General features: G+C 65.3%; 423 protein-coding genes, 11 tRNA genes, 1 other RNA gene and 1 pseudogene (2 of these 436 cut by a window edge). 299 read left to right on the forward strand and 137 right to left on the reverse strand.

The annotated features are described in order from the left end of the window. On the reverse strand, positions 1 to 426 hold the start of the coding sequence (locus tag ACX3O0_RS02775; RefSeq protein ID WP_459090789.1) for an acyl-CoA thioesterase. The gene continues 447 nt to the left of window position 1, outside the view; 426 of the gene's 873 nt are visible here — the first part of the coding sequence; the start codon lies at positions 424 to 426; the stop codon falls past the left edge of the window. Positions 427 to 504: 78 nt separating this feature from the next. Here ACX3O0_RS02775 and ACX3O0_RS02780 point away from each other — a divergent pair, with 78 nt between their 5' ends. Continuing rightward, positions 505 to 1182, forward strand: a complete 678-nt coding sequence (locus ACX3O0_RS02780) for a hypothetical protein (RefSeq protein WP_459106719.1) — start codon at positions 505 to 507, stop codon at positions 1180 to 1182. Positions 1183 to 1237: 55 nt separating this feature from the next. On the opposite strand, the gene ACX3O0_RS02785 is transcribed toward ACX3O0_RS02780, so the two are convergent. Both ACX3O0_RS02785 and ACX3O0_RS02790 read right to left on the reverse strand, forming a co-directional pair. Further along, positions 1238 to 2908, reverse strand: coding sequence for an FAD-binding dehydrogenase (locus ACX3O0_RS02785; protein WP_459106720.1), 1671 nt, complete (start codon positions 2906 to 2908; stop codon positions 1238 to 1240). 62 nt (positions 2909 to 2970) lie between these two features. Next, positions 2971 to 3447: an Lrp/AsnC family transcriptional regulator gene (locus ACX3O0_RS02790; RefSeq protein ID WP_459090795.1), complete on the reverse strand. Its 477-nt coding sequence runs from the start codon at positions 3445 to 3447 to the stop codon at positions 2971 to 2973. 161 nt (positions 3448 to 3608) lie between these two features. Between ACX3O0_RS02790 and pdhA the strand changes: the two genes are divergently transcribed. The 4 genes from pdhA to ACX3O0_RS02810 are packed head-to-tail and all read left to right on the forward strand — an operon-like array spanning position 3609 to position 7850. Further along, on the forward strand, positions 3609 to 4742 hold the full coding sequence (pdhA, locus tag ACX3O0_RS02795; protein ID WP_459106721.1) for a pyruvate dehydrogenase (acetyl-transferring) E1 component subunit alpha: 1134 nt from the start codon (positions 3609 to 3611) through the stop codon (positions 4740 to 4742). Next, a complete protein-coding gene (locus ACX3O0_RS02800; RefSeq protein ID WP_459106722.1) occupies positions 4739 to 5743 on the forward strand; it encodes an alpha-ketoacid dehydrogenase subunit beta in 1005 nt (334 codons plus the stop codon). Before pdhA ends, ACX3O0_RS02800 begins: the two co-directional genes overlap by 4 nt. A 2-nt stretch (positions 5744 to 5745) precedes the next feature. Next, positions 5746 to 7134, forward strand: coding sequence for a dihydrolipoamide acetyltransferase family protein (locus ACX3O0_RS02805; RefSeq protein WP_459106723.1), 1389 nt, complete (start codon positions 5746 to 5748; stop codon positions 7132 to 7134). Positions 7135 to 7181: 47 nt separating this feature from the next. After that, positions 7182 to 7850 carry a VOC family protein gene (locus tag ACX3O0_RS02810; RefSeq protein ID WP_459106724.1) on the forward strand — a complete coding sequence of 223 codons (669 nt, stop codon included), beginning with the start codon at positions 7182 to 7184 and terminating at the stop codon, positions 7848 to 7850. Positions 7851 to 7890: 40 nt separating this feature from the next. On the opposite strand, the gene ACX3O0_RS02815 is transcribed toward ACX3O0_RS02810, so the two are convergent. Beyond that, positions 7891 to 8262, reverse strand: a complete 372-nt coding sequence (locus ACX3O0_RS02815; protein WP_459090805.1) for a hypothetical protein — start codon at positions 8260 to 8262, stop codon at positions 7891 to 7893. A 104-nt stretch (positions 8263 to 8366) separates the two neighbouring features. Here ACX3O0_RS02815 and ACX3O0_RS02820 point away from each other — a divergent pair, with 104 nt between their 5' ends. Next, the gene (locus ACX3O0_RS02820; RefSeq protein WP_459090807.1) at positions 8367 to 8699 is read left to right on the forward strand and encodes a DUF7882 family protein; all 333 of its coding nucleotides are present in this window, start codon (positions 8367 to 8369) and stop codon (positions 8697 to 8699) included. After that, a complete protein-coding gene (locus ACX3O0_RS02825; protein WP_459106725.1) occupies positions 8696 to 8953 on the forward strand; it encodes a hypothetical protein in 258 nt (85 codons plus the stop codon). Before ACX3O0_RS02820 ends, ACX3O0_RS02825 begins: the two co-directional genes overlap by 4 nt. Positions 8954 to 9011: 58 nt before the next feature. On the opposite strand, the gene ACX3O0_RS02830 is transcribed toward ACX3O0_RS02825, so the two are convergent. Together ACX3O0_RS02830 and ACX3O0_RS02835 are read right to left on the reverse strand one after the other, a co-directional pair. Beyond that, positions 9012 to 9695: a hypothetical protein gene (locus ACX3O0_RS02830; RefSeq protein ID WP_459090811.1), complete on the reverse strand. Its 684-nt coding sequence runs from the start codon at positions 9693 to 9695 to the stop codon at positions 9012 to 9014. Between the two features lie 174 nt (positions 9696 to 9869). Further along, positions 9870 to 10460, reverse strand: coding sequence for an SACE_7040 family transcriptional regulator (locus tag ACX3O0_RS02835; protein ID WP_459090813.1), 591 nt, complete (start codon positions 10458 to 10460; stop codon positions 9870 to 9872). Positions 10461 to 10571: 111 nt separating this feature from the next. Between ACX3O0_RS02835 and ACX3O0_RS02840 the strand changes: the two genes are divergently transcribed. The 5 genes from ACX3O0_RS02840 to ACX3O0_RS02860 are packed head-to-tail and all read left to right on the forward strand — an operon-like array spanning position 10572 to position 16699. Next, positions 10572 to 12179 (forward strand): carboxyl transferase domain-containing protein, encoded by a 1608-nt coding sequence (locus ACX3O0_RS02840; protein ID WP_459106726.1) that lies wholly within the window; start codon positions 10572 to 10574, stop codon positions 12177 to 12179. Next, on the forward strand, positions 12179 to 14224 hold the full coding sequence (locus ACX3O0_RS02845) for an acetyl/propionyl/methylcrotonyl-CoA carboxylase subunit alpha (RefSeq protein ID WP_459108440.1): 2046 nt from the start codon (positions 12179 to 12181) through the stop codon (positions 14222 to 14224). Before ACX3O0_RS02840 ends, ACX3O0_RS02845 begins: the two co-directional genes overlap by 1 nt. Then, a complete protein-coding gene (locus ACX3O0_RS02850; protein ID WP_459106727.1) occupies positions 14221 to 15381 on the forward strand; it encodes an acyl-CoA dehydrogenase family protein in 1161 nt (386 codons plus the stop codon). The genes ACX3O0_RS02845 and ACX3O0_RS02850 overlap by 4 nt, the downstream gene beginning before the upstream one ends. Positions 15382 to 15390: 9 nt before the next feature. Further along, entirely contained in the window at positions 15391 to 15897 is a 507-nt protein-coding gene (locus tag ACX3O0_RS02855; RefSeq protein WP_459106728.1) for a MaoC family dehydratase, read from the forward strand. Further along, the gene (locus ACX3O0_RS02860) at positions 15890 to 16699 is read left to right on the forward strand and encodes an HpcH/HpaI aldolase/citrate lyase family protein (RefSeq protein ID WP_459106729.1); all 810 of its coding nucleotides are present in this window, start codon (positions 15890 to 15892) and stop codon (positions 16697 to 16699) included. Before ACX3O0_RS02855 ends, ACX3O0_RS02860 begins: the two co-directional genes overlap by 8 nt. Positions 16700 to 16793: 94 nt before the next feature. Here the strand turns inward: ACX3O0_RS02860 and ACX3O0_RS02865 are convergent, their stop codons facing one another. Continuing rightward, entirely contained in the window at positions 16794 to 17249 is a 456-nt protein-coding gene (locus ACX3O0_RS02865; RefSeq protein ID WP_459106730.1) for an Lrp/AsnC family transcriptional regulator, read from the reverse strand. A 104-nt stretch (positions 17250 to 17353) separates the two neighbouring features. Here ACX3O0_RS02865 and ACX3O0_RS02870 point away from each other — a divergent pair, with 104 nt between their 5' ends. Beyond that, complete coding sequence (locus tag ACX3O0_RS02870) at positions 17354 to 18238, forward strand: EamA family transporter (protein WP_459106731.1); 885 nt, start codon at positions 17354 to 17356, stop codon at positions 18236 to 18238. Between the two features lie 17 nt (positions 18239 to 18255). On the opposite strand, the gene ACX3O0_RS02875 is transcribed toward ACX3O0_RS02870, so the two are convergent. Then, a complete protein-coding gene (locus ACX3O0_RS02875) occupies positions 18256 to 19023 on the reverse strand; it encodes an IclR family transcriptional regulator (RefSeq protein ID WP_459090829.1) in 768 nt (255 codons plus the stop codon). A gap of 91 nt (positions 19024 to 19114) precedes the next feature. Here ACX3O0_RS02875 and hutH point away from each other — a divergent pair, with 91 nt between their 5' ends. The 4 genes from hutH to ACX3O0_RS02895 all read left to right on the forward strand — a co-directional run bounded on the left by hutH (position 19115) and on the right by ACX3O0_RS02895 (position 24606). Then, entirely contained in the window at positions 19115 to 20713 is a 1599-nt protein-coding gene (hutH, locus tag ACX3O0_RS02880; RefSeq protein ID WP_459106732.1) for a histidine ammonia-lyase, read from the forward strand. Then, positions 20710 to 22377 (forward strand): urocanate hydratase, encoded by a 1668-nt coding sequence (gene hutU, locus ACX3O0_RS02885; protein ID WP_459106733.1) that lies wholly within the window; start codon positions 20710 to 20712, stop codon positions 22375 to 22377. The genes hutH and hutU overlap by 4 nt, the downstream gene beginning before the upstream one ends. A gap of 31 nt (positions 22378 to 22408) precedes the next feature. Then, positions 22409 to 23554: an imidazolonepropionase gene (gene hutI, locus ACX3O0_RS02890; protein WP_459106734.1), complete on the forward strand. Its 1146-nt coding sequence runs from the start codon at positions 22409 to 22411 to the stop codon at positions 23552 to 23554. Positions 23555 to 23739: 185 nt separating this feature from the next. Beyond that, entirely contained in the window at positions 23740 to 24606 is an 867-nt protein-coding gene (locus ACX3O0_RS02895; protein ID WP_459106735.1) for an SDR family oxidoreductase, read from the forward strand. A 74-nt stretch (positions 24607 to 24680) separates the two neighbouring features. Here the strand turns inward: ACX3O0_RS02895 and ACX3O0_RS02900 are convergent, their stop codons facing one another. Both ACX3O0_RS02900 and ACX3O0_RS02905 read right to left on the reverse strand, forming a co-directional pair. Beyond that, positions 24681 to 25049, reverse strand: coding sequence for a globin (locus ACX3O0_RS02900; RefSeq protein WP_459091456.1), 369 nt, complete (start codon positions 25047 to 25049; stop codon positions 24681 to 24683). 71 nt (positions 25050 to 25120) lie between these two features. Beyond that, positions 25121 to 26146 (reverse strand): mechanosensitive ion channel family protein, encoded by a 1026-nt coding sequence (locus ACX3O0_RS02905; RefSeq protein ID WP_459106736.1) that lies wholly within the window; start codon positions 26144 to 26146, stop codon positions 25121 to 25123. A 198-nt stretch (positions 26147 to 26344) separates the two neighbouring features. Here ACX3O0_RS02905 and ACX3O0_RS02910 point away from each other — a divergent pair, with 198 nt between their 5' ends. Continuing rightward, entirely contained in the window at positions 26345 to 27130 is a 786-nt protein-coding gene (locus tag ACX3O0_RS02910) for an acetoin reductase (RefSeq protein ID WP_459106737.1), read from the forward strand. Positions 27131 to 27191: 61 nt separating this feature from the next. On the opposite strand, the gene pepN is transcribed toward ACX3O0_RS02910, so the two are convergent. Continuing rightward, positions 27192 to 29732 carry an aminopeptidase N gene (gene pepN, locus ACX3O0_RS02915; RefSeq protein ID WP_459106738.1) on the reverse strand — a complete coding sequence of 847 codons (2541 nt, stop codon included), beginning with the start codon at positions 29730 to 29732 and terminating at the stop codon, positions 27192 to 27194. 100 nt (positions 29733 to 29832) lie between these two features. Between pepN and ACX3O0_RS02920 the strand changes: the two genes are divergently transcribed. After that, positions 29833 to 30834, forward strand: a complete 1002-nt coding sequence (locus tag ACX3O0_RS02920) for a DUF2332 domain-containing protein (RefSeq protein WP_459106739.1) — start codon at positions 29833 to 29835, stop codon at positions 30832 to 30834. 37 nt (positions 30835 to 30871) lie between these two features. Here ACX3O0_RS02920 and ACX3O0_RS02925 read toward each other — a convergent pair whose 3' ends face one another. Continuing rightward, positions 30872 to 31597, reverse strand: coding sequence for a hypothetical protein (locus ACX3O0_RS02925; RefSeq protein ID WP_459106740.1), 726 nt, complete (start codon positions 31595 to 31597; stop codon positions 30872 to 30874). A 109-nt stretch (positions 31598 to 31706) separates the two neighbouring features. Between ACX3O0_RS02925 and ACX3O0_RS02930 the strand changes: the two genes are divergently transcribed. From ACX3O0_RS02930 to ACX3O0_RS02960, 7 genes are all read left to right on the forward strand, one after another. Beyond that, positions 31707 to 32330 (forward strand): mycothiol-dependent nitroreductase Rv2466c family protein, encoded by a 624-nt coding sequence (locus tag ACX3O0_RS02930; protein WP_459106741.1) that lies wholly within the window; start codon positions 31707 to 31709, stop codon positions 32328 to 32330. A 42-nt stretch (positions 32331 to 32372) separates the two neighbouring features. Continuing rightward, the gene (locus ACX3O0_RS02935; RefSeq protein ID WP_459106742.1) at positions 32373 to 33806 is read left to right on the forward strand and encodes an NAD(P)/FAD-dependent oxidoreductase; all 1434 of its coding nucleotides are present in this window, start codon (positions 32373 to 32375) and stop codon (positions 33804 to 33806) included. Positions 33807 to 33945: 139 nt separating this feature from the next. Beyond that, complete coding sequence (locus ACX3O0_RS02940; RefSeq protein ID WP_459106743.1) at positions 33946 to 35151, forward strand: cysteine desulfurase-like protein; 1206 nt, start codon at positions 33946 to 33948, stop codon at positions 35149 to 35151. Between the two features lie 36 nt (positions 35152 to 35187). Further along, positions 35188 to 35673: a ribose-5-phosphate isomerase gene (locus ACX3O0_RS02945; RefSeq protein ID WP_459106744.1), complete on the forward strand. Its 486-nt coding sequence runs from the start codon at positions 35188 to 35190 to the stop codon at positions 35671 to 35673. A 3-nt stretch (positions 35674 to 35676) separates the two neighbouring features. After that, positions 35677 to 36648 carry an Fpg/Nei family DNA glycosylase gene (locus ACX3O0_RS02950; protein WP_459106745.1) on the forward strand — a complete coding sequence of 324 codons (972 nt, stop codon included), beginning with the start codon at positions 35677 to 35679 and terminating at the stop codon, positions 36646 to 36648. Positions 36649 to 36696: 48 nt separating this feature from the next. Next, on the forward strand, positions 36697 to 37311 hold the full coding sequence (locus tag ACX3O0_RS02955; protein ID WP_459090859.1) for an FMN-binding negative transcriptional regulator: 615 nt from the start codon (positions 36697 to 36699) through the stop codon (positions 37309 to 37311). Further along, positions 37308 to 38756: an amidohydrolase gene (locus tag ACX3O0_RS02960; protein WP_459106746.1), complete on the forward strand. Its 1449-nt coding sequence runs from the start codon at positions 37308 to 37310 to the stop codon at positions 38754 to 38756. Before ACX3O0_RS02955 ends, ACX3O0_RS02960 begins: the two co-directional genes overlap by 4 nt. Here the strand turns inward: ACX3O0_RS02960 and ACX3O0_RS02965 are convergent. After that, positions 38749 to 42600, reverse strand: coding sequence for an SCO7613 C-terminal domain-containing membrane protein (locus ACX3O0_RS02965; protein ID WP_459106747.1), 3852 nt, complete (start codon positions 42598 to 42600; stop codon positions 38749 to 38751). The two genes, ACX3O0_RS02960 and ACX3O0_RS02965, sit on opposite strands and share 8 nt — an antisense overlap. Positions 42601 to 42795: 195 nt before the next feature. After that, positions 42796 to 42966, reverse strand: a complete 171-nt coding sequence (locus ACX3O0_RS02970; RefSeq protein ID WP_459090865.1) for a DUF2510 domain-containing protein — start codon at positions 42964 to 42966, stop codon at positions 42796 to 42798. Between the two features lie 312 nt (positions 42967 to 43278). On the opposite strand from ACX3O0_RS02970, the gene ACX3O0_RS02975 reads away from it, so the two are divergent. Beyond that, complete coding sequence (locus tag ACX3O0_RS02975) at positions 43279 to 44208, forward strand: NAD-dependent epimerase/dehydratase family protein (protein WP_459106748.1); 930 nt, start codon at positions 43279 to 43281, stop codon at positions 44206 to 44208. On the opposite strand, the gene ACX3O0_RS02980 is transcribed toward ACX3O0_RS02975, so the two are convergent. Continuing rightward, positions 44177 to 44250, reverse strand: a tRNA-Gly gene (locus ACX3O0_RS02980). The two genes, ACX3O0_RS02975 and ACX3O0_RS02980, sit on opposite strands and share 32 nt — an antisense overlap. Before the next feature lie 170 nt (positions 44251 to 44420). Between ACX3O0_RS02980 and ACX3O0_RS02985 the strand changes: the two genes are divergently transcribed. From ACX3O0_RS02985 to ACX3O0_RS03005, 5 genes are all read left to right on the forward strand, one after another. After that, a tRNA-Pro gene (locus ACX3O0_RS02985) sits at positions 44421 to 44494 on the forward strand. Positions 44495 to 44569: 75 nt separating this feature from the next. Further along, positions 44570 to 45958, forward strand: a complete 1389-nt coding sequence (gene tig, locus ACX3O0_RS02990; protein ID WP_459106749.1) for a trigger factor — start codon at positions 44570 to 44572, stop codon at positions 45956 to 45958. 58 nt (positions 45959 to 46016) lie between these two features. After that, entirely contained in the window at positions 46017 to 46679 is a 663-nt protein-coding gene (locus ACX3O0_RS02995; protein WP_459106750.1) for a GntR family transcriptional regulator, read from the forward strand. A gap of 98 nt (positions 46680 to 46777) precedes the next feature. Beyond that, the gene (locus tag ACX3O0_RS03000; RefSeq protein WP_459090873.1) at positions 46778 to 47422 is read left to right on the forward strand and encodes an ATP-dependent Clp protease proteolytic subunit; all 645 of its coding nucleotides are present in this window, start codon (positions 46778 to 46780) and stop codon (positions 47420 to 47422) included. A 19-nt stretch (positions 47423 to 47441) separates the two neighbouring features. After that, positions 47442 to 48134, forward strand: coding sequence for an ATP-dependent Clp protease proteolytic subunit (locus ACX3O0_RS03005; RefSeq protein WP_459090875.1), 693 nt, complete (start codon positions 47442 to 47444; stop codon positions 48132 to 48134). 105 nt (positions 48135 to 48239) lie between these two features. On the opposite strand, the gene ACX3O0_RS03010 is transcribed toward ACX3O0_RS03005, so the two are convergent. From ACX3O0_RS03010 to ACX3O0_RS03020, 3 genes are all read right to left on the reverse strand, one after another. Beyond that, positions 48240 to 48863, reverse strand: a complete 624-nt coding sequence (locus ACX3O0_RS03010) for a copper resistance CopC family protein (RefSeq protein WP_459106751.1) — start codon at positions 48861 to 48863, stop codon at positions 48240 to 48242. Further along, positions 48860 to 49537, reverse strand: a complete 678-nt coding sequence (locus ACX3O0_RS03015) for a YcnI family copper-binding membrane protein (RefSeq protein ID WP_459106752.1) — start codon at positions 49535 to 49537, stop codon at positions 48860 to 48862. The genes ACX3O0_RS03010 and ACX3O0_RS03015 overlap by 4 nt, the downstream gene beginning before the upstream one ends. A 64-nt stretch (positions 49538 to 49601) precedes the next feature. Beyond that, positions 49602 to 50240 carry a hypothetical protein gene (locus ACX3O0_RS03020; protein WP_459106753.1) on the reverse strand — a complete coding sequence of 213 codons (639 nt, stop codon included), beginning with the start codon at positions 50238 to 50240 and terminating at the stop codon, positions 49602 to 49604. Positions 50241 to 50438: 198 nt separating this feature from the next. Here ACX3O0_RS03020 and clpX point away from each other — a divergent pair, with 198 nt between their 5' ends. The 3 genes from clpX (at position 50439) to ACX3O0_RS03035 (ending at position 54006) form a co-directional block, all read left to right on the forward strand. After that, on the forward strand, positions 50439 to 51716 hold the full coding sequence (clpX, locus tag ACX3O0_RS03025) for an ATP-dependent Clp protease ATP-binding subunit ClpX (RefSeq protein WP_459090883.1): 1278 nt from the start codon (positions 50439 to 50441) through the stop codon (positions 51714 to 51716). A 56-nt stretch (positions 51717 to 51772) separates the two neighbouring features. Then, positions 51773 to 52756, forward strand: a complete 984-nt coding sequence (locus tag ACX3O0_RS03030) for a S66 family peptidase (RefSeq protein ID WP_459106754.1) — start codon at positions 51773 to 51775, stop codon at positions 52754 to 52756. 98 nt (positions 52757 to 52854) lie between these two features. Beyond that, positions 52855 to 54006 carry a benzoate/H(+) symporter BenE family transporter gene (locus tag ACX3O0_RS03035; protein ID WP_459108441.1) on the forward strand — a complete coding sequence of 384 codons (1152 nt, stop codon included), beginning with the start codon at positions 52855 to 52857 and terminating at the stop codon, positions 54004 to 54006. Between the two features lie 26 nt (positions 54007 to 54032). On the opposite strand, the gene ACX3O0_RS03040 is transcribed toward ACX3O0_RS03035, so the two are convergent. Beyond that, positions 54033 to 56054, reverse strand: a complete 2022-nt coding sequence (locus ACX3O0_RS03040) for a M3 family metallopeptidase (RefSeq protein ID WP_459106755.1) — start codon at positions 56052 to 56054, stop codon at positions 54033 to 54035. A 145-nt stretch (positions 56055 to 56199) separates the two neighbouring features. Here ACX3O0_RS03040 and ACX3O0_RS03045 point away from each other — a divergent pair, with 145 nt between their 5' ends. Both ACX3O0_RS03045 and ACX3O0_RS03050 read left to right on the forward strand, forming a co-directional pair. Beyond that, positions 56200 to 56817 (forward strand): ArsR/SmtB family transcription factor, encoded by a 618-nt coding sequence (locus ACX3O0_RS03045; protein ID WP_459090892.1) that lies wholly within the window; start codon positions 56200 to 56202, stop codon positions 56815 to 56817. Between the two features lie 85 nt (positions 56818 to 56902). Next, positions 56903 to 57181: a hypothetical protein gene (locus ACX3O0_RS03050; protein ID WP_459106756.1), complete on the forward strand. Its 279-nt coding sequence runs from the start codon at positions 56903 to 56905 to the stop codon at positions 57179 to 57181. A gap of 16 nt (positions 57182 to 57197) precedes the next feature. Here ACX3O0_RS03050 and ACX3O0_RS03055 read toward each other — a convergent pair whose 3' ends face one another. Genes ACX3O0_RS03055 through valS form a run of 3 tightly spaced genes read right to left on the reverse strand, consistent with a single transcriptional unit; the run spans position 57198 to position 60537 of the window. Then, positions 57198 to 57425: a hypothetical protein gene (locus ACX3O0_RS03055; protein ID WP_459106757.1), complete on the reverse strand. Its 228-nt coding sequence runs from the start codon at positions 57423 to 57425 to the stop codon at positions 57198 to 57200. After that, on the reverse strand, positions 57425 to 57868 hold the full coding sequence (locus ACX3O0_RS03060; RefSeq protein ID WP_459106758.1) for a GNAT family N-acetyltransferase: 444 nt from the start codon (positions 57866 to 57868) through the stop codon (positions 57425 to 57427). Before ACX3O0_RS03060 ends, ACX3O0_RS03055 begins: the two co-directional genes overlap by 1 nt. Continuing rightward, positions 57868 to 60537 carry a valine--tRNA ligase gene (valS, locus tag ACX3O0_RS03065; protein ID WP_459106759.1) on the reverse strand — a complete coding sequence of 890 codons (2670 nt, stop codon included), beginning with the start codon at positions 60535 to 60537 and terminating at the stop codon, positions 57868 to 57870. Before valS ends, ACX3O0_RS03060 begins: the two co-directional genes overlap by 1 nt. 208 nt (positions 60538 to 60745) lie before the next feature. On the opposite strand from valS, the gene ACX3O0_RS03070 reads away from it, so the two are divergent. Further along, the gene (locus ACX3O0_RS03070) at positions 60746 to 62221 is read left to right on the forward strand and encodes an HNH endonuclease signature motif containing protein (protein ID WP_459106760.1); all 1476 of its coding nucleotides are present in this window, start codon (positions 60746 to 60748) and stop codon (positions 62219 to 62221) included. A 242-nt stretch (positions 62222 to 62463) separates the two neighbouring features. Here ACX3O0_RS03070 and ACX3O0_RS03075 read toward each other — a convergent pair whose 3' ends face one another. The 7 genes from ACX3O0_RS03075 to ACX3O0_RS03105 all read right to left on the reverse strand — a co-directional run bounded on the left by ACX3O0_RS03075 (position 62464) and on the right by ACX3O0_RS03105 (position 69551). After that, positions 62464 to 63123 carry a pyridoxine/pyridoxamine 5'-phosphate oxidase gene (locus tag ACX3O0_RS03075; protein WP_459106761.1) on the reverse strand — a complete coding sequence of 220 codons (660 nt, stop codon included), beginning with the start codon at positions 63121 to 63123 and terminating at the stop codon, positions 62464 to 62466. Continuing rightward, entirely contained in the window at positions 63123 to 63719 is a 597-nt protein-coding gene (locus ACX3O0_RS03080; protein ID WP_459090906.1) for a TetR/AcrR family transcriptional regulator, read from the reverse strand. Before ACX3O0_RS03080 ends, ACX3O0_RS03075 begins: the two co-directional genes overlap by 1 nt. After that, positions 63719 to 65362 carry a dipeptide ABC transporter ATP-binding protein gene (locus ACX3O0_RS03085; protein WP_459106762.1) on the reverse strand — a complete coding sequence of 548 codons (1644 nt, stop codon included), beginning with the start codon at positions 65360 to 65362 and terminating at the stop codon, positions 63719 to 63721. The genes ACX3O0_RS03080 and ACX3O0_RS03085 overlap by 1 nt, the downstream gene beginning before the upstream one ends. Then, a complete protein-coding gene (locus ACX3O0_RS03090) occupies positions 65359 to 66237 on the reverse strand; it encodes an ABC transporter permease (RefSeq protein WP_459106763.1) in 879 nt (292 codons plus the stop codon). The genes ACX3O0_RS03085 and ACX3O0_RS03090 overlap by 4 nt, the downstream gene beginning before the upstream one ends. After that, positions 66234 to 67157, reverse strand: a complete 924-nt coding sequence (locus ACX3O0_RS03095) for an ABC transporter permease (RefSeq protein WP_459090912.1) — start codon at positions 67155 to 67157, stop codon at positions 66234 to 66236. The genes ACX3O0_RS03090 and ACX3O0_RS03095 overlap by 4 nt, the downstream gene beginning before the upstream one ends. Before the next feature lies 1 nt (position 67158). Beyond that, positions 67159 to 68814, reverse strand: a complete 1656-nt coding sequence (locus tag ACX3O0_RS03100; protein ID WP_459106764.1) for an ABC transporter substrate-binding protein — start codon at positions 68812 to 68814, stop codon at positions 67159 to 67161. A gap of 137 nt (positions 68815 to 68951) precedes the next feature. Beyond that, positions 68952 to 69551 carry a biotin transporter BioY gene (locus ACX3O0_RS03105; RefSeq protein WP_459090916.1) on the reverse strand — a complete coding sequence of 200 codons (600 nt, stop codon included), beginning with the start codon at positions 69549 to 69551 and terminating at the stop codon, positions 68952 to 68954. Between the two features lie 176 nt (positions 69552 to 69727). Between ACX3O0_RS03105 and ACX3O0_RS03110 the strand changes: the two genes are divergently transcribed. From ACX3O0_RS03110 to ACX3O0_RS03150, 9 genes are all read left to right on the forward strand, one after another. After that, on the forward strand, positions 69728 to 70078 hold the full coding sequence (locus ACX3O0_RS03110; RefSeq protein ID WP_459090918.1) for a GntR family transcriptional regulator: 351 nt from the start codon (positions 69728 to 69730) through the stop codon (positions 70076 to 70078). After that, on the forward strand, positions 70075 to 71088 hold the full coding sequence (locus ACX3O0_RS03115) for a hypothetical protein (RefSeq protein WP_459106765.1): 1014 nt from the start codon (positions 70075 to 70077) through the stop codon (positions 71086 to 71088). Before ACX3O0_RS03110 ends, ACX3O0_RS03115 begins: the two co-directional genes overlap by 4 nt. 213 nt (positions 71089 to 71301) lie before the next feature. Continuing rightward, positions 71302 to 74634, forward strand: coding sequence for an isoleucine--tRNA ligase (gene ileS / locus ACX3O0_RS03120; RefSeq protein ID WP_459106766.1), 3333 nt, complete (start codon positions 71302 to 71304; stop codon positions 74632 to 74634). A 10-nt stretch (positions 74635 to 74644) separates the two neighbouring features. Continuing rightward, the gene (locus ACX3O0_RS03125) at positions 74645 to 76036 is read left to right on the forward strand and encodes a bifunctional folylpolyglutamate synthase/dihydrofolate synthase (protein WP_459106767.1); all 1392 of its coding nucleotides are present in this window, start codon (positions 74645 to 74647) and stop codon (positions 76034 to 76036) included. Continuing rightward, entirely contained in the window at positions 76033 to 76479 is a 447-nt protein-coding gene (locus tag ACX3O0_RS03130) for a DUF4233 domain-containing protein (protein ID WP_459106768.1), read from the forward strand. The genes ACX3O0_RS03125 and ACX3O0_RS03130 overlap by 4 nt, the downstream gene beginning before the upstream one ends. Then, on the forward strand, positions 76476 to 76898 hold the full coding sequence (gene ndk / locus ACX3O0_RS03135; RefSeq protein WP_459090928.1) for a nucleoside-diphosphate kinase: 423 nt from the start codon (positions 76476 to 76478) through the stop codon (positions 76896 to 76898). The genes ACX3O0_RS03130 and ndk overlap by 4 nt, the downstream gene beginning before the upstream one ends. Positions 76899 to 76978: 80 nt before the next feature. Continuing rightward, positions 76979 to 78139: an ArgE/DapE family deacylase gene (locus ACX3O0_RS03140; RefSeq protein WP_459106769.1), complete on the forward strand. Its 1161-nt coding sequence runs from the start codon at positions 76979 to 76981 to the stop codon at positions 78137 to 78139. Then, positions 78136 to 79254: a pyridoxal-phosphate dependent enzyme gene (locus tag ACX3O0_RS03145; RefSeq protein ID WP_459106770.1), complete on the forward strand. Its 1119-nt coding sequence runs from the start codon at positions 78136 to 78138 to the stop codon at positions 79252 to 79254. Before ACX3O0_RS03140 ends, ACX3O0_RS03145 begins: the two co-directional genes overlap by 4 nt. A 19-nt stretch (positions 79255 to 79273) precedes the next feature. Beyond that, positions 79274 to 79867, forward strand: a complete 594-nt coding sequence (locus tag ACX3O0_RS03150; RefSeq protein ID WP_459090934.1) for a DUF2231 domain-containing protein — start codon at positions 79274 to 79276, stop codon at positions 79865 to 79867. Positions 79868 to 79885: 18 nt separating this feature from the next. Here ACX3O0_RS03150 and ACX3O0_RS03155 read toward each other — a convergent pair whose 3' ends face one another. Beyond that, complete coding sequence (locus ACX3O0_RS03155) at positions 79886 to 80719, reverse strand: vitamin K epoxide reductase family protein (RefSeq protein ID WP_459106771.1); 834 nt, start codon at positions 80717 to 80719, stop codon at positions 79886 to 79888. Between the two features lie 366 nt (positions 80720 to 81085). On the opposite strand from ACX3O0_RS03155, the gene ACX3O0_RS03160 reads away from it, so the two are divergent. Continuing rightward, the gene (locus tag ACX3O0_RS03160; protein WP_459106772.1) at positions 81086 to 83626 is read left to right on the forward strand and encodes an Rne/Rng family ribonuclease; all 2541 of its coding nucleotides are present in this window, start codon (positions 81086 to 81088) and stop codon (positions 83624 to 83626) included. A 45-nt stretch (positions 83627 to 83671) separates the two neighbouring features. On the opposite strand, the gene ACX3O0_RS03165 is transcribed toward ACX3O0_RS03160, so the two are convergent. Next, positions 83672 to 83956, reverse strand: a complete 285-nt coding sequence (locus ACX3O0_RS03165; RefSeq protein ID WP_459106773.1) for a DUF4031 domain-containing protein — start codon at positions 83954 to 83956, stop codon at positions 83672 to 83674. Positions 83957 to 83974: 18 nt separating this feature from the next. Here ACX3O0_RS03165 and ACX3O0_RS03170 point away from each other — a divergent pair, with 18 nt between their 5' ends. From ACX3O0_RS03170 to ACX3O0_RS03275, 22 genes are all read left to right on the forward strand, one after another. Continuing rightward, positions 83975 to 84553: a hypothetical protein gene (locus ACX3O0_RS03170; protein ID WP_459106774.1), complete on the forward strand. Its 579-nt coding sequence runs from the start codon at positions 83975 to 83977 to the stop codon at positions 84551 to 84553. A gap of 110 nt (positions 84554 to 84663) precedes the next feature. After that, positions 84664 to 84972, forward strand: coding sequence for a 50S ribosomal protein L21 (gene rplU, locus ACX3O0_RS03175; RefSeq protein ID WP_459090944.1), 309 nt, complete (start codon positions 84664 to 84666; stop codon positions 84970 to 84972). 35 nt (positions 84973 to 85007) lie between these two features. Then, a complete protein-coding gene (gene rpmA / locus ACX3O0_RS03180; RefSeq protein ID WP_459090946.1) occupies positions 85008 to 85265 on the forward strand; it encodes a 50S ribosomal protein L27 in 258 nt (85 codons plus the stop codon). 105 nt (positions 85266 to 85370) lie between these two features. Beyond that, positions 85371 to 86936, forward strand: a complete 1566-nt coding sequence (obgE, locus tag ACX3O0_RS03185; protein WP_459106775.1) for a GTPase ObgE — start codon at positions 85371 to 85373, stop codon at positions 86934 to 86936. 45 nt (positions 86937 to 86981) lie between these two features. Continuing rightward, positions 86982 to 87179, forward strand: a complete 198-nt coding sequence (locus ACX3O0_RS03190; RefSeq protein ID WP_459106776.1) for a hypothetical protein — start codon at positions 86982 to 86984, stop codon at positions 87177 to 87179. A gap of 6 nt (positions 87180 to 87185) precedes the next feature. Next, the gene (gene nadD, locus ACX3O0_RS03195; protein WP_459090952.1) at positions 87186 to 87794 is read left to right on the forward strand and encodes a nicotinate-nucleotide adenylyltransferase; all 609 of its coding nucleotides are present in this window, start codon (positions 87186 to 87188) and stop codon (positions 87792 to 87794) included. Beyond that, positions 87791 to 89386 (forward strand): hypothetical protein, encoded by a 1596-nt coding sequence (locus tag ACX3O0_RS03200; RefSeq protein WP_459106777.1) that lies wholly within the window; start codon positions 87791 to 87793, stop codon positions 89384 to 89386. Before nadD ends, ACX3O0_RS03200 begins: the two co-directional genes overlap by 4 nt. A gap of 47 nt (positions 89387 to 89433) precedes the next feature. Continuing rightward, positions 89434 to 89811, forward strand: a complete 378-nt coding sequence (gene rsfS / locus ACX3O0_RS03205) for a ribosome silencing factor (RefSeq protein ID WP_459090956.1) — start codon at positions 89434 to 89436, stop codon at positions 89809 to 89811. An 8-nt stretch (positions 89812 to 89819) separates the two neighbouring features. Then, the gene (locus tag ACX3O0_RS03210) at positions 89820 to 90797 is read left to right on the forward strand and encodes a hypothetical protein (protein WP_459106778.1); all 978 of its coding nucleotides are present in this window, start codon (positions 89820 to 89822) and stop codon (positions 90795 to 90797) included. A 112-nt stretch (positions 90798 to 90909) separates the two neighbouring features. Then, complete coding sequence (locus ACX3O0_RS03215; RefSeq protein WP_459106779.1) at positions 90910 to 91905, forward strand: methionine ABC transporter ATP-binding protein; 996 nt, start codon at positions 90910 to 90912, stop codon at positions 91903 to 91905. Next, positions 91902 to 92627 carry a methionine ABC transporter permease gene (locus ACX3O0_RS03220; protein WP_459106780.1) on the forward strand — a complete coding sequence of 242 codons (726 nt, stop codon included), beginning with the start codon at positions 91902 to 91904 and terminating at the stop codon, positions 92625 to 92627. Before ACX3O0_RS03215 ends, ACX3O0_RS03220 begins: the two co-directional genes overlap by 4 nt. After that, positions 92627 to 93448, forward strand: coding sequence for a MetQ/NlpA family ABC transporter substrate-binding protein (locus ACX3O0_RS03225; protein WP_459106781.1), 822 nt, complete (start codon positions 92627 to 92629; stop codon positions 93446 to 93448). The genes ACX3O0_RS03220 and ACX3O0_RS03225 overlap by 1 nt, the downstream gene beginning before the upstream one ends. A gap of 135 nt (positions 93449 to 93583) precedes the next feature. Next, positions 93584 to 93660: transfer RNA gene (locus tag ACX3O0_RS03230), tRNA-Ala, on the forward strand. 365 nt (positions 93661 to 94025) lie between these two features. Then, positions 94026 to 94925 carry a transporter substrate-binding domain-containing protein gene (locus tag ACX3O0_RS03235; protein ID WP_459106782.1) on the forward strand — a complete coding sequence of 300 codons (900 nt, stop codon included), beginning with the start codon at positions 94026 to 94028 and terminating at the stop codon, positions 94923 to 94925. A gap of 109 nt (positions 94926 to 95034) precedes the next feature. Beyond that, entirely contained in the window at positions 95035 to 95967 is a 933-nt protein-coding gene (locus tag ACX3O0_RS03240) for an amino acid ABC transporter permease (RefSeq protein WP_459106783.1), read from the forward strand. Further along, positions 95964 to 96803 carry an amino acid ABC transporter ATP-binding protein gene (locus tag ACX3O0_RS03245; RefSeq protein ID WP_459106784.1) on the forward strand — a complete coding sequence of 280 codons (840 nt, stop codon included), beginning with the start codon at positions 95964 to 95966 and terminating at the stop codon, positions 96801 to 96803. The genes ACX3O0_RS03240 and ACX3O0_RS03245 overlap by 4 nt, the downstream gene beginning before the upstream one ends. Next, the gene (locus ACX3O0_RS03250; RefSeq protein WP_459106785.1) at positions 96800 to 97957 is read left to right on the forward strand and encodes a CapA family protein; all 1158 of its coding nucleotides are present in this window, start codon (positions 96800 to 96802) and stop codon (positions 97955 to 97957) included. The genes ACX3O0_RS03245 and ACX3O0_RS03250 overlap by 4 nt, the downstream gene beginning before the upstream one ends. Continuing rightward, positions 97954 to 99195 carry a CaiB/BaiF CoA transferase family protein gene (locus tag ACX3O0_RS03255; RefSeq protein ID WP_459106786.1) on the forward strand — a complete coding sequence of 414 codons (1242 nt, stop codon included), beginning with the start codon at positions 97954 to 97956 and terminating at the stop codon, positions 99193 to 99195. Before ACX3O0_RS03250 ends, ACX3O0_RS03255 begins: the two co-directional genes overlap by 4 nt. 27 nt (positions 99196 to 99222) lie before the next feature. Continuing rightward, a complete protein-coding gene (locus ACX3O0_RS03260; RefSeq protein ID WP_459106787.1) occupies positions 99223 to 100455 on the forward strand; it encodes an MFS transporter in 1233 nt (410 codons plus the stop codon). Between the two features lie 35 nt (positions 100456 to 100490). Beyond that, a complete protein-coding gene (locus ACX3O0_RS03265) occupies positions 100491 to 101618 on the forward strand; it encodes a 2-hydroxyacyl-CoA dehydratase subunit D (RefSeq protein ID WP_459106788.1) in 1128 nt (375 codons plus the stop codon). Then, positions 101615 to 102868, forward strand: coding sequence for a 2-hydroxyacyl-CoA dehydratase (locus ACX3O0_RS03270; RefSeq protein WP_459106789.1), 1254 nt, complete (start codon positions 101615 to 101617; stop codon positions 102866 to 102868). Before ACX3O0_RS03265 ends, ACX3O0_RS03270 begins: the two co-directional genes overlap by 4 nt. A gap of 43 nt (positions 102869 to 102911) precedes the next feature. Continuing rightward, complete coding sequence (locus ACX3O0_RS03275) at positions 102912 to 103838, forward strand: PaaX family transcriptional regulator (RefSeq protein ID WP_459106790.1); 927 nt, start codon at positions 102912 to 102914, stop codon at positions 103836 to 103838. A 111-nt stretch (positions 103839 to 103949) separates the two neighbouring features. Here the strand turns inward: ACX3O0_RS03275 and ACX3O0_RS03280 are convergent, their stop codons facing one another. The 6 genes from ACX3O0_RS03280 to ACX3O0_RS03305 form a co-directional block, all read right to left on the reverse strand. Beyond that, the gene (locus ACX3O0_RS03280) at positions 103950 to 105152 is read right to left on the reverse strand and encodes a cytochrome P450 (RefSeq protein ID WP_459106791.1); all 1203 of its coding nucleotides are present in this window, start codon (positions 105150 to 105152) and stop codon (positions 103950 to 103952) included. A 73-nt stretch (positions 105153 to 105225) separates the two neighbouring features. Beyond that, positions 105226 to 106461 carry a cytochrome P450 gene (locus ACX3O0_RS03285; protein ID WP_459106792.1) on the reverse strand — a complete coding sequence of 412 codons (1236 nt, stop codon included), beginning with the start codon at positions 106459 to 106461 and terminating at the stop codon, positions 105226 to 105228. A gap of 110 nt (positions 106462 to 106571) precedes the next feature. Beyond that, positions 106572 to 107609 (reverse strand): ABC transporter substrate-binding protein, encoded by a 1038-nt coding sequence (locus ACX3O0_RS03290; RefSeq protein ID WP_459106793.1) that lies wholly within the window; start codon positions 107607 to 107609, stop codon positions 106572 to 106574. Between the two features lie 30 nt (positions 107610 to 107639). Then, on the reverse strand, positions 107640 to 108509 hold the full coding sequence (locus ACX3O0_RS03295) for an MBL fold metallo-hydrolase (RefSeq protein WP_459106794.1): 870 nt from the start codon (positions 108507 to 108509) through the stop codon (positions 107640 to 107642). Between the two features lies 1 nt (position 108510). Next, positions 108511 to 110301 carry an ABC transporter permease gene (locus ACX3O0_RS03300; RefSeq protein ID WP_459106795.1) on the reverse strand — a complete coding sequence of 597 codons (1791 nt, stop codon included), beginning with the start codon at positions 110299 to 110301 and terminating at the stop codon, positions 108511 to 108513. After that, entirely contained in the window at positions 110298 to 111503 is a 1206-nt protein-coding gene (locus ACX3O0_RS03305; RefSeq protein ID WP_459106796.1) for an ABC transporter ATP-binding protein, read from the reverse strand. Before ACX3O0_RS03305 ends, ACX3O0_RS03300 begins: the two co-directional genes overlap by 4 nt. A gap of 328 nt (positions 111504 to 111831) precedes the next feature. On the opposite strand from ACX3O0_RS03305, the gene ACX3O0_RS03310 reads away from it, so the two are divergent. After that, positions 111832 to 112770 (forward strand): PaaX family transcriptional regulator, encoded by a 939-nt coding sequence (locus ACX3O0_RS03310; RefSeq protein ID WP_459106797.1) that lies wholly within the window; start codon positions 111832 to 111834, stop codon positions 112768 to 112770. 424 nt (positions 112771 to 113194) lie between these two features. On the opposite strand, the gene ACX3O0_RS03315 is transcribed toward ACX3O0_RS03310, so the two are convergent. Then, entirely contained in the window at positions 113195 to 113536 is a 342-nt protein-coding gene (locus tag ACX3O0_RS03315) for a hypothetical protein (protein WP_459106798.1), read from the reverse strand. A 17-nt stretch (positions 113537 to 113553) separates the two neighbouring features. Between ACX3O0_RS03315 and ACX3O0_RS03320 the strand changes: the two genes are divergently transcribed. Both ACX3O0_RS03320 and ACX3O0_RS03325 read left to right on the forward strand, forming a co-directional pair. After that, entirely contained in the window at positions 113554 to 114246 is a 693-nt protein-coding gene (locus ACX3O0_RS03320) for an ATP-binding cassette domain-containing protein (protein WP_459106799.1), read from the forward strand. Positions 114247 to 114379: 133 nt separating this feature from the next. Then, positions 114380 to 114697, forward strand: a complete 318-nt coding sequence (locus ACX3O0_RS03325; RefSeq protein ID WP_459106800.1) for a hypothetical protein — start codon at positions 114380 to 114382, stop codon at positions 114695 to 114697. A gap of 426 nt (positions 114698 to 115123) precedes the next feature. On the opposite strand, the gene ACX3O0_RS03330 is transcribed toward ACX3O0_RS03325, so the two are convergent. Together ACX3O0_RS03330 and ACX3O0_RS03335 are read right to left on the reverse strand one after the other, a co-directional pair. Further along, positions 115124 to 116341 (reverse strand): FAD-dependent oxidoreductase, encoded by a 1218-nt coding sequence (locus tag ACX3O0_RS03330; RefSeq protein WP_459106801.1) that lies wholly within the window; start codon positions 116339 to 116341, stop codon positions 115124 to 115126. Further along, the gene (locus ACX3O0_RS03335) at positions 116338 to 116961 is read right to left on the reverse strand and encodes a PadR family transcriptional regulator (protein WP_459106802.1); all 624 of its coding nucleotides are present in this window, start codon (positions 116959 to 116961) and stop codon (positions 116338 to 116340) included. The genes ACX3O0_RS03330 and ACX3O0_RS03335 overlap by 4 nt, the downstream gene beginning before the upstream one ends. A gap of 101 nt (positions 116962 to 117062) precedes the next feature. Here ACX3O0_RS03335 and ACX3O0_RS03340 point away from each other — a divergent pair, with 101 nt between their 5' ends. From ACX3O0_RS03340 to ACX3O0_RS03365, 6 genes are all read left to right on the forward strand, one after another. Beyond that, positions 117063 to 117812, forward strand: a complete 750-nt coding sequence (locus ACX3O0_RS03340; RefSeq protein WP_459106803.1) for a DUF1353 domain-containing protein — start codon at positions 117063 to 117065, stop codon at positions 117810 to 117812. Between the two features lie 235 nt (positions 117813 to 118047). Further along, positions 118048 to 118389, forward strand: a complete 342-nt coding sequence (locus ACX3O0_RS03345; protein ID WP_459090965.1) for a hypothetical protein — start codon at positions 118048 to 118050, stop codon at positions 118387 to 118389. Positions 118390 to 118516: 127 nt separating this feature from the next. Further along, the gene (locus ACX3O0_RS03350) at positions 118517 to 119164 is read left to right on the forward strand and encodes a protein-L-isoaspartate(D-aspartate) O-methyltransferase (RefSeq protein ID WP_459090967.1); all 648 of its coding nucleotides are present in this window, start codon (positions 118517 to 118519) and stop codon (positions 119162 to 119164) included. Between the two features lie 15 nt (positions 119165 to 119179). Next, positions 119180 to 119656, forward strand: a complete 477-nt coding sequence (locus tag ACX3O0_RS03355; RefSeq protein WP_459090969.1) for a VOC family protein — start codon at positions 119180 to 119182, stop codon at positions 119654 to 119656. Positions 119657 to 119762: 106 nt separating this feature from the next. Then, the gene (locus tag ACX3O0_RS03360) at positions 119763 to 121910 is read left to right on the forward strand and encodes an amylo-alpha-1,6-glucosidase (RefSeq protein WP_459106804.1); all 2148 of its coding nucleotides are present in this window, start codon (positions 119763 to 119765) and stop codon (positions 121908 to 121910) included. A 1-nt stretch (position 121911) separates the two neighbouring features. Continuing rightward, positions 121912 to 122973 carry a glycosyltransferase gene (locus ACX3O0_RS03365; protein WP_459090973.1) on the forward strand — a complete coding sequence of 354 codons (1062 nt, stop codon included), beginning with the start codon at positions 121912 to 121914 and terminating at the stop codon, positions 122971 to 122973. A 1-nt stretch (position 122974) separates the two neighbouring features. Here the strand turns inward: ACX3O0_RS03365 and ACX3O0_RS03370 are convergent, their stop codons facing one another. Further along, complete coding sequence (locus tag ACX3O0_RS03370; RefSeq protein WP_459090976.1) at positions 122975 to 124453, reverse strand: SDR family NAD(P)-dependent oxidoreductase; 1479 nt, start codon at positions 124451 to 124453, stop codon at positions 122975 to 122977. Between the two features lie 43 nt (positions 124454 to 124496). Between ACX3O0_RS03370 and ACX3O0_RS03375 the strand changes: the two genes are divergently transcribed. Continuing rightward, complete coding sequence (locus tag ACX3O0_RS03375; RefSeq protein WP_459090978.1) at positions 124497 to 125432, forward strand: nucleoside hydrolase; 936 nt, start codon at positions 124497 to 124499, stop codon at positions 125430 to 125432. 13 nt (positions 125433 to 125445) lie between these two features. Here ACX3O0_RS03375 and ACX3O0_RS03380 read toward each other — a convergent pair whose 3' ends face one another. Then, the gene (locus tag ACX3O0_RS03380; RefSeq protein WP_459106805.1) at positions 125446 to 126972 is read right to left on the reverse strand and encodes a molybdopterin-dependent oxidoreductase; all 1527 of its coding nucleotides are present in this window, start codon (positions 126970 to 126972) and stop codon (positions 125446 to 125448) included. Between the two features lie 85 nt (positions 126973 to 127057). Between ACX3O0_RS03380 and ACX3O0_RS03385 the strand changes: the two genes are divergently transcribed. Beyond that, complete coding sequence (locus ACX3O0_RS03385) at positions 127058 to 129568, forward strand: DEAD/DEAH box helicase (RefSeq protein WP_459090982.1); 2511 nt, start codon at positions 127058 to 127060, stop codon at positions 129566 to 129568. Between the two features lie 24 nt (positions 129569 to 129592). Continuing rightward, positions 129593 to 130972 (forward strand): DHA2 family efflux MFS transporter permease subunit, encoded by a 1380-nt coding sequence (locus ACX3O0_RS03390; RefSeq protein ID WP_459090984.1) that lies wholly within the window; start codon positions 129593 to 129595, stop codon positions 130970 to 130972. Here ACX3O0_RS03390 and ACX3O0_RS03395 read toward each other — a convergent pair. Beyond that, positions 130949 to 131779 carry a UbiA family prenyltransferase gene (locus ACX3O0_RS03395; RefSeq protein WP_459106806.1) on the reverse strand — a complete coding sequence of 277 codons (831 nt, stop codon included), beginning with the start codon at positions 131777 to 131779 and terminating at the stop codon, positions 130949 to 130951. The two genes, ACX3O0_RS03390 and ACX3O0_RS03395, sit on opposite strands and share 24 nt — an antisense overlap. 98 nt (positions 131780 to 131877) lie before the next feature. Here ACX3O0_RS03395 and ACX3O0_RS03400 point away from each other — a divergent pair, with 98 nt between their 5' ends. Continuing rightward, on the forward strand, positions 131878 to 132369 hold the full coding sequence (locus ACX3O0_RS03400; protein ID WP_459090988.1) for a hypothetical protein: 492 nt from the start codon (positions 131878 to 131880) through the stop codon (positions 132367 to 132369). Here the strand turns inward: ACX3O0_RS03400 and ACX3O0_RS03405 are convergent. The 4 genes from ACX3O0_RS03405 to ACX3O0_RS03420 all read right to left on the reverse strand — a co-directional run bounded on the left by ACX3O0_RS03405 (position 132366) and on the right by ACX3O0_RS03420 (position 137013). Continuing rightward, complete coding sequence (locus ACX3O0_RS03405; protein ID WP_459090990.1) at positions 132366 to 133412, reverse strand: FUSC family protein; 1047 nt, start codon at positions 133410 to 133412, stop codon at positions 132366 to 132368. The genes ACX3O0_RS03400 and ACX3O0_RS03405 overlap by 4 nt on opposite strands. A gap of 56 nt (positions 133413 to 133468) precedes the next feature. Then, entirely contained in the window at positions 133469 to 133840 is a 372-nt protein-coding gene (locus ACX3O0_RS03410; RefSeq protein ID WP_459090992.1) for a hypothetical protein, read from the reverse strand. 123 nt (positions 133841 to 133963) lie between these two features. Continuing rightward, positions 133964 to 135055 carry a winged helix DNA-binding domain-containing protein gene (locus ACX3O0_RS03415; protein WP_459090994.1) on the reverse strand — a complete coding sequence of 364 codons (1092 nt, stop codon included), beginning with the start codon at positions 135053 to 135055 and terminating at the stop codon, positions 133964 to 133966. Next, a complete protein-coding gene (locus tag ACX3O0_RS03420) occupies positions 135052 to 137013 on the reverse strand; it encodes a glycoside hydrolase family 15 protein (RefSeq protein ID WP_459106807.1) in 1962 nt (653 codons plus the stop codon). The genes ACX3O0_RS03415 and ACX3O0_RS03420 overlap by 4 nt, the downstream gene beginning before the upstream one ends. Between ACX3O0_RS03420 and ACX3O0_RS03425 the strand changes: the two genes are divergently transcribed. Next, entirely contained in the window at positions 136906 to 138270 is a 1365-nt protein-coding gene (locus ACX3O0_RS03425; RefSeq protein WP_459090998.1) for a glucose-6-phosphate dehydrogenase, read from the forward strand. The two genes, ACX3O0_RS03420 and ACX3O0_RS03425, sit on opposite strands and share 108 nt — an antisense overlap. A 21-nt stretch (positions 138271 to 138291) precedes the next feature. Here the strand turns inward: ACX3O0_RS03425 and ACX3O0_RS03430 are convergent, their stop codons facing one another. Then, on the reverse strand, positions 138292 to 139107 hold the full coding sequence (locus tag ACX3O0_RS03430; protein ID WP_459091000.1) for a siderophore-interacting protein: 816 nt from the start codon (positions 139105 to 139107) through the stop codon (positions 138292 to 138294). 121 nt (positions 139108 to 139228) lie between these two features. Beyond that, positions 139229 to 140302 (reverse strand): App1 family protein, encoded by a 1074-nt coding sequence (locus ACX3O0_RS03435; protein WP_459091002.1) that lies wholly within the window; start codon positions 140300 to 140302, stop codon positions 139229 to 139231. A 137-nt stretch (positions 140303 to 140439) separates the two neighbouring features. Between ACX3O0_RS03435 and ACX3O0_RS03440 the strand changes: the two genes are divergently transcribed. From ACX3O0_RS03440 to ACX3O0_RS03460, 5 genes are all read left to right on the forward strand, one after another. Beyond that, on the forward strand, positions 140440 to 141111 hold the full coding sequence (locus ACX3O0_RS03440; RefSeq protein WP_459091004.1) for a TetR/AcrR family transcriptional regulator: 672 nt from the start codon (positions 140440 to 140442) through the stop codon (positions 141109 to 141111). 186 nt (positions 141112 to 141297) lie between these two features. Next, positions 141298 to 142122 (forward strand): ABC transporter ATP-binding protein, encoded by an 825-nt coding sequence (locus tag ACX3O0_RS03445; protein ID WP_459091006.1) that lies wholly within the window; start codon positions 141298 to 141300, stop codon positions 142120 to 142122. Further along, positions 142119 to 142814 (forward strand): ABC transporter permease, encoded by a 696-nt coding sequence (locus ACX3O0_RS03450; protein ID WP_459091008.1) that lies wholly within the window; start codon positions 142119 to 142121, stop codon positions 142812 to 142814. Before ACX3O0_RS03445 ends, ACX3O0_RS03450 begins: the two co-directional genes overlap by 4 nt. 2 nt (positions 142815 to 142816) lie before the next feature. After that, a complete protein-coding gene (locus ACX3O0_RS03455; RefSeq protein WP_459106808.1) occupies positions 142817 to 143563 on the forward strand; it encodes an ABC transporter permease in 747 nt (248 codons plus the stop codon). Positions 143564 to 143565: 2 nt separating this feature from the next. Continuing rightward, positions 143566 to 144480: an ABC transporter substrate-binding protein gene (locus ACX3O0_RS03460; protein ID WP_459106809.1), complete on the forward strand. Its 915-nt coding sequence runs from the start codon at positions 143566 to 143568 to the stop codon at positions 144478 to 144480. A gap of 40 nt (positions 144481 to 144520) precedes the next feature. On the opposite strand, the gene ACX3O0_RS03465 is transcribed toward ACX3O0_RS03460, so the two are convergent. Both ACX3O0_RS03465 and ACX3O0_RS03470 read right to left on the reverse strand, forming a co-directional pair. Further along, a complete protein-coding gene (locus ACX3O0_RS03465; protein ID WP_459106810.1) occupies positions 144521 to 145222 on the reverse strand; it encodes a DedA family protein in 702 nt (233 codons plus the stop codon). A gap of 10 nt (positions 145223 to 145232) precedes the next feature. Continuing rightward, positions 145233 to 146048 carry an aminotransferase class IV gene (locus ACX3O0_RS03470; RefSeq protein WP_459106811.1) on the reverse strand — a complete coding sequence of 272 codons (816 nt, stop codon included), beginning with the start codon at positions 146046 to 146048 and terminating at the stop codon, positions 145233 to 145235. Positions 146049 to 146059: 11 nt separating this feature from the next. On the opposite strand from ACX3O0_RS03470, the gene pabB reads away from it, so the two are divergent. The 6 genes from pabB to ACX3O0_RS03500 all read left to right on the forward strand — a co-directional run bounded on the left by pabB (position 146060) and on the right by ACX3O0_RS03500 (position 155076). After that, positions 146060 to 147451, forward strand: a complete 1392-nt coding sequence (gene pabB / locus ACX3O0_RS03475) for an aminodeoxychorismate synthase component I (RefSeq protein ID WP_459106812.1) — start codon at positions 146060 to 146062, stop codon at positions 147449 to 147451. Positions 147452 to 147526: 75 nt separating this feature from the next. After that, positions 147527 to 150118: a leucine--tRNA ligase gene (gene leuS, locus ACX3O0_RS03480; RefSeq protein WP_459106813.1), complete on the forward strand. Its 2592-nt coding sequence runs from the start codon at positions 147527 to 147529 to the stop codon at positions 150116 to 150118. 115 nt (positions 150119 to 150233) lie between these two features. After that, entirely contained in the window at positions 150234 to 150845 is a 612-nt protein-coding gene (locus tag ACX3O0_RS03485) for a helix-hairpin-helix domain-containing protein (RefSeq protein ID WP_459106814.1), read from the forward strand. A gap of 2 nt (positions 150846 to 150847) precedes the next feature. Next, complete coding sequence (locus tag ACX3O0_RS03490; RefSeq protein ID WP_459106815.1) at positions 150848 to 153211, forward strand: ComEC/Rec2 family competence protein; 2364 nt, start codon at positions 150848 to 150850, stop codon at positions 153209 to 153211. 35 nt (positions 153212 to 153246) lie between these two features. Beyond that, on the forward strand, positions 153247 to 154302 hold the full coding sequence (gene holA / locus ACX3O0_RS03495; protein ID WP_459106816.1) for a DNA polymerase III subunit delta: 1056 nt from the start codon (positions 153247 to 153249) through the stop codon (positions 154300 to 154302). Positions 154303 to 154608: 306 nt separating this feature from the next. After that, on the forward strand, positions 154609 to 155076 hold the full coding sequence (locus ACX3O0_RS03500; RefSeq protein ID WP_459106817.1) for an HNH endonuclease signature motif containing protein: 468 nt from the start codon (positions 154609 to 154611) through the stop codon (positions 155074 to 155076). Positions 155077 to 155280: 204 nt separating this feature from the next. Here the strand turns inward: ACX3O0_RS03500 and rpsT are convergent, their stop codons facing one another. Together rpsT and ACX3O0_RS03510 are read right to left on the reverse strand one after the other, a co-directional pair. After that, positions 155281 to 155541 (reverse strand): 30S ribosomal protein S20, encoded by a 261-nt coding sequence (gene rpsT / locus ACX3O0_RS03505; protein WP_459106818.1) that lies wholly within the window; start codon positions 155539 to 155541, stop codon positions 155281 to 155283. Between the two features lie 235 nt (positions 155542 to 155776). Next, a complete protein-coding gene (locus tag ACX3O0_RS03510) occupies positions 155777 to 156775 on the reverse strand; it encodes an LPXTG cell wall anchor domain-containing protein (protein ID WP_459106819.1) in 999 nt (332 codons plus the stop codon). A gap of 189 nt (positions 156776 to 156964) precedes the next feature. On the opposite strand from ACX3O0_RS03510, the gene lepA reads away from it, so the two are divergent. The 3 genes from lepA to hemW are packed head-to-tail and all read left to right on the forward strand — an operon-like array spanning position 156965 to position 160714. Continuing rightward, entirely contained in the window at positions 156965 to 158830 is a 1866-nt protein-coding gene (gene lepA / locus ACX3O0_RS03515; protein WP_459091034.1) for a translation elongation factor 4, read from the forward strand. Then, entirely contained in the window at positions 158831 to 159487 is a 657-nt protein-coding gene (locus ACX3O0_RS03520) for a DUF1990 family protein (protein ID WP_459106820.1), read from the forward strand. Positions 159488 to 159493: 6 nt separating this feature from the next. Next, complete coding sequence (gene hemW / locus ACX3O0_RS03525; RefSeq protein ID WP_459106821.1) at positions 159494 to 160714, forward strand: radical SAM family heme chaperone HemW; 1221 nt, start codon at positions 159494 to 159496, stop codon at positions 160712 to 160714. 9 nt (positions 160715 to 160723) lie between these two features. Here hemW and ACX3O0_RS03530 read toward each other — a convergent pair whose 3' ends face one another. Then, entirely contained in the window at positions 160724 to 161098 is a 375-nt protein-coding gene (locus tag ACX3O0_RS03530) for a DUF4870 domain-containing protein (protein WP_459106822.1), read from the reverse strand. A 70-nt stretch (positions 161099 to 161168) separates the two neighbouring features. Next, entirely contained in the window at positions 161169 to 161558 is a 390-nt protein-coding gene (locus tag ACX3O0_RS03535) for a DUF4870 domain-containing protein (protein WP_459106823.1), read from the reverse strand. Positions 161559 to 161769: 211 nt separating this feature from the next. On the opposite strand from ACX3O0_RS03535, the gene hrcA reads away from it, so the two are divergent. From hrcA to ACX3O0_RS03600, 13 genes are all read left to right on the forward strand, one after another. Then, positions 161770 to 162792, forward strand: coding sequence for a heat-inducible transcriptional repressor HrcA (hrcA, locus tag ACX3O0_RS03540; protein WP_459091044.1), 1023 nt, complete (start codon positions 161770 to 161772; stop codon positions 162790 to 162792). A gap of 49 nt (positions 162793 to 162841) precedes the next feature. Then, positions 162842 to 163942, forward strand: coding sequence for a molecular chaperone DnaJ (dnaJ, locus tag ACX3O0_RS03545; protein ID WP_459106824.1), 1101 nt, complete (start codon positions 162842 to 162844; stop codon positions 163940 to 163942). A gap of 10 nt (positions 163943 to 163952) precedes the next feature. Further along, positions 163953 to 164681, forward strand: coding sequence for a 16S rRNA (uracil(1498)-N(3))-methyltransferase (locus ACX3O0_RS03550; RefSeq protein WP_459091048.1), 729 nt, complete (start codon positions 163953 to 163955; stop codon positions 164679 to 164681). Positions 164682 to 164721: 40 nt separating this feature from the next. Then, positions 164722 to 165075 (forward strand): histidine triad nucleotide-binding protein, encoded by a 354-nt coding sequence (locus tag ACX3O0_RS03555; protein WP_459091050.1) that lies wholly within the window; start codon positions 164722 to 164724, stop codon positions 165073 to 165075. Positions 165076 to 165106: 31 nt separating this feature from the next. Further along, positions 165107 to 166048, forward strand: coding sequence for a PhoH family protein (locus tag ACX3O0_RS03560; protein ID WP_459091458.1), 942 nt, complete (start codon positions 165107 to 165109; stop codon positions 166046 to 166048). Beyond that, complete coding sequence (gene ybeY / locus ACX3O0_RS03565) at positions 166045 to 166509, forward strand: rRNA maturation RNase YbeY (RefSeq protein ID WP_459091053.1); 465 nt, start codon at positions 166045 to 166047, stop codon at positions 166507 to 166509. Before ACX3O0_RS03560 ends, ybeY begins: the two co-directional genes overlap by 4 nt. Positions 166510 to 166537: 28 nt before the next feature. Further along, the gene (locus tag ACX3O0_RS03570) at positions 166538 to 167866 is read left to right on the forward strand and encodes a hemolysin family protein (protein WP_459108442.1); all 1329 of its coding nucleotides are present in this window, start codon (positions 166538 to 166540) and stop codon (positions 167864 to 167866) included. After that, positions 167863 to 168765: a GTPase Era gene (era, locus tag ACX3O0_RS03575; RefSeq protein WP_459106825.1), complete on the forward strand. Its 903-nt coding sequence runs from the start codon at positions 167863 to 167865 to the stop codon at positions 168763 to 168765. Before ACX3O0_RS03570 ends, era begins: the two co-directional genes overlap by 4 nt. 478 nt (positions 168766 to 169243) lie before the next feature. Next, a complete protein-coding gene (locus ACX3O0_RS03580) occupies positions 169244 to 169870 on the forward strand; it encodes a DUF559 domain-containing protein (RefSeq protein WP_459106826.1) in 627 nt (208 codons plus the stop codon). A 114-nt stretch (positions 169871 to 169984) separates the two neighbouring features. Beyond that, complete coding sequence (locus tag ACX3O0_RS03585) at positions 169985 to 171184, forward strand: sensor histidine kinase (RefSeq protein ID WP_459106827.1); 1200 nt, start codon at positions 169985 to 169987, stop codon at positions 171182 to 171184. After that, positions 171181 to 171849: a response regulator gene (locus ACX3O0_RS03590; protein ID WP_459106828.1), complete on the forward strand. Its 669-nt coding sequence runs from the start codon at positions 171181 to 171183 to the stop codon at positions 171847 to 171849. The genes ACX3O0_RS03585 and ACX3O0_RS03590 overlap by 4 nt, the downstream gene beginning before the upstream one ends. Positions 171850 to 172002: 153 nt before the next feature. After that, positions 172003 to 172764 carry an ABC transporter ATP-binding protein gene (locus ACX3O0_RS03595; protein ID WP_459091063.1) on the forward strand — a complete coding sequence of 254 codons (762 nt, stop codon included), beginning with the start codon at positions 172003 to 172005 and terminating at the stop codon, positions 172762 to 172764. Then, positions 172761 to 174173, forward strand: a complete 1413-nt coding sequence (locus ACX3O0_RS03600) for an ABC transporter permease (protein WP_459106829.1) — start codon at positions 172761 to 172763, stop codon at positions 174171 to 174173. The genes ACX3O0_RS03595 and ACX3O0_RS03600 overlap by 4 nt, the downstream gene beginning before the upstream one ends. 34 nt (positions 174174 to 174207) lie before the next feature. Here the strand turns inward: ACX3O0_RS03600 and ACX3O0_RS03605 are convergent, their stop codons facing one another. Continuing rightward, entirely contained in the window at positions 174208 to 174843 is a 636-nt protein-coding gene (locus tag ACX3O0_RS03605) for a hypothetical protein (RefSeq protein WP_459106830.1), read from the reverse strand. A 181-nt stretch (positions 174844 to 175024) separates the two neighbouring features. Between ACX3O0_RS03605 and ACX3O0_RS03610 the strand changes: the two genes are divergently transcribed. Together ACX3O0_RS03610 and leuA are read left to right on the forward strand one after the other, a co-directional pair. Further along, positions 175025 to 176368 carry an MFS transporter gene (locus ACX3O0_RS03610; RefSeq protein ID WP_459091069.1) on the forward strand — a complete coding sequence of 448 codons (1344 nt, stop codon included), beginning with the start codon at positions 175025 to 175027 and terminating at the stop codon, positions 176366 to 176368. Positions 176369 to 176586: 218 nt separating this feature from the next. Further along, positions 176587 to 178356: a 2-isopropylmalate synthase gene (leuA, locus tag ACX3O0_RS03615; protein ID WP_459106831.1), complete on the forward strand. Its 1770-nt coding sequence runs from the start codon at positions 176587 to 176589 to the stop codon at positions 178354 to 178356. Here the strand turns inward: leuA and ACX3O0_RS03620 are convergent. Next, positions 178353 to 179081 (reverse strand): SDR family oxidoreductase, encoded by a 729-nt coding sequence (locus ACX3O0_RS03620; protein WP_459106832.1) that lies wholly within the window; start codon positions 179079 to 179081, stop codon positions 178353 to 178355. The genes leuA and ACX3O0_RS03620 overlap by 4 nt on opposite strands. An 85-nt stretch (positions 179082 to 179166) precedes the next feature. Here ACX3O0_RS03620 and recO point away from each other — a divergent pair, with 85 nt between their 5' ends. From recO to ACX3O0_RS03640, 4 genes are all read left to right on the forward strand, one after another. Continuing rightward, positions 179167 to 179913 carry a DNA repair protein RecO gene (gene recO / locus ACX3O0_RS03625; protein ID WP_459091075.1) on the forward strand — a complete coding sequence of 249 codons (747 nt, stop codon included), beginning with the start codon at positions 179167 to 179169 and terminating at the stop codon, positions 179911 to 179913. Further along, a complete protein-coding gene (locus ACX3O0_RS03630) occupies positions 179910 to 180716 on the forward strand; it encodes an isoprenyl transferase (protein WP_459091077.1) in 807 nt (268 codons plus the stop codon). The genes recO and ACX3O0_RS03630 overlap by 4 nt, the downstream gene beginning before the upstream one ends. A gap of 9 nt (positions 180717 to 180725) precedes the next feature. Then, positions 180726 to 181805 (forward strand): aminotransferase class V-fold PLP-dependent enzyme, encoded by a 1080-nt coding sequence (locus ACX3O0_RS03635; RefSeq protein WP_459106833.1) that lies wholly within the window; start codon positions 180726 to 180728, stop codon positions 181803 to 181805. Positions 181806 to 181874: 69 nt separating this feature from the next. After that, positions 181875 to 183260 (forward strand): glycine--tRNA ligase, encoded by a 1386-nt coding sequence (locus ACX3O0_RS03640; RefSeq protein WP_459106834.1) that lies wholly within the window; start codon positions 181875 to 181877, stop codon positions 183258 to 183260. Between the two features lie 101 nt (positions 183261 to 183361). On the opposite strand, the gene ACX3O0_RS03645 is transcribed toward ACX3O0_RS03640, so the two are convergent. Continuing rightward, entirely contained in the window at positions 183362 to 184099 is a 738-nt protein-coding gene (locus ACX3O0_RS03645; RefSeq protein WP_459106835.1) for an SDR family NAD(P)-dependent oxidoreductase, read from the reverse strand. 129 nt (positions 184100 to 184228) lie between these two features. Between ACX3O0_RS03645 and ACX3O0_RS03650 the strand changes: the two genes are divergently transcribed. Beyond that, positions 184229 to 184882 carry a DsbA family oxidoreductase gene (locus tag ACX3O0_RS03650; protein ID WP_459106836.1) on the forward strand — a complete coding sequence of 218 codons (654 nt, stop codon included), beginning with the start codon at positions 184229 to 184231 and terminating at the stop codon, positions 184880 to 184882. Between the two features lie 72 nt (positions 184883 to 184954). Here ACX3O0_RS03650 and ACX3O0_RS03655 read toward each other — a convergent pair whose 3' ends face one another. Beyond that, on the reverse strand, positions 184955 to 185443 hold the full coding sequence (locus ACX3O0_RS03655; protein WP_459106837.1) for an aminoacyl-tRNA deacylase: 489 nt from the start codon (positions 185441 to 185443) through the stop codon (positions 184955 to 184957). A 112-nt stretch (positions 185444 to 185555) separates the two neighbouring features. Here ACX3O0_RS03655 and ACX3O0_RS03660 point away from each other — a divergent pair, with 112 nt between their 5' ends. From ACX3O0_RS03660 to ACX3O0_RS03675, 4 genes are all read left to right on the forward strand, one after another. Further along, entirely contained in the window at positions 185556 to 186788 is a 1233-nt protein-coding gene (locus ACX3O0_RS03660) for an amidohydrolase (protein ID WP_459106838.1), read from the forward strand. Positions 186789 to 186791: 3 nt separating this feature from the next. Beyond that, positions 186792 to 188306, forward strand: coding sequence for an MFS transporter (locus tag ACX3O0_RS03665; protein ID WP_459091092.1), 1515 nt, complete (start codon positions 186792 to 186794; stop codon positions 188304 to 188306). A gap of 86 nt (positions 188307 to 188392) precedes the next feature. Then, positions 188393 to 189553: a tRNA dihydrouridine synthase DusB gene (dusB, locus tag ACX3O0_RS03670; RefSeq protein ID WP_459108443.1), complete on the forward strand. Its 1161-nt coding sequence runs from the start codon at positions 188393 to 188395 to the stop codon at positions 189551 to 189553. Then, positions 189546 to 190793, forward strand: a complete 1248-nt coding sequence (locus ACX3O0_RS03675; RefSeq protein ID WP_459106839.1) for a deoxyguanosinetriphosphate triphosphohydrolase — start codon at positions 189546 to 189548, stop codon at positions 190791 to 190793. The genes dusB and ACX3O0_RS03675 overlap by 8 nt, the downstream gene beginning before the upstream one ends. Here the strand turns inward: ACX3O0_RS03675 and ACX3O0_RS03680 are convergent, their stop codons facing one another. After that, entirely contained in the window at positions 190794 to 191600 is an 807-nt protein-coding gene (locus ACX3O0_RS03680) for an SDR family oxidoreductase (RefSeq protein ID WP_459091096.1), read from the reverse strand. It abuts the gene before it with no gap. A gap of 75 nt (positions 191601 to 191675) precedes the next feature. Between ACX3O0_RS03680 and dnaG the strand changes: the two genes are divergently transcribed. The 11 genes from dnaG to ACX3O0_RS03735 all read left to right on the forward strand — a co-directional run bounded on the left by dnaG (position 191676) and on the right by ACX3O0_RS03735 (position 203431). Next, positions 191676 to 193580, forward strand: a complete 1905-nt coding sequence (gene dnaG, locus ACX3O0_RS03685) for a DNA primase (protein ID WP_459091098.1) — start codon at positions 191676 to 191678, stop codon at positions 193578 to 193580. Positions 193581 to 193770: 190 nt separating this feature from the next. Beyond that, positions 193771 to 195402, forward strand: coding sequence for an ABC transporter substrate-binding protein (locus tag ACX3O0_RS03690; protein ID WP_459106840.1), 1632 nt, complete (start codon positions 193771 to 193773; stop codon positions 195400 to 195402). Positions 195403 to 195517: 115 nt separating this feature from the next. Next, complete coding sequence (locus tag ACX3O0_RS03695; protein WP_459091102.1) at positions 195518 to 196615, forward strand: ABC transporter permease; 1098 nt, start codon at positions 195518 to 195520, stop codon at positions 196613 to 196615. A 1-nt stretch (position 196616) separates the two neighbouring features. Then, entirely contained in the window at positions 196617 to 197678 is a 1062-nt protein-coding gene (locus ACX3O0_RS03700; protein ID WP_459091104.1) for an ABC transporter permease, read from the forward strand. Continuing rightward, positions 197675 to 199360, forward strand: coding sequence for an ABC transporter ATP-binding protein (locus tag ACX3O0_RS03705; protein ID WP_459106841.1), 1686 nt, complete (start codon positions 197675 to 197677; stop codon positions 199358 to 199360). Before ACX3O0_RS03700 ends, ACX3O0_RS03705 begins: the two co-directional genes overlap by 4 nt. Positions 199361 to 199365: 5 nt before the next feature. Next, positions 199366 to 200223: an ATP-binding cassette domain-containing protein gene (locus ACX3O0_RS03710; protein ID WP_459091108.1), complete on the forward strand. Its 858-nt coding sequence runs from the start codon at positions 199366 to 199368 to the stop codon at positions 200221 to 200223. Next, complete coding sequence (locus ACX3O0_RS03715; RefSeq protein ID WP_459106842.1) at positions 200216 to 201238, forward strand: D-isomer specific 2-hydroxyacid dehydrogenase family protein; 1023 nt, start codon at positions 200216 to 200218, stop codon at positions 201236 to 201238. Before ACX3O0_RS03710 ends, ACX3O0_RS03715 begins: the two co-directional genes overlap by 8 nt. Positions 201239 to 201306: 68 nt before the next feature. Continuing rightward, positions 201307 to 201379: transfer RNA gene (locus ACX3O0_RS03720), tRNA-Asn, on the forward strand. Positions 201380 to 201448: 69 nt separating this feature from the next. After that, complete coding sequence (locus tag ACX3O0_RS03725) at positions 201449 to 202357, forward strand: sensor histidine kinase (protein WP_459106843.1); 909 nt, start codon at positions 201449 to 201451, stop codon at positions 202355 to 202357. A 25-nt stretch (positions 202358 to 202382) separates the two neighbouring features. Then, on the forward strand, positions 202383 to 203129 hold the full coding sequence (locus ACX3O0_RS03730; RefSeq protein WP_459106844.1) for an AzlC family ABC transporter permease: 747 nt from the start codon (positions 202383 to 202385) through the stop codon (positions 203127 to 203129). Continuing rightward, positions 203126 to 203431 carry an AzlD domain-containing protein gene (locus ACX3O0_RS03735; RefSeq protein ID WP_459106845.1) on the forward strand — a complete coding sequence of 102 codons (306 nt, stop codon included), beginning with the start codon at positions 203126 to 203128 and terminating at the stop codon, positions 203429 to 203431. Before ACX3O0_RS03730 ends, ACX3O0_RS03735 begins: the two co-directional genes overlap by 4 nt. Positions 203432 to 203437: 6 nt before the next feature. On the opposite strand, the gene def is transcribed toward ACX3O0_RS03735, so the two are convergent. Beyond that, positions 203438 to 204004, reverse strand: coding sequence for a peptide deformylase (def, locus tag ACX3O0_RS03740; protein ID WP_459106846.1), 567 nt, complete (start codon positions 204002 to 204004; stop codon positions 203438 to 203440). 39 nt (positions 204005 to 204043) lie between these two features. Between def and ACX3O0_RS03745 the strand changes: the two genes are divergently transcribed. The 3 genes from ACX3O0_RS03745 (at position 204044) to ACX3O0_RS03755 (ending at position 206414) form a co-directional block, all read left to right on the forward strand. Continuing rightward, entirely contained in the window at positions 204044 to 204991 is a 948-nt protein-coding gene (locus ACX3O0_RS03745) for a DMT family transporter (RefSeq protein WP_459091120.1), read from the forward strand. A gap of 77 nt (positions 204992 to 205068) precedes the next feature. Next, positions 205069 to 206322, forward strand: a complete 1254-nt coding sequence (locus ACX3O0_RS03750; protein WP_459106847.1) for a glycosyltransferase — start codon at positions 205069 to 205071, stop codon at positions 206320 to 206322. Between the two features lie 18 nt (positions 206323 to 206340). Then, positions 206341 to 206414 (forward strand) — tRNA-Ile (locus ACX3O0_RS03755). A gap of 109 nt (positions 206415 to 206523) precedes the next feature. Here the strand turns inward: ACX3O0_RS03755 and ACX3O0_RS03760 are convergent. After that, positions 206524 to 208197, reverse strand: coding sequence for a hypothetical protein (locus ACX3O0_RS03760; RefSeq protein ID WP_459106848.1), 1674 nt, complete (start codon positions 208195 to 208197; stop codon positions 206524 to 206526). 449 nt (positions 208198 to 208646) lie between these two features. Here ACX3O0_RS03760 and ACX3O0_RS03765 point away from each other — a divergent pair, with 449 nt between their 5' ends. Together ACX3O0_RS03765 and ACX3O0_RS03770 are read left to right on the forward strand one after the other, a co-directional pair. Further along, complete coding sequence (locus ACX3O0_RS03765; protein ID WP_459091126.1) at positions 208647 to 209027, forward strand: hypothetical protein; 381 nt, start codon at positions 208647 to 208649, stop codon at positions 209025 to 209027. Positions 209028 to 209071: 44 nt separating this feature from the next. Then, complete coding sequence (locus ACX3O0_RS03770) at positions 209072 to 210301, forward strand: MFS transporter (protein WP_459091128.1); 1230 nt, start codon at positions 209072 to 209074, stop codon at positions 210299 to 210301. Here the strand turns inward: ACX3O0_RS03770 and ACX3O0_RS03775 are convergent. Continuing rightward, a complete protein-coding gene (locus ACX3O0_RS03775) occupies positions 210249 to 211049 on the reverse strand; it encodes a VOC family protein (RefSeq protein WP_459091130.1) in 801 nt (266 codons plus the stop codon). The two genes, ACX3O0_RS03770 and ACX3O0_RS03775, sit on opposite strands and share 53 nt — an antisense overlap. 284 nt (positions 211050 to 211333) lie before the next feature. Between ACX3O0_RS03775 and ACX3O0_RS03780 the strand changes: the two genes are divergently transcribed. The 3 genes from ACX3O0_RS03780 to ACX3O0_RS03790 all read left to right on the forward strand — a co-directional run bounded on the left by ACX3O0_RS03780 (position 211334) and on the right by ACX3O0_RS03790 (position 214304). Further along, complete coding sequence (locus ACX3O0_RS03780; protein ID WP_459091132.1) at positions 211334 to 211537, forward strand: cold-shock protein; 204 nt, start codon at positions 211334 to 211336, stop codon at positions 211535 to 211537. Positions 211538 to 211737: 200 nt separating this feature from the next. Further along, the gene (locus tag ACX3O0_RS03785; protein WP_459106849.1) at positions 211738 to 212571 is read left to right on the forward strand and encodes a DUF1684 domain-containing protein; all 834 of its coding nucleotides are present in this window, start codon (positions 211738 to 211740) and stop codon (positions 212569 to 212571) included. Between the two features lie 98 nt (positions 212572 to 212669). Continuing rightward, entirely contained in the window at positions 212670 to 214304 is a 1635-nt protein-coding gene (locus ACX3O0_RS03790; protein WP_459106850.1) for a bifunctional 3'-5' exonuclease/DNA polymerase, read from the forward strand. Positions 214305 to 214371: 67 nt separating this feature from the next. On the opposite strand, the gene ACX3O0_RS03795 is transcribed toward ACX3O0_RS03790, so the two are convergent. Beyond that, a complete protein-coding gene (locus tag ACX3O0_RS03795) occupies positions 214372 to 214932 on the reverse strand; it encodes a PadR family transcriptional regulator (RefSeq protein ID WP_459106851.1) in 561 nt (186 codons plus the stop codon). Positions 214933 to 215135: 203 nt separating this feature from the next. On the opposite strand from ACX3O0_RS03795, the gene ACX3O0_RS03800 reads away from it, so the two are divergent. Next, positions 215136 to 215639 carry a DUF3145 domain-containing protein gene (locus ACX3O0_RS03800; protein ID WP_459091140.1) on the forward strand — a complete coding sequence of 168 codons (504 nt, stop codon included), beginning with the start codon at positions 215136 to 215138 and terminating at the stop codon, positions 215637 to 215639. An 87-nt stretch (positions 215640 to 215726) separates the two neighbouring features. Here the strand turns inward: ACX3O0_RS03800 and ACX3O0_RS03805 are convergent, their stop codons facing one another. The 7 genes from ACX3O0_RS03805 to aceE form a co-directional block, all read right to left on the reverse strand. Next, positions 215727 to 216911 (reverse strand): glycosyltransferase family 4 protein, encoded by a 1185-nt coding sequence (locus tag ACX3O0_RS03805; RefSeq protein WP_459106852.1) that lies wholly within the window; start codon positions 216909 to 216911, stop codon positions 215727 to 215729. 17 nt (positions 216912 to 216928) lie between these two features. Then, the gene (locus ACX3O0_RS03810; protein WP_459091144.1) at positions 216929 to 218164 is read right to left on the reverse strand and encodes a beta-ketoacyl-[acyl-carrier-protein] synthase family protein; all 1236 of its coding nucleotides are present in this window, start codon (positions 218162 to 218164) and stop codon (positions 216929 to 216931) included. 101 nt (positions 218165 to 218265) lie between these two features. Then, the gene (locus tag ACX3O0_RS03815; RefSeq protein WP_459091146.1) at positions 218266 to 218514 is read right to left on the reverse strand and encodes an acyl carrier protein; all 249 of its coding nucleotides are present in this window, start codon (positions 218512 to 218514) and stop codon (positions 218266 to 218268) included. A gap of 43 nt (positions 218515 to 218557) precedes the next feature. Beyond that, positions 218558 to 219562 (reverse strand): beta-ketoacyl-ACP synthase III, encoded by a 1005-nt coding sequence (locus ACX3O0_RS03820; RefSeq protein ID WP_459091148.1) that lies wholly within the window; start codon positions 219560 to 219562, stop codon positions 218558 to 218560. Then, positions 219559 to 220476 (reverse strand): ACP S-malonyltransferase, encoded by a 918-nt coding sequence (locus tag ACX3O0_RS03825; protein WP_459106853.1) that lies wholly within the window; start codon positions 220474 to 220476, stop codon positions 219559 to 219561. Before ACX3O0_RS03825 ends, ACX3O0_RS03820 begins: the two co-directional genes overlap by 4 nt. Positions 220477 to 220577: 101 nt before the next feature. After that, entirely contained in the window at positions 220578 to 221783 is a 1206-nt protein-coding gene (locus ACX3O0_RS03830; protein WP_459091152.1) for a PucR family transcriptional regulator, read from the reverse strand. Between the two features lie 17 nt (positions 221784 to 221800). Next, a complete protein-coding gene (gene aceE, locus ACX3O0_RS03835; protein WP_459106854.1) occupies positions 221801 to 224527 on the reverse strand; it encodes a pyruvate dehydrogenase (acetyl-transferring), homodimeric type in 2727 nt (908 codons plus the stop codon). A 157-nt stretch (positions 224528 to 224684) separates the two neighbouring features. On the opposite strand from aceE, the gene ACX3O0_RS03840 reads away from it, so the two are divergent. Next, positions 224685 to 225149 carry a peroxiredoxin gene (locus tag ACX3O0_RS03840; protein ID WP_459106855.1) on the forward strand — a complete coding sequence of 155 codons (465 nt, stop codon included), beginning with the start codon at positions 224685 to 224687 and terminating at the stop codon, positions 225147 to 225149. Positions 225150 to 225151: 2 nt separating this feature from the next. On the opposite strand, the gene ACX3O0_RS03845 is transcribed toward ACX3O0_RS03840, so the two are convergent. Beyond that, positions 225152 to 225892: a hypothetical protein gene (locus ACX3O0_RS03845; RefSeq protein WP_459106856.1), complete on the reverse strand. Its 741-nt coding sequence runs from the start codon at positions 225890 to 225892 to the stop codon at positions 225152 to 225154. A 70-nt stretch (positions 225893 to 225962) separates the two neighbouring features. Here ACX3O0_RS03845 and ACX3O0_RS03850 point away from each other — a divergent pair. After that, positions 225963 to 226038: transfer RNA gene (locus ACX3O0_RS03850), tRNA-Val, on the forward strand. A 439-nt stretch (positions 226039 to 226477) separates the two neighbouring features. Here the strand turns inward: ACX3O0_RS03850 and ACX3O0_RS03855 are convergent. Then, positions 226478 to 226957 (reverse strand): hypothetical protein, encoded by a 480-nt coding sequence (locus ACX3O0_RS03855; protein ID WP_459106857.1) that lies wholly within the window; start codon positions 226955 to 226957, stop codon positions 226478 to 226480. A gap of 355 nt (positions 226958 to 227312) precedes the next feature. On the opposite strand from ACX3O0_RS03855, the gene ACX3O0_RS03860 reads away from it, so the two are divergent. The 4 genes from ACX3O0_RS03860 (at position 227313) to rnpB (ending at position 231575) form a co-directional block, all read left to right on the forward strand. After that, on the forward strand, positions 227313 to 229532 hold the full coding sequence (locus tag ACX3O0_RS03860) for a cytosine permease (protein ID WP_459106858.1): 2220 nt from the start codon (positions 227313 to 227315) through the stop codon (positions 229530 to 229532). Positions 229533 to 229548: 16 nt separating this feature from the next. Next, positions 229549 to 230367 carry a Nif3-like dinuclear metal center hexameric protein gene (locus ACX3O0_RS03865; RefSeq protein WP_459091162.1) on the forward strand — a complete coding sequence of 273 codons (819 nt, stop codon included), beginning with the start codon at positions 229549 to 229551 and terminating at the stop codon, positions 230365 to 230367. A 43-nt stretch (positions 230368 to 230410) separates the two neighbouring features. Then, positions 230411 to 231151, forward strand: coding sequence for a zinc ribbon domain-containing protein (locus ACX3O0_RS03870; protein WP_459106859.1), 741 nt, complete (start codon positions 230411 to 230413; stop codon positions 231149 to 231151). 41 nt (positions 231152 to 231192) lie between these two features. Continuing rightward, positions 231193 to 231575, forward strand: an RNA gene (gene rnpB, locus ACX3O0_RS03875) — RNase P RNA component class A. Between the two features lie 6 nt (positions 231576 to 231581). Here rnpB and ppgK read toward each other — a convergent pair. Both ppgK and map read right to left on the reverse strand, forming a co-directional pair. After that, entirely contained in the window at positions 231582 to 232334 is a 753-nt protein-coding gene (ppgK, locus tag ACX3O0_RS03880) for a polyphosphate--glucose phosphotransferase (RefSeq protein ID WP_459106860.1), read from the reverse strand. Positions 232335 to 232373: 39 nt separating this feature from the next. Next, complete coding sequence (gene map, locus ACX3O0_RS03885) at positions 232374 to 233240, reverse strand: type I methionyl aminopeptidase (protein WP_459091168.1); 867 nt, start codon at positions 233238 to 233240, stop codon at positions 232374 to 232376. A gap of 33 nt (positions 233241 to 233273) precedes the next feature. Here map and ACX3O0_RS03890 point away from each other — a divergent pair, with 33 nt between their 5' ends. Further along, positions 233274 to 233447: a methionine aminopeptidase gene (locus tag ACX3O0_RS03890; protein ID WP_459091170.1), complete on the forward strand. Its 174-nt coding sequence runs from the start codon at positions 233274 to 233276 to the stop codon at positions 233445 to 233447. 10 nt (positions 233448 to 233457) lie between these two features. Here ACX3O0_RS03890 and gdhA read toward each other — a convergent pair whose 3' ends face one another. The 3 genes from gdhA to ACX3O0_RS03905 are packed head-to-tail and all read right to left on the reverse strand — an operon-like array spanning position 233458 to position 237511. Continuing rightward, positions 233458 to 234840 carry an NADP-specific glutamate dehydrogenase gene (gdhA, locus tag ACX3O0_RS03895; RefSeq protein WP_459106861.1) on the reverse strand — a complete coding sequence of 461 codons (1383 nt, stop codon included), beginning with the start codon at positions 234838 to 234840 and terminating at the stop codon, positions 233458 to 233460. A 49-nt stretch (positions 234841 to 234889) separates the two neighbouring features. Next, positions 234890 to 235723: a 3-methyl-2-oxobutanoate hydroxymethyltransferase gene (gene panB, locus ACX3O0_RS03900; RefSeq protein ID WP_459091174.1), complete on the reverse strand. Its 834-nt coding sequence runs from the start codon at positions 235721 to 235723 to the stop codon at positions 234890 to 234892. Positions 235724 to 235774: 51 nt separating this feature from the next. After that, positions 235775 to 237511, reverse strand: a complete 1737-nt coding sequence (locus ACX3O0_RS03905) for an NAD+ synthase (RefSeq protein ID WP_459106862.1) — start codon at positions 237509 to 237511, stop codon at positions 235775 to 235777. A gap of 79 nt (positions 237512 to 237590) precedes the next feature. Between ACX3O0_RS03905 and ACX3O0_RS03910 the strand changes: the two genes are divergently transcribed. Next, positions 237591 to 238928: a glutamine synthetase family protein gene (locus ACX3O0_RS03910; protein ID WP_459091178.1), complete on the forward strand. Its 1338-nt coding sequence runs from the start codon at positions 237591 to 237593 to the stop codon at positions 238926 to 238928. Between the two features lie 19 nt (positions 238929 to 238947). Continuing rightward, positions 238948 to 241902 carry a bifunctional [glutamine synthetase] adenylyltransferase/[glutamine synthetase]-adenylyl-L-tyrosine phosphorylase gene (locus ACX3O0_RS03915; protein WP_459106863.1) on the forward strand — a complete coding sequence of 985 codons (2955 nt, stop codon included), beginning with the start codon at positions 238948 to 238950 and terminating at the stop codon, positions 241900 to 241902. A gap of 20 nt (positions 241903 to 241922) precedes the next feature. Here the strand turns inward: ACX3O0_RS03915 and glnA are convergent, their stop codons facing one another. Beyond that, positions 241923 to 243347, reverse strand: coding sequence for a type I glutamate--ammonia ligase (gene glnA / locus ACX3O0_RS03920; RefSeq protein WP_459106864.1), 1425 nt, complete (start codon positions 243345 to 243347; stop codon positions 241923 to 241925). Between the two features lie 140 nt (positions 243348 to 243487). Here glnA and ACX3O0_RS03925 point away from each other — a divergent pair, with 140 nt between their 5' ends. Continuing rightward, entirely contained in the window at positions 243488 to 243904 is a 417-nt protein-coding gene (locus ACX3O0_RS03925) for an RDD family protein (RefSeq protein ID WP_459106865.1), read from the forward strand. A gap of 4 nt (positions 243905 to 243908) precedes the next feature. Here ACX3O0_RS03925 and ACX3O0_RS03930 read toward each other — a convergent pair whose 3' ends face one another. Continuing rightward, positions 243909 to 244622 (reverse strand): DUF4191 domain-containing protein, encoded by a 714-nt coding sequence (locus ACX3O0_RS03930; protein WP_459091186.1) that lies wholly within the window; start codon positions 244620 to 244622, stop codon positions 243909 to 243911. Positions 244623 to 244740: 118 nt separating this feature from the next. On the opposite strand from ACX3O0_RS03930, the gene ACX3O0_RS03935 reads away from it, so the two are divergent. Next, positions 244741 to 246135 (forward strand): protein kinase domain-containing protein, encoded by a 1395-nt coding sequence (locus tag ACX3O0_RS03935; protein ID WP_459106866.1) that lies wholly within the window; start codon positions 244741 to 244743, stop codon positions 246133 to 246135. 11 nt (positions 246136 to 246146) lie between these two features. Here ACX3O0_RS03935 and ACX3O0_RS03940 read toward each other — a convergent pair whose 3' ends face one another. From ACX3O0_RS03940 to ACX3O0_RS03950, 3 genes are all read right to left on the reverse strand, one after another. Beyond that, on the reverse strand, positions 246147 to 247724 hold the full coding sequence (locus tag ACX3O0_RS03940) for a 2-oxo acid dehydrogenase subunit E2 (protein WP_459106867.1): 1578 nt from the start codon (positions 247722 to 247724) through the stop codon (positions 246147 to 246149). Positions 247725 to 247840: 116 nt separating this feature from the next. Further along, entirely contained in the window at positions 247841 to 249214 is a 1374-nt protein-coding gene (gene lpdA / locus ACX3O0_RS03945) for a dihydrolipoyl dehydrogenase (protein WP_459106868.1), read from the reverse strand. A 92-nt stretch (positions 249215 to 249306) separates the two neighbouring features. Beyond that, positions 249307 to 250797 (reverse strand): leucyl aminopeptidase, encoded by a 1491-nt coding sequence (locus ACX3O0_RS03950; protein WP_459091193.1) that lies wholly within the window; start codon positions 250795 to 250797, stop codon positions 249307 to 249309. 89 nt (positions 250798 to 250886) lie between these two features. On the opposite strand from ACX3O0_RS03950, the gene ACX3O0_RS03955 reads away from it, so the two are divergent. The 4 genes from ACX3O0_RS03955 (at position 250887) to ACX3O0_RS03970 (ending at position 255663) form a co-directional block, all read left to right on the forward strand. Beyond that, positions 250887 to 251822, forward strand: a complete 936-nt coding sequence (locus ACX3O0_RS03955) for a proteasome assembly chaperone family protein (RefSeq protein ID WP_459091195.1) — start codon at positions 250887 to 250889, stop codon at positions 251820 to 251822. A gap of 51 nt (positions 251823 to 251873) precedes the next feature. After that, entirely contained in the window at positions 251874 to 253229 is a 1356-nt protein-coding gene (locus ACX3O0_RS03960) for an MFS transporter (RefSeq protein WP_459091197.1), read from the forward strand. A 208-nt stretch (positions 253230 to 253437) separates the two neighbouring features. Further along, the gene (locus ACX3O0_RS03965; protein WP_459106869.1) at positions 253438 to 254919 is read left to right on the forward strand and encodes an RNA polymerase sigma factor; all 1482 of its coding nucleotides are present in this window, start codon (positions 253438 to 253440) and stop codon (positions 254917 to 254919) included. 42 nt (positions 254920 to 254961) lie between these two features. Further along, entirely contained in the window at positions 254962 to 255663 is a 702-nt protein-coding gene (locus tag ACX3O0_RS03970; RefSeq protein ID WP_459106870.1) for a coenzyme F420-0:L-glutamate ligase, read from the forward strand. A 7-nt stretch (positions 255664 to 255670) separates the two neighbouring features. Here ACX3O0_RS03970 and ACX3O0_RS03975 read toward each other — a convergent pair whose 3' ends face one another. Beyond that, complete coding sequence (locus ACX3O0_RS03975) at positions 255671 to 256672, reverse strand: sugar-transfer associated ATP-grasp domain-containing protein (protein WP_459106871.1); 1002 nt, start codon at positions 256670 to 256672, stop codon at positions 255671 to 255673. Between the two features lie 119 nt (positions 256673 to 256791). Here ACX3O0_RS03975 and ACX3O0_RS03980 point away from each other — a divergent pair, with 119 nt between their 5' ends. Continuing rightward, entirely contained in the window at positions 256792 to 257310 is a 519-nt protein-coding gene (locus tag ACX3O0_RS03980) for an alanine racemase C-terminal domain-containing protein (RefSeq protein WP_459091205.1), read from the forward strand. After that, complete coding sequence (locus tag ACX3O0_RS03985; RefSeq protein WP_459106872.1) at positions 257307 to 258377, forward strand: alanine racemase; 1071 nt, start codon at positions 257307 to 257309, stop codon at positions 258375 to 258377. Before ACX3O0_RS03980 ends, ACX3O0_RS03985 begins: the two co-directional genes overlap by 4 nt. 24 nt (positions 258378 to 258401) lie before the next feature. On the opposite strand, the gene ACX3O0_RS03990 is transcribed toward ACX3O0_RS03985, so the two are convergent. Next, positions 258402 to 258629, reverse strand: a complete 228-nt coding sequence (locus tag ACX3O0_RS03990) for a DUF7455 domain-containing protein (RefSeq protein ID WP_459091464.1) — start codon at positions 258627 to 258629, stop codon at positions 258402 to 258404. A 242-nt stretch (positions 258630 to 258871) separates the two neighbouring features. Between ACX3O0_RS03990 and ACX3O0_RS03995 the strand changes: the two genes are divergently transcribed. Then, positions 258872 to 260953 carry a DNA gyrase/topoisomerase IV subunit B gene (locus tag ACX3O0_RS03995; RefSeq protein WP_459106873.1) on the forward strand — a complete coding sequence of 694 codons (2082 nt, stop codon included), beginning with the start codon at positions 258872 to 258874 and terminating at the stop codon, positions 260951 to 260953. A gap of 323 nt (positions 260954 to 261276) precedes the next feature. On the opposite strand, the gene ACX3O0_RS04000 is transcribed toward ACX3O0_RS03995, so the two are convergent. After that, positions 261277 to 261786, reverse strand: a complete 510-nt coding sequence (locus tag ACX3O0_RS04000) for a uridine kinase family protein (protein WP_459106874.1) — start codon at positions 261784 to 261786, stop codon at positions 261277 to 261279. Positions 261787 to 261880: 94 nt separating this feature from the next. Beyond that, entirely contained in the window at positions 261881 to 264349 is a 2469-nt protein-coding gene (locus ACX3O0_RS04005) for a DNA gyrase/topoisomerase IV subunit A (protein WP_459106875.1), read from the reverse strand. A 33-nt stretch (positions 264350 to 264382) separates the two neighbouring features. Here ACX3O0_RS04005 and ACX3O0_RS04010 point away from each other — a divergent pair, with 33 nt between their 5' ends. After that, the gene (locus ACX3O0_RS04010) at positions 264383 to 265498 is read left to right on the forward strand and encodes an alkaline phosphatase family protein (RefSeq protein ID WP_459106876.1); all 1116 of its coding nucleotides are present in this window, start codon (positions 264383 to 264385) and stop codon (positions 265496 to 265498) included. Positions 265499 to 265523: 25 nt separating this feature from the next. Here the strand turns inward: ACX3O0_RS04010 and sepH are convergent, their stop codons facing one another. Continuing rightward, the gene (sepH, locus tag ACX3O0_RS04015) at positions 265524 to 266648 is read right to left on the reverse strand and encodes a septation protein SepH (RefSeq protein WP_459106877.1); all 1125 of its coding nucleotides are present in this window, start codon (positions 266646 to 266648) and stop codon (positions 265524 to 265526) included. Positions 266649 to 266851: 203 nt separating this feature from the next. Here sepH and ACX3O0_RS04020 point away from each other — a divergent pair, with 203 nt between their 5' ends. Beyond that, positions 266852 to 267145, forward strand: a complete 294-nt coding sequence (locus tag ACX3O0_RS04020) for a DUF4193 domain-containing protein (RefSeq protein WP_459091466.1) — start codon at positions 266852 to 266854, stop codon at positions 267143 to 267145. A 29-nt stretch (positions 267146 to 267174) separates the two neighbouring features. On the opposite strand, the gene ACX3O0_RS04025 is transcribed toward ACX3O0_RS04020, so the two are convergent. Continuing rightward, positions 267175 to 267627, reverse strand: a complete 453-nt coding sequence (locus ACX3O0_RS04025) for a DUF3093 domain-containing protein (RefSeq protein WP_459091220.1) — start codon at positions 267625 to 267627, stop codon at positions 267175 to 267177. 73 nt (positions 267628 to 267700) lie between these two features. Between ACX3O0_RS04025 and dut the strand changes: the two genes are divergently transcribed. The 5 genes from dut to dxs all read left to right on the forward strand — a co-directional run bounded on the left by dut (position 267701) and on the right by dxs (position 274468). Then, a complete protein-coding gene (dut, locus tag ACX3O0_RS04030) occupies positions 267701 to 268159 on the forward strand; it encodes a dUTP diphosphatase (RefSeq protein WP_459091468.1) in 459 nt (152 codons plus the stop codon). Then, entirely contained in the window at positions 268156 to 268803 is a 648-nt protein-coding gene (locus ACX3O0_RS04035; RefSeq protein ID WP_459091222.1) for a DUF3710 domain-containing protein, read from the forward strand. Before dut ends, ACX3O0_RS04035 begins: the two co-directional genes overlap by 4 nt. A 5-nt stretch (positions 268804 to 268808) precedes the next feature. Continuing rightward, on the forward strand, positions 268809 to 269558 hold the full coding sequence (locus ACX3O0_RS04040) for a DUF3159 domain-containing protein (RefSeq protein ID WP_459091224.1): 750 nt from the start codon (positions 268809 to 268811) through the stop codon (positions 269556 to 269558). A 125-nt stretch (positions 269559 to 269683) separates the two neighbouring features. Further along, entirely contained in the window at positions 269684 to 272515 is a 2832-nt protein-coding gene (acnA, locus tag ACX3O0_RS04045) for an aconitate hydratase AcnA (protein ID WP_459106878.1), read from the forward strand. Between the two features lie 9 nt (positions 272516 to 272524). After that, a complete protein-coding gene (gene dxs, locus ACX3O0_RS04050; protein WP_459106879.1) occupies positions 272525 to 274468 on the forward strand; it encodes a 1-deoxy-D-xylulose-5-phosphate synthase in 1944 nt (647 codons plus the stop codon). A 36-nt stretch (positions 274469 to 274504) separates the two neighbouring features. On the opposite strand, the gene ACX3O0_RS04055 is transcribed toward dxs, so the two are convergent. The 4 genes from ACX3O0_RS04055 to ACX3O0_RS04070 all read right to left on the reverse strand — a co-directional run bounded on the left by ACX3O0_RS04055 (position 274505) and on the right by ACX3O0_RS04070 (position 279741). After that, entirely contained in the window at positions 274505 to 276643 is a 2139-nt protein-coding gene (locus tag ACX3O0_RS04055) for a 3-hydroxyacyl-CoA dehydrogenase NAD-binding domain-containing protein (RefSeq protein WP_459106880.1), read from the reverse strand. Further along, the gene (locus ACX3O0_RS04060) at positions 276640 to 277842 is read right to left on the reverse strand and encodes a thiolase family protein (RefSeq protein WP_459106881.1); all 1203 of its coding nucleotides are present in this window, start codon (positions 277840 to 277842) and stop codon (positions 276640 to 276642) included. The genes ACX3O0_RS04055 and ACX3O0_RS04060 overlap by 4 nt, the downstream gene beginning before the upstream one ends. Positions 277843 to 277916: 74 nt before the next feature. Then, a complete protein-coding gene (locus ACX3O0_RS04065; RefSeq protein ID WP_459106882.1) occupies positions 277917 to 279155 on the reverse strand; it encodes an HRDC domain-containing protein in 1239 nt (412 codons plus the stop codon). Next, a complete protein-coding gene (locus ACX3O0_RS04070) occupies positions 279148 to 279741 on the reverse strand; it encodes a DUF3000 domain-containing protein (protein ID WP_459091236.1) in 594 nt (197 codons plus the stop codon). The genes ACX3O0_RS04065 and ACX3O0_RS04070 overlap by 8 nt, the downstream gene beginning before the upstream one ends. A gap of 22 nt (positions 279742 to 279763) precedes the next feature. Between ACX3O0_RS04070 and ACX3O0_RS04075 the strand changes: the two genes are divergently transcribed. Beyond that, the gene (locus tag ACX3O0_RS04075) at positions 279764 to 280969 is read left to right on the forward strand and encodes an alpha/beta hydrolase family protein (protein WP_459106883.1); all 1206 of its coding nucleotides are present in this window, start codon (positions 279764 to 279766) and stop codon (positions 280967 to 280969) included. Here ACX3O0_RS04075 and ACX3O0_RS04080 read toward each other — a convergent pair. Both ACX3O0_RS04080 and ACX3O0_RS04085 read right to left on the reverse strand, forming a co-directional pair. Beyond that, positions 280947 to 281402: a SufE family protein gene (locus tag ACX3O0_RS04080; protein WP_459106884.1), complete on the reverse strand. Its 456-nt coding sequence runs from the start codon at positions 281400 to 281402 to the stop codon at positions 280947 to 280949. The genes ACX3O0_RS04075 and ACX3O0_RS04080 overlap by 23 nt on opposite strands. 30 nt (positions 281403 to 281432) lie before the next feature. Next, positions 281433 to 282332: a sulfurtransferase gene (locus ACX3O0_RS04085; RefSeq protein ID WP_459091242.1), complete on the reverse strand. Its 900-nt coding sequence runs from the start codon at positions 282330 to 282332 to the stop codon at positions 281433 to 281435. A 206-nt stretch (positions 282333 to 282538) separates the two neighbouring features. Here ACX3O0_RS04085 and zapE point away from each other — a divergent pair, with 206 nt between their 5' ends. The 3 genes from zapE (at position 282539) to ACX3O0_RS04100 (ending at position 285905) form a co-directional block, all read left to right on the forward strand. Continuing rightward, positions 282539 to 283564, forward strand: a complete 1026-nt coding sequence (gene zapE / locus ACX3O0_RS04090; protein ID WP_459091244.1) for a cell division protein ZapE — start codon at positions 282539 to 282541, stop codon at positions 283562 to 283564. A 146-nt stretch (positions 283565 to 283710) separates the two neighbouring features. Further along, positions 283711 to 284916, forward strand: coding sequence for an ammonium transporter (locus ACX3O0_RS04095; RefSeq protein WP_459106885.1), 1206 nt, complete (start codon positions 283711 to 283713; stop codon positions 284914 to 284916). Between the two features lie 89 nt (positions 284917 to 285005). Beyond that, complete coding sequence (locus tag ACX3O0_RS04100; RefSeq protein ID WP_459106886.1) at positions 285006 to 285905, forward strand: hypothetical protein; 900 nt, start codon at positions 285006 to 285008, stop codon at positions 285903 to 285905. On the opposite strand, the gene ACX3O0_RS04105 is transcribed toward ACX3O0_RS04100, so the two are convergent. Beyond that, positions 285879 to 285951: transfer RNA gene (locus ACX3O0_RS04105), tRNA-Val, on the reverse strand. The genes ACX3O0_RS04100 and ACX3O0_RS04105 overlap by 27 nt on opposite strands. A 102-nt stretch (positions 285952 to 286053) precedes the next feature. On the opposite strand from ACX3O0_RS04105, the gene ACX3O0_RS04110 reads away from it, so the two are divergent. The 16 genes from ACX3O0_RS04110 (at position 286054) to ACX3O0_RS04185 (ending at position 299592) form a co-directional block, all read left to right on the forward strand. Then, a tRNA-Gly gene (locus ACX3O0_RS04110) sits at positions 286054 to 286125 on the forward strand. A gap of 66 nt (positions 286126 to 286191) precedes the next feature. Then, a tRNA-Cys gene (locus ACX3O0_RS04115) sits at positions 286192 to 286265 on the forward strand. A gap of 26 nt (positions 286266 to 286291) precedes the next feature. Continuing rightward, positions 286292 to 286363 (forward strand) — tRNA-Val (locus ACX3O0_RS04120). A 75-nt stretch (positions 286364 to 286438) separates the two neighbouring features. After that, a complete protein-coding gene (locus tag ACX3O0_RS04125) occupies positions 286439 to 286702 on the forward strand; it encodes a hypothetical protein (RefSeq protein WP_459091373.1) in 264 nt (87 codons plus the stop codon). Positions 286703 to 286742: 40 nt separating this feature from the next. Further along, complete coding sequence (thrS, locus tag ACX3O0_RS04130) at positions 286743 to 288731, forward strand: threonine--tRNA ligase (protein ID WP_459106887.1); 1989 nt, start codon at positions 286743 to 286745, stop codon at positions 288729 to 288731. A 1-nt stretch (position 288732) separates the two neighbouring features. Continuing rightward, on the forward strand, positions 288733 to 289284 hold the full coding sequence (locus ACX3O0_RS04135) for an HIT family protein (RefSeq protein ID WP_459091377.1): 552 nt from the start codon (positions 288733 to 288735) through the stop codon (positions 289282 to 289284). A gap of 60 nt (positions 289285 to 289344) precedes the next feature. Next, complete coding sequence (gene pdxS / locus ACX3O0_RS04140) at positions 289345 to 290274, forward strand: pyridoxal 5'-phosphate synthase lyase subunit PdxS (protein ID WP_459091378.1); 930 nt, start codon at positions 289345 to 289347, stop codon at positions 290272 to 290274. Further along, positions 290264 to 290890, forward strand: coding sequence for a pyridoxal 5'-phosphate synthase glutaminase subunit PdxT (pdxT, locus tag ACX3O0_RS04145; protein WP_459106888.1), 627 nt, complete (start codon positions 290264 to 290266; stop codon positions 290888 to 290890). The genes pdxS and pdxT overlap by 11 nt, the downstream gene beginning before the upstream one ends. 51 nt (positions 290891 to 290941) lie before the next feature. Further along, the gene (locus ACX3O0_RS04150; protein WP_459091381.1) at positions 290942 to 291700 is read left to right on the forward strand and encodes a YebC/PmpR family DNA-binding transcriptional regulator; all 759 of its coding nucleotides are present in this window, start codon (positions 290942 to 290944) and stop codon (positions 291698 to 291700) included. 12 nt (positions 291701 to 291712) lie between these two features. Beyond that, positions 291713 to 292303, forward strand: a complete 591-nt coding sequence (gene ruvC / locus ACX3O0_RS04155; protein ID WP_459091382.1) for a crossover junction endodeoxyribonuclease RuvC — start codon at positions 291713 to 291715, stop codon at positions 292301 to 292303. Beyond that, positions 292300 to 292923, forward strand: coding sequence for a Holliday junction branch migration protein RuvA (gene ruvA, locus ACX3O0_RS04160; protein ID WP_459091384.1), 624 nt, complete (start codon positions 292300 to 292302; stop codon positions 292921 to 292923). The genes ruvC and ruvA overlap by 4 nt, the downstream gene beginning before the upstream one ends. After that, a complete protein-coding gene (ruvB, locus tag ACX3O0_RS04165) occupies positions 292920 to 293966 on the forward strand; it encodes a Holliday junction branch migration DNA helicase RuvB (RefSeq protein WP_459091387.1) in 1047 nt (348 codons plus the stop codon). The genes ruvA and ruvB overlap by 4 nt, the downstream gene beginning before the upstream one ends. Positions 293967 to 294036: 70 nt before the next feature. Beyond that, on the forward strand, positions 294037 to 294447 hold the full coding sequence (gene yajC / locus ACX3O0_RS04170) for a preprotein translocase subunit YajC (RefSeq protein WP_459091389.1): 411 nt from the start codon (positions 294037 to 294039) through the stop codon (positions 294445 to 294447). Positions 294448 to 294560: 113 nt separating this feature from the next. Next, positions 294561 to 296300: a protein translocase subunit SecD gene (secD, locus tag ACX3O0_RS04175; protein WP_459091391.1), complete on the forward strand. Its 1740-nt coding sequence runs from the start codon at positions 294561 to 294563 to the stop codon at positions 296298 to 296300. A 5-nt stretch (positions 296301 to 296305) separates the two neighbouring features. Beyond that, a complete protein-coding gene (gene secF, locus ACX3O0_RS04180) occupies positions 296306 to 297289 on the forward strand; it encodes a protein translocase subunit SecF (RefSeq protein WP_459106889.1) in 984 nt (327 codons plus the stop codon). Between the two features lie 56 nt (positions 297290 to 297345). After that, entirely contained in the window at positions 297346 to 299592 is a 2247-nt protein-coding gene (locus tag ACX3O0_RS04185) for a RelA/SpoT family protein (protein ID WP_459091395.1), read from the forward strand. Positions 299593 to 299754: 162 nt separating this feature from the next. Here the strand turns inward: ACX3O0_RS04185 and ACX3O0_RS04190 are convergent. From ACX3O0_RS04190 to ACX3O0_RS04200, 3 genes and pseudogenes are all read right to left on the reverse strand, one after another. Next, positions 299755 to 300147, reverse strand: a pseudogene (locus ACX3O0_RS04190) (type IV toxin-antitoxin system AbiEi family antitoxin); the annotation flags it as partial. Between the two features lie 94 nt (positions 300148 to 300241). Beyond that, the gene (locus ACX3O0_RS04195; protein WP_459106890.1) at positions 300242 to 301474 is read right to left on the reverse strand and encodes a DUF349 domain-containing protein; all 1233 of its coding nucleotides are present in this window, start codon (positions 301472 to 301474) and stop codon (positions 300242 to 300244) included. A 79-nt stretch (positions 301475 to 301553) separates the two neighbouring features. Continuing rightward, positions 301554 to 302348: a peptidylprolyl isomerase gene (locus tag ACX3O0_RS04200; protein ID WP_459091399.1), complete on the reverse strand. Its 795-nt coding sequence runs from the start codon at positions 302346 to 302348 to the stop codon at positions 301554 to 301556. A gap of 138 nt (positions 302349 to 302486) precedes the next feature. On the opposite strand from ACX3O0_RS04200, the gene ACX3O0_RS04205 reads away from it, so the two are divergent. The 47 genes from ACX3O0_RS04205 to pyk all read left to right on the forward strand — a co-directional run bounded on the left by ACX3O0_RS04205 (position 302487) and on the right by pyk (position 353977). Further along, positions 302487 to 303818, forward strand: a complete 1332-nt coding sequence (locus ACX3O0_RS04205; protein WP_459091400.1) for a replication-associated recombination protein A — start codon at positions 302487 to 302489, stop codon at positions 303816 to 303818. A 211-nt stretch (positions 303819 to 304029) separates the two neighbouring features. Further along, the gene (gene rpsD / locus ACX3O0_RS04210; protein ID WP_459091402.1) at positions 304030 to 304659 is read left to right on the forward strand and encodes a 30S ribosomal protein S4; all 630 of its coding nucleotides are present in this window, start codon (positions 304030 to 304032) and stop codon (positions 304657 to 304659) included. A gap of 146 nt (positions 304660 to 304805) precedes the next feature. After that, complete coding sequence (locus ACX3O0_RS04215; protein ID WP_459091404.1) at positions 304806 to 305036, forward strand: hypothetical protein; 231 nt, start codon at positions 304806 to 304808, stop codon at positions 305034 to 305036. 66 nt (positions 305037 to 305102) lie between these two features. After that, positions 305103 to 307757, forward strand: a complete 2655-nt coding sequence (gene alaS, locus ACX3O0_RS04220; protein WP_459106891.1) for an alanine--tRNA ligase — start codon at positions 305103 to 305105, stop codon at positions 307755 to 307757. Position 307758: 1 nt separating this feature from the next. Next, the gene (gene ruvX, locus ACX3O0_RS04225; RefSeq protein ID WP_459091408.1) at positions 307759 to 308223 is read left to right on the forward strand and encodes a Holliday junction resolvase RuvX; all 465 of its coding nucleotides are present in this window, start codon (positions 307759 to 307761) and stop codon (positions 308221 to 308223) included. A 2-nt stretch (positions 308224 to 308225) separates the two neighbouring features. Further along, positions 308226 to 309605, forward strand: coding sequence for an endolytic transglycosylase MltG (mltG, locus tag ACX3O0_RS04230; protein WP_459106892.1), 1380 nt, complete (start codon positions 308226 to 308228; stop codon positions 309603 to 309605). A 4-nt stretch (positions 309606 to 309609) separates the two neighbouring features. After that, positions 309610 to 310479: a shikimate dehydrogenase family protein gene (locus ACX3O0_RS04235; protein ID WP_459106893.1), complete on the forward strand. Its 870-nt coding sequence runs from the start codon at positions 309610 to 309612 to the stop codon at positions 310477 to 310479. Between the two features lie 30 nt (positions 310480 to 310509). Further along, entirely contained in the window at positions 310510 to 311718 is a 1209-nt protein-coding gene (aroC, locus tag ACX3O0_RS04240) for a chorismate synthase (RefSeq protein WP_459091414.1), read from the forward strand. A gap of 7 nt (positions 311719 to 311725) precedes the next feature. Beyond that, positions 311726 to 312259, forward strand: a complete 534-nt coding sequence (locus tag ACX3O0_RS04245) for a shikimate kinase (protein WP_459106894.1) — start codon at positions 311726 to 311728, stop codon at positions 312257 to 312259. Between the two features lie 46 nt (positions 312260 to 312305). After that, a complete protein-coding gene (gene aroB / locus ACX3O0_RS04250; protein WP_459106895.1) occupies positions 312306 to 313391 on the forward strand; it encodes a 3-dehydroquinate synthase in 1086 nt (361 codons plus the stop codon). Positions 313392 to 313518: 127 nt separating this feature from the next. Next, positions 313519 to 315033, forward strand: coding sequence for an HNH endonuclease signature motif containing protein (locus ACX3O0_RS04255; RefSeq protein ID WP_459106896.1), 1515 nt, complete (start codon positions 313519 to 313521; stop codon positions 315031 to 315033). A gap of 181 nt (positions 315034 to 315214) precedes the next feature. Beyond that, positions 315215 to 315649 (forward strand): type II 3-dehydroquinate dehydratase, encoded by a 435-nt coding sequence (locus ACX3O0_RS04260; RefSeq protein WP_459106897.1) that lies wholly within the window; start codon positions 315215 to 315217, stop codon positions 315647 to 315649. A 65-nt stretch (positions 315650 to 315714) separates the two neighbouring features. Next, positions 315715 to 316278 carry an elongation factor P gene (efp, locus tag ACX3O0_RS04265; protein WP_459093342.1) on the forward strand — a complete coding sequence of 188 codons (564 nt, stop codon included), beginning with the start codon at positions 315715 to 315717 and terminating at the stop codon, positions 316276 to 316278. Next, positions 316278 to 316691, forward strand: coding sequence for a transcription antitermination factor NusB (nusB, locus tag ACX3O0_RS04270; RefSeq protein ID WP_459093343.1), 414 nt, complete (start codon positions 316278 to 316280; stop codon positions 316689 to 316691). Before efp ends, nusB begins: the two co-directional genes overlap by 1 nt. An 88-nt stretch (positions 316692 to 316779) precedes the next feature. After that, on the forward strand, positions 316780 to 317598 hold the full coding sequence (locus tag ACX3O0_RS04275) for an ABC transporter ATP-binding protein (protein WP_459106898.1): 819 nt from the start codon (positions 316780 to 316782) through the stop codon (positions 317596 to 317598). 11 nt (positions 317599 to 317609) lie between these two features. Continuing rightward, on the forward strand, positions 317610 to 318635 hold the full coding sequence (locus ACX3O0_RS04280; RefSeq protein WP_459093345.1) for an aliphatic sulfonate ABC transporter substrate-binding protein: 1026 nt from the start codon (positions 317610 to 317612) through the stop codon (positions 318633 to 318635). Between the two features lie 3 nt (positions 318636 to 318638). Further along, positions 318639 to 319526, forward strand: coding sequence for an ABC transporter permease (locus ACX3O0_RS04285; protein WP_459106899.1), 888 nt, complete (start codon positions 318639 to 318641; stop codon positions 319524 to 319526). Positions 319527 to 319600: 74 nt separating this feature from the next. After that, positions 319601 to 320146 carry a bifunctional pyr operon transcriptional regulator/uracil phosphoribosyltransferase PyrR gene (gene pyrR, locus ACX3O0_RS04290; protein WP_459106900.1) on the forward strand — a complete coding sequence of 182 codons (546 nt, stop codon included), beginning with the start codon at positions 319601 to 319603 and terminating at the stop codon, positions 320144 to 320146. After that, entirely contained in the window at positions 320143 to 321090 is a 948-nt protein-coding gene (locus ACX3O0_RS04295) for an aspartate carbamoyltransferase catalytic subunit (RefSeq protein WP_459093348.1), read from the forward strand. Before pyrR ends, ACX3O0_RS04295 begins: the two co-directional genes overlap by 4 nt. 1 nt (position 321091) lies before the next feature. Next, positions 321092 to 322426 (forward strand): dihydroorotase, encoded by a 1335-nt coding sequence (locus ACX3O0_RS04300; RefSeq protein ID WP_459093349.1) that lies wholly within the window; start codon positions 321092 to 321094, stop codon positions 322424 to 322426. Then, positions 322419 to 322967, forward strand: a complete 549-nt coding sequence (locus tag ACX3O0_RS04305; protein ID WP_459106901.1) for a PH-like domain-containing protein — start codon at positions 322419 to 322421, stop codon at positions 322965 to 322967. The genes ACX3O0_RS04300 and ACX3O0_RS04305 overlap by 8 nt, the downstream gene beginning before the upstream one ends. Further along, on the forward strand, positions 322964 to 324115 hold the full coding sequence (gene carA, locus ACX3O0_RS04310; protein ID WP_459093351.1) for a glutamine-hydrolyzing carbamoyl-phosphate synthase small subunit: 1152 nt from the start codon (positions 322964 to 322966) through the stop codon (positions 324113 to 324115). The genes ACX3O0_RS04305 and carA overlap by 4 nt, the downstream gene beginning before the upstream one ends. After that, entirely contained in the window at positions 324115 to 327420 is a 3306-nt protein-coding gene (gene carB, locus ACX3O0_RS04315) for a carbamoyl-phosphate synthase large subunit (protein WP_459106902.1), read from the forward strand. Before carA ends, carB begins: the two co-directional genes overlap by 1 nt. Next, the gene (gene pyrF / locus ACX3O0_RS04320) at positions 327413 to 328252 is read left to right on the forward strand and encodes an orotidine-5'-phosphate decarboxylase (protein WP_459106903.1); all 840 of its coding nucleotides are present in this window, start codon (positions 327413 to 327415) and stop codon (positions 328250 to 328252) included. Before carB ends, pyrF begins: the two co-directional genes overlap by 8 nt. Next, entirely contained in the window at positions 328240 to 329190 is a 951-nt protein-coding gene (gmk, locus tag ACX3O0_RS04325; protein ID WP_459106904.1) for a guanylate kinase, read from the forward strand. The genes pyrF and gmk overlap by 13 nt, the downstream gene beginning before the upstream one ends. Positions 329191 to 329209: 19 nt before the next feature. Next, positions 329210 to 329467, forward strand: a complete 258-nt coding sequence (gene rpoZ / locus ACX3O0_RS04330; protein WP_459093355.1) for a DNA-directed RNA polymerase subunit omega — start codon at positions 329210 to 329212, stop codon at positions 329465 to 329467. Between the two features lie 63 nt (positions 329468 to 329530). Further along, positions 329531 to 330709, forward strand: a complete 1179-nt coding sequence (gene coaBC / locus ACX3O0_RS04335) for a bifunctional phosphopantothenoylcysteine decarboxylase/phosphopantothenate--cysteine ligase CoaBC (protein WP_459108444.1) — start codon at positions 329531 to 329533, stop codon at positions 330707 to 330709. Between the two features lie 55 nt (positions 330710 to 330764). Next, the gene (gene metK / locus ACX3O0_RS04340; RefSeq protein WP_459093356.1) at positions 330765 to 331961 is read left to right on the forward strand and encodes a methionine adenosyltransferase; all 1197 of its coding nucleotides are present in this window, start codon (positions 330765 to 330767) and stop codon (positions 331959 to 331961) included. An 82-nt stretch (positions 331962 to 332043) separates the two neighbouring features. Beyond that, the gene (locus ACX3O0_RS04345) at positions 332044 to 334014 is read left to right on the forward strand and encodes a primosomal protein N' family DNA-binding protein (protein WP_459106905.1); all 1971 of its coding nucleotides are present in this window, start codon (positions 332044 to 332046) and stop codon (positions 334012 to 334014) included. 19 nt (positions 334015 to 334033) lie between these two features. Further along, positions 334034 to 334969 carry a methionyl-tRNA formyltransferase gene (locus tag ACX3O0_RS04350; RefSeq protein ID WP_459108445.1) on the forward strand — a complete coding sequence of 312 codons (936 nt, stop codon included), beginning with the start codon at positions 334034 to 334036 and terminating at the stop codon, positions 334967 to 334969. Beyond that, entirely contained in the window at positions 334966 to 336381 is a 1416-nt protein-coding gene (locus tag ACX3O0_RS04355; protein WP_459106906.1) for an RsmB/NOP family class I SAM-dependent RNA methyltransferase, read from the forward strand. The genes ACX3O0_RS04350 and ACX3O0_RS04355 overlap by 4 nt, the downstream gene beginning before the upstream one ends. Before the next feature lie 32 nt (positions 336382 to 336413). Next, entirely contained in the window at positions 336414 to 337079 is a 666-nt protein-coding gene (rpe, locus tag ACX3O0_RS04360) for a ribulose-phosphate 3-epimerase (protein ID WP_459106907.1), read from the forward strand. Between the two features lie 88 nt (positions 337080 to 337167). Continuing rightward, positions 337168 to 337542, forward strand: a complete 375-nt coding sequence (locus tag ACX3O0_RS04365; protein ID WP_459093360.1) for an FKBP-type peptidyl-prolyl cis-trans isomerase — start codon at positions 337168 to 337170, stop codon at positions 337540 to 337542. Positions 337543 to 337579: 37 nt separating this feature from the next. Further along, positions 337580 to 337843: a phosphoribosyl-ATP diphosphatase gene (locus ACX3O0_RS04370; protein WP_459106908.1), complete on the forward strand. Its 264-nt coding sequence runs from the start codon at positions 337580 to 337582 to the stop codon at positions 337841 to 337843. Between the two features lie 72 nt (positions 337844 to 337915). After that, the gene (gene hisG / locus ACX3O0_RS04375) at positions 337916 to 338755 is read left to right on the forward strand and encodes an ATP phosphoribosyltransferase (RefSeq protein ID WP_459106909.1); all 840 of its coding nucleotides are present in this window, start codon (positions 337916 to 337918) and stop codon (positions 338753 to 338755) included. Beyond that, positions 338755 to 339528 carry an imidazole glycerol phosphate synthase subunit HisF gene (hisF, locus tag ACX3O0_RS04380; RefSeq protein WP_459093363.1) on the forward strand — a complete coding sequence of 258 codons (774 nt, stop codon included), beginning with the start codon at positions 338755 to 338757 and terminating at the stop codon, positions 339526 to 339528. The genes hisG and hisF overlap by 1 nt, the downstream gene beginning before the upstream one ends. Next, complete coding sequence (gene hisI / locus ACX3O0_RS04385; protein WP_459093364.1) at positions 339525 to 339905, forward strand: phosphoribosyl-AMP cyclohydrolase; 381 nt, start codon at positions 339525 to 339527, stop codon at positions 339903 to 339905. Before hisF ends, hisI begins: the two co-directional genes overlap by 4 nt. Further along, a complete protein-coding gene (locus tag ACX3O0_RS04390; RefSeq protein WP_459106910.1) occupies positions 339902 to 341419 on the forward strand; it encodes an anthranilate synthase component I in 1518 nt (505 codons plus the stop codon). The genes hisI and ACX3O0_RS04390 overlap by 4 nt, the downstream gene beginning before the upstream one ends. A gap of 1 nt (position 341420) precedes the next feature. Continuing rightward, positions 341421 to 342005, forward strand: coding sequence for a Trp biosynthesis-associated membrane protein (locus tag ACX3O0_RS04395; protein ID WP_459093366.1), 585 nt, complete (start codon positions 341421 to 341423; stop codon positions 342003 to 342005). A 34-nt stretch (positions 342006 to 342039) separates the two neighbouring features. Beyond that, positions 342040 to 342270: a DUF6704 family protein gene (locus tag ACX3O0_RS04400; protein WP_459093367.1), complete on the forward strand. Its 231-nt coding sequence runs from the start codon at positions 342040 to 342042 to the stop codon at positions 342268 to 342270. A 54-nt stretch (positions 342271 to 342324) separates the two neighbouring features. Further along, a complete protein-coding gene (gene trpC, locus ACX3O0_RS04405; protein ID WP_459093485.1) occupies positions 342325 to 343098 on the forward strand; it encodes an indole-3-glycerol phosphate synthase TrpC in 774 nt (257 codons plus the stop codon). Next, entirely contained in the window at positions 343098 to 344309 is a 1212-nt protein-coding gene (trpB, locus tag ACX3O0_RS04410) for a tryptophan synthase subunit beta (protein WP_459093368.1), read from the forward strand. Before trpC ends, trpB begins: the two co-directional genes overlap by 1 nt. Further along, positions 344306 to 345097: a tryptophan synthase subunit alpha gene (gene trpA / locus ACX3O0_RS04415; protein ID WP_459093369.1), complete on the forward strand. Its 792-nt coding sequence runs from the start codon at positions 344306 to 344308 to the stop codon at positions 345095 to 345097. Before trpB ends, trpA begins: the two co-directional genes overlap by 4 nt. 121 nt (positions 345098 to 345218) lie before the next feature. After that, entirely contained in the window at positions 345219 to 346301 is a 1083-nt protein-coding gene (gene lgt, locus ACX3O0_RS04420; RefSeq protein ID WP_459093486.1) for a prolipoprotein diacylglyceryl transferase, read from the forward strand. 123 nt (positions 346302 to 346424) lie between these two features. Beyond that, entirely contained in the window at positions 346425 to 351050 is a 4626-nt protein-coding gene (gltB, locus tag ACX3O0_RS04425; protein ID WP_459106911.1) for a glutamate synthase large subunit, read from the forward strand. Further along, positions 351043 to 352497, forward strand: coding sequence for a glutamate synthase subunit beta (locus ACX3O0_RS04430; protein WP_459093371.1), 1455 nt, complete (start codon positions 351043 to 351045; stop codon positions 352495 to 352497). Before gltB ends, ACX3O0_RS04430 begins: the two co-directional genes overlap by 8 nt. A gap of 34 nt (positions 352498 to 352531) precedes the next feature. Next, complete coding sequence (pyk, locus tag ACX3O0_RS04435; protein WP_459093372.1) at positions 352532 to 353977, forward strand: pyruvate kinase; 1446 nt, start codon at positions 352532 to 352534, stop codon at positions 353975 to 353977. Here the strand turns inward: pyk and ACX3O0_RS04440 are convergent. Continuing rightward, entirely contained in the window at positions 353974 to 354630 is a 657-nt protein-coding gene (locus tag ACX3O0_RS04440) for a phosphatase PAP2 family protein (protein ID WP_459106912.1), read from the reverse strand. The two genes, pyk and ACX3O0_RS04440, sit on opposite strands and share 4 nt — an antisense overlap. 71 nt (positions 354631 to 354701) lie before the next feature. Between ACX3O0_RS04440 and ACX3O0_RS04445 the strand changes: the two genes are divergently transcribed. Genes ACX3O0_RS04445 through ACX3O0_RS04455 form a run of 3 tightly spaced genes read left to right on the forward strand, consistent with a single transcriptional unit; the run spans position 354702 to position 356456 of the window. Then, positions 354702 to 355307: a DinB family protein gene (locus ACX3O0_RS04445; RefSeq protein WP_459093374.1), complete on the forward strand. Its 606-nt coding sequence runs from the start codon at positions 354702 to 354704 to the stop codon at positions 355305 to 355307. Positions 355308 to 355324: 17 nt separating this feature from the next. After that, complete coding sequence (locus tag ACX3O0_RS04450; protein WP_459093375.1) at positions 355325 to 355597, forward strand: DUF2277 domain-containing protein; 273 nt, start codon at positions 355325 to 355327, stop codon at positions 355595 to 355597. A gap of 40 nt (positions 355598 to 355637) precedes the next feature. Continuing rightward, positions 355638 to 356456, forward strand: a complete 819-nt coding sequence (locus tag ACX3O0_RS04455) for an SMI1/KNR4 family protein (RefSeq protein WP_459106913.1) — start codon at positions 355638 to 355640, stop codon at positions 356454 to 356456. 154 nt (positions 356457 to 356610) lie between these two features. On the opposite strand, the gene ACX3O0_RS04460 is transcribed toward ACX3O0_RS04455, so the two are convergent. After that, complete coding sequence (locus ACX3O0_RS04460) at positions 356611 to 357546, reverse strand: DMT family transporter (RefSeq protein ID WP_459106914.1); 936 nt, start codon at positions 357544 to 357546, stop codon at positions 356611 to 356613. On the opposite strand from ACX3O0_RS04460, the gene ACX3O0_RS04465 reads away from it, so the two are divergent. Together ACX3O0_RS04465 and ACX3O0_RS04470 are read left to right on the forward strand one after the other, a co-directional pair. Then, entirely contained in the window at positions 357545 to 358960 is a 1416-nt protein-coding gene (locus ACX3O0_RS04465; RefSeq protein ID WP_459093378.1) for an aminotransferase-like domain-containing protein, read from the forward strand. The two genes, ACX3O0_RS04460 and ACX3O0_RS04465, sit on opposite strands and share 2 nt — an antisense overlap. Beyond that, the gene (locus ACX3O0_RS04470; RefSeq protein ID WP_459093379.1) at positions 358957 to 359628 is read left to right on the forward strand and encodes a DUF4190 domain-containing protein; all 672 of its coding nucleotides are present in this window, start codon (positions 358957 to 358959) and stop codon (positions 359626 to 359628) included. Before ACX3O0_RS04465 ends, ACX3O0_RS04470 begins: the two co-directional genes overlap by 4 nt. Here ACX3O0_RS04470 and ACX3O0_RS04475 read toward each other — a convergent pair. The 3 genes from ACX3O0_RS04475 to ACX3O0_RS04485 form a co-directional block, all read right to left on the reverse strand. Next, positions 359576 to 359881, reverse strand: coding sequence for a hypothetical protein (locus ACX3O0_RS04475; protein WP_459093380.1), 306 nt, complete (start codon positions 359879 to 359881; stop codon positions 359576 to 359578). The two genes, ACX3O0_RS04470 and ACX3O0_RS04475, sit on opposite strands and share 53 nt — an antisense overlap. An 87-nt stretch (positions 359882 to 359968) precedes the next feature. Further along, positions 359969 to 360730: an SDR family NAD(P)-dependent oxidoreductase gene (locus ACX3O0_RS04480; protein WP_459106915.1), complete on the reverse strand. Its 762-nt coding sequence runs from the start codon at positions 360728 to 360730 to the stop codon at positions 359969 to 359971. Between the two features lie 171 nt (positions 360731 to 360901). Beyond that, the gene (locus ACX3O0_RS04485) at positions 360902 to 361588 is read right to left on the reverse strand and encodes an NADPH-dependent F420 reductase (RefSeq protein ID WP_459106916.1); all 687 of its coding nucleotides are present in this window, start codon (positions 361586 to 361588) and stop codon (positions 360902 to 360904) included. Positions 361589 to 361796: 208 nt separating this feature from the next. Between ACX3O0_RS04485 and ACX3O0_RS04490 the strand changes: the two genes are divergently transcribed. The 4 genes from ACX3O0_RS04490 to ACX3O0_RS04505 all read left to right on the forward strand — a co-directional run bounded on the left by ACX3O0_RS04490 (position 361797) and on the right by ACX3O0_RS04505 (position 364531). Continuing rightward, positions 361797 to 362138, forward strand: a complete 342-nt coding sequence (locus ACX3O0_RS04490) for an ArsR/SmtB family transcription factor (protein ID WP_459093383.1) — start codon at positions 361797 to 361799, stop codon at positions 362136 to 362138. Positions 362139 to 362514: 376 nt separating this feature from the next. Next, positions 362515 to 363030 carry a winged helix-turn-helix transcriptional regulator gene (locus tag ACX3O0_RS04495; protein ID WP_459106917.1) on the forward strand — a complete coding sequence of 172 codons (516 nt, stop codon included), beginning with the start codon at positions 362515 to 362517 and terminating at the stop codon, positions 363028 to 363030. Continuing rightward, positions 363027 to 364019, forward strand: coding sequence for an NADP-dependent oxidoreductase (locus tag ACX3O0_RS04500; protein ID WP_459106918.1), 993 nt, complete (start codon positions 363027 to 363029; stop codon positions 364017 to 364019). The genes ACX3O0_RS04495 and ACX3O0_RS04500 overlap by 4 nt, the downstream gene beginning before the upstream one ends. Next, positions 364016 to 364531, forward strand: a complete 516-nt coding sequence (locus tag ACX3O0_RS04505) for a PaaI family thioesterase (RefSeq protein ID WP_459093386.1) — start codon at positions 364016 to 364018, stop codon at positions 364529 to 364531. Before ACX3O0_RS04500 ends, ACX3O0_RS04505 begins: the two co-directional genes overlap by 4 nt. A 371-nt stretch (positions 364532 to 364902) precedes the next feature. On the opposite strand, the gene ACX3O0_RS04510 is transcribed toward ACX3O0_RS04505, so the two are convergent. Then, entirely contained in the window at positions 364903 to 365916 is a 1014-nt protein-coding gene (locus ACX3O0_RS04510; protein WP_459106919.1) for a DNA methyltransferase, read from the reverse strand. Positions 365917 to 365978: 62 nt separating this feature from the next. Further along, a complete protein-coding gene (locus ACX3O0_RS04515; protein ID WP_459106920.1) occupies positions 365979 to 366866 on the reverse strand; it encodes a hypothetical protein in 888 nt (295 codons plus the stop codon). Between the two features lie 369 nt (positions 366867 to 367235). On the opposite strand from ACX3O0_RS04515, the gene ACX3O0_RS04520 reads away from it, so the two are divergent. The 4 genes from ACX3O0_RS04520 (at position 367236) to ACX3O0_RS04535 (ending at position 372459) form a co-directional block, all read left to right on the forward strand. After that, positions 367236 to 368345 (forward strand): DUF4238 domain-containing protein, encoded by a 1110-nt coding sequence (locus tag ACX3O0_RS04520; protein WP_459106921.1) that lies wholly within the window; start codon positions 367236 to 367238, stop codon positions 368343 to 368345. Positions 368346 to 368874: 529 nt separating this feature from the next. Continuing rightward, positions 368875 to 371166, forward strand: a complete 2292-nt coding sequence (locus ACX3O0_RS04525) for a hypothetical protein (protein WP_459106922.1) — start codon at positions 368875 to 368877, stop codon at positions 371164 to 371166. A 286-nt stretch (positions 371167 to 371452) separates the two neighbouring features. Then, entirely contained in the window at positions 371453 to 371923 is a 471-nt protein-coding gene (locus tag ACX3O0_RS04530; protein ID WP_459106923.1) for a hypothetical protein, read from the forward strand. A gap of 125 nt (positions 371924 to 372048) precedes the next feature. Continuing rightward, complete coding sequence (locus ACX3O0_RS04535) at positions 372049 to 372459, forward strand: hypothetical protein (protein WP_459106924.1); 411 nt, start codon at positions 372049 to 372051, stop codon at positions 372457 to 372459. 590 nt (positions 372460 to 373049) lie between these two features. Here ACX3O0_RS04535 and ACX3O0_RS04540 read toward each other — a convergent pair. Then, positions 373050 to 373132, reverse strand: a tRNA-Leu gene (locus ACX3O0_RS04540). Between the two features lie 39 nt (positions 373133 to 373171). Here ACX3O0_RS04540 and ACX3O0_RS04545 point away from each other — a divergent pair. Continuing rightward, positions 373172 to 373771 (forward strand): ANTAR domain-containing response regulator, encoded by a 600-nt coding sequence (locus ACX3O0_RS04545; protein ID WP_459093387.1) that lies wholly within the window; start codon positions 373172 to 373174, stop codon positions 373769 to 373771. A gap of 100 nt (positions 373772 to 373871) precedes the next feature. Here ACX3O0_RS04545 and ACX3O0_RS04550 read toward each other — a convergent pair whose 3' ends face one another. Then, a complete protein-coding gene (locus ACX3O0_RS04550) occupies positions 373872 to 374309 on the reverse strand; it encodes a PaaI family thioesterase (protein ID WP_459106925.1) in 438 nt (145 codons plus the stop codon). A gap of 58 nt (positions 374310 to 374367) precedes the next feature. On the opposite strand from ACX3O0_RS04550, the gene polA reads away from it, so the two are divergent. The 5 genes from polA to rpsA all read left to right on the forward strand — a co-directional run bounded on the left by polA (position 374368) and on the right by rpsA (position 381985). Beyond that, the gene (gene polA / locus ACX3O0_RS04555; protein ID WP_459106926.1) at positions 374368 to 377046 is read left to right on the forward strand and encodes a DNA polymerase I; all 2679 of its coding nucleotides are present in this window, start codon (positions 374368 to 374370) and stop codon (positions 377044 to 377046) included. Positions 377047 to 377079: 33 nt separating this feature from the next. Further along, positions 377080 to 378741 (forward strand): DUF885 domain-containing protein, encoded by a 1662-nt coding sequence (locus ACX3O0_RS04560; RefSeq protein WP_459106927.1) that lies wholly within the window; start codon positions 377080 to 377082, stop codon positions 378739 to 378741. Further along, positions 378741 to 379397, forward strand: a complete 657-nt coding sequence (locus ACX3O0_RS04565) for a DUF4166 domain-containing protein (protein WP_459106928.1) — start codon at positions 378741 to 378743, stop codon at positions 379395 to 379397. Before ACX3O0_RS04560 ends, ACX3O0_RS04565 begins: the two co-directional genes overlap by 1 nt. Beyond that, the gene (locus ACX3O0_RS04570; protein ID WP_459106929.1) at positions 379394 to 380350 is read left to right on the forward strand and encodes an epimerase; all 957 of its coding nucleotides are present in this window, start codon (positions 379394 to 379396) and stop codon (positions 380348 to 380350) included. The genes ACX3O0_RS04565 and ACX3O0_RS04570 overlap by 4 nt, the downstream gene beginning before the upstream one ends. A gap of 183 nt (positions 380351 to 380533) precedes the next feature. Beyond that, positions 380534 to 381985, forward strand: a complete 1452-nt coding sequence (gene rpsA / locus ACX3O0_RS04575; protein WP_459093393.1) for a 30S ribosomal protein S1 — start codon at positions 380534 to 380536, stop codon at positions 381983 to 381985. A 57-nt stretch (positions 381986 to 382042) separates the two neighbouring features. On the opposite strand, the gene ACX3O0_RS04580 is transcribed toward rpsA, so the two are convergent. After that, on the reverse strand, positions 382043 to 382630 hold the full coding sequence (locus ACX3O0_RS04580) for a DUF4126 domain-containing protein (protein WP_459106930.1): 588 nt from the start codon (positions 382628 to 382630) through the stop codon (positions 382043 to 382045). Positions 382631 to 382672: 42 nt separating this feature from the next. On the opposite strand from ACX3O0_RS04580, the gene coaE reads away from it, so the two are divergent. The 12 genes from coaE (at position 382673) to ACX3O0_RS04640 (ending at position 396810) form a co-directional block, all read left to right on the forward strand. Next, positions 382673 to 383290 carry a dephospho-CoA kinase gene (gene coaE / locus ACX3O0_RS04585; protein ID WP_459106931.1) on the forward strand — a complete coding sequence of 206 codons (618 nt, stop codon included), beginning with the start codon at positions 382673 to 382675 and terminating at the stop codon, positions 383288 to 383290. A 55-nt stretch (positions 383291 to 383345) separates the two neighbouring features. Further along, complete coding sequence (gene uvrB / locus ACX3O0_RS04590) at positions 383346 to 385409, forward strand: excinuclease ABC subunit UvrB (protein WP_459093396.1); 2064 nt, start codon at positions 383346 to 383348, stop codon at positions 385407 to 385409. A 105-nt stretch (positions 385410 to 385514) separates the two neighbouring features. After that, the gene (uvrA, locus tag ACX3O0_RS04595; RefSeq protein WP_459106932.1) at positions 385515 to 388382 is read left to right on the forward strand and encodes an excinuclease ABC subunit UvrA; all 2868 of its coding nucleotides are present in this window, start codon (positions 385515 to 385517) and stop codon (positions 388380 to 388382) included. Positions 388383 to 388388: 6 nt separating this feature from the next. Further along, the gene (gene uvrC / locus ACX3O0_RS04600; protein ID WP_459106933.1) at positions 388389 to 390296 is read left to right on the forward strand and encodes an excinuclease ABC subunit UvrC; all 1908 of its coding nucleotides are present in this window, start codon (positions 388389 to 388391) and stop codon (positions 390294 to 390296) included. Positions 390297 to 390385: 89 nt separating this feature from the next. After that, positions 390386 to 391261 (forward strand): RNase adapter RapZ, encoded by an 876-nt coding sequence (rapZ, locus tag ACX3O0_RS04605; RefSeq protein ID WP_459106934.1) that lies wholly within the window; start codon positions 390386 to 390388, stop codon positions 391259 to 391261. Between the two features lie 70 nt (positions 391262 to 391331). Then, entirely contained in the window at positions 391332 to 392312 is a 981-nt protein-coding gene (gene whiA / locus ACX3O0_RS04610) for a DNA-binding protein WhiA (RefSeq protein ID WP_459093400.1), read from the forward strand. A gap of 65 nt (positions 392313 to 392377) precedes the next feature. Then, entirely contained in the window at positions 392378 to 393004 is a 627-nt protein-coding gene (locus ACX3O0_RS04615; protein WP_459093401.1) for a superoxide dismutase, read from the forward strand. 63 nt (positions 393005 to 393067) lie between these two features. Beyond that, complete coding sequence (gap, locus tag ACX3O0_RS04620; protein WP_459093402.1) at positions 393068 to 394072, forward strand: type I glyceraldehyde-3-phosphate dehydrogenase; 1005 nt, start codon at positions 393068 to 393070, stop codon at positions 394070 to 394072. Between the two features lie 19 nt (positions 394073 to 394091). Further along, positions 394092 to 395309, forward strand: coding sequence for a phosphoglycerate kinase (locus tag ACX3O0_RS04625; protein WP_459106935.1), 1218 nt, complete (start codon positions 394092 to 394094; stop codon positions 395307 to 395309). After that, on the forward strand, positions 395306 to 396103 hold the full coding sequence (tpiA, locus tag ACX3O0_RS04630; RefSeq protein WP_459093404.1) for a triose-phosphate isomerase: 798 nt from the start codon (positions 395306 to 395308) through the stop codon (positions 396101 to 396103). Before ACX3O0_RS04625 ends, tpiA begins: the two co-directional genes overlap by 4 nt. An 81-nt stretch (positions 396104 to 396184) precedes the next feature. Beyond that, on the forward strand, positions 396185 to 396436 hold the full coding sequence (secG, locus tag ACX3O0_RS04635) for a preprotein translocase subunit SecG (RefSeq protein ID WP_459093405.1): 252 nt from the start codon (positions 396185 to 396187) through the stop codon (positions 396434 to 396436). Positions 396437 to 396444: 8 nt separating this feature from the next. Continuing rightward, positions 396445 to 396810: an RNA polymerase-binding protein RbpA gene (locus tag ACX3O0_RS04640; protein WP_459093406.1), complete on the forward strand. Its 366-nt coding sequence runs from the start codon at positions 396445 to 396447 to the stop codon at positions 396808 to 396810. A 29-nt stretch (positions 396811 to 396839) separates the two neighbouring features. Here the strand turns inward: ACX3O0_RS04640 and pgl are convergent, their stop codons facing one another. The 6 genes from pgl to tkt form a co-directional block, all read right to left on the reverse strand. Further along, positions 396840 to 397601: a 6-phosphogluconolactonase gene (pgl, locus tag ACX3O0_RS04645; protein ID WP_459093407.1), complete on the reverse strand. Its 762-nt coding sequence runs from the start codon at positions 397599 to 397601 to the stop codon at positions 396840 to 396842. Beyond that, the gene (locus tag ACX3O0_RS04650) at positions 397598 to 398602 is read right to left on the reverse strand and encodes a glucose-6-phosphate dehydrogenase assembly protein OpcA (RefSeq protein WP_459106936.1); all 1005 of its coding nucleotides are present in this window, start codon (positions 398600 to 398602) and stop codon (positions 397598 to 397600) included. Before ACX3O0_RS04650 ends, pgl begins: the two co-directional genes overlap by 4 nt. After that, entirely contained in the window at positions 398599 to 400140 is a 1542-nt protein-coding gene (zwf, locus tag ACX3O0_RS04655) for a glucose-6-phosphate dehydrogenase (RefSeq protein WP_459093487.1), read from the reverse strand. Before zwf ends, ACX3O0_RS04650 begins: the two co-directional genes overlap by 4 nt. A 74-nt stretch (positions 400141 to 400214) precedes the next feature. Beyond that, a complete protein-coding gene (locus ACX3O0_RS04660) occupies positions 400215 to 401831 on the reverse strand; it encodes a glucose-6-phosphate isomerase (protein WP_459106937.1) in 1617 nt (538 codons plus the stop codon). Beyond that, positions 401828 to 402955 (reverse strand): transaldolase, encoded by a 1128-nt coding sequence (tal, locus tag ACX3O0_RS04665; protein ID WP_459093410.1) that lies wholly within the window; start codon positions 402953 to 402955, stop codon positions 401828 to 401830. Before tal ends, ACX3O0_RS04660 begins: the two co-directional genes overlap by 4 nt. Before the next feature lie 55 nt (positions 402956 to 403010). Further along, positions 403011 to 405104, reverse strand: coding sequence for a transketolase (gene tkt, locus ACX3O0_RS04670; RefSeq protein ID WP_459106938.1), 2094 nt, complete (start codon positions 405102 to 405104; stop codon positions 403011 to 403013). Positions 405105 to 405418: 314 nt separating this feature from the next. On the opposite strand from tkt, the gene ACX3O0_RS04675 reads away from it, so the two are divergent. Beyond that, positions 405419 to 406339 carry a heme o synthase gene (locus ACX3O0_RS04675; RefSeq protein WP_459093412.1) on the forward strand — a complete coding sequence of 307 codons (921 nt, stop codon included), beginning with the start codon at positions 405419 to 405421 and terminating at the stop codon, positions 406337 to 406339. 36 nt (positions 406340 to 406375) lie between these two features. Here ACX3O0_RS04675 and ACX3O0_RS04680 read toward each other — a convergent pair whose 3' ends face one another. Further along, positions 406376 to 407317, reverse strand: coding sequence for a COX15/CtaA family protein (locus ACX3O0_RS04680; protein WP_459106939.1), 942 nt, complete (start codon positions 407315 to 407317; stop codon positions 406376 to 406378). Positions 407318 to 407581: 264 nt separating this feature from the next. On the opposite strand from ACX3O0_RS04680, the gene sufB reads away from it, so the two are divergent. From sufB to ACX3O0_RS04705, 5 genes are read left to right on the forward strand one after another with little or no spacing between them, the layout of a single operon-like run. After that, a complete protein-coding gene (gene sufB / locus ACX3O0_RS04685; protein WP_459093414.1) occupies positions 407582 to 409000 on the forward strand; it encodes a Fe-S cluster assembly protein SufB in 1419 nt (472 codons plus the stop codon). Then, the gene (sufD, locus tag ACX3O0_RS04690; RefSeq protein WP_459106940.1) at positions 409001 to 410218 is read left to right on the forward strand and encodes a Fe-S cluster assembly protein SufD; all 1218 of its coding nucleotides are present in this window, start codon (positions 409001 to 409003) and stop codon (positions 410216 to 410218) included. Beyond that, positions 410218 to 410544: a non-heme iron oxygenase ferredoxin subunit gene (locus ACX3O0_RS04695; protein ID WP_459093416.1), complete on the forward strand. Its 327-nt coding sequence runs from the start codon at positions 410218 to 410220 to the stop codon at positions 410542 to 410544. Before sufD ends, ACX3O0_RS04695 begins: the two co-directional genes overlap by 1 nt. A 14-nt stretch (positions 410545 to 410558) precedes the next feature. Continuing rightward, complete coding sequence (sufC, locus tag ACX3O0_RS04700) at positions 410559 to 411323, forward strand: Fe-S cluster assembly ATPase SufC (protein ID WP_459093417.1); 765 nt, start codon at positions 410559 to 410561, stop codon at positions 411321 to 411323. Between the two features lie 4 nt (positions 411324 to 411327). Continuing rightward, on the forward strand, positions 411328 to 411657 hold the full coding sequence (locus tag ACX3O0_RS04705) for a metal-sulfur cluster assembly factor (protein WP_459093418.1): 330 nt from the start codon (positions 411328 to 411330) through the stop codon (positions 411655 to 411657). A gap of 27 nt (positions 411658 to 411684) precedes the next feature. On the opposite strand, the gene ACX3O0_RS04710 is transcribed toward ACX3O0_RS04705, so the two are convergent. Beyond that, a complete protein-coding gene (locus tag ACX3O0_RS04710; RefSeq protein WP_459093419.1) occupies positions 411685 to 412311 on the reverse strand; it encodes a biotin transporter BioY in 627 nt (208 codons plus the stop codon). A gap of 101 nt (positions 412312 to 412412) precedes the next feature. Between ACX3O0_RS04710 and ACX3O0_RS04715 the strand changes: the two genes are divergently transcribed. After that, complete coding sequence (locus tag ACX3O0_RS04715; protein WP_459093420.1) at positions 412413 to 414011, forward strand: ABC-F family ATP-binding cassette domain-containing protein; 1599 nt, start codon at positions 412413 to 412415, stop codon at positions 414009 to 414011. 33 nt (positions 414012 to 414044) lie between these two features. Here the strand turns inward: ACX3O0_RS04715 and ACX3O0_RS04720 are convergent, their stop codons facing one another. Genes ACX3O0_RS04720 through ACX3O0_RS04730 form a run of 3 tightly spaced genes read right to left on the reverse strand, consistent with a single transcriptional unit; the run spans position 414045 to position 415482 of the window. Further along, on the reverse strand, positions 414045 to 414908 hold the full coding sequence (locus ACX3O0_RS04720) for an SURF1 family cytochrome oxidase biogenesis protein (RefSeq protein ID WP_459093421.1): 864 nt from the start codon (positions 414906 to 414908) through the stop codon (positions 414045 to 414047). Next, on the reverse strand, positions 414905 to 415204 hold the full coding sequence (locus ACX3O0_RS04725) for a hypothetical protein (RefSeq protein WP_459093422.1): 300 nt from the start codon (positions 415202 to 415204) through the stop codon (positions 414905 to 414907). The genes ACX3O0_RS04720 and ACX3O0_RS04725 overlap by 4 nt, the downstream gene beginning before the upstream one ends. Further along, positions 415201 to 415482 (reverse strand): DUF3099 domain-containing protein, encoded by a 282-nt coding sequence (locus tag ACX3O0_RS04730; protein ID WP_459093423.1) that lies wholly within the window; start codon positions 415480 to 415482, stop codon positions 415201 to 415203. Before ACX3O0_RS04730 ends, ACX3O0_RS04725 begins: the two co-directional genes overlap by 4 nt. A gap of 74 nt (positions 415483 to 415556) precedes the next feature. Between ACX3O0_RS04730 and fabG the strand changes: the two genes are divergently transcribed. After that, complete coding sequence (gene fabG / locus ACX3O0_RS04735; RefSeq protein WP_459106941.1) at positions 415557 to 416267, forward strand: 3-oxoacyl-ACP reductase FabG; 711 nt, start codon at positions 415557 to 415559, stop codon at positions 416265 to 416267. Positions 416268 to 416293: 26 nt separating this feature from the next. Here the strand turns inward: fabG and serB are convergent, their stop codons facing one another. Both serB and glgC read right to left on the reverse strand, forming a co-directional pair. After that, on the reverse strand, positions 416294 to 416932 hold the full coding sequence (gene serB / locus ACX3O0_RS04740; protein WP_459093425.1) for a phosphoserine phosphatase SerB: 639 nt from the start codon (positions 416930 to 416932) through the stop codon (positions 416294 to 416296). Positions 416933 to 416979: 47 nt separating this feature from the next. After that, complete coding sequence (glgC, locus tag ACX3O0_RS04745) at positions 416980 to 418218, reverse strand: glucose-1-phosphate adenylyltransferase (RefSeq protein ID WP_459106942.1); 1239 nt, start codon at positions 418216 to 418218, stop codon at positions 416980 to 416982. Positions 418219 to 418264: 46 nt separating this feature from the next. On the opposite strand from glgC, the gene glgA reads away from it, so the two are divergent. From glgA to ACX3O0_RS04760, 3 genes are all read left to right on the forward strand, one after another. Further along, complete coding sequence (gene glgA / locus ACX3O0_RS04750) at positions 418265 to 419446, forward strand: glycogen synthase (protein ID WP_459106943.1); 1182 nt, start codon at positions 418265 to 418267, stop codon at positions 419444 to 419446. A 42-nt stretch (positions 419447 to 419488) separates the two neighbouring features. Next, a complete protein-coding gene (locus ACX3O0_RS04755; RefSeq protein ID WP_459093428.1) occupies positions 419489 to 420271 on the forward strand; it encodes an ABC transporter ATP-binding protein in 783 nt (260 codons plus the stop codon). Positions 420272 to 420383: 112 nt separating this feature from the next. Next, a complete protein-coding gene (locus ACX3O0_RS04760) occupies positions 420384 to 420638 on the forward strand; it encodes a type B 50S ribosomal protein L31 (RefSeq protein WP_459093429.1) in 255 nt (84 codons plus the stop codon). A gap of 61 nt (positions 420639 to 420699) precedes the next feature. On the opposite strand, the gene ACX3O0_RS04765 is transcribed toward ACX3O0_RS04760, so the two are convergent. Both ACX3O0_RS04765 and treS read right to left on the reverse strand, forming a co-directional pair. Then, positions 420700 to 421389 (reverse strand): exonuclease domain-containing protein, encoded by a 690-nt coding sequence (locus ACX3O0_RS04765; RefSeq protein ID WP_459093430.1) that lies wholly within the window; start codon positions 421387 to 421389, stop codon positions 420700 to 420702. A gap of 9 nt (positions 421390 to 421398) precedes the next feature. Next, positions 421399 to 423123, reverse strand: a complete 1725-nt coding sequence (gene treS, locus ACX3O0_RS04770) for a maltose alpha-D-glucosyltransferase (protein WP_459093431.1) — start codon at positions 423121 to 423123, stop codon at positions 421399 to 421401. A gap of 106 nt (positions 423124 to 423229) precedes the next feature. On the opposite strand from treS, the gene ACX3O0_RS04775 reads away from it, so the two are divergent. Beyond that, positions 423230 to 424129 (forward strand): alpha/beta fold hydrolase, encoded by a 900-nt coding sequence (locus ACX3O0_RS04775; protein WP_459093432.1) that lies wholly within the window; start codon positions 423230 to 423232, stop codon positions 424127 to 424129. Positions 424130 to 424141: 12 nt separating this feature from the next. Further along, positions 424142 to 425251 (forward strand): glycosyltransferase family 4 protein, encoded by a 1110-nt coding sequence (locus ACX3O0_RS04780; RefSeq protein ID WP_459106944.1) that lies wholly within the window; start codon positions 424142 to 424144, stop codon positions 425249 to 425251. On the opposite strand, the gene ACX3O0_RS04785 is transcribed toward ACX3O0_RS04780, so the two are convergent. Together ACX3O0_RS04785 and ACX3O0_RS04790 are read right to left on the reverse strand one after the other, a co-directional pair. Further along, positions 425193 to 425828, reverse strand: a complete 636-nt coding sequence (locus ACX3O0_RS04785) for a histidine phosphatase family protein (RefSeq protein WP_459093434.1) — start codon at positions 425826 to 425828, stop codon at positions 425193 to 425195. The genes ACX3O0_RS04780 and ACX3O0_RS04785 overlap by 59 nt on opposite strands. After that, positions 425825 to 426673: a Sir2 family NAD-dependent protein deacetylase gene (locus ACX3O0_RS04790; RefSeq protein WP_459106945.1), complete on the reverse strand. Its 849-nt coding sequence runs from the start codon at positions 426671 to 426673 to the stop codon at positions 425825 to 425827. The genes ACX3O0_RS04785 and ACX3O0_RS04790 overlap by 4 nt, the downstream gene beginning before the upstream one ends. Before the next feature lie 75 nt (positions 426674 to 426748). Between ACX3O0_RS04790 and ACX3O0_RS04795 the strand changes: the two genes are divergently transcribed. The 3 genes from ACX3O0_RS04795 (at position 426749) to ACX3O0_RS04805 (ending at position 430067) form a co-directional block, all read left to right on the forward strand. Further along, the gene (locus tag ACX3O0_RS04795) at positions 426749 to 427546 is read left to right on the forward strand and encodes a TrmH family RNA methyltransferase (RefSeq protein ID WP_459106946.1); all 798 of its coding nucleotides are present in this window, start codon (positions 426749 to 426751) and stop codon (positions 427544 to 427546) included. 16 nt (positions 427547 to 427562) lie between these two features. After that, the gene (locus ACX3O0_RS04800; protein WP_459106947.1) at positions 427563 to 428792 is read left to right on the forward strand and encodes a D-alanyl-D-alanine carboxypeptidase family protein; all 1230 of its coding nucleotides are present in this window, start codon (positions 427563 to 427565) and stop codon (positions 428790 to 428792) included. 162 nt (positions 428793 to 428954) lie between these two features. Continuing rightward, positions 428955 to 430067, forward strand: a complete 1113-nt coding sequence (locus ACX3O0_RS04805; RefSeq protein WP_459093438.1) for a fatty acid desaturase family protein — start codon at positions 428955 to 428957, stop codon at positions 430065 to 430067. 28 nt (positions 430068 to 430095) lie between these two features. On the opposite strand, the gene ACX3O0_RS04810 is transcribed toward ACX3O0_RS04805, so the two are convergent. Next, entirely contained in the window at positions 430096 to 430857 is a 762-nt protein-coding gene (locus tag ACX3O0_RS04810) for an SGNH/GDSL hydrolase family protein (RefSeq protein WP_459106948.1), read from the reverse strand. Positions 430858 to 431010: 153 nt separating this feature from the next. Here ACX3O0_RS04810 and ACX3O0_RS04815 point away from each other — a divergent pair, with 153 nt between their 5' ends. Together ACX3O0_RS04815 and ACX3O0_RS04820 are read left to right on the forward strand one after the other, a co-directional pair. Beyond that, entirely contained in the window at positions 431011 to 431280 is a 270-nt protein-coding gene (locus ACX3O0_RS04815; protein ID WP_459093440.1) for a GlsB/YeaQ/YmgE family stress response membrane protein, read from the forward strand. Between the two features lie 120 nt (positions 431281 to 431400). After that, positions 431401 to 433194, forward strand: coding sequence for a DEAD/DEAH box helicase (locus tag ACX3O0_RS04820; protein WP_459106949.1), 1794 nt, complete (start codon positions 431401 to 431403; stop codon positions 433192 to 433194). A 27-nt stretch (positions 433195 to 433221) separates the two neighbouring features. Here ACX3O0_RS04820 and ACX3O0_RS04825 read toward each other — a convergent pair whose 3' ends face one another. Next, positions 433222 to 434493, reverse strand: coding sequence for a glutamyl-tRNA reductase (locus ACX3O0_RS04825; protein ID WP_459106950.1), 1272 nt, complete (start codon positions 434491 to 434493; stop codon positions 433222 to 433224). 39 nt (positions 434494 to 434532) lie between these two features. On the opposite strand from ACX3O0_RS04825, the gene hemE reads away from it, so the two are divergent. Genes hemE through ACX3O0_RS04865 form a run of 8 tightly spaced genes read left to right on the forward strand, consistent with a single transcriptional unit; the run spans position 434533 to position 443011 of the window. Continuing rightward, entirely contained in the window at positions 434533 to 435603 is a 1071-nt protein-coding gene (gene hemE, locus ACX3O0_RS04830; protein WP_459106951.1) for a uroporphyrinogen decarboxylase, read from the forward strand. Beyond that, a complete protein-coding gene (locus ACX3O0_RS04835) occupies positions 435596 to 436951 on the forward strand; it encodes a protoporphyrinogen/coproporphyrinogen oxidase (protein WP_459106952.1) in 1356 nt (451 codons plus the stop codon). Before hemE ends, ACX3O0_RS04835 begins: the two co-directional genes overlap by 8 nt. A 4-nt stretch (positions 436952 to 436955) precedes the next feature. Next, positions 436956 to 437738, forward strand: coding sequence for a hydrogen peroxide-dependent heme synthase (gene hemQ, locus ACX3O0_RS04840; protein WP_459106953.1), 783 nt, complete (start codon positions 436956 to 436958; stop codon positions 437736 to 437738). Beyond that, positions 437735 to 438880 carry a ferrochelatase gene (locus ACX3O0_RS04845; RefSeq protein ID WP_459093446.1) on the forward strand — a complete coding sequence of 382 codons (1146 nt, stop codon included), beginning with the start codon at positions 437735 to 437737 and terminating at the stop codon, positions 438878 to 438880. The genes hemQ and ACX3O0_RS04845 overlap by 4 nt, the downstream gene beginning before the upstream one ends. Beyond that, positions 438877 to 439827 carry a hydroxymethylbilane synthase gene (hemC, locus tag ACX3O0_RS04850; protein ID WP_459106954.1) on the forward strand — a complete coding sequence of 317 codons (951 nt, stop codon included), beginning with the start codon at positions 438877 to 438879 and terminating at the stop codon, positions 439825 to 439827. Before ACX3O0_RS04845 ends, hemC begins: the two co-directional genes overlap by 4 nt. Then, positions 439827 to 440639 (forward strand): uroporphyrinogen-III synthase, encoded by an 813-nt coding sequence (locus tag ACX3O0_RS04855; protein ID WP_459106955.1) that lies wholly within the window; start codon positions 439827 to 439829, stop codon positions 440637 to 440639. Before hemC ends, ACX3O0_RS04855 begins: the two co-directional genes overlap by 1 nt. Positions 440640 to 440648: 9 nt before the next feature. Further along, a complete protein-coding gene (gene hemB, locus ACX3O0_RS04860; protein WP_459106956.1) occupies positions 440649 to 441644 on the forward strand; it encodes a porphobilinogen synthase in 996 nt (331 codons plus the stop codon). Beyond that, positions 441644 to 443011, forward strand: coding sequence for a glutamate-1-semialdehyde 2,1-aminomutase (locus ACX3O0_RS04865; protein WP_459106957.1), 1368 nt, complete (start codon positions 441644 to 441646; stop codon positions 443009 to 443011). The genes hemB and ACX3O0_RS04865 overlap by 1 nt, the downstream gene beginning before the upstream one ends. 15 nt (positions 443012 to 443026) lie before the next feature. On the opposite strand, the gene ACX3O0_RS04870 is transcribed toward ACX3O0_RS04865, so the two are convergent. Next, positions 443027 to 443698, reverse strand: coding sequence for a LysR substrate-binding domain-containing protein (locus tag ACX3O0_RS04870; RefSeq protein ID WP_459093451.1), 672 nt, complete (start codon positions 443696 to 443698; stop codon positions 443027 to 443029). Between the two features lie 302 nt (positions 443699 to 444000). Between ACX3O0_RS04870 and ACX3O0_RS04875 the strand changes: the two genes are divergently transcribed. Then, positions 444001 to 444738, forward strand: a complete 738-nt coding sequence (locus ACX3O0_RS04875; protein ID WP_459106958.1) for an SGNH/GDSL hydrolase family protein — start codon at positions 444001 to 444003, stop codon at positions 444736 to 444738. A 19-nt stretch (positions 444739 to 444757) separates the two neighbouring features. Here ACX3O0_RS04875 and ACX3O0_RS04880 read toward each other — a convergent pair whose 3' ends face one another. Further along, the gene (locus ACX3O0_RS04880; RefSeq protein ID WP_459106959.1) at positions 444758 to 445627 is read right to left on the reverse strand and encodes an HAD family hydrolase; all 870 of its coding nucleotides are present in this window, start codon (positions 445625 to 445627) and stop codon (positions 444758 to 444760) included. A 101-nt stretch (positions 445628 to 445728) separates the two neighbouring features. Between ACX3O0_RS04880 and ACX3O0_RS04885 the strand changes: the two genes are divergently transcribed. Continuing rightward, the gene (locus ACX3O0_RS04885; protein WP_459108446.1) at positions 445729 to 446121 is read left to right on the forward strand and encodes a hypothetical protein; all 393 of its coding nucleotides are present in this window, start codon (positions 445729 to 445731) and stop codon (positions 446119 to 446121) included. Here ACX3O0_RS04885 and ACX3O0_RS04890 read toward each other — a convergent pair. From ACX3O0_RS04890 to ACX3O0_RS04910, 5 genes are all read right to left on the reverse strand, one after another. Next, positions 446118 to 447272, reverse strand: a complete 1155-nt coding sequence (locus tag ACX3O0_RS04890; protein WP_459108447.1) for a fatty acid desaturase family protein — start codon at positions 447270 to 447272, stop codon at positions 446118 to 446120. The two genes, ACX3O0_RS04885 and ACX3O0_RS04890, sit on opposite strands and share 4 nt — an antisense overlap. A 124-nt stretch (positions 447273 to 447396) precedes the next feature. Further along, complete coding sequence (locus ACX3O0_RS04895) at positions 447397 to 448110, reverse strand: GAF and ANTAR domain-containing protein (protein ID WP_459106960.1); 714 nt, start codon at positions 448108 to 448110, stop codon at positions 447397 to 447399. 44 nt (positions 448111 to 448154) lie between these two features. Beyond that, positions 448155 to 449591, reverse strand: a complete 1437-nt coding sequence (locus ACX3O0_RS04900) for a dihydrolipoyl dehydrogenase family protein (RefSeq protein WP_459106961.1) — start codon at positions 449589 to 449591, stop codon at positions 448155 to 448157. 111 nt (positions 449592 to 449702) lie between these two features. Continuing rightward, positions 449703 to 451232 carry a M28 family peptidase gene (locus tag ACX3O0_RS04905; RefSeq protein WP_459106962.1) on the reverse strand — a complete coding sequence of 510 codons (1530 nt, stop codon included), beginning with the start codon at positions 451230 to 451232 and terminating at the stop codon, positions 449703 to 449705. A gap of 130 nt (positions 451233 to 451362) precedes the next feature. After that, positions 451363 to 451911 (reverse strand): GNAT family N-acetyltransferase, encoded by a 549-nt coding sequence (locus ACX3O0_RS04910; protein WP_459106963.1) that lies wholly within the window; start codon positions 451909 to 451911, stop codon positions 451363 to 451365. 36 nt (positions 451912 to 451947) lie between these two features. Here ACX3O0_RS04910 and ACX3O0_RS04915 point away from each other — a divergent pair, with 36 nt between their 5' ends. From ACX3O0_RS04915 to ACX3O0_RS04925, 3 genes are all read left to right on the forward strand, one after another. Further along, positions 451948 to 452154, forward strand: coding sequence for a DUF1653 domain-containing protein (locus ACX3O0_RS04915; protein ID WP_459093459.1), 207 nt, complete (start codon positions 451948 to 451950; stop codon positions 452152 to 452154). 68 nt (positions 452155 to 452222) lie between these two features. Beyond that, positions 452223 to 452882 (forward strand): alpha/beta fold hydrolase, encoded by a 660-nt coding sequence (locus ACX3O0_RS04920; RefSeq protein ID WP_459106964.1) that lies wholly within the window; start codon positions 452223 to 452225, stop codon positions 452880 to 452882. Positions 452883 to 452985: 103 nt separating this feature from the next. Then, complete coding sequence (locus tag ACX3O0_RS04925; RefSeq protein ID WP_459106965.1) at positions 452986 to 453576, forward strand: hypothetical protein; 591 nt, start codon at positions 452986 to 452988, stop codon at positions 453574 to 453576. Between the two features lie 7 nt (positions 453577 to 453583). Here ACX3O0_RS04925 and cobB read toward each other — a convergent pair whose 3' ends face one another. Beyond that, the gene (gene cobB, locus ACX3O0_RS04930; protein WP_459106966.1) at positions 453584 to 454321 is read right to left on the reverse strand and encodes a Sir2 family NAD+-dependent deacetylase; all 738 of its coding nucleotides are present in this window, start codon (positions 454319 to 454321) and stop codon (positions 453584 to 453586) included. Positions 454322 to 454410: 89 nt separating this feature from the next. Between cobB and ACX3O0_RS04935 the strand changes: the two genes are divergently transcribed. Both ACX3O0_RS04935 and ACX3O0_RS04940 read left to right on the forward strand, forming a co-directional pair. Next, a complete protein-coding gene (locus ACX3O0_RS04935; RefSeq protein ID WP_459106967.1) occupies positions 454411 to 455208 on the forward strand; it encodes an arsenate reductase/protein-tyrosine-phosphatase family protein in 798 nt (265 codons plus the stop codon). 2 nt (positions 455209 to 455210) lie between these two features. Next, complete coding sequence (locus tag ACX3O0_RS04940) at positions 455211 to 455606, forward strand: VOC family protein (RefSeq protein WP_459106968.1); 396 nt, start codon at positions 455211 to 455213, stop codon at positions 455604 to 455606. Between the two features lie 94 nt (positions 455607 to 455700). On the opposite strand, the gene ACX3O0_RS04945 is transcribed toward ACX3O0_RS04940, so the two are convergent. Then, the gene (locus ACX3O0_RS04945; RefSeq protein WP_459106969.1) at positions 455701 to 456168 is read right to left on the reverse strand and encodes a carboxymuconolactone decarboxylase family protein; all 468 of its coding nucleotides are present in this window, start codon (positions 456166 to 456168) and stop codon (positions 455701 to 455703) included. On the opposite strand from ACX3O0_RS04945, the gene ACX3O0_RS04950 reads away from it, so the two are divergent. After that, positions 456117 to 456504 carry the 5' portion of a CGNR zinc finger domain-containing protein gene (locus ACX3O0_RS04950; protein WP_459106970.1) on the forward strand. It continues 311 nt past the right edge of the window, so only the first 388 of its 699 coding nucleotides appear in the window; its start codon is at positions 456117 to 456119; its stop codon lies off the right edge, out of view. The genes ACX3O0_RS04945 and ACX3O0_RS04950 overlap by 52 nt on opposite strands.

Here is a 456504-nt window from a genome sequence, read left to right on the forward strand (position 1 = left end):
CAGCACCTCGGTGACCGAGGGCAGAGATTCCGGGTCCGGGAAGCCTTCCGGCATCGGCGTCTGGTGGTCAAGGCCCTCATCCTCATCCTGGAACGATGCGATGAGCGACAGGATCGGCAACGCCGATTGGTACGCCTGCACCCGGCGGGTGGAGAAGGATCGTCCATCGTGGATGCGGTCGACCGAGAAGGTGATCGGCTCATCGACGGCTCCGGGGCGCAGGAAGTAGCCGTGCATGGAATGGATCGGGCGGTCTTCGGCGACGGTGCGCATCGACGCCACCAGCGACTGGGCGAGAACCTGCCCGCCGAAAACCCGTCCGAGCGGTGTCCACTGGCTGTGACCGGTGTAGATGTCTTCGCTGGTCCTCGCTCCGGTGTCGGTCAGGTCGAGTGCCGTGAGCAGCTTGTCCAGCGGTCGAGTCATGCCATCTCCTGCGATTCTGGGGGGTTCACACGGCCGGGATACCCGACTACCGCCGTTGATAGGTAGTTTAGGTTGCAGATGAGCAACACATTCTCCCTCGTGGATTCCCTCGCACTCGACGATCTGCACACCTTCCTCAGCCGCGCCGGTCGCGTTGAGGAGGGCTCCGTGCGCCTGATCGCAGGTTCCGGCGTGCTCGCGGCATACGTCGCGGTGCTCTATCCGGTCGGCCTGCGCGACGAGAGCCCGACGGTGCTGGGCCTCCGCACCTTCGCCCTCACCGATCAGTCGACATTCGATGCCGTCGTTCCGCTGAGGAGCCTCATCGAGAGGCTGGTGCGCCTTCAGAACGCTGAGCGCGACCGCTCCGAGACGGTGACGGTCGGGCTTCCGATCGAGGTGAACACGGCGACCTGGGCGGCGATCTCGCCTCCGCGAGGTGGCTGGCTGCAATTGGAGCCGACGGAGCCGCGGATGCTCGAAGAGGTGGCCAAGTCGGGAATCGACGAGATCAAGGAGGCTGTTCCGGATGAGATCGGCGAGCAGATCCTTCGCCGGGTGCGCTCCGAGGTGTGGAGTCGGCCGATCCCGACCCTCGAACACGTCCCAGCCGGTGCTGCTTTCGCGGCGATGACCCTTGGTTTCCTGGCGACGGATGCCCCGGTCAGCATCTACGAGACCGGCCCCTGGACGCGGCTCACCTCACTCGGCGGCCACACCCTGGTGCGTCGGAAGTCGTGGACCCTGCTGCACTAGCTCCGGATGCTGGGGATGGTGGAACTGGTTTCTCCTCAGGTTTGCCACCTGAACCCTACAGTCTCGCGACGGCGCGGCCGGCTGTGCGACCGGTGAACAGGCATCCGCCCAGGAAGGTGCCTTCCAGTGACCGGTAGCCGTGCATGCCGCCGCCCCCGAAACCGGCGACCTCGCCTACCGCGTACAGCCCCGGCACCGGCTTGCCGGCAGAATTCAGCGCCTGCGCATTCAGGTCGGTCTGGATGCCGCCAAGGCTCTTGCGGGTCAGGATGTGCAGCTTGACCGCGATCAGCGGGCCGGCTTTCGGGTCGAGCACCTTGTGCGGCTTCGCCACCCGGATCAGCTTGTCGCCGCGATACTTGCGGGCCTGGCGCAGGGCATTCACCTGCGCGTCCTTCGAGAAGGCATTGTCGATCTCGCGATCCCGGTACTCGACCTCGAGGCGCACCTGCTCGGCGTCGATGGTCACCTCGGGGGAGAGGCGCTGCATTCCTGCGAGCAGTTCGTCGAGCGTGTCGGCGACCACGAAGTCCGCGCCCTTCTCCTTGAACGCCTCCACCGGGCCCGGAGCGCCCTTCTTCACGCGTTGCAACAGCAGCTTCAGGTCCTTACCGGTCAAATCGGGGTTCTGCTCGCTGCCGCTGAGGGCGAACTCCTTCTCGATGATCTTCTGGGTGAGCACGAACCAGCTGTGTTCGTGGCCGGCCTGGAGAATGTGCTCGAGTGTGCCGAGCGTGTCGAACCCGGGAAACAGGGGAACCGGGAGGCGCTTGCCGGTTGCGTCCAGCCAGATGCTGGACGGGCCGGGCAGGATGCGGATGCCGTGCCTGGCCCACACAGGCGCATAGTTCTCGATGCCCTCGACGTAGTGCCACATGCGGTCGCCATTGACCAGGCGAGCGCCCGCCTTCTCACTGATGGCCAGCATCCGCCCGTCCACGTGCGCCGGAACGCCGGAGAGCATGGACTTCGGGGGAGTGCCCATGCGCTTCGGCCACTGCTCACGAACCAGGTCGTGGTTGCCGCCGATGCCGCCACTGGCGACGATGACAGCGCCGGCGCGGTACTCGAAATCGGTCACGAACTCGCGGTTGCTCGCCTCGCCGCGCTCGGCGTCATCCGGCGCCAGCACCGAACCGCGCACGCCCACCACGGCGCCGTTCTCGACCATCAGCTCGTCGACCCGGTGACGGAAGGCGAGTGAGACCAGCCCGGCACCCACCCCGGCACGCACTCGGGCGATGAAGGGCTCCAGGATGCCAGGGCCCGTGCCCCACACGATATGGAACCGTGGGACGGAGTTGCCGTGCCCATTCGCGGTGTATCCGCCGCGCTCCGCCCAGCCGACCACGGGGAAGAACTTGACCCCCAAGCCGGCTAGCCACTCGCGCTTTTCGGCGCCGGCAAACTCGAGGTAGGCCTCAGCCCACTTCTTCGCCCAATCGTCTTCGTCGCGGTCGAAGCCCGCCGTGCCGAACCAGTCCTGGTGGGCCAGCGCGCGGCTGTCCTTCACGCCCATCCTGCGCTGTTCCGGGCTGTCGACCAGGAACAGGCCGCCGAACGACCACCACGCCTGCCCGCCGAAGCTGGCTTCCGGTTCCTGCTCGACGATGATGACCCGCTTGCGGGCGTCCACCAGCTCTGCGGCGGCGACCAGCCCGGCCAAGCCTGCTCCGACGACGATCGCGTGCGGTTGGTCCTGGGTTTTCAGGGACTGGTCCGGCATCCGTCGCTCCTTCGCACGTCGTCATCGTCGATCGCTGACGTTGTTCGATGCTATCGCCGAGTTCAGTCGGTGAGGCGCGGCCCGACCTCGAGCAGAGGGTCCATGCGGAAGGGGATCAGCTCGCCCATCGCGAGCGAGGTTTCGGTGCGTTCGACACCGGGAACGGCGAGCACCTTGCCGTTGACCCGGAACAGGTCCTCGGCGTCGGCGGCCACCACGCGCACCAGCAGGTCGGCAGGTCCACTGAGGCCGAAACCCTCGATGACCTCCGGAATTTGAGCAATCTGCTCAACGATCTCCGGCAGGCTGGGCTGGTGCAGGTGCACCGTGATGAAGGCGGTCAGCCGATAGCCGAGTGCTTCCGGGTTGATGCGGCGATCGAAAGGGAAGAGGGCGCCCCGCGACTCGAGGCCGGACATCCGCGCCTGCACTGTGTTCCTGGACAGTCCGAGTCTTTGGGCGAGCGCCACGACGGTGCCTCGAGGGTCGGTGATCATGGCCCGAAGGAGCCGGATGTCGGTGGTGTCCACTCGTCGCATAACGTGACGTTAGCACTGTCGAAAGCCTTGCGATAGAGCATTATGCTCAGTCAAATTGCGGATGCTTGAACCTCCTGCCATATCGACGTACTCTGGAGCAACATCTGGCAACGGTGCCCGAGCTCCACAAGAGCGGGAACCGCCGACAACGGAGCAAACAAATGTTGCGTGCAACCAACGTGCCTGAGGCCACAACCGACCTCAACCTTCTCGGCCACCCGGAAGACCTCATCCAGCTGCTCACCCCGACGGGTGAGCGGGTGACGGACCCGAGCTACGACAGCTGGGTTTCCGACGTCACCGACGAGCAACTGGTCTCCCTCTACGAAGACATGGTGGTCGTTCGTCGTATCGACACGGAGGCGACAGCCCTCCAGCGCCAGGGCCAGCTGGGACTGTGGCCGCCGCTGCTCGGGCAGGAAGCTGCCCAGATCGGCTCCGCCCGCACCCTCCGCTCCGACGACTTCGTCTTCTCCAGCTACCGCGAAAACGGGGTTGCCTACTGCCGGGGCGCCGACCTCACCGACATGATTCGACTCTGGCGCGGAGTGGGCCATCACGGCTGGAACCCCTTCGACATCAACATGGCCACGCCAGCGGTCATCATCGGCGCCCAGACACTGCACGCCACCGGCTATGCCATCGGCTGCAAGAAGGATGGGGTCGACTCGGTCGCCATCTCCTACTTCGGCGACGGGGCGACCAGCCAGGGCGATGTGAACGAGGCCATGGTCTTCGCCGCCAGCTTCAAGGCCCCGGTGATCTTCTTCTGCCAGAACAACCAGTGGGCGATTTCTGAACCGGTCGGCCTGCAGGCAACCCGCCCGATCGCCGACCGTGCCCCAGGCTTCGGCATCCCCAGCATGCGAGTCGACGGCAACGACGTTCTCGCGGTCATGGCGGCCACCCGGGTGGCACTCGATCGCGCCCGCCGCGGCGACGGCCCGACCTTCATCGAAGCGGTCACCTACCGGATGGGCCCGCACACCACCTCCGACGACCCGAGCCGGTACGTCGACCCCGAGGTGCAGGAGGAGTGGGCGGCCAAAGACCCGATCATCCGCCTGGAACGCCTCTTACAGGCCAAGGGCCTGCTCACCGACGAGGTGTCCGCAGCGGTCAAGGCCAAGGCAGACGCGGTCGCGGGGGAGATGCGCGACGGATGCTACGGGCTCGAGGCCCCGGAAGCACTCACCGTCTTCGACAATGTGTACGCGACGCCGCACTCCTTGCTGGAGCGGCAGAAGAGCCAGTACGCCGCCTATCTCGCGTCGTACGAAGGGGGCGCGAAATGAGCCTGTTGTCACTTTCCGCCGCCATCAACTCCGGACTTCGGAGTGCGCTTGCCGACGACCCCAAGGTGGTGCTCCTCGGTGAGGACATCGGCACGCTCGGGGGCGTATTCCGCGTCACCGATGGCCTGCAGAAGGAGTTCGGCGCCGACCGCGTCATGGACACCCCGCTCGCCGAAGCCGGAATCATGGGAACGGCCGTCGGTCTCGCCTTCCGCGGGTACCGCCCGGTGGTCGAGATCCAGTTCGACGGCTTCATCTACCCGGCGTTCGACCAGATCGTCGCCCAGGTGGCCAAGCTGCACTACCGCACGGGCGGCAAGGTGAAGATGCCCATCACCATCCGGGTTCCGTACGGCGGTGGCATCGGCGCGGTCGAGCACCACTCCGAATCGCCTGAGGCGTACTTCGCCCACACTGCCGGACTGCGGGTGGTCACCTGCTCGAACCCGCAGGATGCGCACACCATGATCCGCCAGGCGATCGCCTGCGACGACCCGGTGCTGTTCTTCGAGCCGAAGCGCCGCTACTGGGTCAAGGGCGACGTCGATGAAGACATCAGCAACGCACTCTCCATGGAGCGCGCACACGTGGTGCAGGAGGGGACGGATGTCACGCTCGTCGCCTACGGACCCCTGGTGATCACCGCTCGGGATGCTGCGCTCGCCGCAGCCGATGAGGGAATCTCGGTTGAGGTCATCGACCTGCGGTCGCTTGCGCCCATCGACTTCGCCGCCGTGGAGGCATCCGTTCGCAAGACCGGCCGCCTGGTGATCACGCACGAAGCCTCGCAATACGGCGGAATCGGGGCCGAGGTGGCTGCCAGCATCACCGAACGCTGCTTCTTCCACCTGGAGGCTGCACCGGCCAGGGTCACCGGTTTCGACGTTCCATACCCGGCGGCGAAGCTCGAAGAGCACTACCTTCCCGACCTCGATCGCATCCTCGACGCGGTTGACCGCGTCATGGGCCGCGAGAACTCCCTCACCGGCTGGAGCGCCTGACCATGGCAGTCAAAGAATTCGCAATGCCGGACCTCGGTGAAGGTCTCACCGAGTCGGAACTGGTTTCATGGAACGTCGCCGTCGGAGACACCGTCGAGCTCAACCAGGTGATCGCCGAGGTTGAGACCGCGAAGGCGCTCGTGCAGCTGCCGTCGCCGTTCGCCGGAACGGTGTCGCAGCTCTTCGTCGAGCCGGGCACCACAGTGCTGGTCGGGTCGCCGATCGTGGCTATCGAGGTTGAAGGCGGAGAGGGAACGGATGCCTCGGGCAAGCCGGTCGCCGAAGCCTCGCCGTCAGGCGAGCGCAACTCGGTGCTCGTCGGCTACGGGCCGCCCGTTGAGGGCACCGGACGGCCGACGCGCCGTGCTCGGAGCGGTGGGGCCGCGCCGGCCGCGCCGGCCCAGCCTGAAAAGCTTGGGCCCACGCCGCCGGTTCCGAACGGTGCGCCAGCATCGGTCGGCCGTGCGGTGGGGAGCGAGCCCGTCGAGACCCCGGTCGCAACGGCAAGTTCCCCAGCACCGGTGAAGGAACGCCCGCGCTCCACCCCACCGGTCCGCAAACTCGCAGCAGATCTGGGCATCGACCTCGCCACAGTCACCGGCAGCGGCCCGGACGGCCTGATCACCCGCGACGACGTCAAGGCGCATTCGGAGGCTCCGACGGCATCCGCTGCACCTGCATCGTCTCGCGAGCGGGAGACGCGCACTCCGATCAAGGGGGTGCGCAAGCACACCGCCGCTGCCATGGTGTCGAGCGCGTTCACCGCGCCGCACGTCAGCGAGTTCCTCACCGTCGATGTGACACCCACGATGGAGCTGCTCGAGTCGATCAAGGCGAACCGTGCGTTCGCCGGACACCGCATCAACATCCTCACGGTCGTCGCGAAGGCGATTCTCATCGCGATCTCCCGCAACCCGTCGGTGAATTCCCGGTGGGACGAGGCGGCGGGCGAGATCGTGCAGTTCGGCTACGTCAACCTCGGCATCGCGGCGGCGACGCAGCGCGGCCTGATCGTGCCGAACATCAAGGACGCCGACCAGCTCGACCTGGTCGGGCTGGCGGATGCCATCGGCACCCTCACCGAGACCGCACGCGCCGGAAGCACCAGCCCGGCCGATCTCGGTGGTGGAACGATCTCCATCACCAACATCGGTGTCTTCGGCATCGACGCCGGCACGCCCATCCTGAACCCGGGGGAGGCCGCCATCCTGGCGATGGGAGCCATCCGCCGCCAGCCGTGGGAGTACCAGGGTGCGGTCGCGCTGCGCAGCGTCATGACGCTCAGCCTGTCGTTCGACCACCGGTTGGTCGACGGTGAGCAGGGGTCGCGCTTCCTGGCGGATGTCGGCACCATCGTCTCGAACCCGGGCATGATCCTGACGATGGTCTAGGAGTTCACGCCCTTGACCGCATCCGACCGGGTGCTCAGACTGGGGACATGAGCGACGCGAAGGCAACACTGGGTCCGCAGAACAGCGCGAGCGAGCTCGAGGGCACCGCATTCGTGCACCTCGACGGCGTGCTGTACGGCAAGTACAAGACCGACGACTTCGAGGGCGCGGCGGCCCTGGTGGCGCAGGTCGCGCAACTGGCGGATGCGCAGAATCACCACCCGGACATCCGCCTCGGCTACGGGTCGGCCGAGTTTGAACTCAGCTCACACGATGCCGGCGGTGTCACCGAGCGCGACATCAAGCTGGCTCGCGGCATCCATGGGCTCGCGGACGCACTCGGCGCGACCGTCGAACCGGTTCAGCGCCAGCGGCACGAACTGGCGATCGACTGCGTGGATGCCGACGCGGTGCGCGATTTCTGGCGGGTTGGAATGGGTTACGTGGAATCGGAGTCCGACGGCGACGGCGACATCGACCTCGTCGACCCGACCGGCCGAGGCCCGAAGGTGTGGTTCCAGCACATGGACCCCCCGCGCACCGATCGCAACCGCATCCACATCGACGTCTACGTGCCGACCGCGGATGCCGAACAGCGAGTGCGGGACGTGGTCGCAGCCGGCGGCTTCCTGCTGACCGACGAGTTCGCCCCCGACTGGTGGGTGCTGGCCGATGTCGAGGGCAACGAGCTCTGCATCTGCACGTCAGACGCCTGAACGCCGGACCGGGCAGCCGCTGCTGCACCGGTGACGTCGGTCAGGCGTGCCCGGTCGCCGCGTCAAGGTCGGGATAGTCGAGTCCGAGGTCCTTCATGTCGGGAACGTCGGTCATCTCTGACGGCCAGGTTGGGCGTGACGGCTGGAGTTTCAGTGTCCGCGTCTCCAGTTCTGCGATGGCCTCGGTGTCAAACGGCTCATCCTGGCTATTCTCCACCGGTGTCGAGAACATCTGGCTGGCCGGCCCAATCAGCAGGTGGGCGTAGGCGAGGCTTCCCCCCTCTGTCACGACTGGGAGCATCACCACATCCGCCTTGCCCGCATCGGCCAAAGCGCGGGCATAGCGGAGCACGGCCTTGCAGGTGTTGTCTGCCATCAACATGCTTCCGCCGGCGAAGTAGAGGCGTCTCATGCCCGCCAGTCTTCAACGGTGCGACGGTGCAGGCAAGGGGTACCTTTGTGCGCAGTTTGCGGGTAGGAAAGGGGTGAGAGAACACACGCTACGGAGGCGAGGCCATGGGGACGCTGTCGTATGACTCAACGTTCACTGCTGATTTCGACGACCGTGTGCTCGCGCACCTGCAGATCGTGATCGGGGCGAAGCTTCGCCGAAACGAGTCGTTCTACTTCAGTTGGAAGGACGATGCGCGCATCGGTGATGGGCGCACGACCATCTGGTTGCATCCCGCTATCCCGCTGGTCTACAAGTACTTCGGCAGCCGGATGCCCGCGATCAACCGGGCATGGGTTGAGGAGCTGACGCTATCGGCCAACACGCCGGGCGGGCTCCAGATCGTGCGTGAACCTGAGCCGGCAGCGCCGTCGGCCAACGACAACGGTGCACGATGAAGCGCATCGACGTGATCTACGGCGGAATTCGCTACACCATCGCCAATCGCGACATCGCGGAGTTGAAAGCGGAGATCACGGATGCCGTGACCAGCGGTATTCCCCACTGGCTTCCCGTCAACCACGGCGAGGGCACGCTCCATGAGGCTGAGCTGCTGATCACTGCCGGAGTCGACATTGCGGTGATGGGACTCGACCCGGACATCCAGGACGATCGCTCCGAAGGGAATGCGACGCTCCCCGGTGCCTTCTGACGGGCACCCTGCGGCGAGCAAAGGGCTACGGGATGAGCTTCGTCGGGTATGTCACTACTTACTCCGGCGGTGTGGGGTTGAGCGGAGTGTTGTTGTCCCACGTCCTCAGGTAGCCTGCCCGTCCACGTTCGGCGGAGACGATGAAGTAGGTAAGCCCGTAGATGAAACCAGCCACCACGCTGAGCAGCGCAGGTGCGGCCAGAGCGCCGGTGATGGTGGCGACGAGGAGCCCGCCCAGGGCCGCATTGACGACGGAGATGAAGACCATGCTGCTGCCGGCGACGTGGCTGAACGCACTCCGCTTCCCGAGAAAGTAGTAGGTGCGGGTCGAGCCGGCGAGGTCATCGTGCTGGCTTGTCATCAGGTACGGCGCAACACCCGGATCGAGGTCGACGTAGGCGGCACGCAGTCGATTCATGGCCAGTACGTACCCGAGGTCTTCCAGTCCGACATTCATCACGCGCAGCTGGGTGAGGACCCCGACGAGGCAGACGAAGCCGAGGACAACTACCGCGAAGACGATGAAAGCGTCAGAGAATCCGGTTGCTTGGCCGACCAGCGCGAGACTGACGAGCCCGGCGGAAACGAGGGTCAGGAACATGTTGATGCGGGTAAGCACCTCGCTTTGGGTGGTGCTGCGCGACGCGAGCAGGCTCCAATGCTCGGTGGCGAGCAGTTGTGCCCGCATCGAAAGTGGAACCGGGTGAACGTCCTCGGGCGGCACAGCCGCCTGCTCCGTCATGCGGCCATTATGCGCCGCCGTGCACACGATGGGAATGATTTCCCGCGCATCCGCCGCGCATCGCGCCTGATGGGAGGAGAAACTCGTCCCGCGGTGGAAAAACTTCCCTCAAAGAGTGCGGATGGCCGAAAAGCTCTCTCAATTGTGCCGGGGGAGCGGTGAGTGCGGCAGCGCTCAGCTGGTGAGCGCCGCCCAGGCCATCTGCTCGAGCAGGTCGCGTGTAGCGCCGCGCGGGGAGGGGCGCGCGCTGTGCGGCGTCGAGTTGATCAGCCCGAAGGTGGCGTGCGAACGGATGCGCAACTCGACCGGGTCGGTGCCGGGCTCGAGGCGTGCCAGCACCGAGACCCAGAGTTCGACGTATCCGCGCTGCAGGGCGCGAACGGCGTGCCGATCGGCATCCGCCAGCGAATCCAGGTCGCGATCCTGCACCCGGATGACGTGCGGGTTGGCGAGTGCGAAGTCCACATGGAAGCGGATGAGCGCACGCAGGGCGGTCGCATCGTCTCGCGCCGCCGTCACCACCCGATGGCCGCCTTGTTGCAGGCGCTCGCTGACTTCGACGAGCAACGCCGCGAGTACCGCCTGCTTGCTGGGGAAGTGCCGGTACACCGCCGGACCGCTCACGCCGGCAGCGGCCCCCAGGTCTTCCATCGACACCCGATCGAAGCCACGCTCGGCGAACAGGCGGGCAGCGGATGCGAGCAGCACAGCACGACGGTCAGCCTTCGCCTGCTCGCGGGCGGTCGGAAACGTCGTCTCGCTCATGCTCGCTCCCGTCCTAGACAAATCAGTTAATGAACACTAACCTAAATCTAGTTAACCAGCACTAACTGAAACCATTTCGCGCACGCGCGACGGGAGCGGAAAGCAGCGTCGATGGAAACCCTCGTCAGCAAGATCGATCCGAACAGCGACACCTTCCGGAACAACGATGCCGCCCAGCGGCAGCTGGTCGCAGAACTGCACGAGCGGCTCGCGAAGACAGCACTCGGGGGCCCGGAGAAGTCACGCAAGCGCCACGTCTCCCGCGGCAAACTACTGCCACGCGACCGCGTCGACCAGCTGCTCGATTCCGGCAGCCCGTTCCTCGAGGTCGCCCCGCTGGCAGCCAACGGCATGTACAACGACGATTCCCCGGGCGCCGGCGTGATCGCCGGGATCGGCCTGGTGAACGGCCGGCACGTCATGGTGCTGTCCAACGACGCCACCGTCAAGGGCGGCACCTACTACCCGATGACCGTGAAGAAGCACCTGCGGGCCCAGGAGATCGCGCTCGAGAACCGCATCCCCTGCATCTACCTGGTCGACTCCGGCGGCGCTTTCCTGCCGAAGCAGGACGACGTGTTTCCCGACCGTGACCACTTCGGCCGGATCTTCTACAACCAGGCGCGGATGTCTGCGGCTCGGATTCCGCAGATCGCCTCCGTCATGGGGTCGTGTACCGCCGGCGGCGCCTACGTCCCGGCGATGAGCGACGAGACGGTGATCGTCAAGAACCAGGGCACCATCTTCCTCGGCGGCCCGCCGCTGGTGAAGGCCGCCATCGGCGAGATCGTCACCGCGGAGGAACTCGGTGGCGGTGACCTGCACTCGCGCACCTCCGGCGTCACCGACCATCTGGCCGAGAACGACACCCACGCCCTCGAAATCGTGCGCAGCATCGTCGAGACCCTGCCCACGCCTCGCCACACCGCCTGGGACGTGATCGAGACGCGCGACCCGGCCGCTGACGAGTCCGAGCTGTACGGCGTCGTCCCCACCGATGTGCAGTCGCCGTACGACGTGCGCGAAGTGATCGCCCGCCTGGTTGACGCCAGCGAGTTCCACGAATTCAAGAAGGAGTACGGAACGACCCTGGTGACCGGCTTCGCCCGCCTCCACGGGCATCCGGTCGGCATCATCGCCAACAATGGCGTGCTGTTCAGTGAGTCAGCGCTGAAGGGCGCCCACTTCATCGAGTTGTGCGACCAGCGCGGCATCCCGCTGATCTTCCTGCAGAACATCTCCGGGTTCATGGTCGGCAAGGACTATGAGGCCGGCGGCATCGCCAAGAACGGCGCCAAGATGGTCACCGCGGTGGCCACCACGCGCGTTCCCAAGTTCACCGTCGTCATCGGCGGATCGTTCGGCGCGGGCAACTACTCGATGTGCGGGCGGGCGTACTCGCCGAAATTCCTCTGGATGTGGCCGGCCAGCCGCATCTCCGTCATGGGCGGCGCGCAGGCATCGTCGGTGCTGTCCACCATTCGACGGGAACAGCTCGAAGGGCGCGGCGAGGAGTGGTCGGCAGAAGACGAAGCCGCCTTCAAGGCGCCCATCGCCGAACAGTACGAAAGTCAGGGCAACCCGTACTATTCGACCGCACGCCTCTGGGACGACGGGGTGATCGATCCGGGCGACACGCGTCGCATCCTGGGTCTCGCCCTCGACGTCTGCTCCACCGTTCCGCTCGCCGACCCGGCCTTCGGCCTGTTCAGGATGTGATCCCGTTGCCCCAGGAATTCTCCACCGTCCTCGTCGCCAACCGCGGCGAAGTCGCCTGCCGCGTCATCCGCACGCTGCGTGCCATGGGCATCCGCTCGGTCGCGGTCTACAGCGACGCCGACCGTAACGCGCGTCATGTGCGGATGGCGGATGTCGCCGTGCGCATCGGACCTGCGCCGGCCCAGGCCAGCTACCTCAACATCGACGCTGTCGTCGCCGCAGCGCAGGCCACCGGCGCTGAAGCTATCCACCCCGGCTACGGCTTCCTCTCCGAGAACGTCGACTTCGCCCGCGCCCTCGAGACAGCTGGAATCGCCTTCATCGGCCCCGGAGTGCAGGCGCTCGACCTGATGGGCGACAAGATCCGGGCCAAGACCCACGTCAAGTCCCATCAGGTGCCGGTGATCGCCGGGATCGCCGAACCGGGGCTGACGGATGCCCAGCTCATCGCGGCCGCAGAAGACGTCGGCTACCCACTGCTGATCAAGCCATCGGCCGGGGGTGGCGGCAAGGGCATGCACGTCGTCGAGCGGTCGGAGGACCTCGCAGAGACGCTGGTCACCGCCCGCAGGGTCGCGGCCGCAGCCTTCGGCGACGACACCCTCTTCCTCGAGCGCTACCTGGCAACGCCGCGCCACATCGAGGTGCAGGTGCTCGCCGACAGCCAAGGGAACGTGATCCACCTGGGTGAGCGGGAGTGCTCACTGCAACGCCGGCACCAGAAGGTGATCGAAGAAGCACCATCTCCGCTGCTCGACTCCGAGACCCGCGCCCGCATCGGCGAGGCCGCCTGCGAGGTGGCCCGCAGCGTCGGCTATGTGGGCGCCGGAACGATCGAGTTCCTCGTCTCCGACAATGCGCCGACCGACTTCTTCTTCATGGAGATGAACACGCGCCTCCAGGTGGAGCACCCGGTCACCGAATTGGTGACCGGAATCGACCTGGTGGAGTGGCAGTTGCGCATCGCAGCCGGTGAGCCGCTGAGCCTGGTGCAGGATGATATCCGCCTGACCGGGCATGCCGTCGAAGCGCGCGTCTACGCGGAGAGCCCGGCTCGCGGGTTCCTGCCGACCACCGGCAGCGCCCTGGTGCTCGACGAGCCGCAGGGCGACGGCGTTCGGGTGGACTCGTCGCTGGTGCAGGGCCTGGAGGTCGCATCGAACTACGACCCGATGCTGTCGAAGGTGATCGCCTGGGGTGTAGACCGTGCCGAGGCCCTGGCGCGACTGGACGGCGCGCTCGCCTCGACCACGGTGCTCGGCATCGAGACCAACATCGACTACCTGCGCCACCTCATCGCGGACCCCGCAGTGCAGGCTGGAAACCTGGAGACCGGGCTGATCGAGCGGATGTTGCCATCGCTGGAGTTCCGTGGCGCGGATGACGCGCTGCTGGCGGTCGCCGCGCTGGTCGTGCACTCTCGCGAGACCAGTCCGGGAAGTGCCTGGCACCGCGACGGCTGGCGCCTCGGCCCACACGTGCCGTCCCGTTACCGCTTCGCCGCATCCGCCACCGACCAGGTCGACGTCCTCATCTCCGGGGCGGTGGATGCCGCCACCATCGCAATCGGCGACGGCGCACGGCGGTCGGCGGCACTGAGCTGGCTGGGCGGCACCACCGTCAGCCTGGAGCTCGACGGACGCGTGACGCGCTATCGCGTGGCCGTGGACGGCGACACGGTGTGGGTCGGCGACCACGGATTCGCGATCGACCTGAACCTGGTGAGCCGCACCCAGCAGCTCGCCGACCAGCTGAACGCCATCACCAGGGTGGCCGGTGCGGCAGACCCAGACGTACGCTCGCCCATGCCCGGCACGGTCGTCGCCGTGAACGTGACCAGCGGCGACTCCGTCACCGCCGGTCAAACCCTCCTCACAGTCGAGGCGATGAAGATGGAGCACAAGCTCCTCGCCACCGTCGACGGCATTGTCACCATCACCGCCAAACCAGCCGACCTGGTCAAGCTCGACCAGGTCGTCGCCAGCATCGCTCCCCACACCATCGCTCCCCAGGAGGGAGCAGAACAGGAAGAGGCACACTCATGACCTTCCAGCTCAGCGAAGACGAACAAGACCTGTACGACACCGTTCTCGACTTCGCGCGCGAAGTGATCGCACCGATCTCCTACGAGGCCGACCGCGAACACCGGCTGCCGATGGACGTGGTCGCCCAGATGGGTGAGATGGGCCTGTTCGGCCTGCCGTTCCCGGAAGAGTACGGCGGACAGGGCGGCGACGTGATGGCGCTGGGCCTCGCCATCGAGGCGATCGCCACCCAGAACCAGTCGCTGGCCATCACCCTCGAGGCCGCAGTCGGCCTGGGCGCCCTCCCGGTGTTCCGGCACGGCACCGAGGAGCAGAAGCGGGAGTACCTGCCAGACCTCACCGCAGGCAAGGCGTTCGCCGGCTTCGGCCTCACCGAGGCAGAGGCGGGGTCGGATGCCGGTGCTACGCGTACCACGGCCGTGCTCGACGGCGGCGAGTGGGTGGTCAACGGCAGCAAGCAGTTCATCACCAACTCCGGCACCCCGATCACCCGCTTCGTGACCGTCACCGCGGTCACCGGCCAGACCACCCGCGACGACGGAAAGGCCGTCAAGGAGCTGTCGACCATCATCGTTCCGAACGGAACGCCAGGCTTCACCGTGGAGCCCGCGTACGACAAGCTCGGCTGGAACTCGTCTGACACGCATCCGCTGACCTTCAACAACGCCAAGGTTCCCGAGGCCAACCTGCTGGGGGAGCGTGGGCGCGGATACGCGAACTTCCTGCAGACACTCGATGACGGGCGCGTCGCCATCGCCGCGCTGGCGACCGGTGCTGCGCAGGGCTGTGTTGACGAATCCGTCGCGTACGCCAAGTCGCGCAACGCCTTCGGCAAGCCGATCGGATCGTTCCAGGCGATCTCGTTCATGATCGCCACAATGCAGTCCCGGGTGCACGTCTCGCGCCTGGCCTGGCATGAGGCAGCGCGCCGCGCATCCGCCGGCCTCCCGTACAAGACCGAGGCGGCCATCGCCAAACTGGTCTCCAGCGATGCGGCGATGAGCAACGCCCGCGACGCCACCCAGATCTTCGGCGGCTACGGTTTCATGAACGAGTCATTGGTGGCACGCCACTATCGTGACTCGAAGATCCTCGAGATCGGTGAGGGCACGAACGAGGTACAGCTCATGGTGATCGCCCGCGAGCTCGGTTTCTAGGAGGTAGTCATGGCCACGGAGCCAGAAGTGTCCAGCGAACAGAAAGTCGTCGAACAGCGCGGGCTCTACTACGAGGAGTTCGAGCTGGGCACCCGCTACCTGCACCGGCCGGGGCGCACCGTGACGGAGACTGACAACGTGCTGTTCACCACCATGACGATGAACATGCAGTCACTGCACCTGGATGCCGCCTGGTCGGCCGAGCAGCCGTTCGGCCAGCGCCTGATGAACTCGATGTTCACCCTCGCCACCCTGGTCGGGGCATCCGTCGCCCAGCTCACGCAGGGGACCATCGTGGCCAACCTGGGGTTCACCGAGGTGAAGTTCCCGCACCCGCTCTACCACGGTGACACCATGTACTCGGAGACCGTCGTCAACGACAAGCGCCTGTCCTCTTCGCGGCCGGGGCAGGGGATCATCACCCTCACCCACACTGCCAAGAACCAGCACGGCGACGTGGTGGCGACCGCCGTGCGCTCGGTGATGGTCTGGTGCAAGGACGCCCACAATGGCTGACTTCTCGATGGGGCCGGCCATTCTGTTCTGCCCGGCCGACCGGCCCGACCGCTACGAGAAGGCGGCGGAGCGGGCGGATGCCGTCATCCTCGACCTGGAGGACGCCGTCTCGGCCGAAGCGAAAGACTTCGCACGCGAGGCTGTCGCCGTCTCCAAGCTGGACCCGGCACGCACCATGGTCCGGGTGAACCCGGCAAGCACCGGCGACCTGGACTGTGACCTCACCGCTGTCTCGCGGACGAGCTACCGCACCGTGATGCTGGCGAAGGCCGAGCATCCGTCGCAGCTTGAAGCGCTTTCCGGCTTCGACGTCGTCGCCCTCATCGAAACTGCGACCGGGGTGTTGAACGCTGCCGCGATCGCTGCCGAGCCGAACGTGGTCGGGCTGATGTGGGGCGCCGAAGACCTGATCGCATCCCTCGGCGGCACGTCGAGCCGCTTCCCGGACGGTCAATACCGCAACGTTGCGAGTCACGCGCGTTCGACGGTGCTGCTGGCCGCCGGCGGGAACGGCAAGGCGGCCATCGACGCCATCTACGCGAACATCCCCGACCTGGAAGGGCTGGCAGTGGAGGCAGCGGATGCCGTCGCCTCCGGCTTCACCGCGGCAGCGTGCATCCACCCGTCGCAAGTCGCGGTCATTCGCGCCGAGTACCTGCCCAGTGACGCTGACCTCGCCTGGGCACGCTCGGTGCTGGCGGCCGCCGAAAACGAGCGCGGCGTCTTCCAGTTCGACGGGCAGATGGTGGACGGCCCCATCCTGAAGCACGCGCAGAAGCTGCTGCGGCGCGCGGGTCGCTAGCCGACCCGCTCCCTGAGCTTGTCGAAGCGGGCCACCCAGCCCTCACCCGTCAGTTCCGGACACAGGCGCCGCGGGGGCGTGTGCAGGCCTGTCGCTAACTGACGGGTGTAGCAATACCCGGTGTGCGCGGCGGCACGGGTGTCGACTGGATGATCGACGTCGTTGTTTGCCCGTACAGCAAGAACTGGTCGAGCACTTCCTCAAACGTCGTCAGGTTGGTGGCGTGCACTTTGATCAGGAAGCAGTCCTCGCCGGTGATGCGGTGGCATTCGCTCACCTGCGGGATGCTCTTCGCGAGTTCGGCGATCTTCGGCAGCTGACCCGGCCCTGGCTTGACCCGGACGAACGCGGCAACGGGAAGCCCCAACGCCGCAGGGTCCACGTCGAGGCGGTAGCCCCTGATCGCCCCGGATTCTTCGAGCCGCCGCAGCCGTTCGCGGGCTGTCGGGACCGAGACACCTACCTGCCTGGCGAGCTCTGCCACCGGCATCCGTGGTGCATAGTCAAGCTGGCGCAGGATCGATCGATCGAGTTGGTCGAGTTCTGTCATCATAAAAGGATACGCACAAAGCACTTACGATCCGCAAAGCCAAAGGCTTCCGCAGCGATTGTTCGTCATGGTCGTGACCCGTTGCTGCTTGGCAGCATTGAGGTATGTCCAGCACATCATCCGCAGCCCCGGTACAGCTCAGCGCGCTGACCGACCGAGTGCCCGCCTCGGTGTTTTTCGTCACGAGTGCGACGTTCCACTATCTCGGCCCGGCGTTTGCTGTGCTCCTGTTCGTGAGTATCGACGTCATGGGAGTCGCCTGGCTCCGAATCGCCTCAGCCGCCCTGATCTTCGCGCTCTGGCGTCGGCCCTGGCGGGTCTGGGCTTCGTCCAACTGGCAGCAGCGGCGACTTCTTGTAGCCCTCGGTGTGGTGCTCGGAGCGATGAATGGAGTGTTCTACCTGGCGATCGAACGATTGCCGCTCGGCACGGTGGGCGCCATCGAATTCCTCGGCCCGATCTTCCTGGCAGCCGTCGGCATCCGCTCGCTTCGCAACGTCGCGGCACTCGCCCTGGCCGTGGCGGGGGTGTACCTTCTGGCCGACGTCCGCTTCGAGGCAGAACCGCTGGGCCTTCTCTTCGCGTTTGCGAACTGTGCACTCTTCGCCGTCTATGTCGTTCTCGGCCATCGGCTGGCGGAGAACGGGGGAGCGTCCGGCATCGATCGGTTGGGGGCCGCCATGCTGATCGCCATGATTGTCGTTGCCCCGTTCGGGATCGTCGACGCGTTCGCGACGGTCACCGCCCCGTTCTTGCTGCTTGCCGCCGTCGGTGTCGGGGTCTGCTCCTCGGTCATCCCTTACGTCTGCGATCAGCTGGCGATGGCCCGGATCCCTCGGGCGACTTTCGCGCTGATGCTCTCGCTGCTGCCCGCAACGGCTACGGTCATCGGAATCATCGTTCTGCTCCAGATTCCGAGCTGGCTGGAGCTCGTGGGCGTGGTGCTGGTCATCGCCGGCATCTTCGCGCATCAGCAGAAGCGAGCCTGACGGGGCAGGACCGGTCGCTACAGCCGGCCGCGGATGCGCCGGGTGAGGGTGTCTGCTGCAGAGCGCACCGCACGCCCGAGGCGGGACAGTTCGGCGTCGTCGACGATCGTGCGTCGGAAAGTCAGCCCGACGGATGCCGCCGGGTACCCGTTGTGGTCGAGTACGACGGCCGCGACGGAGGCGTAGTCGAGGTTGATGTCGCCGTCCTCCACCGCCCACCCGCGCTCCCGCGCATCCGCCAGCAATGCCGAGAGGGCGGGGACATCCGCGGGTCCCGTCGTCGTGCGCAGCGGCAGCGGTTCGCCGGGGGAGTATATAGCAGCGAACTGCGCCTCTGGCAGCGCAGCGAGCATCGCGCGCCCGGTAGCCGTCAGGTGAGCGGGCAGCCGCACGCCGATGCTGGTGACGACTGCCGGCGCTCGGGCGGCCGCAACTTTCGACGCGTAGACCACATCGCTGTGCTGCAGCACCCCGAGGTGTGCCACTAGCGGAAGCTTCGTCTCACCGACGAGGCGTCCCAGCACGGGCCCCGCGAGACGGGCGAGGGTGTCGGAGGCGCTCACCGAGGACCCGAGCTCGGCGATCAGCGGGCCGAGCGCATAGCCCTGGTGTTCGGGCGAGTGCACCACGAATCCCTCATCCTGCATCACCCGCAACAGGTGGTAGACGGATGATCGTGGCAGCTCCAGGTCGCGGCTCACCGTCGACGCGCGCACGGGCCCGCTGTGCCCAGCCAGGTACTTGATGACCCGCAGGGTGTCCGTGGCGGCAGGAACGCTGCTCATCCGGCTCCTTCCGTGCGAGTGTCTGGGATACCAGACAGAATATCCTGCAAAGGTCGTCCACTTGAGGCGTTGACAAGCTCTAATGAGAGTCATGAGTACTGTGAACACCGCGCGAGGCGCCCACACCCCAGGCACCGCGACCCCACACACCGTGGCACTCGGGGTCGGTGGCCCATCATTCGCCGAAGTGGTGGCCGTTGCCCGCAACGGCGCCCGGGTCGAACTGAGCACCGAGTCCCTGGAGGCGATCGCCGCAAGCCGCGCCATCATCGAGGCGCTCGCCGACGACCCGCAGCCGCACTACGGCGTCTCCACCGGGTTCGGCTCCCTCGCCAGCAAGCACATCCCTTTCGAGCGTCGCGCGCAGCTGCAGCGCTCCCTGGTGCGCAGCCACGCCGCGAGCAGCGGCCCCGAGGTCGAGCGTGAAGTGGTGCGGGCCACCATGCTGCTGCGCCTGTCGACGCTGGCCACCGGGCGCACCGGCGTCCGCCCGGAAGTCGCCCAGGCTTACGTCGACCTGCTCAACGCCGGCGTGACGCCCATCGTCGGCGAGTACGGCAGCCTCGGATGCTCCGGCGACCTGGCGCCGCTGGCCCACTGCGCCCTGGCACTCATGGGCGAGGGCGAGGTGCGCGACGCGAACGGCAGGCTCATGCCGGCTGCGGATGCTCTCGCAGCGGCCGGCATCACGCCGATCGAACTGCGCGAGAAGGAAGGACTCGCCCTCATCAACGGCACCGACGGCATGCTCGGGATGCTGATCCTCGCGATCACCGACCTGCACGCCCTGGTCAGCACCGCCGACCTGGCCGCAGCCATGAGCATCGAGGGCCTGACCGGCACGGACGCCGTCCTGGCCGCCGACCTGCAGGCGCTTCGCCCGCATCCCGGCCAGCGCGACTCCGCTGCCAACATGCGCGCTGTGTTGCAGGGCTCGACCATGATCAGCAAGCCGGAAGGCTTCACCCGGGTTCAGGATGCCTATTCCCTGCGCTGCGCACCCCAGGTTCACGGTGCCGTGCGCGATACCATCAGCCACGCGACATCCGTCGCCGAGCGCGAGCTCGCCTCCGCCATCGACAACCCGGTGGTGACCCTCGACGGCCGACTCGAGTCGAACGGCAACTTTCACGGCGCCCCTCTCGGCTATGTTCTCGACTTCCTCGCCATCGCAGTCGCCGACCTGGCCAGCATCAGCGAGCGCCGCACCGACCGGTTCCTCGATGTCGCCCGCAACCACGGGCTGAACGCGTTCCTCGCGGACGACCCGGGCGTGGACTCCGGGCACATGATCGCCCAGTACACACAGGCGGGCATCGTCAGCGAACTGAAGCGGCTGGCCAACCCGGCGAGCGTCGACTCGATCCCGTCGTCGGCCATGCAGGAGGACCACGTGTCGATGGGCTGGAGTGCCGCCCGCAAGCTGCGTCGTTCCATCGACGGGCTCAGCCGCGTAGTGGCCATCGAATTGCTCACCTCGGCCCGCGCCATGGACCTGCGTGCTCCTATCGAGCCCGGCCCGGTCGCTTCCGCGGTCCGCGCCCAGCTCCGCACCGCCGTCGAAGGACCGGCCGGTGGCGACCGCTACCTGGCCCCCGAGATTGCAGCAGCCCATTCCATGGTGCTTGACGGCTCCCTTCTGGCTGCCGCAGCATCCGTCATTTCTGAAACAGGAGGAGAACTCATATGAACGAACAGCACGGACCGCGTCCCGTAAAGGCCTACCGCGGCAACACCCTGAACACGCTCGGCTGGCAGCAGGAGGCGGTGCTGCGGATGCTGCAGAACAACCTCGACCCGGAGGTCGCCGAACACCCGGACAAGCTCGTCGTCTACGGAGGAACCGGCAAGGCGGCCAGGGACTGGGCGAGCTTCGACGCTATGGTGCGCACGCTCAAGACCCTCAAGAATGACGAGACCATGCTGGTGCAGTCCGGCAAGCCGGTCGGTGTCATGCAGACCAACGAGTGGGCTCCGCGCGTGCTCATCGCCAACTCCAACCTGGTCGGCGACTGGGCGAATTGGGACGAGTTCCGCCGTCTCGAGGAGCTCGGCCTCACCATGTACGGCCAGATGACCGCCGGCTCGTGGATCTACATCGGCACCCAGGGCATCCTGCAGGGAACCTACGAGACCTTCTCGGCCATCGCTGAGCAGAAGTTCGGCGGCACCTTGGCCGGAACGATCACGCTGACCGGTGGTGTCGGCGGCATGGGCGGCGCCCAGCCGCTGGCCGTCACCATGAACGATGGCGTAGCGATCTGCGTCGACGTCGACCAGAGCCGCATCGACCGGCGCATCGAGCACCGCTACCTCGACGTCGAGGCAACCTCCCTGGAGCACGCGCTCGAGCTGGCTTACGCGGCGCGTGACAGGAAGGAGCCCCTGAGCATCGGGCTGCTCGGCAATGCGGCGGATGTCTTCCCGCGCCTCCTCGAGATGAAGGCAGAGATCGACATCGTCACCGACCAGACCAGCGCGCACGACCCGCTGGCCTACCTGCCGCTCGACTACAGCTTCGACGAGTGGATCCCGGCCCGCGAGGCTGACCCGACTGGTTTCGCCGAGAAGTCCCGCAATTCCATGCGCAAGCAGGTGGAGGCAATGGTCGGCTTCCAGGATGCCGGTTCCGAAGTCTTCGACTACGGCAACAACATCCGCACCGAGGCTAAGACGGCCGGGTTCGAGAACGCGTTCGCGTTCCCCGGGTTCGTGCCGGCCTACATCCGGCCGCTGTTCGAGCAGGGCAAGGGCCCGTTCCGCTGGGCGGCCCTCAGTGGGGATCCGGCCGACATTGCCGCGACAGACAAGGCGATCCTCGAGCTGTTCCCCGAGAACAAGTCCCTCGCCAAGTGGATCAAGATGGCGGGGGAGCGGGTGCACTTCCAGGGGCTTCCAGCCCGCATCTGCTGGCTGGGCTACGGCGAACGTGACAAGGCCGGGCTGAAGTTCAACGAGATGGTGGCATCCGGCGAGATCTCGGCTCCGATCGTGATCGGCCGGGACCACCTCGACTCCGGCTCAGTCGCCTCGCCGTACCGCGAGACCGAAGCAATGAAGGATGGTTCGGATGCGATCGCCGACTGGCCCCTGTTGAACGCGCTGGTGAACACCTCATCCGGTGCGACCTGGGTGTCCATCCACCACGGGGGCGGTGTCGGCATCGGCCGTTCCATCCACGCCGGACAGGTGACCGTCGCCGACGGCACGGAATTGGCTGCGCGGAAGCTCGCCAGGGTGCTCAGCAACGACCCGGGAATGGGCGTGATCCGCCACGTGGACGCCGGTTACGAGGATGCCGCTGAGGTCGCTGACCGGCTCGGCGTCCGGGTGCCGATGAAGGAAACAGAGTGAAAGAACACGCTGCGGGCTTAAGGTTGCGTGCATGACAAGCACGATCATCGACCGCATCGGACTGCTGGTCACCAACGATGAGTCCCACGGATCCCTGACAGCCGAACGCAGTGATGCAGCGGTCGTCATCGAGAACGGCAGGATCGCGTGGGTCGGTCACGCGGCTGACGCGCCGTCGGCCGACACCCGCATCGACGCTGAAGGACGCTGCGTCATCCCCGGCTTCGTCGACAGTCACAGTCACCTGGTGTTCGCAGGCGACCGCTCAGACGAGTTCGAGGCCCGGATGATCGGCGAGAAGTATGCCGCTGGCGGCATCCGTCGCACCGTGGGGTTGACCAGGGCGGCTACGGATGCCGAACTCGCCGAGAACACGGCCCGCCTGATCGCCGAGATGCGGGCCCAGGGCACCACAACGGTGGAGATCAAGAGCGGGTACGGGCTGAGCACGATCGATGAGGCTCGGTCCCTCGCCATCGCCGGTCAGTTCACCGAGGACACCACTTTCCTTGGTGCGCACGTCGTGCCGGCCGAGTTCGCCGATGACCCGGCAGGCTACGTCGACCTGGTCACCGGGGAGATGCTCGACGCGTGCGCATCACGCGCCAAGTGGATCGACGTGTTCTGCGACGACGGCGCTTTCGACGTCGACCAGGCACGAACCATCCTGGACGCGGGCAAGGCTCGCGGCCTGGCTGCGCGGATGCACGCCGGTCAGCTCGGCGAATCGGACGGGGTGCGGCTCGCGGTCGAGCTTGGCGCCGCCAGCGTCGACCACTGCACCTTCCTGAGCGACGCCGACGTTGATGCGCTGGCATCCGGCAGCACGGTGGCCACCCTGTTGCCGGGCGTGGAGTTCTCCACCAGGCAGCCCTATCCGGATGCCCGGCGGCTGATCGACGCCGGAGCGACCGTGGCGATCGCCAGTGATTGCAACCCCGGATCAAGTTTCACGTCATCAATGCCCTTCTGCATCGCCCTGGCGGTCCGCGAGATGCGGATGTCACCGGCCGAAGCACTATGGGCGGCGACCGCCGGGGGAGCGAAGGCGCTCTGGCGAGAAGACGTCGGGGTGATTGCGGTGGGGAAGAAGGCCGACCTGGTCATCCTGGATGCCCCCAGCTATGTGCACCTGGCCTATCGACCCGGAGTGCCACTGATCCACCGGGTGATCTGACCAGAGCCACCGACTTCGCAGGCTCAGTCGGCGCTGGCGTCGCGCAATCGCTGGCGCGATTGCCAAAGCTCCAGCGCGCCGGCGTTCCGCTGATCCACCGGGTGATCTGACCACCCATCGGGCACCGGGAATGCTCACGAGCTGGGAGGACTTGTTCCCAGCGAACCCCCGCGAAAGGACCCTTCATGCTGCTTGCCGTCACCGGTGCCACTGGCCAACTCGGCCGCCTCGTCGTCGACTCGCTGCTTGAGCGCGGCACTCCGGCCGGAGATATCGTGGCCATCGGGAGGCAGGTCGAGAAGCTCTACGATCTCGAAGCCCGCGGCGTACGGGTTCGCGCCGCCGACTACACGAAGCCCGACACCCTGGCTGCAGCCCTCGACGGCGTCGACCGGCTCCTGCTCATCTCGGGCAGCGCGGTGGGACAGCGAGTCGCACAGCACACCAACGTGCTGAAGGCTGCAACGGATGCCGGAGTCGGCTTCATCGCGTACACCAGCGCTCCGAAGGCCGACAGCACCGAGCTCGCACTGGCGCCGGAGCACAAGGCGACCGAACAGCTCATCCGTGACTCCGGGATCCCGTTCGCGTTCCTTCGCAACAATTGGTACACCGAGAACTACTTCCAGGTGCTGGAGCAGGCGCAGTACACCGGGCTGGTCATCGCCAGCCTCGGTGACGGGACGGTCGCCAGCGCCAGCCGCCGCGACTTCGCAGAGGCGGCAGCGGTGGTGCTCACCAGTGCCGGCCACGAGGGCAAGGTCTACGAACTGGCCGGAGACACTGCCTGGGGCTACGACGAGTTGACTGCCACGCTCAGTGAGCTGCTCGGCCGGGAGGTGGAGTACCGTCGCGTGTCCCCTAAGGAGCACCGGAAGATCCTGACCAAGGCCGGAGTGCCGATGGCGCAGGCTGCCTTCGTGGTCACCCTTGACGGGAATACCCGCAATGGTGCCCTCTCCGGCACCAGCGGCGAGTTGAGCGCCCTGATCGGCCGCCCGAGCACGCCGCTGCGGGAAACCCTGGCCGCGGCCCCGGCGTTGAATACCTAAGCCGGTCGAGCGCGTCGAGACCCAATGCGAGCAAGTTCGTCAGTGGGTCTCGACGAGCTCGACCAGCCTTTCGATCAGTCCTCGAAGGTGTTCACCAGGGCGTGCGCGGCGCGGTCCAGGTAACCCCAGAGGGTGGCGTCGTGCAACGGGCTGAGCTCGAGGGTGTCGAGGGCGGCGCGCATGTGGGACAACCAGTGGTCCCGGGCCTCGGGGTTCACCTTGAAGGCGACGTGGCGCATCCGCAACCGTGGGTGTCCGCGTTGTTCGCTGTAGGTGCCTGGTCCGCCCCAGTACTGCTCCAGGAACATCGTCAGGCGATGGATGGCGCCCTCGAGGTCTTCTTGCGGGTACATCGGCCAGAGCACCGGGTCATGGCGCACGCCTTCATAGAACGCGCGCACCAGCCGCTCGAATGTGGCGTGCCCACCGATCTGCTCGAACAGGCTGCCGCCAGCAGCAGGGCCATTCTCGCTGACCCGTAGCGTGACCGGGTTCACCTGGCCGCTCGCATCCGTCACGTGCGCTTCTCGCTTTCGGCTGCGGGCTCGCGTTCAGCGGCCGGATTGCCCTCGGTCGTTGGCAGGGGCTTCGTCTTCGCCGGAATCGGATCCACCTTGGCTGAGGCACCGCGGTTGTCGATGACCACGCGGTTGAGGGCAGGCAGGTTGACGTTGATCTCGTCGAGCGCCAGCTTGAGACGGAGCCTCAGTTCGCGCGCGACCGCCCATTGTTCGGCCGGCCGTGCCTTCATCACCAGGCGGATGACGATGGCTTCGGCAGAGACCGATTCGATTCCCCAGATTTCCGGCTTTTCGAGAACCTTCGACCGCCAGGCGGCGCTGTTCGCCATGGTGTTCGCGGTCTGCAGCAGCTTCTCCTGGATGGCGGCGACATCCGCTGTGTACGGAGCGGGAAGGTCGATGATGACCCGAGCCCAGTCGTGGGAGAAGTTGCCGACCCGCAGGATCTCGCCGTTGCGCACGAACCACAGGGTGCCGTCGACCGAGCGCACCTTGGTGATGCGCAGGCCGACCTCCTCCACGGTGCCGGTCGCTTCGCCCAGATCGGCGATGTCGCCGACGCCGAGCTGGTCTTCTGCGACCATGAAGATGCCGTTGAGCACGTCTTTCACGATGTTCTGGGCGCCGAAACCGAGGCCGGCACCGATCGCCGCGCTGACGATGGCGAAAGCCCCGGTGGCGTTCGGGAAGACGATTGAGACGATGAGCAGCACGACCACGATGGTGATCATCGCCGTTACCGCGCTGTTGAACACCGTGCCGAGTGCCCGCGTGCGCTGCACGATCCGGGCGGCGGCCAGCGGTGAGGAGATCAACGCCTGGGTGTCGTCGACCCGATGCTTTTTCTTGGCACCATTGACAACACGATCGACGGTGCGCCGGATGAGGATGCGCAGCACCCAGTTGAGCAGCACGGCCACCACGAGGACCAGGGCCACTTTGACCGGCCATAAGTCGATGAACGAAGACACCCCTGCCCAGAAGGCTGTCCAGTCGAAGGCGGGGGCAGTGTCATCCATGTCCAGCCAAGTCTACTGAGCGCATCTTTGCGTGCGCTCAGCGCATCCCGCATGCCGATATATGCGTACGTATGGAATCTTCCGGTGGCCGGGGCGGTTGTAGGAGACAAGAGTGGCGGTGGGCAGAAGCTCGCACGTCACGGTTGGACCGTCGAACTGCCGCGAGCAGCGCGGCGGTCACGAGCGAAGGAGAACACAATGACTGTCACAGACAAGGTTGCACTCGTCACCGGAGCCGGCCAGGGAATCGGGCGCGCGATTGCGCTGCGGCTGGCAGCAGACGGATTCAACGTTGCGGTCGCCGACCTCGACTTCCAGAAGGACAAGGGAGAGTCGGTCGTCACCGAGATCGAGGCACTGGGTCGCAAAGCCATCTTCGTCGCAGCGGATGTCGCCCAGCGTGACCAGGTCGTGGCCGCTGTTGATGCGGCAGCCGACAAGCTCGGTGGCTTCGACGTCATCGTCAACAACGCCGGCATCGCCCAGGTCAACCCGTTGCTGAACGTCACCGAGGATGAGCTGAACAAGATCTTCCAGATCAACGTCAACAGCGTCGTCTGGGGTATCCAGGCGGCGGCAGCGAAATTCGAGGAACTCGGCCACGGCGGCAAGATCATCTCGGCCGCCTCGATTGCGGCGATTCAGGGCTTCCCGATCCTGAGTGCGTACTCGGCGTCCAAGTTCGCCGTGCGCGGCTTCACGCAGGCCGCTGCCCAGGAACTGGCACCGAAGGGCATCACCGTCAATGCCTACGCCCCTGGGATCGTCGGTACCGGCATGTGGGAGCTGATCGACGAGGAACTGAGCAAGATCAACGGCAAACCGGTGGGGCAGAACCTCAAGGAGAACGTGGAGGGCATCGCCCTCGGACGCATCGAGACCCCGGAGGATGTCGCGAAGGTCGTGTCGTTCTTCGCCGGTCCTGACTCCGACTACGTCACCGGCCAGGTGCTCCTGGTCGACGGCGGGATGCTCTACAACTAGCCGCTTTGTGGGTTGAGTAGCCCGCGCAGCCCTGGCGGGCCTACTCAACCCACAGGTGCAGTTACTTCTGCCTGTCGCGGGCCTGAACCTTCAGCGCCCGCTCGACGCCGGCCAGGTTCTCGACCACGAGGCGGCGCAACGCTGGGGTGTCGTGGTTGGCGTCAAGCCAGGCCTTCGTCGCATTCGCCAGCTCCTGGTTGGCGAGCGGCGCAGGGTACAGTCCGACGACCAGCGCTTCGGCGATCGCGTAGCTTCGCGACTCCCACAGGCCGTCGATGCTGGCGAAGTAGCGCTCGACCAGGGGTGCCAGCACGGAGGCGTCGTTGACGTGCTGGTAGCCCAGCGCCGTGTTGCGCACAATGGCATTCGGAAGGGTGTCCGAATCGACGACTGACGAGAAGGCGGCCAGCTTGGCATCAGCTGTCTGGAAGGTCGCCCTGGCTCTGGCTGCGGCCTGCTGACCGTTCGCCGTGTTGTCCGCGGCCAGCGCTTCGTCGATGTCCGCGTGGGTGGCCTTGGTGCCGAGCGCGAGGCCCTCCAGCAGCTCCCAACGCAGGTCCGTGTCGATTTCGAGTCCGTCGAGGGAGGTCTCGCCATCACGCAGCGACGTGATGGTCGCGTAGTGCTCCTCGGTCGATGCGAGCTGAGCGAAGAACTTCACGAACTGGAACTGGGCATCCGACCCGCCTTCCGCCTTCTGGGCCAGCGCCCACAGGGCGTCGCCGACGCGGGTAATCGTCTCGGCACGCTTCGACGGGTCGACGTACTGCCTCGCCACCAGCGCGAGCTGGTTCAGGGTGGTGCGGATGGTCGTGCTCTCGGTCTCGCTGGCGATGTTGCCCAGTACGAGGCGCACGTAGTCGCTGGCAGCGACCTCGGCGTCCCGAGTCGAGTCCCACGCGGATCCCCAGACGATGGAGCGGGCCAGCGGGTTCTCGATGCTCTTCAGGTGCTCGATGGCAACCGCGAGGGACTCATCGTCCAGGCGCACCTTGGCGTAGGCGAGGTCGTCATCGTTCACCAGGATCAGCGCAGTGCGCTTCCGGCCGACGAGTTCCGGCACCTCGGTGCGTTCGCCGTCCACGTCGATCTCGACCCGGTGCACGCGCTCCAGCTTGTCGCCGTCGAAGTCGTACAGCCCGATCGCCAGGCGGTGCGGCCGGATGGTCGGGTAGTCGGTTGCGGCACTCTGCAGCACTGCGAAGCCGGTGATCGTGCCCGCAGCGTCAGTCTGAACCTCCGAGCGGAGGGTGTTCACTCCGGCGGTCTCCAGCCAGAGTTTCTTCCACGAGTCGAGGTCGCGGCCGCTGGTGGCCTCCAGCTCAGTGAACAGGTCGGCGAGCTCAGCGTTGCCCCAGGCGTGTTTCTTCAGGTACGCGGCGACACCGCCGAAGAAGGCGTCGCGACCGACCCACGCGACCAGTTGCTTGAGCACCGATCCGCCCTTGGCGTAGGTGATTCCGTCGAAGTTGACCTGCACGTCTTCGAGGTCGTTGATCGTGGCGACCACCGGATGCGTGGACGGCAGCTGGTCCTGGCGGTACGCCCAGCTCTTCTCCATCGCCTGGAACGTGGTCCAGGCCTCGGTCCACTCGGTCGCCTCCGCAACCGCGATGGTGGACGCCCACTCGGCGAACGACTCGTTCAGCCACAGGTCGTTCCACCACTTCATGGTGACCAGATCGCCGAACCACATGTGTGCGAGCTCGTGCAGGATGGTGACGACGCGACGTTCCTTGACGGCATCCGTCACTTTCGACCGGAACACGTACGTCTCGGTGAACGTGATCGCTCCGGCGTTCTCCATGGCCCCGGCGTTGAACTCGGGAACGAAGAGCTGGTCGTACTTCTCGAACGGGTACGGGTAGTCGAACTTCTCCTCGAAGTAGGCGAAACCCTGGCGGGTCTTCTCGAAGATGTAGTCCGCGTCCACGTACTGGCTGAGCGACTTGCGCGAGAAGATCCCGAGCGGGATGGTGCGGCCGTCACGGCTGGTCAGCTCTCCGCGGATCGACTCGTATGGGCCGGCGACGATGGCGGTGACGTAGCTGGAGAGGATCGGCGTCGGAGCGAAGCTCCAGGTGGCCGAGTCTCCGGTCACCACCGGCTCGGGTGTCGGAGAGTTGCTGACGACCTGCCAATAGGCGGGCGCCGTGACGGTGAACGTGAATGTCGCCTTGAGGTCGGGCTGCTCGAAGACGGCGAACACCCGACGGCTGTCCGGAACCTCGAACTGGGTGTACAGGTAGACCTCGCCGTCGACCGGGTCGACGAAACGGTGCAGGCCCTCGCCGGTGTTCGTGTATTCGGCGTCGGCGACGACGGTGAGCACGTTCTCGGCGGCCAGGTTGTCGAGCTGGATGCGCACGCCGTCCGCCACCGAAGGGTCAAGATCCACCCCGTTGAGGTTCACCGAGCGGGCGGTGCGGATGATCGCATCGATGAACGTTGAGGCCCCTGGTGTCGCGGTGAAGGTGACCACGGTGGTGCTGAGGAATGTCTCCTCTCCGCTGGTCAGGTCAAGCGTGACATCGTAATTCGACACGTCGACGATCGCCTTACGCTCTTGCGCTTCGATGCGGGTGAGGTTGTCTCCTGGCACTGGTGTTCTCCATCTGGTTCTCGACCGGCACTCGTGGCGCCGTTGCACGATTGTCAAGCTTAACCATGATTGCGGTGCGGGCGCGGTCTAACCTCGACTCATGAAGCGCAGCACCGACCCGGCAGTGTCGACGGCGGAACGCTACCGGGCGTTCGCCGAGGTGGAAGCCCGCGGGATGAGCGCACGCTACGAGTCCTGGGCGCTCGGAGTTGCCGGTGATGACGGCGTCGTCGCCATGATCGACCTGCTGCCGGCGCCGAAGCGCCAGCCGAACCTGGTCTTCAGCGCTGCCCGGTTCGTGGGTGCCCCGATGACCGACTTCCCCGAGTTCGCCGAGTGGCTTGTCGCGCACTGGGCGGAGGTCGAAGCCGTCTGCCTGTCCCACGCCACGCAGACGAACGAGCCTGGTCGCTGCGCCACGTTGCTCCCCGCGCTCGCCGCCATCCCCGGGCCGCTCGCCCTGATCGAGGTGGGCGCATCCGCGGGCCTCTGCCTCTACCCGGACCGGTACAGCTACCGTTACCGGCTTCCTGACGGCGAGCGGAGGCTCGACCCGGCCGCCGGGCCGAGTCCCGTGGTGCTGGAGTGCGAGGTGACCGGGCCGGTTCCCATTCCCGATGTAATGCCGGAGGTTGTCTGGAGGGCCGGCATCGACCTGAACCCGCTCGATGTGAGCAGGGCGGATGACGTTGCCTGGCTTGATGCCCTCATCTGGCCTGAGCACGACGACCGTCGGGTGCGGTTGAACGCCGCGGTTGACGTGGCGAGGGCGGAGCCGGTGGAGTTCGTGCGCGGTGACCTGGTGGCCGCCATCGAGTCGCTGGTCGCCCGGGCGCCTGCTGGGGCATCCGTTGTCGTCTTCCACACCGCCGTGCTGGCGTACCTCGACGAGGATGCCCGCAGGGACTTCGCCGACATCGTGGGACGCCTGCCGGTCACCTGGCTGGCGAACGAAGCCCAGGGAATCGTCCCAGGCGTGCTGGAGCGGCTGGACCATTACAGCGGGCAGGCTGGTGCGCCCTCGGACTTCGTGCTGGCGCTGGACGGCACGCCTATCGCGTTCGCGCAGCCTCACGGCCGGGCACTCCACTGGCTGGAGTGACCTGACCCGACCGACCCGGCTGCGCGACTGGGTGCGGCTAGCGGACGCCCGCCGGCTCGCGAGTGACGGATTCTGGGATCGCCGCTGATGGGGGTGTAATCGGAGCGGCAGTGCGGGGCTGCACCAGCTGGGCAGTGTCGTCGATGGACAGGGACAGTAGTTCGTACAACCGGTCATCCGCATCATCGATGCAGGCCTGCGCGATCCCGAGCACAGCAGTGCTGACGATCGCCCTGCCCGCGCGAGTGAACGAGAGGCTGCGACGGTGCTTGCCGCGCAGAGCCTCGAAGTCCTGCGCCCACTCGCGTGCGTGCGGTGCCATGGCGAGCGAGTCGGAAATACGGCGGACGACGGCGGTGTCGTCCGTCATCCCCAGCTCATCCAGCATCTGTTCACACGAGAGAAGGCCGGTGGCCAGCGCACGCTGACGGCTCTCGCTCGCGACCGGGATGGCACAGGCGGCGGACCGCAGCGCGATCATCAGATCGATTCTCGGATCGCTCCCGCTCAGGCCGATTACGGAGGGGATCAACGGGACCAGGCGACCTCTGGCTGCGTCCGAGGTGAAGTCGTTCACCCCCCTGGCCAGGAAGGCCAGCAGCGGGTGAGTGCAGGGCGGATGATCGCTCCAGCGCTCCCCGGCGAGGTAAGACGCGAACTCCATGAAGCAGGCGCCCTGGCGGGGGTTGCGATGTTTACCGGGGGACAGCACCGGCATGACGTCCGGCGAGCCGGTGAACTCTGGCGTATAGGTCGTTGACATCAGTGCCTCCAAACGCACGGAAACCACGTGCATCCAGTGTCCCCCCACTCGCGATGCAATGCCAGTGTTCTCGGCAAGCTGTCATCTGGGCATGGGGTTGAATGAAGCTATGGACACCATTGATTCAGCCGCTCAGCCAACCGCCGTCGATTTCTGGTTCGACCCCTCCTGCCCGTGGGCGTGGATGACCAGCCGCTGGGTGGATGAGGTGTCCAGGCACCGCGACCTCGACGTCACCTGGCACGTGATGAGCCTGGCCGTGCTGAATGAGGACAAGGAGGTCTCCGATGCGTACCGGGCGTTCTTCCCGCGAGCGTTGAAGTACACCAGGCTGGTGGCTGCCGTCGCCGAACTGGAAGGCCAACAGGTGGTCAAGCCGCTCTACGACGCGCTCGGTACCCTCATCCACCCAGGCGGGTCGAAGAACCCGGACGAGGTGATTCCCGCTGCGCTCGCCGAGGTGGGGCTGAACGCCGAGTACGCCCGGTACGCGGAATCAGATGAGTACGACGAGCAGATGCGGGCCAGCCACTTCGACGGGATCAACCGGGTGGGGCAGGATGTCGGCACCCCGGTCATCGCGGTGGCCGGGTCGGCGTTCTTCGGCCCGGTGATCTCGCCAGCACCCGAGGGAAAGCAGGCACTGGCCCTCTGGGACGGCGTGGTGGCAGCTGCCAGCTACGACGGCTTCTTCGAGTTGAAGAGAAGCCGCACCCGCGACCCGCAGTTCTAAGCGCATCCGGCTGGCAGCTGGGCCTGAAAGTATGCTGGGGCCGTGCATTCCACGGTTTTCGAGCGTTCCCGTCCCGACAGCAGGATCATCGACGATTCGCTTTCGGGCAGCAGACTGAAGTCGTTCTGGGTCGATGACGTCCCGGCGCCGACCTGGCCACGGTTTACCGGGTCCGCCCGGTACGACCTGGCGGTGGTCGGTGGCGGCTACCTGGGTTTGTGGACCGCCCTGCAGGCCAAGCAGCGGGACCCGGATGCGCGGGTGGCGCTCATTGAGGCGCGTCACGTCGGCTGGGCGGCATCCGGTCGCAACGGCGGATTCTGCGAGGAGACGCTGACCCACGGGGACGTGAACGGGCAGAACCGGTTCGCGGCCGAGCTCGCTCAGCTCCAGCGGCTGGGGCGGGAGAACCTCGACGAGATCGAGGCGACCGTTGCAGCGCTCTCCCTTGACTGCGACTTCGAGCGATCCGGTTCGCTGACGGTCGCGGTCGAGCAGTACCAGGTTGCGGAGTTGCGGGAAGCCCACGACGGCGAGAACGAGCTCTTCCTCGACGCTGACGCGGCCAGGCGGGAGCTGAACTCGCCGACCTACCTCGCCGCGCTCTGGAGCAAGAAGGCGACGGCGCTGGTGCACCCGGCCAAGCTGGTCGCCGAGCTGGCCAGGGCCTGTGCGGATGCCGGGGTCGAGATCTTCCAGAACTCACCGGTGTCGCAGCTGGACTCTGATACAGCCGGCAAGGGGCAGACGGGTCCGGTCACGCTGACCGTACCCGGCGGTTTCGTGACGGCTGATCGGGTCGCCGTTGCGACGAATGCCTTCCCGTCGCTCCTCAAACGCTATCAACTGCACACCGTCCCGGTGTACGACTACGTGCTGATGACCGAGCCGCTCAGCGACGTGCAGCTGGCGAGCATCGGCTGGCAGAACCGGCAGGGCGTTGCCGACTCGGCCAACCAGTTCCACTACTACCGGCTGAGCGCCGACAACCGCATCCTCTGGGGCGGCTACGACGCGATCTACCACTACGGGGGCCGGATCCGCCGGGAATACGATGATCGCACCGAGAGCTTTCGTCGGCTGGCCAGCCACTTCTTCACCACGTTCCCCCAGCTGGAGGGCGTGAAGTTCACCCACCGCTGGGCTGGTGTCATCGACACCAGCACCCGGTTCTGTGCCTTCTATGGGCAGGCCAGGCAGGGTCGCGTTGCCTACGCAGCCGGGTTCACCGGCCTGGGCGTCGGCGCCACCCGGTTCGCCGCCAACGTGATGCTCGACCACCTGTCCGGTGAGGAGACCGAGCGCACGCAGCTGGCGATGGTCCGCGAAATGCCGCTTCCGTTCCCGCCGGAACCGGCAGCATCCGTCGGTGTCGCCGCCATGAAGTGGGCGCTCGACCGTGCCGACCACAACGAGGGCAAGCGAAACGCGTTCCTCCGCACGATGGACGCGGTGGGCCTCGGCTTCGACTCCTGACCGACGCCCCTTCTCCCTCTCCGAATTGAGGGACCTTTCACGCCATCCGCATCGAATGAAGGAGTTTTTCGCGGCGTGAGCGGGATTTCTCCTGCTTTCGCGCGAGGCCTGGTGCAGCCGAACTCAATATGGTGGGTTCATGACCTTCGACATTGAACGCATCCGAGCGGACTTCCCGGCGCTGAAGAACGGCTGGGCCTTCTTCGACGGGCCAGGTGGCACACAGACCCCGGTGCAGGTCATGGACGCGATCACGGATGCGCTGGCGCGGCCGCTCTCCAATCGCGGCACCATCACCGAGGGCGAGCAGAATGCCGAACGGATCGTCTCCGACGCACGCCTGGCTGTCGCCGACCTGGTTGCCGGCGACCCGCAGGGTGTCGTCTTCGGACGCAGCGCCACCCAGCTCGCCTACGACTTCTCCCGGATGCTGTCAGCCTCCTGGCGCGACGGCGACGAGGTTGTCGTGACGAAGCTCGACCACGATTCCAACGTCCGCCCCTGGGTGCAGGCCGCCGAGCGGGCTGGTGCCACCATCCGCTGGATCGACTTCGACCCGGCGACCGGCGAACTCGACCTGGACCAGCTGGCCGGTGTGCTGGGCGACCGGACGCGCCTGGTCGCCGTGACCGCGGCATCCAACCTCATCGGCACCATGCCGCCGGTTGCCGAGATTTCCCGGCTCGCGCACAAGTTCGGTGCACTGGTCTACGTCGACGGCGTGCATTACACGGCACACGAGTCGGTCGATGTCGGGGAGCTTGGCGCTGACTTCTACACCTGCTCGCCGTACAAGTTCCTCGGGCCGCACCTCGGCATCCTGGTCGCCGACCCGGTGCTCCTGGACGGTCTTCGCCCGGACAAGCTGCTGCCGTCGACCAATGACGTGCCCGAGCGGTTCGAGTTCGGCACGCTGCCGTACGAGCACCTCGCCGCAGTGACGGCCGCCGTCGGCTACCTGGCCGAACTGTCCGGAAGCACGGCATCCACACGGCGCCAGCGTCTTGTCGACTCGTACCGCGCTCTCGGTGAGCACGAAGACGCGCTGCGAGCCCGACTGGAGGCCGGCGTCGCCGAGCTTGCCGGCGTGACTGTGCATTCCCGTGCGGAGCACCGGACGCCGACGATGCTCATCAGCTTCGACGGTCGTGACGCCGAGGATGCCTACGTTCACCTGGCCAGGTCGAAGGTCTCCGCCCCGGCCAGCAACTTCTACGCGCTGGAGGCGTCCCGCCACCTCGGGCTGGGCGATGCCGGCGGCCTGCGCGTTGGCCTCGCCCCGTACAGCACGGCGGATGAGGTGGACAGGCTCCTCGCCGGCCTGCGAGAGTTCATCCAGGGGTAGCCGCCTCGGCCGATTGCGCCGTTCTAAGCTGGAACCATGCGCATCCACATCGCCACCGACCATGCCGGCCTCGAGTTCAGCCAACGGCTCCAGTCGTACCTGCGCGATGCGGGCCACGACGTCGTCGACCATGGCCCGCAGTCGTACGACCCGGTGGATGACTATCCGGCCTTCTGCATCAAAGCCGCCCGCGCGGTCGTGACGGACCAGTCGGCTGGCACCGAGGCGCTCGGCGTGGTCTTCGGCGGCTCTGGGAACGGTGAGCAGATGGCGGCGAACAAGGTGAAGGGCGCACGGGCCGCCCTGGTGTGGAACGTGTCAACGGCCAAGCTTGCCCGCGAGCACAACAATGCGAACGTCATCTCCATCGGTGCACGCCAGCACACCGTCGATGAGGCCATCCTGTTCATCGACACCTTCATTGCGACCGAATTCCCCGGGGACGAGCGGCACGAGCGCCGCATAGCGCAAATGGCGGAGTACGAGACGACGGGTGCCATCGCCGGGCACGAGATCGTCTAACCGATGCCCGAGGGTCATTCCGTCCACCGCATCGCGCGGCAGTTCGCCCTGCACTTCGTGGGGCATCGAGTCGCCGCATCGTCGCCACAGGGGCGGTTCGCTGCCGGAGCCGCCGAGCTCGACGGCCACGTCATGACCGGTTCGAAGGCAGTCGGCAAGCAGTTGTACCTCGACTTCGAGCACGACCGTGTGCTCCGGGTCCACCTGGGCATCTATGGGGCGTGGGATTTCGCCGGCGACATTACAGCGGATGCCACCACAGCATCCGCCACCGGTCGGATGGGCCAAACGGCCATGCACGGAACAGTCGTGGGGGAGCACGAGGACTCGCTGGGCAGCATTGGAGCACCTCGTCGAACTCGGCTCCGCATGGCGGAGCAGGAACAGCTGGGGGAGGAACTCGACACCTTCCCGCCGGAGCCGATCGGTCAGGTGCGGGTGCGGTTGTTGACGGATGCCGCGGTCGCCGACCTCCGGGGCCCCACCGCCTGCGAGGTGCTGAGCCCTGGCGAAGCCGACCTTCTCATCGCCAGGCTCGGCCCCGACCCGATGACCACCGATCATGCCGAGGGGGAGGACCGGTTCGTCAAGGCAGTCCGGAAGAAGCCGACGCCGATCGGCCTGCTGCTGATGGACCAGAGCGTGGTCGCGGGCATCGGCAACGTCTACCGGGCAGAGCTGCTGTTCCGCGCGAACCTCAACCCGCACACGCCTGGGAAGCTGATCCCCGAAGACACACTGCGCCAGCTCTGGCGCGACTGGGCCCACCTGCTCACCATCGGCGTCGAGACCGGGCAGATGCTCACCATGGACGGTCTGGAGGGCGACGCCTACCGTGCTGCGCTGGCCAGTCGCGACGACCGTCACTGGGTGTATCGCCGCGGAGGACTGCCCTGCCGAGTGTGCGGAACCCACATCGTCATGGAGGTTGCGGCAGCCCGAAAGCTGTACTGGTGCCCCCGGTGCCAGGCGTAGGGAACCTGAGCGCCTGAGGCGGCCCTGATCTCGTGCCAGAGTAGGAACATGAGACATACGCCGTCGTATCTTCTTGAGGATCCGGATGAGGTCAAGCGCCTCATCAGGGAGAACCCGTGGGTGACCATCGTCGCCAATACCGCGAAGGGCCTGGTCGCCTCGCACTACCCGGTGGTGCTCGAGGAGGGCCGCGACGACATCAGCATCGTCAGCCATGTTGGGCGACCGGATGACCGGCTCCTCGAACTCGGAAGCGCTGAGGTTCTCGTGGTCGTGCAGGGACCGCACGGCTACGTCTCTCCCGGGTGGTACGACGGTACCCCGAACGTCCCGACCTGGAACCACGTGACCGCCCACCTGTACGGCACGCCAGAGATCCTGAGCGATGAGGAAAACTGGCGGGTGCTCGGCGAACTGGTCGACCACTTCGAGGATCACCTTCCGCATCCGAACCGCCTCTCCGACAACGAGGAGTACGGGCGCGAGATCTTCTCCGGCACGGTCGGTTTCCGCCTGGTCGTCACCCGGTTCGACGCTCGGGCGAAGCTCAGCCAGAACAAGTCGGAGGAGGTCGTTTCCAATGTGATCGACGAACTCGAGCACAACCCCGTCTACGCCCAGCCGGGGCTGGCTGCGGAGATGCGGAAGGTGCACGACCGATGAGCACGATCTTCCGGAACGCACGCCTGGGCAACGACGTCCTCGACGTGCTTGTCGAAGACGGGACGATCACCGAGATCGGCTCCGCAGTGGACTGCACGGCCGAAGAGGTGCACCTGGATGGCCGCTGGCTGGTCCCCGGTCTCTGGGACAACCACGTGCACTTCAGCCAATGGTCGATGGTGCAGCAATGGCTTGATCTCTCGGGCGCTGAGTCTGCTGCAGAGGTAGCAGCCCAGGTCGCAACAGCATCCGTCGCCCGTCCAGCCAGCGAAGACGGGCCCTTGATCGGCTTCGGCTTTCGCGACGGACTGTGGCCGGATGTTCCGAACCGGGCCATGCTCGATGAGGCCGCGGGCTCCACAGCCGTCGTATTGGTGAGCGCCGACCTCCACGCCACCTGGCTGAACTCGGCGGCGCTCGAGTGGTACGGCCACGCCGGGCATCCAACCGGGCTGCTTAAGGAGGACGATGCGTTCGAGGTGACCCGGCGCATCAACACGGTTCCGGACGCCACGCTCGACGCCTGGGCGATCGCCGCCGGTGAGCAGGCGGCACAGCGCGGCGTTGTCGGCGTGATCGACCTGGAGATGCAGTGGAATCTGCAGAACTGGACCAGGCGCACCGCCAATGGGTTCGATTCGCTGCGGGTCGAGTTCGGTATCTACACCCAGCACCTCGACCGGGCCATCGAGCTCGGCCTGCGCACCGGACGCGCCATCAACGATCTCGTCACAGTCGGCATGTACAAGGTGCTGACGGATGGTTCGCTCAACACCCGTACGGCGTACTGCCACGACGAATACCCCGGCCTGGAGGGGCAGGAGGATTCGCACGGCTTGCAGACCATCACGCCGGAGGAGCTTCTGCCGTTGATGCGACGCGCATCGGATGCCGGAATCATCCCCGACGTGCACGCCATCGGCGATCTGGCCAACACGCTGGCCCTCGACGCCTTCGCGCAGCTGGGCCGCGGCGGCCGCATCGAGCACGCGCAACTGCTCAACGTGAGTGACTTCGAGCGTTTCGCCGAGCTCGGCGTGGTGGCCAGCGTGCAACCAGAGCACGCCATGGATGACCGCGATGTCGCCGACCGGTATTGGGGTGGCAAGACGGGACGCAGCTTCGCACTCAAGAGCCTGCTGGACGCCGGCGCGGAGCTCGCCCTTGGTTCCGATGCCCCGGTCGCTCCGCTCGATCCGTGGGTGACCATCTCTGCAGCGGTCGGCCGTGCCCGCGACGGGCGGGATGCCTGGCATCCGGAGCAGGCTATCGGTGTCGATGCAGCGCTTGCGGCCTCCACGCGCACGCGGGTGGCTGTCGGCGAGGTGGCCGATCTCGCGGTCGTGGAGCGGGACCCGTTCACCTCAACTCCGGATGAGCTGCGGTCGATGCCGGTCGCAGCAACAGTGCTCGGCGGCCGGTTCACCCACCGCTCGCTCACCTGAGCGCGGCGATCCTTCCGACGGCGTCTTTCAGGTTCTGGATGCGCTTCTCGTAGCGGATGGCGAGGATCACCAGCAGCACTCCGGCGAGGCCCGCCCACAGCCACCACTCCTGCGACTCGTAGACGGCGCGGATCTGCGGTGCGAAGGTCGCGAACCCGTGAATGAGCGCGACTACCAGGCCGAGAACGAACGGCGCTTGCAGGCGCCGCACCGCTCCCACCACCAGCACGGTGACAGCGACAACTCCGAGCCCGACGAGGCGCCAGAGTTCGGGCTCGGTGAACGAGTTCAGGAGGCTCGGCACCATGAGGACGGCGAGTCCTGGTGCGAGCGAACGCCAGCTGCGGGCATCCGGTTCCGAGCCCAGGCGGATGCGACCAGTCACCAGCAGGGCGATCGCAATGGGCACGGACGCCAGCTCGATCGGATCGAGCGCCTGCACCACCAAGCCCATGAGAGCGGCTAGGGAGGCGACCACGACCGCGACGGTTGCGACGAGGCGGGTGAGCGGAGCGCTGTCGAAGGCGTAGGCGATGATGTGGATCGCGCAGAGCAGGGCGACGGTGGCGATGGCTCGCATTGTTCCCAGGGTCTCGTCGAAGAACCCTTCCGTCTCAATGGCCGCAAGGGACACCATTCCGACAATCACCAGCGCCTGGCCGACCAGCTGTCGCGCACGGGCGCTTGCATCGGCTCGTTCCCTGGACTGGCCGAACGCGGCGATGAGCAACACCGCCAGGGCCGCGATGATCCAGCCGTCCGGTTCAAGGTCGCGGTGCGATGCGAGGGAAGCCCGACCGCCGGCCGTGACGAGCACGCCGATTGCACCCGAGAGCGCCATCGCGTCAAGGAACGGCTGGGCGGCGCTTCGAACGACCAGGCTGCTGACGAGCAGGAGCGCCGCGCAGACCGCGAACATCACGATCGCCCGCGTCGGATCGCCGCTGACGGAGTTCGCCGCCAACGGCAGGATCGCCACGAGCAGGCTGCAGAGTGCGACGATCGGCGCTGCTTTGCCCGTGGTCTGGGCGCGCCGCGCGGCGCGATGGATAAGATAGGCGATCGCCAGGAGCGCCCCGGCCAACGGCAGCACATACGGTTCCAATGCCTCGACCTGGGCGCTGGAGAGCCGCCACCACAGGCCGGCCGTCGCCACCGCGAGGGCCGCCCAGCCGAGGTGCCGTCGCGGGGAACCGGATGCGAACAGCCCGTCCGGACTGATTGCGATCAGGAGCAGCGTGACACCGGCGAGCACCAACACCAGCCAGCCGGCCGGAGCGTCGATGTAGATTGCGGCCACGACGGCGGGGACACCGACGATCGCGACCCCGGCTTCGCGCGCCCAGCGCGGAGTTCCGGTCGGCCGCAGGAGTGTCACGGTGAGCGCGCCGGCCGCGCTGAGCAGGGCAGCCGTGATGGGAACCACCGATTGCGCGAACTCCGAAAGATCAAGCACGCGGGCGAAGGAGTCGACAAGCCAGAACACCGCCGGTGCGAGCGCGATCGATGCGACGATCCGTTCGGGCCGCAGCGACGCGTTGACCCGCAGGCCGACCCACAGCAGGAGCGCGCCCAACAGCAGCGCGGCCGAGACGAGGCTGGTGACCGGCTGCGGCAGCATGAGCACCGGCTGGCTGATTGCGGTGTCGACAACGGTGTTGTGGGCGATGAAAGCGGATGCCCCGGCGACGACGCCCGCGATCCAGAATGTTGTCTGCCGGTCCAGGGTGCTGACGAACCGACGGTAGTCGATGGCCGCGGCGGCGAGGACGATTGTCGCAACCAGCGTCAGCAGGACGGTCTCGTTGATCAGCACCAGCTCCCACGGAGCGCCCTGCTCCCAGGTTGCGAACCGGGCAGTTGCGACGACACCGACGAACAACAGCACGGTGGCCAGGCCGAGGAAGATCGCTTTCCACTCCGCTTTTGCCGTGAGCGCACGCGAGGCCAGCAGGGTGACGATCGTTGCTGCGGTGGTGAACAACCAGGTGTCCAGCGAGGCCCACCCGACCAGGAACATCAGCGTGGTGGCCGCAACAAGCACGCTGGCGAAAGAGACGCGGTAGCCCGCGGGAACCGTCGTCGCACGGGTGCGAAGGAGCAGCACGAAGGCTGCCACCCCGATGCCCAGCCATCCGGCCAGCACGAGCCACAGCTGGGGGAGTTGGGCTGCTGCCAGGATCAGCACGACACCGGTTCCCCACGCCAATGCTGTTCCGCGTTGGCGCATTGACCCGGTCAAGAGCCAGGCGGCTGCCGCCAGGCCGACCACGCAGGCCAGTGCGAGCACGGCGAGGTCGGTGGGAGGCTCGGTGATTGTCAGGCTCAGTGATGGTTCCGCTGTCCACGGATGCCCGAGGCCGGCAACCAGTCCGGTGCCGATGGGCATCGCGGCGGTTGCGAGCGGCAGCAACGCGGTCAGGGCGAGAACCCCGGCTGCTCCCCAGGTTGCGAAGACCGATGGCGCGCGAAAACGGGTGGCCGACCAGCGGCCAGCGGATGCCTCGAGCAGCAGCGCGATTGCGGCAGCGGCGATCACGGGAACGAAGATCGCGAAGCCGGTGTCGTCTGCCGCGACGCGTAGTGCACCGACGGAAACGGCGGACGCGGCAGCGACTCCGCCGATGGTGGCGAACGCCAGGCCGAATGCCCGGACCGCCGGGGTGGACACGCGGTCCGCGGTGGCGGAGGCAGCGAGAGCGAAGGCGGTCAACGCAGCCGCGGCGCAGGCCATTGTTCCGCCCCAATCGCTGAACGGTTCGACCGCCCAGGACACCATGAATGCTGCCAGCAATGCGAACGAGGAGGTCGAGAGCACCAGCATCCGCTCGAGCGTGCCGTGGAAGGGCGGGCGGGGGACCAGACCGTGCGCGAGACCGGTGACGGCGGTGGCGGCGAAGGCGGTGAAGACTCGAGTCGCCGGCTCCGCGCCATCCATGAGTCCCCAGAGCAGAATTCCGATGCCGACCGGAATTCCGGCCCATCCGACGATGCTCGCCGCTCGCACCTGGGACAGCCGGTGCCAGGCGATGAAGAACACGCTGGCGATCGAGACGGTGGCGCCCCAATAGACGGCGCTGTCGGCGCCTCCGAGGCCGAAGAAGTCGTTGGCCCGCAGCGCGTACGCGTCGAGGTAGACCAAGACCAGGGCGAAGACGGCGAGGCCCTCGGCGCTGGCAATCAGGGACTTGCGCCTGAGCAGGGAAGCGGACACGAAGGCCGCGACAGTGATCGAGGCGATGATGACCGACCGCCAGACGATCCCGTAATTGATGAAGGCGTAGACGAGGAAGAAGATGGCGAAGATCGACAGCAGCGAGACGCCGGCGATCAGCAGTGCCACCTGAACGCCGGAACGCCGTGGCGCACCCGGCTGCTGCGGGGCATCCGCTGCCGGTGCCGGGATGTTGACTGGCGGGGTTGGCTGAAGTTCGATGGCAGTGGGCAGCGACCACTCCGGCGCTGTGGTCACTGGCTCGGCGGCTGCTGGCGCCGCGGCTGCCGGTGTCTGGGCTGCAGCTGTCGGGGCTGCAACTGTCGGGAAGGTGGTCGCCGCGGCGGGCACCGTCTCAGCAGGGACGCGCGGCTGGGAGCTTTCGTAGCGGATGCGTCCGATGACGGCGACTCGTTGCGAGAGGCTGTCGGATGCGTCCTGCGAGGCAGCGGCGAGCTCGGCAGCAGCCGGATGCCCGAGGTCGAGGCCGCACTTGGTGCACACGATGGCCTTCAGCGGGGTGAAACAGGCCGGGCACCGGGTGGTGTCTGTCAATGCGCCCGGGCTGGTCGGCCAGAGGACGGTGCCGGCGTGGTTTCTGAACTCGGCGTAGTTGTCAGCAGGCGGCACTGGTTTCCCCTCTGGAGTTGGTCTGCGCTCAGGTTAGTGGAGAGGCGCGCCGTAGCCGGGAGGTCAGGCCCAGGCTGGGGACAACCTTGCTGAAGGGCCGGCGAAACAACAATGGAGCCCCCTTGTGGGGGCTCCATTCGCGAAGCTGGTGACGGCTTCGCAGGCTGTGTTCGCGCCGTTGCCGACGCTGAATAGTTACGGGGCGGTTACCAACTCCGTGCGGTACGCCGACGAGACCTGGATCTCGGGGCGGGGCGCCTGAACGTCGTTGGTCCACATCATGCCGTTCCACCAGCGGACCTGGGGGAGACCGAGCGGGTCGTGGTACCAGCCGGCGGGTGCTTGGGTTTCGGTTGCGAGAGACACGGGGATGACTCCTGAAGGGGACGTGCCCGTCGGGTGCCGGGCATATCGGATGGGGTAGCTCTGATGTTAGCCCCCTCTCCGGGGGACATTGCAATAGGCGTCGGGGTACATTTTCGTGAATAACTCAACTCTTCGATCCCCGTCCTATAAGGGAAGGAGGGGGGTTAGCCTGAAAAGTGCTGGGGGATGGACCGTGCTGTCTGTCGCACTTTTGCTCGGGACCTACGGCCCGGTTACGCTTTCAGTTAGCCAGAGGGCCTCAACGGCAACGGGCGCGTGATCAGACCTCGCTCCATTGGAGGAGATGAAGAAATGCAGGTACTTGTAGCCGGAGCTACCGGCACCCTCGGGGGCCCGCTGCTGCACGCGTTGCGAAATGCCGGGCACGAGGTTATCGGCATCGCCCGCTCCGAGAAGAGCGCGGCGGTCGTGCATGAACGCGGTGGCCGGGCGGTCATCGCCGATGTGATGGACCGGGATGCCCTTCTGCGTGCGGTCGATGGCATCCGTGCCGATGCAGTGCTGCACGAGTTGACCGCGTTGAAGAAGGCCCCGGCCAGGTTCTCCGATATGGCCGAGACCAATCGCCTGCGCATCGAGGGCAGCACGAATCTGCTGGAGGCGGCTCGCTCGGTCGGCGCCACGCGGTTCGTGACCCAGTCGATCATCTTCGGTTACGGATACCAGGATGTCGGGAGTGTCGACGAAGGTGCCCCATTCGGCGAGCCCGCCGGCGATGCGACCGATGAGCCGATCCAGGCCATGGTGTCGGCTGAGCAACAGGCCTTCCACGCCCCGGGCATCGATGGCATCGCGCTGCGGTACGGCCTGTTCTACGGTGCGGATGCCGCCACCATGGTCGGCATGCTGAACCGCTGGTCGCTCCCGGTGCCCACCAAGTGGCGGGGGACGCTCGGGTTCATCCACCATGAGGACGCTGCTGCGGCCACCGTCGCCGCCCTCGAGCGCGGCACCGCCGGGAGGGCGTACAACATCGTCGACGACACGCCGGTGTCCTGGCGGGAGTTCGTCGAGACCGTCGCTCGGGTGTACCGAACGAAAAAGCCGATTGCGCTCCCGGATGGCCTCTTGCGAGCTGTGGCCCCGTACGCGGGCATGATGATGACGCGGGTCAACATGCAGGTGTCGAACCAGCTCGCGAGGCAGGAACTCGGATGGGGGCCGCGCTACGCGAGCGTTGCGGAAGGCCTGGAGGGGATGACGGGAATCGAACCCGCGTAATCAGTTTGGAAGACTGAGGCTTTACCATTAAGCTACATCCCCGCAATTTCCGGCTTGTTGGCCAGAAGTGCGCTGCAATCCTAATACAGGTCGCGCGGGCCTCGGGGACAGCCGAGCCGAACAACTCAGCTAGACTTACCAAGGCCATTTTCGCCGCGACGAGCTTGTACGTCGGTGGGGCCACATCCGCAGTGAGATTTTCGCAGCGAACCCGGGGCGTAGCTCAGCTTGGTAGAGCGCTCGGTTTGGGACCGAGAGGCCGCAGGTTCGAATCCTGTCGCCCCGACAAAACCCAGAATTGTGAACCATTGGAACACCACGCGTCGCAATCGCGAACGATCAAACAGGAGAGTCCCACCTCGTGAAGACCACGGTTGAAAAACTGAGCCCCACCCGCGTCAAGCTTGTCATCGCGGTGACGCCGGAAGAGCTCAAGCCGAGCATCGACAAGGCGTACACGCAGATCGCCGGGCAGATCAACATTCCGGGCTTCCGCAAGGGCAAGGTTCCTGCACCCATCATCGACCAGCGCGTCGGCCGCGGCGAGGTGCTCAACCAGGCTGTCAACGACGCCCTCGACAAGGTGTACCGCCAGGCGGTCGAAGAGAACAGCATCCGCCCGCTGGGTCGCCCAGAGGCTGACGTCACCACGCTTCCCGAGCTGAAGGACTTCTCTGGCGACCTCGAGGTCAGCGTGGAGGTCGACGTTCGCCCCGAGTTCACCCTCCCCAAGCTCGATGGCCTGAAGCTGACCGTCGACACCGTCGAAGTGACGGATGAAGACGTCGAGACCGAGCTGAACAGCCTGCGCGAGCGTTTCGGCACCCTGGTCACGGTCGACCGCCCGGCCAAGACCGGCGACTTCGCCCAGATCGACCTGATCGCCACCATCGGCGGCGAAGAGGTCGACACTGCGAAGGGCATCTCCTACGAGGTCGGCTCCGGCGAGCTGATCGACGGCATCGACGAGGCGCTGGACTCCCTGAGCGCCGGCGAGACCACCACTTTCGAGGCTCAGCTGCTCGGCGGCGAGAACGAGGGCGAGGCCGCCCAGATCACCGTCACGCTGATCGCCGTCAAGGAGCGCGAGCTTCCGGAGGCCGACGACGACTTCGCCCAGATCGCCAGCCAGTTCGACACGATCGACGAGCTGAAGGCCGACCTCAAGCAGCAGGTCGAGAAATCCAAGGTCTTCGGCCAGGGCGCACAGGCTCGCGACCAGGTCGTCGACAAGCTGCTCGAGACCGTCGACATCCCGGTGCCGCCAAAGCTGGTCGAAGATGAGGTGCACCGCCACCTGGAGAACGAGAAGCGCCTGGAGGACGACGCCCACCGCGCCGAGGTCACCGAGTCCAGCGAGAAGACGTTCCGCACGCAGATCCTGCTCGACTCCATCGTGGAGGCGGAAGGCGTGAAGGTCAGTCAGAACGAGCTCACCCAGTACCTGATCCAGGGTGCCGCCCAGTACAACATGGAGCCGGGCGAGTTCATCCAGGTGCTCGACGGCAACGGCCAGATCCCCGGCATGATCGCCGAAGTCGCCCGCAACAAAGCGCTCGCGGTCGTTCTCGGCAAGGCGAAGGTTGTCGACGGCAAGGGCAAGGCAGTCGACCTGACCGATTTCACGGCAACGGATGATGGTGGCGACGATTTCGTCGAAGCCATCGCCCCTGAGGCCCCGGCCGACGGCGGCAAGGACCGTCACGGCCGCGCCCCAGGCCACGAGCACTACGGACACGACCACAAGTAGCGTCCGCGGTGCACACCAGCACCCATCCTCGACTTCATCCGGCCAGAAAGGCCCGGCAGTGACGAACCCTCTCAAGTTCTCGCCTGAGCCGCTGACGGTGTCAGTGGCTGCAGACACGGTGCACGAAAGACTTCGTGACGCCATCCTGAGTGGTGAACTGCGGCCGAACATGCGCCTGGTCGAGGAAGAACTCGGCAGTTGGCTGCGGGTCAGCCGCACCCCGGTACGGGAGGCCCTGCTGAGGCTGACCCAGGAAGGCCTGGTGCAGCGCTCGCGCGGCTGGATCGTGCGTGAGCACGCGCCGGAGGAATTCCTGCGCATCCTTGAGGCGCGGGCGGCAATCGAGGGTGCTGCAGCGGCGTTGGCTGCCAAGAACATCACGACCGACGAGATCGCCGAACTCAAGCAGATCGTCGAGCAGATCGACCACTCCGGCACGACGCGCACCCAACTCAACGAACTCAACAAGCGCTTCCACACGATCGTGACCGCGGCAGGCCGCAACTTCCTGCTCGACCAGTTCTCCCAGCGCACCCGCATCAGCTACTGGAACTTCACCATCCAGAACCTGGTCAGCGCCGAAGACAACAAGATCGCCAACGACCAGCACCGGGAGATCATCGCCAGGCTCGAGGCCGGCGACTCCGAGGGCAGCCAGGCAATGGTTCGGGAGCACATCGAGCGCACGCAGCGCATCCTGGCCGAGGCACTGAACCTCTGAGCAGCACCCGCATTCTTTGCCTACAGCGAACGCGGCCGAATGGGCCCGCCCGCTCGGATAGATTCGACATACGCGATAACTGAAATGGAGCGTAGGCAATGGCCCAACCGGCATTGGTCAGCAGTGTTTTCGACCAACTCCTCAAGGATCGCATCATCTGGCTCGGGTCAGAGGTGCGCGATGACAACGCCAACGAGATCTGCGCGAAGATACTTCTTCTCGCCGCAGAAGACCCAAAGCGCGACATCTACCTGTACATCAACTCACCCGGCGGATCCATCACGGCCGGCATGGCGATCTACGACACGATGAAGTTCGTTCCGAACGACATCGTGACCGTCGGCATCGGCCTCGCCGCCTCGATGGGACAGTTCCTGTTGTCCTCCGGCAACAAGGGCAAGCGGTACATCACCCCGAACGCACGCGTCCTGCTTCACCAGCCGTCCGGCGGATTCGGTGGAACCTCCGCCGACATCCAGACGCAGGCCAAGGTCATCCTCGACATGAAGAAGCGGATGGCTGAGCTGACTGCCGAGCAGACCGGCAAGTCGGTCGAGCAGATCCTGATCGACGGCGACCGCGACAACTGGTTCACCGCGCAGGAGGCGCTCGAGTACGGATTCGTCGACCACCTTCGCGAGTTCGCATCCGACGTGGCCGGTGGCGGCGGAACTGATGTCACAACCTCCAAGGCTGCCGCTCCTGAGGCCGCCGCGTCCGACGACGACCAGGACAAGAACTAGGGATCGGTAGATAAACCACATGGAATTCACTAACCCTTCGACACGCTCAGGGCAGGCTTCGCTACACCAGGCCGGCGGAGTCGCGCGCCCTGCAGAGTCCCGCTACATCCTGCCGACCTTCGAGGAGCGCACGGCCTACGGCTACAAGCGCCAGGACCCGTACGCGAAGCTCTTCGAGGACCGCATCATCTTCCTCGGCGTGCAGATCGACGACGCGTCAGCAGACGACATCATGGCCCAGCTGCTGGTGCTCGAGAGCCAGGACCCGGACCGCGACATCGTCATGTACATCAACTCACCGGGTGGTTCGTTCACCGCGATGACGGCGATCTACGACACGATGCAGTACGTGCGCCCGCAGATCCAGACCGTGGTTCTCGGGCAGGCGGCATCCGCTGCGGCAGTGATCCTCGCGGCCGGCACGCCCGGCAAGCGCCTGGCGCTGCCGAACGCGCGCATCCTCATCCACCAGCCGTCGGCCGGTGACTCAGGCCGCGGCCAGGCGTCGGACATCGAGATCCAGGCGCGCGAGATCCTGCGCATGCGCGAGTGGCTGGAAGAGACCATCGCCAAGCACTCCAACCGCACCAAGGAGCAGGTCAACAAGGACATCGACCGCGACAACATCCTGAGCGGCGCCGAGGCCCAGGAGTACGGGCTTGTCGACCAGGTGCTCACCTCGCGCAAGGGGCTTCCCGCGATCGCAGGCTAGCGTTCTCAAGCTGGTCGAGCTCGCTTAGCTGGTCGAGCTCGTCGAGACCTCCGCACCCGAGCTACTCGGGACGGGTCTCGACGAGCTCGACCAGCTTTTCGCTGTCTACTTCTTCCTGCGGCTCAGCACCAGCATGGTGGTCGCTGCCGCGATCACGACGGCGGCGATGGCACCACCGATCCACAGCAGGTCACTCGGCGCCGGCGCCTCCGCTTCTTCCGGTGCCGGCGCGATCGGTTCTTCCGTGACGTCCGGTTCGGGCGTCGGCTCCTCCTGGGCCGCCTCACCGCACACCGGCGGTGTTGCCGATCCTTCGCTCGACTCGGTGACATCATCCGGGGTCCAGGCGAACGGAATCTCACCAGACACGGTGTGACCGTCGATGGAGACAACCTGCCAGGTGAGCAGGTAAGAGCCGGGTGCGCCCAGCGCGGCGACCGCGGTCATCGACGGTCCATCGACCGCCACGCAGCCGTCACCGTAGAACAACCCGTCGGCATCCTGCACCTGAAGCGCGAAGCCGCCGGCGTCGGCACCCAGGTTGAGCAGGTCGTCGTTGGTCGTGATGACGAACTCGTCTGGAAGTGCGGTCAGAACATCACCCTCAGCAGGTGTCGAGGAAACCAGATAGTTGTGGGCGCTGGCCGGTGTCGCGACGCCGATCGACATCCCGAGCGCGAGCAGGCCAACAACTCCCAGCGACGCTGTGCGCCGTGCAACCGTGGTCATTTGCCGACCTCCTTCCGACGTGATGCAATACCCATGATCAGGCCGACCGCTCCGAGCGCCAGTCCGGCGATGCCGAGCGTCCTGGCGAGCGGGTCTTCAACGCTCGCGCTCAGAGCTTCGCTGTCGGAGTGCCCGGCGGCAAGCGGCTGATCGGAACCGGCAGCTGCCGCATCCGCGTGCCCGTGGCCGTCGGCGGTCGCCTCGCTCAGCACGAGGGACGGCGCCGGATGCTCCGGCTCAGTCTCCCCGTCGGCCTGCGCCTCGGACCAATCGGTCGACCCGACCTCGCACTCCTGCAGCACCGGGAAGACGAGCTTCTCGCCGGCTGGCAGGTTGGGGAGCTTCACCGACAGTGCGAACGTGGTGCGTTGTCCGTCGATCAGCGGTTGATCAGCCGTGTAGACGACCTGATTGCCTTGCTGGGCGATGGTCCAGCCGGGGTTCACGGTCGGGGTGACCGACTGGATGCTCTCCGGGACCGAGAAGGTGAGGGCGGTGGTTGGTGACCCTTCGCATCCGTGTCCGACCGAAAAGGTGAGCACGGAGTACGACGGTGCTGCGGTGCTGGTCGGGTCCACGGTGACGTGGGCGTTGGCGGCCAACGGGGTTGCTACGGCCAGCAGGGCCGCCGCACCGAGTGCGGTCGCGACCTTGACTGGGGTTGATTTCTTCACACATGATCCTTAACTAGTGGCCTGATGGCCGAGAAGGTGAACTCGTCTGGTTCGCGCGCGAGCGCTACGCAAACCGCAGGCCTGCGGGTGGACCGCGGTGGGTCAGCGACGAGGTCAGGATCAGTTGTCGGTGGGGAATCTCGGCCCGCTGGCCGGTCGGAAAGCGTCTGCTGGCCGGCACTCGGTCGGGAATGTGAGGCAGCGGCCAGCGCAGAGTCCCAACGAACACCGCAGCAACGACCAGTTCCGCGACGCGACGCACGGCAATCAGGGAGCGCTCACCGCGCACCGCCAGCGCGAAGGTGAGTACCGCTGCGCCGAGGTGGGCCGCCAGCATCCACAGGTCTGATGACACCGCGTGTGATAGCGCTGCGGGGGATTGCCCTGAAGCGGTTGGAGCGAAAGACAGTGAACCGTGGTGACCCACGACGACAGCGCCCGGTGTAGACCCTGCCGTACCGAACAAGCTGAACAGTCCGTGGTAGATCAGCTGGCTGATGGCGACGGATGCTGCCAGGCGCCGCCGCGAGAAGTGCCTGGCGGCCAGGACAACGCAGGCGACGCTGGAGAACGCCAGGGCCAATGCGATGGCGGCGATAGGCGGATGCCCGCCATCCGCAACACCGTGGGACAAGGCTGCAGCGAAGGTGGCGAAAACTGCGACGGCCTGGCCGCGAATCACGCGTGCCCAACGTTTCGTCATGCTCTCCCCAGACCGGAACCTGTAATCCCAGTCTATTCGGAGCGGTCCGGCCATCGGACTGGTCGCGCATTGGCGCCTCGCCGGCCATTCGGCGCGCCGGTCACAATTCGCCTCCGGTGCATAACAGTGTCGGAGTATCGGGTTAGGCTCGATACCAGCATTTCGTTGCACCAGGTTTCACCGCACAAGGAGGTTCACATGGCTCGGATAGGCGAGAGCGCCGACCTGCTCAAGTGTTCCTTCTGCGGCAAGAGTCAGAAGCAGGTGCAGCAGTTGATCGCCGGGCCTGGCGTGTACATCTGCGATGAGTGCGTCGAATTGTGCAACGAGATCATCGAAGAGCGCCTGGCTGAGGCCGGCGAAGAGACGGCCGGCTCGTTCGAGCTCCCGAAACCGAAAGAGATCTTCAGCTTTCTTGAGGAGTACGTCATCGGCCAGGAGCCGGCGAAGAAGGCCCTTTCCGTCGCGGTCTACAACCACTACAAGCGCATCCGCGCACGCAACACCATCACCTCGGCAGACGCCGTCATCGACGATGTCGAGATCGCCAAGTCGAACATCCTGCTGATCGGCCCGACCGGTTGCGGCAAGACCTACCTCGCCCAGACCCTCGCCAAGCGCCTGAACGTTCCGTTCGCGGTAGCGGATGCCACGGCACTCACCGAGGCGGGCTACGTCGGTGAGGATGTCGAGAACATCCTGCTCAAGCTCATCCAGGCCGCCGACTACGACGTCAAGCGGGCCGAGACCGGGATCATCTACATCGACGAGATCGACAAGATCGCCCGCAAGGCCGAGAACCCGTCGATCACCCGCGATGTGTCGGGTGAAGGCGTGCAGCAGGCACTGCTCAAGATCCTGGAGGGAACCGTCGCATCCGTTCCCCCTCAGGGAGGGCGCAAGCATCCGCACCAGGAGTTCATCCAGGTCGACACCACCAATGTGTTGTTCATCGTCGCGGGTGCCTTCGCCGGCCTGGAGGAGATCATCTCCCAGCGTGCGGGTAAGAAGGGCATCGGCTTCGGAGCTCCGCTGCACAGCAAGGGCGACGACGTGAACCTGTTCAGCGAGGTGCTGCCGGAAGACCTGCACAAGTTCGGCCTGATCCCGGAGTTCATCGGGCGCCTGCCGGTCGTGGCCACAGTCACGCCGCTTGACCAGGTCGCCCTGATGGACATCCTGACCAAGCCGAAGAACGCCCTGATGCGCCAGTACCAGCGGATGTTCGAACTGGACAACGTCGAACTCGACTTCGAGCCTGACGCACTCGAGGCCATCGCCGACCTTGCCGTGCTGCGCCAGACCGGTGCCCGCGGGCTGCGGTCGATCATGGAGGAAGTGCTCGGCTCGATCATGTTCGATGTGCCGTCGGATGACGGAATCGGGCGCGTCGTCGTCACCAGGGAAGCGGTGCTCAACAACGCGGCACCCACCATCGTGCCGCGCAAGCCGGAGCGCCGGGAGAAGTCAGCCTGACCCTGCGGCCTCCCCGTCTGCGCCCAGCCCGTCTACACCGCGGCGACCGTGTCGCCGTGGTTGCTACCAGTTGGCCCGGGTCGTCGGTGTTCCCCAAGGTCTACCAGCATGGCCTGCGAACGCTTCGTGACGTGTTCGGCCTTGACGTGGTCGAGTACCCGTCGACCAGGTTCACCCCGAAGGAAGCCTGGAGCAGGCCCGAGGCGAGGGCAGCCGACCTCAATCGCGCCTTCGCCGACCCGGAGATCGCCGCGATCTTCACGGTGGTCGGTGGGGACGACTCCGTTCGCATCCTGCCGCACCTCGACCTCGACGCTGCCATCGCGCACCCCAAGGTGCTCCTGGGGTACTCGGATACGACGACGCAGCTCCTGACTCTCGCCTCCGCCGGCCTCACCACGTTCAACGGCCCGGCGGTCATGGCCGGCCTCGCACAGCTGGGAAGCCAGCCGGGGGTGGAGGAACATATCCGGGCGATCCTGTTCGAGCCGGCGGGCAGTTACGACTACCGGCCGTACGGTTACCGCCTCGGCGACGCACCGGATTGGGCAGACCAGCCGGGCGACCAGGCGGGGGAGCGGATGCCGGATGCCGGCTGGCGCTGGCTGCAGGGGTCCGCGCCGGCGCGAGGCAGGCTGACCGGCGGCTGCATTGAGGTGCTCGACATGATGATCGGGACCCCATGGTGGCCGGCTGCCCCGTTCTTCGACGACCGGATTCTCTTCCTGGAAACGTCGGAGGACGTTCCGACGCCGGCGCAGGTCGGCTTCTGGCTGAGGAATTACGGAGCCCAGGGCATCCTGAACCGCATCAGCGGTCTGGTGTTCGGGCGTCCTCGTGGCTACACCGCCGACCAGACCCGGGAGCTGGACCGGATCATCGTGGAGCGGCTCGGCGAGTGGGGCGTCACAGATATCCCCGTGCTCGCTGGAGCCGACTTCGGGCACATCGACCCGCAGTGGATCCTGCCGCACAATGTGCTTGCGGAACTGGATCCGGTCGATGATCGGTTCCGGCTGCTCGAGTCCGCCGTTTCCTGAGCCGGGCACAGGGCGTCTGGGCAGGCAGGCGGCGTGGCTGCCCCTAGGCTGGAGCTGCTCGCGACGGTGACCTTCGGGTCGAGAAAGGCCCGATACCCATCTTCCAGTCTGTCTCAGCGGGCCTGGTCGCCTCGATCAGCGGCTTTGCGACCTCGTTCGCACTCGTCATCGCGGGCTTGCAGGCAGTCGGCGCCACCAACGGGCAGGCCTCGTCGGGCCTTCTGGTGCTCTGCCTGACGACAGCCATCACGTCGATGGTGCTCGCCTGGGTGTACCGGATGCCGATTTCCACGGCCTGGTCGACGCCCGGTGCCGCACTCCTGGTGGCGGCCGGCATTGATGACGCGAATTTCGCGGCCGCGGTGGGCGCTTTCATCCTGTGTGGCGCGCTGATCATCCTCTGCGGGCTGTGGCCGGCGCTGGGACGGCTGATCACCCGCATTCCGACCCCGCTGGCAAGCGCGATGCTGGCCGGCATCCTGTTTCCGATCTGTCTTGCGCCGGTGACGGCGATGATCGAGGTGCCCGCGCTGGCCTGGCCGATCATCCTGGTGTGGGCGATCCTCTACCGGCTCGCTCCGCGCTGGGCGGTGCCGGCGGCCATGGTCGCAGCAGCGGTGGCGATCGCGTTGTACGCCGGGGACGATTGGTTGCAGTCCGCGACGATCGCTCCGCAGTTGACGTTCGTGGCGCCGGTGTTCGATCCGGTCATCATGGTGAGCCTCGGTTTGCCGTTGTTCATCGTCACCATGGCGGGCCAGAACGTTCCCGGGTTCGTGGTGATGAAGACCTTCGGCTACGAGACGCCCGCGCGCCCGGCACTGATCAGCACCGGGGTGGGAACAGCGGCCGGCGCGTTCTTCGGCGGCCACGCCATCAACCTCGCGGCAATCACCGCAGCGATCATGGCCAGCCCGGAGGCGCATCCGGACAAGGCGAAACGTTGGATTGCCACCTTCTCGGCCGGGGTTGTGTACCTGCTGCTGGGGCTCGGTGCCGGGGTGGCGACGGCCCTCGTCGCGGCGGCCCCGACCATCCTGATCATCGCCGTCGCGGGGCTCGCGGTACTGGGCGCGCTCATCACGTCGATCACGAGCGCGCTGGAGGCGCCGATGCACCGGGTGCCGGCGATCGCCACTTTCCTGGTGACAGCATCCGGCATTACGATTCTCGGGATCGGTTCGGCGCTCTGGGGGCTGCTTGCCGGGGGCGTGCTCATGCTCTGGCTGAGCTGGGGCCGACGGCGCTGAGCGTCGAACGCTCCTGAGCCGACGCGCTACCCGAGCCCGCGCCTCTTCAGCAGCGGATCAATGACGGCGTCGCGCCCACGGAAGTCGCGGAACGCCTCCAGCGGGTCCTTCGAACCGCCGACGCCGAGCAGCCGTGAGCGGAATCGGTCGCCGTTCTCCCGGGTGAGCCCGCCGTTCTCCTTGAACCACTCGACGGTGTCGGCATCCAGCACCTCGCTCCAGATGTACGAGTAGTAGCCGGCGTCGTAGCCGCCCGAGAAGGTGTGGGCGAAGTAAGTGCTCGAATACCGCGGCGGAACCGCCGGGTTGCCGAGGCCCACGGAGGCGAGCGCGGCCTCCTCGAACGCAGCAACGTCGGTGATGTCCGCATCCGCTGCGATCAGGTGCCAGGCCTGGTCGAGCAAAGCAGCGCCCAGATACTCGCTGGTGGCGAACCCCTCGTTGAACTGTTCGGACGCGTGCAGCTTGTCGACCAGTTCCTGTGGCATCGGCTCGCCAGTCTCGTGGTGCATCGCGTAGTTGGCCAGGACCTCGGGCCACAGCATCCACATCTCGTTGACCTGACTGGGAAACTCCACGAAGTCGCGGAAAACGTTCGTGCCGGCGAACTTCGGGTAGGTGACCTGGGCGAACAACCCGTGCAGGGCGTGGCCGAACTCGTGGAAGAGCGTGTTCACCTCGTCGTAGCTGAGCAGCGTCGGCTCGCCCGCGGCCGGTTTCGGCACGTTGAGGTTGTTGACCACGACGGTCGGGTGTCCAAGCAGCCGGTTCTGCGAAATGAGCGGGTTCATCCAGGCGCCACCCCGCTTCGAGTCGCGTGTGTAGAGGTCGAGAAGGTAGAGCCCCAACCCGGAACCGTCCTCATTGCGCACCTCGAAGACACGGGCGTCGGGGTGGTAGGCGACCAGGTCGTCGCGTTCGCTGAAGGTGACGCCGTACAGCTTCGTCGCCGCGAAGAAGACCCCCTCGCGGAGCACGCGCTCGGACTCGAAATACGGACGCATCGACGCGGTGTCGACATCGAACTTCGCCTGGCGCACCTTCTCGCTGTAGAACGCCCAGTCCCAGGCTGAAATCGGATGCCCGGCCAGCGCTTCGAGGTCGGCCTGTTCGGCCAGGGCGTTCCGTGCCGCCGCGGGGGCGAGCCTGCCCAGCATCCGGGTGACGGCCTCCGGGGTGCCGGCCGTCTCATCCGCCGTTACCCATGCTGCGTGACTGGTGAAACCGAGCAGGGATGCCCGCTCTGCGCGCAGCCTGGCGATCTGGAGAACCAGCTCCCGGTTGTCATGGTCACCGCCGCGGGTTCCGCGGGAGCGCGACGCAGTCATCAGGCGTTCCCGAACACGGCGATCGGTGAGCTGGGACAGGTACGGATGGCCGGTAGGCAGCACGAGCGTCACCAGGAACGTGTCGTCGAGCCCGCGCTCCGCGGCGGCCTCGGCCGCGGACGACAGCTCGCCTGCGTCCAGCCCATCGAGTTCGGCGGCGTCGTCGAAGACCACCGCGAGCTCGTTGGTGTCCGCCAGCAGGTTCTTCTCGAAGCGGGTGGTGAGAGTGGAGAGCTCGCGGTTGTACACCTTGAGGCGTTCCTTCTCGTCGTCGCCGAGGCCGGCGCCGGCGAGCGTGAACTCGCTGAAGTAGCGTTCCAGCAGGTAGCGGCTCTCGGCATCCAGTCCCAGCTGCAGGCGACGCTCGTGAAGGTGGGCAATACGCCCGAATAGCTCAGGGTTCAGCACGATGGCATCGTGGTGGGCGGCCAGCAGCGGTGCGATCTCCTCCTCCAGTTCGTTGGTGAAGTCGTTCGAATCGGCGGATGCCTTGTTGTAGAAGACGGCGGACACCCGATCGAGCAGCTGGCCACTCGCTTCCAGGGGGATCAGGGTGTTGGCGAACGACGGTTCGTCCCGGCTGGTGGTGATCGCCTCGATCTCGGCGAGCTGGTCGGTCATGCCCCTCTCGAACGCGGCGCGATAGTGGTCATCTGTTATCTCGGCGAACGGGGGGAGCCCGTAGGAGAGCGGACTCGGGGCAAAGAACGGGTTGGTCATGCATCTGAGCTTATTGCGGAGGCTCGCTGCCCAGCGGGAGCCGGAGCCCTGGCTGTGCCAATGGATCGTTGCAAAGAAACAGATGCAAAGACAAAGTTGCAAAAAAGGAGTTGCAAAGAAGGCTTTGCATGTCTAGGCTTGGGGCATGGACAGAAAGCCCGAAGCACCGCGTGATCGCGTCGTCGACCTTGCCTCGCTGAAGGCGCTGGCACATCCACTCAGGGTGCAGCTCTTCGAGGCCCTCTCGATGTATGGTCCCGCCACGGCAAGCGGCCTGGCGGAACGGCTGGGGGAGTCGAGCGGCGCCACGAGTTACCACCTCAGGCAGCTGGAGAAGCATGCTTTCGTGCGCGAGGTTGTCGGCAAGGGGACCGGGCGCGAGCGCTGGTGGGAGCGGGCTCCAGGCGGCATCACGGTCGAGCCGGGAGACTTCGCCGACAGCCCGATCGGGCGCGAAGCGTCGCGAATGGTCATCCGCGAGTGGGGTGCCGCACGGGAGCGGTTGCTGAGGGCGTTCGAGGAGCGCGGCTACGACGAGCTCCCGGCTGAATGGGTGGAGGCCAGCATGGTGACCTCCAGCAACCTGAGGCTGACTGTCGAGCAGTTGGCCGACTTCCGGGACCGCTATATGGCCATGGTCGACGAGTTTCTCGACAAGTTCCGCGGCCAGATGGTTCCCGGTTCCCGGCCGGTTCAGATCCAGTTCAACGCGTTCCCGATCATGGACGGTGAAATGACTCCGGGGAGCGACGAAAAACAGTGAATTTCCGGACGATTCCTGCCACTTCGGCAGCCGCAGGAATGTCAGTGGTTGCCCGTAGATTGACAGCTTGGGAGAGGTGAAATCAATGTCTTCAACAACACTGGATGCAACAACACGGGCGTGCCCCGATTCGCGCGCTGCGACGAGGCGGGCCAGGCCTGAGGGCCTGCACCGTCTGGTGCTGGTTATCGGGATGGCGCTGGCCAGTTGGGCACGCAATCGCGCCGACCAGAAAGCGATCGCACGAACTCGGCATCCGCTGTCCGCGCTCAGCGACAGTGAGCGGGCGGAGCTATATCGTGAGGCGAGCCGGCTGCGTGACCAGGCCTATGCCAGCCGTGCGAACTGGCACGTGATCGGCTGACCACCGGCCGCCGAGCTCAGTCTTCGGGCTCGGACACCAGGACGGTGCCATCGCCGCCGACGCGAATGGTGGTGCCGTCATCGAGTTCGACGACCGGCCTGCCTTCCAGCCAGGTGAGGGTCCACCGCCACTGGTTGGTGTCAACGCCCGCAAGATCTGCCTCGACTTGGCGAACCGCCTGAACCACCGATACCGGGAGTGCCGGTGGTTCATCGCCAACCTTCCAGCGCGTGCCAAGCTGCATCAGACGTCCATCTCGTAGGTGACCCAGTCGGTCTTCCGCGCGATGCGGTCGTATGCCGCTTGGGCCCGCACGTTGTCGGCAGCGGTGATCCAGCGAATCTGGCTGACCCCCTTCGCGCGTGCCCGCTCTCGCAACGTACTCAGCATCGCGCCGGCAACCCCGCTGCGACGGGCTGCCGGGTCGACGAAGATGTCGTCAAGGTACATCCCCGGGCCGGCGCTGAAGGTGTCGGGCTGTTCGCGGTAGATGGCGAACCCGACCACGACGCCGTCATCGTTGCTGGCCACCAGGCCGTTCACCGGATGCAGCGGGTCGAGCAACCACGCCCACACCCCGTCGAGCACCTCGTCGCTGAAGGAGGTCTTGTAGAAGGTGCCGTAGTCGGTGAATAGCTCGCGCCACCGGGTGGCGTCGCGAGGATCGATCGGGCGGATGTCGACCATCAGGCCTCCTGTTCGGCGAACACGATGTCGGTGACAGCGAGCTCTGCGCCCTCTGACAACGTAAGGGTCTCGATTCGGCCAACCGCTTTCAGGTCTTCTGTGGCCTGCTCGAGCAACGCCAGCGTAGCCGCCGGGGCGGCGATGGTCGCGGAGGTGACCGGAGTCTTCTGGGAGGCCTTCGCATCCGACTTCGCCCGGCGGATCCCGATGAGTGCGGCGCTCACGGCCGGCAGCAGCCCGCTCGGCCGGTCGTTGCCGGGCGCGGTGGGCCAGGGTGCGACGTGCATTGAGCCGTCGTGGGTCCACGACCAGACCTCTTCGGTAGCGAAGGGCAGGAATGGAGCGAACAACCGCAGCAGAACGTCGATCGCGCTGCGCAGGGCAAGGACGGCGGATGCCTGTGCCTCAGGCGCGGAGGAATCGTAGGCTCGCTCCTTCACCAGTTCCAGGTAGTCGTCGCAGAAGGTCCAGAAAAACTGTTCCGTCGTCTCCAGTGCCCTGGCGTGGTCGTAAGAATCGAACGCCGTGGTTGCCGTCGCGATGACCTTGTGCAGCTCGGCCAGCATGTCCAGGTCGAGCGGGTGCGTGACACCGCTGTTCTCGCTTTCGCTGGTTGAGCCCGTTTGGCTGGTTGAGCCCGTCGAAACCCCGCCGGCGACCTCGAACGAGTACACGAACTTGGCCGCATTCAGCACCTTGATGGCCAGCCGGCGGCCGATCTTGATCTGTTTCGGATTTTCCGGGTCGAAAGCCGCGTCTGTGCCGAGGCGGGACGATGCCGCCCAGTAGCGCACAGCATCCGAACCATGCTGATCCAGCATGGCGGCCGGGGTGACGACGTTGCCCTTCGACTTGGACATCTTCTTGCGGTCAGGGTCGACGATGAACCCGCTGAGCGCCGCGTTGCTCCACGGCTCGACGCCGTGCTCGAGCACCGACCGCAGCGCGGTGGTGAACAGCCAGGTGCGGATGATGTCCTGGCCTTGCGGGCGCAGGTCGTAGGGGAACACGGTGTCGAAGAGCTCAGGGTCGCGCTCCCAGCCGCCGGCGAGTTGCGGGGTGAGGGAGGAGGTGGCCCAGGTGTCCATGACGTCGAGGTCGCCCATGAAGCCGCCGGGCTGGTTGCGCTGTGACTCCTCGTAGCCGGGCGCGGCCGCCGAGGACGGGTCGACCGGGAGGGAGTCTTCCGATGGCACGATCGGCTGGTCGAACACCGGGTTGCCGTCGGAGTCGAGCGGGTACCAGAGCGGGATGGGAACGCCGAAGAAGCGCTGGCGGGAGATCAGCCAGTCGCCGGTGAGGCCGCCCACCCAGTTCTCGTAGCGCACCCGCATGAATTCGGGGACGAAGTTGATGTCGGTACCGGCCCGCAGCATCCGCGCCTTCAACTCTTCGTCGCGCGCGCCGTTGCTGATGTACCACTGGCGGGTGGAGACGATCTCGAGCGGCTTCTCGCCCTTCTCGTAGAACTTGACCGGGTGGGTGATCGGCTTGGGGTCGCCGATCAGGTCGCCGCTTTCCTTCAGCAGTTCGACCATGGCGGCCTTGGCCGAGAAGACCGTCTTACCGGCGAGCTGTGCGTAGGCGTCCTTCGCCTGGTCGGTGGCCAGGACATCCGGTGCTTCGCTGATGATGCGGCCGTCGCGGCCGATGATGGTGCGGTTGGGCAGGTCGAGTTCGCGCCACCAGACGACGTCGGTGACGTCGCCGAAGGTGCAGATCATGGCGATACCGGAGCCCTTGTCCTTTTGGGCGAGGTGGTGGGAGAGCACCGGGACTTCGACGCCGAAAACCGGGGTGGTCACAGTGGTGCCGAAGAGTGCCTGGTAACGCTCATCATCCGGATGCGCGACCAGGGCAACGCAGGCGGCCAGCAGTTCCGGGCGGGTGGTCTCGATTTGCACGTCGGTGCCGTCAGGCTTGTGGAAGGCGACCCGGTGGTAGGCGGCCGGCATGTCCTTGTCCTCGAGCTCTGCCTGGGCGACCGCGGTACGGAAGGTGATGTCCCACAGCGTGGGCGCATCCGCCTGGTAAGCCTCGCCGCGGGCGAGGTTGCGAAGGAAGGCGCGCTGGGATGCCCGCTGGGCCTCGTCGCCGATGGTGCGGTACGACTGCTTCCAGTCGACGCTGAGGCCGAGTTTGCGCCAGACGTCTTCGAACTGCTTCTCGTCTTCGACGGTCAGCGTCTCGCAGAGTTCGATGAAGTTGCGGCGGGAGATCGGCAGCTGGTCTGCGGCCTTGCTTGACTTGTTGTCGCCGCCCTCGAATGGCGGAGTGAAGTCGGCGTCATAGGGAAGCGTGGGGTCGCAGCGCACGCCGTAGTAGTTCTGCACGCGGCGCTCGGTGGGGAGGCCGTTGTCGTCCCAGCCCATCGGGTAGAAGACCGTCTTGCCGCGCATCCGCTGGAAACGGGCGATGACGTCGGTGTGGGTGTAGCTGAAGACGTGCCCGATGTGGAGTGTGCCGGAGGCCGTTGGTGGGGGAGTGTCGATGGAGAAGATCTGGCGGCTCAGGGCGCTTTCGCTACTTAAGCTGGTTGAGCTTGTCGAAACCCGCTGCGCAACCGCAGCATCGCGGTCGAACCGGTATGTCCCCTGGCCCTCCCAGACCTGGTCCCATTTGGCTTCCAGCCCTTCGAGGGCGGGCTTTTCTGGGATGGCGTCGGCCATGAGGTTCTCCGGTCTTCTATGTGCGGCACCGTGTCATGTACTGAGGTGCCTGAGTGTGGGGTTGCCTCCATGCTAGCGAACCGGATCGTGTGGATCCCGTAGCGACCGGGTCATCACATGTTCTCCTCCACAACCCAACCGTCAAGATCTTCTCCACAGATTGCTGAGACCCCTTCGCAATTAACAACGACAGTGAGAGAATATTGATATGCCAGAAATCGTAATCAAGTTCGACACCGCGGATGGTTCCGCCGCGTGTGTCGACGCGATTTCGGCTGCGCTCACCGAAGTGCTCCCATTTACTGTGCGCTCCGCCGACGACACTGCTCTCTTGACCACAACGGCCTCCACCGAGCGTCTGGGACGCCAGGTGGATGCGCTTCGTGTGGGGTGCGCCGGCGAACTCGCTGAGCGCTCGCGGGCGTCGCTCGGGTCTGACTCCCTGGCTGCCAAGAAAGGCTGCGCCAGTGCGGCAGAACTTGTGACCCGCGTCACCCGGATATCCGCCTCATCCGCTCGCGGCCGGATCAAGCTCGGCGAGCAGACGCGTTCACAGCTATCTCTTTCGGGCATTGAGTTCTCACCTCGTTTCCCCCGGATCGCGGCGGCACTGGAGGCAGGCACCCTCGGTTTCGACTCGGCGCAGGCGATTCTGGCCGGTTTGGTTCCCATCATCGACAACGCTGCAATCGATGAGATCGGCGCCGCCGAAGCTGAGCTGGTTGCGGCCGCGACAGGGGCTTCGCCGGACTCTCCCGTACCGTGTCCCGCCGATGAGATCCGTGCGCAGGCGCAGGTGTGGAAGTCGGTTCTCGATCCCGACGGCCTCGAGCCTTCAGAAGAGCGGATGATGCGCAAGCGAGGCTTCAGCCTTCCGCGTGAGCGCGGCGGGCTTCTGTGCGGAACGTACGCATTGATGCCCGAGATCGGTGGCAAGTTCATCCGGATGTTCGATGCCTGCCAGTCGCCAAAGTCAGCACCGGCGTTCCTTCGCGATGAGGAGCTCGCGGAAGAGAAGCTCGAGGCAGACCCTCGCACGCCGGAACAGTTGCGTCACGATGTGGTGGCTGCAATGGTCGACTCGTTCGCCCGCAGTGGTGAGGCGCCGACGATCGGTGGCGCCGCGCCGACAGTGCTGGTCAGCGTTCGCGAGTCAGACCTGGCGCGCGGCCGTGGTGCAGGCTGGATCGACGGGGTTGACTCCCCGGTTTCGTTCCGCACGGTCAAGCAGGCGATCTGCACCGGAGGCACCCAGACGGTCCGGTTCGATGAAACGGGTCGAATTATCGAGCTCGGTTCGCCGCAGCGGTGTTTCACACCGGCCCAACGCAAGGCGATCACCCTTAGGGATGGCGGATGCATCATCCCCGGGTGCAATATTCCCGCCTGTTGGACGGAGATCCACCACGTGCTCCCGGATGCGGAGGGTGGGCCCCACTCATACAGACAACGGTGTCTTGTTGTGCTGGTTCCACCATCGAAGTATCGAGACCTCCGGATGGCTGATCCGGATGGTCGCCGGCGTTCCCCAGATCAAGGCACCACCCTGGATCGAGTGGGATGGCCCGTGGCGAGTCGCCACCAAGTCGAAGACTCGACGAGCGGATCTGCTGTAGAGCTGCGGTTGCTTTCCGATGCGGGTGGCTCGGGCGATAGGTGCTTCTCGAGCTTGGATGCCCAGTAGATCGATCCATACAGTGCCACGAGGCCGCTAATTGCCATCAAGACCCCGCCGAAACGGATGACGGCAATCCCGGGCGCCCGAACACTCCAAAAATGCTTTGGCTCATTAGGAAAGATCCGCGAATAGATGTTCCTCACACGGTTCGAGAAGAAAAGGAAGGGTACGGCTGTCGCCAGGACCAAGGATGCCAGGACGGCAAAAAGTATTACGTTCCCTAACGGACTCTCCATGGTGTGGTGCAATCACGGCCAGAGGAGCGTCTTCTCCCACGTTGTATCGCGCCGCTCAAACAGAACCCGAGTGTGATCACGACCGGCGGATGCCTGCCAGAACTCGACGCGGGACGGGTTCAGCGCATACAAGGTCCAGTCGCTGTCGACCGTTTCCGGGTTCCCGGAGAGCTCCCGGAGCGCCGCATCGAGCGCAGCACCATACGCATCCGGGTCAGCCAACGGAGAACTCTGGCGCCCGACGAGCGTCGCAGCCCGAGAACCGATGGGGCGGGCGAGGAAGTCCTGTGCCGACTCCTCCGCAGGCAACTCGCTCACCGCACCAGAAACCCGCACCTGCCTCGCCGTCGCGGGCCAGAAGAACGTCAGCGACGCAACCGGGTTCTCGCGCAAGTCCAAGCCCTTTGGACTGGTGCGGTGAGACGCGAACTGCCACCCTCGCTCGTCGACGTCTTTCAATATGAGAAACCGACCACTCGGCACTGCTGCAGCACGGCTCGTCGACAGGCAAGCGGCATGGGGAGCAAGTTGTCCGGCAGCAGCCGCATTCTCGAGCCAGTCGAGAAACAGGGTGGTGGGGTCCTGGGGCAAGGTCGCTGTGTCGAAAGGCGCGACAGCATCCGGAAATACAGGCAGTTCCCGCAACCAGGTCCGCACGTTCTTCTGGGTCATCACCCCATGCTGTCAAACCCGGCGACCACCGGGGCCAACGCCGCACGAAGATAGGGCTCAACCTCGCCACGACTCGTCCCGGCATCCGCCCACTCCAGACCAGCCGCGATCACCGCACCGAGCGCCGCGTAAGCCGCCGTCTGGGCCAGCAACCGGTCGAACCCTCGTGACACCAGGAAACTGCGAATGACAGCCGACTGCCGGGTGAATCGTGTCAACGCGGACGCCTGCAGCTCGTTGACGCTCCCGATCAACTCGTATTGGGTCAGGGCGAGCGGAACGCGATCGGGGCCGAATTCGCGCCCGAAGCGGATGATCGCATCCAGCACCGCCTGCATCGGCGACCCATCCGTGGCCCCATCAGCGAGGGCATCCGCCAGCCTGCTCAGCGAATCGTCCAGCTCCACCCAGAAAACGTCGCCCTTGGCGGTGAAGTAGTTGAAGAAGGTGTTACGACTCACCCCGGCACGCGTGGTGATCTGCTCAACAGTGGTACCCGCGAAACCGTTCTCCAGGAACAACTCGAGCGCCGCCTCCTGCAGCAACTCCCGCGAAGCCGACTGCGGTCGCCCTCTGGCGGCTGGGACATTGTTCATTACTCGGTCCTTTCGGGCAGACGTGGGGCTGCTTCAACGAGTTGGCGGGTGTAATCGTGGGCAGGGGAGTCGAAGACCTCCGCCGCAACACCGGTCTCGACGATACGGCCATCCCGCATCACCGCCACTGTGTCACTCATGTGCTGAACCACACCCAAATCGTGGGAGATGAACAAGTAGCTGAGACCCAGCTCACGCTGCAGGTCAGTCAACAGGTCGAGCACCTGCGCCTGCACCGAGACATCCAGAGCAGACACCGGCTCATCGCAGACGATGATCCGCGGATTCGCCGCGAGAGCCCGGGCGATCGCCACCCGCTGCCGCTGCCCACCGGACAGGTGCAACGGACGCCTCCAACCCACGGTCGAAGGCAAGCCCACCGCATCCAGCAACTCCCCGACACGCTTCCGCGCACCGGCATCACGGATGCTCCGACCCGAGGTGACCGCGTCAGTCAGTACCTGCTCGACGGTGTGCCGCGGATCGAACGAGCTCAGCGGATCCTGGTAGATCCCACCGAGCAGCGCCCGCCGGCCACGCCGCTCACGCTCCAGAAGCGGAACCCACGGCTCACCCAACAGCGTCACGGCACCGGCATCCGGCTCGGTCAGACCGAGGATCATCCGCGCCACAGTGGTCTTGCCGGAACCCGACTCACCGACCAGGCCGAGAGTCCCACCAGCACGCAACTGCAGCGACACCTGGTCAGCGGCCCGCAACCGACGCCCATGACGCAGCGCGAACTCCTTGGTGAGGTCCGTCGCCTCCAGCACGAGCGACCCAGGCTGCGAGGAGGCCTTCGGCCGAACATCCGCCTCCAATGTCCGCGCCGGCTCGGCAGACAACCGCTCGCCCCGTCGGTGCGCCGACGGCACAGCCGCTATCAGCGCACGCGTGTACGGATGCGTGGGCGAACCGAGCACCTCGGCGGTCTCACCCTGCTCGACAATGCGGCCGTCCTGCATGACCGCGACCCGGTCGGCGACACCACTGACCACAGCGAGATCGTGGCTGATCAGCAACAGTGCCGTACCGGCATCCTTCAACTCCGCCAGCAGGTCGAGAATCTGGGCTTGGATCGTCACATCGAGCGCCGTCGTCGGCTCATCGGCGATCAGCAGCCCCGGATTCAGCGCGATAGCGGATGCGATCAACGCCCGCTGACGGAGCCCGCCAGACAGCTCACCTGAGCGCTGCAGCATCCGCTGCTCCGGCTGCGGCATCCGCACCGACTCCAACAACTCCAGCACCCGCGTCCGCCGCGCTGCCGGCGACAGGGAGGTGTGCAGCCGCAACGAATCGTCGATCTCGCGACCGATCGGCCGCAGCGGATCCAGGGACACCAGCGCATCCTGCAGCACCAACCCGACCTCTTTGCCACGGATGCTGCGGAGCTCGCCTTGCCGAAGCTCAAGGATCGCGTGCTCGCCCACCTGCAACCGGTCGGCGGAGACTCGCGCTCCGGCGCCAGCGAGACCGATCAGAGATCGCGCAGTAACGCTCTTGCCCGAACCGGACTCACCAACCAGCGCCAGGCACTCCCCGGCAGCCAACTCGAACGACAAGCCGTCGACCGCCACCACCTGCCGGGCGGACTGGCCGAACGCCACCCGCAGTTTCTGCACCGAGACAACCGGGTTCACTGCTCCACCTGCCTGGTCCTGGCCTGCAGGCTGCGACCCAGCGAGGTTGCCGCTCCGGCGGCAAGAACGATGAACAACCCAGGGAACACGGTCAGCCACCACGCGTTCGAGATGTAGGTGCGCCCGGCCGAGAGCATCGCACCCCATTCGGCGGCAGGTGGAACCGCGCCCAGTCCGAGATAGCTGAGCGACGACGCCCAGACGATCGCCTGCCCGACCCCCAGCGTTGCCAGAACGAACACCGGTGCCACCGCGTTGGGGAGGATGTGCCGCCGAAGGATGGTGAACCGCGACCTGCCGAGCACAGTCGCCGCCTCGACATAGGGGGCGCCACGGACAGCACGAATCTGGGAGCGGATGATGCGCGCGTAGCCCGGTGCGGCCGAGATGCCGACGGCGATCGTGGAAGTCACGATGCCGGGCCCGACAATGGCGATGAAGATCAGCGCCAGCAGCAGACCGGGCAGCGCGAACAGCACTTCACCGACGCGAGTGACGGTGTAGTCGACCGGCTTCGGCCCCAGCCCGCCCAGAATCCCGAGCACCAGCGCCAGACCGATCCCGATGGCTGTGGCCGCCACCCCGATCAGCAACGACGGTCTCGCGCCGTGGATAGTGCGGGAGAAGACGTCGCGGCCAGACTCGTCAGTGCCGAACCAGTGGGCGGCATTCGGCGCCTGGAACGCCTCCCGCGGGTTGATCGCCAGCGGATCGACCGAGGTGAACAACTCCGGAACGATGGCGGACAGCGCCAGGAAGGCGAGAGCGGCGAGGGAAACCACTTCCCCGACCGTCGGCCGCGAACCAGGCCGAGCCTTCGTCGTCGGTCGGGCTATCGCACCACTCTGTGTCGCCTCCGCATCCGTCAGGCTCATGACGACCTCAGCCTCGGGTCGGCGATGCGGTCCACCGCGTCGGTGGCGATGGTGACCAGCACGAAGGCAAGAGCCGAGACCAGCGCCACCCCGGTGACCATCGGCACATCGCGAATGGTGACCGCGTTCAGCAGGCTGCGACCCAGACCGGGGCGCGCGAACACCGTCTCAACCACGACCGCGCCACTGATGAGCGACCCGAATGCCCAGCCGGACAGCGAGATCGCTGGCAGGGCGGCATGGCGGATGGCGTGCCTCCAGCGAACACCGGTCTCCGACTCGCCGCGGGCCCGTGCGGAGAGCACGAAAGGCGACTCGAGCGCATCCGCCAGCGACTCCCGCATCACCTGGCCGAGGAAGCCGGCGAGCGGGATGGCGAGGGTCAGCACCGGGAGAACCAGGCCGAGCGGCCCGGGCACGCTGATCGGCGGCAGCCAGTGCAACGCCGAACTGAACAACAGGATGAACAGCGACGCCAGCCAGAAGTGCGGCACCGCGGCGGCAACGATCTCCATGCCGGAGCCGACCATGCGGGCCGCCCTGCCGCCGCGGGTCGCCCAGGTGGCCAACACCAGCGCGAGCGCCCAGGCCACGATCAGGGACAAGGCGGTCAGCACCAGCGTGCTCCAGAACAGTTCCCCCAGTAGGGCCGCGACATCGGCTTTCAAGGCGTAGGACGACCCGAGGTCACCGCTGAGCAACCGGAGCATCGACTGCACATACTGGACGAGCAGCGGCTGGTCGAGTCCGTAGTCCCTGCGGACCTTTTCCAGGGCCTCCGGCGAAGCCTGGGAACCCGGGCCGCCGAGGATGGCTTCAGCCGGATCGCCCGGGATCAGCCTCAGGCCGAAGAAGATGAGCGTGGCGACCGCCCACAGCACGAAGGCGCCGCCGAGCACACGGCTGACGACCCACCGCACGTTACCGGCTCAGCCAGACGTCGTAGAAGGTGGGGGTGGACACCGTCGGCATCGCCCGCAAGCCGTTGACTGCATCGCCGACCAGGAAGTGGTTCTGCTGGTCGTAGAGCGGCAGTACGTAATAGCCGCTGAGAATCCGCTGCTGCACCTCCTCGTACAGGCTGGCACGCTCTGCGGGGTCGGAGACCTGGCTGGCCTTGCTGAGGAGGGCGTCCACCTCAGGGTCGCTCAACTGGGAGAGGTTCGCGAAGTATCCGCTCGGTGCCGGCACGATCGAGTCGGAGTGGAACAGGATGCGCAGCACGTCTGGTCCAACCTTGGTATATGGCGCGCTCACCAGGTTGTACTCGTTCACGAAGAGGGCGCCATACCAGCTGGAGAGATCCAGTGGCTTGAGGTTGACCTCGAAGCCGACCGCCTTCACCGTTGCCTGAATCTGTTCGAATAAGGACTGCTCGGCGGGGATCGACTGGTTGGTGCTCACCGGGAAGTCGAGGCTCAGGCGCACGCCGTCCTTGACCCGATAGCCTTCGCTGTCCTTCTCGGTCCAGCCGGCCTCATCGAGAAGCGCATTGGCCTCATCGAGGTTCACGGAGAAGTGTTCCTCGCCAGAAACTCCGAGCGCCTCGACACTGGAGAGCACGGAGTACGAGCGCCCTGCGGTGCCGAAGAACAGGCTATCGATGCCGTCGTTGACGTCGGCGGCACGGATGAATGCTTCGCGAACGCGCACATCGTCGAACGGAGCCTTACCGGAGTTCAGCTCGATGCGGTTGGATGCACCTGGCCTCGGGGCATCCAACTCGGTAATGGTCCCGATCGATTCCGCCGCCGCGATGTTGCTGGGCTGGGCGTTGTCGATGACATCGACCTGCCCGCCCTGCAGAGCGGAATAGCGTGAGGCCGAGTCGGGGATGAAACGCCAGACGATCTCGTCGAGCCAGGCGACACCGTCGTGGGCGGCATCTTCGGGAGGTGAGTTGTAATCCTCATTCCGCACCATGGTGATTGAGTCCTGCTTGGCCCACCCATCGACCACGAACGGCCCGGTGCCGATCGGGCTCTCGCAGTTGGCCTCCATGCCACGCTCCATGCCGGCGGGAGACTGGATTGCCAGCCACGGCATCGACAGGGAGTCGAGCAGCGCGCTGTCTGGTGCACTCAGGTTGAAGCGAACGGTCTGTTCATCGACGGCCTCGGTGGATGCGACCTTCCCGAGGGCCAGATAGCCGGTGGAGGATGCCGTTGCCGGGTCGAGGAGGTGCGCGACGTTGGCCCGCACTGCTTCCGCATTCAGTGGTGTGCCATCGGTGAACGACACGTCGTCGCGGAGCGTGAACTCCCAGCTCAAGCCGTCTTCGGCTGGAGTCCATTCGGTTGCCAGCCAGGGGATGATCTCCCCGTCCGCGTTCTTCGAGACCAGCGATTCCAGGTACTGGGTGGCCACCAGCGCTTGAGGGTAGTTGCCTCCCACATGCGGGTCGAGGCAGGTGGGTTCGGCATCCCCGGTGGCGTACACCAGCGTGCCACCTGCGACCGGTTCGCTCGACGCGGTAGGCGATGCCGAGCATCCGGTCGCCAGCAGTGCGAATGCGGCCAGCCCTGCGGCGGTGGTGATGAGGCGGCGACGGGTGTGGGCAGGCGTGTGCAACGGCATGGAATTCCTTGACGGGTGACGGGAGATTGTTTGACTCAGTCCAATAATGCTACGGGTTTTCTCACCGTCATTGACGCAGATGAAACCAAACGGGCCGCAATCAGCGCGATTGCGACCCGTTTGTTACGAAGAAGTGACTACTTCTTGCGGCTGTCCAGCCAGTTGACGAGCTTCCAGCTTCCCGGGATCAGGGCGGCGGCGATGGCCGCCTTGACGATGCCGCCGATGATGAACGGGTACAGGCCCCAGGCGAGCGTCTGCTCCAGGGTTCCGCCGAGTGCGAGGGACAGTCCCACCAGGCCGAACGCGAAGATGACGACGGTGCCGGCCAGGAACGACAATCCTGCGCCGAGGAACTTCTTGTCCCAGTTGCGCTGGGCAAGCCAGCCGGTCAGTGCTGCGGCGAACACGAAGCCGACGATGTATCCGCCGGTTGAGCCGAAGAGTACGGCGAACCCGGCCTCGCCGTCGCTGAAGATCGGGAGGCCGATCGCACCCAGCACCAGGTACAGGGCCATCGAGGCGGCACCACGGGTCGCACCGAGGCTGCTGCCGACGAGCAGTACGGCGAGCGTCTGCATGGTGATCGGCACTGGCCAGAGCGGGATGGCGAGCTGGGCGGCACCCGCGGTCAAGGCGGCGCCCGCGGCGACCAGGACGACATCGGTGGCCAGGCTGCGCGAGATCACGCGATCGGCGAGGGTGGGGCGAGAAAGCGTTACAGCGAGGGTCGACACGCGACTCTCCTTTCAGCGTTCGGCGAATGCTTCAGATTGTGGGGATGAATTCATAGTAGAGGCGCGCTCCGGGGTGGTTGGGAGGAAATCAAACAAACTATGGCCGATTCTTTGTAGTGAGCGGATGCTCGCAACACAAGTTGATCTATTAGCACTAGAACAACTATGCTTGGTTCATGCTCATTCGCGTCGATGCCTCCTCGGCGGTTCCGCTGTTCGACCAGCTTGCCGCCAGCATCCGCGCCTCCGCCATCACCGGACGGGTGGCGGCCGGTGAAAGGCTCCCCAGCGCCCGCGAACTCGCCGAATCCCTCGACGTGAACGTGCATACGGTACTGCGCGCCTACCAATTGCTGCGTGACGAGGGGCTCATCGAATTGCGCCGCGGCAGGGGCGCCATCGTCACTGACCGGGCCGCCGACTACGCCGACCTCAGTGGCGCCATTCGCACGGTCGTCGACGAGGCGCGGAAACTCGACGTATCGCCGACCACCCTGACTGCCCTGATCCGAGAGGCCTACCAATGACCACCACCCCTGCCGATCAGCAGCGGCGAACGCGACGGCTGGCTCTCCTGGTCGGCGGCGCATTGCCCCTGATGATCGCCGTCGTCACAACCGTGTTGATGATCGGCTGGCTGCCGGAACTGCCCGACCCGATCGCGGTGCACTGGAGCGGCGCGGGGCCGGACGGTTTCGGCCCGGCATGGCCGATGGTGCTGCTTCCTGGTGGCTTGACCCTGCTGTACTCGGCGTTTGCGGTCGGAGCAGCCTGGAAGACACTGGAGAGCGGACTCCTGACCTGGAATCAGAAGTTCGTGCTGGCGACCGGACTGTGGCTCAGCGCGCTGCTCAGCATCGGAATCGGCGGATCCATCGAGGCGCAGCGTGGACTGGACGACGCAAGGGAGGCCGCCGACATCGGATGGCTGATGCTCGCCGGGGCGTTGGCCGGCCTCGTGCTGGCCGTCGGGGCGTGGTTCATCCTGCCGAAGACGGGCCGTGTCGACATTCCGGCCGACGAACCGGAGCCGCTGACCCTGGCGCCCGGTGAGCGTGTCAGTTGGTCCCGCAGCGTGCGGTTGTCCCGTCGCGTGATCATCTTCGTCTCAGGCATCGTGTTGATCACTGTTGCGACGGCGGTGTTCACGGCGGTGGCCGCGCCCCAGGCACTGGGGTTTGCCCTCGCCTCATTGATCGTGGTGACCCTGCTCACGCTGATGACCAGTTGGTGGACGGTGACGGCAGACCGCCGCGGCCTCCGCGTGGTGAGTGTTTTCGGCTGGCCGCGCATGGTCATCCCGCTGAGCGAGATCGCCGAGGTCAACGCGGTCCAGGTGAGTCCGACGGCTGAATTCGGTGGATGGGGCTGGCGGTTGGACGGCGCCGGGCGAACCGGGATCATCATGCGGACCGGTTCCGCGGTACAGGTGACGCGGGCGTCCGGAAAGAAGTTCGTGGTCACCGTCGATGATGCCGACACCGCGGCATCCGTTCTCGCAGCGTTGATCGGCTCGCGAACCGATCGGCTAAAGTAGGCGGATAGGCATCGATCCGGCCATCACCGGGGAGCCTTCGGAAGAACAGCTGCCAACCTCAGGGGAGCAACCCAGTAGAACCGAACGGGTCTGGCCCGTCACAGCCAAAGAACAAGCGGTCAGGCGGTGACGCCTGGCAAGCGGGGTGGTACCGCGATGGATGGGAAGCTCATTCACCGCCCTCGTGCAGACGAAGTTCCTGCCAGGAGTGACATGACCTACCCGCGAACCGCACCGGATGCCCGTGACGGCGCTCCGAAGCCGCTGAGCCCGAGCCCGCGCTTCCCCGACATCGAGACCGGCGTCCTCGCCTTCTGGAAGCAGGACGACACCTTCCGCGCCTCCGTCGACCAGCGAGACGGATGCGAGGAGTGGGTCTTCTACGACGGCCCGCCGTTCGCGAACGGCCTTCCCCACTACGGGCACCTGCTCACCGGCTACGCCAAGGACCTGTTCCCGCGGTTCCAGACCATGCGCGGCAAGCAGGTGCACCGTCGTTTCGGCTGGGACACCCACGGGTTGCCGGCAGAACTCGAGGCCATGCGCCAACTCGGTATCACCGAGAAGAGCGAGATCGAGAAGATGGGCATCGCCGCCTTCAACAAGTCGGCGCGCGAATCGGTGCTCAGGTACACCGATGACTGGCAGGCGTATGTGACCCGGCAGGCGCGCTGGGTCGACTTCGAGAACGACTACAAGACCCTCGACCCCGGTTTCATGGAGTCGGTGCTGTGGGCTTTCAAGACGCTGCACAACAAGAATCTCGCCTACGAGGGTTTCCGCGTGCTTCCGTATTGCTGGAACGATGAGACCCCGCTGTCGAACCACGAGCTGCGCATGGACGACGACGTCTACAAGATGCGCCAGGACCAGACCGTGACGGTCACCTTCCCGCTGGTCGGGCCGAAAGCCGAGGCGCTGGGGCTGACTGCTGTCCGCGCGCTCGCCTGGACGACCACCCCGTGGACCCTGCCGACGAACATGGCCCTCGCTGTCGGACCGCAGATCGAGTATGCGGTTGTTCCGGCCGGACCGCTGGGCGCCGGCGATGGGGCCGCGGATGGCGTGGCCGACTACCTGCTGGCGGCCGACACGGTCGCGGCGTACCACAAGGATCTCGGTTACGAGTCGGCTGCGGCAGCGACGGATGCCGTGACGCGCACGATCCGGGGCGAGGAGCTCGACGGCGTGCGTTACGACCGCCTCTGGGACTTCTATGCGGATGCCGACACTTACGGCACCGAGAACGCCTGGCAGATCCTGGTCGCCGACTATGTCGCTACCGGTGAGGGCACAGGCATCGTTCACCAGGCACCGGCCTTCGGTGAGGATGACCAGATCGTCACCGGCCTTGCCGGCATCCCGGTACTCATTTCCGTGGATGAGGGCGGCAAGTTCCTGCCCATCATCGAGCCGGTCGCCGGTCTTCAGGTGTTCGACGCGAACAAGCCCCTGACCCAGCTACTTCGTGCCGACGGACGGCTCTTGCGCGTGGCCAGCTACGAGCACAGCTATCCGCATTGCTGGCGCTGCCGCAACCCGCTGATCTACAAGGCGGTGTCGAGCTGGTTCATCAAGGTGCCCGAGTTCCGAGACCGCATGGGCGAGCTGAACGAGCAGATCACCTGGGTTCCGGAGAACGTCAAGCACGGCCAGTTCGGCAAGTGGGTGGCCGGCGCGCGCGACTGGTCGATCTCCCGCAACCGCTACTGGGGTTCCCCGATCCCGGTCTGGAAGAGCGACAATCCCGACTTTCCGCGCATCGACGTCTACGGTTCCCTCGCCGAACTGGAGGCCGACTTCGGCCGGTTGCCGCAGAACGAGGCAGGCGAGACCGACCTGCACCGTCCGTACATCGACGAATTGACTCGGCCCAACCCCGACGACCCGACCGGCCAGTCGACGATGCGCCGCATCGAGGACGTGCTGGATGTCTGGTTCGACTCCGGCTCGATGCCGTACGCCCAGGTGCACTACCCGTTCGAGAACGCGGAGTGGTTCGACAACCACAGTCCGGCCGACTTCATCGTCGAGTACATCGGCCAGACCCGCGGCTGGTTCTACACGATGCACGTGCTGTCGACCGCGCTGTTCGACCGCCCGGCTTTCAGCAGCGTTCTCAGTCACGGCATCGTGCTGGGCAGCGACGGCCAGAAGATGTCGAAGTCACTGCGCAACTATCCGGATGTCTCCGAGGTCTTCGACCGGGACGGCGCGGATGCGATGCGCTGGTTCCTGATGTCGTCATCCGTCATCCGCGGCGGCAACCTGGTGGTCACTGAGGAGGGCATCCGCGAAGGTGTACGCCAGTTCCTGCTGCCGCTGTGGAGCAGCTACTACTTCTTCACGCTGTATGCGAACGCTTCGACTGGAACCGGCTACGAGGCCGTTTGGCGCACCGACTCGACGCACGTGCTCGACCGCTACCTCCTGGCCAAGACCCGCCAGCTGATCGGCGATGTCACGAGCGACCTGGAAGCCCTCGACTCCCCGATGGCGGCCGCCAAGCTCCGCGACTTCGCGGATGTTCTCACCAATTGGTACGTGCGCCGCAGCCGCGACCGGTTCTGGGCGGGCGACGACGGCTCAGCCGGCTGGCGTGACGCCTTCGACACCCTCTTCACCGTGCTGGAGACGGTCACGCGGGTCGCAGCCCCGTTGATCCCGCTCGTGTCCGAGGAGGTCTGGAAGGGCCTCACCGGCGGGCGCAGCGTTCACCTGCAGGATTGGCCCGACGCGGAGCTTTTCCCCGATGACGACTCGCTCGCCGAGACGATGGACCGGGTGCGCGAGATCGCATCCGCCGGACTCGCACTTCGCAAGTCGACCGGACTTCGCGTTCGCCTCCCGCTTGCCAGGCTCACCGTGGTCAGCGACGACGGCGACCGGCTGCAGGAATTCTCAGACATCCTCGGCGACGAACTGAATGTGAAGCAGGTCGAATTCACGCCGTTGGTGGAGGACAGCCTCACCAGGTTCGGCATCGTGCGCAAGCTCTCGGTGAACGCCCGCGCGGCGGGGCCGCGCATCGGCAAGGCCGTGCAGCAGGTGATCAAGGCCGCCAGGGAGGGTTTCTGGGAGCAGACCGGAGACACGATCACGGTCGACGGGATCGAACTGCTGCCGGCGGAGTTCGACCTCGAGCTCACTGCGGGCGATGACTCGAGTGCGATCACCTTCCTGCCCGGTGGTGGCTTCGTGCTTCTGGACACCGAGACGACGGCTGAGCTCGAAGCCGAGGGCCTCGCCCGCGACCTGGTGCGCGCCGTGCAGGAGACCAGGCGTTCGGCCGGGTACCAGGTGAGCGACCGCATCCGGTTGTCCCTGGTGTTCGAGCTGGGGGCGGATGCGACCGCTGTCGCCGGTTTCCAGACCCTCCTTGCAGATGAGACGCTGGCGACCGAGGTGACTGTCACGTCCGGAGTCCCGCCAGAGCTGACCGTTCCGGTCGGCGGTTTCCGCTCGCAGGTTGCGGCCGGTCAATACGCGAATTCAGGTGGGGTCACCATTGACGTGGCCGTGGTAGGAGCAGCCAGCAATGTCTAAGGAGCCAGGAATGTCTAAGAAGCCGCTGACTGACGACCCGGAGCTGGGTGACGACGCCCTGTTCCAGGGGGAAGCGGATGCCGTCTACGCCGAGCTCCTGAGGCGCGTGGGTGAGGCCAATCCCCGTCCCCGACTGGACGCCACTCGACGGGCCGTCGAACTGCTCGGCGACCCGCAGCGCGCGTACCCGATCATCCACGTGACCGGAACGAACGGCAAGACCAGCACCAGCCGCATCACCGAGAGCCTCCTGCGTGCCCACGGGCTGCGCACCGGTCTGCTGACGAGCCCGCACCTGGTGCGGGTGAACGAGCGCATCATGATCGACGGGGAGCCGATCAGCAACGAGGCGTTCGTCGCGAACTGGCGTGACATCGAACCGTACCTGACCATGGTCGACGCTGAGCTGGAGAAGGAGGGCGAACTCCCGCTCACCTTCTTCGAGGCGTTCACCGTGCTCGGTTTCGCCAGTTTCGCCGACGCCCCGGTCGATGTCGCGGTCATCGAGGTCGGCATGGGCGGTGAGTGGGATTCCACCAACGTGGGTGACGGCCAGGTTGCCGTGTTCGCCCCGATCGCGCTGGACCATGTGGCGCGTCTGGGTTCTACGATCACCGAGATCGCCCGCACCAAGGCGGGCATCATCAAGCCGGATGCGATCGTGGTCAGCGCTGAGCAGTCAGCGGACGCCCTCTCAGAGCTCTCTCGTGCGGCGGAGAAGAACAACGCGACAATGTCGGTGCAGCAGCGGGAGTTCTCTTTGGTGAGCAGCTCGGTCGCCGTCGGCGGGCAGTTGATCACCGTGAAGGGCCGCGCCGCAACCTATCCGGACCTGTTCCTCCCGTTGTTCGGGCATCACCAGGCCCAGAACGCCGCAGTCGCGATCGCCGCCGTCGAGTCTTTCCTCGGCGATGGAAGCCAGCCCATCTCGCAGGACGTCGTCGCAGAGGGATTCGCAACGGTGACATCCCCGGGCCGCCTCCAGCTGATTGGGATCGAGCCGAGCGTCATCGTGGATGCCGCCCACAACCCCCACGGCGCGAAAGCGGTCGCCGAGGCAATGGGCGAATACTTCACCTTCGAGGAGATCGCCATCGTTCTGGGCGTGCTCGAAGACAAGGACACCGAGCACATCATCCAGGCTCTCGCCCCGTTGACCAGCCGGTTCCACGTGACCACGTCGAGCTCCGAACGCGCGATCTCGCCCGACGATCTCGCCTACCAGGTTCGGGACATTGCCGGGGCGGATGCCACCTACGAGTTCGATACCCTCGAAGAGGCCGTCGACGAGGCTCGTCGCTGGGCGGGGGAGACGACCACCCGAGCGGTGCTGGTCACCGGTTCGATCACTCTCGTCGGCGAAACCATGGCGTTGGCCGCCAGGCAGGGATGGATGCGATGAGTGCGGCATCGGGAGCGAAGCCCCGCCGGAGGCGCTCTGCCACCCAGAGCCTGCTCTCCATCGTCCTGGCGCTGGACGCCGTGTTGGTGTTCTTCGTCATGATGACCGCTTTCGGTCTTCACCTGCATCCGCCCGGCATTGTCTTCAGTGTGGGCATCGGCCTCATCGTCGTCCTCGCGGCAGCCAGCCGAGTGATGGACAAGCCCTGGGGCGTCTGGATCGGCCACGCGCTCCAGCTGGTGCTCATTGCGTTCGGCTTCGTGCTCCCGGCCATGTTCTTCGTCGGTGCACTGTTCGCCGGCCTATGGATCTACTGCTTCTACGCCGGTCGGCGCCTGGACCGTCGCAACGCCGCCGATTCTGACAACCCTGCTTCTGACAACCCTGCTTCCAGCACCCCCGATTCCAGCAAGTCCAACCCCCAGACCAAGGAGAACCCATGACCGCCACCGTCGAAGAAACACTCGTCCTGATCAAGCCGGACGGTGTTGCACGCAACCTGACCGGGGAGATCCTGCGCCGCATCGAGGCGAAGGGCTACTCGCTGGTCGACCTGAAGATGGTGACCGCCGATCGCGACCTACTGGCCGCTCACTATGAGGAGCACCAGGGCAAGCCCTTCTACGAGCCGCTGGTCGAGTTCATGGAGTCCGGCCCGATCGTCGCCGCCCGGGTGGTCGGCAACAGTGTGATCGACGGTTTCCGGTCCTTGGCCGGCACCACAGACCCCACCACGGCTGCGCCGGGCACCATCCGCGGTGACCTTGGTCGCGACTGGGGCCTGCGCGTGCAGCAGAACCTGGTGCACGGCTCCGACTCACCGGAGTCGGCTCAGCGCGAATTGGCCCTCTGGTTCGGCTGAGCTGCGCATCACGGCGAGTCGCGTGAGACGAGCGACTTCACGCTGAGTTGCGTGCCATGGTGGGAGCCGGGAGGACATTCGTGAACGAAGGCACACCGAGCTCTGGGCTTCTGGCGGAACTCATCGCCATCGATTCGAGCAATCCCGACCTGGTTCCGGGCGCTGCGGGGGAGTCGGCAATCGCAGACCACGTCGGCGATTGGCTCGGGGCGCGCGGTTTCGAGATCCATCGGCTGGAAGAGCGCCCTGGCCGCCCGTCAATCGTCGCGATCGCGGCAGGCACGGGCGGTGGCCGGAGCCTCATGCTGAATGGGCATCTCGACACCGTGACCCTTGCCGGGTATGACGGCGACCCGCTGGAGCCGGTGATTCGCGATGGCAGCATGTTCGGCCGCGGCGCCTTCGACATGAAAGGCGGCATGGCCGCGATGATGGTGGCCGCCGCTGATGCCGCGGCCCGACCGCACGCCGGCGACATTATTCTCGCCCTCGTCGCAGACGAAGAATACGGCAGTGCAGGCACCGAGGAGGTGCTGCGATCATTCACCGCGGACGCCGCCATCGTCACCGAGCCGAGCCACCTCGAGGTCACGCTCGCCCACCGGGGATTCGCCTGGTTCGACGTGACCATCGAAGGGGTGGCGGCGCACGGCTCCCGTCCCGACCTCGGCGTGGACGCGATCGCGAAGGCCGGCTACCTGCTGGTCGAGATCGACAAGTGGGCTGATTCCCTGGCGGCCGGCCCCGCGCATCCGGTGCTCGGGCCTGGCAGTGTGCATGCCTCGATGATTACGGGCGGGGAGGAACTCTCGAGCTACCCGGCACGCTGCACGGTATCCATCGAACGCCGGACGGTCCCGGGCGAGAACGCCGACACGGTGGAGGCAGAACTGAGGCGGATGCTCGAAGGCATCCGGGCGGTGCAACCCGAGTTCCGGTACGCCATTTCTCGCGGCATTGAACGGCATCCGTTCCAGGCGGATGAGTCCGAAGCCATTGTGCAGGCGACATTGGCGGCCGTCGAGTCAGTGACGGGTCTCCCCGCCGTTCGGCGCGGCGAGCCTTTTTGGACCGACTGCGCGCTGCTCGCCGAGGCGGGCATCCCGTGCCTGTTGTTCGGCGTCGATGGCGGTGGAGCGCACGCCGCAACGGAATGGGTGACCCTGCGCTCCCTCGAAACCGTCACCCAGGTACTGACCGACGTCATCACCGACTACTGCGGAGGAGTTCAAGCATCATGACCGAGGAGTTCTATTCGAATCCGGATGCGCGCGATTGGCGCACCGAGCCCGTCCCGAGCGCCATCCAGGAGTTTCACCGCAGCCTGCCCGGGTACCGGCCGAGCCCGCTCACCGAGGTGCCTTCGCTGGCAGCCGAACTTGGCGTCGGGCGGGTTTTCGTGAAGGACGAGTCGTCGCGGTTCGGGTTGCCGGCATTCAAGATGGTTGGTGCGTCGTACGCGGTCTCCCGTATCCTCTCGGCGCGAGTCGGGTCGCCTGACGTGGCGCTCGGCTTCGACGAGTTGCGTGCCAGGTTGGCCGGCGAAGACCCGGTGACACTGGTCGCCGCCACCGACGGAAACCATGGCCGCGCGGTCGCCCACATGGCGCGCCTGCTTGGTCTGCCCTCCCGCATCTTCGTCTCCGCCTACCTGTCAAAGGACGCATGGTCCGCCATCGAGTCCGAGGGCGCACACGTGGTCGGAGTGGATGCGGAGTACGACCAGGTGGTCGAGGCTGCGCGAGCCTGGGTTGCCGAGGCCGGTGCTCGAGCGCTGCACATTCAGGACACCGCCTGGCCCGGCTACACGGAAATACCGCAGTTGATCGTCGACGGCTACTCGACGATTTTCGTCGAAGCCGACGCGCAACTCCGGGAAGCGGGAATCGAGACCGCCGACCTGGTCGCCATCCCGGTCGGGGTGGGATCGCTGGCCGAGGCGGGCATCCGCCACTACCGTGAATCGCCCGAGGCGCCGGCCGTGCTGAGCGTGGAGCCGGTGAACGCGCCATCCGTCATCGTCTCGCTGAAGAACCAGGCGCTGACCACCGTCCCGACCTCGTACACGATCATGGCCGGACTGAACTGCGGCACCCCGTCGACGAATTCGTGGCCTTACCTGGAGAAGGGGCTGGATGCTGCGGTCACCGTCTCCGAGGACGCGACCCGCCAGGCGGTACATGACTTGAAAGCCCTCGGCGTGGATGCCGGACCGTGCGGCGCATCGTCGCTGGCCGGCGTTCGCACTGTCGCATCGGACCCGGCGCGCCGCAGCGCCGTCGCGATGGGGGAGCGCGCCGTCATCGTGCTGCTCAGCACCGAGAGCCGGGCGGCCAACCCCACCGCGGGCGCCTGACGCCAGAGAGCCGCCCACCGTGGCCGGAACCCGGCGAGCGGACTATGTTGCCCATGAGAGCGGCCCCGTCGCATCCGTCGGGCCGACCGATGAACTCGGAGGCATTGTGGACAAGCACACACCGCTTCAGGCGGCCAAACACCCGCGCACCCCGCTGGCCGGCCCGTACGGGCATCCGTTCCACCCGATTCTCGTCACCATTCCGATCGGAACGTGGGTGGCCAGCATCATTTTCGACATCCTGGGCGGCGTCAGCGACGATCCGACCGTCTTCGTCACCGGGGCACAGGCGCTGATCGCCATCGGCATCATCGGTGCGCTTCTCGCGGCGATCTTCGGGTTCCTGGACTTCCTGATGATCGCGGCCGGCACCAAGGCCAAGGCGACGGCGGTCACGCACATGTCGCTCAACCTCGGCGTGGTCGGGCTGTTCATCATCAACTATTTCGTGCGCGCTGGAGCGGAGCACGATGAGGTGAACGTGCTGGGTGTGGTGCTCAGCATCATCGGCCTTGCCGTGCTGGGCATGTCGGGCTGGCTCGGCGGCAAGCTGGTTTTCCACTACGGAGTTCGGGTGGCCGACGAGCAGACCCAGCAGGAGGGCTTCCGCTGATCGCCTGGCCGGTCGGCGTCACAGGTACGACAGCACGTCCAGTCGCAACTGCGCGATGACCGCGACGGCCAGGTAGCTTGCGACGGTGATCAACGGAACCCAGCCGTAGGCGCGCCCGATGACGCGCTTGGCCGCGGTTCCGAAATGCCCGTCCCTGGCGCCGCGCAAGGTGACCGCCCAGAACAGCGGAATCGTGACCGCCCAGGTGGCCATGCACCATGGGCAGAGCGTGCCCAACACGAAAACGCTCTGGCCGATGAACCACACCACGAAAACCATGGTGCAGACAACGCCGGCGGTGAAGGCGATCCAGAACCACCGAGCCAGGCGGATGCCGGCGAGCAGGAGGCATCCGACGGTGAAGACGGCAGCCCAGCTGGCAATACCGAGCAACGGGTTCGGGAACCCGAACACGGAACCCTGCCAGGAATCGAGGTTCGTGCCGCACTGCACCAGCAGGCTGACGTTGCAGCTCAGATCCGCGCTCGGCTCCAGGAGAAGTTGCACCTTGTCCGCAGCCAGCGCGAACGCGGCGTACCACCCGATCGCACCGAGCACGAGCAGCCACAAACCGAGCGAAGTGTCCCGTCGGACCGCCTGGGTCCGAGGTGAGCGTCCGCGTGCCAGGATGGCCGTCGCCAGCACGAGGGTCACCACGCCGAAGGAGAGGGTGAACACGCCGATGGGAGCACCCAGGACGGGCGAAAACTCGTCAGTTGTGGGCAGTGTCGCGTAGTCCCGAACCGTCTGCAGAAAGCCGACCAGCGCACCCAGCGCTCCCAGTACGACCAGCGTGACGGTCACACCGACAAACCGCGCCAGGTTTGCACGCTGGCTTGTTCCCTGGGACATGCTCGGATTATTGCACGCGTCAAATGCGGTTCTCCGGCGAATGCATGCGATAATTTGAGGTAGTCACGTGGGCCGCGCCCGCAGTGACGCCAAAGAAGGCTTTCCGGGCACCAAACCGGGCCACGACGAATCGGCACACCGTGCCTGAATTGAGATCGTGTCGAATAGCAAGTTTCGAAGATTTTTGTCCACAGACGACTGAGAGCAGGGCTGCAACCTTCACCAGGCCGAACAGGCCGGTGGGTAAAGGATTGTGCCGCTCTCACAACGTGAAGAATTAGCGGGGGGCTTGCTCAGGCAGCCTCCGCACGAGAGTACCCGGTGGGGTAGCGCGGTTACCCGCTCCGGGCGAGGAGTGCACCAGTAATGGTGGAGACAACTAACGACAATCCGAGCAAGGACAACCCGAACAGCGACGACTCCAGCGACAAGCCGCGCAAGCGCACCCGGCTCTTCGGTGGTCGCAAGAACAAGGCGTCCGAGACACCGGCGATCGTGCCAGAGCCGGCCAGGAAGGTTCAGGAGCCAGCGGAGCCCACTGAAAAGCCCGCCACGAAACGGGCCGCAGCGCCCGAAGCAGCGGCGAGTGACAGCCCGGCCAAGGCTCCCGCCCGCAGCCGCAAGAAGCCGGCTCAGGAGCCTGAGAGCGCATCCGCTCCGGTTGCCCGTCCGACGACGTCGCTCCTGTTCCAGGCGCCCGACCTGCCCACCATGGTGCCGTCCCACTCCGGTCGCGGTGACGACCACGAGCCCGACGACGAATCCCCGACGGTGCGCCGTCGTTCGCGTCGGCGTTCCGGTGAAGAGAACCACAACGACGAGGCAGCGCCGGCCAACACCGTGGTCAAGGTGCGTCAGCCGCGCCAGCACCCTGAGCCCAGCAATGAGCCCCAGAAGGTCCGCGGATCCACTCGCCTTGAGGCGAAGAAGCAGCGTCGGCGTGACGGCAGGGACGCCGGTCGTCGTAGGCCGGTCATTACCGAGGCAGAGTTCCTGGCCCGTCGCGAAAGCGTCGACCGCGTCATGGTGGTGCGCCAGAAGCAGAACCGTATCCAGATCGGTGTGCTGGAGGACGGCGTGCTCGTCGAGCATTACGTCGCCCAGTCGCAGGAAGCGTCGCTCATCGGCAACGTCTACCTCGGTCGCGTGCAGAACGTGCTCCCCAGCATGGAGGCGGCATTCGTCGACATCGGACGCGGTCGCAATGCCGTCCTGTACTCCGGTGAGGTCGACTGGGAAGCCGCAGCGGAGAACGCCTCCGGTGAGGGTAAAGGCCAGCAGGCCCGCCGTATCGAGCTCGCACTGAAGCCGGGAGACAAGGTCCTGGTACAGGTGACCAAGGACCCGATCGGGCACAAGGGTGCCCGGCTGACCAGCCAGGTGTCCCTGCCCGGTCGCTACCTGGTCTACGTGCCGAACGGCTCCATGAACGGCATCAGCCGCAAGCTCCCGGACACCGAGCGTGCCCGTCTCAAGAAGATCCTCAAGGAGGTCCTCCCTGAGAACGTCGGTGTCATCGTGCGCACCGCTGCTGAAGGTGCAACCGAGGAGCAGTTGACCCTCGACGTCAATCGCCTCACTTCGCAGTGGGCGGCGCTCAGCAAGACGCTGGAGAACTCGCCGGCACCCGCCCTGCTTCACAGCGAGCCGGACCTGTTGATCAAGATCATCCGCGACGTCTTCAACGAGGACTTCCACAAGCTGGTCATCGACGGCGAGGATGCTGCGAAGACCATCAACACCTACCTCGCCCAGGTGGCTCCCGACCTGATCGATCGTGTCGAGACCTACGAGGACTCTGCTGATTCGTTCGACAAGTACCGGGTCAGCGAGCAGATCGAGAAGGCCCTTGACCGCAAGGTCTGGCTGCCTTCGGGTGGTTCGCTGGTCATCGACCGCACCGAGGCGATGACCGTCGTTGACGTCAACACCGGCAAGTTCGTCGGCTCGGGCGGCAACCTGGAAGAGACGGTCACCAAGAACAACCTGGAAGCCGCGGAAGAGATCGTCCGCCAGCTGAGGCTGCGCGATATCGGCGGCATCATCGTTGTCGACTTCATCGACATGGTGCTGGAGTCCAACCGCGACCTGGTGTTGCGACGCCTGGTCGAATGCCTGGGACGCGACCGTACCAAGCACCAGGTGGCCGAGGTCACCTCGCTCGGCCTGGTGCAGATGACTCGCAAGAAGCTGGGGCTGGGGCTCATCGAGTCGTTCAGCGAGCCGTGCGAGACCTGTGCGGGTCGGGGCATCATCATCCACCACGATCCAGTGACCAGGCACCGCCAGTCGGCACAGCCGGAGCCGCGTCGCGGTCGCGGCAACCGCGGCGGCAATGGGGGCGACAACAGCTCACGTGGCAACGGCTCCAACGGTTCGGAGACGAGCAAGCCGAACGCAGGCACGCACGCGATCACCGAGGACGTGAAGAACGCCCTCGCGAAGATCGCCGCCAGCACCATCGTTCCCACCGAGACGGGCTCGATTCCCACCGTGAACGCAACGGCCCAGTCAGCTCAGGAGGATACGGCGACGGATGTCGCGGCAGACGTCCGTAAGGCGGCGGAACCGATCAGGACCGGTGTCGTCTCCGGCGGGCGTGGACGAGGCAAGCAGGCTTCCGAACCTGCCGGCTCAGCCGGCGGAGAGGATTCAGGCGCTGCCTCGGCATCTGCGGAGGAGAAGGTCGCCGCAGCTGAGGCTGTTGTCGAGATCCTCGACATCCCAGTGAAGAAGTCGCCGCGTGTCGAACGTCGCATCAGCACCAAGGACGCCGAAGACATCCTCGGCTCGGTGCTCGAGGCACTGCCGGAACCCAAGCAGCCCGGTCAGGGCCGTGGGCGCGTCTCGCGCCGGGCATCCAGCGCAGGTATCGTCACCGCCGAGGAGAACGCGGCCAAGAAGTAGCGGTGAGGGGCTGCCCGATGAGCGGCCCCTCAGCCGTTCGACCCCTCAGCCGTTCGACCCCTCAGCCCGACGCTCGCGTTGGGTCACCCGCAAACCGCTTGCCTGCAGCCTCCGCACCAGGTCGCGGTTGCTGACCGGCTCGGCGCCGGCGTTCACCAGGGCGTCGTAGCGTTCCTGAGGCACGTCATAGTGGTCGAGATCGAATGAACGGCGAGGCAGTCTCGCTTTCTCGGCGAATGCGTGCAATTCTTCAAGTGAACTGTCGCTGACCAGATGTGACCAGAGCCTGTCGTGGGCCGGCCACATCGGCTGGTCGATCAACACCGTCATGATGGGAGTCTAGACAAGGTGGAAACGCGGAAACCCACAACCCTGTGGCATGGAAGGGGCGGGCTTGCGGCCCTGGTCGTTGCCGGAGGTGTCCTGGTGTTCGCCGCCGTTCAGCAATTGGTGGGTGCAGCATCCTCCACGCTGATCGGGATCGGCCTGAACTCCACTCCACCGATGTATTGGGAGTCGATCTGGAGCGGCGCAATCACCGGCATCTTCAGTTACCACCTGCCGTTCGCGCTGGGAGTCTTCGCCAGTCTGTGGCTGGTGGCGCCGATCTCGGCGGGGCTCAGCCTGTCTCGCGTCGTGGTGCGAGCGTTGGTTGCGTCCGGAATCGGCGCAGTCCTGGCGCTGGTCGTGCGCGTTGCCTGGGATGCCGTCTGGGCACTCCAGGGGGTGGGTCCCTGGTTCGGCCATGCCTTCCCGGCCCTCCCGCACGAGAGGCTTGGACAGAGCCTGATGTTCGGCGTTCAGGCTGGCATCGGTGCGTTCACACTCCATCTGGCGATGGTGGTCCTGGGGTGCGTTCTCCTCTGGATCTGGCCTGCCAGGCATCCGTCGCCACACGCGGTTTCCGCCGACACGACCAGCGTTTGACCGAGTCGCAAAACATCGAGTAGTATTGACCCTTGGTGTGGCTGGGCTAAGCCCGCTTTCAGCACCGCAAATTTTCGCGTGATTCGGTTATTCAATAGTTAGGGTTCCAAGTGGTTTACGCAGTTGTGCGCGCCGGCGGCCGGCAAGAAAAGGTGGAGGTCGGCACCATCGTCGTACTCGACCGCATCGCAGCAGACGAGAACGGCAACATCGAGCTGGCACCCGTGCTGCACGTTGACGGCGACAAGATCACGCATGAGGCCAAGGCCCTCGCGAAGATCAAGGTCACCGCTGAAGTTCTCTCCGACCTTCGCGGACCGAAGATCGTCATCCAGAACTACAAGAACAAGACCGGGTACAAGCGTCGCATGGGCCACCGCTCAGAGCTCACCCGCGTCAAGATCACCAGCATCAAGTAACAACCAAAGACTTCGAAAGCATTAGGGGCTGAACAATGGCACACAAAAAGGGCGCATCGTCCACACGTAACGGTCGCGACTCCAACGCGCAGCGCCTCGGCGTGAAGCGCTTCGGCGGCCAGGTTGTCAGCGCGGGGGAGATCATCGTCCGCCAGCGTGGCACCCACTTCCACCCCGGGGTGAACGTCGGCCGTGGCGGCGACGACACGCTGTTCGCCCTCGAGGCCGGTGCTGTCCAGTTCGGTGCCAAGGGCGGCCGCAAGGTCGTCAACATCGTGGCTGCAGCTTCCTAGGGCTTCAACCGCTTCACACAAGCACTTCAACGTTCGGGCGAGCTTCGGCTCGCCCTTACGTGTTTCAACCGCAATTCGCGGCTTCTCCCAGAAAGGATCACGGCTATGGCAACCTTCGTGGACCATGTGACCCTGCACCTGCGCTCCGGCCACGGTGGCAACGGCTGCGTCTCGGTCAAGCGGGAGAAGTTCAAGCCCCTCGCAGGCCCGGACGGCGGCAACGGCGGCAACGGCGGCGACATCGTGCTGGTCAGCGACCCGCAGGTGACCACTCTGCTCGGCTTTCACCGCGGTCCGCACCGCAACTCCGATCACGGACAGCCCGGCATGGGCGACCACAAGAGCGGAGTCAGCGGGGCCGACCTCGAACTGACGGTGCCGGTCGGCACGCTGGTGAAGGACTCGGACGGCAACGACCTGATCGACCTGAACGAGCCCGGGATGCGCGCTGTTGTCGCGCCCGGCGGGCAGGGCGGCCTCGGCAACGCGGCACTGGCCAACACCAAGCGCAAGGCACCCGGCTTCGCCCTGCTCGGCACTCCCGGCTGGGAGGGCGACATCCAGCTTGAACTGAAAGTGGTGGCGGATGTCGCATTGGTCGGCTTCCCATCCGCCGGAAAGTCCAGTCTGGTGGCAGCCATCTCGGCGGCAAAGCCGAAGATCGCCGACTACCCGTTCACCACACTTCACCCGAACCTCGGTGTCGTGCAGGCGGGGGATACCCGGTTCACGGTGGCAGACGTCCCCGGCCTCATCGAGGGTGCCAGTGAAGGCAAGGGCCTTGGGCTGGAGTTCCTGCGCCACGTTGAGCGGTGTACCGCGCTGGTGCACGTACTCGACTGCGGCACACTCGACCCAGGGCGCGACCCGCTGAGCGACCTTGACGTCATCCTGGGCGAACTGGCTGCCTACCCTGTTCCCGATGGGCAATTGCCGCTGTTGGAGCGTCCGCAGCTGATCGCCCTGAACAAGCTGGACCTGCCGGATGCGCGCGAACTCGCCCAGCTGGTTCGTCCGGAACTTGAGGCCCGCGGGTATCGGGTATTCGACATTTCAGCAGTCAGCCGCGATGGCCTTCGCGAGTTGACCTACGCCCTGGCCGCGCTGGTGGAGGAGCACCGGGTTCAATTGGCTGCCACCCCGCCACCGGAACGTATTGTGTTGCGTCCGCGCGCTGTCGATGATGCCGGCTTCCAGATCGTGGTCGAGGGCGGGTCGTTCGGCAACGTCTACCGGGTCGTCGGCGCGAAGCCGGAGCGCTGGGTCGCCCAGTGTGACTTCACCAACGAAGAGGCAATCGGCTACCTGGCCGATCGGCTCGCCAAGCTGGGCGTCGAAGACAAGCTCTTCAAGGCCGGGGCCGTTGCGGGCTCGACTGTCGTGATCGGAACCAACGTGTTCGACTGGGAGCCGACGCTGACATCGACAGCCGAGCTCATGACCAGTCCTCGCGGTACGGATGCGCGCCTGGCGCCGAATGAGCGACCGACGCGCAACGCGCGGCGCGAAGCCTACTTCGAGCGCATGGATGCCAAGGCTGCTGCCCGCGCAGAGCTCATTCGTGAGCGGGAGGCCGGAATCTGGCACGACGATGAAGGTTTCGCGGTCGACCGCTCTTCGGATACACGCGAGAGCGATACCAGCCAGGACGACCCTTCCACGATAGATTAGTGAACCTGCGCTCGGTGCTCCCGAGCAGCGTGAAACGGAGAACATATGTCGTTGCTTGCCTTTGCTGCTGCCGAGGGGCATGAGCTCGCCCCGATGGTCATGGACCCGATCTGGTTCGCCGTGATCGCCGGTGCCGCCTTCCTGCTCCTGGGCGTCGTCGTCTGGAGCTTCCGGGATGTATCGAATCGGCATGACCACCGTGGCCCGGTCACCGACAAGGATCCAACGCACGGAGCTCACTAGGCAGGCATGAGCGCCAGCGAACGGGTGCCGGGGCGCCAACGAATCGGCGTTATGGGCGGCACGTTCGACCCGATTCACAACGGCCACCTGGTGGCCGCCAGTGAGGTGGCTCGGAATTTCGATCTGGATGAGGTCATCTTCGTGCCCACCGGAATTCCGGCAGGCAAGCCCGACGCCTCCGAAGGTGAGCACCGGTACCTGATGACGGTGATCGCGACAGCATCCAACCCGTCGTTCACGGTGAGCCGAGTGGATCTGGATCGCGACCGCGAAACCTACACGATCGACACTCTTCGGGATATTCACAGGGAGCGCCCCGGCGCCGAGCTGTTCTTCATCACCGGGGCCGACGCTATCGCGCAAATCCTTGATTGGCGGGACGTTTCGGAGCTGTGGGAGCTGGCACATTTCGTCGCGGTCACCCGTCCGGGGCATCCGCTGACCATTTCCGGATTGCCCGCCGGGGACGTAAGCTTGTTGGAAGTGCCTGCTTTGGCTATCTCGTCAACAGATTGTCGCAGCCGGGTCGGCCGGGGGTTCCCGGTTTGGTATTTGGTTCCCGACGGTGTTGTCCAATACATCGCCAAACACCACCTCTATCGGAGTCTGATATGACAGCGTGGCAAGACTTGCCGCCTCGAACCAGGCGGCAGGCTCGGATGAACGAGCGGGAACAACCCGCCGCAGAGTTCGAGCGCGCTCCCAAGGATTCCGACCAGAACTCAGCATCGGATCAGACAGCCGGCCAGAACTCACTCTCCGGCGAGGCGTTCCGTCGATCCGAACGTTCAGACTTCACCGGGAAACCGGAAAATGCTGCGCAGGAACTCGCATCCGCTTACAGCCGACGTAGTCGTCGAGCGGTGGATGCGGGAGCCGGCGACAGGGCAACCAACGACAGGGCAGCCGACGACAGGGCAGCCGACGTCAGGGCCGCGCAGCGGTTCCCTGTCGACTCACCGGCACATCCCGATGCTCGCCACACCGAATTCAGGGTGCGCGATTTCCGCCCTGAGGCCCGCGGCGATTTCGCGACGCCGCGTGGCAGCGTTCCGACGACGCCGCGTTCGGGGCCGACGCGTGATGTTCCCAGCTGGAGCCCTCCGTCTTCGGATAATGACGGGCGCCTCGACTACTACACCCAGGGCGTGCCGATACAGCCGACCCCGCCACCTGCGGTCGTCAACAGTGTTCCCTCGGAGTTCGCCGCACCCCCGCGTCCGATGACCCGCCGCCAACTCAGGGAACTCGAAGTCAGCCAGGGCATCCGTCCCCAGGCGGATGACGCTCCCGAGATTCCCGAGATTCCTCAGGCGCCGGCTGCCGCCGCACCGCCTGCGCCAGCACTCATCGTCCCGCCGGCATCCGCAGCCCCACCAGTCGCCCCACCGGTTTCCGTGCCCCCGGCGCAATCGCCTTCAGTGCCGTTGCAGTCCGCGCCGCTGCCGCCGGCCCCTGCACCTGCCGCTCCATCTGCACCCCGGCAGGCAATGCCCCAGCCGGCAATGCCCCAGCCGGCGATGCCGCCGGTTATCCGGCTGGCTCCGCCAATACCGATGCGTGTGGCTGCGCCAGAGGGCCTACCGGGCCAGGTTTCGCCCGAACCGATCGTCTTCACTGACGCCTCCGGATCGGCGCCGGCCAACCGTGCACCGGTTGCACCACAGCCAGCTGCTCCAGTCTCGTTGGCTTCCAGCCGCGGAATCGATTCTGCGCCGCTGATCTTCACCTCACCGGACGTACGCGCCGCTCAGGACAACGTCGGCTCCGAGTTCCAGGCAGGCGACAGTTTCATCAGGACGGTTGGCAGCAGCAGCGGATCGTTCACCACCAGTGCGCTCGTCATCCCCTCGATCCCGCAGGCCGGCGACATCACACGGCCGTTCAGCAGCACCGGGGAGATCCTGGTCACCGGTTCGATTGACCTGCCGATGAGCCTGGCGTCGACCGGGGCGAACTCGTCGAGGTTCGACCACTCCGACATTGACGCCCTGTTCGCGCAGGAGGACCACGACTACGCTCCGGCCGATTCGGCTCCGGTTCGTGCGATTCGCGCGGTCAGCACTCACACGTCGACCCACGGCGTGATCTCCGCCAAGAAGCCCGCGAACAATCGCCTGCCGATGTTGATGGCTGTGACCGCGGGTATCCTTGCCGTTGGCGTTGCCGCGCTCTTTGCGGCGGGAATGATCTTCGGATACTTCTAAGCCATGCGACCTACACTTTCTTCCATCATCCGTCTTCTAAGGAACCAGTGACTGCTACCGCGCACGCCCATGAGCTTTTAAGGATCGCCGCCCTGGCGGCAGATTCGAAGCGGGCGGAGGACCTTGTGGCGCTGGACGTGTCGGAACCGCTGCCGCTGACCGACATCTTCCTGCTGGCGACCGGCAACAATGAGCGGAACGTCGTCGCCATTGCTGGTGAAATCGAGGACAAGCTCATCGAATCGGGCAACAAGCCCCTGCGCCGCGAAGGCCGGGCGGAAGGCCGGTGGATTCTTCTCGACTTCGGTGACCTGGTGGTTCACGTGTTCCACGCTGAAGACCGGATGTACTACTCGCTCGAGCGGCTCTGGAAGGATTGCCCCGCAATCCCGATCGACCTGCCGGCTCACGAAATAGCCGACTAGCGGTCGCTGTGGCACCGCTCGACCTGCCCCGGTGGACGGGGAGACCGGATGATGCCCGCAACAACCTCCTGGCCGTCGAGCGATGGGCTGCCAGCGACGCGATGGCGCGCCTGGTGGCCGAGTTCGGAGGTTCCACCGCCGGGATGACGACGGATGTCCTGCTCGACTTTCTCGACACGTTCTCGGCGACCCACTGGGATTTTCGCGGCGGGCGGGAGCGCAACCTGGCGGAGCGGGTGGAATTCACGCCTGAGCGTGACGCCGTGATCTTCGAGTGCGCTGCGGAGCTGGGGCTGGCTCAGGTGCCGCCGCGGCATGAACACTACGACACCGTGGTGATGACCGGTGGCATGGTTCGTGCCGGGATCGCCAAGCCACGCTATGTGCGGATGCTGCTCGACGACGGGTTGCGGGTCGACAATGTGGTGTTCCTCGGCGGGTTCCGTCCGTTCGCCGGCGACGAGCACGACGTCGCAGCCGGGCTGGAGGTCGACGGGGACAACGAGTTCGATGCGATGGTGGCCGGTCTGCACCGGGCGTTCGGGCCGCTGGGGGAGCCGCGTGTGGAGGAGCTCATGGCACCCACCCTGAATGCGTCCTGGCGTGACCTCTCGTGGGAGGCATTCGGCCTTCGGGTCAGCGCGGTGGCCGCGCCGTCGTCGCGCCCGGAAGCGCGCCGGGCGAATACCGTCGATACCTACCGGTTCTGGGCAGAGCACCGGCGTCGGCCGTCGGAGCAGTCGGTGCTGGTGGTGACTGCGCCGGTGTATGTCCCGTACCAGGGCGCGGGTGCGGTGGAGGTGCTGGGTATCGAGTACGGACTCGCGGTGGAAACCGTCGGCATCCGTCGGCGCACCGGTCACCTCGGTCGGTACGCGCAGGACTACGAGGCCATGCATTATCTGCAGGAGGTGCGCTCGGCCATCCGCGGGATGCGTTCGCTGCGCCGGTCGCTGCTCGCGGGACCGCGACTTAACAATCGGTAACAGAGTTTTGGCTGAGCGTTTGCGGCCCTGAAGATTGACGGTGTCACGGACAGCTGTGACCTTGTTGCCCATCGACGTGTGACCTGTTTCTTACACCGCACATCGGGGAACAATGATCACGCTCAGCAACATCACCAAGACCTTCGGGTCTGGCGATGCCGTCGTGAACGCGCTCGACGATGTCAGCCTCAGTGTCGGACGGGGCGAGATCTTCGGTGTCGTTGGGCAGAGTGGTGCGGGCAAGTCCACTCTCATCAGGACTGTGAACCTGTTGGAGAGGCCCGACTCCGGAACGGTCACGGTCGACGGTCGGGAACTTACCGCTGTTGCCCCTGATGCGCTGCGGCTCGCTCGTCAGAAGATCGGGATGATCTTCCAGCATTTCAACCTTCTCTCCAGTCGCACGGTACTGGGCAACGTTGAACTCGCGTTGGAGGTGATCGGCGTCGGCGGCCGCGACCGCCGCAGTCGGGCGAGCGAGATCCTGGAGCTGGTCGGGCTGACCGCGAAGTCGAACGTGTACCCCGGACAGCTTTCCGGCGGCCAGAAACAGCGCGTCGGAATAGCCCGAGCGCTGGCGGGTAAGCCGTCGCTGCTGCTGTCCGACGAAGCCACCTCGGCACTTGACCCGGACACCACGCGGTCCATCCTCGACCTCGTCAAGAACATCAGCGTCGAGTTGGGGCTCACCGTGCTGCTGATCACGCACGAGATGGAGGTCGTCAAGGCGATCTGCGACTCAGCGGCGCTCCTCGAGGGTGGTCGAGTGATCGAGCAGGGATCACTGGTCGAATTGATCTCCACGCGCGGCTCGCGTTTGGCCGGGGACCTTTTCCCGCTCGGGCCGGTTCCGCCACACGCCGGTGACACCGTGATCGAGATCACCTTCAGCGGGGGTGCTGCGGATCGGCCTGTAATCGCACAGCTGGCCAGACACCACGGTATTGACGTGAGCATCCTCGGTGCAGCCGTCGAGACTATTGGGGGCCGTCAGGCCGGGCGCACCCGGCTGCAATTGCCGGGAAGTCTCGAGCAGAATGCTCCCGCCATCAACGACCTGGTGTCCCAGGGACTCCTCGTCGATGTTGTGGGGGAGGTGCACGCATGATCGACCCGTCGTCGCCCACGTTCTGGCCGGAGCTGTGGCAGGTACTCCTGGTCGGTACGGGTCAAACCCTGTACATGGTGGGGGTCTCGCTGGTGGTGACAATCGTCGTCGGCCTGCCTTTGGGCATCCTTCTGGTCGGGTCGGAGCGCGGTGGGCTGTTCGAGCGGCCGTTCGGTTCCCGGCTCGCTGGCCTGGTCATCAACCGGGTGCTGGACTTCATCGTCAACTTCGGACGCAGTGTGCCGTTCATCATCCTGATGATCGCCATCATTCCCTTCACCAGGCTGATCGTCGGAACGTTCATCGGCCCAACGGCCGCCATCGTTCCGCTGTCGCTCGTCGCAATCCCGTTCTTCGCCAGGATGGTGGAGATCTCGCTCAAGGAGGTGGATCACGGCCTGGTTGAGGCCGTCGACTCGCTGGGGGCGACCAAGTGGCAGATCGTGCGAAAGGTGCTGGTACCGGAGGCGCTTCCCAGTATTGTGCTCGGTCTCGCCACGACGGTGACATCGATCATCAACTTCTCGGCCATGGTGGGCACCGTTGCCGGCGGTGGCCTGGGCGATGTGGCCGTTCGATATGGATACCAGCGGTACAGCACGATCCACATGGTCGCCGTGATTGTTGTGATCTTCGTGATCGTGATGATCCTGCAGGCGATCGCGACCTATTTCGCCAGAAGACTCACCCACCAAACAACCATCAGCAACCAGAGGAAATGATGAACATCAAGAGAAAACTGATCACCACGGTGGCTGCAGTCGCAACCCTCGCATTCGGGCTGGCGGCGTGCGCGCCGGCCGCCGAAGTCGACGCGCCGACGGACGGCAGCCTGGGGACCATCAAGGTGGGCGCTCTCGAGACGCCGGCCGGTGACATCCTGAAGTTCGTCGCCGCTAACCTGGCAGCGGATGCCGGTCTCGCCATTGAATTCGTTCCATTCACCGACTACAACACCCCGAACACCGCACTGAGCTCAGGTGACGTGGATGCGAACCTGTTCCAGAATGAGACATTCCTGGCCGACTACAACCAGGCTGCGGGCGACGATCTCGTGAGCCTCGGCCAGGTGTACCTGCCCAGCGCCGCGTTCTACAGCGACAAGGTCGACTCGATCGAGGAGCTGGAGGATGGCGCGAAGATCGCCATTCCCAATGACCCGACGAATGAGGGTCGTGCGCTGAAGATCCTCGCCGCGGAGCGCCTGATCGAGACGACGGATGAGCCGACAACACTCGCCGACATCACCGCTAACCCCCACGATTTCGAATTCGTCGAAATCGAGAATGCGACCCTGCCGCAGGCTGTACCGGATGTTGACACGGCGTTCGTCACCATTTCGTTCGCTCTCCCCGCCGGACTGAGCGGTGAGGATGCGATCCTCACCGAGGATGAAGACAGCCCATACTTCAACGTTCTGGCGACCACGCCTGAACTGCAGGATGACCCCCGCGTCACCAAGCTGTTCGAGTTGTTGCACTCGGACGAGACCAAGCAGTTCCTCCTGGATACCTGGGGTGGACTGGTGGTCCCCACCGCCTAGGGGCTGATCCGCCGGCCGAGCTCTTCGAGACCTGGTCCTGACACCTGGTTTGTCGGCGAGCTCGGCAGGACAGACTGCATCGGGGCATCCGAATTCTGTAGTAATCTGAACAGGTTGCTCCGCAAGAGGCAGCATGGGTCCATGGCGCAGCCCGGTAGCGCACCTGCATGGCATGCAGGGGGTCAGGGGTTCGAATCCCCTTGGATCCACCAACGGAAGCCCCGTGATCGTTCAGATTGCGGGGCTTCTTCGTTTTCCGAAAGGCCGAGAATCCCGCTTTGGCGTACCGCTATGAATAAAGCGGTGCGGACCAACGCGAAGTCACGCGGGCGGTCCGGCCGTTTTGCGGCTGCGGAGTACCTCGGCCGCACGGGCCAGTACTACCAGTACCCGCTTCGAACTTTCATCGAGGGGTGTCGTGAGTGACCACGACACGCCGTGCTAATAAAGCTCGTTCAAGTTGACGCTCGTCACGCTGGTGTATAGCATTGCCTCACCCAGCAATTCCGTCAATGACGCCGGTTCGCGAGTTTTCCATTCGCCGGCGACGCGTCATCCATCACTCACAGGAGTCATCATGCGCGTCACCAGAACCACAGCGATGCTGTCGCTCGGCGTTGCCGGCCTGCTTCTCGCAGGCTGCAGCGCCCCCTCGGCAGAGGAACCGAAGACCAGCGAGAGCGCGGCAGAGGCGCCGCTCTTCTCCGAACTGCCCCAGGAGATCCAGGACAAGGGCGTTCTGACATTCGCAGGCGACACTCACCCGCCGTACCGCTCCGTCGCCGCCGACGGTACGGTCACGGGCATAGACCCCGACTTCCAGATCGCGCTCGAGGCAGAACTCGGCGTCGACATCGAGATCGAGGTCACGTCCGGCCTGCCGGCGATTCTCTCGGGAATGCTCTCGGGCCGCTATGACGCGTTCAACGGACCCGTGCGCTCGACCCCCGAGCGCGAGGCCGAGTTCGACGCGATCGTCTGGATGACGACGCGCAGCTCGTACGTGTTCCTCGAGAGCAACTCCAAGAAGATCCCCGACAGCGACGCTCTCTGCGGATTGCAGATCGCCGGCGTTGCGGGGTCCGTCACAGAGACCCAGGTCGCCGCGCTTAACAAGTGGTGTGCGGAGGAGGGCGAAGACCCGGCGGTGTTCGTCGGACTTGCTGACACCAACTCGACCATCCTCGCGGTGCAGTCGGAGCGCGCCGATGCATTCGCGACGACCGAGACCGCCGCCATGGATGTCGTCGACAAGACGCCAGACACGTTCAAGTACGTCACCCAGACGGATGAACAGGGCGCAGGAGTCGACCTCATGGCGATGTTCGCCCCGAAGACCAGCGGTCTCGGCCCCGTGCTCTTCAAGGCTGTCGAGAACATGTTCGCGAACGGAAGCTATGACGAGCTCATGAAGAAGTGGAACCTTGAAAGCGTGGCCCTCGCCGAGCCGGTCTTCAACCCGGCCACCAGCAAGTAACGCGAAAAGTGTCGGAGGGGCGGGTGGCAGCGGGTGCCGTCCTCCCCTCCGATTCAGTCAAGGCGCCACCGGTCACCGGTGGCGCCGTAGCCCAGCAGGAGATCACATCATGACCACAACGACAGTGGAGCAGGCGCCCAACCCCTCCACCCCGGCGGTTGACATTGCCGATGCGAGGCCACGGCTGCGGCCGGGACGCATCGCGATTGCCCTCATCATCCTGGTGGTGCTCGCCCAGGTGGCGATCTTCCTCATCACCAACGAGCGGCTGCGGTGGGATGTCGTTGGGGAGTACCTGTTCAATCCAAACGTGCTCACGGGGCTCGGCATGTCGCTGTTTCTCACGATCGTCGGCATGGTCATCGGCTCCCTTCTCGGCACCCTGTTGGCGGCTGGCCAGTTGAGCGATTTCGGCCCCATTCGCTGGGTGTGCCAGCTGTATGTTGGAATCTTTCGCGGCATCCCGCCACTCGTGCAGCTGATCTTCTGGTTCAATCTCGCGTATCTCGTGCCCCGCATCGCGATCGGAATACCGTTCGGGCCCGAGTTCTTCTCGTGGTCGTCGAACGACCTCATCACGCCTCTCGTGGCCGCGATCATCGGCCTGAGCCTGCACGAGGCCGCCTACATGGCCGAGATCGTGCGTTCGGGCATCCTGTCGGTCGATTCCGGTCAGCGCGACGCGTCGAGCGCGCTCGGATTCTCGCGCACGCAGACGTTCTGGAAGGTTGTACTGCCCCAGTCGATGCGCGTGATCATCCCGCCTACCGGTAGCCAGTTCATCGGCCTGCTCAAGGGCACATCGCTCGTGAGCGTCATCGCGATGGGCGACCTGCTGCACTCGGTGCAGACGATCTACAACCAGACGTACCAGATCGTTCCCATGCTGCTCGTCGCCATCATCTGGTACCTCGTCGTCGTCACCCTCCTGACGATGGGCCAGCGCAGACTCGAACGCTACTTCGGGCGCGGCTACGACCGCCCCGGCGTCGCGACGAAGCCCATGACCAAGTCAATCACCGTGATCGGAAGCAAAGTATGACCCCGAGTGAGAAGCCCGCGGTGCTCGACATCCGCGGAATCACGAAGCAGTTCGGCGACAATCTGGCGCTCAACGGCGTCGACCTCACCGTGAACGAGGGTGACGTCGTCGCAATCCTCGGCCCGTCAGGGTCTGGCAAGTCGACGCTCGTACGCTGTATCCACCAGCTGCAGTCGATCGACGGCGGCGCCATGTACCTCGACGGAACGCTGCTCGGATACGAAAGCGTGAAAGGCACTGTGCGCCCCCTGCCCGATCGGGCGATCGAGCGTCAGCGTCGCCAGATGGGCATGGTCTTTCAGCAGTTCAACCTGTTTCCGCACTGGACGGTGCTGCGCAATATCACCGAGGCGCCCATCAAGGTGCACGGGCAGAGCCCGGCAGAGGCACGTGAGCGTGCCATGCACCTGCTCGAGAGGGTTGGCCTCGTAGACAAGGCGGATGCGCACCCACGCCAGCTCAGCGGAGGTCAGCAGCAGCGGGTTGCGATCGCCCGCGCGGTGGCGCCCCGCCCGCGGGTGCTGCTGTTCGACGAGCCGACGAGTTCCCTCGACCCCGAACTCGTTGACGAGGTTCTCACCGTCATGAAGGACCTGGCGGAGACGGGCATCACGATGGTCGTCGTGACCCACGAGATGAACTTTGCCCGCGATGTCGCCGACCGCTGCGTCTTCATGGCGCAGGGTGTCGTCGTTGAGGAAGGCGAGGCATTCGAGTTCTTCGCCAGGCCGAAGACCGACAGGTTGCGGAGCTTTCTCTCGCGGTATTCAGAGCAGGCCGGCGGAGAAAAGACCGGCAAAGACCAGGCCGACGGAGAGCAGGGTGCGCAGTCATGACTTCACCCATCACGATCATGGCCGTCGGGGACCTCGTGCTCGACGAGCCGAACGCGCCGTTCTTCTTCGAGCCGAGCCGTGACCTGTTGCGCTCTGCCGATCTCGCGATCGGGCAGATAGAGGTGCCGCACACGTACTCGACCGAATCGGCCAGTGTAGACGTGCCCGCGCCGCCCGCCGACCCCGAGAATCTGAAAGCGGCGGCGGATGCGGGCTTCGCGATCGCGACGCTCGCAGGTAACCACGTCTACGATTGCGGCCCCCAGGGCATCGCGGAGACGATCAAGTTCAGCAATGAACTGGGCATGCTCACGACGGGCGCGGGGATGACGCTGACCGAGGCCCGCACCCCCGCCATCGTTGAGCGCGGCGGGCACCGCATCGGCGTGCTCAACTACAACTGCGTGGGGCCGAAGGAGTCGTGGGCGACGTCGAAGAAGCCCGGTGCCGCCTTCGTGAAGGTGCTCACGCACTACGAGCTCGACAGCGCGAATCCCGGAGGGCCTCCCTCGATTTATTCGTTCTGCGACCCGGCGAGCCTCGAGGCGATGCGCTCGGACATCCGTTCTCTCGCGGACGACGTCGACATCGTGATCGTGGCGCTGCACAAGGGCATCGGTCACCTGCCGGCGGAGATCGCTGCGTACGAGTATGAGGTGTCGCGCGCGGCCATCGACAGCGGGGCATCCGCCGTCATCGCCCATCACGCCCACATCATGCGCGGAATCGAAATCTACAAGGGCAAGCCGATCTTTCACGGCCTCGGCAACTTCGTGACGGTCACCATGGCGCTCTCGAGCGGTGATGATAATTCGCCGGAACGCCAGGCGTGGGCGAAGCGCCGCAAGAAGCTCTTCGGCTTCAGTCCCGACCCGACCATGCCGACGTACGCCTTCCACCCCGAAAGTCGGAACACCGCAATCGCGGTGCTGCGCTTCGATGCGAGAGGTGAGGTTTCGGCCAGCTTGATTCCGTGCTGGATCGATCAGGACGCCCGCCCCATTCCCCTCACAGACGACGCCGATGGCCGGCGGGTAGCCGACTATATCGAGGAGATCACTCGCGAGGTCGGCCTCGACACAGTCTTTCGCTGGGAAACCAACGAAGTGCGACTCGAGGCGGCCCCGGCTGCCCGTGGAACGGAGAAACGATGAACGGCTCACAACCCCTCGGGGGCAAGATCGTCATTGATCTGACCACGGCCCTGGCGGGTCCCTACGCCACGCTGTTGCTGGCCGGGCTCGGCGCTCGCGTTATCAAGGTCGAGAACCCCTCCCGCGGAGGCGACAGCTCGCGCAACAACTCGCCCTATGTGACCGCGGAGGGGTTGAGTGTCGTGCGAACGAGCGACGACGACATGTCGGTCTCGATGATGCTGCGAGGGCGCAACAAGCAGAGCATGACGCTCAATATGAAGCATCCCGACAGCAGAGCTGTCTTCTTCGACCTCGTGGCCAAGGCCGACATCGTCGTCGAGAATTACAGCGCCGGGGTCACCAAGCGACTTGGCATCGACTACGAGAGCGTGCGCGAGCTCAACCCCAAACTCGTCTACACCTCGATCAGCGGTTTCGGGGCGCAGGGGAGCCCCGGCACCGGTAAGGCCATGGACACCATCATCCAGGCCCTCAGCGGCGTCATGATGACCGCCGGCAGCCCCGGTGACGGTCCGATTCGTTTCGGGCTTCCCGTCGGGGATCTCGTGGCTCCGCTCTTCGCCGTCATCGGAACCCTCGCAGCGGTCGTGCACGCCGACAAGACCGGCGAAGGCCAGCAGGTTGATGTGTCGATGCTGGGTGCGCTCACCTCGCTCGTCGCGTGTGAACCTTTCGATGCGTTCGAGAAGATCGGCCTGCCGATGCGCACCGGCGACTTTGTTCCCCGGCTCGCACCTTTCGGTACCTTCGCCACGAGCGACGGATGGTTCGCCTTATGCGCCCCAACTGATGAGTTCGCCCACGGCGCGCTCCGAGCGATCGGACTGTCCGCGCTCGTAGGCGACCCGCGCTTCGCCCAGAGAGACGGACGTGTGGCGCATTCGTCTGAGCTTCACGCCATGATCGCCCAGTGGGCACAGCACCTCACCGTAGTCGAAGCGGTCCAGCGGCTGGAGGCGCAGGGTGTTCCTTCTGCACCGGTGCGAAGCACCGCCGATGCGGTACGGGATCCGCTCGTGCTGCAGCGCGAAGAAGTCGTTCCCCTCATCCATCCGACTTTTGGCGCGGTCGATGACCTCTACGGCACCGGGGTACCCATCCGGTTTTCGGCCAGCACAACCTCTCTGACCGAACCGGCCCCGAGCCTGGGTGAGAACACGGACACTGTGCTGGCTGAGCTCCTGGGATACAGCACGGAAAAGATCGCCAAGATACGAGGCTCAGGTGTCTTGTGAACGCGCGCGGGCTGATGGCGATGGGACATGAACGAGCGGCCGGCCGCGCTGGGGGCGCTCAGACTGCCCAACTTCTCCCTCTATTTCTTCGGACAGCTCGTCTCAAACACGGGCACGTGGTTTCAGAATCTCGCGATATCGCTGCTGGTCCTGAATGTTACGGGGAGCGCGAGCGCCTTAGCCCTCGTCACGGTTGCGCAGTTTGGCCCGATCGCACTCTTTGCAGGCATCGCGGGTAGGATTGCCGACACGCTGCGGCCCCGCACCATCCTTCTCGTAACCTCAAGCGTTGCGACGGTGGTGACGCTCGGGCTTGCGCTCGCGGTGTCGGGCGATGCCCCGTCGCTGCCCCTGATCTACGGCCTCATTGCTGTCTCCGGCGTCGTTCATGCCTTCGAGCGGGTCGCCGCGCAAGCGCTCATCTATGAGTTGGTTGGCGCGGGCATGCTGCAGAACGCCGTCGTTCTCAGCACTGTCTACGTCTCGGCTGCGCGTTCCATCGGGCCCGGCTTGGCCGGCTTCGCTTTTCTCGCCTTCGGGCCGGTCGCGTGCCTTTTGGTGAATGCGGCCACCTACCTCTGCGCTCTGATCGCCCTTCTCCTCATCCGTCCCGGCAGCCTCTTTATCCGCCCGCGGCTTACAGGGGAGAGGGTATCGACGTGGGCAACGGTCAAGCAGCTGCGGAGCAATCGGCCGCTGGCCATTCTGCTCCTCGTCAACGTCATCGTCACTATCGCGGCGATGAGCATGAACGTGACGTTGACCTCCATCGTCACTCTCAGCTTTGGCGGGGATGCCGGGGCGCTGGGAGCAGCCCACGCGCTCAACGCCGTCGGCGCAATCGCGGGCGGGCTCATCCTGGCCCGTTTTCGTATCGTCCACATTGCCACGCTCGTGCCGGCGTGTCTCGCGTTTGCCACCGTGCTGGTCGTCAATGCCGCGGCGCCGAGCCTCGTCTTCTTTCTTGTCGCCGCGCCACTATTGGGATTGGGTCTGGGTTTCTATAACGGCGTGCTTAACAGCGCGGCCCAGAATGCCGCCCCCGCACACGCGATCGGACGGGTCATGTCACTCGTCACCCTCGGCAATGTGGGGGTTGCCCCCATCGGCGCGCTCATAGCGGGGGCAGTCACCGACGCATTTTCGGGCCAGATGTCGTTGGCCTTCGGAGCTGTGGCCTGCCTGCTCTGCTCGATTCTCGTCTATGTGACAGTCGTGCGGCCACAACGAGGTCTGGGGCGGGGCGCGGCGACAGCATGAGCAGCAGTGAAGAGAGAACGAACAAGGGAGACGTCATGTCGAAAATATCAGCGGCCAGCGCGGCACTCGGTGAGCTGGTAGCGGCCTACGCCGACCGGGCCGCCCTATCCAACGGCGCGCGCCCCGTCATCGGCTATGTGGGGCAGGACGTCCCGGCCGAGTTGATACTCGCTGCGGGTGCTCGTCCGCTGCGGCTCCGCGGCAACCCCGAATGGAATACGGATGCGGCAGACCGCTACCTGGGAACCGGCCTCGATCCGGCGACGCGTTCCATCCTGGCCGGCATCTTGGCGGGTCACTTTGCTGGTCTGCGCGCCATCGTGGTCTCGAGCGATTGCGATGCCTCCCAGCGGCTCTTCTATGTGCTGCGGGAGATTCAACGGGTTGAGCCACAGACTCCGCTCCCTGCCGTCTACCTACTCGACATCCTGCACCTTCCTCGGCCCACGACCACCCGCTACAACATCGTGCGCCTTAACCAGTGTGCCGACGCGCTCGGGGAGTGGACTGGATGCCCGGTGACCGATGCCTCACTGGCCGACGCGATCAAAGAGGTCAACGAGACGAGAGACGCACAGCGAGCGGTTATGGCACTGCGCCATGCCGTGCCTGCACGGCTGACTGGTGCAGAGGCCCTGGCGATCATCGTTGCGGGTACGCGCTTGCCCGCACAGCGCTACCGCACACTCCTCCAGGCACTCGTTGACGGTGCCGAAACCCTCCCCACTCACGAGGGCACGCGAGTTTTTGTGAGCGGAAGCAACCATGACTCCGATGCTGTGTATCGGGCGATCGAAGACGGTGGTGCAGTAATCGTGAGCGAAGACCACGACTGGGGTGAACTGACTATCGGGATCAACGTCGCGGGCGATAGCCTCGACGCGCTCGCCCGGCGATACCAGAGTAATGGGCCCACCGCCCAGCGGGCCTCAGCGCAGGAGCGGGCACAGTACGCCGTGACCGCAACCACTCGTGCGGTTGCCGGTGTGCTGCTTAGCTACTCCCGCGAGAAGGACGAGGCTCCGCTCTGGGACTTCCCCGCGCAGGCGGCAGCCCTTACCATCCCGGCCCTCGCCGCGCACAGGCAGATGTACGGCCTGATCGGTAGTGAAGCGGCCGCCGCCGCTCTAGAACCCCAGACAGACAAGGACCTTGCATCATGACCAAGCCCACTGGAGACCGGCTCGAATCAGCGCGCGCGGCACTCCGGTATCAGGCGGAGTGGTTCGCGGGGGTGCAATCCCACGCGGCTTGCGGCGGTCAGGTCTCCCTGGTCAACGCCGATACACCCCACGAGATCTTGCGTGCCTTTGATGTTCCCTACGTCGTCAACCAGTGGTGGTCGTCGATCGCCGCGTCGAAGCAGGGTGCGCAGCGATACCTCGAACTGATCGCCGAGCGGGGCTACCCCCGTGACTCGGAACAGTACAACGCGATCGGCCTGGGATCGGCCTTCGACACCGACCCCCAGACTGCACCATGGGGCGGCCTGCCTCAGCCATTCCTGGTGCTGAGCGAGCTCACGGGAGACACCTCCCGCAAGGTGTTCGACATCTGGGGGGAGCAGCCGGGCACCACCTTCTATCCCCTCGAGAGCTCGTCTGAGAACGCGATGGAAGGCCAGTGGTGGGAGGAATTGCCCCACGAGTGGGAGCGCCTCATCGGCACCGAACGAATCGACCTCATGGTCGGTGAAATCGAGGGGCTCATCGAACTCCTTGAGAAGGAGACCGGCCGCTCGATGGACTGGGGTCGGCTGGCCGAGATTATGGCGCTGGGAAATGAGCAGGCGGAGTGGAACAAACGCACCCGCAACCTGATCGCGGCAACTACACCGTGTCCCATCAGCGTCAACGACAGCATCCCGGCCGTGATGGTGCCGCAGTGGCACCGCGGGACTGAATGGGGGCGGGATGCTGCCAAGTCGCTGTTCGAGGAGGTAGAACAGCGAGTCGCCGAGGGGCGCTCGCTCGCGGAGCCGGAGAGAGCCCGCTTGATGTGGATCGGGCGCGGGTTGTGGTTCGACCTCAACTTCTACCGGCACTTCGAGCAGGAACATGGCGCGGTCTTCGTCTGGTCGATGTATTTGGCGATAGCTGCCGACGGTTACGCGCGCTACGGTGATGACCCGCTGCGGGCGCTTGCCTCCCGGTTCGTGGGCTTTCACGAGCACCTCTACGTTCCGCCGATGTCTGCCGAGTGGTACGTCAATGAGGCGCGGCGTCACGGCGTCGACGGGGTCGTGCATCTGGTTTCGGACGACCCACGGGGAAACTGGGCGACCACGCGTGCGTTGGAGGCGGCGGGTATCCCCGTCATCGAGGTGCACGCTGACAACGCAGACAGCAGCAGCTACGACGTGGATGAGTTCCGCGGCACCGTGGCGCGGTGGCTCCAGGAGCGCGTGCTCTGAGCGGTACTCTACGGGGAATCGTATAATGAAGGCAGGGTGTCAAATGAGTGAAGAGCTTGCGCTATCGGCTGGCTCGCGGCTACCGCGGGCGCATTCCGGCGCTGAGCCGCAACATCTCCTGATCACTCTGCTGGGCGATTATTGGACGGGGCAGAAGGCGCTGATTCCTTCGACCGCCCTCGTTGAGTTGCTGGCCGAGTTTGGCGCCTCCGAGAGCAGCGCGAGGCAGGCAATGCGGCGGCTCGCGGCACGGGGACTCCTGGTGCACGAGAAGATCGGGCGTGCCACCTACTACGGTGTGCCGCCGCGGATTACCGAGGCGACCTCAACGCGTCTGGTTCGTGCCATGGGCTTCGGCAGTGGATTCGTCGAATGGGACGAGAAGTGGACCGTCGTATCGTTTTCGGTCCCCGAGCGAGATCGGGATGTGCGTCGCTTGCTGCGAAACGGACTCCGTACCCTGAAATTTGGCCTACTCAACGACGCGATCTGGATTTCACCACATGATCGTGCCGTGCAAGCAGAAGGGTTGCTCGACCGTCTGGGGGTTGAGTCGGCCGCGGTGATGCGGGCGGAACTATTACCACGACGCGGCGAGGCTTACTCGTTTGGGGATGTGTTCGAGTTGTCGACTCTGGCCACCGCGTACCGCGAGTTTATTGAGCGGCACGAGCACACCATCGAGTGGGCACGTTCGGGTCGGATGGCGGCCTCTGAGGCGTTAGTACTGCGCACTACCCTAATGAGCGAGTGGCTCTCATTTCGCGTCGAAGACCCAGAGCTGCCACTGTCGCTCTTGCCCGAAGACTGGCCGAGGGAGCACGCGAGATCGGTCTTCATCCAGATTTATGACCATCTGGGGGAGACAGCTGAGATACGTTTTCGGAAGATTATCGCGGCGGTCGATCCGGAGCTAGCCAGGCTCGCCACGCATCACACTTCCCGTGACACCACGAAAGTGGTTGGTTGAGCGAAGGGTGGTTTTTTCGTTGCCTCACCCTCGACAATAGGTGAGGAGTCGAACCAGCCTGGGGCGATAGCTCGTCCGATCTATTATCAGACCAAGCGCGAGGCCCGGTGGTCACGCCGCTGTTACCCGGAGGGGCACTGCCTGGGCGCCGACTTCGGGCATGCGCGTAGTTTCTATCTCTCCCGCGAGTTCAATGGAGGTGGTGCGGGCGAGCAGCTCCTCCAGGCCGATGCGCAGGCTGAGGCGAGCGAGGGCCATGCCGACACAGCGGTGGCGGCCCCGGCCGAAGCCGAGGTGCTGCATGATGTTCTCGCGGTCGAGGATGAACTCGTCGGGGTTGGGGAACATGCGCTCGTCGCGATTGGCCGAAGCGTAAACCAGCGTGACCGGTTCGCCAGGGTTGATCGTGCGCCCGTGCAACTCGACAGGCTCGCTCACGGTGCGGGCGAAGCCGCGGTAGGGCGTGTACAGCCGCACGAATTCCTCGATCGCCGCCGGGAGGAGATGCGGATTCGCGCGAAGACGGTCCTGCAGCTCGGGGTCACGCGCGAGGTGGATGCAGATGCCGCCGAAGAGGATGGGCGGTGCGACCATGCCCACTACGAGCGATTGACGCAGTGCTCCCACCACAAGCTCTTCCTCGAGCGGCTCGCCATCGACTCGCTCGCTCAAGAGAGAGCTCGCAGGGTCTAGCTCCGGGTCACGAGGGTTTGCTTTGCGGTCGGCGACGAGAGCGCGGGCCATGTCATACATTTCGTTGCTCTTGGAGGTGACGAGTTCGCCGTCTTGTTTGCGCCAAGCGTCCACCCAGGTACTGGCAACGTCGGCCAGCTTGTAGACGTCCGGGATGTCGAGGTTGAGCCACTCGGCTGCGGTAAACGCGGGGTAGATCGTGCCGAAGCCTTGGCAGATGTCGCTCGTGCCGGCGTCGATGAACGGAGTGATCTCGCGGGCTGCGTGTTCGCGCAGGCGTGGCGCGATTCGCTCCAGCCGCGAATGATGAAGCGTGCGGTCGAGTGCGCGGCGAAAGGGGTTATGCGCGGGGGCATCGAAGTTGAGCGGTGGCCGCCGGATGCCACGGGGGTCGCTCGGTACGACGGCCTTGACCGAGGAGATGAAGAGCTCGGAATCCTTGGCCGCGGCCGCGACATCATCGAAGCCGGTGAGTGCCCAGAAACCGCCATACTCGTTGGAGTGGGCAACTGGGCACTTCGAGCGCATCTCTCGGTACATCTCGTGCGGGCTGTCGAAGGTCTCGGGGGCACGAGCATCGAAGTCGTCGCTGCGTTCGTGATCCTGACGGGGTGCGTTCATGGAGTCCTCCGAGCTAGCGCACAGATCGTGGTGTTGGCGAAGCGTCTTTTGGGGTGATTGACGGTCAGGATATTCAGGCGCGGACGAAGTCAACAGGCATAGAGCGGGTGCCCCATTCGGCCCATATAGCCATTTCGGGGTCGCCTCCCGCGGTGAAGCTGGTGCTGCGGGCGAGGGCTTCTTCGAGGGTGATGCGCATCATCATGCGGGCGAGGGGCGCGCCGGGGCAGCTGTGGGTGCCGCGGCCGAAGGAGATGTGTTTGGCAATGTTGGGGCGGTTGAGTAGGAATTCCTCGCCCTGGGGAAAGACGGATTCGTCGCGGTTGGCGGAGGTATAGACCAGTGCGATGGGGTCGTCTTTGCGGATGAGTTGGCCGCCGAGCATGACGTCTTCTCGGGCGGTGCGGGCCATGCCGCGGTAGGGGGAGTAGAGGCGCAGGAACTCTTCGATGGCGGCAGGGATGAGGGAGGGGTCGTCGCGGAGCTGGTCCTGGAGTTGTGGGTCTCGACTGAGATGAACGAACATGTTGCCAATGAAGACGCTGGGGGCGACCATGCCGGTAACGATGAGTTGTCTCACGCAGCCGAGGATCATGGCCTCGGGGAGAGGCTGTCCGTCGGGGCGGGCTGCAAGGAGGGCGGCGGTGAGGTCCTCTTCCGGGTCATAGCGGCCGGCGACGCGGTCATCGATGATCGTTTGGGCGATCTCATAGAGCTTGGCGCTGAGGCTCTTGACGACGTCGTGGTCGAGAATCTGGATGGCGTCGACGTAGGTGCCGGTGACCGACTTGATCAGTTCGGATGTTTCGACATCCAGGTTGAAGAAGTCGGCGAAGACATAGGCGGGGAAGCGGTGGGCGTATTGCATGCACACATCGACCCAGCCGGCTCCCATCAGGGGATCGAGAAGGGCCGCGGCGGAACTACGCACGCTCTCCTCGAGGGCTCTCATCCTGGGTGGGGTAAAGGCCTTGTTGATGACACGGCGGTACTCGTTGTGCTCTGGCGGGTCGAGGTGGAGGGGTGGGCGCACGCCAGTGAAGGTGAACTTGGGAATCGCGTTCTGCTTTGAGGTGGTGAAATGATCGATGTCAGTGATGACACTGAGCACCTCGTCGTAGCCGAGGGCGGCCCAGAACCCACCATATTCCTGACTGCGGGCCACCGGGCATTTCGCGCGGAGCTCGTGAAACTCCTCATGGGCGCTCGTGAATGTCTCGTCGGCTCGTACCGGGTCAAAGTCGTGATCGGCACGCCGACCCTCTTCTGTCACGTCGTCGGCAGCGGCGGCGGAAAATGGACAGGTCACAGTGGACTCCCTCGTGGCGGATATTGTGTGCGGTGGCGGTGGCGGTGGCGGTGGCGGCCAGGTCGGGTTGGCCGGATCTCGAGTGAGGCCCGGCCAACCCTGGCGTGGGTCTAGCCGACGCCGAGGAGGGTGTTGATTGTGGTCTTGACCTTATCGGCGATCGGGGTCGGACGCACCCAGCCGTCGACCATGTTCTTGCCGTAAGGCGAAGAGGCTCCCGACTCCTCCGAGAGCACGTCGCTGCCTTCCTTCGTCAAAACGTAGTGCGCGAAGAGCTTTGCGGCATTCGGGTGAGGGCTGTCGGCGGAGAGACCGAGGGCGATCTCGGGACCGGTTGTCGGCCCGAGCAGGGCGGCCTCAACGGGGGCGCCCGATGCCTTGAGCGTCTCAACGATGGCCAACACGCCGGGGTGCGCGAGGTCGCCCTCGCCGGCCGCGACACCTTGAGTGGTATTGACGGCGCTATTCATCCAAGTGGGCTTGTTGTCGGCGATCCCGGAGAGAAAATCCTCGCCATAGGTGTCGAGCATGAGCGACCAGAATGCGAGGTTCGCAGGCGAACTGGCCGGCTCGGCAAAGAGAAGCTTGCCCTCGTACTTGGGCTTCGCGTACTCCTCCCAGCTGGTCGGCTCGGTCGTGACATTGTCGGTGTTGTAAACGAGCTGTGTCGGAACCATGCTGACGATGGCGGTCGCACCATCGTTCTCGATGTATTCGCTGGGGAAGTCGGCCGGGAACCCAGGAATCTCTGCATCCGTCAACGAGGTGAGCCAACCCTTATCAAGGGCGTCCGCGAAGAAGGGGGAGTGGGTCAGCAGGATCGCGTCGGCAACGATTGCCCCGGCGGAGGCCTCGGAAGAGTAGCGTTGCGAGAGGTCGGATGAGACGAGACGCAGCGTGTTGACGGCGATGCCGTACTTCTCGGTAAACGCCGAGCCGAGCGCACGAAGGACCCGCTCGTCGGGGATGCCGTAGAGGGTTAGCGTACCTTCGGCCTTGGCCGCGTCGATGAGTTCCTGCAGCGCTGGGTCGTCATTGCTCGTGGTGTCCCCGGATGTTGGCGAGTCGGGGGTGCCAGCGCTGCACCCGCCGAGCATGAGTGCCGCAGCGATGAATCCTGCGGCTAGTGCTGATTTGCGGATCTTCATTGATTGCCTCCTTGTGTGATGATTTGGCTGTTACTGGGTGGTCGGGGTGAAGGGAAGGGTGAAGCGCATCAGGTCTTGGCCCAGGATGACCGTTCCGTCGTAGTGGCGGCGGATCGGTCCGAGCCAGTCGGATTCGTCGAAGCCGATGCCAGGAACCTTGTGGCTCAGCACCAGTGCGGCCGACTTCGACGAGGCAGCAACCTCGCCGATGTCGTAGATGCTGGTGTGCGAGTTGAGAAGGTGGGCCTTGAGTTTGTCCCAGTCAGTGTTCATGCGCATCTCGGCGAGGGGCCTGATGAGGTCGGGATGGATGACCTCGTGAATCAACAGATCGGCGTGCTGAGCAAGTGCGATCAGGTTGCGGCTGGGGGCGGTGTCGCCCGAGACCACTACTGAATAGCCTTCAGGGGAGTCGAGTCGGTACCCGAGCGCGGGAAACACCGGGGGGTGGTCGACGAGGGTGGTGCTCAGCCGGAGGCCGCCCAGCTCGATCCCCGATTCGCTGCCATCGAGCTCGGTTACCTCGATGAGGTTCCGGAGGTCATGCCGACCCTCGTCGGCGATGCGAATCTCGATGTCGTAGCTATTGGCTTCGATGCTGTGCTCGGTGAGGTGCCGCAGCGGTCTGGGGCCGTAGACCCGGAGTGGGGTCGACTTGCCGTGCGCCCAGGCCGCCATGACCACGCTGCCGAGACTCACATTGTGGTCGGAGTGGTGGTGAGTGATAAGGATATCGGTGAGGTCTGAAGGGTCGATGCCTGCCCTCATGAGCTGCTGCGGCACCCCTTGACCGGCGTCGATCAGTACGACGCGGTCGCCGTGAATGACGACCTGCCCCGGACCGCAATGAGTGCCCGAGAGCCGAGGGCCCCCCTTCGTTCCGAGCAGGATCACCTCCACGTCAGCCTACCTTCGTCGTGATGCCGAATTTGGACTTGTGTCGGGTGTAGGCCAGCACCAGGGTCAACACCGTGCCCGTGATGATCACAAGCACCGTCGAGAGCGAGGCGAGCAGCGCATACGAGCCGCCGTTGAATACTTCCAGGATGCGGAACCCGACGACCGGGTTGCCGGTGCCCGCGAGGATCGCCGAGGCCGTGAGGTCTCCGACCATGCGGATGAAGAGCAGGGCCCACCCCGCCACGAGGCCGGGGATCATGAGAGGCAACTGAATGCGGTAGAAGGTGCGGAAAGGGTTTGCCCCTGACACTGCGGACGCCTCGGGCAGCTCCTTGCCCACCCCGCTGACCGCGGCATCCGCTGCAATGGATGCTTGGGGTAGATAGAGGGCGAGGTAGCCGATCAGCAGGATCAACAGGGTGCCCGAGAGGTGGAAGGGGGCGGCAGCGAGGAGGAGCAGTATCCCGACCGCGATCACCATGTTCGAGACGGCCGCGGGCATCTTGATGCCCAGGTCGAGCATGCGGGCGAACGCAGTGCGCTTGCGTGCGACATAGAGCGCGACGAGTGCGGCTGCGACGATTCCGATGAGCCCGCCCCCGATGCCCAGACCCAGACTGTTGATGAGCGCCTGCCGGGTGAGGAAGTCGTCGATAACGGCAACCCGGAGGGCGTCGAAGCTGAGGCTGTCCCAACCAATCTTGGGCGTCCAGTATCCGTTGAGGGAGACCAGTACGAGAGCGAGCATCGGCAGCAGCGTCGAGGTTATGACGTAACCGAGCATGACCAGGCGCAGGGGCCACTTCCAGCCGCCGAGCCTGGTCGTCACCGAGCGGGAGCCTTTGCCACTCATTGTCGCGAAGCGGCCCTTGCGCAAGATGCGCACCTGGAGCATGTAGGCGAAGCCCACGAAGAGCACCACGAATCCGCTCAGCCCGACAGCGACATCGGTGTCGGGCGGGTAAGTGAAGGTGAGGAGCTTCACGATTCGTACCGAGAGCACATCGATACCGGCAGGCGTGCCGATGATGGATGGGATTGAGAACATGCCGAAGCCGAACCAGACGCACAGCAGGAGTCCGGCTCCGATGCCGGGTGCCACGGCAGGGAGAGTCACCTTGAAGAGGGTGCGCAGCGCGCCGGCACCGCTCAGACGGGAGGCTTCCTCGAGGCTCGCATCGAAGTTACGCAGGCTTGCCGCTGCGTTCATATAGATGAAGGGCACCGCGTAGAACGCGAAGACCATGATGAGGCCGTACCACGAGTTGATATCGAAGGGCCCGGTCTCAAGATGGATGCCGAAGAAGCCGAGCACCTCGCGGCCCCAGGCGTTGAGCAGTCCGGCGCGAGGCGCGAGGAGCATTGTCCAGCCCACAGCGCCGGCGACGGGGGGCAACAGAAACGGCAATAGGGGGAGAGCGTCGCTGAGGGGGCCCATTCGAGCGTCTGTCCGCTCATTCAGCCAGGCGAGGCCGACACCGATCACCAGTGCCACGATGGTGCTGCCGGCAACCACGATGAGGGTGTTGAGAATGAGCGAGCCGAGGTCTGGCAACGCGAGGGTGCGCATGATCGGCTCGATGGTGAAGGCGCCTCCGACCCAGAACATGCCAATGAGAACCCGGCCCAGTGGGATCACAACGATGCCTACGAGAAGAAGCCCGATAACAATCGTCACCGTGTCGAAGAGGCTGAACGATTTTCCGCGCCAGCGCGGTCCACGCCGCGCCGGTTTCCGCGGCGGCGTGGTCAGCATCGAGGGCGACGCCGGAGTCGAGACGGTATGTGTCATCGGATCGGGTCCGGCACAGCGGGCGTGGCATCGTGAGCCGGCAAGACCCGGATATCCTCGGCGGGAACTCCCACCCAGCTCTCGGTTTTAGGCGCGAAGTTCTCGTAGCGGGGGCTCCACAGTCGTGCCTTCATGTCGCCGGAGTGCACGAGGTATTCGGTGTGGGACCCTACAAACATCGAGGCCTCGACCGTGACCTGCCACCGGTTGGCGATGGAGGGCTCGGTGGTGCTCAGCGTTCCCTGTTCAGGGCGCCAGAGGGCGACGGCTTGATCGCCGACACGAAGCCCGGCACTGAGATCGTTTGAGCTCAGCCGTCCGTGCGCGGTGTCGAGCACCAGGTGGCTGGAGCCGATCTCGGCGACGACCCCCTCAACTTCGTTGATAGCTCCGATGAACTTGGCGACGTACCGTGTGGCGGGCTTGGCGTAGATCTCCTGGGGAGTGCCGAACTGGGCGATGCGACCCGCGTCGACGACAGCGATGCGCGTGGCCAGCTCCATGGCTTCTGTCTGATCGTGCGTCACGAAGAGAGCCGAGAATCCGAGCTCTCGCTGCATTGAAACGAGCTCGAGGCGCAGTTGCTCGCGCACTTTCGCATCGACATTGGAGAGCGGCTCGTCAAAGAGAATGAGTTCATCGTTGTTGACGAGGGCGCGCGCGAGAGCCACGCGTTGCTGCTGGCCGCCACTCATCTGGCCGGGGTACTGCGCCTCAAGCTCGGGAATACCCACCTGGGTGAGTGCGGCGCGCACCCGACGGGCCACCTCTTCCTTCGAGATGCGGCGTCCCTTTCGGCTGTAGAGCGGGTACGCGATGTTCTTGAAAACCGTCATGTGTGGCCACAGAGCGTATGACTGGAAGATCATGCTGATGCCACGGCGTTCCGGTGGCTCTGCGATGCCGCGCTCGTGATCGAAGCAAGTGCGGCCGGAGATGTCGATCTGGCCTTCGTCGGGAGTTTCGAGTCCCGCGATGGCGCGGAGCAGTGTCGTCTTTCCGCAGCCGCTGGGGCCGAGAAGCACGATGAACTCGCCCGGGCTCACCTGAAACGAGACGTTGTCGATCGCCGTGACGATGGTGCCGTCTTCGCGTTTGAAGTGCTTGCGCAACCGGCTGACCTCGACGACGGGGGGAAGCGTCGCGTCGGCCGGGTTGGAACCAGCCGAGCCGGAGTGTGCCTTCGTTGCCGTGCGGATCATGCTGCTTCTCCGCGCCCTGACGCGATGAACCCGGGGTTCGATGCGGTGCCGCTCAAATCTGATGCGGTGTGCACGAGTGGGACGTGAAGGGACATGTCGTGTATCTCCATTGATAGGCGCCGTGCGGGTGGTGCGTTCCCCGCGAAAGCAAATCACTGGGCTTCACGAAGAGTAACGACCGTTCATCTGATAGTCAACTAACTAGCATTCGTGATGCTGCACGAATCGGCGGTAACGGATGACGCGATGCCCGGCATGTTCGTGTTTCAGCGAAGCGTTTAGTAGCACCTCGCGTTCTAGGCGGGCTCAATCTCGATATGCTCTGTTCGTGCTAATCGAAGATGATGTGCAGGATCACTCGGGCTCCACCATGGGAGAAACAGGGGCCATGTCGGCAAATGGACAGCATCCTCAGCATCTGCTTCTCACCCTGCTCGGCGACTACTGGATCGCGGACGGAGCGGTGGTTCCATCGGGAGCGTTGGTCGATCTCCTCGGTGAATTTGGAGTCAGCACTGCTAGCGCCCGTGCCGCGTTGAGTCGACTATCTGCGCGCGGCATGCTCCTGTCGACGAAGTCAGGGCGAAGAACTTTCTACGAGCTGACCCCTCATGCTCGCCAGATGTTGATCACCGGACTGGACCGCATTCTGTCGTTCGGCACCGAGCCACGTGAGTGGGATGGGCAGTGGACCTACGTGGCGTTCTCTGTGCCGGAGAATCAGCGCAGCATCCGGCACCAACTTCGGATTCGCTTGCGCTGGCTTGGCTTTGCTCCCCTATACGACGGACTCTGGGTTTCGGCCCGTCCGCTCGCCAATGAGGTCAAGGCAGTTCTCGACAAGATGCAGGTATCTGCTGCGACAGTACTGGTGGGCCGTGATTGCGCCACGGGCACAGAGTATGGTCATCCGATTGACGCGTGGGATCTGACGGAAGTGCGCAAACGGTATCGGCAGTTCATCGAGCGAATCGAGCCGATTAGACAACGTCTCTCTGCCGGGACTGTTTCGCCGGCCGAGGCATTGCTCGCGCGAACCCGCGTGATGGACGAATGGCGCACGATGCCGAGCATCGACCCCGAGCTTCCGCAGTCCCTCCTGCCAGAGGAGTGGCCTCGGGATGATGCCCGCCGCATCTTTACGAGCGTCTACGACGGCCTCGGGGAGTCAGCGATGGTGCGTGTGCGGCAGATCGTGGCGGCACACTCACCCGAGCTCGCCGACAGTGTCAGCATGCACGTTAGTTCGGTCTCGAGTCGCGTGTAAATGAATCACCGGGTTAGGGAGACGATTTCGTTCCCCCTCACTCGCTGGGCCACAATCGAGCCACCGCGCCGTTTGGAGGATTTCCACATCTGTGGGTCACGTCCCGTGAAGTGGTGTAAATCTCGGCTGGTGAGCGGCGGGGAATCCTTCAACGCCGGTGGACCTCCTGCAGTTCCTCGCCACCTGCCACTGAGGCGAAGGTGTGGAGTTGGGTGGCGATGAATCCGTCAACGCCGATTGGCCTGCTGCGACACCTCGCTACTGACGATCACGCGTGGGTGCGGCACTGGGTGGCAAGATGAATGCCAGCGTGAGCCAGGCTGAAGAGTGTCTGCGGCCGGCCTTCCGCGGCCGGGACTCGCCGGAGGATACGACGTTGTGACTGTTGCAGTCGGAATCGGTGCCTTCATTGTGTCGTTGCTTATCAGCTACGAGCTGTTCGAGGGCTAAGAGACTTGCCTTCGTGATCGCCGAACCGTTCGAGCAGCCGGTCAGCATCGGCCGCAATGCTTCGGCGCATGTTCACAGGTCCGGTCATCTTGACCGCCTGGCTGTACGGGACCAACGGCATAGCGCTCGGCTCGCTCATCGGGGTCCTGCTGTACGTGTGCCAGATCGACGCCCCGTTCGACACCGTCCTGCTCTGGCTCGAATCGCTGCAAAGCGGCATCGCATCCTTTGCCCGCGTCGAAGGCCTCGCCGCCGCAGGCATCACGACCTCAACACAGGCGACCGAAACACCATCCGGATCAGGCGTCACCGCCATGAGCGTCTCCTTCGCCTATGAACACGGACCAACCGTGCTCCACGGGATCGACATCGACATCCAACCCGGCGAGAACCTCGTCATCGTCGGAGCCTCCGGTGCAGGGAAGTCGACCCCTCGCCCGTCTCCTGGTCGGCTTCGAAGAACCAACCACCGGCTCGGTCACCCTCGGCGGCATCGAAGCGTCCACTCTCCCCGCCGAAATCCGCCGCTCCCACGTCGCGCTCGTCACCCAGGAACAGCACCTCTTCCACGACACCATCCGCACCAACCTTCTCCTCGCCCAACCGACCGCCACCGGTGACGAACTCCACGAAGCGATAAGCGCTGTCGGGGCGCACTGGCTGGGCAACCTTCCCGACGGCCTCGACACGATCGTCGGCGCAGACAATGAGCTCTCGGGCGCGCATGCACAACAACTCGCACTCGCTCGCGTGCTCCTCGCCAACCCGCAGACCGTCGTACTCGACGAAGCGACATCCCTCCTCACCCCCGGATCCGCAAGCGACATCGAACGATCGCTGCGGTCAGTGCTGAAGGGCCGCACCGTGATCACCATCGCACACCGGCTCTCCACCGCACAGGACGCGGATCGCATCGCCGTCATGGACAAAGGCAGGATCCGCGAACTCGGCGGCCACGACGAACTCCTGCACCGAAACGGACGGTACGCGCAACTCTGGCGTGCCTGGCAGGCGGGTCTGCCTTAGTCTTCCTGGTTCCGCGGTCCCAACTAGTTACCACCAGTCCAAGAACCGAGAGATCACAGCATATTGATGCCCCGGTCGCATCGTCTGTCGGTGCAATGGGATACACGGGCGGGTTGCCGCGCACATATTGGGCATGACTGTAGTCCTCGATCTAGCGGCCCCTGACCTTGCCCTCGTTGCCGAGGCAGCGCCCGAACCGTTCCAGTTCGCCTGGGCGCAGAACTTCGATGGCTCCCGTGAATGGCCGCTCCGGTCGTGGGCGCAAATGGATCACCTCGCGGCAGGTCTCGGGCGCAGCTGGGAGACGGCGTTCCTGATCGTCCGCAACACCAGTGTGCCCCGCACCGCTCAGCTGTTCGGCTCCGCAGCCGAATGCGTTGTTGAGCTTCTCGACGGGTGGAACGTGTCGAGAGCCGGCCAGGTCGGCGGGGCAAGCCTGTCACGCTCATAGGCGCTCACAACCTCACCGTCAGAGCCACCGAGTCTGAACACCCTCCTGCGACTCTTCCTCACCGGGGAGCTGGGCACTGCGTCGGTACTTGAGACCAACAACAACGCGAAACAACGCGAAATCAGGCTGAGCCGCACCGGACGCTAACCGCCGCAAACGACAATGAACACGGGCTCTTCAGCCCGAATTGCCCCGGTTTTCGAACTAAAGACGTCCAACAGGGGGTCAGGGGTTCGAATCCCCTTGGATCCACCAAACAAGGAATGGCTCGGCACGGAGTGTCGGGCCATTCTTCATTTAATGTGTCAGTGATTCGAGGAGGAGTGAGGGCGGAGCCCGATCGACGGAGTCCCCTTGGATCCACCGCGGATGCCCCGTAATCTTTGAGATTGCGGGGCTTTTTCGTTCGCCAAGAACGGCCCTGACTCACGGCAGCGGACTTTCAACGGTTGTGCGCTGCCCCCAGTCGAGGTGGTGGTCATAGATCTCGCGGGAGCTCTTGGTGTCTGCGGTAGCCCGCAACACCACCGGCAGGATCGCGTCGCGCAGCCTGCGGCCGAGGGGTCCGGGAGCCTTGTTGTTGTTGATTCGCGCTGCCGCCTTGACCATCTTCTCGACGCGCGGACGCCGGACCCGCTCGAACGTGGCGAAAGCCTTCTGGGGCGACTCTTCGTCCCGAAGGGTCTTGGCCAGCACGACGGCGTCTTCGATCGAGAGCGAAGCACCCTGTCCGGAGGTGGGGGATGGCGCGTGGGCTGCATCGCCGAGCACGATCATCCGGTCGGAGTGCCACCGGGGCAGCGACGGAAGCGTGTGAATAGCCGTCATCGGGGCGAACCCGTCGGTTGCCTCGATCAGTTGGAGTGCCGGTCCGGCATCATCGCGAAAGAGACCAGTGAATCGGCTCCGCCAATCGTCCGTGCTGATCGACTCCAGTTCACCGCGTGTCGGCTCGCGTCGTTGCGGAACATTGACGAACCACCAGACTTCGCCGTCTGGTGCCGTGGCGTAGCCGAAGAAAGCCCGCTTGCCGAAGATCATTTCGTAGCTTCCCGGCGCGGCCGATACTTTGACGCCGCGCGCGTACCCGCCGGTGGTGAGTAGTCCGCTGTAAGACGGTTTCGGCGCATCCGGGTCGATGATTCGTCTGACTGTCGAGTGGATGCCGTCAGCGCCGATAAGGATATCGGCCTCCTCCAGTGTGCCGTCGGCGAATTCTGCTCGCACACCATCCCGGGTGACGTGAGCGGCTATAAGTCGTTTGCCATGCCGAATCACGATGCCCCGACCCAGTGCTTCGTCATTCAACGCTCGGCCGAGGGCTTCCCGCTGCACGGTTCGGCTGATTGTGTCGTCCGCCAGCCTCCCGCCCGTCGGTGCGACCCCGAGCGCCATTCCGGTGTGGGAGCGGAGTGTGATCGCGGGCGTCGGGAAGCCGACCGCCGCGGGGCGGGAGTCTGCGTCTATGGCGCGGAGAGCGTCGATGCCGTTGGTCGCGAGCGTGAGCATGATTCCGCGCTCCGCTGCGGTTTCCTGCCGCGCCTCGAAGACCGTCGCCCGGATGCCGGCCTTCTGCAGGGCGATCGCAGTGGCCGGGCCGGCGATCCCGCCTCCGATTATGAGTGCGGTTCGCACCTGGGTCATGTTGCATTCCTTTCCTGAATGTCCGGATCGATCAGCGGCACTTCCCCGGACGACGCCCACTCGGGGCTGGCGATCTTCTGGATCAGGGAGCCGATGAACTCGCTCTCGGCCTTGAGCAGGGCAATGCGATACTCGTCCTCGACCAGGAAGATCGGATGCACGCCGCCAGCGACGGTAGCTGCGATCTGCTCAGCAAGCGCCGCCGCTTCGGCCTTATTCCCTGCCTGTCGGCGGCGCAGCGAGGTGACGGCGTCATCCACCTCCAGAATCGCCACGAGGGAGAGCGCGGCAGCCAGCGATGGGTACTCGGCTGGAGGGTTCTCGATGAGGTCGCGCAACCAGGTTCGAGTTTCGACACGACCGGCATCCGTCAGTTCGTACATCGTGTGCTCCGGGAGGTTGCCGGTACGACCAGTACCGGCTGGCACGATGAACTCCGCATTGAGCAACTGCTTCACCACGCCGTACAAAGCCCCGTAGCTCAGTTTGAACGCCTTTGCCGCGTCATTGTCCTTCAGCTGCCGATACAGCTCGTAGGCGTGCATTGGGCGCTGCGTGAGATAAGACAGCACCGCAAGGCCGAGGACGTTCTTGCGCGCTGAGGAACTGGGATTCGCCATGGAGCCAGAATAGTCAGCGAAAACTAGTTTTACAAGATTAGTTCTCGAATGATGTGCCCCGACCGGGCTATCATCGTCGGCACGACGGGTTAGGAGTTCGGATGCCGTTCATTGACGAGGGTGGCGAACCGCTCAGGGTGATTCCGCTGACGCAGGCACCTGCCACCGGCCACTACTTCCAATTGGTTCGACCGATCGGGTTCCGCGAGGTCGACTCCAGCGAGACCCATTGGGTTCCCGCACACATCCCGGCCACCCACCCTGGGCAGGGCAATCGCACGGACCTGGCATCCGTTCCCTGGCTGTTTCGCGCCTTCATTGCGTCGTATGGCCGCCAGAGCGCTCCCGCCATCATGCATGACCATCGCCGTGGGGTGACCAGCCGGCTGGGGTCGGCGGATGCGTTCTCGCATGCGGAAGAAGATGATCGCCTGTTCCGGGTGGGGTTGCGCCATCAGAAGGTTCCGCTGCTCCGCTCCTGGCTGATGTGGGCGACGGTCTCGGTGGAGGCTTATTTGCTCTATGCCCGGTCCCGCGCCTGTGCATTGATTCTGCAGGCCGTTCTCGGGCTCGCCGTCATCTACGCTTCCGTCGTGCTGTCGTTCGGCTCACCGCTCTGGCTGCTCGGCGTTGCGCTGCCGGCGATCGCAGCCATCGCCTGGGGTCGCCGTTACGTTCTCCTGCTCTGGTTGAGCTACGGTTTCGCCCTGCTGGCGCCCCTGGTGCTGCTCCAGCTCTGCTCACTTGCACCGTACTGGCTGGCCGAACTGCTGGTTCGCGAAGTCATCGACCGTCCGTTCATAGACCCGGAGCCCGGGCCTGTCGCGGTGCCGTTCGGACGCGCGCCCTGAGCGACAGGTACAGGGTTCGGAGAGCGCTAGAAGTCGGCTTTCGTAGCCGGTCAACTTTTGAGTATTGCCCCCGTTCGGGGGGTGGGGCTATCATCGCCTCACCTGATTCATGAACCGGCCGGAAACGGCCGTGTTCACTTGGCGACCGCCACGCTTCCCTTAGGACGGTACCGAGTGCCCTGAACCGATGGCCCAGCCCTCTCGGTTTCGTCTTACCCCACAGAAGGGCACGGAAATGAAGAAACTACTAGCGGCAAGTGCCATTGCCTGTATCGCGACCGTCGGCATCAGCGCGCCTGTCGCCGCAAGCCCAGAATCCGCGAGTATGAACCACGAAACATATTGGGAGACATCCACAACTGACTGCACGAAAGTGGAGTTCGCAGACGGTGTCACGTCATTCTCGCTGCCTTCTCAGTATGGCCTGACCTACACGATGCTGGTATTGAAGGCGGGCAGCGGCGATTCCGCCAACGATGTCATTGGATGGCCGGCTTCCGATTACGACTACTACCACCAAACCGGTAAGGGGCTCAGTCACGCCATTTACTGCACCATGGAGGAACCGCCTAGCTGAGCCTGCGTCGTCGTCCACAACCATGAGGACCCGGCCACGGGTGTTGCAGTTGCACCCGTGAATGCCGGGCCCCGCGGTTCCTGTGGCCCGTCCATAGGACTCTCAGGCACGGGAGAAAGACTTCGGCATGGACGAATTCGAGGCCAGCCGCAATGTGATGGTCGAGACCCAATTGGCTGCCCGTGGCATCCGCGACCGTCGGGTGCTGGAAGCCATGCGCACGGTTCCCCGCCACCTCTTCGTGCCGCCTGACCAGACGGACTACGCGTACGACGACCGCCCCCTGCCGATCGGGAGCGGACAGACCATCTCGCAGCCGTACATCGTGGCGTTCATGGCCGAGCAGGCTCGGATTGGCCCGGATGCGCGCGTGCTCGAGATTGGCACCGGTTCCGGGTATGCGGCGGCCGTGCTCGGGGCCCTTGCCGCGCAGGTTTACACCATTGAGCGGCATCCCGAGCTGGCAGACGCTGCGCGAACGAGGTTGGCAGATTCCGGCGCGACCAACGTAGACATCGTTGTCGGGGACGGCACACGAGGGCTGCCCGCCGAGGCGCCCTTCGACGCCATCCTCGCCACCGCGTCGGGTCCGGATGTTCCGAGACCGCTCATCGAACAGCTCACGGTGGGTGGGCGCCTGGTCATACCGGTGGAGCGCCGGTTCGGCCATCAACAGTTGATGGTCGTCGAACGGACGGAGGACGGCTATGAAGAAGACGCTGTGCTCGGTGTGGCGTTCGTTCCGCTCATCGGCGAATATGGACATCCGGAATAACGTCAGGAGCGCACTGTGCAGAAAATCACTCCATGCCTGTGGTTCGACGATCAGGCCGAGGAAGCCGCCAACTACTACGTGTCCATCTTCAAGAACTCCGCAATCACCGACATCTCGCGCTACGGCGACGGTGCTCCCATGCCGGCTGGTACCGCGCTGGTCGTGAACTTCGTGCTGGAGGGCGTTTCCTTCCAGGCACTCAACGGCGGACCGGCCTTCACATTCACGGAAGCCGTCTCGTTCTCTGTGGATGCACCAACGCAGGACGAGATCGACGAGTTGTGGAACAGGCTGACGGCCGACGGCGGCGCGCCGAGCATGTGCGGCTGGTTGAAGGACAAGTACGGGTTGTCCTGGCAGATCGTCCCACCCATCCTTGGGCAGCTCCTGACTGACCCCGACGCGGAGAAGTCTGGCCGGGTCATGCAGGCCATGCTGGCGATGCAGAAGATCAATATTGCGGAGCTGGAAGACGCCTACAACGGGTCTTGACGCCGCACCCTGTGAGTTTCACCGGAGCAACTCGCCGCCGAAACCACTGCGGAGCACACTGGTCAGCTAGGTGAACGGGTGTGGGAGCGGTTGAGGAGCGGCAGGCGTGTCTGGCTGGAACGAGGACAACGCTGCACGAGCGGCAGCGACAGGAAATACGACCATCGTGGAGGGCTCATCCTTCTCGGTGAGTTCGACGAGCGGTGACATACTTCCCGGTGGCCACCACGGCGCCTATTTCCAGGACACCAGGTTCATCTCGGGGTGGTTGATGACCGTCAACGGGAACCCGATCGAATCTCTCACTGCGGTCATCCCGGAACCCTATCGCGCGAAGTTCATCGGCCGAGTGGTGCGCAACTCCCACCGGGCCGACACCCCGTTGGTAGTGGAACGTTCGCGCCTGGTCGGAGCCGGAATGCGGGAAGACCTGGTTATCCGCAACTTCTCCGCCACCGCCATCGACTGCAGGATCGACCTGCAGGTGGAGGCGGACTTCGCCGACCTGTTCGAGGTCAAGGGTGGCAAGGTCGTTCACCACTGGGACAGCGTCACCGTGGCCACGAGTACGGGCCTGCAGATCGAGTCGCAATGGCGCGGCCACCAGCGTGGCCTGGAGATCCTCGCCGCCGACGCGATCATCGACGGTCAGACGCTGCACTACGACCTCATCGTCCCGGCGCGCAGCAGCTGGAGCACCACGATAATCGTGACCCCCAAGATCGACGGCCAGGCCATGGGATCGGGATTTCACAGCCACCTGCCGGTGGGACAGAGCGCTGCCGCCCAGCGCTTCCGCGCTTGGGGCGAGGCGGTGCCGGTTCCGATGGCGAGCGACCCCGCCCTGACGAGGACGCTGGAACGGAGCCAGTTCGACCTCGGTGCCCTCCGCATTTCCGACCCGGACAGACCCGACCGAGACGTGGTGGCGGCAGGAGCACCGTGGTTCATGGCGTTGTTCGGCCGAGACTCGCTGTTGACGTCGTATATGGCACTCCCAGTCGACCCGTCGCTGGCGCTGGGAACCCTGCAGACCCTTGCCGACTATCAGGGCACTGACGTGAATGAGCTCACCGAGGAACAACCGGGCCGAATTCTCCACGAAGTACGGCTCGGAGTCACGGTCGGACTGTCGCTCGGCGGCGAGAGCGTCTACTACGGCTCAGTGGACGCGACGCCGCTCTTCGTGGTTGCGCTGGCCGAACTGCGCCGCTGGGGGCAGCGCGACACGGATGTGGCGGCACTTCTTCCTGCCGCCGACTCTGCCCTGGACTGGATACGCGACTACGGCGACAGCGACGGCGATGGATTTGTCGAGTATGAGCGGCTGAACGAGCAGGGCCTGCTGAACCAGGGCTGGAAAGACTCCTGGGACGGCATCAACTTCGCCGACGGAACCCTCGCCGTGCCTCCGATCGCCCTCTGCGAAGTGCAGGGCTACGTGTACAGCGCCTATCTGTCGCGCGCCTACCTGGCCAGGGACGCCGGCGACGAGGACGCGGCACAGCAGTGGGAGTCGCGGGCGGCGACGCTCAAGGAGCAGTTCAATGATCGCTTCTGGATGCCCGAACAAGGCTGCTTCGCCATTGCGCTCGACCGGGACAAGCAGCCGGTGGATGCCTGCGCCTCCAACATCGGGCATTGTCTCTGGAGCGGCATCATCGACGAGGACAAGGCGCCCATGGTCGTCGACAGGCTGTTGTCGCCCGAAATGTTCAGCGGGTGGGGCATCCGTACCCTCGCGTCGACGATGGGCGCGTACAACCCGGTGAGCTATCACAATGGATCGGTCTGGCCCCACGACAACGCCATGATCGTCACCGGATTGGCGCGGTACGGCTTCATTGATGAGGCCAACACAGTCGCGTCCGGGATTCTGGATGCAGCCGAGCATTTCGACGGACGTTTGCCCGAGCTGTTCTGCGGTTTCGACCGCGCCGACTATCCGGAACCGGTGCCGTACCCCACGTCCTGTTCCCCGCAGGCGTGGGCGTCGGCCACACCGATTCAGCTGATGCGGAGCCTGTGCCGCTTCGACCCGAGCATGCCGGAAGGCGAGTTGTGGCTGGCCCCCGTTTTCCCTGAGGGGTTCAGCATATCGGTGCGGAACCTGCCGCTGTCAGGTGCCCGGTTGTCCGTCGACATAGCCGGAACAGAGGCGCAGATCAGCGGCCTTCCGGAGGGCATTGTTGTTCACCGTACACCACGACCGCTCAGCTACGCCGTCCCTCACGGCGCCTCACCGAGGAGCTGACATGCGTATCGGCATCATTGCCCCGCCGTGGATTCCGGTGCCGCCTCCCGCCTACGGCGGCATCGAAGAAGTGGTCGACGGACTCGCTCGCGGACTCCACGGTCTCGGTCACGACGTCCTTCTCGCAGCTGGCGCCGGAAGTACCTGCGCGGTCAGCCGGATCGCCGCGACGGAGCGGTGCGCTCCGAGACCGATCGGGGATGTGGAGAGCGAACGACACCATGTCGTGCTCGCGTATGCTGCGTGCCGTCACGCCGGGGTGGACGTGGTGCACGACCACACCCTCTGCGGGCCGGGGTACGGTGGTCGGCCGCGCGGTGTGCCGAATGTCACGACCGTGCACGGTCCCTTCACCCGAGAGATGCGCCGGCTGTACGGTTCGTTGCCGCCGGATGTCGCGATCGTCGCCATCTCGCAGCACCAGGCAAGCACCGCCGCCGGGGTGCGCATCAATCGGGTGATCCACCATGGGATCGATGTCACGGCGATTAGGCCGGGCGACGGCGCCGGGGGCTATCTCGCATTCCTCGGCCGCATGACTCCGGCCAAGGGCGTTCGTGAGGCGATCCTGATCGCCCGGAACAGCGGGGTCCCCCTCAAGATTGCGGCAAAGATGCGCGAGCCGAGAGAGTGGGACTACTTCAGCAGCGTCATCGCCCCGATGCTGGGTGGCGACGTCGAATACCTCGGTGAGCTGAACCGAGTCGAGAAGTACGCCCTGCTGGGATCTGCGCTCGCCCTGCTGAACCCGATCCAGTGGCCGGAGCCGTTCGGGATGGTGATGATCGAAGCGATGGCGACGGGAACACCGGTCATCGCCACTCCGCGGGGTGCGGCCCCGGAGATCATCGAGGATGGACGGACCGGAATGCTGCGAGAGCGGGCAGCGGATGCCGTTGCCGCCATTCACGAGGTCGGCAGCCTGAATCGTTCCACGGTCCGGCGCAGGGTGGAGCAACGTTTCTCGCTTGAGATCTTCGCGCGCGCTCACGCTCGTTTCTACGAAGACCTCGGCGCTTCGAGTCTGGCCGGCGCAGCTGTAGGCGCTCCCGCGGCCGGCTGACCTACCAGGCGCCCGGCTTGTAGTCCTTCAGGAAGACACCGAACAGGTCCTCGCCAGCCTCCCCGCGCACGATCGGGTCGTAGACCCTCGCCGCGCCGTCGACGAGGTCGAGCGGGGCGTGGAAGCCCTCCTCGGCCAGGCGCACCTTGGTCGGGTGCGGGCGCTCATCCGTGATCCAGCCGGTGTCGACCGCGGTCATCAGGATGCCATCCGTCTCCAGCATCTCGCCGGCACTGGTGCGGGTGAGCATGTTGAGCGCGGCCTTGGCCATATTGGTGTGCGGATGCCCTGGACCCTTGTAACGCCGGGAGAACTGGCCCTCCATCGCGGAGACGTTCACCACGTACTTGCGCCTGGCCGAGGCGGCAGCCATCGCCGGCCGCAGCCGGCTGATCAGCAGGAACGGCGCAGTGGTGTTGGCCAGCTGCACTTCCAGCATCTCCAGCGGTTCAACCTCGTGCACGTGCTGGGTCCAGCTGTTCACGTCGTGGTGGTCGGGGATCAGCCCACCGGCGTCGATGGCGGTTCCCGCAGCCAGCCGCTCCAGCGACGAAGATCCCGCTGCCATGGCGGCCTCGGTCAACTGTTCGGCTGTCTGCGCTGTGCGCGCGAGCAGCGGATGCGATGCCACCGAAGCAGCAATCGCCAGCGGATGCGCGTCGTTGGTATGACCGAAGGTGATCAGTTCCGGCTTCGGGCCGTCGGGCAGCGGCGCCAGCTCGGCGTCGACCAGGGCACTGTAGGCGCCGGGGGAGCGCCGCACCGTCTGGGCGGCATTGTTGATGAGGATGTCGAGCGGCCCCTGTTCGGCAACCGAGTCGGCGAGGCCGATGACCTGGGCCGGGTCGCGCAGGTCGATGCCGACCACCCGCAACCGGTGCAGCCACTCGGCTGAGTCCGGAAGGCCGGAGAACCGGCGCACCGCATCGCGCGGGAACCGCGTGGTGATGGTGGTGTGGGCGCCGTCGCGCAGCAGCCGCAGCGCGATGTACATCCCGATCTTCGCCCGGCCGCCGGTCAGCAGGGCGCGCTTGCCGGCCAGGTCGGTGCGCGCATCCCGCTTGGCATGGCTGAAGGCGGCGCAGTCCGGGCACAGCTGGTGGTAGAACGCGTCGACCCGCGTGTAGTGCTGCTTGCAGATGTAGCAGGCCCGCGACTTCTGCAGCGTGCCGGCGGTGGGGGCATCCGTTCCCGCCTGCAGCGGGATGCCTCGGGTCTCGTCATCAATGCGGTCGGCAGCACCGGTCGCGGTTGCGGCCACGACCGCACGGTCGGCCTCGGCGATCAGCGCACGCTTCTCCAGCCGGCGATTCTGCTTCACCGATTTGAACATGCGCGCAGTGGCCTGGCGCACCGTGATGAAATCGGGGTGCTCCTCGTCGAGGTCGTTCAGCGATGCGAGCACGCGCAGGGTCACGTCGAGGTCGTGCGGGTCGATTCCGCCGTCGAACTGCTGAGGGGAGGATGCTTCGGCGGTCATTAGGCCGATTCTACCGGCTCCTGACCGGCCATAAGCTGGGGGGATGACCGTCACGAAACTCCTGCTCGACTGTGACCCGGGCCTCGATGACGCCCTCGCGCTGGTGCTCGCGCACGGCGACCCGAACCTCGAGCTGGTCGCGGTCACCACCGTCGGCGGCAATGTCGCCCTCGAGAACACCACACGGAACGCCCTGGAGCTTCGCGAGTACCTCGGCTTCACCGGAGTTCCGGTCGCCGCGGGCGCTGCCGGACCGCTGGTTCGGGAAGCTAAGAACGCGGCTGAAGTGCACGGCGCCGGCGGGCTCGGCGACGTCATCCTTCCGAAGGCCGAGCTTCCCCTGGACGGCGCCCACGCCGCCGACCTGATCATCAACACGCTGAAGGATGCGCCGGGCGAGATCCACCTGGTCGCTGTCGGCCCGATGACCAATGTCGCGCTCGCCCTCCGTCAAGAGCCGCGCATTGCCGAGTGGGCGGCGTCTTTCGTCATCATGGGCGGCTCCTACACGCGCGGCAACACCACTCCGGCCGCCGAGTTCAACATCTACGCCGACCCCGAGGCCGCAGCGGAAGTCTTCGCCGCCGACTGGAACACCGTCATGGTCGGCCTCGACCTCACCCTCCAGGCCATGGTCACCGACACCATCAAGCAGCGGATGCTCGAGCTCGGCAAGCTGGGACGCGACCTGGTGGTGCCGCTGGCGACATTCTGGAACGACCCGCAAGACCCGAATTGGGGAGGTCAGGCCGTGCACGACGTCTGCGCCGTGGCGTACGTCAGCCGACCCGACCTGTTCACCACGGTCCCGGCACGGGTCGAGGTGGAAACTGAAGGCAAGTGGACCGCAGGCATGACGGTCACCGACTTCCGCTCAGCCATCCCCAACGCCTCCGTCGCGGTGGAGCTCGACGTCGACGGCTTCTGGGACTACGTGTTGGCGCAATACGCGCGGGTCTCCGTGCGACACGACGGCTGAGTCGCGGGCTCGGTCAGGAGATGGTCACACCGATGCTGTGCAGCCCGGTCGCGCCATCCGGCACCACGTCTGCTTGCCTGGAGACTTGAACTTTTCCGGCCGCATCGACCGCACGCACGCTCAGCCGATGCTCGCCGGGCGTCGCGCGCCAGGCAAACGCCCATTGCCGCCAGGTGTCGATCGAAATCGCCTCGGCGAGCTCGGCATCATTGAACGGTCCGTCATCGATCCGCACCTGCACGCTCGAGATGCCGACGTGGGGTGACCAGGCGACGCCGGCGACCACGACGGTTCCCGCACCGAGGGTTTGGGATTGCCTGGGAACGTCGATCCGGGATGACAGCTTGATGGGCCCGCGCTCGCTCCAGCCGCGCTGGGTCCAGTAGGCGACCTCTCGGGCGAAGCAGGTGACGCGTAGCTCGGTGACCCATTTGGTGGCGGAGACGTAGCCATACAGCCCTGGAACGACCATGCGCACCGGGTAGCCGTGTTCCAGCGGTAGCGGTTCACCGTTCATGCCGACGGCCAGGATGGCGTTCCGATCGTCGGTCAGGGCGGTCAGCGGTGTGCTGGCCGTGAATCCGTCGATGCTTCTCGACAGCACCATGTCGGCGTCGGGACTCGGCCCAGCCCTGGCGAGCAGGTGACGGATCGGGTAGCCGAGCCAGGTTGCGGTGCCGATCAGGTCCCCGCCGACGTAGTTGGAGACGCAGGCCAGCGTGGTGGTGCTCTCCTCCAGCGGGAGCGCTATGAGTTCGTCGAACGACAGCGTGACGTCGTTCTCGACCATCCCGGTGATCCGCAGGTTCCAGTCCTTCGGTTCCACCCGCGGGACCAGCAGGGCCGTGTCGATTCGGTAGAAATTCGCATTGGGGGTGATGAGCGGTACGACGCCAGGGACGTCGAGTGACGCTTCGGCCGGGATCGGCGGTGCAGAGACTGCGGGGGTGGGGAGCGTGAACAGTGAGCGCGCGGCTTCCAGGGTCTGCGTGCCGGCGGAGAGGATCCGGCCGCCGACGGTCGCAAGGATCCCCAGTGCGGTCGTGGTGCCCGCGACGATCAGGAAGCGGCGACGGGAGCCATCCGCCGCGCCCTCGGCCGGCTGTTCCCGAAGCTGCCGCATGAGGAAGCCCAGTGCGATGACCGCGACGGCGGCGGCCACGATCGACGGTAGAACCGTCAGGACACCGGAATTCGCCCTGGTTGCGGCTGCCAGCACCCCGATCAGACCGACCATCACGGCCAGCCACCGCCCCAGCGGAGGCTTCCGTTGTTCTACCAGACCGGCGGCCGCCGCCAGCAGCGCGAGGAGCACTCCCAGAATGAGAAGAAGCGCGATCTTGTCCGCGGTACCGAAAAGAGAGATGGCCAGGTCTTTGACCCATGGTGGGACGAGGTCGATCACGAACGAGCCGACCGCCAACAACGGGCTCGCGCCCGGGATCGCCAGTGCTGCGATGAGTTCTGCTGCGCCTAAACCGCCGCTGACGGCTGCGACACCCGCCAGTGCAGCACGCACCCAGTGATCGTTGCCTGTCATGTTCGCGTCCTCGCGTTGTGGTGGCGTTTTCCAGCATAGAACCCAACTGGCAGTTGAGCGCCGGTCGGATGTGCAACGGTTAAGCGTGCAGATTCCACGCCTCGACCGCGCCCTGGCCGGCGACCCGGATGCCGTCTACAGCGCGTTCGTCGAGTGGTCCACGAACGAAGGTTTCATCCTCTACCCGGCCCAGGAGGAAGCGGTCATCGAGCTGGTCTCCGGCGCCAACGTCATCCTGAGCACGCCCACCGGCACCGGGAAGTCCCTGGTGGCCATCGCCGCGCATTTCGCCGCCCTGGCCGAGGGCAAGAGGTCGTTCTACACAGCACCGATCAAGGCGTTGGTCTCCGAGAAGTTCTTCGCCCTGGTCGAGGTGTTCGGCGCCGAGAACGTCGGCATGGTGACGGGGGATTCCAGCGTCAATGCGGATGCCCCGATCATCTGCTGCACCGCGGAGATCCTGGCCAACCTGGCCCTCAGGCACGGGTCGGAAACCCCGGTCGACCAGGTGGTGATGGACGAGTTCCACTTCTACGCCGACCCGGAGCGCGGCTGGGCGTGGCAGGTGCCACTGCTCACCCTGCCGAAGGTGCAGTTCATCCTGATGTCGGCGACCCTGGGCGACGTGGGCTGGCTGGCCGACGACCTCACCCGCCGCACGGAGCGCGAGACCACGGTCGTGACCGGCGTCGAGCGCCCGGTACCGCTGAGCTTCGAGTACGCGCTGACCCCGGTGCATGAGACCGTCGAAGACCTGCTTGCGACCGGCCAGTCGCCCATCTACATCGTGCACTTCTCGCAGCTGGCCGCCCTCGAGCGTGCGCAGGCGCTCACGAGCATCAACGTCGCCACCCGGGCGCAGCGGGATGAGATCGCGGATGCCATCGGCGACTTCCGCTTCACCACCAACTTCGGACGCACGCTGTCGCGGCTCATCCGCTCGGGCATCGGAGTGCACCACGCCGGAATGCTTCCCAAGTACCGCCGCCTGGTGGAGCAACTCGCCCAGCAGGGACTGCTGCGCGTCATCTGCGGAACCGACACCCTGGGGGTCGGCATCAACGTGCCCATTCGCACCGTGCTGCTCACCGCGCTCACCAAGTTCGACGGAACCCGGATGCGCCAGCTCAGCGCCCGGGAGTTCCACCAGATCGCGGGCCGGGCAGGCCGGGCAGGCTACGACACGGCGGGGACGGTCATCGCCCAGGCTCCGGAACACGAGACCGAGAACGCGAAGGCCGTGGCGAAGGCCGGGGACGACCCGAAGAAGCTGAAGAAGCTGGTGCGCAAGCGGGCGCCGGAGGGCTTCGTCTCCTGGGGTGAACCGAGTTTCACCCGCCTGATGGAGGCGGAACCGGAGCGGCTCACCTCCCACCTGCGGGTGAACCACGCCATGCTGCTGAACATGATCGCCCGCGGTGGCGACGTCTTCACCGCGGTGCGCGCCCTGCTCGAGGACAACCACGAGTCGCGCAAGCAGCAACTCCAGTTGCTGCGGCAGGCACTGGCCATCTACCGCACCCTGCGCACTGCCGGCGTGGTCGAGGAGGTGGATGGCGGCATCCGCCTCACCGTCGACCTCCAGCCCAACTTCGCCTTGAACCAGCCGCTCTCCCCGTTCGCCCTCGCCGTCTTCGACCTGATCAGCCCGGCGGAGGGCGACGAACATGGCCCGGGCTTCTCGCTCGACGTGATCTCCGTCCTGGAAGCGACCCTCGACGACCCGCGCCCGGTGCTCTCCGCCCAGCAGCACATGGCTCGTGGCGAAGCGGTCGCGGCGATGAAGGCGGACGGCATCGAGTACGACCAGCGGATGGAACTGCTCGAGAGCGTCACCCACCCCAAACCACTCGAGGAACTGCTCGACGCTGCTTTCGCCACCTACCGGGCATCCCAGCCCTGGGTCGGCGATTTCGAACTGAGCCCGAAGTCGGTCGTGCGCGACCTGTACGAGCGGGCGATGACGTTCAACGACTTCATCGGCTTCTACAAGCTGAACCGCTCAGAAGGCCTGGTGCTGCGCTACTTCTCGGACGCCTACCGGGCGGCTCGGCAGACCATCCCCGACGAGCTGAAGACCGATGAACTGCGCGACATCATCGAGTGGCTGGGGGAGCTGGTTCGGCAGGTCGACTCCAGCCTGCTCGACGAGTGGGAGCAACTGGTCAACCCGGCGGACCTGGCTGCGTCACAGCCGGGTCAGACCGTATTGCCACCGCCTCCCCACAAGCTGACCTCCAACCCGCGGGCGTTCATGATCCTGGTGCGCAACGAGCTGTTCCGCCGAGTGCAACTGGCTGCGCTGGAAAAGTACGACGACCTCGGAGAGCTGGATGCCGCATCCGGATTCACCGCGGACGCGTGGGCGGATGCCATGGACGCCTACTACGCGGAACACGACTACCTGGCTACAGACGCGGATGCCCGCAGTTCCAAGATGCTGATCATCGAGCAGGGAGTCGGCGAGTGGACGGTGCGCCAGATCTTCGCCGACCCGGCCGGCGACCACGACTGGGGAATCAGCGCGACGGTGGACCTCGCCGAGTCGAACGCCGAAGGCCAGGCAGTGGTGCGAGTGACGGCCGTCGGAAATTAGCCCAAGAGGGTAGACAATAGCGGGATGGAACGGAATCAGCGGCTGGTGCTCATCATCGCGATCCTGGGCTCGTTCGTCGCCTTCCTCGACGGATCAGTCATCACGGTCGCACTCCCGGCAATCAGCGAAGAGCTGGGCGGTGGGCTCAGCACGCAGCAGTGGGTGGTCGACGCCTACCTGATCACCCTGGGCGCCCTCATCCTGGTGGCCGGGTCACTATCCGACCTGTTCGGCCGCATCGCGATCCTGCGCTGGGGCCTGATCGGCTTCGGCGTCGCATCCGTGCTCTGCGCCATCGCACCGAACGCCGAAATCCTCATCATCGCGCGCGGACTCCAGGGCATCGGCGGTGCCCTGCTGGTCCCCAGTTCGCTCGCCCTGATCATGTCGACGTTCCGTGGCGTCGCCCAAGGCAAGGCGATCGGCCAATGGACTGCCTGGACCAGTGCCGCCTTCATCGTCGGGCCACTGATCGGCGGTCTGTTCGTCGACCTCATGTCGTGGCGCCTGGTGTTCGCTATCAACATCCTCCCCATTGCCGTGACGATCTGGTTGCTCATCATCCTGAAACAGAAGGATGTCCGCCGGGTGGGTGTGCGAGTCGACTTCCTCGGAGCCGTGCTCGCCGTGATCGGCGTCGGTGCACCGGTGTTCGCGCTCATCGAGCAGGGCAACTTCGGCTGGGGCAACCCCATCATCTACATCCCGCTGATCATCGGACTGGTGGCCTTCGCAGCCTTCCTCTGGCGACAGCGTGTTGCCCGCCAGCCGATGATGCCGCTCGAGCTGTTCACGGTGCGCAACTTCGGCATGGGCAACCTGGCCACGGTCGCCATCTATGCAGCCCTGTCGCTCAGCGGCTTCCTGATCACCGTGTTCCTGCAGCAGGTCGGCGGATACGCGGCTACCCTCGCCGGGCTGGCGCTGCTTCCCGAGACGATCATCCTCATGCTGCTCTCGTCGCGTTTCGGCGCCCTGGCAGCCAAGCACGGCCCGCGACTGTTCATGACGATCGGTCCGATCGTCGCCGGCATTGGAACCCTGTTGATGCTCACGGTGACTTCCGAAGTCAACTACTGGACGCAGCTCCTTCCCGGGGTGCTGATCTTCGGCCTCGGGCTCGCCATCACGGTGGCGCCGCTCACCTCCGCGATCCTCGGGGCGATCGACGACAAGCAGGCCGGCATCGGCTCAGCCATCAACAACGCGGTCGCACGAGTTGCGGGCCTGGTTGCGATCGCCGCCCTCGGCATCATCGTCGGCTACGAACTGGACCTGGCCGGTTTACACCGCGGGCTGATTGCGACCGCTGCGCTGCTCATCCTGGGTGGTCTGATCTCGTGGGCCGGCATCCGCAACCTGCAGCCGGAAACTGAGCCGTCAGGCGAGAAGGCTGTCGCCTGACACCACGAGCAGCGCGACGTTCCCCAGCGCGGCAAGGATGATCAGGCGGAACAGCAGGCGGGTCGGCGGTCGTCGGCTCAGCAGTATCGCGCACACCACTGCGATGGCGGCGGTCAGCCCGAGACCGACCCAGGCAAACCAGCGGGCGTCGTCGCTCCACCCCACTACGGCCAAGACGGAGGCACCGACCAACGCCACAGCGATCACGATCCCGGATGCCGCACGCCCCAGGCGATGGGGCAGGCCACGGATGCGGGTGCGCCGATCGTCGTCGAAATCGGGCAACACATTGGCGAAGTGAGCAGCAGCGCCCAGCAGGGCACCCATGCCCATCGCCCACCACGCAGCCGGCGCGGCTTCCTCACGCGACAGCGTCACGATAGTGGGCAGCAGGCCGAAGCTCACCAGGTACGGCAAGACGGAATATGGGGTGGCCTTCAGGCCGAGGTTGTAGCCCCAGGCGGATGCGAGGAAGGCCACGTTAGCGATGGTCGCCGACGGACCGAGCACGATCGAAACGGCAACCGATGCCATCGCCGTGCCGACAGCCCAGGCTCGTACGGTCTCCACCCGGACCAGGCCGAGCGGAATCGGCTTGTCACGCCGCCCACTGGTGCGGTCGCGCTCTGCATCCAGCCAGTCATTCGACAGCCCTATCGACGCCTGGTTGGTGAGGATGACAACTGCGAGAATGACGAGTCGAAGCAGCGACAGGTCGGCCGCTACGCCGATGAGGAGCGCAACGATCGTGACGCTGACAGTCGGACCGGGGTGGGTGGCCCTGGCCAGCGCAATGGCTGTCGACATGTGCACATAGTAGGCCCCCGCGACGTTCACGGACTGAGTCGGTCTTCACCCGGCACGTCGCACATGCGCGTTCAGCTTGGCTCGGTAACGTGGGCGCCATGGGAATCGAGCCGACACCGAGCAACCTGGCGGAGATCCTGCCCGGCCGGTGGCGAATCCGCGCCTCCAACCTCCTCCACTGGCTGAGTGGTGAACGCCTGAACCCGGTCGTGGAGTTGAGCCTGAGCTCGACCCGGCCGCTGGCCCTGGGGGAGCAGGTGGAGTTTGCGACCAGCGAGGGCAAGGATCGCGTCGTGCGTTCGCGCTCCGTCTGGAGTGGAGACAGTTTTGTGACGCGCACGGTGGCACTCCGGCGCCCGAACGCCCGTCGCTGGACGGTGCGCGGTGCCAGTGACGACGGAAACGTGATCGTGGTCAAGCACGGCACGGGACGATCGCCTGCTGAAGGTATCGACGTGCTCGTGCGCGAGGGATCGGATACCACCGAGGTGCGCGCACTGGTCGCGCGCGAAGCCGAGACCTTCCAACTGACCCTCGAGGACTTCGCCAGCCTCAACTGGTTCCCGGTGCCGGCGGGCCATCAGCCCTAACCGTCTGAACTGCCGGTGATCTCCTCGCGCACCCGGCGGATGTCTTCCATCAGTGACCCGATCAGGATCCAGTGTTCCGGGTGGGGGACAGCAATGACAAGCGGTGCGGTCAGCGCCGGAACCTCGTCCCCGGAGGGGTCCGTACCGTCATCCACGGTTCGCCGGTCAGCCAGTAGCCGAAGGTCGTGCGCCGCTCGCGAGAGCTCCTGGGCGATCGAGCGCACCATAGGCTCGTTCGGAAGGTCTTCGTCGTAACGGTCGTGCACGGCGCGGGCGAGTCCCAGAACCCTGGTCACCAGGATCGCCAGCTTGCCCATCAGGACTCGGTCCCGTTCTATCGACTGGCGGTGCGCCCCCTTGCGCGGATTCAGCAGCAGGCTTTCCTCTGCGCTGGTGATGGCGGCCTGCGCCTGGCGTTGCAATGGACGCAGTGCGCGAGCGTTCTCCAGCATCGTTGCCAACTCTGCGGCCGTTTGGGGCTTCTTCAAGGTGTTGGACAGCGCATCCAGCGTCGCCGCTATCAACGTGGCGAGCCGCACGACCGCGTGATGTGCGGGTGCGCTGAGCACCGGCGGCACGATGAGCATGTTGATGAGCAGGCCGACGATGCAACCGATCAGCGTCTCCACGACCCGCTCGATCGCGTACTCGGAGTTCTGGGCACCACCGATTGCGAGCACCAGCATGGCACTGATCGGAATCTGGTTGGCCGAGCCCGGGGTCAGGCGAAGCGCCCAGGCGAGCAACAGTGAGACGACGACAATGGTGAGGACAATCCAGGTGGATTGGCCGAACACCATCCCGGCACCGTAGGCCAGTATCACTCCGAGGATGACGCCCAGGCTTCGCTCGACACCCTTGGCCAGCGACTGGTTGACGCTCGGCTGCACCACGAGGAGGGCTGCGATGGCCGCGAAGATCGGCAGTGGCTGGGCGAGCAGCATGTTGGAGAGGAGCCAGGCGGCGACCACAGCGACTGAGGTCTTGAAAACCTGGAGCAGCGGACTACGGGAGGTCCCGCGCACATTGCTGAGCACTCGCATCCGCCCACAGTAGTCGGCAAGCGGGGCGTCCCGCGGGGTCAGCCGGTTCTGGCTGGTCAGTCGAGACTGAGCGTCGGCAGCTGGATGTCGGTCGACGGATCGGTCACGTCACTCGTGTCGAGCTGTTCAGGTACGGCAACCGGCTCCTCGTAGCCGGCGACCGGCGCATCGCCCGGACCGGCCGTTGCTGTCGAAGCGGAGCCGAGTGCCATGCTCATTGCCAGCGCGCCGCCGACGACGATCATCGAGAACGCGGCACCAAGCACCCCGTGAATAGCACGAAGACGTGATGCGCGCCGAAGCTTGCGCAGGTCGAGGGCGATACTCACCAGCACCAGGATGGCGACCGCCACGACGGCAGCCAGCAGCCACGCGGCAGGTGTCGCGTCGGGCGCAGCGGGAACTGCGAGAGCGGGTAGCGCAAGCATCGGGGGTGCTTTCGGTGGGGTAAGCGTGTTCTCGGGTGGGTCACAGTGCGGGTCACATGCTTGTCCGCAGTTTGGGGGACCTGTGGGCAGCAGATCAACGGTACCAGTGGAGAATCGGGGCGGTCAAGCAGGCGCGCGGAGTTCCAAACCGATGAAGTTCGCGTATTCCTGCGCCGCAGCCTGCACGGAAGCGGATTCCCTGGCGGTCAGTGGTTCGAATGGACGGAATTCGGCGGTGACCGCCTTCGCAGTCGTCGTCCGTCTCCAGGTGCCGGCCACGGCCCCGTCGATCACCATGGTTGACAGGAACATTCCGTTCTTGCCGGGAAAGACCAGCGGCGAGTGCTCTTCGGCCAGGGCGGCGCTCCGGTCCGTGTAGCCGAGCAGGTACTCATCGAATCCGGGCAGCAATCGGGCAGCGGATGCTGGCGGCTTCTCCGGTAGGTCGGGGGAGAGGTAGTAGTCCACACCATCCAGTTCCAGGTGTCGCAGCTGGGTGCTGGCCGTTGCCAGGCCTTTCCGCGCCTGGGTCAAGGTCAGGGACGACCACCAGGCGAAATCTCGATCGGTGGCCGGTCCGTGGCTGAGGAAGTAGCGCAGCGCGAGCTCGCCCAGGGCCTCATCGTGATCGAGCCGGCGAGGCTCGGTCACCCACTCGTCGAGCAGAACGAACGTCTGGGTCTTTCCGCTCGGCGGACCCAGGCACAAGAGGCCGGTCTGGCACAGGTACCAGAGGGCGTGGTAGCGCGCCTGACCTTCCGTGGACACACCGGCACCCGCCAGGAGGTCGTAGAGCTCATCCCTGGTGAGAATCCGGCCCCCGGTCAGCGACCCACGTGCAGCATCGGTGGCCCGGTCGAGTACAGCAGCGGTCAACCCCTCGTTGCTGAAGTTGGTGGCCGACCGCTTGATCATCCGCTCCCTGGTGAGCGACAGCATCCAGTGCAGGTCTTCGGCCGCCACGAAGTGGAGCGTTCCCCGCAGCGGCCAGGAGCGCACCACGCTGCGGTCGGCCAGGGCAGCCTCGACGATCGCGTCAGTCGACCCGGGCAGCCGTAGCCCGATCGACCACTTCGCCCCGAGGAAGTCCTGCGCCTGCACGGCCGTCATCCAGCGGACGACGTCAACCGCGGAGCCCAGGTCGGAGCGGGTGGGCCACACCAGCTGGCTGTGCAAGCGCATCCGTCCCAGCAGGCGCCGGGCGGACTTCGTCATCCCTGCCTGCGCTTCGACACCGTCGCGAGCTCCGTGCGATCCTTCGCGCCCGCCGCGTACTGGATGGCGCCGCACGCCCGCACCAACGCCAGGTGGGTGAGGGCCTGAGGCGTGTTGCCCACGTGGCGTTCCTGCTCGGTGTCGTACTCCTCCGAGAAGAGTCCGACATCGTTTCCGAACCCGACGAGCCGGTCCATCAGCGTCTGCGCATCCTGAAGCCGACCGCTCAATGCGTACTGCTCCACCAGCCAGAAGGAGCAGGCGAGGAACGGATGCTCGCCGGGCGGCAGCCCGTCGACACCCAACTCGGTGCGGTAGCGCATCAGCAGACCATTGTGCAGCAACTCTTCCTCGATCGCGGCAACCGTTCCGAGCATCCGCGGGTCATTGTGTTCCAGGTAGCCGATCTGTGCCAGGTGCAGCAGGGCCGCGTCGACACCGGTGCTCCCGTAGTACTGCGTATAGGTTCCGCGTTCGCTGTCGAACCCCTTCTCCTCGATCTCGTCGCGTACCTGGTCGCGCAGCTTTTCCCAGTGGTCGGCCGGCCCATCGAGCCCGTAATCGCGCACCCCTCGAATCGCGCAGTCGAATGCGGCCCAGATCATCGCCCGGGAGTGGGTGAAATGGCGCAACGGCCCGCGAATCTCCCACAGGCTGTGGTCGGCGCGCTGCCAGTTCTCCTCGACGTAACTCATGATCGCCCGCTGGAGCGGCCAGGAGAATCGGCCCTCCTCCACCCCGACCTCGCGCGCCTTCTGCAGGGCGATCATGGTCGAGCCGAAGACGTCGCCCTGGTATTGGGTGAATGCTCCGTTGCCCTTGCGCACCGGCGCAGCGCCCCCGTATCCCGGCAGGCTGTCGATGGTGACTTCGAGGAGTTCGCGTTCGCCGCCCAGGCCGTACATGATCTGGATGTCGGCCGGGTCGCCGGCGATGGCCCGCAGCAGCCAGCCCCGCCAGGTTTCGATCTCCCCGGTGAACCCGCGGCTGAGCAGCACCTCCATGGTGGCGGATGCATCGCGAAGCCAGACGAAGCGGTAGTCCCAATTGCGCACCCCACCCCAATGCTCCGGGAGGCTCGTGGTCGCCGCGGCTGCGATCCCGCCGGTGTCCTCGTGCGTGAGCGCGCGCAGCACCAGGAGTGACCGCTGGACCAACGTCCCGTAAGTGCCGCTGCAATCGGTCTGTGAGGCCCAGTCCTCCCACCACTTCCTGGTGTTGCGGATGCCGGCATCGACATCCGGGGGCTCCGGCACTGCGCGGTGGGAGGGGTACCAGGTCATCGTGAGGTCCATCACTTCACCCTCTGAGACAGTGAAGTCGCTCACGTGGGACTGACCATGGGCGGTCAGGTGCTGGCCGCGCACTACCGCGGCGTCGGGACCGGCGGCAGCGATGATCGCGTGGCGACCGGCAGCCGGTACCTGCCTGATCCACGGCAGCGCATCCGCATAGCCGAAGCGGATGCGCAGTTCCTGGTGCATGTCGACAGTGCCGCTCACCCCGCGCACGCGCCGTACGACGTTGGCCCGTCGATCCCCGACCGGCATGAAATCGGTCACCTCGACTTCGCCAGTCGGGGTCACCCACCTGGTGAGCAGAATGAAGGTGTTGCCGTCATAGCGCCTAGAGGTCTCGGTCACCTCCTCGGCCGGAGCGAGCAACCAGCGGCCGTGGTCTTCGGTGCCCAGGAGGGCGCCGAACATGGAGGCCGAGTCGAACCGGGGGAAGCAGAGCCAGTCGATGCTCCCGTCGTTTCCGACGAGGGCACCGGTGTGGCAGTCGCCGATCAATGCATAATCTTCGATGTTCAACGCCATCGCTCCATCCTTCCACCTAGTGTGTTGTGAATGACGGAACCAATCGGAGCACTGGTCATATTGGGTGCCGGGGGAGACCTCAGCCAGAGATTGCTGCTTCCCGGGGTCGGTCAATTGCTGGCGAGCGGCCGCGGCCACTCCTTCCAGCTCATCGGCGTCGGACAGGACCCGATGACGGATGAGCAGTGGCGCTCCCGAGTGGCGGGCTCCTTCGCGGCCGGCGGCGCAGAGGGCGCTCGGGTTGACAAGGTCCTGCAAGGGTCGGTCTACCTGCAGGCGGATGTGACGGATTCCGGCGAGCTGGAACGCATCCTGGCTGCCTGCACGGGCATTCCTGCGCTCTACTTCGCCCTTCCGCCCACCGTCACCATTGCCGCATGTGCCGCCCTGGAGAAGGCGGACCTCCCCGAGGGCATTGTGCTGGCGTTGGAGAAGCCGTTCGGATCCGACCTGCCCAGCGCCGAGTCACTCAACCGGCAGCTGCTGCGGCTGGTCCCCGAGAACCAGGTGCACCGGGTTGACCATTTCCTCGGCAAGTCGACGGTGCTCAACCTACTGGGCCTGCGCTTCGCGAACCGCATCTTCGAACAGGTGTGGAATCGCGACAACATCGAGCGGATCGAGATCATCTTCGACGAACAGCTCGCACTGGAGGGCCGCGCGGGTTACTACGACGGCGCCGGCGCACTCGTCGACATGATCCAGAGCCACCTGCTGCTGGTGATGGCGCTGGTGACGATGGAGCCGCCGTCGAGTGTTAATGCCGACGACCTGCGCGGGGCGATGGCGCAGGTCTTGCGAGCGACCGAAGTCCGCGACCCCGCTGTGCACAGCCGCCGGGCACAGTACACCGCAGGCAAGCTGGGCGACCGGGCCATCCCCGCGTATGTCGACGAGCCGGGCATCCGGCAGGGCAGCACCACCGAGACCCTCGCCGAACTCACCGTCGAGGTCGAGAACTGGCGGTGGGCGGGGGTGCCCATCCTGTTGCGGTCAGGAAAGGCATTGTCCGACCTGAAGAAGGAAGTTGTCGTGAAATTCCGCGATGTTCCGCACCTCCCCAGTGGCCTGTCCGGGCGAGAAGGCCCGGTGGAGCTTCGCATCTCCCTGAGCCCTGACGAGATTGCCCTCGATGTCATGATGAATGGCGCCGGCGACCCGTTCGTGCTCGACCGATCCACACTGACGGCGACGTTCGGCGCCGGAACGCTTGGACCGTACGCCGAAGTGCTCCACGGCATCCTGAGCGCCGACCCGACCCTGTCGGTTCGGGCGGATGCCGTCGAGCAGTGCTGGCGAATCGTCGCCCCGGCCCTGGCCGCGTGGAGTGACAACGCAGTGCCCCTTGACCACTATGCGGCGGGAACGACCGGCCCAGCAGAGTGGGCCCAGTAACCGGCCCTGCCGGCGACTTGGCTAGTCTTCCGGATCCGCCGGATCGACCGGAGCGTGATGATCGCGCCCGGCTTCGCCGCGCTTCCAGTAGCCATCCACTTTCACCTGGGCGGTCGGGAGGCCGAGTTCCCGGCGAAGGTAGCGGCGTATCGGGATGAGCGAGGCTGCCTCTCCTGCCGCCCAGACGTAGGTGTCGTCCGAGATTGGCCCGTACGCGCGGAAGGCCCTCTCGAGAGCATCCGGATGCTTGTCGATCCAGACCACGCGGGCGCGGTTGACGTGTGCCGGCTCCAGGTAGGCGGCGTCCGACTCGTTGGAGACGGTGGCGAACGCCACGATCTCAACCTCCTCCGGCAGGGCCTCGATCCACCTGGCCAGCGCGGGCAGCGCGGTTTCATCGGCGGCCAGGATCACCTGGGAGATCCCGGATGGCGGCATGCGGGAACCGCGAGGTCCGGCGATGACGATCGGGTCTCCGACGGCGGCCGCAGCGGCCCAGGCGGATGCGGGACCCTCACCGTGCAGGAAGAAGTCGAAATCGACTTCGGGGGTATCCCCGTCCCTGAACTCGCGAGGCGTGAAGTCCCGCACCGTGACGGTTCCCGTCTCCGGCCGCTGCATCCGCCCCTCCACCAATTGTGGTGCGGTGATGGTTCCGGTCGCCGGGTCGGGGAAGAAAAGCTTGCTGTGGTCAGTCGGCCCAGCCGTAACGAATCCGGTCAGCTCGTCGCCGCTGAGGGTGATCCTCAGGTAACCGGGGCTCAGTTCGCGGACGGCGGTGACCTGTAGGTTGCGCACCGCAGGTTCGTGGCGCAGCATGGTGCCGGGTTCGATCAATGGGGGTCTCCTGGAAGTCATGCGGACAAGGCCGCTCACCAACCACGCTAGCCGATTGCAGCATCGCTTGCTGCTGGTCACTAATCGCCGTCGCTAATGGCCCATCGCTAATGGCACGTCGTCAGTCACCGAGGACGCCGAGGTCGGTCAACTGGTCGGCGAGCCCCGCCCCATGAGGTGCGTAGACCCAGGGAACCGAATTGGGCCGGTGCTTCTCGTCGTCCCTGCTGCGGCCACCGGCCAGCACAGCCTCGCTGGTCGACAATTGCCTGATCGCGATCGCCCTGATGCGCTCAGCGTGCTCATCGGCGAATTGGCCGTACAGCTCTTCGTCGTGCTGCCCGTCGTCCCCGACCAGCAACCACTTGATATCCGGGAACTCGGTGGCCAGGCGCTCGAGGGTGCTGGCCTTGTGGTCTCGCCCGCTGCGGAACCAACGATCGTGGGTCGGACCCCAATCGGTGAGGAGCAGCGGCCCGCTCGGGTACAGGTGCCGCTCCAGGAAGCGTGTCAGGGTGGGGGCAACATTCCAGGCGCCGGTCGACAGGTAGAACACCGGCGCGCCGGGGCTCAATTGCAACAGCCGCTCGTAGAGCACCGCCATTCCCGGTACCGGCCGGCGCGCGTGCTCATCGAGAACGAAGGTGTTCCAGGCGGCGAGCAACGGCCGGGGGAGTGCGGTCACCATCACGGTGTCATCGACATCTGAGATGAGGCCGAGCCGTGCAGCGGGGTCGACAATGAACACCGGGGCTTCAACCTGCTCGGAGCCGGCGGTCTGGATGGTCACGGTGTGCCATCCGGGGGCGAGGTCCACGCGCATGACGGTGTCCACCAGGCCACCGCGGTCGGTCATGACGGAATGCTCGACGTCGCCGGCGACGATGGTCACCTCGACGTCATCGAGGGGCACGGTGGCGAAGCTGCGCCAGCCGCGGATCTTCTTCGCGGACTTCTCCGACGGCTTCCGCGGCTTGTCCAGCAGCACGCGGCACATGATGCGCACCCAACCTGGGGCTCCGTAGCCGGTGTACGGCACGACGACCGGCTGGTGTCCACGCCGTCTGGCGATCAATTCCCGGAACTCATGGACGGCGTCGTCGATGCGGGCACCGAGGTGGAGCTTTACCTTGGCCGGCGCGTTCGCCTTCATCGGACTCCGGTTCTCGTGAGTCCCACCCGGCGTGCTCTCCATCGCGCCAGTCTTTCATGCTCCGGTTGACAGGTGCGTCCACGGGCCGCTCGGGAAGGCATTCTGACAGTTTGCCGAGACAAATCGTTAATGCTCAAAACACTCATGTTCGGCGCAGGTCACGGACTGTACAATTCGAGATGATCTACTCAGAGGGAGTCTCATTGGCGCAGCAAAATACCGGCGATTCACAGCCGGCTATCACCTCGAAGCTCCGAAATGAGCCGGTGCAGGCGCGGAGTACGGCGCGACTCACCAGGCTGCTCGACGCGGCCGCCGAGGTCATCGACGAGATCGGATTCGAGCGCCTGACCACCGCCATGGTCGCCGAGCGTGCCGGCGCATCCATCGGCACGGTGTACCGCTATTTCCCCGACCGCATCGCGGTGCTCCAGAGCCTCAGCGTTCGCGCCACGGCTGTTTTCATCGACGAGGTGACCGCGACCCTTCGCAACGAGTCGCACTCCGACTGGTTGCAGGCGATGGACGCCGCCCTCGAACTGCTGCACGAGGCGTTCCGTAACAAGAGCGGCTTCCGCTCGTTGCGGTTCGGAGATGTCATCGACCTGCGAACGGATGAAGGTTCGACGACCAACAGCGCTGTCGTTGCCGACGCGATCGCCGGTGCGCTGGCATCGCGTTTCGAACTCAAGGCCGCAAATCTCGCCTTCACCATCGAAGTCGCCATGACCATGGCGGATGCCCTGCTGGCGCGCTCGTTCGCGGCGGGCTCCGCCAATACGGAGTTCAGCGCCGCAGCGAAGTCTGTTGCGCGCGGCTACCTGATCGAAGAGCTCGGCGCTCCCGACTGAGGCGTCGGGCGCCCGGCTGGCGCGTGAATGCCTGATGGCCAGTGTCTGACGCCCGGTGTTTGACGCCCGGCGACGAGTCGGCGGCCTTCGGGAATGACAGGGCCCACGTTTAGTGTTGACGCAAGGGGTAAGTCAACCCGCGTCGCAGCACCAGGCCTGTGTCCTCGAGATAAGGGAGCCGACCGAATGATCGAATTTCGCAACGTCTCGAAGACGTTCCCTGATGGCACAACGGCTGTTGACGACTTCAGCCTGGTCATACCCTCTCGCAAGACCACGGTGCTGGTCGGCTCATCCGGCTGTGGCAAGACGACCATCCTGAGAATGATCAACCGCATGGTGGAGCCGAGCGGCGGCGCCATCGAGATCGACGGCGAAGACGTGGCAACCCTCAACCCGGTGACGTTGCGGCGCCGCATCGGCTACGTCATGCAGAACTCCGGCCTTCTCCCGCACCGCAAGGTGATCGACAACGTCGCAACCGTTCCGCGGCTCGAAGGGGTGCCCCGCAAGCAGGCGAACGAGCGCGCACTCGAACTTCTCGACACCGTCGGGCTGTCTCGCGACCTCGCCGACCGGTATCCCAGTCAACTCTCCGGCGGACAACAGCAGCGGGTGGGGGTGGCCCGTGGCCTCGCCGTCGATCCGAACATCCTGCTGATGGACGAGCCATTCGGGGCGGTCGACCCGATCGTGCGCGCCGATCTGCAGCAGGAGTTGCTGCGGCTTCAGCGCGAACTCGACAAGACGATCGTCTTCGTGACCCACGACATCGACGAGGCTTTCCTGCTCGGGCACCAGATCGTGATCCTGCAGAAGGGTGCCGGGATCGCCCAGCGAGGCACGCCGGCAGAGATCATGGCCGAGCCCGCGAACGACTTCGTCGCCACCTTCATCGGCGCCGACCGTGGAAAGCGCGCCCTCAGCATCCGCCGCACCGATGGGCGGGATGTTCTCGTCGACTCGGACGGCAGGCCGGCCGGCGTTCTGGTGGAGACGGCGAACGAGTGAACTGGGTCCTGGACAATCTCGGGCTCATCGGCGGGCTCACGCTCGAGCACGTTCGGCTCAGCATCTCGCCCATCGTGCTCGGGTTGGTCATCTCCCTGCCGCTCGGGTGGCTCGCCTATCGTTTCGCGCTGACCAAGGGGCTGGTGCTGACCCTGGCCGGCCTGCTGTACACGATCCCGTCTCTCGCGCTGTTCATCCTGCTCCCGCCGATACTCGGAATAAGCGCATTGAGTGAACTGAACGTGACCATCGCCCTGACCGTCTACGCGGTGGCGATCATGTCCCGCTCGGTGGCGGATGCGCTGGACTCGGTCGAAGAAGACGTCCGGCAGTCGGCCACAGCCCTCGGTTACTCGGCCTGGCGGCGGTTCTGGGCGGTAGAGCTGCCGCTGGCCGGTCCTGTCATCCTGGCGGGCCTGAGGGTGACCGCGGTGAGCACGGTGAGCCTGGTGACCGTCGGCATCCTGATCGGGGTGCAGAGCCTCGGGTACCTGTTCACCAATGGATTCCAGCGGCGAATCATGGAAGAAATTGCTGCCGGAGTCGTGATGACCGTCATCGTCGCGCTGCTGTTCGACGTCGCCCTCATGCTGCTCGGGCGCCTGGTGATGCCGTGGACCCGAACGGACGCTACGCGAGCGGGAACCAATGGTGCACGCCTTCGCCGCACCAGCGAACCGGCGGGGGTGTAGTCGTGGAGTTGTTCGCCGAAGCCCTGGCCTGGCTGTTCTCTCCGGAACGCCTCGAGGGCTCGGGCGCCCTCACCGTGCGAATCGGCGAGCACCTGTTCTTCACGGCGATCTCTGTGCTGTTCGCCGCCATCATCGCGATCCCGCTCGGTTATCTCATCGGTCACACCGGCAAGGGCCGCGAGATTGCGGTCGGGATCTCCGGCGCTGCCCGGGCGTTGCCGTCCTTCGGCCTGATCCTGCTGCTCGTCCTGCTGCTCGGGGTGTTGCAGGTGTCCTTCGCGTCAGTTGTCGCGTTCGTGCTCCTGGCGATTCCGTCCATCCTCGCCGGTGCATACTCCGGCATCCAGGCCATCGACCGGAGCACCATCGACGCGGCGCGGGCGATCGGGATGACCGAGTGGCAGATCCTGCTGAAGGTCGAGATCCCGCTCGGGCTGCCGCTGCTCATCGGCGGCCTGCGAAACGGTGCCCTGCAGGTTGTGGCAACAGTGACCCTTGCGGCGTACGTGAACCTGGGCGGTCTCGGGTATGACATTCTTCAGGGCCTTCCGTTGCGCCGTTTCGACCAGATGCTCGGCAGCGCGATCGTGATCATGGTGCTTGCGCTGGTCATTGACGGGTTGTTCGGCCTCCTGCAGAAGCTTGCGGTGCCGCATGGAGTTACCGCAGGGCAACGACAAGAACTCCGTACGCCGCCAACCCGGCGGCGCGCGGTGATGGGAAGTTCCATCGAACTGGAAAGAGGATAGGAATGTTCACGCTAAGGAACAAAGGCCGGCTCGCCATCGGCGCAGCCGTGGTCGGGGTGTCATTGGCCCTGTCAGGGTGCGCATCGGGTGACCCGCTAGACCCGGGTACGGAATCCGATAGCCCCGGCGACACGATTGTCGTCGGCTCGCAGGCGTACTACTCGAACGAGATCATCGCCGAGATCTACGCGCAGGCGCTGGAGGATGCCGGATTCGAAGTGGAGCGCAAGTTCCAGATCGGGCAGCGCGATGCCTACATGCCGGCACTGGAAAGCGGGGAAGTCGATCTCTTCCCCGAATACACCGGAAACCTGCTGCAGTTCTACGATGAGGAGGCCACTGCCACCCAGAGTGACGAGGTATATGCAGAGCTCCAAGGCGTGCTCCCCGACGGGCTGACCGTGCTCGACCAGTCACCGGCCACGGACCAGGACTCCTACAACGTCACGAAGGCATTCGCCGACGAGAACGGTCTCGCGAGTCTGGCCGACCTGGCCGACGTGAGTACCCCGCTGGTGCTGGGCGGTGCTCCCGAGCTTGAGGAACGACCGTACGGGCCGTCCGGGCTTCTCGACGTCTATGGCGTAACTGTCGACTTCGAAGCCACGGGCGATACTACCGTGGACGCGCTTCTCCAGGGCGTGGTCAACATTGCCAATGTCTACAGCGCAGACCCGCGCATCCAGACCGAAGGCCTTGTCACCCTCGACGATCCCGAAGGGCTCTTCCTTGCGTCGAACGTGGTGCCATTGGTCAATGACGATGTGGCGGATGAGGTAGCCGATGTCATCAACGCGGTCAGTGCAGCGCTCACCGCAGAGGGCCTGGTGGCACTCAACGTGCAGAGCACTGTCGACCAGATGTCGTCAGGGGACATCGCAAAGCAGTGGCTGACCGAGAACGGCCTTATCGGCTAGCTGTACTCGCTAGCTGTTTTCGCTAGACCGTGATGCCGAGTCAGTCGTCGGTCTCCGTGACTTCGATTGGCTCGGCATCAATGGTGTTGGCGTCACCGTCGCCCCGATGAGTCATGTACCGGGCCTCGGTGCGCGCCAGTACCTTCTTCACCACCAGCACGATGATGGCGAAGAGAGCGAAGATGCCGGCGAAGACGTAGCCGGCATAGTGCAGTCGCTCCGAAAGTTCCCGATAGCTTTCTGCGGCCGCCCACCCCACCGATGCGTACGCCGTGGCCCAGATGACGCAGGCGGGGACCGTCCACGCCAGGAACTTGCGGTAGCTCATGGTGCTCATCCCCACGGTGAGCGGGACGAGCGAATGGAGCACGGGGAGGAACCGTGAGATGAAGACGGCTATTCCGCCCCGGCGGTCCAGGTAGTTCTCTGCCCGCACCCAATGGTCTTCGCCCAGGCGTCGGCCGAGTCGGCTGGACTGGATTTTCGGACCGAAGTACCTGCCAAGCGCGAAGCCGACGCTTTCGCCCAGCAGTGAGCCCAGGACCACTGCCACGATGAGCGCAACGTATTCGACGACGTTGGCAATTCCGGTGCTCGCGACGATCACCACCGTGTCGCCCGGCACGATCAACCCGATCAGCACAGACGTCTCCAGCGCCATTGCGAGGGCCGCCAGCAGCGTGCGCAGAACAGGGTCCACTCCCTGCACGGTGCTGAGAATCCAGCTCAGGATGTCGTCCACGGGTTAGAGCTTAACGAGCGGGGAGTGCCGGTAGCGGTTTTCTCAGCCGATCAAGACGTGCGCGCCATTGGCCCAGGCGGCCGGGTTCTTCAGCCGGCGAAGGGCCGTCGATCCAGGCGGTGACGATGCGGATGCCATGGAGTGCGCTGAGCGCCCACACCTCCAGGCCATCGAGATCCTCTGGCGGCACCGATTCGTAGTGGACCTCGACGCCCAACGCAGTCGCAAGGGCGATCACACTTCTGGCGGTGACGCTGTCGACGCGCTCCAGGTCGGGTGACGGTGCACACAGGACGTCGCCACGCCACCAGAGCATCGCGCTGTAGGCACCCTCAACGATGAAGCCTTCCGGCGACAGGATGATCGCCTCGTCTGCGCCCCGCTGCTGCGCCTGCGTTCTGGCGTGAAGTAGAGCCGCCGTGTCGGGTCCCTTGATGGTGGGCCGAGTGCGTGGATCGGGGCCGGTGAGGCTGGCCACCGTGACGGAAAGCCTGAGCCCAGGAGCGGGTCGCTGCCGCACCACCAAGGTGGGGGAGCCGCGGAGCAGTTGAAGCTCGACCCTGGGGAACTGGTCGTCGGACCGGGGCGTTGCCGCGAGGGCCGCGGACCAGAAGTCGCCGAGCCTCAGTTCAGCAGCCTGCTCAGGCAATTGCAGGTCAACGGCGGCGAAGAACCGGTCCCGGTGGAGGTCGATCGCCAGGGCTCGGCCGCTGCTGACCAGCCAGGAGTCGGCAGCAAGAATGCGGGTTTCACCCGGGTCGCAATACTCAAGCGGCGTGAGGTTGCCACCCTGCCAGCGGAACAATGCGGTCCCTGTCGTGCTCATAGAGTTAGGGTATGCGCGTTCTGTCCTACCCGGTGACCGACCGACTGCAGCCGAGCGTTGTCTTCGAGGCTGTCTACGGCACCGAGCAGTACGCCGTCTGGCTCGACAGCGGAAGGCATGCCGCGGCCGGCATGAGTGTCATGGGGACGGCTGCCCGCCGGGTGCAAGCCTCAGTTGCCGAGCACACAGTGACCCTTGATGGTGTCACACGAAGCGGAACAATCTTCGAATTCCTGGAAGCGGACCTCGGGCGCCACGGTGTGGCAGAGCATCCGGGATTCGCTCTCGGCTGGGTGGGCTGGCTCGGCTACGAATTGCGAGCCCAAACGATGCAGGTAAAGCTGAGCGGCCAGTCACGGCACCCGGATGCCGCGCTCGTGTTCCTCGACCGCTGCATCGTCTTCGACCACGAGACCGGGTCTGTGGCGCTGAAGGCCCTCGGGGATTCCTGGGACGGAGAACTGCTTGCCTGGCGGGATCAGGTCGTGGGCAGTCTCGCCGAGTTGGCCGGAGGTGGCGAGCGGCACCATCCAGTCCAGGAACAGGCGCAGGCGCCGTCCCCACCGCCCATTGTCGAATGGGTTCACTCCGATGACGAGTACCTTGGCATGATCCGCCAGTGCCAGGACGCGATCACCGCCGGGGATGCCTACCAGCTGTGCCTGACCACTCAAGCGAGCGTGGGAGCGAAGCCGGACCCACTGGCGACCTACCTGGCGCTGAGGGAGTCGAGCCCGACGCACCACGGGGCATACCTGCGGATGGGCGACGTGTCGGTGCTGAGCTCCTCGCCGGAACAGTTCATCTCGGTTTCGCCGTCCGGTGAGGTGCAGACCAGTCCCATCAAGGGCACCCGTCGCCGCGGGGAGAGCGCGGAGGACGACGCCCGCCTGAGGGAGGAACTGCTCGCCAGCGACAAGGAACGCGCCGAGAACCTGATGATCGTCGACCTGATGCGCAACGACATCGGCCGCATCGCGACGGTCGGGTCGGTGCGGGTGTCCAGCCTGCTCACCGTGGAGAGCTATGCCCAGGTGCACCAATTGGTCAGCACCGTTCGCGGAGACCTCGCGGCCGGGGTAAGCGGTGTCGACGCGGTCGTGTCCTGCTTCCCGGCCGGATCCATGACCGGTGCGCCGAAGCGCAGCGCGACCGAGATCCTCGACCGGTTGGAGGGGCGTCCGCGGGGCATCTACTCCGGCGTGCTCGGGTACTTCGGACTGGACGGGCGGATCGACCTCTCCATGGTCATCCGGACCATCGTCATCGATAGGGAAGGTGCGACCGTGGGAGCCGGGGGCGGGATCACGGCGCTTTCCGTTCCGGAGGAAGAGCTCGACGAGGTGTACCTGAAGGCGGCTGCCCTGCTTGAGGTGCTCGGGGTGGGCCGCTCCGTTCGGTAATCTGGAGGCTGGCCATCGCGCGAGAAGAATTCTCGGGCGGTGCACCCTCCCACCCGCAACGAATTGAGTGACCCCGTGGCATCAGAGCATCTGACATCAAAGCGCCTGACACCAGAGCACGGCGACGACGCCGAATACGACGTCGCCCGCATCCAGCAGAAGTGGCAGGCCGTCTGGGATGAACTCAAGCCGTTCGCGGCCGGCGGCGACGACGACGACCGCCCGCGCAAATACATCCTGGACATGTTCCCGTACCCGTCGGGCGACCTGCACATGGGTCACGCGGAGGCGTACGCGCTGGGCGACGTGATTGCACGCTACTGGCGGCAGCAGGGCTTCAACGTGCTGCACCCGATCGGCTGGGACTCGTTCGGGCTGCCGGCGGAGAATGCTGCCATCAAACGGGGAATCGACCCGCGCGGCTGGACCTACGAGAACATCGAACAGCAGAAGCGCAGCATGAAGCTGTACGCCGCATCCTTCGACTGGGACCGGGTGCTCCACACCAGCGACCCCGAGTATTACAAGTGGAACCAGTGGCTGTTCCTGAAGATGTTCGAGAAGGGCCTCGCCTATCGCAAGGACAGCTGGGTCAACTGGTGCCCGAACGACCAGACAGTGCTGGCCAACGAGCAGGTCGTCGACGGCCGTTGCGAACGGTGCGGGTTCCTGGCCGAGAAGAAGAAGCTCACCCAGTGGTACCTGAAGATCACCGACTACGCCGACCGGCTGCTGGACGACCTCAACCAGCTGGAGGGAACCTGGCCGTCGAAGGTCATCAGCATGCAGCGCAACTGGATCGGGCGCTCGCGCGGTGCGGATGTCGACTTCGAGATCGAGGGCAGGGCAGAGCCGATCTCCGTGTTCACCACCCGACCGGACACCCTGTACGGGGCAACCTTCATGGTGGTGGCCCCCGACTCGGAGTTCGCAGCCGAACTGGTCGAAGGAGCATCCGCTGAGGTGAAGGCCGCATTCGCCGCGTACCTCACCGAGGTTCAGAAGAAGACCGAAATCGACAGGCAGGATGCCACGCGGGAGAAGACTGGCGTCTTCCTTGAGCGGTACGCCGTCAACCCGATCAATGGGGAGCGCCTGCCGATCTGGGTCGCCGACTACGTGCTGGCCGACTACGGCCATGGCGCTGTCATGGCGGTGCCGGCACATGACCAGCGCGACCTGGACTTCGCCCGCAAATTCGGCCTGCCGGTGCGCGTGGTAGTCGACACGAACGCCCCGATCACCGGCACGATCCCCGTGCTCGAGACCGACCCAGAGACCGGCGAGGCCATCCTTCCGGACGAGCTTCCTCCGCTCGACCCGGTGTCCACCGGCATCGCGCTGTCGGGTGAGGGGCGGATGACCAACTCCGGCCCCCTGGACGGGCTCAGCAAGTCTCATGCCATCAGCCGGATCATCGAACAACTGGAGAAAGACGGACGCGGTCGCTCGTCCAAGCACTACCGCCTCCGCGACTGGTTGATCTCGCGCCAGCGCTACTGGGGGACGCCGATCCCGATCATCCACGGCGAGAACGGGGAGCTGATTCCGGTACCGGAGGGTCAGCTGCCCGTTACCCTCCCGCCGAGCGAGGGCCTCGACCTGAAGCCGAAGGGCTCGTCACCGCTGGGAGCTGCCGCCGATTGGGTGAACGTGCCCAACCCGAAGGACGGCACCCCGGCCAGGCGCGACCCGGACACCATGGACACCTTCGTCGATTCGTCGTGGTACTTCCTGAGGTTCCTGAATCCTCACGATGACACCCAGGCGTTCGACCCTGCGGCGGCCGACCGGTGGGCGCCGGTCGACCAGTACGTAGGCGGCGTGACGCACGCCATCCTTCACCTGCTCTACGCCCGGTTCATCACCAAGGTGCTGTACGACCTGGGCTACGTCTCGTTCACCGAGCCGTTCAGCGCACTGCTCAATCAGGGAATGGTTCTCATGGACGGCAGCGCCATGAGCAAGTCCAAGGGCAACATCGTGCAGCTGAGCGAGCAGCTCGACGAGCATGGCGTGGATGCCGTGCGGCTCACCATGGCATTCGCCGGCCCTCCGGAAGACGACATCGACTGGGCGGACGTCTCCCCACACGCATCCGCGAAGTTCATCGCCCGCGCATGGAGGCTCTCCGGCGATGTCACCAGCAAGCCCGGAGTGGACTGGAGCACCGGCGACGAGTCGCTGCGCCGGGTGACCCACCGGTTCCTCGCCGAGGCGCCGGCGCTGACCGAGTCCTTCAAGTTCAACGTCGTGGTCGCCCGCATCATGGAGTTGGTGAACGCCACCCGCAAGGCGATCGATGGCGGCGTCGGCGGCGGCGACCCCGCCGTTCGGGAGGCGACCGAGACGGTCGCGCTCGCCCTCAGCCTGTTCTCGCCCTATGTGGCGGAGGAGATGTGGGAGCGCCTGGGTTACCCGGCGCCGGTCGCGTTGGCCGGTTGGCGCAAGGCCGACCCGGTGCTGCTGGTGGAGACCTCGGTCACCGCGATCGTGCAGGTCGACGGGAAGGTGCGTGACCGCCTCGAGGTGAGTCCCAGCATCGACCCGGCTGAGCTGGAAGCCCTGGCACGGGCGTCGGATGCTGTTCAGCGCGCGGTCGGCGATCGCACCATCACCGGAGTCACCGTCCGCGCTCCGCGGGTGGTGAGCCTGTCGACCAAGTAGGGGAGGTAGGGCCACCGGAAGACCGGTAGTCCTCCATTGCCCGCACGGTGCGGTTCTGTGCACAGAGACGCGCCGATGGCCTTCTGGTCGGAATGCGGCTGGTTAGCGTCGTGGGATGAGCACCCCCCGCTCGGGCACCCCCGGCTCCCTGAGCACCCGCCGCCCCCTGAGCCTGTCGAAGGGTGCGGTCTTCGTTCTCCTCCTGATCGCGATCGCGATCGCCGTCCTGATCTCCGCGCTCGGCTCCCACGGAACGTCGGAACCCGTCGGCACGGTGCGTTCAGCATCCGCTCCTGAGCGGATGCAGGCGACCATCTATGTGCACCTGCTGGGGGAAGTCGCCACCCCGGGGTTGTACCAATTGCCGGAGGGCTCCCGTGCGGTGGATGCTGTGGCCGCGGCCGGCGGCTTCATCGAGGGCGCCGATCGGACCAGCCTCAACCTGGCCCGCATCCTGTCCGATGGCGAGCAGGTGTATGTGCCGAAGGAGGGCGAGGCGCCATCCGCCCGGCCTGGCGCGATCGGGACGATCGCCGGCAAGGTCAACCTGAACACCGCCGACGCGGCGGCACTCGAGACCCTTCCCCGGGTCGGGCCGGCGATGGCGGCACGCATCATCGCCTGGCGAGCGGCCAACGGGCGATTCTCGGCCGTGGAAGACCTCAAAAGCGTGAGCGGCATCGGCGACAAGACCTTTGAGGCCATGCGGGACCTCATCACGATATGAAGGTGGATGCCCGACTGGCGCTGCCCGCCGCTGTCGGGTGGGCCGTGCTGGCGATCGTCATCGCCGCACCGGCGGCACTGCCCTGGACGGCAGGCGGATGCTGGCTGGTCGCGGCGTTCGGACTGATGGCAACACGGTGGCTGCGGATCCGAATGCGCGCGGTGGCCCTGAGCCTGGTACTCGGCGGGGCACTGGCGGCCATGATGCTCACCTCAGCGGCAATCTCGGCGCCCAGCCGGTGGCCGGAGCCGCTGGTGGATGCTGTCGGCAGCGGCGCGGTGGTCCGGGCTGTTGCCAGCACGACGCAGGCGACGGACAACCGTGACGGCAGGTTCACCGCGACGCTGATGAGGGGCACTGTGGCGGGTTCGGAGTTCACCGCCTCAGCTCCTGTGTTGGTCTTCGGTGCAGCCGAAACCCCGGTCGGTATCGGTGCCGAGCTGCAATTGACTGGAACCCTGGGCCAGGCTGACCACGCCGGGAACGTGGCCTTCCTGTTCTTCCTGACCGATGACGCATCGGTGGAGCGAGGACCACCGTGGCTCATCAGGGCGACCGGTGGCCTGCGCGACGGGTTCCGTGACCTGGCAACGTCGCTGCCCGGCGACGGCGGCGACCTGCTTCCCGGCCTGGCCATCGGCGACACCGGCGCGGTAACCGAGTCCCTGGATTCCGCGATGAAAGCGTCATCACTCAGCCACCTCACCGCCGTCTCCGGAGCGAACTGCGCCGTCATCATCGCGCTGGTCGTCTTCGGCGGTTCGGCGATAGGGCTTTCGCGTTCGGTACGGATCGGCGCGGCGTTGGTAGTACTCGCCGGATTCGTCGTGCTGGTCACGCCGGAGCCCAGCGTGCTTCGGGCCTCCGTCATGGCAGCGCTCGTGCTTGCCGGTCTCGCCTCCGGTCGCCCGTTGAGAGGGCTGCCGGTGCTGGGTCTTGCCGTCACCGTGCTGCTGGTGATGGACCCCTGGCTGGCACGCAATTTCGGCTTCGTCCTGTCGGTCTGCGCCACTGCAGGACTGCTCCTCTTTGCCGCGCCGCTGGCTCGTGCACTCTCCCGGTGGGTGCCTCTGCCGCTCGCGCTGCTGGTGGCAGTACCCGCCGCGGCTCAGCTGGCCTGCCAGCCTGTGCTCATCCTGCTCACGCCCTCGATTCCGACCTACGGGGTGCTGGCGAACATCCTCGCGGCGCCGGCAGCGTCGGTGGCGACCGTGCTCGGATTGATCGCCTGCGTGACTGCCCCGGTGTTCGCCCCGCTTGGTGCCGTGATGGCCCAGGTGGCGTGGCTGCCCTCAGCCTGGATCGCGGCAGTGGCATCGTTCTTCAGCGCGCTGCCCGGTGCGAGCCTGCCCTGGCTCTCCGGCGTTGCCGGGGTGGCGTTGTGCCTGCTGGCGGGCGCGCTCGCCCTGCTGGCGTGGTTGCTGCCGGCCGGCCGGGCAGGGAAGTGGCGCGCCGCCGCATCCGCCGGCCTGGTGCTCCTGGTCGTCGCATACGTGGGCGTTGCCGGAGGTGAACAACTGCGACGCCGCGTGGCACCGCCCGCGGATTGGGCCGTCGCGGCCTGCGATGTCGGCCAGGGTGACGCGATGCTGGTGCGCAGTTCCGGTCAGGTGGCGCTGATCGACACCGGGCCGGAGCCGGGCCTGCTCGACGAGTGCCTGTCCACCCTTGGAGTCGCCCATATCGACGTGCTGGTTCTCACGCACTTCGATCTCGACCATGTCGGCGGGTCCATGGCGGTGGCCGGTCGAGCCGATCGTGTGCTGGTCGGGCCGAGCGCCGGCCAGGACGATGATCGCGTCGTGCAGCAATTGGCGGATGCCGGCGCGGCCGTCGAGCAGGTGGCAGGCGGTAATACGGGGACGCTGGGGGAGCTGCGGTGGGACGTCCTGTGGCCGCCGGCACGACTGGGCGGCATCGAACCGGGCAACGACGCCAGCGTAGTTCTGCAGTTCACGCCGGCATCCGGATGCGAGCACGGCTGCTTCACCGGCGTATTCCTCGGCGACCTGGGCGAGGAGTCGCAGGGGCGGATGCTCGGAGCAGCCAACCTCGGCGGAGCCGGTCTGGCCGGGGTCGACCTGGTGAAGGTCTCGCACCACGGTTCGCGGGACCAGAACAGTCGGCTCTACGAGACGCTGCGCGCAACCGTCGGCCTGATCGGCGTCGGTGCTGACAACGACTACGGTCATCCGACCGAACAGACGCTCGACCTCCTCGGCGCGACCGGCACGGAGGTGGTGCGCACCGACCGCTCAGGGCTGGCACTGATCTCCTTGCGGGGCGGGGAACTCGTCCTGTGGACCGAGCACGACAGTACCAATACGGGCAGTGCTGATTCGAGCGGTGTCGGCGCACCAGAATAGGCTGGGGTGTCGCCCCCGGTGTCCAGAGGAGTTCCATGGCAGTGCAACGTTCGTCGAAGGCAGGCGCTGCGAAATCGTCGACGTCCCGCACCGGTTCAGCCAAGGCCGCAGCGATTCCCCAGGTCGGCTGGTCGAGCATCCGCCCCGCCCGGGTGGTGCTGGTGTCGGGAACCGAGACACTGCTTGCCGATCGTGCGATCCGCCTTCTTCGCGACACGCTCAAGCTGGAGGATCCGAGCCTCGAGGTCAGCGACCTGGAGGCCGACAACTACGCGCCCGGTGAGTTGATTACCCTCGCCAGCCCCTCCCTGTTCGCCGAACCACGTCTGATTCGCGTCACCAACGTCGAGAAGTGCACTGACGCGTTCATCTCCGAGTGCCTCGAGTACCTGGAGGCGCCGGCCGATGACACCTACCTGGTGCTGCGTCACGCCGGGGGAGTGCGTGGCAAGAAACTGCTCGACGGCATCCGGTCGGGAACCGGCGGCGGCATTGAGGTGGTCTGTGCGGAGCTGAAACGGGAGTCCGACAAGCTCGATTTCGCGCGCGACGAGTTTTCCACGGCGGGCAAGAAGGTCAGCGCTGGGGCGCTCCGTGCGCTGGTGTCTGCTTTCGCGGACGACCTGGCCGAGTTGGCTTCCGCCTGCCAGCAGTTGATCGCGGATGCCGCGGCGGAGGTGACCGAGGCGACGGTCGAGAAATACTATTCCGGCCGGGTCGAGACGAACGCGTTCAAGGTCGCAGACAGCGCCATCGCCGGTCGGCACGGTGAGGCATTGATCCTGTTGCGGCATGCACTCGCCTCGGGGGCCGACCCGGTGCCGATGGTCGCCGCCTTCGCGATGAAGCTGAGGACGATGGCGAAGCTGGTCGGACGGCGGGGCGGGTCTGGCCAGTTGGCTGCGCAGTTCGGCCTTGCGCCGTGGCAGGTCGAGCGCGCCCAGCGCGACCTCCAGGGCTGGACGGAGGCGGGGCTCGGGCGCTGCATCGAATTACTGGCAGAGACGGATGCCGCGGTCAAGGGTGCCGAGCGCGACCCGGTCTTCGCGCTGGAGCGCATGGTCAGCAAGATCGCGGCCCGCGGCGAGTAGCGGGGTAATTCACTTATCGGCTGGTCGGGCGTGTCGAGGCCTCCGTCGGGTTGCGCGACTGAGGCTGGTCGAGCTCGTCGGGAAACTACCGGACGGGATGTCGGAGCTGATCCTGGTGTTGCCGACCCTGCTGGCCGCCGGCGTCTGGGACCGGCTCACTACTCAGGCCAGAACTTTGTCCCGGGCCGGAGACCGCGCTCGTTTGACCAGTTGCGGGCCGATCTGGCCACCGACCTGCTCCTGACCGGGGGGCTGGACGGGACGGACGGGTCCCCACACGCGTTGGCTCGGGGGATCACTGCGGAGGTGGCCATTGTCATCCCCGCCCTGACCTTGCTTGGTGAGGGTGATGAGCCGGCGACCCTGGCCGGTGCGGGGCCGATCGGGTTGGCCGAAGCGAAACTGTTGGCGGCCCAGGTCCCGTCGATGGTGCGGATCCTCACCCACCCCACCAGTGATCTGGTGTTATCGGTCGATACGTATCGGCCGTCGGAGAAACTCCGAAGGTTCCTCCGGATCCGGGACGGTCGGTGTCGATTCCCGGGCTGCACCCGACCGCCGAACCGGTGCGATCTCGACCACACCGTGGCCGCCGACGTCGGCGGACCCACCACCGTGGATAACCTGGCCCATCTATGCCGCGGCGATCACACCCTGAAACATCACGGCGGGTGGAGCGTGAAACAACTGGCACCCGGGGTGTTGGAGTGGACCAGCCCCAACGGGTACGTCCACACCGACAAACCCGACCCCACCGTCCACTTCGCCGCCTAACCCTGGCTGGCCGCTGGGGATTTCGACAAGCTCAACCAGCGAGGCACATGCTCAACCAGCTGAGGCGGGTTGAGCACCCCCAGGCTGGTTGAGCTTGTCGAAACCCATCGAGCCCGCCGAGATCCCCGGCTCACGCCACGAACTGCGCAGGCCAACAAAAACCCCGCCTCACGAGGAGACGGGGTTCTTGTTCAGCTGGTGTGCCTACAGGGCGTTGACCTGCTTGGCGATGGCCGACTTCTTGTTGGCGGCCTGATTCTTGTGGATGACTCCCTTGCTGGCGGCCTTGTCGAGCTTCTTCGAGGCGAGGAGGAGGGCGGCTGCGGCCTTCTCCTTGTCCCCGGCAACGACAGCGGCGCGGGTGGCGCGGATGGCGGTGCGAAGCTCGGCCTTGAATGCCTTGTTGCGATCCGTCGCCTTCTTGTTGGTGAGGATGCGCTTGATCTGCGACTTGATGTTTGCCACTTAGGGTTCTTTCTCTAGTTCTGGACGGTGTTTGGCAGCTGTGGCCGAGACGAAGTAGAGGGCATCGTTCCGATTGAGAGCTGCGATTCGCACCCGTGATCGTGGGAAATGAACGCGGTGCGCAAGCCAAGCGTCAACTTTACCAGAGGAAGCGCCTGTTTCGGCAATCGTCTGATGTGGTCGGGCATGCGAAAGGGGCGAGCCCAACGGGCCCGCCCCTTCCGGATACTACTGTCTAGCGACGGTGGGCTGCCGCGCGACGGCGGCCGGCCAGTACGAGGCCAGCGCCGAGCAGGAGCATTACTCCGCCGGCAGCGATGGCCGGCGTGAAGTCCGTACCGGTTGCGGCGAGTGTCGCTGGGTTAGCGGTGACGGCGAACGAGCCCGAGGTCATGACGCCTGAGCTGAGACCGCGCGCACCGAGGTAATAGGTGCCCGCAACCAGGGAGGCTTCGCTGTACGCAACGGTTACCGAGCCGTTGGCGTCAGCGGTGAAGGACCCTGGGATCGCTCCGCCGGAGCCGCCGTTGCTGAAGGTACCACTCACGCTCTCGCCTGGAATGAAGCCGGTGAACACGCCGGACACGCCGGTGGTCCCCATCGCTGCAATGGTGAGTGATGCGGGCGTGACGGCCGCAGTGGGAGCGGGGAGGAACCAGTGCGTGTCGCCCGCCCACGTAACGTGGCTTACCACCGCACCAGCCGGTGCGATCAGGCCGAACGCGAGGATCTCGTAATCATCGCCCAAGGCAGCAAGCTCGGCGACGTACTCGGGAATCGTGTGGCTCGTTCCCGCTGCGAAGCTGCCGACGGCTCCACTGGTGGTCCACCCGGCGAGCGGGTTGAGCCCGACCGGTCCAAAGTTGTCCGGGCGAAGGGTGGTAAACCCGGTGTCAGCCACTCCGTCTGTGAAGAGTGGGATCTGGAAGTTCGCGTTGCCGCTGACGACACCGAAGTCCGCTCCATCTACGAGCGCACCGAGATCGGTGGTGGGCGTTGTCCCGTTCAGAATCTGTGTGTTACCGGTGATTGTCAACCCATTGACGCCTGAGGTAACCGTTCCCGTCGAGCCGGCTCCGATGAACCAGCCTGCGGGGTAAGACGCGCCTTCGACACCGAACTCGCTGTCGTCTACATAGAGGTCGGCGGCACTTGCGGAGCCTCCGATGGCGAGCGTTGACACGCCTACAAGGGCTGCGGCAGCCCCGACGGCGAGCATGCGGGAAAACTTCATGTCGTGTGTGTTCCTTACTTTCGGGTCGCGCAAAAACAACGATTCCTCGAACGCTACTCCGTCTTGGGGCAGATATACCGGATTTTCGAAAAGTTCTTCATAACGAATTGCTCTCAGCTAGTGCACACTGCGCTCGCTCGCGGGCATGGGAGAATTGGACGACTCTTCCCAGCAACCCCTGAGGTACACGTGAGCCCCAAAGCATTGAAGGCCCTTGAACCGGCATCGACCGACCCCGCCTTCATCCGCAACTTCTGCATCATCGCCCACATCGATCACGGCAAGTCGACCCTCGCCGACCGGATGCTGCAGGTGACCGGCGTGGTCAGCGACCGCGACATGCGTGCGCAGTACCTGGACCGGATGGACATCGAGCGCGAACGCGGCATCACCATCAAGAGCCAGGCAGTGCGGATGCCCTGGGCCCTCGAGCAGGCTGAGGGACCGGACCAGGTCTATGCCCTCAACATGATCGACACTCCCGGCCACGTCGACTTCACCTACGAGGTGTCCCGCAGCTTGGCGGCCTGCGAGGGCGCCATCCTGCTGGTGGATGCGGCCCAGGGCATTGAGGCGCAAACTCTTGCGAACCTCTACCTCGCGCTGGCGAACGACCTCACGATCATCCCGGTGCTGAACAAGATCGACCTTCCGGCCGCCGACCCCGACAAGTACGCGAAGGAGCTGGCCGGCCTCATCGGAGGCTCACCCGACGACGTGCTTCGGGTGTCCGGCAAGACGGGTGTCGGAGTTCCCGAGCTGCTGGATCGCGTCACCAAGCTCATTCCGCCACCGGTCGGCGACGCATCCGCCCCTGCACGCGCCATGATCTTCGACTCCGTCTACGACAGCTACCGCGGTGTCGTCACCTACGTGCGGATGATCGACGGCAAGCTGAGCCCTCGCGAGAAGGTCCAGATGATGTCCACGAGGGCAACCCACGAGATCCTCGAAATCGGCGTCAGTTCGCCAGAACCGACCCCCAGTCAGGGGCTAGGCATCGGCGAGGTCGGCTACCTGATCACCGGCGTGAAGGATGTTCGCCAGTCGAAGGTCGGGGACACCGTCACTACGGCCGCGAAGCCGGCAACCCAGGCGCTGCCCGGCTACACGGAGCCCAAGCCGATGGTCTTCTCCGGGCTGTACCCGATCGACGGGAGCGACTATCCGGTGCTTCGCGAGGCACTGGACAAGCTGAAGCTGTCGGATGCGTCCCTCGTCTACGAGCCGGAGACATCCGTCGCCCTCGGTTTCGGATTCCGCTGCGGCTTCCTCGGCCTGCTGCACCTGGAGATCATCACCGAACGGCTCGAGCGCGAGTTCGACCTCGACCTGATCGCCACAGCGCCTTCGGTGATCTATGAGGTGACCACCGACGACAAGAAGTCGGTCACCGTCACCAACCCGAGCGAATTCCCCGGCGGCAAGATCGCCTCAGTGACCGAGCCGATGGTGAAGGCGGCCATCCTGGCGCCGAAAGACTACGTCGGCGTCATCATGGAACTCTGCCAGGGCCGCCGCGGAGCGCTGCTCGGCATGGACTACCTCGGTGAGGACCGAGTGGAGATCCGCTACAGCATGCCGCTCGGCGAGATCGTCTTCGACTTCTTCGATCAGCTCAAGAGCAAGACGGCGGGCTACGCGTCGCTCGACTATGAGCCCAGCGGTCAGCAGGAAGCCGACCTGGTGAAAGTCGACATCCTGTTGCAGGGCGAACAGGTCGACGCGTTCAGCGCGATCGTGCACCGCGACAAGGCGTACGCCTACGGTGTGCTGATGACCGGGCGACTGCGTGAGCTGATCCCGCGGCAACAATTCGAGGTGCCCATCCAGGCGGCCATCGGCGCTCGAATCATCGCTCGCGAGAGCATCCGCGCCATCCGCAAGGACGTCCTGGCCAAGTGCTACGGCGGCGACATCACCCGCAAGCGCAAACTTCTGGAGAAGCAGAAGGAGGGCAAGAAGCGGATGAAGATGGTCGGCCGCGTCGAAGTACCTCAGGAGGCTTTCATCGCGGCGCTCTCCGGCGATACGGAGAAGAAGGAAAAGAAGTAGATGAGCAGGGCCCAGTGGTGGAATCGGCCGGTCACCTACGCGGCGGTGGGCGGCACCAAGGCCGCTGACCTGATGGCTTACCCGCCGTCCGGATACCGGCCGTTCGAGAAGCGTGCGCGCATCGGTCACGGCCCCGCGCGCTGGGAGTATGCCTGGGCAGCCGCGCTGTCCTGGGGCATCCAGACGAACAGCGGCTTCCTGGTCGATGTGACGGAGACTCCGGATGCCGTGACCGGCCTCACCTACACCCCCGTCGAGTTCGACACCGGGGGAGTTCCGGTAAAGCCGGCGAGCACCGAAACGCCGGACGAGCTCACCTTCGGCCCTGACGGCACGGAGTTCGTGGTCCCAGGGGTGACTGCCAAGCTGTCCATACCGGTGGGCCCGCTCCGCATCGGCGCGCCGTGCCGGGTCGTCTACATCGTCGATGAGAAGGACCGCAAGGGGTTCGCCTACGGCACCCTGGCCGGGCATCCGGAGAGCGGTGAGGAGGCGTTCATCGTGGAGCGCACCGACGACGGATCGGTGTGGCTCACCATCCGCGCGTTCTCCCGTCCGGCGAATGTCGGCTGGTGGCTCGCGTACCCGGTACTGCGTATCGCGCAATGGTTCTACACCCGCCGCTATTTCAAGGCGTTGACCGGACCGGTCGACTGAACCCAGATGCCCTCCGCCCTGCCCATCGCCGATCCGGCCCCTGCCGACGGAAACCTGCCCGCCTCGGTCGCGCTCGACGCTGAGAACCGCAACTTCGGCGTCTACCTGCACGTGCCGTTCTGTCGCGTCCGCTGCGGGTACTGCGACTTCAACACCTACACCTCGGAGGAGCTGCGCGGCGCCAAGCGCAGCGATTATGCCGGTCAGGCCATGCAGGAGGTGGGGCTCGCCGCACAGGTGATGGACGCTGCCGGATTGCCCAGCCGACCCGTTTCGACGGTCTTCTTCGGCGGAGGAACACCCACCCTGCTCCCCGCCGCGGATCTCGCGGCGATGCTGGGGTCGGTGGCGGATGCCTGGAACCTGGCAGCGGATGCCGAAATCACCACCGAGGCCAACCCAGACTCTGTCGACCTCGAGTACCTGCTCAGGCTGAAGCGTGCCGGATTCACGCGCGTCTCGTTCGGCATGCAGTCGGCGGTGCCCCACGTGCTCGCCACGCTGGAGCGCACCCACGATCCGGAGCGGGTCCCGCTGGTTGTCGCCTGGGCCAGGGAGGCGGGCCTGGACGTCAGCCTCGACCTCATCTACGGAACGCCGGGGGAGACCCTGGACGATTGGCGGCGCTCCCTCGAGCACGCGATCGCCCAGCAGCCGGACCACTTGTCCGCCTACTCCCTGATCATCGAAGACGGCACCAAGCTGGCGCGCCAGATTCGTCGCGGCGAGGTCGACCAGCCAGACGAAGACCTGCAGGCCGACATGTACGAACTGGCGGACACCCTGCTGGATGCCGCCGGGTACGAGTGGTACGAGGTGAGCAACTGGGCCCGGAACGGCCATCGCTCACTCCACAACCTCGCCTACTGGCAGGGTCACGACTGGTGGGGAGTCGGTCCGGGTGCCCACAGCCATATCGGAGGCGTCCGCTGGTGGAACGTCAAGCATCCGGCCGCCTACGCCGACCGCATCCTGGCCGGGCACTCCCCGGCCGCCGGACGGGAGACCCTCGATGATGAAACCCGGCGGGTCGAACGCGTGCTCCTGCTGACTCGCATCCGTGACGGGCTTCGGATCGGCGAGCTTCCGGCATCCGGTCGCACCGCCGTCGCCGGCCTCATCGCCGACGAGCTGGTTAACGCAGCAGCCGCCCTGCGCGGGTCAATCGAGTTGACGCTGCGTGGGCGGCTGCTGGCGGACGCCGTTGTCCGAAGGTTGGTCCAGTAGCTTCGAAACCTACTTGATCAGCGGAATCGACAACGGGTAGTTGTAGTACTCACCGTTGGTCGCCTTCACCGCGGCGATGATGCTGAACACGATGATGACGATGCTGACAGCCATGAGGATCACGAACCCGATCAGCACGAATAGCGTCAGGAGCCCAACCACCGCTGCAATGGTCATGGTGATCTGGAAGTTGAGCGCAGACTGCGTGTGAGCGCGGACGAACGGGCCACGGTCCTTCAGCACCAGGTATCCGATCAGTGGAGAGATCACCCCGAGGAAGATACCGCCAATGTGCACGAGCGTCGCCCACAGCTTCTCGTCGCGGGGGCTCATCGGCTGGACGGGCTGGTAGTCGCCGGGAGGCGGTGGGGCTGAATTGGTCATGGGTCCATTAAAGCAAGAAAGGCCGGGACTGTGTGTCCCGGCCCGCTCGCTGTACGTGACGAACCGACTGCTACTTGATGAAGCGGATGTTGATCGGGTAGCGGTAGGCCGCGCCGGCCTTCGCCTTGTTGAAGCCCTGCACGCAGAAGATGATGGTGATCACCCAGAGCGCCAGCGGGAAGATCCAGCTGATGAGAACCCAGAACCCGAACGTGACGGCGGTCAGGATCGCGTTGATGATCATGATCGCGATGTGTCCAATGGTCACCGTGATCTGGAAGTTCAGGGACTCCTTGCCCTCAGCGTTGGTGTGAGCTCCGCGGTCCTTGAAGACCAGCCAGATGATCAGTGGCGGCAGGATCCAGAGGATGCCGCCGAGGTGCGCAAATGACGCCCACTGGTTGTCTTCCGCCTGAGACAGCGGCGCTGCTGCGGCGGGGGAAGGAGCTTGTTCGGTCATTGACTTTGCCTTTCGGTTGCGAGTTGCTGCTAGACATCGGGTAGAGCCTCCTGGCGGGTGAATGCCAGACCCCCATGACGGGGCCGCTAATCAAGCGCACCCATAAGCTAGTGCCGGACACAGCCCTCTGGCAAGGACATCCGGGCGGGTCGAGGCGATACAATTGGCAGTCGGAAGGTAAGAGTGCCAAGAAACTGAGGGTGGGTGCGACATGGTCTCCGAGCGCAGCCTCGAAGTTCTCCGCGTGATCGTTCAGGATTACGTCGCCTCCCGGGAGCCTGTCGGTTCGAAGTCGATTGTCGAGCGCCACTCCTTCGGTGTCTCTGCTGCCACCATCCGCAGCGACATGGCACAGCTCGAAGAAGAGGAGCTGATCACCGCCCCCCACACCTCGTCCGGTCGGGTCCCGACCGATAAGGGTTATCGGGTATTCGTCGACCAGCTTGCCGACTTGCGCCCGCTGACTGCGGCGCAGAGGCATGCCATCGAGGCGTTCCTCGGCCAGTCCACCGACCTCGACGAGGTGCTCGTTCGCACGGTGCGCCTGTTGTCCCAGCTCACGCACCAGGTCGCATTGGTGCAGTACCCATCCCTCACCCGGTCCCGCATCCGCCACATCGAGCTTGTGCTGCTCAGCGACACGCGACTGATGACGGTGCTGATCACCGACACCGGCCGGGTCGAGCAGCGCATCCTCGAAATCACCGCAGGGATGGAAGAAGAGTTCCTCGCAGAGCTGAGGGCGAAGTTCAACGCGGCCCTTGGCGGTCACGAACTGGCCAAAGCGTCCGAGATTCTCGCCGACCTTCCTGACACCTTCTCGGCGGAGCGCCGCGAAACGGTTCGGAAGATCGCGGCCAGACTGATCGAACAGGTTGCGGCCAATCGCCAGGATCGACTGGTGATGGCTGGTGCAGCTAATCTTGTTCGCACCGAAGAAGATTTTCAGGGGAGCATCCTGCCCGTGCTCGAAGCGATCGAGGAGCAGGTCACCCTCCTGAAGCTTTTCGGCGAAATGCAACCGGACCAGCACGGCATGTCGGTGCGGATCGGCGCCGAGAACGCCTCATTCGGCCTCGGTGAGACGTCCGTGGTCGCGACCGGCTACACCTCGTCGGGCGGCGAACTCGCCCGCCTCGGGGTGCTCGGACCGACCCGCATGGACTATTCGAACAACATGGCCGCCATCAGGGCTGTCGCCCGCTACGTGACGCGTCACCTCGGCGAGGCTTGAGCCTCGGCGACCCAGATTCAACAATCCACAACATATTCAAGGAACGGTTTTGGCTGACCATTACGAAGTACTCGGGGTCGAGCGCAGCGCTACGGCTGAAGAGATCAAGAAGGCGTACCGCCGGCTCGCACGTGAGCTGCACCCTGACGTGAATTCCGGGGCGGATGCCGCTGACCGCTTCAAGGAGGTCACTCACGCCTACGACGTGCTGAGCGACCCCAAGCAGAAGCAGCAGTACGACATGGGCGGCCAGGGCGGTTTCGGCGGCGACTTCGGGTTCGGCGATATCTTCGAGACCTTCTTCGGCGGAGGCGGTGGCGGGCGGAACTCGCCACCACGGTCCCGCAGCGAGCGCGGCCAGGATGCGCTGATCCGGGTCGAGGTTGAGCTCGCCGAAGTGATCTTCGGCACCCAGCACGAGGTCGAGGTCGACACTGCGGTGCTGTGCAAGACCTGTCAGGGGTCGTGCTGCGCACCGGGCACCGAGCCGGCAACCTGCGACATCTGCCACGGCAGCGGCCTCATCCAGCGCACCGTTCGCAGCCTCCTCGGCAACGTCATGACGTCCAGCCCGTGCGGCACCTGCCGCGGGTTCGGAACCGTCATCCCCAATCCCTGCGCCACCTGCCAGGGCCAAGGCCGGGTTCGCGCCCGCCGCAAGATCCCGGTGGACATCCCTGCCGGGGTGGACACCGGCATCCGCCTTCAGATGCCGGGCCAGGGCGAGGTGGGGCCTGCCGGTGGACCGCACGGCGACCTGTACCTCGAAATCAAGGTGCGGCACCACGATGTGTTCAGCCGCAACGGTGACGACCTGCTGGCGACGCTCGAGATCCAGATGACGGATGCGATCATGGGCACCAGCGCCTCATTCGAGGCGCTGGACGGCTTCGTGAATCTCGATATCCACCCGGGAACCCAGAGTGCCGAGGTCATCACCGTCAAGGACCGCGGCGTCACCCACCTCAAGGGCACCGGACGCGGAGACCTGAAGATCGGCGTTCAAGTGCTGACCCCCACCAAGCTGAACTCCAAGTCGGAAGAACTGATCAAGCAGTTCGTCAAAGTGCAAAAAGCCGTTCCACCGACGCTCGCGCAGTTCCAGCAGGGGCTGTTCGGCAAGCTTCGCGACCGGTTCCTGAACCTGTAGTCGCGGCATCGTGGCGCACTTCTACCTGAATGAGCTCCTTGAGACGGCCGAGGTCGGCTCGCTGGTGTCCATCGAGGGGGCGGAAGCCAGGCACGCGGTCAGTGTCAGCCGGGTTCAGGTCGGCGAGACGCTGCGGATTGGTAATGGCGCCGGCCTGGTGGTGACGGGCACGGTGGAAACCGCAACGCCACAAGAATTGTCCCTGCGGGTCGCCGGCGCCGAGATGACGCCGGCCGCCAGCCCGGCCGTCTGGCTCGCCCAGGCGCTGGCGAAGGGCGATCGCGACGAGCTGGCTGTGCAGGCCGCGACCGAGCTGGGTGTCGACGGCGTCATCCCCTGGGCCGCGAAGCGCTCGATCGTCAAGTGGGAGGGCGCCAAGGTGCGCAAGGGCCACGATCGGTGGAGCGCGATCGTGCGCGAGGCGAGCAAGCAGTCGATCCGCCCGTGGATTCCGGAAGTATCCGCCCTGGCCTCCACCGGCATGCTCTGCGCACTCGGGGCGGATGCCCGGATGCTCGTGCTCGACCCGCAGGCGGGTTCGCCGCTGTCCGGGATCAAACCCGATGGGCGCGACCTGGTACTGGTGGTCGGGCCGGAGGGCGGAATCTCCGACACTGAGCTGGATCAGTTCGCGCGTGCGGGGGCCGAGCGGGTAAGCCTCGGTTCACCGATCCTGCGCACCTCGACGGCGGGTCCGGCGGCCATCGCCGTGCTCAACACCGCACTCGGGCGCTGGTGAGACAGTGCCGACGATAAACAAACCCGGTTAAGATTGCTGCATGCCTACAGCTGAGCCATCGGTCTTCTCCCGGATCATCGCGCGCGAAATCCCCGCCGACATCCTGTTCGAGAACGACACGGTGATCGCGATTCGCGACATCGCCCCGCAGGCCCCGGTGCACCTGTTGGTGGTGCCGAAGAACCCGGAGTACCGCAACATCGCCGAATTGGCGGCCGGCGACCCAGCCCTGCTGGCCGACATTGTGGCCACGGCGCAGCAACTCGCCGACGAGCATTGCAGCGGAGAATTCCGCCTGGTATTCAACACCGGCTCCTCCGTAGGGCAGACGGTCTTCCACGTGCACGCCCACGTTCTGGGCGGCAACCTTCCGGAAGGCACCCTTGGCGAGTAAGAGAGTGGAAGTCGTCGTCGACGATGTCGCCATGGTGCGCCTGCTCGGACCGCAAGACCGGTTGTTGCTCACGATCGAGCAGCAATTCCCGCTGGTCGACGTGATGGTGCGTGGCAATCGCATCACCATCGACGGTGAAGACAAGGACACCAAGGCGGCTGCACGCCTGATAGAGGAGTTGGTTCAACTGGTGCGCAACGACGAAGAATTGGCCGCGATCGATGTCACCGAATCCGCTCGTCTCCTCAGCGAAGACGCGGGTTCGAACCCGGCCAGCACGCTGAGCCAGGCCATTATCACCACCAGGGGCAAGAGCATCCGCCCCAAGACGCTGGGCCAGAAGGACTATGTCGATGCCATCGACGAGAACACGGTGGTGTTCGGCATCGGTCCGGCTGGAACCGGCAAGACCTACCTGGCCATGGCGAAGGCAGTGCAGTCCCTGCAGCGCAAAGAGGTCAACCGCATCATCCTGACCCGGCCGGCAGTGGAGGCGGGCGAACGGCTCGGCTTCCTGCCCGGAACCCTCACCGACAAGATCGACCCATACCTGCGTCCCCTGTACGACGCCCTCAACGAGATGATGGACCCGGAGGTGGTGGTCAAGCTGCTCGCTGTCGGAACCATCGAGGTGGCCCCGCTGGCGTACATGCGCGGCCGCACCCTGAACGACTCCTTCGTCGTGCTCGATGAGGCGCAGAACACCACACCTGAGCAGATGAAGATGTTCCTGACCCGGCTTGGTTTCGGCTCCAAGATGGTGGTCACCGGCGATGTCACGCAGGTTGACCTCCCGGTCGGCACGAGTGGTCTGCAATTGGTGACCAGGGTGCTCGACGGAATGGACGAGATCCACTTCGCCAGGCTTACGAGTGCGGATGTCGTGCGCCACACCCTGGTCGGCCAGATCGTTGACGCCTACACGAAGTACGACGCCGAACAACAGGCCAACAAGCAGGGGAATCGCCGATGAGCATCGAGATCAACAACGAGTCGGTCATACCCGTCGATGAAGCAACCCTGCAGCGACTGGCGGTCTACACGCTCGATCAACTGCACGTGCATCCGGATGCCGACCTGTCGATCGTGCTGGTTGACGAGGCGGCGATGGAGCAACTGCACGTGCAGTGGATGGATGAACCCGGTCCCACCGACGTGCTCAGCTTCCCGATGGACGAGCTGCGCCCGGGGACGGAAGACGCGATCAGCCCGGCCGGGTTGCTGGGTGACGTCGTGCTCTGCCCGCAGGTAGCGGATGCGCAGGCCGAGACGGCTGGGCACAGCACCCTGGATGAGTTGCTCATGCTGACCGTTCACGGCATCCTCCACCTGCTCGGATTCGACCATGCTGAGCCTGCGGAGGAGAAGGAGATGTTCGGGCTGCAGCGCGACATCCTCATTGGCTTCACCATGGACGAACGCCGGAACAACTGATGCCCCGACGTCCGGAGCCCCGGCCGTGATCGCCGTCTTCATCAGCATCGCGGTGCTGCTCGTCGCTTTCGGCGGGCTCATGGCGGCAGCCGATGCCGCGCTGACGGTACTCTCCCGCATCGACCTGCTGGAGTTGGCCGGCAAGTCGCGGTCAGCCAAGTCGCTGACCGCCATCGCAACCGACGTCGGAGCGCACGTCAACGCCGTCAACTTCGTTCGTGTCGTCGCCGAGACCGCGGCCGCCGTACTCGTCACCCTGACCTTCGCCTCAATCTTCGACCAGTGGTGGCTCACCCTCCTCTGCTCCGCGTTCATCATGATCGTCACCTCGTTCGTGCTCGTCGGGTCCAGCCCGAGGAGTGTCGGCCGTGAGAATGCGCGCGTCATCATCGGCACTTTCGGCTGGTTGGTGCGGGGCATCCGCGTCTTCCTCGGCCCTGTTGCGGCGGCCCTGGTCGCTATCGGGAACCGGGTGACCCCCGGCCGTCCCAAGACGGTGACGTTCTCGTCCGAGCAGCAACTGCTCAGCATGGTCGACGAGGCCACCGAGGCCGACGTTCTCGAAGAAGAGGACCGCGAGCTCATCCACTCGATCTTCGAGTTCAGCGACACGGTGGTTCGCGAAGTGATGATCCCGCGCATCGACATGGTGACCATCGACGCCACCGACGACATCGGGGCGGCCATGGGGCTGTTCCTGAGCAAGGGTGTCTCGCGGATGCCGGTGATCGGCGATGACATCGACGAGGTGCTCGGTATCGCATACCTGCGTGACGTCGCCCGGCTCACCTTCGAGCAGCCGATCGACGCGGCGGCCATCACCGTGGGCGAACTCGCGCGCCCCGGCATGTTCGTGCCCGAATCCATGAAAGCCGACGACCTGCTGCGCCAGATGCAGCTGGAGTCGAACCACCTCGCCATGGTGGTGGACGAGTATGGCGGAATCGCCGGCCTGGTGACGCTGGAAGACCTCATCGAAGAGCTGGTGGGCGACATCGCCGACGAGTACGACCACGCCGTCGAGGAGGTCAAGAATCTCGGGGACGGTCGCTTCCGGGTGTCCGCCCGACTGCCGGTCGACGAGCTGGGGGAACTCTTCGGTCTCGACCTCGACGACGACGACGTCGACTCGGTCGGCGGTCTGCTGACCAAGCAGCTGGGGCGCCTCCCTCAGGCGGGCTCCACGGCATCCGTCTCCGGACTCGTGCTGACCGCCGACCGCACCGAGGGCAGGCGCAAGCGGCTCAGCACGGTGCTCGTGGAGCGCGACCAGTCACTGATTGACGCCGAACCGCTGGTCGAGCGTCGCAACGAACGCGCCGAAGCAACCCCCAACCGAAAGGCCCAAGACCGATGACGCCCTCCGATTCGCCGTATCGTGCCGGCTTCGTCTCGTTCGTCGGCCGCCCCAACGTGGGGAAGTCGACACTCACGAACGCGCTCGTCGGTGAGAAGGTGGCGATCACCAGCAGCAAGCCGCAGACGACGCGGCGTGCCATCCGCGGCATCGTGCACCAGAGTGACGGCCAGCTCATCCTGGTCGACACTCCCGGCATGCACCGACCGCGCACCCTTCTCGGCGAACGGCTGAACTCGATCGTGCAAGACACCCTCGGCGAGGTCGATGTCATCGGTTTCTGCGTGCCCGCGAACGAGAAGATCGGCCCGGGGGACCGCTACATCAACGAGCAGCTGGATGCGTTCCCGCGCGCCAAGAAGGTCGCCATCGTCACCAAGATCGATGCAACGTCACGGCCGGCCGTTGCCGAGCAGCTGCAGGAGGTTTCGGAACTGCGCGACTGGGAGGCGATCATCCCGGTCTCTGCGCTCACCAGCATCCAGTTGGACATCCTGGCGAGTGAGCTGATCAAGCTGCTGCCGGAGTCGGCGGCCCTGTACCCGGCCGACACCGTGACCGAGGAGGCGCTGGAATCCAGGGTGGCCGAGTTGATTCGTGAAGCAGTGCTGGAAGGTGTCGAGGACGAACTCCCGCATTCGATCGCAATCACCATCGACGACATGATCGAGCGGGAAGACAAAGACCTGGTCGAGATTTTCGCCAACCTGTTCGTCGAACGGGACAGCCAGAAGGGCATCATCATCGGCCACCAGGGCAAGCGGCTCGCCGAGGTCGGTGCGCGTGCGCGAGCGCAGATCGAACCGCTCGTCGGCAAGCAGGTGTTCCTCTCGCTGCGGGTCAAGGTCGCGAAAGACTGGCAGCGGGACTCCAAGCAGCTCGGTCGCCTCGGCTTCTAGGCCCCGCCCTCGAGCTTCGCCCTCCCGCCCTCTCGACGACCCCACTATTTCCGCGAGACCGCACTTTCGGCCCGTTGCGCGTGTGGTTTTGGGCCCGAACTGCGGTCTCGGCGATGGGTGTGGATAGTTTGGGAGGAGCGGCAGCGCGCGATGGGAGTATCGGGCGGTGCCCAGACGCGTCCCGATCCCACCCGGACTGCCTGACGAGTCGTTCACGGTTGCGGACGGCGCAACGGTCGGGCTGTCCAGGTCGCGAATGCGCGGCAAGGACCTGACGACACCGTTCCGTGGAGTGCGAGCCAGCTCCCAAGCGACCACAGTTCTGGGCGCGTGCAGACATTACGCAGCGCGGATGCCACTCCATCACTTCTTTAGTCATCAGACGGCGGCTGCAATCCACTCGATTCCATTGCCGTGGCGGTTCGTTTCGGGCCGTCCAATTCACGTGTCAGCGTTCGATTCCGAACAGGAGCCTCGAATGCGCGGCGTGGTCGTTCACACTGTCCAGACTGAACTCGTGCGCGTTGTGACGGTACACGACTTGCGTGTGACGTCCGTGCTCGACACCTGGTGCGAGTTGTCGACAGTGCTGACGGTGCAAGAACTGGTCATTGCGGGCGATCGGCTCCTAGCGCGGAGCGACCCCCTGTGCACGATTCAGGAATTGCGATCGGCAGTCAGGGCGTTCGCAAGCCGCCGAGGGGTCCGGAAGCTGCGCGAGGCTCTCGAGCTGATCCGGCCCCGTGTCGACTCTCCGAAGGAAACGGAACTTCGGCTGCTCCTGGTGCACGGCGGGCTACCGGAGCCGGAAATCAACGTTCCCATCATCAACCGGTTCGGAGCGCTGATCGGCATTGGCGACATGGTGTCTCCGGAGTTTCGAACCATCGTGGAGTACGACGGGCAACAGCACCGGACGGACGACCAGCAGTACGAAACGGACTCCGACCGAATTTACGAGATCATCGAAGAGGGCTGGCGGATCATCCGCGTCCTCAAGGGTCAACTGCGGTATCGCCCGGCGATGGTCCTCAACCGGGTCCGAATCGCTCTCATCCACGGTGGGTGGAACCCCGAGACCGCAGTTCTGGCTCGAAAACGCTAGCGGTTAGGGCCGAAAGTGCGGTCTCGACGGAATTGAGAGGGTGGGAGTACATCCCGAGGATGATCTTGGCCTCGCGAGGCCCGGCCGAACTGCGGCAGGCCCTAGCGTTGAGGGATGCGTTCGCTGCTCGAGTTCCGCCGCCTGACCCCCGGTCAGCTGACGTTCGACGTGGTGCTGGCAGTCGCGTGCCTGCTCCTGCGGGCATCGATCACCATCCGGGAAGCTCCCATGGTTCCCGTAGTGCTGCTCATGGCGGCGGCTCTCGCGCTCCGCAGGCTCAGCCCGTCGCTCGCCCTGTCCGTCGCCTGGCTGGGGGCGGTTACCCAGCTCACTTTCCGCCTCGAACCTGACCCGTCGAACCTGGCGATACTGCCCGTGCTCTATGCGACCGCGGCGTACGGACCGTCGCGTACGAAGTGGGCCGGCCTGATCTCGGCGGGCGCCGGGTCCGTCATTGCGACAGGTTACCTGGCCCTGTACCCGCTGTTCGGATCCTTCCTCGTGGATGTGCGGCTTGATTCTCCGAACGCCATCCCGCAATTCCTGCTGTACACGGTCTTCCTGTTCGGCGCGTTGCTCGCCACTTTCGGACTCAGCTGGACCCTCGGGCTGCTGTCCAGGACCCGCCGAACGGCGCGTGAGAGCCGCATAGCTCAGCAGCTGGCTGAGGAGGAGGAGGCCCGCGCTCGGCAGGACGTCATCGTCGAACAGGAGCGCAACCGCATCGCGCGCGACATGCACGATGTCGTCGCCCACTCGCTCGCGGTCGTGATTGCGCAGGCGGATGGCGCCCGGTATGCCCAGGCGAAAGACCCTGGCGCCACCGTCGCCGCACTGACCACGATCTCGACCACCGCGAGAGAGGCCCTCTCGGATGTGCGGGTGCTCCTCAGCCAGCTTCGCCACAGCCAGGGGGAGTCGCCCCAGCCTGCGCTGGATGACCTCGACCGCCTCATCGAACAGCTGCGCTCATCCGGGCTGACCATCGCCCGGTCGGAAACCGGCACACCGATGTCTCTCGGTACCAGCCAACAACTCGCGATCTACCGCATCGTGCAGGAGGCGCTGACCAATGCACTCCGCCACGGCCTGGCGGAGGATGAGGTGCAATTGCGGTTCGAGTGGAACCCGGACGGCGTGGAACTCACCGTGATCAATGCACTCAATCCCACGCCCGCGCCGGCGGCAACCGCCGGCCACGGCCTCGTCGGCATGCGGGAGCGGGCAGCGCTCGTCGGCGGCTGGCTGACAGCTGAACCCCGTCAAGGGTTGTTCGTCGTGTCAGCGGGCATCCCACGAGAGGTGAGCGAGTGACGAGGGCGATCCGAGTGGGACTGGTCGACGACCAGGCGCTGTTCCGTGCCGGCATCCGGATGCTCGTGTCGTCGCAGCCCGACCTGGAGTTCGTCGGGGAGGCCGGAAACGGGGTCGAAGGGATCGCCATGGCGGCGGCAAGCCGTCCCGATGTGGTGCTGATGGACATCCGGATGCCCGTCATGGACGGTATCGAGTCCACCCGTGCCATCCTGGCCTCAGCACGGGAGCGCGGCGGCAAGGTACCCCGGATCATCGTGCTCACCACCTTCGACCTGGATGAGGCGGCGACGCGTGCGATCCGTGGCGGGGCCAGCGGTTTCGTGCTCAAAGATGCCGACCCCGAGTTCCTCTTGGCGGCCATCCGCACGGTTCACGCGGGCAACGCCGTGATCGCGGCATCCGCCACCCGTGAGCTCTTCGAACACTTCGACGGCCGAGCCGCGAAGCCGGTCGAACCGGAAGAGTTCCGCAGCCTCACCTCTAGGGAGCGCGACATCTTCCTGCTGGCGGCCCGTGGCCTCAGCAATGCGGAGATTGCGAAGGGCGAGTTCCTCAGCGAGGCGACCGTCAAGACCCACATCAGCCGCATCCTCGGCAAGCTCGGGCTGCGCGATCGCGTGCAACTGGTGGTCTTCGCGTTCGAGCACAGCCTCACCGCGTAGCAATAGTGCCCGTTCCGGATAGAAGTGCCCCGCGCAACAGGCACTTCTATCCGGAACGGGCACTATTGGGGCGTCACGGAGTCATCCGCTGGATGTAGCGACAGCCATCCTGCGCCCGATGTTTCGGACGCCTGGCGAAAATAGCGTTGAGCCATGTCCTTCAATCACGCAGAAGCGGGCCTCGTCGCCCGCGTATCCCACCTGACCAAGTCGTACGGCGACGGGTCATCATTGGTCACAGCCCTCGATGACGTGTCCATCGGCATCCGCCAGGGAGAGTTCACCGCCATCATGGGCCCGAGCGGTTCAGGCAAGTCCACGCTGATGCACATCATGGCCGGCCTCGACTCCCCGACCACGGGGCGCGCCTGGCTGGGCGACACCGAGATCACCGACCTCGGCGACTCCGAGCTGACCGTTCTGAGGCGCCGCCGTATCGGCTTCATCTTCCAGTCGTTCAACCTGGTACCGACGCTCGACATTCGCGGGAACGTCTTCCTTCCGTTCGAGCTCGATGGGCGCAGGCCGTCCACCACTGAGGGGGCATGGATCGACGAGCTCATCGGTTCGCTCGGCCTGGCCGACCGGCTCAGTCACCGGCCGCACGAGCTTTCCGGTGGACAGCAGCAGCGTGTGGCGATCGCTCGCGCCCTGGCCACCAGGCCAGACCTGGTCTTCGCCGACGAGCCGACCGGCAACCTGGATTCGCGGACCAGTCGTGAAGTGCTGTCGCTGCTGGCGGCAGCAAGCGCGGGCTACGGGCAGAGCATTGCCATGGTGACCCACGACCCGATCGCGGCGAGCTATGCCGATCGCATCCTGTTCCTCGCCGACGGCAAGGTCGTCGAAGAGCGTGAGCGGTCGAGTGCCGAAGACGTGAGCCGCTACATGCTGGGAATGGAGCAGCACGCATGAGCTCGCTTCAATCGAAAGTGTCCAGGCCCGCTGAGCACCGGTCCAGCCTGATCGTCACGGCCCTCAGTGCGGCGTTCGGCGTCGCGCTGATCCAGGGAACGTCGTATCTGACTTCGCTTGTCACGGCGGATGACATCGGGAGCCGCGCTGCCGTGCAGCTCGCCCTGGTGATGGTTGCCGGGGTGTTCATCGTCATCGCCGTCTACGTCGGGGCGATCGTCACCGCGAACACCTTCGCCACCATCATCGCCGGACGCACCCGCACCATCGCGCTGATGCGGCTGATCGGCTCCAGTGCATCGGCGCAGCGACGGTCGGTCGCGCGCGAGGGGCTGCTCGTCGGGGTCACAGGTGCCCTGGCCGGAGGCGCTTTCGGGCTCCTGCTGGCGACCGTCGGTGTCCGCTGGGGAGTCGCGGCGGGCAGCATTCCCAGTCTCGACTACGCGATAGTCGAGCCCGCCATCCTGCTGCCCCTGGTCATCGTCGTGCTCGCCACCTGGGCAGCGTCCTGGGTGGGCTCTCGAAGAGTGCTGGCGGTCACCCCGATCCAGGCGACGGGCACTTCGCAGGAGGCGTCGAGGGAGGAGACGCTCAAGCGCCCTGTCCGCAACGCCCTTGCCGGGGTGATGTTCTTCGGCGGCCTCGCCCTGCTGGCCCTGGGTGTCGCACTCGGACTGGTGTCGCCGTTCGGTTTCCTGATCGCATTCCTTGGCGGCATCGTGTCGTTCAGCGGCGTCGTCAGCGGAGCCCATGTCGTCATGCCGCCGATGCTGAGACTTGCCGGGCGGATGCTTGGACGCTCACCGGCATCGCGGATGGCCGCGGAGAACGCGACCCGCTATCCGGAGCGCAGTTCCCGCACGACGATCGGTCTGGTGATCGGCGTCACGCTCGTGACCACTTTTGCGGTGGCGTCCCAGGGATACGTCGACATGATCCTGGCCGCGCAGGAGAACCAGCCGCAGGAATTCGGCGAGATCGACGACATCCTGTACGTGACCGTTGGTGTCTTCTCCGCCCTGATCGGGTTCTCGGCGATCATTGCCGCCTTCGGGATGATCAACAACCTTTCACTCAGCGTGCTGCAGCGCACCAGGGAGCTGGGCCTGCTGCGTGCACTCGGCTTCTCTGCACGCCAGGTGCGGGGCATGATCGTGGCGGAGAGCGCACAGATGACCATCGCTGCGGTCAGCCTCGGTCTCATCCTCGGTATCGGCTACGGCTGGGCCGGCGCCCAATCCCTTCTCGGTGGCATGTATGGGAGTCCTGGCCTGACCTGGCCGTCGATACCGTGGCTGCTCGTGTTGGTGCTGGGTGTCGGCGCCACCGCGTTGACCCTGGCCGCCGCCCAGGTGCCGGCCAGGCGGGCAACATCCGTTTCACCCGTGCTGGCACTCGCCATCGATTGACGCTGTGTCCGGTCGCTGTGTCCGGTCGCCGAGCTCAGCCGGTGACCGGGCGCAGCACCGACTCCACGACCACCACGCCCTCGCCGTACAGTTCGTCGTAGTACTCCTGAATCTGGCCGTCGTCGTAGACGACGCTGACGAAGAGGTAGCCATTCTGGGCACCGGATGCCAGTAGGTCGACAGTCCCAAGCTCGTGCAGTTCGTCCTGGATCGCGATCAGCTCTGCTTCTGGAGTCTCTCCGGCGTTGGCCGGGTCCCGAAGGGGGTCGGGCACGGCCAGGGGGTCGTACAGCGCGAGCATGATGGGCGGCTGGGTCACGGTCATCCGCTCGCCGTCCCAGGTGCCCTGCACGGCGTAGGTTCCCCAGGTGACGGAGCTGGCCGCCTCCTCTCCGTCGACGGATGCCCAGTCCCAGCCGACGAGCTCGGGGCCGGAACATTGCGGGGGATACGACTCGGCCACTCCGCCGAGGCAGAACTCGACCGGCTCGCTGGCGATCTGCAGAACGATGCCCTGGCCGAGCACCTCTCCCGCGGCGGGGATCGCTGCCGGTGGCGCCGGGGGATTGATGTCGATGCCGTTGCCTCCGCTTATGGTCTGCCCGCACCCGGTGAGGATCATGGCACCGGCACAAGCGGTAACGAGCCCGCGGACGAGAAGTCTGGTCATGGTTCAACTGTGGCGGCAGGGCAAGCGCCCCGCCACCCAACCTTTTCGACCACTTCGTCGTCTGGGGTTCAGCTGGTTTGTTGGACTGAGCGAAACAATTCGTTTCAGGCGCTTTCCGTGCAGTAACCTCTGAACGTCGTCGCACCCCCAGGCGACCGAATCGACCCCCGAGATTGGAATCATGGCGATCGACGCTCCCGCCCGGCCCACCCGTTCAACGCGACTGGATGCCCTCCCATTCACCCGGGAGCACCGCAAGGTTCTCGTCGGTTCGGGCCTCGGCTGGGCGCTGGACGCGATGGATGTCGGCCTGATCTCGTTCGTGCTTGCACAACTGGCGATCCAGTGGAATGCGACGAGCCTCGAACTTTCGCTCATCGCGTCATCGGGATTCGTCGGGATGGCGATCGGAGCGGCGCTCGGCGGGCTGCTGGCCGACCGGCTCGGTCGCCGACACGTTTTCGCAATCACGCTGCTGGTCTACGGCCTGGCCACCGGCGCATCCGCCCTGGCTGGCACAGTCGCGGTCTTGATCGCATTGAGATTCGTGGTCGGCTTGGGGCTCGGTGCGGAACTCCCGGTGGCATCGACGCTGGTCAGCGAGTTTGCGCCGCCGCGCATCCGCGGTCGCATCATCGTCATCCTGGAGTCGTTCTGGGCAGTCGGCTGGACCGCCGCGGCGGTCATCGGCTACCTGGTCGTGCCGCTGTCCGCGGATGGCTGGCGCTGGGCCCTGCTCATCGGTGCCGCACCTGCACTGTATTCGGTGATCGTGCGGTTGGGATTGCCGGAGTCGGTTCGCTTCCTCGAGGCGCGCGGCCGTTTTGCGGAGGCGGAAGCGACAGTGCGACGGTTCGAGACCTCCGCCGGCCAGCCGCCAGCGCCCGCGAGGGCGGAACTGCCTGTCTCGGATGCCGCCCCCGCACCAAAGGCACGAGTGCGAGACCTGCTCTCAGCGAAACTCCGTGCTCGCACGGCAGCGCTCTGGCTGGTGTGGTTCTGCGTCAACTTCTCCTACTACGGCGCATTCATCTGGCTGCCGACGATCCTGGTGGCATCCGGATTCTCCCTGATCCGCTCCTTCGAATACACGCTCATCATCACGCTGGCGCAACTGCCCGGCTACGCGGTATCGGCCTGGCTGATCGAGAAATGGGGGCGCCGGCGCACACTGGCGACATTCCTCGTCGGCTCGGCGGCATCCGCGGTGCTGTTCGGGTTCGCTGGCGACGTCTCCCAGGTGATCGCGGCCGGAATGCTGCTGTCGTTCTTCAACCTGGGCGCCTGGGGAGCGCTCTACGCCGTGACGCCTGAGCTGTATCCGACCAGGATGCGCGCGACGGGAGCGGGGTGGGCAGCCGGCGTCGGACGCGTGGCCTCGATTCTCGCGCCACTCGCGGTGCCATTCCTCCGAGACCTCGGCGGAACGCTCACGCTTTTCATCGTCTTCGCCGCATTCTTCGGCCTGGCGGCGCTCAGCTCGTTCTGGCTGCCCGAGCGGCGTGGGGTGGCACTTGAAGACTAGTCACGGGTCTCGGTTCGGTAGCAATCCGGCCGCAGTCGCCGGGTGCCCGGCCGCGATGCTAACCTGAATTCGTGTTGTTCGGTCTGCTCCTCCTTAGCTGCCGCGACGAGTCCTAACCCAGGCCTCACTCGTCGCGGAGTTCGTCGTTGGCTGAGCAGACCAGGGCTGAAAGGTCCAGTACGTGGCCCACAAGGCCGGCAAAGGAGCAGCGAAACACCATGAAAAACACGCAAAAGCCATCGGCAATGCCGATTCACAAGTACCGTCCGTTCCACGAGATGTTGAACGTCGACCTGCCGGATCGAACCTGGCCGGGCAAGCGGATCACCCAGGCGCCGCGCTGGTGTGCCGTCGATCTCCGTGACGGCAACCAGGCACTCATCGACCCGATGAGCCCCGAGCGCAAGCGGATCATGTTCGACCTGCTCGTGAAGATGGGCTTCAAGGAGATCGAGGTCGGTTTCCCATCCGCGAGCCAGACGGACTTCGACTTCGTCCGCAGCCTCATCGACGAGGATGTGATCCCGGACGACGTCACTATCCAGGTGCTCACGCAGGCTCGGGAGGCGCTGATCACCCGCACCTACGAGTCGATCCGCGGTGCCAAGCGTGCCATCGTGCACCTGTACAACTCGACCAGCGTGCTGCAGCGCGAGGTCGTCTTCCGCACTGACAAGCAGGGCATCATCGACATCGCGCTCGAGGGAGCCAGGCTCTGCAAGGCGTCGGAGCACCTCGCGCCCGGTACCGAGATCTATTACGAATACTCCCCGGAGAGCTACACCGGCACTGAGCTCGAATTCGCGGTCGACGTCTGCAACCAGGTCATCGAAGTATTCGAGCCCACCCCCGAGCGCAAGGTCATCATCAACCTGCCGGCGACCGTCGAAATGGCCACCCCGAACGTCTACGCGGACTCGATCGAATGGATGTCGCGCAACCTCGCCCACCGCGAGAATGTCATCCTGAGCCTCCACCCGCACAACGACCGCGGCACCGCCGTAGCGGCGGCCGAACTCGGGTACATGGCGGGCGCCGATCGCATCGAAGGCTGCCTGTTCGGCAATGGCGAGCGCACCGGCAACGTCGACCTGATCGCGCTGGGCATCAACCTGTTCACCCAGGGCATCGACCCGCAGCTGGACTTCAGCGACCTCGACGAGATCAAGCGCACGGCGGAGCACTGCACGCAGCTGAAGGTGCACGAGCGCAGCCCGTGGGCTGGCGACCTCGTCTACACCGCCTTCAGCGGCTCCCACCAGGACGCCATTAAGAAGGGCTTCGAAGCCATGGCTGCCCAGGCCGAGTCCGAGGGCGTGTCCGTGGACGACCTGACGTGGGCCGTCCCGTACCTGCCGGTCGACCCGAAAGATCTCGGCCGCAGCTACGAAGCAGTCATCCGCGTGAATTCCCAGTCAGGGAAGGGCGGTGTGGCCTACCTGCTGAAGGCGGACCACGCGCTCGACCTGCCGAGGCGCCTCCAGATCGAGTTCAGCGGTGTCGTCCAGGCGAAGACCGAGGTCGATGGCGGAGAGGTGACCAGTCAGGAGATCTGGGCGATCTTCAACGACGAGTACCTTCCGGCGACGGATGCCGGCCACAAGTGGGGACAGTACGAACTGTTGCGTACCCAGACCTCGAGTAATCTGTCCGGCTCGGTGAAGCTGCACGCCGACCTTCGGGTCAAGGATGACGAGATCTCGGTCGAAGCGGTCGGCAACGGCCCGGTCGATGCTTTCCTGCAGGTGCTCGCCGGACAGGGGCTCGACGTGAAGCTCTTCGACTACGTGGAGCACGCCATGGGTTCCGGGGGAGACGCGTTCGCCGCAGCGTACGTCGAGCTCGGAGTCGGCGGGAAGACCCTCTGGGGGGTCGGCATCGACCCGGACATCGCAACGGCGTCGCTGAAGGCCATCGTCTCGGCTGTCAACCGGGCGCTCCGTCTCCGCGAGTCGGAGGAAAGCAAGACACTGATCGCAGCCGTTTAGCTCAGGAATTCGCTGAACGTCACGGTCCCGTAGCGGTTCTCCGGCGTCAGGTGATAGCCCGCTGCGTAAGCGGCGAACGTCTTGCCGGGGAGCCGCAACGGAACTATCGGTCGGCGACTTCCGGTTCGTGCCCGGAACATGCGGGCCAGTTCCTTGCTGCTGAGGATTTCCGGCCCGCCGATGTCCGTTGCCCGACCGCTGGGTTCGGCTTGCGCGAGCTCGACGAGGCGCTTCGCGACATCATCGACCGCAATCGGCTGGATCGAGAACGCCGGAGCGAAAAGCACCGGCAGGAAGCGCTGCGCTCGGAACACTGCGAGCACCAGGTTGTGGAACTGCGTGGCCCGCAGGATCGTCCAGGGGATCCCGGAGTGCTCGACCAGTCGCTCGGCGCGAAGCTTCGTTCGGTAGTAGAACAGCGGATGCCGGTCGACCCCGACGATCGAGATGTAGACGAAGTGGGTGACGCCAGCACGTTTGGCCGCTTCGATGAGGTTGTGAGTGGCCTCCACATCCCTGCGCCCATCCGTCGCGCAGTGGATGATCGTGGAGATTCCCGAGAGAGCGGTATCCAGACCGGTGTTCGCTGACAGGTCGGCGACTGCGGTGTCCTGGCCTGGCCGGCGGGAGAGCACCCGCACGTGCTGCCCACTCGACCGGAGCGTGGCGACAAGCACCCGACCCAGGGTGCCAGTGCCGCCGGTGACGAGGATGTTCTGTTCCATGCTCATATTCTGCTCCAGCCGGCTGCCTCGGCCGTGCCGGTGGCGCCTCCCAGCCAAACCCGGGTCGGCATCCGATAATTGACTCATGCCCCTGTACCGCGATGAAGTCGTCGTGCTTCGCACCCACAAGCTGGGCGAAGCCGACCGCATCGTCACCATGCTGTCCCGGCAGCATGGGAAGATCCGGGCGGTGGCGAAGGGGGTGCGCCGTACCGCATCGAAGTTCGGTTCGCGGCTTGAGCCGTTCATGGTGGCCGATGCCCAGTTCTACGAGGGGCGCTCGCTCGACATCATCACCCAGGCCGAATCCATCGGTTCGTACGGTGCGGCGATCACGTCCGATTACGGCAGCTACACGGCGGCCAGTGCCATGGTCGAAACTGCCGACAAGCTGACCGAAGACAACGGAAGCCTGCAGCAGTACCTCCTGCTGGTGGGAGCCCTTCGCTCGCTGGCCCGTCGCGAGCACACCTCCAGTCTGACCCTCGACTCCTTCCTGCTGCGCTCGTTCGCCATCGCCGGGTGGTCGCCGAGCTTCCACGATTGCGCGATGACCGGGGCGCCCGGCCCGCACTCGGCTTTCGTGGTGCAGCTGGGCGGCGTGGTCGCCGACGCGGTCGCGCCCCCCGGCGCGCCACGGCTCGACAAGCAGACCCTGGCGTTGCTGTCCGCGCTCCTCACCGGTGACTGGCCGGTGGCGGATGCGGCGGATGAACGCACCAGGTCACAGGCGAGCGGCATCGTCGCGGCATACGCGCAGTTCCATCTGGAGCGGAAGCTGCGGTCGCTGGAGCACGTGGACCGGGCAACTCGCGAGTCGGCCCCCGCATGACACCGGCGCCCAAGACCCACCGCGACGCGCTCGACTTCAAGCCGGTCGACTGGTCCGGACTCTACCCACCGAAGCTGCCGGCATCCGTCGTCCCGGAGCACGTCGCCATCGTCATGGACGGCAACGGCCGGTGGGCGAACGGCCGGGGGCTCACCCGGGTGGAAGGGCACAAGGCCGGGGAGGCAGCACTGCTCGACGTCGTCGCCGGGGCGATTCAGCTTGGCATCAAGCACCTCAGCGTCTACGCGTTCTCCACCGAGAACTGGAAGCGGTCACCAGACGAGGTGCGGTTCCTGATGGGGTTCAACCGTGACGTGCTGCACCGCAGGCGCGACCAGCTCAACGACTGGGGTGTTCGGGTTCGCTGGGCCGGGAGGAAACCCCGGCTGTGGGCATCCGTCATCAAGGAGCTTCAGTTCGCCGAACGCCTGACGGCAGGCAACTCAGTGCTCACCCTGACCATGTGCGTCAACTATGGGGGACGCACGGAGCTGACGGATGCTGTTCGCGCCCTGGCCGAGGACGTCGCGGCCGGGCGGTTGAAAGTCTCCGGCATCACCGAGAAGGCGATCCAGCGAAACCTGTACGCGCCTGAGCTTCCGGACGTCGACCTGTTCATCCGCAGCTCGGGGGAGCAGCGCACCAGCAACTTCATGTTGTGGCAGAGCGCGTATGCCGAAATGGTCTTCCTCGACACCCTCTGGCCGGACTTCTCGCGCACCGACCTGTGGCATGCCGCCGAGCTCTACGCGTCCAGGAACCGGCGGTTCGGTGGTGCTGTGGATACGCCGACCAACTCCTAGGCTTGCAGCATGACAACGACGTCGGCCACGAGCCGTACCCCTTCTGTCGCGCTACGCAACGCGATCTCGCAATTCGATCCCGACGCCGTGCGCGGTTACCTTGGCGCCGCTTCGATCGGCATTCCCACCCGCGAGACGGTTGATGCGCAGCTGGCCGATATCGAAGCGTGGCGCACGGCGAAGCTCAGCCCGGGCGACTACGACCAGGTGATCGAGCGGACCAGGCGGCACTACGCGACGCTGGTCGGCGTCGATGCCGAGCGCGTCGCCATGGGATCCCAGACATCGGTGATGGTGAGCTTGTTCTGCTCCGCCGTCCCCAGCGGCGCCGAGGTGCTGTGCGTCGACGGAGATTTCAGTTCGGTGGTCTTCCCGTTCCTCCAGCGCGCCGATATCCGGGTGCGTTCCGTGCCGCTCGAGGCATTGGCGAGCGAGATCACCGAGAAGACCTGGCTGGTCGCCTTCTCCTTCGCGCAATCCGCGACCGGCGCCATTGCCGACGTTGATGCCATCGTTGCGGCGGCCACTCGAACCGGCACTTTCACGCTGTGCGACACCACCCAGGCTGCCGGCGTGCACCCCATCGACGCCGCAATTTTCGACGCCACCGTCTGCCACGCCTACAAGTGGCTCTGCTCGCCGCGCGGTGTCGCCTTCCTGACCATCAACGAACGGCTGGGCCAGCAGGTCACGCCGACCCAGGCCGGCTGGTACGCCGGCGACTCGGTGTGGGACTCCTGCTACGGCCCGGCGATGCAGCTGTCACCGTCGGCCCGTCGCTACGACGTGTCGCCGGCCTGGCCCGCGTGGATCGGCGCCGAGCCGGCCATCCGCCTGTTCGCCTCGCTCGATATCGCTGAAGTGTGGCAGCATGCGTCCGGGCTGGGCGACGCGCTGTGCGACGCCCTCGGGATGCCGCAGCAGCACCAGGCCATCGTCACCTGGGCTGACCCTGATGGCAGCGACCTGAAGCGGTTGGCGGATGCCGGACTGACCGTGTCCGGACGCGCCGGACGCCTGCGCACCGCGTTCCACCTCTGGAACAACCTGAGCGACGTGGCCGCTGTCGTGGCTGCGTTGGGGCGGTAGCTCGGACAAGTAGGCTGGTAACCCTCACCTCGACCGCGCATCCAGCACGGTAAGACCTTTGGAGTTTTCTTGGCCAACGCCTCATCCCTCGACCCTGTCATCAACCTCGCCAAGCGCCGCGGGTTCGTCTTCCAGGCCGGTGACATCTACGGCGGATCGCGGTCAGCCTGGGACTACGGGCCCCTCGGCGTCTCGCTGAAGGAGAACATCAAGCGGCAGTGGTGGCAGTTCATGGTCAACGGTCGCGACGATGTCGTGGGCCTCGACTCCTCGGTAATCCTCCCCAAGAAGGTCTGGGAGGCATCCGGCCACGTCGATGTCTTCAGTGACCCGCTCGTCGAGTGCCTCAGCTGCCACAAGCGGTACCGCGCCGACCACCTCGAGGAGGAGTTCGAAGAGAAGAAGGGCCGCGCGCCGGAGGGCGGGCTGGCCGAGATCGCCTGCGCCAATTGCGGAACCCGCGGCCAGTGGACGGAGCCGAAGGAGTTCTCCGGCCTGCTGAAGACCTACCTCGGCCCTGTCGACAACGAATCCGGCCTGCACTACCTGCGCCCGGAGACCGCCCAGGGCATCTTCGTCAACTTCGCCAACGTGCTCGGTGTCTCGCGGATGAAACCGCCGTTCGGCATCGGACAGATGGGCAAGAGTTTCCGCAACGAGATCACTCCCGGCAACTTCATCTTCCGCACCCGCGAATTCGAGCAGATGGAGATGGAGTTCTTCGTCGAGCCGGGCACGGATGAGGAATGGCACCAGTACTGGATCGATGCGCGGATGTCGTGGTACACCGACCTCGGCATCAAGCCGGAGAACCTGCGACTGTTCGAGCACCCGCAGGAGAAGCTCTCCCACTACTCGAAGCGCACCGTCGACATCGAGTACCGCTTCGGGTTCCAGGGCAGCGAGTTCGGCGAGCTGGAAGGCATCGCCAACCGCACCGACTTCGACCTCACCACCCACTCGAAGGCCTCCGGTGTCGACCTGTCGTACTTCGACCAGGCCAAGAATGAGCGCTGGGTTCCCTACGTGATCGAGCCGGCGGCCGGCCTCACCCGGTCGGTGATGGCCTTCCTGGTCGACGCTTACGCCGAGGATGAGGCGCCGAACACCAAGGGCGGCGTCGACAAGCGCACTGTGCTGCGCCTCGACCGCCGCCTTGCACCGGTCAAGGCCGCCGTCTTGCCGCTGTCGCGTAACGAGCAGCTCTCGCCGGTGGCTCGCGAGTTGGCGGCCGACCTTCGCAAGTACTGGAACATCGACTTCGACGACGCCGGGGCGATCGGCCGCCGTTACCGCCGTCAGGACGAGATCGGAACCCCGTTCGCGATCACGGTCGACTTCGACACTCTCGACGACAAGGCCGTCACGGTGCGCGAGCGCGACAGCATGGAACAGGAGCGTGTCTCGCTCGACCGGCTGCAGGGCTACCTGGCTGAGCGCCTGCTCGGCGCGTAGCCGCCTTCAACCACGAAACACTGCCGCGCGCGGCCTTTTCCGTGGTTCGCGGCCACAAAAGTGACAGCGAACCACGGAAAACACCGCGCAACGGGTGAAAACTAGCCGGCGGTGTAGCCACCGTCGACGACGACCTCTGACCCGGTCATGAACGACGACTCGTCGCTGGCGAGGAACGCGATGACGTTGGCGACCTCTTCCGGCTCGCCGAGCCGGCCCATCGGGGTCGTGTTGATGAGGTATTCGCGGTCAGTGTCGCCGAGGATCGGCGTGTTGATGTAGCCGGGGTGGACCGAGTTCGCCCGGACGCCCTTCTTGGCCCAGCCGAGGGCGGTGTTCTTGGTGAGGATGCGTACTGCCCCCTTGGCTGCCGCATAGCTCGGTCCGCCAAGGCCGCCCACGATGCCGTACATGGAACTGATGTTGACCACCGAGCCGTTGCCGGACTTCTGCAGTTCGGCGCTGGCGGCCTTCATACCGAGGAACGCGCTGGTCTGGGTGACGGCGATGACCTTGTCCCAGCTCGACTGCGGGGTGTCTTCGATCGGCAGCGTGTCGCCGATGCCTGCGTTGTTGACGAGAGTGGTGAGCCCGCCGTAGGTCTCGACGGTCTTCGCAACGGCAGCGTTCCAGTCGCTTTCGCTGGTGACGTCGAGGTGCACGTAGGTGGCCTGGCCACCGGCATCCGTGATTTCCTGTGCGACAGTCCTCCCTGCGTCGTCCTGGATGTCTGCGATGACCACGTTCGCACCACCCTGAGCGAACTGCAGGGATGCTGCCTTGCCGATGCCACTGGCTCCGCCGGTGACGAGTACGGTTTTTCCTGTGAATCGAGCCATGTCGATCTTCCTCTCTTCTGAGGCGTAGACGCCTCTCTGGTAATGCCAGTTATCTATGCAAATGCATGGAACACGGGTTCTATTCCTATCGCTGGGAATGTTGATACGAATGCATGAGTTGCACCGGGTATGAGCGAAAAGATCAAAGTCGACGTCTGGTCCGATGTGCAATGTCCCTGGTGCTACATAGGTAAGCGCAAGTTCGAGGCGGGTGCACAGGAATTCGGGGGAGAGGTGGAGGTCGAATACCACTCCTTCGAACTCTCCCCGGACACCCCGGTCGATTTCCAGGGCAGCACCGCCGACTACCTGGGCAAGCGCAAGGGGATGCCGCTCGACCAGGTGCACGGGATGCTGGCGAACGTGACCGGCATCGCCAAGAGTGTCGGTCTCAACTACGACTTCGACTCGGTCAAGCAGACGAACACGGTCAAGGCGCACGAGCTGCTGCACTACGCCAAGGCCCAGGGCAAGCAGCTGGAGATGAAGGAGCGCCTGCTGAAGGCCTACTTCGAGGAGGGCCACCATGTCGGGCGCATCGAGGATCTCGCCGACCTGGCAGTCGAGGTCGGCTTCGACCGGGCGGATGTCATCCGCTCACTCACCGAGGAGCAGTACCTGTCCGCCGTGAAGGCCGATCAGGCGCAGGCGATCGAGTATGGCATCCAGGGCGTCCCGTTCTTCGTGATCGACGGCAAGTACGGCGTCTCCGGTGCGCAGGAGGCTGCCACCTTTGCGCAGGTACTGCAGCAGGCGCGCGACGAGAAGGCGGCATCAGCGTGAGCGGCCTCATTCCGCTCGGCGACCCCGAGGCGATTGCCTGCGAGGGCGATGCCTGCCTGATCCCTCCTGCCGCTACGAGCGGGGTGCCAGCGGCTCGGTGATGTCGGCGACGGTCGCGTCGAACGAGGCGAGCAGGGCATCCGCATCGGTGAACAGGCTGATGTCGTGTTCCCCCGCCCCGAGTGACACACGCCTGCCGACCATGCCGGCGTCGGCGTAGACCGGCCAGGCAGTGGTGCTGCCGAGCGGGGTGATGGTCCCTCGCGCATACCCGGTGGCCTCGAGTGCCCTGGACTCGTCGGGCAGCGACAGCTTGTTCACTCCGATGAGGGCGCGCAGCTTCGGCCAGGAGATCTGGCGGTCACCCGGGATGAGGGCGAACAGGTACGAGCCGTCCTTGTGCTTGACCACGAGCGTCTTCACGATTCCTGACGGCTCGATGCCCAGCAGCTCGGCGGCGTGCTCGAGGCTGGTGGCCCCGACCCGGTCGACGATCTCGATATCGAGACCGCGAGCCGCGGCATCCGCCTCAACACGGTCACGTCCTGTGGGCTGGGTCATGGAACCACTGTAGTTCGAACCAAGTGGTGACTTTCTGGTGCAATTCCGCGCATCGCACTTAGTCTTTCCCCAGGGCATCGCCCAGGCGCCCGACCCTCCGGACGGGAAAATTGTGAGCGTAGACGAGGATGTACTGACCAGGCTCGACGGTGAGCTCGAGTGGTTGCGGCGCCTGTACACCGACTTTCACAGGAACCCCGAACTGAGCGGTGAAGAGACTGCGACCTCGAAGCTGGTCGCCGAGCACCTCGCGTCTTTCGGCTTCGAGGTGATGCGTCTCGGCGGCACCGGTGTTGTAGGAGTTCTCAGCAACGGCGACGGTTCGGTGGTGTTGGCCCGCGCCGACATGGACGCGCTTCCTGTCAGCGAGGCAACCGGACTGCCTTACAGCTCTGAGGTGGACGGGGTCATGCACGCCTGCGGGCATGACGTGCACGTGACCGCATTGCTGGGGGCGGCGAAACTGCTCTCCGATGCCCGCGAGTCGTGGGCTGGCACCTACATCGCCTTGTTCCAGCCGGCCGAAGAGACCGGTTCCGGCGCGCAGGCGATGGTCGACGACGGGCTCGTTGCCAGCCTGCCGAGACCGGATGTCGCGCTCGCCCAGCACGTCATGCCGCTTCCAGCGGGGACACTGGCTACGGCACCCGGGCCGGTGCTCTCGGCGGGCGATTCGATCAGGATCACGGTCTACGGGTCGGGTGCGCACGGCTCGATGCCGCACCTGTCGATCGACCCGGTGGTGCTGGCCGCATCCATCGTCCTGGGGCTGCAGACCATCGTTTCCCGCGAGACGAGGCCGGGCGAATTCGCCGTCGTCACTGTCGGAGCCCTGAATGCCGGCACCAAGTCGAACATCATCCCCGACCAGGCCACGCTGCTGCTGAACATCCGCACCTACGACAACCAGCTTCGCGCGCGAATTCTGGCATCGATCGAGCGGATCGTCGCGGGGGAGTGCGCCGCGGCTGGTTCGCCCAGGCCGCCGGATTTGGAACGGTACGACCAGTTTCCGTTGACCAGTAACGACGCGGTGGCGACTGACCAGGTGACTGCCGCCTTCGTCGCCCACTTCGGCGCCGAGACGGTGAGCCGTGCCGATCCGCAAACCGCATCAGAGGACTTCAGTCGGATACCGGATGCCTTCGGCGTTCCGTACACGTTCTGGTTCCTCGGCGGAGTCGATGCCGAAGCGTATCGGGTGGCGGCAGAAAAGGGCACGGTGGCCCAGGACATTCCGGCCAACCACTCGCCCCGGTTCGCGCCAATGATCGACCCGACGCTGTCGATCGGCGTTCAGGCGCAGGTGGTCGCCGCGCTGTCATACCTGGCGAAGGAGGAGTAGCACATGTCCAGTTCCCCGACTGTGACCAAGGCCGGAACCCAGTGGAAACCGACCGACGCCTGGTTGCTGGGCGTTGTCCTGGCCGTCATCAACTTCTGGCTGTTCGCCCAGACCCTGCTTAATGTCATCCCGGGAATCCAGGAGTCCCTCGGCGTCGAACGAACACTGGCCAACCTGGCGGTGTCTATCACCTCGCTGTTCTCCGGGATCTTCATCGTCGTCGCCGGCGGTCTCGCCGATCGGATCGGCCGGGTCAAGATCATGTACATCGGCATCTACCTGAGCATTGCGGGGTCGCTGCTGATCGCGATCACGCCGGAGCAGGCCGGTGCCATCACGGACGCAGCGCTGTTGGGCGGGCGCATCATCCAGGGTCTGTCGGCCGCCTGCATCATGCCGTCCACGATGGCGCTCATCAAGACCTATTACGAAGGGAAGGCGCGGCAGCGGGCTCTCTCCTTCTGGTCTATCGGTTCGTGGGGTGGCTCGGGGTTCACCGCTCTCTTCGGCGGCCTGATGGCGACATCCGTGCTGGGCTGGCGATCCATCTTCTGGATCTCCATCGTGCTGTCGATCCTTGCGCTGTTCCTGGTTCGAGGTACACCCGAGTCCAGGGCGGAACCGCATGCGGGTCACGATTCCTTCGACTGGGGCGGCCTCATCGCCTTCATCGTCGCCCTCGTGGCGCTCAACGTCTACATCTCGCAGGGTCCGGCGATCGGCTGGCTCAGCTGGAGCGGCATCGGACTCGTCGCGCTCACGGTCATCGGGGTGCTCGCCTTTTTCGCGATCGAGACGAAACGCGCCGCGCCGTTCCTGAACCTCTCGCTGTTCCGCAACCTGACGTTCTCCGGGGCGACGCTGTCGAACTTCCTGCTGAACGGTGCGGCTGGCACGCTCATCGTGTCACTCGGGCTGGTCCAGGTCGCGGCCGGCATGTCGTCCCTGCAATCCGGACTCTTGACGATCGGCTATCTGGTCGCCATCCTCGCGACGATCCGGGTGGGCGAGAAATTACTCCAGCGTTTCGGGCCGAAACGCCCGATGATCTGGGGCAGTGCGATCGCCGGTGCGGGGATCCTGCTGACCTCCATGACATTCGTTCTCATCGAACAATATGTCGTGCTCGCCGTCATCGGATTCACGCTGTTCGGCATCGGACTGGGGTTCTATGCGACTCCGTCGACGGATGCCGCACTCGCGAACGTCCCGGACAACGAGGTGGGTGCCGCCTCCGGTATCTACAAGATGGCGTCGTCGCTCGGAAACGCGATCGGTGTCGCCGTCTCGGCCGCGCTTTATGTGGCTGCGCAGGCCATGGACCCGGAGACAATCCGCTCCTGGGGACTCTTCATCGGGGATCAGACGAACGTTGCCCTCCGCTTCGGCGGGGCCATCGGCCTGCTGTTCAACTTGTTCATCGTGGTCGTGGCGATCGTGTCCATCATGGTCACGGTCCCGACAGAGAAGGCTGAGAAGCGACCAGAGGTGCCGGCGACGCCGTCCATCGGCAGCTAGTTCCCCCGGGTGGCGAGCCGCGCCCGAGTTTCTGGGAGAATTGTGGGGTGACAGTCCTCGACGCAACCGCCATGAGCACCTCCGGGATGCGATCGGACGCGCCGAAAACTGACCTCCCTGCGCTCAGGATCGGGCCACTCGAGCTCGAGGTTCCGGTCGTTCTCGCCCCGATGGCGGGCATCACCAACACGGCGTTCCGTCGCCTGTGCCGCGAGTTCGGCGCAGGCCTCTACGTCAGCGAGATGATCACCAGCCGCGCCCTGGTCGAGCGCACGCCGGCCTCAATGAGGCTCATCCAGCACCACGAGTCGGAGACGACCCGCAGCATCCAGCTCTACGGAGTCGACCCGAAGACGGTCTCCGAGGCGGTCACCATGCTGGTCGCCGAGGATCGTGCGGACCACATCGACCTGAACTTCGGATGCCCGGTGCCCAAGGTCACCCGTAAGGGCGGGGGAGCGGCGCTCCCGTGGAAGCTCGGCCTGTTCCGCGACATCGTGGAGAGCGCGGTGAAGGCCGCAGGCGACCTGCCGCTGACGGTCAAAATGCGCAAGGGCATCGACTCCGACCACCTGACCTATCTGGAGGCAGCCAAAGCCGCTGAAGGGGCCGGCGTCGCCAGCATCGCGCTGCACGCCCGCACCGCTGCCGAGTTCTACAGCGGGCAGGCCGACTGGTCGGCGATCGCGAAGCTCAAGGAGACCATTTCCGGCGTTCCGGTGCTCGGCAACGGCGACATCTGGTCCGGGGCGGATGCCATCCGCATGGCCCGCGAGACCGGTTGCGATGGCGTCGTGGTGGGTCGCGGATGCCTCGGCAGGCCGTGGCTCTTCGGAGACCTCGCCTCCGCATTCCGCGGTGAGGCAGAGGTTGCCCGGCCTTCACTCGGCACGGTGGCCGCAACCATCCGCCGCCACGCCGAACTGCTGGTGGAGTTCTTCGACAGCGAGGAACGCGCCTGCCGCGACATCCGCAAGCATGTCGCCTGGTATTTCAAGGGGTATCCGGTCGGTGGCGAGCTTCGTGCCAGCCTGGCCACCGTCGAATCCCTGCAGCATCTCGACGACCTGCTGGGCACCCTCGATTGGGATATGCCATACCCCGGGGAGGGCGCCGAGGGCCCGCGCGGTCGCGCCGGTACGCCGAAACGTACAGCGCTGCCGGAGGGCTGGCTTTCCAGCCGCGAGCTCGGCGACGTGCACCGAAGCCAGCTGACCGAGGGCGAAGCGGATACCACCGGTGGTTGACGCGGCGTACGGCGCACACGACACCGCGCGGTTCCTGCCGGAGGAGCACTACTCCCGGCGCAGCGATTTCGCCCGCGATCGGGCCCGGCTGCTGCACTCGAGCGCCCTGCGCCGGCTGGCGGCCAAGACCCAGGTGCTGTCCCCGACGCAGGGGCTGGACTTCGCCCGCAACCGCCTCACCCACTCGCTCGAGGTTGCCCAGGTCGGGCGTGAGCTTGCAACCAGCCTCGGCCTGGACCCCGACGTCGTCGACACAGCCTGCCTCGCACACGACCTCGGACATCCGCCGTTCGGCCACAACGGAGAGCGGGCACTGAACGCCTGGGCAGCCGACATCGGCGGTTTCGAGGGGAACGCGCAGACTCTTCGGCTGCTCACCAGGATCGAGCCGAAGGTCTTCGGGCCGGACGGTGCGCCGTACGGCCTCAACCTGACCAGGGCGAGCCTGGATGCCAGTTGCAAGTACCCCTGGCCGGACACACGCTCAGTGGCCGACCCGAGCGGTCGGGCCAAGTTCGGCTTCTATTCGGATGACCTCGCCGCCTTCGAATGGCTGCGTGACGGCGCGCCGGAGGGGAAGCTGTGCGTCGAAGCCCAGGTCATGGACCTCTCCGATGATGTTGCATACTCCGTGCACGACTTCGAAGATGCGATCGTCGGCGGGTATGTGGATGTCGCCGCCCTGAGCGCTCGCGTCGACCACGACGAGCTGGTCGACTCGATGTTCGCCTGGATCGGCGGCGAATTCGACCATGACGAGCTCATCGCGGCGTTCGACCGCCTGGCCAGCCTGGACGCCTGGATCGACACCTGGGACGGCAGCCGCATCGAGCAGGGCAGGCTCAAGAACCTGACCAGCCAGCTCATCGGCCGGTTCGGTGCCGGCGCGGTGAATGCGACGCGGGAAGCCCACTCTTCCGGATCCCTGGTGCGCTTCGGCGCCGACGTCGTGGTTCCGCGCGCGGTGCAGGCGGAGATCGCCGTGCTGAAGGGCATCGTCGCCGCCTTCGTCATGTCGAAGAACACGCGGCAGCCGATTTACCGGCAGCAGCGTGACATCCTGACCCAGCTGGCCACAACGCTCTTCGAGCGCGGTCCGGACAGCCTGGACATCGGGTTCGCCGCCGATTGGCAGGCTGCGCAGACGGATGCCGGCCGCAAGCGGGCTGTCGTCGACCAGGTGGCGAGCCTGACCGACCAGTCCGCCCTCACCTGGCACGAGAGGCTCGTGCACTCCTAGCTACCGGCGCTGCAGCCCGGGAATCTCGGTTGAGCCCGGCTCGCCGGCCCGCGGCTTCCGCGGCTCCCGCAGCAGGATGCGATCAACCAGGCGGTCGGGCAGCACGCCCAACCCGCGCGAGATCAGCCCGGTGCGCTTCGGCACGGTGGCCTTCTCCCGGCCGGCGCGGATGGCGGCGACGATTCGCCTGGCCGCCTCGGCCGGCTGGATCATCCCGGGCATGTGCATGGTGTTGCCCGCGATTAGCGGCGTCTTCACGTAGCCGGGCGAGATGGTTGTCACAGTCACGCCGTGCGGCCTCAACTCGGCACGCAGGCTCTGCAGATAACGGATGAGCCCGCCCTTGCTGGCTGCGTAGGCACCGTTTCCGGGCATCCCGCGCCACCCGGCGATGCTGGCGATCCCGACGAGGGTGCCCCTGCGCTGCCCGCGCATCCCGGAGATGAATGGCTGGAAGGTGGTGGCAACGCCCAGCAGGTTGATTTCGAGCATCCGCTTCATCACGGCCAGGTCGCCCTCTTCAGCGGTGTCGAACCCGCTGGCGACGCCGGCGTTGGCGATCACGACATCCGGCACCCCGAAGGCGGCGATCCAGTCCTCGGCGACGGCGTTCATGGCTGCGCTGTCGCTCACGTCAGGGGTGTAGCTTCGTGCCCGCGTGGGGGCGAGCGCGGCCAGGCCGGCCAGTATGGTCTCGTCGCGACCGACCAGGGCGACGGATGCTCCACTTCCCAGCAACGCTGCCGCCAGTTCGCGCCCGATGCCTCCACACGCTCCGGTCAGCACCACGTTCGTGATCTGTCTCATCCCTCACCCCTTCGCGAGTCGACTCTATTGTCCACCGGGCCGGGTCGGCTGCGGCCACCAGCCTAGAATTGGCCCATGGCCGGCCTGATTCGACGAAGCGACATCGATGAGGTCCGTGCTCGAATCAATATTGCCGATGTGGTCGGTGACTACGTCACGCTGAAGGGCGCCGGGGTCGGCTCGCTGAAGGGCCTGTGTCCCTTCCACGACGAACGCAGCCCGAGCTTCCACGTCCGCCCGCAGGTCGGCCGCTACCACTGCTTCGGCTGCGGCGAGGATGGCGACGTCTTCAGCTTCCTGCAGCGCATGGACCACGTCTCGTTCACCGAGGCCGTCGAGCGGCTCGCCTCTGGTCTCGGCTTCGAACTGCACTACGAGGACGGCGGGCAGGCGAACAGCGACCACGGCAACCGTGCGCGCATCCTCGCCGTCAACAAGGCGGCGGCGGAATTCTTCGTCGCCAGGCTGACGGAGCCGGATGCAGCGCCCGGGCGAAGCTTCCTGGGGGAGCGTGGTTTCGACTCCTCCGCAGCCGAGCGGTTCGGCATCGGGTTCGCCCCGAAGAGCTACGACGCCCTGAGCAAGCACCTGAGAACACTCGGATTCACGGATGACGAGCTGCTGGCCTCCGGCGTGGTCGGGCAGGGCGATCGCGGCTTGTACGACCGCTTCCGCGGGCGCCTGATCTGGCCGATTCGCGATGTCACCGGCCAGACCCTGGGCTTCGGCGCGCGAAAACTGCTCGAAGACGACTCAGGGCCGAAGTACCTCAACACGCCCGAAACCGCGGTCTATCACAAGTCGCAGGTGCTCTACGGGCTCGACCTCGCCAAACGGGACATCTCCCGCGGCAAGCAGGTCGTGGTTGTCGAGGGGTACACGGATGTGATGGCCTGCCACCTGGCCGGCGTCACCACCGCAGTCGCCACCTGCGGTACCGCGTTCGGCGTCGACCACATCAAGGTTGTTCGCCGGGTGCTCGGCGATGTCGACAACGCCGACTCGCGCGGGCTGGGGGAGGTGGTGTTCACCTTCGACCCGGATGAGGCGGGCCAGAAGGCCGCCAGCCGCGCGTTCAGCGAGGAGCAGCGTTTCGCAGCCCAGACCTACGTCGCCGTCGCCCCTGAGGGGCTCGACCCGTGTGACCTCCGGCTGAAGCGCGGGGATGACGCCGTGCGCCGCCTGGTCCAGGGCAAGAAGCCGATGTTCGAGTTCATGGTCAGGCGGGTGCTGGGGGGCTTCGACCTCGACACTGTTGAAGGCCGCGTTGCCGCACTGCGGGCATCCGCCCCCGTTGTCGCCGGAATACGGGACCAGGCCCTCAGCATCGGCTACGTGCGCAACCTGGCCGGCTGGCTGGGCATGGACCTGGGGGAGGTCGGTCGCGCTGTCAACGCCGCCAAGTCACGGTCGGCGGATGCCCGGGGCACAGACGCAAGGGACGCCCGACCGCCCCAAGCCGGGACAACCGCCGAGAACCCTGACGGCCAATCACAGGAGACCGGTCCGTCACTCGTGCACCTTCCGTCCGACCCGGCCACCAGGCTCGAGCGCGATGCGATCATGGCGATTCTCCAGCAGCCGCTCGAAGTGGGGCGTCCCCTGGTGGAACGCGCGGCCCAGACCGGGTTCTCCAACGCTTCGCTGGCAGTGGTCAGGGACGCGATCGCCGCAAGCCTGGACGCACTGGAATCGGCCGGCTGGCTGGAGCGCATCATCGACGAGGTCCCTGCCCCGTTCTCGATGCTGGTGAAGGAGCTCGGGCTGGCGCCCATCCCGGAGAAGTCGGGCCGCGAGCTCGCCGCATACTGCCAGGGAATCGCATCGTCGCTCATCGATCGCGACCTGCTGCGACGGAAGGCCGACCTGCTCGGACGGCTCCAGCGCACCGACAGCGCGCAGGAGCCGGAGCGCTATGCCGAGGTCCAGCGCGAGCTGGTCAGGGTGGAAGCGGAGCGGCGCGCTCTGCGCGAAGACTGATCAGCCGATCCGGGCTCATTGCAGATCCATAAACATTGCCCGGCGAAGTCGTTTGCTCCGGGCCATTGCTCGTAACCTGTGTTAGCAAGACATAGACAGCGCGCACGAACTGCGCCGCTGCGTCACCGGCGCCCCCAGCCCACCAGCCGGGGGTGCTCATCACGACAGAACAACAGAGAGGTAGACGGATATGACGTCCGGATCAAGCTTCAAGAAAAGAGCGCTGACAGTGCTCGGTGGCACGGCCACCGCGGTACTCGTGCTCACCGGTTGTGCAGGAGGTGGCAGCGGCGACGAGCCTTCGAGCGACGCCATCACCATCGGCACCACCGACAAGGTCACGTTCCTCGACCCCGCCGGCTCGTACGACAACGGCTCGTTCGCGATCATGAACAATGTGTACCCGTTCATCATGAACTCACAGCCCGGTACAGCGGATGTCGAACCAGACATCGCAGAGTCCGCCGAGTTCACCGCTCCCTCCGAGTACACGGTCAAGCTCAAGGAAGGGCTGACCTTCGCGAATGGCAACGAGCTGACCTCGTCGGACGTCAAGTTCAGCTTCGACCGCCAGCTCGCCATTGCGGACGAGAACGGTCCATCCACGCTGCTGTACAACCTGGAGGAGACCGAGGCTGTCGACGACACCACCGTCGTCTTCCACCTGAAGCAGGACAACGACCAGATCTGGCCGCAAATCCTGAGCAGCCCGGCCGGTCCGATCGTCGATGAAGAGGTATTCGCCGCTGACGCGGTCACCGACGACGACGCGATCATCGACGGCAACGCGTTCGCCGGCCAGTACGTGATCGCCAGCTACAAGTTCAACGAGCTGGTTCAGTTCAAGGCCAACCCCGACTACCAGGGCGTCCTGGGGGAGCCGGTCACCGACACCATCAACCTCCGTTACTACGCTGACTCGTCGAACCTGAAGCTCGACGTTCAGGAGGGCAACATCGATGTCGCGACGCGCAGCCTCTCGGCTACCGACGTCGAAGACCTCGAGGGCGACGACGGCGTCACGGTGAACTACGGTCCCGGTGGAGAGATCCGCTACATCGTGTTCAACTTCAACACGATGCCGTTCGGCGCATCAACGGCTGAGGCAGACGCGGACAAGGCTCTCGCGGTCCGCCAGGCCATGGCCGACCTGATCGACCGTGAAGAGATCGCCAGCCAGGTCTACAAGGGCACCTACCTGCCGCTGTACTCCTACGTTCCGGACGGACTGACGGGTGCCACTGAGTCGCTCAAGGGCCTCTACGGCGACGGCGACGGCGGACCTGATGCAGTCAAGGCTGCGGAGCGTCTCACCGGTGCCGGAATCACCGAGCCGGTCGTGCTCAACCTGCAGTACAACCCGGACCACTACGGCCCGAGTTCAGGTGACGAGTATGCGCTGATCAAGAGCCAGTTGGAGACGGATGGCCTGTTCACGGTCAACCTGCAGTCCACCGAGTGGGTCACCTACGCTGAAGAGCGTTCGGCTGATGTCTACCCGATGTACCAGCTGGGTTGGTTCCCGGACTACTCGGACGCTGACAACTACCTGTCGCCGTTCTTCCAGACCGACAACTTCCTGGCCAACCACTTCAGCGACGCTGAGCTGGACCAGCTGATTCCGGCGCAGGCTGTCGAGATGGACGCTGACACCCGTGTTGGGCTGATCGAGGACATCCAGGACAAGGTTGCGGCGCAGCTGTCGACCCTGCCGTTCCTGCAGGGAGCCCAGGTTGCGGTTTCCTCCGCTGGCGTGACGGGCGTGGCTGACACGCTCGACGCGTCGTTCAAGTTCCGCTTCGGTGTCATCGGGCGGGGCTAGTCGCGATCCGGTTACTATCGAATAGCTAAATCGGCAACAAACCGAATCGGGGGCGATCCGTGATTATGCGGATCGCCCCTTCGTTTCGGGTGCCTCCCGAACCAGATAGGCGACAATGACTTCACCCGCGCTGGCGGTCTCGGACCCACAAGGTCCGGTGGCGCCGCCCAGGAAGCCGAAGGCTTCCGGAGGCAGCAATCTTGGCCGTTACATCGTCACCAGGCTGCTCCTGATCATCCCGACCGTGTTCATCCTGGTGACCATGGTCTTCATGCTGATGAGGCTGATCGGCGACCCGATCACCGCAGCACTGGGTGGCCGGCTCTCCGCCGAGCAGCTGCAGGAGCGCATCCACGCAGCCGGGTATGACCGCCCGCTGATCGTGCAGTACCTCGAGTACATCGGCCAGGTGTTCACCGGAAACTTCGGCAGCACCATCAGCGACGGACGCCCGGTCACCGAGATCCTCGTGACCTATGGCGGCGCGACGCTGGAACTCGCCTTCTACTCGCTCATCGTCGCGTTCATCCTCGGCATTCCGCTCGGCATGGTCGCCGCCTACTTCCGCGACAAGTGGCCAGACGCCGTGCTGCGGGTCACGGCCATCCTCTGGTACGCCACGCCCGTCTTCTTCTCCGCGCTCCTGTTCAAGCTGGTCTTCGCCGTCTGGCTGAAGTGGCTCCCGGTCGCAGGCCGCGCATCCACTCGCACCGAGCTGGACATCCAGTTTCTCGAGAATCCGACCGGATTCCACCTGATCGACGCGTTCCAGACCGGCAGTTCGAACAATGTGGCGGATGTCCTCTCCCACGCGGTCCTGCCGGGTCTCGCTCTCGGGCTGCTGACGGCCGGCGTCTTCCTTCGCCTCGTGCGCACGAACGTGATCGGCACGCTCTCTGCGCAGTACGTCGACGCGGCCAGGTCACGCGGTGTCCGGGAACTGCGGTTGGTGACGAGGCACGCCTACAAGCCGGCTCTCATCCCGATCATCACGGTCATGGGCATGCAGATCGCCCTGCTCCTCGGCGGCGCGGTGCTCACCGAGACGGTGTTCGAGTGGAAGGGCCTCGGGTTCATGCTCGTGGAGTACCTGTCCGCGCGAGACTACGTCGCGGTGCAGGGCATCGTCATGCTGCTCGCGGTTATCGTAGCCGTCACCAACTTCATCGTCGACATCATTGCGGCGCTCATCGACCCGAGAGTGAGGTACTGACATGTCGGTAGAAACCATCCCCGACGTGCAGCGGTCCCGCCCTCCGCTGTGGAAGCGACTCCCCGTCATCCACCAGCTGCGCCAGAGCGTCGGCCTCCAGCGCGGAATGCTGGTCGCCGGGCTCGTCCTCACGGGCATCTTCGTGCTGTGCGCCGCCTTTGCCCCGCTGCTCGCCCCGTTCGGCTACGGTCAACTGCGCGACGATAACGGAACGTTCGGCGCCCAACAGCCACCGTCCGCCGAACACCTGCTCGGCACCACGGTCGGCGGGTACGATGTGCTCTCCCGGGTGATCTGGGGATCCCAGACGGCGGTTTTGGTCATCGTGATCGCGGTCCTCCTGTCGATTTTCGCCGGGGTGTTCCTGGGACTGTTCTCCGGATACCTGGGCGGCTGGGTGGACCGGGTACTGGTCGTCATCTGCGACGCTGTCTATGCGTTCCCCACCCTGCTGCTGGCCATCGTCATGGCCATCGTCATTTCTGGCGGTCAATCGAGCCTGTTCGGCGGAATCCTGGCGGCGGCGATCTCCATCACCGTGGTCTTCATCCCGCAATACTTCCGGGTGATCCGGGCGGAGACGGTCCGCATCAAGGCTGAGGCGTTCGTTGAATCGGCCAAGGTTCTCGGGGCAAGCAGCTTCCGGATCATGTTCCGGCACATCCTGCGGAACGCCACCAGGACGCTGCCGCTCATCTTCACGCTGAACGCGTCTGAGGCGATCCTGACCCTGGCCGGCCTGGGCTTCCTCGGCTTCGGCATCGAGCCGACGTCGGCGGCCGAGTGGGGCTACGACCTGAACAAGTCGATCTCAGACGTCACGAGCGGTATCTGGTGGACTTCGGTCTTCCCCGGCCTCGCCATCGTGATGGTCGTGCTCGGTGTCACCCTGATCGGTGAGAGCATGAACGACCTCGCCGACCCGCGCCTTCGCACCCGCAGACGTGCCGACGGAACACCCACTGTGGGGGCAGCAGCCGCAGTGGTCCCCGGAGGCTCCCTCGACGGGGTCGCCGGGCTGGACACGGCATCCGTTTTCACAATTGAGGAGGGACGCGCATGAGCACTCTGGTTGCTGGTGAAGAAGCGGTTCGCATTGACGATCTGAGTGTCACGTTCGCCACTGACGGCGGAGACGTGCGAGCTGTTGACGGCGTCAGCCTGTCCGTTCGCGCCGGCGAAGTGCTGGCGATCGTCGGCGAGAGCGGGAGCGGCAAGACCGTTACGGCGAAGACCATCCTCGGGCTACTGCCCGAGACCGCCACGACGTCGGGGGCGGTACTGATCGGCGGCACCAACGTCATCCGTCTCTCGGCATCGAAGCTGCGCCAGATTCGGGGCCAGGACGTGGCGATGGTGTTCCAGGAACCATCAACAGCGCTCAACCCGGTCTTCACCGTTGGCTGGCAGATCGCCCAGGGACTTCGCGCGCACGGCAAGTTCACGCGCGCCGAAGCCCGGGCGAAAGCGATCGCCGTGTTGGAGAAGGTGGGAATCCCCGACGCGAAGAACAGGGTCGACTACTATCCGCACCAGTTCTCCGGTGGCCAGAAGCAGCGCATCGTGATCGCCATGGCACTGGTGCTGGACCCCGGGCTGATCGTTGCCGACGAGCCGACCACCGCGTTGGACGTCACGGTGCAGGCCGAGATCCTCGACCTCTTGCGCGACCTGAAAGACGAGTTCAACACCGCCATCGTGCTCATCACGCACAACATGGGAGTCGTCGCCGACCTGGCCGACCGCGTTGTCGTGATGTACGAGGGCAAAGTGGTCGAAGAGGCCGACGCGACCTCGCTGTTCGGAAACCCGCAGCACGAGTACACCAAGAAGTTGCTGGCCGCGGTTCCGCACATCGGCACGGGTGCCGCGAGCACCCGGGAGCGGGCGATGGACCGCGCGATGCTCGACACCAAACCACTGGTCGTCGCCCGTGACCTGATCATCGAATATCCCGGCCGCCTCGGCAGGCCGAGCTTTCGAGCCGTCAACCAGGTCAGTTTCGAGATCGGCGAGCGCGAGGTGCTCGGCCTGGTCGGCGAGAGTGGTTCAGGCAAGACCACGATCGGCCGTGCCATCGCTGGGCTCACGAAGGTCACCGGTGGCTCACTCGAGGTACTCGGGCAGGAGATGCTCGGGGTTCGTGAACGCAAGTTCCGGCCGCTCCGCAGCGAGATCGGTTTCGTGTTCCAGGACCCGGCAACCAGTTTCAACCCGCTCCTGACCATTGCAGAGTGCGTCGCGGAGCCCCTGCTCGTCCACGGCAGGACCCAGAGCGCCCAGGCGGCCCGCAAGCAGGTCGATGAGCTGCTGGAGGCGGTGCAACTGCCCAAGAGCTTCGGTGACCGTTACCCGCACGAACTCAGTGGTGGGCAGCGGCAGCGCGCCAGCCTGGCCCGCTCGCTGGCGCTGAAACCGAAGCTCCTGATCGCCGACGAGCCGACCAGCGCACTGGATGTGTCGGTGCAGGCCAAGGTCCTCGAGCTCTTTGCAGAGCTGCAGCGCGACTTCGGCTTCGCCGCCCTGTTCATCAGCCACGACCTGGCTGTCGTCGACCTCCTCGCCGACCGGATCGGCGTACTCTTCCACGGTGAGCTCGTCGAGGAGGGCCTGGGGGAGCAGGTCCTGGGTGCCCCACAGCATCCGTACACTCAGCGACTGCTCGCCTCATTGCCGGTGCCCAACCCGAAGGAGCAGGCGGAGCGTCGCAGGGAACTGCACCGCTTGAGACACAACGGAGCGTGAGCCGCATGGTCGATCTCGACTCGGCCGGCGACGTGCCGGAAGTGGTGGTCTCAGCGCGGGACCTTTCGGTGCACTATCGCACTCGCAATTCCGCCTCATACTCGCTTGCTGTCTCCGGGGTCAGCTTCGACCTCGCGGAGGGCGAGGTGCTCGGCGTCGTCGGGGAATCCGGGTCAGGGAAGTCGTCCCTGGCCTTCACCGTGGCGGCGAGGGCGGGACGCGGCCTCATCGATGACGGCATCGCGGAGATCTGCGGCGGCACCCTCAGCGTCTACGGAACCGAGGTGCGCGGCGTGACCGCCAGGCAACGCAACCGGCTGACCCTGCGTGTCGGCTACCTGCCTCAGGATGGGGCCGTGCGCCTCGACCCGCGGCTAACGGTCGCCGAGAATGTGGCAGAGCCGATCTACCAGCGCGATCGCCGATTCGACCAGTACGAGGCAGCGGATGCTGTCGCTGCCCTCATCGACTCCGTGCGGTTGTCCCTCGGCATGATGAACCGGATGCCGCACGAGTTGAGCAGCGGGCAACGCCAGCGGGTCGCGCTCGCCCGTGCGCTGATCCTCGAGCCGACACTGCTGGTCGCCGACGAGCCGACCAGGGGTGTCGACGCGACGGTGCGGGAGGGAGTGCTCGACGTGATCCGCGAGTTGCAGGCTGAGCGCAGGTTCTCCGCGTTGATCGTGAGCAGCGATATCGGGGTTGTCGACAGGGTCGCGGATCGGGTCGCCGTGCTGCAGCATGGAATCATGATCGGGCTCGGAACTCTGGACGAAGTGCTGGCCGCCCCAACGCATCCGTACCTGAAGGGGCTGGCTGCGGCCCGACGTTCACCAGCTCATCCGGAGGTTCACCATGCCTGAATCATTCGAAGGTCACGTTCCGCCGCAACATCGGGCAGTCATGGGGTCCGAGCTGGTCGAACAGGTTGCCGGCGACCGGCGCCCGAACCCGGGGCCCATCGCGCTCCTGCCCGAGTCGAAGCCTCTGTTCGAGAACGCGGTACGCGATGCCGGGGGAGCGCTGGCCGAACTGGGTCCCCAGACCCGCGGCCTGGTCTGGCTGGCATCGAAGGGTGCAGCCGAGCTGGCAAAGGTATTGGACGCCAACCCGCAGATCGAGTGGGTGCAGCTGCCCTGGGCTGGGGTGGACGCGTTTGCCGACGTTCTCGCCCAGCACACAGATTCCGCGTTACCTCTCTGGACGAGCGCGAAAGGTGCATACGCCCAACCGGTTGCCGAGCACGCGCTGATGCTCGCACTGTCCCTTCTGCGGGTGATCCCCACCCGGATTCGTGCCCGCAGCTGGTCGACACTGCCAGAAGGGCGTTCGCTCTACGGACTGAACGTCGTGCTCATCGGAGCGGGCGGTATCGCGGTCGAACTGACGCGCCTGCTGCAACCGTTCGGCGTGCGGTTGACCGTGGTTCGCCGCAGCGCTGACCCGTTCCCCGGCGCCGACCGGACCGTGACCGCGGACCGGCTCCACGAGGTACTGCCAACGGCTGACGTGGTCTTTGTGGCGGCAGCCATGACGACGGGAACGGCGAACCTCATCGGGGCCGAAGAGCTCCAGCTCATGAAGACTTCCGCCGTACTCGTCAACGTTGCGCGCGGCGGCCTGATCGACACGGATGCCCTCACCGCAGGCCTCGCTGACGGATCCATCCACGGGGCCGGGCTCGATGTCACCAATCCGGAGCCACTCCCGGACGGACATCCGCTCTGGGACGAGCCTCGCGTGATCATCACGCCACACAGTGCGGATACTCCCGATATGACCGGTCCGCTGCTCGCCGAACGCCTGCGGCTGAACGTGGAAGCTTTCCTCGACCACGGCAGATTCGTGGGCGTTGTCGACCCGAAAGCGGGTTACTGAGCACGAAACGCGGGTGCCGATTTGGTCGTACCCGAATCCTTGGTAAAGTAGCCAAGCTGTTTCAGCAATCCTCGATAGCTCAATTGGCAGAGCAGCCGGCTGTTAACCGGCAGGTTGATGGTTCGAGTCCATCTCGGGGAGCACAGCGTGCGGCCCGGTCTCTTCGGAGGCCGGGCCGTCAGCCGATGAGCCATAGTTCAGGAGTCGTAGATGGACGCGTTGCTCGGTGAGGATGCGTCCCAGACGACAGTCATCCTCGCGGTGGCATCCGCCGCGCTCCTGCTTCTTGCGCTGGTGTTCCTGCTGTTGTGGGTGCGGGCTTCGCGCCGTCGACGGCGCGAGTCGGCCGTTCGTGCCGAGAGTGAACGATCACTCCTCGACCTGGACTCCTTGCTGGCAGAGCAGACTGCCCGGTTGCGCATGGTCGGTGAACTGGGTGGTGTCGCCGTCAGCTCCATCACGGCCATCGTCAGGCAGGCGGATGGCGCGCGGTATGCAGCCGAGAGCGACCCGGGTGCAGCGGTGCGTTCGGTCGCGTCCATCGCGGACGCCGCCCGGGCCACGCTCGATGACCTGCGCCGCGTCACCGACATCGTGAAGCACGGCGAGGCGGATGCCGGTGCGCAGCCTGGCATCAAAACGGCCAGGGAGCTGTTTCGCGTCATGCGCGAGGCGGGGCTTGAGATCCGGTTCGAGGAGACGGGCGAACGCTTCGAGCTGAAGTCCGGTGCGGAGCTTGCGATCTACCGCATCCTGCAGGAGTCGCTGTCGAACGCGTTGAAGTACGGCGGGGAAGGTACCTCGGTCACCGTGGCCTTCCGCTGGAGTGACCAAGGCATCCGTGTCCTGATTGACGACGACGGCATCGGTGCTGCGACCCGCCGCGAGGGCGACGACCCGAACAGCGTCGCCAAGGCCGGCGGTTACACCGTTGATGAGGACGCAGCTGCCCTGACCTCCACACCGAGTGGCCCCGGCATCACTGAGATGCGGGAGCGTGCAGAGTTGTTCGGGGGAGTGTTCCACGCTGAGACGGTTCCCGGCGTAGGTTTCTCGGTTGCCGTCACCTTCCCTGCGCTTCGAACCGGGCCGCTCGCCGACCGCGAACGGATGTCGTAGCCATGGCTGGACGGTTCCCGGCCTGATGGCTCGGAGTGCCGAAGATGCGGTCGCCATCCGTCAGGCGGTCAGCGTCGGGTTGGCGGTGTCTGCGTACGGCGTGTCGTTCGGCGCGCTCGGGGTGACCGCCGGCCTTGACATTTGGCAGACCTGCGTGCTCAGCCTGCTCATGTTCTCCGGCGGTTCCCAGTTCGCCCTGATCGGTGTCCTCGCGTCCGGCGGAGTGGCTGCCGGGCCCGCTGCGATTGCCAGCGCGGTGCTGCTCGGAAGCCGCAACGCCATCTATGCGATGCGGATGGGCCCGATCATCGGCGACGGCTTCTTCAGGCGGGCCGCCGCGGGACACCTGACGATCGACGAGAGCACCGCCGTCTCGACCGCACAGCGCAGCTTGCGTGCGCAGCGCGTCGGCTTCTGGTGGACGGGAATCCTGATCTTCATCGGGTGGAACCTCAGCACGCTCATCGGTGCGTTCGTCGGGGATGCGCTCGGCGATGTCAGCGCGTACGGGCTGGATGCTGCAGCCGCGGCCGCATTCCTCGGACTTCTCTGGCCACGGCTGAAGGAACTGCAACCGGTGGTCGTCGCTGTGGCGGCGGCTGTCGTCGCGGCCGTCCTCACCCCCACGCTGCCTGCCGGACTTCCGGTACTCGCAGCCGCCGTGGTTGCTGTGGTTGTCGGGCTTACCAACTGGCTGGGCGTGAAGCAGCGACACACCCTGGAGGAAGAGGTCAGCGCAGACACCATCGTGACGGGGGATGAGCACCCATGACCCTGTGGACGATCATCATCATTGCGTCGGTCGGATGCTTGGCCCTCAAGCTGTCCGGATACCTGGTGCCGCCCTCCTTCATGGAGAAACCGCGCCCATCGAGGGTCGCGAACCTGTTGACTGTGGCGCTCCTGGCGGCGCTGGTGGCGACCCAGACTTTCGCTTCCGGCAGTCAGGTCGTGCTCGACGCTCGGGTGCCTGCGCTGCTGGTTGCTGCCGGCCTGTTCGCCCTGCGCGTGCCGTTCGTCCTCGTCATCATTGCGGCTGCCGCAACGGCCGCCATCCTGCGCCTGCTCTACTGAACCACCTCAGTCATCCAGGTGGTCAACCCCGGGCAACCAACTGCTCCCCGGCGATCCCCAGCCGTTGCGCTTCACGGCCTTGGCTGAGGCCTTCGCCTGCGCCGGGTCGAGGCGGTCGACGTAGAGCACCCCGTCGAGGTGGTCATACTCGTGCTGGAAGATGCGGGCCAACCAGCCTTCCGCGCGAACCTCGAATGGTTTCTGGTCCAGACCGACCGCCCTCAGGATGGCCAGCTCGGAGCGTCGCAGGGCGAACCTTTCCCCGGGCACCGAGAGGCAGCCTTCGGACTCGTCCTCTTCATCCGCTTCCCCGGTGGGTGTCGGGCTGATCCACAGTTGTGGGTTGATGGCAGCGCCCCTGAAGTGCCTGTCCGAGTCGTCGGTCCAGTCATAGACGAAAAGTCGCAGCCCGACTCCCACCTGCGGGGCCGCCAGGCCGACCCCCGGCGCGGCCTCCATGGTCTCGAACATGTCGGAGACCAGGGTGGCGAGTTCGTCGGAGAAGTCCGTCACCGGGCTGGCTGGGGTGTGGAGTACCGGCTCACCGGTGATTTGGATGGGAAGTACGGCCATTCGCCAAGAATATCGGGCGTCAGCCGGTAGTGTCGTTGCGTGCTGGCGGATCTGACTGACTTGACGGAGTCCCTGACCCCGCTCGCCCTTCTCGGCATTCCGATTGCGTTGATCGGGGCGGTTTTCCTTGCGGTCGGCGCGCAACTGCAACACCGCGGCGTTGGCAAAGTGGATGCTCACGCCCGTGCCCTGCAGGACATCGAGGGGCTGACCCCTCCGGTGCTGAGCACGGCCGGCCTCAGCATGAGCCAACTGGTCGCGCTTGCGCGGAGACCGTCGTGGCTGTTCGGCACGCTCATGCTCGGCCTGGCGATCGTCGCGCAGCTGACCAGCCTGGGGCTGTCGCCCATCACGCTGGTGCAGCCGCTGGGCGCTGTGGCGCTGGTGATCACGGCGATCATGAACGCTCGTATCACCGGGGTGCGGATCGACCGATTGTCGATCAGGGCAATCGGATTCTGCGTCCTCGGTGTAGCCGTTTTCGTCACCCTGGCCGCATTCACCACCACGTCGCGCCCGGTTTCGGATGCCCAGCTGATCATCATCCTGAGCATCCTGAGCGGCGTCACCGTCGCATTCGCCGTGCTGTTCGCCCTCTACCGCAAGCGGTTCAAGGCGATCATGTACATCATCGGTGCCGGGGTGCTCTACGGCTTCGTCGCAACCCTGGCGAAGGTGATCATCGATCGCACGAAGACCGGTGACTTCTTCGAAGTGTTCACGCTGGTGTGCCTGGGCGCGCTCCTGCTGGCGACGGTGCTCGGCGGATACTTCGTTCAGAACGCGTACGCATCCGGCCCTCCCGACCTGGTGATCGCCGGGCTCACGGTCATCGATCCGCTGATCGCCGTTTCCATCGGAATTGTGGTGCTGAACGAGGCGGCCGGCGCCCCGCTGTTCGCGGTGATCGGGTTCGTGCTCGCCGGAATCGTCGCCATGTATGGCGTCTTCGAGCTGGCGAAACACCACCCGCAGAGCCAGCACTAAGCTAGATTGATCCAAGTTTTGAGCAAGACCCTCGTGAACGCCGCGCGGGAATGAACCGTAAGGGACAGCTACACGTCGTGCCCGACACCCCCGATCGAAGCCAGCAGGCTGACCCGCAAGGGTCCCCGAATTCCGCACCACTTCGGGTGCTAATCGGCTGCGACACCTTCCCACCGGATGTGAATGGTGCAGCGAATTTCGCGTCCCGCCTCGCTGCCGGACTGACGCAGCGCGGGCATGAGGTGCACGTTGAGGCGCCGGCGTTCAGCAGCAAGCACGGCAAGTTCACCGAAGAGCACGATGGCGCTGCGTTCACCGTCCACCGCGTGTACTCATGGCGCTGGTTCCCGCACGACTGGCTGCGTTTCGTGTTGCCGTGGCGCAGTCAGGCGCACGCCGCGCGCATCCTCGATGAGGTGAAGCCGGATGTCGTCCACATCCAGTCGCACATCGTCGTTGGTCGCGGTCTGGCCCGGCAGGCGACGAAGCGTGGCATCCGGGTCATCGGCACCAACCACTTCATGCCCGAGAACATGATCGAGCACACGCTGCTGCCGAAATTCCTGCGCCGCCCGGCGATCAGCCTGGCCTGGCAGGATGCCGCAAGGACGTTCCGGCTTTGCTCGGCGGTGACGACGCCGACCCGCAAGGCGGCAGCGTTCCTCGAAGCGGAAACCTCGGTCACGGGAGTCCACGCGATTTCCTGCGGCATCAACGCCAGTCTCTACACGCCGTCGTTCGCACCGCGTCAGGGCAACCGAGTCGTTTTCGTCGGAAGGGTCACCGGGGAGAAGCACATCGACGTGCTCCTGAAGGCGGTCGCCAGGCTCGATAGCGGGCTGGACGTCCAGCTCGACATCGTCGGGGGTGGTGACCAGCTCAGGGAGTTGCAACAGCTCGCCGTCGAGCTGGGCATCCGCGATCGGGTGAACTTCACCGGGTACGTCTCCGACGAGGAGCTCCGCGCGATTCTCACGCGCGCGACCGTCTTCGCCATGCCGTCGATCGCCGAGCTTCAGAGCATCGCGACGATGGAGGCGATGGCATCCGCGCTGCCGATCGTGGCGGCGAACGCGATGGCGCTGCCGCACCTGGTGCACCACCGCGTCAACGGCTACCTGTTCGAGCCGGGCAATGTTGCCGACCTCGCAGAGAAGCTGACCGACGTGCTCAAGGCGTCGGATTCGGACCTGAAACGGTTCAAGGAGACGAGCCTCAAATTCATCGAGGCGCACGACATCGAGCGCACGCTGAACACGTTTGAGAGCCTGTATCGTGGTGAGGCGGTCACCGATCCGGTCACCGAGGTTTCGCTGGACGAGTCCGCGTAGCGGTCCCGCCGGCGATCCGGGGCGGTAGCTCAGCTGGTTAGAGCAGCGGACTCATAATCCGTCGGTCACGGGTTCAAGTCCCGTCCGCCCTACAGGTTTCCTGTATTGCTTCGGGTGATTCTGGACATTTGGTGTTCGGACATCCGGTCTCCCCGCCCGAACGGGGAGGACCGGACACCCGAACTCTGTCCGCGCCGAAACCTATTCGACGCGAGATGCTTTCAGACGCGACATCACCAGAAGGACGCCGCCGAACAGCAGCAGCAGACCGCTGGACATCAGCAATCCGTTCATCGACTGCCCGCCACCGGTCATGGCCAGCGTTTGCAGGTCGCCACACGCCTCCGCCGCGGTGAACGTGAACGTCCACTCCGTCTGTGCCTCGAACTCGAGACCGAACTCGGGTCCATCCGCCTGCGCCGTCACGTTCACGGCGCCCGGAGTCCTCACCGGATACGTTCCGGCCGCTGTCGGCTCGCCATCGACGAGCCAGAGAACACCCTCGATCGCGTTCAGCGTGTACGAACCATCGGTGGCACAGCCCATATTCGTCATGGACGCCAATGGTGTTACCAACGGATGCGTTTCCAGCTCGCCACACGCCTGCGCGGCGGCGACCGTCACTTGCCAGCTGGACTTGCCGTCCAGGACATGGCCGGGCTTCGCCTCCGCCGTCACCGTGTAGTTCCCCGGGGCAACGTTCGTGATCGCCTTGGTGGCCACCATGTCGATTCCGTTGCCCGTGATGCGGTATGCGACAGCATCATTCAGTTCGACGTTGATCGATCCGGCGATGAAGTTACCGAGGAAACACAACTGTCCGTTCACTCCCGGTGTCACGGGCACCACGGTGCTGGGGCAATCCACATCGGTGAATTCAATTGTCCACACAGTCTGCATGTTGTCGGCGAACTGGAACCCGGCATTCGCTGATGCGGTCACCGTGACTGTTCCGACGCCGTCGGCGCGCTGGTCGTCCACGTCGTAGCTGACCTCATTCGAGTCCGAAGGTACGGTGAGCTTGTCGTTCGCGATGCCGCAGTCGTCGGTCATCGTCGGATCGGCAAGCACCTCCAGGACCACCACACAGGGCTCATCCGTGAAGGTGAAGATCCAGGATGCTGTCACGCCGGCCTCGATGGTGAACCCGGGATTCGCCGTGGCGGTCACCGTGACGGTGCCGACGCCGTTGACGCGCTGGTCGTCGACTGCGTAGGAGACCTGGGTCGATGTGGGGAGGGTGTAGCCGTCATCGTCGGTGCCGCACACATCAGAGGCGGTTGCGGCAGGAACGAACGAGACACTCTCGTCGTCGCAGGGCTCATCCGTGAAGGTGAAGGTCCAGGATGCTGTCACGCCGGCCTCGATGGTGAACCCGGGATTCGCCGTGGCGGTCACCGTGACGGTGCCGACGCCGTTGACGCGCTGGTCGTCGACTGCGTAGGAGACCTGGGTCGATGTGGGCAGCCCGTAGCCGTCATTGTCGGTGCCACACAGATCCGCGAAGCTCGGTACAGGGACGTCCGCTACCACGATTGATGGGGTCGGGATCGTACAGACGATGACGTGGCTGATACTGTCCTTCGTCGCATGCATGAACGGTGTTCCGGCCGTGAGCCCGGTGGTGTAGACCTTGTTCTCATCGATACCGCTTCCCGCCTTGATCACGACCTTCGAATAGGTCTTGCCTTCGGGGGCGGCTGGCAACACATACGGGACGGGAACACCGTTGTCGATCTTGTAACAACTCTCGCCGGCGGCTGTCTCCCAGAAAGACTCATGATTCGAGTTGTCCGTGTTCGCCATTGCCGGGTTGACGGCAAGCAGGCTTACCGCCACTACGGCAACACTGCCGATCATTGCGAGAAATTTCACTAAAGGGCGTTTGTTGTGTCCGTCTGGTGTGCGGGGTGCCACCGAGAGTGGTTGCCTCTTGGGTTGCATGGTCATCTCCTTGATAGCGAGCTGTAGAGCTGGGGGTGGGATGCATCGTCATGGGAGCCCGTCCACGCACGGCGCGACGGCTGAGGTGGCGTCTGCATGCCAGGGCGGGATCCTGAACGTTCGGCTCGGTGATGCGGCCGTAGGGTCGGCCGGAGAATTCGGTGTGGGGGATCACCTTCTTGAGGCACTCTGTCGGGTCAGTCGGCTGGCTTCGGGTTCAGCCGACTCAGGTGCGGTGCCTCACGCTAACGTGCTGGACGAGGCATGGCAGGGCGACCCAAGGGTGATACCAGGGTGATACGGCGGGTGAATTACCCCCGGATGAGGGTCACCCCGAGGCCGACGACAGAGTGGACACTCGCATCCGCTAGATTGAGCGAATGTCCACTTTCGCTGCTATCGCCGCCTGCGTGATTCTCGCGGCACTCGCCGTGTTCCAGCTTGGGTTGATCCTCGGCGCGCCGATCGGGCATTTCGCCTGGGGCGGTCAGCACCGAGTGCTGCCCACCAAGCTTCGCGTCGGTAGTGCGGTGTCGATCATCCTCTATGTGCTCTTTGCGCTCATCCTGTTGGAGAGGGCCGGCCTGATGACAGTGTTCGGCAGCGACCCGTTCGTCCAGGTTGCATCCTGGGTGCTGTTCGGGTACTTCACGCTGGGCATCCTGATGAACGGCATCTCCCGCAGCAAGCTCGAACGCAACACCATGGTTCCGGTGACGGTCGTCCTCGCTGTGCTCACCCTCATCGTCGCGCTGGGCTAGTCAGACTGGGCTGGTGCCTGCTGTGGAGGCCATAGCCTAGACGGGTGCGCCTCATCCGTCGTCTTGTCAGCAAGCTGACACCGGATGCTTCGCAGCGGCTTCCACGGGACGTCCTCGTCCTCGGGGTGATCGCCTTCTTCGTCATGGTCGGGTTCGGCGTCGTCATCCCCGTGCTTCCGGTGTACGTCCGCAGTTTCGGGGTCGGCTACGTCGAGGTGGGCGCCGTGGTCTCCGCCTTCGCGCTGGTGCGGCTCGTTGCCAGCCCGTTCTGCGGTTGGCTGATCAACCGCGGGGGTGAGCGCACCATCCTGGCCATCGGCATCGGAATCGTCGCGGTATCGAGTGGCCTGGTCGGGATCGCAGAGACGTACCCCCAGGTGCTGATTCTTCGTGGTGTCGGCGGTGTCGGGTCAGCCATGTTCACCATCTCCGCCATGACCCTCCTGCTCGGGTCCACCCCCGCGACACTGCGTGGCCGCGCCATGGGCTTCTATCAGGGCGGCTTCCTCATCGGTGGCATGGCGGGGCCGGCGATCGGCGGACTTCTCGCCGTCATCTCACTCCAGGCGCCATTCTTCTTCTACGCGGGAACCCTTGCCGTCGCTGGACTCGTCGGCCTGTTCCTGCTTCAGCCGAAGACGCTCGAGGTTGCCGGTGGCCCGACCACCGAGCCGGTCCCGTTCCGGCTGGTTGCGCGGGATCCGCGGTTCATTGCCGCCTGCCTCGCAAACCTGGCGCAAGGCTGGTCATCCTTCGGCGTGCGCAGTGCCCTGGTGCCGGTTCTGGTCGTTGAGATCCTGAACCGGCCGCCGGTCTGGACCGGCATCGCCTTCGCGGTTGCCGCTGTCGCGCAGACGATCGCGCTCGGACCGGCAGGCAAGTTCGTCGACACGGTGGGGCGGCGCCCTGCGATCGTGGGCGCCTACGCCGTCGGGGCGCTGGCAATGCTGGTCATCCCGTTCGCAGCGGACATCTGGATGCTCATGGCCATGCTCTGCCTCTACGGGGTCGCAGCCGCGTTCATGGGGACAGCCCCGGCTGCCGCGGTCGGCGACGCCGCAGGCTCGCGCGGCGGTCAGCCGGTTGCCGTCTTCTCCGCGTTCTCCGATGTTGGCGCGATCATCGGACCGCTGGTTGCCGGCGCACTGGTCGACGCCGTCTCATTCCCGGCTGCCTTCGGCACAGCTGTCGTGCTGATGCTGATCGCATCCGCCTACGCGCTCAGGATGCCCCCGGCGAGGGGCTCTGCCACTCCGACGGGGTCATCACTTTGAACTCCGCCCCGGACGGGTCGGCAAGCGTCGCGAAGCGACCGTAAGGCGAGTCCTCAGCAGCATCGACCACCCGAGCGCCCAGCGACTCGGCCAGCGCAACCGTGCTGTCGACGTTCTCCGTGCCGAAGTAGACATCCCACCGCGCAGGGGCGTCCTCCGCCAGGTCGACGGTGCCGTCCATGATCCCGGCGAGCGAGGTGCCGTCGAAATCGGCGGTCGTGTACTGGAAATCGTCCGTGTCACTTTCGACTTTGGTCATCCAGCCGAAAACCGTCTCGTAGAAGAGCACCGAGGCGCGGTAGTTGGGGGTGATCAGCTCGTGCCACACCGGTGTGCCCGGTTCGTCGAGCCGCGTGAATCCGGTGTGCTGCCCCGGCTGCCATACTCCCACTGCCGCACCGCCCGGGTCCTCGAGCATCGCAACGGTCCCCATTGACCCCACTTCCATCGGCGCGACTGTGGACTGGCCGCCCGAGTCGTCGGCGAGGTCGGCCGTTACCTGGGCATCCGCCGAGGCGAAATACGTGATCCAGCTCTCCGCCGTCTCCGATTCCGGGCCCTTCTGCATGATTCCCGCAACACGGGAGCCGCCCCGCAGGCAATTGATGTAGTCGCCGTCACCTCCGTCGCTGACCTCGAAAGTCCAGCCGAACAGGCCACCGTAAAAGGTGCGTGCCTGCTCAGTGTCTGATGACGGTAAATCGATCCAGCACGGTGCTCCGAGGGGAGCAGTATCGCGGGTGGACATCGTTACCTCCTTGTGAGAATTGCTTCGACCGCCTCTGCCCAGAGCCTACGCACGACGGTGAAACTGTCCAATGAAACGGGTAACGATTGATTACATCCACAGGAAAGGCTGTATTTAGTCAGCATCGTGCACTACTGTCGTGTATTGCAGTTGCAGTACCTCGCAGATCTTGAATGCTGAGCGCCGTTTGGTCGCTTGGAACTTTCGGGAGCGGACGATGACCGCGACGAGTAGCCCCGGCAGTCGGGGTTACACGAACGAAACTCCTGAAGGAGAAAAGCAAAATGGCAACAGGAACCGTGAAATGGTTTAACGCTGAAAAGGGATTTGGCTTCATTGCCCCCGAAGACGGCAGCCCGGATGTGTTCGCACACTACTCGGCAATCTCGACCAGCGGCTACAAGTCGCTTGACGAGAACCAGAAGGTCGAATTCGACCTGGCACAGGGCCCCAAGGGTCCCCAGGCGGAGAACATCCGTCCCCTCTAGTTAGACCTGACACCCTCCGGGGCGTCTCGTAAAACTTCGGTCGACCCCCACTTCGGTGGGGGTCGGCTTTTTTGTGCAGCGCCTCCCGAAGTGCCCGTTCCGGAGAAAAGTGCCCATTCCGCCGGGCACTATTCTCCGGAACGGGAACAATCGCCGTGTCGCCGAAGGTTACTGTCAGTGACCTCGACAAGGATGGACGAATGACCGACACCACGACGACAACCACCACGACCCCCGAAGAACGACTCGCGACCTTCCGCCAGCGGCGTGACCTGGCCGTCGTGCAGCCGAAGGGCAGCCTGGCGCTGGTGACCACGCAGTGGGTGGACTCCGAGCAGACCATCTGGGGTGTTCCGGGAACCTGGGCCCCGTTGCCGGCCGGCGACTCAGGCCTCAGCCTCACCGCGACCGCCTCCGACAACATCGTGGTCGATGGGCAGTTGGTTGACGGAACCGTCACGGTGCGTGGCAAGGATTCGGATGCTCCGGGCGACGTGGTCTTCAGCGACACCGTGAGCGGATTCGTTATCGCGGGGCAGGACGGCCAGTATGCGCTCCGGGTGTGGGACGCCAACTCCGAGTCGATCCAGAACTTCGGCGGTATCGACGCGTTCGCGTACAACCCGGACTGGGTGGTAGTTGCGAAGTTCGCCGAGCTGCCCGGTACGACCATCCCGTTCGAGCACAGCAAGGACGAGGGCGAGACCCGCGAGCTTGAGGTTCCGGGAGAGATCACGTTCAGCAAGGACGGCATCGACTACCGGCTGGCGGCGATCAAGTCGGGCCGCGCCCTGCAAATCGTCTTCTCCGATGCGACCAGTGGCGACACCACCTACAGCGTTGGGCGCTTCCTGTTTGTGGCACCGGATGCCGAGGGCAACGTCACGCTGGACTTCAACCAGGCGGTGCTCCCGCCCTGCGGTTTCTCGTACGCATTCAATTGCCCGATGCCGCCCAGGCAGAACCGGTTCGCCGTACCGATCGAGGCCGGCGAGAAGAACGTGCTGGCCAAGGACGGCGCCCTCCTCCACTAGAGCGGCCCCCGGCAAGCGGGTCGAGCTCGTCGAGACCAGCCGAGCTTGCCGAGGCCTTAATGACCACCGATGTCGCCCGTACACGGAAGACTGGTCTCGTGTACATCGCCCTGTCCTCCGACCGCGACGATCGGGTGACGATCACTCCGATCGACGGGCCGGGCGTGCAACGATCGGTGACCCGGGCCGCCCTGCCCGCGGCGGTCGCCCTGCTGGAGGCTCAGCATCCGCGCTGGGTGTGGGATGACACTTCGCGCTGGTATCCACCGTTGCTTGCCGCCGGGGTACGGGTCGAGCGTTGCGTCGACTTGCGATTGTGCCGGGCGATCCTGCGGAATTCGGAGCTCACGGCAGCGTCGGTGCTTGCCACGGCCGCACCAGACGGGTGGGACGACCCGGCCGCTGCCGATAGGCCGCCCGACGGCCTGTTCGACCTGGACGAGAAGCCGAGGCTCGACCCGGTCGCGGAGTTCGCCCGGCAACAGGATGCCGCTGTTCCAGCGATCGGGCTCCTGCTCGCTGCCGAGTCGGCCGGCTCGTTGATCGCGGCAGAGATGCACTACGCCGGGTTGCCGTGGCGTGCGGACCTCCACGACGAGCTGTTGACGCGCACGCTGGGCGTCCGACCGTTGCCTGGCGTTCGGCCCGCCGTGATGGAGCGCGTACTCGATGAGGTGCGGCTCCACCTGGCCGCACCCGAACTGAACCCGGATTCGCCTGTCGAGCTGCTCAAGGCGCTGGGGCGTGCCGGGATGCAGGTTTCGTCGACCAGCAAATGGGAACTCGAGAAGGTGAAGCATCCGGCCATTCGCCCGTTGCTCGAATACAAGAAGCTTGCCCGACTGCTCAGTGCGAACGGCTGGCACTGGCTCGAGACGAATGTGCGCGACGGTCGCTTTCGGCCCGAGTATGTGGTCGGAGGGGTCGTCACCGGTCGCTGGGCGAGCAAGGGAGGTGGCGGCGCCCTGCAGCTGCCCAAGCAGATTCGCGGGGCTGTGGTGGCGGACACCGGCTGGAAGCTGGTGGTGGCGGATGCCTCGCAACTGGAGCCGCGCATCCTGGCCGGTATGGCTGCCGATCGTGGGATGGTGGAGGCGGGCAGTGCGGGCGACCTCTACGCCGGGATAGTCGCCAGGGGCGCCGTGAAGACGCGTGACGAGGCGAAGGTGGCGATGCTCGGCGCCATGTACGGTGCGACGACGGGGGAGAGCGGTCGGCTGATGCCGGCGCTGACCCGCGCGTTCCCGCAGGCGATCGGCCTGGTCGAGCGGGCGGCCGATGCGGGGGAGCGCGGCGAGAAGGTGACGACCCGCCTGGGCCGCAGTTCACCGGTTCCGGGTGAGGAGTGGCACGACATTCAGTCCCGCGCATCGGCGGAGGGGGCGACGGATGCCGCGCAATCGCGCGCGCGGACCGAAGCGCGGTCGTGGGGGAGGTTCACCCGAAACTTCGTGGTGCAGGGCACCGCGGCCGAGTGGGCGATGTGCTGGATGGCGTCCCTGCGTCGGAGCCTGCACGAGCTCGCGGGAGGCTCGTGGCTGACGAAGTCCGCCCACCTGGTGTTCTTCATGCACGACGAGGTGGTCATCCATTGCCCGGCCGATCAGGCGGATGCCGTAGCCGAGGCGGTGCGCGCGGCGGCTGCCGAGGCGGGCAGGTTGCTGTTCGGCAGCCTCCCGGTGGAGTTTCCCCTCACCGTCGCCATTGTCGACGACTACGGCCAGGCCAAGTAGCCGGTCTCCCGCATCAAGTAACCTGTGCCGGGATTTCGACAAGCTCAATCAGCGAGGGCAGACTCGATCAGCGTAGGGGCCGACGTCCTCGCTTGGGCCGGTGCGGCGACAACCCGCGGGCCGTATCCAGCTCCGCCAGGTCGGAGATGGCCGCGCTCAGCCATGCCAACGCGGCAACACCCTGCGCATCCCGGGCGAGCACTGCGAGTCGCTCATCGTGCGCCAATTCATCGGTGCTCGTGGCTCGCAACTCGCGAAGGTCCTGTTCCCACCAGCGGCGGAAGCCCTTGCTCAGCGCCAAAGCCCCGGCCGGGTCCACCGAGCTCGCCACCAGCACCTGGTCGAGCATCTCGGTCCATTCCGGCAACGACGCGGTGACCGGACTCGACAGCCAGCTCGCCGCAGCCTCTCGCCCGGGCACGGTCAGCGCGTAGAGGGGGAGTCCATCATCCGTTGCGCCGGCGCTCTCGACGAGCCCCTGCCCGGCCAGGCGCTCCAGGGTGCCGTAAATCTGCCCGACATTCACCGGTTTCCGGTGTGGTGCCCTCGCCATGAACTCGGCGTGCAGTTGCAGGCCGTACGCCGGACCAAGGGTCAGGATGCCCAGAATTCCGTCACGCACAGACATGGGACATCCTTTCTCGGGACAGGAATGCCATACCGAGTATAGGGAGAATCGCGGGAAACACTAATGACACTGTTGTGATTCGCCCCCGCGATCAGGCATAATGCAGGAGAAGGCAACTTCAGCTAACTGAACAACCACGCTGTGAACACAATGCACATTCCGGTGGTCGATGGGGAAGTCGAACCAAACGGAATGGAGAAATTGTGGCTGCAGCAACCGCACGCGGAGTGATCTATGTTCACTCCGCTCCTCGTGCTCTCTGCCCGCATGTCGAGTGGGCTGCCGGGCGCGCGCTCGACCGCGCCGTGAACTTCGATTGGGCCGAACAACCCGTGCTCAAGGGTTCGATGCGCACGGAGTTCTACTGGGAAGGCGACCAGGGGACCGGCGCCGCCATCGCCTCCGGGTTGCGCGGCTGGGAACACCTGCGCTTCGAAGTCACCGAAGATCCCACCCCGGGCAGTGACGGCGGACGGTGGCTTCACACCCCGGACCTCGGCATCTTCTTCGCCCAGACCGACACCGCCGGCAACGTCGTCATCCCGGAAGACCGGATTCGCTACGCGATGGAGATCGCCGGGTCCGACGCCTTCGAACTGCACCGTGAACTTCGCCTCGCCCTCGGCCAGGCCTGGGATGACGAACTCGAGGCGTTCCGTCACGCGAGCGACAACAATCAGGTGGTGTGGCTGCACAAGGTCGGCTGACGCCTTTTCTGCGGGTTGAGTAGCTCGCGCAGCGAGCGTATCGAAACCTGGGTCCAGGGATTTCGATACCCTCGGTCAGCGAGTGACTCAGCCCACGTACGCCCTGAGGATGCTGGTCACATAGGCGGCAGCGCTGAACAGCGCGTGGTCACGGGCGGCGCCCTGCGACAGCTCAACCAGCCGTGACGGCTCATTGGCGAGGGCGACAAGTGCATCCGCCAGCCCGTCGGCATCCGGAGTCGTCGACAGGAAACCCGCCTGACCGAGCCCCTCGATCAGTTTCGGGTCGCAGTAGAGCACCCCGCGTTCCCGGCTGACGGCCTCGGCGATGGTCATCGGCTGGTTGTCGAACCCGAGGGAAGTGAGCACGACTGCGGCCGAACCGTCCATGAGATCGAGGACCCTCTCGTGCGGCAGGGAACCGTGCACGCGGATGTTCGGGTGGCCTTCCGCAAGGCGCCGCAAGGCCGGCAGTTCAGAACCGTCGCCGACGAAGTCCACGCTGAAGCCGTTGCCGGTTCGCTCCAGTGCCTTGATCGCCGCCTCAGCGAAGACCAGCGGCCGTTTCACCGCCTCGCATCTCGCCACCCAGAGGAAACGCGGCTCGGCGGCCAACTCGGCTGAGAGCGGCACCGGCGGCCGCGGCGAATCGGCGATCGGGTTGGGAACGACAGCGATCGGCCCCACGACCCCGGCCTTCTGGAGGTCCGCAGCCTGATGCGCGGACGGCGAGACGACGGCGTCAGCCGCCAACGCCATGCCGAGCGTGACATTGCGCAACAAGTTGTCCACCGGCCGGGGAGTGAATTCCAGCCGGGGGATGGTCGAACGGGTGAACCGGGTGAGTGCGCTCCGCAGCACCGGCGCCAATGGGGCGTGCCAGCCGCCGTCGCTCGCCCAGTAGAACGTGTGAACCGTGTGGATGACCCGGATTCCCATCCGGCGCGCGACGTGAGCCGCCGCATGCGCCAGCCCGAACTCCGTCTGAACGTGGACGACCTCGACGCCGAGCTCCCGAAAATAGGTTTCCAGGGCATCCGTCGTCGTCGTGTTGTTCGGGATGACGGGCAGCTCGACCCCGGGCAGGGTGAACAGCGGGCGGATGCGCAAGCCCTCGGCCCCGACCTGGAAGCGGCGCCCGCGTTCCCGGGTCGCAGACACCAAGACCACCTCGTGGCCGGCCTGCAACAGTGCCAGCCGCTGCTGCAGCATGGAGGTCTGCGCCCCGCCGACATAATCCAGGAAGTAGTCGCTGACGATGGCGATGCGCATACGGTCGGAGGCCCCGATCAGACGCTGCGGAACGCGACGACGGCGTTGTGGCCGCCGAAGCCGAAGGAGTTGCTGAGCGCGAACAGCGGCCCGCCACCGAGCGGACGCGGTGAAGTGACCACGTCCAGGGGAATCGCCGGATCCTGCTCGTTCAGGTTGATGGTCGGCGGCGCGGTGCGCTCGTGGAGGGCCAGGATCGTGAAGATGGCTTCCAGCGCGCCGGTTCCGCCGAGCAGGTGGCCGGTCGCTGCCTTGGTCGCCGACACCGGGATCTCGGGCAGGCGATCACCGAAGATGCGCAACAGGGCGTTGTACTCGGCGATATCGCCGACCGGGGTGCTGGTGGCGTGGGCGTTGATGTGCGACACCTGATCGATGGAAGCGCCTGCCTGGTCGATGGCCATCTTCATTGCCCGAGCCGCGGCCGATCCTTCGGGGTCTGGCGCGGTGATGTGGTGCGCGTCACTGGTGACCGACCCGCCGGTCAGCTCGGCGTAGATGCGGGCACCGCGGGCAAGGGCGTGTTCCTCCGTCTCCAGGACGATGGCGCCACCACCCTCACCGAGCACGAAACCGTCCCGAGAGACGTCGTACGGGCGCGAGGCTGTTGCGGGAGAGTCGTTGCGCTTCGACAGCGCCTGCATGGCGGCGAACGCGGCGATCGGCAGCGGGTGGATGGCCGCTTCGCTTCCACCGGCGATGACAACATCCGTCAGCCCGGCCTGCAGGTGCGCGTAGGCGTTGACGATGGACTCGGTTCCGGATGCGCAGGCAGACACCGTGGTGCGCGCACCTCCGCGCGCGGAGAGCGCCATGCTCACGGCCGCGGCAGGGCCGTTCGGCATCAGCATGGGAACGGTCATGGGCAGCACGCGGCGAGGGCCGCGGGTGCGGAGGGCTTCCCATGCGTCGACGAGGGTCCAGATGCCACCAATACCGGTGGCGAAGTCAACGGAGATCCTCAGGGGATCAATGTCGGGGGAGCCGGCATCTGCCCAGGCTTCCCTGGCTGCGATCAGGGCGAACTGGCTGCTGGGGTCGAGACGCTTGGTCTCCACGCGCTCCAGGAGCTCGGACGACGGAACCTTGGCCTGGGCGGCGAAAGTGACGGGAAGCTCGTACTCGGCGACCCAGTCCTGCTCGAGGGTGCTGACGCCCGATTCTCCGGCGAGTAGCGCTTTCCACGAGTCGGCGACGTTTCCGCCTAGCGGTGAGCTGGTTCCCAGCCCGGTGACAACGATCTTTTTGGTCATGACATCTCCAGTGGGTCACACGGTGACAAACGCGGGCCGGACCAGCCGAGACACGGTCCCAGATGGGGCAGTGCTGGCTGGCCGCCCGCGTTGTGGTGGTACTACGCCTGCGCGTTGACGATGAAACTGACGGCGTCGCCGACAGTCTTGAGGTTCTTCACCTCGTCGTCCGGAATCTTCACATCGAACTTCTCTTCAGCGTTGACGACGATCGTCATCATCGAGATGGAGTCGATGTCCAGGTCGTCAGTGAACGACTTGTCCAGCTCAACCGTGTCGGTTGCGATACCAGTCTCGTCATTGATCAGCTCGGCGAGGCCGGCCAGAACTTCTTCGGTTGACAATGCCATTGTTGTTTTCTCCTTGGGGGTGTCGTTATGACCGTGGTCAAGTTTAGGGCAACCGGATAACCTGGGCGCCGAATACGAGCCCGGCACCGAATCCGATCTGCAGGGCGAGGCCGCCGCTGAGTTCCGGATGCTCCTCAAGCAACCGATGAGTGGCGAGCGGAATCGATGCGGCCGAGGTGTTGCCTGTGGTGGCGATGTCGCGTGCGATCACCACGGTCTCAGGCAGTTTCAGCTGCTTGGCGAACTCGTCGATGATGCGCATGTTGGCCTGGTGCGGAATGAACGCGGCGAGGTCGGCTGAGGTGATCCCGGCCTCCTCCAACGCCTGCTTGGCCACTTTCGCCATATCCCAGACGGCCCAGCGGAAAACCGTCTGGCCTTCCTGGCGGAGCGTCGGCCAGTTGGCATCGCCCTCACGAAAATCGATCAGCGTCGCATTCATGCTCACGGCGTGCGCCTTCGACCCGTCGGAACCCCAGACCGGTGCCGCGATGCCGGGCGTGTCGCTCGGCCCGATCACGACGGCGCCGGCGCCATCGCCGAGCAGGAACGAGATGGAACGGTCGGTGGGATCGACCACGTCAGACAGCTTCTCGGCGCCGATCACCAGTGCGTAATGTGCTGCACCCGAACGGATGAGCGCATCCGCCTGGGTTACGGCGTAGCTGAACCCGGCACAGGCTGCGTTGGTGTCATAGGCCGCAGCTGGGTTGGCTCCGACGCGGTCTGCTACGACGGCGGCCATCGATGGCGTCTGGATCACGTTGCTGATGGTCGCTATGACGACCAGGTCGATCTTGTCGGGTGCGATACCCGACTTCTCAATCGCTTCCTTGGCAGCATCCGTTGCCAGGTCGACGGCGAGCACGCCGACGGATGCCCGTGTCCGAGTGATGATGCCAGTGCGCTGCTGGATCCACTCGTCGCTGGAGTCGATCGGTCCGATCAGCTCACTGTTGGGGACCACGAGGTCGCCTCGAGCGGCACCGTAACTGTAGATGCGAGTGAACTCGACCCCGCGTGATTGCTTCAGAATTGGAGTGCTCATGAGTTCCCATCGATTAAGGCGTATGCGGCATCCAGGTCGTCCGGCGTCTTCACTGCGACGGTCGGCACGCCCTTGAGTGCGCGTTTTGCAAGGCCGACGAGGGCGCCCGCTGGCGCGACCTCGATAATTCCGGAGACTCCGGCAGCTGCGAGAGACTCCATGGTCCTGTCCCACCGTACCGGGGAGGAGACCTGGCCGACCAGCAGCTCGACGAACCGCGCACCGCTATCCACCGCGGTGCCATCGTGGTTCGTCCAGATGGTCAGCGAGGGGTCGTGACTGTCCACCGTTGCAGTCACGGCACGAAGGCGCTCGACCGCGGAAGCCATATACCGGGTGTGGAATGCACCAGCGACCTGCAGCGGAATCACGCGAGCTCCGGCAGGCGGGTCCTGCTTGAGCCGGTCGAGGGCGCCAAGGTCGCCGGCGACGACGATCTGCCCGCCACCATTGAAGTTCGCCGGTTCGAGGCCGAGCGATTCCAATGTGGACAGCAGTTCCTCCTCGGAGGAGCCGATGACCGCGCTCATTCCGGTCTTCGCCTGGCCGGCAGCATCCGCCATGGCTGCTCCACGTTCGCGCACCACCGTCATGGCGTCATGCTCGGAGAGGATGCCGGCGGCAGCTGCGGCCGTCAACTCGCCCACCGAGTGGCCAGCAACGCCGGCGACCTTGTCCCGGCGGCCATCGAGTAACGCGCGAAGGGTGAGCAGGCCTGCGGCGACGATCAACGGCTGTGCCACGGCAGTGTCTCGGATGGTGTCGGCATCCGAAACGGTCCCGTGCGCGAGCAAGTCCATCGATGCGGCGTCGGAGAGCGCATCCAGATGCTCGCGGAAGCGCGGTTCGGCAACCCAGGGGTCGAGGAAACCGGGAGTTTGGGAGCCCTGGCCTGGGCAGACGACGACGATCACTTATCTAGTCTCCCAATCGATCGAGTGTTTGGGCTGTGCAGGTGCGACCAAGAATTCGGCGGAGCCTTGTTCGTGTCCCACAATCAAGTGGTCTGCCCTGATCAGGTCTGTCTCCGTCGAGCGCCTGGCTCGACATCGGCTATCGAACCGACAATCAGTGCTGATTGGAGGATGAGCGATTCGCGCGCACCAGTGGCGTCCCAGCCGATCACCTCAGACACCCGCTTCAACCGGTACCGCACCGTGTTGGGGTGGACGAAGAGCTCTCGGGCGGTGGCCTCCAGCGAGCGGCCGTTGTCGAGGTAGCACCAGAGGGTGGCCAGCAGCTCGGTCGAGTGCGCCTGAAGAGGCCGGTAGATGCGGTTGATCAGGGTTGCCCGTGCCAGGGCGTCGCCGGCCAGGGCACGCTCGGGAAGCAGGTCGTCTGCGAGGGTGGGCCGGGGAGCGTTTCGCCACGATCGCGCGACAGCGAATCCGGCGAGCGCGGCCTTCGCGCTGCGTGAGGCGTCCACCAGTGAGCCAACCTCGTGCCCGAGCACCAGGTGACCGTCGCCGAAGCCGGGCTCGAGAGCCTTCGCAATGTCGATGAACGGGACCAACTCGGCGCCGTCATCGTCTTCGCCCTCAAGCGGCATCGGCCGCGCACGGCCGATCACCAGCACCAGTCGGCTGCCCTGAACCCCGATCAGAACGTCGGCGTCCAGGTGCCTCGCGGTGCGTCGCAGCATGTCGACGTCGAGCATCTTCGGCGCGGTGCCGACGAGAACCGACACCTCGCCGTGGCCATGCCAGCCGAGCGCGGCGATGCGGCTGGGCAGTTCATCGTCGTACTCGCCACTCAGGATCGAGTCGACGACCAGCGCTTCCAGCCGCGCGTCCCAGAGTCCGCGTGCCTCGGCGGCCCGCGCGTAGACATCCGCCGCAGCGAAGGCGATCTCCCTCGAGTAGAGCAGGATGGCCTCGCGCAGCGACTCGTCACCGCCCTTGACCCGGTCTTCGACCACTTCGACGGTGACTTTGATCAACTGGAGTGTCTGAGTCAGGCTGACCGAGCGGAGCAGTTCCCGCGGGGCTGCGCCGAAGACATCCGCCGCAATCCACGGCGTCGAGGTCGGATCGTCGTACCAGTGGATGAACGACGTGATGCCGTTCTGCGCCACCATGCCCACCGCCGAGCGACGACCGGGGGGCATGTCGCCGTACCACGGCAGCGTGTCTTCGAGGCGTTTGAGCGTGGCGGTGGCGAGCTCTCCGGAGACAGTCTTCAGCCAGGCAAGGGTTTGCTGTTTGGTTCGCACTGTCGCCATGGCTGCCTACCCGACCGTCAGCTCTCGCCGCCGGCCGAACCCGTCGTGCCGGCGTTCACATCGTGCAGCTGGTACTTCTCGATCGCCTGGCGCAAGACGGTCGGGTCGAGTTCGCCTCGCTCCACCAATGACTGCAGGGTGCGCACCACAATCGACGGCCCGTCGATCTTGAAGAAGCGGCGTGCGGCTGCCCGGGTGTCGGAGAAGCCGAAACCGTCGGCGCCCAATGTCGCGTAGTCGCCGGGAACGAACTGGCGAATCTGGTCTGGCACTGCATGCATGTAGTCCGAGACCGCGACGAAAGGTCCGCCGGCCTGTGACAGCTTCTCAGTCAGGTACGGAACCTGCTTGGTTTCGCCGGGGTTGAGGAAGTTGTGCTCGTTCGCGGCGAGACCGTCACGGCGGAGTTCGCCCCACGAGGTGACCGACCAGACATCCGCCGACACCCCCCAGTCGTTGGCAAGCAGCTCCTGGGCTTCGAGGGCCCAGGGCACCGCGACACCGGATGCCATCAGCTGGGCCTTGAGCGGCGCGTCGGCGCCCTGCTTGAGCCGGTATAGGCCCTTGAGCAGTCCGTCGACGTCGAGCTCTTCCGGCTCGGCCGGCTGCACCAGCGGCTCGTTGTAGATGGTCACGTAGTACATGACATCCGGGTCCGGGTGATTCCCGCCATACATCCGATCGAGTCCGGCCCGCACGATGTGACCAAGTTCATAGCCGTAGGCAGGGTCGTAGGACACCACCGACGGGTTCGTCGAGGCGAGCAGAGGCGAGTGGCCGTCAGCGTGCTGCAAGCCTTCACCGGTGAGCGTCGTGCGACCGGCAGTAGCACCCATGATGAAGCCGCGCGCCATCTGGTCGCCGGCCGCCCACATGGCATCGCCGGTGCGCTGGAAACCGAACATCGAGTAGAAGACGTAGAACGGGATCAGCGCTTCGCCGTGCGTGGAGTAGGAGGTTCCGGCTGCGGTGAAACCGGCGAACGCGCCGGCCTCATTGATCCCGACGTGGAGGATCTGGCCCTGAACGCTCTCCTTGTAAGCGAGCAGAAGCTCACGGTCGACGGAGGTGTAGTGCATGCCGTTCGGGTTATAGATCTTCGCGGTCGGGAAGTACGCGTCCATGCCGAAGGTGCGCGCCTCATCCGGGATGATCGGAACAATGCGCTGGCCGAACTCCTTCGACCGCAGCAGGTCTTTCAGCAGTCGGGCGAACGCCATGGTGGTGGCGATCTCCTGCTTGCCTGAGCCCTTCTTCACGACGTCGTAGGTCGACACGTCCGGAAGGTTCACCTGCGTGTACCTGGACCGTCGTTCCGGCAGGTAGCCGCCGAGCGCACGCCGGCGCTCGTGCATGTACTGGATGGCCTCGTCGTTCTCGCCGGGGTGGTAGAACGGCGGGCTGTACGGGTCGGTCTCGAGCTGGGCATCCGTGATCGGGATGCGCATTTCGTCGCGGAAGGTCTTCAGGTTGTCGAGGGTCAGCTTCTTCATCTGGTGGGTCGCATTACGGCCCTCGAAGGATGTGCCGAGCCCGTAACCCTTCACCGTCTTGGCCAGGATGACCGTCGGCTGCCCCTTGTGGTCGTTGGCAGCCTTGAACGCGGCGTACACCTTGCGGTAGTCGTGCCCACCGCGCTTGAGCCCCCACACTTCGTCGTCGCTGAGGTGCTCAACCAGCTGGAGCGTGCGGGGATCGCGGCCGAAGAAGTTCTCGCGCACGTAGGCGCCGCTCTCCGCCTTGTAGGTCTGGTAGTCGCCGTCCGGCGTGCGGTTCATCAGGTTGACGAGGGCGCCGTCGGTGTCCTTGGCGAGCAGGTCGTCCCATTCGCGACCCCAGACCACCTTGATGACGTTCCAGCCGGCACCGCGGAAGAAGCTCTCAAGCTCCTGGATGATCTTGCCGTTGCCGCGCACCGGGCCATCGAGGCGCTGCAGGTTGCAGTTGATGATGAAGTTGAGGTTGTCGAGTCCGTCATTGGCGGCCAGTTGCAGTGCACCGCGGCTTTCGACCTCGTCCATTTCACCGTCGCCCAGGAACGCCCAGACGTTGCTGTCGGACGCATCCTTGATGCCGCGGTTGGTCAGGTACTTGTTCATCTGCGCCTGGTGGATGGCGTTCAGCGGGCCGATTCCCATCGACACGGTCGGGAACTGCCAGTATTCCTTCATCAGGTGCGGGTGCGGGTACGACGGGATACCTGTCGGAGCATGTGACTTCTCCTGGCGGAAGCCCGTCAATTGGTCTTCAGAGAGACGGCCTTCCAGGAAGGAACGCGCGTACATCCCGGGGGAGGCGTGGCCCTGGTAGAAGATCTGGTCTCCGCCGCCGGTGTGGTCCTGGCCGCGGAAGAAGTGGTTGTGGCCGACCTCGTACAGCGAGGAGGACGACGCGTAAGTGGAGATGTGACCGCCGACGCCGATGCCCGGCCGCTGGGCGCGGTGCACGGTGATGGCGGCGTTCCAGCGGATCCAGCGGCGGTAGCGGCGCTCGATCTCTTCATCGCCGGGGAACTCTGGTTCGTCCTCGACCGGGATGGTGTTGATGTAATCCGTGGTGGGAACCATCGGAACACCGACCTGCAACTCCTTCGACCGCTTGAGCAGGCTCAGCATGATTTCTCGGGCCCTGGCCCTGCCGTGGGTTTTCACGAGCCCGTCGAGGGACTCGTTCCATTCGGCAGTCTCCTGCGGGTCGGAATCGGTGTGGTTCACCGAGTACGGGTCCTGATCGTGAATCGTCACCCTTACCTCGTTCTCGTTTCGTAGACAGGTACAAGCCAGTGGCGCAGCACGGCCGGATTGCGGCAGTGTGCTGGTTCTCTAGGCTGAACAAGCTTAGTTTGAATTGGATCGCCGAGACGCCGGATGCCGGTGGCCGGCCTGGAAGGGAGCCGCCGGAATGGCAGACATCAACACCGCAGCGCCGGATTTCGAGTTGCGCAACCAGTTCGGCGAGTCGGTGCGGTTGTCGCAATTCCGGGGTGTGAAGCCGGTGACGCTGGTCTTCTTCCCGTTGGCGTTCACCGGGATTTGCACGGGTGAGCTCTGCGAGCTGCGCGACAACTTCGCATTGTTCGAGCAGCAGGGCGTCGAGCTATTGGCCGTCTCCGTCGATTCGAAGGCGACCCAGCGGGTGTTCTCCGAACAGGAGGGCTACCAGTTCTCCCTGTTGGCGGATTTCTGGCCGCACGGGGGAGTCGCCCGGGATTACGGCGTGTTCCAGGAGGACCGGGGGACTGCTGCCAGGGCGACCTTCGTGATCGATGTCGGTGGTGTCATCCGCTCACGTTTCGTCACCGAGCCGGGAACCGCCAGGTCGCTGGACGCGTATCAGGAGGCCCTGGACGCGCTCGCCATGGCTTAGCTTCAGCCGCCCAACTGCCCGACCGCGTGGGCGATCACCAGCGCGAGCATGACGAAGCCGCCGAACGATTCGGCAAGCATGAGGGCTTTCGCGCGGTGGGAGAGCGGCATGGTGTCGGTGGGGCTGAACGCCATCGAGTTGGTTCCGGAGAAGTAGAGGTAGTCCATGAACGACGGGGCCCAGTCCATCTTCTCCGATGACCTGGCTGCGACCTCATCGATCGCGTCGGCATCCTCATCCTGGGGGAACCTGAAGTCCGCAAACGGCAGGTCGCTCCGTTTCTCATGCCGCCGGGAGACCGGGCCGCCTCGATCAAGCTCCCAATAGACGAGGGCGAAAGCGATGACGTTCGTCACCCAGACCTGCACCGCCGCGACGAGCAGTGACGGGCCGTTGGACTCCTTGGCGGTTACCAGCTGAATGATCAGGTGCACCATGGCGTACTGGTTGACCGCCATCAGAAGGAGTGCCTGGCCGACCGACAGCAAGCGCGACCACTCGGTCTGCCGACTCAACCGATGGGGGTTGAGGATGAGCACGGGAACGAGCAGCGCGAGACCCATGCCGACCACGGTCAGGCGAAGCCAGAGCGGCAGCACGCTGTTCGGCAACAGCGCGTAGAGGGTCAGCGCGACGAACAGCGCGAGACCCGCCGGCCAGCGATGCTCGGCGCGAGCCGCCTTCTTCTCGGCCCGGTTCCGTCGATCGCTCGCCTTGCCTGAACTTTCGGTTGCACGCGCCATGTTGCCGAGTCTAGGTCGGCCCCCACGGGGCTGTACTATTGACTTTCGTCGCCCGGCCAGCCGGGCAGACGGGCCTTTAGCTCAGCTGGTAGAGCGCCACGTTTACACCGTGGATGTCATCGGTTCGATCCCGGTAGGGCCCACCATTGTTTAGCCCCGTATCCACTGGGATGCAGAGAAATCTACTTCTTGCCTTCGGCTCTCAGGTTCATAGGTGGTGTCCCCCCGGCGTCCCCCAGCACAGCGTTGATACGCCCGATTGCTGCTGTGTCGGCATCGGTTCCGAGCCAGTGCGCGTAAGTGTCCAAGGTCAACTTGGCGGTGCTGTGAAGTCGATTGTTATGAGTAGAGGCTGGGTCGCCCTTCTCCGGGTTTGTCGGCGGTTGCGTGCATCCGTGACCCGGCCCCTATCTACTTCTAGGAGTCCACCAATGGCAGTTTGTAGCATCTGCAGCAACCCAAGCGCACGAGCGTTGATCGACGGTAGTTTGCTCGTTGGGAACGAGCCGATTGGTGCCTACCGCTTTGAAGGTGAGGCGCTAGGGCTGTCACTAACCGCCGTCTACCGTCACGCACGGCCTCGACTTAGCCCCGAACGATGATCCAGTCGGAGAGGGCGGACCATCCCTCGGGCACCTCTTCTGTGCCTTGCGGGACGTACTGGAGAGTGATCTCGCCGGTCTGGCTCGTCCAGTCAGGGTTCGTCCCGATCACGGCGTTACCGATGGACCTGCCCGTGCCCCACTCGTCGGGATCGCCGTCTATGCCGGTGATGAGGTTGACGGTGGTCTTACCGGAAACGCCGAGGAAGATTTCCCTGCCGCCCCACTCGCCCTGGAACCGAATCGACGCCGGGTCCACTCCGCTCGACGCAACGTCGAACTCGTCTACCACGTCGAATTGATCCTGCGGTTCGGAAACGAACCCCGGAACCGAATCCGAGGGCACAGTGCTCACAACCGACTCGAAACCCGGCGGTGCACCTATCACCGGATCGCCTCCGACTGCACAGCCACTTAGCACCAGCGCACTGGCAAGAATAAGAACTCCCCCGAGAACTTTCATGCACAGAGTATGGCGGAGCTGCGTGCACAGGCCAAGCCCCCAGGCCAGGGGCAGATAGACGAATTGGAAGGCGCGCCCACTCTGCTAGGCAACCGGGTAGACGCCCGACATACCGAAACCGTCGGCTTTCCCGTGTTCCCCCGGCGTCCCCCCGGGCTAAAACTCCGGTGGCACGCTGCAACAAATGCAAGGGCTGCAAGAGGTGAAATAGCCCTAATAGCGGTCGCGGCCACGTTTACACCGTGGATGTCATCGGTTCGATCCCGGTAGGGCCCACCACGACCCTGAAAACTCCGTGCGCCCGCCACGGCCAGTCACCGTCTCGGACCGGTATTTCGCCGATAACATGTGCGGCATGGAGCAGGACGACGGCGCGGGCGACGGCCGGCCCACGTCGGCTGACGGTGCAGGCGCCGGTCCGCGGCGGGCGACCTTCACGCCGCCCCTGGCCGACGCGTATGCGCAGTTCTCCCGGTCCGGTTTCCAGCCGACACAGCTCCCGGATGCTCCGCCACCGAACCCTGCGACAGTGGTGACGCCGCCGCCCGGATCTGCGTTCCCACGGCCGCCGGAGCGACGCTCTCTTGACGACGATCACCTGGTTGCCACGCTCGACAAGCAGGGCCTTCAGGACGGAGGAGTCCTGGAGGCGATCGAGCAGCTGCAGGCACAGCTTCGAATTCGGGAGCAGGAGGCCCGGGAGTTCCGCAATTGGGAGAGCTCGATGCTCGCCATCGGCACACCGGAAGCGCTCGACGTCGTCGAGGAGACTCGCGTCACATTCACCGGGGCGATCCAGATCATTCCACCGTCAGCCTCCGCACCCGTTTCGGCGCCGATTTCGGTACCGCCGGATGCGTCTGCCTCCGCTCCATCCACGGCACCGGACAAACCGGAGCCTGTCGTCTACGACCTGGTGGAGCCGGAGGAACCGCCGCACGCCACGGGATCGACAGTCCTGGCTGCGGATGTCCCCTCCGCCTCAGCGACGGACAGCCACGCCGGTGAAGAAGACGATGAAGATGATGTTGACGATGACGATGATGATGTCATCGACGTTGCCGCACCAGCGGCCCCGGTAGGGAGCCCCCGCACCGAACCGGGCGAGGTCGTCATCGTTCCGGAACCCGTGACCCCCGCCCAGCGGGTGTTCGGCCCCGAGCCCAGCGGCGCAGAGCCGACGCTGCCGGAGCAGCGCACGGGTCGCGCCTTACGGCTGTTCTGGCTCTGGTTTGCAGCGAACTCCTCGGTGCTGAGCATCGTCTTCGGGGGAGTGCTGATGTCCCTGGGAATGAGCCTTCGCCAGTCGATCGTCGCAGCCCTTGCCGGGGTGGCGCTGTCCTTCCTGCCGATCGGGTTGGGCACCCTTGCCGGCAAGTGGAGTGGGCAGCCGACCATCATTGCGTCCCGGGCAACCTTCGGCCTCATCGGCAATGCCGTTCCCGGCATTCTCGCCCTGGTAACCCGCCTGCTGTGGGGTGGGGTCCTGCTGTGGCTGCTCGCGTCGGTCACTGCCGGGCTTCTCGTGGCAGCGCGGGCGGATGGCGGACTGAGCACGCTGCAGTTGACCATCGCCACCGCCGGAATAGGGTTCCTCATCGCACTGGTGGTTGCCTTCTTCGGCTATCGGCTGCTCGCGAAGGTCCAGCTGGTGCTGAGTGTGGCATCCGCTGCACTGGTGATCGGTCTCATCATGATCAGCTGGCCACTCGTCGATGTGGGAGCAGCGCTGACCATTGGCGACGGTCCGTGGGTCTTGGTGCTCACCGGGGCGATTCTGGTGTTCAGTTTCGTGGGGTTGGTCTGGTCGACGTCGGCCGGCGACCTCGCCAGGTACCAGCGTCCCTCCAACGCTGCCGCCGGTTCCATGCTGACCGCCTCGTTCGGGAACGCCCTGCCGGCGTTCGTTCTCATCGCCTACGGGGCGCTGTTGGCGGCATCAAACCCGTCGCTGGCATCCGGCTTCGTTGACGACCCGATCGCGACCCTCACGGAACTGGTCCCCGCGTGGTTCATGGTGCCCCTGGTCGCCGCCGTCGGCATCGGGCTGCTCTCCGGCGTCATCCTCTCCATCTACTCAGGAGGATTCGCGCTGGTCGCCCTGGCGCCGCTGCGGCGGGAGCTGGCCGTACTGGCCGTCGGGACCCTTCTGGGCGCGCTCACCGTGGTGCTGGTGCTCACGGCGGCCGACCTGGCCGGGATCTTCCGCGATGTCGCCACCACCCTGGCCGTACCCACCGCCGCCTGGCTGGGAATCTTCACCGCCGAGGTCATGATCCGTAATCGTCGGTTCGACACCCGCTCGCTGGTTCAGCGCGGGGGAACATACGCAGACTTCCGCTGGGTCAACCTCGGAGTGCTGGTTGCCGCCAGCGCGGTCGGTTACGGGTTCACGACGGCCTCCGTCGACTGGCTCGCCTGGCAGGGCTACCTGCTGCAGCCTGCGGGAATGCCGCTCGGCAGTGACCTGGCGCAGTCCGATGTTGGGGTCCTGGTCGCGCTGGGCATAGCCATCCTGATGCCGATCCTGGTCGGCATCGGTGCCGTCCGGCGGCAGGAATCCGTTCGCGGCTAGTCGGTAGACTGTCGAGGTGTCAGCATCCGTCGCCGAAGTCAACGCCGTCATTGAGCGGCTGTGGCCCATTACCGGCGCCGAGGGCTGGGACGCCCCAGGCTTCCTCGTGGGCGTTCCGACGGCGCCGGTCACCTCGGTCCACCTTGCGGTCGATGCGGTTGCCGAAACCATCGACGAAGCCATCGAGCTGGGTGCAGACCTGCTGCTGGTGCACCACCCGCTCTTGCTGCGCGGCGTGACGACGGTCGCCGAAGACCGGTACAAGGGGGCGATGGTCGGCAGGCTCATCCGCGCCAATTGCGCCCTGATTGCAGCCCACACCAACGCCGACGTCGTCGAGACGGGCACATCCGGTGTACTGGCGTCCATGCTCGGACTCACCGAGGTCTCGCCGATCGCCCCGTCTGCCGACCCGAGCCAGGGAATCGGCCGCGTCGGCATGCTTCCTCAGCCGACCACTCTCGGCCAGCTGGCCCGCCTGCTCGGTGAGCTGCTGCCGGCCACTGCCAGCGGCGTTCGCGTCGCCGGCGACTACAACCAGCAGGTCCAGCGGGTCGCCCTCTGCGGCGGTGCCGGTGATTCGCTCCTGAGCGCACCGGCAGTGCTGGGGGCGGATGTCTACGTGACCTCCGACCTTCGCCACCACCCGGCCTCGGAATCGCGGGCGAACTCCGCGATCGCCGGCGGCCCGGCACTGATTGACGTGTCGCATTGGGCGAGCGAGTGGCTGTGGCTCGAAACCGCGGCCGCCGAACTGCGTGAAGCGCTCCCGGCGCTCACCGTTACCGTCAGCGACCTGCGCACCGACCCCTGGGATTTTACGATTGTGCAATAGCACTGCAAGCAACCATGACCGCCGGAAAGCCTGAGAGGCCCCAATGCCCCTGAAAGCCAGCCCAGACATCCAGAAGCACCTGCTCGACCTTCAGGCTCTGGACACCAAGCTCAGCCAGCTCGGCCACCAGGCGAAGAGCCTTCCGCAGATCGCGGTGATTGCCGGCCTGAATGCCGAGGCGGATGCCACGCGCGCGCAGCTTCGTACGGAGACGGGCGAGGCAGAAGACACCCGGCTCGAGCTGGGGCGCATCGAGGCAGACGTCGCTGTTGTCGAAGCGCGGATCAAGCGCGATAGCGACCGACTGGATACCGCATCATCGGTAAAGGACGTCGCTGGCCTTGAGCAAGAGCTGACAGCGCTGAGGAAGCGCCAGAACGACCTGGAGGAGATCGAGCTCGGCGTCATGGAGACGCTGGAGGAGCGAGAGCAGGCGGAGGCGAAGACCATCACCGCCCTCGACGAGCTGGAAGCGAAGATCAGCGCCAAGGAGCAGGAACGCGACGCCGCTCTCACCGGCATCAACTCGGAGCGCGGTCACGCTGAAGCCAACCGGGCGACCATTGCCGGGAAGCTGCCGGAGGACCTGCTGGCACTGTACGAGCGCCAGCGCGAGCGTTACGGCTTCGGGGCATCCCTGCTCCAGGGCGGCGTGTCGATGGCCAGTGGCGTCAAACTCAATGCCAACGACCTCGACGCGATCCGTTCCGCCGCACCTGACGACGTGCTGATCTGCCCGGACAGCCAGGCGATCCTCGTCCGCACAACCGAATCCGGGCTGTAGTCGCCGGTAGACGCTGCACCTGCCCGTAGAATGAGGGCGAATGGGTCGGCAAGACGGTCGCGTCACTCCCTGCCTCTGAAAAGGGTGCAGGGGTGCCGAGGAACGTCCGGGCTCCGTAGAGCAGAACGGTGGGTAACGCCCACCCGGGGTAACCCGCGAGCAAGTGCAACAGAAAGCAGACCGCCACGGGCCGCAAGGCCCGGGGTAAGGGTGAAACGGTGGTGTAAGAGACCACCAGCGGCCGGGGTGACCCGGCCGGCTAGGTAAACCTCGTTCGGAGCAAGGTCAGACAGGGAACGCTACAGGCTGCTCGCCCAGTTCCCGGGTAGACCGCTAGAGGGCTGCGGCAACGTAGTCCCGAGATAGATGGCCGTCCAGCACCGCAAGGTGGGGACAGAACCCGGCGTAACAGCCGGCCCATTCACCCCTGTCAGAGTCCGCGGACGGCGAGAACTGCTGCCCCGAGGATGCCCGCATTGTTGCGAAGCTCTGCCGGTACGATCGGCGCCCGCAGCTTCAGGAGCGGCAGGAACTCGTCGTGCGCCTTTGAGACGCCGCCGCCGACGATGAACAGGTCGGGGGAGAACAACACTTCCAGATGCGAGTAGTACCGCTGCAGGCGCTCGGCCCACACCTCCCAGCTCAGCTCCTCCTCCTCGCGGGCGCTGTTCGCCGCGCGGTGCTCGGCAACCGCGCCATCCAGCTCGAGATGCCCGAGTTCAGTGTTCGGAATGAGCACACCGTTGTAGATGAACGCCGAACCGATGCCGGTGCCGAGGGTGGTCACGATGGTGAGGCCGGAACGACCGGCCGCTGCCCCGTAACGCACCTCCGCGTATCCGGCGGCATCCGCATCATTGACGAAATGGATATCCCTGGCCAGATTCCGCTCGAAGAGGGCCTCCGCCTCGAGCCCGATCCACTCACTGCTGACGTTCGCGGCAGACATGGTCGTGCCGTTCAGGATCACGGCGGGGAAGCAGACACCGACCGGAATGGCGTGATCGTCGTCGATGCCGAGCTCCTCGACGAGCGAGACAACCGCCCCGACAATACCCTCTGGCGACCCGCCTTCCGGTGTGGACACCTTGAGGCGGTCGGACTCCAGCTCACCGCTGTCCACGTTGACGATGGCAGCCTTGATTCCGGTGCCGCCGATGTCGATTCCCACTGCACGCGTCACGAGGTACTGCCTTTCGGTCAGGAAGTCAGGTCAGGTCGGTCAGGGGAGGGTGAGCACGTCGGCGCCACGCTCCGTGACGACCAGGGTGTGTTCGAACTGGGCGGTGACGCTCTTGTCCTTGGTGGTGACCGTCCAGTCATCCGCCCAGATGTCCCACTCGTGCGTGCCCAACGTCAGCATGGGCTCGATCGTGAACACCATCCCTACCTCCATGACGGTGTCGAACCGGGGCGCCGAGTCGTAATGCGGAATGATGAGCCCGGAGTGGAAGGCCTCACCGACGCCGTGCCCGGTGAAATCGCGGACCACCCCGTACCCGAACCGCCGGGCGTAGGACTCGATGGCGCGCCCGATGACGTTCACCTGGCGGCCGGGTGCTACGGCCTTGATGCCGCGGCCCAGCGCTTCACGGGTGCGGTTCACCAGGTCAGTGACCTCCGCGGACGCCGTACCCACGATGAAGGTGGCATTGCTGTCGCCGTGTACGCCGTTCTTGTAGGCGGTGATGTCGATGTTCACGATGTCGCCGTCTTCCAGGACGGTGTCATCGGGGATGCCATGGCAGATGACCTCGTTCACCGAACTGCAGATGGATTTCGGGAAACCGCGGTAGCCGAGCGTGGACGGGTAGGCGTTGTTCGCCAGCAGGAAGCCGTGCGCGATGGCATCCAGCTCGTCTGTCGTCATGCCCGGGCGCACGTTCTCACCGACCAGCCGGATTGCCTCAGCAGCGATCCTGCCCGACTCCCGGATCAAGGCCACCTTCTCCGGCGGATAGACATCAGACCCGGTGAACCGGGTCGGACCCTTCCTGCCCACATACTCTGGACGCACGATGTCGGCCGGCACCGCGCGTGGCGGGGACTGCGCCCCGGGGATGAGGTGTCCGTTCAGGTCCTTCGGCATATGATCCATGTTAGGTTCACGACGGGAGTTCCCATGACCGAGTGGTGGTACAACCGGGTTACCGGTGAAGTCGAAGAAGGCCCGCAGTCGCTCAGTTCCGAGCGGGACGGTCCGTTCGAGACGCGCGAGGATGCCGCGCGGGCTCCCGAGATCATCGCGGAACGTGCCCGCAAATGGGCTGAGGAAGACGCAGCGGAGAACAGCTGACGCCGGTCGATCAGATAAGGCCCTGGGCGAGCATGGCGTCTGCGACGGTGCGGAACGCCGCGATGTTCGCCCCGGCGACATAGTCGCCTGGGCGCCCGAATTCTTCCGCGGCGTTGCGGGCCGAAGAGTGCACTGTGCTCATGATGCTCCGCAGGCGCTCCTCGCTCGTCTCAAAGTCCCAGTGCTGACGTGCTGCGTTCTGGCTCATCTCCAGCGCGGAGGTCGCCACCCCACCCGCGTTCGCCGCCTTGCCCGGGCCGAAGAGGACGCCGGCGTTCTGGAGCAGGTGCACGGCATCCGCCATCGTCGGCATGTTGGCGCCCTCTGAGACCGCGATGACCCCATTGCGGATCAACGCCTCGGCATCGGGCAACGTCAACTCGTTCTGGGTCGCCGAAGGGAACGCCAACTCTGCCGGAACGTCCCACACGGAGCCGCCCGAGATGAAGCGGGCGTTCGGCTTGCGCTCGGCATACTCGGAAATGCGCCCGCGCTCCACCTCCTTGAGCTGCTTGAGAAGGTCGACATCGATGCCGTCCTCGTCAACGACGTAGCCGGAGGAATCGGATGCGGTGATCGCCTTCCCGCCGAGCTGCGCCACCTTCTCGATCGCGTAGATCGCGACGTTGCCCGAGCCGGAGACGACTGCGGTCTTGCCTTCGATGCCGTCGTGCCTGGTCGCGAGCATCTCTTCAGCGAAGAAGACGGCGCCGTACCCGGTGGCCTCGGTGCGCACCTGCGCGCCACCCCACTGCACACCTTTCCCGGTGAACATTCCGGACTCGTGCCGGTTGGTCAGGCGACGGTACTGGCCGAACAGGTAGCCGATCTCCCGACCGCCGACGCCGATGTCGCCGGCTGGGATGTCGGTGTGCTCGCCGAGATGGCGGTAGAGCTCGCTCATGAAGCTCTGGCAGAAGCGCATCACCTCGTTGTCGCTGCGGCCGTGCGGGTCGAAGTCAGAGCCCCCCTTGCCGCCACCGATCCCCTGACCGGTGAGCGCGTTCTTGAAGATCTGCTCGAAACCGAGGAATTTGATGATGCCCAGATTGACCGTGGAATGGAACCGCAGGCCACCCTTGTACGGGCCGAGAGCCGAATTGAACTGCACGCGGAAGCCGCGGTTCACCCGCACCTTGCCGGCGTCATCGACCCACGGAACCCGGAACATCACCTGCCGCTCGGGCTCGACAACGCGCTGAAGGATGCCGGCCTCGATGTATTCGGGATGGCTCGCGATCAGCGGTTCGATGGAATCCAGGACTTCCCGCACGGCCTGGTGGAATTCAGGCTCCCCGGGGTTGCGGGCGACGGTCTGCTCATACACATCGTGGATGGCCAGGGTGGTCTGCTCGTAGGATTCCTGGCTGGTCGAAGTGGTGGAAAGGTACATTAATATCCCTAGATCTGGGGGCAGAAGACGCGCCACCGGATCATCGGCGTCACTCGTAGCTGTGCTCGGGTGCCGGGTAGGCGCCGTTTGCAACATCCGTTCTATAGGCGGTGGCGGCATCCGTCAGAATTCCATTGAGGTCTGCATATTGCCGGACGAACTTGGGAATACGACCAGAGCTCAGTCCAGCCCAATCCGTCCAGACCATGAGCTGGCCGTCGACGTCCGGGCCGGCACCTACGCCGATGGTCGGAATACGCAATTCCCTGGTCACTTGTGCAGCGGCCTCGGCTGGAACCATCTCCAGCACCACAGAGAACGCGCCGGCATCTTCGACGGCGTGTGCGTCGGCGAGAAGCTGTTCGAGCCCTTCGCCGCGTCCTTGGATTATATGACCACCGAGCCCGTGTTCGCTCTGCGGGGTGAAACCGATGTGGGCCATGACCGGAATTCCAGCCGACACGATCCGGCGGATCTGCTCAGCACTGCGCACCCCGCCCTCCAGCTTGACCGCGTGCGCGTGCGTCTCCTTCATGAACCGGAACGCTGTGTGGAGGGCTTCCTCCGGGCTGGACTCGTAGGAGCCGAACGGCAAGTCCGCCACGACGAAAGCACGCGAGACCGCGCCGGCGACCGCTCGGGTGAGGGGGATCAACTCATCGACCGTCACCGGCAGGGTCGTGTCGAATCCCAGCACATTGTTGCCGGCAGAGTCACCGACCAGCAGGAAATCGATGCCCGCCTTGTCGAAGATTCCCGCACTCAGCTGGTCATAGCTGGTGAGGCCGACGATCTTGATCCCGTTCTCCTTCGCGGACTGGAAATGCCGGGTACGAACCTTCTTGAGTCCCGCCTGCGCGGCTGCCTTTGCTGGATCAGTCATGGGGCCACTCTATTCTGCGGATATTGGCTATTCCGTTCGGGATCACGTGGATCAGTCGCTGACGCTGGGGCGGTAGGTGATGGGAAGACGGCGATCGCGTCCGAACGCCATTCCGGAGATTTTCGGGCCGATCGCGCCCTGGCGGCGCTTCCACTCGGCCCGATCGACCAGCGTGGTGACCTCATCGACCGTTTGCGCATCGAAACCGAGCGCGACAACATCCTTTGCTCCCAGCTTCCTGGTGACGTAAGCGTCCAGGATGCCATCCAGCACCTCATAGGGAGGAAGGGAGTCTTCGTCCTTCTGGCCGGGTCGCAACTCGGCCGACGGCGGCTTCTCAATCGAATTCTCCGGGATCGGCGGTGTCTCGCCGCGACGCACGGCCTCGTCGTTCCGCCAGCGCGCCAACTCCCAGACCAGTGACTTGGGGACGTCCTTGATCGGGGCGAAACCGCCGACCGAGTCGCCATAGATGGTGGAGTATCCGACCGCGAGTTCGGACTTGTTCCCCGTCGTGAGCACGAGGTGGCCGTGGGTGTTCGAGAGTCCCATCAGTACCACAGCGCGCACCCGTGCCTGCAGGTTTTCGGCCGCTATACCGGTCAGTGAGAGTTGCTCTTCGATCGGTGAAACCAGGTCGGCAACGGCCTCAACTTGGTAGTTCAGCCCCACCCGTTCAGCGAGGTCCTCGGCGTCGGACTTCGAATGGTCGGAGGAGTAGCGGCTCGGCATCGATACGCAGTACACGCCTTCCGGCCCGATGGCATCCGAAGCGAGGACAGCGCAGACCGCGGAGTCGATACCTCCCGACAACCCGAGGATGACAGAACGGAAGCCGTTCTTGCGCACGTAATCGCCGACACCGAGAACGAGCGCATTCCAGAGCTGTTCCCGGTCGTCGCCCAGCTCGGCGACCAGTGTGGAGATCGGTGGTGGCGTGCCGGCCTCGACGTCGAGTGTCACGCGCTGGATATCCGTCGAGGCCGGTGCATCGGTCGCGGCGGCGGCATCAAGGTCGACGACCAGCAGGTGCTCAGAGAATTGCGGTGCGCGCGCGAGGATCGCCCCGGTCCCATCGACGACGACACTGTCGCCGTCGAACACGAGGTCGTCCTGTCCGCCAACAATGTTCACGTACGCGACGATCGTGTCGCTCTCGACGGCCCGGCGGGTGACCAGCGGCAGCCGCACCTCGTCCTTGTCGCGCTCGAAGGGGGAGGCGTTCAGGGTGAGCAGGATTCCGGCGTCAGCGTCGAGAACCCGGGCCACCGGCCCGCCGTCCCGCCACAGGTCTTCGCAGATGATCACAGCGATGTCGACGTCTTTGACGCGCAGGACCAGTAGTTCATCGCCCGGAATGAAGACGCGATACTCGTCGAACACCGAGTAGTTCGGCAGGTGGTGCTTCGAGTAGGTCGCCTTCACGTGGCCGTGATGCAGCACGCTGGCGCTGTTGTGCGCGATGGCGGTCGGCGCGTTGCTGGTGCCAATCGCCCGCGGCTCGAACGGACCATCCGGGTGCCCGACGATCACCGGCAGGTCGCCGAGCCCGGCATCCTGCAATTGCTTCGCGAGGTGACGAACCTCGCGATGTGCAGCCTCCAGGAAGCTGGGTCGCGAAGCCAGGTCTTCGATCGGGTAACCAGAGATCGCCATCTCGCCGGTAGCCAGCAGGTCGGCTCCGTGGGCGGCCGCGCTGCGGGCCGCGTCGATAATCTGCCCCGCGTTGCCGGCCAGGTCACCGACTACGGGGTTGGTTTGGGCCAGCGCCAAGCGAATTCTGGGCATAGCCACTAGCCTAATGGTGGGCAGCAGGGGCCGGGATTATTGGCCTCACCAGGCATGAAGAATGCACGAAGAGGAGCCAATGGACAAGCAGCGCGACTTTGTTCTTCGCACGATCGAGGAGCGGGGCATCAAGTTCGTTCGGCTGTGGTTCACCGACGTTGTCGGCACCCTGAAATCCGTCGCGATCGCGCCAGCCGAGGTAGAGGGGGCGTTCGCCGAGGGCATCGGTTTCGATGGGTCGGCGATCGAAGGCCTCACCAGGACGTACGAAGCGGATGTGCTGGCCCACCCCGATCCGGCAACCTTCCAGATCCTGCCCTGGCGGGGAGAGATCGACCCGACCGCACGGATGTTCTGCGACATCATGACTCCCGACGGTCAGCCGGCGATCGCCGACCCGCGCAACGTTCTCAAGCGCACCCTGGCCAAGGCCGCGGACGCCGGATTCACCTTCTACACGCATCCGGAGATCGAGTTCTACCTGCTCAAGAGCTCCAAGTTCGGCAAGAAGGGTCCGATCCCGGTCGACTCGGCAGGCTACTTCGACAACGTTCCGGGCGGCACCGCCCACGACTTCCGGCGCCGCTCGGTGCGGATGCTCGAAGACCTCGGCATCTCGGTCGAGTTCAGCCACCACGAGGGTGGCCCCGGCCAGAACGAGATCGACCTCCGCTACGCGGATGCGCTGACCACAGCGGACAACATCATGACCTTCCGCACCGTCGTCAAGGAGGTCGCGATCGAGCAGGGCGTGTACGCGACGTTCATGCCGAAACCGCTCACCGATCACCCTGGCTCGGGAATGCACACCCACGTCTCGCTTTTCGAGGGAGACACCAATGCGTTCTACGAGGCCGGTGCGAAGTACCAGCTGTCGAAGGTCGGACGCCAGTTCATCGCCGGCCTGCTGCGGCACGCCCCGGAGATCACGGCAGTCACCAACCAGTTCGTCAACTCCTACAAGCGGCTGTGGGGCGGCGACGAGGCTCCCAGCTTCGTCACCTGGGGGCACAACAACCGGTCCGCCCTGGTGCGGGTGCCGCTCTACAAGCCGAACAAGGGCCAGAGCGCACGCGTCGAATATCGCGCCATCGATTCAGCAGCGAACCCCTACCTGTCGTTCTCCCTCATGCTGGCAGCCGGGCTGAAGGGTGTTCAAGAGGGTTATGAGCTGCCGCCGGAGGCGGAAGACAACGTCTGGATGCTCACCGATTCTGAGCGGCGTGCGCTCGGCTACAGCCCCCTCCCGGCCAGCCTCGATCACGCGGTCTCGCTCATGGAGAACTCGGAGCTGGTCGCTGAAACACTGGGCGAGCAGGTCTTCAACTATGTGCTGCTGAACAAGCGCCAGGAGTGGAAGGAATACCGGGCACAGGTGACGCCATACGAGTTGGCTCGCAACCTGAAGATGCTCTGACCGCTGTCCGGGTTCCGCGATGTCACGTCCGAGTAGCAGCCTCACCGCGCTGGCGCGCCTCGGGTTCGCCTCCCTCGGCCGGGCGGCTTCCCTCATCGCGGAGGTCTCGGAGGTTCACCCGATCGACCAGGTGCTTCCGGTCTTCTCGGATGCTGCCAACCCCGATCAGGCGCTGGCCAGGCTGAACGACCTCCTGCTGGCCTCTCGCGCCGACGTCGAACCGCTCCTGGGCAAACCGGATGCCGCTCGGCGGCTCATCCGCACTCTCGGCGCGTCGGGCGGGATTGCGGAGTTCTTCCTGCGTCACCCGACGGAGCTCACCGCCCTGGCCGACCCGGTCATCGAGCCACCTTCAGTCGAGGAGTACCGCAGCGTCATGCTGCAGTCGGTGGCGGATGCCGCGGGGGAGGAGGAAGCCTGGGACGCGCTGCGCATCCGCTACCGGAGCCAGCTCGCCAGGTTGGCCGCCTACGACCTTGGTCGGCCGGATCCGGTTGGTGCGATCGACGAGGTGACGCGCGCCCTGTCGGACCTTGCCGGCGCCGCGCTGGATGCCGCCCTCGCCGTCGCCCGACGGCACGTGCCGTTCCCGCCGGAGGAGGTGGCTGCGACCCGGCTTGCGGTGATCGGCATGGGCAAGGCCGGCGCCCGCGAACTGAACTATGTGAGCGATGTCGACGTGATCTTCGTGGTGGAGGCAACGACGGGGATCGAGGTGGAGCGTGCCGTGCAGGTCGCCACCGCCCTGGCCGTCCAGACGATGCGCGGCGTCCACGGGGTGAGCCGGGAGCCACCGCTGTGGGAGGTCGATGCCAACCTGCGGCCGGAGGGCAAGGATGGCGCGCTGGTGCGCACCCTGGAGTCGCACCTGGCCTACTACGAACGCTGGGCCAAGAGCTGGGAATTCCAGGCCATGATCAAGGCCCGACCGCTTGCCGGCGACCGCGAGCTGGGTGACCGGTACGTGGCCGGCATGGCCCCGAAGGTCTGGTCGAGCGCCTCCCGTGACGGTTTCGTCGAAGGTGTCCAGCGGATGCGGGAGCGCGTCACCGAGAACATTCCGGCTGACGAAGTTGATGTCCAGCTGAAGCTGGGACCAGGCGGACTGCGGGATATCGAGTTCACCATCCAGTTGCTGCAGTTGGTTCACGGGCAGACGGATGATGTTGTCCACCAGCGGGGAACCCTCGCTGCCCTGGAGGCACTGGCCGCGCAAGGCTATATCGGGCGCACGGAGTCCGCGGCGTTCGCCGAGCACTACCGGTTCCTCCGGTTGCTGGAGCATCGGCTCCAACTCACGGGCCTGCAGCGCACCCACCACATGCCGCGCGACCGTGACGAGTTGCGGGTGCTGGCGCGTGCGGTGGGCATCAACGCGGGGGCGGATGCGCTGGTCGAGCGGTGGCATGCCACCAAGCGCGCGGTGCGCACTCTGCACGAACGCTTGTTCTACCGGCCGCTCCTGTCGGCGGTGGCGGCTCTCCCGGAGGAGGATTTCGCGCTGACCAGCGACCAGGCATCCGCACGCCTTGCTGCGATCGGTTTCGTCGATGCGAAGGGTGCGCTCAGCCACATCCGTGCCATGATCGCCGGGGTTTCGCGTCGGGCACAGATCCAGCGCACGCTGCTGCCGGTGATGCTGCAATGGCTGGCCGACGGCGCGGACCCCGATTACGGCCTTCTCAGCTTCCGCAGGCTCAATGAGGACCTGGGGGAGTCGCATTGGTTCCTGCGGATGCTGCGAGACTCCTCTGGCGCTGCCAGCCGCCTGACGCGGGTGCTCTCCGGCTCCCGGTACATCGGCGGCCTGTTCGAGGTCATTCCTGAGGCCGCCGCCTGGCTTGAGCACGAGGCTGAGCTGCTTCCGCGGTCGGCGGCGACCCTCGCGGAAGAGGCGAAGGCGACCGTTGCGCGCTATGACGACCCGGATGCTGCCGCTACCGTACTGAAGGCGGCGCGCCGTCGCGAGGTGCTCCGGCTGGCGCTGGGCTGGATGCTCGGATTCATCGATTCAGCCCAGCTGGGCCACGCGCTGGCGGATGTCACCACGACACTGCTCAGCGGACTGCTGGACTCCCTGCGCCGCGACAACGACGGAATCGAATTCGCCATAATCGGCATGGGCAGGTACGGCGGCCGGGAACTCGGCTTCGGTTCGGACACGGATGTCATGTACGTCTACCGCGCATTGTCCGCCACCCCCGCAGACGCCCAGAAGCGCGCGGAGCACTTGGTGTCGGAGTTGCTGAGGCTCTCGGACGACCTCAAGCTGACGCTCGACCTGGACATCGACTTGCGGCCGGAGGGTAAGAACGGCGCTGTCGTCCGTTCCCTGGACTCGTATCGCGCGTACTACGAGCGCTGGTCGCTCACCTGGGAGGCGCAGGCGTTGCTCCGCGCCAAGGGCATGGTGGGGGATGAGGCACTTCGGCGCGCCTTCGACGCCCTGGCCGATGAGGTGCGCTTTCCGCTGGCGATCACCGACCAGCAGGTTCGTGAGGTGAAGCGCATCAAGGCCAGGGTGGAGTCTGAGCGACTCCCGCAGGGCGCTGACCCCAACCGCCACCTGAAGCTGGGGCGCGGGTCGCTCAGCGACGTCGAATGGTTCGTGCAGCTTCTTCAATTGCAGCACGGCGCCGCTGTCGAGGAGCTGCGGACGACCTCGACTCTCGACGCGCTGGCCACCTCGGTGAAGCACTCCCTGGTACCCGAAGAGGATGCGGCCAAGCTACGCAGCGCCTGGATCTTCGCCGCGCGTGCGAGGTCCGCGATGACCCTCTGGAGCGCGAAAACCTCCGATGTGCTGCCCCGGGATCGGCAGCAACTGGATGGCGTCGCCCGGCTGATGGGCTATCCGCCGGGCTCAGCCAGCCAGCTGGAGGACGACTACCTGCGCGTGACCAGGTTGTCGAGGACCGTCTTCGAACGGCACTTCTACGGCATCACGGATGATTTCGAGCCCGCCACCGGCTGACTGGCCCGGCTTGTCGAAGGCTAGACTCCGTAGTACAGCTCGTACTCGATCGGAGTCGGCCGCTGGGCTGCCGGCAGGATCTCCTTCTCGCGCTTGTACGCGATCCAGGTCTCGATGAGGTCCATCGTGAACACCCCTCCTGCGAGCAGGAAGTCGTGGTCTTCCTCCAGAGCCTCGAGGGCTGCCTCGAGCGACGCCGGGAGCTGCGGGATGTTCCGCGCCTCCTCAGGCGGCAGTTCGTACAGGTCCTTGTCGACCGGCTCATGAGGCTCGATGCGGTTCTTGATCCCGTCCAGGCCGGCCATCAGCTGGGCCGCGAATGCGAGGTAGGGGTTGCCCGAGGCATCCGGTGCCCGGAACTCGATGCGCTTCGCCTTCGGGTTGGTACCGGTGATCGGGATGCGGATGGCAGCCGAGCGGTTGCCGGCCGAGTAGACCAGGTTGACCGGAGCCTCGAAACCGGGGACGAGACGACGGAACGAGTTGAGCGTCGGGTTGGTGAACGCCAGAACAGCCGGGGCGTGCTTGAGCAGTCCGCCGATGTACCAGCGCGCGAGGTCGCTGAGGCCGCCGTAGCCGCTCTCGTCGTAGAACAGCGGCTTACCGTCGCTCCACAGCGACTGGTGCACGTGCATTCCCGATCCGTTGTCGCCGAACAGCGGCTTCGGCATGAATGTGGCAGTCTTGCCCCATTCTTCCGCCGTGTTCTTGACGATGTACTTGAACTTGAGGATGTCGTCTGCCGCGGTGACCATGGTGTCGAACCGGTAGTTGATCTCGGCCTGCCCACCGGAACCCACCTCATGGTGGGACCGTTCGAGGATGAGTCCGGCATCGATCAGCTTGAGGCAGATGTCGTCGCGCAGGTCAGCCTGCTTGTCGACCGGGCTGACGGGGAAGTAGCCGCCCTTGAACGGCGTCTTGTTGGCCAGGTTCCCGCCTTCCTCGACGCGCCCGCTGTTCCACGCGCCCTCTTCGGAGTCCACCGAGAAGAAGCTGGAGTTCTGCCTGGTCTCGTAGCGAACGTCGTCGAAGATGTAGAACTCTGCCTCTGGGGCGAAGAACGCGGTGTCGGCGATGCCGGTCGAACTCAGGTACTTCTCGGCCTTCTTGGCCACCTGGCGCGGGTCGCGGGCGTAGATCTCGCCGTTCCGCGGGTTGTAGATGTCGAAGAGCATGATCAGCGTGGTCTCGACGCGGAACGGGTCGATGTAAGCGGTGGTGACATCAGGAATGAGCTGCATGTCCGACTCGTGGATCGACGCGAAGCCCCGGATCGACGAGCCGTCGAAGAGCTGGCCGACGGTGAAGAACTCCTCGTCCACCGTCGATGCCGGGATGTTGAAGTGCTGCTGCACTCCTGGCAGGTCGGTGAAGCGGATATCAAGGAACTTCACATCGTTGTCCTTGATGTACTGGAGTACCTCGGCTGAATCAGTGAACATGTGGTTGAACTCCAACTGGTCCTGGTTGTCGATGCAACTGCGTTCGCAGCCACGTGGGGAGGTTAGCGGCACGGGATTTCCCGGCGGTGTCGCAAATGTTTCGGCGGTGTTACGTCAGCCGGTTCTCATAGGATTGACGGATGCCCTCCACCACTACCCAGCCTACCGGCGCCTCCCCCCGCTGGCCGGGGGAGCGGCTCGGCCTTCCCGAATCCGGCCCCAGATCGGTGGCCCGTCCGGGCCGGCGGATTGCAGCACTGGCCATCGACTTCGCCTTGGCCGCCCTGCTGTCAGCCGTGTTCTTCCAGTACAACGGATTGGCATCCACCCTGATCTTCGCCATCACGCAAATCGTGTTCATCACGCTCGTCGCCGGCGGCATCGGCCACCTTCTCGTCGGGCTGAGGGTTGTGCCCATCACAGGCGGCTGGATCGGCTGGTGGCGGCCGGTGGTGCGCACCGTGCTGGTCTGCGCGGTGATTCCGCCACTGATCTGGGATACAGACCAGCGTGGACTCCACGACAAGATCGCGGGAACTGTGCTGGTGAGGCGCTGACGCGTTAGCGAGGCCTCGGCGCGCGCGCCTTGAACGGGTCGACACCCTTGGGGATCGGCAGGCTGCCCTTGGTGAGCGACGACATCCGGTTGCTGACCGCGTAGATCTCCGCCTTGTTGAGTGCCTTCTTGTACTTGCCGAGCGTCGATGGGATCTTGTGCAGCGGCACAGAGCCTTCATCCGGCCCGACGTGCAGGAAGTGCACCGAGACGTTGGGAAGGATACGCGCGACCTTGCGACGCTCCTCGTCCAACATCTTCGTCGTGCGCGATTTCGGTCCTTCGGCGATCAGCACGACGCCACCGCGTCCGACCGCCCGGTAGACGGCATCCTGGGTTTTCGGGCTCACGGCGACCGGAAGCTCGCTGGCAGTCCAGCCTCGCCGAAGCGAACTCTTGAGCACGGCGCCGACGGCGCCAGGCTGGCCCTGGATCTGGGAGTAGGCAGCCTTCTCCGCGCGCCGGCCGAGGATGATCAGGAAGGCGAGCACGCCGGCCATCAGACCTGAGACGATCCACAGGATCAGTGGGAACACCGCACCGCCGGAGGTGACGATACCGATCACGACACCGAGGATCAAGGGAAGCGCGAAGCCCCCCGCCATCCACCAGACGGAGTTCGGGTCGTAGCGGCGGGTCATCTGGAAGACCCGGTACATCTGCTTCAGACGACCGTCTTCCTTGGGCGGCTTGGGTGCCTTGTCTTTAGTTCGGGCCATACCCATAAGGATACGGCCTCACGCACCCTCTTCTCCTCACTGCGTCGCCAGCGCAGGAGGAGTTCACCAGTCCCGTAGAGCAGCCAGTCTGACGGCGGCATGCCTTCAGGGTGGGGGAGTGGACTCGATCGGCGGATATCGCATCATTCGGAGACTCGGCTCGGGCAGCCGCGCAGACGTGTACCTGGGGCACGCCGGTCGCAGGCCGGATGGCACACCGGAGCTGGCAGCCGTCAAGGTGTTCAAGGACGGCACCCCTGACGAGGCCATCGACGCGGAGATCACCGCGCTGAGCCGCCTGGGTCACCCCCACATCGTGCGCCTCCTCGACCTTGCCACCGGGCCCCGGAACACCCCGAGCCTCATCCTGCAACGGTTGGAGCCGAGCGGGCTGGCTCGCCTGCTCGCGGACCGGCGTTCGCTGGAGGCGGGGGAGGCCGTCACCATACTCGCCCCGCTTGTCGCGGCGGTCTCTGAGCTGCACCGGCTGGGTGTGACTCACGGGCGCATCGGGCCCGCTGCGGTGCTGTTCGACGCCACGGGCGCCCCCGTGCTGAGCGGGTTCGGCGCCTCCACGGTGATCACGCCCGGTGATGGGCAGCCCATCACACCGGCACAACTCGATGCGAATGCCGGAGTGTCCACCGACCTGGATGCTCTGACGGCCCTGGTCAGGTCGGTGCTTGCCCGCGTGGTCGACCCGGCGGTGCGTGCCGGCGACTTCTCCGCCTGGGTGGCTGAACAACGACGCGTCCCCGGCTACCCGGCACAATTGGCGCGCGGCCTGTTCGCGTTCTCTGACGCTGTCCCGGTGAACTTCAGCCCGGACGCGACGCAGGCTGTGGTTCCGCACCGGTTCGATGTGGGCCGAGCTGTCAGCCCGGTGGTCGACGCACCGGAGCGTACGGGAGCAGCCGAGTGGACGGCTCGCCAGGCGGAGAGGCTACCGGAGTGGCTTGTCGACCGTCTGGCCGGCACGGTGGACGCGATCCGGCGGGTCAGGAGGCGCGTCTGGCTTGTAGCCGGGAGCGGACTTCTCGCCGTAGTCGTGGCAATCACCCTGGCCCAGGTACCGGAAGCTGCACCAAGAGCCGGCAATGCCGATGCCACTGTCGATGCCCTGACGGTTCCGGTACAACCAGTCGCACCGAGCGTCGCCGCCGGTGACGATCCTGTTGCCGCCGCAGTGGCGTTGCTGGAACGACGTGAGCAATGCCTGCGAGAACGCTCGATCCTCTGTCTCGATACCGTGCACCAGGCCGACTCCGCTGCCTGGCACGCGGACGCCACCCGCATCCAGGGCGTGGAGGACGGCGGTGAGCTTGACGAGGACGTTTTCGCGGGAAGCGGCGTTAGCATCATCGACCGTATGGGCGACACGGTACTGCTGGCTGTGGATCCAGGGCTCGGTGAACCTTCTGGAAACGCCACAGCCTCGGTCCTGATGATCAGGACCGAGGCTGGCTGGCGGATCAGGAGCCTCCTGGAAGGCGCTGCACCGTTCGTTGGTTAGATGCCGTCTCTTCAGATTCCGAGGTCGCCCGCGAAGTCGCCCGCCTCGAGGCGGTTCTTGACCTGCACGAGGAAGCGCGAAGCATCCGCACCATCGACGATGCGGTGATCGTAGGACAGCGCCAGGTAGACCATCGAGCGGATGGCGATCGAGTCGCTTCCGTCAGTGGTCACGACCACGGGGCGCTTGGTGACGATTCCGGTGCCCAGGATCGCGGATTGCGGCATGAATACCACCGGCGTGTCGAACAATGCCCCACGGGATCCGGTGTTGGTCAGCGTGAACGTTCCACCACTGAGTTCATCCGGGGTCAGCTTGTTGTCGCGGGTGCGGGCGGCCAGGTCAGCGATCTGGGCGGCCAATTCGGCAAGGTTGAGCGAACCGGCGTCACTGATCACCGGCGTGAGCAGTCCGCGCTCGGTGTCGACGGCGATGCTCATGTTCTCCTGCGCCGGGTAGACGATGCTGTCGCCATCGATCGTCGCGTTGACGATCGGGTACGACTTCAGCGCTTCGGCGGTGGCAAGTGCGAAGAATGGCAGGAATGACAGCTTGTTGCCCGTGCTCTTGTGGAAGTCGCCCTTGACCTGGTCTCGGAAGTTCGCAACCTTCGTGACGTCCACTTCGACCACGGACGTGAGCTGGGCGGATGCCTGCATCGAAGCGACGGCGCGCTCTGCAATGATCTTGCGCAAGCGAGACATCGGAACTGTCGTTCCGCGCAGCGGTGACACCTCCACCTCGGCAACCGGAGCCGCCTCTGCGGCCGGTGCGGCCGGTGCGGGAGCGGCCGTGAGGTCTTCCTTGCGGATGCGGCCGCCGACGCCGGTACCGCTCACGGTGGTGAGGTCGATGCCGCGCTCGTTGGCCAGCTTGCGAACCAGGGGGGTCACGTAGCCGGCGTTCGCCACAACCGAAGGCTCACGCGGGGCCTGCGGTTCTGCCGCCGGTGCCGGAGCGTCGTTCGACGGTATGGCCGACGGAACCGATGACGGCAGGAATTCCCGCTGCTCGGCTGGCGCCTGGGCCCGAGCTTCGGCAGCCGGGACTGCGGGCGCGGGCTGCTCTGCTGCCGTCTGCTCCGGTGCCGGTGCCGGTGCCGGTGTCTCTGGCGCCTCGGCGGCGGCTGGTGCCGCCTCCGGTGCCGGTGCTTCTGCTGCCGCTGCTGCTGGGGCTGGTTCGGCTGGTGCCTGGTCAGCCGGAGCTGCTGCTGCTGCTGCTGGAGCAGGTTCGGCCGGCGCCTCTTCTGCGGGCGCTTCTGCGGCAGCCGGCGCCTGCTCGGGGGGAGCCTCGGCTGCTGCCGGCTCTTCCTCTGCCGGGGCTGCGGGCGCTTCGTCAGCGCCACCGGACCTTCCGTCGCCGATGGTGACGAGAGCAGTGCCGACCTCGACGGTCTCGTCCTCCTGGACGAGGATCTGCTCGATCACACCGGCAATCGGCGAAGGAATCTCGGTGTCCACCTTGTCAGTGGACACTTCGACCAGCGGTTCGTCGACCTCGACGTGGTCGCCCACGTTCTTCAGCCAGCGCGTTACCGTGCCCTCGGTGACACTCTCTCCGAGTGCCGGGAGGTTGACGGATTGGCTCATCAGTGTTGCTCCTTATAGCAGTGTTGTTGGGTTCAGCTTAGTTTGCCTGCGTCTGGCTGCCATGAAACGAGCAGAGATTCACCAATCGGTTGCCCTCATACGCGCCGGCCCGGACGCTACATTGCGTGCAGAGGCTTCCCGGCCAGGGCAAGGAACGCTTCGCCGAGCGCTTCGCTCTGGGTCGGGTGGGCGTGGATAAGCGGTGCAATGTCCTCCGGGTACGCCTCCCAGTTGACCGCCAATTGAGCCTCGCTGATGAGCTCCCCGACGCGAGCGCCGATCATGTGGACTCCGACCACCGGACCATCGTTCACCCGCACCACCTTGATGAGCCCTGAGGTTCCGATGATGTGGCTCTTGCCGTTACCGGCGAGGTTGTAGTCGTAGCTCGAAACCTTGTCCGCTCCATGGGCTTCCTTCGCCTTCGCCTCGGTGAGCCCGATCGAGGCCACCTCAGGGTCGGAGTAGGTGACCTTCGGGATGTTGACATCGGCAATGACCTGCGGGTTCAGCCCGGCAATCTCCTCAGCGACGAAGATGCCCTGCTGGAAGCCGCGGTGCGCCAACTGCAGGCCGGGCACGATGTCTCCGACGGCATACACGTTCGGCAGGTTCGTGGCCAGGCGCTCATTGGTGATGACGAACCCGCGGTCCAGCTCCACGCCGACCTCCTCGAGCCCGATTCCGGCTGTGGACGGACCGCGTCCGACAGCAACCAGCAGCAACTCCGCCTCGATGGTCTTGCCGTTCTCCAGGGTGACGACAACGCCATTCTCGTCCTGGGTGACGCTCTGGAAGCGCACGCCGAGCGTGTACTCGATGCCGCGCTTGCGGAATGCGCGCTCGAACTGCTTGCTGATCGCCTCGTCCTCGTTGGGAACCAGGTGCGGCAGGGCCTCAATGATGCTGACCTCAGCACCCCACGACTTCCACACGCTCGAAAACTCCACGCCGATGACGCCGCCGCCCAGGACGGCAACCTTCTTGGGAACGAAGTCGAGTTCGAGTGCCTGCTCCGAGGTGATCACGCGCCCGCCTATGTCAAGGCCGGGGAGCGAGCGGGAGTACGACCCGGTAGCCAGGATCACGTTCTTGCCGGTGACCCGGTTTCCTGCGACCTCGACGGTGGTCGGCGCAACGAGCTTGCCCTCACCCTCGATGACGGTGATGCCGCGAGCCTTGATGAGGCCGCCGAGGCCCTTGTACTTGCTGGCGACCACTTCCTCGCGGTACGCGGTCACTGCGGCGATGTCGATGCCCTCGAAGGCGGTCTTGACGCCGTACTTCGCGGAGTCGCGCGAGACATCCGCTACTTCTGCGGCGTGGAGAAGCGCCTTGGTGGGGATGCAGCCGACGTGCAGGCAGGTGCCGCCGAGCTTGTCCTTCTCGATCAGGCCGACCGAGAGACCGAGCTCGGATGCGCGGATGGCTGCAGCGTAACCGCCACTTCCGCCACCGACGACAACAACATCAAAATTCTGTTCGGACACCCGGCAACTCCTAGTGGTTCAGGTTTCTGCGTGACCCCATGGCTGATCTGCCGGGGCCTGATTCAGGGAAGTTTCGTACCCAAAAAACCTTACTACGCCCGAGAAATTTCCTCTGCCACGCCGAGCAGCGTGCGCACCGCTACCGCCGTCGGGCCCTTTCCGGTGAAGCCATAACCTCCGGCACCGTTGTTCGATGAGCCGGCGATATCCAGGTGCGCCCAGGGGATCCGGTCGGAGGAATCCTCTGACACAGTGCCGATGAATTCCTGCAGGAAGACACCGGCGAGCAGCATTCCGCCTGCCGTGCTGCCGATCTTGGCGTTGGCGATGTCGGCGACGTCCGTGTTCAGCGACGCGCGGAGCTCCTCGGGCAGGGGCATGCCCCACATCGGCTCGCCCGCTTCGGTGGCAACTGCCAGCACGCTGCCGACCAGGTCATCGGAACCCATGACGCCGGAATAGCGGTTGCCCAGCGCGACAATGGCGGCCCCGGTCAGTGTTGCCACGTCGATGATGGCATCCGGATGCTCTTCACCGGCTGCGACCAGGCCGTCGGCCAGGACCAGGCGGCCCTCCGCATCGGTGTTCAGCACCTCGACCGTCTTGCCGCCCCGAATCCGCAGGATGTCATTCGGTCGGATGGCCGTTCCGGATGGCATGTTCTCGGCCAGGCACAACCAGCCGGTGATCCGCAGCGGCAGCGAGAGCCGGGCGGCAGCGAGCACAGTCGACATGACGGTTGCGGCTCCGGTCATGTCGTATTTCATGCCGACCATCGAGGCCGGCGGCTTCAGGGAAAGCCCGCCGGTGTCGAAGGTGATGCCCTTGCCGACGAGGGCGAGGTGCTTGGAAGCCCCTGCCGGCTGGTAGCTGATCTTCACCAGGCGCGGGCCACGGGGGGAGCCGGAGCCGACCCCGAGCAATCCGCCGAAGCCCCCCGCTGTCAGCTCATCCTGCGCGAGCACCTCCACCTCCACCGGAAGCCCTTCCGCGTATTCGATGACGGCGTCAGCGAAGGTCTCCGGGTACAGGTCGAGCGGCGGCATGTTCACCAGGTCGCGCACCTGGTGCGTGGCCTCACTCACCGTAAGGGCGCGGTCAACGATCGTGCCTGCGGTCTCCAGCGTGGAGTGGACGGTGATCGTGGTCGCGGGAACCTTGGTCTTCTCCTTCGACGCGTGACGGTACCGGGTGAAGGAGTACGCGCCGATACCGGCACCCTCGAGGACGGCGAGGGCATCCGCGTCGGTGCTGATCGGCAGCGCGATCACAAGCGAGTCGACGCCGACAAGCTGGCGCGCGGCTGAACCGGCGGCGTAGCGGAGTGTGGTGGGCGAAACGTCGCCCGGCCCGAGCCCGATCAGGGCGACGCTCGCAGCTGAGCCGATCCCGGGCAGCCGGGTGAGTTCGTCCTTGCCGCCCGACACGCCCATAGCGGCCAGCTGGGGGGCGAGGGAAGCGACTTCGGGAAGGTCGGTCGCCAGGCGAGGGCCATCATCCGTCGCGTGTACTCCAACGACCAGGACGTCGGTACTGATGGTGGTGGGGGATTGGGTGGAAACGGCGAGCGCAGGCACAGTCATGTGCCCCATGCTACGGCTGTTCGCTGACGGCGTTCGGCTAACGGCCGGTTCAGCCGAAGTGCCCAGTTACCCGCGGTTAGAGTGAATGCATGCTTACACCAGAGGGCCTGTTCGAGTGGGAGGACGACGCGTTCGTCGTCCCGGAGGGGCTTCCGCTCGTTGCCGGCCTGACCGGCTTCGCCGACGCCGGCTCTGCGGTCACCCAGTTCACCGAATATCTCACCGACAGCCTTGATTATCGGCTGGTCGCAACCTTCGACAACGATTCGCTGCTCGACTACCGCGCCCGCCGGCCGACGATCTACTTCGACCAGGACCACCTCACCAACTACCGGCCGGCAAGGCTGGCGCTGTACCTGGTGAAGGATGAGATCGGCCAGCAATTCCTGCTGCTCAGCGGCTACGAGCCCGACTTCCAGTGGGAACGCTTCACCTCCGCAGTCCTCGAGCTCATCGACGGGCTGAACGTCGCATCCGCCACCTGGGTCCATGCGATTCCGATGCCGGTGCCCCACACCAGGTCGATCGGCGTCACAGTGAGCGGGAACCGCACCGAGTTGATCGACGCGATGTCGGTGTGGAAGCCGCACACCCAGGTTCCGTCCAATGCAATGCACCTGGTGGAGTACCGCCTGCAGAACACCGAACTCCCCACGGCCGGGATCGTACTGCTCATCCCGCACTACCTGGCAGACACTGAGTATCCCGATGCCGCGGTTGCCGCCCTCAACGGGGTGTCGGCAGCTACCGGGCTGCTCTTCCCGACCGACCAGCTTCGTGAGGAGGGCCGCGAGTTCGTGGCCAAGATCGATGCCCAGGTTGAGGGGAACCCCGAACTCGCCAAACTGGTCGGCGCTCTTGAGGAACGCCACGACTCGTATATGGCGGGAAACCCGATGCGGTCCCCGCTGACGGATGAAGACGGCGAGCTTCCGACGGCCGATGAGATCGCGGCGGAGCTCGAGAAATTCCTCGCCACCAGGAGGCACGGGGAAGACAACGGCTCGTCGGAGGACCACCTCTAACACCGGGTGTGACCGGCATTCGGCCGTTGGAGTCTCGCCTAGGCTCTAACCGTGAATTCGTCGCGGGCGTGGCTGGTGTGGGGGGCTGCGGTAGCCGCCTACATGGTTGCCGTGCTCCAGCGCTCATCCCTCGGGGTCGCCGGGGTGGAGGCCATCGAACGGTTCGAGATCTCTGCTTCGCTGCTCTCGTCCCTTGGCGTCATTCAGATCGTGGTCTACGCCGCGCTGCAGGTGCCCGTCGGGATGGTTCTCGATCGGGTCGGACCGAAGGTGTTGATCGTTTTCGGCGGCGTGCTGATGCTGACCGGACAGCTGATGCTGGCGTCTACCGCGGACCTCGGCTTCGCATTGTTCGGCCGCCTGTTGGTCGGCGCCGGCGACGCCATGACGTTCATATCGGTGCTGAGGCTCCTCTCGTTCTGGTTCTCCGGCCGAATCCTGCCGCAGGTTTCGCAGTGGACGGGGAACATCGGCCAGTTGGGCCAGATCCTTTCGGTTGTCCCGTTTTCCTGGCTGCTTCAGGGATTCGGGTGGACCACCGCGTTCGCCAGCGCAGGCGTGGCCTCAGCGGTTGTCCTCCTAATCGTTCTGGTGTTCGTCGCCAACAGCCCGCAGAAGCTGAACCCGGCAGAACATGCCCGGGGTTTCCGGCAGTCGATACGCCAGCTGAAAGAAGCCATGCGACGGCCGGGAACACAGCTCGGCTTCTGGTCGCACTTCGTCACCCAATCGCCTGGGACGGTCTTCGCTCTGCTCTGGGGGTTTCCGTTCATGGTGGGGGCACTCCATTACTCGAACGAGCTTGCCGCGGGACTCCTTGCCCTCCTGGTCGTGGCTGGAATGGTCGCCGGCCCCATCCTCGGACTCCTGTCCGCACTGTTCCCGTTGCGCCGGTCGAACCTGGTCCTGACCGCCGTGACAATGATGTTGACCGCCTGGGCTGTCGTCCTCGCCTGGCCGACCGAGCCTCCGCTGTGGCTGGTCAGTATCCTGATCCTCGTCCTGGGCGTCGGCGGCCCCGGTTCATTGATCGGTTTCGACTTCGCGCGGCAGTTCAACCCGCAACGAAGCCTGGGCTCCGCCACTGGAATCGTCAACGTCGGCGGATTCCTCGCCACCTTCGTCATCATGTTCCTCATCGGGACCATTCTCGACCTCATGAACCATTGGCGGATGGCGACCGGACTGCCGGACGAGCTGTTCTCGTGGGAGGGCTTCCGCGTGGCGTTCCTCGTGCAGTTCGTGGTGGTGGGGGCCGGTATCGCTGCCATGCTGCACGCCAGGCGTCGCACTCGACGCCTCCTTCACGAGGAAGAGGGAATACAGGTAGCCCCCTTGTGGGTTGTATGGGTTAGAGAATGGAAGCGTCGGCGCCGTGGCGGGAAGCCCGGTCAAAGCATGCAATAATTGTTGACAAGACCCGTTTGATGGTCTTGGAGTGACGGCACTCGAAGTGCGCGCATGTCCAGGACTTGACATGGGTCTTCATGCTGTCCAAAAACGAGGCTGTCAAAAAACGGTGCTGTCCAAAAACGATGCTGTCAAACAACGACGCTGCACTGCTCCACTGCCTCGCGGCTGACTCAGCGCTTCGACCCGAATGAAAGGTAACCGTATGGCTGCCCGAACCAAGACCACCACCGACACCACGGACCAGACGCCGGAAGCGACCGCCCCTAAGAAGGCGGAGACGAAAGCTGCGGCCAAGGCTTCCGCGACGAAGACGGCTACGACGAAGACGGCTGCGCCCAAGGCTGCTGCGACGAAGACGGCTGCGCCCAAGGCTGCTGCGACGAAGAAGGCTGCGCCTGCCGTCAAGGACGAGGCTCCCGCTGACAAGAAGGTGCCGGCCAAGAAGGCTGCGGCCAAGAAGGCTGCCCCCAAGACCGTGAAGGGGGCGAAGGCTGCGCCCGAGGAGCCTGCTGAGACTGCGGAGGAGACGGCTCCCGCGAAGAAGGCGCCGGCCGCCAAGAAAGCGCCGGCCAAGCGCGGCGCCAGGGCCAAGGCCAAGGCCGACGAGCATGAAGACGAGTCGAAGGCGACGGATCACGAGCACGACGACGCCGACGACTCGGACGAGACCAAGTCGACCGGTAAGGACGAAGCCCTCCCGACCGGCGCATTGGTGCTGTCGCTCGTTGACGACGAAGACGAAGTTCCGGTCTACTCCGCCGCCATCACCGGCGCCACCGCCGACCCGGTCAAGGACTACCTGAAGCAGATCGGCAAGGTCGCGTTGCTGAACGCGGCTGAGGAAGTCGAACTCGCCATGCGCATTGAGGCCGGGTTGTTCGCCGAGGACAAGCTGGCCAACGAGGCCGACAAGCTGTCGCCCGCCGCCCGGCGTGAACTTCAGTGGGTCGCCAAGGACGGGCAGCGGGCCAAGAGCCACCTGCTCGGCGCGAACCTCCGCCTCGTTGTGTCGCTGGCCAAGCGGTACACGGGCCGCGGCATGCAGTTCCTCGACCTCATCCAGGAAGGCAACCTGGGGCTCATCCGTGCCGTCGAGAAGTTCGACTACACCAAGGGCTTCAAGTTCTCGACCTACGCCACCTGGTGGATCCGCCAGGCGATCACCCGCGCCATGGCCGACCAGGCCCGAACCATCCGCATTCCGGTGCACATGGTCGAGGTCATCAACAAGCTCGCCCGCGTGCAGCGCCAGATGCTGCAGGACCTCGGTCGCGAGCCCACCCCGGAAGAGTTGTCCCGCGAACTCGACATGACCCCGGAGAAGGTCGTCGAGGTGCAGAAGTACGGTCGCGAGCCGATCTCCCTTCACACCCCGCTCGGCGAAGACGGTGACAGCGAATTCGGTGACCTCATCGAGGATACCGAGGCTGTCGTGCCTGCTGACGCGGTCGGATTCACCATGCTGCAGAAGCAACTGGAGTCGCTGCTCGATTCCCTGTCCGAGCGCGAAGCCGGCGTCATCCGGATGCGTTTCGGTCTCGGCGACGGCATGCCGAAGACCCTGGACCAGATCGGTGACACCTTCGGCGTGACGCGTGAGCGCATCCGCCAGATCGAGTCGAAGACCATGGCCAAGCTCCGCCATCCGTCACGTTCCCAGTCGCTGCGCGACTACCTGGAGTAGGCAGAAGCCTGGTGCGAGCGGTCAGGAGAGAGGTGCGCCGGGATGGCCGATGAGGCGAACGCGGGCAAACAGCTCGAAGCGGTGCAGGACGGCGTGCGGTACCAGCGCATTCCCATCAAGACCAAGCTGGTGCTGAGTGATGATGACATCACGGATGTCGTCACCGACTTCGCCGTCGACCGCCTGGAAGACGGCGACATTCTCTTCGTGACCGAGAAGATCGTGGCCATCACACAGGGTCGCTCGTTTCCGACGGAATCCATTGAGCCGCGCAAGCTGGCCACCTGGCTGTCCAACCATGTCAGCAAGACCCCGAACGGCATCGGCCTGGGACTTCCGCAGACCATGGAGATGGCGCTGCGAGAGTGCGGTACCCCTCGCATCCTTTTTGCTGCCGTGGTCGCCGCGGTGACCAAGCTGTTCGGCCGGCGTGGCGACTTCTATCGGGTTGCCGGGCCCAAGGCCCGGGGAATCGATGGACCGACCAGCGGAACCATCCCGCCATACAACTCGCACGTGGTGCTCGCCCCCGATCGCCCGACGCACGTCGCACGCGAGTTGCGCGACGCCATCGGCAAGAACGTCGATGTGCTGATCGTCGACATGAACGACCTGGGCGGGAATGTGCTCGGTTCCACCATGGACCGCGCCGGAACCCGCGCCATGGAGCGGCTGCTGCTGGACAACCCCCTCGGTCAGGGGCGCGAGAGCACGCCGATGGGCATCATCCGCCGCACGGCGTAGGCCCCGCTTAGAACCCGATCGCTTCGCGGTACCTCGGCAGGCTGCCAGTACGGATGCCGGTGACGCTCGGCTTGTTCTCGTACACGCCCGCCGCCCAATTGCCTTCGACCAGTATTGGCCTGGTCTCCCCGATGACGACATCCCAGCCGACATACTGCATCTGCGGCACCACTCGGGCGACCTGGTCGATGAACTCGAACAGTTCGTCGACCATCGGCAGCTGGAAATCGGGAATCGACACCCCGGACTCCGGATGCGTCTCGTGCACGCTGTCGTGAGAGTCGTAGCCGCGTCCCCGTGATGAGCCGTCCAGGTTCAGCATCGTGTAGAAGCCGCCGAAGGTCTGCTGGTCGCTTGCCTCGCCGCGACCGAACTTCTGCGCCATGGAGAGCACATGGGTCTTGTCGCCGTCGAAGAACGTGGTGACCCTGGTGGTGTTCGCGGTACCGGGGCAAACGGCCGCCAGCGTGGGGTGCTGCCTGATGTACTCCTCAAGCAGGGTCTGCCCCTTGGCGATCAGCTCGCTGCGGAAGGCCTCCCAGTCGCTGATCGCATCCGCCTCATAGCGTGAAACGCCGTGGCCGGAGTCGCTGACCGGAACCTTGCCCATCACCCGACCGTGGCGCTGCGTGAACTCGCGCACCGCATCGACCGAAGAAGAGCTCACGTCGAGCCATTCGCGGCCGAGGTACGCGTCGAACGCACGGTTGAACGCAGTCTTGTCGTGAAAGACCTCGCGGTAATCGGGGTGGTCGTACTTCATCGCGATGTGGTTGGAGATGGAGTGGGTCATGTACGTCGCACGCTCGGCACGCGTCAGGATGGCGAAGTCGTAGTCGACATAATCCTGGAACGCGACGTTGCGGAAGGCGGCAGACCAGAGCATGTCCACAACGATGATCGGCGTCGCCTTGCCATGGGCGGCAGCGACTGCGCGCGCCCGGGACGTCAGAGAAGCGGCGTCGAAGCCACGGGCCCGACGCCACAGGTACTGAAGGCGACTCTTCACACCCAGGTTCTTCAATTTCACAGCGGTGTGTCTCCCATCGGCCACCATCACAACGTGCCCCCCAATCATACGGGGCGGTAGAGTGGAGGAATCTGGACGGCAGGCGGGACGGGGTGATCGTGAGCTTCTCCGCCCGTGCCCTCCACCTCTCCGCCGGGCAGTCTTCACTGCTGGCATCCGCCGCCCTGAACAATGCAGCCGTGAATGATGCTGCCGTGTCGAACGTCGTGCAGTCCCTGGAGACGCATCCACCCCGACTGGATGCCGAGGTCCTGACAGTCAAACGAGTGGGGCCAGGTGCCGGAGTCTCCTACGGCCACACCTACCGCACCACGACACCGACAACGCTCGCCCTGGTGGCGATCGGCTACGGGCATGGGCTTCCCCGTAAAGCCGGAAACCGGGCATCCGTCACCGCCCGCGGCGTGCGGATGCCGATTGTCGGCCGGGTGGCGATGGATGTCCTGGTGATCGATGCCGGAGACGCCTCCGTTGCCGCCGGAGACAGGGTGACGTTCTTTGGCGACCCGGCTTCTGCCGAGATCCCATTGGCGGAGTGGGCGGAGTCGGTTGGCGAGCATCCGTTCAGCGTTCTCGCCTGCCTGGACCATCGCGTGAGCAGGGTGGTGGCCACATGAGGATCACCGAGGCGACCGCTTTCGTGTCCGTCGATGCTCTGCGCCACAACGTGCGCCTGCTGCGTGATCGAGTGGCGCCGGCAGCGCTGCTCGCCGTCGTGAAGGACGACGCCTATGGGCATGGGGTGGACGCCGCTGTAGACGTACTCCTCGATGAAGGCGTGACGAGGTTCGGCACGCTGGACCTTCCGGGGGCGCTCTCGTTGCGCCGCCGGGCTCCGGACGCAATGGTATTCGCGTGGGTGTTCGACAGTGGTGACGACCTTACCGAGGCCATTCGGGCCGGAATCGACTTGGGGGTCACCGATGAGGCGGTGCTGGAGCGCGTGGCCACCGCCGGCGCCGCAGCCGGGACCCGGGCACGCATCCACCTGAAGCTCGATACCGGCCTGCACCGGGCTGGAGTGCTTCCGGCTGAGTGGGAGCGGTTCGTGCAACGGGCGGCAGCGCTCGAACGCGATGGGCTGGTCAAGGTCGCCGGGCTGTGGACGCACCTGGCCGAGGAAACGGATGATGACGACAGCCGCTCCATCGCCGAGCACCAGAGCGGAGTGTCGATCGCCGAAGCGCACGGTGTTCGCGACGTGGTGGTCCATGTCGCCGCGAGTGCAGCATCCTACGCGAGGGCGGATGCCCGGCTCGACCTGGTGCGGGTTGGCGCCTTCCTGTACGGGATAGCTCCCGGCGGAGGAGTTGGGCCGGCAGAGCTCGGGCTTCGACCGGTCATGACGCTGCGCGCGCCGATTCATCGCATCAGGGAGGAAGACGGCCGGGTGCTGGGCGAGTTGCCGATTGGTGGCGCATCCGGAATCCTTGCCGACGCTGCTGGCAATGTGACGGTCGCAATCGGTGGGCACCGTGTGCCGGTGATCCGCGTCGACCCGTCTCAGACGCTTATCGACGTGACCGGAAGGGCTGCGGAAGTCGGTGACACCGTGACGCTCTTCGGCGACGGCTCAGCCGGCGAGCCCACCCTTCAGGAGTGGGCTGACGGCATGGGCACCATCGGTGAAGAAATCGTGACGCGGCTAACGGCGACGATCCCGCGGGTCGTCACCGGCCGGTAACGGCTGTGGCCCTGGGCGGACTTTCTAGCCGCGCGCCTCGGTGAGGAGTCGTGCTGACTCGTCGTGCCACTCGGTGGCAACCGCAGCCAGCTTTTCCTGGTGCTTCTTGCCGTGGTGAGCGCAGAAGAGCAACTCGCTGTTTCCGATGGAAACGCGAATGTAGGCCTGGGCTCCACAACTGTCACAGCGGTCTGACGCCGTGAGCTCGTGGGCGGAGGCCAGCTCGTCTACAGCTGTGGTTCCGGGTGCAATGTGGGACACGTTGCTCCTCCAATTTTCTTGACGACTAACTTCCGTGCATCTATACAAGCACGCCTTGCCGCAGGATGGGTGAGGCGGCGGGCGCATTTCGCTGACCGCGTAGGAAACCCTCGGCCGACGGGTGTCGGATGCGAAGGTTGTCTGCGCGGCTCACTAGTCTTAACACCGCCCGCCCAGCCGCCATTCCCTGCGGTCTTCGGCGGTGCGCAGCTCGGTCGCACTAAGGAGAATCAGTGACAAACTCGGACTACTCGGCGAGGCACCTTTCGGTCCTGGAAGGCCTTGAAGCGGTCCGCAAGCGACCAGGAATGTACATCGGCTCCACCGATTCCCGCGGCCTCATGCACTGCCTGTGGGAGATCATCGACAACTCGGTCGACGAGGCGCTAGGCGGCTACGGGGAAAAAATCGAGGTGATCCTGCACCAGGATGACAGCGTCGAGGTTCGCGACCGTGCCCGCGGCATCCCGGTGGATGTCGAGCCGAAAACCGGGTTGTCCGGCGTGGAGGTCGTCCTCACCAAGCTGCACGCCGGTGGAAAATTCGGCACCGGATCGTATGCGGCATCCGGTGGACTGCACGGCGTCGGGGCATCCGTCGTCAACGCACTGTCAGCGAGGCTCGACGTCGAAGTCGACCGCGGCGGCAAGACCTGGGCCATGTCCTTCCATCGCGGGGAGCCCGGGGTGTTCGCCGACTCGGGGGAGCCGAGCCCGGATTCCCCGTTCACCCCGTTCGAGAAGCGCAGCGAATTGAGGGTGGTCGGCAAGGTTGCCAAGGGCGTGACCGGCACGCGGGTGCGCTATTGGGCGGATCCGCAGATCTTCACGAAGGGTGCGACATTCCAGACTGAGGAGCTTGTCGCCCGAGCCCGCCAGACGGCATTCCTGGTGAAAGGCCTGGGCCTTGAGATCACCGACAACCGCCAGAGCCCGCCCACCGAGGAATCGTTCCGCTACGACGGTGGGATCGCCGAGTATGTCGAGTTCCTCTCCAAAGATCCGGCGCTCACCGGCATCTGGCGACTGACCGGCACCGGGCAGTACACCGAGACCGTCCCCGTTCTCGACGACAAGGGGCACATGGTGCCGACTGAACTGCACCGGGAGTGCGAGGTCGACGTTGCGCTGCGATGGGGCACCGGATACGACACCGTCTTCCGCAGCTACGTGAACATCATCGCCACGCCGAAGGGCGGCACCCATCAGGCCGGTTTCGAGGCCGGGATGCTGAAGTTCCTCCGAAACCAGCTCGAAGTCAATGCGCGCCGGCTCAAGGTCGGCAACGACAAGCTCGAGAAGGACGACATGCTTGCCGGCCTGACAGCAGTATTGACGGTACGCATCCCGGAGCCGCAGTTCGAGGGGCAGACCAAGGAGATCCTGGGGACTCCTGCGGTTCGCAACATCGTCTCATCCGTCGTCGCCAAGGCGTTGGCTGAGAAGTTCAGCTCAAGCAAGCGTGACGACAAGACGCAGGCGGCGCTGGTGCTCGACAAGGTCGTTGCCGAGATGAAGTCGCGAGTTTCGGCCAGAGCCCACAAGGAGACCCAACGTCGCAAGAACGCGCTGGAGAACTCCTCCCTGCCGGCCAAGTTGGTCGACTGCCGCAGCAGCGATGTCGCCAACAGCGAGTTGTTCATCGTCGAGGGCGACTCGGCCCTGGGTACCGCCAAGCTGGCCAGGGACAGCGAGTACCAGGCGCTCCTGCCCATTCGCGGGAAGATCCTGAACGTTCAGAAGGCCTCCATCTCGGACATGCTGTCGAACGCCGAGTGCGCGTCGATCATCCAGGTGATCGGTGCCGGATCCGGTCGAAGCTTCGACCTGTCATCCGCCCGCTACGGCAAGGTCATCATCATGAGCGACGCGGACGTCGATGGTGCGCACATCCGGACGCTCCTCCTCACGTTGTTCTTCCGCTACATGCCGGACATGATCCGCGACGGCCGCGTTTATGCCGCCGTGCCTCCGCTTCACCGGGTGGTCGTGATGAACCCGGGCACTAAGCCGAACGACACGGTCTATACCTACTCCGAGGCTGAGCTGCAGGGCGTCCTGGCTGCGCTGAAGAAGTCGGGGAAGCGGTACCAGGATCCGATCCAGCGCTACAAGGGCCTGGGGGAGATGGATGCCGACCAGTTGGCCACCACCACCATGGATCGCAGCCACCGCACCCTTCGCCGCGTGGAGATCACGGATGCGGAACGCTCGGAAAAGGTGTTCGAGCTCCTGATGGGCAACGATGTCGCCCCCCGCAAGGAGTTCATCGTTGCCGGTTCCAACGACCTCTCGCGCGAGCGCATCGACGTCTAGCGTCAGTCGCCTACCGTCCCACTCCCTTCGTAGGTGTTTCTTGCACGCGCGGGTCGAACTCACTGGTTGACAGGTTGCCCCTGGTCGCCGGCGCGGTGATTCGAGTGGTGCGCTGGAGTATTCGTCGCGGCGCAACGCTCAAACGACAGCGCGGCTGCTTTTGCCGATCGACCTCCCGGCAGGTCCGCGCTCGGTTCCACGGTGCGTGTACGGATATGCGGGGCGCCACGGGCGCCGCTAGCCGAACGCTGCAGCGCGCACGCATATGCACAAGCGACCCACGGAGCAATGCGCGAAGCAGAAGAAGGGTTGGGAAACTCGCTTCAATTGGCGAGAAAAATGATGTCTGCCACTTCTCGCGGCTTGAAGGTTTCATCGAAGTCGCGATCGTTTGGCACCCAGACGTCCTCCCAGAGGGCGTCGTGTTGCCGACCGAGGTCATGGTCGCGCTCTCTGCCCCGCTGCGCGGCAATTCCCGGTTCGGCGTCAACCCAGATTGTCAGGTCGAACGCTCCCTCAAGGTCTGAATGGAACAGCCCGATGCAGTCGATGATCAGGACGGCGGCATCCGGCAGCGGCTCCGGGTTTGCCAGCGTTCGAGTGCTCCAGTCGAAGCGTTGGAGTGAGCCCTTTTGCGCAGAACGGAATGGGACGATGACTTGCCGCAGCAGCCGAATGCGGTCGACGCCATCCCAGTCAGCGGAGCGGTGGTGAGAACGCGTCGGATCCAAGAAGTCGTCGCCACGGATGCGAACGGAGCCGTCAACGCGGGCCAGCAAGTCTCGGGTGAGAGTGGACTTTCCGGAGCCTGCGTACCCAGAAATCCCGACCACTAGGCGCGTGCCTCCAACGCGGAGCTGTTCGATTGCTGAGGCGACAGCCTCTGGCGTATCCACGATTTTGTACTGGCTCAACGGGCAGCCGAACCTACAGCTCGTGGCCGATGAAGCCGACGACGGCATCCAGTGGTGTACCGGACGCGTCACGCTTGGCGCCAGCCTCGGGGAGTGAGCGCGGCGCACCGTCGGAGGCCACGGCCAACGCGGGAGCCTGCCCTGCCCACGCCACACTGAGCATGTCCTCACCCTTGAGGAAGGCGTGCGCGCGAACGCCGCCCGTTGCGCGACCCTTCGCCGGGAACTCGGCCAGCTGCGAGACCTTCGCGCGCCCGGGGTCGGTTCCGGCAATGGTCGCCGCAGAGGTGGAGATTGTCGCAACGACGGAGTCGCTCGCGTCAGCGATCGCCGTGAAGTGAATGACCTCCGCTGAGGGCGAGAGCTTGATGCCCGCCATGCCGCCGGCGCTTCGCCCCTGAGGGCGCACGGCCGTCGCCGGGAAACGCAGCAGCTGAGCGTCAGAGGTGACGAACACCAGCTCATCGTCGTCCGAGCCCTGAACCACGCCAACGACCTCGTCGCCGGGTTTCAGGGAGATGATCTCGAAGTCTGGCCGGTGCGGCGCATCCGCCATCACCACCCTTTTGACAACACCCTGCCTGGTTCCGAGGGCTACCGGTTCCTCAGCGGTGAGCGAGACCAGGCCGACGACCCGTTCACGTTTCGTGTCGATGGCGAGGTACTCCGCGATCTTGACACCGGCAGCGAGCTGGATCGAGTTTCCGGGAAGCACCGGGAGGTCCACGGGCGAGAGGCGGATCAGCCGTCCGGTCGACGTGACAGCGCCGATCTCGGTTCGACTGGTGGTGGAGACACTTGCCCGAATCGCGTCGTGCTTGCTCCGCCTCGAGGCGCGAGCCGGTGCATCCGCATCGTCGCTCACGTCGACTCGGATCACGCGCCCGGTGGTAGACAGGATCACCCGGCATGGAACATCCGCATGTTCGAGAATGGGTGCCTGCTTCGACGAACCCGCCTGTTTCGATGAACCCGTTGCGACGCTGGGGCGCGCGTGGGTCAGCATGGTGCGACGCGGCGTTCCGTACTTCTCGGCCACATTCTCGAGCTCGTGCGAGACCAGGTGACGTACCCGAACCGGATCGCTGAGCAGCAGCTCCAATTCAGCGATCTCAGCACGCAACTGGTCGCGCTCGGCCTCCAGCTCGATGCGGGAGAACTTGGTCAGGCGGCGCAACCGCAACTCGAGGATGTACTCGGACTGCACGTGGCTGAGGTCGAAAACTTCCATCAGGCGGGTGCGGGCCTGCTCCGAATCATCGCTGGTGCGGATGACCTGGATCACCTCGTCGATATCCAGGATGGCCACCAATAGTCCCTCGACGAGGTGCAGGCGCTCCTGCTTCCTCGCCAGCCGGAAGCGGCTTCGCCGCGTCGTCACGGAGATGCGGTGGTCAAGATAGACCTGCAGCAGTTCTCGCAGGCCCAGGGTCCTGGGGCCACCGTTCACCAGCGCCACGTTGTTGAAGTTGAACTGGTCTTCCAGCGGGGTGTGCTTGTACAACTGCTCGAGCACCGCTTCCGGGTTGAACCCGGTCTTGATGCCGATCACGAGGCGCAGCCCGCGTTTGCGGTCGGTGAGGTCTGTCACATCCGAGATGCCGCTGAGCTTCTTGGACGTGACACCGTCCTTGATCTTCTCGATGATCTTCTCGGCGCCGACCATGAACGGCAGCTCGGTGACGATCAACCCGGTCTTGCGGGCCGTGATCGGCTCGATCGACACCTTGGCCCTCGTCTTGAAGCTTCCGCGCCCGGTTTCATAGGCGTCACGGATGCCTTCCAGGCCGCTGATGGTGCCACCGGTAGGCAGGTCGGGACCCGGGACGAAGCTCATCAGGTCATCGAGGGAGGCATCCGGATGCTCGAGCAGGTGCCTGGCCGCCCCGACCACCTCGATGAGGTTGTGCGGGGCCATGTTGGTGGCCATGCCGACCGCGATGCCGCTCGCCCCGTTGACCAGGAGGTTGGGGAAGGCAGCGGGCAACACCTCCGGCTGGGTCAGCTGGTTGTCGTAGTTGGGCACGAAATCGACGACATCTTCGTCGAGGTCTGCGGTCAATGCCGTGGCTGCGGGTGCCAGACGGGCCTCGGTGTAGCGGGGTGCGGCCGGGCCGTCATCGAGCGACCCGAAGTTGCCGTGTCCGTCGATGAGCGGAACCCGCATGATGAACGGCTGGTTGAGGCGCACCATGGCGTCGTAGATGGAGGCATCGCCGTGCGGGTGCAGTTTGCCCATCACGTCTCCGACGACTCGGGCCGACTTCACGTGGCCCCGGTCGGGCCGCAGCCCCATCTCGGTCATCTGGTACAGGATGCGTCGCTGGACAGGCTTCAAGCCGTCACGTGCGTCAGGCAGGGCGCGCGAATAGATGACGGAGTACGCGTACTCGAGGAACGAGCCCTCCATTTCAGAGGCGACATCGACAACGTCGATGCGTTCACCGGAGTCTTCGGGGATCGTGGATGCAGGTGTAGTCATAGGATTGCCCTCATGCTATCGGCCCCTAAATCGGTGCGGTTTAGCCTTGCCGATGTTCTGCGAAGTTGCCTGTCCGCCACCTCTGGTGAGGCGAACCCGCTCTCGCTGCCGCCGGTCGACAAGGCGGTGGTGCTCCTCGCCGACGGGCTGGGGGCATCCGTGCTCAGGGCATCCGCGGGTCACGCCCGTACTCTTGCGCCGCTGTTGAACGCAGGCACGACGGCCACCGCCGGTTTTCCGACCACGACGGCGTCGGCGCTGGCATCCCTGACCACCGGGGACGAGCCCGGAGTGCATGGGCTGATCGGCTACACCGTGCTCGACCCCGAGCATGACCGGATCGTCAACCAGCTCACCGGGTGGGATGCGCTGCTGGATCCGGCTACTTGGCAGCGCAGCAGGACGATTTTCGAGCGGGCGACGGATGCCGGTGTGCCCGCCTTCGCGGTCGGGGTCGAACGCTACCGCAACACCGGCTTCACCCATGCCGTGCTGCGCGGGGCCGAATACCGGGCCGCCGTTTCCATGGAGGAACGGCTGGCGGAGGCCCGACGCATCCTGGATTCGCACGATCGTGCGCTGGTTTACGTGTACGTGCCCGAGCTCGACCAGGCGGGACACAAGCACGGGTGGCAGTCGGCACAATGGGCTGACCGGTTGGAAGAGCTCGACGCGGCTGTGCGTGCCTTCGCGCCGGCGCTGGGCAGTCGTGAGGGGTTGATCCTCACCGCGGACCACGGGGTCATCGACGTGGCCGCCCACAACCATGTGCTCTTCGACTCCGATCCCGCACTATTGGACGGCATCCGCCATGTCGCCGGTGAACCGCGTTGCCTGCAGCTTCATTTCGAACCGGATGCTTCGACTCCTCTCCGCGAGACGGTCACCTCTCGGTGGCGGGAGTCGGAGTCCGGCAGGTCGTGGGTCGCCACCCGGGCCGAGGCGATTTCGGCTGGCTGGTTCGGCGCATCCGTTCACGCCGAGGTCGAAGCGCGTATCGGGGACCTGCTTGTCGCCGCGCGCAAGTCGATCGCCTACTACGACGGCAGGGACGAGCGCGCGTCCGGTCGCACCATGATCGGACAGCATGGTTCGATGACCCTGGACGAGCAGCTGGTGCCGCTATTACGGTTCGGAGCGTTCGCCTGAAGGCGTCGGCTCACGTTCCGGTCGACTAAAGGTCGTCGTCAGACTTGGCGCCGAAGACGATGTCGTCCCAGCTGGGCATTGCCGCCCGGCCCTTCTTGCCCGGCCTGGAGAGGGACACGACCGGCTTGGGCGTGCCGACCCTCGTCGGGCCGGGATGCGCATCGGCCGGTGGCGCCGCCGAACTTGCCGGTGGTGGCGTTGGAGCGCTGTCGCCAGCTGAGAAGTCATCGAGTGGCACATCGATGACGCGGATGCTGCCGGTCGACGGGTGGGCCGAGCGCGCGTCATCCTGATCATCGAAGGCGGCGGATTCTCGTTCGCCCCGCCGGCGACGGAGGGCCTCAAGGAGGTCTGCGGTGTGACCCAGTTCAGCGGGTTCGCCATCGGCGGTCGTTCCGGTGGTGCCGGCATTGATGGCGCCGGGAACCACAGCAGAGTGACCCCCGCGATTGAACGGCAACGGGTCGACGTAGGGTGCCGTGTCGTGCCCGGAAAGCTCTTCTTCCGTGAAGGCGCCGCTGTCGAAGCGGGAGTTGTCCGGGACCCGGTCTTCGGTGCTGACGGCGCGCAACCGTGGGATCAATGCACCAGCCAGCTCGCCCTGCTGCGACAGCGTCACCGCGTCGCCGTTCAGTGGTGCCAGTGCGGATTTCTTGGGGTCGAACTGCCAGCGGGCGTCGTGATCCACCTGTTCGGCGGTGAAAGCGAGTTTGACGACCCAGCCGCCACCCTGCTCTTTCCAGCTCGCCCAGCGTTCGCCGGTGGCGCCCAGGTCGTGGAGCCGTTCGCGAATGACGGTTCCGAAGGTCGAACCTTCGCCCAGCGGATCCGTCTCCATCGCAGTGTGCACCGGGACGCTCAGCGCAGCGCTGACGACATACTCACGCTCGGCGAGAACGGGGCCTTCGAATTTCTCGATGTATTCGAGCGCCACTCCGGTGATCGACGCGACGTCCTGAGCGGACATTCCGCTGCGAATATGCGCCTGGATCTCGCGGGGAGACAGCTTGCGCCCGTTGCCCGCAGCCGGTGCGGCCTGGCGGATCTTGGACTGCAACACCTCATCGATGGGAATGCGGTAGTGCTCGCCGTCGTCGGACGTGACCAGGAGTGAGCCGTTCTCCACTCCGATGACTCTCAGGTCTTGCATGCTGATCGCCTTTCCGGCCGTCATGTTCGGGTCTAGATTGTCACGTGATTCATCATCCGGGCGGGAATAACTCGGGCGTGCCGCAAGTTCGGTCTGTTGCAGCATTCCCGGGAGTCTCACAGTGGTTTGCAATTCACTACCGGATGATGCAAACTGTCGCCGCCGAATACGAACATGTCGGCACAAACCAGAACTGGATGGGCATGGCAACCGACTACGATGCACCTCGTAAGACCGACGATGATTCTGAAAGCATCGAGGCACTGAAGGAGCGCGTCCCAGACAAGATGTCAGGGGTGGTTGACGCCGACGACGCCGACAACCCCGGTGGGTTCGAACTCCCCGGCGCTGACCTGTCCGACATGGACCTCGACGTTGTCGTACTGCCTCCGCAGGCCGACGAGTTCACCTGCATCAGCTGTTTCCTGGTGAAGCACCGTTCCCAGATCGATCATCAGGAGAAGCTCGGGGCGATCTGCCTCGAGTGCGCTGCCTGAACGGAGCGTTCAGCTCGACAATGCGCACGTCACGACGCCGCTGACTCCTGCGCCGTCGTGATCGCCGAGATGAAAGCCCGCGGATCACGCGTGGAAACCAGCCAATAGGGTGTGGGGTCTGACTCGTCGGAGACGACGATCTTGACGACGGGCCCCACCCAGCCGCGGATCAGGAGCCAGGCGCGGGCGTCGAGGCGCTGGCCTCGCTCCAGGGTGGCTTCTGCGCCCTCGAACCCGGTCGCCTCGCCAACCAGGCTCAGTGGCAGGGAGGCACGACCGGCCACCAATTGATGGTCTGTCACCAGAAGGGTCGGTGCTGTCGCCGTCAGCAGGCCGGCGCAACCCAGGTACAGTCCAGCACCGGTGAGGACGCCGACCACTGGGTTGATCGGCATGAAGACGAGTATCGAAGCCGGTATGACAAGGCCGAGCGACAGGTAGATCCAGGGGGAAGGCCAGAGGCGTTCTCGGTAGTAGGTCATGGCCCTATTCGATCAGATGATCGCCCTGCAGCGTGCGCGCGCCGGGGAAGTGGTTCTGCACTACCCTCGTCTCGTGGTTGAAACCGTCGAAGTACTCATTGCCAGCGGGATGCTGCCCGTTTACTCGCATCCCGGGGATGCCGGAGCCGACCTGGTCGCGGCGGAGGCTGTCGTGCTGGCGCCGGGGGAGCGGGCTACCGTCGGAACCGGTGTTTCGATAGCACTGCCGGACGGCTACGCGGCCTTCGTCGTTCCTCGAAGTGGGCTCGCGGCCAAGCACGGCGTGACCATCGTCAACAGCCCGGGCACCGTGGACGCCGGGTATCGCGGCGAGATCAGGGTGACCATCCTGAACACCGACAAGCGGGAGCCATACTCGATCGCGGTGGGCGACCGGATTGCCCAATTGATCGTCACCCCGGTCAGTCGTGCGCGTTTCATCCAGGTCGATTCCCTTCCCGGAAGCCAGCGTGGCCAGGCGGGATTCGGGTCCACCGGGTACCGTGAACCTATGCAAGGAGAACACGCGTGAGCGATAACATCGAGGGCACCATCGACGACCAGGACGCAGCGGCGCGCCAGGCGAAGTCCGCCCCTGCTGACCGGGCGGAGGCAGGACCCCTCGATGAGGCTGAGGCCAACGCCGTCCGACCATACGTCGACCTCGGCGGCGTGAAGATCGTTCCCCGCGAGGGCCTGCAATTACGGCTCGAGGTCGAGGAGGGCAGCAAGCGGGTGGTGGCTGTCGGACTGGACTATGCCGGGTCGACACTGCAGGTGCAGCCGTTCGCTGCTCCTCGGTCCACCGGCCTGTGGCACGAGATCCGCCAGCAGATCAGTGACCAGATCGCCAAACAGGGTGGCACGACGAAACTCACCACTGGGCCTTTCGGGCCTGAGCTCCTCGCCGAGGTGCCTGCGGCTGCCCCCGGGCAACCCGGAACCAAGCGGCTGGCCCGTTTCATCGGCGTTGACGGGCCTCGGTGGTTTCTCCGCGGCGTGATCGCCGGTGAGGGCGCGACGAAGCCGGAGGCCGCCGCGAAGATCGAGGAACTCTTCCGCAGTATCGTTGTCGTCCGCGGTTCGACTCCCATGCCTCCGCGAGACCTGATTCCCCTGCACATGCCGAAGACCGGCAGCGCCCCTGATCAGGTCGCACCCGCGACCAAGCTGTGAGAGCCGTGGACGAACCGGCAGCGGACACTCCGGAGACCGCGAAGGATGCCATCAGGGCCAGCCTCGAGGATGCCGTTCGAAAGTCATCGATCGGGCACCTGGCTCCGGGCGAGGTTCCGCGTGCGTCTTCCCTGCTGAAGGCGATTGGCGGCACCCGTGGGCTGATCGAATCGATCCTCCCCGGCCTCGGCTTCCTGGTGGTCTACACGATCACGCACGAATTGGTGATGTCGGTGCTGGCACCGGTAGCGGTCGCGCTGTGTTTCGTCGCCATCCGGCTGATCTCCAGGACTTCGGCTTCGCTGGCCTTCGCCGGCCTCTTCGGGGTCGGCATTTCCGCCGTCCTGGCGATGCTGACCGGACGCACGGAGGACAACTTCCTCCCCGGGCTCATCATCAACGTCGTTTCGGTCGTCGTATTGCTGACCAGCATCGCGCTCCGGTGGCCATTCATCGGGGTGATCGTCGGTTTCCTGGCCAACGAGGGAACCGCATGGCGCGAGAATCTGCAGAAAAGACGGGTGCTGGTGCTGGCGACCTGGCTCTGGGTGGGCCTGTTCTCGGCGCGACTGCTGGTGCAGGCGCCGCTGTACCTGTCCGGCCAGACCGAATGGCTCGCCGCGACCAAGCTCATCATGGGTGTCCCGCTGTACGCCGGGATGGTCTGGGTGACCTGGCTTCTGGTGCGCACCGTCTATCCGCGGCCGGCTTTGGGCGGCGACACGACCTCCGGTGATTCAGCCCTGCCCGGGTGAGAGTGGTATATTTATCTCGACGTCAAGATACTTTTGGCGCAACTGCACAGCCGGTAGCGGCATTGGCCCAAAGCAGCGCACTGTCTTAGGCTTGCAGCCATCACGTTCAGCAAGGGAGTCGACAGATGTCGTCAGTCAACAGTTTCGGATCGAAGAAGACACTGACGGTTGGGTCGACCGACTACGAGATCTACAGGCTCGACGCGGTACCGGGCTCGGCGAAGCTGCCGTACAGCCTCAAGGTGCTGCTGGAGAACCTGCTGCGCACCGAAGACGGCAAGAACGTCACCAAGGCGCAGATCGAATCGGTTGCCGGATGGGATCCCGCAGCGGAGCCGGACACCGAGATCCAGTACACGCCTGCCCGCGTCATCATGCAGGACTTCACCGGTGTGCCCTGCATCGTCGACCTCGCTGCCATGCGCGAGGCCATGACCGACCTCGGCGGCGACGCGAACAAGATCAACCCGCTCGCTCCCGCTGAGCTGGTCATCGACCACTCCGTGATCGCCGACCTGTTCGGCAGCGACAATGCACTGGAGCGCAACGTCGAACTCGAATACGAGCGCAACGGAGAGCGCTACCAGTTCCTCCGGTGGGGCCAGACCGCATTCGAAGACTTCAAAGTCGTCCCGCCAGGCACCGGCATCGTGCACCAGGTGAACATCGAGTACCTGGCCCGCGTCACCTACACGCGTGAGGTCCCTTCGACAGGCCCAGGACAAGGGACTGTGCTCCAGGCCTACCCGGACACCCTGGTTGGAACCGACTCGCACACCACCATGGTGAACGGCCTCGGCGTTCTCGGCTGGGGCGTCGGCGGTATCGAGGCCGAGGCGGCCATGCTCGGCCAGCCAGTCTCCATGCTGATCCCGAAGGTGGTCGGCTTCAAGCTGAACGGCTCCATTCCGGCCGGCGTGACGGCGACGGATGTCGTGCTCACCATCACCGACATGCTGCGGAAGCACGGAGTGGTCGGCAAGTTCGTCGAGTTCTACGGTGCAGGCGTCGCCCAGGTGCCGCTGGCCAACCGGGCAACGATCGGCAACATGAGCCCGGAGTTCGGCTCGACCGCCGCCATGTTCCCCATCGACGCTGTCACGCTGGACTACCTGCGCCTGACCGGGCGCAGCGAGGAGCAGGTCCAGCTGGTCGAGGCGTACTCGAAGGAGCAGGGAATGTGGCATGACCCATCGGTCGAGCCCGCGTTCAGTGAATACCTCGAGCTCGACCTCGCCACGGTCGTTCCATCCATCGCCGGCCCGAAGCGCCCGCAGGACCGCATTGAGCTGAACCGGTCGAAGGCGCAGTTCGAGAGCGACCTCAACAATTACGCGACCATCGACCACGACCTGGTCGACCTGCAGGTGGCCGAGTCCTTCCCCGCATCCGACCCTCCCGGAAACACTCCGGAGAGTGAGCAGAGCCACCACCACCACACCCACAAGAGCCACTCGCCTTCGACGGCGTCCAAGCCGAGCATCGTTTCGGTGGACGGTGGCGATGAATTCGTCATCGACCATGGGGCGGTGACCATTGCGGCCATCACGTCGTGCACCAACACCTCGAACCCGTCAGTCATGCTCGCGGCCGGCCTGCTCGCGCGGAACGCCGCCAAGAAGGGCCTGAAGTCGAAGCCGTGGGTCAAGACCACCCTGGCCCCCGGATCGAAGGTCGTCACCGAGTACTACGAGAAGTCCGGCCTCGACCGTGATCTGGAGGCACTCGGCTTCTACACCGTCGGCTACGGCTGCACCACGTGCATCGGAAACTCCGGACCGCTCGCCGACGAGATCTCCGCGGCCATCAATGAGAACGACCTCGCCGTCACGGCGGTCCTGTCCGGAAACCGCAACTTCGAGGGTCGGATCAACCCGGACGTCAAGATGAACTACCTGGCCAGCCCCCCGCTGGTGATCGCCTACGCCCTCGCCGGGTCGATGAACTTCGACTTCGAAGCGGATGCGCTCGGCCAGGACACCGAGGGCAATGATGTGTTCCTCAAGGACATCTGGCCGGACGCCGCCGAGGTGCAGCGCACCATTGACAGCTCCATCGACTCCGAGATGTTCACCCGGGAGTATGCGGGCGTCTTCGATGGGGACGAGCGCTGGCGTTCACTACCGACGCCTGCCGGCGGGATCTTCGAGTGGGATGAGTCCTCGACGTACGTACGGAAGCCCCCATACTTCGACGGCATGACTCTCGAGATGACTCCGGTGACCGACATCACCGGTGCTCGCGTGCTGGCCAAGCTGGGCGACTCGGTGACCACCGACCACATCAGCCCGGCTGGATCGATCAAGGGTGAGAGCCCGGCTGGTCACTACCTGAGCGAGCACGGCATCGACCGCAAGGACTACAACTCCTACGGTTCGCGTCGCGGCAACCACGAGGTGATGATCCGCGGAACCTTCGCGAACATCCGCCTCCGCAACCAGCTTCTCGACAACGTCGAGGGCGGTTACACGCGCGACTTCACCCAGCCGGATGCTCCGCAGGCGTTCATCTACGACGCCAGCCAGAACTACCAGGCCGCAGGGGTGCCACTCGTGGTGCTGGCCGGCAAGGAGTACGGTTCAGGATCATCCCGTGACTGGGCGGCCAAGGGAACCAGCCTGCTGGGCGTCAAGGCGGTCATCACCGAGAGCTTCGAGCGGATCCACCGGTCGAACCTGATCGGCATGGGCGTCGTTCCGCTCGAGTTCCCGGCCGGCGAAAGCTGGGAGACCCTCGGACTCGATGGCACCGAACAGATCAGCGTCTCCGGGCTCACCGCGCTCAACGATGGTGGCGTGCCGAAGTCGGTGCACGTGGTTGCCGAACCGACTGAGCACTCGCCGGCAGGCAAGGGCACCGTTGAGTTCGACGCAGTGGTACGCATCGACACCCCGGGTGAGGCCGACTACTACCGCCACGGTGGCATCCTCCAGTATGTTTTGAGGTCGCTGGTTTAGGCTCGCAAGATGGGCATACTCGAGACAATTCACGGCCCACGCGACCTGGACGCTCTCACCAGGCAGCAGCTCGTCGAGCTGGCTGGTGAGATCAGGCGGTTCCTCATCACCGAGGTTTCGAAGACTGGGGGACACCTCGGCCCGAACCTCGGCGTTGTCGAGTTGACCATTGCGATCCATCGCGTGTTCGACTCGCCTGGTGACCCGATCGTCTTCGATACCGGTCACCAGTCCTACGTGCACAAGCTGCTCACCGGCAGGCAGGATTTCAGCCGTCTCCGCCTCAAGGGTGGGCTGGCCGGTTATCCGCAGCGCTCGGAGTCGGTTCACGACGTTGTCGAGAGTTCTCACGCGTCGAGTTCGCTCTCCTGGGCCGACGGAATTTCCCGCGCCCTCGAGATGACCGGTCAACAGGATCGCCACGTCGTCGCAGTAGTCGGTGATGGCGCACTCACCGGCGGCATGACCTGGGAGGCGCTGAATAACATCAGTGACGACAACAGCCGCAACCTGGTCATCGTCGTCAACGACAATGGGCGATCCTATGCGCCGACGATCGGCGGCATGGCGCGCTTCCTGAACGACGTGCGGACCCGGCGGTCGTATCGCGACCTGCATGCGTCCAGCCGGAAGTTCTTCGATCGGCTGGGCGGCCCAGGCCGTGCCGTGTACCGCGGCGTCCGTGGTGGGATGCACGGCTTCCTGAGCCGGTTCACCAACAACACCGCGCTCTACTCGAACCTCGATATCAAGTACCTGGGCCCTGTCGACGGTCATGACATCCGTGCCCTCGAGGAGACTCTGAGGCAGGCGAAGAAGTATTCCGCCCCGGTGATCGTCCATGTGATCACCCAGAAGGGCAAGGGCTACGAGCCGGCCATGCTCGACGAGGCTGACCAGTTCCACGCTGTCGGGCAGATCGACCCGGAGACCGGTGAACCGCTTGGTGAGCCCGGCCGGGAGTCCTGGACCTCGGTGTTCGCTGACGAATTGGTACGTCTCGCTGATGGCGACGAGAAGATCGTCGGCATCACCGCTGCCATGCTCAGGCCCACCGGGCTGCACAAGCTGGCCGCCAAGCACCCGGAACGCGTGTTCGACGTCGGCATCGCCGAGCAGCACGCAGTGACCTCGGCCGCCGGGTTGGCCTTCGGCGGCCTGCATCCGGTGGTGGCCATGTACGCGACGTTCGTCAACCGGGCGTTCGACCAGCTGCTGATGGATGTCGCACTGCACAAGGCCGGCGTCACCTTCGTGCTCGACCGTGCCGGGGTCACCGGCCCGGACGGACCGAGCCACCACGGCATGTGGGACCTGGCGATCCTCCAGGTCATTCCCGGCATCAAACTGGCTGCTCCCCGTGATGCCCCGCGCCTGCGCGAGGAACTGGCTGAGGCAGTCCTCGTGGATGACGGCCCGACTGTCCTGCGTTTCTCGAAGGGCAGCGTTGGCAAGGATTTCGACGCCGAGCGCCGGACGCACGACGGGGTTGATGTCCTGAGGGAAGCCCCCCACAAGGATGTGCTGATCGTCACCGTCGGCCCGATGGCAGAACTCGGTCTAGAGGTTGCGGAACGGCTGGCCGCCCAGGGGATCGGCGCCACGGTTGTGGACCCCCGCTGGGTCGTCCCAGTGCCGAAGAGCATCATCGAGCTTGCCGCGGATCACCGCATCGTCGTGACCATCGAAGACGGGGTACGAGTCGGGGGAGTGGGCACCAGGATCCGCCAGGATCTGCGTGCGGCGGGTGTCGACACTGCGGTGACAGAACTCGGCCTGCCCGACGCCTTCCTGGACCACGCCTCGCGTGCAGAGATCATGGAGCAGGTCGGCTTGACTCCCCAGGCGATCGCGCGCGACGTGGTCGCCCAGGTGCTGGGAAGCAAGATTCCCATCGCCCGCCAGCTTCCGGATGCGATCACGCTGAATGAGCGGATCACACCCGGAAGCTGAGCAGGCGACTGCTGAATGCCGGGTGGCGGCCTGGTGTCAGGCGACACCGCTGATGGTCGGGTTGTGGAAGGTCGCGCCGAACACTCGTTCTGAAGCTCCGACCCGGTCGAGGTATGGCGTTGCCCCGCCCATCTGGAACGGCCAGCCGGCGCCCAGGATGAGGCAGAGGTCGATGTCCTCCGCCGCCGAGACGACCCCGTCTTCGAGCATCCGGTGGATCTCGTCGGCCAGCCCGTCTTCGACCCGGCGCAGGATCTCTTCCCCCGTCATCGGGGCCTTTCCGCCTGTAACGATCTTTTCTGCGGTCTTGTCGTAGCCCTTGACCTTGCCCTTGCCGTCACGCTCGAAGATCTTGCCGTGCTCAGCCAGGCGGTGCAGGTTCTCGCTCTCGAAGAAGCGCTCAGGGAAGGCAGCGTGGTGCGTGTCGAGCACGTGCGCTCCGACCTTCAGGCCGACCAGTTCGAGCAGTTCGAACGGGGTCATCGGCAACCCGAACGGCTTGGTCGCATTGTCGACGACCGCGAACGGCGTTCCGGTGTCGACGGCATGCATTGCCTCGCCGAGCAGTTTCGCGAGAATTCGGTTCACCACGAAGCCGGGGGTATCCGCAGTGATCACCGCATTCTTGTAGAGCTTCGCAGCGGTGACCATCGCGGTGCTCAGGGTCTCATCATCCGTGTTCGGTGTCTTCACGACTTCGATCAGCGGCATGACGGCGACCGGATTGAAGAAGTGGAAGCCGACGAGCCGCTCCGGGTGCTTCAGCCTGGAGCCGATCTGCTCCACCGACAGCGATGAGGTGTTGGTGGCCAGGACGGCGGTGTCGGAGACGTGCTTCTCGATCTCGGCGAACACGTTCTGCTTCGCTTCGAGCTCTTCGAAGATCGCCTCGATCACCCAATCGCAGTCGGCGAAGTCTGACTTGTCCGTAGTGCCGGTGACCAGCGCCTTCAGCCGGTTCGAGTCGTCCGGTGAGAGGCGGCCCTTCGCCAGCAGCGCGTCGATCTCACCGTGGATGTAGGCGATGCCCTTGTCAACGTGCGCCTGGTCGAGGTCGGTGATGACCACCGGAACCTTCAGGCGACGTACGAACAGCAGGGCGAACTGCTGGGCCATCAGCCCCGCACCCACGACGCCGATCTTGGTGACCGGCTTCGCCAGCGACTTGTCCGGGGCCCCGGCCGGCTTCTTCGCGCGCTTCTGAACCAGGTTGAAGGAATAGATGCTCGCCGCGAACTGGTCGCCGGAGACGAGTTCGGCCAGGGCGTCGTCCTCCCGCGCGAATGCCGCTTCCTGATCCACTTTCTTGGCGGCTTGCAGAAGGTCCAGCGCAGCATAGGGCGACTTCGCCACTGTGCCGATCCTGCTCTCCAGCATCTTGCGGGCCATGCCGATTGCGATATCCCACTTCACCGCGCGCTCGATCTTGCCAGGCTCATTCGGACGCTTGACCGTGATGGAACCGGACAGCAGACCGTCGGCCCAGGCGATGGAACGCTCCAGGAAGCTGGTGGAGTCGAAGATCGCGTCCGCGATCCCGAGGTCGAACGCCTCCTGTGGCTTCAGCATCTTGTTGTTCTTCAGCGGGTTCTCGATGACGACCTTGAGCGCGTTCTCGATCCCGATCAGATTGGGCAGCAGGTAGGCGCCTCCCCATCCGGGAATCATCCCGAGGAACACTTCCGGCAGCGCAATTCCCGCGCCGGTGCTGTCCACCGTGCGGTAATTGGCGTTGAGCGCGATCTCGAGTCCACCGCCGAGCGCCAACCCGTTGATGAAAACGAATGACGGCACGCCGAGGGTTCCGAGCTTGCCGAGGGCGTAGTGGCCCAATTGCGCCATTTTCTTCGCGAAGTCCTTGCTCGGAATGTCGCTGACCTTGCTCAGGTCGGCACCCGCGGCAAGGAAGTACGGCTTACCGGTGACGGCGACGCCGGCGATCTCGCCTGCACTGGCACGCTTTTTCTGCGCATCCAGCACTTCTGCCAGCTCGAGCAGGGTGACTGGGCCCAGGGTGGTCGGCCGGGTGTGATCCCGGCCGTTGTCCAGGGTGATGAGGGCGAGCGTCTTGCCGTCGGAGATGGGCACATCGCGAACGAGGGAGTGACTCACGACCTCGTCGACCGATCGTGCGCGCAGCTCGTCGAAGGATGCTGCAGTGATTTCGAGAGTCATTTGCGCTTCTTTCCGTCGTAGTGGGGGTTTTCCCAGATAACCGATCCGCCCTGGCCGAGACCGACACACATGGCGGTGAGCCCGTAGCGCACCTCGGGGTGTTCCTCGAATTGGCGAGCCAATTGGATCATCAGTCGCACACCAGACGAGGCGAGCGGATGCCCGATGGCGATCGCGCCGCCCCACTTGTTGACCCGGGGGTCATCGTCGGCGATGCCGAAGTGGTCGAGGAGTGACAGGACCTGCACGGCGAACGCTTCGTTCAACTCGAACAGCCCGATGTCGTCGATGCCCAGGCCGGCCTTCTTCAGCGCCTTCTCCGTGGAAGGCACCGGGCCGATCCCCATGATCTCCGGCTCGACGCCGGCGAAGGCGAAGCTGACCAGTTTCATCTTGCTGGTGAGCCCGAGCTCCCTGGCGGCAGTCTCGCTCGCCAGCAGGCTCACGGTGGCGCCGTCGTTGAGACCGGAGGAGTTTCCCGCCGTGACCCGGCCGTGTGGACGGAACGGGGTCTTCAGCCCGGCCAGCCCTTCCATGGTCGTGTCGGGGCGGGGAGCCTCGTCACGAGTGGCGAGCCCCCATCCGGAATCGCTGCGAATGGCGACCGGAATCAGGTCTGGCTGGATCTTCCCCGCCTCGTAGGCAGCAGCGAGCTTCTGCTGGCTCCCCAGCGCGAACCGGTCTGAGCGCTCCTTGGTGAGGCTCGGAAAGCGGTCGTGAATCTTCTCCGCAGTGTTCCCCATGTTGAGGGCTTCAGCGTTCACCAGCTTCTCGGCGACGAAGCGCGGGTTCGGGTCGACACCGGAACCCATCGGGTGGTGCCCCATGTGTTCGACGCCGCCGGCGATGGCAACGTCGTAGGCACCGAAGGCGATGCCACCGGAGAGCGTCGTCACCGAGGTCATGGCGCCGGCACACATCCGGTCGATGGCGAAGCCTGGCACCGAGAGCGGCAGTCCGGCGAGGATTGCCGTGGTGCGGCCCAGGGTCAGTCCCTGGTCGCCCTGCTGGGTGGTTGCTGCGATCGCGACGTCATCGACCCTGTCCAGAGGCAGGCTCGGGTTGCGCTCGAGCAGGCCCGTCATGGCCTTGACGACGAGGTCGTCCGCCCGGGTCTGCCAATACATTCCCTTTTCGCCGGCTCTGCCGAACGGGGTGCGGACCCCGTCGACGAACACGACTTCATGTCTCTCGGCCACAAATGCCTCCTAGGTTTCAGGTCTGTTCCGATCCTAGGCTGGGCGTTTTTGCCGACAGAATCCTTTGACTGTTCCTACGAAGCTGATTCCGCAGGCGGTTCAGTCGTTTGGCCTGCATCCACAAAGGCTTCCGCAATCAACTGTGCGGTTGCGTCAATTTGCCACTGCCGGGCGCCCAGATTGCCGAGTTCCACTCCGACGGCCGATGGTGTCGCCGGCTCGGGTGGGTTCCAGGCCAGGCGTCGCAGCAGGTCGGGCGTGAGCACATTCTCCATGGGGATGCTCAGTTCGGCCGACAGGTCGGTGAGTCGCGTCCTGGCCAGCTTCAGCCGGGCATCCGCTTCAGGGTTGCGCACCGACCAGGCCCTTGCCGGTGGCAGGCTGTCGCCGTTGGTGCGCAACTGGGGAACATCGGTGCTGGCGGACCCGACCTCGATGGCGGCCCACCAGCGATCCAGTTCAGAGCGAGAGGCCCGGCCGTTGAACTCCTTGAGCGCGGCCAGGTCCCGCTTGGTTGCGGGGAGCGCCTTCGCGGCCGCCACCAGGGAGGAGTCGGGGACCAACCGGCCGGGCGCCGTGTCGATCTCCTGGGCGTACCGATCCCGCGTCTCCCACAGTTCCCGTGCCACGGCCAGGTTCTTTGCCCCCTTGATCGAACTGACACCGGATAACCGCCGCCAGCCTTCGCCTCGTGAACCGGCGCGCGGTTCCCGATGCAGTACGGCATCGAATTCAGCTTCAGCGATCTGGGACTTGCCCTGGGTCTCCAGGAGTGCGGCGACTGCATCTCTCAGGTCGACCAGCAGTTCAACGTCGAGGGCGGCATAGATCAGCCAGGAAGACGGCAACGGCCTGGTCGACCAGTCGGCCGCTGAGTGCTCTTTCGCCAGATGGATGCCGAGCAGCGACTCGACCACCGTGCCGAGGCCGACGCGCGGCAGGCCGGCCAGGCGTGCTCCCAATTCGGTGTCGAAGATCTTCGTCGGCTGCAGTCCGACCTCGCGGAGGCAGGCCAAATCCTGGCTCGCGGCATGGAGCACCCACTCCGTCCCCTCGATCGCCGCGTTCAGCTCGGCAAAGTCACCGACGGCTGGAGGGTCGAACAGGAAGGTACCGGCATCCTGGCGGAAGATCTGGATCAGGTACGCGCGTTGCGAATAGCGAAAACCGGATGCCCGCTCAGCGTCGATCGCGATCGGCCCGTTTCCTGCGGAGATGGCGGCAACCGCGTCCAGGTAGCCCTGGCGCGTATCGATCGGCGTGAAGACAGCGTGGTCGCGTGAAGGCGTCGATGGGGGGTGGGCGCTACTCACGTCCGGCTCTTCGAGCAGATAGGGAACTCACTCCTTCAGCGGGCGGAAGCCCGGCAAGCATGCACAACAACTCACCCCAGCCTTCCACATGTGAGGCGATATCGGCATCCGTCGGCGTCCAGGAGGCCCGAACCTCGATCTGCGCACCGTCGCCCTGATCGGCCAGCTCGCCGTAACCGGTGGAGATGATCTTGGTCGCGGTGCCCGAGGCAGCGGCGTACCGCGCCCCCTTGGCCTCCAGCGCATCCACCAGCCAGGACCAGGCGACATCGGCCAGGAACGGGTCGATTCCGATGTCGGTTTCCAGTGGTGCCTGCACGAAACAGACCACCCGGAAAACACCGCCCCAGGCTTCCGGGGCGGAAGGGTCGTAGAGCAGGATGAAGCGGCCGGTGCCGAGATCGGAGTCTGTTCCGTGCGGAGCCGGAGAGACGTCTGCGGCTAACGCAATCGAGTACGGTGCCAGGTTGCCTGGGGCGGGAATCTCCGAGACGTTGAGCTCGGTTCGCGGCGCGGCGCGGCGGACAGAAGCCACGGCTTCGTCGAATGGTGAGGGCACGGGTGGCCCTGCAGCAGTTTCGGACACTCGTGAAGACTAAAGTTTGACCGTGGGAGATTCGCGCAGGCACGCCGTCGGGCGCATCGGATGGTGGTTTGCCCTTCCCGCAATCCTCTCAGCGACACTCCTCGGTCTCGCCGTCGCCGCCTTCATCGTGACCTTGCGGGTCGCCAGGTTGGTGATCATCCCGGTCGGCGTCCGGCCGGAGGACGTGGTCGTGCGGCGAGTGGATCGCAAGGCCGGAACCATCACCCTCAGCGATCATCCGGATGCCACGGTCCCGGGTCGCTACTCGCTGTACTTCTCCGGCGGCCGCGGTTACGCGAAGGTGGGGGAGATCACCGCGATCGCGCCTGGGGCGGTCACCAGGCGCCTCATCTCGGAGGAGCGCGGGACACTTCGGCCGGGGCTCAGGACCCGGGTGAGCGGAACGTACTTCGAGTCGCCGGAGAACCTGGAACTGCAGTTCGAGGACGTGGTCGTGGAGACCGGCCTGGGGCCGGCGCCTGCATGGCTGGTGCCCGCATCCGACTCTGCGGGACGCTGGGTCATCCAGGTGCATGGCCGTGGCGCAGACCGGCGGGAGCCGCTCCGCTCGGTACCGGTGTTCCACCGCGCGGGCTACACCTCCCTGCTGATCTCCTATCGCAACGACGGCGTGGCCCCATTCAGCAGCGACGGCCGGTACGCACTGGGCGATACTGAGTGGCAGGACGTCGAGGCGGCAATCAGCTTTGCGCTGTCGCGAGGTGCAACGGATGTTGTACTGATGGGCTGGTCGATGGGCGGCGCGGTGGTGCTGCAATGCGTTACCAGGTCTCCGCTGTCCCGGGTGGTGCGCGGGGTCATCCTCGACTCTCCTGTCGTCGACTGGATCCGGGTGCTCGACCACCAGGCCGGCGCGCTGCGTATCCCCGGGCCGATCCGCGCCGCGGCGTACCGGCTCATCGGCAGCGGGTGGGGAAGGCGGTTCACCGGCCAGGCGGCGGCCATCGACCTGGCGAGACTCGACTTCGTGGCACGGGCGGCCGAACTGTCGTTGCCCACCCTGCTGATGCACAGCGACTCCGACACGTTCGTCCCGTCAACGGGGTCGCGGGCGCTGGCCGGTCTTCGGCCCGACATCGTCACCCATGTGCCGTTCGCCGGCGCGGGGCATACCCGGCTCTGGAATTACGACGAGGAACGGTGGCGGGGTGCCATCACTGACTGGCTGCGCGATCCGGGCGGCGTCAGGCGGCCATCTTCTCGGTGACCTGGCGCTTGGTTCGTCCGAGCAGTGCCGACATCCCCCTCAGCCGCAGCGGGCTCACGGCGGCAGTGAGCCCGATCGTATGGGGGTAGTCGTCCGGAACGGCGAGCACTTCGGTGTCAGTGAGCCCCGCGAGGCCCTGGGCGAGGATGGAGGCGAAGCCGCGGGTTGTCGGAGACTCCCGCGGCGCCGTCACGTAGAGGTGCACGACCCGGTCGTCGTCGATCTCGACGAACATGTACACCGGCGCCTGGCATTCGACGACCCGTTCGAGCAGGTCGGGGTGGTCGCGATACCGCTCAGGCAGATCGGGCAGCTCGTTCGCGAATTCGAGCAGCAGGGTGAGACGGTCCGGCTGGTCGAGCGCGAGGAACTCGTCCCGGATTTCGGCCAGGGCGCGGGGGAGTGGATCGGTGGTTGCTTCTGGGTTCACCATGGTGCTTCCATTATCCCCCGCGCGCCTTGACTACTTCGTTGGCAGTTCGCCGGGTTCTGAACCGAGGACGATGGGAACCCGCACCGCTGCGCCCCACTCGGTCCACGAACCGTCATAGTTGCGCACGTTCTCGAACCCGAGCAGGTGGGTGAGCGCGAACCAGGTGTGTGCAGAACGCTCGCCGATCCGGCAATAGGCGATAACGTCATCGCCGTCCTCCAGGCCGGCACCGTCACGGTAGAGGGCGTTCAACTCGCCGAGTGGCCGGTAAGTGCCGTCCTCCGCCACCGCCTTGCCCCAGGGGATGTTGTTGGCCGTCGGGATGTGGCCTGCGCGGAGGGTCGCCTCTTCCGGGTAGCCGGGGCCGGTGGTTCGGTCGCCGACGTATTCCTCCGGTGACCGGACATCGATCAGCGGGTTGCCGAAGTGCTCGAGGACGTCCTCGCGGAAGGCACGGATTGTCGAGTCGTCACGCTCCACCACCGGGTACTCACTGCGAGCCGGCTTCGGGACCTCAGTGGTGTATTCGCGTCCTTCCGCCTCCCACTTGACCCGCCCGCCATCGACGAGACGGACATCCTCGTGACCGAACAGGGTGAAGACCCAGAGGGCGTATGCGGCCCACCAATTGTTCTTGTCGCCGTAGATGACGACAGTGCTGTCGCGGCTGATGCCCTTCGACATCATCAGCTCGGCGAAACGCTCCCCATCGATGTAGTCGCGTTGCACCGGGTCGTTGAGATCGGTGTGCCAGTCGATCTTCACCGCGCCGGGAATGTGCCCGGTTTCGTACAGCAGCACATCTTCATCCGACTCCACGATGACCAGGCCGGGCGTTTTCAGGTGAGCCTGAAGCCATTCAGTGCTAACCAGGCGCTCCGGGTGGGCGTACTCAGCGAACTTTGCGGATGAGTCGACCTCGATGGTCATCTTGTTCCTCCAGTGCACGCTCACGGCGTGCGAATTAATGCAGTGAATAGTCGGGTTAAGCTGGGAGATATCCCAGCACTTCGACTTTATGCCTTCTGTCGCCCGATGGCGCGGCCAGCGTCGATGTGTGACGGGAAGCCAGTGGGCGGATGATCGCGAACGAGAATCCGCCAGCAGCAATCGCCGAAAGAGACAAGGCCACACACTTGACCGCCGACCAGCCAGGGCCGCCCGCGAGTATCCTCGAGCGCAGTCCTCAGCTTAGCGGCGCGGAGATCGTCGCCCACCTGACCCCTCCCCGGCAGTTCCAGACGGCGACCCTCGAGAGCTACCGACCGGACCGCGACTATCCGTCACAGGGCGCGGCCGTGGCCGCAATCCGGAACTTCGCCGCTGCAGCCACGACATCGAGCAAGGGATTCTTCTCGCGGAGGAAGTCCCCGGAGGCGAAACCGGGCATCTACCTCGACGGTGGATTCGGCGTCGGGAAGACCCACCTGCTCGCGGCCCTCTGGCACCTGGCGAGGGGCAGGAAGTATTTCGGCACCTTCATCGAATACACCGCCCTGGTCGGCGCACTCGGCTACGCCGAAACCGTGAAGACCCTGCGCGGTGCGACGCTGATCTGCATTGACGAGTTCGAACTCGACGATCCGGGCGACACCCGGTTGATGACCCGGCTGCTCTCCGAGTTGATCGGCAGCGGCACCCGGGTAGCGGCCACCTCCAACACTCCTCCCAACGCGCTTGGCGAGGGCCGGTTCGCGGCGGTCGACTTCCTCCGCGAAATCGATGCGATGGCCGCACAGTTCACCACGCTGCGGGTGGACGGCATCGATTACCGGCACCGGGACCGTTCTGGCAGCGCGATCTCGCTCAGCAACGAGGAGTTCGCTGCGGCGGTCGCCGAGGTCGAGGGCGCGATCACCGTCGACTCGTTCGGCGCCGTGCTGGGGCACCTGTCGAGCGTGCACCCCTCCCGCTATGTGAAGTTGGTCGAGGGGCTTTCAGCCGTCGGTTTCCGTGACGTGCACCTGCTGAGGAACCAGACGGATGCACTGCGGCTCGTCGCCTTCGTCGACCGGTTGTATGACGCCCAGGTCCGGATCATCGCCACCGGGATCCCGATCGACCAGGTCTTCGCTGCCGACATGCTGGCTGGCGGCTACCGGAAGAAGTACCTCCGTGCAGTGTCACGGATGATCGCACTGACCTCCCAGGACGCCGAATAGCCGTCGGGTCCGGCCCGGCCTCTTGCTGCCGAAACACGTTGTTCACGCGGCGCCGACCTTCGTAACAGCGCGGAAACACTCGTGCGCCGTACCGGAAACGTCCCGGCCGGACACTGAGTGCACCAAACCGACGAGAGGTGCACACCATGAATTCTGGCGAACTGTCCTGGGCGATAACGGCCACAGCCCTGGTGCTCTTGATGACGCCGGGGCTCGCCTTCTTCTACGGCGGACTGGTGAAGGCGAAAAGCGTGGTCAGCATGATGATGATGAGCTTCGGCTCGCTCGCGCTGGTGGCGGTGCTCTGGGTGCTCTACGGGTTCAATATGTCGGCCGTCGCACACCCGGGCGACTTCGCCGGGAATCCGTTCAGCGACTTCGGCCTCGGATCTGCGGACAATGAGACGCTGATCGGTGCCGCCTTCGGCGCCACGTTCGCGATCATCACGGTGGCGCTGATCTCCGGATCCATCGCAGACCGCGCCAAGTTCGGGGCCTGGATGCTCTTCGCCGGGCTTTTCGCCACCCTCGTCTACTTCCCCGTGGCCGCCTGGGTGTGGGGTGGCGGCTGGATCCTCAACCTCGGCGAAGCGCTGGGGCTGCCCGCGGTGATCGACTACGCCGGCGGCACCGCCGTTCACATCAACGCGGGGGCTGCAGCCCTGGCCCTCGCCCTGGTTCTCGGCAAGCGCGTGCTCTTCGAGAAGGGTGCGCACAAGCCCCACAACGTCCCGTTGGTGCTCCTCGGCGCCGCGATCCTCTGGTTCGGCTGGTTCGGGTTCAACGCCGGTGCGGAGTTCGCCAATGGCCTGGCCGGGGTGGGTCTGATCGTTGTCAACACCCTGGGTGCGACGGCGGCAGCCATCCTGGGTTGGCTGGTGGTTGAAAAGCTCAAGGACGGCAAAGCGACTGCGGTCGGAGCGGCATCCGGTGCTGTGTCCGGATTGGTGGCGATCACTCCGGCTTGCGCCAACCTCACTCCCGGCTGGGCGTTGTTCCTCGGTCTGCTGGCAGGGACCGCCTGCGCGCTGGCCATCGAACTCAAGTTCCGGTTCCGCTACGACGACTCGCTCGACGTCGTCGGGATCCACCTGGTCGGCGGCCTCATCGGCACGCTGTACCTCGGCTTGTTCGCCACCGGTACCGGGTTGTTCACCGGGGGAGACTTCGGACAGTTCACGGTGCAATTGGTGGCTGCTTCCGCCGTGCTGGCCTACTCATTCGCTGTCGCATTCGCACTCGGATTCGCCATCGAGAAGACGATGGGCTTCCGGGTGAGGAACGAGGACGAGCTTGCCGGGCTCGACAAGGTCATGCACGGCGAAGAAGGCTACGCCATCCAGAACGCCTGAACGGTGATCAGTGATCACGGACGTCTCAGAATGAAACGGCGTCGGCGATCTTTCGCTAGTCTTCAGGCGGATTCACCTGGAGGGCAGCTATGGCACTTGGCACAATCGTCCTGGTCGCGGTGCTCGTGTTGGCGGGCGCTGCGGCCACCCTCGTGCAGGCGGCGGCCGTGGTGCACCGAGGCGGCAGCCGCGCATCCGCTGCGATCTTCGCGGCCGGCTGGTTGCTCCTGGTGTTCATCCCAGTCGCCTGGGGCATCTTCGGCGGGCAGACAGCGTGGTACGTGCAGGCGGTCGGCGCCTACGATTTCGCCGGGGCAATCCCGTTCCACCTCGGGGGCGGCGTCGGCGCACTCGCCATCCTGCTGTTCATTCCGCATCGTGATCGCCAGGGGTCGCCACGTATCCCGCGCAGCTGGCCGAGGCCCGTGCTCCTGGCCGGCATCGCCGCGCTGTGGATCGGCTGGCTGATGGTCATGGAGCTCGACCTGAACCCGTTCGTCCTCACCATCGTCATCAACAGCGTGGTGCTCGCCGGAACCTCCCTGGTCGTAGCGGTCATCCTCGAGCGGATGCTCAGGGGGCGCAACAGCACGAATGGTGCCGTGATCGGCCTGATCACCGGCCTGGCCGCTGCGACGGCATCCTGCGCTTTCCTGGAGCCGGCCACGGCCGGGATCACCGGACTCCTCGCGGGCACGATCGCCAGTGTGATCGCCTTCAGGAAGACGGCTGCGCGATTCTCCCTGGCGGGGGCTATCGCCATCACGAACCTCGTCGGGGGAGCAACCGGGCTTCTCATGATCGGGCTGCTCGAACCCACCCGCGGGTTCTTCTACACCGGCTCGTTCGCGCTGCCGGTAGCCCAGGGCACAGCGGTGATCGTGTGCGTGGTGTATTGCGTGCTGGTCGCGGTTCCCCTGGCCCTGGTAGCCGGTGGAAGGCCGCGGAGATGCGAAGCGGAGTGGGCGATACCGGACTCGAACCGATGACCTCTTCCGTGTGAAGGAAGCGCGCTACCAACTGCGCCAATCGCCCGCGCCCATAATCTTGCCACAGGTTTTGCGCGACACCCGTCACGGTTTGGCGATGCCAGAAATAATCGGCTAGAGTCATGCAGCACGCAGAAATGCGAGCAGTGCGGATGTGGCGCAGTGGTAGCGCATCACCTTGCCAAGGTGAGGGTCGCGAGTTCGAATCTCGTCATCCGCTCGAGTGAAGTATCACACCAGCGAAAGAACGGTACGTGCAGCAAAGCAACGTGTGAGAACCCACCATGGTGGCGTGGCCGAGAGGCGAGGCAGCGGCCTGCAAAGCCGTCCACACGGGTTCGAATCCCGTCGCCACCTCCACTCAACAACTTGTAGAAACAAGCGCCGGGCGATTGGCGCAGCGGTAGCGCGCTTCCCTGACACGGAAGAGGTCACTGGTTCGATCCCAGTATCGCCCACAGCAGATGAAAGGGCTCAGACTCCGGTCTGGGCCCTTTCTGTTCCCACTCCCATTCTGGCCATATAGGAGTTTAATGACTCGCATGGCTGGCATCGAGAGCATGCAGAAACGTTCCTCAGGCAGCGGATGGCTGGCCTGGGGCATCGTTATGCTGGTGCTCGGGATCATCGGAATCGTCATCTTCATCGTCGGATCCACCATTCCGACCACCGGCAACGTGCAGGGGTCCAGCGTCTGGCAGACCCTCAGTGTCATCCTGGGCGCCACCTTTTTCGGCCTCGGCCTGGTGTCGGTGATCATCGGCGCGATCAAGCGACGGAAGTTCGGCAGCGACTGACGCGTCCGCCCCCGGCGCAAGCGCCGCTAAAGTTGGGTGAATGAGCAGCCAGCAAACCGGATTCGACCTATTCACCGACCGCGACATTGTCGCGATCCGCGTCAACGGGGAGCTTCGGGACCTGGCGACGACCGTCTCCGAGACGGATGCCGTCGAGCCGGTGAGCATCAATTCTCCGGACGGGCTGGACATCCTGCGGCACTCCGCAGCGCACGTTGCCGCCCAGGCGGTGCAGGCGATCAACCCGACCGCGAAGCTCGGCATCGGCCCCCCGATCGTCGACGGCTTCTACTACGACTTCGACGTGGAAGAGCCATTCACGCCGGAAGACCTGAAGGCGATCGACAAGGCGATGCAGCGCATCATCAAGCAGGGCCAGCGTTTCCAGCGTCGCGTCGTGACCGAGGACGAGGCGCGGGCGGAACTGGCGAAGGAGCCATACAAGCTTGAACTGATCGGGCTCAAAGGTGCGACCGACCAGACTGGCGACACTTCGACGGAGCTCAGTACAAGCAACGAGTCGGTCGAGGTCGGCGGTGCCGAGCTCACCATCTACGACAACGTCGACCCCAAGACCGGCGAAACGCTCTGGAAAGACCTGTGCCGCGGACCGCACCTGGCGAACACGAGGATGATCGGCAACGGATACGCCCTCACCAGGGTGGCTGCCGCCTATTGGCGCGGCTCGGAGAAGAACCAGCAGCTCCAGCGCATCTACGGAACGGCCTGGCCCAGCAAGGACGAGCTGCGTACGTATCAGGAGCGGATGGAGGAAGCCGCCCGCCGCGATCACCGCAAGCTGGGCAAGGAGCTCGACCTCTTCTCCTTTCCGGAGGAGATCGGTTCCGGGCTCTCGGTCTGGCACCCTCGCGGCGGGATCATCCGCCAGGAGATCGAGCAGCACGCCCTGCGGCGTCATCGCGAGGCTGGGTATACCTACGTCTACACCCCGCACATCAGCAAGGCTGACCTGTTCCTGCAGTCCAATCACTTGGTCACCTACAAGGACGGCATGTTCCCTCCCATCCACATGGACGAGATACGGGACGCCGAGGGCAACGTGACCCGGCAGGGCTCTGACTACTACCTCAAGCCGATGAACTGCCCGATGCACATCCTGATCTACAAGGAGCGTGGACGCAGCTATCGCGACCTCCCGATGCGACTCGCCGAGAACGGCACGGTGTATCGCAACGAACTCTCCGGTGCCCTGCACGGACTGACCAGGGTGCGTGGCTTCACCCAGGACGACTCGCACCTCTTCGTGACCCCTGACCAGCTGCAGGATGAGGTCGCGAAGGTCCTCGAATTCGTTGTCTCCATGTTGCGAGATTTCGGCCTGACCGAGTTCGAGCTCGAACTGTCGATGAAAGACGACCACAAGGACAAGTGGATCGGTTCGGAGGAGTTCTGGGACAGCTCCACGGATGCCCTGCGCCAGGTCGCCCTGCGCAGTGGGCTGAAGCTCACCGAGGTTCCAGGCGAGGCCGCGTTCTACGGGCCCAAGATCGACCTCAAGACTCGCGACGCGATCGGACGCGAGTGGCAGCTGTCCACGGTCCAGGTCGATCCGAACCTGCCGGAACGTTTCGACCTCGAGTTCACCGACCGCGATGGGTCCAGGCAGCGTCCGATCATGATCCACCGTGCACTTTTCGGATCGATCGAGCGTTTCTTCGCCATCCTGCTGGAGCACTATGCCGGCGCCTTCCCGGTGTGGCTGTCGCCGGTGCAGGTTGTCGGGATTCCGGTCGCCGAAGAGTACGGCCCATACCTCGATGACGTGATCGACCAGCTGAAGACTGTCGGCGTGCGGGCCGAAGTGGATCATTCCAGTGACCGGATGCCGAAGAAGATCCGTACCCACACCAAGGCCAAGGTGCCTTACCAGCTCATCGCAGGCGAAGACGACCGCGCAGCCGGGGCGGTCAGTTTCCGGTTCCGGGACGGAACCCAGGAGAACGGGATCCCGGTGGCCGACGCGATCGCGCGCATCCGCGAATCCATCGAGACGAAGGCGCAGGTCTGAGGTGATCGACCCGGAGACCGGCATCGCGGTCGAAGACGGTGCCGACTTTGCCGCGGTACCCGACGCGTTCCAGCGGTTGTGGACACCGCATCGGCTGGTCTACATCCAGGAAGGCCAGCAGCCGGAAGAGGATGCCTGCCCGTTCTGCCTCGCACCGTCCAAAGCCGACGAGGATGCGCTGATCGTTGCCAGGGGTGAGCACGCCTACGTGCTGCTCAACCTGTTCCCGTACAACTCGGGTCACCTTTTGGTCTGCCCATACCGCCATGTTGCAATGTATGACGAGGCGACCAGCGAAGAGATTGCCGAGATTGGTAGCCTCACCCAGACGGCGATGCGCGTGCTGCGACAGGTATCCTCGTGTGACGGCTTCAACCTCGGCATGAATCAGGGCAGGATCGCCGGCGCAGGGATCGCTGAACACCTGCACCAGCACATCGTGCCGCGGTGGGCGCTCGACTCGAACTTCTTCCCCATCGTGGCCCGCACGAAAGCCGTGCCGAGGTTGCTGGGAGAAGTGCGCGACGAGATCGCCCAGGCCTGGCCCCGCTAGAGCCGCAAGCCCCTTTCCCACCGCAGAACCCCACCACACGACGAAGGTAGAATCAGCAGCATGACCACAAGCACTTCACCCGACAACGGCACCACCGCTGCCGAGACCAACACGGTCGGCTCCAACCGCGTCAAGCGCGGCCTCGCCGAAATGCTCAAGGGTGGCGTCATCATGGACGTCGTCAACGCTGAGCAGGCGAAAATCGCCGAAGACGCGGGCGCCGTCGCCGTCATGGCCCTGGAGCGCGTCCCAGCCGACATCCGCTCGCAGGGCGGCGTCGCCCGCATGAGCGACCCCGACCTCATCGACGGCATCATCGCCACCGTCTCGATCCCGGTCATGGCGAAGGCCCGCATCGGCCACTTCGTCGAAGCACAGATTCTGCAGTCGCTCGGCGTCGACTACATCGACGAGTCAGAGGTTCTCAGCCCGGCCGACTACGTCAACCACATCGACAAGTGGCCGTTCACTATCCCGTTCGTCTGCGGGGCAACGAACCTCGGTGAGGCGCTGCGCCGCATCAACGAGGGCGCTGCGATGATCCGCTCGAAGGGTGAGGCCGGCACCGGCGATGTCTCTGAGGCGACCAAGCACATCCGCACCATCAAGCGCGAGATCGCCCGCCTCGGCTCCCTCAGCACCGACGAGCTGTATGTCGCGGCCAAGGACCTCCAGGCACCGTACGAACTCGTTCTCGAGGTTGCCAAGACCGGCACCCTGCCCGTCGTGCTGTTCACCGCTGGCGGGGTTGCGACCCCGGCCGACGCGGCGTTGATGATGCAGCTCGGAGCCGACGGCGTGTTCGTCGGTTCGGGAATCTTCAAGTCGGGCAACCCGGCACAGCGCGCAGCGGCAATCGTCAAGGCGACGACCTTCTACGACGACCCGGCGGTGATCGCCGAGGCTTCGCGCGGTCTCGGCGAGGCGATGGTCGGAATCAACGTGTCCGACCTGGCCGCACCGCACCGGCTCGCCGAGCGTGGCTGGTAGTCCCACTACGAACACGACTGCAGCAGTACCCGGGACGATCGGTGTGCTCGCGCTCCAGGGAGACTTTCGCGAGCACATCGCCGTGCTGCGTTCCCTGGGGGCGGATGCACGCCCAGTACGACGGCCGGAGGAACTGGCTGAGGTGGCCGGGCTGGTGATTCCCGGCGGCGAGTCCAGCGTCATGGACAAGCTGTCCAGGACCTTCGGCCTGGCCGGCCCGTTGCGTGCCGCGATCAGAGATGGTCTGCCGGTTTACGGAACCTGCGCCGGAATGATCATGCTGGCCGATCGCATCCTTGATGGAATCGACGGGCAGCAGACGCTGGGCGGTCTCGACATCGAAGTGCGCAGGAACGCTTTCGGGTCGCAGGTCGAATCGTTCGAGGTGGACCTGGACGTGCCGGCGGTGGGGGACACCCCGGTGCATGCCGTCTTCATCCGCGCACCAGTGGTGGAGGTGCTCGGGGCAGGCGTGACAGCACTCGCCACCCTCGACGACGGGCGCGTGGTGGCCGCCGAGAGCGGAAACCTGCTCGCCACCTCATTCCATCCCGAGATGACCGGCGAAACTCGGTTCCACGAGTACTTCCTCGACAAGGTGCGCCGGCGCAGCTGATCGCACCGCCATGCGCCGGCCCGTCGTTGCCGGCTGGGTAGAATGTGATCCATGTCAGGTCACTCCAAATGGGCAACCACCAAGCACAAGAAGGCCATCACTGATTCGCGGCGCGCCAAGGCGTTCGCGAAGCTGATCAAGAACATCGAGGTCGCTGCGAAGATGGGCGGGGCCGACCTGTCGGGCAATCCGACCCTCGTTGATGCGATCCAGAAGGCCAAGAAGACCTCGGTTCCGAACGACAACATCGACCGTGCCGTCAAGCGCGGCGCCGGGCTGTCCGGCGAGTCCGTCGAATACCTGACCATCATGTATGAGGGCTACGCCCAGGGTGGCGTCGCGCTGTTGGTCGAGTGCCTCACCGACAACAAGAATCGCGCCGCTGCAGAGGTGCGCACGACGATGACCCGCAACGGCGGCACCATGGCCGACCCCGGCAGCGTCGCATACAACTTCAACCGCAAGGGCGTCATCTCGATCAGCAAGACCGACACGGTGACCGAGGACGACATCCTGATGGCTGTTCTCGATGCCGGTGCTGAGGAAGTCATCGACCGCGGAGCCGGCTTTGAAGTGATCACTGAGCCGACGGACCTGGTGGCTGCCCGCACCGCCCTGCAGGAGGCGGGGATCGACTACGACTCCGCCGAGGCCGAGTTCGTGCCGAACCTGCACGTCGAGCTCGACCTGGAGACCGCCCGGAAGGTCTTCAAGCTGATCGACGCCTTCGAAGACCTGGACGACGTGCAGAACATCTTCGCCAATTACGAGGTTTCACCCGAAGTCCAGGCCCAGCTTGACGAGGACTAGGCGACTACACCCATGACACTCCGAGTGCTCGGAGTCGACCCCGGCCTCACCCGCTGCGGTGTCGGTGTCATCGACGTCGAACCGAACCGCAAGGCGCGGCTGGTGCACGTGAGCGTCATCCGCTCGGATCCGGAACTCGACCTGGAGAAACGGCTCCTGGGACTCGGTGCCGGACTGGAAAGCCTCCTTGCCGAGTACCGTCCTGACGCCGTCGCACTGGAGCGGGTATTCGCCCAGCAGAACCTGAGAACGGTGATGGGGACGGCGCAGGCCAGCGGGGTGGTCCTGTTGCTGGCCGCGAGGCAGGAGCTGGCCGTCGGGCTGCATACGCCTTCCGAGGTGAAGGCCTCGGTCACCGGCTACGGATCGGCCGACAAGAAGCAGGTTGCAACAATGGTCGCGCGGATTCTCGGACTGGCCACGCCGCCGACTCCTGCCGACGCATCGGATGCTCTTGCACTCGCCATCTGCCACGGCTGGAATTTGGGGACGGCGCAGGCTGGCCCCTCCGCGAACTCGTCCCTGACCCCGGCACAACGGGCGTGGCGCGCCGCGGAGCGTAAGGCTCCGAAGTCGGCGGCCGCTCGTAGGGTGGAGCCATGATCTCCTCTGTGCGCGGCCCGGTATTGGCCGCGGTCGGCTCCACTGTCGCCGTCGAAGTGGGTGGCGTCGGCCTGTCGATCACCGTCACACCGCAGCACGCGTTGTCCGTTCAGCTGGGAGCCGAAGCCCGTCTGTACACGGCGCTCATCGTGCGGGAAGACGACCTGGCACTCTACGGGTTCCGGGAGGCCGAGGAACTGACAGTGTTCGACCTGCTCCGTGGGGTGACCGGTGTCGGCCCGAAGTCGGCGATGGGCGTTCTCGCCGCGATGTCCCCGCAGCAGATCGCTACCGCCGTCGCCACTGAGGATGACGGCGCATTCCGGAAGGTATCCGGGATCGGCCCGAAGACCGCCAAGCTCATTGTGCTTTCCCTCGCTGGGAAGCTCCACGTCGCGGCAGTCTCAAGCCCTCAGGGAACCGCATCCGACACTTCCACCGGGTCCAGCGTGCTCGCAGCCCTGGTCAGCCTCGGCTGGTCGGAGAGGGTCGCAACGCAGGCAGTGGACGACGCCATCACCGCCGCCTCGCCGGCGGAGCGTGATGCGGTACCCGCACTGCTGCGCCTGGCCCTGGCCCAGTTGGGCCCGGCTCAGCGCGGCGAGGTGAAGACGCCATGACACCCTCGGAATTCCAGGACGATCCGGCCGTCGCGGTGGTGCGCCCGACTCCCGAATCCGAAGCCGAGCTCGCCTTCGAAGGTGCCCTTCGGCCCAAGTCGCTGGCCGAATTCGTGGGACAGTCCAAGGTGCGGGCACAACTCGAGTTGCTGCTGCGGGCAGCCGAGATGCAGAATCGTACCCCCGATCACATCCTGCTGGCAGGGCCTCCCGGCCTCGGCAAGACCACACTCGCCATGATCGTGGCCCAGGAGAGCGGCCGGCCGCTTCGCATGTCCAGTGGCCCGGCAATCCAGCACGCCGGCGACCTGGCAGCCGTGCTCTCTTCCCTCGTGCCGGGGGAGATCCTCTTCATCGACGAGATCCACCGGATGGCCCGCGCTGCCGAAGAGATGCTCTACCTGGCGATGGAAGACTTCCGGATCGACATCATGGTCGGCAAGGGCGCTGGCGCAACATCCATCCCACTGGACCTGGCACCATTCACCCTCGTCGGTGCAACGACGCGCTCAGGGCTTCTGCCAAACCCCCTGCGCGATCGCTTCGGCTTCACCGCGAACCTCGAGTTCTATTCGGAGCCGGAACTGGAGATGGTGCTGCAGCGTGCAGCTGCGCTGCTCGAGCTGCCCATCGACAGGTCGGCACTCGCTGAGATAGCCGGGCGATGCCGGGGAACACCTCGAATCGCCAACCGCTTGCTGCGCAGGGTGCGGGACTATTCCCTCGTCCACGGAGACGACGGCCTGACCGCTGTTCACGCGGCGCTGGAACTCTATGACGTGGACGAGTTGGGACTGGATCGCCTTGACCGCGCGGTCATGGACATCATTCTCACCCGATTCGACGGCGGACCGGTCGGCCTGAACACGCTCGCGGTGTCGGTCGGTGAGGAGGCGGAGACCATCGAATCCGTGGTGGAGCCATTCCTGGTGCGGATCGGCATGATCACGCGGACGCCACGTGGCCGAGTCGCGACGAGCCTGGCCTGGAAGCATTTCGGGCTCGTTCGCCACACGGATAGCTTGTTCACCGATGATCTATAGTTGAACCTTGCCAGTTGTGCACAGCGCTGCCCGCCGACTGGATCCCCCTCAAGCTTTGGAAGGTCCCGTCATGGATCCGTTTCTTATTATCGTCGTCGTCGCCCTGGGCCTGTTCGTCTTCATGCAGTTCCGCACTGCGAAGAAGCGTCGCACTGAGGCTGCCGAACTCCAGGAGAAAATGCTCCCCGGCACGGAGATCATGACCAACTACGGTCTCTACGGAACAATCATCTCGATTGACGATGAGAACAACATCGCACTCATCGAAACCACCCCAGGCACCGTGCTGCGCATCCACCGCCAGACGATCCTCAAGGCAGTCGAAGAAGAAGTGATCGCCGATGATGCCGAGGTCTCGGCCGAGGACGACGCCGTCATCGAGGCTCTTCCCGAAGACACCACAGCCCCCGAGTTCGGGGAGCGCATCGAGGAGGAGCCGGTGAAGCCGGCTCGCAAGGGTGCGAAGAAAGACCGCGAGTAACCACTAACCTGTTGTGAGTCCGGCGGCACCTGCCGCCAGTTCTCCAATGAATGTGGCCCGAGAGAGTCTGCGCCTGCGCGGTGCAACCGACGTGAAGAAAGCTGAGTAACCAGGTGGCAAGATCGACCCCGGTCAAGAAGGCTTGGCGTGCACTGACCTGGTTGCTGGTCATCATCGTCGGTCTCATCGCCATCAACGGTGCGGGAATCCTCTGGGGCAGCGGTGCCTCCTGGGCCCCCAAGCTGGCGCTCGACCTTCAGGGAGGCACGCAGATCGTGCTTGCGCCGCAGCTCGAGAGTGGGCAGACGGTCACGGAAGAACAGCTGAACCAAGCCGTGTCGATCATCCGCCAGAGAATCGATGCGAGTGGTGTGGCTGAGGCTGAAATCGCAACGCAGGGAACCCAGAACATCACCGTCTCCCTGCCGGGCGTCCCCGACAAGGAGACCCTCGACCGGCTGGAGTCTTCGGCCAAGCTCGAGTTCCGCCCGGTTCTCTACACCGACGCCGCGACGACCACCGAGATGGGGGAGGACGGCGAGGATTCGACCGCTACCCCCGAACCCGGTGCTGAGGAGACTCCAGAACCGACCCTGAACTCGACACCGACCGCCAGCCCGACTGACGCGAGCGACCCGAGCTGGATCACCGAGAAGCTCTTCGACGATTTCACCAAGTTCGATTGCGACAGCCTCGACGAAGCCGGCGCGAACGTGGCTCCGGAAGCGGAACCGCTCATCACCTGTGATGACACGCGCACACAGAAGTTCATCCTTGGCCCGGTCGAGGTCCGCGGCGCAAACATCTCGGATGCCAGCCACGGGCTGGCCATGAACAGCCAGGGCGTCACCACCGGCCAGTGGGCTGTCAACATGCACTTCGATGATGAAGGCGCCGAGGCGTTCGCCGACGTCACTCGCAGGCTGATCACGCTCGAGGGTGTTCGCAACCAGTTCGCGATCGTGCTGGATGGACAGGTCATCACCGCCCCGACCACCAACGCTGCCATCACCGATGGCAAGGCAGAGATCAGCGGAAACTTCACCCAGGACAGCGCGAAGACACTCGCCGACCAACTGAAGTTCGGCGCGCTGCCGATCGGCTTCGAGGTGCAGAGCAGAGAAGTGATCTCGGCAACGCTGGGTGACACGCAGCTCTCGAGCGGGATCATCGCCGGACTCATCGGAATGTTCCTGGTGGTCATCTACTCGCTGTTCCAGTACCGCCTGCTGGGCTCCGTCACGGTCGCGTCGCTCGTCGTGGCCGCCGTACTGACCTATCTGGTGATAGCCATCATGTCGTGGCGAATGGGGTTCCGATTGTCACTGGCCGGGGTCGCCGGCCTTATCGTGGCGATCGGTTTCACCGCCGACTCCTTCATCGTCTACTTCGAGCGCATCCGTGATGAACTGCGTGACGGCAAGAGCCTGGTGGGCGCGGTCGAAGCCGGCTGGAAGCGGGCGCTCCGCACCATCCTGGCGGCCAAGGGTGTCAACCTCCTGTCGGCCATCGTGCTCTTCGTACTGGCGATCGGAAACGTCCGGGGCTTCGCCCTCACCCTGGGGATCACGACGGTGATCGACGTGCTCGTGGTGGTGGTCTTCACGCACCCGATGCTGCAACTGCTCGCAACCACCCCGTTCTTCTCGAACGGCCACAAGCTGAGCGGGCTAGACCCACACGCCCTGGGAGCGGTCTACCGAGGGCGCGCCCAGTTCCGCGCACCCATTGCAAAATCGCCGAAGCTCGTGGGTGCGTCGCGAGAAGCGGTGCGCCGACAGACCATTGCTGAGCGAAAGGCTGCGGAATCCGCGGCCAAGTCCAGCTCGAACGCATCCTCCAGGGGGAAGTAGTCCTGATGGCCAATCTCACTCAGTTCGGAAACGACCTCTACACCGGCAAGCGGTCGTACGACTTCGTCGGCAAATACCGCGTCTGGTACACCATCGCCATCATCGGAATGGCGATCTCCATCGTGATTCCGATCATCAACGGCTTCAACTTCGGCATCGAATTCCGGGGCGGCTCCCAGTTCCAGATCACTGAGGCCGCCAATCCCGAACAGCAGCCGGCGATCGATGCCGTGCAAAGCGTGGTCCCCGAGCAGGTCGCCCATGTGACGTCCGTGGGGGCGAGTGGCCTGCGCATTCAGACCGACAAGCTCACCGACGACGAGACCAACAGCGTCGCCCAGGCCCTCGCCGAGGCATACGACATCCCAGCTGCAGACGTGACCGCCTCCTTCATCGGACCCAGTTGGGGCGCCGACATCACGGCCCAGGCCGTGCGCGCCCTCGTCGTATTCCTCGCACTCGCCGTCATCATGATGGCGATGTACTTCCGCACCTGGAAGATGTCCATCGCCGCACTCCTGTCGCTCATCAACGTCCTGGTGATCACCGCCGGTGTCTACGCGGCAACCGGATTCGAGGTGACGCCCGGCGCGATCATCGGCTTCCTGACAATCCTCGGCTTCGCCCTTTATGACACTGTCGTGGTGTTCGACAAGGTCCGCGAGAACACCGCGGAACTCGGGCCAGAGTCCCGCCAGACCTTCGGAGAAGCGGTCAACCTGGCCGTCAACCAGACGCTGGTGCGTTCCATCAATACCGGTGTCGTCGCCGCGTTGCCGGTTGCCGCCATCCTGTTCATCGGATCGTTCGTGCTCGGCGCCGACACCCTGCGGGACATCTCGCTGGCACTGTTGGTCGGCATCATCCTGGGTACCACGTCGACCATCTTCATCGGTGCCCCGATCTATGCCCATTTGAGGGAGAACGAGCCGGAGATCAAGAAGCAGACCGCGCGCGCACTTGCGCTTCGCACTGCCAGCGCCGAGTAGGTCAGACCTCCACCCTTGCCACGGTATTCTGGAGTGAGCAAGCCGGAGGAGGGGATATGACAGAGGTCACGTCGCCAAGCCCGGTCGCCAGGCGGAGCCTGATTCCCCGGATCTTCTCCAGGGCTCAGCCGTCCGGCGGCATGGACATCCTGCTCAAGAAGGTCCGCGCGAACGACCCCAAGGCCGACCTCGACGTGATCGAGCGTGCATACGCGCGCGCAGAAGAGGCACACCGCGGACAGCTCCGCCGCAGCGGTGAACCGTACATCACCCACCCGGTTGCGGTGGCACAGATCCTTGCCGAACTCGGCATCGGCCCCAAGACGCTGGCCGCCGCGCTGCTGCACGACACCGTGGAAGACACCGACTACTCGCTCGACATGCTGCGCGACGAGTTCGGCGACGAGATCGCGATGCTGGTCGACGGCGTCACCAAGCTGGACAAACTTAAGTACGGAGACAGTGCGCAGTCGGAGACAGTGCGAAAGATGGTCGTCGCGATGTCCAAAGACATCCGCGTGCTGTTGATCAAGCTCGCAGACCGCCTTCACAATGCCCGCACCTGGGGCTTCGTCGACTCCGAGTCCGCGGCGCGCAAGGCTCGGGAGACCCTGGAGATCTATGCTCCGCTCGCGCACCGCCTCGGCATCCAGACCATCAAATGGGAGCTGGAAGACCTCTCATTCGCCGTGCTGCATCCCAAGCTGTACCTCGAGATCGAGAACCTGGTCAAGCAGCGCACCCCACAACGCGACGAGTTCCTCCAGCAGGTGATCGACGCTGTTCGTGAAGACCTGAAGGCCGCGAAGATCAAGGGCAAAGTGGCCGGTAGGCCCAAGCAGTACTACTCGATCTACCAGAAGATGGTGCTCCGCGGACGCGAGTTCGACGAAATTTACGACCTGGTGGGCATCCGGGTGCTGGTGGGCTCGGTTCGCGACTGCTATGCGGTGCTCGGGTCTATCCACGCCAGGTGGACGCCGATTCCCGGCCGGTTCAAGGACTACATCGCCACCCCGAAGTTCAATCTCTACCAGTCACTCCACACCTCCGTCATCGGGCCGAACGGCCGCGCCGTGGAGATCCAGATCCGCACCGAAGAGATGCACCGCCGTGCGGAGTTCGGCGTGGCGGCCCACTGGAAGTACAAGGAGCGGGTGAGCGGCAAGGGTGTCCTCAAGCCGCTGGGCAGTGACACCGACATGGCCTGGCTCGCCCATATCTCCGATTGGCAGGCCGAGACCTCGGATCCGGGGGAGTTCCTTGACTCGCTACGCTACGAGATCGGCGCCAAGGAGGTCTACGTCTTCACCCCGCAGGGCAAGGTGATCGGCCTTCCGGGCGGCGCGACACCTGTGGACTTCGCGTACGCGGTGCACACCGAGGTCGGCCATCGCACCATGGGGGCAAAGGTGAACGGGCGCCTCGTCCCGCTCGAAAGCCAACTCAGCAGCGGTGACGTCGTCGAGGTCTTCACCTCGAAGAACCCGGATGCCGGGCCGAGCCAGGGCTGGCTCACCTTCGTGAAGAGCACTCGGGCACGCAACAAGATCCGACAGTGGTTCACGAAGGAGCGCCGTGATGAGGCGGTGGAGCAGGGCAAGGACTCCATTGCCCGGGCCATGCGCAAGCAGAACCTCCCGCTGCAGAAGCTCATGGGCCAGGACTCGCTGAACGAGGTTGCCGCGCTCCTCCGTTACGAAGACGTCACCGCCCTGTACGCGGCCGTTGGCGAAGGCCATGTGTCCACCCAATCGGTACTGGAGAAGGTCGTTGCTTCGCTGCACTCGGAGAACGAGGACTCCGACATCCCCATCCCGGCCAAAGGCCGCCGCCGCCGCCAGAACGACAGCGGTTCCGGCGTGCTGGTCAAGGGAGCACCCGACATCCTGGTGAAGCTGGCCAAGTGCTGCACGCCGGTCCCCGGTGATGACATCGTCGGCTTCGTCACGCGCGGATCCGGCGTCTCCGTGCACCAGGCTTCGTGCATCAACGTGGCTGAGTTGATGAAGGAGCCCGAGCGGATCATCGAGGTCGAGTGGGCGCCAACGTCGACCAGCGTCTTCCTGGTTCAGATTCAGGTGGAAGCGCTCGATCGCTCCGGACTGCTCTCCGACATCACGCGCGTGTTGTCCGAGCACCACGTCAACATCCTCTCGGCGACCATCACCACGTCATCCGACCGCCTGGCGCTCAGCAAGTTCGTCTTCGAGATGGGAGACACCACCCACCTGGACAGGGTGCTCAACGCGGTGCGGAGAATCGACGCCGTCTACGACGTCTACCGCGTCAGCAACGGCTGATACCGAAGGCAACGCCAGGGACCGCAAGCGATCCAGTGTTCGCACCTTCCCCGGGAGATTACGGCGCCGATCCAGAAGGGTGACGCAATCCTCGACGGATGCCCCGGCCAGGCCGAGGAGCCGCAGCACCATCAATTGCAGGGGCACATCGAACCCGGAACTTGACCTGACCAGGTCGCAGGCGGTGCGCAGTGGTGAGGTCACGCGAACTCCGCCGAGCACAACGATCTCATTGTCATCGATCACGACCTCACGAACGACGAGCCTGCGGAGCGTGGACGGCTTTGCCCGGGCATCCGCTGCTGAACAGAACTGGTGCTCGCTGGGCGGTGAGTCCATCACACCGAACACCCACGCTGCGGACAGCCGTTCCACGATCACTCTTCCGGAGAGCTGCTGCGCAGCCGCCTGCGCACGATCGGCTGATTGCTCGGGAAGGTCGACTGGGCTGAAGCAGTCCGCAATGGCGAAGAGGTCGCCATCGAGCCTCGCGGCAGACAATTCCGCGATCGGCAGGTCGGCGGGGGAGAGCACGGCGGGCAGGCGAGGTGTCATGCACCCATGGTGGGCTGCCTCTGAGCGGCGAGAAGCTCCAGCCTGCGATTTGTGGGAAACCGGCTGCCGGTCGCGCCTGTGAGCAGGTGCCGGGTCAGGAGCCGATCGCTCCCAGCCAGGCCTTGCGTGCGTCAAGGGCTTCCTGGGCCTCTGCGATGCGCTTGGCGTCTCCACTCGCGCGGGCTGCGGCGAGTTCCTCCTCCAGCTTCGCTATTGCGTCGTGAAGCTGGCTGGCCAGCCCCTCCGAGCGCGCCTGACGCTCCGGATTGTTCTTCTGCCAATGCTCATCGTCAAGTTTGCGCACCGCGGTCTCGACCTTGCGCAGGCGGTCCTCGACCGACTTCACTTTGTCGCGCGGCACCTTGCCGACCTGGTCCCAGCGAGTCTGGATTGAAGCGAGCGCGTTCCGTGCCTTGGACCGGTCGGTCTCGGTCAGGAGCGGCTCGGCTTCGGCCAGCAGCGCGAGCTTCAGGTCCAGGTTGGCAGAGAACTCCTCGTTGTCCTTGGCGTCCACCTCCGACTTCGCCGAGTACAGGGCGTCACCGGCTGCCTTGAACTTGGCCCAGAGCGCGTCATCGAACTTCTTGCCGGCGCGCCCGGACGCCTTCCACGCCTCCAGAAGGGAGCGGTAGGCGGGGATTCCGGCAACACCCTGGGGGACGAGCGCCTCGGCTTTCTCGACCAGTTCCTGCTTCTGGTTGCGCGCCTGCTTGTGCGTGGCGTCGAGCTCAGCAAAGAACGCCTTGCGGTGCGTCTCGATCGTGGTGCGTGCGGCCCTGAACCGCTTCCACAGTTCATTGCCCTCCGCCTTCGGCAGCCGTGGGCCATCCTGCTGGTGTTTCTGCCAGCGGGCGAAAATGTCGTCCAATTCGGCGCTGACCGACTTCCACTGGGCTTTCGCCGGATCCCGTGCGGCGAGTTTCTCCGCTTCGACAACCAGCGCGGTGCGCTCCGCTACCGCTTCGTCGAGCGCCGCCTTGTTCTCGGCGAGCTGCTTCTCGGTGAGTTCGCCAACCGCGCCGCCGAGCGCATCCAGGCGGGCACGCAGCGATGCCAGGTCGCCAACAGCGTTCGCGGTTTCCAGCGTCTTGCGGAGGGCATCCACTGTTGAAGCGATGTCGGCGGCGGGCGTTCCACGCTTGATGCGCTGTTCGAGCAGGGTCACCTGTCCGGCAAGGTCGGTGTACTTCCGCTGGAAGTACGCCAATGCCTCTTCCGGCGTGCCGTCGGGGAATTGCCCGACCTCGCGTTCCACGTCGCCGTCGCGTACAAAGACGGTGCCGGTCGAATCGACGCGGCCCCATGATTCCTGGTTGTTCGTAGTCACAGTCTCACCTTGTTTACCGGAGCCGATTGCTGCTGATGGCCGGTGCCCAGCCTATTGCACCCGCCTATTCCACAATTCCTTATTCCACGCTGACGCCGGTGATCGTTGTCGAAACCACCGGTGCGCCATCGTGCGCCCCATCGGCCACGCCCTTGCTGGCGATCTGCTCGATGAGCTGGTCGAGCCCGGAGGTCACCTGCCCGATCACCGTGTAGCCGCCGGCAGCATCCGCCTGAATGGTGGTGTCCTCGTAGACGATGAAGAATTGGTGGCCGTTGCTGAAGGCATCGCCGCCGGCGCGCGCCATGGCGATCGTCCCGGCCGGGTACACGTTGTCGGCTGGCGCGTTCTCGATCGGGCCGTAGCTGTAGTCAGGGTCCCCTGAACCGGTACCGTCGATCGAGCCGCACTGGAGGACGAAGAAGCCGTTATCGGTGAGGCGGTGGCAGGTCTTGCCGGGGAAGTAACCGCTCTGCACGTCGCCAATGAAAGCGGAGACCGCCTGCGGTGCTGCTGCGCCGTCGAGCTGGATGCCCAGGGCGACGTCATTGAGAGTGAGTTCGCCGGTCCAGGTCCGCGCCTCGGCGAGAGACGGGTCGGGCACGGCCTCGGCATTCGAGCCCTCCTCGACCGGATCGACCGGATCAGCCGACTCGACCGGCGCAGGCTCAGGGGCCCCCGGGCCGGCGGTGAAGTACAGAACCTGGGTCACGGTGGCCAGGGTGATGACGAGGACGGCGATGACGACCCAGATGACGTTGTCCCGAACACGGCGGCGAACGGTGTGCGAGAACACCGCCTGCCTGGCGTTGTAGCGGCGGAGGCGGTCCCGTGCCGCACGTGCATCGCGTTCGGCTGTCTTGCTCGGTGCCACTTGTCCTCCGTCGATAGTGCGTGGTCGTCGATACTGCGTGGTCGATAGCGCCTGGCTGGCAGGGTGCCTGCTGCCCCCAAGAACTTTAGCCGACCTGACAACACGGGGGTGTCTGGCGGTGGCCGTAGCATTGAGCGCATGGTGGACGGGCAGCTTGGTTTACGCGGCGGCGCGACCCCACTCGCCGTTCGGATGCGCCCGCGCAGCCTCGACGAGGTCGCCGGACAGAAGCACCTGCTGGGTCCTGGCTCCCCGCTGGTGAGCCTGGCATCCGCCGATTCGGACACTCAGGGATCCGTCTCCGTGATCCTTTGGGGCCCGCCGGGAACGGGCAAGACGACCCTGGCGCAGGCCATCGCCCACAGCTCAGGGCGAAAGTTCGTCGAGCTGTCGGCTGTCAACGCGGGGGTCAAGGATGTACGGGAGGTCATGGAGGCGGCACTGTCGTCCCGCGACCTCTACGGGGTCTCCACCGTTCTCTTCCTGGACGAGATCCACCGGTTCTCGAAGGCGCAGCAGGACGCGCTTCTGCCTGGGGTGGAGAACGGGTGGGTGATCCTCGTCGCGGCGACAACCGAGAACCCGTCGTTCTCGGTGATCTCGCCGCTGCTGTCCCGTTCGCTGCTGTTGACGCTTCAGCAGTTGAGCGATGACGACCTCGGCATCCTGATCGACCGCGCCGTCTCCGACCCGCGGGGCCTCGACGGCAAGGTCGACCTCGATCCGAAGGCGCGTGCGGATGTGATCCGGCTGTCGTCCGGTGATGCGCGCCGGGCGTTGACGGCCCTCGAAGCCGCTGCAGCATCCGCCACCTCGGTCGCTGGTTCCGCCCGTCCAGTGATCACCGCAGAAACCGTCGCGCTGGCGGTCGACCGCGCCCTGTTGCGTTACGACCGCAATGGCGATGAGCACTACGACGTGATCAGCGCCTTCATCAAGTCGATCCGTGGCTCCGACGTGGACGCCGCGCTGCATTACCTGGCCAGGATGATCGAAGCGGGGGAGGACCCGCGGTTCATCGCCAGGCGCATCATCATCAGTGCATCGGAGGACATCGGCATGGCCGACCCGCAGGCGATGGTCATCGCCAGCGCCGCGGCCCAGGCCGTGCAGCTGATCGGCATGCCGGAAGGCCGGATACCCCTCGCCCAGGCAGTCGTCTACCTGGCGACAGCGCCGAAGTCGAACGCCTCCTACCTGGCGATCGGTGAAGCGATTGCGGATGTCCGGGCAGGCAACTTCGGACGCGTCCCCAAACCGCTGCGTGACGCCCACTACGCGGGGGCGAAGAAACTCGGCCACGGAAAGGGCTACATCTACCCGCACGATTCCGAGTTGGGTGTCGCGGAGCAACAGCATCTCCCGGACGAACTCCGGGACCGCCAGTACTACCGTCCGCAGGAGCGCGGGCATGAGCGGGAGATCTCAGCCCGGTGGGAGAAGCTGCGGCGAATCATCCGGGGCAAGTGATACTATTTACTCCGTCTAGAGCGGGAGTTGCGCACGGCTGCAGCAACTCCAATGCTCAAGGGCAGCGTTCCCAGGGGCATTGTGTTTCCCGGGAACCAGGTTCTTTAGCCGAACCGGCCCGCGACACCATCCCTCTTCTATTTTTCGCGGGTCGCATCCGCGTGCGCGAATCCCTGTCAGAAGACCGATGAAAGCATGTTGAAAGGAAACCGTGTCTACCAAGTCACGTACACGTAGCAAGACCCGCCTGTCGCGGGCACTGGGCATCCCGCTCACCCCGAAGGCCGCCAAGGGCTTCGAGAAGCGCCCGTATCCTCCGGGAGAGCACGGCCGCACCAAGCGCAAGACCGACAGTGACTACGCTGTCCGCCTGCGCGAGAAGCAGCGCCTGCGTGCCCAGTACGGCATCCGCGAAGCGCAGCTGAAGATCGTCTTCCAGGAGGCTCGTCGCGCCGAGGGCCTGACCGGTGAGAACCTGGTCGAGCTGCTCGAGATGCGCCTCGACGCCATCCTGGTCCGCGCCGCCATCGCCCGGACCACCGCGCAGGCCCGCCAGATGATCGTGCACCGTCACATCATCGTCGACGGCCAGCGTGTCGACCGCCCGTCGTTCCGTGTCAAGCCCGGCCAGTTGGTCGCGGTCCACGCCCGCAGCGAGGGCATGGAGCCGTTCCAGGTTGCGGCAGCCGGCGGTCACGTCGACCTCCTGCCCAAGACCCCGAGCTACCTCGAGGTTGAGCTCGACAAGCTGCAGGTGCGCCTCGCGCGTCGCCCGAAGCGCGCCGAGGTCCCGGTGACCTGTGAAGTGCAGCTCGTCGTCGAGTACTACGCAGCCCGCTAGGGTTTCGCAACACTTGAGCCGAAAGCGGGTCACCGGATGGTGGCCCGCTTTTCGCGTCCCCGGGCGGCGCATCTCCGCCCGCTTCGGGCGAGTAGCGCTCGGCAAGTAAGCTTTCAGCATCCACCAGACCAATGAGGAGCACGTTCATGAAGAACCTACTGTTGCTGATTCTCGGTGCCGGGATCGGCTTCGTCGCCGCCCACCAGATCAACAAGACTCCGGAGGGCCGGCAATTCTTCGAGGATGTCGACTCGGTTGCCCGCGAATTCACCGGGGCCGTTATCGACGGCTACAAGTCCCGCGAGGCTGAGCTGCGTGCAGCGGTGGCCGAGGCGGAGGAGACCATCGCCGACCTCTCCAAGCGCGTGCAGGACTGACCGCTTCTCCCGCAACCAACCGATCATTGCGACCGGGCGCTGCCCGGTCCACCACTACAGGACTCCATGCAAACCGCTGAAATTCGTCAACGCTGGCTCGACTTCTTCGCTGGGCGGGGCCATACCGTCGTCCCCTCAGCCTCGTTGGTGAGCGACGACCCGACGCTGCTGTTCACGATCGCCGGCATGGTTCCCTTCATCCCGTACCTTTCCGGTCTCATCCCGGCTCCGTACCCGCGCGCCACCAGCGTGCAGAAGTGCATCCGCACCCTCGACATCGAGGAGGTCGGCAAGACCACCAGGCACGGCACGTTCTTCCAGATGAACGGCAACTTCTCCTTCGGCGACTACTTCAAGGAGCAGGCCATCGCTTACGCCTGGGAGCTGCTCACCTCGAGCGAGGCCGACGGCGGTTACGGCTTCGCGGAGAAGGACCTCTGGGTCACCGTCTACGAGGATGACGACGAGGCGGCAGCGCTCTGGAAGAAGATAGCCGGGCTGCCGGATGAGCGGATCCAGCGGCTCGGCGCTGCGGACAACTACTGGCACACCGGCCAGTCCGGCCCCGGTGGCCCCTGCTCGGAGATCTATTTCGATCGTGGCCCCCAGTACGGTCCGGACGGCGGCCCCGCAGTGGACGACACCCGGTACCTGGAGATCTGGAACCTGGTGTTCATGCAGTACCTGCTCGACGACGTGAAGAGCAAGACCGACTTCCGTGTCGTGCGCGAACTCCCGAAGAAGAACATCGACACCGGTATGGGCCTCGAACGGGTCGCGTTCGTCAAGCAGGGAGTCGACAATCTTTACGAGATAGACCAGGTGCGCCCCGTCCTGGACCGTGCCGCTGAACTCTCCGGCCGCAAGTACGGTGCAGACCACGGCGACGACGTGCGGATGCGTGTGGTTGCCGACCATGTGCGATCCGCCCTGATGCTGATGGCTGACGGCGTGAGGCCGTCCAATGAGGGCCGTGGCTACATCCTGCGCCGGCTGCTCCGCCGCAGCGTCCGTGCGATGCGGCTGCTGGGCGTTGACGAGCCTGTTTTCGCCGAACTGTTCCCCGCATCCCGGGACGCCATGAAATCGTCGTACCCGGAAGTCGGTCACGACTATGGCCGGATCTCCCGCCTCGCCTATGCCGAGGAAGAGACGTTCCTGGCGACGCTCGCCACCGGGACGACGATCCTGGATGTCGCGGTGGCGGACACGAAGAAGGCCGGAGCGGCTGAACTGGCCGGAGACACGGCGTTCCTGCTGCACGACACTTTCGGCTTCCCGATCGACCTCACGCTGGAAATGGCGGAGGAGGCCGGTCTGACCGTCGACCGCGGCGCCTTCGACACGCTCATGCAGGAGCAGCGAACCAAGGCGAAGCTCGACGCCAAGTCGAAGAAGACGCTGCTCGCCGACCTCTCGGTGTATGGCGAGTTCCGCGCCAAGGGTGAGACCGTTTTCACCGGGTACGAGTACCTGCAGACCGAGAGCCGCGTTCTCGGCCTCATCGTCGACGGACTATCGGTGGATCGTGCAGCTGCCGGCGACATCGCCGAGGTGATCCTCGCTGAGACCTCGCTCTACGCGGAATCCGGTGGCCAGGAGGCGGATGCCGGCACGATCGTCGGCCCCGGCTTCGACCTCGAGGTACTCGACGTGCAACGACCGGTCAAGGGTCTGGTGAGCCATCGGGTTCAGGTGACCAGCGGTGAGGTCGCGGTTGGTGACCAAGCAACAACGGTGGTCGACCCGGAGTGGCGTCGCGGGGCAACCCAGGCGCACTCGGCTACGCACCTGATCCACGCGGCTTTGCGTGAAGTGCTGGGGCCGGATGCCCACCAGTCCGGTTCGTACAACAAGGCCGGCTTCATGCGGCTCGACTTCAGCTGGAACCAGGCGTTGTCGCCTGCCACCCGCAGCGAGATCGAGGAGATCACCAACAACGCGATCCGGCAGAACCTCGAGGTCGAGACGCGCATCATGCCGCTGGATGAGGCCAAGGCCCTCGGCGCCATGGCGTTGTTCGGGGAGAAGTACGGCACGACGGTCCGGGTCGTCGACATCGGCGGTCCGTGGTCACGGGAACTGTGTGCCGGCACGCACGTCTCGCGCAGTGCGGAAGTCGGCCTGGTCAACCTGGTGAGCGAATCATCCGTCGGCTCAGCGAACAGACGGGTTGAGGCGCTCGTCGGCATGGACGCCTTCCGCGATCTCGCGACCGAGCGGGCGATCGTGTCCCAGCTGACCGCAAATCTGAAGACGCCGCGGGAACAACTCTCGGAGAGGATCGCCGACCTGATGGCGAGCCTGAAGACCGCGGAGAAGAAGATCGCCGAATACGAGTCTGCCGCGCTTTCCGAGCGCGTACCGGCGCTCGTGCAGGGTGCCCAGCGGATGGGCGAGCTCACGGTTGTGACGGAGGACGTCGGCATCCTGAACTCCTCAGATGACCTGCGGTCGCTCGTCACCGCCGTGCGGGGCAGGCTGCCAGAAGCGGGCGTTGTCGCCCTGGCCGCGAGCATCGACGGCAAGCCCGCGGTGATCGTAGGAGCAAACGAGCCGGCCCGAAACCGGGGCGCCAAGGCGGGCCAATTGGCCAAGACGGCTGCCGGCATCCTGGGCGGTGGTGGCGGCGGCAAGGACGACCTTGCGCAGGGCGGCGGGTCACGGCTTGACGCCATTCCGGAAGCGCTGACGGCCATCCGCGACGCACTGAGGGGCTGAGGTGCTCCGACCCGGAGTGCGCATCGGAGTCGACGTCGGCAAGGCACGCATCGGCGTAGCGCGCTGCGACCCCCACGCGATGTTGGCAACCCCGGTCGTGACGGTGTCCCGAGGCGAGGGTGACCTGGCGGCGATAGCCGGACTGGCTGCCGAGCTGGAGGCGATGGAGGTGGTCGTGGGCCTTCCGCTGTCGCTGTCCGGCGCCAGGACGGCGTCGACGGATGATGCGGTCGGCTTCGCGGCCCAACTGGCGGCCAGGGTGGAAGTTCCGGTAAGACTTGTTGACGAGAGATTGTCGACGGTGACCGCCCAGCAGGCTTTGCGCGCCTCCGGACGCAACTCCAGGAGTTCGCGCCCAGTGATTGATCAGGTCGCCGCAGTGATAATTTTGCAGCATGCCCTCGACTTCGAGCGCTCGGCGGGAAGTCCCCCCGGAGAGCTCGCTGACCCGGACGAAGGATCATAAGCGTGGCGCCAGATTCGAACGGACCCGGTGACAACTGGGACGACATCTTCACAGCCGACCCCTCGCCCAGCCAGCAGCCGCCCAGCCAGCAGCCGACTGACCAGCAGCCGACTGACCAGCCGCCGGTTCCTGCGGGGACGGAGCAGCCCCAGAGCCGCCGGCAATTGCGGGAAGCAGAAGGCCGCAGGGCACCGGAAGCACCGCCGAGTCAGCCGGCTGCGCGGCCGGATCGACCCGCCGCGAAGCCGCGTCGAGGATCGGGCGGGCGCGATGGCAGGGGTGCCCCGAAGAAAAGACGAGGCAGGGGCTGGATAATCGCGCTCAGCATCGTCGTGGTGCTGCTCGGCGGTACCGCAGTGGCGACATCCTGGGCCTGGGCCAACTACGAAGACCAGATCCGTAAAGTCATGGGCTGGGAACTGCCGATCGATTATGAGGGCCCTGGCCACGGCGAGGCGACCGTGGTGATCAAGAGCGGCGACGGTGGACAAGAGATCTCGGCAGCGCTCACAGAGGCGGGCGTGACGCGTACCAGCGAGGCGTTCTACACGTTGCTGCTGGCACAGGACCCCCAAGTGGTGTTCTTCCCCGGGCACTACCAGCTCAAGCAGGAGATGAGCGCCAAAGCCGCGCTGGCAGCCCTTCAGGACCCGGCCAACAAGATCGAGGCATCCGTTCTCATCAAGGAAGGCTGGAGTGTCGACCAGACGATCGACGCGCTGATTGAGGGGACCGGGCTGGCGCGCGAAGACTACGAGGCTGCAGTGGCAGACCCCGCTGCCTACGGTGTTCCGGCCGAGGCGCCGAGCCTCGAAGGCTACCTCTTCCCCGCCCGCTACACCTTCGACCCCGGAGTGGATACGGCCAGCGTCATCAACACGCTGGTCGCGCGCACCTTCCAGTCCCTGGACGCGGCCGGTGTTGCGGCGGAAGACCGCCACCGCGTACTGACCATCGCATCGTTGATCCAGCGAGAAGCCGGCTCCAACCCGGACGACTTCTACAAGGTGTCGCGAGTCATCCAGAACCGCGTCGACCAGGGCATGCTGCTCCAATTCGATTCCACCTCGCACTACGGCTACGCCTGGAAGCACGGCGAGAGGCTGGAGAGTTCCGTCTTCACGTCGAAGGAAGAACTCGCGGATGACAACCCGTACAACACCTACAAGCATTCTGGGCTGCCTATCGGGCCGATCGGGGCTGCCGGTGATCAGGCGATCGAAGCAGCGATGAACCCAGTCGCTGGAGACTGGCTGTACTTCGTCACCGTGAACCTGGAGACCGGGGAGACCAAATTCACCAACACGAATGCCCAACACAATGCGGCCGTCGAGGAACTGCGCAAGTGGTGCCGCGAGACCCAGAGCCCGAACTGCGACTAGGCCCGTGAGTATCCAAACTGGTTTCAGCGGGACGCCGAGGCAGCTCGCGGTACTGGGCAGCCCCATCACCCATTCACTGTCTCCGCGGCTGCAATCGGCCGCTTACGACACGCTCGGGCTTCCCTGGGAGTATCAGGCGATCGAGCTGACCGGCGACCGGCTGGCCGAGTTCCTGGACACCCGTGACCAGCAATGGCGGGGCGTCTCGCTGACAATGCCGCTGAAACGCGAGGTGATCCCGCTTCTCGACACCCTCGACGAGGTCGCTGAGTTGACCGGCGTGGTGAACACCGTTCTTCTCGACGGTGGGACCCGTCGCGGGTTCAACACCGACGTAGCCGGCATGACCAGGGCCTTCACAGCGAGTGGCGTCAACCGGCTGGATAATGTCGTGATCCTGGGCGGCGGTGCGACGGCTGCGTCCGCCCTGGTTGCGGCGGCCCGGCTGGGTGCCGCATCCGCCCGGTTCTGGCTTCGCACCCCGTCGAAGGCGACGGCGCTCGAACACCTGGCAGCCGAGCTGGACATGGACGTGCAGTTGTGGTCGTTCTCCGACGTCACGGCTGATGTCGGGCATCCGGATGCTGTGGTCAGCACCATCCCGAACGGTGCAGTGGTCAACGTGATGTTTCCCGAGGACGTTCGGCGCGGATCGGTCCTGTTCGATGTCGCCTACGACCCGTGGCCCACCACGCTGGCGCAGACCTGGACCAGCGTCTCCGCCCCGGTCATTTCGGGCGCCGAGTTGCTGATCGAGCAGGCACTCGTCCAGGTGCGCATCTTCGTCACCGGAGACCCGGAAACCGAACTGCCTGACGAGCAGAAGGTGCTGGGGGCCATGCGAGCCAGCATGTGGCCGCTCGCGCAGGATTGAGCCTCATCGCGCCTGTGGGAGGATTCATACATGCTTCGTTGGTTAACCGCAGGTGAGTCGCACGGCCCGGAATTGGTGGCCATCCTCGAGGGGCTCCCTGCCGGCGTTCCGGTATCCATTGACGACATCAGGGCCGACCTCGCCCGCCGCAAGCTCGGCTACGGCCGCGGCGCTCGGATGAAGTTCGAGGAAGACGAACTCACTATCTCCGGAGGGGTGCGCTTCGGGGCGACCATGGGCAGCCCGATCGCCCTTCGCATCGGCAACACCGAGTGGCCACGCTGGGTCGATGTCATGAGCGCGTCCCCGGTCGACCCCGAAACGCTGCCCAAGGGGCGCGGAGCGGCGCTTACCAGGCCTCGCCCCGGCCACGCCGACCTGGTCGGCATGCAGAAGTACGGGTTCGATGAGGCGCGCAACGTCCTGGAGCGTGCGAGCGCCCGGGAGACAGCGGCACGAGTCGCCCTGGGGGCTGTGGCGCGCCAGTTCCTGATCCAGTTGGGCATCCGCCTGGTCAGTCACACCCTGGCAATCGGTACCGTGCGGGTCCCGGAAGGCGCCCGCCTGCCCACCGCAGCCGACGTCACGGCCCTCGACGCCAACGCGGTGCGCTGCTTCGATGCGGCCACGACGACGGCCATGGTTGCCGAAATCGATCAGGCGCACGACGACGGCGACACCCTCGGTGGGGTCGTGGAGGTGCTTGCCTACGGCCTGCCGCCCGGCCTCGGTTCGTACACCCACTGGGACCGACGGCTCGATTCTCAGCTGGCAGCGGCGCTCATGGGCATCCAGGCAATCAAGGGCGTCGAGGTGGGGGACGGGTTCCTCACCACGACCAGGCGCGGCTCAGAGGCGCACGATGAACTCTTCCAGAGCGAAGGGGGGATCATGCGGTCAACGGACAAGGCGGGTGGCACCGAGGGCGGTATGAGCACAGGCACCGTGCTTCGGGTGCGCGCAGGCATGAAGCCGATCGCGACGGTTCCGCGTGCCTTGCGCACCGTTGACGTGGCAACCGGAACGGCGGCGGAGGCTCACCACCAGCGGTCAGACGTCTGCGCTGTTCCTGCAGCCGGCGTTGTGGCAGAGGCCATGGTGGCGCTCGTGTTGGCCAACGCGGTGCTGGAAAAATTCGGCGGAGACTCCGTTGCCGAGACGGCACGCAACCTCGACGGGTACCTGGCAGCCATCCCGGATGCCGTGAAGACGACCGGTTCTACCGGCCCGTTCGCGTAACCGCGCCATGTCGCCCCGTCCCGTTGTCGTACTGATCGGCCCGCCGGCAGCCGGAAAATCGCGTATTGGCCGGACAATCGCCAAATACCTGCAGCTAGGGTTCGTTGACACCGATAGCGCGATCGTGGCCGAACATGGACCGATCGCCGGCATTTTCGAGACCAGCGGCGAGGCGGCGTTCCGCCGGATCGAGCGGGCAGTGGTCGCCCGGTCGCTGGAGACGGACGGCGTCGTGTCGCTGGGCGGCGGGGCCGTGATGGACGAAGGAACGCAACAGGCATTGCGCTCCCACCGGGTCGCCCTGCTCATGGTCACTGCGGAGGCTGCAGCGCTGCGAATCGGCGGTCAGAGCGCTCGTCCGTTGCTCGCTGCCGACATCACCGAGGATCGGCTGGCTGCCTGGAAACGCCTCGTCGACTCACGGCGCAGTATCTACGAAGCGCTGGCGAACAAAACCTGGGACACATCGGCGAGGCCCATCACGGCGATCGCCCACGAGGTCGCGGAGTGGGCGAACGCGGACATGCAAACACACGTATGACGAACGCAAAGATTACAGGGGCCGAGATGACAGGGATGACAGACCGATGACGAAAACCATCACCGTGGCGGGAACGACGGCCGGGGGAGCGCAAGACTACGACGTGCTGATCGGCCGTGGCATCCTGTCCCAGCTCGCCGAATTGATCGGGCCGGATGCTCGAAAGGCCCTGATCGTCCACCCACCAACGCTCGCTGCGCGTGCCGCCGAAGTGCGGGAGTCGCTGAACGAACACTACGAGGCACTCCTCGCCGAGATCCCAGATGCTGAGGCGGGGAAGCGAATCGAAGTCGCCTCCTTCTGCTGGCAGGTGCTGGGGCAGTCCGACTTCACCAGGTCGGATGTGATCATCGGCCTCGGCGGCGGCGCGACCACTGACCTTGCGGGGTTCGTCGCTGCCACCTGGCTTCGTGGCATCCGGGTCATTCAGGTGCCCACAACGCCGCTCGGCATGGTTGACGCCGCCATTGGGGGGAAAACCGGCATCAACACCAATGAGGGGAAGAACCTGGTCGGAGCCTTCCACGCGCCGGTGGGCGTACTCGTCGACCTCGACACGCTCGACGGGATCAGCCGGATGGAGATTCTGGCCGGCTTCGGCGAGATCGCCAAGTGCGGCTTCATCGCTGAGCCCGAAATCCTGGACCTGATCGAGCGGGATGTCGACACGGTGACCGACGCCAACAGCGACGAGTTCCTCAGGGTGATCGAATTGTCGATCGGCGTGAAGGCGAAAGTGGTCAGTGAGGATTTCCGGGACCACGGCGCCCGTGAAATCCTGAATTACGGTCACACTCTCGGCCATGCCATCGAATATTCCGAGCGCTACCAGTGGCGCCACGGTGCAGCGGTCGCGGTGGGCATGATGTACGCCGCGGAGCTGGCTCGGCTGACCGGGCGGCTGTCCGACGAGGTCGTTGACCGGCATCGGAGCATCCTGGAGTCCCTCCAGCTGCCGACCACCTACCCGGTTGGCCGGTGGAACACGCTCCTCAGCGTCATGAAGCGCGACAAGAAGGCCAGGGGAGACCTGCTCCGGTTCATCGTGCTGGACGACCTCGCGAAGCCGACAGTGCTGGCGGGGCCCGACCAGAGCCTCCTCTTCGCGGCCTACCAGGAGATCGGCGTCTGAGCGCCCGCGCCCACTCCGTCGTCTTCTCCTCCACAACCCGCTCGCTTCCCTTTATCCACAGCAAATCTGTGGAGAAGAAGTACTCACATTCGCTAGAATAAACCTTCGAATGTGAGAGAATAGTGGCATGTCCCAGTTCACCGATTCCCTCAGCGTCATCGCGGCGGCCGCCGCCTTGCTGCCGCGGGATTCGGCGACCCTGGCCGGCCTGCCCGAAGAGGAACTGTTGGCCATCCCGGCCCTGTTCGCGAACATCACCCGGCAACTGGAGCCCTCCCTCGCCGCCACCGCCGGGGAGATCGCCCGCCGTTCCTCCTACGACTTGGGCTACCAGGGTTTGGCGCAGAAGGGTGGGTTTCGCACTCCGGAGAAACTGGTGCAGCATTTGACCGGGTCTACCTCCCGGGAGGCGGCGAAGCTGGTGCGCACCGGGGGGATCATCCACGAAGCCGAACTGATCACCGAAGCCGAACGCACCGGCGAAGTGTCCCCGGAGTTGACCCAACCGTGGTTGGCCCCGGTGGGCCGGGCGGTGGCCGCGGGGGTGTTGTCGATGGAGGCGGGCGAGGCGATCCGGGTCGGCCTGGGGGTCCCGACGGAGGACATCACCGCCGAGCTGCTGGCTGAGGCCGCCGCCCAACTCGTTGAATTTGCCAGCCCCAGCGGTCTCGACTCGGCCGACCCGGATGCCCGGGTAGCGGATTCGTTGAATGCCGACCAGTTGCTGGATCGGGCGAGGAGCTTGCGGGATGAACTGGATGAGGCGGGCATCGCCGACCGGGAACGCGCCCGCCACCAGGCCCGATCCTTCAAACGGTACCGGCGCGGTGATGGGATGACCGTCTACACGATGCTGGCCGATCCGGAGAACGCCGCCTACCTCGACTCCATCTACGATTCCCTGACCTCGCCCCGCCGGGGCGGTCCCCGGATGGTGGATGTCACCGCGAAAGCCCACGATGAGGCGATCGAGGCCGACCCGCGCAGCATCGAACAACTCTCCTTCGACGGGTTCATGGCCGTGCTGCGGATCGGGGCCGACACCGACACGAAAACCGCCACCTGCAGTGTGCTCGGCGCCCGGCGTCCCGCCGTCCGAGTCCTGGTCACCAAGGACACCCTGGATGCCGGCACCGGGCATGGCCGGATCGAAGGCCAGACCGCCCCGGTATCGATCGAAACGGTCGAGAGGCGCCTGTGTGAGTCCGGGATGGTGCCGGTCACCTTCGACCGGGACGGCCAATGCATCGATTTGGGGCGGGAACAACGCCTCTACAGTGCCCTGCAACGCATCGGCCTCGCCGCCCGCGACGGCGGCTGCCGGTGGCCCGGCTGCACCAGCCCCGCCACCTGGAGTGAAGCCCACCACATCCACCACTGGAAACGCGACCACGGCACAACCGATCTGGCTGACGGGATTCTGCTCTGCCGGCACCACCACATGCTCCTGCACAACAACCACTGGGAGATCACCCGCACCGGCGCCACCTACTGGTTACACCCACCCGCCAATATCGACCCCACCCGCACCCCCCGGCTGATGCCGCACAAATCCGCCACCCTCGCCGACCTCCAACGAGAACAACAAGAACGGCAAGACCGAGACGGGCGAGAACGAGAACGCATCCCGCTCACCGGGTAGAACTCTGCCCCACAACGCGCGGGCCTCGACAGGCTCAACAGGTTTCGACGAGCTCAACCAGCGGGGCGCAGGTTTCGACACTTCGACGAGCTCAGTACACCGCAAGCTAGACCAGCGGGGGCGGAGCGCACGCTCACCAAACCGGAGAACCCGCCCACAGCATGCTCGATAGGCTTGCCCCATGACTAGAGTGCTGGTGCTGAACGGCCCGAACCTCAACAGGTTGGGCACCAGGGAGCCGGATGTCTACGGCACAGCCAACCTGGACGACCTGCGTGCCAGCCTGGCCGAAGTTACCGGCACGGAGATCGACCTGCGGCAGACCAACGATGAGGCCGAACTCATCGGCTGGCTGCACGAAGCCGTCGACACCCGCGCCGCAGTGATCCTGAATCCGGCAGCATTCACGCACTACTCCTACGCCCTGCGGGACGCCGCTGCGATGGTGACCGGTGCTGGACTCCTGCTGGTGGAGGTGCACATATCCAACCCGCACGCCCGTGAAGAGTTCCGCCACACCAGTGTCATCTCAGGTGTTGCAACCGGCGTCATCGTCGGCCTCGGCTTCGACTCCTACCTCCTCGCCCTCGACTACATTCGGCGCACGGCCGCCTAACCGGTAAACTTTCCCTTCGGCGCACTCGCCGCAGCTCATCCCCAATCGAACGGATCAATTGACGCATGGCTTCTACCGCTGACATCAAGAACGGTGTGGTTCTCAACATGGACGGCGGACTGTGGACCGTTATCGAGTTCCAGCACGTCAAGCCGGGCAAAGGCGGTGCGTTCGTTCGCACCAAGGTGAAGAACGTGCGCACCGGCAAGACCGTCGACCGCACCTTCAACGCCGGTGCGAAGATCGAGACCGAGACAGTTGACCGGAGCGACTTCCAGTACCTGTACAAGGACGGGGACAGCTTCGTCTTCATGAACACCGACAACTACGACCAGATCACGCTGAGCGACGTACAGGTCGGCGATGCGCCCAACTTCATGCTCGAAAACCAGAACGTGACGATCGCGCTGCACAATGGCGACCCGCTCTACGTGGAGCTTCCGGCATCCGTCGTCCTGGAGATCACCTACACCGAGCCCGGCCTGCAGGGCGACCGTTCGACCGGCGGTACCAAGCCGGCCACCGTCGAGACCGGCTACCAGATCCAGGTGCCGCTCTTCCTCGACCAGGGCACCAAGGTCAAGGTCGACACCCGCACCGGTGACTACCTGGGACGCGTAAACGACTAGTGAGCGCCCGCACTAAAGCGCGCAAGCGCGCCGTCGACCTGCTCTACGGGGCAGACCTCCGCGAAATCTCACTGAACGAGGCAATCGCCGTCGAATCGGCCAGAGCCGAAGGGCAGCCTGACCGTGAAGCCTCCTGGCGTTACGCCAGAGAGATCGTGGTCGGAATCACCGAACACGGCGATGAGATCGATGAACTCATCGAGACCTACGCCCAAGGCTGGACGATCGACCGGATGCCCACCCTCGACCGGGCGATCGTGCGAATCGGCATCTGGGAGATTATGTTCAACGATGAGGTGCCGGACTCAGTCGCGGTCTCCGAAGCCGTGAAACTGGCGTCAGAGCTCAGCACCGACGACTCAGCCGGCTTCGTGAACGGTCTCCTGGGACGCATCACCCAGCTTCGCTCGTAGGGCCAGTGTTTCGTCGCGTTACGCGCCTGCGTTTCGCACTGTTACAACCGGCGTAGGCGGCCGGCCAGGCGGCTCATAGTCTCCTGCTGTGACCTCAACTACAGCGACCCCGGCACGTACCGCGGCCCGCGCTTCCGCCATCACCGTCCAGCGCGTCGGCAGGGTTTTCGACGGCGACCGATCGGTGCTCAGCGGCATCGACCTGACCATCGACGCCGGCGAGATCGTGGCGCTCCTCGGTGCCTCCGGCTGCGGAAAATCCACACTTCTGCGGCTCATCTCTGGGCTGGACGCGCCAACCGTCGGCCACGTCGCGATCGATGGCACGCCGGTCGACGGGATCGACCTGCGCTGCGCAGTCGGTTTTCAGGAGCCGCGGCTGCTGCCGTGGCGAACCATCGCCCATAACGTCGAACTCGGCCTCCCCAACGGAACGCGCCGCGCCGGCGGTGCACGAAGGGTCGCCGGGCTGCTCGAGCTCGTCGGGCTGGGCGCGGCGAGCGGCCTCCGCCCACGCCAGGTCTCCGGCGGCATGGCCCAGCGGGTCTCCCTCGCCAGGGCGCTCGCGCGGGAACCCGGCGTGCTGGTTCTCGATGAACCGTTCGGGGCGCTGGATGCGCTGACCCGGCTCCAGATGCAGGACCTCCTTCTCGACATCCACGCAGCGGAGCCCACCACGATCGTGCTCGTCACCCACGACGTCGAAGAAGCGCTTTACCTGGCCGACCGGGTCGTGCTGCTCGGGGAGGATCCCCGCACACCGGGGTCTGGTTCCGGCATCCGCTCGATTATCGACGTGCCTGGCGCGCGCCCGCGAGACCGCGGGGATGCGCACCTTGCTCACCTCCGCGCCGAGCTGCTTGGCGGCCTCGGCGTACCCACCCATCGCAGCACCACATCGAGTTAAGGAAACGCAGCATGAGAACCAAGACACCCCTGGCCACAGCGGCCATTGCCGCCGCAACCATTCTGGCGCTCAGCGGATGCGTCGCAGGCGAAGGCTCAGCGGCTCTGGGAGACGAAGAAACCAGCGGGAAGTGGTCATCCGACACTCTCAATATCGACTTCGCCACCTACAACCCGCTCAGCCTGGTCATCAAGGAGCGGGGCTGGCTGGAGGAAGAGCTGGACGGCGTCACCGTTACCTGGCTGCAATCGGCCGGCTCGAACAAGGCGAACGAGGCGTTGCGGGCAGGCGCGGTCGATGTTGGGTCCACCGCTGGTTCTGCCGCACTACTGGCGCGGTCGAACGGCTCGCCCATCCAGGTGATCGACATCTACTCTCAACCGGAGTGGGCAGCGATCGTGGTGCCGGAAGGGTCACCGATCGAGTCTGTCGACGACCTGCGAGGCAAGAACATCGCTGCCACCAAGGGCACGGACCCGTACTTCTTCCTGCTCCAGACACTCGAAGAGGCGGGCATCGGGCTGGATGAGGTCACCATCCAGAACCTTCAGCACGCCGACGGGGGAGCAGCACTCCTCTCCGGCGCCGTTGATGCCTGGTCCGGACTGGATCCGATCATGGCGACCGCAGAAGTCGACTCCGGTGCCAAGCTCATCTACCGGAACATCGACTTCAACACCTACGGCTTCCTGAACGCCACGGAGAGCTTCCTGACTGCGTCGCCGGATATCGCCCAGGTGGTTGTCAACGCTTACGAGAAGGCGCGGGAGTGGGCAGCGCAGAATCCGGAGGAGACGGCACAGGTCCTTGCCGACTACTCGGGAGTCACGATCGAGGTCGCCAGGAAAGTGCTCCTGGAGCGCACGAACCTCGACGTCGGAGCGCCGGGTGAGAAGCAGCGCGACGTGCTCGAGATCGTTGGGCCGATCTTCGTGGAGTCCGGTGACGTCGCGAACCAGGCGTTGATCGACGACGCCCTGGACGCGTTGTTCAACGACGGCTTCTTCGCGAAGGCCGACCCGGCCAGGATCGGTTAGCCCATGAGTACCACGACGGATGAACGGCCGGTCCGACTCGAGGATCGAACCCTGCACCACTATGCGTCGGGCTACGGGTATTCGGCCGCTGGCACCGCAGCGGACCCGCTCCCGGCCAAGCAACCGGCGACCCGCCGTGGCGGCAGGGGCTGGGTGATCGGAGGAGGGCTGCTGCTTCCGCTGGCGCTGCTCGGTATCTGGATCCTCATTGCCCATTACGCCTGGGTGCCGGCCTTCCGCCTTCCAGCACCGACCACAGTCTGGCTGGCAGCGACCGACCTTCTCGATCGGGGCCAGCTGGGCATCCACATCGCCATCTCCACCCAGCGCGTGCTGATCGGCTTTGTCCTCGGCGCGGTCGCCGGGCTCGTTCTCGGGTCGGTGGTGGGGCTGTCACGACGGGGCCGCATCCTGCTCGCGCCGACCATTGGCGCGTTCAGGGCGGTGCCATCCCTGGCCTGGGTCCCGTTACTCGTGCTCTACATCGGCATCAATGAAGACTCGAAAGTGACGCTGATCGCGATCGGCGCTCTCTTCCCGGTCTACACGACGGTTGCCGGCGCGCTCAGGCACGTCGATCCGCACCTGGTGGAACTCGGTCAGGCTTACGGGCTGGGGCGGGTCGAGCTGCTCCGCCAGGTGCAGCTCCCCGCTGTGGTGCCGAGCATCGTCTCCGGGCTTCGGCTCGCACTCGCGCAGGCGTGGTTGTTCCTGGTGGCTGCTGAGCTGATTGCGTCCTCGATGGGCCTCGGCTTCCTGCTGGTGGACTCGCAGAACAATGGACGGGTCGATCGCCTGTTCCTGACGATCATCCTGCTCGGGATTCTCGGAAAGACGACGGATGCCCTCATCGGGCTTCTCGAGAAGTACCTGCTGAAGCGCTGGGGGTAGGTTCCGACAGCGGTATGCTTGTCGAAACAGACATCCTTTAAGTTCCGTCCTGTGAGGCGGGGAAGGAGGTCAGGTTGCCCACGCGTATAGTGCTGCAGCAAGCTGATATCTCTCGAGCGTTGACTCGGATCTCCCACGAGATTCTGGAGTCCAATCGGGGCCCCTCCGGGTTGGTGCTGCTGGGTATTCCCACTCGCGGAGTGCACCTGGCCAGGCGCCTGGCCGACCAGTTGGCGCAGTTCTCCGGAGACGACGTGCCCGCCGGTTCGCTGGATGTCACCATGTACCGCGACGACCTCTCGCGCGGCAGGACCCGCACCCCAGCTCCTACCCAGCTCCCGCCCGGCGGCATCGACGGTGCGACGGTTGTTCTGGTCGATGACGTGCTCTACTCGGGCCGCACGATCAGGGCGGCACTGGACGCCCTCGGTGATGTCGGTCGGCCGAAGGCGGTCAGGCTCGCGGTGCTCATCGATCGTGGGCACCGAGAGCTCCCAATCCGCCCGGACTTCGTCGGCAAGAACCTGCCGTCGTCCCACGAGGAGCGGGTGAACGTGCGCCTGGTCGAGGTGGACGGTGAAGACTCGATCACCATCGACAACTTCGAGGGACGCGCATGAGGCACCTGCTGAGCACCAGGGACCTGAGCCGCGACGAGGCGATCGCCATCCTCGATGTCGCAGAGGACATGGCGGATGTCTCGGGCCGGGAGATCAAGAAACTCCCGGCGCTGCGCGGCAAGACCGTGGTCAACCTCTTCTTCGAGGATTCCACCCGTACCCGCATCTCCTTCGAGGCTGCGGCGAAGCGGCTCAGCGCTGACGTCATCAACTTCAGCGCGAAGGGTTCGAGTGTCTCCAAGGGGGAGAGCCTGAAGGACACGGCGCAGACCCTTGCGGCAATGGGCGCGGATGCCGTCGTGGTGCGGCACAACGCGTCCGGAGCCCCCCGGGTGCTGGCCGATGGCGGCTGGATCGATGCGGGCATCGTCAATGCGGGCGACGGAACCCACGAGCACCCGACCCAGGCCCTGCTTGACGCGTTCACCATCCGCCGCCGATTGCACGGAAGTGCTTCGCGAGGCAAGGGGCTGGACGGCACGACGGTCACCATCGTCGGCGACATCCTCCACTCGAGGGTGGCGCGCTCCAACGTCTGGCTGCTGTCAACCATGGGCGCGTCCGTTCGGCTGGTCGCTCCTCCGACTCTCCTGCCGGTCGGCGCCACCAACTGGCCGGTCGAGGTGGGCTACGACCTCGACAGTGCCCTGTCCAGCGCCCCCGACGTCGTCATGATGCTCCGCATCCAGTCCGAGCGGATGCACGCGGCCTTCTTCCCGAACCCGCGGGAGTACGTCAGGCGGTGGGGACTTGACGATGCGCGATTGGCCAGGCTCGGCTCGGATACGATTGTCATGCACCCGGGCCCGATGAACCGAGGTCTCGAAATTTCCTCCGGAGCGGCCGATTCCAGCCTCTCGACAGTGCGGGAACAGGTAACGAACGGGGTAGCGGTGAGGATGGCAGTGCTCTACCTCCTGCTCTCCGGATCGCTGGAGGACTGACATGCGCATCTTGATCACCGGAGCGGCCCTGGCCGACGGAACAACGACAGACATCCTGGTGGCCGACGGGGTCATCGCCGAGCTCGGCTCCAGCCTCAGTACCACCGGCGTCACTCGGATCGACGCTGATGGCCTGATCGCGCTGCCCGGCCTGGTCGACCTCCACACGCACCTGCGGGAACCTGGAGCAGAGCAGAGCGAAACCGTTCTCACCGGCTCACGGGCTGCAGCCATCGGCGGCTTCACTGCGGTACACGCCATGGCCAACACGTTCCCGGTCGCCGACACCGCCGGTGTGGTGGAACAGGTCAAGTCACTGGGCGATTCGGCAGGCTACGTCACGGTTCGCCCGGTCGGCGCTGTCACCGTCGGCCTGATGGGGGAGAGGCTCGCCGAGCTGGGCGCGATGGCGAGTAGCCGCGCGGCGGTTCGCGTGTTCTCCGACGACGGCACGTGCGTCTCAGACGCACTCATGATGCGCCGGGCGCTGGAGTACGTGAAGGCATTCGATGGCGTGATCGCCCAGCACGCCCAGGAGCCGAGGCTTACCGAGGGCGCCCAGATGAACGAGGGAACGCTCTCCGGTGAGCTCGGCCTGGCCGGCTGGCCGGCGGTTGCTGAAGAGGCGATCATCGCCAGGGACGTGCTGCTCGCCCAGCATGTCGGTTCTCGAGTGCACATCTGCCATCTGTCGACCGCGGGGTCGGTCGACGTCATCCGGTGGGCGAAGTCACGCGGGATTGCCGTCACCGCGGAGGTGACGCCACACCATCTGCTGCTTGACGAACAGCTCGTCCAGGGTTACGACGCGACCTACAAGGTGAACCCGCCGCTTCGCCGAGCCGAAGACGTGCAGGCTCTCCGCGAAGGGCTCGCCGACGGCACCATCGACATCATTGCGACCGACCACGCACCGCATCCGCTCGAGGCGAAGGAATGCGAGTGGAGCGCCGCAGCCTTCGGCATGGTGGGGCTCGAGTCTGCGCTGTCCGTGGTGCAGGCGGCGGTCGTCGACACCGGGCACCTGGACTGGACCGGTATCGCCCGGGTGTTCTCGGAAAAGCCGGCGGAAATCGGACGGGTTGCCGGCTACGCGGACGGGTTCACCATCGGTGCGCCGGCCAACCTGACGCTTTACGACCCCACTGTCGGTCGCGAGTTCTCGGCGGCCCTGCTGCGCGGCCGAAGTGTCAACACGCCATTTGCCGGACGCACCCTCCCGGGACGCGTCATGGCGACGATTCACAACGGATACGCCACGGTCCTTGACGGGGAACTCGTTGACGAGGAAACGGTGGCCTCAGCGGCCGTCGCGAACGGAGCTCAGCATGGATAGACCGCTACTCATGGCCATCGTCATCGCCTTCCTTCTGATCCTCCTCGCCTTGATGGTGCTCGGCTGGCGAAAGCGCCAGCGAAGCCAGGCCGCCTTCCCGGCACCGCTTGCACTCCCGGAGAACCCGGGTGCCGAGACGCTGGCCGCTGACGCGTTCTATGTCGCCACCACTGTCGCCGGAGAGCCGCTGAACCGGATTGCCGTCGGAGGTCTCGGCTATCGCGCTCGCGCCACCGTAGGTGTGCTGGAGCACGGCCTTCGGCTGTCCATTCCGGGGCAGCCGGCCATCTACATCCCCGCCGAGAGCATCCGCACCGTCGAGCGGGCCACCTGGGCCATCGACCGGGCTGTGGAACAGGACGGCTTGATCCTGATCCGCTGGGCCCTCGGTGAGACGGCGGATGCTCGGCGCGAGGTCGACAGCTATCTGCGCATCATCGACCCGGCGAACGCCGCACAGTTCTTCAGTTCCGTGCAGCAGCTGCACTCCGGCACCACCCAGACAGCCAGGACCGACCAGACAGGAGGTCGCGCCCAGTGACCACGCTCCACCCAGCAGTTCTCGTCCTCGAAGACGGCACCAGTTACCGCGGCCAGGCGTACGGGGCGATCGGCCAGACCTTCGGCGAGGCGGTATTCGCGACCGGCATGACCGGCTATCAGGAAACCCTCACCGACCCTTCCTACGCCGGCCAGATCGTCGTGATGACGGCTCCGCACATCGGCAACACCGGCGTGAACCAGGAAGACAACGAGTCCGACCGGGTCTGGGTGTCCGGTTTCGTGGTGCGTGACCCGGCGCGGATGGTCTCCAACTATCGGGCAACCGGCAGCCTCGATGACCGCCTGGTGGACGAATCGATCGTGGGCATCAGCGGCATCGACACGCGCGCCGTGGTTCGCAGGCTTCGCGATGCCGGCGTCATGCGCGCCGGCATCTTCTCCGGTGCTGATGCCGACGTGTCACTGGAGTCCCAACTCGAGGCCGTGCGGTCATCAGCCCAGATGACCGGGGCGAACCTGTCGTCGACCGTGTCCACTCGCGAACCGTACGTCGTACCGGCGGAGGGTGAGCGCATCGGAACCGTCGCCGTCCTCGACCTCGGGGTCAAGGCATCCACTCTTCGCTACCTGGCGGTGCGCGGTTTCGACGTGCACGTGGTGCCGCAGACCACGACGGTTGCCGAGTTGCTGGCGCTGAAGCCCACCGCGGTGTTCTACTCCAACGGCCCTGGCGACCCCGGGGCGTCGGACAACCACGTCGAGCTCCTGCAATCCGTGCTGCGCGAGGGGATTCCGTTCTTCGGCATCTGCTTCGGCAACCAGTTGCTCGGCCGTGCGCTCGGATTCGGAACCTACAAGCTCCCGTTCGGCCACCGCGGCATCAACCAGCCGGTGGTCGACCGGTCTACCGGTCGGGTCGAAGTGACCTCGCACAATCACGGCTTCGCGGTCGATGCGCCGATCGGCGAACCGGTCGACTCACCGGCCGGCTTCGGGCGTGTCGAGGTCAGCCACGTGAACCTCAACGACAACGTCGTCGAGGGCCTTCGCGCCCTCGACATACCGGCCTTCTCCGTGCAGTACCACCCGGAGGCGGCTGCAGGGCCGCACGATGCCAACTACCTATTCGATCGATTCAGGGAGATGGTCGTTTCGCACCAGCTCCGGGCCAGTGAGGAAAACTAATGCCGAAGCGCGATGACATTAAATCGGTGCTCGTCATCGGCTCAGGGCCGATCGTCATCGGCCAGGCCTGCGAGTTCGACTACTCCGGAACGCAGGCCTGCCGCGTGCTCCGCGAGGAAGGCGTGCGCGTCATCCTGATCAACTCGAATCCGGCCACCATCATGACCGACCCGGATTTTGCGGACGCCACCTACATCGAACCCATCACCTGGCAGGTGATCGAGTCGATCATCGCCAAGGAGCGGCCGGATGCGATCCTTCCCACCCTGGGCGGCCAGACCGCCCTGAACGCGGCGATCGAGCTTCACGAGAACGGAATCCTGGAGAAGTACGACGTCGAATTGATCGGCGCCAACTTCGAGGCGATCAACAAGGGTGAGGACCGCCAGATCTTCAAGGACCTGGTGCTGGCGTGCGGAGCGGATGTCGCCCGCTCCCACATCGCCCACACTGTCGAGGAGGCGATCGACTTCGCCGAGGACCTCGGCTATCCGTTGGTGATCCGGCCGTCGTTCACCATGGGCGGGCTGGGATCCGGCTTCGCGTACACCCGCGAAGAGCTCGTGCGGATGGTCACCGATGGCCTTCACCAGAGCCCGACCACCGAGGTGCTCCTGGAGGAGTCGATCCTCGGCTGGAAGGAGTACGAACTCGAGCTCATGCGCGACACTTCCGACAACACGGTCGTGGTCTGCTCGATCGAGAACGTCGACCCTGTCGGCGTGCACACCGGTGACTCGATCACCGTCGCGCCTGCCCTCACCCTGACCGACGTCGAATTCCAGAACCTGCGGAACATCGGCATCGACATCATCCGTGCCGTCGGGGTCGATACCGGCGGATGCAACATCCAGTTCGCCATCGACCCGGCGAACGGCCGGGTCATCGTGATTGAGATGAACCCGCGAGTCTCCCGCTCCAGCGCCCTGGCGTCCAAGGCGACCGGCTTCCCGATCGCGAAGATCGCCGCGAAGCTGGCCATCGGCTACCGGCTCGATGAGATCCCGAACGACATCACGCAGGTCACCCCCGCGAGCTTCGAGCCGACACTCGACTACGTGGTGGTGAAGGTGCCGCGCTTCGCCTTCGAAAAGTTCCCGGCGGCAGACCAGCGGCTGACCACCACCATGAAGTCGGTTGGTGAGGCGATGGCGATCGGCCGCAACTACGCGTCCGCCCTCCAGAAGGCGCTGCGCTCCCTGGAGAAGCGGGGTTCGTCATTCCATTGGAACGGTGACTCCCGCACCAAGGCTGAGCTGCTGGAGGTCGCGTCGGTGCCGACCGACGGCCGGATCGTCACCGTGCAGCAGGCGTTGCTGGCCGGCGCGAGTTCCCAGGAGGTTTTCGACGTCACCGGTATCGACCCCTGGTTCATCGACCAGGTCATCCTCATCAACGAGATCGCTGCGACGGTGGCGGATGCTGTCGAGCTCGACTTCGCGACTATGCGGCTTGCCAAGGACCACGGTTTCAGCGACCACCAGCTCGGCGAACTTCGCGGGCTCAGCGAGGCGGACATCCGCAGCATCCGTCACGGTCTGGGGCTTCGACCGGTGTTCAAGACGGTGGACACCTGCGCGGGGGAGTTCCCGGCGCTCACCCCGTACCACTACTCCAGCTACGACCAGGAGACCGAGGTCGTGCCGAGTGAGCGACGCAAGGTGGTCATTCTCGGCTCGGGTCCTAACCGCATCGGCCAGGGTGTCGAATTCGACTACTCCTGTGTGCACGCATCCTTTGCGCTCTCGGATGCCGGCTTCGAGACGGTCATGATCAACTGCAACCCGGAGACGGTCTCAACCGACTACGACACCTCCGATCGGCTCTACTTCGAACCGTTGACCCTGGAAGACGTTCTCGAGGTCATCCATGCCGAAAGTCAGAGCGGCGAATTGGTCGGTGTCGTCGTGCAGCTTGGCGGGCAGACGGCACTCGGCCTGGCCAAAGGGCTGAAGGCTGCCGGGGTGCCCATCCTGGGCACATCGCCTGAGGCCATCGACCTCGCCGAGGAGCGTGGGCTGTTCCAGGGACTCCTCGACGATGCCGGGCTGCTCTCGCCGCGCAACGGCACAGCCATCGACTATGCGGGCGCCGTCGCGGTCGCAGAAGAGATCGGCTACCCGGTGCTGGTGCGTCCGTCATACGTGTTGGGCGGGCGCGGGATGGAGATCGTCTACGACAGCCCGTCACTGGCCGGCTACTTCGAGCGGATGGCCGGACAGGGCATCATCGGGCCGACACATCCGCTGCTGGTCGACCGCTTCCTCGACGATGCGGTGGAGATCGACATCGACGCCCTCTACGACGGCGAGCAGCTGTACGTCGGAGGCGTGATGGAGCACATCGAGGAGGCCGGCATCCATTCCGGCGACTCGAGCTGCACCCTGCCACCGGTCACTCTCGGCCGCGAGGTCATCGACCGCGTCCGTGAGGCCACGCTGGCGATCGCCCAGGGGATCGGCGTGCGAGGCCTGCTGAACGTGCAGTTCGCGATCGGCGCAGGCGTGCTCTACGTGCTCGAGGCGAACCCCCGGGCATCGCGGACGGTTCCCTTCGTCGCGAAGGCGCTGGGCCTCCCCATCGCCAAGGCGGCCGCCCTCATCATGACGGGAACCAGCATCCGCGAACTGATCGACAACGGGATGCTGCCACAGCAGGACGGCTCAGTGGTTCCGATGGACTCGCCGGTTGCGGTCAAGGAGGCCGTGCTGCCGTTCAAGCGCTTCCGCACCAAGGAGGGCCGGATCGTCGACTCAGTGTTGGGGCCGGAGATGCGGTCGACCGGGGAGGTCATGGGCATCGACTCCGACTTCCCGCGGGCATTCGCGAAGAGCCAGGAGGCCGCCTACGTGCGGCTCCCGCAATCGGGTGCGGTATTCGTGTCGGTGGCAGACCGCGACAAGAGGGCGATCATCCTGCCGGTGTTGCGGTTGCAGCAGCTCGGATTCCGCATCCTGGCAACGCTCGGGACAGCAGAGATCCTGAGCCGCAATGGCATCTCGGCGCAGGTCGTTCGCAAGTACGACCAGGGGGAGTCCGCGGTCGAGGGCGAACTGTCGATCGTCGAGTTGATCAACAGCGAACAGGTCGACATCGTGATCAACACGCCCAGCGGCCGGAGTGCGCGTGCCGACGGTTACGAGATCCGGGCGGCCGCAGTCGCTGCGGACCTGCCGTTGTACACGACGATCGCCCAGCTTGGCGCAGCCGTACACTCGATCGAGATCATGCGCGAGGGTTTCGATGTGCGATCGTTGCAGGATTACGCGATCGACCGGGCAGAGAGGCTGGCACTGATTGGCTAGCTTCGGTGACCGTCTGGCGGACAGCTTCGAAAGCTACGGCCAGTTGTGCGTCGGGATCGACCCGCATTCCTGGTTGCTTGAGGAGTGGCGCCTTCCCGATACCGCGATCGGCGCACGGGAGTTCGGGCTGCGCGTCGTAGAAGCAGCGGCCGGGCAGGTCGGTACAGTCAAGCCGCAGGTCGCGTTCTACGAGCGTTTCGGATCGGCCGGCTACAAAGCTCTCGAGGAAGTACTGGCCGCCGCCCGTTCAGCGGGACTGCTGGTCATCGCCGACGTCAAGCGCGGGGACGTCGGAACGAGTGTCGAGGCGTACGGCCAGGCCTGGCTCACTCCCGGCAGTCCGCTGGAGGCCGACGCCATCACGGTGAGCGCGTTCCAGGGAGTGGGTTCCCTCCGCGCTCCGCTGGAACTGGCTGCGCAGCACGGCAAGGGGCTCTTCGTGCTGAGCGCAACCTCGAACCCCGAGGCCGCAGCGCTGCAGCTCGCCAGAACCGCGTCCGGTGAGACTGTTGCCCAGGCGATCGTTCAGGAAGTCGCCGATTGGAACACGACCCATTCACTGGGCCGGCTCGGGTCGGTGGGCGTTGTCGTCGGCGCCACCGTCCAGACATCCGATTACGGCATCGAGTTCGCCTCCGTCGATCCGCTGCCAATCCTCGCCCCCGGATTCGGCCACCAGGGTGCACGCATCGAACAACTGCCCGACCTGTTCGGCGCAGCCGCAGGCTCCGTGCTCGTCACGGTGTCCCGCAGCATCCTCAGCACCGGACCGCAGGGAATCCGTGCCGCCATCTCCCGTGACGCAGCCGAGGTGGTCGCATGCCGCGGATAACGCCTCCAGACGTGGACCGTGCAGCGGCATCACGCGCCGCCGTTGCGGCGCGGCGCGCACGGGCAGCGGTCAAGCGGGACATTGCAACCCACCGACGCACTCCGTTGGAGGTTGCCGAGACCGCCTGGCTGGGGGAGTCGTCGCAGCCCGAAGCGTCACTCCGGGTGCGCGAACTGCTGGGGAGTATTCCGGGGCTGGGTCCGATCCGGGTAGCTCGAGTCATGGAGCAGCTGGGCATCGCCGAGTCCAAGCGGGTCGGCGGGCTCGGCTCCAGGCAGCGCAAGTCCCTTCGCGACTGGCTTACCACCCGGGAGGCCCAGGAGGAGCGTCGTAAGCCATCGCGGCTGGTGGTGCTGGCCGGCCCGACAGCGGTCGGCAAGGGTTCCGTTTCCGGTTACATCCGCGAGAATTTCCCCGGCGTGCACCTGTCTGTCTCCGCGACCACCAGGCGACCGCGTCCCGGCGAGGTGGACGGGGTGAACTACTACTTCGTCACCGACGAAGAGTTCGACAATCTGGAAACGACTGGGCGGATGCTCGAAACGGCGACGGTGCACAACGCCTACCGCTACGGCACTCCGCGTGCACCCATCGAGGAAGCACTCGCCGAGGGCCGGAGCGTGCTCCTGGAGATCGACATCCAGGGTGCACGCTCGGTCAAGCGGGCCATGCCGGAGGCGGTACTGGTCTTCCTGCTTCCGCCGACCTGGGAGGAACTCGTCCGCAGGCTCATCGGTCGAGGCACCGAAGAGGCCGCGGAGCAGGCCCGCCGGCTGGAGACGGCGAAGATCGAGCTCGCGGCGCAGGACGAGTTCGATTACAAGGTCATCAATCACACTGTCAGCGAAGCCGCCCAGGAAGTCGTAGACTTGATGTCCGTGCCCGCACCGGCAGCGTCCGCGCGCCCGGCAACACTCCGCGGCACCGAATCCCACTAGTTTTCAAGGAGCATCCACCATGGTCGAACGTTCACAGGGCATCATCGACCCGCCCATCGACGAACTGCTTTCGAAGGTCGACTCCAAGTACGCGCTGGTCATCTTCGCCTCGAAGCGTGCCCGCCAGATCAACGACTACTACGCCGACCTGCATGAGGGAAGCCTGTTCGACAACGTCGGCCCGCTGGTCGACTCGACCATCGACGACAAGCCCCTGTCGGTCGCGATGCACGAGATCAACGAAGACAAGCTGGTTCTCAAGCCCCTCGCCGAGTAGCGAGCCCAGGTTTCACTCCCATTGTCCGCGATCAGGGACAATGGCTCTGTGAGCACACCAGTCTTGAATATCGTCGTCGGCGTGACCGGCGGGATCGCCGCCTATAAGGCGATCGGCGTCGTCCGTTCGCTGGTGCTCGCCGGGCATGATGTCCACGTCGTTGCCACGGATGCCGCGCTTCGCTTCGTGGGGCGGCCCACCCTTGAGGCCATCAGCCGGAATCCGGTGCACAGCGACCTCTACGAAGGGGTCGCAGAAGTGCGCCACGTGGCCATCGGCCAGGCTGCTGACCTGATCGTCGTTGCGCCGGCGACCGCCAACACGATCGCCAGGATTGCGCACGGACTGGCCGACGACCTTCTCGGGAACACGATCCTCGCCAGCACTGCACCGCTCGTGATCGCGCCGGCGATGCACACCGAGATGTGGGCCAACCCGGCCACAGTGGCGAACATGGCAACGCTTCGCAGCCGGGGAGTCGTGGTGGTCGGGCCGGCCATCGGGCAACTCACCGGGCGGGACTCCGGCCCTGGTCGGATGTCGGAGCCGGACGATGTGGTGTCCGCAGCCCTCGCCGCGGTCCTGGCACAGGATCTGGCCGGCACGCACATCCTGGTCACCGCAGGGGGCACCCGAGAGCCACTGGACCCGGTGCGCTTCATCGGCAACCGCTCCAGCGGCAGGCAAGGCGTTGCGATTGCCGTCGCTGCGGCCGCCAGGGGAGCCGAGGTGACGCTGATCGGCGCGAACCTCGAAGTAGCCGTGCCGGCATCCGTACGCCTGCTACCGGTCAGCTCCACCCGCGAACTCGAGACGGCGGTGAGCGGCGTCGCGCCGAGCGCCGACGTGGTGATCATGGCTGCAGCAGTCGCCGACTATCGGCCGGAGGCGGTTGCCGAGGGCAAGATCAAAAAAGAAGTGACCGGCGACCGCCTGTCGATCAATCTGGTGAAGAACCCGGACATTCTCGCCGGGCTGGTCGCCTCGCGGCAGCCCGGTCAGACCATCATCGGCTTCGGTGCGGAAACCGAGACGGATCCGGAGCGGCTGCTGGAGCTCGGACGCCAGAAGATCGCCAGGAAGGGCTGTGATTACCTCGTCCTCAACACTGTGGGATGGTCGGAGGGGTTTGCCACAGAAGGCAACACGGTCGTCGTGCTCGATGCGGCCGGCGTTATAGTGAGCGAGGCCACCGGGAGCAAGGCGTCGGTGGCTGATCGTATTCTCGACCTGCTCGCGTGAGCGTGCTCCCTCGAACTGCACGACGACCAGGCTCGAACTGACTGAAGGGCCCCCGATGACCTCCCCGCTTCGTCTGTTCACCTCGGAATCCGTGACCGAGGGGCACCCGGACAAGATCTGCGACCAGATCTCGGACCACATCCTGGATGCCCTGCTCGAACAGGACCCGCGGAGCCGGGTTGCGGTCGAGACCCTGGTGACGACCGGACTGGTGCACGTGGCCGGCGAGGTCACCACCGACGGTTACGTCGAGATTCCCCGCATCGTGCGCGAAGTCATCACGGGCATCGGCTACAACTCGTCCGAGGTGGGCTTCGATGGGAGCAATTGCGGTGTGACGGTTTCCATCGGCGCCCAGTCGCCCGACATCGCGCAGGGCGTCGACAGCGCGTTGGAAGAACGCGAAGGGCACGGAGCAGACCCGCTCGACCACCAGGGCGCCGGCGACCAGGGCATCATGTACGGCTTCGCAACGACGGAGACTCCGTCGTACATGCCGCTTCCGATCTGGCTGGCGCACCGACTTTCTGAGCGGCTTGCGGAGGCTCGCAAGAGCCAGGTACTCGACTACCTGAGGCCGGATGGCAAGACCCAGGTGACCATCGGTTACGAGGGCCTGGTTCCGCGCACAATCGACACCGTGGTGCTGTCCACCCAGCACGCGCCGGGAATAGCGATGTCGGCCCTTGCCGCCGACATGGCGGAGTTCGTGATCAATCCGGTGCTCGAGGCCTCCGGCCTGGACGCCTCAGGGGCCACCTTGCTGATCAACCCGACGGGCAAGTTCGAGATCGGCGGCCCGAAGGGCGACGCCGGTCTCACCGGGCGGAAGATCATCGTCGACACCTACGGCGGTGCTGCCAGGCACGGCGGTGGCGCGTTCAGCGGGAAAGACCCCTCGAAGGTCGACCGGTCCGCCGCCTACGCGTTGCGCTGGGTTGCCAAGAATGCGGTAGCCGCCGGGCTCGCGGAGCGGCTCGAAGTGCAGGTTGCCTACGCGATCGGCAAGTCGGCACCGGTCGGCCTGTACGTGGAGAGCTTCGGAACCGGCGTTGTCGACGACGACGTGATCATTCGCGCCATCAATGACGTGTTCGACCTCCGCCCGGCTGCGATCATCCGTGACCTCGACCTGCTGCGTCCGATCTACGCCCAGACGGCCACCTATGGTCATTTCGGCCGGGAGCTTCCCGACTTCACCTGGGAGCGGCTGGATCGGGTCGACGACCTGCGCAGCAGTGCCGGTCTCTAGCAGTGCCGTCTCCAGCAGTGCCGTCTCTAACAGTGCCGGGCCGTAGCGATGATGGGGCCGTAGCAATGGCAGGGCTGTAGTAGTGGCACGCTCGGCGCCGATAGCCAGGGTCCTGATCGATTCGTCGTTGCCCCAGCTGGACCGGCTTTTCGATTATTCGATCCCCGATTACCTGGCGGATGCCGCGGTGCCGGGCGTGCGCGTGAAAGTACCCCTGCGATCGGCCGGCCGGATCGCCGAAGGGTTCATTGTCGAGCTCGTTGACTCGGTCGACTACACCGGTGTGCTGAGCGAACTGGACTCCGTCGCGTCGCCTGTCCGGGTGCTGGCGCCGGAGGTGTACACGCTGGCTCGGCGCCTGGCCGACCGTGCAGCCGGCAGCGCGAACGACGTGGTGAGGCTCGCGGTGCCGAAACGCCAGGTGCGTGTCGAGAAGGCCTGGTTGTCCGCTCAGACACCGGTGTTGTCGCCCGTGGAGGCCAATTCGGTTCAGGACTACCCGTCGGATGCGTTCGAGGCAGTCCTCGAGCACGGCGGCAGACTCGCTGTCGACGCGATCCCGCGCCTGGTGCAATTGCCTGATGGCTCCTGGGTAGGGCACTGGGCGGTGACACTTGCCGCTCTGGCCACCCAGGTGGTCGCATCCGGCAAGTCGGCGATCCTCGCTGTTCCCGACTACCGCGATCAGGAGCAATTGCAATTGGCCCTGGCCGCGATGCTCCCGGCGGACAGGCTGGTTCGGCTGGATGCCCGACAAGCGAACCCTGAACGCTACCGCGACCTGTTGGCCTGCCTCGATGGGCAGGCGCGCGTGATTGTCGGCAACCGCTCCGTCGTCTATGCGCCCGCCCGGAACCTGGGCTTGATCGGCTTGTGGGACGACTCCGATCCGCTGCACGCCGAGCCGCTCAGCCCCTACGTGCACACTCGGGACGCCGCATTGGTGCGCCAGGAGCAACAGGGCGGTGCGCTGGTCTTCCTGGGACACACCCGCAGCACGGAGGTGCAGCGGCTCGTTGAGCACGGGTGGGCGACCGAGGTGCGCCCCCAGCGCGCATATCTCCCGAAGGTCATTCCGACTGCAGGCCAGGGCGCTGACAATCCCCACGCGGCATTCGCCCGTATCCCGTCCAGTGCCTGGCAGCTTGCCCGCGACGCTGTGCGCGACGGTCCGGTGCTGGTGCAGGTGGCCAGGCCCGGCTACGCGCCGCGGCTGGCCTGTGACAGCTGTGGGCAATCGGCCCGCTGCACCGTCTGTGAAGGTCCGCTGGGGATGAAGTCTGCCCGCGGGGCGCCGTCCTGCCACTGGTGTGGGGCCATCGCCGCCAATTGGTCCTGCAACAATTGCGGCGGGCAGCGCTACCGGCTGGTCGGCCAGGGTTCGACGCGAACGGCCGAAGACCTGGGGCGCGCCTTTCCCGGCGTGAAGGTCGTGGTGGCCGACGGCGACCGCCCGCTGCTGACCGTTCCAGGCAAGCCGGCATTGGTGATCTCCACCCGGGGCGCAGAACCCGTCGCCGACGGAGGTTACCGCGCTGTACTGCTGCTGGACGGGGAGCGGATGCTCGCACGAGAAGCGCTGAGGGTGGGGGAGGACTGCCTGCGCTGGTGGTCCAATGCCGCAGCTCTCGCGGCCCCGGGAGGTCCGGTGATCCTGGTCGGTGTCGGCGGTGCGCTGGCCACGGCGATGGCGACCTGGCGCCTCTCCGACTATGTCAGTTCCGAGCTGGCCGATCGTCGCCGGCTGCGCTTTCCGCCAGCGGTGCGTGTTGCGACGGTCACCGGCAGCGCGGACGCCGTGGACACGGCCGTCGCCGCCGCAGCAGAGGTGGCCGGCGTTGACGTGCTCGGACCGACGGCGGTCGAGGACGGTGTGCGGGCGATCGTCCGGTTCGAGTACGGTGCGGGAAGCCAGGTCGCGTCCATTCTTCGCTCCGCCATCATCCGCAACGCCACCACCAGGCGTAAGCGGGTGCCGCCCGGTGATGGGCGTCCTCCTGCGCTGCCTACACTGAAAGTGCGGTTCGATGATTCCGAACCGTTCGCCAATTGATGGGATGTCCGTGAGCGGAATGAGACTGGTTTTCGCCGGAAGCCCGGATGCCGCGGTGCCGAGCCTGCGCCTGATCGCCGGTTCACGCCACGAGGTTGCCGCCGTCATCACCAGGGAAGATTCCCCACAGGGACGCAAGCGGATCATGACCGAGACAGCCGTCGCCCTGGAAGCGGCGGCGCACGGGCTCCCGCTGATCAAGGCGAATCGCCTGGACTCCGCGGTCACCTCGGAGGTCGACGCCCTGGCTCCAGACCTCGGGGTGATCGTGGCTTACGGCGGCCTGGTGCGCGAGCCGCTGCTTTCCGTTCCCAGGCTCGGTTGGATCAACCTTCACTTCTCCCTCCTGCCCCGCTGGCGGGGGGCTGCGCCGGTGCAGCGCGCCATCATGGCCGGCGACGACGTGACCGGCGCATCCGTCTTCCAGCTGGTCCCCGAACTGGATGCTGGCGAGCTGTACGGCCAGTTCACCCAGGCGATCGGCGCACACGAGACGGCCGGTCACCTCCTGGAGTCGCTGGCGGATGGCGGTGCCGGGCTGCTGCTTCGCGTCATCGACGCCCTCGCGGACGGCACAGCCAGGGCTGAGGCGCAACAGGGCGACGTGACGTTGGCACCCAAACTGTCGCTGGCGGATGGCCGGATCGACTTCACCGCTCCCGCGACCATGGTGGGTGGCCAGATCCGCGGGGTGACCCCGGAGCCTGGGGCCTTCACCCAGCTTGACGGCGTTCGAGTGAAGGTGCTCGAAGCGGCGATCGCGCACGGCACGCCACGGTTGCCTCCCGGGCGGCTCGGCGAGGTGGATGGCCGCCCGGTCATCGGTACGGCGACGGACCCGATTGAACTGGTGCGCGTGCATCCGGCCGGCAAGAAGGCGATGGCCGCTGCGGACTGGTGGCGGGGTCGCCAGCCCGATGCCGCCTCCAGCGTTGATCAGGCGGCGAACCGATGAGCGGTCCACGGATCCAGCCGGCACGACGCGTGGCTTACGAGGTCATCAGTGCGGTTCGGGAGTCGGATGCCTATGCGAACCTGTTGCTGCCGGTCAAGCTCGAGCGGGCTGGGCTCTACGGCCCGGATGCCGGCCTGGCAACCGAGCTCACCTATGGCACGCTCCGCAGGCAGGGCTACTACGACGCCGTCATCGCTCTCGCCGCCGCGCGATCGACCGACAAGATCGACCCGGCCGTGCTGGACGTTCTCCGGCTCGCCTGTCACCAATTGCTGTCGATGAGGGTCGCGCAGCATGCCGCTGTCGATGAAGCGGTGAACCAGGCGCGGGAGGTCGCGTCGCGGTCGGCAACCGGCTTCGTCAACGGGGTTCTCCGAACCGTGACGCGCACGACTCCGGACGAGTGGCGCGCCCGGGTGCTCAGCAACCCGCGGAACGATGACGAACGGCTGTCACTGGAGCACTCGCATCCGGTGTGGATCGTCCGTGCCTTTCGGCAGGCGCTCAGTGCCGAGGGGAGGGCGGATGAGTTGGAGAGCCTGCTGGAGGCCGACAATCGGGCGCCCAAAGTCAGCCTGGTCGCCCTCCCCGGCCTCGCCTCGGTGCGCGAGGTAGCCGGCGAGAGGAAAGCGGAGTACTCCCCGGTGGCAGCGGTGAGCGACGGCGGCGACCCGGCGAACCTGGCCGGTGTGCGGGAGGGGCGGGTTCGGGTCCAGGACGAAGGCTCACAGCTGGCGGCGCTGGCACTCAGCCGTGCACGACCGATCGAGCCGGGCGAACGCTGGCTCGACCTCTGTGCAGGTCCGGGCGGGAAGGCGGCACTGCTCGCAGCGGAGGCGCTGACTGGCGGCGCAACACTGGTCGCCAACGAGGTGGTTCCCGCCCGCGCCCAGCTGGTGCGTAACGCCTTGGCCGTTTTCGCGGAACCACCGCAGGTACTGGTGCAGGACGGCACCACTTTCGGCCAGAACCTTCCTGAGCAATTCGACCGAATACTCATCGACGCACCGTGCACCGGCCTCGGCGCGCTCCGTCGTCGTCCGGAGGCACGCTGGCGCAAGCAGCCCCGCGATGTGCCGGAGCTCGCCGCCCTGCAGGCTGAGCTCCTCAGTTCCGGGCTGGCGGCCCTCAAGCCAGGTGGGCTCCTCGCCTACGTCACCTGCTCACCCCACCTGGGCGAAACCCGGCTCATTGTGGAGAACGCGGTGAGGGCCGCGGATGGCACGGTTGTGCAACTCAACACGGCTGAGGTGCTTCAGGGAGTGGCCAGCTCCCCGCTGGACCTCGGACCCTCCGACACCAGCGTCCAGTTGTGGCCACACCGGCACGGCACCGACGCGATGTTCATCTGCCTGCTGCAGAAGGTGCCAGCTGATGGCGCGGTGCCAGCCGATGGCGGAGTGCCCGCCTGATTCGGCTGGGCGTTCATCGTTAGGCTCGGCACATGACCGTGCGCATCAACCCCAGCATCCTCTCGGCAGACTTCGTCAACCTGGAGCCCGACCTGCACGCCATCGCGTCGGCCGACCTGGTTCACGTCGACGTCATGGACAACCATTTCGTCCCCAACCTGACGTTCGGCCCGCAGATGGTCGGCCGTATCCAGGAGGTGTCCCCGATCCCGCTGGATGTGCACCTGATGATCGAGGATCCGGACCGGTGGGCACCCGGTTACGCGGAACTCGGCGCTTACTCGGTGACCTTCCACGCCGAGGCCGCCGCTGACTCAGTGGCACTGGCGCGCCGCTTGCGGCAGATCGGCACCCGGGCGGGCATCGCCGTCAAACCGGGCACACCGATCGAATCACTTCTCGACCTGTTGCCCGAATTCGACCAGGTGCTCGTCATGACGGTCGAACCCGGTTTCGGCGGGCAGTCCTTCATGGAGCAGACCATGCCGAAACTGAGGTCACTGGCGGAGGCCGTCTCGAAGTCAGGGCTGGACGTCTGGCTGCAGGTCGACGGCGGCATCAACCAGGACACCATCGCCATAGCATCCGCTGCCGGAGCCAACACCTTCGTCGCCGGTTCCAGCGTGTTCGGCTCGCCAGACCGCGCCGCGCAAATCGGCCTGCTGCGGCAGGCGGCATCCGCTCACGCCCACCAATAGTTCCCGTTCCGGTCGCTTGCGTCCGTTCCGCCGGGCACTATCGTCCGGAACGGGCACTTTCGCAGGGCTGAAGTGGTTGAATTGGCGAATGAGCGAAACCAACAAGACCAAGCCGGAAATCGACTTCTACGACGGCGAAACTCCCACCGAACTCGTCATCACCGACATTGAGACAGGCGAGGGAGCCGAAGCAACCCCCGGCGCGACCGTCGATGTGCACTACCTCGGCGTCGACCTCGAGACCGGCGAAGAGTTCGACTCCTCCTGGAGCCGCGGGCAGTCCATCAACTTCCCCCTGGGAAGCCTCATCGCCGGCTGGCAGCAGGGCATCCCCGGAATGAAGGTCGGTGGGCGCCGCCAGCTGATCTGCCCGCCGAGCCTCGCCTACGGACCGGCAGGCGGAGGGCACCAGCTCTCCGGGCGCACACTGATCTTCGTGATCGACCTCCTTGGTGTCAGCTGAAGCGTCACACGGTGGCGGGGCTAGTAGCCTTGACACTGTGAAGACCTTCGACGACCTCTTCGAGGAACTGGAGCTGAAAGCCCAGACCCGGCCAGCCGGTTCCGGCACCGTGGCAGAGCTCGACGCCGGTGTGCATGCGATCGGCAAGAAGATCGTCGAAGAGGCCGCTGAGGTGTGGATGGCGGCCGAGTACCAGTCGAACGACGAGACGGCGCAGGAGATCTCCCAGCTGCTGTACCACCTGCAGGTGCTGATGCTTGCCAAGGGCCTGTCGACGGCGGACGTGTACCGACATCTGTGACCCTCAGCGCGCTGCGGTCTGTAGCGCGCATGTGTGTCATCGACCGCCCCAACGCTGAACAGAAAGACCACCATGCTTCGCATTGCAGTGCCCAACAAGGGTTCGCTGGCCGAGACCGCAGCAGAGATGCTCCACGAGGCCGGATATGCGGGTCGCCGGGATCCGCGCGCTCTCACGGTCAGCGACCAGGCGAATGATGCGGAGTTCTTCTACCTCCGCCCGCGTGACATCGCCACGTATGTCGGCTCCGGGGCGCTCGATGTCGGCATCACCGGGCGCGACCTGCTGCTTGACTCCGGTTCGGAGGCGGTCGAGGTCGCCCAACTGGATTTCGCAGCCTCGACATTCCGGTTTGCCGGCCCCGGCGACAGCTACCGCGAGCTCGGCGACCTCGCCGGAAAGAGGGTGGCGACCAGCTATCCGGGACTGGTGGGTGACTTCCTGACCCGGCATGGCGTGACCTCCGACCTGATCCGCCTGGATGGCGCCGTGGAGTCCGCAGTGAAGCTGGGGGTGGCGGATGCCGTCGCCGACGTGGTCTCGACCGGTTCTACCCTGCGGGCGCAGGGGCTGGAGATCTTCGGACCGGTCATCCTCGAGTCATCCGCTGTGTTGATCAGCGCCCCCACCCCGCCTTCGGGTCTCCAGACGCTGCAGCGTCGCCTCCAGGGAGTTTTGGTGGCGCGTCAATACGTGATGATGGATTACGACCTCCCGGCTGCACTCATCGAGGCAGCTTCGGCGATCACGCCAGGACTCGAATCGCCGACGATCTCGCCGCTGCGCGACAAGAACTGGGTCGCTGTGCGTTCGATGGTGAAGCGCGCCGGCATGAACCACGTCATGGACCAGCTGTACGCCCTGGGCGCGCGCGCCATCCTGGTCAGTCCGATCCACGCAGCCAGGCTCTGATGGGCGTCTCCGTGCGCGTGATCCCGTGCCTGGATGTTGCGGCCGGCCGCGTGGTCAAGGGCGTGAACTTCCTGAACCTTCGCGATGCCGGCGATCCGGTCGAGCTGGCCCGCAAGTACTACGAGCAGGGGGCGGATGAAATCACCTTCCTCGACGTGACGGCGACGGTCGACAACCGGGCGACCACCTACGATGTGGTCAGCGCCACGGCGGAGCAGGTCTTCATACCGCTCACGGTCGGTGGCGGAGTGCGCTCCGTCGACGACGTCGCCCGCCTTCAGGGAGCGGGGGCGGACAAGGTCGGCGTGAACAGCGCCGCAATCGCCCGGCCAGAGTTGTTGTCCGAGATCGCCGACCGTTTCGGTTCCCAGGCGCTGGTGCTCTCGCTCGACCTGAAGCGCTCGAACCGCGTGCCATCCGGCTTCGTGGTGACGACCCACGGTGGCCGAACCGAGACCGACCTCGACGGCCTCGCCTGGGCGCGCGAGGCGATCGAACGTGGCGCAGGGGAGTTGCTGGTCAACTCGATCGACGCCGACGGCACCAAGCAGGGCTTCGACCTCGAGCTGGTGCGTGCCATGCGCGAGGTCAGCACGGTGCCACTGATCGCCAGCGGGGGAGCGGGGGCGCTCGAGCACTTCCCGCCCGCGATCGCGGCCGGCGCTGATGCCGTACTGGCGGCATCCGTGTTCCACAATGCCGAATTCACCGTTGGCGATGTCAAGCGGGAGCTGGCAGCGGCCGGCGTCGACGTGAGGGAGGTTCCGGCATGACCCCGGACGAGCTGGAAGCGGCAATCGAGCGAACCAGGTTCAATGCCGACGGGTTGTTTCCCGCCATCATCCAGGAAGCAGGCACACGGCAGGTGCTCATGCTGGGCTGGATGGATGCGGAGGCGATGCGGCGCACCTTCACCGAGGGCCTCGTGACGTTCTGGTCCCGGTCCAGGCAGGAGTACTGGCGCAAGGGCGACACCTCCGGAAACCACCTCCACGTTCGCGGTGCCGCTCTCGACTGCGACGCCGATACCATCCTGGTCACCGTCGAAGCCGTTGCCGCCGCCTGCCACACCGGCGCGCACTCCTGCTTCGACGTCGACCCGCTCGACGTCGCCTCGAACCGTTTCGCACCCGAGGTGGAGCAGCCGTGAGTTCGACGACCCGCCAGCAATTCAACGACCTCCTGGACGATCACCGCGTGGTCCCGGTGATCCGTCAGCTCTTCGCCGACGGCGAAACCCCGGTCGGCATCTACCGCAAGCTGGCGGACGGCCGGCCGGGCACGTTCCTGCTCGAATCGGCCGAGCAGGGCGGCATCTGGTCCCGCTACTCGTTCATCGGCGTCTCCTCATTCGGTGTCCTCACCCAGAGGGCGGATGCCGTGACCTGGCTGGACTATGGAATCTCCGCCGAGCGCGCACTCGGCCCCGAGCATCCGCTCACCCCCCTGCACGCGGTCGCGCACCTCCATGCCCGCTGGGCAACCCCAGCCGTCGAAGGACATCCGCCGCTGACCGGGGGCCTGGTCGGCTTCATCGGCTGGGAGGCGGTGCGCCAGATCGAGCGGCTTCCCGATGTTCCGCCGGCCGACTACGACATCCCGGGTCAGGCCTTCAGCTTCGTCTCCGAACTGGTGGTGCTCGACCACCGAACCGGTTCTGTGCTCCTGGTGGCGACCGCGTTGAACGACGGGGTGGACGATCCGGACCAGTTGTGGCTCGACGCGCAGGCCAGGCTGGGCTCCATGCAGGAGCGGCTTGCCGAACCGGCAGAAGCGTGGCTGGCAGAAGTCGACCTTGCTCGTGAGCCGACCGCGGTCGCACGAACCACCGAGGCGGAGTTTGCGGCAGCCGTCGAGCGGTCGAAGCAGTACATCCACGATGGGGATGTCTTCCAGGTGGTCATCTCGCAACGCTTCGACCACGAGGTGTCCGCCGAACCGATCGACGTCTACCGGGTGCTCAGAACGCTCAATCCGAGCCCGTACATGTACCTGCTGGCGCTGGACACCCCCGACGGCGAACCGTACTGGGTGGTCGGCTCGTCTCCTGAGGCGCTGGTGAAGGTGGAGTCCGGTCGGGTCTACAGTCACCCGATCGCCGGATCCCGCCCACGTGGGGCGTCGCCCGATGAGGACGGCACCTTCGCCGAAGACCTGATCGGTGACCCGAAGGAGCGTGCTGAACACCTGATGCTGGTCGACCTCGCCCGGAACGACCTGCAGAAAGTCTGTCTTCCAGGTTCTGTTGAGGTCACCGAGTTCATGCAGGTGGAGCGATTCAGCCACATCATGCACCTGGTCTCCAGCGTCGAGGGCGACCTGGCACCAGGACATTCACCGCTGGACGTCTTCACAGCGACGTTCCCGGCAGGCACGCTCTCCGGTGCACCGAAACCCCGGGCGCTGGAGATCATCGACGAGCTGGAGGTCGCCCAGCGCGGCCTCTACGGCGGCGTGGTCGGCTACTTCGACTTCGCCGGAAACCTCGACCTGGCCATCGCCATCCGGACCACGACGATCTCGGGGGGTGTCGCCCGCGTTCAGGCCGGCGCCGGCCTGGTCGCCGACTCTGACGCGCGCACGGAGTTCGTCGAATCGCAGAACAAGGCTGCCGCTCCGCTCCGCGCGGTTGCCGTGGCGAACGCTATGCGGCGGGTGCGTTGAGATGATTCGCCGTCTGAAGCCGATCAGCCTCCTCCTGAGCCTCCTGTTCAGCGCCCTGACCTTGCTGTCGTGGACGATGACCTGGTTCGTGGTGAACCTCGGCGGCGAGGGTGCGGGCCAGGCCATCCCGGTGACCGGCGAAGTCGCTGCACCGGCACTCGCGGCCCTCGGCCTTGCCGGCCTTGCCCTGGTGGCGGCGCTGGCCATCGCCGGCCCTGCCTTCCGAATCGTCCTGGGCCTGCTTCAGGTGGCAATCGGGGCGAGCATCGGGATCTCCGCCTGGGGCGCGATCGTGGATCCCGTTGCCGCCTCGACGCCACTCGTCACCCAGACAACCGGAATCTCCGGTGGTGAGTCGATCGAGGCGCTGGTGACGGCAGCTTCCACCACTCCCTGGCCGGCAATCACGATGGTCATCAGCGTCCTCATGGCACTGACCGGCGTCCTCATCGTCGTCACCGCTCGCACCTGGCCCACGGCGACGAGCCGGTACCAGAGCGTCCGGCTGGAGGAGGCGGATGCCCCGCGCTCCGCGGTTTCGGATTGGGACTCCTTGAGCGATGGCTCAGATCCCACGTCACGATAGACTTTTCGAGAATTCACCCGCGTTAAGGAGCACCATGAACGAAGACATCTCAGACCCCGGACACGGCCACTCACCCGCAGCATGGACCTCGGTCATCATCATGCTGATCGCGTTCGCTATCGGCACGGTGGGGTTCTGGCTCGACGTTCCGCTGATCGTCTGGGGTGCGGGCGCGCTCATCGTCGTCGGCGCGATTGTCGGCTGGACGATGACGAGGGCCGGCTACGGGGTAGGCGGCTCCCGCTACACTCCGGGCGATAACTGACGCCTGGCTGTGAATACCGACCAGACATCCATCGGTCACCTGCAGACCGGCTCCCTGCTCGCCGACCTCGTCGGTGGTGCGCGGGAGGACGCCGCCAGCCGGAGATTGCGCCGCAGCCTCGCTGAGGTGGAGTCGGCGGCGCTGAGCCGAGCGCCGGCCATCGACGCCATGCAGGCGCTTGCGCCGGCCGAACGGGTGAAGATCATCGCCGAGGTCAAGCGCGCCAGTCCCTCCCGTGGTCTGCTCTCGCAGATCCCGGATCCGGCAGCATTGGCCGTCTCCTACGAGCTCGGCGGCGCGAGCGCGATCAGCGTACTCACCGAGCGGCGGCGGTTCGGCGGGTCACTCGCCGACCTTGAAGCGGTGAAGGATGCGGTGAGCCTGCCCGTCTTGCGCAAGGACTTCATCGCCGAGCCGTACCAGGTGTTCGAAGCACGTGCGGCGGGTGCAGACATCGTGCTGCTCATTGTGGCCGCGCTCGACCAGCCGACCCTGCAGGAACTGTACGCGTTGGTCACCCAGCTCGGGATGACCGCGCTGGTGGAGGCGCACGACGCCGAAGAGGTGAGCCGGGCGCTGGAGGTCGGAGCCGGGCTGGTCGGTGTGAACGCACGCGACCTGAATACCTTCGAAATGGACCAGGACCTCTTCGGGAGGCTGGCCGACCGGATTCCCTCCGGCGTCATCCGCGTCGCAGAATCTGCAGTGAAGTCCGTGGCTGACGTGGCGCATTACCGGCAGGCCGGCGCCGATGTCGTGTTGGTCGGTGAGGCCCTCGTCATCGGCGGGGATCCGGTGAAGGCTCTCGAAGAATTCCGGGCCGTCTGATGGCACTACGAGACCAGACAGGACCATTCTTCGGCGAGTACGGTGGACGTTTCATGCCCGAATCGCTGATCAAGGCAATCGACGAACTGGCGGCAGCCTACGACGTGGCCAAGGACGACCCGGAGTTCCAGGCGGAACTGGCTGAGCTGCACCGAAGTTACACCAGCCGCCCGTCCATCATCACCGAGGTCGCCCGATTCGCCGAGCATGCTGGGGGAGCGCGCATCATCCTCAAGCGCGAAGACCTCAACCACACCGGATCGCACAAGATCAACAACGTCCTCGGTCAGGCATTGCTGACCAAGCGGCTCGGCAAGACGCGCGTGATCGCCGAGACCGGTGCAGGACAGCACGGCGTGGCCACTGCGACCGCGGCCGCGTTGTTCGGGCTTGATTGCACGGTCTACATGGGCGAGGTCGATACCGAGCGACAGGCCCTCAACGTGGCCAGAATGCGGTTGCTCGGCGCCAATGTCGTCCCGGTGACGACCGGGTCCCGCACGCTGAAAGACGCCATCAACGAGGCGTACCGCGAATGGGTCACCTCGGTGGAGACCACCAATTACATCTTCGGAACTGCGGCCGGTCCGCATCCGTTCCCCACCATGGTGCGTGACTTCCAGAAAATCATCGGCGAAGAGGCCAGGCAGCAGGTGCTCGACCTCACCGGCCGGCTGCCCGACGCCGTCATGGCCTGTGTCGGCGGCGGATCGAACGCCATCGGCATCTTCCACGCCTTCCTCGACGACGCGGATGTCGCGCTGTACGGGATTGAGGCAGCCGGAGACGGCGTCGACACCGACAGGCACGCCGCCTCCATCGAACGAGGACGCCCCGGCGTTCTGCACGGCGCACGCAGCTACCTACTGCAGGACGACGACGGCCAGACCATCGAATCGCACTCGATTTCCGCCGGCCTCGACTATCCCGGCGTCGGACCGGAGCACGCCTGGCTCGCCGACATCGGCCGTGCGAGCTACCTGCCGGCCACTGATACTGAAGCAATGGATGCCTTGCAGTTGCTCAGCCGCACCGAGGGAATCATCCCCGCCATCGAGTCCGCGCACGCCCTGGCCGGAGCCATCCGGCTCGGCAAGGAACTCGGGAAAGACGCAGTGATCCTGGTGAACCTCAGTGGACGCGGCGACAAGGACGTCGCAACCGCCGGACGCTGGTTCGGGCTGATGGACGAAGGAGCACGACAGGAATGACCACGACCGTGCATTCCGTTGAGGAGAGAATCCGCGCGAGGAAGACCGAAGGCAATGGGAGCCTCGTCGGCTACTTGCCCGTCGGTTTCCCCGACCTGAAGACGAGCATTGATGCCGCCGTCGCCTTGGCCGAGAACGGCGCCGACGTTCTCGAACTCGGTGTGCCATACTCCGACCCCGTCATGGACGGCCTCGTCATCCAGCAGGCGACCCAGTCCGCGCTCAGCAACGGCTTCCGGCTGCGCGACGTCTTCACCGCGGTCGAGGCGATCCGTGCCCGCGTGGATGTGCCAGTGCTGGTGATGACCTACTGGAACCCGGTCCTGCAGTTCGGCGTCGATCGGTTCGCCGACGCGTTGGTCGCCGCGGGCGGGGCCGGACTCATCACCCCGGACATCACCCCGGACTCCGCCGCCGACTGGATTGCGACCAGCGACCGCACCGGACTCGACCGGGTCTTCCTCGCCGCACCCACCTCAACGGACGAACGCCTGAAGAGCACAGTGCACGCCACCCGTGGTTTCGTCTACGCCGTTTCGACCATGGGCATCACCGGTGCCCGGTCGGATGTCGACAGCGCGGCACGCTCCCTGGTTGCACGATTGCGCGAAGCCGGGTCAACCAGTACCTGTGTCGGAATCGGCATCTCCACCGCCGACCAGGTTCGCGAGGTGCTCGAATACGCGGATGGCGCCATCGTGGGTTCCGTCCTGGTGAAGGCGTTGTCCGATGGAGGAGTTCCGGCGTTGGCCCGGGTGGCCGCCGAGCTTTCGGCCGGTACCCGGTAATCACCTGTCATACGCAACCAACTAGGCTGTTCACGCAGTTCTCAGTGAGCCGGCCGAGGCCATAGTCGGCCAGAGCCACCCGATCGACAGACAACGAAAGGCGACCAGTTCCTTGTTGCCCCTGAGCATTCCCAGCCCGAGCTACGACTGGCAGTCCTTCAACGTCGGCCAGTGGCTGCGCGACCTCGGCCTGGAGTGGGCCACCTTCAACCTGGAGATCCGCGCCTACGCCGTCTGCATCCTGATCGGCATCTTCGTCGCTGCCTTCATGACCAATCGCCGCCTGGTCCGCCGCGGCGGTGAGCCGTGGGTCATCCTGGACATCTGCCTCTTCGCCGTGCCGCTGGGCATCATCGGCGCACGGATCTTCCACGTGGTCACGCACCCGGACGACTACTTCTTCCCCGGCGCCGACCTGATGCGAACGTTGTACATCTGGGAGGGCGGCATCGCGATCTTCGGTGCGCTCCTCGGCGGCGCCGTCGGCGCCTACATCGGCTGCCGGGTCACCGGGGTGCGGTTTTGGAGCTTCGCGGATGCGCTCGCGCCGGCCATCCTGCTGGCACAGGCCTTCGGACGCTTCGGAAACTGGTTCAACCACGAATTGTTCGGCCTTCCGACCGACCTGCCCTGGGGCCTGGAGATCGAATCGACCAACCCGGCGTTCCCTGCCGGGCTGCCGGAAGGCACACTCTTCCACCCGACGTTCCTGTACGAGGTCATCTGGAATGTGCTCGGTGTGCTGGTGCTGCTCTACCTCGAGCGCAAGTACCGCCTCGGCCGCAGGGACATTGCCGGCTACTCCGTTCCGACCCTGATCCCGGGCGCGTATCGCTTGCAGTGGGGTCGTCTCTTCGCCGTCTACCTCATCTGGTACGGCGTGGGACGCACCGTGTGGGAGTCGATCCGCATCGACCCGAGTGAGATCTTCCTCGGCGTCCGCACGAACGTGTGGGCGGCGCTTGCTGCGATCCTGATCGGCGTGGTCATCCTCGTGGTGCAGGCACGCCGCCATCCTGGACTGGAACCGAGTGTCTATGTTCCGGGACGCGAATGGGAGCCGGATGCTGTTGTACACTCTGACGACACCTATACAGACAGCGAAGATGACGACGATGACGACGCCAGGCATTCCGAACTCGCTTCCCCTGTAGCCAACGGCGCAGCACCGTCCGCCACAAGCGGGTCCAGCGCCAAGTCTTAGCCTCAGTCCAGGTCTTAGCCTCAAGGATTGATGTCGGGCCGAACCCTCGCCCTGCCGTGTGACTGCTCTTTGGGCCGCCGACGTCCCACACGCAAGGTTCTTCTGACGCGAGGACGGTTCTGCATGTTCACCGATTCCGAAATCCCCGTACGCCCCAGGCAGAGCTCAGCGCCCGCCGTACGATCGCTCGCCCTCCAGCGCTTCAGCGCAACTCCCAGCGCCACCGGACTGTACGACCCCGCACTCGAACACGACGCGTGCGGGTTAGCCATGGTCGCGACGCTTCGCGGCACAGCCGGTCATGACATCATCGCCACAGCCCTCCAGGCGCTCCGCAACCTCGAACATCGTGGAGCCATCGGCTCCGATGCCGGCACCGGAGATGGCGCGGGCATCATCACCCAGATTCCGGATGCCTTCCTGAGGGCCGTGGTGGACTTCGTCCTCCCGGCGCAGGGCAGCTACGCCGTCGGCATCGCCTACCTGCCAGAAGACGAGGCCGAACGGGCCGGCATCAAGGACACGATTGCCCGCCTCGCCGACGGGGAGGGCCTGGCTGTCCTGGGCTGGCGGACCGTCCCGGTTCGCCCCGCTGAACTGGGAACCCTGGCCCGATCGGCCATGCCCGCGTTCGAACAGCTCTTCCTGAGCAGCATCCGCACGGATGCGGCGGGCGCCGGGTTGTCCGGGATCGCCCTCGACCGGCAGGCGTTCCGTCTTCGCAAGCGCGCCGAGCGCGAACTCACCGTCTACTTCCCTTCGCTGAGCTGCCGTACCCTGGTCTACAAGGGCATGGTGACGACTCTGCAGCTGGAGCCGTTCTACCCGGACCTCAGCGACGAGCGGTTCGCCTCCAAGCTGGCACTGGTGCACTCGCGCTATTCGACAAACACCTTCCCGTCGTGGCCGCTCGCCCAGCCGTTCAGGATGATCGCCCACAACGGCGAGATCAACACCGTTCAGGGAAACCGCAACTGGATGCGGGCGCGCCAATCGCAGCTCGAGTCCGAACTCCTCGGTGACCTCGACCCGATCCTGCCGATCCTCACGCCCGGTGCCAGCGATTCGGCGTCGTTCGATGAGGTCGTCGAACTCCTCAGCCTGACCGGACGATCGCTGCCGCACGCCGTGATGATGATGATCCCCGAGGCGTACGAGAACCGGGCGGACATCAACCAGGCCAGACGCGATTTCTACGAGTACCACTCCATGCTGATGGAGCCGTGGGATGGCCCAGCCGCTCTCGTGTTCACCGATGGCACGCTGGTCGGGGCAACCCTGGACCGCAACGGCTTGCGCCCGGGCCGGTACCTCATCACCGACGATGGACTGGTTGTGCTGGCCAGCGAGACCGGTGTGCTCGACATCGAGCCGAGTCGAATCGTTCGAAAAGGTCGCCTGCGTCCGGGGCGGATGTTCCTGGTCGACACGGAGGCCGGGCGGCTGGTCGAAGACGACGAGGTCAAGGCGGAGCTTGCGGCGTCCGAACCATGGGGCGAGTGGCTCCAGAACGGGCGGATCAATCTCAAGGACCTCCCGGAACGCGAACATATCGTGCACACGCCGGCTTCCGTCACCAGGCGCCAACGCACCTTCGGCTATACCGAGGAGGAAGTGCGCATCCTGGTGGCGCCGATGGCCCAGCACGGGGTGGAGCCCCTGGGCGCCATGGGGTCGGACACTCCCATCGCTGTTCTCGCCGACCGGCCGCGGCTGCTGTTCGACTACTTCACCCAGCAATTCGCGCAGGTCACCAACCCGCCGCTCGACTCGATCCGGGAAGAGGTCGTGACGTCGATGACACAGAACCTCGGACCGGAACGCAATCTCCTCGCGGCAACCCCCGCCCACGCGTACCAGATCGTGCTCGATTTCCCGGTCATCGACAACGACGAGTTGGCAAAGATCCAGCACATCGACGCGTCGCCCGGCAACCGCACCACCACCACGGTGAAGGGCCTCTACCGGGTGGATGACGGGCCACAGGCGATGGAGTCCAGGCTGGATGCCATGTGCGCGGAAGTAGACGACGCGATTCGGGGTGGCGCACGCTACATCGTGCTGTCCGACCGCGACTCCACCAGGGACCTCGCCCCGATTCCCTCGCTGCTCATGCTCGCAGCCGTGCACCACCACCTGATCCGAAACGAGAACCGCCTGGGGGTCGGCATCATCGTCGAGGCCGGCGACGTGCGCGAAGTGCACCATGTCGCCCTGCTGATCGGCTTCGGCGCTGCCGCGATCAACCCATACCTGGCCATGGAAACGGCGGAAGACCTGGTGCGCCGGGGAATGATCACCGGGGTCACGCCGGAAGAGGCAGTGCACAACCTGATCAAGGCGCTCGGGAAGGGCGTGCTCAAGATCATGTCGAAGATGGGCATCTCCGTCGTCGGATCGTACTCGAGCGCCCAGGCGTTCGAAGCCGTCGGGCTGTCTCGCTCGTTCGTGGACCGCTACTTCACTGGAACCATCAGCCGACTCGATGGCGTCGGGCTCGATGTGATCGCCGCCGAGAACCTGGCCAGGCACGAGGGCGCCTACCCGCATGACGGTCAGCGCCCGCACGAGCGGCTGGCTGTCGGCGGAGAATACCAATGGCGCCGGGACGGGCCACCACACCTGTTCAACCCAGACACCGTCTTCCGGCTGCAACACGCCACCAGGAGCCGGCGCTACGACATTTTCCGGGACTACACCAAGCTCGTGGACGACCAGGCCGGGAACCTGATGACCCTGCGCGGTCTGTTCAAGCTGAGAACAAACATCCGCAAGCCGGTCCCCATCGATGAGGTGGAATCGGTCGCATCAATCGTGAAGCGTTTCAGCACTGGAGCGATGAGCTACGGCTCCATCAGCGAGGAAGCGCATGAAACCCTCGCCATCGCCATGAACCAGCTCGGCGCCCGCAGCAACACGGGTGAGGGCGGAGAAGACGTCGATCGCCTTCTCGACCCGGCCAGGCGTAGCGCCATCAAGCAGGTGGCCTCCGGCCGTTTCGGCGTCACCAGCCTGTACCTCACCCATGCCACTGACCTCCAGATCAAGATGGCGCAGGGAGCCAAGCCGGGAGAGGGCGGCCAGCTGCCCGCGGCCAAGGTCTACCCGTGGATCGCCAGGACCAGGCACGGCACCGCGGGCGTGGGGCTCATCTCCCCGCCTCCGCATCACGACATCTACTCGATCGAAGACCTGAAGCAGCTGATCTTCGACCTGAAGCGGGCCAACCCGACCGCCCGCGTGCACGTCAAGCTGGTCAGCCAGAGCGGCATCGGCGCGGTGGCTGCCGGCGTGGCGAAGGCGCTGGCGGACGTCGTGCTGGTGTCCGGACACGATGGGGGAACCGGCGCCAGCCCGGTGAACTCGCTGAAGCACGCCGGAACCCCCTGGGAACTGGGGCTCGCGGAGACCCAGCAGACCCTCATGCTCAACGGCATGCGGGACCGCGTCGTCGTGCAGGTGGACGGCCAGCTCAAAACCGGTCGCGATGTGATCGTTGCCGCACTCCTCGGCGCGGAGGAGTTCGGGTTTGCCACCGCACCGCTGATCGTCTCCGGATGCATCATGATGCGGGTGTGCCACCTGGACACCTGCCCCGTTGGCGTTGCCACCCAGAACCCCGAACTGCGGGCGCGTTTCTCCGGTAAGCCGGAGTTCGTCGTCAACTTCTTCGAATTCCTCGCCCAGGAGGTGCGCGAATATCTCTCCGAACTGGGCTTCCGGTCCATCGAGGATGCGATCGGGCACAAAGAAGTACTCGAGGTAGACCAGGCGATCGAGCACTGGAAGGCCGGCGGACTCGACCTGAGCCCGATCCTCGAAGGGCCGTCGTTCCCGGACGATGCACCGAGGGCGAATCGCGTCCCCCAGGACCACGACCTGGAAAACCACTTCGACATGGAGCTGATTCAGCGGGCATCCGACGCCCTGCTCACCGGCAACCCGGTAGCGATCTCGCTGCCGGTGCGCAACACGGACCGCGCAGTGGGAACGATGCTCGGCCATGAAGTCACGCTCCGCCACGGCGAGCACGGGCTTCCCACCGGCACCATCGAGGTGAAGCTCACCGGTTCCGCCGGGCAGTCGCTGGGGGCCTTCCTGCCGCCAGGAATCACCATCCGGCTCGAAGGGGAGAGCAACGACTACGTCGGCAAGGGCCTCTCCGGTGGCCAGATCATCGTTCGCCCTGACGATCGAAGCGTGTTCCCGGCCGAGCGCAACGTCATCGCTGGAAACGTCATCGGGTACGGCGCGACCCAGGGCAGCATGTTCCTCCGTGGACTGGTCGGCGAGCGGTTCCTGGTGCGCAATTCCGGCGCCACTGCCGTGGTCGAAGGCGTCGGAGACCACGCGCTGGAGTACATGACCGGCGGACTGGCCGTGATCCTCGGCACGACCGGCCGCAACTTGGGTGCCGGCATGTCCGGCGGCACAGCGTACGTGTACGACCTCCACCGGGAGAGCGTCAACCGCGAAGCCCTCAGCAGTGGAGAGCTCGCCCTCCTCCCTCTCGGCAGCGCGGACCTGGCCATCGTCACGGACCTCCTGACGCGGCACCTGGCGGAAACGGGGTCGACACTTGCCGAGCGGATGCTCGCAGCCGGGGAAACAGCATTGGCCAGGTTCGTCAAGGTGCTGCCCCGCGACTTCGCTGCCGTTGTGGCGACCAGGCAGGCGGCGATCGAAGAAGGGCTCGACCCCGACGGGGACGTTGTCTGGGGACGAATCATGGAGGTGACCGGTGGCTGATCCACGCGGATTCCTGAAGACGCGCGAGCGTGAGCTTCCCCCCAGGCGGCCGGTATCCATTCGCCTGATGGACTGGAAGGAGGTGTACGAGCAAGGCGATGCCGCAACACTGCGCCGCCAGGCCGGGCGCTGCATGGATTGCGGTATCCCGTTCTGCCACCAGGGCTGCCCGCTCGGCAACCTCATCCCGGAGTGGAACGACCTCATGCGCCGGGGGGAGGGACGGCAGGCGATCGAAAGGCTGCACGCCACCAACAACTTCCCGGAGCTCACCGGGCGCCTCTGCCCGGCACCCTGCGAATCTTCCTGCGTGCTCGGGATCAACCAGCCGCCGGTGACCATCAAGCAGGTGGAGGTGTCGATCATCGACCAGGCGTTCGCCAACGAGTGGGTGGAACCGCATCCGCCAGGTCGCCTCACCGGCAAGACCGTGGCCGTGGTGGGCTCCGGACCCGCCGGGCTGGCTGCCGCGCAGCAGCTGACCAGGGCCGGCCACACGGTTGCGGTGTTCGAACGCGACGACCGTATCGGCGGCTTGCTCCGTTACGGCATTCCGGACTTCAAGCTCGAGAAGAAACACCTCGAAATGCGCCTGCGGCAGATGCAGGCCGAAGGAACCCGGTTCCGGGCCGGGGTGAACGTCGGCGTCGACGTGACCTGGGCTGATCTCCGATCGCGCTATGACGCCGTGATCGTGGCCACCGGCGCTTTGGTGCCGCGCGACCTCCCCATCCCCGGGCGCGACCTGCCAGGCGTCCACTTCGCCATGGAGTACCTGGTGCAGCAGAACCGGGTCGGTGCAGGAGACCGCGTCGACAACCAGATCACCGCGGCGGGCAAGCACGTCGTCGTGCTGGGCGGCGGCGACACCGGGGCGGACTGCATCGGGACGGCACACCGCCAGCAGGCGCTATCGGTGACAAACCTCGCCATCGGGACCAGGCCGCCGGCGGAGCGAGCCGAACATCAGCCCTGGCCCATGTCGCCGACCCTGTTCGAGGTGTCGAGCGCACATGAGGAGGGCGGCGAGCGGGTCTACCTGGCCTCCACCGTGGAGTTCCTCCCCAACGAGGTCGGGGAGGTACGGGGGATCCGGGTCGCCGAAACTGAGTACCTCGACGGGCGTCGGGTGCCGAAAGCCGGAACCGAGCGGGAAATCCCGGCAGACCTGGTGCTGCTCGCGCTCGGCTTCAGCGGAACGGAGTCCGATTCCCTGCGCACGCAGTTGCGGGTGCCGCTCGACGCGGGCAATGTCGAGCGCGACGACGACTATCAGACCAGTGAATCCGGCGTGTTCGTCGCCGGTGATGCCGGCCGTGGGCAGTCGCTCATCGTCTGGGCGATCGCGGAAGGGCGGTCGGTTGCGGCATCCGTCGACCGTTTCCTGCAGGGCGAGACAGAGCTGCCGGCACCCGTGAAGCCAACAGACAGGGCAATCGCCCTCTAATCTGGTCTGTGACCTGAAGAAAAGAAAGATATCTATGAGACGCGCCAAAATCGTTGCCACGCTGGGCCCGGCAACATCAAGCTACGAGAACATCCGAGCGATCATCGACGCCGGAGTGAACGTGGCCCGCATGAACCTCAGCCATGGCACCTACGCCGTGCACGAGGAGGTTTTTCGCAATGTGCGGAAGGCGAGCGATGACCTGGGGAAGGCCGTCGCTATCCTGGTCGACCTGCAGGGCCCGAAGATCCGCCTCGGCAAGTTCGCCGACGGACCGCACCACCTGGCTGTCGGCGACGTTTTCAAGATCACCACTGAAGACATCCTGGGGACCAAGGAGCTCAGCAGCACTACCTATTCCGGCTTGCCGACCGACGTGAAGCCGGGCGACCCGCTGCTGATCGATGACGGCCGGGTCAAGCTGGAAGTCGTCTCGACCGACGGCATCGTCGTCACCACGAAGGTCGTGGTGGCCGGCGCCGTCTCCAACAACAAGGGGATCAACCTGCCGGGTGTCGCCGTGAACGTCCCCGCGCTGTCGGACAAGGACGAGGACGACCTCCGCTGGGCCCTGAAACTCGGGGCTGACCTGATCGCCTTGTCCTTCGTGCGCAACGCCGCAGACATCGACCGCGTGCACGAGATCATGGCCGAAGAGAACGTCAAGGTTCCGGTGATCGCCAAGATCGAGAAGCCGCAGGCCGTCGACAACCTCGAAGCCATCATCGACGCGTTCGACGGCATCATGGTCGCCCGCGGCGACCTCGGCGTCGAGCTTCCGCTTGAGGCGGTGCCGATCGTGCAGAAGCACGCTGTCGAGCTGAGCCGCCGAATGGCCAAACCGGTCATCGTCGCAACCCAGATGCTGGAGTCGATGATCGACAACCCGATTCCGACTCGCGCCGAGACCTCTGACGTCGCCAACGCTGTGCTGGATGGGGCGGATGCCGTCATGCTCAGTGGTGAGACCAGCGTCGGCAAGTACCCGGTGGTCACGGTGCAGACCATGGCGCGCATTATCGAGTCGACCGAAGTGCACGGCATGGAGCGTATCCCACCACTCGGCACGACCCCCCGGACGCAGGGCGGCGCCGTCACGGCAGCCGCTGCCGAGGTCGCGGAGTTCGTCGGCGCAAAGTTCCTCTGCGTGTTCAGCGAGTCAGGCGACTCCGTGCGCCGGATGACCCGGCTACGCAACGGCATCCCGATCCTCGGGTTCACCCCGCAGATGGGTACGCTGCGGCGCATGTCTCTGAGCTGGGGGGTACAGGGCTACCTGGTGGACCGGGTGAAGCACACCGACGCCATGTACGAACAGGTGGAAGACGTGCTGCTGCGTGATGGGCTTGCCGAGATCGGCGACAAGGTCGTGGTGATCTCTGGTTCCCCTCCCGGTATCTCCGGCTCAACCAACGACCTGCGGGTGCACCACGTCGGCGACGCCCGCAAGGGGGCAGCCCCGGTCTGGGCGAAGGGCTAGCGAGCGCGCCACGGCGGCGGATGCGCCCGCTCACCTTCGCGTTGCAGCTGTCTGGAAAGCACCGCGAAGCACAGCAACGCAACCGCCGCCCCGGTGAGCGCACCCCCGATCGTGTCGCTGAGCCAATGCGCCCCGAGTTGCGTGCGACTGAACATCATCGCCAGCATGTAGGCGAAGCCGAGCATCCATACCCAGAGTCGCGGGATCAGGATGCCGAGGGTCACGGCCAGCATGGCCGCCCGGGCGCTGTGTCCTGAAGGGTAGCTTCCGAATCCGACCTCGATGATCGCATCCGCCGGTCGCGGTCGCCCGATGGTGTTCTTCAGCAGTTCCACCAGCGCAGTGCTCGCGATCGCGGCTGTGAGGAAGTACCCGGCACCCCAGGCGCGCCCCCACAGCAGCAGCGTGCCGGCAATGATGGACGCCAGCACGAAGGCGGGGAGCCCCGCACCGACCTCATGAAGCACCACGGATGGAGGTACCCAGGCTGGCTGACCGGGACCGACGGTGTCCATCCAGGCGGAATCCAGGGGCAGTGGCTCGCCCCGGTAGGCCCCGCTGTTGACGGCTCCGAAGCCGACGGCGATGGCCAACGCCACGAGACCACCGGTGGCTGGCAGCAGCATCCGGTTTCGAAGGGGGGTAGGAGCCATGCCACGACGCTACTGCGGGCCGCCGCGTGCCGCTTCTGTCGAATGTCGCGGGTGTCTGAAAGGCTGGCGGGATGGCAGACACCAGCGAAAAGGCAATCCTCCACCGTTACCTCAGGTCGGGCCGGGAGGCCATGCTGTGGAAGCTCGATGGGCTGTCGCACTATGACCTCCGTCGTCCGCTGGTGCCGACCGGCACCAACCTGCTCGGGCTGGTGAAGCACCTTGCCGGCGTTGAGGCCGGCTACTTCGGCTCCACATTCGGTCGGCCGTTCCCGGAGTCACTGCCCTGGATGGACGAGGATGCCGAGGCGAATGCCGACATGTGGGCGACCGCGGACGAGACGCCCGAGTCGATCGTCGACCTGTACCACCGGGTGGCAGCGCATTCCGATGCGACGATCGAGGAACTCGCGCTGGATGCCCCCGGCCGTGTCGCGTGGTGGCCGGACGATCGCAGCACGGTCACGCTTCAGCAGATCCTGGTGCACCTGATCGCGGAAACCCACCGCCATGCTGGCCATGCCGATATCGTGCGGGAGCTGATCGACGGTGCCGCCGGCCTGCGCAAGGACAACGACAACCTCCCGCCGGGAGATCGCGATTGGTGGGTGGCCTACCGGGCCCGCCTGGACCAGGTCGCGCGCGAAGCCGGCGAGGGTTCACAGGGAGGCGCCTGAGCGTTACCCTCGTTGGCATGTGCAGGAACATCCATACGCTTCACAATTTCGAGCCCGCAGCAACCGACGATGAGGTGCACGCGGCGGCCTTGCAGTTCGTCCGTAAGATCAGCGGCTCCACCAAGCCGTCGAAGGCCAATGAGGCGGTGTTCAACCGCGCGGTGGAGGAGATCGCCCACGTTTCGCGGCATCTCCTCGAGGACCTGGTGAGCTCCGCGCCGCCGAAGAACCGCGAGGTCGAGGCCGAGAAGGCGAAGGCGCGTTCCGCCAAGAGGTTCGCTGCAGCCTGAGTCCTTGCCGGTGCGCCGGGTTTGAGTCAGAGTGATGCTCATGTCACTGCTGAGGGAACTGAAACGCTTCGATATCGTGCTGGAGGAGCTCTTCCCTGAGCTTCCCGCGCCGCGGCCGGGCCTGGATGAGCCGGGAATCGATGAATTTCGTCTGGCGGTGGCGCCTCTTGATCTCAGCGCCGACCTGGAAACCCTGTACCGCTGGCACGACGGGCTCGAGCACCGCGTGTTGGGAGGGAAGCGGATGTTGTCGGCCGCGGAAGTTTCGGGAAGCCGGGATTTCAACATCAGCTCACTGGAGCATCCGCCGGCGTGGCTTCCGTTCACGGATGGCCCCGATTTTCACTTCGTCTCCCTCGGCGTCCCCGGTTGCAGCGCGGACCCTTCGGTGTGGGCCGGCCACACCCACGATGTCTGGCTGAACCTGACGCACGAGTCGTTGGAGGCGATGATCGCAACGTTCAACGACATGGCAACGGATGCCAGTGAATCGTTCGATCGGAGAAGGGAACTGCTGCTCGGCGCCTTGCGCTATGGCGGCGAATACCGGCTGGGGCGCAGTCCTCATGCTTTCCGGTACCCCGACCCACCGGCTGGAACCTCCATCGTGAAGTACGAGACCGGCACGCCGGAGCCATGGCTGCGATCCATGGGCACGTCGACGAAGTCGCTGTTGCCGCGGGGAGCAACGACGACGATCGCGGACCTGCTCGACGCCTCGACCCACGGAACCGTGTCCGGCACGGTGCAGGGACGGTGCAGGGACGGACGATCAACGTCGGCGGTCCGATTGCCGCACTCGCGTTCACCATCGATGACGGCACCGGGACGATCAGGCTTGTCGCCGACGACGCGGTGACAGTCATCGGTCCGGTCTCCGGGACGTGGGTGGAGGCGGATGTCACGGTTTCGCAGGAAAGGAACGCTCGGCTCACGGCGCTTCGGCGCAACCCCGAGTGGCTGGTGTGAGATCGATCGCCGGTGGCCCCTGACGTCGAATACCCGCATTCCCGTTAACGGAGGACCGGAGTCAGTCCGGAACGGACGCGAACTGCCGCTCCGGCGCAAAGGATCACTACAAGTCCGCCAGCGATGGTGGTCCAGGTCATGGATTCGTGCAAGAGGAGTCCGGCCCAGACGAGCGTGAGTACCGGTTGCGCGAGTTGCACTTGGCTCACCCGCGTCATCGGGCCAATCGCCAGGCCGCGGTACCACGCGAAGAACCCGAGGAACATGCTCACTACGCCCAGGTATGCGAATGCTGCCCACTGCACCGGTGTACCTGAAGGCGGCTGCTGAACAACAGAGAACACGGTCAGGGCAAGCATGAGCGGCGACGACAGGGCGAGCGCCCAGGACACCGTCTGCCACGCGCCGAGTTCGCGGGCGAGCAAGCCTCCTTCGGCGTAACCGATGGCGGCCGCCACGACACCGCCAAGGAGAAGTAGATCGGCCCAATGCAGTGCGCCGAAGCCCCCGGACTGGAAGAACCCGAAGGCGATTGCTGCGACGGTGCCCAGTCCGGTCCAGATCCAGAATGCCCGCGGCGGACGCTCGCGACCCCGGATGACCGCCATCACAGCCGTCGCGGCCGGCAGTAGCGCGATCACCACGGCACCGTGGCTGGCCGGAGCCGTGGTGAGCGCGAAAGAAGTGAAGATCGGAAACCCGACGACTACGCCGCCGGCGACGACCGCGAGGCGAACCCAGAGCATCCGGTCGGGAAAGCGCTGTCTGGTCAGTGCCAGGGCGAGAACGGCCAGGGCGGCAGCAACGACGGCGCGGCCGGACCCGATGAACAGGGGGGAAAGCCCCTCAACAGCCACGCGGGTGAACGGCACCGTGAACGAGAATGCGGCAACGCCGAGCAGTCCCCACCACAGGCCGGCCGATGACTTCGACGATAACGGGATGGCCAACTCGACAGTAGCGCTACTATTGTGTGTCATGAATCAGGATAACAGTTCCCGTATCGCCGAGCGACTCCACGCGTGGATCGCGCAAGCGGCACCGGGTTCTCGGCTGCCTTCGACGCGCGCCCTGGTGGCCGAGTATCGGGCCAGCCCGGTGACTGTGCAGAAAGTGGTCAATGCGCTGGCCCGGCAGGGCCTGGTCGAGAGCCGACCGGGTGTTGGCACATTCGTGCGCGCGAGCAGCACCGTGCAGCCACCGGACTACGGCTGGCAGAGCGCGGCACTGCGATCGCCCCTTGCTCCACTTCGAAGCACCTCCACTGCGCTCCGAAGCACCGGGAACGACGTGATTGCGTTCCACGACGGCTATCCGGACCGAGAGTTGCTGCCGGAGCGCCTGGTGCGGGCAGCCCTCACGCGGGCCTCGCGGGGTGAAGCGGCGTTATCCCGCCCACCCGCCGGCGGTCTCCCTGACCTCCAGGCCTGGTTCGCGCAGGAAATGCGTGCCGGTACACCGGTCAGCGTCGCCCCTCCGACCGCCAGCGACGTGATCGTGCTGCCGGGAAGTCAAAGCGGGCTGAGCTCAATCTTTCGTGCCCTGGTCAAGACCGGCCAACCCCTGTTGATGGAGTCGCCGACCTATTGGGGTGCGATCCTCGCCGCGGCCCAGGTCGGTGTTCAGGTCATCCCGGTGCCAAGCGGGCCGGATGGACCTGACCCGGAGGACCTGGCACGAGCCTTCGACGAAACGGGCGCGCGTCTCTTCTACGCCCAGCCCAACTATGCCAATCCGACCGGGGCGCAGTGGTCCGCCGATCGCGTTGAGCAAATAATGGCGGTAGTGCGCGCATCCGGGGCTTTCCTCGTCGAAGACGACTGGGCGCATGATTTCGGAATAACCACCAGCGTCCAGCCTGTTGCCGCACGCGACGACTCCGGTCATGTCGTCTATCTGCGGTCGCTGACCAAGAGTGTGTCGCCGGCCGTGCGCGTGGCCGCAGTGATTGCCCGCGGACCGGCGCATGCGCGGATACTGGCCGATCGGAGTGCTGAATCCATGTACGTCAGCGGGTTTCTGCAGGCGGCGGCTTTGGATGTCGTCACCCAGCCGGCCTGGCAGACGCACCTTCGCGGGCTCCGGCACCAACTTCGGGCCCGGCGGGATCTGCTCATCTCCAGCGTTCAGGAGCACGCCCCGCTGGCCCGCATCGATCACGTGCCCGCCGGTGGCCTGAACCTCTGGGCCCGTCTACCCGATGGCACGGATCTCGACCAACTCGCCCGCGACTGCGAAGCCGGCGGAGTGGTGATCGCTCCGGGTCACGAATGGTTTCCCGCCGAACCGGCAGGACCGTTCGTGCGACTCAACTATTCGGGGCCGAACCCGAGCGCCTTCCCACACGGCGCGTGCGTTCTCGGGCAGGCGCTCGAACACAGCAGCCGCGCATGAACCCGGTGGCGAAGAGTCTGCTTCACGTGGTGATTCTGATTTCCTGGGCAGCAGTCGTGGTATTCGGGATGTTGCTGCTCCAATGGGGTACGCAGAAGACTTTCTACTTCTTCGCAACCGAGGACGTACTTGCCGAGGCAAGTGAAGGTCGCCGCCTCATCCTCTTAGGCTCAGGCGTTCTGTTCCTGGCGGCTCTTCTCGCCCGCTTGATGAGGTCCCCGGCCTGGGCCTGCGTCCTTGTCGCTGCCCCCGCAATTGTGGTCGGTGGGCTGACATTCTTCGCTGAAGGAACGTTGTTAGGTCCCCTGAGCATCTACTTCATGCTTCCGGTGGCGCTGAGCGCGATACTTTCTGTGTTTGTCTTTGCCCGCCCAATGCGAGCGGATCACGGCGGCATCGTAGAGATAGCACCGGAGGCAGCCAATGACCCGGTGACGCCCACGACTCAAACCGGCCGCACCAATCGACTCGCCATCGCCTCCGTCATCGTCGTGTTCCTCTTCTCGCCCATGGGGTTGATTCTCGGCCATGTGGCGCTGTCGCAGATAGGTCGCACGGGCGAGCGTGGTCGCGGCCTGGCGCTGGCCGCTGTCGTCCTCGGCTGGACGTTGACCGTCATCGCAGCCGGGGTGCTGGTGTACCGACTCTGGGCACCCGCGCAAGCATGAACAAGCTGTCACCGCGCGAACGCCGAACAGCTGAGGCAATTTCTACAGTGCCGGTGGTGCGGGTTGTACAGGTGTCCCACCAACGGATACGGGAGCCTGGGGACATCGCATAGACGACGTTGGACCCGACCATGTCATACACGTCCATCATGCCAATGGGCAGGCCCAGAAGACCTCGGAGATTTCCCCGGAGCTCGTGTTTGATCTCCATGTTCTCCGGAACAGCCTCAATGACCATGTCCGCGTTCGCCATGGCCTACTTGACGCTGGTGGTCCTGGACATGCGCGAGATCGCCTCGTTGAACTTCTCGTCCGTGAATGATGCTTTCCGTGGTACTCGCTAGTGGGCTGCGTACCCCCCGTCGATGATGAGTTCTTCACCGGTAACATATTTCGCTTCGTCAGAAGCGAGGTAAAGGATGCCGTACGCGATATCAGATGATTCACCGATGTGAGGCGGAAGCGGCACGTTGTCCGACACAGCGGCTTCCTCCTTCGTCAGGCCGTAGCCCTCAATCATGCTCGTGTAAATCGGGCCGGGGTGCACGGAGTTCACCCGGATGCTGTCTTTAGCGAACCAGAACGAACCATGCTTCGTGAGTGAGCGGACGGCACCCTTGGACGCCGAGTATGCCGCCGCCCCACCGTCGGCGTTCCCTGAGATGATTGCCCCGAGGGACGAGACGTTGACGATTGACCCTCGGCCGGCCTTCTGCATGACGGGGATGACGTTTTTCATACCTAGCCATGTGCCGGTGGCGTTGATAGCCATCACTTTGTTCCAGTCATCGAGTTCGGCTTCGAGAATTCCCTTGGGTATCGCGATACCGGCGTTATTGACCAGGATGTCGATGGTTCCCCACTCCGCAACGACGTCCTCCACGACACCGCGCCAGGCATCCGGCGAGCTAACGTCCAGAACGCGCCCGATGGCCGTCCGGCCCTTGGCTGTAACCGTGTCGACCACGCTGTTCAGCGCCTCTTCGGAGATGTCGGTGGCCACAACCTTCGCGCCTTCTGCAGCAAAAATTTCTAGGGTCGTCAGGCCGATCCCGCTCGCGGCGCCCGTGATGATGGCGACTTTTCCACTCAATCGTGACATGTTCATTCTCCATTCCTGTTCGGAGGGAGTGCGCTACTGCGCGACGAGTCTCGTCCTCCGTGTCCGCGACTGTACCCACGCGCACTGGAAGGGTAGAGATTGCGTCGCCGAGACGGCGGCGCTAGATAGCCGAGTGGCTGCCGATGGAGCCGTGATCAATTGCTCAGTGCCTCAGAAATCGCGGTAGCGCTTGGCTTCGCTCAGCCTGTCGGCCAGCTCGTCGCGTTGGACAGGGCGCCCGACGTTCGGGTCGTCGGTTTCGCTGAAATACGGGCGCGTGTACGCGGGAGTATCTCGCTGGAACCGCCACCCCTCGGAAAGCGCACCCGTGTCCAAGGTGTCGTATCCGATGGCGTCGAGGAACTCCGTCACCGTTGCTTTCGCGGCTGAATCGTCCCCGGCAATCGGGAGGACGGAGCGTTCAGGATCCCCCGATGGTCGGGCCAGGCCCGTGAGATGGGGATAGTAGATGTTGTTAAAGGCCTTGACCACCTGCGATTCTGGCAGATGTGCCTGGAGCATCTCGGCCGTGGTCGTCGACTCGTCATCGAGCTCCGGGTAGTGACCGTCGCGCTCGGGATAGTAGTTGTTCGTGTCGATCACCGTTTTGCCATGAAGCTCGGCGACCGGCACGTTCGGATAGGCGCTCAGGGGGATAGACACGATCACGATGTCGCCCGCTGCGGCAGCATCCGATGGCGTCGCTGCTTGAGAGTGCGGTCCGAGGTCGGCAACAAGGTCCGCGAGTGTCTCGGGGCCTCGGCTATTGCTTAGCACCACGTCGTAGCCCGCGGCGATTGCCAAACGAGCCACACCACTTCCGATGTTTCCGCTTCCGATCAAGCCAATGGTCGTCATAATTTCTCGTCCTTCTTTCGTCGGGCACCATCAGCGCCGTGGTCCTGGGGCCTGAACGGCGGGCGTCAGTACAGAGGTAGCTACAGGTCATGGTGATCGTGCCTTTTGTGTCGTGCAATGATGTACACGTCGGCGTGTACATTTACTGTAGCTGATGTACACGCATATGCGTACATAGGGTACGGCTCCGAACGTGAGGACAAGAATCGTGGCAAGTCGTTTGACGCATCCACTGGCGATTCCGGCCGAAAGCGAGTTCGATCTGTTCGAAGCGATGTTCGCACTCAACGATCCCATCCGTCGTGCGATTGTTCTCCACATCGCCCAGGAACCAGGAACAGCGTGCAGCGGTTCGGACTTCGGGGTGTCGAAGTCGGCTCTGACAAGGCACTGGCGGGTGCTCCGCGAGTCCGGGATCATCAAGCAGGAGGTGGACGGCACCCGTCACCGAAACTGGCTTCGCCGCGAGGAGCTCAACCGCAGGTTCCCTGGCCTGATCGAACTGGTTCTGCGTGAGCATGAGGCGGCACTCACTCACGGGGAGTGGTAGACCCGGGCGTCCGAGAAGCTCTCATTTGTCGTGGTTCGAGTCGTGGGGATGCCCAACACTTACCCATTGAAATCAGCCCCGAACGACCGGGTTTGACTGCGCACAATCGGAGGCAGGGAACCGCTCGGTTCCCTGCCAATGCAAAGGAAATCCGCGAATTCAGCCGCGAAATCCACATTCAGAGTCTTAACTGAACGGTATTTGAGGCTAAGAGATTGTGCAGTGGGGGGAGGGTCGCTGATTCCACCGTGGGAAATACTCAGTCGCAACAGAGCCGCAGGCGGGTACGTCCACGCCGTGGGCGCAATGGGAGCGGGATGCCGCGTGGAATTGAACCGATTCAGTTGGAAAATCAAACTCAGGTAGGTTGATTGGTATGGGGAAGCTGATTCGGGAGTGCTCGGTGGCGCACACGCTGGAGCTTGTGGGTGCGAAATGGTCGTTACTCATTGTGCGCGAGTTGCTTCTCGGCATCCATCGCTTCGACGAGATCGTTCACTACACCGGAGCCCCGAGAGACGTCCTCACGGTTCGGCTGCGTCATCTGGAAGAGGGGGGTTTCGTCACCCGAGTTCAGTATCAGGAGCGCCCGCCACGATTCGAATACCACCTCACCGACCTCGGCAATGCGCTTGGTCCTATCATCAGCATGTTGCGCGAATTCGGCGATCGGCACCTCACTGCGGAAGCGGAGTCTCCGCTGACCTTCACGCACACCTGTGGTGAGGTTTACCACCCCGTTGACGCATGCCAGAGCTGCGGCCACGTGGTGCGACGCGGCGAGATCACAGAACGTGATGCTCCTCAGCGGTCAAGCGCCAAACAGCAGCCAATCCGCGCGACAACAGGCGACCACATCGAAGGCTCACGTGTAGAAAGCAGGCTGATATGAAAGCGTTCGTAGTCGACTCGTATGGTGAGAACGGGCTGAAGTCCGCGCAAGTACCTATACCCGCGCCAGGTGCTCACGAAGTTCTGGTTGAGGTCCGAGCGGCAGGTATCAACCCGCTGGACGGGATGATCCGCGACGGCACTTTCAAACAGTTGCTGAAGTACAAACCCCCATTCGTGCTCGGCCACGATGTTGCTGGCGTTGTGACAGAGGTTGGCGCGGACGTGCGTGCGTTCAAGGTTGGAGATGCGGTCTATTCCAGGCCGCGTGACCTTCGAATCGGTACGTTCGCCGAATACATCGCCATCAATGAAGCCGACGCGGCTTTCAAACCGGAATCCCTCTCGTTCGAGGAGGCAGCCGCGGTGCCGCTTGTCGCCTTGGCGGCCTGGCAGTCGCTGGTCGAGCTCGCGCGCGTCGAGCCACGTCAACGCATTCTCGTTCATGGGGGCGCCGGCGGATTTGGCTCGACTGTAATTCAGTTCGCACGGCATTTGGGAGTCCATGTCACCACCACAGTGCGCGGCAACGACGCGGATAGGGTTCGCGCATTAGGGGCTGATGAGGTCATCGATTTCACCACCACGGACTTCGCAGAGGTCGGCCCTAATTACGATGTCGTTCTTGACTCTCTCGGAGGCACGAACCTGGAGAAGTCGTTGACTGTACTTAAGCCGGATGGGCTCGCGATCAGCCTTGTCGGGCCGCCCGACCCCGCATTCGCGGCACAAATCGGTCGACCGCTACTCAAGCCGGTACTGGCGGCGCTGAGCCGAAACATTCGGAAGCAAGCGAAAGACATTGGGGTGCGGTATTCGTTCTTCTTCATGCGCGCTAACGGTGGGCAACTGAAGGAGTCGGCTCGCCTCTACGACAGCGGGGCTCTTCGGCCGGTCCTTGATCGTACCTTCGCGTTTGATCAGACGCTGGAGGCCATGGCTTACGTCGGACAAGGTCACGCGAACGGCAAGGTAGTGGTTGTCCTGTGAGCGAAGACGCCGGTGGGCTCCGATCAAGAACGCTGCACTACACCGTTGCCGAACAGAACAAGGCAAAGGTCTTCGAGAGCTCAGGATTAGAGCAGCTTCGTGCGATGGTCGAACTGCGCGTTCCCGCGCCGCCGATCAGCAGCCATATTGGACTGCAAATCGTGTCAGTCGACGAAGGTGATGTCCTGATGACCGCGGAACCCGACGAATCTCATTACAACCCGATCGGATCCGTTCATGGAGGCTTCTTCGCCACGGTTCTCGATTCAGCCTGCGGATGCGCCGTGCACAGCACCCTTCCCGTTGGCGTCGGCTACACAAGCCTGGAGATCAAGGTTTCATTCCAGCGCCCCATCACCGCCGATACGGGAACCGTGACCGCTCATGGTTGGGTGACGAAAGTCGGCCGGAACGTGGCATTCGCCGAAGCCGATGTGCGGGACACCGATGGCCGCATCCTCGCCACAGCATCCAGCACGTGCCTCATAATCCGTCCAGATTCACAGCGGTGACGGAATCCGTCGGTTGTCCACTAGAGCGCGACGGACGGGATGTTAAGTGCAGTCCACTGCCAAGGGGGCAATCGGCCGGAAAGGTGCTCATGCTTCTTTGTCGTGAATATTTATCAATTTGTGCCGGTGGTGCGGGTTGTACAGCGCTCCCACCAATGAATACGGCGATTCTTAGCCCCAGAATCCGCGTATTTGTGCCTAACTACCAGTCTATCGGGGGTGCGCAGGCGGGGAACTGCATTAAGGCTTCCAGAGAGGCCACCAGACGGCGGCTCGGGCTGCGGCAGCTGAGACGCGAGCGTCGGTCAGTCGAACGCGCTACGACCGCTCACAACGCGCGCTAGCTCCCGCATGTCCTCGGTCTACTCGGTCTAGGAGAACCGCCGCCGTATCAACTCACAGAAGTCTGGTTCCCGCTCGATCGCTATGACCTTAGCGGCACCGGCCCGAACTGCGGCGAACCCGAGACTCCCGCCTCCGGCGAACAAATCGAGCACAACGGATCCGGGCCGCACCAGCAAAGCGGCCAACCAGTCTGAGATCCCATCCGGTTTAGCCGTCGGGTGGCCGCCGGCTGGCGACCGCCCAGAATAGTGCAGCCGGGAGAAGAATCTGGACGCGCGCTCCCGGCCCGCGCGGTACTTCTGCCTGCCGCCAGCGTCGACAGCCAGGGCGGGGCAGCCGTCGACACACGCGCCGTCGTCACACCCGACCTCATGTTCCAGCACCAAGTTTGTCGGCATGCGACCGCCGGCGTGCGGCGTCGACATCTCGCCGCCTCTTCGTTGGAGCCGAATCGTGTGCGAGTCCGAGACCGAACCGGGCCCGCGCGACCGGTCCTCGCCCCCGTCGTTGATGCGCAACGCCCCGGTGTTGAACCCGCCGGTTCCGCCACCGATGAGCGCCTGGTTCAGTGTCTGGCCCGGCGCCAGGTTTCGGCCGATGACTATGGGTTCGACGGCGTTCCGCAGCTGCGAGGTCCAGCCTTCGTACGCATCAGCCTGATCAGCACCGGCGCCGGCACGGCGGAGCACATCATCTAGCCGCTGGTTGCCGGCCTGGACTGAGGCGCCCCGAGCGAAAAACAATGTGTCGGCGATAGTGAGCCCGGCTGCTTCCATCGCCGTGGCCACGCGGTGGACGGTTCGAGTGTGGCCGAAGACCGCGATGCTGGAGCCTGGCCGGGTGACGCGCCGGACCTCGATCCAGAGTGCCGGGTCGAAGGCCAGAGAACCGCTATCCCAGTCGGTGCCGGAGATGAGCCGCGTGTGGTCGATGCCGTATGCCGGGTCCGAGATGACTGTGTCGATTGAGCTGTCGGGGATCTGGGCCAGGACAGTCATTGCGTCGCCCTGGCGAAGGTCGAGACGGTCGGAGAGTGGCACATCCTCAACGCTACTGGCCCAAATCAGCTCGTTCCGCGCGAAGCGGTGTGACCGGCGCAGCTTCAGAGCATCTCCCGGAGCTCCTGTCTAGCCGCACGGATGTCGACCCAACGACCCGCCATTGTGGAGGTAACGTAGTCCAGCGGCCAGACAACAAGCGAACCGTAGCGGGCCGAGTACAGGCCGAGTCGGTCGATCTCATAGGTATCGGAATAATCCAGCAGGGCGTAGGCGATGAGCTGGTAAAGCTGGGCAGCCGAAAGCGAGTCGCTGCGCGTACCGGAATTCGCGCTGAGGGAGCCGAGCTGGGTTTTGATGTCGAGTAGCAGGCCATTACAAATCAGGTCTGCCTCAGCAGCGATGCCGTGGGTTCCAGCGTTAGCGCTCTCGAACCCCGGGCCGAGGTGGAAGGGTTTCTCTAGGTGAGGGATTAAGTGCGTTTCCGCAACGCCTCTCAGCTCGTTAAGCTCACGAATCGCTTCGGGTGTGGCTTGCAGAATCATCACCTTTGGGTTGAACTTGCCCCGCGGGGCAAGGTCCAGGATCTGCGGCAAGCGAAGGAGACCGGCGCGAAGCGTCTGAACACAAAGCGCAAGCGCCCAGACTGCGCGTGACACCACCGCTTCGTTGCCGCCTTCGCGGATGGCGTGACCGGCAACACCGGCGAGCAAGTGCACCGTTTTCACATACGACTTGTTATCGGGGAACAGCGACAAGGCGGAAACGGGAACGTCGTTGGGATTCAGCAGCAACCTGACGAGTAGGTCCATAGCGGTCCCCATTGTGGACGCGGATGCGCCAGACGTGTCGACGAGGAGCCCACCGCTCTGCGCCTTGAACTCCCGCTGAAGCTGGCGAGTGTTTGGATACCGGCTAGCGAGATATTGGCGAAGGGGAGTGCTCCGATCCCTCACCGCTTGGCTGAGGATCAGTCCGTTGGTGAGGTCCATGTCTCTGACCGTATCGGTTGGTACCGACTTGGCGGCAACGGCAGACCGCACCCGGAAGTCGCTGGGCGATGTGCTCGAACGCGTAGCCGAGGCGAACCGACCCACCAGGGCGGGGCGCCGTCGCCTCGCTCCCTCACCGCTCCCCGCACCGTCCCGAATCGCCTTGGCGATACGCGGGCGCCAAGCCGTCTATGAGCCTCGCGTTATGCCATCGCCCCGCCCCGGCCTAACTCTTGCTGCCGCAAATTTCTGAAAGTCGGTTACATGCCCGTGTACCAGCCACCACGACTGCGATGATCGAGTGTGCGGTGCCATGTTGGGCTGACACTCGTCGAGGGAAGCCGCGACACCCGAAGGAGCAGGCATTCCATGACAAAGACGCCCCGTATACCTCGCCAGTCCAGGAAGCAGCCGGGTACGACGAATGACCACACCGTGCCGCAGATGTACTTGCGGCGGTTTGCCGTTCCGAGGGGTGACGGCCACCAGATCGGTACCGCCAAAGCCGACGACTTTGCGCAAGCTTTCAAACCTAATGTGAGAAACATCGGTGCCGAGCAAGGTTTCTACTGGGGGACGTCTGCTGACGGCACTCCCCACCATGACATGGAGAAGTTCCTCACGGAAATTGAGGGACTCGGTGCGACGGCCTTCCGCCAGGTCCTCGACAACGGCAAGCTCCCGCGCGACGATGCATTTCCTCGACATTGGCCTCCCCGCCCAGCGACTCGGTTTGATATTTCGTGGTGGTTGGCGGCGCAGCTCCTACGAACCTCTCGTCAACGGCTGAGGTTGCGCGCGCTGGAAGGCGGTGAGGGACTGGAGACACCTAGCGGGTTGAGTGCATCGAACTTGCATCTAGATTTCATCGCGAAGATGGTCGCTCCTGTCGCCAAGGTGCTCTTTGAACGGCCGTGGGGAATCGGATTCAGTGACGCATGCCTTTTGACCTCCGACACCCCGGTCCTGGTGCTCAATGGACAAGATGATTCGAATCAGTTGGACGCCATCGAGTACTGGGATGTGTTTGTCCCACTCGACCCGCATCGCTGCCTTTTCCTCCCCGGTAAGGGGCTTCTCAGACGGCTCGGCATTTCGGGTGATCACAAGTTAAAGCTGCATCAGGGGCTCGGACGGGCCCTAAACCAGGCAGTCGCAGACACGGCTGTCCGCCACATCTTCTTCCACCCGGATCATGACCTTCGGGACCAACTGGACCCGAGTAGCCGACTGCCTCTTCCAGGCAATGGAGCTGACCCTGCTGCGCCGCTCTATCTGGTGGGTAGCTACGAGTTATTGCCCCAAGATGCGGGCGTCGAACGGAAATGGCTGACGGCTCACGCGCCGATCGATGCAGTCCATGCGACTAGCAAGCTGCTAATTGACGATGAGGCGGTAAAGATGGCGGAGTTACTCATGGCCGAGCTCGACGAGGACCATGCTGGGTTCAACGCACGAGCGCGAGCAACGGAGGACTAAGAGCCCGACACCCTGCCGCAGTTTTTATGTAACGGACCGGAATGCCGCTGCTTGCCTGGCCTCGCGTCGATGAATGGTCACCGACATCGACCCTGCCACGACCGGAGCGGGATGCCGGATTCTTGCCTGGCTGCTCCGGTGCGGGCGGGGAATCCGATTCGGGCACCCCTGTCGGGAATCACTGAACATTGGGTGCATCTTGGACCTTGGTAGGGCATGAGATTTTTTCACGCCCGCGGATAGCGATCGGCTCAACCAAGGATCGGTGAGCAAGCCCTAACGCCGATGATTGCCGGCACGTGCGGCTAGTTCAGTCCTGGATGAGATGTGGCTGGCACTAGCATCAAGATTGCCACGCATATGGGAGGATTACGCAGTTCTTGCCGCATATACGCAACAGCGGATGTCCTCGGACTTCTTGGCTCCCCGCGCGGTTATCACCAGCACCCAGGAACACGAACGGATCCCCATGCCTAGTCGGAAGCTACCGAAGATCTCACTTTCAGCGCCACTGAAATGCGGGACAGCTGTGCTGCTGACCGCCGTGCTCGCGTTGACAGCCGCTCCAGCCCAGGCTGAGGACTACTATCCGGACGTCACGGCGACCATTAGCTACAGCTCGGACTCGGTCCGCGTCGGTGACGAAGTGACCATGACCGTGTCCGTCGACAAGTCGGCGGGCCCCGCGACGCCAACGACGGAGATCTATCTAGAAATCAGCACTCCCAGCTACTTGACCTGGCAATCGGTAACCTCAATGTCGCTCTGTGGCAGATATCTTATGGGCAGCCGCAGCTCAACCTACATCCGAGTCGAGGCCTTCGAAGCAGAGGGGCCGACATCGTGTGTATTCGTTGCCAAATTCCTTGCAGCCCGAGCCGGAACGTCTGCGGCGCCGACCACGTCCGGGAACATACAGGTGGTTGCCAAACCAGCGGCTGGCATCACATCGCTAGCCACCCCGGTCCCGGCATCGCTGAGCGCCCTGCTCACAAAGTCAGGGGCCGTCAAGGCCGCCGACTACACGAGCACCTCATATGCGGCATTCAAATCCGTGTACAACGCCACCACGTCCGCGATCGCGAGCGATCCTGGCATGGACGACGCAGTGATGGCCGCCTTGGAGCCGCCGCTGCAGACTGCTCTGGACTCCATGGTCAGCGTCACCAGCCTCGTAGTCCCCGAACAGAATCTGATCGCCGCCATGTCGGTATACCCGTACCCGTTCACCGGGGCGGACTACGCCGAACTGAACCGCGTTCTGCGGGAGATCATGACGGCGAGGGTTGCCGGCACAGAAACCGAAATCGCGGCGTTAGTCATCGAGGCGCAGACCGTCATCGACGCGCAGGTGTCCCGGGCAGATCTGATCGATGCGTCGGTGTGGATCAACGAGTACGTTGAGGAGGATTACACCGCGTGGAGCTGGGCCATCATCCAGGATATGAAACGCCTGGCCAACTACGGAAACCTCGACGACCCGCTTACCTACACCGACGAAGACATTGCGTGGGCCCTGGATTGGATACTCAACAGCGAACAGGTGGTCATCAACATCAAGCCCCTGGTCACAGCAATCGACAGCGCGGATTCGATCAGCACCGAGGGGATGGCCCCAGTCTCGGTCGCACGGTTCGACGCCGCCGTGGCTGCAATGGTCCAGTGGCGGGAAGACGCCACCGACCCCGACAATTGGATTTGGGACTTCCAGCCAATGATTGACGAGTTCGACGCCGCCGTCTACGGACTGCATTCGCTCGGGCCGATTCATGAGGCCCAAGCCATGCTGGACACCTTGGTGGAAGGCGACTACACGTCCGCGAGTTGGAACAACATCGTGCTGATGCGGGCAGCTCTCGCCGACATCGTTGAAAGCTCAGCCGATGGGGTCCTCCTCCCGAACGAATACATAATCGAGCAGGCGGATGAAGCACAGGAGATGGTAGATTCCCTCGTCAGCATCCGGCCACTGCTGGACGCGATCGCCAGCGTCGATTCGGTGAACACCACCAACATGTCCGCATTTTCGGTGTACTGGCTCGACAAGCGGGTACAGGAGCTGATCGAACTACGCGACACGGAAAACTGGATCACTGACGAGGACATTGCCGAGGCGGTTGCAGTGTTCAGCGACCAGGTGGACAACAGGATGGTATCGCTGACCCCACTGATCGACGCCGCCGCCGCCGGTGAGGCGGCGATGGCGGGCTTGGCGGCTGACGGCTACACGGGTTCCTCCTGGACCGGCGCGCGAGCAGCCATCGCACAGGTGAAGTCGGATCTGGAGCTGTGGTCCACCGACCGGCATGTGCCGGTCTGGCAGTCCCTGATCGACTTTGATATCGCCAATATGAACGCCGCCATCAACAGTCTGGTTCGGGCTTCCCTGATCGTGAAACTTGGTGATGAGCGGGTCATGATCGGGTCCACCATCCCGGCTGGTTCGCAGCTGCATTTCGAAGCCGAGGGACTTCAGCCGGGGACGCAGTTCTGGGTGGAGCTGCATTCCACCCCGACCACACTGGGCAGCGTCCTGGCCGACGCTGACGGTAAGGCGAGCCTGTGGGTAACCGTGCCGAAAGATTTCGCCGCCGGCAGCCACACCCTGCACGTTTTCTCAACGGAGCTGGGGGCGTTCGCGCCCACGGACGCCGCTTTCCCCATTACAGTCACGTCGGGTCAATCCGTGGCGGCACCGGCAGGCAACCTGGCTAGCACCGGCGGGGCAGCGGACGGTTTCGCCCTAGGCGCCGGCTTCCTGCTTCTACTTGTGGGTGCCGGGCTTCGACTGTCGGTACGACGCACTCGGGCGCACGCGTAGCGAATCGACGCAGAAGCCGTCGCCCCGTCTTCTCGACGGTGGCGGCGGCTTCTGTTCGCCTATCAGGACTTTATGGCCTGATCCGTGTTTTTGGACTGGATCCAGCGACAGATGGTGAACGGGTGTTGCTCACAGCGGATGGAGCCACGGTGTTCCGGCGATTCCGGCGTCCAAGAATGAGTCATTGAGGTCCCGGGTTGGCTGATTATCGACAACCCCGGGCCCGGGTGCGAATGCGGGCCGCCATCTTGGTGAGCGTAGTGGCGGTGCCGCGCACAGTGCTGGCATGGAGCAAATTCTTTGGGCCCAAGGCTCATTACTCAACACGCCCGTCCTGGCCAAGGAGGCGGAGGCCATCGTCGCCGCAGCGTGGCCGGCACTACTGAACTGGAACGAAAATGGCCAGGCCCGCGACGGCACCCTGCACGATGCGGCGGTGCTCACCGCGGAGCAGATGCAGGCTGACATCTTTCTCGAAGCCCGACAGGGCATAGGTATCGGGGCCGCCTCCTGGACTTTCGAAGACTCGGGGCCTGAGCACGCGCGTGTCCTCGGCTGGCCGAAGGACCGGCCGATTCCCGACCCGCCGGAGAAGTGGGCTGGCCCGGTCCCGGCGCTTATTCTCTGCCGCCACGTGTACGCGGACGGCGCGCCGTATCCAAGTGGAAACAATGTCGAATGGGTCGATGGCCGGTCGGCGGAGGCGCTTCTGGTGTCGTGGCGCGAATTGCGCCTGCTGGAAGCGGGCCCGCTGTGACCGATGCCGAGCACAGGGGTGGTATGGACAAACGCGGCTCGAAACCACCACGCAAACCCACAGATTTCCAGGCCAGTTCGGCCCGACTGTGGGCCACGGGTTATCTGCTCGGCAGCCAGCTCGTAATGGCCCACCGCATGGACGATGTGATTGCCGCGGCCTACCCGGCCGAGGCGGTGAATCAGCAGGAGAACCTGGTCGACTCGATTCAACGTGGGGTCAAGGCGGAGTACATTGCGTCTCGGCTCGACAGCCTCGCTGCCGAGATTGCCGACGCACAGGCGGAGTTGTCTGTCACCGTGGTGCAGCGAGTGGTCACTGACGCTACGGAGTTGCGCGACGTCGTCTTAGCTCTTGGCGGGGGGATTGACGAGCTCCTTGCTCACGGCACGCCCCAGGAGCGCGCGGAGTTCTACGCCGGGTTGGGTGTGGAGCTCCTGGTTGACCCAGAGCAGCACCGTGTGAGCGTGACACTCACGCCCACTGCGGACCGGGCAGCGGCGGTGCACGAGACCGTTGAGTGGCTTGGTGGCTGAGTCTGGGCCTCAATAGTCACCCTCGAACAACCGGTAGCCTCGCGGTCATGGACCCGACCACCTCATTCACGATAGCGCTCGTTGCCATCATCGTCGCCGGAATATCTGCCGTCGCGGCAATCTGGGCGGTCAGACAAACATGGCTCTATCACCCACGCCCCAACTGGAAAAGCAAGTTTTCAGAGCGTAATGCAGGGCGGCAAGGCGAGAGTCGGCCGCTCTTGGTCCACGAGTTAGCCCAGCTCGGGCCGGGTGAGGCAGTGGACGTATCGGTGTGGATGAAGACCCCGAAGAGCGGTTGGGTCCGGTGCCCACACCCGCACGACTATGAGGCCGGTCGCACATTCTCCACCGAGCTCAGTCTCGTGACTAACGACTTCGAGAAGTCAATTCCCGAGAACTACATCGATGAAGTACCAGCCATCGGGACCCCAACTCCCGGAAGATACGTTCTACGAGTGCGGTGGAGACAATCACCGAACATGGACCGTACGCGGCACAAAACTTACTCGCATGTTGTGCGGCAACACGAACCGCAAGGCGGTTGAGTGGTAAAAAATCTCTAAACCGCTTGGTGGGTAAGTTGTACGTGCCGGTGGTGGGACTTGAACCCACACGCCCTTTCGAGCAAAGCATTTTGAGTGCTCCGCGTCTGCCATTCCGCCACACCGGCGCACAGTAACGCAGATCAGAATACCGTAGGCTTTAGGGCGTGACCGACCAAGAATCTCCCCAAGCCCCTCGCCGTGTTGTTGTTGCCGAGGATGAGTCGCTCATTCGTCTCGACATCGTCGAGACCCTTCGCGACAACGGGTTCGAGGTCGTCGGGGAGGCCGGTGACGGCGAGGCGGCCGTCGCCTTGGCCACCGAGTTGCGACCTGACCTGGTCATCATGGACGTCAAGATGCCACTCCTCGACGGGATCTCCGCCGCAGAGAAGCTCAGCAAGAACCACATCGCGCCGGTCGTGCTCTTGACCGCGTTCAGCCAGAAGGAACTGGTGGAGCGCGCAACCGAGGCCGGGGCCCTCGCCTACGTCGTCAAGCCGTTCACACCCAGCGACCTGCTCCCCGCGATCGAGATCGCACTGGCGCGTTACGCCCAGATCATCGCGCTCGAGTCCGAAGTGAGCGACCTGGCCGAACGGTTCGAGACCCGCAAGCTGGTCGACCGGGCCAAGGGCCTGCTCAACGACAAGATGGGCCTGACCGAGCCCGAGGCGTTCCGCTGGATCCAGAAGGCGTCCATGGACCGCCGCCTGACCATGCAGGACGTCGCGAAGACGATCATCGAGCAGTTCGCGAACAAGTAACAACGGATGCTGCGCGGCCTTTTCAGTGCGGCGCGGCGACGGATGCCGCAGCGTTGCACTGAAAGGGCGCGCAGCTGGAATCACGAGCCTGGTCGCCAGCTCAAGCGGCGGGGCCGGCGTCCTTCAGGAAGTTCGTCATCCGCACTGTCGACAGCCGATTGCCGGCCTCATCGCGCACGACAATCTCGTGGGTCGCAAGCGTGCGCCCCAGGCTGATCGCATGGCACGTGGCAATCACGTAACCCTCGGTGATCGCCCGACTGTGGCTCGCGCTGATCTCGATCCCCAGAGCGACCCGTCCCGCGCCCGCGTGAATCGCCGACGAGATCGACCCCAGCGACTCGCCCAGCACCAGGTGCGCTCCACCGTGCAACAGGCCCACCACCTGGCGGTTCCCGTCAACGGGCATCCGCGCGACAGAGTGTTCGGCTGACAGTTCCAGGAACTCGATGCCCATCTTGACGCTCAGCTCGCCGCCCCCGGTGGTGCGAAGGATCTCGGCCAGTTCCGGTGGAAGGTGGTCGGGCAACTTCGTCATCTGGCCTCTACATTCTGGGGGCATTCTGGCTGTCACCGGCCGCCACTAGGCTGGCTGGGTGTCGGACAACGAAAAGCCTACCCTCCTGATTATTGACGGTCATTCGCTGGCGTTCCGGGCGTTCTACGCCCTCCCGGTGGACAGTTTCGTCAACCGAGAAGGCCAGCACACCAACGCCATCCACGGCTTCATCTCGATGCTGATCCTGCTGCTGCAGAAAGAGAAGCCGACCCACCTCGCCGTGGCTTTCGACATCTCCCGTTACTCGTTCCGCACCAGGGAGTACCCGGAGTACAAGGGCACCCGCGGCGACACCCCGCCGGAGTTCATCGGCCAGGTTCCGCTGCTCGAGGAGGCGTTGGCGGCGATGAACATCGCCACCATCACCAAGGAGGACTACGAAGCGGATGACATCCTGGCAACGCTCGCCATGCGCGGCGCTCAGGAGGGCTACCGGGTGCTCGTTGTCAGTGGTGACCGAGACAGCATCCAGCTCGTCAACGACGACGTGACGCTGCTCTACCCGAACGCCCGCGGCGTCTCCGAGCTGAAACGCTACGACACCGCTGCGGTCATCGAACGCTATGGCATCCGCCCTGAGCAGTACCCGGATGTCGCCGCGCTCGTCGGTGAGACCAGTGACAACCTGATCGGCATCGACAAGGTGGGGGAGAAGACCGCCGTCAAGTGGATCAACCAGTTCGGGAGCCTCGATGAGATCCTCGCCCATGCTGATCAGATCAAGGGCGTCGTCGGCGAGAAACTGCGGGAGCAGAAGGACAACGCGATCCGCAACCGTAAGCTCAACCGCCTGGTCACCGACGTGGAACTGCCGGTCGGACCTTCAGACCTGGAGCGGCAACCCATCAACCCGACAGCGGTGCGGGCGATCTTCGACCGGCTGCAGTTCAAGACACTCCTCGAACGCGTGATGAAGATCGCCGCCGAAGAAGGGGTGACGGATGCCGTGGGCACGCCAGCGCCGATCGTCGAGTCGACCGCGGAAACGACCCCGCCGGTGATTCGAACACTCATCGACGAGGAACTGGGCCAATGGCTGGCGCGAGCGTCCAGGGATGGCACCCAGCCGCTAGGGCTGCAGCTGGAGGTGGGCCCGGAGGGCGTGACCGGTTTTGGGATCGCTTCCCTCGATGATTCCGCCTACGTTCCGTGGGCGGCCGGACGCCACGACTACGTCGCGCTGGAGGAATGGCTTGCGGGGGAGTCCCCGAAGTACCTGCTCGATTCGAAGAAGCAGCTGAAGGTGCTGCTGACCGCAGGACTGGCCGTGGGCGGCATCCGCTTCGACACCAGCCTTGCCTCCTGGTTGCTGAAACCCGGTGGCAGGTCCGAAGACCTCGCGGGCCAGGTTTACAGCCACCTGGGCGAAACCATCGCCATCGCCGACCCCAACCAGCTGGTCCCGGAGGTCGAGTCCCTCAGCCCGGCGACGGAAGCCTGGTACGTGCTCCGTCTTGCGAACCAGCTCGCCGAACAGCTTGACGCCGGATCACGCAAGGTACTCGATGACATCGAGCTTCCGATCGTGCGGGTTCTGGCCGATATGGAGCTGACCGGGGTCACCGCCAACGCCGGTGTGCTCTCCGAGCTGGGCGGTCGGCTGACGGAAACTGCCGCAGACCTCGCCTCTCGCGCCTTCGCCGAAATCGGGCGTGAGGTGAACCTCGGCTCGCCGAAACAATTGCAGCAGGTGCTGTTCGAAGAACTCGGAATGCCGAAGACCCGGGCCAACAAGACGGGGTACTCGACCGACGCGGCCTCGCTGGCCGACTTGCAGGAGAAGTCGCCGCATCCGTTCCTCGGTCTGCTGCTGCAACACCGTGACGCCACCAAGCTCAAGCAGATCATTGAGACCCTGGAGAAGAGCATCGGGGCGGATGCGCGCATCCACACCACCTACGACCAGACCGGCACAAGCACCGGCCGAATCTCCTCGAACGACCCGAACCTGCAGAACCTCCCAGTGAAGACTGAGGTGGGCCGCGAGATCCGCACCGCCTTCGAGTACGGTGCCGGGTTCGAGACGCTGCTGACCGCCGACTACTCGCAGATCGAGATGCGGATCATGGCGCACCTCTCCGGCGATGCCGGGCTGATCGAGGCATTCAACTCCGGTGAGGACCTGCACCGCTTCGTCGGCTCACGCATTTTCCACGTCGATCCGGCCGACGTCACTCCGATCATGCGCACCAAGGTGAAGGCCATGTCGTACGGTCTCGCCTACGGCCTCAGCGCATTCGGCCTCTCCAAGCAACTCCGCATCGATACCGCGGAGGCGAAGCAACTCATGGCTGACTACTTCGAACGTTTTGGGGCGGTGCGCGACTACCTGCGCGGGGTCGTCGTCCAGGCGCGGGAAGACGGCTACACCGAGACGATCTTCGGACGACGCCGCCCATTCGGCGACCTGAGCTCCTCGAACCGGGTACTCCGCGAGAACGCGGAGCGGGCCGCGTTGAACGCCCCGATCCAGGGTTCGGCCGCAGACATCATGAAACTAGCCATGCTCGGCGTTGCCGAGGAGCTGCGCGGTCAGGGGATGAGCAGTCGCATGCTGTTGCAAGTTCACGACGAACTGGTCTTCGAAGTAGCACCAGGAGAACTGGACTCGCTCGCCGAGATCGTCACGACCCAGATGGGCTCTGCGACGCAACTGAAGGTGCCGCTCGACGTGCAGATCGGCACCGGCGCAAATTGGGACGCCGCAGCGCATTAGGCCTCTCAACACCCAGAACAATAGGCTTGCGGCATGACAGAGCCCAGGACACCGACCAAGATCGATGCCATCGCTGAGGGCTGGGTCCTCACCATGACCGAGCTTGACCCGACCATCGCCACCTACATCGGAGTACCGGGAAAGCTCGGCGAGTACGGCGACTATTCACCAGCGGGCCACCAGGCCTTCGCGGATGCCCGCAAGAAGGTCGAACGCAGGCTGAAGGCCGTCGAACCAGTCGACAGCGTCGATGAGGTGACCAAGACCGACCTCATGGCGGAGCTGAAGCTCGCCGACGAGTTCCACGCGGCCAAGCTGCACCTCAGGGACCTCAACGTCCTGGCTTCCCCCGCCCAGGAGATTCGCGAAGTCTTCGACCTCATGCCCAACGAGACTGTCGAGGACTGGACCGACATCTCGGGTCGCCTGAACACCCTTCCCACTGCCATCGAGCAGTACATCGAGACGCTTCGGCAGGGCATCGCCGACGGCGTGGTGCCGGCACGCCGCCAGGTCCGCGCGGTGATCGAGCAGACCACCCGGCACGCATCGCCCGAAGGGTTCTTCCCCAAGTTCATTGACTCCGCACCTGAAAGCGTTCCGGATTCGCTGCGCTCCGACCTGGGGCGTGGTGCCACAGCGTCGTCGTCGGCGTACCAGCGGTTGACCGACTTCCTCGCCGGTGAGCTGGACGCGGCGGCCACCGAGACGGACGCCGTCGGACGGGACATCTACGCCCTGCACTCCCGTGCGTTCCTGGGCACCGCCATCGACCTCGACGAGACGTACGAGTGGGGGATAGACGAACTCGCGCGGATGACCGCCGAACAGATTTCAATCGCTCACGAGATCCGCCAGGGCGCCTCAGTCGAGGAGGCGATCAGCATCCTCGACGCCGACCCGTCGAACAAGCTTCACGGCACCGACGCGCTCCAACGCTGGATGCAACAGCTCAGCGACACCGCGGTGGAGGAGCTCTCCCGTACCCACTTCGAGATTCCGGAGGAGATCAAGCGCCTCGAGTGCATGATCGCACCCACCCAGGACGGCGGCATTTACTACACCGGGCCGTCCGATGACTTCTCCCGGCCGGGCCGGATGTGGTGGTCGGTTCCCGTTGGTGAGACCGAGTTCTCCACCTGGCGCGAGACGACAACCGTCTACCACGAGGGTGTCCCAGGCCACCATCTGCAGATCGGACAGGCCGTGGTCAACCGCGGTCAGCTGAACACCTGGCGCCGCCAGCTCGCCGGCACGTCGGGTCACGCCGAGGGCTGGGCGCTCTACGCAGAGCGCCTCATGCAGGAGCTCGGCTACCTCGACGACCCGGGAACCCGCCTCGGCATGCTGGACGCCCAGCGGATGCGCGCCGCGCGCGTCGTCCTCGACCTCGGCGTGCACCTCGGCAAGCGCAGCCTCGACGGCACAGGGGAGTGGGACTTCGATTACGCGCTCGCCTTCTTCCGCTCCAACTATCACGAGACGGATGCGACCACCCGGTTCGAGGTGAACCGGTACTTCGGCTGGCCGGGCCAGGCCCCGTCGTACAAGGTGGGGCAGCGAATCTGGGAGCAATTGCGCGACGAGCGGAAAGCGCGCGACAAGAAGTCCTTCGACATCAAGGAGTTCCACCGCGAGGCACTGGCCCTCGGCGGTGTCGGGCTGGACACGCTCCGCTCCGCATTGCTCACATAGTGCTCGGCGCCGAATCGCCGTACGAAGCCGAATCGCCTTATGAACTGGCACTCGGCGAACGGATTTTGCTCTTGCATCCGCGATTGCAGGCGTATTTCCGCGGCATCCCCGGCGGTCACCACGGAGCCGGGGAAGGAACCTTCGCGACAGTGGGAACCCCGCGCCGGTGGCTGTGGCCGGTCCTGAGGGTACTCGCGCGCCAGGGCGTGCTCTTCCCGGTCTGGGAACGGGGCGTGCCGTTCACTGTGGTCAATGTCCCCACCCTGGAGGCCAACGGGAACGCCGCTGTCGTCGCAACGCGCACCTTCAAGCTTCGCGGTGGGGACCGGCACATGGTCGACGCCATCACAACGGAAGGCACCGACCTGGTCGACTACCTCGGCAATAATCGCCGGTATCGCGGACGCTTCGCCGCGTCAGTCAGCGCCGGTACCCTCCAACTGTCCATGACCAGTCTGGCGGTGCGCATCCGCACCACCTGGGTCACGGTGCCGCGCTGGATCAGCCCGACAGTGACACTGACCGAACGCTTCGATGATGAGTCCGGCCGGCAGCAGGTCGAGGTCGTCACGGCTGCGCCGTTTCTCGGCCGAATCTACGAGTATGCCGGCTCGTTCGACTACGAGCTCAGGCCGAGCGAAGGGGGCACAGCATGAACAAGCGAATCGTGATCGCCGGTGGATCCGGATTCATCGGACAGTACCTGGCGGAGGCATTCCGCGCGGACGGCGACAACGTCGCCTTCATCGGCAGGAATGGGCCGGATGCCCGCTGGGGGAGCACCGCGGCCATCACCGACCTGCTCGACGGCTCAGACCTGCTGATCAACCTTGCCGGCAAGAGCGTCAACTGCCGGTACAACTCCGCCAACCGTGCCGAGATCCTACGATCACGGGTGGAGACCACTCGGGAGCTGGCGCGCGCTGTCGCCGACTGCGAGCATCCGCCCGCGCTGTGGGTGAACTCGTCGACCGCCACCATCTACCGCCATGCGGATGACCGGCCGATGACCGAAGCGCGCGGAGACATCGGTCGCGGCTTCTCGGTGAACGTCGCCACCGCCTGGGAGAAGGAGTTCTTCGACGCTGAACTCTCGGATACCCGCCGCGTTGCCCTGCGTATGGCGATCGTGCTCGGTGATGGAAGCGCATTGCTCCCGCTGGCCAGGCTTGCCAGGTTCGGGCTCGGCGGTCCGCAGCTCGACGGCCATTGGTTCTCGACCGCTGAGGGACGTCGAGAGGGCACGTTCCATGAGTTCCGCACGCCAGGAGGGCGCCAGAAGTTCAGCTGGGTGCACCTCGATGACGTGCTGGGCAGCATCCGATTCCTGATGGAGCGAGACGACCTCAGCGGGGTGGTCAACGTCGCTGCCCCGAACCCCTCAGACAACCGCACCCTGATGGCGACGCTGCGCAGGGTACTGCGAGTACCGGCCGGACTTCCGGCGTTCCGCTGGATGCTCGAGCTCGGGTCGATCGCCATTCGCACCGAGACCGAGCTGATCCTGAAGAGCCGGTGGGTCTTGCCGCAGCGCCTTCAGGAAGCCGGGTACGAGTTCCGGTTCCCCGAGTTGGAACCGGCGCTTGCCGACATCCTGCGACGGCATTAGCCCCACAACGCGTCATTTGCCCTTGTTAATGGGGGTGAGCTAAGCTTGAGAGTCGCATTCTGCGAAGATTCATCCGCCTGCCATGGCGAGACATCCCCGCAACTCATCGAAGTCGGGGACACAAAACCAAGAGCACGACCTCGTCCGTGGCCCAATTCATGTCCATCCTGGAGCAACAACTACATGACAACCGTAACGACCAAGGCACCCAAGCAGGTCGCCATCAATGACATTGGATCTGCTGAAGATTTTCTGGCCGCGGTCGAAAAGACGCTGAAGTTTTTCAACGACGGAGACCTCATCGAGGGCATCGTCGTCAAGATCGACCGGGACGAGGTCCTCCTCGACGTCGGCTACAAGACCGAGGGTGTCATCCCCTCCCGCGAGCTCTCCATCAAGCACGATGTCGACCCCACCGAAGTGGTGCAGGTCGGAGATTCCGTCGAAGCCCTCGTCCTCCAGAAGGAAGACAAAGAAGGCCGCCTGATCCTGTCCAAGAAGCGCGCACAGTACGAGCGTGCCTGGGGCGACGTCGAGAAGATCAAGACCGACGATGGTGTTGTCACCGGAACGGTCATCGAGGTCGTCAAGGGCGGCCTCATCGTCGACATCGGCCTCCGTGGCTTCCTGCCGGCATCGCTCATCGAGCTTCGCCGCGTTCGCGACCTGACCCCGTACCTCGGCCAGGAGATCGAGGCGAAGATCCTCGAGCTGGACAAGAACCGCAACAACGTCGTGTTGTCGCGCCGTGCCCTGCTCGAGCAGACCCAGTCCGAGAGCCGCACGACCTTCCTCAACAACCTCGCCAAGGGCCAGGTTCGCAAGGGTGTCGTTTCGTCGATCGTCAACTTCGGTGCGTTCGTCGACCTCGGTGGAGTGGACGGCCTCGTTCACGTCTCCGAGCTCAGCTGGAAGCACATCGAGCACGCGTCGGAGGTTGTCGAGGTTGGCCAGGAGGTCACCGTCGAGATCCTCGAAGTGGACCTCGAGCGCGAGCGTGTCTCCCTGTCGCTCAAGGCGACGCAGGAAGACCCGTGGCAGGTCTTCGCCCGCACCCACGCCATCGGCCAGGTTGCACCCGGCAAGGTCACCAAGCTGGTCCCCTTCGGCGCGTTCGTTCGCGTTGCAGAGGGCATCGAGGGCCTGGTTCACATCTCCGAGCTGTCGGGCAAGCACGTCGAACTGGCGGAGCAGGTTGTCTCGGTCGGCGACGAGGTGTTCGTCAAGGTCATCGACATCGACCTGGAGCGTCGCCGCATCTCGCTGAGCCTCAAGCAGGCCAACGAGGGTGTCGACCCCGAGGGCACCGAGTTCGACCCGGCGCTGTACGGCATGCTCACCGAGTACGACGAGCAGGGTAACTACAAGTACCCGGACGGCTTCGACCCGGAGACCAACGAGTGGAAAGAGGGCTTCGAGACCCAGCGCGAGAAGTGGGAGCAGGACTACGCTGCAGCCCAGGGCCGCTGGGAAGCCCACAAGAAGCAGGTCGCCGCAGCAGCGACGCAGGTCATCGAGGACGTTCCGGCCGCATCCGGCTCATCGTTCTCCAGTGACTCTGCCGGCGTCGGCACCCTCGCAGACGACGAGGCGCTTGCCGCACTCCGCGAGAAGCTCTCCGGTGGCAACGAGTAGCAGCTAGCAACAGTTCATCAGGAAGCGGTCGGACCCCGGGGTCCGGCCGCTTCTTCGTTAACTCCTGTATGCGCGCTTTCGGGCACGCGACACTGCCGTCCACGCCCACCAGGCGAGCAGCGGAACAGAAACGATGACCAGGATAGGCAGCAGGATGGCCAGGGCTGAGACGAACAGGCTGCCGATGTCCTCCGCGATACTCACGACTGGTGCCGCTGCGCCGGCCGTTACGGCGTTCAACACCGGGCGCGAAATCATCTTCACCACGTGGACCGCGAGCGCGAGCAGCGCCCCGACGGCGATCGGTACCCACTGGTTCGATTCGAAGAATGCGGCAGGATCCTGAACCGTCAGCGTCTCAGTGGTGGAGCCGGATCCGAAGGCGAGACCTCCCGCAGCGGGGCGAATCACCGTCTGCACCCAGTCGTTCACGCTGTCGACTATGGGTATCTTGTCGGCAAAGAACTCGATCACCAGCAGCGCGACCAGGATACCGAGAACCCATTCGTTCTCCAGCCATTGCCAGGCATCCGGCAGTTGGACGAACTCCAGGAACCGGCTCGCCAACCCGATGGCGAGCAGCGGAATGTACGCGTTGACGCCGGCAGCAAGTGCCAGACCCGCTCCGGTCAGGAACTCAAGCATGCCAGTCGACCTCCTGCTCAGCGTGACAGTAGCATGGGCGGCGTGTATCTGATTGGTTTGACCGGCGGTATCGCCTCAGGCAAGACCGTTGTCGCCAATCGGCTTGCCGAGCATGGCGCCATCCACATCGACGCAGATCAGCTGGCCAGGCAGGTTGTCGAACCAGGGAAGCCGGCGCTGGCCCGGATTGCTGCGGAGTTCGGCTCCGAGGTGATCGCATCCGACGGCTCGCTGGATCGCGCCGCGCTCGGCTCGCTCGTGTTCGGCGACCCGGAGCGTCTCGCGAAACTCAACGCCATCACCCACCCGGCCGTCAGGGAACTCGCCGGCAAGCTGATCGCAGAAGCGGGCGAAGCCGATTCGGAAGCGATCGTCGTCTACGACGTTCCACTCCTGGTCGAGGCCTCCGTCGACAAGGCGCACCCCTTCGACCTCATCGTCGTGGTCCATGCCGACATCGATACCCGACTCGAACGACTGGTGACGCTTCGCGGACTGAGCCGCGATGAGGCAAAGCACCGGCTGAACTCCCAGGCAACCGACACGGACCGTCTCGCCATCGCCGATGTCGTCATCGACAGCAACGGCACCCTGGACGAGACGCTGGCACAGGCGGATGCCCTGTTCGAACGTGCCCGCCGAACCGCCCTTGCTCGCTGAGCGGCCGTCCACCCTGGTCGACGGCTTTGTCAGCGGTGCTGCCTAAACTGAAGTAATGCAACCGACCAGAGCCGTGCGCCCGTTCGAGGTCATCAGCGAGTACATTCCGTCCGGCGACCAGCCGGCCGCTATCGCCGAACTCGCAGCCAGGATCAACGCCGGGGAGACGGATGTCGTACTGCTCGGCGCAACCGGAACGGGCAAGTCGGCGACCACCGCCTGGCTCATCGAGCAGGTGCAACGCCCCACCCTGGTGATGGCCCACAACAAGACCCTCGCCGCACAACTCGCGAACGAGTTCCGCGAACTCATGCCGAATAACGCCGTCGAGTACTTCGTCTCGTACTACGACTACTACCAGCCCGAGGCCTACGTACCCCAGACGGACACCTTCATCGAGAAGGACAGCTCGATCAACGCCGAGGTGGAGCGCCTGCGGCACTCGACCACGAACTCCCTCCTCAGCCGGCGTGACGTCATCGTGGTGTCCACGGTGTCGTGCATCTACGGCCTCGGTAGCTCTGAACAATACCTGGACGCCATGATGGCGCTTCAGGTCGGCATGCGCATCAATCGCGAGGCGCTCATCCGCAAGTTCGTCTCCATGCAGTACCAGCGCAACGATGTCGACTTCTCCCGCGGGAATTTCCGGGTGCGAGGCGACACCATCGAGATCATCCCGATGTACGAGGAACTCGCCATCCGCATCGAAATGTTCGGCGACGAGGTCGAGGCGCTGTACAGCCTGCATCCGCTCACCGGCGATGTCGTGAGGAAGCTGGATGCCGTCTCCGTGTTCCCCGGCTCGCACTACGTCGCCAGCCCTGACTCGATGCACCGCGCGATCGGCACCATCAAGGAGGAGCTGGCGGAGCGCCTCGGCGAGCTGGAACGCGACGGCAAGCTGCTGGAGGCTCAGCGATTGCGGATGCGCACCACCTTCGACCTGGAGATGATGGAGCAGATCGGTTTCTGCAGCGGCATCGAGAACTATTCGCGGCACATCGATGGGCGAGCGCCGGGGGAGGCCCCGCACTGCCTCATCGATTACTTCCCCGAGGACTTCCTGGTGGTGATCGACGAGTCGCACGTCACGGTGCCGCAGATCGGCGCCATGTACGAGGGCGACGCCTCCCGCAAGCGCACTCTGGTCGAGCACGGATTCCGCCTGCCCAGTGCCCTCGACAACCGGCCGCTCAAGTTCTCGGAGTTCCTCGACCGGGTGGGGCAGAAGGTCTACCTGTCCGCAACACCCGGCCGCTACGAAATGGGCATCACTGACAGTGTGGTCGAGCAGATCATCCGCCCAACCGGCCTGGTCGACCCACAGATCGTCGTCAAGCCCAGCAAGGGCCAGATCGACGACCTGCTCGAGGAGATCCGCACGCGAACCGAACGCGACGAGCGCGTGCTGGTGACGACCCTGACCAAGAAGATGGCGGAGGAACTCACCGAGTTCCTGGGGGAGGCCGGCATTCGGGTTCGCTACCTCCACTCGGATGTCGACACCCTGCGCCGGGTTGAGCTGCTCACCGAGCTCCGGCAGGGCGTCTACGACGTCCTGGTCGGCATCAACCTGCTTCGGGAGGGCCTCGACCTTCCCGAAGTGTCGCTGGTGGCCATCCTCGACGCCGACAAGGAGGGTTTCCTCCGCTCATCGACGTCTCTCATCCAGACGATCGGCCGCGCCGCACGCAACGTCTCCGGAGCCGTCCACATGTACGCGGACGTGCTGACCGACTCGATGAAGATCGCCATCGAAGAGACAACCCGCCGACGGGAGAAGCAGGTCGCATACAACCTGGCCAACGGGATCGACCCGACACCGCTGCGCAAGAAAATCGCCGACATCACGGATGTTCTCGCGCGCGAGGGTGCGGACACCCAGGAACTCCTGTCCAACCGTGACGGGCGGAGGCGCTCACCCACTCCGAACCTGAGACGCGAGGGCCTCGCCGCCAGCGGGGCCAACGATCTGGAGACGATCATCCGAGACCTCAACGAGCAGATGCTGTCGGCAGCGGCCGAACTCAAGTTCGAGTTGGCCGCCCGCCTGCGCGACGAGGTTTCCGATCTCAAGAAGGAACTCCGCCAGATGGAGGCGGCTGGCCACATCTGACCCAGCCGTGCGGCGGTTTCGCTGCGTTGAGCGGATAGTATAGAACATGTGTTCGAAGCCGCCGCACCCGAAGTTGTCAGCCGAAGAGAACGTAGACTGAATCCAGTGACCATTTCCCCCGTTGACTCCGACGCGCGCCTCAGCGTTCGCGGTGCGAGAGTCCACAACCTCCGCAACGTCGACCTTGAAATACCCCGCGACTCGCTGGTCGTCTTCACCGGCCTGTCCGGCTCTGGCAAGTCGTCCCTCGCCTTCGACACCATTTTCGCGGAAGGGCAACGACGCTATGTCGAATCACTTTCCGCGTACGCCAGGCAGTTCCTGGGCCAGGTGGACCGGCCGGACGTCGACTTCATCGAGGGCCTGAGCCCCGCCGTCTCGATCGACCAGAAGTCCACCAACCGCAACCCACGCTCCACGGTGGGGACGATCACCGAGATCTACGACTACATGCGCCTGCTCTGGGCGCGCATCGGGGTGCCGCACTGCGCAGAATGCGGCGAGAGGATCTCGCGCCAGACCGTGCAACAGATCGCCGACCAGCTGATGACCCTCGAGGCCGGAACGCGGTACCAGATCGCCAGCCCGATGATCTCGCAGAAGAAAGGCGAGTTCGTCGACCTCTTCAAGGAGTTGGCGGCCAGTGGGTACTCCCGCGCCATCGTCGACGGCAAGCCGATCCAGCTGAGCGACCCGCCGATCCTCAAGAAGCAGCTCAAGCACGACATCTCGGTCATCGTCGACCGCCTGGTGGCAGCGGATGACGTACTCACCCGCCTCACCGACTCGCTCGAGACGGCATTACGCCTTACGGATGGCCTGGTTGCCATCAACTTCATCGATGAGGAGGGCGACGCCGCGTGGCGCAGCTACTCCGAGAAGCTGTCGTGCCCGAACGGTCACCCCGTCCAGCTGACCGAGATCGAACCCAGGACGTTTTCGTTCAACGCACCGTTCGGCGCATGTCCGGAGTGCTCCGGGCTCGGCACCCGGATGTCGGTCGACTCTGACCTGCTGCTGGGCGACCCGGAGTTGTCGCTCGCAGAGGGTGTCATCCTGCCGTGGGCGCAATCCGGCAAGGGCCTGTACAACTACTTCCAGCGCCTCCTCGAGGGCCTGTCACGCGATCTCGGCTTCACGCTCTCCACGCCGTGGGGCAACCTGCCCGAGGATGTCCAGGAAGCGATCCTGAAGGGCAACAACTTCCAGGTCACCGTCAAGTGGAAGAACCGCTACGGGCGGGAGATGAAATACTCGACCGGTTTCGAAGGCGTCATCCCCTACATCGAGCGCAAGTACCTTGAGGCCGAGAGTGATTCCGCCCGGCAGCGGTACGCCAGCTACCTGCGAGAGATCCCGTGCCAGGTCTGCGATGGCAAGCGGCTGAAGCCAGAAGTGCTTGCCGTCACGGTCAACGACAAGAGCATTGCGGATGCCTGTGAACTCAGTCTCACCGACGCCTTCACCTTCATGGAAGAACTGACCCTGACCGCCCGCGAGGAGCAGATCGCTGCGGCGGTACTTCGCGAGATCAGGGCGAGGCTGGAGTTCCTGCTCGAGGTCGGACTGAACTACCTGAACCTGGCGAGATCGGCCGGAACGCTGTCCGGTGGTGAGGCGCAGCGCATCCGCCTGGCCACCCAGATCGGCTCCGGCCTCACCGGCGTGCTGTACGTGCTCGATGAGCCGAGCATCGGCCTCCACCAGCGGGACAACCGCCGGCTGATCGAGACGCTGGTCAAGCTCAAGGGCCTCGGCAATACCCTCATCGTCGTCGAACACGACGAAGACACCATTCGAACCGCCGACTGGGTGGTGGACATCGGACCGGGCGCCGGTGAGCACGGCGGCATGGTCGTGCACTCGGGTTCCTACGACGAACTGCTGGCCAACACGGCATCCATCACCGGCGACTACCTCTCCGGCCGGCTGTCGATCGCAACCCCGGGGTCGCGGCGACCAGTGGACAAGGGCCGCCAGGTCACCGTGCAGGGCGCACGCGCCAACAACCTGAAGAACGTGACAGCCAGCTTCCCGCTCGGTACCCTGACCGCGGTGACCGGGGTCAGCGGTTCAGGCAAGTCCTCACTGATCAACGACGTCCTCTACAAGGTCCTCGCCAACCAGCTCAACGGTGCCAGGCAGGTCCCGGGCAAGCACAGCAGGGTCACCGGGCTCGACCAGCTCGACAAGGTCGTCCACGTCGACCAGGCGCCCATCGGCCGCACCCCGCGCTCGAACCCGGCGACCTATACCGGCGTCTTCGATCGCATCCGCAACCTGTTCGCCGAGACCATGGAGGCCAAGTCCCGCGGCTACCTCCCTGGCCGGTTCAGCTTCAACGTCAAGGGCGGCCGCTGCGAGAACTGTTCCGGCGACGGAACCATCAAGATCGAGATGAACTTCCTGCCGGACGTCTACGTCACCTGTGAAGTCTGCGGGGGAGCGCGCTACAACCGCGAAACGCTGGCGGTGCATTACAAGGGCAAGAACATCGCCGAGGTGCTCGACATGTCGATCACTGAGGCAGCGGAGTTCTTCCAGGCCATCAGCGCCATCCATCGCTACCTGCAAACCCTGGTCGACGTCGGGCTCGGTTACGTGCGCCTCGGCCAGAGCGCCACGACGCTCTCCGGCGGCGAGGCCCAGCGGGTGAAGCTCGCGACCGAACTGCAGAAGCGGTCGAACGGCCGCAGCATCTACGTGCTCGACGAGCCGACCACCGGCCTCCATTTCGAGGATGTCCGGAAGCTCCTTCTGGTGCTGAACGGGCTGGTCGACAAGGGCAACACCGTGATCGTCATCGAGCACAACCTCGACGTGATCAAGTCGGCAGACTGGGTCATCGACCTGGGGCCGGAGGGTGGAGCAGGCGGTGGTGAGGTAGTGGCCATTGGAACGCCGGAGCAGGTTGCGCGCAACAAGAAGAGCCACACCGGCACCTTCCTCAAAGAAGTGCTGGCGGCCAAGTAGGCACCGATGGCCGACACCGTCAGTTATCGCCCGAAGGCGAGTGAGATTCCCACCAAACCGGGCGTGTACCGATTTCGGGACTCCAACCGTCGCGTGCTGTACGTGGGCAAGGCCAAGAACCTCCGGGCGCGCCTGAGCAACTACTTCGCCCCTCTGCAGAATCTTCACGAACGCACCAGGCGGATGGTGACAACGGCCAGTTCGGTCGAATGGACGGTGGTCGGCACCGAGTTCGAGGCCCTCCAGCTGGAGTTCACCTGGATCAAGGAGTTCAACCCGCCGTTCAACGTGCAGTTCAAGGACGACAAGTCCTACCCGTACCTGGCGATCACACTGGCGGATGACGTTCCGCGCGTCCTGGTGACCCGCAACAAGAAATTGCCGGGCGCCAGGTACTTCGGCCCGTACACCAAGGTGTGGGCGATCCGCGAAACCGTGGACCTCATGCTCAAGGCCTTCCCGATGCGCAGCTGCTCGGATGCGACCTACAAACGGGCGGAGCAGACCGGCCGCCCCTGCCTGCTGGGTGACATCGGCAAGTGTGCTGCACCGTGCGTCGGCCGCATCTCCAAAGAGGACCACAAGTCGATCGCCCTGGACTTCGCATCGTTCATGGCCGGCCAGGACACCCGTTATGTCGCAGAATTGGGCAGGCGGATGAAACAAGCGGCTGAGACCCAGGAATACGAGAATGCGGCGCGCTACCGCGACCAGCTGGCGGCACTCGAGACCGTGTTGTCGAAGAACACGATCGTGCTGGCCGACAACGTCGATGCCGACCTCTTCGGGATTGCCCACGATGAGCTGGCGGCCGCCGTCCAGTTGTTCAAGGTACGCGGCGGGCGCATCCGCGGTGTTCGCAGCTGGGTGGTCGACAAGGAACTCGACGTCGACCTGGACGAACTGGTCGAATCCGTGCTGAGGAATGCCTATGAGGGCGATGAGGTGCCCGCACGGCAGGTCGTCGTTCCCGTGATGCCCTCGGACGCAGCTGAGCTGGAACATTGGCTCGCATCGCTCAAGTGGGAACGAACAGGCAACTCCGGGCGGATCTCACTGCGGGTCGCCCAGCGCGGAGACGTCGCAGCGCTGGCCGAGACGGTGGCAACCAATGCCCGGAACGCGCTCATGCTCTACAAGACCAGGCGTACCAGCGACTTCACGGCACGCTCCCAGGCGCTGGCCGACATTCAGGAAGCACTCGGGATGGAGGAGGCACCCCTGCGGATGGAGTGCTTCGACGTCTCGCACCTGTCTGGCACCAACATCGTGGCGTCGATGGTGGTGTTCGAAGACGGGCTGGCCCGCAAAGACCAGTACCGCCGGTTCAGCATCCCCGCCTCCACTGATGACACCGACTCGATCTACCAGACGTTGTCGCGGCGACTCGCGCGGATGAACGATCCCACGGCGGAAACCGTCCAGGAACAGGGCGAAGAACCAGGCGAAGACGAAGAATCCGCCTCGGCAAAGAAGAAGTTCGCCTATCGGCCCAACCTGCTCATCGTCGACGGAGGCCAGCCGCAGGTGCAGGCCGCCGCCCGCGCCCTGCGAGATTCCGGTGTCACCGGCATCCAGCTGTGCGGCATTGCCAAGCGACTGGAAGAGGTGTGGCTGCCCGACTCCGATTACCCGGTCATCCTTCCGCGAAACAGCGATGCCATGTTCCTGATCCAGCGCATCCGCGATGAGGCTCATCGCTTCGCCATCTCCTATCAACGCCAACGCCGCAAGAAAGATGTCACCAGCGTGCTCTCCGAAGTGCCGGGTGTCGGACCGAGCCGTGTTCGAGAGTTGCTGCGCCATTTCGGCTCCGTCACCAGGCTGCGCGCGGCGACAGCCGTCGAAATCTCCCAGGTCAAGGGCATCGGGGTGGTCACCGCGGAGACGATCCATCGCTCGCTTCGCGAGTGAAACAGACCACACAGCCCCCGGACAGAGTCGCGCCGCGAAATCGGTAGGCTGGAGGAACGTCGATCAACAACGATTTGAGGCTACAGACGATGACCGATGGCACCGTCCAGCAGGAAGTGCTGATCGTCACGGGTATGTCCGGAGCAGGCAGGTCGACCGTAGGCAACGCCCTCGAAGACCTGGGCTGGTACGTCGTCGACAACCTGCCCCCGCAAATGCTGCGACCGCTGGTGGAGCTCGCCGGCCGTGCGGGAAGCAACCTGCCGAAACTCGCGGCCATCGTCGACGTGCGTGGCGGAAAGCTCTTCGCCGACCTCCACGAGATCATCGACTCGCTTCGCGGGGGAACCTCGGTTCGGGTGATCTTCCTGGAAGCCACGGATGCAGCACTCGTCCGCCGCTTCGAGCAGGTGCGCAGGCCTCATCCGCTGCAGGGCGATGGGACACTGCTCGACGGCATCTCTGCCGAACGGGCGATGACACTGGAGCTGCGGGAGTCCAGCGACATCATCATCGACACCTCCGATCTCAACATCCACCAATTGGCGACCAGCATCGCCGACACCTTCGCAGACGACGACACTCCAGGTGTCCAGGTCACTCTGCTCAGCTTCGGGTTCAAGTACGGGCTACCGGCGGATGCCGACCTGGTCGCCGACATGAGGTTCCTGCCGAACCCGTTCTGGAACCCCGACCTCCGCCCGTTCAACGGCCAGGACGAGGTCGTCAGCGAGTATGTGCTCGCCCAGGAGGGTGCCGAGGAGTTCATCGACGGCTACACCAAGGCGCTGGAGCCGGTACTGGCCGGCTACCAGCGCGAGAACAAGCGCCACGTGACCCTCGCTGTCGGATGCACCGGAGGCAAGCACCGCTCCATCGCCGTCGCCGAGGAGATGGCGAAAAGACTAAGATCGCTGCCCGGGGTAGCTGTGAACGTTCGGCACCGGGATCTGGGGCGCGAGTAACGGCTCCACCCCGCCGCTGCCACCCACTCCTCCCAGAACGACGACACGACCACACAGAAAGGGGCCCCGATTGGCTCTCACCACCGACGTCAAAGACGAACTCGCCCGCGTCGAAGTGAGCAAGACAACCGTCAGGGCTGCCGAACTGGCCACCATCCTGCGGTTCTCCGGAGGGCTGCACCTCATCTCCGGCCGCATCGCGGTCGAGTCCGAACTGGACAGCGTGCATCTCGCCCGGCGCGTGCGCAAAGACCTGGCCGAGATTTACGGCGTGCGCAGTGATGTGTCCGTCATCTCGGCCTCCGGCATCCGCAAAGCGAATCACTACCTCGTTCGCGTCGTGGAAGGCGGGGAGACGCTGGCCAGGCAGACCGGCCTGCTGGATGCGCGTCGCCGCCCCATCCGCGGGCTCCCGAACCGCCTGACCACCGGGACCAGGGAAGAACTGGCCGCCGTCTGGCGCGGGGCCTTCCTGGCCCAGGGGACACTCACCGATCCCGGCCGGTCAGCGGCCCTGGAGATCGCCTGCCCCGGCAACGAGGCCGCCATGGCGCTGGTGGGTGCTGCCGGGCGGCTGAAGGTGCCGGCCAAGGCCAGGGAGGTGCGCGGCGTTCACCGCGTGGTGATCCGCGATGGTGAAGCGATCAGCGCCATGCTCGTGCACATGGGGGCGAACGCCACCGTGCTCAGTTGGGAAGAGCTCCGACAGCGCCGCGAGGTGCGGGCGACAGCCAATCGACTGGTCAACTTTGACGACGCGAACCTTCGCCGGTCGGCCCAGGCGGCCGTCGCCGCCTGTGCGCGGGTCGAGCGGGCGCTGGAGATCCTTGACGGCGAGATGCCCGACCATCTTCGCTACGCGGGGGAGCTCCGACTGCGATTCCGTGACGCCAGCCTGGACGAGCTCGGACACCACTCCGAGCCGCCGATGACCAAGGATGCTGTCGCCGGTCGCATCCGCCGCCTGCTGGCGATGGCCGACAAGCGCGCGGAGGACCTCGGAATCCCGGGAACCGACGCGAACCTGCCACCCGAGTTTGAGGATGCATAGACTGGGGTTACCCCCGTTATCCGCGCGTTAAGTCGCGCCGGGGCCACTCAAGCAAGGAGATCTCAATGACTGATTACACGCTTCCCGAACTGCCGTACGACTACTCGGCTCTGGAACCCAGCATCAGCGGCACCATCATGGAGCTGCACCACAGCAAGCACCACCAGGCCTACGTCACCGGTGCCAACACTGCACTCGCCCAGCTGGCTGAAGCACGCGACAGCGGCAACCTGGCGAACGTCAACAAGCTGGAGAAGGACCTCGCCTTCAACCTCGGCGGCCACGTGAACCACTCCGTCTTCTGGACCAACATGTCACCGGATGGCGGCGACAAGCCAACCGGCGACCTCTCCTCGGCGATCGACGACCACTTTGGAACGTTCGACAAGTTCCAGGCACACTTCACCGCCGCCGCCATGGGCGTTCAGGGCTCCGGCTGGGCGGTACTCGCCTGGGACTCGATCGGCCAGCGCCTCATCATCCAGCAGTTCTTCGACCAGCAGGGCAACTTCGCCGCGGGGACGATTCCGCTGCTGATGCTCGACGTCTGGGAGCACGCCTACTACCTCGACTACCGCAACGTTCGTGCCGATTACGTCAAGGCATTCTGGAACATCGCCAACTGGGCAAATGTGCAGGATCGCTTCACTGCGGCACGTGAGAAGACCTCTGGGCTGCTGTTATTGTCATAGGGGTCAACGTCGCCCAGTCCCTTTAGAGTCGCGCCGTCGGCGCTAAGAATTCAAGGAGTACCCATGAGCGTCAAGATCGGCATCAACGGGTTCGGCCGCATCGGTCGCAACTATTTCCGGGCAGCGCTGGCCAAGGGCAGCGACCTGGAGATTGTCGCGGTCAACGACCTGACCGATAACAAGACTCTCGCGCACTTGCTGAAATACGACTCCGTGACTGGGCGGCTCGCCGCCGACGTTGAGCTTGAGGGCGACCAGATCATCGTCAACGGCAAGCCGATCAAGGTCCTGGAAGACCGAGACCCTGCCAACCTGCCGTGGGGCGACCTGGGTGTCGACATCGTCATCGAGTCCACCGGCTTCTTCACCAAGGCGGATGATGCACGCAAGCACATCGCCGCCGGCGCCAGGAAGGTGCTCATCTCCGCACCGGCGTCGGGTGAGGACGCCACGTTCGTCATGGGCGTCAATCATGAGTCGTATGACCCTGAGAACCACCACATCATCTCCAACGCGTCGTGCACCACGAACTGCCTGGCCCCGCTGGCCAAGGTGTTCAACGACAATTTCGGGATCGAGCGTGGGCTGATGACCACGATCCACGCGTACACGGCAGACCAGAACCTGCAGGATGGTCCCCACAAGGACCTCCGCCGCGCCAGGGCGGCCGCGATCAACATCGTGCCGACCTCGACGGGTGCCGCGAAGGCCATCGGCCTGGTCATGCCTGAACTCGTCGGAAAGCTCGACGGCTTCGCGTTGCGGGTGCCGGTTCCGACCGGGTCCATCACCGACCTCACCGTGACCGCGAGCCGCGCAGCGTCGGCCGATGAGATCAAGGCGGTCTACCGCGATGCGGCGAACGGCTACCTCAAGGGCATTCTGAAGTACACCGAGGACGAGCTCGTCTCCAGCGACATCGTGGGCGACCCGCACTCGTCCATCTTCGATGCCGGGCTGCTCCGCGTGATCGGCGACCAGGTCAAGCTGTCGGCTTGGTACGACAACGAGTGGGGTTACTCGACCCGACTGGTCGACCTGACCGAGTACGTCGCCGAGCGTCTCTAACGCCGAACGCCTCCAGCAGATGTCCCTTCGCACGATCAGTTCATTGGGCCCGTTGACCGGAAAGACGGTCATCGTCCGCTGCGACCTCAACGTTCCGCTGAGTGACGGCGAGATCACGGACGATGGCCGGATCCGGGCATCCGTGCCCACTCTGCGCGAGCTGATCGACGCCGGCGCCCGGGTGGTGGTGATTTCGCACCTCGGCCGTCCAGAGGGCAAGCCGGATGCGAAGTACAGCCTCTCCGGCGTCGCAACCCGTCTCGGCGAGCTGTTGGCCACGAATGTGCGCTTCGCCAGCGATACCGTGGGCGACTCGGCGCGGGACACCGTCTCCCAGCTCGAGGATGGCCAGGTGGCTGTGCTTGAGAACCTCCGGTTCAACCCGGGGGAGACCGCGAAGGATGACACCGCGCGCGGAGCATTCGCAGAGGAACTCGCCTCCTTCGGCGACCTCTTCGTCTCTGACGGCTTCGGCGTCGTCCACCGCAAGCAGGCCAGCGTGTATGACCTGGCCGAGTTGCTGCCGAGTGCCGCAGGCCTGCTGATCGCGACCGAACTGGATGTCCTGGACCGCCTGACGGAACGGCCGGCCAAGCCGTACACGGTGGTGCTGGGCGGTTCGAAGGTCTCTGACAAGCTCGGCGTCATCGGCCACCTCCTGCCGAAGGTCGACACGCTGCTGATCGGTGGCGGCATGATGTTCACCTTCCTGGCTGCCCTCGGCCACCAGGTCGGGGCCAGCCTGCTGGAGAAGGACCAGATCGAGACAGTTCGCGGCTACCTCGCTGAGGCCGACCGCCTCGGTGTGACGATCGAAGTGCCGACGGATGTTGTCGTCGCCTCGAAGTTCGGAGCTGACGCTGAGCATGCGGTCACCGCTGCGGACTCGTTCGAGTCGACGCCATGGCGTGAGTCCGGCATGGGTCTCGACATCGGCCCGGAAACCTCCGCCCGCTTCGCAGAAGCCATCCGCTCCTCTGCCACGGTCTTCTGGAACGGTCCGATGGGCGTCTTCGAGTTCGATGCGTTCGCTGCCGGGACGAAAGCCATCTCGGCCGCACTCACCGAGGTGGACGGTTTGTCAGTCGTCGGCGGGGGAGACTCGGCTGCGGCGGTACGTGCGCTCGGATTCACCGACGGCCAGTTCGGCCACATTTCGACGGGCGGAGGTGCCAGCCTCGAGTTTCTCGAGGGTAAGCGCCTCCCTGGACTGGAGGTTCTCGGTTGGCAAGCATGACCACGACAGGCGGTGGGCGCGTTCCGCTCATCGCCGGCAACTGGAAGATGAACCTCGACCACCTGCAGTCCATCGCATTCGTGCAGAAGCTCGCCTGGAGCCTGAAGGATGCCAGGCACGACTTCAGCCAGGTCGAGGTGGCGGTCTTCCCGCCGTTCACCGACCTGAGGTCTGTGCAGACCCTGGTCTCGGCCGATCGCCTGCCGATCACGTTCGGTGGCCAGGATGTCTCCGCACACGCCTCCGGGGCGTACACCGGTGAGATCTCCGCCGCGTTCCTGAAAGCGCTGGAATGCGAGTACGTGATCATCGGGCACTCCGAGCGTCGGACGCTGCACGACGAGTCCAACGAGCAGGTCGCTGCCAAAGCAAAGGCCGCCGTCGGCGTCGGGCTCACCCCGGTCATCTGTGTCGGTGAGTCGGCAGAAGACCTTGAGGAGCATGGGCCGAGTGCGGTGCCGGTTGCCCAGTTGACGGTCGCCCTGTCCGAACTGGAAGCGGGCACCGATATCGTCGTCGCCTACGAACCGGTCTGGGCCATCGGCTCCGGGCAGGCCGCAACACCCGAGCAGGCCGAACAGGTTGCTGGTGCTCTTCGTGCGGTGATCTCCGAATCCCTGGGCGCCGACACTGCAGCAGCAACCCGCATCCTGTACGGTGGCTCGGTGAAAGCAGCCAACATTGCCGGGTTCATGCGCCAGCCGAACCTCGACGGCGCGCTGGTCGGTGGTGCAAGCCTCGACATCGCCGAGTTCTCCAGCATTGCGCGCTTCCGTCACCACGTCGGAACATAGGATCCAGCGCCCGGGGAGGCGAGCATCCGCAGCCCGGTTATACTGATCAACGGCCGGTAACGGCTCGTAGAAAGGTTTTTTGTGGAAATTCTCCAGGTCGTCCTGCAGGTGGTGCTCGGCATCACGAGTCTCCTGCTGACCCTCCTCATCCTTCTGCACCGTGGTCGCGGTGGTGGGCTCTCCGACATGTTCGGCGGCGGAGTCACCTCGAATCTCGGTTCCTCCGGCGTCGCCGAACGGAACCTCAATCGTTTCACCGTGATCCTGGGACTGGTGTGGGTCGCCTGCATTGTCGTGCTGGGGCTCATCACCAAGTTCGATTCGGTCGGTTAGGAGTACTCATGGCTTCTGGTGGTAGTGCTATTCGCGGTTCCCGCGTTGGGGCAGGCCCGATGGGCGAACAGGATCGCGGCTTTCACGCCGAACGGATCCAGGTTCACTATTGGTGCGGCAACGGCCACGAGCTGAGCCCGTTCTTCCTGGCGACGATCGATCCCGACGAGATCCCGGTCACGATCGACTGCCCGAACTGCGGCACACCAGCCGGGCGCGACAAGGCCAACCCGCCGCTCATCGCCAAGCTCGAGCCGTACAAGACTCATCTCGCGTACGTCAAGGAGCGCCGGAGCGAAGAAGAGGCTGTCGCCCTTCTCGACGAAGCGCTTCAGCAGCTTCGCACCCGCCGCGGCCAGACCGCTACGTCCTGACCGCTACCGCCTGACCGCTACCGCCTGGTTCAGTACTGGCTGGCGATCAGGTCGGCCGGAACTTCGGCCGCAGCCGCCTCGTCGACGAAGAACACCGTCTTGCGGCGGCCTTCTGCTGCGCCGACGGGAAGCTGGTAACGGCCGGCCCCGGCAAGGGCCAACCCCAGGGCAGAAGCTTTATCGGCGCCGGCCAGGGCGATCCATACACGCTCGGCGCTGTTGATCGCCGTGAGGGTCAGGCTCAGCCGCTCGGGCGGCGGCTTGGGGGAATTCCGCACGGCCACCACTGTGCCCGGCGCGTCCACCAGGTCGCGCCGCTCGGGAAACAGTGAGGCGATATGGCCGTCCGGGCCGACCCCGAGCAGGAGGATATCGAAGTGCGGTTGCGGGGAATCGCCGCCGGCCGCGGCAAGCTCATCGGAGTATCGTTCGGCGGCAGTATCCAGGTCGTATCCCTGGTCTGAAGCCGGGAACGGGTGCAGGTTCTCAGCAGGAAGGTCGAGGCCGTCGAGGAGCGCATCCTTCGCCTGCTGGTCGTTGCGGTCGGCGTGCCCGGCAGGCACCCAACGCTCGTCCCCCCACCAGAAGTGCACGCGGCCCCAATCGACACTGCCCCGGTCCTCCGCGGCGCTGATCGCACTGAGGATGCCGATTCCGACCGAACCCCCGGTCAGCACGACGTTCATCGACGGCTTGTTCTCGAGCGTACGCCTCGCGGTGCGGATGACGCGCCCGGCAACAACCGTCATCAGCTCGCTCGAGTCAAGGTGGATCAATACGCGCTTGTTCATTGCCTGTCCTTCGTCTGGTTCGCTTGTCCCTGGTCCTCGTGTCCTTGGCTGGGCGGGATGATGGTCGGCTCTCCCAATTGCCGCAAACCTATGGTTACCACTTCGCCGAACAGGTCGTCAGGGTCCAGCCGACGCAGTTCCTCCGCGAGGCAGTCCCGGAGGCTCCGCCTGGGCAGGGAGATGTCGTGAACCGGCTGGTTCGGCTGGGTGAGGGTTGCGATGGTCAGTTGCGGTCGCTCCAACCGGATGGCGCCGGACTGGCGCGTCAGCGTCACCCCGTGGATGCCGGTCGGCGCTGCGCCCGGCAAGGTCAGCTCGTACTCGACCGGTACCTGCAATTGCAGTTGAAGCCAGGCCGCAAGAAGCAGGGTGGACGGGGAATCGGATGAGCCGTGCACCTGCACGCCGATGATGGGCTCGTACGGTGGCTGGTCGAGCACCGCGGCCAGTTGTGCACGCCACAGCGTCAGGCGGGTCCAGGCGAAGTCGACGTCGCCCGGCGCGTAGTTGACCGAGATTCCCTGGAGGAACGCGCCGGGGTCCACCTGCGCGGCCGAGTCGGTGATGCGGCACTGGGCGATGCGGCCGAGTGTCGACTCTGACACCTTCTCCGGGGCGATGCCGGGCCACCAGGCGACCACAGGGGCGTCCGGGAGCAGTAGCCCCATCACCAGCCCCTCGTCATCGATTCCGGTTGCGTCGTGCACCTTGAGAACGATCACCTCGCTGGCTCCGGCGTCTCCACCAACCCGGATCTGGGCGTCCAGGCGCAACTCCGTGGCCGCATCCGTTATCGGCGATTTGGAGATGACGATCACGCGCATCGGATGCTCGCGGGAGGCGTCGTTCGCAGCATCGATGGCCGCCTCCTCCTGGCCCAGGGTGGTGGAGATCACCAGTGTCAGCACCCGGCCGAGCGCGACGGCGCCGCCTTCCTCCCGGATGGTGACGAGGGCTTTCGAGATCTTGCTGGCCGTGGTGTTCGGCAGGTCTACGATCATGGTCGCCTCCAGGCTCGTCCATCCCTGGCCAGCAGGTCCTCGGCGGATGCCGGACCCCAGGTGCCGGGACGGTACTGTTCCGGCGGGCCCTGGGTCGCCCAGAACTGCTCGATCGGGTCCAGGATCTTCCAGCTGAGCTCCACCTCCCGGTGGCGTGGGAACAGTGGGGGATCACCCAGCAGCACATCGAGGATCAGCCGTTCGTAGGCCTCAGGGCTGGCCTCGGTGAAAGCGTGCCCGTAGCCGAAGTCCATGGTCACGTCCCGCACCTGCATGCCGGCCCCCGGAACCTTCGAACCGAAGCGGATGGTCACGCCCTCGTCGGGCTGCACCCTGATGACCAGTGCGTTCTGCCCGAGCGCCGACATCTGACTGTCGGCGAACAGGTATTGGGGCGCCCGCTTGAAGACGACGGCGATCTCGGTCACCCGGCGGCCCAGTCGTTTGCCTGCCCGCAGGTAGAACGGGACTCCCGCCCAGCGCCTGGTACCGATGTTCAACCGGATGGCCGCGTAGGTCTCAGTGGTGGACTGCGGGTTCATGCCGTCCTCTTCGAGGAAGCCGACCACCTTCTCCGCACCCTGCCAGCCACCGGTGTACTGACCGCGCGCGGTGGCCGCCCCCAGGTCTTTCGGCAGGATCACCGCGGAGAGCACCTTCTCCTTCTCCGCCCGCAGGTCGCTCGCCTCGAACGACACAGGCTCCTCCATCGCCGTCAATGCCAGAAGCTGGAGAAGGTGGTTCTGGATCACGTCACGCGCGGCGCCGATTCCGTCGTAGTAGCCGGCGCGACCACCGACCCCGATGTCCTCCGCCATGGTGATCTGCACGTGGTCGACGTAGTTCGCATTCCAGATCGGCTCGTAGAGCTGGTTGGCGAATCGCAGAGCCAGGATGTTCTGAACGGTCTCCTTGCCCAGGTAGTGGTCGATGCGGAACACGGAGTCCGGCGGAAAGACCGACTCGACCACCGCGTTCAGCTCGCGTGCAGACTGCAGGTCGCTGCCGAACGGCTTCTCGATGACGACTCGACGCCACTGGCCTTCCTTCTGCTCGGCAAGCCCCGAGCGGCGGAGCTGTTCGGTGACCACCGGGAACGACTTGGGCGGGATCGACAGGTAGAACGCGTGGTTGCCCATGGTGCCGCGATGGGCATCCAGTTCCTCGATCGTCCTGCCCAGGTTCTCGAACGCCTCGTCATCATCGAATTCGCCGGAGACGAAGCGGATGCCCTGGGCCAGCTGATTCCAGACGTCCTCGTCGAACGGGGTTCTCGAGTACTGCTTGACGGCGTCGTGGACCACTCGTTCGAAGTCCTGGTCCTCCCAGTCACGGCGGGCGAAGCCGACCAGCGCGAACCCGGGCGGGAGCAGCCCGCGATTGGCCAGGTCGTACACCGCCGGCATCAGCTTCTTGCGGGACAGGTCCCCGGTGACGCCGAAGATGATCAGGCCGCTGGGCCCGGCGATCCGATTCAGGCGCCGATCGGAGGGCAACCGGAGGGGGTTGAACTCTGGTGTGATCTCAACCGGCGACATCTGTCTCCTCTGGGTCTGCATGGGACGAGTCTGCGTGGGACGAGTATGGGAGGGACGAACTCATCTGGGTGAGCTCAGCCAAGCACGGAGCGGATGGCAGCGGCGCCGGCCGCCGGATCGGTCAGGGTGAGGCTGAGGACCGGGCGACCGAGCTCCTCGAGCACGCTGGCATCCCCGGCGGCCTGCGCCTGGATCAGCTGCCCGAAAGTGAACGGCCGGTCGGGGATGGCGAGGTCGGCATCCGTTGCCGTGGCCGTATCAACAGCGGCGCGAAGCTGCAGGAATGCCCCCACCCTCGGGCCGCCCTTGTGGAACTGGCCGGTGGAGTGGAGGAACCGTGGCCCCCAGCCGAAAGTGACCGGACGACCAAGGCGAGCGGCAAACGCATCACGCAACCCGGATACCGCATGGTCCGCGTGCCGGTCCAGGTAGGCCTGGATGGCGAGATAGCCGTCCTCGCCGATCTCTGCGGTCAGATTGTCGATCACCTGCGCCAGCGTGGAGGCACCGGAGACGACGGATGCTGAACCGCGCACTTCGATGCCGTCGACCTCGAACGCAGGGGCTTCGGGCTCCGGGCGATCGTCGAGCAGCCCACGGGTCGCCGTCTTCGCGGATTCGACATCCGGCTGGTCGAACGGGTTGATTCCGAGCAGCCGACCGGCAACAACGGTGGCGTACTCCCAGACCAGTAGTTGGGCGCCCAGCGTTCCGCTGATCTCGATTTCGCCCTCGAGAACTTCATGGGTTTCCCGTGCACTCTCCACCAGCCTGACGACCTGGAGGTCCGGGAGCCCGAGCCGCAGTTCGGGGGAGCTCGGCTCGAGAACCACCGGCAGCAGTCCGGTGCCGTTCTTGCCGGTGGACTCGGCGATCAATTGCTCCGCCCAGTCGGCGAACCCGACGATGTAGGTGCCATCGGCGACAATGCCGAGCTTGTCCTTGAGCGGGCGTGTCCCGGCGATGGCCGCGCCCAGGACGAGAGCAGGATTGTCCGGGTGGTCGACGGCCAGGCGGCCGCTGACGGAGGACGCCTCATCGAGCAGGCCGGCAATGTCCACTCCCGCGAGTCCGGATGGCACCAGCCCGAAAGCGGTCAGCGCTGAATAGCGCCCGCCGACGTTCGGATCCGCGTTGAAGACGCGGTATCCGTCAGCACGAGCAGCAACGTCGAGTGGTGATCCCGGGTCGGTGACGACGACGATGCGGGTGATCGGGTCGATTCCGGCATCCAGGAAGGCGCGTTCGTAAATGCGCTTCTGGCTGTCGGTCTCGACCGTCGATCCGGACTTCGACGAGACGACCAGCACGGTGCGCTCGAGTCGGTCGGCGACGGCGGCCCTCACCTGGCCGGGATGTGTGGAGTCGAGCACGGTCAGCGGCACGCCTGCGGTGCGAGTGATCACTTCTGGAGCGAGCGATGATCCTCCCATTCCGGCGAGGACGACGTGGTCGACCCCTGCCGACCGGAGCTCGTCGCGGAGCGCCAGGATGTCGTCCACCATTCCGTCCGAGACGACGACGGCCTCGGTCCAGCCCAGGCGCTTGGCGGCCTCATCCTCGGCCGCGGCGCCCCACAGGCTGGCATCCTGCCCGGTGATGCGGGATGCGACGAGGTCGGAGACCAGTTGCGGCACCACCCGGGAGACGGCCTCGGCGGCCACTCCACTCACCGCCACGTCGAAGCTCATTGTGCTGTTCCGGACCGAGCCGCCTCCAGGGCTGCGCTCACGGTGTCGAGCAGTTCGTTCCAGGAGACGACGAACTTCTCGACGCCTTCCTTCTCGAGCACCGCGGTCACGTCTTCATAGGAGATTCCGACGGCCGCGAGTGAGTCGAGCGCCTGGTTCGCTTCCGCATAGGCGCCGGTCACCGTGTCTCCGCGCACCTCACCGTGGTCGAACGTGGCTTCCATGGTCTTTTCCGGCATGGTGTTCACGACGCCGGGGGCGACCAGCTCGACCACGTAGGTGGTGTCTGGCACGTTCGGGTCCTTCACGCCGGTGGAGGCCCAGAGCGGCCGCTGGAGGTTCGCTCCGGATGCCAGCAGCAGCTTGGCACGTTCGGTGGCGAACGACTGCTCGAACACCTGGTAGGCCAGGCGCGCATTGGCGACTCCGGCCTGCGACTTCAGCGCAAGTGCCTCCTCCGTTCCGATCTCGGCCAGGCGTTTGTCGACTTCGGTGTCCACCCGGGACACGAAGAACGAGGCGACCGACTGGATGGTGCTGAGGTCCTTGCCGGCCGCTTTCGCGCGCTCCAGGCCGGTCAGGTACGCGTTGATGACCTCGCGGTATCGCTCCAGGCTGAAGATGAGGGTGACGTTGACGCTCACGCCCTCGGCCGTCAGCGCGCTGATCGCCTCGAGCCCCTCGAAAGTGGCCGGAACCTTGATCATGACGTTCGGGCGGTCGACCTTGTTCCACAGTTCGAGACCCTCAGCGATGGTTCCCTCTGCGTCGTGGGCGACACCGGGTTCGACCTCGATGGAAACACGCCCGTCAAGGCGGTTCGTCGCATCGTAGACGGGCCGCAGGATGTCACATCCGGTGGCCACGTCGTGCGTGGTGATCTCGAAGACCGCCTCGGTGACGGTCTTGCCTGCCGCAGCCAGCTCTGCCACCTGGGCATCGTAGGCGTCGCCCTTCGCCAGTGCACCGGCGAAGATGGTGGGGTTGGTGGTGACACCGACCACGTTGCGCGTGTCGATGAGCTCCTTGAGCCCTCCCGAGACGATGCGGTCGCGTGAGAGGTCGTCGAGCCAGATGCTTACGCCCGCTGTTGAGAGGGCTGCGAGTGGACTGGTGGTGTTCATTGCGGGTTCCTTTGTCCTGTTGGGTTCTGTGTTCTCGGTCCTGCGGATGCCACGGTTAGAGCGCCGCCAACGACTCTCTGGCCGCACTGACAGCATGCTCCGCGGTGATTCCGAACTCACGGAACAGGGTCTTGTAGTCGGCGGATGCGCCGAAGTGCTCGATCGAGACGGAGCGACCAGCGTCGCCCACGTACCGCCGCCAGCTGAGATCGACGCCGGCCTCGATGGACACCCGCGCCTTGACGGCTGCCGGGAGCACGGATTCGCGGTAGTCAGCGCTCTGTTCCTCGAACCACTCCAGGCTCGGGGCCGACACCACGCGGGCGTTGATGCCGTCCGCCTTGAGCAGTTCGCGCGCCTCGATGGCCACCTGCACCTCGGAGCCGGTCGCGATGAAGATCACGTCGGGGCTGCCGCCCGGAGCCTCGGCCAGCACATACGCACCCTTGACGACGTGCTTGGCCGAGGCCAGGGTGTCGCCGCTGGCGACGTCGTCGCCACGCTCGAAGACGGGGATGTTCTGCCTGGTCAGCGCGAGCCCGGCCGGGCCGCCGCGACGTTCGAGGATGGTCTTCCAGGCCCACGACACCTCGTTGGCGTCACCGGGGCGCACGATGGTCATTCCCGGAATGGCGCGGAGGCTGGCAAGCTGCTCGATCGGTTGGTGGGTCGGTCCGTCTTCGCCGAGCGCAACGGAGTCGTGGGTCCAGACGAAGATCGACGGCACCTGCATGAGGGCGGCAAGGCGAACCGCCGGACGCATGTAGTCGCTGAAGATCAGGAAGGTTCCGCCGAATGGGCGGGTGTTCCCGTGGAGCACGATCCCGTTGATGATCGCCGCCATGGCGTGCTCGCGAATGCCGAAGTGCAGCACGCGCCCGTACTTGTTGCCCTTCCAGGCATCGGTGGAGTGTTCTGCGGGAACGAATGATTCGGCTCCGGCGATGGTGGTCAGGTTGGATTCGGCCAGGTCGGCCGAGCCGCCCCAGAGCTCCGGGATCACAGCGCCGAGCGCCCCGAGCACCTTGCCGGACGCGGCGCGGGTCGAGACATCCTTGCCCGCCTCGAACACGGGAAGTGCGTCTTCCACGCCCGCCGGCAGTTCGCCGCTGAGGATCCGGTCGTGCAGCTGCTTCCGCTCCGGGTTGGCCGTGGCCCAGGCCTCGAAACGGGTGTCCCACTCCGCATGGGCGTCGGCGCCGCGGTCGATGGCCTTCCTGGTGTGCTCGAGCACCTCGTCGGCGACGTCGAAGGTCTTCTCCGGATCGAAACCGAGCACGCGCTTGACGGCGGCGAGCTCGTCGCCGCCGAGTGCGGAACCGTGGATCTTGCCGGTGTTCATCTTGCCGGGGGACGGCCATCCGATGATGGTGCGCAGGATGATCATGGACGGACGCGTGACCTCGGCCTGCGCCGCCTCGATCGCAGCGTGCAGTTCGTGGATGTCCTCCTCGTACTGGCCGGTCTTCTTCCAGTCGACGACCTGCACATGCCAGTGGTACGCCTCGTAGCGTGCCTTCACGTCCTCCGTGAACGCGATGTCGGTGTCATCCTCGATCGAGATCTGGTTGCTGTCATAGATCGCGATCAGGTTTCCGAGCTGCTGGTGCCCGGCCAGGGACGACGCTTCGCTGGTCACGCCCTCCTGCAGGTCACCGTCGCTGCAGATGCTGTAGATGTAATGGTCGAACGGGCTCTGGCCTGGGGCGGCATCCGGGTCGAACAGCCCACGCTCGAAGCGGGAGGAGTAGGCGAAGCCCACGGCGGACGACAGCCCCTGGCCGAGCGGGCCGGTGGTCATCTCCACACCATCGGTGTGACCGTACTCCGGGTGCCCCGGGGTTTTCGAACCCCAGGTGCGCAGTGCCTTCAGGTCATCCAGTTCCAGCCCGTACCCGCCGAGGTAGAGCTGCACGTACTGGGTCAGCGAGGTGTGCCCGGCCGACAGGATGAAGCGGTCGCGACCGATCCACTCGTTGTCGCGCGGGTCGCGGCGCATCACCTTCTGGAAGAGGAGGTAGGCGGCCGGAGCCAGCGACATGGCAGTGCCCGGATGCCCGTTGCCCACCTTCTCAACGGCATCCGCAGCCAGGATTCGGGCGGTGTCTACCGCTTGATTGTCAATGGAATCCCACTGGAGAGCTGCCACGTGATGATGACCCTTCTGCTTCGGTCGGAGCGAATCTGAGCCGCTACGCCGCTGTGTTGACAGTTGCTGTTCGAGACTCGATGCCCCGACTGGACGCGGAATAGACACTCGCCGTGGACGTCATCGGCACTGCCGCAATTGCGTCGACCGAGTCTGGAACCCGGCCTGTGTGACGCGCTGGCTGCGACTGGCAAGCTCCTTACAGTATAGAGAACCACCCTCCGGAGCGCTTCCGGCCCGTGTGCCGTCCGGCCCGGGGCTCCCGGCCGGTGTCCTAGACTTGATGAGAGCAAAATCCCCGTGTTAGAGGAGCAATGAACGTAGCCGTAGACAACCAGCTCCACACTGGCCGGGCGCATGGGCTGGATAGGGTCAAGGCATTCTTCGCACTCACCAAGCCCCGGGTGATCGAGCTGTTGCTCGTGACGACAGCTCCGGTGATGATCCTCGCCCAACGGGGCATTCCCGACCTCTGGCTCGTATTCTGGACCCTGGTCGGCGGTTCGATGAGTGCCGGCGCGGCCGGCGCATTCAACTGCTACATCGACCGCGACATCGACCGCGTGATGAAACGCACCAGCAAGCGACCGCTCGTCACCGGTGCCATCACCCCTCGTGAGGCACTGGTGTTCTCCTGGGTGCTGGCCGTGGCATCCGTCGCTGTGCTGTGGGTGGCAGCCAATTGGCTGGCTGCCGTGCTCTCCGCCGTCGCCATCTTCTTCTACGTCGTCATCTACTCGCTGATCCTGAAGCGCCGCACCTCGCAGAACATCATCTGGGGCGGGATCGCCGGATGCTTCCCGGTGCTCATCGGGTGGACGGCCGTCACCGAGTCGATCACCTGGGCGCCGCTCATCCTGTTCGCCGTCGTCTTCCTGTGGACGCCACCGCACTACTGGCCGCTGTCGATGAAATACCGCGACGACTATGCCTCGGTCAACGTGCCGATGCTCGCGGTCGTGCGCGGACGCACCCAGGTGGGGCTGCAGGTCATCCTCTACGCCTGGGCGACGGTCGCCTGCTCGCTGCTGCTGATCCCGGTCGGCGACATGGGCCTGGTCTACAGCCTGGTGGCGATCAGCACCGGTGGCTGGTTCATCTACGAGTCACATGTGCTCTACGCCAAGGCGATCCGTCACGGGGAGGTCAAGCCGATGCGGGTGTTCCAGGCGTCGATCACGTACCTGACCCTGCTGTTCGTCGCGGTCGGCGTGGACCCGCTGCTGCCCTTCTAGCCTTCTCCAGCGCAGAGCGTTCGGAATCCTCGTCGACTAACGGCCCTCGGCGACCGGAGTCTTCAGCCGCAGGATGACGACGGTCATCGCCGCGGCCAGCAGTGCGGCGAGCACCATGTGGGCGCCCACAGCCAGCTCGGGGAGGCCATTGCGTGCCTGGTAGAGGCCGAGAAGGACCTGCACCAGCTCGATCGCGAGCAACGCGACCGCCCATGGCGCGATGGCGAGACGCAGACGGATGCCCGCTATCACCAGCACGATCGTCAACGCGAAGGTGAGGTAGGCGGGCCAGGCGTGGAGGTGCTCGAGCAATTCGACATCGAAACCGGTTCGGCCGGCGGTCACGTCTCCAGAGTGCGGCCCGGACGCGGTGGTCAGCACGCCGACAGCAATGGTCACGGCGACGACACCGCTGGTGCCGTGCGTGAGCGCGGCGAACCACACCGGCACCGCCCGGACTCGCAGCCCGGCGCCCTGATTCATCCGCACCAGGAAGGCCGCCATGACGCAAACCAAAGCGAGCGACGCGACATAGTGGAACCCGACGATGAAGGGGTTCAATCCGGTCCACACCGTGACTCCGCCGACGACGGCCTGGGCGAAAACTCCTCCGATGACGACCGCGGCAAGCGTGAACAGGTCCCGCCGTTCCGTCCGGAGCCGCCACAGCAGCAGGAGCAGCACGAGTGCCGCGATGCCGACGACGCCGGTCATCATCCGGTTCCCGAACTCGATCAGGCTGTGGAAGCTGAGTTCAGCAGTCGGGATGAGGGACTCCGCCGTACAGGTCGGCCAGGTCGGACAACCCAGGCCGGACCCGGTGAGCCTCACCGCACCGCCGGTGCCGATGATCGCCACTTCGCAGACGAACGAAACCCATGCCGCTATCCGTATACGTGCGTCCCTGATGCCTGGAAGTCTGACTCCCGATTCCGCGGATTCTTGACGAACCGATAACGACTGGCCGCTCACTGCCATCCTTTCAAGCAATTCCCACCGGCAACGCTGTAGAATCGAATTGTTCGCAGAACACAGCCGATACCGGGGCGTCATCGCAGATGCCGGAGTTCTCTCCCGGTTCCTCGATCATTCTAGGCAGGTGGCGAAGTTGAAAACGCCGAACCGCTTCGAACAATCGATACCCAGCCCCCGTATACAGGCACGCGAACGACAATGCTGGTCGCAGGCGGGAATGATCTCCGTTCCGCGTTAGTTGCGGCCAGTAGAGGAGTGATGAAACCCATGACAGAAGTATTGATCAGTCGACCGGAGCTTTCGAGCCTGGGCATCTACGAATTCGGCTGGTCCGATTCGGATGTTGCCGGAGCCACGGCCAAACGGGGAATCTCACCCGAGGTCGTCGCGGAAATCTCCGCGCTCAAGGACGAACCGGAATGGATGTTGAAGAATCGCCTTAAAGGCCTCTCAATGTTCTACAAGAAACCGATGCCGGCCTGGGGTGCAGACCTCTCCGGAATCGACTTCGACAACATCAAGTACTTCGTGCGCTCGACCGAGCGCCAGGCACAGACCTGGGAAGACCTCCCGGAAGACATCAAGAACACCTACGAGAAGCTCGGCATCCCGGAAGCGGAACGCTCCCGCCTGGTGGCAGGTGTCACCGCACAGTACGAGTCCGAAGTGGTCTACCACCAGATTCGTGAAGACCTCGAGGCGCAGGGCGTCATCTTCACCGACACGGACACCGCGTTGCGCGAGCACCCGGAGTTCTTCGACGAGTACTTCGGAACCGTCATCCCGGCCGGCGACAACAAGTTCGCCGCGCTGAACACGGCAGCCTGGTCCGGTGGCTCCTTCGTCTACGTTCCGCCCGGTGTCCACGTGGAGATTCCGCTGCAGGCATACTTCCGCATCAACACGGAGAACATGGGGCAGTTCGAGCGCACGCTCATCATCGCCGACGAGGGAAGCTACGTTCACTACATCGAAGGCTGTACGGCGCCGATCTACACCTCGGACTCGCTGCACTCCGCCGTGGTCGAGATCATTGTGAAGAAGGATGCCCGCGTCCGCTACACGACGATCCAGAACTGGTCGAACAACGTCTACAACCTGGTGACCAAGCGTGCCATCGCGCACGAGGGCGCCACCATGGAATGGGTCGATGGCAACATCGGATCCAAGGTGACCATGAAGTACCCGTCGATCTACCTGGTGGGGGAGCATGCGAAGGGTGAAACCCTCTCCGTCGCTTTCGCCGGCCCCGGTCAGCATCAGGATGCCGGCGCCAAGATGGTGCACATGGCCCCGTACACCCAATCGTCGATCCTCTCGAAGTCGATCGCCAGGGGCGGCGGCCGCAGCGGCTACCGCGGCGAGGTGAGGATCGCGGCGGGCGCGCACCACTCCGCCAACAGCGTGGTCTGCGATGCGCTACTCGTCGACACGATTTCGCGTTCCGACACGTACCCGACCACGGACATCCGCGAAGACAACGTGCAGATGGGCCACGAGGCCAGCGTCTCGCGCGTCAGCGAAGAGCAGCTCTTCTACCTGATGTCGCGCGGGATGGCGGAAGAAGAGGCCATGGCCATGATCGTGCGCGGCTTCATCGAGCCGATCGCGCGGGAACTTCCCATGGAGTACGCGCTCGAATTGAACAAGCTCATTGAAATGAGCATGGAAGGATCCGTCGGTTAAATGTCTGTTTCCATCACACCGACGCAGCATCACGGACCGAAGTCACACCAGGATCCGAAACTGAACCACTCGCGACTGAGCTCGAAGCAGAACAGCGCGGGCGGCGAGGGGCTGATCCCGGTTCAGAGTCGGGCCGAGCGCTTCCACTCTTACGATGTAGCCGAATTCGAGCCGGTCACCGGTGGCGAGATCCAGTGGAAGTACACCCCGCTGAAGGCGGTGCGTCCGCTCCTGGACGACGCCCTCGACGGGTCGCCGACCGAGCTGGACATCCAGTCGACTGCAGGGGCCACCATCGAATGGGTGGACCGGGCGGATGCGCGGATCGGCCGAGGCGGCGCCCCGGAGGAGCGCGCGTCGGCCAACGCCTGGAGCAACTTCGACCAGGCCCTCGCGATCACCATCTCCGGCGATGAGCCTGCCCAGGCGACCGTCAAGCGCAGTGCACTCGGATCAACGGCGCGTGCCGCCCACACGGTGATTGTCGCGAAACCGAACAGCCACGGACTGGTCGTCCTCGAGAACTCCGGGGGAGCGCTGCTCAGCGAGAACCTCGAGATCGTCGTGGAGAACGACGCGAACCTCACAGTGGTCAGCGTGCAGCAATGGGACCAGGATGCCGTGCACGTGGCCAGCCACTTCGCGACCCTCGGGAACGGCGCACGTCTCAAGCACGTGGTGGTTTCCCTCGGCGGTGCAGTGGTCAGGGTCAACCCGTCAACGCAATTGGTGGGGGCTGGTGCCGACGCCGAGCTCTACGGCCTCTACTTCGCCGACGCCGGACAGTTCATCGAGCACCAGGTGTTCGTGAACCACGACGCACCGCAGACCCGCTCACGCGTCAGCTACAAGGGTGCCCTGCACGGTGACGGTGCTCACACTGTCTGGATCGGTGACGTGCTGATCACGCCGAAGGGCACCGGCACCGACAGCTACGAGCAGAACCGGAACCTGTTGCTGAGCGACGGCGCCCGCGCCGACTCCGTCCCGAACCTCGAGATCGAAACCGGTGACATTGCCGGTGCCGGCCACGCCACGACCAGTGGTCGCTTCGACGACGAGCAGTTGTTCTACCTGCAGGCCAGGGGCATTCCCGAACTGGAGGCCCGTCGGCTCGTTGTCCGCGGCTTCCTCTCGGAAATCGTGCAGAAGGTCGGCGTTCCCGAGCTGGAACAGCGCCTGGAGGAAGCGATCGAAGCAGAGTTGGCGGCCTCCTGATGGCCGGAGTCAAGATCTGCCCAGCAGCAGACCTCGAGGTTGGGGCAGCTGTGCGAGTCGTCATCGATGACAAGCCGATCGCCCTCGTCAAGGATTCGGCAGGCGATATCTACGCCATCGGCGACACCTGCACGCACGGCGACATCTCACTGTCCGAAGGGTTCGTCGAAGACGACACCCTCGAGTGCTGGGCTCACGGCTCGAAGTTCTCATTGAAGTCGGGCAAGGCACTCACGCTGCCGGCCTACGAACCCGTGCCGGTGTACACCGTCTCCATCGTGGACGGCGATGTTTACATCGACCCCACCGACATTTTTACTCCGTAGAAAGCGAACACACCATGTCAGTACTGACCATCAAGGACCTCCACGTCAGCGTCGAGACCGACCAGGGCACCAAGCAGATCCTGAACGGCGTCGACCTGACCGTCAACGAGGGCGAAACCCATGCCATCATGGGGCCGAACGGCTCGGGCAAGTCCACCCTCGCGTACACGATCGCCGGGCATCCGAAGTATCACGTCGAATCCGGATCGGTGCACCTGGATGACGTCGACCTCCTGGCGATGAGCGTCGACGCCCGCGCCCGCGCTGGCCTCTTCCTCGCCATGCAGTACCCGGTGGAGGTTCCCGGCGTCACCGTCACCAACTTCCTGCGCACCGCGAAGACGGCGATCGACGGAGAGGCTCCGGCCATCCGCCACTGGGTCAAGGACATCCGCCAGGCGATGAACAACCTGCGGATCGACTCCAGCTTCTCCGAGCGCAACGTCAACGAAGGTTTCTCCGGTGGCGAGAAGAAGCGCCATGAGATCCTCCAGCTCGAGCTCCTCAAGCCGAAGTTCGCGGTGCTCGACGAGACAGATTCCGGGCTCGACGTGGATGCCCTGAAGATCGTGGCGGATGGCGTCAACCGGGCCAAGGAGAACACCGGTCTCGGCCTGCTGCTGATCACCCACTACACCCGCATCCTGCGCTACATCAAGCCGGACTTCGTGCACGTGTTCGTTGACGGCAAGGTGGCAGAAGAGGGTGGCGCCGAGCTGGCGGACCGTCTCGAAGATGAGGGCTACGATCGCTTTCTGGCGAAGACGAACGTAGGCTGAAGTCATGCCAGTCGCACTTGAACCAGCCCTTTTCGACAAGGTTGAAGAGGCGCTGAAAGATGTCATGGACCCGGAGCTCGGCGTCAACATCGTCGACCTCGGGCTGATCTACGACCTCACCTGGGATGAAGAGAACAACGCCCTGATCATCAGCATGACGCTGACGTCAGCAGGATGCCCCCTGACGGACGTGATCGAAGAGGAGATCTCCCAGAACCTGGACGGGATCGTCGAGCAGTTCCGCATCAACTGGGTGTGGATGCCGCCGTGGGGCCCGGACAAGATCACGGATGATGGCCGCGACATGATGAGGGCGCTCGGCTTCGCCATGTGACGCGGGAGCTGCTACCGGCGGTTCTGCTCACGCGGCGCTGCTCGACCGGTCAGCGTCGCGAACCTCCATCCGGTTCAGGGCCGCCCAGGCGGCGGTAGTGATGGTGGCTGCGAGAAGGAGCTTCACAACTCCGCCAACCGCCAGCGGGAGAAAACCCTGTGCAATGGCGTCGCCTAACGCCAGGTCGTTCACCACGGCCAGCCTCGGAACGCCGACGATGAAGATGATGGCCGTTCCACCGGTCGCCGAGGCGACTGCACGCAGGAAGGTACGATCGAGTCCGCGCTCTGCCACCCAGCCGACGAACGCGGCGGCGATGATGAACCCGATGATGTATCCGCCCGGGGGACCGGTGATCGTCTCGAACCCGGAAGTGCTGTTACTGAAGATCGGCAGTCCCAGCGCACCACCGACAACATACAAGGTGATCGCAATCGCACCACGAAGGGAGCCGAGCGCCATTCCCACCAGCAGCACCGCCATGCTCTGGCCGGTCAGCTGGATCGGCCACGCCGGCGTCGCAACCTGCGCGGCGATCGACGTGAATGCGACTCCGGTGACGATCAGCACGACGTCGATGGCCAGCCCACGACCGATCAGGCGATCAGCCAGGGTTGGTTTGCCCAGTGACAGGGACAGGTGCGACAGACCCATGAAACCCCTCCTCGACGCCGAGCCGTACTACTTCGAAATATACTGGAGAATTCCCCCCAACCCCGCTGTCGGCTCGACAGCAATAGAAATGGACTATTCCTGTGCTCAGCGTGCATGACCTCGAGATCCGGGTAGGGGCCCGCACCCTGATGGAAGGCGTGTCGTTCCGTGTCGACCGCGGGGACAAGATCGGCCTGGTGGGCCGCAACGGCGCAGGCAAGACCACCCTGACCAAGACGCTGTCCGGGGAGACAGCGCCCACCGGCGGCACGATCGACCGTTCGGGCGAGATCGGCTACCTCCCTCAGGATCCCCGGTCCGGGAACCCATCCGACCTGGCTCGCACCCGGATCCTCGACGCCCGTGGCCTGGGCCAGATCATGCTGGGGATGCAGACCGCCACCGAGCAGATGGGCAGTTCGGACTCTGCTGTCAGCGCAGCCGCAATGAAGAAGTACAGCAACCTGTCCGACCGCTTCCTGGCTTTGGGAGGTTACGCCGCCGAGGCCGAGGCTGCCTCCATTGCCAGCAACCTGAGCCTTCCCGACCGGATCCTCGACCAGCAACTGTCGACGCTCTCGGGTGGGCAGCGCCGCCGTATCGAGCTCGCGCGGATCCTGTTCTCCGGCGCGGACACCATGCTGCTCGATGAGCCGACCAACCACCTCGACGCCGACTCAGTGGTGTGGCTGCGGGACTACCTGAAGAACTTCGCCGGCGGCCTCATCGTGATCAGTCACGACATCGAGCTGGTCGAGGAGACCGTCAACCGCGTCTTCTACCTCGATGCCAACCGCCAGATGATCGACATCTACAACATGGGCTGGAAACACTACCTGCGTCAGCGCGAGGCGGATGAGGAACGCCGCAAGAAGGAACGCGCCAACGTCGAGAAGAAGGCCTCTGTGCTGCAGCTCCAGGCGGCGAAGTTCGGTGCGAAGGCGTCCAAGGCTGCCGCAGCACACCAGATGGTGCGTCGCGCCGAGAAGATGTTGTCCGGGCTGGACGATGTGAGAACTTCCGACCGAGTGGCGAAACTGCGGTTCCCGGAGCCCGCTCCGTGCGGCAAGACCCCGTTGATGGCGTCGAACCTGAGCAAGAGCTACGGCTCCCTGGAGATCTTCACAGCCGTCGACCTGGCGATAGACCGCGGGTCGAAAGTCGTAGTGCTCGGCTTCAACGGGGCGGGAAAGACCACCCTGCTGCGAATCCTGGCCGGCGTCGACCAACCGGATACCGGACAGTTGGAGCCGGGACACGGCCTGCGGGTCGGATACTACGCGCAGGAGCACGAGACCATCGACGTGAAGCGCACGGTGCTCCAGAACATGGTCTCGTCGTCCCCCAGCATCACCGAGACCGAGGCCAGGCGGGTGCTCGGCTCCTTCCTGTTCACCGGAGACGACTCGCACAAGCTTGCCGGAGTGCTCTCCGGTGGGGAGAAGACCAGGCTCGCGCTGGCCATGATCGTCGTCTCCGGTGCGAATGTGCTGCTCCTCGACGAACCGACCAACAACCTCGACCCGGCCAGCCGGATCGAGATCCTGGATGCGCTTGCCAACTACTCGGGCGCAGTCGTTCTGGTCAGCCACGACGAGGGCGCCGTTGAGGCGCTCAACCCTGAGCGGGTGCTCATCCTGCCCGACGGGGTGGAAGACTTCTGGAGCAAGGACTACGCCGAGTTGGTGACTCTGGCCTGAGCAGAGTGGTCTGAGCTGCGTATTTCTCCGCGATCAGGTGCGGTCGAGGATTGCATCCTCGGTTTCGGCATCCGTCGGCTTCTTCAGCGACTTGCGCCTGGCCCGGTCTGCAGCACGCTCCTGCTCGAGGGGATCGGCGACGTTGACGACCCGGTATTCCTCCCTCAGCGCCCACCCCAGGCCGATGAAACCGATCAGGGCGAAGACGAACCACTGCAGCGCGTATGAGAGATGCGGGCCTTCATCCGGTTCCGGCTTGACCGTGGCGATGGGGGTCTCGGCTGGCGCCGGGTTCTCGGAGGACACGAGCCCGTAGGCGGCCGTGTAGGTGGGAAGTTGCAGGCGGTCAGCAACCTCGTCGAGGTGGATTGTGGCGATCTGGTTGGATCCGGCGGGGGCCGTTCGACCGGGCAGGGTGGGTTCACCGGCCTTCAGCCTGGCTACGACGGTCACCTCGCCGGCAGGGGGCGCCGGCACAGTGTCCGGCGCATCCTGACGAGAACCGACGGAAACCCAGCCGCGGTCGACGATGAAGACGGTGCCGTCCTCCAGCTGCAGCGGAGTGAGCACCTCGAAGCCAGGATGACCGTTGAACGGGCGGTTTCTCGCCAGGAGTTGCTCGTCCACGAGATATTCCCCGCGCAGCACCACCGGGGTCCATTGCTGGCTGGGCTCATAGGCGTCGAGGGACGGCAACACGTCGTGGACCGGCCGCGGACTCTCGTCATAGTTCGCCTCGACAACGTCGATCGCCGCACGAGCCTCGGCGCGACGCTGGAACTGCCACATGCCGAGCATGGAGCAGACGATGGCGAACACGACGGCGATCGCCAGGTAACCGAGCCACCGCGGCGTCAGCGCAAATCCCCAGCCGCTCGGGTCGCGCTGTCCGCTCACGTCGTGCTTCCGGGCGTCGGCACTGCGCTGTCGGGGAGCGGGCTGCCGGGGGTAGGGCTGCTGGGGAGCCGTTCGAGGTGCTCGGTCAACGCGGTCACCACGACAGGGAAATCACGCGCCGCGAGGAACTCGCTCAGGTAATGCCGATGCTCATCACAGGCAAGCCAGACTTTCACCCGCTCCGTGCCGTGGATTTTCGGATTGCGCCAATTCACGTTCCAGGCAGCGTCCTGGGTGCAGCCGGCGCGCGAGCAGATGGGCTCCAGCGGTGCTTCACCCGGCAGGCGGAGGCTCATGGTTCCCTCCGGTCATTGTCGGCCGGTGGGAGGCTCAACTGATCAGGGCGGAGCACGACCCGCTTGCGGGAATCGCTGACGTTCGCGAGTACGACGGCCACGTACGGCAGCACTATCGCGCCGATGGCAGGGATGATGATCCAATATCCCGGGACCAGGAAGCAGACGAAGATGCACACCAGGCGGATGCCCATGGTCACGCTGTATTTCAGCATCCGGGCGCGTCGATCCTCCTCGGGTGACCGGGGGAGTGATGTGATCGATTGCTGCTTGGCCATGGGACTCTGCACCAAGCCTAAGTCCATTCGGCTGCCCCGGCTGAAGCTGCCTCCCAGACTAGGATTGGACCATTATGACGACGGCCAGGACAGTGCTTGTGACAGGCGGGAACCGGGGAATCGGTTACGCGATTGCCGAAGAATTCATCGCCCAGGGCCACCGCGTTGCGGTAACTGCCCGCTCCGGCGCCGGCCCGGAGGGAAGCCTCACCGTCACGGCCGACGTGACCGATGCCGACTCCATCGACGCGGCGTTCACCGCTGTCGAGGCCGAGCTCGGCCCAGTCGAAGTGGTGGTCGCCAACGCCGGCGTGACCCGCGACATGCTGCTCATGCGGATGAGCGACGACGACTTCACCTCGGTGATCGACACCAACCTCAGCGGAGCGTTCCGCGTGGTGAAGAGGGCGTCGAAGGGGATGATCAAGGCCAGGCACGGCCGCATCATCCTGGTGTCCAGCGTTGTCGGTCTCCTGGGTGGCGCCGGTCAGGTGAACTACGCCGCGTCCAAGAGCGGTCTGGTCGGGCTGGCCCGTTCGGTGACGCGGGAGCTTGGATCGCGCGGGATCACCGCGAACGTCGTCGCTCCCGGCTTCATCGAGACCGACATGACCGCCGAGCTGCCCGAAGCGACGCAGGCCGAATACAAGAAGCAGATCCCGGCTGGCCGCTACGCCACCCCTGCCGAGGTCGCCAAAGTCATCACCTGGCTCGCCGGCGACGACGCTGCATACATCAGCGGAGCGGTGATCCCGGTCGACGGCGGCCTCGGAATGGGTCACTGAAGCCCTGAAGTCCGGGGGCTCGCTTCTCAGCCCCTCAGGCCCAGCAACCCCAGGAGCTGGCTCAGGTCGCGAACGTCGAGGATGACATCCGCTTCGTCGCGCACCGGCGCCTTCGCGTCGAACCCGACGGACAGCCCGGTGATCTCCATCATCTTCAGGTCGTTCGCTCCATCGCCGACCGCCACCGTCTGACGCAACGGGATGTCGTGCTGCTTCGCCCATTCGATCAGGGTGGAGGCCTTGGCATCCGCGTCGATGATCGCGCCGTGAAGGCCCCCGGTGAGTGCTCCTTCGTGCACTTCGAGACGGTTCGCCCGCCAGAGGTCGAGCCCCAACTCAGCAGCCACCGGGTCGACAACCTCGTGGAAGCCGCCGGAGACGACGCCGACAAAGCCGCCAGAGCCCTGTACCGCACGGATCAGCTCTGGCACCCCCTCCGTGACGACTACCCGTTGCTGCACGGCCGCCAGCGCCGAGATGGGGAGGCCGCGCAGTGTTGCCACCCGTTCTCGCAGGCTCTGCTCGAAGTCGAGTTCACCGTTCATGGCGCGGAAGGTGATCTCGGCTACCAGGTCGTGCGAGCCGGCCTCTTCCGCCAGCAACTCGATCACTTCATTCTCGATCAGGGTCGAATCGACGTCGAGCACGACAAGGAAGCGGGCCATCGGGCAATACCATCCAAGCTCCGGGCCATCGGCCCGGGGAGAGGGGACTAGCGGACGCGAACGCCCTTGCCCACGATGGTGATCCCGGTATCGGTGACCGTGAAGCCGCGTTCGCGGTCTGCGGCCGGATCGACTCCGACGGTCGCACCATCATCGACAACGACTTCCTTATCGAGGATAGCCCGGCGGATGGTCGCCTTCTTGCCGATCTGCACGCCGTCGAACACGATCGAGTCGACCACTTTCGCAGCTGACCCCACGCTCACCCATGGCCCCAGGACGCTGCGCTCGAGGTGCGCACCGGAGAGCAGGCAGCCGAGTGAGACGATCGAGTCGATCGTGGTGCCCAGGTTGCCGTCCGCGTCGCGTACGAACTTCGCCGGCGGCAGGTTCAGTTGCTGGTTGTAGATCGGCCAGTCCCGGTTGTAGAGGTTGAAGACCGGGAGCGCGGAGATGAGGTCCTGGTGGGCGTCGAAATACGATTCGATCGTCCCGACGTCCCGCCAGTAGTAGCGATCACGGTCGGTCGCCCCCGGAACCTCATTGCGGTTCAGGTCGTAGACGGCTGCGTCCTGACGCGACACGAATTCCGGCACGATGTCGCCGCCCATGTCGTGGTTCGACGACGCCAGCTCCCCGTCGCGGAGAACGGCGTCCATCAGCACGTCCGCGTCGAACACGTAGTTGCCCATCGATGCGAGCACCTGGTCCGGGGCATCCGCCAGCCCGATAGGGTTCTCCGGCTTCTCCAGGAAGTCGCGGATGCGCGTTGGGTCATCGGGGTGCACGTCGATTACGCCGAACTGGTTGGCCAGGGAGATCGGCTGGCGGATCGCTGCCACCGTTACCCCGGCCCCGCATTCGACATGGGCATCGATCATCTGGCTGAAATCCATGCGGTAGACGTGGTCGGCGCCGACCACGACCACGATGTCGGGCTTCTCGTCGCGCAGCAGGTTCAGGCTCTGCAGAATGGCGTCGGCCGAGCCGGCGAACCAGCGTTTGCCCAGTCGCTGTTGGGCGGGCACGGATGCGATGTATGAGTTCAATATCCCGGAGAGCCGCCAGGTTTGGGACACATGGCGGTCGAGGCTGTGCGACTTGTATTGCGTCAGCACGACGATCTGGCGCATGCCGGAATTGATCAGGTTGGACAGCGCGAAGTCGACCAGTCGGTAGTTGCCGGCGAACGGGACTGCGGGCTTGGCCCGGTCTGCGGTGAGCGGCATCAGCCGCTTTCCCTCGCCGCCGGCGAGCACGATACCGAAGATCTTCTGGGAAGCCATGGCTCCACAGTAGGCTCCCGATATCGTCTGTACTAGCGTCACTAACGTGAGAGTCGACATATTAACAAGGGAATACCCGCCTGAGGTGTACGGCGGAGCCGGCGTCCATGTAACCGAGTTGGTGCGTGCACTGCGATCGGAGATCGACGTTCGGGTGCGGTGCTTCGGCAGCGATCGGGAGGGTGACCTCGTTGACGCCTACCGGGTGCCCGGCCAGCTGGCGGAGGCGAATCCGTCGATCGCCACGATGGGCGTCGACCTCCAGATGGCGGCAGACACCGAGGGCGCAGACCTGGTGCACTCGCATACCTGGTACGCAAATCTGGCCGGCCACCTCTCCGCGATGCTCCACGGGATTCCCCACGTGGTCACTGCCCACAGCCTGGAACCGCTTCGCCCCTGGAAGGCGGAGCAACTCGGCGGTGGTTACCGCATTTCCAGCTGGATCGAGCAGACGGCGTTCTCCGGGGCGCACGCCATCATCGCGGTCAGCGAAGGCATGTCCCGCGACATCCTCCGCTCCTATCCCTTTCTGGACCCGGCCAAGGTGCACGTTGTTCACAACGGCATCGACCTCACTCGGTGGAAGCCGGTACACGATGAGCAACTGGTCAGGAGCCTCGGCGTGGACCCGAACCGCCCGTCCGTGGTGTTCGTCGGGCGGATCACCCGCCAGAAGGGCCTGCCCTACCTGCTTCGGGCTGCTGCATTGCTTCCGCCGGAGGTTCAGCTCGTCTTGTGCGCCGGCGCGCCGGACACCCCGGAGATCCTGCAGGAGGTACAGCGTGGCGTTGCGGAGCTGCAGGCAACCAGGGGTGGCGTTGTCTGGATAGAACGCCTGCTGTCCCAACCGGAACTGGGAGCCCTGCTCACCGCCGCGACGACGTTCGTCTGCCCATCGATCTATGAGCCGCTCGGGATCGTCAACCTGGAGGCCATGGCCTGCGGTGCTGCTGTCGTCGGCACAGCCACCGGTGGCATCCCGGAAGTGATCGACGACGGTGTCACAGGACGCCTCGTCCCGATCATGCAGGCCCAGGACGGCACCGGGCTTCCCATCGATCCGGACGGGTTTGTTCGCGACCTGGCCGCTGCGTTGACCGAAATGATCTCCGACCCGGTCCGGGCCAAGGCAATGGGGGAGGAAGGGAGAGCCCGTGCCGAACGGGAGTTCGGCTGGGACCGAATAGCCGCGGCAACGCAGCGGATCTACCGCTCGCTCCTCTAGCCGCTGCGCTCGCCCGGTGGTGCCACAGGTTAGGGTAAAAGCATGGCCAGCGTTCTCCAGCTTTCCGACGTTTCCGTCGTCCGCAACAACAACCACATCCTTTCCTCCGTCAATTGGACGGTCGAACCGGAAGAGCGTTGGGTCATCCTCGGGCCGAATGGGGCAGGCAAGACCACCCTGTTGCAGGTTGCCGCGGCGATGACGCACCCCACCTCCGGACAGGCGCGCCTGCTCGACGGTTCGCTCGGCTCGGTGGATGTCTTCGAATTGCGTCCACGGATCGGTTTCGCCTCGACGGCGATGGCCAAGCGGATCCCGCGTGCTGAGACGGTGCTCGACGTCGTCCTGACGGCGGCGTACTCGGTCACCGGGCGGTGGCGTGAGGAGTACGAAGACGTCGATATCCGACGCGCCAAGCGAGTTCTGGCCGAATGGAAGCTCGACACCTTCGCGGATCGCCGCTTCGGGGACCTGAGCGACGGTGAGCAGAAGCGCGTGCAGATCGCTCGCTCGGTCATGACCGATCCTGAGCTGCTCCTGCTCGACGAGCCGGCAGGCAGTCTCGACCTCGGTGCACGCGAGGAACTGCTGATGCTCCTCGGCGGCTATGCCACGGCCAGCGAGGCTCCGGCGATGGTCATGGTCACCCACCACGTCGAGGAGATTCCTCTCGGGTTCGGCCACGCCATGCTGCTGGCGGATGGCGAGATCCAGGCGGCCGGCCCGATCGAGAGCGTGCTCACCTCCCAGAACGTGAGCGACACGTTCGGGCTCGGAGTGGAAATCGAGCAGCACGACGGCCGCTTCACCGCGAGGGCCGTCTAACTCTGATATCGTGGATAGTCGGCTTAACACCCGTCCTATCGTTTCGACCCGGGCACACTGGCCGGTCGACATCCCACAATCATTCAAGCAACACCCAATTCAAGGAACAACCATGAAGTCTGGCATTCACCCCGAGTACGCACCCGTAGTCTTCCGTGACCTCGCGTCCGGCGAGACGTTCCTCACCCGGTCCACCGTGGGCAGCGCCAAGACCATCGAGTGGGAAGACGGCAACTCGTACCCGGTCATCGACGTCGAGATCTCGTCTGCTTCGCACCCGTTCTACACCGGCAAGCAGCGCATCATGGACTCGGCCGGTCGCGTCGAGAAGTTCAACACGCGTTACAAGGGCTTCGGCAGCAAGTAACAAGGCTTTCAGGAGAGGGCGACCAGCACCGGCTGGTCGCCCTTTTTCGCGCCCGCCCTCCCTACAACTCGGGCCAGAGGTGCGACTTGGAGAAGTTCGGGTCCTTGGTGCGCCTCATGTAGTCCTCGAAGCTCGCGGACTGTTCGGCGCACCATGCGACCTGCATGCGGTGGAGGTCCTGCGCATCCGACTCGAGGGACGCCCCATACCGTCGGGCGATGGCCTGCGCGACCCTGCCGGCGGCCACGGCATCCGCTGCCGCATCGTGGGCGTCTTCGAGGATGACCCCGTAGACCAGGGCCGCCGCTTCGAGCGTGCGCTTGCCCTTGCGCCAGCGATCCATCGCCTTGTCGAGCACCAGCGGATCGACAATGGCCAGGGGCGTCGGCAGGGGAGCGATCCCGTAGCGAACCGCTTCGCGGTTGAGCAGGGTCAGGTCGTATGGTGCGTTGAAAATGGTGATCGGAATACCCCGGGCCACCAGCAGTTTCAACTCGATGATGATCTCGGCGATCACCTCCGCCGCTGGACGACCATCCGCACGGGCGCGTTCGGTGGAGATGCCATGCACCGCGGTGGCCTGCTCCGGAATCTCGATCCCCGGGTCGGCCAGCCAGCTGCGGGTCTCGATCGGGTCACCGTCGACATCGATGACGCCGACGTGGGCAGAGACGATCCTGCTGGTTTCCAGGTCGATGCCGGTTGTTTCGAGGTCGAAGACGCCAAGAGTTTCATGCCAAGGGTTGCTCACGCCCTAACCCTATTGCCGACCACCGGCATACCCTGGCGTGCCGACGTGCAGCCAGTAGAAGCTCTGTGTCGCGAGGGTCAGGGTGAGGGTGCCGTCCTCGGTGAAGTCGGGGAACCGGCCTCCGCCGAAGAGGTCGAAAAGTTCTGACCCGCCGAACGTGTCCGACTTGATCGTGACGGAGGTGGGGTTGTGGGCGAAGCTGAAGACGCACAGCACGTCTTCTGCGGAGTCGCCGAACCGCTGCTGATCGCCGCCGTAGGAGCGGACGAAAGCAAGAACGGACGGGTTATCGGTCTCCAGCACGGTGATCGAGCCCAGCCCGAACACCGGATGCGCCTTCCGCACGTGAATGACGTTGCGCACCCAGTGCAGCAGCGAGCGCGACTGGGCGAGCTGCGACTCAACGTTGGCCAGGGCGTAGTTGTAGACCAGCGACTGGACGACCGGGAGGTAGAGCTTGCCCGGGTCGGCCGAGGAGAACCCGGCGTTGCGGTCAGGGGTCCACTGCATCGGCGTCCTGGAGGCATCACGGTCGGGGAGCCAGATGTTGTCGCCCATCCCGATCTCGTCCCCGTAGTAGAGGAACGGTGAGCCGGGCAGCGAGAACAGCAGGGCGTGCGCGAGTTCCAGCTCGGCCCGCGAATTGTCGAGGAGAGGGGCCAGGCGGCGGCGGATGCCAACATTGACGCGCATCCGCGGGTCGTAGGCGTACCAGCCGTACATCGCCTGCCGGTACTCCTCGGACACCATCTCCAGTGTCAGCTCATCGTGGTTGCGCAGGAAGATGCCCCACCCGGCGCCTTCAGGAACATCCGTGGTCTCCGACAGCACCTTGACCAGTTCGTCGGCCTGCTGGGAGCGCAGCGAGTAGAAGATTCGCGGCATGACCGGGAAGTCGAACGCCATGTGGCACTCCGGCTCCTCCTCTGTGCCGAAGAACGCGGCAACCTCTCGGGGCCACTGGTTGGCCTCGGCGATCATCACCCGACCGGGATAGTCTTGGTCGACCATCGCCCGCAACGTCTTGATGAACTCGTGCGTCGGTGGCTCGCCCTCGCCGTTGCCCTCGTCGGACTCGTACAGGTAGGGGATGGCATCCAGCCGGAAACCGTCGACGCCGAGGTCGAGCCAGAACCTGACCACCTCGAAGATGGCCTCGTGAACGGCCGGGTTCTCATAGTTGAGGTCGGGCTGGTGCGAGAAGAAACGGTGGAAGTAGAACTGGCGACGCTCGGAGTCGAAAGCCCAGTTGGAGTCCTCGTAGTCGGTGAAGATGATGCGAACGTTCGGGAACTTCTCGTCGCTGTCGCTCCACACATAGAAATCGCCGTACGGGCCATCCGGGTCCTGGCGGGACTGCTGGAACCAGTCGTGAGCATCCGAGGTGTGGTTCAGCGGCAGGTCGATGATGACCCGCATGTTTCGTTCATGCGCCTTGGTGACCAGCTCCTGGAACTCGTCGAGCGTTCCGAACTCAGGCAGGATCGCCCGGTAGTCGGCCACGTCGTAGCCGCCGTCGCGCAGGGGCGAGACGAAGAACGGGGGAAGCCACAATGCGTCCACGCCGAGCCACTGCAGGTAGTCGAGCCGCGAGATGAGCCCCTGAAGGTCGCCCGAGCCGTCGCCGTTGCTGTCCACGAACGAACGGACCATCACCTGGTAGAAGACGGATCGTCGATACCACTGGGGATCCAGGGTCAACCCGGGCAATTGGATCGGTGCGGTGAAGCTCACAGGGCTCCTCTCCGAGCAGGGAGGTCGTTGCAAATGTGGGAACGGTTCGAGTCTAGGTCGCCGTGCAAGCGTTTGCCTGAAGCTGCATTGCCTAGACTGACACCTGATGAACCTAGAATCGCCCTTCGCCGGCCAACTGAGCACCCTCCCCATCGAAAAGCACGAGGTAGAGGTGCTGGGCTCCACCACTCGCTACTGGATCTATGGGGCTCCGGATGCCACGACCACCGTCGTCATCTCCCACGGCTACCGAGGCGAACACCACGGCCTGGAGCCGGTCATCGCACAATTGCCCGAAGTCCGCTTCATCGGGCCGGACCTTCCCGGCTTCGGCGAGTCCACGCCGATGACCGAGGCACCGCACAGCATCGACGGGTATGCCACCTGGCTGACCGCCTTCGTCGATGCTCTCGGCCTCACCGGCACTGCCGTCATCCTGGGTCACTCGTTCGGCACGATCACGTCCACGGCCGCCTTGGCGAAGGGGCTGCAGACGCCCGCCCTCATCCTGATCAACCCGATCTCCGTCTCCGGCCTGAACGGCCCGCGGCCGCTCGCCACGCGCGCGACAGTCTGGTACTACAAGGTGGCCGGCTGGCTGCCGGAACGCCTGGGTCTGGCCCTGCTGAAGAGCTGGCTGATCGTGCAGTTCATGAGCATGTCCCTGGTGAAGACCAGGGACAAGGCGCTGCGCAAGTGGATTCACCGCGAGCACCACACCTACTTCAGCGATTTCGCCGATCGCGACGTCGTGGTCGAGGCGTTCGACGCATCCATCAGCCACCACGTCGGTGACTTCGCCTCGGGGATCTCGGTGCCCACCCTGATGGTCGCCGCCGAACTGGACGACATCACGCCGGTGGCCGCGCATACCCCGGTCGTGAACGCCATCGGCGACGCCAGGCTGGTCGTGCTGCCGGATGTCGGCCACCTGATCCACTACGAGAAGCCGAAAGAGGCGGCAGCCGCGATCCAGGAGTTCCTTGCCGACCTGGGCAGGGCCTGAGGCTTCCACTCGATGAAGATCGTCTTCGACTGCCGTTACACCAGGACTGACCGTCACGACGGAATCAGCCGGTACACGGCCGGATTGGTCACCGCGCTCTCCGAACTGCATCCGGTGACCATGCTGATCAGCGACGAGCGGCAACTCGAACTCCTGCCCGACCTGCCGTGGATCATGGGCTGCGATCCGACCAGCCTGCGTGAACCGTGGGTGTCGCGGGCGGTCAACCGGGCGGGGGCCGACGTGGTGTTCAGCCCGATGCAGATGATGGGTTCAGCCGGTCGACGCTACCGGTTGATCCTCACCCTCCATGACCTCATCTACTACACGAACCGCACGCCACCGCGGTATTTCTCCTGGCCGGTTCGGCTCGGGTGGCGCGTCTATCACCTGTCGTGGTTGCCGGTGAAGCTGCTCCTGCGGCGGGCGGACGCGGTTGTCACCGGGTCATACACGACCAGGCAGGAGCTCCTGGACGCGCGTATCTACGACCGAGAGATCACCGTGGTGCGCAGTGCCGTCGACCGCGCTGGGGTGGCGGCGCGACCGGCGCCCACCGGCAAGAACCTGGTCTATATGGGCTCGTTCATGCCGTACAAGAACGTGGAGACGATTGCGACGGCGCTGCACCGGCTTCCCGGCTACACCCTGCACCTGCTGAGCGGCATCTCGCCGGCGGACCGGGATCGGTTGAGCGCCCTGGCGCCGGTCGGCTCCCTCGAGTTCCATGACGGGGTGAGCGAGGACGAATACTTCGATGCGCTATCCACTGCGACGGCCCTCATCACGGCATCCCGGCAGGAGGGCTTCGGCATCCCGCTGGTCGAGGCGATGAGGGTCGGCACACCGGTCGTGGTCAGCGACATCCCCGTCTTCCACGAGATCGGTGGCGAAGCGGCCGGCTACTTTCCACCGGACGACCCGCGCGCGTTGGCTGCAGCTGTGACGGCCCTGGAGAGTCCGGGGGAGTGGGAGGCGCGTTCGCGGGCATCCGTCGCCCAGGCCAAACAGTTCACCTGGCAGGAGTCGGCCGGGGTGCTGTTCGAGCTGATCAGGAAAACCGTCAGCGTTCCCGCCCCTCGATCGGATTCTGTTCCGGGAAGTCGTCCAACCCGGGCATGACCGACGCGGTCTCGATCGGGTCGTCGAAGGCGACCAGTTCCAGCACCTCATCGACGTAACGGAGGCTGTGCACCGACCCGTTCGGGATGGCATCGGTGTGGTGCGGGCCGTGGTCGGGCCCGACTGCCTTCAGGACCGTGCGGATGACGCCACCGTGGCTGACAACGACGAAGGAGCGGCCAGGCCCTTGCTCAGCCAGCTCGATGAGGGCTGGTATCGCACGGTCGGCCACGGCGGAGCGGGGTTCCCGGCCGGCGACCGGGGTGTCGCCTGGGAACCGCTCAAGCAGTTGCTCTCCGGTCAATCCTTCCGCCTCGCCGTAGTTGCGCTCGACCAGGGCGTCGAGCATTGCCGGCTCGGGAAGGCCCAGCTCCGCCGCAATGATGCTTGCGGTCTCCGCGGCTCGGGACAGCGGGCTGGTGACCACGCCATCCCACCGCCGGCGACCGAGAAGCCGTCCGGTCGCCCTGGCCTGCTCCCGGCCGGTGTCGTTGAGCTCGATGTCCGTTGATCCCTGGATCCTCCTGGCCTGGTTCCAGTCGGTCTCCCCATGGCGAACGAGGTACAGGTAGGTCATCGGACCCCAGCCTCTCGGTGCCCGGGCATCAAGCGGCCGGCCAATGCGGTCAGCGTTGACGACGCATCCGCATCGATCTTCACGGTGGCCCGTGGGTCCCCCCTGGTCTCACCGCGGTTGACGATGACCACCGGCAGTTCCCGTCGCACCGCCTGGTCGAGAAGGCGGATGCCCGAGTTGACGACCAGGGACGAGCCGACGATGAGCAGGGCATCCGACGACGCGATCATGCCGCGTGCCTGCACGCTCTTCGCCGGGGGGATGAATTCGCCGAAGTAGACGATGTCCGGGCGGAGGACGCCTCCGCACACTTCACACTGCGGGACGACCAGGCGGTCAAGCTCCGACACCTCGACGTCGCCGTCCGGGCCGAGAACGCCCTCATCGAGTTCGAGCAGCCACGGGTTGCGCCGGGCGATGGTCTCGGCCACCGCCTCCCGGGAGTACAACTGCCCGCAGGTCAGGCAGCGCACCCGGTCGGTGCTGCCGTGGAGTTCGATGACCTTGGCCGAACCAGCCCGTTGGTGCAGGCTGTCCACGTTCTGCGTCATCACGCCGGTGACGATGCCCGCCCGCTCGAGGTCGGCCAGCACCCGGTGTCCGACGTTCGGCTCGATGGACCCGAACCTGGCCCAGCCGAGCTGGCTGCCGGCCCAATAACGCTTGCGATACCGTTCGTCGGTCAGGAAGTCGGAGATCGTCATCGGAGTCCGTGGGGTGGAGCCTTCACCGCGATATCCGGGAATGCCGGAGTCGGTGCTGATGCCCGCCCCGGTGAGAACGGCAATCGTTCGACCGCCGAGCGCTGTGACGGCGGCAGCCAGCGCGCCAGGATGTGACACCATGAATCTCCTCGTCCGTCTCGGTCTCAGGGTAAACCCGCCGAGCTGCGGAAATGTTTCAGCGGTCAGGGAGGCCACGTGCAGATCATCCGGATAACCGACCTGGATCATGCCGGGCTTGCCGACTATGCGAGGTTGACGGATGTCGCGCTGCGCCGGGTGTCCGAGCCTGCTGGCGGGCTCTATATCGCCGAGTCGCCGAAGGTGATCGACCGTGCCATCCGCGCCGGGCATCGCCCCCGATCGTTCCTGGTGCTCGAGAAATGGCTGGACACCGTCGTGCCGTTCGCCGAAGCCACGGATGCGATCGTCTACGTCGGAGAGGATGACCTGCTCCACTCGCTGACCGGGTTCAGCCTGCACCGGGGCGCCCTGGCATCCATGCACCGCCCGGAACTTCCGCCGGTGGGGGAGTTGCTTCTGGGCTCGAGGCGAGTGGTGGTGCTGGAGGACATCGTCGACCACACGAACGTCGGTGCCATCTTCCGTGCCGCCGCGGGACTCGGCGCGGATGCCGTGCTGATCTCGCCGCGCTGCGCCGATCCGTTGTACCGCCGAAGCGTCAGGGTGAGTATGGGCACGGTGCTTCAGGTACCGTGGACGAGGCTGCCGGAGTGGAGCGAAGCCCGGGGAATGCTGACGGAGGCCGGGTTCCACATCGCGGCCCTCGCGCTGTCCGATAGCGCCGTGGACCTCGATCAATTCGCTGCGGAACCGCCGGAACGCATTGCCATCGTCATGGGCGCGGAGGGGGACGGCCTCAGCCGTGAAGCGATGGTCGCCGCCGACACGGTGGTGACCATCCCGATGCTGGCCGGAGTTGACTCCCTCAACGTCGCAGCGGCCAGCGCGGTGGCGCTCTGGGCACTTCGGTGAAAACTATGCTGTTCGAGTGCGAGTAAACCCGGCCCAGAAGTATCGGCGCCGCCGATTGACCGTGTTCGGCGGCCTCGCTGTGGTGCTCTCCGCACTCTCTTACCTGCCGCTCACGCTGCTGGCCCCGGTTGGGCAGGTCACCGCCGAAGTCCTGCCGTACGAGGCGCCCGAGGTCACGGAGCACGCTCTTGCCTGGCCGTCCAACGCTGCAACTGCGGTCGGTGCTGTCGGGTTCCCCGGCGTATTGGCATCCACCGGAACTGATGAGCCGCGCTCGATCGCCAGCATCTCGAAGGTCATCACCGCTCTGGTGGTGCTGCAGGAACATCCGCTGGCCGAAGGTGAGTCCGGTCCGACGGTGACCTTCGACAGGGCGGATGTGAGTTATTACCACGACTACCAATCCGTCGGTGGCATGGTCAAGCCGGTGCGCGCCGGCCTGACACTCACCCAGCGCGAGTTGCTGGAGGTGGTGCTGATCTCCTCGGCGAACAACTACGCGAAGTCGCTCGCGGTCTGGGGGTTCGGTTCCGAATCCGCCTTCCTGGATGCCGCACGCAGCTGGCTTGACGAGCACGGGCTGACGACGACGGCGATCTATGAGCCGACCGGCATGGACCCACGGAACACGAGCACGGTGACCGAGTTGCTCGAACTGGCCAAGCTGGCGATCGCCGACCCGACCGTCTCCGCGGTCGTTGCCATGCCCTCGGCAACACTGCCGCACATCGGGACCTTCGAGAACTCGAACCGGTTGCTCGGCAGCCTCGGCATTGACGGGATCAAGACGGGAACGCTCGATGAGTCAGGCGCCTGCCTGCTTTTCTCCGCCGACTTCCCGGTGGGTGAGAAGACGGTGACGGTGGTCGGCGTTGCACTCGGCGGTGTCGATCACGACACGCAGTTTCCCCAGGTGAACGCCCTCATGAACACGGTCGCTGCTGGGTTCCATGACCTCGAGCTGGTCCGCAAGGGGCAAGTGCTCGCGGACTACAGCTCGGTGTGGGACGGGCGAGCAGAGGCAATCGCCGGAGGTGGGTACTCGCAATTGGTCTGGGGAGCACCGAGCATCGAGTCCGAAATCGTCGTGAATCGCATTGGCGTCGCCGTTGACGGAACACCGGTCGGGACCCTGCGTTTGACGGTCAACGGAACGGTCACAGAGGTGCCCCTGGAGCTCGAAGGCGACCTCGCGGATCCCGGTCCGCTGTGGCGTCTCAGCAACCCATTCGCCCTCGCCGGTTGATGCTTCATATGCCTCAAACAGCATATAGATGCTGGGAATCTTCGCAAAACGCAGCGGAATCCGAGCGCTCGGCGCGGCGCGTGCCGTAGTGTCGTAGACATCCGTTTGAGCGTTTGCTTACATCACCAAACCCGACTGGGAAGTCACCGGAATCGAGGTCCCGTGACTGATTCGTCCGCAACCGCAACGCAGGCTCCCGTGGTCACGTTCACCAAGACGAAACCGGGTGGACGCCGAGGCAATCCGACCACCGAGTATTCGTCCCTGCTGAACACCGTCCGGGACGCCGGCCTGCTGCGCAGGCGCACCGGGTTCTACTACCTGATCTTCTCGCTCATCACCCTCGCGCTCGGCGGGGTGGTCACCGGATTCATCCTGCTCGGCGACAGCTGGTTCCAGTTGCTGATGGCGGCAGCACTCGGCGTGATCCTCACCCAGTACGCCTTCCTCGCCCACGAGGCGGCACACCGCCAGATCTTCACCTCGGGCAAGGTCAACGACCTCGCCGGCCGGACACTGGCCAACCTTTTTGTCGGCATCAGCTACTCCTGGTGGATGACCAAGCACAGCCGCCACCACGCCAACCCGAATATCGTCGGAAAGGACCCGGATATCGAGCCGGACTTCGTCATGTTCCGCGAGGAAGACACGGCCAAGACGAAGGGCATCTACGCCTGGGCGCTCAAACGCCAGGGCTACCTGTTCTTCCCGGTACTCATGCTCGAGGGACTGAACCTCCACATGCACGGCCTGAAGACCGTTTTCGGGCGCGGCAAGGTCGACAAGCGCTGGCTGGAGATCTCCATGATCCTCACCAGGCTGAGCGCGTACGTCGCCGTCATCTTCCTCATGCTCCCGGTAGGAATGGGCTTCGCCTTCATCGGAGTCCAGCTCGCAGTCTTCGGCGTCTACATGGGCGCATCCTTCGCGCCGAACCACAAGGGGATGCCGATCCTGCCCCACGACAGCAAAGTCGACTTCCTGCGTCGCCAGGTGCTGACCTCCCGCAACATCAAGGGCAACTGGGTCATGGACACCTTCATGGGCGGCCTCAACTACCAGATCGAGCACCACCTGTTCCCGAACATGCCGAGGCCGCACCTGCGCAAGGCGAACGAGATTGCCAAGGAATACTGCCAGACGCACAACATCCCGTTCACGGAGACCACTCTGACCCAGTCGTACGGGATCGTCATCCAGTACCTGAACCGGGTCGGCCTTGCCGCCGGCAGCGATCCATTCGATTGCCCGGCTGCAGCCCAGTTCGGGCGTTAGCCACCTTCATCGTCTGCGCGCGGCCGGCTTAGTAGCCCGGCCGTTTCGCCGTCACATTGTCGCCCGATGACTGGTGGCGGATGCGCCGGACGACCCAGGGCACCAGGTACTCGCGAGCCCAGCCGATGTCTTCCACCCGCGCTTTCCGCCAGTTGATGGGTGGCAGCGGTTCGGGGGCGAATGGCTCCAGGTCGTTCTCGACTCCGAGCGCGTCCAGCACCATCCTCGCAACAGTGTGGTGCCCGGTGGGGGAGAAGTGGAGGCGGTCCGGCGCCCACATCCGCGGGTCGCGCAGGTCGGTAAGGGCCCACATATCCGCCACGATCGCATCCTGGCGCACGGCGACAGCACGCAGGTTTTCGTTGTAGATGGCGACCTTCCCACGCAGCCGCCCGAGCACGGGCGTCATGCCGATATCAGGCCCGTTGAAGAGCACCACGGTCGCGCCGTCCGAGCGCAGCCGTTTGACGGTCTCCTCCAGCCGGCTGGCGACATCGTCCGGATCCGTATTGGGGCGGATGATGTCGTTGCCGCCGGCAGAGATGGTGATCAGGTCGGGGCGCAGCTCCAGTGCCGGTTCGACCTGTTCGTCGATGATCTGCTGGAGCAGCCGGCCCCTGATGGCGAGGTTGGCGTAGGAGAACTCCTCGGTCTGGGAGCTGAGCACCTCGGCGACGCGGTCGGCCCAGCCCCGATGTCCGCCCGGGCTTTTCGGTTCGGGGTCGCCGATGCCCTCGGTGAACGAGTCGCCAATGGCGACGTATCTGGTCCAGGGGTGTTGCCGACTCATAGTCCAACACTGCCCGATGCACGGCGGACGCGCCAAACCCACATAGCGCGCGATTCACCAAGAGACAAGGGTTGCCCCCCAAACGGGGGAGTGCGACGATTGTTCAAGCGTTTCAAAGCGGAACGCGAAATATGACCGTATGGAGTTGACACCATGGGTATCATCGGTTGGATTGTTCTGGGACTGATTGCCGGAGCCATTGCGAAGGCCATTCTCCCTGGTCGTCAGGGCGGCGGGTGGCTGATGACGCTGCTGCTCGGAGTTGTCGGCGCATTGATCGGTGGCTGGATCGGTTCCGCCATCTTCGGCATCGGACTCGAAGAGTTCTGGTCATTCCAGACCTGGATCGTGGCGATCCTCGGAGCCATCCTGGTTCTTGCCATTTATGGTTTCGCCACCAAGGGAAGCCGCAACAGGGCATAACGCGTAGACGCAGGTGGGCCCCGCGGCGATGCCGCGGGGCCCATTGTCGTTGGCACCCATGGCCGCCGACTCCGCTGTCGCGGAGTCCGTTGTCACCCGGTGCCGGTAGAGTCTTGTCAGGTGAGCGCTCCCCTTTCTTTCGGCCATCAGGTCGGCACTTCGGCAGCGGAACACCTCTCTCCGGCCTTCCCCGAGCGTGCCGCCCGCGGCACCGCCGACAAACTGCGGGCCTGGCAGCAGGAGGCCCTGGAGCTCTACCTCGACACCAGCCCGACGGACTTTCTCGCCGCCGCAACCCCCGGCGCAGGCAAGACCACCTTCGCCCTGAGGATTGCGACCGAGCTTCTCGCCAACGGGACCATCAACCGGGTGACGGTCGTCGCGCCGACTGAGCACCTCAAGCGGCAGTGGGCGGATGCAGCCCATCGCGTGGGCATCCGCCTCGACCCCGCGTTCAAGAACGCCCACGGCTGGCATGGGCGCCATTTCCACGGCGTTGCCGTCACCTATGCCCAGGTGGCCACCCGCGCGAGCCTCCATCGCACCATGACCGAGGGTGCCCGCACCCTGGTGATCCTCGACGAGGTGCACCACGGCGGTGACGCGCTGAGCTGGGGCGACGCCATCCGCGAGGCGTTCGAGCCTGCAGCGCGACGATTGTCGCTCACCGGTACGCCATTCCGGTCGGACACCTCGCCCATCCCGTTCGTGTCCTACCACCCTGACGAGCATGGCATCCGCACTTCCCGGGCCGACTACTCCTACGGCTACGGCCGTGCCCTCGCCGACGGTGTCGTCCGCCCGGTCATCTTCCTCTCCTATGCCGGGAAGATGCGCTGGCGCACCCGCACCGGCGACGAGATGGAGGCACGCCTCGGGCAGGGCGATACCAAGGACGTCACTGCGCAGGCGTGGCGAACGGCCCTCGACCCCGAGGGGGACTGGATCCCGTCGGTACTCCGGGCGGCCAACCGACGCCTGACCGAGGTGCGTCACAGCATTCCGGATGCCGGCGGCCTGGTCATCGCCACCGACCACTATGCGGCGCGCTCCTACGCGAAGATCCTGCAATCGATCACCGGGGAGAAGCCGACCGTTGTGCTCTCCGACGAGAAGGCGGCGAGCGATCGGATCGCGAAGTTCGCGGCGGCCGAAAGCCGGTGGATTGTGGCGGTACGCATGGTGTCCGAGGGCGTGGACATCCCGCGCCTGGGCGTGGGGGTCTACGCGACCTCCGCCTCAACGCCGCTCTACTTCGCGCAGGCGATCGGGCGGTTCGTGCGTACCCGCCGCCGCGGTGAAACGGCGTCGATCTTCCTCCCCAGCGTTCCCGCGCTCACCGCACTCGCACAGGCGCTGGAACTGGAGCGCGACCACGCGCTCGATCGCGACACCGGCGATGGGCTGGAGGAGATCCTGCTCGACGACGATTCGCTGGACGATGCGAACCGTTCGGAGTCGGCCTCCGCCGATGCGGATCTCTTCGACTTCAAGCCACTGGCATCCGATGCCAACTTCGACCGGGTTCTCTACGACGGAGGCGAGTTCGGTTTCGCCGCAGACGTCGGCAGCCTGGAGGAGCTCGACTTCATCGGCATTCCGGGGCTGCTCGAGCCCGACCAGGTGCGAGACCTCCTGCGCGCCCGACAGGCGCGGCAATCCAGGCGGGTCGGCGATCGCAAGCGGCAGGCGGAGGAGCGCGGAGTCGTGTCGGACGAGCCGCCACCGCTCTACCGCAACCTGAAGGAGCAGCGCAGCCTGCTGAACTCCCTGGTTGGCTCACGAGCGAAGCGCACCGGCGAACCTCACGCCATCATCCACGCCGAATTGCGACGCCGGGTGGGTGGCCCAGCCGTTCCGCAGGCCAGCGTCGCCCAGTTGCAGGCCAGGATCGACCTGCTGCGGCGCGGTTAGACAAGCAGGGAGTTAGGCAAGCGGGGATTAGGCGAGCAGCTCGCCTTCACCCGGTTCGGATGCGACGACGGATGCCGCTGACTCCTTGGGCTCGATTCCGAACACGGCGGCCAGACCGCCGACGAATTCGTCGCCGCGACCGGACCGTGCAAGTTCCCGGGCACGCATCGATGGTCCGTGGAGCAGCACCCCGGCGAAGTGGCGAAGGTCGGCTTCGCTTTGTGCACTCCAGGTGCCGCGGTTCCTCGACCGCTCGATTTCAGTCTCGAGCGTCGCCAGCACCTGCTTGCGCAGGGCGACGACCGCCATTGCCGTGCTGCGTTCGGCTTCCTTCGTGCTGAATGACTGGACGGCATCGTCGACTACCGCGTGGGCGTCCTCGGTGGCGCTGAGCTCCTCAAGCGGAGCGTGCAGGCGGATGGTCTCGAGGTCGAGAAGTTCGATGCCGGGAAGGGACGCCACCTCGGGGGAGACATTGCGGGGCAGGCCCAGGTCGATGATGAGGCGGTGCCGGCCCGATGACAACTCGGCGCCGGTGAGCACCGGCAGCTCTCGGCTGGTGCAGGCGATGACCAGGTCGACTTGTGCCACGGCCGCCTCGAGAGACTCGGCTGCCGTGAGGGAGAGCCGAGCGGCGAACTGGGCGGCCCGACCGGAGGGGGAGTAGACGATGATGTCTTCAGCACCACGGTCGCGGAGGGCTGCGACGGTGGTGGCTGCGTACTGCCCGGTTCCGATCAGCAGCACCCGCGTTTCCGCCCAGTCGGCGATTCGGCTGGAGGCCAGCTCCAGACCGAGGCGCACCAGTGACCGGTCTGCGCGCCCCACCGCCGTGGTCGATTTCACGGTCTTCGAGGTGCGCGATGCTGCCTGGAACAGCCGCTCCAATCCGGACGAGGCACCGCCGGCCGCCCGCGCCTGCTCCAGGGCCCGGCGCACCTGGCCGGCGATCTCGTCCTCACCGATGACCACGGATTTCAGTCCGGCCGATACGCCGAAAAGGTGAGGCGCGACATCCGCCTCCTGAAGCGTGCCGATCGAGTTCTCCAGCGCACTGGTCGGGATGCCTGTGGAGTTGCTGAGAGTTTGGAGGACAGATGCCCTCAGGTCGGCTGCCGGTACGGTGTCGGCCACCTCGAGATAGGCCTCGAAACGGTTGCAGGTGGACAGCACCACGGCGCCGTTCACCCCGGCGATCCCACGCAGGACGGACTCGGTACTACCGGAATCGTGGGCCGCCAACGACTCCAGGATGTCGAAACTGGAGAGGTGGTGGTTGGCGGTGAAACAGACGAGCACCCATCTAGGGTACGTCCACCAAGATGACAGACTTGACAGGTGATTGATTCTGCGCGCCTGCCTGCCACCCATCCACTCCTCGACGGCCGCACCGCCGATTCCGCACTGATCCGGAGTTACCGGGGCGAGCGGCCCGATCGGCTTCCGGTCTGGTTCATGCGCCAGGCCGGCCGTTCCCTTCCGGAGTACCGCGACCTGCGGGTGGGAACAGCCATGCTCGACGCCTGCCTGAACCCGGAACTGGCCAGCGAGATCACGCTGCAGCCGGTGCGGCGTCATGGCGTTGACGCGGGGATCTTCTTCAGCGACATCGTGGTTCCGATCAAACTCGCCGGGGTGGAGGTCGACATCGTGCCTGGGAAGGGACCGGTGCTGGCTTCCCCCATCCGCAGCGCGGCTGACGTTGCAGCGTTGCGGCCGATCGATGAGGCTTCACTGGCGCCGATTTCGGATGCCGTAGCGCTCACCGTGGCAGAACTGGGCAATACACCCCTGATCGGCTTCGCCGGCGCCCCATTCACCCTCGCGGCCTACCTGGTCGAAGGCGGGCCGTCGAAGGACCACCTGCGGGCGCGAGCGCTCATGCACTCCGACCCGGAGACCTGGGACGCGCTGCTGGGCTGGGCGGCGGATGTCACCGGGCAGTTCCTCAAGGCTCAGATGCTTGCCGGTGCGAGTGCGGCGCAATTGTTCGACTCCTGGGTCGGTTCTCTCAGCGTCGCGGACTACCGCGAGCGTGTTGCCCCATTCTCGGCACAGGCTCTCAGCCATGTGCGTGACCTCGGGGTGCCGATCGTGCACTTCGGCGTCGGAGCAGGCGAGCTGTTGAACGCCATGCACGAGGTGGGGGCGGATGTGATGGGCGTCGACTATCGCACACCCCTGGATGAGGCCAGCCATCGGCTCGGCGACCGTGTTCCGCTTCAGGGGAACATCAACCCGGCGATGCTCTCTGCGCCGTGGACAGCGCTGGAGAGCCACGTCATCGACGTGATCGAGCGCGGTCGTGCAGCTCCATCTCACGTGGTCAACCTCGGCCACGGCGTTCCGCCCGACACCGACCCGGCGGTGCTGACCAGGATCGTCGAGCTCGTCCACTCCCGTGGCTGACCATGACGTCATCGTCGTCGGGGCGGGGATCGCCGGGCTGACGGCCGCGCGCGACCTGGCCATGGGCGGACTGTCCGTGCTGCTGCTGGAGGCGTCCGAGAATGTCGGCGGGAAGGTGACCAGCCATACCGTTGCCGGCGTGGAACTCGACGCCGGAGCCGAGAGCTACGCGACCCGTGGGGACACGGTCGCTGCGCTGATCCGGGAGCTGGGCCTCGCCGACCAGTTGGAGTCACCGGATCCGGCCGGGGCGTGGCTGTACCGCGAAGACGGCTCAGCACATCCGCTTCCCCGGACAAGCCTGCTGGGAATCCCCGCCACACCGATGGCAACGGATGTGATCGACGTCATCGGCCTCGCCGGCGCATTCCGTGCCCAGCTCGACTCCCTCATCCCGGGCGTGTTCGGAGGGCGCGAGACACACCTCGGGCCCCTCGTCCGCAAGCGCATGGGACGACGCGTGCTCGACCGACTCGTCGCCCCGGTGGTCAGCGGCGTGCACTCACGGCATCCGGACGATGTGGAGGTAGACCGGGTGGCACCCGGCCTCAGGAGGGGCCTGCGCAAGTACGATTCGCTGGCCAAAGCCGTGCTCGTTCTGCGGGAAGCCGCGCCAGCAGGAACCAGCGTCGGCGGCATCCGCGGCGGCATCCATCGCCTGGCAGCGGAGTTGCACCATGATGTTGTGTCGTTCGGCGGGGAGACCCGGTTCGGTTGCACGGTGCAATCGGTCGATACCGACGGCGTGACGACCGCAGCGGGGGAGCGGATCAAGGCGCGGCACGCGGTGTTCACCTCGGCGGCCGGGACGGACGGTTCGCCGATCGTCCTGGCGACCCTGGTTGTCAGGCTTCCGGCCCTCGACGACGCGCCGCGCGGCACAGGTTTGCTCGTCGAGTCCGGTTCGGCGACCGTTTCGGCGAAGGCGCTGACTCACGCAACAGCGAAGTGGGGCTGGCTCGCCGAGTCGGTGGGGGAGCATCGTCACGTTCTGCGGCTCTCCTACGACCCTGCACGCCTGGGCTCTTCCGACTTGGGCTCATCCGATCTGAAATCCTCGTCCGACCTGAACGCGACGAATCTCGATTCGACAGGCCTCGCTGAGCTGGCCAGGACGGATGCCCAGCACCTGCTGGGGGTGTCGATTCCGCCGGAGTCGGTGGAGGGATTCGCCCGAGTCGAGTGGTCGTCGAGTCCCAGCCCGGTGTCGGTGCCGGACGGCGTGATCGCCATCGGGGAGTCGGTGGCCGGAACGGGTCTCGCCGCAGTCATCGACCACGCTCGGCGGGAGGCTGGCGGGCTTCTCAGTCAACTGGCAGGAACACGATCTGGTCTGGAGGATGATTGAAGTCATGACAACCAGCCACAGCGGCACCGCATCAGCCAGCACCGCATCATCCAGCACCGCATCATCCAGCACCGCACCCTCCAGCTCACCAGCACCGCTCGCCAGCGCGGTCACGACACCGCCGGCGGGGGAGACCGAATACACGCTGTGGACGGTGTTCCGGCGAACACCCGGCCAGGCAACGCCCACCGAGGCTGATGCCGCCGAGCTTGCCGCCGCCATTCCCGAGCTGGAGGCTTCAGGGGTCACCCTCCGCGGCGTCTACGACGTGTCCGGGCTGAAGGCCGACTCCGACGTGATGCTGTGGCTGCACGGAGTCTCGCCGCAGAGCATCCAGTCGGCGCTGCGTCGCCTGCGTCGCACCGCGATCCTGGCGCCGCTCACCCCGACCTGGAACACCATGGGCGTTCATCGTGACGCCGAGTTCTCCCACAACCATGTTCCGGCGTTCATGCGCGGCAAGGAACCGGCCGACTGGCTGACCGTCTACCCCTTCGTGCGGTCCTACGAGTGGTACCTGCTGGAGGCTGACGAGCGCAAGGCGATGCTGGCCCGCCACGGGCGCATGGGCGGCGCCTTCCCCGGCGTGCTGGCCAACACTGTCGCAGCCTTCGCCCTCGGCGACTATGAGTGGGTGCTGGCACTGGAAGCCGACGACCTGCTCGAGCTGGTCGACCTGATGCGGCACCTGCGCCAGGCGGATGCCCGGCTGCACGTGCGCGAAGAGATCCCGTTCTACACCGGCCGGCGTGTCACCCCGCAGGAGTTGGTCGAGGTCTTGAGTTGAGTCTCGTTGCCGGCGCGACCGAGGCTGCAGCCAGCGGCCCCGAGCACGTGACAGAGCCGACGGCGTACGACGCCATCTTGCTGGCGTCGTTCGGCGGCCCGGAAGGCCAGGACGACGTCATCCCGTTCCTCCGCAACGTCACCCGCGGCCGCGGCATCCCGGAGGAACGCCTGGAAGAGGTGGCCACCCACTACCGCGCATTCGGCGGGGTGAGCCCGATCAACGACCAGAACCGGGCGCTGAAGGCTGCCATCGAGGCCGAACTGGGGCGCCGCGGCATCCGCCTGCCGGTCTTCTGGGGCAACCGCAACTGGATGCCGTACCTGCGCGATGCCGTCACCGAAGCCCATGACGCCGGCCACCGCAGGCTGATCGCGATCGGGACGAGTGCCTACAGCTCGTACTCCAGTTGCCGCCAGTACCGTGAGGACTTCGCGCTGGCACTGGATGAGACCGGGCTGAACGACGTGATGCGGATCGACAAGGTGCGGCAGTTCTTCGACCATCCTGGATTCGTGACCCCATTCGTCGAAGGCACCCATTCGGCGCTGGCAGCCTTCGAAGCCGACGGCTTCACGGCAGACCAGGTGCACGTGCTCTTCAGCACCCACAGCATTCCCACCACCGACGCAGAGCGCAGCGGCCCGGCCGAGCGCGAGTTCGGCACAGGAGGCGCTTATGCCGCTCAGCATCAAGCGGTCGCCGAGGTTGTCATGGCCGATCGCGCGGAGGGCTGGACGCTCGTCTACCAGTCACGCTCCGGTCCGCCGGCGATGCCCTGGCTGGAGCCGGACGTGAACGACAAGCTTGCGGAGCTGGCATCCGCCGGCATCAAGGCTGTCGTGATCGTGCCTCTCGGCTTCGTGAGCGACCACCTCGAAGTGAAGTGGGACCTCGACACGGAAGCCCTGCAGACGGCGGAGGGTCTCGGCCTGGCCGCCGTGCGCGTTCCCACCCCGGGGGTGCATGCGGCATTCGTCTCCGGTCTCGTCGACCTCGTCGTCGAGCGGATCGAGGGGACGCCGGTCGCCGAGCGGCCGGCCCTGACCGAACTCGGTCCGTGGTACGACGTCTGCCGGCCCGGGTGCTGTGAGAACGTTCGACTCGGATTCAAACCAGCATTGGCAGGATTGGCACCATGACGACTACAGATACCGGAACGATCCGCATCGGCACCAGGCGCAGTGCCCTCGCCATGGCGCAGACGGGCGCCGTGGCGGACCAGATCGCCCGGACTTCCGGGCGTGAGGTGGAGTTGGTGCAGATCACCACCTCCGGCGACACCTCTCAGGAATCCCTGTCGAGCCTGGGCGGCACCGGGGTGTTCGCCAGTGCCCTGAGGGAAGCGTTGCTGGCGGGCGAATGCGACCTGGTCGTGCATTCGCTGAAGGACCTTCCGACGGCGCCGGTTCCCGGGCTTCGGATCGGCGCCACGCCGAAGCGGGCGGATGCCAGGGACGTTCTGGTCGCGCGGGACGGGCTGGTACTCGACACACTCCCAGTCGGCGCCAAGGTAGGCACCGGGTCCCCCAGGCGGGCAGCCCAGTTGCGTGCCGCCAGGAGCGACCTCGAGATTCTCGACATCCGGGGCAACGTGGACACCCGGCTCGGCCGGGTCAGTGAGGGCGACCTGGATGCTGTCGTGCTCGCTGCCGCTGGGCTCACCCGGCTGGGCCGGCTGGAGTCTGTCAGCCAGTTCTTCGAATTGTCCCAGTGGCCGACAGCGCCGGGGCAGGGCGCGCTTGCCCTTGAGGTGCGCACCTCCGTCCCTCGTGGGATCGCGGACGTCCTCCAGAAGATCGACCACAGCACCTCACGGCTGACCGCAAGCGCGGAGCGGGCGGTCCTTGCTCGGCTGGAGGCCGGATGCGCTGCACCCGTCGGCGCGACGGCGGTCATCGACACCAGCCTGCTGCTGCTCACTGCGACCGTCCTGAGCCCCGACGGCACTAGATCGCTCACCAGCTCCCACGCCGGCGTGCTTGAAGGTTCACCAGCCGAACGCGACGCCCTTGCCCAGGAGTTGGGTGAACGGGTCGCCGATGAGTTGCTCGCCCAAGGGGCGGCCGAGTTCGCCCCACTGGCGTGATGGCCGAAACCAGTAGCCTTGCCGGCCTGCGGGTGCTCGTACCCCGAGGCGGCGACGTTGGCGCGCGCCTTGCCGCCGCCGTCTCGGCTCGTGAGGGTGTTCCGGTGATTGCGCCGGCGATTGAGTTTTCGGAACCGGCCGACCCACTGGCGGTGACGGATGCCTGTGCGCGGCTGTCCGCTGGCGAGTTCGACTGGGTCGCGCTGACCAGCGCCACGGCTGTCGAGACGTTGGTGCAGCACCAGGTGCGGATCCCCGAGCGCACCCGGGTCGCAGTGGTGGGACCGGGCACCCGTCACGCGATGGAGACTTCTGGATTCCGCGTCGACTTCATGCCATTGGCCGCGTTTTCCGCAGAGGCGATGGTCGCGGAGTGGCCGGTGTCGTCGGGCACTGTGCTACTGCCGCTATCGGCGATCGCCGAACCCACGCTCGCTGACGGGCTCACCGCTCGGGGACTGGATGTCACGGCGGTTGCCTCGTACAACACCATCGCTCTCCGCTGGGATGACGACACCCGCAGGCAGTGGTGCGATGACGGTTTCGCTGCAGTGCTGCTCACCTCTGCCAGCGTCGCTCGGGCCGTCGCCGGGCAAGGCGACGCGGTTCCCGCGACGACGATCGTCGCCTGCATCGGCGAGAGCACGGCAACCGGCGCCCGCTCCGCCGGGTTGCCGGTGCACGTGGTCGCCAAGACCAGCACTGCTGATGGCCTGGTCGAAGCCCTCAGCGACTACGTCACTACTGAATTCACCAGCACTACTGAATCCACCAGAACTTTCACCCACCACAACTCCACCCACCACAACTGAGGTCACTCCATGACAACCGGACCGAGCATCCGCCCCCGCCGACTCCGCACCAGCCCAGCGATGCGACGGCAGGTCGCCGAGACTCGCCTGCATCCGGCCGACCTGGTGCTGCCGCTGTTCGTGCGTGAAGGCATCCGGTCACCGCAACAGATCGCGTCGATGCCTGGCGTGATGCAGCACACCATCGACAGCCTCAAGCAGGCGGTGTCCGAGGCCGCCGATGCCGGTATCGGCGGAGTGATGCTGTTCGGGGTTCCCGAGCACAAGGATGCGATCGGGTCGGGCGCCACCGACGAAGACGGCATCCTCAACGTTGCGACCCGCGCGGTGGTGGCCGAGGTGGGCGAGCGTCTGGTCGTGCAGACCGACCTGTGCCTGGACGAATTCACCGACCACGGACACTGTGGGGTGCTCGACGCGGAGGGACGCGTCGACAACGACGCGACGCTGGATCGCTACCGCGAGATGGCGATCGCCCAGGCGTCCAGCGGTTCCGCCCTTCTCGGGCTCAGCGGAATGATGGACGGCCAGGTCGCAGCGGTACGGGAGGCGCTCGACGCTGACGGTTTCACCGACACGGCCATCCTCGGCTACGCCGCCAAGTACGCCTCGGCGTTCTACGGTCCGTTCCGTGAGGCCGTGGACTCGAGCCTGGTCGGCAACCGTCGCAGCTACCAGCTGGATCCTGCGAACCGGCGCGAAGGCGTTCGGGAGATCCTGCTCGATGTGGCGGAGGGCGCCGATGTGGTCATGGTGAAACCGGCAATGAGCTACCTCGATGTGCTGGCGGATGCCGCAGCCGTCAGCGAGGTCCCGGTGTGGGCGTACCAGGTCTCCGGCGAGTACTCGATGATTGAGGCCGCTGCAGCGAACGGCTGGATCGACCGCGACCGCGCCATCGAAGAGAGCGTGCTCAGCATCAAGAGGGCGGGCGCGGATGCCGTGCTCACCTATTGGGCGACAGAACTCGCAGGCACACTGCGCCGAACCATGGGGAACAACTGATGACAGACCACACGACAACCGACGCGGCGCTGGCTGATGCGGTGCTGACCAACACAGTGCTGACCAACGAGGCGGCTTTCGCCCGGGCCAGGGCTGCCATCCCCGGCGGTGTGAACTCCCCGGTGAGGGCGTTCGGCTCTGTGGGCGGCACCCCACGCTTCTTCGTATCGGCGAGCGGCCCGTACGTCACGGATGTCGAGGGGCGGCAGTACGTCGACCTCGTCTCGTCCTGGGGACCGGCGATCCTCGGCCACGCCCAGCCATCCGTTGTCGCCGCAGTGCAGGCCGCCGCGGCATCCGGGCTGTCGTTCGGCGCCTCAACGCCGGGTGAGACAGAACTCGCCGAACTGGTCTGTGAGCGGATGTCGCCGGCAGTCGAGCGCGTGCGTCTCGTATCGACCGGCACCGAGGCGACGATGACGGCCATCCGCCTTGCTCGGGGTGCGACCGGCCGTGACCTGCTGGTGAAGTTCGCCGGCCACTACCACGGTCACTCGGATGGGCTGCTGGCTGAGGCCGGTTCCGGCGTTGCCACCCTGGCGCTTCCCGGATCTGCCGGTGTGCCCGCTGCCGTGGCAGCGCAGACGCTGGTGCTGCCGTACAACGACCTGGAAGCCGTGCGGCTGGCGTTCGCCGAGCATGGTGATCGGATCGCCGCGATCATCACCGAGGCGGCAGCAGCCAACATGGGCGTGCTCGCTCCCGAACCCGGGTTCAACGCCGCGCTCTGCGAACTCGCGCACGACCACGGCGCACTGGTCATCCTCGACGAGGTCCTGACCGGTTTTCGCGTAGGAAGCGCAGGCTGGTGGGGGCTGGAAACCGCGGCGGGGAGCTACTACCAGCCCGACCTGTTCACGTTCGGCAAGGTCGTCGGCGGCGGGATGCCGCTGGCCGCCCTGGGTGGTTCGGCCGCCCTCATGGACCACCTGGCACCGGCCGGGCCGGTCTACCAGGGCGGGACGCTGAGCGGAAACCCGGTCGCAGTGGCAGCGGGCCTGGCCACTCTCCGTGAGACCACTCCGGAGCTGTACTCCCGGCTGAACGTCGTGGCCGACCAGCTCGCGGCAGCGACCTCGGCCGCACTGGCCGCCGAAGGGGTCACCCACGTGGTTCAGCGGGCCGGAAACCTGTTCTCGTTCGCCTTCCTGGAGGACGCGCCCCGTAACTATGCCGAGGTGAAGAGCCAGGAGGCTTTCCGGTACCCGCCGTTCTTCCACGCGATGCAGGGCGCCGGAGTCTCGCTGCCGCCGTCGGTGTTCGAGGCTTGGTTCGTGAATGGCGCGATGGACGATGACGCCATTGGTCGCATCCTTGACGCCCTTCCCGCAGCGGCGCGGGCAGCGGCAGCGGCGCGGCCGGTCTAGCGCGGGCGGGCCGATCTAACGGGGGCGGCGGCCTTTCTTCCGGTCGACCGCAGGCTTCTTGCCAGTCGGGCGAGCCGGCTGCTTGCGGGGGCTCGGCTCGGCCGTCTTCGCAGGCGATGCTCCCCGTGAGCTGGCTGCGGTGCGGCCGCGCACGATCCCGACGAACTCCTCCACGTCCTCCGTCGTGGCGTCGGTGATCCAGGCGATGGCGATCTGGGTCGCCGGAGCATCCGTGATCGGGCGCGTGGCGAGGTCGCGTCGTGCGTGCTGCCGCGCCAGGGAGTGGGGGAGCACCAGGATGCCAGCGCCCGCCACAACCAGGTCGATGGCGTCCTCCAGCGGTTCCGAGCGGATGGTCTCCCCATCCAGGTCGGCGGTGGTGACGGCGTCGAACACGGAGATCGGATGCTCGTTCGGCACCACGACGACCGTGACTTCCTCGTAGAGGCGGATCACGCTGAGCCCGTCGGGGTCGATCGGCAAGCGTACGAACGCGATATCGGCGCGCCCCTCGATGAGCGCGGAGCGCTGGTCACTCTCAGCGATGGGAGTCACCTCGATCGGGGTGTTCCGCCTCGCGGACCACGCTGTGGTCCACTTGCCCGGGTTCACGCCGGGGACGATCGCGACCCGGAGCGGCTTCAGGTTCGCGGGGCTTCCCGGTGGGCGCGTTTCCATAGGGCGCATTTCCACAGGATAGCCGCAGCGCGGAAAGCCTCCGGACACGGCTGAGGGGCCGGGTGTTGCCGCCCGGCCCCTCGAGGTTGTCGTGTTAGTCGTCCTTGCGCTTGCTCGCCTTGTCCTTCTTGTCGGCGCGCTTCTCCTTCAACGACTTGCTTGCTGCAGTTTTGGTGCTCGACTTCTTCGGTGACTTGTCGGCCATGATGGTTCCTCCTTCGGAGCCGGATGACTCAACACCAGAGTACCTGTGGGTGCTCCGAAAGTCAGGATGCCTTCGGTGCTGCGTCTGCTGCCGGTAGGATCCAACAATGACCCGCCTGCTTCAGCGGCTGCTGGATCCTGCGTTTCGCCTGTGGTCGCCTTTCTTTCTGCTTCGTGCGGGCATTGCCTCGAGCATGCTTCCGAAGCCGACCGATGCGCCGGTGGTGCACATCCCGGGGGCTGATCCCGATCGCCTGCTGGTTGTCGGCGGCGGCATCACCGTCGGGTTCGGTGTGTTGAGCCATGAGCTCGGTATCGTGGGGCACCTCGCTCGGCAGATCTCCGGCGCCACCGGCCGCGGCGTCGAAGCCGACCTCATTGCCGAGGCGGACCTCAGGGCCGACGAGGTGCCTTCCCGTATTCGGGACTCGAACCTCACTGCCTACGATGCGATCCTGCTGTTCCTGGGGGTCACGGATGCCATCAGGCGAACGTCCACGCGCGCCTGGCGTACCGCTTTGTCGTCGCTCATCGAGGACATCGACAACCGCACGGCGGCTGGCACGCGCATCCTCGTGGTCGGCATCCAGCCGGTACGCCTGGTCACGACCCTGGACAACCGGTTCGGGCTCTTCGCCGAGCTGCATGCACGCTCGCTCGACCGCGAATCGGCTCGCGTGTGTGCGCAGTGGCCGCAGGCGACGTTCATTCCGTTCCACCCTCGGGCGGAGCTGACGGAGCGCTATCGAACCAGTGCGACCTACGGGAAGTGGGCGGCGCTGGTCTCGCCTGCCGTCATCGAGGCGCTGCAGCAAAACCACCCGCTCGGCGACTTCACGATCTGACCCGAATGCCGGCCACCGTTCAGCGCAGGTCGAGTTTCTCCACCCAGTAGTCGAGAAAGGCGGCGCCCGCATCGTCGTGGATCAACTCGCCGATGGCGATGACCGGGTATGGGCGATCCAGCATGCCGTCGGAGGGGCGTACGTCGATGTGGGCGACATCGTGGCCGACCGAGTGGAGGTGGTCGGCCATCAGGTAGTCGCTTCGCGAGTCGCCGACCGAACGCCAGAGCACTGGCAATGGGCCGTTCCCCGCGAAGAAGTCGAGGGCGCGTTCGGCTGCGCGGTCCTTGTCGAGCGTGATCGACTCGATGTCGGTGGAGATGATGGTCGGTTCGATCCGGAAGGGAACCTGGCCACGGGCATCCGGAGCCTTCTCATCGCCGTACTCCACACCGATCCCGTGTTCGGCACACAGGTCGAACGCTGCACGGTTGAACGCCTTTTGCGCTTCCCGATAGCTTTCGTGGGCGACATCCTCCCGCTGTTCCACCGACACCATTGCCTGCTTGGTCTCATCGAAGAACATGGTGGCGGCGAAGTCGCGCTGCACCAGGTCTCGCAGGGCGTCGACGACGGGGGCCGGGATGGCCACGGATGCGTCAAGCTCCACCGTTCCGAGCCCGTCAGCGTCGATCGGGAACCACACTGCGCCCTTCTCGCACACGCCGTACATGCGCGCGTCCGAATCGAGGCCGTGCTCGACCAGCTCGGCGACGACGTGGTCGCGGAGGAAGGCGAGGGAGCGGCCGGTGATGAAAGCGATCGGGACGCCTGCTGCGGCCAGCAGTGCGAGGTCGCGGATGATCGCGTGCGGCACCCGGCGGGTGATGGGACTGGCGATCGGCCCGTCGACGTCGAGGAGCAGTCCGAGGGCAGGAGTGGCGACCATGTTCCCATCCTTGCAGTTGCCGGGCCGGGTGATCTCGCGTGGGGGAGCCCTTGCAGGTCGTCGTCGCCGCCGTTGGCGCGAAAGACCTATCGTTGACGGTGATGATCACCAGACGTGAGGCGGCCCAGCGCCTCGATATCCCGCTGGAAATGGCGAGCCGCCACGCCCTGCCGACGCGGATGACTGAGGACGAGTTCGCCGAGTTGGAGGCCCACCCTCCCGCCTGGCTGCTGCAGTCCCGTGCCAACCGCAAGGCGACCACCCGACCGGTGTGGGTGCAGTTGACCTGCGATGTGTGCCGGTACACGGAGGCGGCGCGCCCGAAGAAGTGGTGGCCGGCCTTCACCTACCTGGTCTGCTCGCACCACGACATCGACGACCTGCCCGCGGCGGCATCCGGTACCGAACGCCGGGAATTCGACGGAATCGGCAGCCGCTTCATCGGCATCGTCGACAGCGGCGCTGGAACTGAGGTGCACCCGGACACGCCCTAGGTGCCCGGGTGCACCTGTCTCACTTTTTCTCTGTGCTCTGGCTCGTCTCCTTCCCATTTTCCTAGCGCTTGTCGCTGGGCCAGGAGAGGGCACTCGAAGGGGTCCCTCTCGCCCAGTCCCACCCTGTTGATGTATCGGAGCACGATCCCGTAGGACTGCCACAGGCCGGTCGTCGTGTAGCTGATCCCGTGCGAGTGGCAGAAGGCCGCGATCAGTGGGGCTGCGCGCCGGAGGTGCGGCCGAGGCATGGACGGGAACAGGTGATGCTCGATCTGGTAGTTGAGCCCGCCCATCAGCAGGTCGAGCACGCGACTGCCGCGGATGTTCCGGCTCATCAACACCTGCCGGCGCACGAAATCGAGTTTCAGGCCGTGCGGAACAAGCGGCATCCCCTTGTGATTCGGGGCGAACGCCATCCCCATATAGAGTCCGAAGAGTCCGAGTTGAACACCGAGGAAGGCCACCGCAATCCCGGGCGACAGCACGAGGAACACGAGCGCCACATAGCCCCCGAGCCGGCTCACGAGGAACACGATCTCCAGTGGACGACGCGCCACCGGCCCCCTGGCCAACACCCGTCGGACGCTCGACGCGTGAAGGGAAAGCCCTTCGAGCAGCAGGATGGGGAAGAAGAACCAGCCCTGGTGCGCGATCAGCCACAACACCATCGGAGAGTGGTGGCGCGACACCTGCGCGGGCGTGAAGGCGATCACCGGCAACTCGATGTCGGGGTCGGCGCCCTCCTGATTCGGGTTCGCGTGATGACGAGTGTGCTTGTGCTGCCACCAGCCGTAGCTCATTCCTACGAACAGGTCGCCGATGACCAGGCTGGTCCAGTCATTCCACTTCCCCGAGCGGAAGATCTGCCGGTGGGCGGCGTCATGGCCGAGGAAAGCGATTTGGGTGAACACGAAAGCGAAAACGGCAGCCAGGAGCAACTGCCACCAGGTGTCGCCGATGATCACGAACGCGCCGAGGCACGCAGCGAACACGACCGGAACGGCGAGGAGCTTTACCCAGTAGTACCCATAGCGTCGGCGCATGAGGCCGGCGGCGCGGATCTGGTCGGAGATGACCACGAAGTCACTGGCCTGTCGTGACTTCGGTGCCGTCGTCCTGGAAATGGTGACGACGTGCTCGGTTGGGCCCATCATGCCTCCAGACTCAGCGGAACGAACACGCTGCCGGGGTCTGGAGCAACTACCGCCAAAATACACCTGCCCCGAGTGGTGGATCATCGACCCACAGCAGAATCCCAGCCCGGGCAGGCGAGGGTCACAAGCTGAAGCGTCGCGTGATGACGCCCTCTGCGAGTTCGTGCAACCGCACATTGTGGTTCCGGGCGTACTCCCGAAGCCACTGGAACGCCTCATCCGTAGGCACGTTGCGCGCCTGGGAGACGACCCCTTTGGCCTGTTCGATCAGCACCCTGCTCTGGAGCGCATGCTGCAGTTGCGCCGTCACCACCTCCTGGTCTCGGATCGTCCGTTCGTGCAGGATGCCGATCGTGGCAACATCCGCCAGCGCTTTGGCGGTCGCCGCGTCGTCCGAGTTCAGCCATCCCGGCCTTTCCCGGAACAGGTTCATGGCGCCGATCGTTGACTCCCGTAGCCGCAGGGGGACGGCATGCACCGAGCGAAGACCCTGAGCGAGCGCGAAGTCGCGAAGCTGCGGCCAGCGGCCGTCTGCGGCATCGAAATCCTCGACGACGACCACGGCACCCGTCGCGAAGGACTCGACGCACGGTCCGTCGTTCAGGCCCAACTGGAGCACCTCGAAGCGGTCGCTTCGCCGACTGCTCGACGCCATCAACTGAAGCTTTCCCGCCTCGTCGGCCAGCACGATGCCGGCATCGGCGACGTCAAGAAGGCTTGAACACTCCTCGACCAGCAGGTGAAGCAGTTCAACGATGTCATAGCCGCCGACGAGTGTGTCCGCCAGGGTGACAAAGAGGTCCGCTAATCGCGCCTCACGGGTCCCGTGAGCCATACACCGATGTTAAAGCGAAAGGTCGCCGAAGCGCCAGACCTCTGTCAGGCGGCCGGACGGCCGTACTCTTCGAGCAGTCGCAGCCAGATCTCGCTCATGGTGGGGAACGACGGCACCGCGTGCCACAGGCGGTCGATGGTCACCTCGCCGACAACGGCGATCGTGGCCGCGTGAATCAGCTCGGCGACGTCCTGTCCGACGAACGTAACGCCGAGCACCACGCGGCGCTTCTCATCGACGACCATGCGGGCACGACCTTCGTAGTCTTCCGCATGGATGCTGGCGCCGGACACCCAGCCCAGGTCGTAGTCGACAACACGGATGTCATAGCCGGCTTCCTGCGCAGCTGTGGCGGTGAGCCCGACGCTGGCTACCTCCGGTTCGCTGAAGACGACCTGCGGTACCGCCTCATGGTCGGCCGTGGCGACGTGCGCTCCCCAGCGCGAGTCATCGATGGTCGCGCCGGCTGCCCTCGCCGCGATGACATCACCGGCGGCGCGCGCCTGATACTTGCCCTGGTGGGTGAGCAGTGCCCGGTGGTTGGAGTCGCCGCAGGCGTACAGCCAGTCCGTGCCGGCCACCAGCAGGGTGTCGTCGGTGTTCAGCCAGCCGTTGCTGATCGCCGCACTACCGAGGTCAAGATCGTCAAGGCCGAGCTCGGCGGTGTGCGAAGCGCGGCCGGTGGCCACCAGCACTTCTTCGGCCATCACCGCGACGCCGGCGGAGAGTTCGATCGAGACTCCGGCGTCCGAACGGCTCACCGAGGTGGGGGAGGACCCAACCAGCACGGTCGCGCCTCGGCGGGTGAGCGATTCGATGATGCGTTCGCCCGCGAACGGCTCCATCCCTCCGAGCAGCCCGCTGCGTGAGATGACGGTGACGTGGGTGCCGAAACTGGTGAAAGCTGTCGCCATCTCGGCCGCCACGACGCCGCCGCCGATGATGGCCAGGCTCGCTGGGGCACTTTGCGCGCTCACCGCCTCGCGGCTGGTCCATGGCCGAGCATCCGCCAGCCCTGGAATCTCGGGGATGTGCGCCGTCGTTCCGGTGGTGACGGCGACGGCGTGCGCGGCCGATAGTTCGGTGACCGAGCCGTCGGGTGCAGTCACCGAAACCTGCTTGATGCCGATGATGCGCCCACGCCCGCGGAACAGCTCGATGCCGGCGCCGGCGAGCCACTTCGCTTCGTGGTCATCCGTCCAGTCGTGGGTGAACTCGTTTCGCCGGGCGAAGACGGCGGCAGTGTCGAGAGTGCCGACGGATGCTTCCCGCGCCCCAGGAACTCGGCGTGCGGCGCGTAGGGCGGCGCCACTGCGAAGCAGGGTCTTCGACGGGATACAGGCCCAGTATGAACACTCGCCGCCGACCAGTTCAGCCTCCACGATGGCGACGCTGAGGCCGCCCTGTTTGGCCCGGTCGGCGACGTTCTGGCCCACCGGGCCTGCGCCAATAACGATCAAGTCGTACTCTGCAGCGGCCATGCCCGCCTCCTCGCGTTGATGACCATCCCAGACTATGCGCCGCCCGAACGTGGTGGGGAACCGAGCACGGGCCCCGACAGTGCGGGGCCCGTGCCAGTACCTATGTTCGTCCTAACGCAGCGATCGGTTGCCCTTCATCTCCATGTCGGCAGCGCCCTGGCCTCCGCCTTTGGCGGTGCCGCTCACAGCAGACGTCGTCTCGGCGAAGGTCTGGGTGGCGTGTGCGATCGCATCCGCCATCTGCTCCAGAACCTCGGCGTTGACGTTGGTGATGTCGTCGCAGGCCTGGTGGTAGCACGGGTCGTAAGCCTCACCCGCGGTTCCGCCGTAGATTGCTGCCTGCTCGGCGGTCTTGGTTCCTTCAGCGCCGGTGAACAGTCCACCGGCCGGGATCCCGTTGTTGATGAACCCGAAGTAGTCCGACCGTCCATCGAACGCCGTCGCCTCGGTGGCGAGGCCCTGCGAGGCGAAGTAGTCGAGGAACACCGCTTCGATGTTCGCCGAGCCGTTCGGACCGGCGGTGCCGAAGGCCGAACCGTCCCCGTCATAGACGAAGCGCACGAAGTTCGGCGATCCGACCATGTCGAAGTTCAGGTTCAGCGCGTGATCCTTGATGTCGTCCTTCGTCAACTGGGAGACGTAGTAGTCGGAACCGACCAGCCCGTCTTCCTCACCGCTCCAGAAGGCGAACCGCACCCGGTTGGTTGGTTCGTCACCGGATTCGGCCATCTGGATCGCCGTCTCCAGGACAGCACCGATGCCGGTGCCGTTGTCGTTGATACCCGGGCCCTCAGACACGGAGTCGAGGTGTCCTCCGACGACCACGGTGCGGTCATCGCGACCCTCGGTGTCGGCGAGCACGTTGAAGGTGTCGATCTCCTGGACGGTCGCATCCACCTGCATCCGCAGCGTCAGTCCGGGTGTACCGGCGAGGGTCTCGCCGAGCGCGAATGTGGTGCCCATCGCCGGGATGGCGGCCTGTGGGGTCGCCAGGGTGCCGAACAGGAGTCCACTGCGTTCTTCGGTGTTGCCCTGGTTGAAGATGATCACGCCAGCGGCGCCAGCGGCAGCAGCGTTGTCGACCTTGACCCGGAAGTCACAGGTTCCGCGCTGGACCAGCGCGATGTTCCCCGCGGTGAATCCGGCGAAGTCCTCCGCTTCACATCCGCTTGTCGAGGCGCGATCCCCGGTCAGGTTGATGTCGACAGCCGTAACCGGTGCGGTGACGTCACCCGCCCCCGAGTAGTCCATGGTGTCGAAGTCGGTTTGGTCGACATAGACGGTGGGCGTCGGAGTGACCTGCTCGAGAGACGAGCCGATCTCCACGAACTGGTCATAGGAGAACGGCTGCCGCACCGTGTCATATCCGGCCGCTTGAAGCTGTTCTTCCACGTACTCGGCGGATGCCACGTGGCCGGCCGAGCCTGCGGCGCGGTGGCCATCGTTGGCGTCCGCGATGGCTTGCAGCGCTTCCAGGTGTTCGGTGATGTTCTCGGCGCTGACCGCGTCGCGCAGTTCGGTGGTGTCAGTCCCGTTGTCCGCGTAGGCGGGCAAACCCATTCCGACCGGTAGGCCGATGCTGACTGCCAGCCCCACGCCGGTGGCGATGGCCACCCGGCGCAGCTTTCGATTCTCTTTCATTGGATCTCCTTCGATCACAGCAAAAATCCAACGTCGTATGACGGCGTTGGAACCGTGAGCCTGACGCTAGCAAAACGGCCCCCTGAACGGGGGTAGACGAACTATTCGCAGGAAACACACAGGTTCGAGCTCAGTCCTCGCTGCCCAGCCGCCGGGTTCGCAGCAGGCTGAGGTCGAACAGCCAGGCGTTCACCCGGATCGGGTTGCCCTTCGGATACTCGAAGTCCTCTTCGCCGGTGAACGCGAAACCCAGCTTTCGGCACAGCGCGTTGGATGCCCCATTGTCGATTCGGGGGAACGCCAGCATCGAGTCCCGATCGCCGTTTTCAGCCGCGTACTCCAGACACTTGCGCAACGCATGTGTTGCGATTCCCCGACCCTGGTGGGCGGTGGCGATGCTCCACCCGGTTTCATAGACCGGCTCGCCATGCCAGGTTGTCGTCCAGTACCCGACCGAGCCGACACGCTCTGCCGCATCGGGCGCCGAGACCGTGAACATCCGCGCCTCGCCGGACTCCCAGAGTCGCATGAACCGAGCCTGACGTTCAGTGAGTTTCTCGGGTGATTCCGGCCCGCCGATGTAGACGGTCATCTCCGGGGTGTTGCTGCGCTCAAGAACGGGGAGGTCGTCGGCGCTCCAGGGATGGAGTGAGATCTCAGGTTCGTCGTGGCTGTTCATGGAGGCAGAGTACAGCGCAGTGGATATTGTTGGGGCATGGATTCGGAAGACCTCACCGGCAGCTACCGCCACTTCAAGGGCGGCGTCTACCAGGTGCTCGGTGTTGCGCGCCACAGTGAGACAGAGGAGGCGCTGGTCGTCTACGCCTCGCCGTCCGGGGAGTGGTGGGTTCGTCCGAAGGAGATGTTCTTCGGCACCACCGTCGTCAACGGTCGGGAGATCCCGCGGTTCACCCGCGACTGACGGCGACGCCGTGTCGTCTGACCCCGGATTGCGAAAGAATTGGTGAACCACGAACATCCGGAGGTCAGATGGTCACTTTCGCCCTTATTCATGGCGGTGGGTCAAGCGCCTGGGACTGGCATTTCGTCGCGGCCCTTCTGGAGGAGGCCGGACACGAAGCCGTGGCCGTTGACCTGCCGATAGAAGATGACGGTTCGCGGCTGGAGGATTACGCCCAGGCCGTAGTGGATGCGGTGGGAACACGGCGAGATGTGATCGTCGTCGGGCATTCGCTAGGAGGATTCACCGCCCCGCTGGCCGCGGAGGCACTGGGCGCGATCGGCCTCGTCTACCTTGCCGGCATGATCCCTCTGCCGGGGGAGACCTTCGATCAGTGGTGGACGAACACCGGGCATGACCGCGAGACGATCGATGAGGACCCTGACGTCTCGTTCTTCAACGGTGTTCCGGATGCCCTGGCACGGGAGGCAAGAACCCACGAGCGGGACCAACAGGGCAGCTGGATGTCCCGCCCATGGCCGGGAGTAGCGGATCCGGTCATCCCGACGAAGGCCATCCTGTGCCGGGATGACGCGTTCTTCCCGGCGGAGTTCATGCGACGACAGGTTCGCGAACGGCTCGGCATCGAGCCAGAAGAGATCGCCGGCGGCCATTACGCGGCGCTCAGCAATCCGACGGGTGTGGCCGATTCGTTGCTGGCTTTCGCTGAGCACACTCTCACGACTTAACGGCGCGCGGGCTTGGTCGGGCGCCGACCCAACGTTGTCTACTGGTTATGCGTCTTAGCTAGTGTGAGCCGGGAACGGACGCGGCCACCGACAAGGAGCAGTCATGGGTTTCAAGGGCGGAACGGGCGTACTGGTCGCTGGGCTGCTGGGTGCCACGCTGGCGCTGACCGGATGCGTCGGTGCTGCTCCGATGGAGGTTGTGCCGAATATCCTGATCGAGGACCAGATACCCGAGGAGTACCTTCAGGGTGCGATAGACGCGGAGACCATGACGTGGATCGATCGCCTGCAAAGGGAGCTCGGGGACGATGAGAACTTCGGTTCGCCGGCGATCTCCAGGGACAGGTCCACCGTCACCATCACCTGGTTCGGCGAGCCGAGCGCTCGGCTGCAGGGCTTGATCGCTGAAGCGCCAAAGAAATTGACGGTGGTCATCCAGCCGGCTGCATTCCGCCCGGCGGAGCTTGCGGAACTGGTCAGGCTGGCGGTCGCAACACCCGGGATGGTTGCCGGAGTGGAAGTCGCGGTGGGGTCGCCAGCAGTGGACGGGTCCGGGATCACAATCGGCATTGTCGAGTTGCCGGCCGACCGCTCGCTGGAGCAGCTCGGCGCCGAGTTCGCCGCAGCCCTGGGCCGTACGGATGTGCCGGTGACCGTGGAAGTCAGCGGCAGGATCGTGCCAATCAGCGGGTAGGTACGCGTTACTCGAGCGCCTTCTCCAGCCGGTCGCTCGCCGGGCCGGCGAGCAACTCGTCTACCCAGCGGGGCACCTGTTCACTGGCGCGCCCGATCCGCACCTCATCGAAGGAGGTTGCAACCGCCGAAGGTTCCAGGTTGATTTCCACGGTACGAGCGCCAGCCGCGCGGGCTTCCTGCACGAAGCCGGCGGCAGGGTAGACGTTCCCGGATGTTCCGATCGCGGCAAACACCCCACAGTCGTTGAGCGCGGCGAAAATGTCATCGAGGCGCAACGGCATTTCCCCGAACCAGACGACGTGCGGGCGCAAGGTGCCGGTGGCTGAACAGTCTGGGCAGCGGCTGTCGACACTGACATCACCGGCAACCGAATGCACGGTGTCGCAGGCCTCGCATCGCATCCGCAAAAGTTCGCCGTGCAGATGGATGACGTTGCGGGATCCTGCCCGCTCGTGCAGGTCATCGATGTTCTGGGTGACCAGCAGCACGTCGCCGGGCCACTCGGCTTCCAGTCGCGCAAGGGCGAGGTGCGCCGGGTTCGGATGAACGGTCCCGCTGACGAGTTGGCTCCGCCGCTCGTTGTAGAAACGGTGCACCAGCTGCGGGTTGGCGGCATAGCCCTCCGGAGTTGCGACGTCTTCGATGCGGTGCTCCTCCCAGAGCCCGTCCGCCGCACGAAAGGTGCGGATGCCGGACTCCGCAGAAACCCCCGCTCCGGTGAGAATCACGATGGGTGTCAGCATGCATCCACTCTCGCACTATGCGATGTGCACTCGAAGGTCAGAACAGGATCCACTTGATCCATCAATTTGGATTGATGTAATCTGTTCGCATGTTCTCGGAAGCATCCGTACAACTATCGGGAGAACCGCCCGCGTTCCTGCGCCTGGGCGGGCACCCGATACGGTGGCAGCTGCTGAGTGAGCTGGCCCGCAGCGACCGCCAGGTCCGTGAACTCACCACTCTGACCGGCCAGGGTCAGAGCCTGACGTCGTACCACCTCAGTCAATTGCGTCGCGCCGGGCTGGTGAGCATGCGGCGCAGCTCGGCCGACAAGCGCGACAGCTACTACAGCCTCGACCTCGCCGTGTGCGGCGAGCGGCTGACGGATGCCGGCGCCGCACTCCATCCCGGCCTTCGGTTGCGCCCGGGTGCCCCGGGAAGCCCGGACCGATGGCCGGCCCGGCCACCCGTCCGGGTGCTGTTCCTGTGCACCGGAAACAGTTCCCGGTCCCAGATGGCCGAGGCGATCCTGAGGCAACTCGGTGGCGGTCGGATCGAAGTGGCCAGTGCCGGAAGCCATCCCAAAACCGTGCACCCCAATGCCGTTCGGGTGATGCGCGAGCGTGGCATCGACATCGGTGGGCACCGCTCCAAGCACCTGAATGAGTTTGTCGAGCAGCGGTTCGATTACGTCATCAGCCTGTGCGATCGCGTGCGGGAGGTCTGCCCGGAGTTTCCCGGGTCACCATCGGTCGCGCATTGGAGCATCCCGGATCCCGCGGTCGCCGCGGCAGAAGACGAAGACAGTTACCCAGCGTTCGTCCGCACTGCGGACGAACTGAACACTCGCATCCGGTTCCTGCTGTCCACGCTGGAACATTCCCTGACTAGTTCGGAAAGGAGCTAGAAATGTCAGACAATCTTGCAGACCTGGTCAACGTCCGTTACCTGGTCGACGACGTCGAGAAGGCGGTCGACTTCTACACCAGGCACCTCGGTTTCACCCTCCGGACGGGCGCGGCACCCGCGTTTGCCGACGTCATCCGCGGCAGGCTGCGGCTCTTGCTGAGCGGGCCGACCAGCTCGGCAGGTCGACCTATGCCGGACGGCACCAAGCCCGAGCCGGGCGGATGGAACCGCATCCAGCTCATCGTGGACGACATCGCGGCCGAGGCAGACCGGCTGCGTGCGGCGGGAGTCACCTTCCGCAACGACATTGTGGTCGGCCCTGGTGGGCAGCAGATTCTGGTGGAGGACACGACCGGCAATGTCGTCGAGTTGTTCCAGCCCGCCGCCGCCTCCTGAGGCCGCCTGAGCATCGGGTAGTGCACCCTCGGCCGGCCGCGGGAAAGGCCGACCGATCGTTTTCACGATCGTGTCGGCCAGTCTCCCAGAGGCGTTACGCTGCATCGACCTGGCCTACGGTGCCCGGCAGCACGACAGGAAAGTCGATGTCGGTCTTCATCGCCTTGTTGAAGTAGTTGGTGAGCGTGTTCAGCCCGACCGCCGCGATGACCTCGACGATTTCGGCATCGCTCAGTCCGGCCGCGCGAGCTGCCTCGAAGTCGGCATCGGCAATGTCACCGCGAGTGGCATTCACCGCGAGCGCGAACGAGAGGATGGCGTTCTCCTTCGGGTCGGCGGCCGAGCCTTCACGCGCCGACAGGATGTCTTCCTCGTCGAGCTTCGCTACATGGGTGGACGTGTAGGTGTGCACCGATAGGCAGTACCCGCACTCGTTTGCCTCGGCAATCGCCAGAGCGAGTCGCTCACGAGTGGCGGCACGCAGCACGCCACGGCCGAGCGCGCCCGACAGTGCGAGGTAGCCCTTCAGCGCGGCCGGGCTGTTCACCATGGCCCGCGTCATGTTCGGCACCGCGCCCATCGCCTGCTGCGTGGCGTCAAGCTGGCTACGCGCGCGGCGCCCCCATCCTCGGAGAGAGCTTGGCGCTCGACTTGATGAACACCAATTACGCCTCGCGCGGTAAGCCGGCAGAGGCTCTCGGTTCACCGGAGCACGCGACCGCGTGGGTACGGCAGGTGGCCGACCGGCTGGCAGACGCCGGTGCACCGTCGGCCATCAAGGTACGGATCCTCCAGGATGACCTGGATGCGTTGCTCGAGTTGCGCAACGCGGTGCGCGGGATCGCCGCTCGTGTGGTCGCCGGAGACGACCCGGACCAGAACGATGTCGACTGCGCCA

It is taken from the genome of Homoserinimonas sp. A447, assembly GCF_054489325.1.

Bases quoted from the DNA above. Each gene is read 5' to 3' on its own strand.
- ACX3O0_RS02780 (WP_459106719.1), top strand. From the start codon at position 505: ATGAGCAACACATTCTCCCTCGTGGATTCCCTCGCACTCGACGATCTG.
- ACX3O0_RS02785 (WP_459106720.1), bottom strand. From the start codon at position 2,908: ATGCCGGACCAGTCCCTGAAAACCCAGGACCAACCGCACGCGATCGTC.
- ACX3O0_RS02790 (WP_459090795.1), bottom strand. From the start codon at position 3,447: ATGCGACGAGTGGACACCACCGACATCCGGCTCCTTCGGGCCATGATC.
- pdhA (WP_459106721.1), top strand. From the start codon at position 3,609: ATGTTGCGTGCAACCAACGTGCCTGAGGCCACAACCGACCTCAACCTT.
- ACX3O0_RS02800 (WP_459106722.1), top strand. From the start codon at position 4,739: ATGAGCCTGTTGTCACTTTCCGCCGCCATCAACTCCGGACTTCGGAGT.
- ACX3O0_RS02805 (WP_459106723.1), top strand. From the start codon at position 5,746: ATGGCAGTCAAAGAATTCGCAATGCCGGACCTCGGTGAAGGTCTCACC.
- ACX3O0_RS02810 (WP_459106724.1), top strand. From the start codon at position 7,182: ATGAGCGACGCGAAGGCAACACTGGGTCCGCAGAACAGCGCGAGCGAG.
- ACX3O0_RS02815 (WP_459090805.1), bottom strand. From the start codon at position 8,262: ATGAGACGCCTCTACTTCGCCGGCGGAAGCATGTTGATGGCAGACAAC.
- ACX3O0_RS02820 (WP_459090807.1), top strand. From the start codon at position 8,367: ATGGGGACGCTGTCGTATGACTCAACGTTCACTGCTGATTTCGACGAC.
- ACX3O0_RS02825 (WP_459106725.1), top strand. From the start codon at position 8,696: ATGAAGCGCATCGACGTGATCTACGGCGGAATTCGCTACACCATCGCC.
- ACX3O0_RS02830 (WP_459090811.1), bottom strand. From the start codon at position 9,695: ATGACGGAGCAGGCGGCTGTGCCGCCCGAGGACGTTCACCCGGTTCCA.
- ACX3O0_RS02835 (WP_459090813.1), bottom strand. From the start codon at position 10,460: ATGAGCGAGACGACGTTTCCGACCGCCCGCGAGCAGGCGAAGGCTGAC.
- ACX3O0_RS02840 (WP_459106726.1), top strand. From the start codon at position 10,572: ATGGAAACCCTCGTCAGCAAGATCGATCCGAACAGCGACACCTTCCGG.
- ACX3O0_RS02850 (WP_459106727.1), top strand. From the start codon at position 14,221: ATGACCTTCCAGCTCAGCGAAGACGAACAAGACCTGTACGACACCGTT.
- ACX3O0_RS02855 (WP_459106728.1), top strand. From the start codon at position 15,391: ATGGCCACGGAGCCAGAAGTGTCCAGCGAACAGAAAGTCGTCGAACAG.
- ACX3O0_RS02860 (WP_459106729.1), top strand. From the start codon at position 15,890: ATGGCTGACTTCTCGATGGGGCCGGCCATTCTGTTCTGCCCGGCCGAC.
- ACX3O0_RS02865 (WP_459106730.1), bottom strand. From the start codon at position 17,249: ATGACAGAACTCGACCAACTCGATCGATCGATCCTGCGCCAGCTTGAC.
- ACX3O0_RS02870 (WP_459106731.1), top strand. From the start codon at position 17,354: ATGTCCAGCACATCATCCGCAGCCCCGGTACAGCTCAGCGCGCTGACC.
- ACX3O0_RS02875 (WP_459090829.1), bottom strand. From the start codon at position 19,023: ATGAGCAGCGTTCCTGCCGCCACGGACACCCTGCGGGTCATCAAGTAC.
- hutH (WP_459106732.1), top strand. From the start codon at position 19,115: ATGAGTACTGTGAACACCGCGCGAGGCGCCCACACCCCAGGCACCGCG.
- hutU (WP_459106733.1), top strand. From the start codon at position 20,710: ATGAACGAACAGCACGGACCGCGTCCCGTAAAGGCCTACCGCGGCAAC.
- hutI (WP_459106734.1), top strand. From the start codon at position 22,409: ATGACAAGCACGATCATCGACCGCATCGGACTGCTGGTCACCAACGAT.
- ACX3O0_RS02895 (WP_459106735.1), top strand. From the start codon at position 23,740: ATGCTGCTTGCCGTCACCGGTGCCACTGGCCAACTCGGCCGCCTCGTC.
- ACX3O0_RS02905 (WP_459106736.1), bottom strand. From the start codon at position 26,146: ATGGATGACACTGCCCCCGCCTTCGACTGGACAGCCTTCTGGGCAGGG.
- ACX3O0_RS02910 (WP_459106737.1), top strand. From the start codon at position 26,345: ATGACTGTCACAGACAAGGTTGCACTCGTCACCGGAGCCGGCCAGGGA.
- ACX3O0_RS02920 (WP_459106739.1), top strand. From the start codon at position 29,833: ATGAAGCGCAGCACCGACCCGGCAGTGTCGACGGCGGAACGCTACCGG.
- ACX3O0_RS02925 (WP_459106740.1), bottom strand. From the start codon at position 31,597: ATGTCAACGACCTATACGCCAGAGTTCACCGGCTCGCCGGACGTCATG.
- ACX3O0_RS02930 (WP_459106741.1), top strand. From the start codon at position 31,707: ATGGACACCATTGATTCAGCCGCTCAGCCAACCGCCGTCGATTTCTGG.
- ACX3O0_RS02940 (WP_459106743.1), top strand. From the start codon at position 33,946: ATGACCTTCGACATTGAACGCATCCGAGCGGACTTCCCGGCGCTGAAG.
- ACX3O0_RS02945 (WP_459106744.1), top strand. From the start codon at position 35,188: ATGCGCATCCACATCGCCACCGACCATGCCGGCCTCGAGTTCAGCCAA.
- ACX3O0_RS02950 (WP_459106745.1), top strand. From the start codon at position 35,677: ATGCCCGAGGGTCATTCCGTCCACCGCATCGCGCGGCAGTTCGCCCTG.
- ACX3O0_RS02955 (WP_459090859.1), top strand. From the start codon at position 36,697: ATGAGACATACGCCGTCGTATCTTCTTGAGGATCCGGATGAGGTCAAG.
- ACX3O0_RS02960 (WP_459106746.1), top strand. From the start codon at position 37,308: ATGAGCACGATCTTCCGGAACGCACGCCTGGGCAACGACGTCCTCGAC.
- ACX3O0_RS02975 (WP_459106748.1), top strand. From the start codon at position 43,279: ATGCAGGTACTTGTAGCCGGAGCTACCGGCACCCTCGGGGGCCCGCTG.
- ACX3O0_RS03000 (WP_459090873.1), top strand. From the start codon at position 46,778: ATGGCCCAACCGGCATTGGTCAGCAGTGTTTTCGACCAACTCCTCAAG.
- ACX3O0_RS03005 (WP_459090875.1), top strand. From the start codon at position 47,442: ATGGAATTCACTAACCCTTCGACACGCTCAGGGCAGGCTTCGCTACAC.
- ACX3O0_RS03010 (WP_459106751.1), bottom strand. From the start codon at position 48,863: ATGACCACGGTTGCACGGCGCACAGCGTCGCTGGGAGTTGTTGGCCTG.
- ACX3O0_RS03020 (WP_459106753.1), bottom strand. From the start codon at position 50,240: ATGACGAAACGTTGGGCACGCGTGATTCGCGGCCAGGCCGTCGCAGTT.
- clpX (WP_459090883.1), top strand. From the start codon at position 50,439: ATGGCTCGGATAGGCGAGAGCGCCGACCTGCTCAAGTGTTCCTTCTGC.
- ACX3O0_RS03040 (WP_459106755.1), bottom strand. From the start codon at position 56,054: ATGACCAACCCGTTCTTTGCCCCGAGTCCGCTCTCCTACGGGCTCCCC.
- ACX3O0_RS03045 (WP_459090892.1), top strand. From the start codon at position 56,200: ATGGACAGAAAGCCCGAAGCACCGCGTGATCGCGTCGTCGACCTTGCC.
- ACX3O0_RS03050 (WP_459106756.1), top strand. From the start codon at position 56,903: ATGTCTTCAACAACACTGGATGCAACAACACGGGCGTGCCCCGATTCG.
- ACX3O0_RS03055 (WP_459106757.1), bottom strand. From the start codon at position 57,425: ATGCAGCTTGGCACGCGCTGGAAGGTTGGCGATGAACCACCGGCACTC.
- ACX3O0_RS03060 (WP_459106758.1), bottom strand. From the start codon at position 57,868: ATGGTCGACATCCGCCCGATCGATCCTCGCGACGCCACCCGGTGGCGC.
- valS (WP_459106759.1), bottom strand. From the start codon at position 60,537: ATGGCCGACGCCATCCCAGAAAAGCCCGCCCTCGAAGGGCTGGAAGCC.
- ACX3O0_RS03070 (WP_459106760.1), top strand. From the start codon at position 60,746: ATGCCAGAAATCGTAATCAAGTTCGACACCGCGGATGGTTCCGCCGCG.
- ACX3O0_RS03075 (WP_459106761.1), bottom strand. From the start codon at position 63,123: ATGACCCAGAAGAACGTGCGGACCTGGTTGCGGGAACTGCCTGTATTT.
- ACX3O0_RS03080 (WP_459090906.1), bottom strand. From the start codon at position 63,719: ATGAACAATGTCCCAGCCGCCAGAGGGCGACCGCAGTCGGCTTCGCGG.
- ACX3O0_RS03090 (WP_459106763.1), bottom strand. From the start codon at position 66,237: ATGAGCCTGACGGATGCGGAGGCGACACAGAGTGGTGCGATAGCCCGA.
- ACX3O0_RS03100 (WP_459106764.1), bottom strand. From the start codon at position 68,814: ATGCCGTTGCACACGCCTGCCCACACCCGTCGCCGCCTCATCACCACC.
- ACX3O0_RS03110 (WP_459090918.1), top strand. From the start codon at position 69,728: ATGCTCATTCGCGTCGATGCCTCCTCGGCGGTTCCGCTGTTCGACCAG.
- ACX3O0_RS03115 (WP_459106765.1), top strand. From the start codon at position 70,075: ATGACCACCACCCCTGCCGATCAGCAGCGGCGAACGCGACGGCTGGCT.
- ileS (WP_459106766.1), top strand. From the start codon at position 71,302: ATGACCTACCCGCGAACCGCACCGGATGCCCGTGACGGCGCTCCGAAG.
- ACX3O0_RS03125 (WP_459106767.1), top strand. From the start codon at position 74,645: ATGTCTAAGAAGCCGCTGACTGACGACCCGGAGCTGGGTGACGACGCC.
- ACX3O0_RS03130 (WP_459106768.1), top strand. From the start codon at position 76,033: ATGAGTGCGGCATCGGGAGCGAAGCCCCGCCGGAGGCGCTCTGCCACC.
- ndk (WP_459090928.1), top strand. From the start codon at position 76,476: ATGACCGCCACCGTCGAAGAAACACTCGTCCTGATCAAGCCGGACGGT.
- ACX3O0_RS03145 (WP_459106770.1), top strand. From the start codon at position 78,136: ATGACCGAGGAGTTCTATTCGAATCCGGATGCGCGCGATTGGCGCACC.
- ACX3O0_RS03155 (WP_459106771.1), bottom strand. From the start codon at position 80,719: ATGTCCCAGGGAACAAGCCAGCGTGCAAACCTGGCGCGGTTTGTCGGT.
- ACX3O0_RS03160 (WP_459106772.1), top strand. From the start codon at position 81,086: ATGGTGGAGACAACTAACGACAATCCGAGCAAGGACAACCCGAACAGC.
- ACX3O0_RS03165 (WP_459106773.1), bottom strand. From the start codon at position 83,956: ATGACGGTGTTGATCGACCAGCCGATGTGGCCGGCCCACGACAGGCTC.
- rpmA (WP_459090946.1), top strand. From the start codon at position 85,008: ATGGCACACAAAAAGGGCGCATCGTCCACACGTAACGGTCGCGACTCC.
- obgE (WP_459106775.1), top strand. From the start codon at position 85,371: ATGGCAACCTTCGTGGACCATGTGACCCTGCACCTGCGCTCCGGCCAC.
- ACX3O0_RS03190 (WP_459106776.1), top strand. From the start codon at position 86,982: ATGTCGTTGCTTGCCTTTGCTGCTGCCGAGGGGCATGAGCTCGCCCCG.
- nadD (WP_459090952.1), top strand. From the start codon at position 87,186: ATGAGCGCCAGCGAACGGGTGCCGGGGCGCCAACGAATCGGCGTTATG.
- ACX3O0_RS03200 (WP_459106777.1), top strand. From the start codon at position 87,791: ATGACAGCGTGGCAAGACTTGCCGCCTCGAACCAGGCGGCAGGCTCGG.
- ACX3O0_RS03215 (WP_459106779.1), top strand. From the start codon at position 90,910: ATGATCACGCTCAGCAACATCACCAAGACCTTCGGGTCTGGCGATGCC.
- ACX3O0_RS03220 (WP_459106780.1), top strand. From the start codon at position 91,902: ATGATCGACCCGTCGTCGCCCACGTTCTGGCCGGAGCTGTGGCAGGTA.
- ACX3O0_RS03225 (WP_459106781.1), top strand. From the start codon at position 92,627: ATGAACATCAAGAGAAAACTGATCACCACGGTGGCTGCAGTCGCAACC.
- ACX3O0_RS03235 (WP_459106782.1), top strand. From the start codon at position 94,026: ATGCGCGTCACCAGAACCACAGCGATGCTGTCGCTCGGCGTTGCCGGC.
- ACX3O0_RS03240 (WP_459106783.1), top strand. From the start codon at position 95,035: ATGACCACAACGACAGTGGAGCAGGCGCCCAACCCCTCCACCCCGGCG.
- ACX3O0_RS03245 (WP_459106784.1), top strand. From the start codon at position 95,964: ATGACCCCGAGTGAGAAGCCCGCGGTGCTCGACATCCGCGGAATCACG.
- ACX3O0_RS03250 (WP_459106785.1), top strand. From the start codon at position 96,800: ATGACTTCACCCATCACGATCATGGCCGTCGGGGACCTCGTGCTCGAC.
- ACX3O0_RS03255 (WP_459106786.1), top strand. From the start codon at position 97,954: ATGAACGGCTCACAACCCCTCGGGGGCAAGATCGTCATTGATCTGACC.
- ACX3O0_RS03260 (WP_459106787.1), top strand. From the start codon at position 99,223: ATGAACGAGCGGCCGGCCGCGCTGGGGGCGCTCAGACTGCCCAACTTC.
- ACX3O0_RS03265 (WP_459106788.1), top strand. From the start codon at position 100,491: ATGTCGAAAATATCAGCGGCCAGCGCGGCACTCGGTGAGCTGGTAGCG.
- ACX3O0_RS03270 (WP_459106789.1), top strand. From the start codon at position 101,615: ATGACCAAGCCCACTGGAGACCGGCTCGAATCAGCGCGCGCGGCACTC.
- ACX3O0_RS03275 (WP_459106790.1), top strand. From the start codon at position 102,912: ATGAGTGAAGAGCTTGCGCTATCGGCTGGCTCGCGGCTACCGCGGGCG.
- ACX3O0_RS03280 (WP_459106791.1), bottom strand. From the start codon at position 105,152: ATGAACGCACCCCGTCAGGATCACGAACGCAGCGACGACTTCGATGCT.
- ACX3O0_RS03290 (WP_459106793.1), bottom strand. From the start codon at position 107,609: ATGAAGATCCGCAAATCAGCACTAGCCGCAGGATTCATCGCTGCGGCA.
- ACX3O0_RS03300 (WP_459106795.1), bottom strand. From the start codon at position 110,301: ATGACACATACCGTCTCGACTCCGGCGTCGCCCTCGATGCTGACCACG.
- ACX3O0_RS03305 (WP_459106796.1), bottom strand. From the start codon at position 111,503: ATGATCCGCACGGCAACGAAGGCACACTCCGGCTCGGCTGGTTCCAAC.
- ACX3O0_RS03315 (WP_459106798.1), bottom strand. From the start codon at position 113,536: ATGGCGGTGACGCCTGATCCGGATGGTGTTTCGGTCGCCTGTGTTGAG.
- ACX3O0_RS03320 (WP_459106799.1), top strand. From the start codon at position 113,554: ATGAACACGGACCAACCGTGCTCCACGGGATCGACATCGACATCCAAC.
- ACX3O0_RS03325 (WP_459106800.1), top strand. From the start codon at position 114,380: ATGACTGTAGTCCTCGATCTAGCGGCCCCTGACCTTGCCCTCGTTGCC.
- ACX3O0_RS03330 (WP_459106801.1), bottom strand. From the start codon at position 116,341: ATGACCCAGGTGCGAACCGCACTCATAATCGGAGGCGGGATCGCCGGC.
- ACX3O0_RS03335 (WP_459106802.1), bottom strand. From the start codon at position 116,961: ATGGCGAATCCCAGTTCCTCAGCGCGCAAGAACGTCCTCGGCCTTGCG.
- ACX3O0_RS03340 (WP_459106803.1), top strand. From the start codon at position 117,063: ATGCCGTTCATTGACGAGGGTGGCGAACCGCTCAGGGTGATTCCGCTG.
- ACX3O0_RS03345 (WP_459090965.1), top strand. From the start codon at position 118,048: ATGAAGAAACTACTAGCGGCAAGTGCCATTGCCTGTATCGCGACCGTC.
- ACX3O0_RS03350 (WP_459090967.1), top strand. From the start codon at position 118,517: ATGGACGAATTCGAGGCCAGCCGCAATGTGATGGTCGAGACCCAATTG.
- ACX3O0_RS03365 (WP_459090973.1), top strand. From the start codon at position 121,912: ATGCGTATCGGCATCATTGCCCCGCCGTGGATTCCGGTGCCGCCTCCC.
- ACX3O0_RS03370 (WP_459090976.1), bottom strand. From the start codon at position 124,453: ATGACCGCCGAAGCATCCTCCCCTCAGCAGTTCGACGGCGGAATCGAC.
- ACX3O0_RS03375 (WP_459090978.1), top strand. From the start codon at position 124,497: ATGACCGTCACGAAACTCCTGCTCGACTGTGACCCGGGCCTCGATGAC.
- ACX3O0_RS03380 (WP_459106805.1), bottom strand. From the start codon at position 126,972: ATGACAGGCAACGATCACTGGGTGCGTGCTGCACTGGCGGGTGTCGCA.
- ACX3O0_RS03390 (WP_459090984.1), top strand. From the start codon at position 129,593: ATGGAACGGAATCAGCGGCTGGTGCTCATCATCGCGATCCTGGGCTCG.
- ACX3O0_RS03395 (WP_459106806.1), bottom strand. From the start codon at position 131,779: ATGTCGACAGCCATTGCGCTGGCCAGGGCCACCCACCCCGGTCCGACT.
- ACX3O0_RS03400 (WP_459090988.1), top strand. From the start codon at position 131,878: ATGGGAATCGAGCCGACACCGAGCAACCTGGCGGAGATCCTGCCCGGC.
- ACX3O0_RS03405 (WP_459090990.1), bottom strand. From the start codon at position 133,412: ATGCGAGTGCTCAGCAATGTGCGCGGGACCTCCCGTAGTCCGCTGCTC.
- ACX3O0_RS03410 (WP_459090992.1), bottom strand. From the start codon at position 133,840: ATGCTTGCGCTACCCGCTCTCGCAGTTCCCGCTGCGCCCGACGCGACA.
- ACX3O0_RS03415 (WP_459090994.1), bottom strand. From the start codon at position 135,055: ATGACGAAGTCCGCCCGGCGCCTGCTGGGACGGATGCGCTTGCACAGC.
- ACX3O0_RS03425 (WP_459090998.1), top strand. From the start codon at position 136,906: ATGACGGAACCAATCGGAGCACTGGTCATATTGGGTGCCGGGGGAGAC.
- ACX3O0_RS03435 (WP_459091002.1), bottom strand. From the start codon at position 140,302: ATGGAGAGCACGCCGGGTGGGACTCACGAGAACCGGAGTCCGATGAAG.
- ACX3O0_RS03440 (WP_459091004.1), top strand. From the start codon at position 140,440: ATGATCTACTCAGAGGGAGTCTCATTGGCGCAGCAAAATACCGGCGAT.
- ACX3O0_RS03445 (WP_459091006.1), top strand. From the start codon at position 141,298: ATGATCGAATTTCGCAACGTCTCGAAGACGTTCCCTGATGGCACAACG.
- ACX3O0_RS03460 (WP_459106809.1), top strand. From the start codon at position 143,566: ATGTTCACGCTAAGGAACAAAGGCCGGCTCGCCATCGGCGCAGCCGTG.
- ACX3O0_RS03470 (WP_459106811.1), bottom strand. From the start codon at position 146,048: ATGAGCACGACAGGGACCGCATTGTTCCGCTGGCAGGGTGGCAACCTC.
- pabB (WP_459106812.1), top strand. From the start codon at position 146,060: ATGCGCGTTCTGTCCTACCCGGTGACCGACCGACTGCAGCCGAGCGTT.
- ACX3O0_RS03485 (WP_459106814.1), top strand. From the start codon at position 150,234: ATGAGCACCCCCCGCTCGGGCACCCCCGGCTCCCTGAGCACCCGCCGC.
- holA (WP_459106816.1), top strand. From the start codon at position 153,247: ATGGCAGTGCAACGTTCGTCGAAGGCAGGCGCTGCGAAATCGTCGACG.
- ACX3O0_RS03510 (WP_459106819.1), bottom strand. From the start codon at position 156,775: ATGAAGTTTTCCCGCATGCTCGCCGTCGGGGCTGCCGCAGCCCTTGTA.
- ACX3O0_RS03520 (WP_459106820.1), top strand. From the start codon at position 158,831: ATGAGCAGGGCCCAGTGGTGGAATCGGCCGGTCACCTACGCGGCGGTG.
- hemW (WP_459106821.1), top strand. From the start codon at position 159,494: ATGCCCTCCGCCCTGCCCATCGCCGATCCGGCCCCTGCCGACGGAAAC.
- ACX3O0_RS03530 (WP_459106822.1), bottom strand. From the start codon at position 161,098: ATGACCAATTCAGCCCCACCGCCTCCCGGCGACTACCAGCCCGTCCAG.
- ACX3O0_RS03535 (WP_459106823.1), bottom strand. From the start codon at position 161,558: ATGACCGAACAAGCTCCTTCCCCCGCCGCAGCAGCGCCGCTGTCTCAG.
- hrcA (WP_459091044.1), top strand. From the start codon at position 161,770: ATGGTCTCCGAGCGCAGCCTCGAAGTTCTCCGCGTGATCGTTCAGGAT.
- ACX3O0_RS03555 (WP_459091050.1), top strand. From the start codon at position 164,722: ATGCCTACAGCTGAGCCATCGGTCTTCTCCCGGATCATCGCGCGCGAA.
- ACX3O0_RS03560 (WP_459091458.1), top strand. From the start codon at position 165,107: ATGGTGCGCCTGCTCGGACCGCAAGACCGGTTGTTGCTCACGATCGAG.
- ybeY (WP_459091053.1), top strand. From the start codon at position 166,045: ATGAGCATCGAGATCAACAACGAGTCGGTCATACCCGTCGATGAAGCA.
- era (WP_459106825.1), top strand. From the start codon at position 167,863: ATGACGCCCTCCGATTCGCCGTATCGTGCCGGCTTCGTCTCGTTCGTC.
- ACX3O0_RS03580 (WP_459106826.1), top strand. From the start codon at position 169,244: ATGCGCGGCGTGGTCGTTCACACTGTCCAGACTGAACTCGTGCGCGTT.
- ACX3O0_RS03585 (WP_459106827.1), top strand. From the start codon at position 169,985: ATGCGTTCGCTGCTCGAGTTCCGCCGCCTGACCCCCGGTCAGCTGACG.
- ACX3O0_RS03595 (WP_459091063.1), top strand. From the start codon at position 172,003: ATGTCCTTCAATCACGCAGAAGCGGGCCTCGTCGCCCGCGTATCCCAC.
- ACX3O0_RS03600 (WP_459106829.1), top strand. From the start codon at position 172,761: ATGAGCTCGCTTCAATCGAAAGTGTCCAGGCCCGCTGAGCACCGGTCC.
- ACX3O0_RS03605 (WP_459106830.1), bottom strand. From the start codon at position 174,843: ATGACCAGACTTCTCGTCCGCGGGCTCGTTACCGCTTGTGCCGGTGCC.
- ACX3O0_RS03610 (WP_459091069.1), top strand. From the start codon at position 175,025: ATGGCGATCGACGCTCCCGCCCGGCCCACCCGTTCAACGCGACTGGAT.
- leuA (WP_459106831.1), top strand. From the start codon at position 176,587: ATGAAAAACACGCAAAAGCCATCGGCAATGCCGATTCACAAGTACCGT.
- ACX3O0_RS03620 (WP_459106832.1), bottom strand. From the start codon at position 179,081: ATGGAACAGAACATCCTCGTCACCGGCGGCACTGGCACCCTGGGTCGG.
- recO (WP_459091075.1), top strand. From the start codon at position 179,167: ATGCCCCTGTACCGCGATGAAGTCGTCGTGCTTCGCACCCACAAGCTG.
- ACX3O0_RS03630 (WP_459091077.1), top strand. From the start codon at position 179,910: ATGACACCGGCGCCCAAGACCCACCGCGACGCGCTCGACTTCAAGCCG.
- ACX3O0_RS03635 (WP_459106833.1), top strand. From the start codon at position 180,726: ATGACAACGACGTCGGCCACGAGCCGTACCCCTTCTGTCGCGCTACGC.
- ACX3O0_RS03645 (WP_459106835.1), bottom strand. From the start codon at position 184,099: ATGGCTCGATTCACAGGAAAAACCGTACTCGTCACCGGCGGAGCCAGT.
- ACX3O0_RS03650 (WP_459106836.1), top strand. From the start codon at position 184,229: ATGAGCGAAAAGATCAAAGTCGACGTCTGGTCCGATGTGCAATGTCCC.
- ACX3O0_RS03655 (WP_459106837.1), bottom strand. From the start codon at position 185,443: ATGACCCAGCCCACAGGACGTGACCGTGTTGAGGCGGATGCCGCGGCT.
- ACX3O0_RS03665 (WP_459091092.1), top strand. From the start codon at position 186,792: ATGTCCAGTTCCCCGACTGTGACCAAGGCCGGAACCCAGTGGAAACCG.
- dusB (WP_459108443.1), top strand. From the start codon at position 188,393: ATGCGATCGGACGCGCCGAAAACTGACCTCCCTGCGCTCAGGATCGGG.
- ACX3O0_RS03680 (WP_459091096.1), bottom strand. From the start codon at position 191,600: ATGAGACAGATCACGAACGTGGTGCTGACCGGAGCGTGTGGAGGCATC.
- dnaG (WP_459091098.1), top strand. From the start codon at position 191,676: ATGGCCGGCCTGATTCGACGAAGCGACATCGATGAGGTCCGTGCTCGA.
- ACX3O0_RS03690 (WP_459106840.1), top strand. From the start codon at position 193,771: ATGACGTCCGGATCAAGCTTCAAGAAAAGAGCGCTGACAGTGCTCGGT.
- ACX3O0_RS03695 (WP_459091102.1), top strand. From the start codon at position 195,518: ATGACTTCACCCGCGCTGGCGGTCTCGGACCCACAAGGTCCGGTGGCG.
- ACX3O0_RS03700 (WP_459091104.1), top strand. From the start codon at position 196,617: ATGTCGGTAGAAACCATCCCCGACGTGCAGCGGTCCCGCCCTCCGCTG.
- ACX3O0_RS03705 (WP_459106841.1), top strand. From the start codon at position 197,675: ATGAGCACTCTGGTTGCTGGTGAAGAAGCGGTTCGCATTGACGATCTG.
- ACX3O0_RS03710 (WP_459091108.1), top strand. From the start codon at position 199,366: ATGGTCGATCTCGACTCGGCCGGCGACGTGCCGGAAGTGGTGGTCTCA.
- ACX3O0_RS03715 (WP_459106842.1), top strand. From the start codon at position 200,216: ATGCCTGAATCATTCGAAGGTCACGTTCCGCCGCAACATCGGGCAGTC.
- ACX3O0_RS03725 (WP_459106843.1), top strand. From the start codon at position 201,449: ATGGACGCGTTGCTCGGTGAGGATGCGTCCCAGACGACAGTCATCCTC.
- ACX3O0_RS03730 (WP_459106844.1), top strand. From the start codon at position 202,383: ATGGCTCGGAGTGCCGAAGATGCGGTCGCCATCCGTCAGGCGGTCAGC.
- ACX3O0_RS03735 (WP_459106845.1), top strand. From the start codon at position 203,126: ATGACCCTGTGGACGATCATCATCATTGCGTCGGTCGGATGCTTGGCC.
- def (WP_459106846.1), bottom strand. From the start codon at position 204,004: ATGGCCGTACTTCCCATCCAAATCACCGGTGAGCCGGTACTCCACACC.
- ACX3O0_RS03765 (WP_459091126.1), top strand. From the start codon at position 208,647: ATGTCCACTTTCGCTGCTATCGCCGCCTGCGTGATTCTCGCGGCACTC.
- ACX3O0_RS03775 (WP_459091130.1), bottom strand. From the start codon at position 211,049: ATGTCCACCCGCGATACTGCTCCCCTCGGAGCACCGTGCTGGATCGAT.
- ACX3O0_RS03780 (WP_459091132.1), top strand. From the start codon at position 211,334: ATGGCAACAGGAACCGTGAAATGGTTTAACGCTGAAAAGGGATTTGGC.
- ACX3O0_RS03785 (WP_459106849.1), top strand. From the start codon at position 211,738: ATGACCGACACCACGACGACAACCACCACGACCCCCGAAGAACGACTC.
- ACX3O0_RS03795 (WP_459106851.1), bottom strand. From the start codon at position 214,932: ATGTCTGTGCGTGACGGAATTCTGGGCATCCTGACCCTTGGTCCGGCG.
- ACX3O0_RS03805 (WP_459106852.1), bottom strand. From the start codon at position 216,911: ATGCGCATCGCCATCGTCAGCGACTACTTCCTGGATTATGTCGGCGGG.
- ACX3O0_RS03810 (WP_459091144.1), bottom strand. From the start codon at position 218,164: ATGACCAAAAAGATCGTTGTCACCGGGCTGGGAACCAGCTCACCGCTA.
- ACX3O0_RS03815 (WP_459091146.1), bottom strand. From the start codon at position 218,514: ATGGCATTGTCAACCGAAGAAGTTCTGGCCGGCCTCGCCGAGCTGATC.
- ACX3O0_RS03820 (WP_459091148.1), bottom strand. From the start codon at position 219,562: ATGAGCACTCCAATTCTGAAGCAATCACGCGGGGTCGAGTTCACTCGC.
- ACX3O0_RS03830 (WP_459091152.1), bottom strand. From the start codon at position 221,783: ATGGCGACAGTGCGAACCAAACAGCAAACCCTTGCCTGGCTGAAGACT.
- ACX3O0_RS03840 (WP_459106855.1), top strand. From the start codon at position 224,685: ATGGCAGACATCAACACCGCAGCGCCGGATTTCGAGTTGCGCAACCAG.
- ACX3O0_RS03845 (WP_459106856.1), bottom strand. From the start codon at position 225,892: ATGGCGCGTGCAACCGAAAGTTCAGGCAAGGCGAGCGATCGACGGAAC.
- ACX3O0_RS03855 (WP_459106857.1), bottom strand. From the start codon at position 226,957: ATGAAAGTTCTCGGGGGAGTTCTTATTCTTGCCAGTGCGCTGGTGCTA.
- ACX3O0_RS03860 (WP_459106858.1), top strand. From the start codon at position 227,313: ATGGAGCAGGACGACGGCGCGGGCGACGGCCGGCCCACGTCGGCTGAC.
- ACX3O0_RS03870 (WP_459106859.1), top strand. From the start codon at position 230,411: ATGCCCCTGAAAGCCAGCCCAGACATCCAGAAGCACCTGCTCGACCTT.
- map (WP_459091168.1), bottom strand. From the start codon at position 233,240: ATGCCGAAGGACCTGAACGGACACCTCATCCCCGGGGCGCAGTCCCCG.
- ACX3O0_RS03890 (WP_459091170.1), top strand. From the start codon at position 233,274: ATGACCGAGTGGTGGTACAACCGGGTTACCGGTGAAGTCGAAGAAGGC.
- gdhA (WP_459106861.1), bottom strand. From the start codon at position 234,840: ATGTACCTTTCCACCACTTCGACCAGCCAGGAATCCTACGAGCAGACC.
- panB (WP_459091174.1), bottom strand. From the start codon at position 235,723: ATGACTGATCCAGCAAAGGCAGCCGCGCAGGCGGGACTCAAGAAGGTT.
- ACX3O0_RS03905 (WP_459106862.1), bottom strand. From the start codon at position 237,511: ATGCCCAGAATTCGCTTGGCGCTGGCCCAAACCAACCCCGTAGTCGGT.
- ACX3O0_RS03910 (WP_459091178.1), top strand. From the start codon at position 237,591: ATGGACAAGCAGCGCGACTTTGTTCTTCGCACGATCGAGGAGCGGGGC.
- ACX3O0_RS03915 (WP_459106863.1), top strand. From the start codon at position 238,948: ATGTCACGTCCGAGTAGCAGCCTCACCGCGCTGGCGCGCCTCGGGTTC.
- glnA (WP_459106864.1), bottom strand. From the start codon at position 243,347: ATGTTCACTGATTCAGCCGAGGTACTCCAGTACATCAAGGACAACGAT.
- ACX3O0_RS03925 (WP_459106865.1), top strand. From the start codon at position 243,488: ATGCCCTCCACCACTACCCAGCCTACCGGCGCCTCCCCCCGCTGGCCG.
- ACX3O0_RS03930 (WP_459091186.1), bottom strand. From the start codon at position 244,622: ATGGCCCGAACTAAAGACAAGGCACCCAAGCCGCCCAAGGAAGACGGT.
- ACX3O0_RS03940 (WP_459106867.1), bottom strand. From the start codon at position 247,724: ATGAGCCAATCCGTCAACCTCCCGGCACTCGGAGAGAGTGTCACCGAG.
- ACX3O0_RS03950 (WP_459091193.1), bottom strand. From the start codon at position 250,797: ATGACTGTGCCTGCGCTCGCCGTTTCCACCCAATCCCCCACCACCATC.
- ACX3O0_RS03955 (WP_459091195.1), top strand. From the start codon at position 250,887: ATGCTTACACCAGAGGGCCTGTTCGAGTGGGAGGACGACGCGTTCGTC.
- ACX3O0_RS03965 (WP_459106869.1), top strand. From the start codon at position 253,438: ATGGCTGCCCGAACCAAGACCACCACCGACACCACGGACCAGACGCCG.
- ACX3O0_RS03970 (WP_459106870.1), top strand. From the start codon at position 254,962: ATGGCCGATGAGGCGAACGCGGGCAAACAGCTCGAAGCGGTGCAGGAC.
- ACX3O0_RS03985 (WP_459106872.1), top strand. From the start codon at position 257,307: ATGAGGATCACCGAGGCGACCGCTTTCGTGTCCGTCGATGCTCTGCGC.
- ACX3O0_RS04005 (WP_459106875.1), bottom strand. From the start codon at position 264,349: ATGACTACACCTGCATCCACGATCCCCGAAGACTCCGGTGAACGCATC.
- sepH (WP_459106877.1), bottom strand. From the start codon at position 266,648: ATGCAAGACCTGAGAGTCATCGGAGTGGAGAACGGCTCACTCCTGGTC.
- ACX3O0_RS04020 (WP_459091466.1), top strand. From the start codon at position 266,852: ATGGCAACCGACTACGATGCACCTCGTAAGACCGACGATGATTCTGAA.
- ACX3O0_RS04025 (WP_459091220.1), bottom strand. From the start codon at position 267,627: ATGACCTACTACCGAGAACGCCTCTGGCCTTCCCCCTGGATCTACCTG.
- acnA (WP_459106878.1), top strand. From the start codon at position 269,684: ATGTCGTCAGTCAACAGTTTCGGATCGAAGAAGACACTGACGGTTGGG.
- dxs (WP_459106879.1), top strand. From the start codon at position 272,525: ATGGGCATACTCGAGACAATTCACGGCCCACGCGACCTGGACGCTCTC.
- ACX3O0_RS04055 (WP_459106880.1), bottom strand. From the start codon at position 276,643: ATGACTCTCGAAATCACTGCAGCATCCTTCGACGAGCTGCGCGCACGA.
- ACX3O0_RS04080 (WP_459106884.1), bottom strand. From the start codon at position 281,402: ATGGTGAACCCAGAAGCAACCACCGATCCACTCCCCCGCGCCCTGGCC.
- ACX3O0_RS04085 (WP_459091242.1), bottom strand. From the start codon at position 282,332: ATGACCATCGAGGTCGACTCATCCGCAAAGTTCGCTGAGTACGCCCAC.
- ACX3O0_RS04095 (WP_459106885.1), top strand. From the start codon at position 283,711: ATGAATTCTGGCGAACTGTCCTGGGCGATAACGGCCACAGCCCTGGTG.
- ACX3O0_RS04100 (WP_459106886.1), top strand. From the start codon at position 285,006: ATGGCACTTGGCACAATCGTCCTGGTCGCGGTGCTCGTGTTGGCGGGC.
- ACX3O0_RS04125 (WP_459091373.1), top strand. From the start codon at position 286,439: ATGACTCGCATGGCTGGCATCGAGAGCATGCAGAAACGTTCCTCAGGC.
- thrS (WP_459106887.1), top strand. From the start codon at position 286,743: ATGAGCAGCCAGCAAACCGGATTCGACCTATTCACCGACCGCGACATT.
- pdxS (WP_459091378.1), top strand. From the start codon at position 289,345: ATGACCACAAGCACTTCACCCGACAACGGCACCACCGCTGCCGAGACC.
- ACX3O0_RS04150 (WP_459091381.1), top strand. From the start codon at position 290,942: ATGTCAGGTCACTCCAAATGGGCAACCACCAAGCACAAGAAGGCCATC.
- ruvC (WP_459091382.1), top strand. From the start codon at position 291,713: ATGACACTCCGAGTGCTCGGAGTCGACCCCGGCCTCACCCGCTGCGGT.
- ruvA (WP_459091384.1), top strand. From the start codon at position 292,300: ATGATCTCCTCTGTGCGCGGCCCGGTATTGGCCGCGGTCGGCTCCACT.
- ruvB (WP_459091387.1), top strand. From the start codon at position 292,920: ATGACACCCTCGGAATTCCAGGACGATCCGGCCGTCGCGGTGGTGCGC.
- yajC (WP_459091389.1), top strand. From the start codon at position 294,037: ATGGATCCGTTTCTTATTATCGTCGTCGTCGCCCTGGGCCTGTTCGTC.
- secF (WP_459106889.1), top strand. From the start codon at position 296,306: ATGGCCAATCTCACTCAGTTCGGAAACGACCTCTACACCGGCAAGCGG.
- ACX3O0_RS04185 (WP_459091395.1), top strand. From the start codon at position 297,346: ATGACAGAGGTCACGTCGCCAAGCCCGGTCGCCAGGCGGAGCCTGATT.
- ACX3O0_RS04205 (WP_459091400.1), top strand. From the start codon at position 302,487: ATGGTGGACGGGCAGCTTGGTTTACGCGGCGGCGCGACCCCACTCGCC.
- ACX3O0_RS04215 (WP_459091404.1), top strand. From the start codon at position 304,806: ATGAAGAACCTACTGTTGCTGATTCTCGGTGCCGGGATCGGCTTCGTC.
- alaS (WP_459106891.1), top strand. From the start codon at position 305,103: ATGCAAACCGCTGAAATTCGTCAACGCTGGCTCGACTTCTTCGCTGGG.
- aroC (WP_459091414.1), top strand. From the start codon at position 310,510: ATGCTTCGTTGGTTAACCGCAGGTGAGTCGCACGGCCCGGAATTGGTG.
- ACX3O0_RS04245 (WP_459106894.1), top strand. From the start codon at position 311,726: ATGTCGCCCCGTCCCGTTGTCGTACTGATCGGCCCGCCGGCAGCCGGA.
- aroB (WP_459106895.1), top strand. From the start codon at position 312,306: ATGACGAAAACCATCACCGTGGCGGGAACGACGGCCGGGGGAGCGCAA.
- ACX3O0_RS04255 (WP_459106896.1), top strand. From the start codon at position 313,519: ATGTCCCAGTTCACCGATTCCCTCAGCGTCATCGCGGCGGCCGCCGCC.
- ACX3O0_RS04260 (WP_459106897.1), top strand. From the start codon at position 315,215: ATGACTAGAGTGCTGGTGCTGAACGGCCCGAACCTCAACAGGTTGGGC.
- efp (WP_459093342.1), top strand. From the start codon at position 315,715: ATGGCTTCTACCGCTGACATCAAGAACGGTGTGGTTCTCAACATGGAC.
- ACX3O0_RS04280 (WP_459093345.1), top strand. From the start codon at position 317,610: ATGAGAACCAAGACACCCCTGGCCACAGCGGCCATTGCCGCCGCAACC.
- ACX3O0_RS04285 (WP_459106899.1), top strand. From the start codon at position 318,639: ATGAGTACCACGACGGATGAACGGCCGGTCCGACTCGAGGATCGAACC.
- ACX3O0_RS04295 (WP_459093348.1), top strand. From the start codon at position 320,143: ATGAGGCACCTGCTGAGCACCAGGGACCTGAGCCGCGACGAGGCGATC.
- ACX3O0_RS04300 (WP_459093349.1), top strand. From the start codon at position 321,092: ATGCGCATCTTGATCACCGGAGCGGCCCTGGCCGACGGAACAACGACA.
- ACX3O0_RS04305 (WP_459106901.1), top strand. From the start codon at position 322,419: ATGGATAGACCGCTACTCATGGCCATCGTCATCGCCTTCCTTCTGATC.
- carB (WP_459106902.1), top strand. From the start codon at position 324,115: ATGCCGAAGCGCGATGACATTAAATCGGTGCTCGTCATCGGCTCAGGG.
- gmk (WP_459106904.1), top strand. From the start codon at position 328,240: ATGCCGCGGATAACGCCTCCAGACGTGGACCGTGCAGCGGCATCACGC.
- rpoZ (WP_459093355.1), top strand. From the start codon at position 329,210: ATGGTCGAACGTTCACAGGGCATCATCGACCCGCCCATCGACGAACTG.
- metK (WP_459093356.1), top strand. From the start codon at position 330,765: ATGACCTCCCCGCTTCGTCTGTTCACCTCGGAATCCGTGACCGAGGGG.
- ACX3O0_RS04350 (WP_459108445.1), top strand. From the start codon at position 334,034: ATGAGACTGGTTTTCGCCGGAAGCCCGGATGCCGCGGTGCCGAGCCTG.
- ACX3O0_RS04355 (WP_459106906.1), top strand. From the start codon at position 334,966: ATGAGCGGTCCACGGATCCAGCCGGCACGACGCGTGGCTTACGAGGTC.
- rpe (WP_459106907.1), top strand. From the start codon at position 336,414: ATGACCGTGCGCATCAACCCCAGCATCCTCTCGGCAGACTTCGTCAAC.
- ACX3O0_RS04365 (WP_459093360.1), top strand. From the start codon at position 337,168: ATGAGCGAAACCAACAAGACCAAGCCGGAAATCGACTTCTACGACGGC.
- hisG (WP_459106909.1), top strand. From the start codon at position 337,916: ATGCTTCGCATTGCAGTGCCCAACAAGGGTTCGCTGGCCGAGACCGCA.
- hisF (WP_459093363.1), top strand. From the start codon at position 338,755: ATGGGCGTCTCCGTGCGCGTGATCCCGTGCCTGGATGTTGCGGCCGGC.
- hisI (WP_459093364.1), top strand. From the start codon at position 339,525: ATGACCCCGGACGAGCTGGAAGCGGCAATCGAGCGAACCAGGTTCAAT.
- ACX3O0_RS04395 (WP_459093366.1), top strand. From the start codon at position 341,421: ATGATTCGCCGTCTGAAGCCGATCAGCCTCCTCCTGAGCCTCCTGTTC.
- ACX3O0_RS04400 (WP_459093367.1), top strand. From the start codon at position 342,040: ATGAACGAAGACATCTCAGACCCCGGACACGGCCACTCACCCGCAGCA.
- trpB (WP_459093368.1), top strand. From the start codon at position 343,098: ATGGCACTACGAGACCAGACAGGACCATTCTTCGGCGAGTACGGTGGA.
- trpA (WP_459093369.1), top strand. From the start codon at position 344,306: ATGACCACGACCGTGCATTCCGTTGAGGAGAGAATCCGCGCGAGGAAG.
- gltB (WP_459106911.1), top strand. From the start codon at position 346,425: ATGTTCACCGATTCCGAAATCCCCGTACGCCCCAGGCAGAGCTCAGCG.
- pyk (WP_459093372.1), top strand. From the start codon at position 352,532: ATGAGACGCGCCAAAATCGTTGCCACGCTGGGCCCGGCAACATCAAGC.
- ACX3O0_RS04440 (WP_459106912.1), bottom strand. From the start codon at position 354,630: ATGGCTCCTACCCCCCTTCGAAACCGGATGCTGCTGCCAGCCACCGGT.
- ACX3O0_RS04445 (WP_459093374.1), top strand. From the start codon at position 354,702: ATGGCAGACACCAGCGAAAAGGCAATCCTCCACCGTTACCTCAGGTCG.
- ACX3O0_RS04450 (WP_459093375.1), top strand. From the start codon at position 355,325: ATGTGCAGGAACATCCATACGCTTCACAATTTCGAGCCCGCAGCAACC.
- ACX3O0_RS04455 (WP_459106913.1), top strand. From the start codon at position 355,638: ATGTCACTGCTGAGGGAACTGAAACGCTTCGATATCGTGCTGGAGGAG.
- ACX3O0_RS04465 (WP_459093378.1), top strand. From the start codon at position 357,545: ATGAATCAGGATAACAGTTCCCGTATCGCCGAGCGACTCCACGCGTGG.
- ACX3O0_RS04460 (WP_459106914.1), bottom strand. From the start codon at position 357,546: ATGACACACAATAGTAGCGCTACTGTCGAGTTGGCCATCCCGTTATCG.
- ACX3O0_RS04470 (WP_459093379.1), top strand. From the start codon at position 358,957: ATGAACCCGGTGGCGAAGAGTCTGCTTCACGTGGTGATTCTGATTTCC.
- ACX3O0_RS04475 (WP_459093380.1), bottom strand. From the start codon at position 359,881: ATGGCGAACGCGGACATGGTCATTGAGGCTGTTCCGGAGAACATGGAG.
- ACX3O0_RS04480 (WP_459106915.1), bottom strand. From the start codon at position 360,730: ATGTCACGATTGAGTGGAAAAGTCGCCATCATCACGGGCGCCGCGAGC.
- ACX3O0_RS04485 (WP_459106916.1), bottom strand. From the start codon at position 361,588: ATGACGACCATTGGCTTGATCGGAAGCGGAAACATCGGAAGTGGTGTG.
- ACX3O0_RS04495 (WP_459106917.1), top strand. From the start codon at position 362,515: ATGGGGAAGCTGATTCGGGAGTGCTCGGTGGCGCACACGCTGGAGCTT.
- ACX3O0_RS04500 (WP_459106918.1), top strand. From the start codon at position 363,027: ATGAAAGCGTTCGTAGTCGACTCGTATGGTGAGAACGGGCTGAAGTCC.
- ACX3O0_RS04515 (WP_459106920.1), bottom strand. From the start codon at position 366,866: ATGGACCTCACCAACGGACTGATCCTCAGCCAAGCGGTGAGGGATCGG.
- ACX3O0_RS04520 (WP_459106921.1), top strand. From the start codon at position 367,236: ATGACAAAGACGCCCCGTATACCTCGCCAGTCCAGGAAGCAGCCGGGT.
- ACX3O0_RS04530 (WP_459106923.1), top strand. From the start codon at position 371,453: ATGGAGCAAATTCTTTGGGCCCAAGGCTCATTACTCAACACGCCCGTC.
- ACX3O0_RS04535 (WP_459106924.1), top strand. From the start codon at position 372,049: ATGGCCCACCGCATGGACGATGTGATTGCCGCGGCCTACCCGGCCGAG.
- ACX3O0_RS04550 (WP_459106925.1), bottom strand. From the start codon at position 374,309: ATGACGAAGTTGCCCGACCACCTTCCACCGGAACTGGCCGAGATCCTT.
- ACX3O0_RS04560 (WP_459106927.1), top strand. From the start codon at position 377,080: ATGACAGAGCCCAGGACACCGACCAAGATCGATGCCATCGCTGAGGGC.
- ACX3O0_RS04570 (WP_459106929.1), top strand. From the start codon at position 379,394: ATGAACAAGCGAATCGTGATCGCCGGTGGATCCGGATTCATCGGACAG.
- rpsA (WP_459093393.1), top strand. From the start codon at position 380,534: ATGACAACCGTAACGACCAAGGCACCCAAGCAGGTCGCCATCAATGAC.
- ACX3O0_RS04580 (WP_459106930.1), bottom strand. From the start codon at position 382,630: ATGCTTGAGTTCCTGACCGGAGCGGGTCTGGCACTTGCTGCCGGCGTC.
- uvrB (WP_459093396.1), top strand. From the start codon at position 383,346: ATGCAACCGACCAGAGCCGTGCGCCCGTTCGAGGTCATCAGCGAGTAC.
- uvrC (WP_459106933.1), top strand. From the start codon at position 388,389: ATGGCCGACACCGTCAGTTATCGCCCGAAGGCGAGTGAGATTCCCACC.
- rapZ (WP_459106934.1), top strand. From the start codon at position 390,386: ATGACCGATGGCACCGTCCAGCAGGAAGTGCTGATCGTCACGGGTATG.
- ACX3O0_RS04615 (WP_459093401.1), top strand. From the start codon at position 392,378: ATGACTGATTACACGCTTCCCGAACTGCCGTACGACTACTCGGCTCTG.
- gap (WP_459093402.1), top strand. From the start codon at position 393,068: ATGAGCGTCAAGATCGGCATCAACGGGTTCGGCCGCATCGGTCGCAAC.
- ACX3O0_RS04625 (WP_459106935.1), top strand. From the start codon at position 394,092: ATGTCCCTTCGCACGATCAGTTCATTGGGCCCGTTGACCGGAAAGACG.
- tpiA (WP_459093404.1), top strand. From the start codon at position 395,306: ATGACCACGACAGGCGGTGGGCGCGTTCCGCTCATCGCCGGCAACTGG.
- ACX3O0_RS04640 (WP_459093406.1), top strand. From the start codon at position 396,445: ATGGCTTCTGGTGGTAGTGCTATTCGCGGTTCCCGCGTTGGGGCAGGC.
- pgl (WP_459093407.1), bottom strand. From the start codon at position 397,601: ATGAACAAGCGCGTATTGATCCACCTTGACTCGAGCGAGCTGATGACG.
- ACX3O0_RS04650 (WP_459106936.1), bottom strand. From the start codon at position 398,602: ATGATCGTAGACCTGCCGAACACCACGGCCAGCAAGATCTCGAAAGCC.
- zwf (WP_459093487.1), bottom strand. From the start codon at position 400,140: ATGTCGCCGGTTGAGATCACACCAGAGTTCAACCCCCTCCGGTTGCCC.
- ACX3O0_RS04660 (WP_459106937.1), bottom strand. From the start codon at position 401,831: ATGAGCTTCGACGTGGCGGTGAGTGGAGTGGCCGCCGAGGCCGTCTCC.
- tal (WP_459093410.1), bottom strand. From the start codon at position 402,955: ATGAACACCACCAGTCCACTCGCAGCCCTCTCAACAGCGGGCGTAAGC.
- ACX3O0_RS04675 (WP_459093412.1), top strand. From the start codon at position 405,419: ATGAACGTAGCCGTAGACAACCAGCTCCACACTGGCCGGGCGCATGGG.
- ACX3O0_RS04680 (WP_459106939.1), bottom strand. From the start codon at position 407,317: ATGGCAGTGAGCGGCCAGTCGTTATCGGTTCGTCAAGAATCCGCGGAA.
- sufB (WP_459093414.1), top strand. From the start codon at position 407,582: ATGACAGAAGTATTGATCAGTCGACCGGAGCTTTCGAGCCTGGGCATC.
- sufD (WP_459106940.1), top strand. From the start codon at position 409,001: ATGTCTGTTTCCATCACACCGACGCAGCATCACGGACCGAAGTCACAC.
- ACX3O0_RS04695 (WP_459093416.1), top strand. From the start codon at position 410,218: ATGGCCGGAGTCAAGATCTGCCCAGCAGCAGACCTCGAGGTTGGGGCA.
- sufC (WP_459093417.1), top strand. From the start codon at position 410,559: ATGTCAGTACTGACCATCAAGGACCTCCACGTCAGCGTCGAGACCGAC.
- ACX3O0_RS04705 (WP_459093418.1), top strand. From the start codon at position 411,328: ATGCCAGTCGCACTTGAACCAGCCCTTTTCGACAAGGTTGAAGAGGCG.
- ACX3O0_RS04710 (WP_459093419.1), bottom strand. From the start codon at position 412,311: ATGGGTCTGTCGCACCTGTCCCTGTCACTGGGCAAACCAACCCTGGCT.
- ACX3O0_RS04725 (WP_459093422.1), bottom strand. From the start codon at position 415,204: ATGAGCCTCCGCCTGCCGGGTGAAGCACCGCTGGAGCCCATCTGCTCG.
- ACX3O0_RS04730 (WP_459093423.1), bottom strand. From the start codon at position 415,482: ATGGCCAAGCAGCAATCGATCACATCACTCCCCCGGTCACCCGAGGAG.
- fabG (WP_459106941.1), top strand. From the start codon at position 415,557: ATGACGACGGCCAGGACAGTGCTTGTGACAGGCGGGAACCGGGGAATC.
- serB (WP_459093425.1), bottom strand. From the start codon at position 416,932: ATGGCCCGCTTCCTTGTCGTGCTCGACGTCGATTCGACCCTGATCGAG.
- glgC (WP_459106942.1), bottom strand. From the start codon at position 418,218: ATGGCTTCCCAGAAGATCTTCGGTATCGTGCTCGCCGGCGGCGAGGGA.
- ACX3O0_RS04755 (WP_459093428.1), top strand. From the start codon at position 419,489: ATGGCCAGCGTTCTCCAGCTTTCCGACGTTTCCGTCGTCCGCAACAAC.
- ACX3O0_RS04760 (WP_459093429.1), top strand. From the start codon at position 420,384: ATGAAGTCTGGCATTCACCCCGAGTACGCACCCGTAGTCTTCCGTGAC.
- ACX3O0_RS04775 (WP_459093432.1), top strand. From the start codon at position 423,230: ATGAACCTAGAATCGCCCTTCGCCGGCCAACTGAGCACCCTCCCCATC.
- ACX3O0_RS04780 (WP_459106944.1), top strand. From the start codon at position 424,142: ATGAAGATCGTCTTCGACTGCCGTTACACCAGGACTGACCGTCACGAC.
- ACX3O0_RS04785 (WP_459093434.1), bottom strand. From the start codon at position 425,828: ATGACCTACCTGTACCTCGTTCGCCATGGGGAGACCGACTGGAACCAG.
- ACX3O0_RS04790 (WP_459106945.1), bottom strand. From the start codon at position 426,673: ATGGTGTCACATCCTGGCGCGCTGGCTGCCGCCGTCACAGCGCTCGGC.
- ACX3O0_RS04810 (WP_459106948.1), bottom strand. From the start codon at position 430,857: ATGAGTCGGCAACACCCCTGGACCAGATACGTCGCCATTGGCGACTCG.
- ACX3O0_RS04815 (WP_459093440.1), top strand. From the start codon at position 431,011: ATGGGTATCATCGGTTGGATTGTTCTGGGACTGATTGCCGGAGCCATT.
- hemQ (WP_459106953.1), top strand. From the start codon at position 436,956: ATGACAACCAGCCACAGCGGCACCGCATCAGCCAGCACCGCATCATCC.
- hemC (WP_459106954.1), top strand. From the start codon at position 438,877: ATGACGACTACAGATACCGGAACGATCCGCATCGGCACCAGGCGCAGT.
- ACX3O0_RS04855 (WP_459106955.1), top strand. From the start codon at position 439,827: ATGGCCGAAACCAGTAGCCTTGCCGGCCTGCGGGTGCTCGTACCCCGA.
- hemB (WP_459106956.1), top strand. From the start codon at position 440,649: ATGACAACCGGACCGAGCATCCGCCCCCGCCGACTCCGCACCAGCCCA.
- ACX3O0_RS04865 (WP_459106957.1), top strand. From the start codon at position 441,644: ATGACAGACCACACGACAACCGACGCGGCGCTGGCTGATGCGGTGCTG.
- ACX3O0_RS04870 (WP_459093451.1), bottom strand. From the start codon at position 443,698: ATGCGCCCTATGGAAACGCGCCCACCGGGAAGCCCCGCGAACCTGAAG.
- ACX3O0_RS04875 (WP_459106958.1), top strand. From the start codon at position 444,001: ATGACCCGCCTGCTTCAGCGGCTGCTGGATCCTGCGTTTCGCCTGTGG.
- ACX3O0_RS04880 (WP_459106959.1), bottom strand. From the start codon at position 445,627: ATGGTCGCCACTCCTGCCCTCGGACTGCTCCTCGACGTCGACGGGCCG.
- ACX3O0_RS04885 (WP_459108446.1), top strand. From the start codon at position 445,729: ATGATCACCAGACGTGAGGCGGCCCAGCGCCTCGATATCCCGCTGGAA.
- ACX3O0_RS04890 (WP_459108447.1), bottom strand. From the start codon at position 447,272: ATGGGCCCAACCGAGCACGTCGTCACCATTTCCAGGACGACGGCACCG.
- ACX3O0_RS04895 (WP_459106960.1), bottom strand. From the start codon at position 448,110: ATGGCTCACGGGACCCGTGAGGCGCGATTAGCGGACCTCTTTGTCACC.
- ACX3O0_RS04900 (WP_459106961.1), bottom strand. From the start codon at position 449,591: ATGGCCGCTGCAGAGTACGACTTGATCGTTATTGGCGCAGGCCCGGTG.
- ACX3O0_RS04905 (WP_459106962.1), bottom strand. From the start codon at position 451,232: ATGAAAGAGAATCGAAAGCTGCGCCGGGTGGCCATCGCCACCGGCGTG.
- ACX3O0_RS04910 (WP_459106963.1), bottom strand. From the start codon at position 451,911: ATGAACAGCCACGACGAACCTGAGATCTCACTCCATCCCTGGAGCGCC.
- ACX3O0_RS04915 (WP_459093459.1), top strand. From the start codon at position 451,948: ATGGATTCGGAAGACCTCACCGGCAGCTACCGCCACTTCAAGGGCGGC.
- ACX3O0_RS04920 (WP_459106964.1), top strand. From the start codon at position 452,223: ATGGTCACTTTCGCCCTTATTCATGGCGGTGGGTCAAGCGCCTGGGAC.
- ACX3O0_RS04925 (WP_459106965.1), top strand. From the start codon at position 452,986: ATGGGTTTCAAGGGCGGAACGGGCGTACTGGTCGCTGGGCTGCTGGGT.
- cobB (WP_459106966.1), bottom strand. From the start codon at position 454,321: ATGCTGACACCCATCGTGATTCTCACCGGAGCGGGGGTTTCTGCGGAG.
- ACX3O0_RS04935 (WP_459106967.1), top strand. From the start codon at position 454,411: ATGTTCTCGGAAGCATCCGTACAACTATCGGGAGAACCGCCCGCGTTC.
- ACX3O0_RS04940 (WP_459106968.1), top strand. From the start codon at position 455,211: ATGTCAGACAATCTTGCAGACCTGGTCAACGTCCGTTACCTGGTCGAC.
- ACX3O0_RS04945 (WP_459106969.1), bottom strand. From the start codon at position 456,168: ATGACGCGGGCCATGGTGAACAGCCCGGCCGCGCTGAAGGGCTACCTC.